385 protein-coding genes, 8 pseudogenes and 1 other annotated feature (2 of these 394 cut by a window edge) are annotated in these 461,373 nt (G+C 57.4%); of the genes and pseudogenes, 160 read left to right on the top strand and 233 right to left on the bottom strand.

The genetic code is table 11. The features are described 5' to 3' along the window. The 6 genes from ASB66_RS02985 to ASB66_RS02960 all read right to left on the bottom strand — a co-directional run. On the bottom strand, positions 1-851 hold the 5' portion of the coding sequence (locus ASB66_RS02985; RefSeq protein WP_060717347.1) for an MFS transporter. It extends 268 nt beyond the left edge of the window; 851 of the gene's 1,119 nt are visible here — the first part of the coding sequence; the start codon lies at positions 849-851; the stop codon falls past the left edge of the window. A 143-nt stretch (positions 852-994) separates the two neighbouring features. Next, a complete protein-coding gene (locus ASB66_RS02980; protein WP_060717346.1) occupies positions 995-2,125 on the bottom strand; it encodes an FAD-dependent oxidoreductase in 1,131 nt (376 codons plus the stop codon). Continuing rightward, positions 2,122-2,487 carry a Rieske (2Fe-2S) protein gene (locus ASB66_RS02975; protein WP_060717345.1) on the bottom strand — a complete coding sequence of 122 codons (366 nt, stop codon included), beginning with the start codon at positions 2,485-2,487 and terminating at the stop codon, positions 2,122-2,124. The genes ASB66_RS02980 and ASB66_RS02975 overlap by 4 nt, the downstream gene beginning before the upstream one ends. Before the next feature lie 17 nt (positions 2,488-2,504). Then, the gene (locus ASB66_RS02970) at positions 2,505-3,452 is read right to left on the bottom strand and encodes a VOC family protein (RefSeq protein ID WP_060717344.1); all 948 of its coding nucleotides are present in this window, start codon (positions 3,450-3,452) and stop codon (positions 2,505-2,507) included. A gap of 32 nt (positions 3,453-3,484) precedes the next feature. Next, the gene (locus tag ASB66_RS02965; RefSeq protein ID WP_060717343.1) at positions 3,485-4,165 is read right to left on the bottom strand and encodes an EthD domain-containing protein; all 681 of its coding nucleotides are present in this window, start codon (positions 4,163-4,165) and stop codon (positions 3,485-3,487) included. Beyond that, positions 4,162-5,334 (bottom strand): alpha/beta hydrolase family protein, encoded by a 1,173-nt coding sequence (locus tag ASB66_RS02960; RefSeq protein WP_060717342.1) that lies wholly within the window; start codon positions 5,332-5,334, stop codon positions 4,162-4,164. The genes ASB66_RS02965 and ASB66_RS02960 overlap by 4 nt, the downstream gene beginning before the upstream one ends. A gap of 230 nt (positions 5,335-5,564) precedes the next feature. On the opposite strand from ASB66_RS02960, the gene ASB66_RS02955 reads away from it, so the two are divergent. Beyond that, positions 5,565-6,521, top strand: a complete 957-nt coding sequence (locus ASB66_RS02955; RefSeq protein ID WP_060717341.1) for a LysR substrate-binding domain-containing protein — start codon at positions 5,565-5,567, stop codon at positions 6,519-6,521. Positions 6,522-6,602: 81 nt separating this feature from the next. On the opposite strand, the gene ASB66_RS02950 is transcribed toward ASB66_RS02955, so the two are convergent. The 3 genes from ASB66_RS02950 to ASB66_RS02940 form a co-directional block, all read right to left on the bottom strand. Further along, on the bottom strand, positions 6,603-9,803 hold the full coding sequence (locus ASB66_RS02950) for an efflux RND transporter permease subunit (protein ID WP_060717340.1): 3,201 nt from the start codon (positions 9,801-9,803) through the stop codon (positions 6,603-6,605). A gap of 180 nt (positions 9,804-9,983) precedes the next feature. Beyond that, complete coding sequence (locus ASB66_RS02945) at positions 9,984-11,174, bottom strand: efflux RND transporter periplasmic adaptor subunit (RefSeq protein ID WP_060717339.1); 1,191 nt, start codon at positions 11,172-11,174, stop codon at positions 9,984-9,986. Positions 11,175-11,232: 58 nt separating this feature from the next. Then, positions 11,233-12,030, bottom strand: a complete 798-nt coding sequence (locus tag ASB66_RS02940; protein WP_060717338.1) for an alpha/beta hydrolase fold domain-containing protein — start codon at positions 12,028-12,030, stop codon at positions 11,233-11,235. 201 nt (positions 12,031-12,231) lie between these two features. Between ASB66_RS02940 and ASB66_RS02935 the strand changes: the two genes are divergently transcribed. From ASB66_RS02935 to ASB66_RS02925, 3 genes are all read left to right on the top strand, one after another. Continuing rightward, positions 12,232-13,143 (top strand): LysR family transcriptional regulator, encoded by a 912-nt coding sequence (locus tag ASB66_RS02935; protein ID WP_060717337.1) that lies wholly within the window; start codon positions 12,232-12,234, stop codon positions 13,141-13,143. 273 nt (positions 13,144-13,416) lie between these two features. Beyond that, positions 13,417-14,589, top strand: coding sequence for an acyl-CoA dehydrogenase family protein (locus tag ASB66_RS02930; RefSeq protein ID WP_158544200.1), 1,173 nt, complete (start codon positions 13,417-13,419; stop codon positions 14,587-14,589). A gap of 313 nt (positions 14,590-14,902) precedes the next feature. After that, a complete protein-coding gene (locus ASB66_RS02925) occupies positions 14,903-15,451 on the top strand; it encodes a flavin reductase family protein (RefSeq protein WP_060717335.1) in 549 nt (182 codons plus the stop codon). A gap of 144 nt (positions 15,452-15,595) precedes the next feature. Here ASB66_RS02925 and ASB66_RS02920 read toward each other — a convergent pair whose 3' ends face one another. The 3 genes from ASB66_RS02920 to ASB66_RS02910 all read right to left on the bottom strand — a co-directional run bounded on the left by ASB66_RS02920 (position 15,596) and on the right by ASB66_RS02910 (position 18,514). After that, positions 15,596-16,063 (bottom strand): RrF2 family transcriptional regulator, encoded by a 468-nt coding sequence (locus tag ASB66_RS02920; protein ID WP_012653833.1) that lies wholly within the window; start codon positions 16,061-16,063, stop codon positions 15,596-15,598. A 269-nt stretch (positions 16,064-16,332) separates the two neighbouring features. Next, entirely contained in the window at positions 16,333-17,523 is a 1,191-nt protein-coding gene (ssuD, locus tag ASB66_RS02915) for an FMNH2-dependent alkanesulfonate monooxygenase (RefSeq protein WP_060717334.1), read from the bottom strand. Positions 17,524-17,548: 25 nt separating this feature from the next. Beyond that, positions 17,549-18,514, bottom strand: coding sequence for an aliphatic sulfonate ABC transporter substrate-binding protein (locus ASB66_RS02910; RefSeq protein WP_060717582.1), 966 nt, complete (start codon positions 18,512-18,514; stop codon positions 17,549-17,551). A 383-nt stretch (positions 18,515-18,897) separates the two neighbouring features. Between ASB66_RS02910 and ASB66_RS02905 the strand changes: the two genes are divergently transcribed. The 3 genes from ASB66_RS02905 to ASB66_RS02895 are packed head-to-tail and all read left to right on the top strand — an operon-like array spanning position 18,898 to position 21,582. Beyond that, positions 18,898-19,866: an aliphatic sulfonate ABC transporter substrate-binding protein gene (locus tag ASB66_RS02905; protein ID WP_060717333.1), complete on the top strand. Its 969-nt coding sequence runs from the start codon at positions 18,898-18,900 to the stop codon at positions 19,864-19,866. 40 nt (positions 19,867-19,906) lie between these two features. Further along, a complete protein-coding gene (locus ASB66_RS02900) occupies positions 19,907-20,749 on the top strand; it encodes an ABC transporter permease subunit (RefSeq protein ID WP_234612875.1) in 843 nt (280 codons plus the stop codon). A gap of 5 nt (positions 20,750-20,754) precedes the next feature. Further along, positions 20,755-21,582: an ATP-binding cassette domain-containing protein gene (locus ASB66_RS02895; protein ID WP_060717332.1), complete on the top strand. Its 828-nt coding sequence runs from the start codon at positions 20,755-20,757 to the stop codon at positions 21,580-21,582. A gap of 125 nt (positions 21,583-21,707) precedes the next feature. Here the strand turns inward: ASB66_RS02895 and ASB66_RS02890 are convergent, their stop codons facing one another. The 4 genes from ASB66_RS02890 to treY all read right to left on the bottom strand — a co-directional run bounded on the left by ASB66_RS02890 (position 21,708) and on the right by treY (position 27,687). After that, positions 21,708-23,189 (bottom strand): FAD/NAD(P)-binding protein, encoded by a 1,482-nt coding sequence (locus ASB66_RS02890; protein ID WP_158544199.1) that lies wholly within the window; start codon positions 23,187-23,189, stop codon positions 21,708-21,710. A 319-nt stretch (positions 23,190-23,508) separates the two neighbouring features. After that, positions 23,509-24,432 carry an SHOCT domain-containing protein gene (locus tag ASB66_RS02885; protein ID WP_060717330.1) on the bottom strand — a complete coding sequence of 308 codons (924 nt, stop codon included), beginning with the start codon at positions 24,430-24,432 and terminating at the stop codon, positions 23,509-23,511. 180 nt (positions 24,433-24,612) lie between these two features. After that, positions 24,613-25,044: an OsmC family protein gene (locus ASB66_RS02880; protein ID WP_060717329.1), complete on the bottom strand. Its 432-nt coding sequence runs from the start codon at positions 25,042-25,044 to the stop codon at positions 24,613-24,615. Between the two features lie 117 nt (positions 25,045-25,161). After that, positions 25,162-27,687 carry a malto-oligosyltrehalose synthase gene (gene treY, locus ASB66_RS02875; protein ID WP_060717328.1) on the bottom strand — a complete coding sequence of 842 codons (2,526 nt, stop codon included), beginning with the start codon at positions 27,685-27,687 and terminating at the stop codon, positions 25,162-25,164. Positions 27,688-27,875: 188 nt separating this feature from the next. Between treY and treZ the strand changes: the two genes are divergently transcribed. The 8 genes from treZ to aroQ all read left to right on the top strand — a co-directional run bounded on the left by treZ (position 27,876) and on the right by aroQ (position 36,226). After that, positions 27,876-29,639 carry a malto-oligosyltrehalose trehalohydrolase gene (gene treZ / locus ASB66_RS02870; RefSeq protein ID WP_060717327.1) on the top strand — a complete coding sequence of 588 codons (1,764 nt, stop codon included), beginning with the start codon at positions 27,876-27,878 and terminating at the stop codon, positions 29,637-29,639. A gap of 478 nt (positions 29,640-30,117) precedes the next feature. Continuing rightward, positions 30,118-31,008: a SphA family protein gene (locus ASB66_RS02865; protein ID WP_060717326.1), complete on the top strand. Its 891-nt coding sequence runs from the start codon at positions 30,118-30,120 to the stop codon at positions 31,006-31,008. A 765-nt stretch (positions 31,009-31,773) separates the two neighbouring features. Continuing rightward, complete coding sequence (locus ASB66_RS02860) at positions 31,774-32,442, top strand: amino acid ABC transporter permease (RefSeq protein WP_060717325.1); 669 nt, start codon at positions 31,774-31,776, stop codon at positions 32,440-32,442. A gap of 10 nt (positions 32,443-32,452) precedes the next feature. After that, positions 32,453-33,103, top strand: coding sequence for an amino acid ABC transporter permease (locus ASB66_RS02855; protein ID WP_060717324.1), 651 nt, complete (start codon positions 32,453-32,455; stop codon positions 33,101-33,103). Between the two features lie 130 nt (positions 33,104-33,233). After that, a complete protein-coding gene (locus ASB66_RS02850) occupies positions 33,234-34,073 on the top strand; it encodes a transporter substrate-binding domain-containing protein (RefSeq protein ID WP_060717580.1) in 840 nt (279 codons plus the stop codon). Positions 34,074-34,086: 13 nt separating this feature from the next. After that, complete coding sequence (locus ASB66_RS02845) at positions 34,087-34,845, top strand: amino acid ABC transporter ATP-binding protein (RefSeq protein ID WP_060717323.1); 759 nt, start codon at positions 34,087-34,089, stop codon at positions 34,843-34,845. A 71-nt stretch (positions 34,846-34,916) separates the two neighbouring features. After that, positions 34,917-35,786 (top strand): shikimate dehydrogenase, encoded by an 870-nt coding sequence (locus ASB66_RS02840; protein WP_060717322.1) that lies wholly within the window; start codon positions 34,917-34,919, stop codon positions 35,784-35,786. Next, the gene (aroQ, locus tag ASB66_RS02835) at positions 35,783-36,226 is read left to right on the top strand and encodes a type II 3-dehydroquinate dehydratase (RefSeq protein ID WP_060717321.1); all 444 of its coding nucleotides are present in this window, start codon (positions 35,783-35,785) and stop codon (positions 36,224-36,226) included. The genes ASB66_RS02840 and aroQ overlap by 4 nt, the downstream gene beginning before the upstream one ends. On the opposite strand, the gene ASB66_RS02830 is transcribed toward aroQ, so the two are convergent. Then, positions 36,198-36,896 (bottom strand): TetR/AcrR family transcriptional regulator, encoded by a 699-nt coding sequence (locus ASB66_RS02830; RefSeq protein WP_411910062.1) that lies wholly within the window; start codon positions 36,894-36,896, stop codon positions 36,198-36,200. The two genes, aroQ and ASB66_RS02830, sit on opposite strands and share 29 nt — an antisense overlap. 146 nt (positions 36,897-37,042) lie before the next feature. On the opposite strand from ASB66_RS02830, the gene ASB66_RS02825 reads away from it, so the two are divergent. After that, the gene (locus tag ASB66_RS02825; RefSeq protein ID WP_060717578.1) at positions 37,043-38,941 is read left to right on the top strand and encodes a bifunctional sugar phosphate isomerase/epimerase/4-hydroxyphenylpyruvate dioxygenase family protein; all 1,899 of its coding nucleotides are present in this window, start codon (positions 37,043-37,045) and stop codon (positions 38,939-38,941) included. A 121-nt stretch (positions 38,942-39,062) separates the two neighbouring features. Here the strand turns inward: ASB66_RS02825 and ASB66_RS02820 are convergent, their stop codons facing one another. The 25 genes from ASB66_RS02820 to ASB66_RS02700 form a co-directional block, all read right to left on the bottom strand. Then, positions 39,063-39,770, bottom strand: coding sequence for an ABC transporter ATP-binding protein (locus ASB66_RS02820; protein WP_060717320.1), 708 nt, complete (start codon positions 39,768-39,770; stop codon positions 39,063-39,065). Beyond that, the gene (locus tag ASB66_RS02815; protein WP_060717319.1) at positions 39,767-40,510 is read right to left on the bottom strand and encodes an ABC transporter ATP-binding protein; all 744 of its coding nucleotides are present in this window, start codon (positions 40,508-40,510) and stop codon (positions 39,767-39,769) included. The genes ASB66_RS02820 and ASB66_RS02815 overlap by 4 nt, the downstream gene beginning before the upstream one ends. Further along, positions 40,507-41,505, bottom strand: coding sequence for a branched-chain amino acid ABC transporter permease (locus tag ASB66_RS02810; protein WP_060717318.1), 999 nt, complete (start codon positions 41,503-41,505; stop codon positions 40,507-40,509). Before ASB66_RS02810 ends, ASB66_RS02815 begins: the two co-directional genes overlap by 4 nt. A gap of 9 nt (positions 41,506-41,514) precedes the next feature. Next, a complete protein-coding gene (locus tag ASB66_RS02805; protein ID WP_060717317.1) occupies positions 41,515-42,372 on the bottom strand; it encodes a branched-chain amino acid ABC transporter permease in 858 nt (285 codons plus the stop codon). A 171-nt stretch (positions 42,373-42,543) separates the two neighbouring features. Further along, positions 42,544-43,761, bottom strand: a complete 1,218-nt coding sequence (locus tag ASB66_RS02800; protein ID WP_234612877.1) for an ABC transporter substrate-binding protein — start codon at positions 43,759-43,761, stop codon at positions 42,544-42,546. Positions 43,762-44,302: 541 nt separating this feature from the next. After that, positions 44,303-45,946 carry a bifunctional 3-(3-hydroxy-phenyl)propionate/3-hydroxycinnamic acid hydroxylase gene (locus ASB66_RS02795; protein ID WP_060717314.1) on the bottom strand — a complete coding sequence of 548 codons (1,644 nt, stop codon included), beginning with the start codon at positions 45,944-45,946 and terminating at the stop codon, positions 44,303-44,305. Positions 45,947-46,121: 175 nt separating this feature from the next. Beyond that, positions 46,122-46,973: a fumarylacetoacetate hydrolase family protein gene (locus ASB66_RS02790; protein ID WP_060717313.1), complete on the bottom strand. Its 852-nt coding sequence runs from the start codon at positions 46,971-46,973 to the stop codon at positions 46,122-46,124. Positions 46,974-47,021: 48 nt separating this feature from the next. Then, positions 47,022-47,978: a VOC family protein gene (locus tag ASB66_RS02785; RefSeq protein ID WP_234612894.1), complete on the bottom strand. Its 957-nt coding sequence runs from the start codon at positions 47,976-47,978 to the stop codon at positions 47,022-47,024. A gap of 183 nt (positions 47,979-48,161) precedes the next feature. Next, on the bottom strand, positions 48,162-49,301 hold the full coding sequence (lldD, locus tag ASB66_RS02780; protein WP_060717311.1) for an FMN-dependent L-lactate dehydrogenase LldD: 1,140 nt from the start codon (positions 49,299-49,301) through the stop codon (positions 48,162-48,164). Next, the gene (locus tag ASB66_RS02775) at positions 49,298-50,065 is read right to left on the bottom strand and encodes an FCD domain-containing protein (RefSeq protein ID WP_060717310.1); all 768 of its coding nucleotides are present in this window, start codon (positions 50,063-50,065) and stop codon (positions 49,298-49,300) included. Before ASB66_RS02775 ends, lldD begins: the two co-directional genes overlap by 4 nt. A gap of 226 nt (positions 50,066-50,291) precedes the next feature. After that, complete coding sequence (locus tag ASB66_RS02770; RefSeq protein WP_012653803.1) at positions 50,292-50,939, bottom strand: 3-oxoacid CoA-transferase subunit B; 648 nt, start codon at positions 50,937-50,939, stop codon at positions 50,292-50,294. Continuing rightward, complete coding sequence (locus ASB66_RS02765; RefSeq protein ID WP_060717309.1) at positions 50,939-51,646, bottom strand: CoA transferase subunit A; 708 nt, start codon at positions 51,644-51,646, stop codon at positions 50,939-50,941. Before ASB66_RS02765 ends, ASB66_RS02770 begins: the two co-directional genes overlap by 1 nt. A 160-nt stretch (positions 51,647-51,806) precedes the next feature. Continuing rightward, positions 51,807-53,321: an aldehyde dehydrogenase family protein gene (locus ASB66_RS02760; RefSeq protein WP_060717308.1), complete on the bottom strand. Its 1,515-nt coding sequence runs from the start codon at positions 53,319-53,321 to the stop codon at positions 51,807-51,809. A 1-nt stretch (position 53,322) separates the two neighbouring features. Then, positions 53,323-53,808 carry a (2Fe-2S)-binding protein gene (locus tag ASB66_RS02755; protein WP_060717307.1) on the bottom strand — a complete coding sequence of 162 codons (486 nt, stop codon included), beginning with the start codon at positions 53,806-53,808 and terminating at the stop codon, positions 53,323-53,325. Beyond that, a complete protein-coding gene (locus ASB66_RS02750) occupies positions 53,805-56,945 on the bottom strand; it encodes a molybdopterin cofactor-binding domain-containing protein (RefSeq protein ID WP_114386203.1) in 3,141 nt (1,046 codons plus the stop codon). The genes ASB66_RS02755 and ASB66_RS02750 overlap by 4 nt, the downstream gene beginning before the upstream one ends. After that, complete coding sequence (locus ASB66_RS02745; protein WP_060717305.1) at positions 56,945-57,811, bottom strand: hypothetical protein; 867 nt, start codon at positions 57,809-57,811, stop codon at positions 56,945-56,947. Before ASB66_RS02745 ends, ASB66_RS02750 begins: the two co-directional genes overlap by 1 nt. After that, positions 57,811-59,202, bottom strand: a complete 1,392-nt coding sequence (locus ASB66_RS02740) for an amidohydrolase family protein (RefSeq protein ID WP_060717577.1) — start codon at positions 59,200-59,202, stop codon at positions 57,811-57,813. The genes ASB66_RS02745 and ASB66_RS02740 overlap by 1 nt, the downstream gene beginning before the upstream one ends. A gap of 45 nt (positions 59,203-59,247) precedes the next feature. Continuing rightward, on the bottom strand, positions 59,248-60,828 hold the full coding sequence (locus ASB66_RS02735) for a GMC family oxidoreductase (protein ID WP_234612897.1): 1,581 nt from the start codon (positions 60,826-60,828) through the stop codon (positions 59,248-59,250). Positions 60,829-60,841: 13 nt separating this feature from the next. After that, the gene (locus ASB66_RS02730; RefSeq protein WP_060717304.1) at positions 60,842-61,450 is read right to left on the bottom strand and encodes a thiamine pyrophosphate-dependent enzyme; all 609 of its coding nucleotides are present in this window, start codon (positions 61,448-61,450) and stop codon (positions 60,842-60,844) included. Further along, positions 61,447-61,947 carry a thiamine pyrophosphate-binding protein gene (locus tag ASB66_RS02725; protein ID WP_060717303.1) on the bottom strand — a complete coding sequence of 167 codons (501 nt, stop codon included), beginning with the start codon at positions 61,945-61,947 and terminating at the stop codon, positions 61,447-61,449. The genes ASB66_RS02730 and ASB66_RS02725 overlap by 4 nt, the downstream gene beginning before the upstream one ends. Before the next feature lie 93 nt (positions 61,948-62,040). Beyond that, the gene (locus ASB66_RS02720) at positions 62,041-62,991 is read right to left on the bottom strand and encodes a LysR family transcriptional regulator (protein WP_060717302.1); all 951 of its coding nucleotides are present in this window, start codon (positions 62,989-62,991) and stop codon (positions 62,041-62,043) included. After that, on the bottom strand, positions 62,991-64,790 hold the full coding sequence (locus ASB66_RS02715; protein ID WP_060717575.1) for an adenine deaminase: 1,800 nt from the start codon (positions 64,788-64,790) through the stop codon (positions 62,991-62,993). Before ASB66_RS02715 ends, ASB66_RS02720 begins: the two co-directional genes overlap by 1 nt. Before the next feature lie 53 nt (positions 64,791-64,843). Then, positions 64,844-65,476, bottom strand: coding sequence for a glutathione S-transferase family protein (locus ASB66_RS02710; protein WP_060717301.1), 633 nt, complete (start codon positions 65,474-65,476; stop codon positions 64,844-64,846). Further along, positions 65,476-66,168 carry a Rieske (2Fe-2S) protein gene (locus ASB66_RS02705; RefSeq protein WP_060717300.1) on the bottom strand — a complete coding sequence of 231 codons (693 nt, stop codon included), beginning with the start codon at positions 66,166-66,168 and terminating at the stop codon, positions 65,476-65,478. The genes ASB66_RS02710 and ASB66_RS02705 overlap by 1 nt, the downstream gene beginning before the upstream one ends. Before the next feature lie 53 nt (positions 66,169-66,221). Then, entirely contained in the window at positions 66,222-66,455 is a 234-nt protein-coding gene (locus ASB66_RS02700) for a hypothetical protein (protein ID WP_060717299.1), read from the bottom strand. A 473-nt stretch (positions 66,456-66,928) separates the two neighbouring features. Between ASB66_RS02700 and ASB66_RS02695 the strand changes: the two genes are divergently transcribed. The 7 genes from ASB66_RS02695 (at position 66,929) to ASB66_RS02665 (ending at position 74,954) form a co-directional block, all read left to right on the top strand. Further along, complete coding sequence (locus ASB66_RS02695; RefSeq protein WP_060717298.1) at positions 66,929-68,041, top strand: BMP family ABC transporter substrate-binding protein; 1,113 nt, start codon at positions 66,929-66,931, stop codon at positions 68,039-68,041. A gap of 73 nt (positions 68,042-68,114) precedes the next feature. Beyond that, complete coding sequence (locus ASB66_RS02690; protein ID WP_060717297.1) at positions 68,115-69,710, top strand: ABC transporter ATP-binding protein; 1,596 nt, start codon at positions 68,115-68,117, stop codon at positions 69,708-69,710. Continuing rightward, positions 69,703-70,749, top strand: a complete 1,047-nt coding sequence (locus tag ASB66_RS02685; RefSeq protein WP_060717296.1) for an ABC transporter permease — start codon at positions 69,703-69,705, stop codon at positions 70,747-70,749. Before ASB66_RS02690 ends, ASB66_RS02685 begins: the two co-directional genes overlap by 8 nt. 11 nt (positions 70,750-70,760) lie before the next feature. Further along, entirely contained in the window at positions 70,761-71,696 is a 936-nt protein-coding gene (locus ASB66_RS02680) for an ABC transporter permease (protein WP_060717295.1), read from the top strand. A gap of 23 nt (positions 71,697-71,719) precedes the next feature. Next, the gene (locus tag ASB66_RS02675; protein WP_060717294.1) at positions 71,720-72,571 is read left to right on the top strand and encodes an aromatic ring-hydroxylating oxygenase subunit alpha; all 852 of its coding nucleotides are present in this window, start codon (positions 71,720-71,722) and stop codon (positions 72,569-72,571) included. 19 nt (positions 72,572-72,590) lie between these two features. After that, the gene (guaD, locus tag ASB66_RS02670) at positions 72,591-73,955 is read left to right on the top strand and encodes a guanine deaminase (RefSeq protein ID WP_060717293.1); all 1,365 of its coding nucleotides are present in this window, start codon (positions 72,591-72,593) and stop codon (positions 73,953-73,955) included. Between the two features lie 141 nt (positions 73,956-74,096). Then, positions 74,097-74,954: a formate/nitrite transporter family protein gene (locus tag ASB66_RS02665; protein ID WP_234612899.1), complete on the top strand. Its 858-nt coding sequence runs from the start codon at positions 74,097-74,099 to the stop codon at positions 74,952-74,954. Between the two features lie 16 nt (positions 74,955-74,970). On the opposite strand, the gene ASB66_RS02660 is transcribed toward ASB66_RS02665, so the two are convergent. Beyond that, positions 74,971-76,161, bottom strand: a complete 1,191-nt coding sequence (locus ASB66_RS02660; protein ID WP_060717292.1) for an ROK family transcriptional regulator — start codon at positions 76,159-76,161, stop codon at positions 74,971-74,973. Between the two features lie 93 nt (positions 76,162-76,254). Between ASB66_RS02660 and ASB66_RS02655 the strand changes: the two genes are divergently transcribed. Then, entirely contained in the window at positions 76,255-76,467 is a 213-nt protein-coding gene (locus ASB66_RS02655) for a hypothetical protein (RefSeq protein WP_060717291.1), read from the top strand. 98 nt (positions 76,468-76,565) lie between these two features. Next, positions 76,566-79,595 carry a beta-galactosidase, LacZ type gene (gene lacZ, locus ASB66_RS02650; protein ID WP_197433244.1) on the top strand — a complete coding sequence of 1,010 codons (3,030 nt, stop codon included), beginning with the start codon at positions 76,566-76,568 and terminating at the stop codon, positions 79,593-79,595. Here the strand turns inward: lacZ and ASB66_RS02645 are convergent. The 12 genes from ASB66_RS02645 to ASB66_RS02590 all read right to left on the bottom strand — a co-directional run bounded on the left by ASB66_RS02645 (position 79,557) and on the right by ASB66_RS02590 (position 92,412). Further along, positions 79,557-80,969, bottom strand: coding sequence for a cytosine deaminase (locus ASB66_RS02645; protein ID WP_060717290.1), 1,413 nt, complete (start codon positions 80,967-80,969; stop codon positions 79,557-79,559). The genes lacZ and ASB66_RS02645 overlap by 39 nt on opposite strands. A gap of 67 nt (positions 80,970-81,036) precedes the next feature. Further along, positions 81,037-81,939 (bottom strand): LysR family transcriptional regulator, encoded by a 903-nt coding sequence (locus ASB66_RS02640; RefSeq protein WP_156544955.1) that lies wholly within the window; start codon positions 81,937-81,939, stop codon positions 81,037-81,039. Between the two features lie 86 nt (positions 81,940-82,025). Then, positions 82,026-83,015, bottom strand: a complete 990-nt coding sequence (locus tag ASB66_RS02635) for an isopenicillin N synthase family dioxygenase (RefSeq protein ID WP_420094371.1) — start codon at positions 83,013-83,015, stop codon at positions 82,026-82,028. Between the two features lie 121 nt (positions 83,016-83,136). Beyond that, entirely contained in the window at positions 83,137-83,892 is a 756-nt protein-coding gene (locus ASB66_RS02630; protein WP_060717571.1) for an ABC transporter permease, read from the bottom strand. Between the two features lie 55 nt (positions 83,893-83,947). Beyond that, positions 83,948-84,721: an ABC transporter ATP-binding protein gene (locus ASB66_RS02625; RefSeq protein WP_060717570.1), complete on the bottom strand. Its 774-nt coding sequence runs from the start codon at positions 84,719-84,721 to the stop codon at positions 83,948-83,950. Between the two features lie 5 nt (positions 84,722-84,726). Then, complete coding sequence (locus ASB66_RS02620; RefSeq protein WP_060717288.1) at positions 84,727-85,716, bottom strand: ABC transporter substrate-binding protein; 990 nt, start codon at positions 85,714-85,716, stop codon at positions 84,727-84,729. Positions 85,717-86,164: 448 nt separating this feature from the next. Continuing rightward, positions 86,165-87,265, bottom strand: a complete 1,101-nt coding sequence (locus ASB66_RS02615; protein WP_060717287.1) for an ABC transporter ATP-binding protein — start codon at positions 87,263-87,265, stop codon at positions 86,165-86,167. Then, entirely contained in the window at positions 87,262-88,089 is an 828-nt protein-coding gene (locus ASB66_RS02610; RefSeq protein ID WP_060717286.1) for a carbohydrate ABC transporter permease, read from the bottom strand. The genes ASB66_RS02615 and ASB66_RS02610 overlap by 4 nt, the downstream gene beginning before the upstream one ends. Then, positions 88,086-88,988, bottom strand: coding sequence for a carbohydrate ABC transporter permease (locus tag ASB66_RS02605; RefSeq protein WP_060717285.1), 903 nt, complete (start codon positions 88,986-88,988; stop codon positions 88,086-88,088). The genes ASB66_RS02610 and ASB66_RS02605 overlap by 4 nt, the downstream gene beginning before the upstream one ends. Positions 88,989-89,118: 130 nt before the next feature. Then, the gene (locus ASB66_RS02600) at positions 89,119-90,351 is read right to left on the bottom strand and encodes an ABC transporter substrate-binding protein (RefSeq protein WP_060717284.1); all 1,233 of its coding nucleotides are present in this window, start codon (positions 90,349-90,351) and stop codon (positions 89,119-89,121) included. Between the two features lie 75 nt (positions 90,352-90,426). After that, positions 90,427-91,359 carry a sugar phosphate isomerase/epimerase family protein gene (locus ASB66_RS02595; RefSeq protein WP_060717569.1) on the bottom strand — a complete coding sequence of 311 codons (933 nt, stop codon included), beginning with the start codon at positions 91,357-91,359 and terminating at the stop codon, positions 90,427-90,429. Between the two features lie 12 nt (positions 91,360-91,371). After that, positions 91,372-92,412, bottom strand: a complete 1,041-nt coding sequence (locus ASB66_RS02590) for a Gfo/Idh/MocA family protein (protein ID WP_060717568.1) — start codon at positions 92,410-92,412, stop codon at positions 91,372-91,374. Positions 92,413-92,761: 349 nt separating this feature from the next. Here ASB66_RS02590 and ASB66_RS02585 point away from each other — a divergent pair, with 349 nt between their 5' ends. The 6 genes from ASB66_RS02585 to fucP all read left to right on the top strand — a co-directional run bounded on the left by ASB66_RS02585 (position 92,762) and on the right by fucP (position 99,496). Further along, positions 92,762-93,799: a LacI family DNA-binding transcriptional regulator gene (locus ASB66_RS02585; RefSeq protein WP_060717283.1), complete on the top strand. Its 1,038-nt coding sequence runs from the start codon at positions 92,762-92,764 to the stop codon at positions 93,797-93,799. A 166-nt stretch (positions 93,800-93,965) separates the two neighbouring features. After that, positions 93,966-94,997 (top strand): sulfate ABC transporter substrate-binding protein, encoded by a 1,032-nt coding sequence (locus ASB66_RS02580; RefSeq protein WP_060717282.1) that lies wholly within the window; start codon positions 93,966-93,968, stop codon positions 94,995-94,997. A gap of 27 nt (positions 94,998-95,024) precedes the next feature. Next, on the top strand, positions 95,025-95,882 hold the full coding sequence (cysT, locus tag ASB66_RS02575) for a sulfate ABC transporter permease subunit CysT (protein ID WP_060717281.1): 858 nt from the start codon (positions 95,025-95,027) through the stop codon (positions 95,880-95,882). Next, a complete protein-coding gene (gene cysW, locus ASB66_RS02570) occupies positions 95,869-96,738 on the top strand; it encodes a sulfate ABC transporter permease subunit CysW (protein ID WP_060717280.1) in 870 nt (289 codons plus the stop codon). Before cysT ends, cysW begins: the two co-directional genes overlap by 14 nt. Positions 96,739-96,752: 14 nt before the next feature. After that, on the top strand, positions 96,753-97,790 hold the full coding sequence (locus tag ASB66_RS02565; RefSeq protein ID WP_060717279.1) for a sulfate/molybdate ABC transporter ATP-binding protein: 1,038 nt from the start codon (positions 96,753-96,755) through the stop codon (positions 97,788-97,790). Positions 97,791-98,221: 431 nt separating this feature from the next. Next, complete coding sequence (fucP, locus tag ASB66_RS02560; protein WP_060717567.1) at positions 98,222-99,496, top strand: L-fucose:H+ symporter permease; 1,275 nt, start codon at positions 98,222-98,224, stop codon at positions 99,494-99,496. A gap of 59 nt (positions 99,497-99,555) precedes the next feature. On the opposite strand, the gene ASB66_RS02555 is transcribed toward fucP, so the two are convergent. After that, complete coding sequence (locus ASB66_RS02555) at positions 99,556-100,020, bottom strand: SgcJ/EcaC family oxidoreductase (protein WP_060717278.1); 465 nt, start codon at positions 100,018-100,020, stop codon at positions 99,556-99,558. 303 nt (positions 100,021-100,323) lie between these two features. Between ASB66_RS02555 and ASB66_RS02550 the strand changes: the two genes are divergently transcribed. Genes ASB66_RS02550 through ASB66_RS02535 form a run of 4 tightly spaced genes read left to right on the top strand, consistent with a single transcriptional unit; the run spans position 100,324 to position 104,859 of the window. After that, positions 100,324-101,418, top strand: coding sequence for a sensor histidine kinase (locus ASB66_RS02550; RefSeq protein WP_060717277.1), 1,095 nt, complete (start codon positions 100,324-100,326; stop codon positions 101,416-101,418). Next, positions 101,415-102,068 (top strand): response regulator, encoded by a 654-nt coding sequence (locus ASB66_RS02545; RefSeq protein ID WP_060717276.1) that lies wholly within the window; start codon positions 101,415-101,417, stop codon positions 102,066-102,068. The genes ASB66_RS02550 and ASB66_RS02545 overlap by 4 nt, the downstream gene beginning before the upstream one ends. Further along, entirely contained in the window at positions 102,065-104,419 is a 2,355-nt protein-coding gene (locus tag ASB66_RS02540) for a PAS domain S-box protein (protein WP_060717275.1), read from the top strand. The genes ASB66_RS02545 and ASB66_RS02540 overlap by 4 nt, the downstream gene beginning before the upstream one ends. Continuing rightward, the gene (locus ASB66_RS02535; RefSeq protein ID WP_060717274.1) at positions 104,416-104,859 is read left to right on the top strand and encodes a response regulator; all 444 of its coding nucleotides are present in this window, start codon (positions 104,416-104,418) and stop codon (positions 104,857-104,859) included. The genes ASB66_RS02540 and ASB66_RS02535 overlap by 4 nt, the downstream gene beginning before the upstream one ends. 51 nt (positions 104,860-104,910) lie before the next feature. On the opposite strand, the gene ASB66_RS02530 is transcribed toward ASB66_RS02535, so the two are convergent. From ASB66_RS02530 to ASB66_RS02490, 9 genes are all read right to left on the bottom strand, one after another. Beyond that, positions 104,911-106,485 (bottom strand): ABC transporter substrate-binding protein, encoded by a 1,575-nt coding sequence (locus ASB66_RS02530; RefSeq protein WP_060717273.1) that lies wholly within the window; start codon positions 106,483-106,485, stop codon positions 104,911-104,913. Positions 106,486-106,523: 38 nt separating this feature from the next. Next, a complete protein-coding gene (locus ASB66_RS02525) occupies positions 106,524-107,600 on the bottom strand; it encodes a DUF917 domain-containing protein (RefSeq protein WP_114386201.1) in 1,077 nt (358 codons plus the stop codon). Between the two features lie 2 nt (positions 107,601-107,602). Beyond that, positions 107,603-108,727 (bottom strand): DUF917 domain-containing protein, encoded by a 1,125-nt coding sequence (locus ASB66_RS02520; RefSeq protein ID WP_060717271.1) that lies wholly within the window; start codon positions 108,725-108,727, stop codon positions 107,603-107,605. Beyond that, a complete protein-coding gene (locus ASB66_RS02515) occupies positions 108,724-110,277 on the bottom strand; it encodes a hydantoinase/oxoprolinase N-terminal domain-containing protein (protein ID WP_060717270.1) in 1,554 nt (517 codons plus the stop codon). Before ASB66_RS02515 ends, ASB66_RS02520 begins: the two co-directional genes overlap by 4 nt. A 25-nt stretch (positions 110,278-110,302) precedes the next feature. Beyond that, positions 110,303-111,970, bottom strand: coding sequence for a dipeptide ABC transporter ATP-binding protein (locus tag ASB66_RS02510; protein ID WP_060717269.1), 1,668 nt, complete (start codon positions 111,968-111,970; stop codon positions 110,303-110,305). A gap of 2 nt (positions 111,971-111,972) precedes the next feature. Next, positions 111,973-112,848: an ABC transporter permease gene (locus ASB66_RS02505; RefSeq protein ID WP_060717268.1), complete on the bottom strand. Its 876-nt coding sequence runs from the start codon at positions 112,846-112,848 to the stop codon at positions 111,973-111,975. Beyond that, positions 112,848-113,876, bottom strand: a complete 1,029-nt coding sequence (locus tag ASB66_RS02500) for an ABC transporter permease (RefSeq protein ID WP_060717267.1) — start codon at positions 113,874-113,876, stop codon at positions 112,848-112,850. The genes ASB66_RS02505 and ASB66_RS02500 overlap by 1 nt, the downstream gene beginning before the upstream one ends. Positions 113,877-114,044: 168 nt before the next feature. Next, complete coding sequence (locus ASB66_RS02495; protein ID WP_060717266.1) at positions 114,045-116,384, bottom strand: helix-turn-helix transcriptional regulator; 2,340 nt, start codon at positions 116,382-116,384, stop codon at positions 114,045-114,047. A gap of 50 nt (positions 116,385-116,434) precedes the next feature. Next, on the bottom strand, positions 116,435-117,085 hold the full coding sequence (locus ASB66_RS02490) for a GntR family transcriptional regulator (protein WP_060717566.1): 651 nt from the start codon (positions 117,083-117,085) through the stop codon (positions 116,435-116,437). 167 nt (positions 117,086-117,252) lie between these two features. Between ASB66_RS02490 and ASB66_RS02485 the strand changes: the two genes are divergently transcribed. The 3 genes from ASB66_RS02485 (at position 117,253) to ASB66_RS02475 (ending at position 121,737) form a co-directional block, all read left to right on the top strand. After that, positions 117,253-118,650: a malonyl-CoA decarboxylase gene (locus ASB66_RS02485; RefSeq protein ID WP_060717265.1), complete on the top strand. Its 1,398-nt coding sequence runs from the start codon at positions 117,253-117,255 to the stop codon at positions 118,648-118,650. A gap of 96 nt (positions 118,651-118,746) precedes the next feature. Beyond that, positions 118,747-120,261 carry a malonate--CoA ligase gene (locus ASB66_RS02480; RefSeq protein WP_060717264.1) on the top strand — a complete coding sequence of 505 codons (1,515 nt, stop codon included), beginning with the start codon at positions 118,747-118,749 and terminating at the stop codon, positions 120,259-120,261. Positions 120,262-120,390: 129 nt separating this feature from the next. Further along, positions 120,391-121,737, top strand: a complete 1,347-nt coding sequence (locus ASB66_RS02475; protein WP_060717263.1) for an SLC13 family permease — start codon at positions 120,391-120,393, stop codon at positions 121,735-121,737. A gap of 95 nt (positions 121,738-121,832) precedes the next feature. Here ASB66_RS02475 and ASB66_RS02470 read toward each other — a convergent pair whose 3' ends face one another. Beyond that, positions 121,833-122,570, bottom strand: a complete 738-nt coding sequence (locus ASB66_RS02470) for a PspA/IM30 family protein (RefSeq protein WP_060717262.1) — start codon at positions 122,568-122,570, stop codon at positions 121,833-121,835. After that, on the bottom strand, positions 122,567-123,013 hold the full coding sequence (locus ASB66_RS02465) for a YjfI family protein (protein WP_060717261.1): 447 nt from the start codon (positions 123,011-123,013) through the stop codon (positions 122,567-122,569). Before ASB66_RS02465 ends, ASB66_RS02470 begins: the two co-directional genes overlap by 4 nt. 279 nt (positions 123,014-123,292) lie before the next feature. On the opposite strand from ASB66_RS02465, the gene ASB66_RS02460 reads away from it, so the two are divergent. Genes ASB66_RS02460 through ASB66_RS02445 form a run of 4 tightly spaced genes read left to right on the top strand, consistent with a single transcriptional unit; the run spans position 123,293 to position 126,141 of the window. Beyond that, positions 123,293-123,952, top strand: coding sequence for a YjfK family protein (locus ASB66_RS02460; RefSeq protein WP_060717260.1), 660 nt, complete (start codon positions 123,293-123,295; stop codon positions 123,950-123,952). A gap of 27 nt (positions 123,953-123,979) precedes the next feature. Then, positions 123,980-124,381: a DUF350 domain-containing protein gene (locus ASB66_RS02455; protein WP_060717259.1), complete on the top strand. Its 402-nt coding sequence runs from the start codon at positions 123,980-123,982 to the stop codon at positions 124,379-124,381. Positions 124,382-124,391: 10 nt separating this feature from the next. After that, on the top strand, positions 124,392-124,985 hold the full coding sequence (locus ASB66_RS02450; protein ID WP_060717258.1) for a DUF1190 domain-containing protein: 594 nt from the start codon (positions 124,392-124,394) through the stop codon (positions 124,983-124,985). A gap of 1 nt (position 124,986) precedes the next feature. Further along, a complete protein-coding gene (locus ASB66_RS02445; RefSeq protein ID WP_060717257.1) occupies positions 124,987-126,141 on the top strand; it encodes a glutathionylspermidine synthase family protein in 1,155 nt (384 codons plus the stop codon). Between the two features lie 30 nt (positions 126,142-126,171). On the opposite strand, the gene ASB66_RS02440 is transcribed toward ASB66_RS02445, so the two are convergent. The 12 genes from ASB66_RS02440 to ASB66_RS02380 all read right to left on the bottom strand — a co-directional run bounded on the left by ASB66_RS02440 (position 126,172) and on the right by ASB66_RS02380 (position 141,341). After that, a complete protein-coding gene (locus ASB66_RS02440) occupies positions 126,172-128,004 on the bottom strand; it encodes an ABC transporter ATP-binding protein (RefSeq protein ID WP_060717256.1) in 1,833 nt (610 codons plus the stop codon). Between the two features lie 46 nt (positions 128,005-128,050). Beyond that, positions 128,051-129,835 carry a gamma-glutamyltransferase family protein gene (locus ASB66_RS02435; RefSeq protein WP_060717255.1) on the bottom strand — a complete coding sequence of 595 codons (1,785 nt, stop codon included), beginning with the start codon at positions 129,833-129,835 and terminating at the stop codon, positions 128,051-128,053. A gap of 47 nt (positions 129,836-129,882) precedes the next feature. Beyond that, positions 129,883-130,752: an ABC transporter permease gene (locus tag ASB66_RS02430; protein WP_060717254.1), complete on the bottom strand. Its 870-nt coding sequence runs from the start codon at positions 130,750-130,752 to the stop codon at positions 129,883-129,885. After that, entirely contained in the window at positions 130,749-131,696 is a 948-nt protein-coding gene (locus ASB66_RS02425) for an ABC transporter permease (protein WP_060717253.1), read from the bottom strand. The genes ASB66_RS02430 and ASB66_RS02425 overlap by 4 nt, the downstream gene beginning before the upstream one ends. Before the next feature lie 100 nt (positions 131,697-131,796). Then, positions 131,797-133,305 (bottom strand): ABC transporter substrate-binding protein, encoded by a 1,509-nt coding sequence (locus tag ASB66_RS02420; protein ID WP_060717252.1) that lies wholly within the window; start codon positions 133,303-133,305, stop codon positions 131,797-131,799. Between the two features lie 51 nt (positions 133,306-133,356). Further along, positions 133,357-134,073, bottom strand: a complete 717-nt coding sequence (locus ASB66_RS02415; protein ID WP_060717251.1) for a FadR/GntR family transcriptional regulator — start codon at positions 134,071-134,073, stop codon at positions 133,357-133,359. 116 nt (positions 134,074-134,189) lie between these two features. Then, positions 134,190-135,335, bottom strand: a complete 1,146-nt coding sequence (locus tag ASB66_RS02410) for a M24 family metallopeptidase (protein WP_060717250.1) — start codon at positions 135,333-135,335, stop codon at positions 134,190-134,192. Positions 135,336-135,356: 21 nt separating this feature from the next. Further along, positions 135,357-136,331: an ABC transporter ATP-binding protein gene (locus ASB66_RS02405; protein ID WP_060717249.1), complete on the bottom strand. Its 975-nt coding sequence runs from the start codon at positions 136,329-136,331 to the stop codon at positions 135,357-135,359. Continuing rightward, positions 136,328-137,344 (bottom strand): ABC transporter ATP-binding protein, encoded by a 1,017-nt coding sequence (locus ASB66_RS02400; protein ID WP_234612902.1) that lies wholly within the window; start codon positions 137,342-137,344, stop codon positions 136,328-136,330. Before ASB66_RS02400 ends, ASB66_RS02405 begins: the two co-directional genes overlap by 4 nt. Before the next feature lie 7 nt (positions 137,345-137,351). After that, positions 137,352-138,305, bottom strand: coding sequence for an ABC transporter permease (locus ASB66_RS02395; RefSeq protein ID WP_081088971.1), 954 nt, complete (start codon positions 138,303-138,305; stop codon positions 137,352-137,354). Positions 138,306-138,313: 8 nt separating this feature from the next. After that, a complete protein-coding gene (locus tag ASB66_RS02390; RefSeq protein WP_060717247.1) occupies positions 138,314-139,393 on the bottom strand; it encodes an ABC transporter permease in 1,080 nt (359 codons plus the stop codon). A gap of 328 nt (positions 139,394-139,721) precedes the next feature. Next, positions 139,722-141,341, bottom strand: a complete 1,620-nt coding sequence (locus tag ASB66_RS02380) for an ABC transporter substrate-binding protein (protein ID WP_060717246.1) — start codon at positions 141,339-141,341, stop codon at positions 139,722-139,724. Between the two features lie 229 nt (positions 141,342-141,570). Here ASB66_RS02380 and ASB66_RS02375 point away from each other — a divergent pair, with 229 nt between their 5' ends. Genes ASB66_RS02375 through ASB66_RS02365 form a run of 3 tightly spaced genes read left to right on the top strand, consistent with a single transcriptional unit; the run spans position 141,571 to position 144,918 of the window. Next, positions 141,571-142,299, top strand: a complete 729-nt coding sequence (locus ASB66_RS02375; RefSeq protein WP_060717564.1) for a FadR/GntR family transcriptional regulator — start codon at positions 141,571-141,573, stop codon at positions 142,297-142,299. Next, complete coding sequence (locus ASB66_RS02370; protein WP_060717245.1) at positions 142,296-143,468, top strand: PLP-dependent transferase; 1,173 nt, start codon at positions 142,296-142,298, stop codon at positions 143,466-143,468. Before ASB66_RS02375 ends, ASB66_RS02370 begins: the two co-directional genes overlap by 4 nt. A 43-nt stretch (positions 143,469-143,511) precedes the next feature. After that, positions 143,512-144,918 (top strand): M20/M25/M40 family metallo-hydrolase, encoded by a 1,407-nt coding sequence (locus ASB66_RS02365; protein WP_060717244.1) that lies wholly within the window; start codon positions 143,512-143,514, stop codon positions 144,916-144,918. Here ASB66_RS02365 and ASB66_RS02360 read toward each other — a convergent pair. From ASB66_RS02360 to ASB66_RS02340, 5 genes are all read right to left on the bottom strand, one after another. Next, the gene (locus tag ASB66_RS02360) at positions 144,905-145,633 is read right to left on the bottom strand and encodes an SDR family oxidoreductase (protein WP_060717243.1); all 729 of its coding nucleotides are present in this window, start codon (positions 145,631-145,633) and stop codon (positions 144,905-144,907) included. The genes ASB66_RS02365 and ASB66_RS02360 overlap by 14 nt on opposite strands. A gap of 40 nt (positions 145,634-145,673) precedes the next feature. After that, the gene (locus ASB66_RS02355; RefSeq protein WP_060717242.1) at positions 145,674-146,423 is read right to left on the bottom strand and encodes an ATP-binding cassette domain-containing protein; all 750 of its coding nucleotides are present in this window, start codon (positions 146,421-146,423) and stop codon (positions 145,674-145,676) included. Further along, the gene (locus ASB66_RS02350) at positions 146,413-147,459 is read right to left on the bottom strand and encodes an ABC transporter permease subunit (protein ID WP_060717563.1); all 1,047 of its coding nucleotides are present in this window, start codon (positions 147,457-147,459) and stop codon (positions 146,413-146,415) included. Before ASB66_RS02350 ends, ASB66_RS02355 begins: the two co-directional genes overlap by 11 nt. Positions 147,460-147,579: 120 nt before the next feature. After that, on the bottom strand, positions 147,580-148,569 hold the full coding sequence (locus ASB66_RS02345; protein ID WP_060717241.1) for an ABC transporter substrate-binding protein: 990 nt from the start codon (positions 148,567-148,569) through the stop codon (positions 147,580-147,582). Between the two features lie 111 nt (positions 148,570-148,680). After that, positions 148,681-149,622 (bottom strand): sugar-binding transcriptional regulator, encoded by a 942-nt coding sequence (locus tag ASB66_RS02340; protein WP_060717240.1) that lies wholly within the window; start codon positions 149,620-149,622, stop codon positions 148,681-148,683. A 275-nt stretch (positions 149,623-149,897) separates the two neighbouring features. Between ASB66_RS02340 and ASB66_RS02335 the strand changes: the two genes are divergently transcribed. From ASB66_RS02335 to ASB66_RS02300, 9 genes are all read left to right on the top strand, one after another. Next, complete coding sequence (locus ASB66_RS02335; RefSeq protein ID WP_060717239.1) at positions 149,898-150,812, top strand: tagatose-bisphosphate aldolase; 915 nt, start codon at positions 149,898-149,900, stop codon at positions 150,810-150,812. A gap of 14 nt (positions 150,813-150,826) precedes the next feature. Continuing rightward, on the top strand, positions 150,827-152,287 hold the full coding sequence (locus tag ASB66_RS02330) for an ROK family protein (RefSeq protein ID WP_060717238.1): 1,461 nt from the start codon (positions 150,827-150,829) through the stop codon (positions 152,285-152,287). A 205-nt stretch (positions 152,288-152,492) separates the two neighbouring features. After that, positions 152,493-153,968: an aldehyde dehydrogenase family protein gene (locus tag ASB66_RS02325; RefSeq protein WP_081088970.1), complete on the top strand. Its 1,476-nt coding sequence runs from the start codon at positions 152,493-152,495 to the stop codon at positions 153,966-153,968. Between the two features lie 365 nt (positions 153,969-154,333). Continuing rightward, positions 154,334-155,938, top strand: a complete 1,605-nt coding sequence (locus tag ASB66_RS02320) for an inorganic phosphate transporter (RefSeq protein ID WP_060717237.1) — start codon at positions 154,334-154,336, stop codon at positions 155,936-155,938. A gap of 193 nt (positions 155,939-156,131) precedes the next feature. Further along, positions 156,132-158,288, top strand: coding sequence for a catalase (katE, locus tag ASB66_RS02315; protein ID WP_060717236.1), 2,157 nt, complete (start codon positions 156,132-156,134; stop codon positions 158,286-158,288). 241 nt (positions 158,289-158,529) lie between these two features. Continuing rightward, positions 158,530-158,730 carry a hypothetical protein gene (locus ASB66_RS26010; RefSeq protein WP_147274003.1) on the top strand — a complete coding sequence of 67 codons (201 nt, stop codon included), beginning with the start codon at positions 158,530-158,532 and terminating at the stop codon, positions 158,728-158,730. 174 nt (positions 158,731-158,904) lie between these two features. Beyond that, on the top strand, positions 158,905-159,201 hold the full coding sequence (locus tag ASB66_RS02310) for a hypothetical protein (RefSeq protein ID WP_060717235.1): 297 nt from the start codon (positions 158,905-158,907) through the stop codon (positions 159,199-159,201). A gap of 119 nt (positions 159,202-159,320) precedes the next feature. Next, entirely contained in the window at positions 159,321-161,600 is a 2,280-nt protein-coding gene (locus tag ASB66_RS02305) for a glycosyltransferase family 4 protein (RefSeq protein ID WP_060717234.1), read from the top strand. A 35-nt stretch (positions 161,601-161,635) separates the two neighbouring features. After that, a complete protein-coding gene (locus ASB66_RS02300; RefSeq protein WP_060717233.1) occupies positions 161,636-162,949 on the top strand; it encodes a glycoside hydrolase family 130 protein in 1,314 nt (437 codons plus the stop codon). A 15-nt stretch (positions 162,950-162,964) separates the two neighbouring features. Here ASB66_RS02300 and ASB66_RS02295 read toward each other — a convergent pair whose 3' ends face one another. From ASB66_RS02295 to ASB66_RS02250, 10 genes are all read right to left on the bottom strand, one after another. After that, on the bottom strand, positions 162,965-164,095 hold the full coding sequence (locus tag ASB66_RS02295) for a PQQ-dependent sugar dehydrogenase (protein ID WP_060717232.1): 1,131 nt from the start codon (positions 164,093-164,095) through the stop codon (positions 162,965-162,967). Positions 164,096-164,267: 172 nt separating this feature from the next. Next, positions 164,268-165,119, bottom strand: a complete 852-nt coding sequence (locus ASB66_RS02290) for a fumarylacetoacetate hydrolase family protein (RefSeq protein WP_060717231.1) — start codon at positions 165,117-165,119, stop codon at positions 164,268-164,270. Between the two features lie 15 nt (positions 165,120-165,134). Next, on the bottom strand, positions 165,135-166,025 hold the full coding sequence (locus ASB66_RS02285) for an acetoacetate decarboxylase family protein (protein WP_060717230.1): 891 nt from the start codon (positions 166,023-166,025) through the stop codon (positions 165,135-165,137). A 107-nt stretch (positions 166,026-166,132) separates the two neighbouring features. Then, complete coding sequence (locus ASB66_RS02280; protein WP_060717229.1) at positions 166,133-167,032, bottom strand: VOC family protein; 900 nt, start codon at positions 167,030-167,032, stop codon at positions 166,133-166,135. A 12-nt stretch (positions 167,033-167,044) separates the two neighbouring features. Next, positions 167,045-167,635 (bottom strand): glutathione transferase GstA, encoded by a 591-nt coding sequence (gstA, locus tag ASB66_RS02275; RefSeq protein ID WP_060717228.1) that lies wholly within the window; start codon positions 167,633-167,635, stop codon positions 167,045-167,047. A gap of 73 nt (positions 167,636-167,708) precedes the next feature. Then, positions 167,709-168,128 (bottom strand): nuclear transport factor 2 family protein, encoded by a 420-nt coding sequence (locus ASB66_RS02270; protein WP_060717227.1) that lies wholly within the window; start codon positions 168,126-168,128, stop codon positions 167,709-167,711. Between the two features lie 62 nt (positions 168,129-168,190). Continuing rightward, on the bottom strand, positions 168,191-169,570 hold the full coding sequence (locus ASB66_RS02265) for a carbohydrate porin (protein ID WP_060717226.1): 1,380 nt from the start codon (positions 169,568-169,570) through the stop codon (positions 168,191-168,193). A gap of 26 nt (positions 169,571-169,596) precedes the next feature. Beyond that, entirely contained in the window at positions 169,597-170,919 is a 1,323-nt protein-coding gene (locus ASB66_RS02260) for an MFS transporter (protein ID WP_060717225.1), read from the bottom strand. Positions 170,920-170,991: 72 nt separating this feature from the next. Continuing rightward, positions 170,992-172,275, bottom strand: a complete 1,284-nt coding sequence (locus ASB66_RS02255; RefSeq protein WP_060717224.1) for an acyl-CoA dehydrogenase family protein — start codon at positions 172,273-172,275, stop codon at positions 170,992-170,994. A gap of 207 nt (positions 172,276-172,482) precedes the next feature. Further along, entirely contained in the window at positions 172,483-173,028 is a 546-nt protein-coding gene (locus ASB66_RS02250) for a flavin reductase family protein (protein WP_060717223.1), read from the bottom strand. Positions 173,029-173,205: 177 nt separating this feature from the next. Between ASB66_RS02250 and ASB66_RS02245 the strand changes: the two genes are divergently transcribed. Continuing rightward, positions 173,206-173,703, top strand: coding sequence for a MarR family winged helix-turn-helix transcriptional regulator (locus tag ASB66_RS02245; RefSeq protein WP_060717222.1), 498 nt, complete (start codon positions 173,206-173,208; stop codon positions 173,701-173,703). Positions 173,704-173,800: 97 nt separating this feature from the next. On the opposite strand, the gene ASB66_RS02240 is transcribed toward ASB66_RS02245, so the two are convergent. The 17 genes from ASB66_RS02240 to ASB66_RS02160 form a co-directional block, all read right to left on the bottom strand. Further along, entirely contained in the window at positions 173,801-174,571 is a 771-nt protein-coding gene (locus tag ASB66_RS02240) for an SDR family NAD(P)-dependent oxidoreductase (RefSeq protein ID WP_060717221.1), read from the bottom strand. Continuing rightward, positions 174,568-175,563: an ABC transporter permease gene (locus tag ASB66_RS02235; protein WP_060717220.1), complete on the bottom strand. Its 996-nt coding sequence runs from the start codon at positions 175,561-175,563 to the stop codon at positions 174,568-174,570. Before ASB66_RS02235 ends, ASB66_RS02240 begins: the two co-directional genes overlap by 4 nt. Before the next feature lie 61 nt (positions 175,564-175,624). After that, complete coding sequence (locus tag ASB66_RS02230) at positions 175,625-176,683, bottom strand: sugar ABC transporter substrate-binding protein (protein ID WP_060717219.1); 1,059 nt, start codon at positions 176,681-176,683, stop codon at positions 175,625-175,627. Between the two features lie 36 nt (positions 176,684-176,719). Then, complete coding sequence (locus tag ASB66_RS02225; protein WP_060717218.1) at positions 176,720-177,487, bottom strand: ATP-binding cassette domain-containing protein; 768 nt, start codon at positions 177,485-177,487, stop codon at positions 176,720-176,722. After that, complete coding sequence (locus ASB66_RS02220; protein ID WP_060717217.1) at positions 177,484-178,623, bottom strand: ROK family transcriptional regulator; 1,140 nt, start codon at positions 178,621-178,623, stop codon at positions 177,484-177,486. Before ASB66_RS02220 ends, ASB66_RS02225 begins: the two co-directional genes overlap by 4 nt. A 133-nt stretch (positions 178,624-178,756) precedes the next feature. Then, complete coding sequence (locus ASB66_RS02215; RefSeq protein WP_060717216.1) at positions 178,757-179,647, bottom strand: ABC transporter permease; 891 nt, start codon at positions 179,645-179,647, stop codon at positions 178,757-178,759. Between the two features lie 32 nt (positions 179,648-179,679). Further along, positions 179,680-180,630, bottom strand: a complete 951-nt coding sequence (locus ASB66_RS02210; protein ID WP_060717215.1) for an ABC transporter permease — start codon at positions 180,628-180,630, stop codon at positions 179,680-179,682. Between the two features lie 176 nt (positions 180,631-180,806). Then, positions 180,807-182,486 (bottom strand): peptide ABC transporter substrate-binding protein, encoded by a 1,680-nt coding sequence (locus tag ASB66_RS02205; protein ID WP_060717214.1) that lies wholly within the window; start codon positions 182,484-182,486, stop codon positions 180,807-180,809. A 79-nt stretch (positions 182,487-182,565) separates the two neighbouring features. Next, positions 182,566-183,897, bottom strand: a complete 1,332-nt coding sequence (locus tag ASB66_RS02200; protein WP_060717213.1) for an NAD(P)/FAD-dependent oxidoreductase — start codon at positions 183,895-183,897, stop codon at positions 182,566-182,568. Between the two features lie 82 nt (positions 183,898-183,979). Then, a complete protein-coding gene (locus ASB66_RS02195; protein ID WP_060717212.1) occupies positions 183,980-184,429 on the bottom strand; it encodes a MarR family winged helix-turn-helix transcriptional regulator in 450 nt (149 codons plus the stop codon). 379 nt (positions 184,430-184,808) lie between these two features. Beyond that, positions 184,809-186,458 (bottom strand): ABC transporter ATP-binding protein, encoded by a 1,650-nt coding sequence (locus ASB66_RS02190; RefSeq protein WP_060717211.1) that lies wholly within the window; start codon positions 186,456-186,458, stop codon positions 184,809-184,811. An 87-nt stretch (positions 186,459-186,545) separates the two neighbouring features. Continuing rightward, the gene (locus ASB66_RS02185; RefSeq protein WP_060717210.1) at positions 186,546-187,430 is read right to left on the bottom strand and encodes an ATP-binding cassette domain-containing protein; all 885 of its coding nucleotides are present in this window, start codon (positions 187,428-187,430) and stop codon (positions 186,546-186,548) included. Beyond that, entirely contained in the window at positions 187,427-188,260 is an 834-nt protein-coding gene (locus ASB66_RS02180; RefSeq protein ID WP_060717209.1) for an ABC transporter ATP-binding protein, read from the bottom strand. Before ASB66_RS02180 ends, ASB66_RS02185 begins: the two co-directional genes overlap by 4 nt. Continuing rightward, on the bottom strand, positions 188,257-189,105 hold the full coding sequence (locus ASB66_RS02175) for an ABC transporter permease (protein WP_060717208.1): 849 nt from the start codon (positions 189,103-189,105) through the stop codon (positions 188,257-188,259). The genes ASB66_RS02180 and ASB66_RS02175 overlap by 4 nt, the downstream gene beginning before the upstream one ends. Then, on the bottom strand, positions 189,102-190,025 hold the full coding sequence (locus ASB66_RS02170; RefSeq protein WP_060717207.1) for an ABC transporter permease: 924 nt from the start codon (positions 190,023-190,025) through the stop codon (positions 189,102-189,104). The genes ASB66_RS02175 and ASB66_RS02170 overlap by 4 nt, the downstream gene beginning before the upstream one ends. Positions 190,026-190,186: 161 nt before the next feature. After that, entirely contained in the window at positions 190,187-191,740 is a 1,554-nt protein-coding gene (locus ASB66_RS02165; RefSeq protein WP_060717206.1) for an ABC transporter substrate-binding protein, read from the bottom strand. A 40-nt stretch (positions 191,741-191,780) separates the two neighbouring features. Beyond that, entirely contained in the window at positions 191,781-193,202 is a 1,422-nt protein-coding gene (locus ASB66_RS02160) for an amidase (RefSeq protein WP_060717205.1), read from the bottom strand. Between the two features lie 146 nt (positions 193,203-193,348). Here ASB66_RS02160 and ASB66_RS02155 point away from each other — a divergent pair, with 146 nt between their 5' ends. The 10 genes from ASB66_RS02155 to ASB66_RS02110 all read left to right on the top strand — a co-directional run bounded on the left by ASB66_RS02155 (position 193,349) and on the right by ASB66_RS02110 (position 206,072). After that, positions 193,349-195,967 carry a winged helix-turn-helix domain-containing protein gene (locus ASB66_RS02155; RefSeq protein ID WP_081088969.1) on the top strand — a complete coding sequence of 873 codons (2,619 nt, stop codon included), beginning with the start codon at positions 193,349-193,351 and terminating at the stop codon, positions 195,965-195,967. Positions 195,968-196,122: 155 nt separating this feature from the next. Continuing rightward, a complete protein-coding gene (locus ASB66_RS02150; RefSeq protein WP_060717203.1) occupies positions 196,123-197,136 on the top strand; it encodes a LysR family transcriptional regulator in 1,014 nt (337 codons plus the stop codon). Between the two features lie 111 nt (positions 197,137-197,247). Beyond that, a complete protein-coding gene (locus tag ASB66_RS02145; protein WP_234612904.1) occupies positions 197,248-198,330 on the top strand; it encodes an ABC transporter substrate-binding protein in 1,083 nt (360 codons plus the stop codon). A gap of 3 nt (positions 198,331-198,333) precedes the next feature. Beyond that, positions 198,334-199,449, top strand: coding sequence for an ABC transporter ATP-binding protein (locus ASB66_RS02140; RefSeq protein ID WP_114386197.1), 1,116 nt, complete (start codon positions 198,334-198,336; stop codon positions 199,447-199,449). Continuing rightward, on the top strand, positions 199,446-200,324 hold the full coding sequence (locus tag ASB66_RS02135) for an ABC transporter permease (protein ID WP_060717201.1): 879 nt from the start codon (positions 199,446-199,448) through the stop codon (positions 200,322-200,324). The genes ASB66_RS02140 and ASB66_RS02135 overlap by 4 nt, the downstream gene beginning before the upstream one ends. Then, complete coding sequence (locus ASB66_RS02130) at positions 200,321-201,118, top strand: ABC transporter permease (RefSeq protein ID WP_060717200.1); 798 nt, start codon at positions 200,321-200,323, stop codon at positions 201,116-201,118. Before ASB66_RS02135 ends, ASB66_RS02130 begins: the two co-directional genes overlap by 4 nt. Then, positions 201,111-202,592 (top strand): SidA/IucD/PvdA family monooxygenase, encoded by a 1,482-nt coding sequence (locus ASB66_RS02125; RefSeq protein ID WP_060717199.1) that lies wholly within the window; start codon positions 201,111-201,113, stop codon positions 202,590-202,592. Before ASB66_RS02130 ends, ASB66_RS02125 begins: the two co-directional genes overlap by 8 nt. Next, on the top strand, positions 202,589-203,407 hold the full coding sequence (locus ASB66_RS02120; RefSeq protein WP_060717198.1) for a creatininase family protein: 819 nt from the start codon (positions 202,589-202,591) through the stop codon (positions 203,405-203,407). The genes ASB66_RS02125 and ASB66_RS02120 overlap by 4 nt, the downstream gene beginning before the upstream one ends. Before the next feature lie 14 nt (positions 203,408-203,421). Beyond that, positions 203,422-204,468: a questin oxidase family protein gene (locus ASB66_RS02115; RefSeq protein WP_081088968.1), complete on the top strand. Its 1,047-nt coding sequence runs from the start codon at positions 203,422-203,424 to the stop codon at positions 204,466-204,468. Beyond that, positions 204,465-206,072, top strand: a complete 1,608-nt coding sequence (locus ASB66_RS02110; protein ID WP_060717197.1) for an amidohydrolase family protein — start codon at positions 204,465-204,467, stop codon at positions 206,070-206,072. Before ASB66_RS02115 ends, ASB66_RS02110 begins: the two co-directional genes overlap by 4 nt. Here the strand turns inward: ASB66_RS02110 and ASB66_RS02105 are convergent. The 7 genes from ASB66_RS02105 to ASB66_RS02075 all read right to left on the bottom strand — a co-directional run bounded on the left by ASB66_RS02105 (position 206,066) and on the right by ASB66_RS02075 (position 213,738). Continuing rightward, entirely contained in the window at positions 206,066-207,355 is a 1,290-nt protein-coding gene (locus tag ASB66_RS02105; protein ID WP_060717196.1) for an amidohydrolase family protein, read from the bottom strand. The two genes, ASB66_RS02110 and ASB66_RS02105, sit on opposite strands and share 7 nt — an antisense overlap. A 16-nt stretch (positions 207,356-207,371) precedes the next feature. Beyond that, the gene (locus ASB66_RS02100; RefSeq protein ID WP_060717195.1) at positions 207,372-208,316 is read right to left on the bottom strand and encodes an ABC transporter permease; all 945 of its coding nucleotides are present in this window, start codon (positions 208,314-208,316) and stop codon (positions 207,372-207,374) included. Next, positions 208,313-209,362, bottom strand: a complete 1,050-nt coding sequence (locus tag ASB66_RS02095) for an ABC transporter permease (protein WP_060717194.1) — start codon at positions 209,360-209,362, stop codon at positions 208,313-208,315. The genes ASB66_RS02100 and ASB66_RS02095 overlap by 4 nt, the downstream gene beginning before the upstream one ends. Next, on the bottom strand, positions 209,352-210,872 hold the full coding sequence (locus tag ASB66_RS02090; RefSeq protein ID WP_060717193.1) for an ABC transporter ATP-binding protein: 1,521 nt from the start codon (positions 210,870-210,872) through the stop codon (positions 209,352-209,354). Before ASB66_RS02090 ends, ASB66_RS02095 begins: the two co-directional genes overlap by 11 nt. Then, positions 210,869-212,278, bottom strand: a complete 1,410-nt coding sequence (locus ASB66_RS02085) for an amidase (protein WP_060717192.1) — start codon at positions 212,276-212,278, stop codon at positions 210,869-210,871. Before ASB66_RS02085 ends, ASB66_RS02090 begins: the two co-directional genes overlap by 4 nt. 7 nt (positions 212,279-212,285) lie before the next feature. After that, positions 212,286-213,272, bottom strand: coding sequence for a BMP family protein (locus ASB66_RS02080; protein WP_060717191.1), 987 nt, complete (start codon positions 213,270-213,272; stop codon positions 212,286-212,288). A 217-nt stretch (positions 213,273-213,489) separates the two neighbouring features. Then, on the bottom strand, positions 213,490-213,738 hold the full coding sequence (locus ASB66_RS02075; RefSeq protein ID WP_081088967.1) for a helix-turn-helix transcriptional regulator: 249 nt from the start codon (positions 213,736-213,738) through the stop codon (positions 213,490-213,492). A 126-nt stretch (positions 213,739-213,864) separates the two neighbouring features. Between ASB66_RS02075 and ASB66_RS02070 the strand changes: the two genes are divergently transcribed. From ASB66_RS02070 to mnhG, 6 genes are read left to right on the top strand one after another with little or no spacing between them, the layout of a single operon-like run. Further along, entirely contained in the window at positions 213,865-216,786 is a 2,922-nt protein-coding gene (locus tag ASB66_RS02070; RefSeq protein WP_060717190.1) for a monovalent cation/H+ antiporter subunit A, read from the top strand. Beyond that, positions 216,786-217,121 carry a Na+/H+ antiporter subunit C gene (locus tag ASB66_RS02065; RefSeq protein WP_012653663.1) on the top strand — a complete coding sequence of 112 codons (336 nt, stop codon included), beginning with the start codon at positions 216,786-216,788 and terminating at the stop codon, positions 217,119-217,121. The genes ASB66_RS02070 and ASB66_RS02065 overlap by 1 nt, the downstream gene beginning before the upstream one ends. Continuing rightward, positions 217,118-218,749 (top strand): monovalent cation/H+ antiporter subunit D, encoded by a 1,632-nt coding sequence (locus ASB66_RS02060; protein ID WP_060717189.1) that lies wholly within the window; start codon positions 217,118-217,120, stop codon positions 218,747-218,749. Before ASB66_RS02065 ends, ASB66_RS02060 begins: the two co-directional genes overlap by 4 nt. Continuing rightward, positions 218,749-219,225 (top strand): Na+/H+ antiporter subunit E, encoded by a 477-nt coding sequence (locus ASB66_RS02055; protein ID WP_060717188.1) that lies wholly within the window; start codon positions 218,749-218,751, stop codon positions 219,223-219,225. Before ASB66_RS02060 ends, ASB66_RS02055 begins: the two co-directional genes overlap by 1 nt. Beyond that, a complete protein-coding gene (locus ASB66_RS02050; protein WP_060717187.1) occupies positions 219,222-219,503 on the top strand; it encodes a K+/H+ antiporter subunit F in 282 nt (93 codons plus the stop codon). The genes ASB66_RS02055 and ASB66_RS02050 overlap by 4 nt, the downstream gene beginning before the upstream one ends. After that, positions 219,500-219,868 (top strand): monovalent cation/H(+) antiporter subunit G, encoded by a 369-nt coding sequence (mnhG, locus tag ASB66_RS02045; RefSeq protein WP_081088966.1) that lies wholly within the window; start codon positions 219,500-219,502, stop codon positions 219,866-219,868. Before ASB66_RS02050 ends, mnhG begins: the two co-directional genes overlap by 4 nt. A gap of 18 nt (positions 219,869-219,886) precedes the next feature. On the opposite strand, the gene ASB66_RS02040 is transcribed toward mnhG, so the two are convergent. The 3 genes and pseudogenes from ASB66_RS02040 to ASB66_RS02030 all read right to left on the bottom strand — a co-directional run. Then, entirely contained in the window at positions 219,887-221,044 is a 1,158-nt protein-coding gene (locus ASB66_RS02040) for an NAD(P)/FAD-dependent oxidoreductase (RefSeq protein WP_158544198.1), read from the bottom strand. Continuing rightward, the gene (locus ASB66_RS02035) at positions 221,028-224,045 is read right to left on the bottom strand and encodes a LodA/GoxA family CTQ-dependent oxidase (protein ID WP_114386191.1); all 3,018 of its coding nucleotides are present in this window, start codon (positions 224,043-224,045) and stop codon (positions 221,028-221,030) included. Before ASB66_RS02035 ends, ASB66_RS02040 begins: the two co-directional genes overlap by 17 nt. A gap of 305 nt (positions 224,046-224,350) precedes the next feature. Continuing rightward, positions 224,351-224,809 (bottom strand): annotated as a pseudogene (locus ASB66_RS02030) (RHE_PE00001 family protein); the annotation flags it as partial. A gap of 181 nt (positions 224,810-224,990) precedes the next feature. On the opposite strand from ASB66_RS02030, the pseudogene ASB66_RS02025 reads away from it, so the two are divergent. From ASB66_RS02025 to ASB66_RS02000, 6 genes and pseudogenes are all read left to right on the top strand, one after another. After that, a pseudogene (locus ASB66_RS02025) lies at positions 224,991-225,248 on the top strand (type II toxin-antitoxin system VapB family antitoxin). Further along, complete coding sequence (locus ASB66_RS02020) at positions 225,245-225,610, top strand: type II toxin-antitoxin system VapC family toxin (protein WP_060717182.1); 366 nt, start codon at positions 225,245-225,247, stop codon at positions 225,608-225,610. Before ASB66_RS02025 ends, ASB66_RS02020 begins: the two are co-directional and overlap by 4 nt. After that, positions 225,607-225,993 (top strand): annotated as a pseudogene (locus ASB66_RS02015) (integrase); the annotation flags it as partial. The gene ASB66_RS02020 and the pseudogene ASB66_RS02015, both read left to right, overlap by 4 nt. A gap of 153 nt (positions 225,994-226,146) precedes the next feature. Beyond that, positions 226,147-226,605, top strand: a complete 459-nt coding sequence (locus tag ASB66_RS02010) for a Ros/MucR family transcriptional regulator (protein WP_060717180.1) — start codon at positions 226,147-226,149, stop codon at positions 226,603-226,605. Between the two features lie 229 nt (positions 226,606-226,834). Next, positions 226,835-227,164 carry an HNH endonuclease gene (locus tag ASB66_RS02005; RefSeq protein ID WP_060717179.1) on the top strand — a complete coding sequence of 110 codons (330 nt, stop codon included), beginning with the start codon at positions 226,835-226,837 and terminating at the stop codon, positions 227,162-227,164. 215 nt (positions 227,165-227,379) lie between these two features. Next, on the top strand, positions 227,380-228,624 hold the full coding sequence (locus tag ASB66_RS02000; RefSeq protein WP_234612954.1) for an MFS transporter: 1,245 nt from the start codon (positions 227,380-227,382) through the stop codon (positions 228,622-228,624). Between the two features lie 237 nt (positions 228,625-228,861). On the opposite strand, the gene ASB66_RS01995 is transcribed toward ASB66_RS02000, so the two are convergent. Then, positions 228,862-229,884 (bottom strand): LLM class flavin-dependent oxidoreductase, encoded by a 1,023-nt coding sequence (locus ASB66_RS01995; RefSeq protein WP_060717178.1) that lies wholly within the window; start codon positions 229,882-229,884, stop codon positions 228,862-228,864. 11 nt (positions 229,885-229,895) lie between these two features. On the opposite strand from ASB66_RS01995, the gene ASB66_RS26005 reads away from it, so the two are divergent. The 3 genes and pseudogenes from ASB66_RS26005 to ASB66_RS26610 all read left to right on the top strand — a co-directional run. Next, positions 229,896-230,189, top strand: coding sequence for a hypothetical protein (locus tag ASB66_RS26005; protein ID WP_147274002.1), 294 nt, complete (start codon positions 229,896-229,898; stop codon positions 230,187-230,189). 29 nt (positions 230,190-230,218) lie between these two features. Then, positions 230,219-230,851, top strand: a pseudogene (locus tag ASB66_RS01990) (IS6 family transposase). A 46-nt stretch (positions 230,852-230,897) separates the two neighbouring features. Next, positions 230,898-231,153, top strand: a pseudogene (locus ASB66_RS26610) (transposase); the annotation flags it as partial. Here the strand turns inward: ASB66_RS26610 and ASB66_RS01980 are convergent. After that, complete coding sequence (locus ASB66_RS01980) at positions 231,154-232,101, bottom strand: LysR family transcriptional regulator (protein WP_060717177.1); 948 nt, start codon at positions 232,099-232,101, stop codon at positions 231,154-231,156. A gap of 163 nt (positions 232,102-232,264) precedes the next feature. Here ASB66_RS01980 and ASB66_RS01975 point away from each other — a divergent pair, with 163 nt between their 5' ends. The 10 genes from ASB66_RS01975 (at position 232,265) to ASB66_RS01930 (ending at position 242,727) form a co-directional block, all read left to right on the top strand. Beyond that, on the top strand, positions 232,265-233,446 hold the full coding sequence (locus ASB66_RS01975; RefSeq protein ID WP_060717557.1) for a muconate/chloromuconate family cycloisomerase: 1,182 nt from the start codon (positions 232,265-232,267) through the stop codon (positions 233,444-233,446). 10 nt (positions 233,447-233,456) lie between these two features. Further along, a complete protein-coding gene (catC, locus tag ASB66_RS01970; RefSeq protein ID WP_060717176.1) occupies positions 233,457-233,747 on the top strand; it encodes a muconolactone Delta-isomerase in 291 nt (96 codons plus the stop codon). 66 nt (positions 233,748-233,813) lie between these two features. After that, complete coding sequence (gene catA / locus ASB66_RS01965; protein ID WP_060717175.1) at positions 233,814-234,752, top strand: catechol 1,2-dioxygenase; 939 nt, start codon at positions 233,814-233,816, stop codon at positions 234,750-234,752. 135 nt (positions 234,753-234,887) lie between these two features. After that, positions 234,888-236,246, top strand: coding sequence for a Rieske 2Fe-2S domain-containing protein (locus ASB66_RS01960; protein WP_060717174.1), 1,359 nt, complete (start codon positions 234,888-234,890; stop codon positions 236,244-236,246). Continuing rightward, entirely contained in the window at positions 236,243-236,731 is a 489-nt protein-coding gene (benB, locus tag ASB66_RS01955; protein WP_060717173.1) for a benzoate 1,2-dioxygenase small subunit, read from the top strand. The genes ASB66_RS01960 and benB overlap by 4 nt, the downstream gene beginning before the upstream one ends. A gap of 33 nt (positions 236,732-236,764) precedes the next feature. After that, positions 236,765-237,787 (top strand): benzoate 1,2-dioxygenase electron transfer component BenC, encoded by a 1,023-nt coding sequence (benC, locus tag ASB66_RS01950; RefSeq protein ID WP_060717172.1) that lies wholly within the window; start codon positions 236,765-236,767, stop codon positions 237,785-237,787. After that, positions 237,784-238,572, top strand: coding sequence for a benzoate diol dehydrogenase BenD (benD, locus tag ASB66_RS01945; protein WP_060717171.1), 789 nt, complete (start codon positions 237,784-237,786; stop codon positions 238,570-238,572). The genes benC and benD overlap by 4 nt, the downstream gene beginning before the upstream one ends. A 39-nt stretch (positions 238,573-238,611) precedes the next feature. Next, positions 238,612-239,943 (top strand): MFS transporter, encoded by a 1,332-nt coding sequence (locus ASB66_RS01940; protein WP_060717170.1) that lies wholly within the window; start codon positions 238,612-238,614, stop codon positions 239,941-239,943. Between the two features lie 154 nt (positions 239,944-240,097). Further along, positions 240,098-241,564: a benzaldehyde dehydrogenase gene (locus ASB66_RS01935; protein ID WP_060717169.1), complete on the top strand. Its 1,467-nt coding sequence runs from the start codon at positions 240,098-240,100 to the stop codon at positions 241,562-241,564. A gap of 32 nt (positions 241,565-241,596) precedes the next feature. Next, on the top strand, positions 241,597-242,727 hold the full coding sequence (locus ASB66_RS01930; RefSeq protein ID WP_060717556.1) for an NAD(P)-dependent alcohol dehydrogenase: 1,131 nt from the start codon (positions 241,597-241,599) through the stop codon (positions 242,725-242,727). A gap of 505 nt (positions 242,728-243,232) precedes the next feature. Here the strand turns inward: ASB66_RS01930 and istB are convergent. From istB to ASB66_RS01910, 4 genes and pseudogenes are all read right to left on the bottom strand, one after another. Next, positions 243,233-244,059 (bottom strand): annotated as a pseudogene (gene istB, locus ASB66_RS01925) (IS21-like element helper ATPase IstB). Then, positions 244,016-245,536, bottom strand: coding sequence for an IS21 family transposase (gene istA, locus ASB66_RS01920; protein ID WP_060719562.1), 1,521 nt, complete (start codon positions 245,534-245,536; stop codon positions 244,016-244,018). Before istA ends, istB begins: the two are co-directional and overlap by 44 nt. Positions 245,537-245,648: 112 nt before the next feature. Beyond that, positions 245,649-245,936 (bottom strand): annotated as a pseudogene (locus tag ASB66_RS01915) (hypothetical protein); the annotation flags it as partial. A gap of 15 nt (positions 245,937-245,951) precedes the next feature. Then, a complete protein-coding gene (locus ASB66_RS01910) occupies positions 245,952-247,094 on the bottom strand; it encodes an FAD-dependent monooxygenase (protein ID WP_060719560.1) in 1,143 nt (380 codons plus the stop codon). An 81-nt stretch (positions 247,095-247,175) separates the two neighbouring features. Between ASB66_RS01910 and ASB66_RS01905 the strand changes: the two genes are divergently transcribed. Next, the gene (locus ASB66_RS01905; protein ID WP_060719559.1) at positions 247,176-247,577 is read left to right on the top strand and encodes an acyl-CoA thioesterase; all 402 of its coding nucleotides are present in this window, start codon (positions 247,176-247,178) and stop codon (positions 247,575-247,577) included. Continuing rightward, positions 247,574-248,410, top strand: coding sequence for an IclR family transcriptional regulator (locus tag ASB66_RS01900; protein WP_234614357.1), 837 nt, complete (start codon positions 247,574-247,576; stop codon positions 248,408-248,410). The genes ASB66_RS01905 and ASB66_RS01900 overlap by 4 nt, the downstream gene beginning before the upstream one ends. Before the next feature lie 36 nt (positions 248,411-248,446). Here ASB66_RS01900 and ASB66_RS01895 read toward each other — a convergent pair whose 3' ends face one another. Beyond that, positions 248,447-249,046: a maleylpyruvate isomerase N-terminal domain-containing protein gene (locus ASB66_RS01895; RefSeq protein WP_060719558.1), complete on the bottom strand. Its 600-nt coding sequence runs from the start codon at positions 249,044-249,046 to the stop codon at positions 248,447-248,449. Positions 249,047-249,059: 13 nt separating this feature from the next. Continuing rightward, positions 249,060-250,154, bottom strand: coding sequence for a cupin domain-containing protein (locus ASB66_RS01890; protein WP_060719557.1), 1,095 nt, complete (start codon positions 250,152-250,154; stop codon positions 249,060-249,062). A gap of 195 nt (positions 250,155-250,349) precedes the next feature. Here ASB66_RS01890 and ASB66_RS01885 point away from each other — a divergent pair. Further along, a pseudogene (locus ASB66_RS01885) lies at positions 250,350-250,968 on the top strand (IS6 family transposase). A gap of 651 nt (positions 250,969-251,619) precedes the next feature. Here the strand turns inward: ASB66_RS01885 and ASB66_RS01880 are convergent. Next, the gene (locus tag ASB66_RS01880) at positions 251,620-258,069 is read right to left on the bottom strand and encodes a putative Ig domain-containing protein (RefSeq protein ID WP_114386187.1); all 6,450 of its coding nucleotides are present in this window, start codon (positions 258,067-258,069) and stop codon (positions 251,620-251,622) included. A 369-nt stretch (positions 258,070-258,438) separates the two neighbouring features. Between ASB66_RS01880 and ASB66_RS01875 the strand changes: the two genes are divergently transcribed. From ASB66_RS01875 to ASB66_RS01865, 3 genes are all read left to right on the top strand, one after another. After that, positions 258,439-259,140 carry a phage tail protein gene (locus ASB66_RS01875; protein ID WP_081089156.1) on the top strand — a complete coding sequence of 234 codons (702 nt, stop codon included), beginning with the start codon at positions 258,439-258,441 and terminating at the stop codon, positions 259,138-259,140. Then, positions 259,137-259,448 (top strand): DUF6916 family protein, encoded by a 312-nt coding sequence (locus ASB66_RS01870; protein WP_060719553.1) that lies wholly within the window; start codon positions 259,137-259,139, stop codon positions 259,446-259,448. Before ASB66_RS01875 ends, ASB66_RS01870 begins: the two co-directional genes overlap by 4 nt. Positions 259,449-259,515: 67 nt before the next feature. Continuing rightward, positions 259,516-260,025: a GNAT family N-acetyltransferase gene (locus ASB66_RS01865; protein ID WP_147274001.1), complete on the top strand. Its 510-nt coding sequence runs from the start codon at positions 259,516-259,518 to the stop codon at positions 260,023-260,025. Positions 260,026-260,083: 58 nt separating this feature from the next. Here ASB66_RS01865 and ASB66_RS01860 read toward each other — a convergent pair whose 3' ends face one another. The 6 genes from ASB66_RS01860 to ASB66_RS01835 all read right to left on the bottom strand — a co-directional run bounded on the left by ASB66_RS01860 (position 260,084) and on the right by ASB66_RS01835 (position 266,908). After that, on the bottom strand, positions 260,084-261,637 hold the full coding sequence (locus tag ASB66_RS01860; RefSeq protein WP_081089155.1) for a metallophosphoesterase family protein: 1,554 nt from the start codon (positions 261,635-261,637) through the stop codon (positions 260,084-260,086). Next, positions 261,637-262,359 (bottom strand): glycerophosphodiester phosphodiesterase, encoded by a 723-nt coding sequence (ugpQ, locus tag ASB66_RS01855; protein WP_060719551.1) that lies wholly within the window; start codon positions 262,357-262,359, stop codon positions 261,637-261,639. Before ugpQ ends, ASB66_RS01860 begins: the two co-directional genes overlap by 1 nt. A 12-nt stretch (positions 262,360-262,371) precedes the next feature. Next, entirely contained in the window at positions 262,372-263,484 is a 1,113-nt protein-coding gene (locus ASB66_RS01850; RefSeq protein ID WP_060719550.1) for an ABC transporter ATP-binding protein, read from the bottom strand. Positions 263,485-263,489: 5 nt separating this feature from the next. Next, the gene (locus ASB66_RS01845; protein ID WP_060719549.1) at positions 263,490-264,554 is read right to left on the bottom strand and encodes a carbohydrate ABC transporter permease; all 1,065 of its coding nucleotides are present in this window, start codon (positions 264,552-264,554) and stop codon (positions 263,490-263,492) included. After that, complete coding sequence (locus ASB66_RS01840; protein ID WP_060719548.1) at positions 264,554-265,465, bottom strand: carbohydrate ABC transporter permease; 912 nt, start codon at positions 265,463-265,465, stop codon at positions 264,554-264,556. Before ASB66_RS01840 ends, ASB66_RS01845 begins: the two co-directional genes overlap by 1 nt. Before the next feature lie 69 nt (positions 265,466-265,534). Then, complete coding sequence (locus ASB66_RS01835) at positions 265,535-266,908, bottom strand: ABC transporter substrate-binding protein (RefSeq protein WP_060719547.1); 1,374 nt, start codon at positions 266,906-266,908, stop codon at positions 265,535-265,537. Positions 266,909-267,004: 96 nt separating this feature from the next. Here ASB66_RS01835 and ASB66_RS01830 point away from each other — a divergent pair, with 96 nt between their 5' ends. Further along, the gene (locus ASB66_RS01830; protein ID WP_060719546.1) at positions 267,005-268,147 is read left to right on the top strand and encodes an ROK family transcriptional regulator; all 1,143 of its coding nucleotides are present in this window, start codon (positions 267,005-267,007) and stop codon (positions 268,145-268,147) included. A 109-nt stretch (positions 268,148-268,256) separates the two neighbouring features. Here the strand turns inward: ASB66_RS01830 and ASB66_RS01825 are convergent, their stop codons facing one another. Then, positions 268,257-270,686, bottom strand: coding sequence for a glucose/quinate/shikimate family membrane-bound PQQ-dependent dehydrogenase (locus ASB66_RS01825; protein ID WP_060719545.1), 2,430 nt, complete (start codon positions 270,684-270,686; stop codon positions 268,257-268,259). A 334-nt stretch (positions 270,687-271,020) separates the two neighbouring features. Here ASB66_RS01825 and ASB66_RS01820 point away from each other — a divergent pair, with 334 nt between their 5' ends. Then, positions 271,021-271,323 (top strand): zinc ribbon domain-containing protein YjdM, encoded by a 303-nt coding sequence (locus ASB66_RS01820; protein WP_060719745.1) that lies wholly within the window; start codon positions 271,021-271,023, stop codon positions 271,321-271,323. On the opposite strand, the gene ASB66_RS01815 is transcribed toward ASB66_RS01820, so the two are convergent. Next, the gene (locus ASB66_RS01815; protein WP_060719544.1) at positions 271,310-271,537 is read right to left on the bottom strand and encodes a hypothetical protein; all 228 of its coding nucleotides are present in this window, start codon (positions 271,535-271,537) and stop codon (positions 271,310-271,312) included. The genes ASB66_RS01820 and ASB66_RS01815 overlap by 14 nt on opposite strands. A 62-nt stretch (positions 271,538-271,599) precedes the next feature. Between ASB66_RS01815 and ASB66_RS01810 the strand changes: the two genes are divergently transcribed. The 5 genes from ASB66_RS01810 to ASB66_RS01790 all read left to right on the top strand — a co-directional run bounded on the left by ASB66_RS01810 (position 271,600) and on the right by ASB66_RS01790 (position 275,920). After that, a complete protein-coding gene (locus tag ASB66_RS01810; protein WP_081089154.1) occupies positions 271,600-272,184 on the top strand; it encodes an RNA polymerase sigma factor in 585 nt (194 codons plus the stop codon). Then, positions 272,177-272,614, top strand: coding sequence for a hypothetical protein (locus ASB66_RS01805; RefSeq protein WP_060719542.1), 438 nt, complete (start codon positions 272,177-272,179; stop codon positions 272,612-272,614). The genes ASB66_RS01810 and ASB66_RS01805 overlap by 8 nt, the downstream gene beginning before the upstream one ends. After that, positions 272,611-273,060 carry a periplasmic heavy metal sensor gene (locus tag ASB66_RS01800; protein ID WP_070147837.1) on the top strand — a complete coding sequence of 150 codons (450 nt, stop codon included), beginning with the start codon at positions 272,611-272,613 and terminating at the stop codon, positions 273,058-273,060. The genes ASB66_RS01805 and ASB66_RS01800 overlap by 4 nt, the downstream gene beginning before the upstream one ends. Before the next feature lie 76 nt (positions 273,061-273,136). After that, on the top strand, positions 273,137-274,693 hold the full coding sequence (locus tag ASB66_RS01795; RefSeq protein WP_060719540.1) for a DUF1800 domain-containing protein: 1,557 nt from the start codon (positions 273,137-273,139) through the stop codon (positions 274,691-274,693). Between the two features lie 3 nt (positions 274,694-274,696). Beyond that, positions 274,697-275,920, top strand: a complete 1,224-nt coding sequence (locus ASB66_RS01790) for a DUF1501 domain-containing protein (protein WP_060719539.1) — start codon at positions 274,697-274,699, stop codon at positions 275,918-275,920. A gap of 121 nt (positions 275,921-276,041) precedes the next feature. Here the strand turns inward: ASB66_RS01790 and ASB66_RS01785 are convergent, their stop codons facing one another. From ASB66_RS01785 to ASB66_RS01755, 7 genes are all read right to left on the bottom strand, one after another. Further along, the gene (locus tag ASB66_RS01785; protein WP_234614272.1) at positions 276,042-276,842 is read right to left on the bottom strand and encodes an SDR family NAD(P)-dependent oxidoreductase; all 801 of its coding nucleotides are present in this window, start codon (positions 276,840-276,842) and stop codon (positions 276,042-276,044) included. Positions 276,843-276,897: 55 nt separating this feature from the next. Next, on the bottom strand, positions 276,898-277,947 hold the full coding sequence (locus tag ASB66_RS01780; protein ID WP_060719538.1) for an NAD-dependent epimerase/dehydratase family protein: 1,050 nt from the start codon (positions 277,945-277,947) through the stop codon (positions 276,898-276,900). Between the two features lie 210 nt (positions 277,948-278,157). Next, positions 278,158-278,805 (bottom strand): hypothetical protein, encoded by a 648-nt coding sequence (locus tag ASB66_RS01775; protein WP_060719743.1) that lies wholly within the window; start codon positions 278,803-278,805, stop codon positions 278,158-278,160. Between the two features lie 7 nt (positions 278,806-278,812). Then, positions 278,813-280,273, bottom strand: coding sequence for an aspartate aminotransferase family protein (locus tag ASB66_RS01770; protein ID WP_114386185.1), 1,461 nt, complete (start codon positions 280,271-280,273; stop codon positions 278,813-278,815). A gap of 1 nt (position 280,274) precedes the next feature. Next, positions 280,275-280,928: a class II aldolase/adducin family protein gene (locus ASB66_RS01765; protein WP_060719536.1), complete on the bottom strand. Its 654-nt coding sequence runs from the start codon at positions 280,926-280,928 to the stop codon at positions 280,275-280,277. Further along, positions 280,921-282,519: a xylulokinase gene (locus ASB66_RS01760; protein ID WP_060719535.1), complete on the bottom strand. Its 1,599-nt coding sequence runs from the start codon at positions 282,517-282,519 to the stop codon at positions 280,921-280,923. Before ASB66_RS01760 ends, ASB66_RS01765 begins: the two co-directional genes overlap by 8 nt. Positions 282,520-282,648: 129 nt before the next feature. Continuing rightward, positions 282,649-283,680, bottom strand: coding sequence for an AraC family transcriptional regulator (locus tag ASB66_RS01755; protein WP_060719534.1), 1,032 nt, complete (start codon positions 283,678-283,680; stop codon positions 282,649-282,651). 441 nt (positions 283,681-284,121) lie between these two features. Between ASB66_RS01755 and ASB66_RS01750 the strand changes: the two genes are divergently transcribed. The 3 genes from ASB66_RS01750 (at position 284,122) to ASB66_RS01735 (ending at position 288,441) form a co-directional block, all read left to right on the top strand. Beyond that, a complete protein-coding gene (locus ASB66_RS01750; protein WP_234614271.1) occupies positions 284,122-285,258 on the top strand; it encodes an MFS transporter in 1,137 nt (378 codons plus the stop codon). A 20-nt stretch (positions 285,259-285,278) separates the two neighbouring features. Continuing rightward, on the top strand, positions 285,279-286,679 hold the full coding sequence (locus ASB66_RS01745) for a coniferyl aldehyde dehydrogenase (RefSeq protein WP_060719532.1): 1,401 nt from the start codon (positions 285,279-285,281) through the stop codon (positions 286,677-286,679). 580 nt (positions 286,680-287,259) lie between these two features. Further along, positions 287,260-288,441 carry an OmpP1/FadL family transporter gene (locus ASB66_RS01735; protein WP_060719530.1) on the top strand — a complete coding sequence of 394 codons (1,182 nt, stop codon included), beginning with the start codon at positions 287,260-287,262 and terminating at the stop codon, positions 288,439-288,441. 59 nt (positions 288,442-288,500) lie between these two features. Here ASB66_RS01735 and ASB66_RS01730 read toward each other — a convergent pair whose 3' ends face one another. After that, positions 288,501-289,667: an alanine racemase gene (locus ASB66_RS01730; protein ID WP_060719529.1), complete on the bottom strand. Its 1,167-nt coding sequence runs from the start codon at positions 289,665-289,667 to the stop codon at positions 288,501-288,503. After that, positions 289,667-290,956, bottom strand: a complete 1,290-nt coding sequence (locus tag ASB66_RS01725) for a D-arabinono-1,4-lactone oxidase (RefSeq protein WP_060719528.1) — start codon at positions 290,954-290,956, stop codon at positions 289,667-289,669. The genes ASB66_RS01730 and ASB66_RS01725 overlap by 1 nt, the downstream gene beginning before the upstream one ends. Positions 290,957-291,161: 205 nt before the next feature. Between ASB66_RS01725 and ASB66_RS01720 the strand changes: the two genes are divergently transcribed. The 4 genes from ASB66_RS01720 (at position 291,162) to ASB66_RS01705 (ending at position 296,005) form a co-directional block, all read left to right on the top strand. Continuing rightward, a complete protein-coding gene (locus ASB66_RS01720) occupies positions 291,162-291,785 on the top strand; it encodes a TetR/AcrR family transcriptional regulator (RefSeq protein WP_060719527.1) in 624 nt (207 codons plus the stop codon). 488 nt (positions 291,786-292,273) lie between these two features. After that, positions 292,274-292,795 carry a hypothetical protein gene (locus ASB66_RS01715; protein ID WP_060719526.1) on the top strand — a complete coding sequence of 174 codons (522 nt, stop codon included), beginning with the start codon at positions 292,274-292,276 and terminating at the stop codon, positions 292,793-292,795. Between the two features lie 188 nt (positions 292,796-292,983). Continuing rightward, positions 292,984-294,429, top strand: a complete 1,446-nt coding sequence (locus ASB66_RS26975) for an acyl-CoA dehydrogenase family protein (RefSeq protein ID WP_267970770.1) — start codon at positions 292,984-292,986, stop codon at positions 294,427-294,429. A gap of 106 nt (positions 294,430-294,535) precedes the next feature. Next, entirely contained in the window at positions 294,536-296,005 is a 1,470-nt protein-coding gene (locus ASB66_RS01705; protein ID WP_234823911.1) for an MFS transporter, read from the top strand. A gap of 190 nt (positions 296,006-296,195) precedes the next feature. Here ASB66_RS01705 and ASB66_RS01700 read toward each other — a convergent pair whose 3' ends face one another. Together ASB66_RS01700 and ASB66_RS01695 are read right to left on the bottom strand one after the other, a co-directional pair. Then, positions 296,196-296,705, bottom strand: a complete 510-nt coding sequence (locus ASB66_RS01700; protein WP_234614268.1) for a flavin reductase family protein — start codon at positions 296,703-296,705, stop codon at positions 296,196-296,198. A 58-nt stretch (positions 296,706-296,763) separates the two neighbouring features. Next, positions 296,764-298,149 carry an NtaA/DmoA family FMN-dependent monooxygenase gene (locus ASB66_RS01695; protein WP_060719523.1) on the bottom strand — a complete coding sequence of 462 codons (1,386 nt, stop codon included), beginning with the start codon at positions 298,147-298,149 and terminating at the stop codon, positions 296,764-296,766. A gap of 247 nt (positions 298,150-298,396) precedes the next feature. On the opposite strand from ASB66_RS01695, the gene ASB66_RS01690 reads away from it, so the two are divergent. Continuing rightward, positions 298,397-299,332, top strand: a complete 936-nt coding sequence (locus ASB66_RS01690; protein WP_060719522.1) for a helix-turn-helix domain-containing protein — start codon at positions 298,397-298,399, stop codon at positions 299,330-299,332. 78 nt (positions 299,333-299,410) lie between these two features. Here the strand turns inward: ASB66_RS01690 and ASB66_RS01685 are convergent, their stop codons facing one another. The 3 genes from ASB66_RS01685 to ASB66_RS01675 all read right to left on the bottom strand — a co-directional run bounded on the left by ASB66_RS01685 (position 299,411) and on the right by ASB66_RS01675 (position 304,526). Further along, entirely contained in the window at positions 299,411-300,211 is an 801-nt protein-coding gene (locus ASB66_RS01685; protein WP_060719741.1) for a DUF3313 domain-containing protein, read from the bottom strand. Positions 300,212-300,348: 137 nt separating this feature from the next. Next, on the bottom strand, positions 300,349-303,453 hold the full coding sequence (locus tag ASB66_RS01680) for an efflux RND transporter permease subunit (protein WP_060719521.1): 3,105 nt from the start codon (positions 303,451-303,453) through the stop codon (positions 300,349-300,351). Further along, positions 303,450-304,526, bottom strand: a complete 1,077-nt coding sequence (locus ASB66_RS01675) for an efflux RND transporter periplasmic adaptor subunit (RefSeq protein ID WP_060719520.1) — start codon at positions 304,524-304,526, stop codon at positions 303,450-303,452. Before ASB66_RS01675 ends, ASB66_RS01680 begins: the two co-directional genes overlap by 4 nt. Positions 304,527-304,768: 242 nt before the next feature. Here ASB66_RS01675 and ASB66_RS01670 point away from each other — a divergent pair, with 242 nt between their 5' ends. Both ASB66_RS01670 and ASB66_RS01665 read left to right on the top strand, forming a co-directional pair. Beyond that, a complete protein-coding gene (locus ASB66_RS01670; protein WP_060719519.1) occupies positions 304,769-305,494 on the top strand; it encodes a response regulator transcription factor in 726 nt (241 codons plus the stop codon). A gap of 385 nt (positions 305,495-305,879) precedes the next feature. Then, the gene (locus ASB66_RS01665; protein ID WP_234614267.1) at positions 305,880-306,815 is read left to right on the top strand and encodes an ATP-binding protein; all 936 of its coding nucleotides are present in this window, start codon (positions 305,880-305,882) and stop codon (positions 306,813-306,815) included. 238 nt (positions 306,816-307,053) lie between these two features. Here ASB66_RS01665 and ASB66_RS01660 read toward each other — a convergent pair whose 3' ends face one another. After that, positions 307,054-307,239: a hypothetical protein gene (locus ASB66_RS01660; RefSeq protein WP_070147878.1), complete on the bottom strand. Its 186-nt coding sequence runs from the start codon at positions 307,237-307,239 to the stop codon at positions 307,054-307,056. Positions 307,240-307,739: 500 nt separating this feature from the next. Between ASB66_RS01660 and katG the strand changes: the two genes are divergently transcribed. After that, the gene (katG, locus tag ASB66_RS01655) at positions 307,740-309,923 is read left to right on the top strand and encodes a catalase/peroxidase HPI (protein ID WP_060719516.1); all 2,184 of its coding nucleotides are present in this window, start codon (positions 307,740-307,742) and stop codon (positions 309,921-309,923) included. 475 nt (positions 309,924-310,398) lie between these two features. After that, on the top strand, positions 310,399-312,018 hold the full coding sequence (locus tag ASB66_RS01650) for an ATP-binding response regulator (RefSeq protein WP_060719740.1): 1,620 nt from the start codon (positions 310,399-310,401) through the stop codon (positions 312,016-312,018). Here the strand turns inward: ASB66_RS01650 and ASB66_RS01645 are convergent. The 3 genes from ASB66_RS01645 to ASB66_RS01635 form a co-directional block, all read right to left on the bottom strand. Continuing rightward, complete coding sequence (locus ASB66_RS01645) at positions 311,989-312,651, bottom strand: response regulator transcription factor (RefSeq protein WP_081089152.1); 663 nt, start codon at positions 312,649-312,651, stop codon at positions 311,989-311,991. The genes ASB66_RS01650 and ASB66_RS01645 overlap by 30 nt on opposite strands. 236 nt (positions 312,652-312,887) lie before the next feature. Next, positions 312,888-313,415 (bottom strand): invasion associated locus B family protein, encoded by a 528-nt coding sequence (locus tag ASB66_RS01640; RefSeq protein ID WP_060719515.1) that lies wholly within the window; start codon positions 313,413-313,415, stop codon positions 312,888-312,890. Continuing rightward, positions 313,415-316,453: an autotransporter domain-containing protein gene (locus tag ASB66_RS01635; RefSeq protein WP_060719514.1), complete on the bottom strand. Its 3,039-nt coding sequence runs from the start codon at positions 316,451-316,453 to the stop codon at positions 313,415-313,417. The genes ASB66_RS01640 and ASB66_RS01635 overlap by 1 nt, the downstream gene beginning before the upstream one ends. 760 nt (positions 316,454-317,213) lie before the next feature. Between ASB66_RS01635 and ASB66_RS01630 the strand changes: the two genes are divergently transcribed. The 6 genes from ASB66_RS01630 (at position 317,214) to ASB66_RS01605 (ending at position 324,858) form a co-directional block, all read left to right on the top strand. Next, positions 317,214-318,869, top strand: coding sequence for an ABC transporter substrate-binding protein (locus tag ASB66_RS01630; RefSeq protein WP_060719513.1), 1,656 nt, complete (start codon positions 317,214-317,216; stop codon positions 318,867-318,869). Between the two features lie 24 nt (positions 318,870-318,893). Continuing rightward, positions 318,894-319,904: an ABC transporter permease gene (locus ASB66_RS01625; RefSeq protein ID WP_060719512.1), complete on the top strand. Its 1,011-nt coding sequence runs from the start codon at positions 318,894-318,896 to the stop codon at positions 319,902-319,904. Then, positions 319,901-320,749, top strand: coding sequence for an ABC transporter permease (locus tag ASB66_RS01620; protein ID WP_114386183.1), 849 nt, complete (start codon positions 319,901-319,903; stop codon positions 320,747-320,749). Before ASB66_RS01625 ends, ASB66_RS01620 begins: the two co-directional genes overlap by 4 nt. Continuing rightward, on the top strand, positions 320,728-322,449 hold the full coding sequence (locus ASB66_RS01615) for an ABC transporter ATP-binding protein (protein WP_060719511.1): 1,722 nt from the start codon (positions 320,728-320,730) through the stop codon (positions 322,447-322,449). Before ASB66_RS01620 ends, ASB66_RS01615 begins: the two co-directional genes overlap by 22 nt. 72 nt (positions 322,450-322,521) lie before the next feature. Then, on the top strand, positions 322,522-323,625 hold the full coding sequence (locus ASB66_RS01610) for an LLM class flavin-dependent oxidoreductase (protein WP_060719510.1): 1,104 nt from the start codon (positions 322,522-322,524) through the stop codon (positions 323,623-323,625). A 51-nt stretch (positions 323,626-323,676) separates the two neighbouring features. Then, positions 323,677-324,858: an acyl-CoA dehydrogenase family protein gene (locus ASB66_RS01605; protein WP_060719509.1), complete on the top strand. Its 1,182-nt coding sequence runs from the start codon at positions 323,677-323,679 to the stop codon at positions 324,856-324,858. Positions 324,859-324,934: 76 nt separating this feature from the next. Here ASB66_RS01605 and ASB66_RS01600 read toward each other — a convergent pair whose 3' ends face one another. The 10 genes from ASB66_RS01600 to ASB66_RS01555 all read right to left on the bottom strand — a co-directional run bounded on the left by ASB66_RS01600 (position 324,935) and on the right by ASB66_RS01555 (position 335,776). Further along, a complete protein-coding gene (locus ASB66_RS01600) occupies positions 324,935-326,236 on the bottom strand; it encodes an LLM class flavin-dependent oxidoreductase (protein WP_060719508.1) in 1,302 nt (433 codons plus the stop codon). 32 nt (positions 326,237-326,268) lie between these two features. Beyond that, positions 326,269-327,630, bottom strand: a complete 1,362-nt coding sequence (locus tag ASB66_RS01595) for an MmgE/PrpD family protein (protein WP_114386181.1) — start codon at positions 327,628-327,630, stop codon at positions 326,269-326,271. 8 nt (positions 327,631-327,638) lie between these two features. Next, positions 327,639-328,424: an amino acid ABC transporter ATP-binding protein gene (locus tag ASB66_RS01590; RefSeq protein ID WP_060719506.1), complete on the bottom strand. Its 786-nt coding sequence runs from the start codon at positions 328,422-328,424 to the stop codon at positions 327,639-327,641. A 12-nt stretch (positions 328,425-328,436) separates the two neighbouring features. Further along, a complete protein-coding gene (locus ASB66_RS01585) occupies positions 328,437-329,219 on the bottom strand; it encodes an amino acid ABC transporter permease (RefSeq protein WP_114386179.1) in 783 nt (260 codons plus the stop codon). Next, the gene (locus ASB66_RS01580) at positions 329,216-329,962 is read right to left on the bottom strand and encodes an amino acid ABC transporter permease (RefSeq protein WP_060719505.1); all 747 of its coding nucleotides are present in this window, start codon (positions 329,960-329,962) and stop codon (positions 329,216-329,218) included. The genes ASB66_RS01585 and ASB66_RS01580 overlap by 4 nt, the downstream gene beginning before the upstream one ends. 147 nt (positions 329,963-330,109) lie before the next feature. After that, entirely contained in the window at positions 330,110-330,946 is an 837-nt protein-coding gene (locus tag ASB66_RS01575) for a transporter substrate-binding domain-containing protein (protein ID WP_060719504.1), read from the bottom strand. Between the two features lie 131 nt (positions 330,947-331,077). Then, positions 331,078-332,079 carry an ABC transporter permease gene (locus ASB66_RS01570; protein ID WP_234614261.1) on the bottom strand — a complete coding sequence of 334 codons (1,002 nt, stop codon included), beginning with the start codon at positions 332,077-332,079 and terminating at the stop codon, positions 331,078-331,080. A gap of 7 nt (positions 332,080-332,086) precedes the next feature. Further along, positions 332,087-333,148: an ABC transporter permease gene (locus ASB66_RS01565; RefSeq protein ID WP_114386177.1), complete on the bottom strand. Its 1,062-nt coding sequence runs from the start codon at positions 333,146-333,148 to the stop codon at positions 332,087-332,089. Further along, a complete protein-coding gene (locus ASB66_RS01560; RefSeq protein WP_060719503.1) occupies positions 333,138-334,691 on the bottom strand; it encodes a sugar ABC transporter ATP-binding protein in 1,554 nt (517 codons plus the stop codon). Before ASB66_RS01560 ends, ASB66_RS01565 begins: the two co-directional genes overlap by 11 nt. Positions 334,692-334,762: 71 nt before the next feature. After that, positions 334,763-335,776, bottom strand: coding sequence for a sugar ABC transporter substrate-binding protein (locus ASB66_RS01555; RefSeq protein ID WP_060719502.1), 1,014 nt, complete (start codon positions 335,774-335,776; stop codon positions 334,763-334,765). A 343-nt stretch (positions 335,777-336,119) separates the two neighbouring features. Between ASB66_RS01555 and ASB66_RS01550 the strand changes: the two genes are divergently transcribed. After that, positions 336,120-337,442, top strand: a complete 1,323-nt coding sequence (locus ASB66_RS01550) for an O-acetylhomoserine aminocarboxypropyltransferase/cysteine synthase family protein (RefSeq protein WP_060719501.1) — start codon at positions 336,120-336,122, stop codon at positions 337,440-337,442. A gap of 101 nt (positions 337,443-337,543) precedes the next feature. On the opposite strand, the gene mgrA is transcribed toward ASB66_RS01550, so the two are convergent. From mgrA to ASB66_RS01525, 5 genes are all read right to left on the bottom strand, one after another. Further along, the gene (gene mgrA, locus ASB66_RS01545; protein ID WP_060719500.1) at positions 337,544-338,587 is read right to left on the bottom strand and encodes an L-glyceraldehyde 3-phosphate reductase; all 1,044 of its coding nucleotides are present in this window, start codon (positions 338,585-338,587) and stop codon (positions 337,544-337,546) included. A 71-nt stretch (positions 338,588-338,658) separates the two neighbouring features. After that, complete coding sequence (locus ASB66_RS01540; protein WP_060719499.1) at positions 338,659-339,921, bottom strand: SfnB family sulfur acquisition oxidoreductase; 1,263 nt, start codon at positions 339,919-339,921, stop codon at positions 338,659-338,661. A gap of 21 nt (positions 339,922-339,942) precedes the next feature. Continuing rightward, a complete protein-coding gene (locus tag ASB66_RS01535) occupies positions 339,943-341,211 on the bottom strand; it encodes an SfnB family sulfur acquisition oxidoreductase (RefSeq protein ID WP_060719498.1) in 1,269 nt (422 codons plus the stop codon). 35 nt (positions 341,212-341,246) lie between these two features. Further along, the gene (locus ASB66_RS01530; protein ID WP_060719497.1) at positions 341,247-342,650 is read right to left on the bottom strand and encodes an LLM class flavin-dependent oxidoreductase; all 1,404 of its coding nucleotides are present in this window, start codon (positions 342,648-342,650) and stop codon (positions 341,247-341,249) included. A 243-nt stretch (positions 342,651-342,893) separates the two neighbouring features. After that, complete coding sequence (locus ASB66_RS01525; protein WP_114386273.1) at positions 342,894-344,258, bottom strand: LLM class flavin-dependent oxidoreductase; 1,365 nt, start codon at positions 344,256-344,258, stop codon at positions 342,894-342,896. 337 nt (positions 344,259-344,595) lie between these two features. Between ASB66_RS01525 and ASB66_RS01520 the strand changes: the two genes are divergently transcribed. Further along, the gene (locus ASB66_RS01520; RefSeq protein WP_060716316.1) at positions 344,596-346,926 is read left to right on the top strand and encodes a methyl-accepting chemotaxis protein; all 2,331 of its coding nucleotides are present in this window, start codon (positions 344,596-344,598) and stop codon (positions 346,924-346,926) included. A gap of 257 nt (positions 346,927-347,183) precedes the next feature. On the opposite strand, the gene ASB66_RS01515 is transcribed toward ASB66_RS01520, so the two are convergent. The 8 genes from ASB66_RS01515 to ASB66_RS01480 all read right to left on the bottom strand — a co-directional run bounded on the left by ASB66_RS01515 (position 347,184) and on the right by ASB66_RS01480 (position 358,047). Then, on the bottom strand, positions 347,184-348,227 hold the full coding sequence (locus ASB66_RS01515) for a LacI family DNA-binding transcriptional regulator (protein ID WP_060716188.1): 1,044 nt from the start codon (positions 348,225-348,227) through the stop codon (positions 347,184-347,186). A gap of 39 nt (positions 348,228-348,266) precedes the next feature. Then, a complete protein-coding gene (locus ASB66_RS01510) occupies positions 348,267-350,339 on the bottom strand; it encodes an alpha-amylase family protein (RefSeq protein ID WP_060716189.1) in 2,073 nt (690 codons plus the stop codon). A 75-nt stretch (positions 350,340-350,414) separates the two neighbouring features. After that, positions 350,415-352,640, bottom strand: coding sequence for a glycoside hydrolase family 95 protein (locus tag ASB66_RS01505; RefSeq protein ID WP_060716190.1), 2,226 nt, complete (start codon positions 352,638-352,640; stop codon positions 350,415-350,417). A gap of 38 nt (positions 352,641-352,678) precedes the next feature. Then, positions 352,679-353,761, bottom strand: coding sequence for an ABC transporter ATP-binding protein (locus ASB66_RS01500; protein WP_060716191.1), 1,083 nt, complete (start codon positions 353,759-353,761; stop codon positions 352,679-352,681). A gap of 60 nt (positions 353,762-353,821) precedes the next feature. Next, positions 353,822-354,646, bottom strand: coding sequence for a carbohydrate ABC transporter permease (locus tag ASB66_RS01495; RefSeq protein WP_060716192.1), 825 nt, complete (start codon positions 354,644-354,646; stop codon positions 353,822-353,824). Beyond that, positions 354,643-355,566, bottom strand: coding sequence for a carbohydrate ABC transporter permease (locus ASB66_RS01490; RefSeq protein WP_234613844.1), 924 nt, complete (start codon positions 355,564-355,566; stop codon positions 354,643-354,645). Before ASB66_RS01490 ends, ASB66_RS01495 begins: the two co-directional genes overlap by 4 nt. Beyond that, positions 355,566-356,867, bottom strand: coding sequence for an ABC transporter substrate-binding protein (locus ASB66_RS01485; RefSeq protein ID WP_060716193.1), 1,302 nt, complete (start codon positions 356,865-356,867; stop codon positions 355,566-355,568). The genes ASB66_RS01490 and ASB66_RS01485 overlap by 1 nt, the downstream gene beginning before the upstream one ends. A 508-nt stretch (positions 356,868-357,375) precedes the next feature. Further along, positions 357,376-358,047, bottom strand: a complete 672-nt coding sequence (locus ASB66_RS01480) for a FadR/GntR family transcriptional regulator (RefSeq protein ID WP_060716194.1) — start codon at positions 358,045-358,047, stop codon at positions 357,376-357,378. 166 nt (positions 358,048-358,213) lie between these two features. Here ASB66_RS01480 and ASB66_RS01475 point away from each other — a divergent pair, with 166 nt between their 5' ends. The 7 genes from ASB66_RS01475 to ASB66_RS01445 all read left to right on the top strand — a co-directional run bounded on the left by ASB66_RS01475 (position 358,214) and on the right by ASB66_RS01445 (position 366,326). Beyond that, positions 358,214-359,788 (top strand): sugar ABC transporter ATP-binding protein, encoded by a 1,575-nt coding sequence (locus ASB66_RS01475; protein WP_060716195.1) that lies wholly within the window; start codon positions 358,214-358,216, stop codon positions 359,786-359,788. Then, entirely contained in the window at positions 359,781-360,827 is a 1,047-nt protein-coding gene (locus ASB66_RS01470; RefSeq protein WP_060716196.1) for an ABC transporter permease, read from the top strand. Before ASB66_RS01475 ends, ASB66_RS01470 begins: the two co-directional genes overlap by 8 nt. Before the next feature lie 97 nt (positions 360,828-360,924). After that, entirely contained in the window at positions 360,925-361,866 is a 942-nt protein-coding gene (locus ASB66_RS01465; RefSeq protein ID WP_060716197.1) for an ABC transporter substrate-binding protein, read from the top strand. A gap of 167 nt (positions 361,867-362,033) precedes the next feature. Further along, the gene (locus tag ASB66_RS01460; protein WP_060716198.1) at positions 362,034-363,038 is read left to right on the top strand and encodes an aldo/keto reductase; all 1,005 of its coding nucleotides are present in this window, start codon (positions 362,034-362,036) and stop codon (positions 363,036-363,038) included. Positions 363,039-363,040: 2 nt separating this feature from the next. Next, positions 363,041-363,853: an amidohydrolase family protein gene (locus tag ASB66_RS01455; RefSeq protein ID WP_060716199.1), complete on the top strand. Its 813-nt coding sequence runs from the start codon at positions 363,041-363,043 to the stop codon at positions 363,851-363,853. A 116-nt stretch (positions 363,854-363,969) separates the two neighbouring features. Then, entirely contained in the window at positions 363,970-365,259 is a 1,290-nt protein-coding gene (locus tag ASB66_RS01450; RefSeq protein ID WP_060716200.1) for an L-fuconate dehydratase, read from the top strand. A 53-nt stretch (positions 365,260-365,312) separates the two neighbouring features. Next, on the top strand, positions 365,313-366,326 hold the full coding sequence (locus ASB66_RS01445; protein ID WP_060716201.1) for a zinc-binding alcohol dehydrogenase family protein: 1,014 nt from the start codon (positions 365,313-365,315) through the stop codon (positions 366,324-366,326). Between the two features lie 66 nt (positions 366,327-366,392). Here the strand turns inward: ASB66_RS01445 and ASB66_RS01440 are convergent, their stop codons facing one another. The 3 genes from ASB66_RS01440 to ASB66_RS01430 form a co-directional block, all read right to left on the bottom strand. Then, a complete protein-coding gene (locus tag ASB66_RS01440) occupies positions 366,393-367,001 on the bottom strand; it encodes a J domain-containing protein (RefSeq protein ID WP_060716202.1) in 609 nt (202 codons plus the stop codon). Positions 367,002-367,120: 119 nt separating this feature from the next. Then, positions 367,121-368,491: a sensor histidine kinase gene (locus ASB66_RS01435; protein WP_060716203.1), complete on the bottom strand. Its 1,371-nt coding sequence runs from the start codon at positions 368,489-368,491 to the stop codon at positions 367,121-367,123. Next, entirely contained in the window at positions 368,488-369,156 is a 669-nt protein-coding gene (locus tag ASB66_RS01430) for a response regulator transcription factor (RefSeq protein ID WP_114386175.1), read from the bottom strand. The genes ASB66_RS01435 and ASB66_RS01430 overlap by 4 nt, the downstream gene beginning before the upstream one ends. Positions 369,157-369,399: 243 nt before the next feature. On the opposite strand from ASB66_RS01430, the gene ASB66_RS01425 reads away from it, so the two are divergent. Together ASB66_RS01425 and ASB66_RS01420 are read left to right on the top strand one after the other, a co-directional pair. Beyond that, positions 369,400-369,897, top strand: coding sequence for a hypothetical protein (locus tag ASB66_RS01425; RefSeq protein WP_114386173.1), 498 nt, complete (start codon positions 369,400-369,402; stop codon positions 369,895-369,897). Between the two features lie 101 nt (positions 369,898-369,998). Next, positions 369,999-370,394 carry a hypothetical protein gene (locus tag ASB66_RS01420; protein ID WP_060716205.1) on the top strand — a complete coding sequence of 132 codons (396 nt, stop codon included), beginning with the start codon at positions 369,999-370,001 and terminating at the stop codon, positions 370,392-370,394. A gap of 173 nt (positions 370,395-370,567) precedes the next feature. Here ASB66_RS01420 and ASB66_RS01415 read toward each other — a convergent pair whose 3' ends face one another. Beyond that, entirely contained in the window at positions 370,568-371,515 is a 948-nt protein-coding gene (locus tag ASB66_RS01415; protein ID WP_060716206.1) for an AraC family transcriptional regulator, read from the bottom strand. A 191-nt stretch (positions 371,516-371,706) separates the two neighbouring features. Here ASB66_RS01415 and melA (ASB66_RS01410) point away from each other — a divergent pair, with 191 nt between their 5' ends. The 6 genes from melA (ASB66_RS01410) (at position 371,707) to melA (ASB66_RS01385) (ending at position 380,651) form a co-directional block, all read left to right on the top strand. After that, complete coding sequence (gene melA, locus ASB66_RS01410) at positions 371,707-373,179, top strand: alpha-glucosidase/alpha-galactosidase (protein WP_060716207.1); 1,473 nt, start codon at positions 371,707-371,709, stop codon at positions 373,177-373,179. A 115-nt stretch (positions 373,180-373,294) separates the two neighbouring features. Continuing rightward, a complete protein-coding gene (locus ASB66_RS01405) occupies positions 373,295-375,382 on the top strand; it encodes an ABC transporter substrate-binding protein (RefSeq protein WP_060716208.1) in 2,088 nt (695 codons plus the stop codon). 73 nt (positions 375,383-375,455) lie between these two features. Continuing rightward, a complete protein-coding gene (locus ASB66_RS01400) occupies positions 375,456-376,469 on the top strand; it encodes an ABC transporter permease (RefSeq protein ID WP_060716209.1) in 1,014 nt (337 codons plus the stop codon). Beyond that, positions 376,466-377,584 (top strand): ABC transporter permease, encoded by a 1,119-nt coding sequence (locus tag ASB66_RS01395; RefSeq protein ID WP_060716210.1) that lies wholly within the window; start codon positions 376,466-376,468, stop codon positions 377,582-377,584. Before ASB66_RS01400 ends, ASB66_RS01395 begins: the two co-directional genes overlap by 4 nt. A gap of 12 nt (positions 377,585-377,596) precedes the next feature. Then, positions 377,597-379,264 carry an ABC transporter ATP-binding protein gene (locus ASB66_RS01390; protein WP_060716211.1) on the top strand — a complete coding sequence of 556 codons (1,668 nt, stop codon included), beginning with the start codon at positions 377,597-377,599 and terminating at the stop codon, positions 379,262-379,264. A 25-nt stretch (positions 379,265-379,289) separates the two neighbouring features. Next, complete coding sequence (melA, locus tag ASB66_RS01385) at positions 379,290-380,651, top strand: alpha-glucosidase/alpha-galactosidase (RefSeq protein ID WP_060716212.1); 1,362 nt, start codon at positions 379,290-379,292, stop codon at positions 380,649-380,651. A gap of 147 nt (positions 380,652-380,798) precedes the next feature. Here the strand turns inward: melA (ASB66_RS01385) and greA are convergent, their stop codons facing one another. Further along, the gene (greA, locus tag ASB66_RS01380; RefSeq protein ID WP_060716213.1) at positions 380,799-381,284 is read right to left on the bottom strand and encodes a transcription elongation factor GreA; all 486 of its coding nucleotides are present in this window, start codon (positions 381,282-381,284) and stop codon (positions 380,799-380,801) included. A gap of 179 nt (positions 381,285-381,463) precedes the next feature. Then, the gene (locus ASB66_RS01375) at positions 381,464-382,369 is read right to left on the bottom strand and encodes a LysR family transcriptional regulator (RefSeq protein ID WP_060716214.1); all 906 of its coding nucleotides are present in this window, start codon (positions 382,367-382,369) and stop codon (positions 381,464-381,466) included. 183 nt (positions 382,370-382,552) lie between these two features. Between ASB66_RS01375 and ASB66_RS01370 the strand changes: the two genes are divergently transcribed. The 4 genes from ASB66_RS01370 (at position 382,553) to ASB66_RS01355 (ending at position 386,299) form a co-directional block, all read left to right on the top strand. Next, complete coding sequence (locus ASB66_RS01370; RefSeq protein WP_060716215.1) at positions 382,553-383,377, top strand: aldo/keto reductase; 825 nt, start codon at positions 382,553-382,555, stop codon at positions 383,375-383,377. Between the two features lie 73 nt (positions 383,378-383,450). Further along, positions 383,451-384,230: an SDR family NAD(P)-dependent oxidoreductase gene (locus ASB66_RS01365; RefSeq protein WP_060716216.1), complete on the top strand. Its 780-nt coding sequence runs from the start codon at positions 383,451-383,453 to the stop codon at positions 384,228-384,230. 411 nt (positions 384,231-384,641) lie between these two features. Further along, complete coding sequence (locus ASB66_RS01360) at positions 384,642-385,478, top strand: alpha/beta fold hydrolase (protein ID WP_411910103.1); 837 nt, start codon at positions 384,642-384,644, stop codon at positions 385,476-385,478. A 134-nt stretch (positions 385,479-385,612) separates the two neighbouring features. Continuing rightward, the gene (locus ASB66_RS01355) at positions 385,613-386,299 is read left to right on the top strand and encodes a gamma-glutamylcyclotransferase (protein ID WP_060716320.1); all 687 of its coding nucleotides are present in this window, start codon (positions 385,613-385,615) and stop codon (positions 386,297-386,299) included. 48 nt (positions 386,300-386,347) lie between these two features. Here ASB66_RS01355 and ASB66_RS01350 read toward each other — a convergent pair whose 3' ends face one another. The 10 genes from ASB66_RS01350 to ASB66_RS01305 form a co-directional block, all read right to left on the bottom strand. Continuing rightward, on the bottom strand, positions 386,348-387,253 hold the full coding sequence (locus ASB66_RS01350; RefSeq protein WP_060716217.1) for a LysR family transcriptional regulator: 906 nt from the start codon (positions 387,251-387,253) through the stop codon (positions 386,348-386,350). 100 nt (positions 387,254-387,353) lie between these two features. Further along, positions 387,354-389,048 (bottom strand): ATP-binding response regulator, encoded by a 1,695-nt coding sequence (locus ASB66_RS01345; RefSeq protein ID WP_234613842.1) that lies wholly within the window; start codon positions 389,046-389,048, stop codon positions 387,354-387,356. 243 nt (positions 389,049-389,291) lie between these two features. Next, complete coding sequence (gene paoC, locus ASB66_RS01340) at positions 389,292-391,490, bottom strand: aldehyde oxidoreductase molybdenum-binding subunit PaoC (RefSeq protein WP_060716218.1); 2,199 nt, start codon at positions 391,488-391,490, stop codon at positions 389,292-389,294. A gap of 3 nt (positions 391,491-391,493) precedes the next feature. Then, positions 391,494-392,444 (bottom strand): FAD binding domain-containing protein, encoded by a 951-nt coding sequence (locus tag ASB66_RS01335; RefSeq protein WP_060716219.1) that lies wholly within the window; start codon positions 392,442-392,444, stop codon positions 391,494-391,496. Beyond that, positions 392,441-393,079, bottom strand: a complete 639-nt coding sequence (paoA, locus tag ASB66_RS01330; protein WP_060716220.1) for an aldehyde dehydrogenase iron-sulfur subunit PaoA — start codon at positions 393,077-393,079, stop codon at positions 392,441-392,443. Before paoA ends, ASB66_RS01335 begins: the two co-directional genes overlap by 4 nt. Positions 393,080-393,363: 284 nt before the next feature. Then, positions 393,364-394,044 (bottom strand): hypothetical protein, encoded by a 681-nt coding sequence (locus tag ASB66_RS01325; protein WP_060716322.1) that lies wholly within the window; start codon positions 394,042-394,044, stop codon positions 393,364-393,366. A gap of 328 nt (positions 394,045-394,372) precedes the next feature. Continuing rightward, positions 394,373-395,176, bottom strand: a complete 804-nt coding sequence (locus ASB66_RS01320; protein ID WP_060716221.1) for a transglutaminase-like domain-containing protein — start codon at positions 395,174-395,176, stop codon at positions 394,373-394,375. A 92-nt stretch (positions 395,177-395,268) separates the two neighbouring features. Further along, positions 395,269-396,162, bottom strand: coding sequence for a transglutaminase family protein (locus ASB66_RS01315; RefSeq protein WP_060716222.1), 894 nt, complete (start codon positions 396,160-396,162; stop codon positions 395,269-395,271). Positions 396,163-396,356: 194 nt separating this feature from the next. Continuing rightward, positions 396,357-397,895 carry a diguanylate cyclase gene (locus ASB66_RS01310; RefSeq protein WP_060716223.1) on the bottom strand — a complete coding sequence of 513 codons (1,539 nt, stop codon included), beginning with the start codon at positions 397,893-397,895 and terminating at the stop codon, positions 396,357-396,359. A 401-nt stretch (positions 397,896-398,296) separates the two neighbouring features. Then, positions 398,297-399,493 (bottom strand): aminotransferase class V-fold PLP-dependent enzyme, encoded by a 1,197-nt coding sequence (locus ASB66_RS01305; RefSeq protein ID WP_060716224.1) that lies wholly within the window; start codon positions 399,491-399,493, stop codon positions 398,297-398,299. Between the two features lie 99 nt (positions 399,494-399,592). On the opposite strand from ASB66_RS01305, the gene ASB66_RS01300 reads away from it, so the two are divergent. After that, the gene (locus tag ASB66_RS01300; protein ID WP_411910102.1) at positions 399,593-400,417 is read left to right on the top strand and encodes an IclR family transcriptional regulator; all 825 of its coding nucleotides are present in this window, start codon (positions 399,593-399,595) and stop codon (positions 400,415-400,417) included. 11 nt (positions 400,418-400,428) lie between these two features. Here the strand turns inward: ASB66_RS01300 and ASB66_RS01295 are convergent, their stop codons facing one another. The 6 genes from ASB66_RS01295 to ASB66_RS01270 are packed head-to-tail and all read right to left on the bottom strand — an operon-like array spanning position 400,429 to position 406,926. Continuing rightward, positions 400,429-400,920 carry a RidA family protein gene (locus ASB66_RS01295; RefSeq protein ID WP_060716226.1) on the bottom strand — a complete coding sequence of 164 codons (492 nt, stop codon included), beginning with the start codon at positions 400,918-400,920 and terminating at the stop codon, positions 400,429-400,431. A 39-nt stretch (positions 400,921-400,959) separates the two neighbouring features. Then, a complete protein-coding gene (locus tag ASB66_RS01290; RefSeq protein WP_060716227.1) occupies positions 400,960-402,171 on the bottom strand; it encodes an amidohydrolase/deacetylase family metallohydrolase in 1,212 nt (403 codons plus the stop codon). A 2-nt stretch (positions 402,172-402,173) separates the two neighbouring features. Next, positions 402,174-403,055 (bottom strand): ABC transporter permease, encoded by an 882-nt coding sequence (locus ASB66_RS01285; protein ID WP_060716228.1) that lies wholly within the window; start codon positions 403,053-403,055, stop codon positions 402,174-402,176. After that, the gene (locus tag ASB66_RS01280; protein WP_060716229.1) at positions 403,055-403,996 is read right to left on the bottom strand and encodes an ABC transporter permease; all 942 of its coding nucleotides are present in this window, start codon (positions 403,994-403,996) and stop codon (positions 403,055-403,057) included. Before ASB66_RS01280 ends, ASB66_RS01285 begins: the two co-directional genes overlap by 1 nt. A gap of 24 nt (positions 403,997-404,020) precedes the next feature. Beyond that, a complete protein-coding gene (locus ASB66_RS01275; protein WP_060716230.1) occupies positions 404,021-405,349 on the bottom strand; it encodes a GH1 family beta-glucosidase in 1,329 nt (442 codons plus the stop codon). 35 nt (positions 405,350-405,384) lie between these two features. Next, positions 405,385-406,926: an ABC transporter substrate-binding protein gene (locus ASB66_RS01270; RefSeq protein ID WP_060716231.1), complete on the bottom strand. Its 1,542-nt coding sequence runs from the start codon at positions 406,924-406,926 to the stop codon at positions 405,385-405,387. Positions 406,927-407,177: 251 nt separating this feature from the next. Between ASB66_RS01270 and ASB66_RS01265 the strand changes: the two genes are divergently transcribed. Further along, positions 407,178-407,918 (top strand): GntR family transcriptional regulator, encoded by a 741-nt coding sequence (locus ASB66_RS01265; RefSeq protein WP_060716232.1) that lies wholly within the window; start codon positions 407,178-407,180, stop codon positions 407,916-407,918. 21 nt (positions 407,919-407,939) lie between these two features. Here the strand turns inward: ASB66_RS01265 and ASB66_RS01260 are convergent, their stop codons facing one another. After that, complete coding sequence (locus tag ASB66_RS01260) at positions 407,940-408,431, bottom strand: nucleoside deaminase (RefSeq protein WP_060716323.1); 492 nt, start codon at positions 408,429-408,431, stop codon at positions 407,940-407,942. Between the two features lie 107 nt (positions 408,432-408,538). Between ASB66_RS01260 and ASB66_RS27090 the strand changes: the two genes are divergently transcribed. Continuing rightward, positions 408,539-408,811, top strand: a complete 273-nt coding sequence (locus ASB66_RS27090) for a helix-turn-helix domain-containing protein (RefSeq protein WP_060716233.1) — start codon at positions 408,539-408,541, stop codon at positions 408,809-408,811. Between the two features lie 100 nt (positions 408,812-408,911). Here ASB66_RS27090 and ASB66_RS01250 read toward each other — a convergent pair whose 3' ends face one another. The 8 genes from ASB66_RS01250 to ASB66_RS01215 form a co-directional block, all read right to left on the bottom strand. After that, positions 408,912-409,661 (bottom strand): fumarylacetoacetate hydrolase family protein, encoded by a 750-nt coding sequence (locus ASB66_RS01250; protein WP_250995871.1) that lies wholly within the window; start codon positions 409,659-409,661, stop codon positions 408,912-408,914. 115 nt (positions 409,662-409,776) lie between these two features. Beyond that, positions 409,777-410,673 (bottom strand): acetoacetate decarboxylase family protein, encoded by an 897-nt coding sequence (locus tag ASB66_RS01245; RefSeq protein ID WP_012653511.1) that lies wholly within the window; start codon positions 410,671-410,673, stop codon positions 409,777-409,779. A gap of 269 nt (positions 410,674-410,942) precedes the next feature. Then, the gene (locus ASB66_RS01240; protein WP_060716235.1) at positions 410,943-412,292 is read right to left on the bottom strand and encodes a carbohydrate porin; all 1,350 of its coding nucleotides are present in this window, start codon (positions 412,290-412,292) and stop codon (positions 410,943-410,945) included. Between the two features lie 818 nt (positions 412,293-413,110). Next, positions 413,111-414,010: a VOC family protein gene (locus ASB66_RS01235; RefSeq protein WP_012653509.1), complete on the bottom strand. Its 900-nt coding sequence runs from the start codon at positions 414,008-414,010 to the stop codon at positions 413,111-413,113. A gap of 42 nt (positions 414,011-414,052) precedes the next feature. Beyond that, the gene (locus ASB66_RS01230) at positions 414,053-414,571 is read right to left on the bottom strand and encodes a flavin reductase family protein (RefSeq protein ID WP_060716236.1); all 519 of its coding nucleotides are present in this window, start codon (positions 414,569-414,571) and stop codon (positions 414,053-414,055) included. Between the two features lie 114 nt (positions 414,572-414,685). After that, a complete protein-coding gene (locus ASB66_RS01225; RefSeq protein ID WP_060716237.1) occupies positions 414,686-416,056 on the bottom strand; it encodes an MFS transporter in 1,371 nt (456 codons plus the stop codon). Positions 416,057-416,525: 469 nt separating this feature from the next. Then, the gene (locus tag ASB66_RS01220; RefSeq protein ID WP_060716238.1) at positions 416,526-417,053 is read right to left on the bottom strand and encodes a hypothetical protein; all 528 of its coding nucleotides are present in this window, start codon (positions 417,051-417,053) and stop codon (positions 416,526-416,528) included. Between the two features lie 4 nt (positions 417,054-417,057). Beyond that, positions 417,058-418,464: an acyl-CoA dehydrogenase family protein gene (locus tag ASB66_RS01215; protein WP_081088875.1), complete on the bottom strand. Its 1,407-nt coding sequence runs from the start codon at positions 418,462-418,464 to the stop codon at positions 417,058-417,060. 276 nt (positions 418,465-418,740) lie between these two features. Here ASB66_RS01215 and ASB66_RS01210 point away from each other — a divergent pair, with 276 nt between their 5' ends. After that, positions 418,741-419,376, top strand: coding sequence for a TetR/AcrR family transcriptional regulator (locus ASB66_RS01210; RefSeq protein ID WP_233741612.1), 636 nt, complete (start codon positions 418,741-418,743; stop codon positions 419,374-419,376). A gap of 486 nt (positions 419,377-419,862) precedes the next feature. Here the strand turns inward: ASB66_RS01210 and ASB66_RS26555 are convergent, their stop codons facing one another. Continuing rightward, positions 419,863-420,249, bottom strand: coding sequence for a hypothetical protein (locus ASB66_RS26555; protein ID WP_171431102.1), 387 nt, complete (start codon positions 420,247-420,249; stop codon positions 419,863-419,865). Between the two features lie 189 nt (positions 420,250-420,438). On the opposite strand from ASB66_RS26555, the gene ASB66_RS26550 reads away from it, so the two are divergent. Continuing rightward, on the top strand, positions 420,439-421,563 hold the full coding sequence (locus ASB66_RS26550; protein ID WP_171431104.1) for a tetratricopeptide repeat protein: 1,125 nt from the start codon (positions 420,439-420,441) through the stop codon (positions 421,561-421,563). A 177-nt stretch (positions 421,564-421,740) separates the two neighbouring features. Here ASB66_RS26550 and ASB66_RS01200 read toward each other — a convergent pair whose 3' ends face one another. The 8 genes from ASB66_RS01200 to ASB66_RS01165 form a co-directional block, all read right to left on the bottom strand. Beyond that, positions 421,741-422,943 carry an MFS transporter gene (locus tag ASB66_RS01200; RefSeq protein ID WP_114386171.1) on the bottom strand — a complete coding sequence of 401 codons (1,203 nt, stop codon included), beginning with the start codon at positions 422,941-422,943 and terminating at the stop codon, positions 421,741-421,743. Positions 422,944-423,049: 106 nt separating this feature from the next. After that, the gene (locus tag ASB66_RS01195; RefSeq protein ID WP_060716243.1) at positions 423,050-423,904 is read right to left on the bottom strand and encodes a universal stress protein; all 855 of its coding nucleotides are present in this window, start codon (positions 423,902-423,904) and stop codon (positions 423,050-423,052) included. A gap of 11 nt (positions 423,905-423,915) precedes the next feature. Continuing rightward, a complete protein-coding gene (locus ASB66_RS01190) occupies positions 423,916-425,406 on the bottom strand; it encodes a SulP family inorganic anion transporter (protein WP_060716244.1) in 1,491 nt (496 codons plus the stop codon). A gap of 94 nt (positions 425,407-425,500) precedes the next feature. Beyond that, entirely contained in the window at positions 425,501-426,757 is a 1,257-nt protein-coding gene (locus ASB66_RS01185) for an SAM-dependent methyltransferase (RefSeq protein WP_060716245.1), read from the bottom strand. 215 nt (positions 426,758-426,972) lie between these two features. Then, positions 426,973-427,025 (bottom strand) — a sequence feature (sul1 is cis-regulatory element that is thought to sense ions involved in sulfur or methionine metabolism; They are found in Alphaproteobacteria). 243 nt (positions 427,026-427,268) lie between these two features. Then, positions 427,269-427,679, bottom strand: a complete 411-nt coding sequence (locus ASB66_RS01180; RefSeq protein WP_060716246.1) for a nuclear transport factor 2 family protein — start codon at positions 427,677-427,679, stop codon at positions 427,269-427,271. 113 nt (positions 427,680-427,792) lie between these two features. Further along, positions 427,793-428,392, bottom strand: coding sequence for a nitroreductase family protein (locus ASB66_RS01175; protein WP_081088876.1), 600 nt, complete (start codon positions 428,390-428,392; stop codon positions 427,793-427,795). A 70-nt stretch (positions 428,393-428,462) separates the two neighbouring features. Beyond that, positions 428,463-429,899, bottom strand: coding sequence for an acyl-CoA dehydrogenase family protein (locus ASB66_RS01170; RefSeq protein WP_234823910.1), 1,437 nt, complete (start codon positions 429,897-429,899; stop codon positions 428,463-428,465). 153 nt (positions 429,900-430,052) lie between these two features. After that, entirely contained in the window at positions 430,053-430,757 is a 705-nt protein-coding gene (locus tag ASB66_RS01165; RefSeq protein ID WP_114386169.1) for a GntR family transcriptional regulator, read from the bottom strand. Positions 430,758-430,987: 230 nt separating this feature from the next. On the opposite strand from ASB66_RS01165, the gene ASB66_RS01160 reads away from it, so the two are divergent. From ASB66_RS01160 to ASB66_RS01140, 5 genes are all read left to right on the top strand, one after another. Then, complete coding sequence (locus tag ASB66_RS01160; protein ID WP_060716249.1) at positions 430,988-431,992, top strand: ABC transporter substrate-binding protein; 1,005 nt, start codon at positions 430,988-430,990, stop codon at positions 431,990-431,992. 173 nt (positions 431,993-432,165) lie between these two features. Beyond that, positions 432,166-432,981, top strand: a complete 816-nt coding sequence (locus tag ASB66_RS01155) for an ABC transporter ATP-binding protein (RefSeq protein WP_060716250.1) — start codon at positions 432,166-432,168, stop codon at positions 432,979-432,981. A gap of 4 nt (positions 432,982-432,985) precedes the next feature. Next, a complete protein-coding gene (locus ASB66_RS01150; protein ID WP_060716251.1) occupies positions 432,986-433,855 on the top strand; it encodes an ABC transporter permease in 870 nt (289 codons plus the stop codon). A 42-nt stretch (positions 433,856-433,897) separates the two neighbouring features. Next, the gene (gene araD / locus ASB66_RS01145; protein WP_114386167.1) at positions 433,898-435,634 is read left to right on the top strand and encodes an L-arabinonate dehydratase; all 1,737 of its coding nucleotides are present in this window, start codon (positions 433,898-433,900) and stop codon (positions 435,632-435,634) included. 17 nt (positions 435,635-435,651) lie between these two features. Then, the gene (locus tag ASB66_RS01140; RefSeq protein WP_060716253.1) at positions 435,652-436,377 is read left to right on the top strand and encodes a ribonuclease activity regulator RraA; all 726 of its coding nucleotides are present in this window, start codon (positions 435,652-435,654) and stop codon (positions 436,375-436,377) included. 138 nt (positions 436,378-436,515) lie between these two features. Here the strand turns inward: ASB66_RS01140 and ASB66_RS01135 are convergent, their stop codons facing one another. Further along, positions 436,516-437,415: a helix-turn-helix transcriptional regulator gene (locus ASB66_RS01135; RefSeq protein WP_060716254.1), complete on the bottom strand. Its 900-nt coding sequence runs from the start codon at positions 437,413-437,415 to the stop codon at positions 436,516-436,518. 218 nt (positions 437,416-437,633) lie between these two features. On the opposite strand from ASB66_RS01135, the gene ASB66_RS01130 reads away from it, so the two are divergent. Together ASB66_RS01130 and ASB66_RS01125 are read left to right on the top strand one after the other, a co-directional pair. Continuing rightward, the gene (locus ASB66_RS01130) at positions 437,634-439,160 is read left to right on the top strand and encodes an aldehyde dehydrogenase (RefSeq protein WP_081088885.1); all 1,527 of its coding nucleotides are present in this window, start codon (positions 437,634-437,636) and stop codon (positions 439,158-439,160) included. 95 nt (positions 439,161-439,255) lie between these two features. Continuing rightward, on the top strand, positions 439,256-440,704 hold the full coding sequence (locus ASB66_RS01125) for an aldehyde dehydrogenase (protein WP_060716255.1): 1,449 nt from the start codon (positions 439,256-439,258) through the stop codon (positions 440,702-440,704). A 72-nt stretch (positions 440,705-440,776) separates the two neighbouring features. Here ASB66_RS01125 and ASB66_RS01120 read toward each other — a convergent pair whose 3' ends face one another. From ASB66_RS01120 to ASB66_RS01090, 7 genes are all read right to left on the bottom strand, one after another. After that, on the bottom strand, positions 440,777-441,505 hold the full coding sequence (locus ASB66_RS01120; RefSeq protein WP_060716256.1) for a FadR/GntR family transcriptional regulator: 729 nt from the start codon (positions 441,503-441,505) through the stop codon (positions 440,777-440,779). Then, positions 441,502-442,482 (bottom strand): galactofuranose ABC transporter, permease protein YjfF, encoded by a 981-nt coding sequence (yjfF, locus tag ASB66_RS01115; protein WP_060716257.1) that lies wholly within the window; start codon positions 442,480-442,482, stop codon positions 441,502-441,504. The genes ASB66_RS01120 and yjfF overlap by 4 nt, the downstream gene beginning before the upstream one ends. Beyond that, complete coding sequence (locus tag ASB66_RS01110; RefSeq protein ID WP_060716258.1) at positions 442,479-443,519, bottom strand: ABC transporter permease; 1,041 nt, start codon at positions 443,517-443,519, stop codon at positions 442,479-442,481. Before ASB66_RS01110 ends, yjfF begins: the two co-directional genes overlap by 4 nt. Further along, a complete protein-coding gene (locus ASB66_RS01105; protein ID WP_060716259.1) occupies positions 443,516-445,054 on the bottom strand; it encodes a sugar ABC transporter ATP-binding protein in 1,539 nt (512 codons plus the stop codon). The genes ASB66_RS01110 and ASB66_RS01105 overlap by 4 nt, the downstream gene beginning before the upstream one ends. Before the next feature lie 83 nt (positions 445,055-445,137). Continuing rightward, positions 445,138-446,100: a galactofuranose ABC transporter, galactofuranose-binding protein YtfQ gene (gene ytfQ, locus ASB66_RS01100; protein WP_060716260.1), complete on the bottom strand. Its 963-nt coding sequence runs from the start codon at positions 446,098-446,100 to the stop codon at positions 445,138-445,140. Between the two features lie 130 nt (positions 446,101-446,230). Beyond that, a complete protein-coding gene (locus ASB66_RS01095; protein ID WP_060716261.1) occupies positions 446,231-447,340 on the bottom strand; it encodes an RHE_PE00001 family protein in 1,110 nt (369 codons plus the stop codon). 704 nt (positions 447,341-448,044) lie between these two features. Continuing rightward, positions 448,045-448,377, bottom strand: a complete 333-nt coding sequence (locus ASB66_RS01090) for a hypothetical protein (protein WP_060716262.1) — start codon at positions 448,375-448,377, stop codon at positions 448,045-448,047. Between the two features lie 1,556 nt (positions 448,378-449,933). On the opposite strand from ASB66_RS01090, the gene ASB66_RS01080 reads away from it, so the two are divergent. Genes ASB66_RS01080 through ASB66_RS01070 form a run of 3 tightly spaced genes read left to right on the top strand, consistent with a single transcriptional unit; the run spans position 449,934 to position 453,639 of the window. Further along, positions 449,934-451,430: a sugar ABC transporter ATP-binding protein gene (locus tag ASB66_RS01080; protein WP_060716264.1), complete on the top strand. Its 1,497-nt coding sequence runs from the start codon at positions 449,934-449,936 to the stop codon at positions 451,428-451,430. Between the two features lie 16 nt (positions 451,431-451,446). Further along, a complete protein-coding gene (locus tag ASB66_RS01075) occupies positions 451,447-452,505 on the top strand; it encodes an ABC transporter permease (protein ID WP_060716265.1) in 1,059 nt (352 codons plus the stop codon). Between the two features lie 39 nt (positions 452,506-452,544). Next, positions 452,545-453,639, top strand: a complete 1,095-nt coding sequence (locus ASB66_RS01070; protein WP_060716266.1) for an ABC transporter substrate-binding protein — start codon at positions 452,545-452,547, stop codon at positions 453,637-453,639. A 45-nt stretch (positions 453,640-453,684) separates the two neighbouring features. Here ASB66_RS01070 and ASB66_RS01065 read toward each other — a convergent pair whose 3' ends face one another. The 5 genes from ASB66_RS01065 to ASB66_RS01045 form a co-directional block, all read right to left on the bottom strand. Beyond that, positions 453,685-454,671, bottom strand: a complete 987-nt coding sequence (locus tag ASB66_RS01065) for a LacI family DNA-binding transcriptional regulator (protein ID WP_060716267.1) — start codon at positions 454,669-454,671, stop codon at positions 453,685-453,687. Positions 454,672-454,824: 153 nt separating this feature from the next. Next, positions 454,825-455,157: a hypothetical protein gene (locus tag ASB66_RS01060; RefSeq protein WP_012653475.1), complete on the bottom strand. Its 333-nt coding sequence runs from the start codon at positions 455,155-455,157 to the stop codon at positions 454,825-454,827. Next, a complete protein-coding gene (locus tag ASB66_RS01055) occupies positions 455,157-456,041 on the bottom strand; it encodes an NAD(P)-dependent oxidoreductase (RefSeq protein ID WP_060716326.1) in 885 nt (294 codons plus the stop codon). Before ASB66_RS01055 ends, ASB66_RS01060 begins: the two co-directional genes overlap by 1 nt. 2 nt (positions 456,042-456,043) lie before the next feature. Further along, on the bottom strand, positions 456,044-456,538 hold the full coding sequence (locus tag ASB66_RS01050; protein WP_081088878.1) for a gluconokinase: 495 nt from the start codon (positions 456,536-456,538) through the stop codon (positions 456,044-456,046). Between the two features lie 10 nt (positions 456,539-456,548). Beyond that, positions 456,549-457,307 (bottom strand): SDR family oxidoreductase, encoded by a 759-nt coding sequence (locus tag ASB66_RS01045; RefSeq protein ID WP_060716268.1) that lies wholly within the window; start codon positions 457,305-457,307, stop codon positions 456,549-456,551. Positions 457,308-457,414: 107 nt separating this feature from the next. On the opposite strand from ASB66_RS01045, the gene ASB66_RS01040 reads away from it, so the two are divergent. Next, the gene (locus tag ASB66_RS01040) at positions 457,415-458,362 is read left to right on the top strand and encodes a 2-hydroxyacid dehydrogenase (RefSeq protein WP_060716269.1); all 948 of its coding nucleotides are present in this window, start codon (positions 457,415-457,417) and stop codon (positions 458,360-458,362) included. 10 nt (positions 458,363-458,372) lie between these two features. Further along, positions 458,373-459,404 carry an L-idonate 5-dehydrogenase gene (locus tag ASB66_RS01035; RefSeq protein ID WP_060716270.1) on the top strand — a complete coding sequence of 344 codons (1,032 nt, stop codon included), beginning with the start codon at positions 458,373-458,375 and terminating at the stop codon, positions 459,402-459,404. Positions 459,405-459,458: 54 nt separating this feature from the next. Here the strand turns inward: ASB66_RS01035 and ASB66_RS01030 are convergent, their stop codons facing one another. After that, positions 459,459-460,451 carry a bile acid:sodium symporter family protein gene (locus tag ASB66_RS01030; RefSeq protein WP_060716271.1) on the bottom strand — a complete coding sequence of 331 codons (993 nt, stop codon included), beginning with the start codon at positions 460,449-460,451 and terminating at the stop codon, positions 459,459-459,461. A gap of 539 nt (positions 460,452-460,990) precedes the next feature. Here ASB66_RS01030 and ASB66_RS01025 point away from each other — a divergent pair. Then, a protein-coding gene (locus tag ASB66_RS01025; RefSeq protein WP_158544196.1) for a DUF4334 domain-containing protein crosses the window boundary here: on the top strand, positions 460,991-461,373 show its 5' portion. It continues 169 nt past the right edge of the window; the window shows 383 of its 552 coding nt (coding positions 1-383); it begins with the start codon at positions 460,991-460,993; the stop codon falls past the right edge of the window.

Here is a 461,373-nt window from a genome sequence, read left to right as displayed (position 1 = left end):
GTTGCTGAAGTCACGATGATTGCGAGAATGACCTGCACCGCCGGTCCGATCTGGGTGACAGTTGTGGCGGAAACGCGGGTCTGCAAAAAAGCCGCCAATGGAGATGGCACTATAAAGTTGACGAAGCCCAGCGCGATGAGAACAGCCAGCACGCTCTCTGCGGAAAACCCGCGCGATTTACCGATGACCTCAACGAAGGAAAATACCATGGATTGGTTGAAGGTCAGGATGCTGATCCCAAAGATCGTGAACCACATCGCCCGGCTAAACGGCTTCTTCTCTGGTTCAACGGCATGGACGGGATTGCGAAACAAGAACGTACAGGTAAGGGCGGCAATCACCATGATACCGGTGAACACATAGAAGAGAACAGAGCCGCCATAGACGATCAACAGTTGCGGAATGGCTGCCAGCAGAACAATGGCGAAAAGGCCAAGGGCTATGCCGGCCATGGCGTATAGCCGATGCGGGTTGGTTGCCTGGCCGATCGTTCCATGCACCATGGAAAGAGCTGTCCCAACCGCGAAACCGGCAGTCAAATGCAGGAGAGCAAGGGGAAGGAAAGCCGTCTCTCTCGATGCGCCCAAAAAAGCGGTAGCGGCAACGGCAAAAGCCGTGGAGGCCCAGCGCCGCTGGTTCATCTGGTTGAAACGGGGTGCGACGATGAGGCTCGCGACAACTGCACCGACCAGGAACAAGGTAACGATCCCGCCGGCCTGTTGTGGGCTGAACCCGAAGCGTTCGACAAGCGCGCCAACCCAAACGGGGAGAGCAATCAAGTCAAGCATGCCCGAGAAGTGACCGATGACGAGGGCAATCGACCCGGCCACTCCAAATTTCTGTCCTGACATTCCATCTCCTCCGGTTCTTTTCATGCGCCGACAAAAGCGTCCGATCTCCCAATCGGGACGCCGTCGAAAATACTCTAACAAAATCAATATTTTAAGTAATTTTAAAATTGAGTATCGACTATCACTTGTAATGAATTCTGGTGTCAGATCGCTTCCGCCAGGGTTTTCATCGAAACTTTCATGATTGAGGCATGCTCTTCACGGCTGCCGCCATGGATCTCGATATCGGCCAGACGGCCCGAATTCTCGACCACCATCCGACACCGCTCCCAGCGCCTTGCCTCGAACGCGGCAAGCGCGTCATCGACATCGCTGCCCTTGACCAGCTCCTCGGCCAGCACCATGGCATCCTCGATACCAATACAGGCACCGGCGGCCAGATGCGGTGTCGTGGCATGAACGGCGTCGCCGATCAGCACCACCCGTCCCTGAAACCAAGGACGCGGCAGTAACATTTGCTCCAGTGGCCGGTAAATGATCTGGTGCTCTGCCGACAACTGCTTGGCAATTCCTTGGATGATTGGCGAGCTGAAGCGCTCCATCAAGCCGCGCAGGGTCTCGACGAACAGCTCTGGGGCCACAAAGTCATTGGTGGGGCGGTCTTCGGTCAGAAACAGATAGGCTTGGGTTTTGTTGACGCCATTCAAACCGACCTTCAGTTTCGGACCCATCCACATGGTGATGGTTTCCAGCTCCTCCGGTCTCGGCAAAACGGCGCGCCAGACCGACTGGCCGATGAAACGGGGCTTTGGGGCATGAGGAAACGTCTTGGAACGGACAGCGGAAAACAGCCCGTCCGCCCCGATGACGAGATCGAACCGGTCTGAACTGCCGTCGCTAAAGCTGACCTGTGCTCCGTCTTCGCTCTGGACGATCTCGGTAAATGTCACGCCTAGCCGAACCTTGGTCGTGGAAGCCCGCACCGCCTCCGACAGGATTTTGGCAAGCGCCGGGCGCATGATACCGCCGCCGCCGGGAATATCGGCGCCCGCCACCCGGGGGGTCGGCAATGTGAACAGCACGGCATCATCCGGCCCCCGCAACTGCACGCCGTCGCTGGCATACCCATCTTCCATGAAGCGATCCAGGAGGCCGAGTTGGCGCAGCACCCTGAGCGTCGAGCCGTGCAGGCTGATGCCTGCCCCATAGGACCGCCATCCCGCATCGATCTCCACGAGATCGATCTCAAACCCCTCTCGCGACAGCTGAAGTGCCGCAGTCATTCCCGAAAAACCACCGCCGATAATCAGGATCTTCTTGATACCCGAATTCATGTTTTTTCCTCCTCCGCAGTTACCAAAGCGAAAACCTCGCCTTCCTCACCCACTGCAATATTCACTCGTGTCAGTCCTTGTCCCAGGCAAGGGCCAAGCACACATTCTCCCGTCTCAAAATCGAACAAGGCGCCATGGGAATGGCAGGCGAGATGGGTTTTCTCGCCGTTGAAATAAGCGTCCGTCTTCCAGGCCATCGGCGTTCCGCTGGAATAATGCGGGCAGGCATCGAGCCAGGCGTGGAGCTTGCCATCACGTCTGATCACGATGATCTTGCGACGGAAGCCTTGAAGTGGGCCGAAGCCTTTAGCCTCGCCCTCGCCAACGGCATCCTGTCGGCAGAGGAATTGTCGGGATGGCATGGTCTCTTTCCATCACGTCAGGACTTTGCACCGGGAGGCGGCCCGCCACCAGGCATCCACTTCTCGCGCATCTCGAACAGGATGATCTGAGACGCCTCGGCACTGATCGGCACGTCGCGGCCCACCCATGTATCGTCGTGCTTGTCCATATCGGCGTCGTATTCGAAGTGACAGCCAAGGGGACTGTTGAAATACCAGAACCAGTTCGATCCGAACTTATGACGACCAGGTCCCCAGAAGCTCTGATAGCCCTTTTTGACGAAGCGCGTTCCTGCAACCATCAATTCCGTTGGGCCACCCATATGGAAGGCAAGATGCTCACAGCCTTTCATGTAATCCGGCGTGCGAATGAAGAACAGCGTGTGATGATCGTCATTTGCCTTGGGCCGCAGAAACGGACCTGCCCCGCTCAATGTATCCGTGACGACGAAGCCGAGGCGATCACAGTAAAACTCGGTTGCGATCTCAATATCGGGAACGAACAACACCACATGGCTGAGCGAGCGCGGCAGCGCCGGCATCTCTTCCCATACGCCGATTTCGTTCGGTTTGCGTTGGGCGGGTGCGCCCGGTGCGTTGATCTTTTCGGCTGGCATGTCGAGTTCGCGGCGGATCGACACCTGGAACTTGAGCTCGAAGCCATGACTATCCTTCACTTCGATCGAACCGTTGGACAGCCGCGTAACGCGGCGGTCCTTGGACAGCTCGGCTTCGATCGCGTCCAGATCTTCGGCGGTGCGCACGCCATACACCTGCTGGCGCAGCATGTTCGAGGTCGGCAGCGGCGGCGGCAAAGACGGATCGGACGTATGACGAACAATAACACCCGTGCCGTCCAACGCTTCAAACAGGCCACCGGCGTCCGTCACATCAACCGGCTTCAAACCGAAAGCCGTGAGATATTCGCAGCTGGCGGCGACATTATCGACACCAAAGACAAGATAATCGGGTCCGATGATGTTCATGGGACATTCCTTTCTTTCATGACGTCTGGCATTTATTTTGCGAGGTCTACGTGACCGGCGTGGAGAACATATTCGCGGGCGATGGTCAGGCTAAAGCCGGTATCGCCGGGGCGAAGCTCGTTGATGGCGCTGCGGCAGGCTTTTGCGAAAGCGATGCCGGCGGCCTCGTCGGGCAGCCAGTGTTCATCGATGGCGCCAATCGGGCCGGGAAACAACGGTGTGTTGCGGCAATATCCAAGCAAGCCATGTGAGGCCGTATCGACCACATCCAAAACAGCGTTTGCATGAGGCTTTTCACCAAACCAGGCCAGGAATACCTTCACTCTACCCTCAGTCGGTTTCACCGGAATGATTGGCTCTTCCGAGCAGGGCGTGCCGATCAACGTGGCGTCATCGACCATTTCTGGCTCATCGGGCTTGAGATGTTGCAGATAGAACGGCGTCTCGCGTGACGCCTTCAAGTCTGCGAGATCCTCAGCCCAGACCTCTGTGACGAAATCTACGCCGAGCGACAACGCCTTGGCCTGCGGCTCGCCGCCGAAATAGACACCATCGAACGCATGGTTCTGAACATAGCGCTTGGGCGCTTTCACCGGATCATCGGCGATATAATCCAGCACGAGCTTGCCGTGATGGTCCTTCATATGCGCGCGATGTTCAGCAAGGGTCTGGCCCAGCCGCCGACGGCCACAAATTAACAGTTTGACGGTCATGGGTTTTTCCTGACTGCGGTGCGTCCACCCAGCACCTCGGCGACCCAATCGGCGATATAGGCACCGGCATTTGCCGAGTTGTCGAAGCTGGAATGCTGGATGCCGCCGGTGCGCTCATCGAAAATCTTCAGCTCGCGGTTGGGGCTGTTGACCAGCTGGTCATAGGTGGCATGAGCCCATTGCAAGGGAATTTGGCTGTCCTTTTCGCCGTGGGTGACAAGGAACGGCACGTGAATCCGGTCCAGAATGCCATTGAGATGAACTGTTTCGGCAATCGCCATGAAGTCATCCATGTCCTTGGCGCCCCAGACCCACATGACGTGGCTCCAGTAATGAGGAACGGGAAGATTGCCTTCGCGGGCGAGACGCTTTTTCTGCACATCACGCCAGTCGTGATTGGCGCCCCACACCACACCGCAGGCAAAGCGCGGTTCGAAGGCGACAGCGCGGGGACAATAGTAACCACCGAGCGACACACCTTCCATGCCGATCCGCTTCGCATCGACATCCGGCTGGCCCTCCAGCCAATCGACCACTCGGCTTGCCCAATGCTCGCTATCGTAGCGGGCTGTCAATTCTTGCAGGCGCAGGGCTTCCCCCGTACCAGGCTGGTCGACGATCAGCGAAGCGACGCCACGCTTGGCAAGCCATACCGGCAACCCAACCAAAAACTTCATTTCCTTGGTACTGTCGAGACCATTGACCTGAACCAGAAGCGGTGCGGCACCTTCGACACCTTCGGCGGGTACGTAAAGAGCGGAAAGATGCTTGCCCTCATAGGGAATTTCCACCCGGCGACAAGATGAGCCGGACAGTTTCAAGCCCTTTTCGAACGCATCCAGAAAGCGCTTGTACAAGGCTACCCGGCCCTCAGAACCATGGGCAAGCAACCGTTCCGCGGTCAGCATGTAATTGGCGGCGCGGATCAGCTTGTCACCCGCAGAAATCAACCGGCCCTTTGCTTCGTCTTCATCAGCCAGAGAAACCAGCTTGTCCGCCATCTTGATCCAGGTCTCGCGGAAAGCTTGCGTACCGGCTGCGTCCGGCGCCTTGGCCGCCTCCTGCAACGGGGCGCACATTTCTTCGATCTCGCCCATCCGGGCACCCATCTCGATAGATAGATCGACAGACAGGTTCCAGACATAATTGGTCGGAAAATACTTAAACATCAGGTCTCCTCCAACTCGCCTCCTCGGGCGATTTAGTCCATGGGAGAACCACGCTGCCAGCGCTAAGGCCAGCCACGAAATTTCCTCCCTGGCCCAAGATGTACCCAAGAAAAATTCGTTTACAAATTGCATTGATGAATGATCTGTATTTTTAAAATAAATACATGAATCGATTGATCCCCCGATAGTTTGGCGGGTCATTCGAGAAATTCCTTGGGAGGGGGATAATCATGCGCTTTAAGAACCTAGACCTTAATCTTCTGGTGGCGCTCGACACGCTGATCAGGGTTCGCAATGTCAGCCGTGCCGCAGACGAAATGTTCATCACCCAATCGGCGATGAGCAATGCCCTTGGGCGCCTGCGCGATTACTTCGACGATCCGCTTTTGATTCAGGTCGGGCGATCCATGGAATTGTCGCCGCTCGCCGCCTCCTTGGAGCTGCCCTTGCGCGACATAATCGTGCGCATCGAGGCCGCCGTTGTGTCAACCCCGTCCTTCATTCCTCAGGAATCGACACGCAGTATCAACCTCATCGTGTCAGACTATACGCTCAACACGATCATACCGCCGTTTCTGCGACAGGTGTCGGCGCTTGCCCCGGGTGTGCAAATCCATTTCCAGCCACAACAAAACTACCCCCATCTCCTTCTTGAGCGCGGAGAAGCGGATCTATTGGTGGCGCCAAGCGATTTTTGCTCGACCAATCATCCATCGGAGCCTTTTCTGGAAGACCAGATCTGTTGCGTTGTGGATGCGGACGGACCGCTGGCCGAAGGGCCTATGACAGAGAAGGATTTTCTTGAGGCGGGCCATGTGGTGATGCAGCCACCCAATGGTGGAGAGACCTTTGCCCAACGCGCCTGCGACAAGCTCGGACTAAAGATCAAGGTGGAGGTTTCGACCTTTTCCTTTGCGTCTCTGCCCTTCCTTATCCGTGGCTCAAAACGCATTGCCATGGTTCAGCGCAGCCTGGCGGAATGCATGCTCAATCTGGGCGGTATCCGCATCATGGACCCGCCTTTCCCTCTGCCACCATTACAGCAATGCCTGCAATGGCACAGCTATCGCACCCGTGATCCCGCACTGGTCTGGTTCCGATCCCAGATGCACGATGCAGCAGCGAGAGTTTGTCCGGAAAAAGTCGAACCAGACCGGCACGAGAGGCATGAGACGGTTTCTGGCTGAGCGCTGTTGGCGAACCCCAAAAACAGAAGATAAACAGTGAAGTGCCGCTGCGCCTCGGAAGCGCAACGGCACGTCGTTTCTTTACTCGGCCGCCATGCGCATCGGCCTGTCATTGTCCTGCTCATGGTCCTCGTTGACATGCTGCACCAGCGGACGATTCCCGGCCAGTTTGCGGATCAGCACATAAAAGACTGGCGTCATGAAAATGCCGAAGAACGTCACGCCAATCATGCCCGAAAACACCGCGATCCCCATGGCTGCGCGCATTTCGGCCCCGGCACCGGTTGAGGTGACCAGCGGAACGACGCCCATGATAAAGGCCATGGAGGTCATCAGGATCGGGCGCAGCCGCAAACGGCTAGCCTCGATAGCCGCCTGAACCGGTGTCCTGCCTTCAAATTCCAGCTCCCGCGCGAATTCGACGATCAGGATGGCGTTTTTGGCCGATAGCCCGACAAGCACGATCAGGCCGATCTGGGTGAAGATATTATTGTCTCCCCCGGTCAACCAGATCCCGGTCAGCGCCGCCAATACGCCCATCGGCACGATCATGATGATCGCCAAAGGCAGGGTCAGACTTTCATATTGCGCCGCAAGCACGAGATAGACTAGAAGCAAAGCCAGCGGGAACACCAGGAAGCCCGAGCTTCCCGCCAGGATCTGCTGATAGGTCAGATCGGTCCATTCGTAGCCGATGCCTTTGGGCAGCACATCGGCTGTAATCTTTTCGATTGCCGCCTGGGCCTGGCCGGACGAGAAGCCGGGTGCCGGTCCGCCATTGATGTCGGCAGCCAGAAAGCCGTTATAGCGGTTGGTGCGTTCCGGCCCCGTTGTTGGATCGACCCGCAGCAGCGCAGACAGCGGGATCATCTGGCCGGATGCCGAGCGTACTTTCAACTGGCCGATATTGTCGGACGTGGCCCGAAACTTGGCATCGGCCTGGGCGCGAACGCTGTATGTGCGGCCAAAGGCATTGAAGTCATTGACGTAGAGCGAACCCAGATAGATTTGCAGGGTCTGGAACACATCGGTGACGGAGACACCGAGTTGCTCTGCCTTGGCGCGATCAAGATCGGCATAAAGCTGCGGCACATTGATCTGGAAGCTGGAAAACAGGCCGGTCAGCTCCGGTGTCTGGTAGGCCTTGGCCAGCACAGCCTTGGTGGCTTCATCCAGCGCCTGATACCCCAGTCCCGCCCGGTCTTCCAATTGCAGTTTGAAGCCACCGGTCGTGCCGAGACCCTGGACGGGCGGCGGCGGGAACATGGCGATGAAGGCATCCTGAATGGAGGAAAACTTCTGGTTCAGCTGCATGGCAATAGCCCCACCGGACAGATCAGGCGTCTTGCGCTGGTCGAAATCCTTCAGGGTCACAAAGACGATGCCGGCGTTGGAGGAATTGGTGAAACCGTTGATCGACAGGCCCGGAAAGGCGATGGCGTGAGCCACGCCCGGCTGGGCAAGTGCTATGTCGCTCATCCGCTTGATCACGTCTTCCGTGCGGTCAAGGCTGGCAGCATCCGGCAACTGGGCAAAGCCGATCAGATATTGCTTGTCCTGTGCCGGTACAAACCCACCCGGCACGGCATTGAACAGGCCATAGGTGGCACCGGCCAGCGCCAGATAAACGACCATGACAATGCTTTTGCGCGACAGCAACCCGCCGACGCTTTTCCCATAGGCATTGGAGCCAGCGCCGAAGACCCGGTTGAAGCCTCGGAAAAACCAGCCCAGCAGAAAATCCAGGCCGCGCGTCAGCCGGTCCTTCGGGGCATGATGGCCCTTCAAAAGCAGAGCCGCAAGCGCCGGTGACAGGGTCAGCGAGTTCAGCGCCGAAATGACGGTCGAGATGGCGATGGTCAAGGCAAACTGGCGGTAGAACTGGCCCGAGAGACCGGAAATAAACGCCAGCGGCACGAAGACCGCCACCAGAACCAGGGCAATGGCGATAATCGGCCCCGACACTTCCTTCATGGCACGGTAGGTCGCCTGACGGGGCGACAGGCCGTTTTCGATATTGCGCTCGACATTTTCGACAACGACGATCGCATCATCCACGACGATGCCGATGGCCAGAACCAGACCGAACAGACTGAGCGCGTTGATGGAAAAGCCGAAGGCGTACATGACAGCGAAAGTACCGATGATCGACACAGGAACCGCGATCAGCGGAATGATCGACGCCCGCCAGGTCTGGAGGAAAAGAATGACGACCAGCACGACCAACGCCACGGCTTCCAGCAGGGTATCGACCACTTTTTCGATGGAGGAGCGGACGAATTTGGTGGTGTCGTAGACGATTTCGTATTTGACGCCTTCCGGCATCGCCAATTGCAGCTCATCCATCGTCCTCACCACTTCATCGGAAATGGTGATAGCGTTGGAGCCGGGCGCCTGGAAAACAGGAATGGCGACAGCCGCCTTGCTGTCCAGCAGGGAGCGCAGTGCGTAATCGGAAGCGCCAAGCTCGACGCGGGCAACATCGCGCAATCGGGTAATCTGACCGTTTGCACCGCTTTTGACGATGATATTGCCAAAATCCTCGGGCGTTTGCAGCCTGCCCTGCGCGTTGACATTCAGCTGTACATCGACGCCCGGCAGGCTTGGCGACCCACCGATGATCCCGGCTGCGGCCTGGACATTCTGGGCGCGGATAGCCGTGGTAATATCGCTGGCCGCCAGTCCGTGCTCGGCTGCCTGCTGCGGATCGATCCAGATACGCATGGAATAATCGCCGGAGCCGAAGATTTGTACCTGACCGACACCTGCAATCCGCGCCAGCCGGTCTTTGATGTTCAGGACGCCGTAATTGCGCAGGTAGGTAATGTCATAGCGATTGTCGGGGGAGATCAGGTTGACGACCATCATCAGATCGGGAGAGCTTTTGACCGTGGTCACGCCGAGGCTTTTGACCTCTTCCGGCAGACGCGGTTCGGCCTGCGACACCCGGTTCTGCACCAGTTGCTGGGCCTGATCGGGATCTGTGCCGAGCTTGAAGGTCACGGTCAGCGTCATCACGCCGTCCGAAGTCGCCTGGCTCGACATGTAAAGCATGCCTTCGACGCCATTGATCTGCTCTTCCAGCGGCGTCGCGACGGTTTCGGCTATCACCTTCGGATTGGCACCGGGATAGGTGGCCCGCACGACAATCGACGGTGGCACGACATCGGGATATTCGGAAATCGGCAGCGACCGCATGCCGATCAATCCGGCAACGACGATCAGCACCGACAGCACCCCGGCAAACACCGGGCGGTCGACAAAAAATCGGGAAATGTTCATTTCAAAGCCCTCTCCGGCGTGAAACAACTCCGCCCTCGGACAAAAGCGACGTTTCGTCCGGCAAACGGTGGATATGGATATGACAGTCCTGCCCGGCGGCCTTTGCTGCCGGGAGGATATTGGACCTGACAAGTGTTCGCGCTTTGCGAAAAAAGCGTCAGGTCAATGCGGAGGCTATGCTTACTTCGACGCCGCGAGCTTTTCTTCTAGCTGCGGCGCAACCACTGCGCCCGGTTTGATGCGTTGCAGACCGTTGACGACGATCGTATCGCCAGGAGCAAGCCCGTTTTCCACCACACGCTGGCCTTCGGCCACGGCGCCCAGCTGGATCTGGCGGTAATTCACCTTGTTATCGGCATCGACCACGAAAACGAATTTCTTGTCCTGATCGGTGCCAATCGCCCGTTCGCTGACCAGGATCTTGTTTTCCGGCACTGGTTGTCCCATGCGCACCCGCACGAACTGGCCAGGAATAAGCCTGCCGCCCGGATTGTCGAAGACGGCGCGCACGCCAATCGTACCACTGGCGGCATCGACCTGATTGTTGATCAATTGCAACTTGCCTTTGATGGGCGTGCCGTCATCGGCCAAAGTGCCGATTTCGACCGGGATGCGATCAATGTCGGCTAAGGCGGCCCCGGTTTGCGGCAGCTGCGACAGAGCCTTGGCAACCAGTTGCTCGCTGACATTGAAGCTCGCATAGATTGGATCGACTGACACAAGTGTGGTCAGGACAGAGGACGAGGAACCCGAGGCCACCAGATTACCCGCCGTAACCTCGAGCTTACCAACGCGACCGGAAACCGGGGCGCGCACCTGGGTATAATCCAGCTCCAGTTGAGCCGATTGCAGCTGTGCTCTGGCGGTTCCCATGGCGGCTTGAGCCTGGGTAAAGCTATTGCGGCGCTGGTCCATATCGCTTTGCGAGATCGTGCTGTTGCCCGATAGTTTCAAGCCGCGATCCAGTTCGATCCTGGCAAGATCGACCTTGGCCTCGGCTGAAGCGAACTGGCCTTCCGCCTGATCGACAGCGGCCTGATACGGGGCGGGATCGATGGTGAACAGCAGATCGCCTGCCTTGACCAGCGCGCCCTCACGAAAGTGGACGGATTGGATGGCTCCGCCGACCCGTGGCCGCACATCGACCCGTTCAACAGCCTCGAGACGGCCGGAAAACAGCTCCCAATGGGTGAAATTCCGGCTGGAAACCTTTGAAACCGTGACCGGCACGGCAGGAGCCGGTGCAGCCGCCGAGGCCGCCGTTGCGGCAGCACTCATCGGCAATTGAAGAACCACGGATACGGCTGAAATGGACACAACAAGGCCCAGGCCGGCGCCCATAAGGGCCCAGCGTTGTTTTCTGGATGACATTGGCAATCTCCTTGCGGCCCCCACCGGCCGCCATTGTTCATTCAGGTTTCACGACATTCTAGCGAATGCTGATCTGTTTAACGAAGTCTTCGAACTGGCTTTCAAACTCAGGCTCCCATGTCGACGCATGGATCTGTTGACCGTCATAGATGGATGACCAGCCCTTCCCGGAAGGCAGGATCTGGCTACAGGTTTTAACGCCTGCCTGCTTCAGGCTTTGCGCGAACGCAAGACTTTCATCACGCAGCGGATCATCCTCAGCGCTCAAAACCAAGGCAGGCGCGACGCCAGCGAGACGCGAACAGAGGCAAGGTGCCGCATAAGGATGGCATCCGCCACCGCTCAGATAGCGGCTCCAGCCTTCCGCCCAGCGCTCCCGCATGCCGATGGCTTCCGCTTCACGGATGGACGCCGTCCCCATGAATGGATCGAGCAGCGGCGACAGCAGGATCTGTCCGTCAAGTTCGTTGGCGAAATGATCCCGTGCCTTCAGCGCGACGCTGGCGGCAATATTACCACCCGCCTCAACGCCTGCCAGCAACAGCAGCGATTTACGGTCGCCAAGCCCGGCACGCTTGTTGGCGAGATAGGAGAAAATCGAAAAACCCACCTCAAGCGGACTGGGGAAGACCGGCCCGAGCGGCGCGTTATAGTCCGGCACCACCACGATAGCGCCGGTCCTCGCCAGACAGGCCGCAACCGAACTGTCCACCACGCCCGATGCCATGAAGGCACCGCCGTGAAAGAACAGCACGACCGGCGGCCCCTTGCCATATTCGGCACCCTGATAGACACGCGCCGACACCGGCCCGACGGCCAGCTTATCCAGCACCATATCTTTCACTTGTACCGACATTGCTTCGACTTCCTTAAGCCCCCACTTTCGGGACCTCTGATTCCCCCGGTCCGACCAGCAGCCCCCGAGATGAGATATGCACGCTTGCAATTTCCCGTAAAATCTATTGTTATTCGCCAATCGGAACAAGCTGGCGTTTTCTAACTACACTGTTCGTATTTTCGAATAATAGTGCAACGCACATTAACAAGGCCAACTCCCATGGACCAGCTCTCAGCAATGCGTGCCTTTATTCGCGTGGTGGAAACCGGCAACTTTACCCGGGCGGCTGAACGGCTTGATATGCCAAAGGCAACGGTCACCAATCTCATTCAAGGGTTGGAAGCCCATTTGCAGACCAAGCTGCTCAACCGGACCACCCGCCGCGTCATGGTGACGACGGACGGGGCCTTGTATTATGAGAGAGCGGTTCAGATCGTTTCGGAACTGGCTGAGCTGGACGAAAGTCTTTCCAATGCACAAAGCACACCCCGCGGACGTTTGCGTGTCGAAATGTCCGGCGCCTTTTCCGACTGGATTGTGGTTCCCTCCCTCTGCGACTTTCACCAGAAATTTCCAGATATGCACATCGATCTCGGCGTCAGCGACCGGATGGTCGATTATCTTGCCGAAAACGTCGATTGCGCTTTGCGGGCCGGTACGCCATCCGATCAGTCCCTGATCGCCAGACGGGTTTGCGACGTGGAAATGATCACCTGCGTCGCCCCCCGCTATATCGAAAAATTCGGCATCCCGGCCCATCCGCGCGAGCTGGAAAACCACCACTATTGCGTGAACTATTTCAGCAGCAACAATAGCCGGAAAATGCCGTTCACGTTCAAAAAGGACAAGGAAGAGCTGGAGATCAGCGCCCGCTACATCGTGTCTGTCAACGATAGCCGCACCTATATGACCTGCGCCCAGAACGGCCTTGGCATCGCGCCGATTCCCCGGTTCATGGCCGCCAGCCTCATCGCATCGGGCGAATTGGTGCAAGTGCTGGCAGATTGGAGGCGTGAGCCGCTTCCTCTCTACATCGTCTATCCGCCAAACCGGCATTTGAGCAACAAGGTCCGGGTTTTCGTTGATTGGCTGGTAAAACTCTTGCTCGAAGCCAGGCTCAATGAGGGCTAAAACAACGACGTCACACACCCCACAACCCTTTGAAAAGGAAACTATACAAAATCTATCGATATGATAATATCGTTTATTGCCCACCTGTTTGGCGGGCTGCGGCTCTCGTGAAGCGGGAAGACACGTCACTAGAGCGTTTCTGCCCTACATGTCATCGCAGTAACGCTCTAACTCTTTGTTTTTACGCATTTCCGGACGGAAAACCGGTTTCCACTTTTCCTGGAAATGCTCTTGTCCGGAATTTCGAAATCGAGACAAAAGGGAGATGCCGTCATGGGAACATTCTCGCCCGTTTTCGACCGACTGGCTAGACCAGTTGCCTTCATCAAAGCCGAGGACGAAGCCCTTGGCGCCGCGCATGTCTTGGCAGAAAGTGCAGTGCCGACAGATGATGGGTCCTATGAAAAAGCAATCCTCGACCATCTGCTGAGGTCAGGGCTTCTCGGTATTTCCGTCTCGACCGATTACGGCGGGATCGACGTTTCAAATGTGTTATTATCAACCATTTGCTGTGTCCTGGCAAAGGCTTGTCCCACATTGGGGGCCATGCTTGCCGGTCATTATAGTGCATTGGAATTGTTGCGCAGCCATGGCAGTGAAGCACAGAAATCCTATTTCTTTGCTGCCGCACTGGCAGGCATGCGCTTGGCGCGCGTCAAAGCACCGTCTGCGGCAAGCCTGAAAGACAGGGGCCTCCACCTTTCCTATAATGGACTCGGCTGGTCATTGAATGGCACCGGCATGGCGTCACCTAACGCTACTTCTGCCGATTGGATCATGGTGTCCGTCCATGACCAGGCTGAAGAGCCAGCCCATCTGTTTTTCCCTGGGGGAACGGCGACGATGACGCCGATCGCCAATTCCCTTTCAGACAAAAGCCAGCCGGATCGGGGTGAGCCCGTGCTGTTTCGCGACCAGAGAGGCGAAATGGACGCGCAATTGCAGACCCGTCGTCCCGCACAGGGGCCGGGTGTGCCTCAGGCCATGGAGCTGCTTTTGCAGGCATCGGTGGAGCTGGGGAGAGGCAAAGCTGCATTCAGCCAATTGTTCGCAAGCCCGGTATTGGCCCCCTCTCATCTGCCTGACGACACGTTCGAACCCGATTTTGACCCATCAAAGACCGGCGCCATCGCCGATGCCGCCCTGCGGTTGGCAACAGCCGAAGCCGTGATCGAAAAAGCCGCCAGCGCCATTGATGCCGCCCAGATCGGCACCCAGGATCGGCATCGACATACCGCCTTCCTGATCGCATCGGCAGCCAATGCAGCCGCCGTGGAAGCCTCGACAATCGCTCAGTCTGTCGCAGCGGACCCACGCTTTGCGCATACAACCGCGCCTCTTGGCGCGGTCGAGTTCGAAAGCGCCGACGCCGGTATCATCGTTTCGCTTTTGCGTAAGGGCACACTTGGCTTGAGCGGTTTTTCAGATGATGATTCCAACGGATGACTTGCCGATGAGTGATAGCAGAGTTTGTATTGGGAAATATTGGACTCCGGTTTTTCCGAAAAGACAAACGGAACCAAGAGAAATGAGAGCCCATCTGGTTCAGTGTGAACCTGACGGGCTCTCACATTTCTAGCACATTATATTGGCTGCATGGCAGCCTTGAGATGTTTCTGGGTCTAGGAATGCAGAAAACCGCTATTTTTTAGAATTTTCTTCTCATAATTTAATCTATTAAAATTATGGATTACTTTGACAAAAGAGCCGTGAGATTTCATTTTACCGGCAGGAAAAGACAGCCATTTGGAGATTGCTCATGACGATCCTCACCATGCCGCGCAAGGACGCCAACGCCACCCCCTCTCCGCAGCCTTTGGTCGAGCCGGGTCTGCTGAAATCGGCCATGCGCCACGTCAGCGGCCAGGTCTCGGTGATCACGGCGGGCCAGGGGCCAGAGCGCACTGGCGCAACCGTCACCTCCGCCACCGCCTTGTCGGTCGATCCTCCAACGGTAATCGTCAACATCAACCGGACCTCTTCCAGCTATCCAGTGATCCGGAAATACGGTCATTTCGGCCTCAACATCCTTGCCAGTCATGACGAGCCTGTCGCCAATCGTTTTGCTGGTGTTGGGGGGCTGAAGGGAGAGGCCCGCTATGACGGGTCAAATTGGATCGTCGGGCATAGCGGTGCATCACTACTGGTCGGAGCACTCGCCGCAATCGACTGCGAAGTGGAAGAAATTATCGATCGCCATAGCCACGGCATCATCATTGGCCGGGTCATTTCGATCCAGCTCGGCGAAGGAAACCCACTGGCCTATCAGAACGGCCGTTACGGCAATTTCACACCGATTTTGGGCTGACTCTACGGCCAAAACAAACAATCAGCCTGCCGGATTATTCAGATCCGGCAGGCTGATTTTTGTGTTTGACGGGCATGGAGGTACGCCGTAGCGCTTGATATCCGCTACATAATTTTATCCTTAAATCCACGTGGATTTAAGGCATTATGCCGTAGCGCGCTTTTCCTGCTGCTCATCCTGCGTCAGCTCATTCAGGCTTGGCGTAGCGACGAATTGTTCCAGGGTCATATTGTCGAGAATAGCAGCGATGGCGTCGCGCACCTGGGTCATCGACCGCCGGACTTGACAGTTGACCGGATCGGCACAATCGTCGCAAGCCTCGAAAGCGGTGCGGCTGGCGCAACGGATCGGCGCAAGCGGCCCATCCAGCAGACGAATGGCGTGGCCAATACGGATTTCACTGGCGGGATGCGACAGGGAGTAACCGCCGCCCGGGCCTTTTTTCGACCGCAGGATGCCACCATTGCGCAATTCGAGCAGAATGGTGTCGAGAAACTTCTTCGGAATGTTGTTTCTGAGCGCAATCTCGCTGATGAACGCTGTTTCACCCGGTCCAAGCTGAGCCAGATCCACCAGCGCTTTCAAACCGTATTTGCCTTTTTTCGTCAGCATGACTGTCTGCTTTCCCAACATTCCGGACCGACAAATCTCGGCCCCATCCGCATTTCACCATGGCAATAAAGCCAAACTACAGCATGAATTTTAAAAACATATAAAAATTATGTATTTCATATTCAAGCTTTGCCGCAAGGGATTGTGGCTGGCAAACGTCAGATCAACCGACGTTTCACCGCCGTTCGTTGCATGGAAGCATCAAAAAAAGCAATACCGCCCCGGAACAACCCAGGGCGGCATAGTGATTAAGCGATACTTGCAGAGCGTCAGGACCCGGAAACCACCCGGAAACCGCCGGAATGGCCTCCACCGGCAAAGACTTTCGAATCGGCGAAATCGCTGTGCTTAATGTCGTTTTCGCTCGACCTGCCGAGACCAAGCTTCGGAAACAGCAGTTCCGCCACACGGTAGGCTTCTTCCAGATGCGGATAGCCGGAGCCGATCACCGTATCGATGCCAATGGCCTGATATTCCCGCAGGCGCTCCGCCACCGTTTCCGGCGAACCGACCAGTGCTGTACCGGCCCCTGCCCGCACCAGTCCCACCCCGGCCCAAAGATTGGGCGAGACTTCCAGCTTGTCGCGCCGACCATTGTGCAATTCTGTCATGCGGCGCTGCCCCACGGAGTCAGATTCCTTGGCAAAGCGCGCCTGGGTTTCGCGGATGGTTTCATCGGACAGTTTGGAGATCAGCTTGTCTGCGGCAGCCCAGGCCTCTTCGTCGGTTTCGCGGACGATAAAGTGCAGACGGATGCCAAAGGAAACATCCCGCCCGCTGCGGGCCGCGGCAGCGCGCACGGCATCGACCTTTTCCTTGACCTGCGCTGGCGGTTCGCCCCAGGTCAGGTATTTGTCGACGCGACGGGCGGCAAAGTCGATCCCGGCCTCTGACGAGCCGCCGAAATAGAGCGGCGGACGCGGCGATTGCACTGGCGGGAAGCCCAGGCGCGCACCTTCGGCACGAATATATTTGCCATTCAGATCGGCATGGCCCTTGCCCAGAAGATCTTCCCAGACGGTGAAAAACTCGTCGGCATGGGCATAGCGTTCGTCATGGGAGACGAAAATACCGTCACCGGCCAATTCCGAAGGGCTGCCGCCGACAACGATATTGAGCAGCGTGCGGCCGTTCGAGACCCGGTCCAGGGCGACCGCCAACCGCGCGTAATAGGCGGGCGACGCCGTGCCAGGGCGAATGGCGACCAGAAATTTCAGTTTCTGCGTATGGGCAGCCAACGACGCCGCCGTGACGAAGGATTCCTCGCAGGCGACCCCGGTTGGCAGCAAAACGCCGTAATAGCCGAGCCGGTCGACGGCGCTGGCAATCTCACGCAGATAGCCGTGATCAACCGGGCGGGTCAGATCGTTGGAGCCAAGATAGGTGCCGTCACCCGACGTGGGGATGAACCAGAGAAAATCGATGGGCCGCGCATTTTGTGCATTGGACGTTTTAGTCATGGACAAGTCCTTTCATGGAAATGGTTCAACTGGCCTTCGGACGCCAGACGATCTCGGCGATCTTCAAAGGCTTCGGCAGAATTTGCAGGGCGTGAAACTCATCGGCCAAGGCCTGCTGATAGGCGATGGCTTCATCGTTCAGGGTAGACACGCTGCCGAGATCGGCACCGGGCCGGGTCAGCACGGTCTTTGTCGTATCGCGCGGCACGCCAGTGATTTCGGCAAGTGCGGTGATTGTCTCATCCAGATGGCTCTGGGCCCAAACACCGGTCTTGCGCAATTCATCGATAACCTCAGTGATCACCTCCGGGTTTTTACGGGTGAAATCACCATTGCCGAAATAGAAGCTCCAGCTATCGACAATACCGCTGGCGGTCGTCAGCACCCTGGCATTGGGATCGGTCTCGGCCACGGCAAAATAAGGGTCCCAGATCGCCCAGGCATCGACATTTCCAGATTTGAATGCGGCCCCCGCATCAGCAGGCGACAGATCCGCTGCCTTGACATCGGCTGGCGTCAATCCGGCCGTTTTCAGCGCCTTGACCACGAAATTGTGGGCGCTCGAACCGCGCTTGAAGGCAAGCTTCTTGCCCTTGAGATCGGCAATCGACTGGATCGGCGAATCCTTGTGCACAAGCAATGCCGTGCCGGAGGGTGCTCCCTTGTAGGTGCCGACATAAAGGAGATTGCCGCCCGCCGCCTGGGCAAACAGTGGCGGCACATCGCCTGTCGGACCGAAATCGAGCGCACCGGCGCCCAAAGCTTCCAGAAGCGGCGGGCCGGAAGTGAATTCAGCCCAGGTCACGGTAACGCCGCGTGCAGCCAAACGCTTTTCCAGCGCGCCCGTGCGCTTGGCTAGCGCCAGCACACCATTCTTCTGCCAGCCGATCCGCAGGGTCGTGGTTGCCGCCTGGGCGGTACGGATTGCCGGCAAGGCGAGGATAGTGCCGGCAGCGCCAAGCAAGCCAAGGGTCTGTCTGCGGTTGATCATCAGCAGTCTCTTTCTTCGGTCTGTCGCGTTCATCAGGCCTATATGATGATTTAGTCTATGGAATTTGTAAGCAATATTTTTCGCTTTATCGGCGATTGCGGAAATTTCCTGCCGCCATTTTACCGTCTCCAAGGGTCGGAATTTCGTCTTTCCCGAATGCCCAGATCCCGACCTGCGCGAACAGGGCCGGTTTTCACCCAGCAAAGATCCCTACCGTCCAACGACATCCTCGACGCACATCCCAACCTAAACGCCGCACTAATGGGGAAAATTGTTTCCGCATTTTGTAGAATATTGATCGATATTATCTCCATTATTTCCATAGACTATATACTTTAAACTAAGGCGCCATCGCCCGGAATTGAGTTTTCAAGAGACGCACCATGACAGAATTGACCCGCCGCCTGTTCACGACAGGTGCCCTTGGCGCCATCGCCTTCTCCCTGACGCTTGGCGCTGCCTTCCGCGCTCGAGCCGAAGGACTGGGCACCTTGAAAATCGGCTACCAGAAAACCGGCCTGCCCGTCATCGCACGCCAGCAGGGCGTCATCGAAGCCGCGCTCAAGTCGCAGGGGACCTCGGTATCCTGGGTGGAGTTCGCCGCCGGGCCGCCGCTGGTCGAGGCCTTGAATGTCGGCTCCGTCCATGTCGGTTGGACAGGAGATGCGCCGCCGATTTTCGGTCAGGCATCCGGGGCAGCCATCGTCTATGCTGCGGCGCTGCCGCCGAATGGCAAGGGCGAAGGCATCGTCGTCAAGGCCAGCTCCGGCATCAAGGATCTGGCCGATCTCAAGGGCCGCAAGATCGCCGTCGGAAAAGGCACCAGCGCCCATAACCTCGTCGTGGTTGCTCTGGAAAAGGCCGGGATAGGCTTTGACGAGATCACCCCGGTCTATCTGGGTCCTGCTGATGCGGCGGCAGCCTTTGCCAGCGACAAGGTTGACGCCTGGGCCGTCTGGGACCCGTTCCTGGCGATTGCCGAGACCCGTTACGATCTGGTGACGCTCGCCCGCTCCAGCGAAGTGCTTGACGTCAAAACCTATTTTCTCGCCAATCGCGACTTTGCAGCAAGCCATCCCGACACATTGGCAACCGTGCTGAAGGCGCTCGCCGTTGCGGCGGATTGGTCCGCCAACAATCGCGATCAATTGGCCGCCGCCCTGCATGACATTACCGGCGTGCCACTCAACGCCCAGACTTTGGCCGCCAACCGGGCCGAGTTCGGCATTTTCAAGATTACCGACGAGATCGTGGCGACCCAGCAAGAGACGGCAGACCGTTTCTTCCGGCTCGGCCTGATCCCGAAGAAAATCAACATCAAAGACGCCGTGTGGGTTGCGCCAACCAACTAAAGACCCAGGCAACTGAAGATAATGATCCGGAGTTGAAGCGATGCAGAATTCAAACATCAGACAAGATGCCGGACATGCCCCATCGCAGGAACTTGCCTGGGTGGGGGCTGGCCTGTCGCGGCTGGCTGGCAACAGCATCGGCTGGGCGCTGCCTTTGCTGATCCTGATTGCCTGGGAAGCATCGTCGCGCGCCGGATTGTTGCAGCAAAACGTGTTACCGGCACCATCTGCCGTCGCCGAAGCCTTCTGGCGGCTGACGTTATCGGGCGAGTTGCCAACCAATATTGGCGTCAGCACCGTACGGGCGCTGGCGGGCTTTGCGATTGGCGGCGGCATCGGTTTTGCACTCGGTCTGCTCAACGGCCTGTCGGCCCTGAGCCGTGGCATTACCGATACGACTTTGCAGATGGTGCGCAATATTCCCCACCTGGCACTGATACCGCTGGTTATTCTGTGGTTCGGGATTGATGAGGAAGCCAAGCTCTTTCTTGTCGCGCTTGGCGTATTTTTCCCCATCTATGTCAACACCCTGCTGGGCATCCAGAGCGTCGATCCGCAATTGGTGGAAATGGGCCGCCTTTACGGGATGAAACCCTACCGGCTGTTTCGCAAGGTGATCTTGCCGGGCGCCCTGCCCGCGATCTTTGCCGGATTGCGCTATGGTCTTGGCATCATGTGGCTGACGCTGATCGTCGCGGAAACCATCGCCGCGTCTTCAGGCCTTGGTTACATGGCCATGCAGGCCCGTGAGTTCCTGCTGATCGACGTGGTTGTTCTCTCTATTCTCATCTATGCGCTGCTCGGCAAACTGGCAGATCTGCTTGCCCGTTTTCTGGAGCGCGTGTTCCTGCAATGGCATCCGGCCTACCAGACAGCGAGGTAAGACCCATGACCGCAACAACGATGACGCGGCTTCGGCCAGTTCAGGAAGCACATCCTGCCACAAGACAGGAACAGGCATCCCAACCGGTGCTTGCCAGCGCCCGCCCGGCGTTTTCCTTCCGCAATGTCCGAAAGAGTTTCGGGACCCAGACCGTACTGGATGGCATAAACCTCGATGTCGCAGAAGGTGAGTTTCTGGCGATTATTGGCAAGAGCGGCTGCGGCAAAAGCACCCTGCTGCGGTTGCTGGCTGGGCTGGACAAGCCAAGTTCCGGCGAACTTGTCCATCATGCCGACAAGAGCGATGCTGCCCGGGTTCGAATGATGTTTCAGGAACCGCGTCTTCTTCCCTGGGCAAAGATCGACGACAATGTCGCCGTTGGACTGACCGGAATTGCCAAGGGCAAAGACGCGCTTTTGGCGGCCCGCGCTTTGCTGGAAGAGGTCGGCCTTGGCACACGGGCCAGCGAATGGCCCTCCGTTTTATCCGGCGGCCAGAAACAGCGCGTCGCACTTGCCCGCGCCTTGGCGGCGCATCCGCATATCCTGGCGCTGGATGAACCGCTGGGGGCGCTCGATGCGCTGACCCGGATCGAAATGCAGCAATTGCTGGAACGAATCTGGCAAAAACAGCGGTTCACGGCGGTGCTGGTCACCCATGACGTGTCGGAGGCCGTCGCCCTCGCCGACCGGATCGTCGTCATCGACGCCGGACGTATCGCGCTTGATCTCAAGGTTGCATTGCCACGCCCACGGCGGCACGCCACGGCGGAATGCGCGGCAATCGAAGCACAGATATTGGAGAAACTGCTGGGAGACGCAGCACCGGCATAAGGAGAATACCAGCCCGGCATCGATGCGACCGGGCTGGCAAACCAGAATATTGTCGCGCTCTACGTTATATGGAGCAAATATTCTCGGTAGCGCTTTTCTCCTCAAATCTACGCAGATTTAAGGAATTATGCATTAGCGCTGCGGCTCACTATTACGGCGTCGGCGATACGATCTGCCACCAGTTCCGCCTGGCGGGCGACTTCCGGGACGCCCATCAGCTCGCCAAACGTACCGCGAGCCAGTGGTCCAGCAATGAACAAATCCGCTTGCGGTCGCCCATCGATACCAATGGCCTGACCGGCCTCATCACAGGCGATCCCCAGTCCGTAACCATCGGCCTGGAGGTGGCCTGTGCTTTCCAGCGTCAACAACATCGACTGCGATTTTAGGACACTGGCATGATCGGGGCCTGTTGCCAGCACCACCCAGTCGAACAGTTTGCGCTCCACCAGCCCGGTGGAGGCGGCCACGAGATCGATGGCGATGGTCTCGATACCACGCTCGATCTTGATCATCCGGCCTGAGGCAAGCGTCAGACTGCCTTCAGCCAACCGCTGCTGCCAAATGGCCTGCGCCTGGGGCGGCAGCCGGTAGCGATGCACGTCCCAGAGGCGCCGTGCATGGCGCAACAGCCGTTTTCTTTCTGTCGCATTGAGCCGCGCCCAGATGGTCTGACCCTGTTTGCGCAGGGCATCGGTCACCGCATGCCAGGTCACGCCATGGGCCTGCGCATCGGCCACCGCATGCCGCACGGCTCGTAACAAAGACCGTACCGAGCGACAATCATCCTCGCTGAACGAGCAAGACCAGTCCTGGGGCAGAAGAGTATGGCCTCGCGACGACATGCCGCGCCGTGAAAAGGCGGTGATCTCGCCGCGATGGCCACGGGCACTCAAACTGGCGACAATATCCGCTGCCGTCAGACCCATGCCGACGACAAGAACCCGATCCGTCGCACGGACACCGCAAAGGCTCTGGCCCGCGACGGGATTGGTAATAAACCGTGGATGACCTTGCAGGGCCGATTGCAATGCCCGCGGTGCTTTGGGAGCCGGATGGGTGGCCGCCATGACAACGATATCTGCCTCAATCCAGGCGCCCAAATTGCCGGTCACCAACCAGCGACTCCCGATCCGGGTCACGCTTTCCACCGTCTCGCGGATGTGCTGGATACGACCCTCTTCAAGATAAGGTGCCATCCGTTCCGCCATGAAGCGACCGAAGGCTTCACGGCGGGCAAACACCTGCGTGGCATCACTGCCTGTGCATTCGACCTTCGCGTCCGGATCGTCCGCAAGCGCGCCCGATTGCCGTAACCACTCGGCAAAGGCGAGTGGCTCCCTAGCATCGGCTATCATCCGGTTTGCTTCAACATTGAGACGAAGAGCCGGATCTTCCGTATCATAGGCAAGCCCGGCGCCCAGCGTGGATCGCGGCTCAAATACCAGAATTTGCAGATCCTCGTCCTGCCGCTCCGCCAAAAACCGCGCCACTGACGCGCCGGCAAACCCTCCACCGACAATAACGACTGTCTTTCGGGCAGGCGAAATGCTGCTTTTCGCTTGGAAAGCCCCCAAGTGAGAAACCCCTGAAATAAACTGGAGCATGATGCCCTCCATCAAGCGGCCTTCAGGATAGCCATACAGGCATGCCCTGAGTGCCTGTTGAATTTGCCAGTCCTCGACTCCTGCCACTGCACATTGACTATAAAATATATAGATTTAAATTGAAAGATGTCCACTGGACCTATTTACATCCAGGGTAACACGACCTGTCCGTGTGAAGAAAAAAGTCCTAAGCACCTATTTTTGCATCGTTTTTTAATGAACCGACACGAGCATTCAGGCACAATGATGCGGCAGCCAGTTCGGCCACCCCATTATCGCAGATCCCAAATGTTACTCACCAAGCAGAATTCGTCTGCAATCAAAGCCTCGACAGAAGATCGGCCTTTTTGTCCTGATATTCCTTGTCGGTCAGGATGCCGCGGCCATGCAGGGCGGCGAGTTTCTCGATCTTGGCAAAGATCTCATCGTCACTGGCTGCCGGGGAAGCGGCTGGAGGCATGGGAGACGTCCCTGCCGAAAATGCCTGGATCTCCGGTGCCAAAGGCTCACCCACTGGTTCGGGATGGTCAAAAACAGCGGCGACGGGTGGCATGACCGGCGCGAGGGGCACAGTCGCGGCCTCGCCTATCCCATTCGTAACGGGCGCAGTCGCACCGGGAGACACGACTTCAAGTTCGGAGATCCGCACCAGGCCATATTGGGAGGTAAAGCTCAGCGTCTGGTCGCCGCCCTGTTGCTGGGAAAATCCGCCGATCTGGTGGTCTCTGGTATCATATACTGTCGTGCGCCCGCCAATATCGATCGCCAGTCTGCGGCTTGACGGAAAAAACGCATAGCGCAAATTGTTCTGAGCACCGGTCGAAGCTGGAACGCCGAGATCGGCTGGCCACCAGTTTGCGGAGGAAAGACTGCCGGGGACAAAGAGACTGACACCGCTCGAAAAGGTACCAAACCCGCCATTTCCCTGCGACTGTGATTGGGAGGATGAGGCGTAGCCGGATGCCGGGCGATGCAGATCACTGGTGTGCAGCAGCGTGGCGATATCCGAGCAAAGATTATCAACCCGAGCCTTTAGCCCGTTGTTGAACATATCGCCAACCATGGTCATGCCACCCTGCGACCACTGCCCCATTCCACCGAGATCCGGGTGGTTGAACTGGGCCTGGTAGCTGTTGCCAGCCATCAGCGCCATCAGCAAATGCTCGACCGCCCCGAAGCTCACCCCATGGCGGGTGGCAATGTCGCTCAGACGCGCTTGGCCCTCGTCACTCAGTGTCGGCATAACGGCGTCCCTCGCGGTTGGCAGCGATCCGGGATTGTCAAGCTGCTGAGTGTGCCTAGCACGTGCCAGCCGGTGATCACAGGGGCTTTGAAAGGACGGCGATATCATCTCTTGAAAAAAGCGCAAAAGCCCGGCCTGGCATTCAAGCCAGACCGGACTCAGACCACCCAGGGTAACTGGTTATCCCAAGGTAACGCTGAGGCTGATCGGCACGGCAGCCAGAGCCTTGGAAACCGGGCATCCGGCCTTGGCCTGATTGGCAATTTCCGTAAACCGGGCTTCATCGGCACCAGGCACCTTACCCTTCAGAACGAGTTCGATGGCCGTGATGGCAAAACCAGCCTCCTGCTTTTCCAGGATCACATTGGCCTTGGTTTCCAGGCTTTCAGCAGTCAATCCAGCCTCGCCCAGCATCATCGACAAAGCCATGGTAAAGCAGGCCGCGTGCGCCGCTCCGATCAACTCTTCTGGGTTGCTGCCGGTGACGCCTTCAAAGCGGGTGTTGAAGCCGTAAGGATAGGCATCCAAGGCGCCGCTCTGCGTCGAAACCTTGCCTTTTCCGTCTTTCAAACCACCTGACCACTGGGCAGAACCGTATTTTTCGATTTTCATGGCAATCTCCTTTTATGCATAGTGGCCCAAATCTGGGACCCTGCCTCTCCGTTCATAAGCGGGTCATGGGCTGGGATGTTGGGTTAACACCCCGGCGCAAGATCGGTTCCCCTATCCCTAAATGTCGAGTGCAGTGAGTGAAGGCGTCACCAGCAGGGCAATATCGTTACCTTCGAGCAAGTTCGAAACCAGCATCTGTTCACGATTGAACGACCGGCCTGACAGAATATCGTGCAACGGCCCCTGCACCATCTCAGGGCAAACAATCCTGGTATCCGCCCAGAACGCCGCGGCAACCCGTACCGTCTCAGGATCGATCCGGCCAAAAACCAATCTCGGCGCAATCGTCAACGCGATATCATTGCCCTTTACCCGAGCGAAAGCGACGACGTGATCCCGGGCATGGCCAGTGACCTCCAGCGGCACATAATCACCTTCATTGAACAGGCTGGCATGGCGGCTACGAAGGGCAAGCACCTCCCGGATCAGTCTTTGCTTGCGCTGAATGAAAGAGACCGGGCGCTCATTTGCGGGCGCAGTCGTCTCGGCTGCCAGCGCCTGATAATCGATGATGCGACGATTGTCCGGATCAACCAGGCTGTCGTCCTTGCCCTCGGTTCCCTGGTAAATATCCGGCACACCCGGCGCCGTGAGCTTTATCAGCGTCTGAGAAAGACTGTTGACCTCGCCCGCCGCCATGAAGGGCCGAAGCGTATCGCTGAAATCCGTCAGGAAGCTTTGGTTTTCCGGTGACACCAACTGCTCGGCATAGGAGCGCACCGCCTGTTCGAAGGCCTCGTTTGGCTCGGCCCAGTCCGTTCGTACCTTGGCCTCCCGAAGCGCTTTTTCAGTATAGGCCAGAAACCGATCTGCCAGCGTGGCAGGATCGGTAGCTTCGGTCGGCGCGAACCAGATCCCCGCCAAAGCCTGGTACAGCATCCACTCCACATTCGGATCGGGCGCTGGACCGTCCGTCAGAGAGGCGAGATTACCGCGATGCATCTGGCGCCAGCGGCTCACACCTTCGATCCAGACATCCGTCCCTTCCGACAAGGTGTAGAGACGGGCGCGCGCATCCTCGCCGCGCTTGGTATCATGGGTCGAGCTTGCCGTGAGACCATGCTTCTGAGTCTGTAATCGCTCAACCATTGCGGCGTGGAAGGCGCTGACACCGCCCGGCGGATGGGCTGGCTCGCCACCAACCTCGTTTGCGGCAATCAGGCGATTGTAGCGGTAGAACAGCGTATCTTCCAAGGCCTTGGCCATGACAGGACCGCTCAACTGCTGGAAGCGGATACGGAATTCATGTGCCGCCTCCGCCTCGAACCCGCCGAGCAACAGGCGCTCAACAACGCCAAGCGCTCCATTATCCACTCCCCACAACCGCGCCTGCGCAACGACCTTTTCCAGGACGATTTTGTCCTGCGCATCAAGTCCGCCATGGTAGCCATAGGTCCGGTAGACTGGAAAAGCGATCAGCAATTCCTGTATCGCCTTGCGCAACTCGTCCTCGTCGTGGCCGGTGCCAATCGATTGCGCCAGCGCCACCAGCCGGGTGACTTCGCCCTTGAAATTGCGTTGGACCATCCGGGTCTTGGCGTCCCGCAGGCCTTTGACATAATCAGCAGCGCTGGCGTCGGTATCGATATAGGCCTGCTGAAGGCGCTCCAGCCCCTCGCCATCAATGTAGAGCTGCGACAGACCGGTGATGAATTCGTAGCCCGTCGTGCCGGACACCGGCCAGCTCGGCGCAATCACCTCGCCTGCCCCCAGAATTTTCTCGACGGTGATATAGGTCTGCGGCCCCGTCACCTCGCGCAGGCGAGCGAGATAGCCCGCCGGGTCAGCCAGCCCGTCAACGTGATCGATCCGCAATCCCTGAACCTGCCCCGACCGCACCAGATCGAGGATCAGCCGGTGGCTGTCTTCAAACACCTGCGGTTTTTCCACGCAGACACCCACCAGGCCGGTGACTTCGAAGAAGCGGCGATAGCTCAGGCTTTCGGCAGCCTGTTTCCAATGTTGAAGCTGCCAATGCTGGGCATCAAGTAACGCCCTGATTTTTTCAGGCGACGTGAGCACCTCGGCCAAGGCCGCCCGGTCGGTATTTTCAGAGACAAGCGCCTGCGCGACGCTTTCATCGCTCAAGGGAATATGCGTCTCGAAATAGGCAAGGCTGAACTGGTCGGCATTGTCATCCCGTATGACAGTCAACTCACCATCGGCAAGGGCTTCCTCAAGGGTCTTGCCAAGCACCGGCAAGGTCAGCTTCCGGCTCCAGTCAATATCGAAATGCCCGGCATAGGCGCTCTGGCTGCCATTGCGCAGCACGTCGTACCACCAGGCGTTTTCGACCGAGGCCGCCATATGGTTGGGAACGATATCGAGGATCAGGCCGATATCTGCCTTCGCAAGCGCTACGCACATCCGCTCAAAACCGGCTTTTCCGCCGATGGCCGGGTCGATTTCGTTGGCATCCACCACATCATAGCCGTGGGTGGAGCCAGTGGTGGCCGTGAAGATCGGCGATGCATAGAGATGGCTGATGCTCATCGATTTCAAATGGGGAATAAGATCGATAGCATGATCGAATGTTATGCCATTTCGAAATTGCAGGCGGTAGGTCGCGGTTGGGATGGTCATGCTGCCCTCTTGGTGGTGTTTGCCAGTAACACGGCTGGCCGTCATCGGTTCCACGCGGTCCCGGCCAATAATGGCGGCGGAATGCCGATACCGGCGACATCAAATACCGGGAAGACGGAACACCGGAGCACTTTGTAAGTTAACGCCTCGGTTTGCCCGATCACGGATCGATATGCGCAGGAGACACGATGCAGGACATGACATTTGGCCCGATTCTTTCAGGCAACGGCACGATCTTCAGACTTTGGGCGCCGCTTCAAGAAAAGGTTCTGCTGAAGATCGAGGGCAAGGACGCTCGTCCCATGACAGCCGGTGAAAATGGTTGGCACAGCATCGAGGTGCCAGAGGTCGGGGTCGGATGCCGTTATAACTTCGTTCTGGAGGATGGCCTTGCTGTTCCAGATCCCGCATCACGCTTCCAGCCCGACGATGTGCATGGGCCAAGCGAGGTTATCGACCCAGCCTATGCCTGGCAGCAGACCCAATGGCAGGGACTGCCCTGGGAAGAGATCGTCATCTACGAACTGCACGTGGGAAGCTTCACGCCCGCTGGGACATTTATAGCGATGATCGAGCGGCTGGATCACCTGAAAAACCTTGGCGTAACGGCCCTGCAACTCATGCCGATCAATGACTTTCCAGGACGCTGGAACTGGGGTTATGACGGCGTATTGCCCTATGCACCCGATAGCAGCTACGGCCGTCCTGAGGATCTGAAGCGGCTCGTGGACGAAGCCCATGCACGCGGCATCTGCATCTTCCTCGATGTGGTCTATAATCACTTCGGACCGGACGGAAATTATCTTCCCGCCTATGCGCCGATCTTTACCGACAAGCACATCACGCCCTGGGGGCCGGGTGTCAATTACGATGGCGACCAGTCGGAAGCAGTGCGTGAATTCGTCGTGCGCAATGCCATGTACTGGGTGGACGAGTTTCGGGTTGACGGACTGCGCTTCGACGCGGTGCATGCCATAGAAGACGAGCGCAAGCCTCATATCCTGCATGATATCGCCAGGCGGACACGCGCTTGCGCACCCGGACGCAGCGTGCATCTGATCGTCGAGAACGAAGACAACAATGCCGACCTGCTTGAGCGCGACGGCAATGGCGCGCCCGCTCATTTTACCGCGCAGTGGAATGACGATATTCACCATGTCTTGCACATCGCTGCCACCGGTGAAGATTTTGGCTATTATCAGGATTACGCAAACGATACGTCCAAGCTCGGTCGGGCGCTGGCAGAGGGCTTTGTCTACCAAGGGGAGCACATGCCCTATAGTGGGAAGGAAAGGGGCATGCCGAGCACCCATCTGCCACCCACTGCCTTCATTTCCTTTATCCAGAACCATGACCAGATCGGCAATCGCGCCATGGGCGACAGGATGGCCGCATCGCAACCATCAGAGGCGTTGAAGGCTCTGGCGGCAGTTTATCTGCTAGCCCCGCAAATACCCATGCTGTTCATGGGAGAGGAATGGGGCGCCAAGACCCCGTTTCCGTTCTTCTGCGATTTCAACGAAGAGTTGAATGAAGCAGTAAGGCAGGGACGACGCAAGGAACTGTCGAGGCTGCCCGGCTTCGATGCCGAGGATGCATCCGACCCAACAGCACAGACAACGTTCAATAGCGCCAAACTCTCCTGGGAAGCAGATCAGCAAGACGGCGAAATTTTGCAATTTTACCGCGAACTGCTGGCGCTGCGAAAAGAGAAAATCACCCCTCTTCTCCGCGATACGCGCGGCTATGTCGCAAACCATAGCAGCCAAGGCCCAGTGACAACTGTGTGTTGGACATTCAACGAACAGTGCCTGACACTCACCGCCAATCTGTCCGCAGAGAATGTGGAAAGCCTTGTAGAAACGAGCGGCGAATGCTTCTTTACATTCGGCACCCGGCCAGACAAACGTCTCGGCCCCTGGGCCGTAGTTTGGCACATCGAGCCTCGCTGAATCAAATCACGACCATTCCGATTTTGACTACAGCGCCGGACACCAAATAGGTGCCTGACGCTGTTTCTAATCACTTCAAGCATCTAGGCAATTGAGAGAGTTAAAATCGCTTCAAGACGCAGCCGCATCAGCACTGCGGAAACAACACCATTGCGTCTCAGAATATTTATCAAATCAATACATCATATTGGCAATTGGAATTTTACATTCGTCAATCCGTTCTCTACCAAAAATGGGAGGATAATGGGGAGATTATCATTGGATGCCGATCACTCAATTTGGCGACATAGTGATTAAATAGTGCTGGAGACGTATATCCTATAAAATAGCGGAGATACTGATCACCAAGAGTGAACATTATTAAAAATACGTTTACTTTGCGCCGAACAAAATCAACCAACAATATTATAATATTATCACAACAGGTGATCGATCACCTGTGAGAAATTTTCAGTTATCGCAAGAGGAGGAGCGACAAATGAGAAGAGCAAGGACGCTGCTGGGGACAGCACTTCTACTCACCAACTGTTTTACAGTGGCGAAAGCAGCCGAAAACAGCAATACGCAATATGCACCGGGCGCGTCACAATTTTACGCGGGCGCCATTCCTCCATTTGAGGGATTTTATTTTCTTTCGCAGACAAGTTACTTTAGCGCCAACAGAGTCAATGACGGCAAAGGTCGTGAAATACCCATAGACTTCAAGGTGAAAGCCACCGTTGAAACTCTCCGCTTCATGTATGTATCAGATATCCGTATCGGCGACGCCCAACTCTGGGGACAGCTCGTCCTTCCCCTTATTCACCTCGATATTTCCAACACATTTGCAAGAGACTCTGGCTTTAACCTGGGAGACGCAACCGCAACTGTTGGGTTATCATGGCACCCAGATCACAATCAGACATTCATCACCGGGATAGACATCGGCATACCGACCGGCGCTTACGATGAGAACACCCTTGCCAATGCGGGCCTTAATCACTGGTCCGTACAGCCAACAATTGCCTATCATTATTCAGACCCACAAGGTCTTGAGTTCGCGACCGCCGCGAGGGTCATCTTCAATTCCGAAAACACAGCAACCGACTACAAAACCGGCAATGAGTTTGTCCTTGATTACGCAGTCGGCTGGAATTTCGGCAAGATAAGGGTCGGAGCAACAGGATATTACATCAAGCAGTTCACCGATGACAAAGGACCCGGCGTCGCCTCCGACGGCCATCGCGGCGAAGGTCTGGCGATTGGTCCATCATTGACCTATAACTTCAATCCGGGCCTGGGCATAAGCGCGTCATGGCAACATGACGTGGTGGCTAAAAACCGAAGCGAAGGCAACACTCTCTGGGTGAATCTCGCGACGAAATTCTAGAATTATCCGATCACAGCTCGATTTTATAGACGAACGTTCCAAGGCAGGCGATCCGTCAGATATTCAAACGCCTGCCCCGTAAATTTCTCCGTATACGAAAGCCCGAAGATGCCAACACATCTTCGGGCTTTCGTATAATATCAAGGCTCGAAAATGCTCACGCATTCTCACCTTGAAGGCGTTGCAAATATCTCAAACGCATCAGGTGCTTGAGATATTTGCAAAAGGAATACGAAAAGTCATCTTCAATGGCCCTTCGTATAGGATGAGCGTCTATATTATTTCGCGCTTCAGAGGCAGGGGGTGCGTCGCCTCTCCTCCCCTTTCCCATTCTATCTGCACTGGCAGTATCGAACTGGCAGAACCGGGTCGGCCCACGCTCAATTCAGCTTGAATGAAGTGAGGAGGCAGACATCAAATGTTGCAATCGCCTTACCTCGGCTAGAGCATCGTGCGGAAAATCGGAATCAGCGCAATGCGCTCAGTTTTTGTTTGCGCATCGGAGTTTTCCGAAAACCGGTTCTCAAATTTCGGCCCGATGCTCAAGAGTACCCGAAATTCGTCAATCCACATCAATTGATCTTTCGCAAATCATATTGCCTAATTATGAACTAACTGGTACAAACATATTAACGACGGAGGTTGGGCGCGAGGAGAGAGCGCCACGACCCGCGGACAATAAAGGGAACGTGCCAGCCTTATCGGCTTGCATGGGGAGCTTTAAAGCCTTGTCAGTCAGGGCTTAGACAATGCCTGGGAGGGAAAATGGGTTACACTCTCGACTTTTCGGTTGTGATCGAGCGTTTGCCGGAATTGATCCTGGCATGCCTGGCAACCATTGGTCTTGCCATCGCAGGCATGTCCATTGCCACCGTCATTGGCATTTTCGGGGTTGTTGCGCGCCGGTCGCCCTCCCGCATCTTGAGAAGCGCCACAATCGGCTTTGTTGAGTTGATCCGCAATACGCCCTTCCTTGTGCAGATCTTCTTCATTTTCTTCGCTCTTCCGCAAATCGGTGTTCGGCTCAACCCGACAGTAACGGCAATCGTTGCACTCGGCCTGAACGGCGGCGCCTATGCCATCGAGATCATTCGCGGTGGAGTGGATTCTATCGGCAAGGGGCAGGTGGAGGCGGGTCTTGCGCTCGGCCTGCACCGGGCACAAATCCTGCGCCACATCATTCTCAAGCCAGCTTTGCGCGCTGTCTATCCGTCGCTGACCAGCCAGTTCATCATGCTGACGCTGACGACATCGGTCTGTACGTCAATTGCGGCTTACGAATTGACGTCGGTTGCCCAGAAAATCGAAGCGGATACGTTCCGGTCCTTCGAGGTCTATTTCTCGATCACCCTGCTTTACCTGGTGATTTCCTCGCTGATGATGGGGGCTTTTGCGCTCATTTCCCGCATTTTCTTCAGTTACCCGGTAAAGTGAGGCAAAGACAATGGCTTCTATCGGACCCAATGAACTGTTCTTCCTGCTGCAAGGCTTGAAATGGACGCTGGCGTTGACCGCCATCGGCTTTGTCGGCGGCGGCTTCTTCGGTCTTTGCGTCGCTTTGGCCCGGGTGGCCGACAGTGCAACTCTGCGCAAGGCGACGGCTGGTTATATCGCCGTCTTCCAAGGCACTCCTCTGCTGATGCAACTGTTCGTCGTCTATTACGGCGTGGCCTTGCTGGGCTTGGACGTAGATGCCTGGATCGCCGTCGCAATCGCCTTTACCCTGCATGCCAGCGCCTTCCTGGGCGATATCTGGCGCGGCGGCATTCAGGCGGTTCCCAAGGGGCAAACGGAAGCCGCCAAGGCGCTCGGTCTGCATTACGGATCGATCATGAAGGACGTGGTGCTGCCGCAGGCGTTCAAAGTCTCCCTGCCCGCCACCATCGGCTTTCTGGTGCAATTGATCAAAGGCACCTCGCTCGCCGCCATTGTCGGCTTCGTGGAACTGTCACGGGCGGGGCAGATCGTCTCCAACCAGACATTCCGCCCCCTGACGGTGTTTGCCATCGTCGGCATCATCTATTTCCTGATTTGCTGGCCGCTTTCACTCTGGGGCGCCAGAAAAGAGAAACGGCTGCAAGCCGCCGCCCGGTAAAGTTTGCCAGACGACGTGTAGAACCCGGCTTTCCTAAATACAAAACGAAAACAAGGAAAGCACAACAAAAGACGACATCAGGTTTGGTGCTTAGCACCACTCTCATCAGCTTTGTAAGGAGGAGCAAATGATGAAATCCAAGACAATGACAATCAAGCGCCGCACGGCGCTCGCCCTCATCGCGGCGGCGGCGACCATGCCGCTCGTCGCCCCCGCCACAGCCTTTGCCGGTACGCTGGAACAGGCCAAGGCCAAGGGCAAGGTCGTTATCGGCATTCAGGGCGACAATTCGCCGTGGGGCTTTGTCAATTCCAGCGGCGTGCAGGACGGTCTGGATGCCGATATCGGCAAGGCCTATGCGGACTACCTCGGCGTCAAGGCCGAATTCGTACCACTGGCCGTGGCAAACCGCATTCCAGCCCTGATGACTGGCAAGGTCGACATCCTGTTTGCCACCATGGGTATGACTGCCGACCGCGCCAAGACCATCCAGTTCTCCAAGCCTTATGCCGGTAACGTGCTGTCGGTCTATGGGCCGAAAGACAAGAAGATCGGCAGCTATGACGACCTCACCGGCGTGTCCGTTGGCGTGCCGAAATCCAGCGCCATGGATACCGCCATCACCGCTGGCGCAGGCACCAAGGCCAGCATCCTGCGTTTTGATGATGACGCAGCAAACATCCAGGCTCTGATTTCAGGGCAGGTCGAGGCTGTTGGTGGCAACCAGTTCTATGGCGACCGCCTGAACGCCGCTGCAGCGGGCAAGTATGAAACGAAATTCGACCTTGTCACGCTCTATAACGGCGCCGGGATGCGTCCGGGCGAGAAGGACTGGAACGAGAGCATCAACAGCTTCATCGACAAGATCAAGGCCGATGGCCAACTGGCAAAGATCTACGCCAAGTGGATGAAGCGCGAGGTTCCGGCATTCCCGGATTCGCTTCCGGACATCCCGTTCACCGCGAAGTAATGGAGAGGCTTCCATGCAACAATCCACCGCACAGGTTCCACTAATCGCACTTGAAGGCGTTGGAAAGTGGTATGGAGCCTACCACGCGCTGAAAGACATCAACCTGACAGTCCGCAAAGGCGAAAAAATCGTCCTTTGCGGGCCGTCCGGCTCCGGAAAATCGACATTGATCCGCTGCATAAATCATCTGGAGGACATCCAGGAGGGCAAGATCACCGTCGAAGGCACGACGCTCACCAGCGCGAGCCGCACCATCGACGCGGTGCGCCGCGAGGTCGGCATGGTGTTCCAGAGCTTCAACCTATTTCCGCACATGACGATCCTGGAAAACTGCACGCTTGCCCCAATGCGGGTGAAGGGGCTTCCGAAGCCACAGGCCGAAGAGGTCGCCCGCAAATATCTGGATCGTGTTCACATTCTGGACCAGGCGGACAAATATCCCGCCCAGCTTTCAGGTGGTCAGCAGCAACGCGTCGCTATTGCGCGCGCGCTTTGTATGGAGCCGAAGGCGATGTTGTTTGACGAGCCAACCTCGGCTCTTGACCCTGAAATGGTCAAGGAAGTGCTGGATACGATGATCGGTCTTGCCCGCGACGGCATGACGATGATCTGCGTCACCCATGAAATGGGCTTTGCCCGTCAGGTTGCAGATCGTGTCGTGTTTATGGCCTCCGCGCAAATCATCGAGGAAGGGCCACCGGAGGAATTCTTCCGCAATCCTCAGCATCAGCGCACCCGCGCCTTCCTGGGCGAAATTCTCGCCCATCACTGAGCGGCATTGCCGCAGCGACAACGTAACAGGCAGGTAAGAGCTTTCACCACGCCGACCAAGTGGACGCAATCATGACAGAAAAACCCATTCTTCACGTCGGCCTGATCGGTACCGATATCCAGCTCTCCAAATCCCCCGCCATGCATATGCGCGAAGGGGCGGCGCACGGGCTGGATTATCGTTACGAATTGATCGACATTCATGTACGCAACCTGCCGGAAAGCGCGCTCCCCGATCTGCTGGACGAATGCCAGGCACGCGGGTTTGCCGGCACCAATATCACCCATCCCTTCAAGCAGGCGGTCATTCCATATCTCGATGATCTATCCGAAGATGCCCGTATGCTGGGTGCCGTGAATACCGTCGTCTTCAAAGATGGCAAGCGGATCGGCCATAATACTGACTGGTCAGGCTTCTACGAAAGCTTCCGGCGCGGCCTGCCGGATGCAGGACTGAAGCGCGCCTTGCTGATCGGCGCGGGCGGTGCGGGAGTGGCCGTTGCCCACGCTGCGCTGAAATTAGGGATCGAACATCTGGACATTTTCGACCAAGACCTCACAAGAGCCGAAGGACTGGCAGCGGCACTCAATGCGCGCTTCAGTGAAGGACGCGCCTATGCTGTCACCGCTCCCAGTCAGTCCTTAGCCGAGGCCGATGGGCTTATTCACGCCACCCCGGTCGGGATGCCCGCCCATCCGGGATTGCCGGTCGCCGCTGACCTGATCGAGCCGCGCCATTGGGTTGCCGACATCGTCTATATGCCCCTCATCACCGAACTCATCGCAACAGCGCGTGACAAGGGCTGCCAAACACTGCCCGGCGGCGGGATGGCCGTGTTTCAGGCAGTCGGCGCCTTCCGTCTGTTCTGCGGCTACGAGCCGGATGCCGAGCGCATGAGCGCCCACTTCACTGAACTTTGTCTTTCGGAGGCAGCCGCATGAGCCTGTTTTTCATCCTGAATGGTCCAAATCTCAATCTTCTCGGCCAACGTCAGCCTGAGATTTACGGTCACGAAACCCTTGTCGATGTCGAGGCCAATTGCCGCGCGATTGCCGAGGCCGCAGGACATTCGATCTTTTTCGCGCAAAGCAACCGGGAATACGAGATCATCGACTGGGTCCATGAGGCGCGCGGCAAGGCGGCTGGAATCGTCATCAATCCCGGTGCCTTCACCCATACGTCGGTGGCGATCCTCGATGCCCTCAACACCTTTGAGGCACCGGTCATCGAAGTGCATATTTCCAACATTCACAAACGGGAGGTGTTCCGGCATCACTCCTACGTTTCAACACGGGCGGAGGGCGTCATCGCAGGTCTGGGCATCGAGGGCTATGAAATGGCATTGCGCCATCTTATCGGCCGCGTTGCTCGATCGGGCTGATATGCTCGGCACGCAGCACATAGCGCAGGACCATGTCGGCCACGTGACACGACAGGGTCTCCTGGCCGTCTGCCGTAAACAACGCATTGCCGAAAATCACGGAAAAACTGGCCGCGTTCGACACATTGAAAAACGACAGCGCGCTGATCTGCCAGTGCAATTCAAGCGGGTCGATGCCCTGCCGGAACAGTCCCTGCTCCTGCCCGCGCCGCAAAACGCCGTGCAGGGCCTCGATTGCCGGTTGGTTGAGACCCCTGATCGTCTCGGACAATTGCATATGGCGACCGTGATGAATATTCTCGATGATCACCATGCGGATGAAGGCAGGGTTGCGGCGGTGATGGTCGAAGGTAAACCGACAGAGCTTATCGAGGGCAGCAATAGGATCAAGCCCTTCCAGCTCCAGGTCCATTTCTCCGCCGCGCACCTTGCCATAGGCTTCCTCCAGCACGCGCTGGTAAAGCCCTTCCTTGTCTCCGAAATAATAATAGATCATCCGCTTGGACGTGCGAGTTCGTGCGGCAATCTCATCGATCCGCGCGCCAGACAGGCCGTTTTGCGAAAATTCTTCCATCGCCACCGAAAGAATATCACGGCGAACGCCTTCGGGATCCCGTTTGGCCGGGCGAGCCTCTTTACCGTCTCGCGTGGTTGCGTCCCGTTTCATCATCCATCCGCCGCCAGGCCGCAACGCCAGGCTCTACTTCTTAACCAAGCAGTACATAAAGCCGGAAAGGAAGCAATATGGCAAGCCCAGACAAAAGCGACCGGACGAGCACCCATGCCAGCACCCATTCAAGCCCCGGGACAGTAACCATGCGGACATCGATTGCAACCGTATCGATCAGTGGGGAATTTCCGGAAAAGCTGGCAGCCATTGCCAAGGCTGGCTTCAGCGGCGTCGAGATTTTCGAAAACGATTTCCTGACCTATGACGCCTCCCCCCGGGATGTGGCGAAAATGGTCGCCGACCACGGTCTCGACATTACCCTGTTCCAGCCCTTCCGCGATTTCGAAGGCATGCCGGAACTGCACCGCGCCCGCGCTTTTGAGCGGGCCGAGCGCAAATTCGAGATCATGGACGAGCTTGGCACCGACCTGATGCTGATCTGCTCGAACGTCTCTCCGATTTCGCTGGGCGGCATCGACCGGGCCGCCGCTGACTTCCAGGAACTGGGCGAACGCGCGGCAAAGCACGGCGTCCGCGTCGGCTACGAGGCGCTCGCCTGGGGTCGTCACGTCAACGACCACAGGGATGCCTGGGAAGTGGTGCGCCGGGCAAACCATGCCAATGTCGGCCTGATTCTTGATAGTTTTCACACCCTGTCGCGCAAGATCGATCCGAACTCGATCCGCTCTATTCCCGGCGACAAGATCTTCATCGTCCAACTCGCCGATGCGCCGCTGTTTGACATGGATCTGCTCTACTGGAGCCGCCATTTCCGCAACATGCCCTGCGAAGGCGACCTTCCGGTGGTCGATTTCATGCGCGCTGTGGCAGCCACAGGCTATACCGGGCCGCTATCCCTGGAGATTTTCAACGACCAGTTCCGGGGAGGCTCACCGCGAGCCATTGCCGAGGACGGACACCGCTCGCTGGTCTACCTCATGGACCAAGTCCAACGCCTCGAACCCGATATCCGGCTCAGCGCCCCGGCCATGCCAGCCCCTGTCGAAACCCAGGGCGTCGAATTCGTGGAATTTGCGACATCGGTCGAGGAAAAGCATGATCTGGCGGCATTTTTAGCGACGCTTGGCTTTTCGAAAACCGCGACCCATCGCAACAGGGATCTTGACCTTTACACTCTGGGCGACATCCGCATCCTCATCAATACCGATACGACAAACAACAGTTTTGCCGGCGCATCCTACGCAATCCATGGAACCAGTGCCTACGCCTTCGGCATGAAGGTGGAGCACGCCGAGGACGCCTTGAAGCGCGCCACGGCGCTGGGGGCAACGAGCTTCTCCGAACCGCGCAAACCGGGCGAAGTGCCCGTGCCCGCCATTCAAGGCGTGAGCAATGGCGTCATTTATTTCCTTGATGACACGCCTGCCCTATCCGGCATCTGGAAACAGGAATTCAAAGACCTGGACGCCGATCCGGCTCCGGCCAACACCCGCCTGACCCGTATCGACCATCTTGCCCAGACAACCCGCTATGACGAGATGTTGACATGCCTGCTGTTCTACGGCTCGATTTTCGCCACACGGCGCACGCCCATGGTCGATGTGGTCGATCCAGGCGGTCTGGTGCGCAGCCAAGCGATCGAAAGCAAACCAGATCCTCGTTTCAGGGTGACGCTGAACGGCGCCGATAACCGGAAAACCGTCGCCGGAAAATTTCTCGAAGAAGGCTTCGGCACCAGCATCCAGCATATCGCCCTCGCAACCGAAGATATCTTCGCCACCGCGCAGGCGCTTTCAGCCTGCGGTTTCCAGGCGCTGACCATCTCGCGCAATTATTACGACGATCTGGAAGCCCGCTTCGGTCTGGAACCGGACTTTGCCGATGCGCTGCGTTCGGCCAGCATCCTTTACGACCGCGACGACAATGGCGAGTATTTCCAGATCTACAGCCGCACCTTCGGTGAGGGCTTTTTCTTCGAAATCGTCGAAAGGCGCGGCGCCTATGGTGGTTATGGTGCGATGAACGCCCCGTTCCGTATAGCAGCACAAAGACGGCAACTGCGCCCGGATGGCGTTCCGAGGTAAAAATGACTGCCGTCCTCACAGATGATCTGTCCGGCTCAATCCGAATCGGGCAGATCGTCTTTACTATTGTTTTTATTTATCTTTTTGGAAAAATCAGTTTCGATTTTTCCTTACGCAAACTTTAATGCGTCACGGCCAGCATATCCTCAATCTCGGTCCAATCCTGGAGCAAGCTTTCACGCGAACCGCTGACGCGGACCTGGCCGCGTTCGATAACCATGCCCTGTTCGGCGATTTCAAGCGCCAGTTTCGCATGTTGCTCAACGATGATCATCGACATTTCGCTTTCTTTGCGAAGCTTGATCAGCGCTTCAAGCAGCATATCGACGATAACAGGTGCCAGGCCCTCGAAGGGCTCATCAAGCAGGAGGCACGTCGGCTGGCTCATCAGCGCACGGCTTATTGCCAGCATCTGCTGCTCTCCACCGGAAAGCTGGTTGCCACCGTTTTTCCGGCGCTCTGCAAGACGGGGAAAGAGCTCGTAGACCCGCTCTATCGTCCATCCCCGGCGAAGATCGGCAATGCGCAGGTTTTCCTCGACGCTCAAGGTGGCAAAGATCTGCCGCTCCTGCGGCACGAAGCCTATGCCAAGCCGGCAGCGTTGGCTGGGAGAAAGCCCGCCGATTTCCGCAGAGTTAAAGCGAATGCTGCCTTCCTTGAGCGCCAAGCGTCCGGCAATGGTGCAGAGCAGTGTGGTTTTACCCGCGCCATTGCGCCCAAGCAGCGCCAGCCCGCCTCCCATGGGGAGGGTCAGGTCAATGCCATTGATGATACGGGTCGGGCCGTAACCGCTGACGACATTTCTGATTTCGAGCAGGTCTGCGGTCATGAACGGTTCCCCAGATAAGCAGCACGGACATTGGCGTCATGGCGAATTTCCTCTGGCGTGCCACGCGCGATGATCGTTCCCTCGGCCAAAACCGTGATGTCCCGGGCGAAGCGGAAAACCAGCGGCATATCGTGCTCGATCAGCAAGACGGCAACATCGGCTGGCAATTCATCGAGAATAGTGAGGATCACCTCATGATCCGCCGCAGGCAGTCCAGCGGCGGGCTCATCCAGCAACAGCACTTTCGGGCGCAGGGCCATGGCGACAGCCAGTTCCACGAGGCGTTGCTGGCCATAGGCCAGATCGCGCACTGGAACATGCGGGACATTGGCAAGGCGCATACGGCTGGCGATCTCTTCTGCTTCCGCGACCACTTTTGCCGGGAAGCCATGATGCCCTGCCATCGAAAACCCAAAGCCTTCACGTTCGCCAATTGCAAGCGCGATATTTTCGAGGGCTGTGAAGGAGGTAAAGAGATTGGTGACCTGGAAGTTGCGAACCAGCCCTAGCTCGACACGCTTGTGCTGCGCCATGCCCGTAAGGTCGATACCGTCGAGAAATATCCTTCCCTTTCGTGGGCTCAGCCTGCCAGTAATGAGATTAATCAGCGTCGTCTTGCCAGCACCGTTTGGCCCGATCAATGCGTGGCGTGCGCCCTTCTCAAGCACGAGCGACACATTGTTGGTGACCACCAGTCCACCGAATTGCAAGGTAAGGTTTTCAAGCTGCAAAGCGCTCATCGACCGATCCTTCCGCGCAGTTGAGCCAAAATCCGCGTAATGCCCCCTGGTGCGAAAAGAACGAGCACCACGAGGATGATCCCCAGCCAGAGCTGCCACATTACAGGATTGTCTTTCGACAAGATGTCCTGGGCGATGAGATAGACAGCAGGTCCAATAATCGCGCCGTAAAGCCGCCCTGAGCCACCAAGCGCCAACATCACAAGGATAGTTGCCGAAAGCTCGAAACTCATATCCTTCAGGCCAACGAATTGATTGACCTCGGCTTGCAGGGCACCAGCGAGCCCGGCCAGCCAGCAGGAAATGACGAAAATCAGCAATGTGCGTGGCCGGACCGCGATGCCGATGGCAGCGGCACGACCGGGATTGTCGCGGATCGCCATGATCGATTGTCCAAAAGGCGAATGCACCAATCGGCGCACCCCAAGCCAGACAAGCAGAAAGACCAGGGCCGAGAACCAATAACCGACCTGACCGAGTAGATCGAATTCATAAAGGCCCAAAACCGGCCAGGTCTCCATGCCCACCAAGCCATCGACGCCTCCGGTCAGCCAGGTCGCCTTGTTGGCGATCTCGCCAAACAGAAACACCGTACAAAGCGTCAGCATCAGCAAGGTGAAGCGTGCCGTGCGTAAAACAATGGCTCCAACCACCGCGCCCACCAGCCCGGCTGCCATGGCACCGATCAACAGGCCGCTCAATGGCTCGCCCCAGCCGTATTTTGAGGCAATGCCGGTTGCATAGGCGCCAACCCCGAAAAAGGCGGCGTGGCCCAGCGTGACGATCCCGGCGTAGCCGACTAGAAGATCGAGGGACAAGGCGAAGATAACCGTCACGAGGACTTGGGCGCCGAGCGCGTAATAATCATCGCCGAGCAGTGGCACCAGCGCCAATGCAAGGACGATCAGGCCATCAGCCGGGTTAAATCCATGCTTGCGGCGCAAGAAGCCGGTAAACGTGGACGGTGGAGAGACAAGAGTGGAGCGATCTGACATTTTCAATCTTCATACCCTTCCAAACAGCCCGCGCGGCCTGACCAGCAGCAGGATGAAGACGAGGAGAAACAGCATGACGGTGCCAAAAGCCGGCACATAATAGGCCGAAACGGTTTGGACCGTGCCGACCAGAAGTGCTGCGACGAAAGAACCTCGCAACGTGCCAAGCCCCGCCACAGCGACGACGATCTGAACATAGACGAGAATATCGAAGGCATAGGACGGATTGAGCCCGAAGACATCAGCCCCCAGCATGCCGCCCAGGGCCGCGAGTGCCCCCCCAAAGGCGAAGGTCGCCATGAACACATGTTTCGTGCGAATGCCGATCGATTCCGCCATGCCCCGGTTTTCGACGGAGGCCCTGATGATGGCGCCGATCCGGCTGCGCTCAAGCACAAACAGGATGAAAGCAACAGTCAGGATACCGATACCGATCACGACCAGCTTGTAGAGATAGAATGAGAAAGGCCCCACCGTCAGATTTTGGGCCAGAAACGCGGGAATGACGACCGGGCGCATGAGCGGCCCGAAAAACAACCGCGCCAGCGCACCGACGATGAAGATCAATCCGATGCAGAAGAGAACCTGATCAAGCTCAGACCGACCATAAAGCCGGGCATAGAGCAGCTTTTCCGCGACCGCCGCCAGGAGTGCGACGGCAAGGGGAGCACAGAGCAACACGAGCGGCCAGGGCAGGCCCCAGACGCTGATCGCGGTAGCCGCTATATAGCCACCGGCCATGGCGAAAACGCCGTGCGCCAGATTGACGAAACCCATCAGTCCGAGGGTCACCGACAGGCCGACGGATATGAGGTAAAGCACGCTTGCATAGGCAAGCGACTGGAACGCAACTTCCACCAGTGTCATGACAAGCCTCCTCCCTGTCATCCGGCAATATTGCGGGATGACTCCGATGAGTCCGTCAGGTCAGATCGAACCAGACAGACTCTCGCTTCCATTGTTTTCGTTTGTCGTTTCAGGAAAACGAGTTCCACTTCCCCAGACAAACGCTAGCCGCACGTTCTGAGCGACCGGAGATCAGAGAGGATGCTCAACCTTCCAAGGGTCTTTGACGGCAGGAATGGTTTCGAGTTCCACATTGGCAAGCTCGCCGTTCTTCTCGCGCACCTCACGGATGTAGATATTCTGCACAATGTCGCGCGTCTCGGGGTCGATCGAAATTGGCCCACGCGGGCTCTGCTCCGCCTTGAAGGTTTTCATCGCGGCCATGGCACCCGCCGCATCCACCGCACCCTTGGTAGCGGCAATGGCTGAGCAGATCAGATGCATGCCATCATAGGCGCCGACGGCCATATAATTGGGCCGGACGGGCAGGAACGTATAGGCCTTCTTCCAGGCCTCGACAAAAGCGGTGTTGGCCGGGCGATCACCCGCCATACTATATTGGCCAGCGGTGATGACGCCCAGCGCAGCATTGCCGATATTCGGCAATTCCTCGTCGCTTGTCAGGTCTCCCGGACCAATCAACTGGATGCCCGCGCCGCGCAGATCGGCTTCCTGATAGGCCCGCATGAACGCGGAGGCCTGCACACCGCCGGGATGGAATGCAAAGACCACATCCGGCTTCTCCTGCTTGGCTGCGAGCAGAAAGGGGACGAAATTTGTGCTTTGGATCGGCATTTTCACAGAAGCGACAATGGCTCCACCCTTGGACGTGAAGCCTTTCGTGAACGCTTCCTCTGCATCGTGGCCAGGTGCAAAATCCGTGGTCAGCAGGTAGGCTCGCTTGAAACCGCGCGAGGCCGCCGCCCATTCACCCAACGGCTGGTTCACCTGCCAATGGGTAAAGGCCGTGCGCGCATACCAGGGAGCAAGCTGCGTGGTATTGGCGCCCGCCGCATTGAACAAGACGCAGGGCATCTTGGCCTTCATCAACAATGGAGCGACAGCATTGGCATTGGGCGTCCACTGGAAGCCGCCAAGATATTGCACCTTGTCACGCGTCACCAGTTCCTGCACCAGCCGTTTGGCCACATCCGGATTGGCACCGCCGTCGTCGCGGATGACGAGCTCGACCGGAATATCTCCCAGCACGGCCTTGCCCTCGGTCTCCAGATAGAGTTTCGCCGCATTGGCCATGATTTGCCCGCTCGATGCGAACGGACCGGACATGGTCAAGACCAGCCCGATCTTGATCGGCTGGGTGGCGGCTCGTCCCTGCCCGGCCCAACCGGCCAATGGCGCAGCAGCAAGCAACCCAAGGGCACCTCGGCGTGTAAACTTCAGTTCGGTCATCATAGCGCTCCTCCACCAATGATCGTCAATTGTGCCTCCCCCCTTTGACTACCCCTCGAAAAGGGACAGCGCAAAAAGCACGACGCTGCCGACAAATCCGTAAAACAGACCCGATCGAAGGCAAAATTGTTCAGTGAACTGATGATGCTGGATCGCTGGCCATGCGCCGATAACGGCACGGCATGTCTTGCAGATTTGGGCCTAGTCTTTACGTGTCGCCACGGACCTCTTCTTGCCTATCTGACGACATTCCCCGATGTCTCAGCTTCTCCGCAACGACAAGAACGATTATTATCAATTCCTGCATTTTATCAAGTTTATTATCATAAAATCGAATAGAATTTTGTATTTAAAATTTCAATTATCATTTTATGATATTTTATAACTAAATGCGGAAATATGAAGAGCAACTTTCTTACTGACTGAATTGGCGGACATCTGAGACAAAGCACCATGCCCTAACCATCGCCCCCTCAACAAAAGGGCCTTAGACAATAGGCATGATGCAGCAGTATCTTACCGTTTGGCTTTCCAATAAACTCTAGGATGCCGCAGCTAAAGGGTTCTTCACCTCTGCACGGGTCACCGGGCGTGGACCAAGCATCCCCAGCTTTTCCACCAGATCGAGGGCTTCAGAGACAGGCGTGGCGGCCGCGATATATCGGTCACGGCGCAGCAAGAGCACATGACCAAGATAGGATTTCATCGGGCCGGAGCTGAACAGCCGCCCGACATCCCGGTGAACCGGGAAAGTGCCGTCAATGGGGTTCATCCATTCCGGGGTCAAGCCGACCACGGTTGCACCCGCCGCCTCCAGAGCCCTAATGACATCAACGGACAAAGCACGGTCAGGGAATTCATCAAAGACCAGAGCAACAGGTCCATCCGGCAAGACGCGGTCAAGCAATACGCGGTGCCGGTGGCTGTCTTCCACCACGGGCTGCGGCACCAGCCGTCCCACCATGGTCTCCTTCTCCGGCCTGGAGTCGGGCCATAGAAGTCCCTGGCGAAAGCGTGGCTTTGGCTTGTAGCGCATTTGGGCGAAATAATCACGGACGGGCGGATAGAGCCCAAGGATACGAAAAGCTGCCCTCGTCAAAAGGGCCTTGATGCCATTTTCCGGCATCATCACCTGCCCCATGCGCAGCGCCAGTGCGATCATTTCCCAGGCATGTGGCCGCCGCTCAATCTCGTAGCTATCCAGGAAATCGGACGGCATATCGCCACGCAATGCTTCCGCCAGTTTCCAGGCCAGATTATGCGCATCGCGCAGGCCGCTATTCATTCCCTGCCCGGCAAAAGGCGGCGTCAAATGCGCGGCATCACCGGCGAGAAAGATATTGCCGTCCCGCCAGCGATCGGCCAGACGGGCATGGAATGTATAGACCCGAACGCGGCGAAATTCACAATCCCGGTCAGGTCCAACACGCTCCAGAAGGCCACGGACAAAGGCCTCCTCGGTCGCCGCCTTCTCGTCCTCATTGGTATGCAGCATGAATTCGTAGCGACGGATATTGTCCGGACCGGGCAGCGATATGCACGGGCGAGCAGGATCGCAATGGACCTGCGTATGACGAAAACGATTTTCCGTCCGCACCAGATCGACAATCAGCCAACGCTCCACAAAGGTGGAACCGACAAGATGGACGCCAAGCTTTCCACGTGTTGGGGAACGTCCTCCGTCACTGGCAACCATATAGCGCGCCCGGATGGCGCGGTTTCCTTTCGCCGCATGGGCGATTTCCACGCTGACGGAATCTGCACTCTGGGAAAAGGTTTGCATATCCCAGCCGAAAAACTGGATCACATTGGGATAACGGGCAAGCCCTTCGCGCAAAAGCGCTTCCAATTCCGGCTGCTGAAATGCATTGCGCTTGTCGAAACCATAATCGCGCGACGTCGGCTCCACGGTCACAAACAGCTTGCCAGCCGGCGAGAGATAGCGTGAGCCATAGCCGCGCATCACGATTTTCTCTACCGCGTCCTCCAACCCGATAGCCTGCATGGTTCGCATCGATTCATCGTCGATGGACACGGCACGCGGCTCCTGAACCGTGGTCAGGTTGCGCTCGACAAGCGCCACCGACACACCCATGCCGCCCAGAAGATTAGCCAGGGTCAGTCCGGTTGGACCCGCCCCGACAATGACGACCTCGACTTCGGTCTCAAGTTCCTCGGCGTTCATCAGGCCCTCCTCTCCACGCTGAATGTTACAGCGCCCGCATCGTGTTCCGTGTCTTAAATTTCGCTGCAACACCCTATAAATACAGTATTTTACCCCTGGGCTCGAATGAACCCAGGGAACCATGCTGTAGATGGGTGGCGCAGTCCTCCCGCCCCGCGCCCCAGGGCTGCGCTGCTCAGGGTTCCGTGCCGACAGCGTTGACCAACAGGCCAACACCGGGGATATCCACTTCGAAAACATCCCCTGCCTTCATGAAAACAGGCGGCTCCCGGCGATCTCCAACACCACCTGGCGTACCCGTCAGGATCACGTCGCCAGGCTGCAACGGCGTGAAGTGCGAGCAATAGGAAATCAGCGTGGCAATGGGGAAGATCAGATCGGCCAGAGTTGCATCCTGCATCACCTGACCATTGAGACGGCCGGTGATTTTCAGCTTCGTGTAATCGCCAACTTCATCCGGGGTTACGAGCTGCGGGCCAAATGCCCCGGTTGCCGGGAAATTCTTGCCCGGCGTGAACTGGAACGTATGCCGCTGCCAATCACGGATGGTCGCATCGTTATAGCAGGTATAGCCTGCCACGTGATCGAGGGCATTTTCCTCGGCGATATAGCGTCCGCCGCGGCCGATGACGACAGCAAGCTCGGCTTCATAATCCAGATGATCCGACACGCGAGGCTTCAGGATTGCCTGACGATGGGCAATCTGAGTGTCAGCGAAACGGGTGAAGATCGTCGGATATTTGGCGTCGGGCCGCTTGGTTTCCGCACGGTGGGTTTCATAGTTCAACCCGACGCAGAGGATTTTGCCAGCATCCGGCACAACCGGCAGAAGCGCAATATCAGCCTCAGTGAACTCAGCCCGCCGCCCGGAGATATAATCCTGAGCGCTCTCGAGCAGACCGGCTTCGATAGCCTGTTTCAGCGTCACGACATCGGAGGCAAGCCTGCCGGTGAGATCAACGATACCGTTGTCGACACGAACGCCGAAACCGGCCCGGCCAAGCCGGGTGTAACTTAAAAATTGCATGTCACTAATTCCTAGAATTGGTCTTGGAAGTGAGATCAGACGACAAGATCAGGAGCGAAGAATCGCCTCGCCCCATTTGTTGAGCGTGCGCGGATGCTGCGGCCAATCCATCGTGTCGCGATCGTAGATAACTTCCAGTTCAGCCGAGATCTCAATCCAATTGCCATCCGGATCCGTGATGAAAATGAAGAGATTGTTGCCAGGACCATGGCGACCGGGGCCCCAGCTCAGCTGGATATCGAGGGTTGCCAGATGATCGCACCAATCACGGATGTAGTTCCATTCCCCGGCCTCGTAGGAATGGTGATCAACACCAACGCGGCCAGGCGTATAGAAGCAGGCGATAGTGTGATGTTCGTGATTGGAGGTCGTGAAGGCGGTAGCGAGCCTTCCATCTTCATGCAACACGCGGTCAGTCAGCTGGAAACCTAGCTTGCCGACGTAAAAGTCAACAAATGCAGCCACATCCTCGGATGCATAGGTGAGATGCTGCGTTGGCCCCTGGATACCCTTGGCACCCGGCTTGTCGGGCTTGGCAATACCGAAGCACACCATACGACCGTCAGGATCGCGAATCGCGAATGCACCATCTTCAAAATAGGGCGAGGGGCTAGCCAGCACCGCAATGCCTTCAGCATCGACCCGGGCCCGCAGAAGCGCAAGTCCTTCGGCGTTGCGGCAAGCAAGTCCGGAATAAGCCAGCGTCTTGTCGGCTCCAGCAACAGCGATGAAGCGGCGCTTTGGCCCTTCGCAAATCCACGCGTCTCCAACCTTCTCGAGCTTCATGTCCATGGCATCGGCATAGAACTGCGCCAGACGCTCAGGATTGGAGCTTTCGAATGCAACGTGATGCAGGTACGCACCTGCTTGAACGGCTGTGAATGCCATTTGATCCTCCCTGATGATGTTTTTACAAATTATCGTTTTTTGATAATTATTCAATATCAAAAATCGAGATAACAAAAAAATTTGATAAATATATGCGACACGGTCGCGCCGAGCCATTCCAATCGGAATTGACGGAACGCAACCATCCACAGCTACAGGAAGACATCAAAGGGAACCTGCGGTCGGCAGAGAAGCGATGTCTGCCATCTAGATTCGAGCCGACCTGCGTCAAAACCCATGTGAGCTTTCCGCCTAACCGGCTCCACTTTCCTGGAAATGCTCTAGGCAAACTCCGGGTTTTCAGAGGCCGCGCACCAAGCTATCGGCTGAGATTTCGGCGATGGAACGCGCGCCGGTCAGCGTCATGGCAACCCGCATTTCCTTGGCGAAAAGATCGAGCAGATTTTCCACACCCGCCTGTCCGGCGGCGGCCAATGCATAGACGAAAGCGCGTCCGATCAACACGCCATCGGCTCCCTGCGCGATCATCCGCACGACATCCAGACCTGAGCGAATGCCGGAATCGGCAAGGATCGTCAGGTCACCTTTGACCGCAGCGGCAATAGTCGGCAAGGCGCGGGCGGAAGACAGAACGCCGTCCAGCTGGCGCCCGCCGTGGTTGGAGACGATTATGCCATCAGCCCCGAAGCGAACAGCATCTTTAGCATCCTCCGGGTCGAGAATGCCCTTGATAATCATCGGTCCCTTCCAGAAATCCCGGATCCATTCCAGATCCTTCCAGCCAATCGAGGGATCGAAGTTTTCGCCGAGCCAGCCGACATAGTCAGCCAGATTGGTTTTCTGCTGGCGATAGGCCGAGACATTGCCAAGATCATGCGGCTTTCCCAACAGGCCGACATCGATAGCCCATGTCGGGTGCATCACGGCCTGGACAATACGGCGGACAGAGGCATTCGGGCCGGACATGCCGGAATGGGCATCACGATAGCGAGCGCCGGGTACGGGCATATCAACCGTGAACACCAGATTGCGAATACCTGCCGCCCAGGCCCGCTCCAGCGCATTTTTCATGAAGCCGCGATCCCGCAGCACGTAGAGCTGGAACCAGATGGGGCGGCTGATGGCCGCCTGCACCTCCTCGATCGGGCAGACGGACACTGTTGAAAGCGTCAGCGGAATGCCTTTGTTTTCCGCTGCGCGCGCGGCCTGCACTTCGCCGCGCCTTGCATACATGCCTGTCAATCCCACGGGCGCGAGAATGACCGGCATAGCCAGCTCTTCATCGAAAAGCGTCGTGGAAATATCAACCGTACCCACGCTTTTCAGCACCCGCTGACGCAGAGCCAGATCGGTAAGGTCAGCGATATTGCGGCGCATCGTGTGCTCGCTATAGGCGCCACCATCGATGTAGTGAAATAGAAAGGGCGGTAGACGGCGGCGGGCCGCCTCGCGGTAATCGGTCGAGGACGAAATGATCATGATAAATTTTCCCCTTGAAATTCCGGTCTGAGCAAAGCCTCTGAGGCTCGCAGCTCCCGTGCGCGGTTGTCCTCGATGACACGAAGGTTTTCCTCCACGAAGGCGAGGTGATCTGCCGCTGCCTTGCGGGCCTCATCCGGCTGCCCGGCCAGGATAGCGTCCAGAATCAGGCCATGCTGGCGCTCTAACGCTGGCGCAAGATCCGGCTGGCGATAGAACTGCATCAGGCTTTGCGCGATGCTGTGCTGTAAAAGCTCTGACAGCCCGGCGACAATCTGGCGCAGAATGACATTATGCGAGGCCTCGGCAATCGCCATGTGAAAAGCCGCATCGGCCCGCGCCTGGCTCTGCGGATTGCCGCCTTCCGCAGCGCTCATCGCTGCAAAGGCCACTTTCATCCGCTCTTTATCCAGATCAGTGGCCCGCAAGGCCGCGTAATAGGCAGCATCCGTGTCGAGCGATTTTCGAATTTCCATCACATCGCGCCAATATCCCGCCTCGCCCTGAACCATCGGCAAAAGCGGCTTCAGCGCCCGTTCCAGCGCCCGTTCCAGCGATTGGGTCGCATCCTGACTGGCAACGAAAGTACCGCCACCTCGACGGCTGACGACGATCCCACGGCTGATCAACTGCTGGATTGCCTCCCGAAGCCGCGACCGTGAGACGTCAAGCTCCGCCGCCAGGCTGCGCTCCGGCGGCAGACGACCTCCCGGGCTGAGCTTGCGCTCAACAATCATGGCTTCGATGCGCTCGGTCAGCGACATTGGTAAGACCTTTTTCTATCTTATTGGTCGTACCAAATTTCTATAAATTAGGCAATATTCGGAATAATGCTTCGATATCACAATTTCATCATCGCTTTTTCGAAAATTGGTAGGACCAAATTTACGAATTGCAATTGTCAGAGTTACCAACCCCCAATAAAAAAGCCCCTACAGCGTCGTCATTTGACGCTGTAGGGGCTTAGGCATGACTGGCTTCAAACCTGGGTTAAAGGCCTTCGGCGATCTCGAAAGCAGCCGTGGTCTTGGCCTGGACATCGGCCACGGTGACCTCAGGCGCCAGTTCAACAAGTCGGAAGGTGCCGGCGCGATCAGACCGTACGAATACGCAGAGATCGGTAATGATCATGTCCACCACATTCAGCCCGGTCAGCGGCAGCGTGCATTCGGGAATGAACTTGGATTCGCCTGCCTTGGAGCAATGCTCCATGACCACGATGACCTTTTTGACACCGGCCACGAGATCCATCGCGCCGCCCATGCCCTTGACCATCTTGCCGGGGACCATCCAATTGGCAATATCGCCATTGGCCGAGACTTCCATCGCGCCCAGCACGGTGAGGTCGATGTGGCCGCCACGGATCATCGCGAAACTGTCGGCAGACGAAAAATAGCTGGATGACGGCAGCTCGCTGATCGTCTGCTTGCCGGCATTGATGAGGTCGGCATCCTCTTCACCCTCAAAGGGGAACGGCCCGATACCCAGCATGCCGTTTTCGGATTGCAGCGTCACTTCAACCCCAGGTGGAATGTGATTGGCCACAAGCGTCGGAATGCCGATGCCAAGATTGACATAGAAACCGTCCTTGAGCTCTTTTGCGGCGCGGGCCGCCATCTCATCTCTGCTCCAGGACATCAGGCTGCTCCTCTTACTGTAACGGTACGGAATTCGATCTTCTTGTCATAAGGCGAACCGTCGATCATCCGCCGGACATAAATGCCGGGAAGATGGATGGCATCAGGGTCGAGACTTCCGACCGGCACGATTTCCTCGACTTCCGCCACGCAGATCTTACCGGATGTTGCCGCAGGCGCATTGAAATTGCGGGCCGTCTTGCGGAACATCAGATTGCCGACCTCATCGGCGCGCCATCCCTTGATAATCGACAGATCGGCCCGGATGCCGCGCTCCAGCAGATAGACTTCACCATCGAAAACGTGCGTTTCCTTGCCCTCGGCCACCTGGGTGCCGACGCCGGTTCGTGTATAGAAACCGGGAATACCGGCACCGCCAGCCCTCATGCGCTCGGCCAGCGTTCCCTGCGGGCAGAATTCGACCTCCAGTTCGCCGCTCAGAAATTGCCGCTCGAATTCCTTGTTTTCCCCCACATAGGAGGAAATCATCTTTTTCACCTGGCGGGTGCGCAGAAGTTTTCCAAGCCCATGCCCATCGACGCCAGCATTGTTGGAAGCAATCGTCAAATCCTTGACCCCGGATGCGACAATCGCATCAATCAGGCGTTCGGGAATGCCGCAAAGCCCGAAACCACCGGCGCAAATCGTCATGCCATCGAACAACAATCCGTCCAAGGCCGCACTTGCGTCACCATATATTTTCTTCATCTATATCTCCCGCCTGAATAATCAGTCCTGAAACCTGTTTGAGCTGGCGCCTCCAAAGTAACTTTAAACTGCATCGCAATCCGTCCGGCAAGCGCAAAGGGGCGCCCGGAGCAAAGAAACCGTGATCAACATCAATCTTAAATTAGAAAAACTCTCGGCGTTAAATCAGCGCGCAGACGGTTTTGGTTTCCAGGTAGTTTTCCAGGCCCGGCGCGCCGTTCTCATAGCCCCAGCCGGATTGGCGGTGACCACCCTTCGGCAGTTCGGGGGAGAAATAGGAATGGCAATTGATCCAGATCGTCCCGGCCCTGACCTGCGCCGCCAATCGGTGAGCCTGGGAAAGATCCCGGGTCCAGACGCTGCCCGCCAATCCGTAAGGACTGTCATTGGCATAGAGCAGTGCCTCATCCACCGCATCGAAGGGCGTCACCGCCACGACGGGACCGAAGATCTCCTCGCGCATCAACCGCATGTCAGGCCGCACGCCCGTTACCACGGTCGGCGCATAAAATGTGCCTGTTTCGCCTGACTGGCTGCCACCCGCCACAATTTCAGCGCCCTCTGCCCTCCCCTCCGCCACATAGGTCGCCACACGGTCGGCCTGACGGCGATTAACCAGTGGTCCTAGATCGACAGCAGGGTCCAGCCCGTGACCGAGGCGCAAGCTGCAAGCGGCCTTTGACAGCCCTTCCACCACCTGCTCGCAAACCGATCGATGGGCATAGACACGCGATGCCGCCACGCAGACCTGACCGGAATTGCTAAAGATGCCGCGCGCAATGCCCTCGACGGTCAGAGCCATGTCGGCATCCGGCATGACGATAGCCGGTGATTTGCCACCCAGTTCCAGCGTCAATTTCTTAAGATTACCGGCAGCAGCGGCAACAATCAGCTTGCCAACCTCGGTTGATCCGGTGAAAGCCACCTTGTCGACATCCGGATGGGCGCACAGCGCCACTCCTACCGTTTCGCCAAAGCCGGTGACAATATTGACAACGCCGTCAGGCAGACCCGCCTCCAGCATCAACTCGCCCAGCCGCAATGCCGTCAGCGAGGTTTCTTCCGCCGGTTTCAGCACCACGGTGCAACCGGCGGCCAGCGCTGGCGCAAGCTTCATGGCCGCCATCAGCAGGGGCGAATTCCAGGGGGTGATCGCAGCCACCACGCCCACAGGCTCACGGGTGGTATAGGCAAAGATCTGCTTGCCCTGCGGCTGATAACCGATAGAGGTCGGAATGGTGGTGCCGAGGATCTTGGTGCAGAAACCGGCAAAGTAACGGAACTGTTCGGCGCTGGCCGGAATTTCAGCAAAACGGCTGGTCTTGAAGCTTTTGCCCTGATCAAGCGTTTCGAGTTCCGCCAGTTCCTCCGCATGGGCGTCGATCAACTCGGCGATTTTCCACAGCAGCCTGCCGCGCTGGGAGGGCGTCAATCCTTTCCATGCCTGAGAGGTGAGAGCGGCACGGGCGCTGGCCACGGCCTCGTCCACATCGGCAACCGTTCCTTCGGCAAGTTCGGCCAAGACCTCACCCGTAGCGGGGTCGGCTGTCTCGAACCATTGCCGGGAACCGGCGTCGCGCCAGAACCCGCCGATCAGGATCTGCTTATGGCGGCGGGCCAGAAAGCCTTTGGCACCCTCGTTTTTGGGGCCGATATTTTCGAGTGCCAGGGTCATGTCAGTCTCCGGAAATGGCGTGTGCGGCGCGAATGCGGCAAGCGGCGTTCAACGCCCCTCTGATGATCGAATGATAGCCGGTGCAGCGGCAGAGATTGCCCTCCAGACCAGCACGAATGTCCTTTTCCCCGGCCTGCGGGTTGTCCGTAAACAAGGCCACCAGCGCCAGCGAAAAACCGGGAGCACAATAGCCACATTGGAAGGCGTTTTCCTCCGCCAGCCCTTCACGCACCGCCTCTCCCAGTGGATGGGAGGCCAGCCCTTCCGCCGTCAGGATGTCGGCACCGTCGATCTGCCAGGCCATCAGCAGGCAGGCATTGGCAAGCCTGCCATCCAACAGCACGCTACAGGCTCCGCAGCGGCCAATGGCGCAGGCAAGCTTGGTGGCGGTCAGATGCAGCCTGTCGCGCAGGATTTCGGTAAGCCGCGTCTCCGGCTGGCACTCCACAGTGACCCGCTGGCCATTCAGTGTGAAGCCCAGGTTCATGCCGGCACCGAAAGATGTGCGAGAAGCGTTTCCGGCACGACAGGCATGACTGGCGGCCAATAGCCGGTGGCCGCCGCAATGGCATTGGCGATTGCTGGCGTGACCGCACCGATCCCGAGTTCACCAACGCCCCGTGGACCAAGCGTGTCGCCGGGATCGAGATCATCAAGCGCAAAGACGTGCATGCCAAGCGGGGCATCCTGAATGCCGGGCAGCATATAATTGTCGAAATTGCCGGTCAGATAGGCGGCCTCCTGCATCGGGCAATCCTCCGTCAACGTGAAACCCAGCCCTTGCACCGCACCGCCCTCCAATTGTCCGAGATAGGCGGCAAGATCGATGATCGGCCCGGCGGCAGAATGCTGGTGGAGATCAAGCACCCGCACCTCACCCGTCACCCGGCTGACCGCAACACGGGCCAGCGAGGCGCCGAAAGCAAAGACAAAGCGGGCATTGGCATCCGTATAATTGGTCTTCGGAAAATCAAACGTCACCGTGACGCTTGGCAAATCCGTCTCCGGCAAGGCGGCGGCGAGATCCGCATAGGACAGCAAAATTGTGCCGCTATGGTTGCCGGGCTCCGCAAATCCGCCGGGCACTAGGACGAGCTGTTCAGGGTCGCAGCCAAGCAGACCTGCTGCCGCAAGACACATCTGTCTGCGAAATTCAGGAGCGGCCAGCCGCACCGAGGCCCAAACGACATGGCTGCCACGCGAGGCGGTGGTGGAGCCGGAATCCGGTGCCAGCAATGTATCGCCAATCAGCGGAAGCACATCTTGGCGCGCGCACCCCAGTTCGGCGGAAATGGCCGCGCAGATTGCCGGTAAAAGCCCCTGGCCCATTTCGTCCAGCCCGAATGCGCCTTCGATCAGGCCATACTTCGTCAATGCAAGCCGGCCTGCTGCCGGGTCGGGAATGACCGATCCGAGACCATTGCCCTGATAATTCAGCGCCATGCCCGTGCCGATCATCCACTCCTGATCGGCACCTATCCCCTGCGGCTTGCGCCAAAGCACGGAGGCCTTGGCGGCTGCCAGCATTTCCTCCAGGCGTTCGCTGGTCGATACGACCTGCCCTAAATAGCCGGGAGAGCCCGGCTGCCGCAGATTGCGCCTGCGGATCTCCAAAGGCGAGAGCCCGCACAGTGCTGCCAGCCTATCCATCTGGCACTCGACGGCAAATGTCATCTGGTTGGCGCCAAATCCGCGAAAAGCGCCACAAAGTCCATTATTGGTATAGGCGAGACGGCCCCGCGTGGTGATATTGCCCACCAGATAAGGGCCGATGGCATGTTCCAGCGCCGTTTCCAGAACACTCGGGCCAAGAGACGCATAAGCCCCCGCGTCCGCCACCAGATCGACCTGCTGGGCCAGCAGAACACCTTGCGCATCGCAGGCGGTTTTCATGCGGATCTTCATCGGATGGCGCTTTTGACCGGCAAGCATTGATTCCGCCCGCGACAAATGCAGCCTGACAGGCCGCTTTGCCTTCAGCGCCAGAAGCGCCAGCGCTGGCTGAACAGAAAGCTCATCCTTGCCGCCAAAGGCACCGCCGGTCGGCGACGTCACCACCCGGATATCGTCTTCGTCCAAGCCAAGGATACGCGACAATTGCAGCCGGTCACGCCCACCATGCTGGCCGCCAGCGCACATGTTCAGTCGCCCATCCAACCCAACAAAGGCATAGCCACCCTCGGTCTCCATGAAGCCGTGCATCTGGCGGGGCGTGACATAGACTTCTTCGACGATATGGGCGGCCTTGGCGAAGGCTTGGACAATATCGCCACGGGTAAAGAGAATTTCCCGCTGGAGATTGCCGCTTGCCTGCACCTGTTCCGCCTGCGGCTCCAACGCCGCTTCCATATCATCCACCACAGGCAGCGGCGCGTAGCGGACTTCGATCAGCGCCAGCGCCTTTTCCGCCGTCTCTTCATCGACGGCCGCCACCGCTGCGACCGGATCGCCACGATGGCGCACCTTATCGAAGCAGAGCGCCGGTTGGTCCTGCACCACGATGCCGAAAGCATTCCGCCCCGGCACGTCGCGATGCCTGACGACAGCGACAACGCCCGGCAAGGCTTCTGCCGCCACTGTGTCGATGGACAGGATCCGCGCATGGGCGACCCCGGCGCGCAGGATGCGGCCGACCAGCATGCCCTCCTCCCGGTGATCGGTTAGATAAGCCATTCCCCCCCGGATCTTCGGCGGCATATCCGGGCGGACATACCAGCGGTCTGGCATCCGCATGCGCTCAAGCGCCATCTCGCCTTCCGGTGGACGGGCAAATTCGATAGGCACAGCGGCAGGACAGGCCGGGATGCGTCCGGGCAGAAAGCCGCCGAGTGCGAAGGTCATTGCATTTGCCGCCGCATGGCGACGATATGGAGCGGAGCGAAATGCGTCGCCCGGCACGTGCATTGTCTCAATCAAGCAGGGATGAACCTGCGACCAATCGATCCTATCCTCACCAGCCGCCAGCGCTTCGGCCTCACGCAGGCGAGCGGGCGGCACAATGCCGCCGCCCACGGCAAACCGTACCGCATCCGCACCGCTCCGACCCACTATGAGGCGGCCTGCGACATTGATAATACTGGGGCTGAAAGCCGCTCTCAAACCGATCTTGCGGAATGTGAACCGCTCTTGCTGTTCCTGGGGCGCGATTAGAATAGCCGTCAGGATCGCGGCAGGCTGCGGTGCGTCGGCCAGCCAGTTTTCCAGAGATACGCTGAAGCCTTGAGGATAGCCCGCAAATTCCAGACCAGCGTCCAGCGCCAGCAATGCGGGCAGAAGGCAACCGGCTCGCCCGGCTATATTGCCGCCAAGCGTGGCGAGAGTGCGCACGGCGGGGCTTGCCACCTTTGTGACGGCGGCATGCAGCAGGGGCAAAGCCATAGCAACATCACCCGATGCCAGAAGATCGGCAAGCGTCGTCATCGCGCCGATGCGGACATGCCCCCCGACCTGCGTAATGCTCGACAGCTCTGGAGAAAGCCTGCTGAGACTGATCATCCGCTCCGGTTTCGTCAGCCCCTTCGCCCATTCCAGTTGCAACGCTGTTGCTCCGGCGACGATGCGCGCGCCCGGCTGCTGCGCCTCAACGATTGCCAGGTCTAGCGTCTTCGGAGCCAGCACCTCCATCAGGCAGCTCCTGCTGTCGTGCCAAAACGGAGGCCTTTTTCCTTCAGCCAGCGGCGATAGGCAATGGAGGAGGAATCGGCCCTTGTCGGGATTTCAGCACGTGGCTCAAGCGGCAACAGCAAGGGGCGCTGGTTTTCGACAATGATCCGATCCTGAAGGAAAATCACCTGCTCGAAATTAAGCAGAGCCGTATGCGGCGAGACGGTATCGACCAGATACATCACCGGCTGTGCGCGGCAGAGCCCGTCTTCCATCGGCTGGATGAACAGGGCAATCGCATCGAGCCGGTCCGGCGATGTTGGGCAGACCCGGTAGAGCATCACCACGAAGGGCGATGGCACCCGGTAGGTCAGGTGAACGAAATCGCCATCGCTTTCGGTGGCGGCAATACGCGGTTGGAAGAAGGTGCAATTGGTCGCCCAAACCTCATCCACATCGCGGCGGATTTCCGACAGATAGCGCGGCACTTCGGTATGCGGCTCAGACCCGAGAATATCGGTATGCACGAAGGGAAAATGCGCCATATCGAGGAAATTCTCAACAACCCGCAGGCCCGACGCCCGCATTGTCACCCAGCCGCACAGCACGAACCGGCGATCCGTCTCTTCTGCTTCGGCGATATCGACAATGTCCTTTCCCGGTGTGCCAAGTGTGGTAAACAGGCAGCCGTATTTCACCTGGAATGGCAAGGCTGGTCCATAGCAGTCGCCCGCGCCCACCTCGCGCACCAGCGGCGCACCATTCGCGTCCAGCCGATATTCAATCTGCTGGCCAAGAAGCGTTGTTTGCACCGGCTGGGGCGTGACATCCCCGGCAGTGGCGATCGCATACCAATCGTCAAGCGCGACCTGGTCGGTCGTCTTCATCAGGCTGCTCCCGTTTCACTGATCCATTGCTTGGTGCCGCCGCCATTTTCGGCAAGCCAGGCGGCGCGGCGGGTAAAATGCGAAGGCGCCATGCCATGGATATCGGCAATGATCGCCTTGACGTCACCGGTCTTCAGCACGCCATCTTCCACGATCACCTGACCATCCACCATGGTCATGGCGACATCGCCGCCGCGCACCGCATGGACGAGATTGTGTTGCACATTGAAATAGGGACCGTCGGCAAACAGCGGCGTCATACGCGGCGTATCGGTGCGCACGGCAATGATATCAGCACGTTTCCCCACTTCGATAGAGCCGATTTCATCCTCAAGACCGATGGCCTTGGCACCGAGAATGGTCGCCATGCGCAGACATTGCCAGCTATCCATAGCCGCGGCATCGCGGTGGCGCAGTTTGCCGAGCAGGGATGCGGTCTTCATCTCCTCGAACATGTCGAAATTGTTGTTTTCCTTTTCGCCATCCGTACCAAGGCTGACCGGAATGCCAGCCGCCAGCATATCGGCAATCGGTGCGATGCCGGAGGCAAGCTTCATGTTCGACACCGGATTATGGGCGACCGAGACATTGTATCTGGCAATCAACTCGATTTCCGCCTCATCCAGCCAAACGGCATGGGCCAACATGGTGCGTGGAGCCTCGAAGAAGCCGAGATCTTCCAGAACATGCATGGGCCGCTTGCCATAGGTGTCGAGAAAACCGCCAACCTCGACTTCCGCTTCCGAACAATGGGTATGAAAGCCGGTGTTATACTGTTTGGCCATGGCGATGGCCCGCTGCTGGCCAGCCGCATCAGCATAAAACAGATGTTCCAGCCCGACCCAGACATTGATGCGGCCCCCCGCCTTGCGGTGCCAGGTCTCAATCATCGCCTCGTTGTTGTCGAGCGTTTCGAAATAGTTATAATCGGGATGTTCCCCGACATAGGGTACGGCAACCAAGCGCGTGCCGATGGACTGTGCGGCCCGCGCACTGCCATCCATATAGCGCCACATATCGACAACAGTCGTGGTGCCGGACAGTGCCGATTCGGCATAGCACAGAAAGGACGCAGCCTCAGCTTCATGCGGCAGAAGCACGCGGTGCATCGGATTGATATGGATGGTCAGCCAGTCCCAGACCGGCAGATGTTCCGCCGTGCCGCGCAGGAAGCCGGAATGCGCATGGGCGTTGATCAGCCCCGGCATCAGCAGGGCATTGTCTATCCTCTTGACCGCCAGAGCCGGATGGCTGGCCTTCACCACCTCCAGCGAACCGACCGCCAGAATACGACCGTCCTCAATGGCAACGGCACCATCAGAGATGACGCTGTTTTTCACATCCATGGTCAACAGTGTGTCGGCGGTGACGATCATTGCGCTCGAAGTCATGTTCATCTCCAGGGTCTTCCTTCTGCCCTTCAGGGCAAGCAAATTTCACGCCGCCTGCGTCAAGAAGGCGGCGGCGCGCTCACCAATCATCGTCACCGGCGCATGGGTGTTGCAGGTCGGAATGATGGGAATGATCGAGGCATCGGCAATCATCAGCCCGGCAAGGCCATGCACCCGCAACCGGCTATCCACCACCGCCATCTCGTCACGGCCCATCTTGGCCGTGCCGACAGGATGAAAGAAAGTGGAACAGCCGTTACGGATGAAATCCCGAAGGCCGTCCCCCGACAGTTTTGTGTCCGGCGCGACAAAGCCATCAAACAGCCCGGCAAAAGCCGGTGTCTGCGCCAGCGCCATCACCGTCTCAATAGCCAGAAGCGTCGCCTCCAGATCAGCGGGGTCTGCAAAATAATTCGGCTGGATCTCCAGCGGGCCGAAAGGATCGGCAGAGAGCAAGCACAGATATCCGATGCTTTTCGAGCCCATCAAGCCTGCCCCCATCGAAAACACCGGTCCGGGCATGTCGTAGAGGGCGCGCAGCGCAGGCGTAGCGCTATTGCCCTGCACGGGAAAGGCATGCACATCCGGCTGGCCGAGATGGGCCGACGATTTCCAATTCATCATCGTGCCGCCGCCATTGTCGAGCATATCGCCCATCGGCATTTTCGACCGACAGACCACCGCCTGCACCAGCGGGTGATCCTGAAGATTGCGCCCGACGCCGGGAAGGGCGTGTTTGAGCGGAATGCCAAGCCGTTTCAATTCTTCGGGATCGCCAATGCCCGACAACATCAACAGGCGCGGCGTATCGAAAGCGCCCGCCGCCAGCACTACCTGGCTTTGGGCAAGCGTCTCAACACTCTTGCCGTCCACCAGATGGCGAATACCCGTGCAACGACCTTTTTCAAGTATCAAGCCGATGACCTGCGAGCCGGTCAGCACAGTCAGGCGCGGATGATCGAGGATCGGATAGAGATAACCCTCAGCCGAACTCCAGCGCTTGCCATCGACAATATTGAAATTCGAGGGGCAGGCGCCCTCATTGCTTGGTCCGTTCGGATCGTCGATCACGGGAATGCCGAGATCGGCAGCGCCCTCCATCATCGCTCGGGCCACCGGATGGAGTGACTTGCTGGTCGTGATCTTCAGGGGACCACCAGCACCACGCCAGCGGCTTTCGCCCCCTTCCCAATCCTCGGCCTTTTTGAAGAATGGCAGCACATCCTCGAAGGACCAGCCCTCGCAGCCAGCGGCCTGCCAGGCGTTATAATCATTGGGATGGCCGCGATACCACATCATCGCATTGATCGCCGAGGAGCCGCCCAGCACTTTGCCGCGCGGAATGCCAATCGTATGGCCATTGACGCGAGAGGTGGGCGCATAATCATAGCCCCAATCCCAGCGTCCGCGCCCCAGTGGCACCCATTGGCGGGGATCGTCAATCTCGGTCACGCCGATCCCCGGTTCGCCTGCCTCGACCAGCAACACGGTCGCATCCGTGCCATCGATCAGGCGACGCACCACCGGCAAGCCACCGGAGCCAGCGCCGACGACGATATAGTCATAGGCGTTTTGCAGCGAGCGTTGTGGCAAGAGGGGCCGTGCTTCAGTCATCGTATTGGACATGGGGACATCGGCCTCAATTGTGCTCGCTCGGTCCCATGATGACGATGCCTTCTGACGCCTCGACATGGCGCACGAAGATATATTTGTCCTCGCGCCCATCCGAATGCTTGCGCTTGATGTCCGGCTGCACGGTGCCTGCCACTTTGGCAACCACCACATAGGGAACATCGGCCTTCAGCCCCGCCTCGCAATGGGCCTCAAACTCTTCCAGCGTGCGGGCGGTAAAGGCATTGTCGATCCCAGCGCCGCGAGCAATGGCGGCAATATCCACCCGGCCGAAAGCCGTGTGGGTCGGCGGCCCACCGATCGACTGGTAGCACTCATTGTCCCAGACGACGATGAACAGGTTTTTCGGTTGTTCGTTGCCAAGGGTGGCGAGAATGCCGAGGTTGAACATCATGCCGCCATCGGTATCGAGCGAGATGATGCGGCGATGCGGAAGCCCTGCCGCCAGCCCGAAGGCCTGCGGCGTGACGCAGCCAAGCTGCTGCTGGAACAGGCTGGCTTGGCGCATATGCGGGGCGGCGTTATACCATTCATCAACGGAGGCCCCGAGCGAGAGGATGACAAGCTCGTTTTCCAGCCGTGCGGCCAGCAATTTCATGCAATCATAGCGCTTCATCGGACGATGCTCCCGCCGAGGGCGATGGCCGAGTGGTAGTAGGCATTGTAGGACCAGTTATAGGCATCGATGATCGATTGCTCGATTTCGTCTTCCTCGCGCACCACCCGGTAGGGAATGCGCAGCGCATTCAGCACCGGCTCCATGGTGATGCCGTGGGGAATGGCCCACCAGTTATTTTCACCGAGTTCGCCGCGATAGCTCATCAGCATGACGACCGGGATGCCAGCCCCCAGCCCCATGCGCGCCAGCGGTTCGACGGAAGCCCGCAGGCCGGAATTTTCCATGACCAGCGCCGCCCGCTTGCCGGACAGAAACACACCGCCACAGATTGCCGCCCCCTCTCCCTCATTGGTGACACGGATGGTGCGGATATCAGGATCGGCATCGAGTGCCGGATACAGCTCCTTGAACAGCGAGTCGGGCAGGTAGCAAACGACACTGACCCCGGCTTTCTTGAGGCCACGGATAACGGCATCGACGGATGATGGTTTCATGGTGATCCCTCGTTTCCGTATGAGGTTCGCAAACCGGACGTGTTTCGAATAGACGGCATTTTTCGACGCAAGTGATGCGCAAAAGGCAACATGTTACGATGTCTCTCGCGCGGCCTGTCCTGCCGCCTGGGCAAGCTGTTCGACCGACTGCTCCAGCAGCCGTCCCAGCGCCGAGGCCGCATCCGACATCTCCTTGGCCGAGCGCGATAGCAGCATCAGCTTGCGGTTCGGCAAGCGGCTGTCGGAGAGCGGGACGAAGACCAGCGAGCCCTCGGCCAGTTCCTGTTCCACGCCGACCCGGGTTTGCAAGACAAGGCCGAGATTGCGCCTTGCCAATTCCACCATCAGGCCGATGGAATTGGTGCGTGAGCGGTGCGAGAGATCCACCAGCGACCGGTTCAACGCTTCCTCTACCGAAGCACCCAGCGTCAGGCTGGCATCCGAGAGGATCACCCGCAGATTGGCGAGATCGAACAGCTTGATTTCCGTACGCTTGGCCATGTCGCTATCCGGCAGGGCCAGAACGCCGATTGGCAGCGAGACGCTGGCAATGCGGCGCACGGTGCGCGGCACGCGCACATCGAAAAGAACCGCGAGATCGCATTCGCCCTCGGCCACGGCATTGGCCGCCTGCTGCGAAGCCATGACCTTGATATCAACGGTAATCGCCGGATGGCGGCTCCAGAATGCCTCCAGCGCTGCTGGTAACAGGCCCCGCGCCACGCTTTCCACCACAGCCACCGAGACAGTACCTCGATGCAGCCCGTGCAGATCGTTGATTTCGGCGCAGGCACGGCTGAGTTCCGACAGCGACGCTTTGGCGTGATACAGCAGCAATTCACCGGCACTGGTCAGTTTCAGGCGCTGGCGCACACGGTCAAACAATGGCGTGCCGATTTCCTCTTCCAATTGACGCAGGATGCGGCTGACGGAAGAAGGCGCCACATTGAGGGCAAGGGCGGCCTGGCGGATCGAGCCCAGCCGCGCCACCAGCTGGAAATAATGGATGCGCGTTGCAACCAGGCCCAGCCGGTAGGCATCCATCACGCTGCCTCGAAGGGCGGCACGATCACCATTTGCGGCACCGTCACCAGGCCCTTGTCGGTGATGCGGATTTCCGGAATCACCGACAGCGGGATCAGGTTGAAGCCCATATAGGGAATGGTGCAGCCAGCCTTTTCCCACTCTACTTTCAAGGCCTGAACTTCAGCGGCCACCTCATGCACCCGCTTGTCGGACATCAGGCCCGCCACCGGCAGCGGCACCATGGCCGTCACCGTGCCATCCTGCACCACACAGACCCCGCCCTGATGGGATTCGATGGCGCGCAAAGCCACCTGCATATCGGCCTCATTGGTACCGGCGATGATGATATTATGGCTGTCATGACCGACAGAAGAGGCAACGGCACCGCTTTTCAGCGCGAAATTGGAAAGAAGCGCATGCGCCACATTGCCCGGCGATTTGCCGTGCCGCTCTATCACCGTCACGAAGCACAGGCCGTGGCGGGCAAAATGCGTTTCCCAGTCATTGGCCGGTTCCAGCTCGATTTTCTCGTGCCCGAGGATGATGCCCGGCAATTCGGTGCGGATCGTGTTGGCGATGACTTTGCTATTCGGCAGATCCGGGGTCAGCTTCACCACGTCAGGCAGCTTGACAGTGTGATAGGCAGTATCGGGATAGCGCCAGCGGTTGGAAAGCGCGGCATCGAGAACAGGGGTAATCTTTTTGTGGTCAACGACCAATTCGCCGCCATACCAGGTGCTGACAGGTTCAAGGTCGTCATTCAGGAGCACCAGATCGGCCCGGCGCCCGCCACCCAACCCGCCGATCTCCCCGTCCATGCCAAACCGCGTCGCGCCATGCAGCGAGCCCATGGCCCAGGCCTGCTCCCGGCTCATGCCCGCAAGCCGTGCCTCGCGCACCACCCAGTCGAGGCCAAAGGCCAGCAGGTCCTCAGCATCGCGGTCGTCGGTGCAGACGGCGATGCGCTTATGCGAAGCGCCAAGCTCCGTCACCGTACGGATCGCCTCCGGCAGCGAATGCCAGGGCGTGGTTGGCGGGCCGCCACGCAGGAACAGCCAGATCCCCGCCTCCAGCAGATCATCGGCAATGTCGCGGTCGATGGCTTCATGCGTGTCCGTGACGCCGGATGCGGCATAGGCCGAGACGAATTCACGGCCATAGACATGGCCCGAAACCGGCCTGCCCCGGCCAAGCGCTGCGGCCAGAATAGCATGGGCGCGCTCATCTCCCATGGTGACGGGAACGAAATCCATCTTCTCACCCAGCGCCACCGCTTCCGGCCATGTGTCGAACAGGGCAGCGATCTTGTCCGCTGTCAGATCCCCGCCCGCCGTTTCCAACTCCGGTGAGGTGGCAGGCACGGTGGAGGGAACAGTGAGGAAAATCGACAGCGGCGCATGGCGGGCGTCTTCCAACATCGCCTCGACACCGGCGACATCCATGACATTGCCGATTTCATGGCTGTCGCAGAAGATCGTCGTCGTGCCGTTGAGAAGCGCTGCCTCGGCATAGGCGCAGGCCGTGACCATGCTGGATTCAATATGGATATGCGGATCGACCAGACCCGGCGCGAGAATGCCGCCCTGCGCATCATAGCGCGACACGCCTAAAGCTTTCGAGCTGCCAGCCGGTTTGACCGCGGCGATCCGTCCGCCAGCCAGCCAGATTTCCCTGTCCAGCAAAATACGCTCGGAATAGGTCGAGAGAACGCGGGCGCCGGTGATCACCAGATCCGGCGCGGCACGGCCAGACGCAACATTTGCCAAGTGCCGCGTCATGCCTGCCAGCGGGGCAACGGAAAATCGGGTTAAGGCCATCGGCATAAGCTCCTCTGATGGACAGAATGGTGAGATCCGGCTCTGTCCTATCGTTAGTGGTAATCAGGTATGCCCGGCATGGTGCGAAAGCCAGCAACGGTGCGAAACCGCCGTTGCCACCGCCGCAGCGCTGGAAATTCATCGTGATCGATGCCGTAGTCGCGGCTGAGGGCAAAGCTCGGAAACAGGGCGAGATCGGCAATGGTCGGGCCTGCCCCGGCGAACCATTCGTAGCCATTAAATTGGCGCAACGTCATGTGGTCGTCCATGATCCGGAAGGCGGCGCGGGATGACGCTTTCAGTGCTTCGGCATCACCCGGACCGCCAAACAGCGCCACCCGCCGGGCGGTGACAGCAGAGCCAAGCGGCGTGACTGAAAACAACGTCCATTGCATGACGCCACCAAAGATAGCCGGATCGAGCGGCAGCCATGTGCCGGAGGGATCATAGGCCCTGGCCAGATGGGCCAGAATGGCCTGCGTGCCGTAAAGCACCTGTTCGCCATCCTTCAGCACCGGAAGCTCCCCCAGCGGATTGAGCGCCAGCATCCCCGGGGTCTGTTCCTCCCGGCCCGGCACCATATCGATAGCATGGGTTTCATAGGCCAGACCAAGACAGGACAGCAATAGCCGCACCCGGTAGCAGTTTTCGTCCAGATCGTAATTGTAAAGCGTGATCGCAGACATTAGGCCACCTGCGCCAAGGCAGAGGGCGCCTCAAGTGTCTGGCGCAGTGCCTCTGCCCAGCGGGCAAGCGTCGGCCTCAATGCCGCCGACGCAGCATCTGTCACCAGATGGAGGGCAAGCCTTCCGGCGGAGATCACCTGAACCGCTACGGCGACACGCAGATCGCCAGCCTCAAGCTGCCAGGCATTGGCGGCAGTAACCTCAAAATGTGCGGGCAAAATTCCCTTTTTGGTGGGGAGTTGCGCTTCCTTCAGGACATTCATCGCCTGTTGCAAGGTACAATCGGCATAAAGGCTGCGAACGCTTAAACCCACTCCAAGATCCGGGATGCTGGCCACGTCGGCACGATCAGCAAGGGCTGCCCAGATCACGCCATCGCGCTCCTCGGCGGCATAGGTCGTCACCCGGATGGTCTTCGGCACCTCCAGATCGGGATGGGCCGGGATGTGGGTGCATTGACCTGCCGTATCGTAGGACCACCCGTGGTAGAGACAGGCAATATGGTCACCCCGCACGAAGCCGAAGCTCATCCGCATGCCGCGATGCGGACAGCGGTCTTCCCAGACATGCACTGCCCCCTTGGCATCGCGCCAGACGACGATTTCCGCACCATCAACGACAGCACCAGCCGAGGTTCCCGGCTCGATAGACGAAGACAGTGCCACTGGTACCCATACTGTTTCAATGCTCATGCCTTCTCCTGAACTTTCAAAAGCTGCCTGTCTCGCACTCTCAAACCTTGTCATCACGAAAGCCGCCGGACATCCCGCACGACGCAGTCAGTCGGACCAAGGCTACAGGCCATTTCAAACATATCGACCAAGGCCTCCTGCCCGATGACGCAAACCGCAACGCGGTTTTCGCTGCAAGCCTCGACATCAATACCGATATCAAGCCTGCCAGCGCGATGGCGGGCAAAACTGAGGAAGCTGTGGCAGTTGAAATCTCCCTCGAACACCAGATTAACCGTCAGGCTCATCACGGCTCCACCATTGCTCGCACTTCATTTCTCGGCTCAACCTCAGGCTCAATCTTGCGCAATATTTCGTCTCCGGTTGACCGTTTCAAACGCATAAGATTAAATCTTGTGCATGCCTGATTTTTATTCAGTCTAACGTTAGGAGAAGCTGGCTTACAAGCGTTTTTTTCAGCCAAGATGTTGCCTTTCACGCATCATCTTGATCGATTTTTTTCGACTATGCGGAACACCGGCGATTTGAAAAGGTCAAAGCCGATTGGAATGGGGTGAACATCAGCGCGGTGAACAACCCAGCGTGTACGACCTCGTCCTACCAAAACCGATGCTGAGGTGGATCCCGAAGCATCAACAGTCGGACTTCGCCATCTGGCACGGTTGTTGCCTCAGAAAGGGCGGCAGGTGGATGCGGATCGCCGCTTTCCAACCGGTAGAGTTCGACAAAACCAGTTCAACAAAAACATATGGGGGTTCCAATGATCGACCTGCGCAGCCTTTCCCGTCGCGGTTTTCTCAACATGGCGGCAGCCGGCAGCGCCTCGCTGGCGCTGCCCGGCATGTTGCGCTCTGCCGCAGCCGCCAGTACCCTGGCGGCCATAAAGGAAGAGGATGCCGTGATTGGCTTCGGCCATGTCGGCCCGGTGACGGATGAAGGCTGGACCTGGTCGCACCATCAGGGTGTTCTCGCCGTCAAGGAAAAATTCCCCAAGCTGAAGAAAATCCTCGAGGTCGAGAACGTTCCCTATTCGGCGGATGCCACCCGCACCTATCGCCAGTTCGTGTCGGAAGGCGCGAACATGATTTTCGACACGTCTTCTACCGGCGACTTCCTGCATGACGTGGTGCGCCGCGCCAAGGACACCGCCTTCATGGAATGCAATGGCCATGTGACGATGGACAATCTCGGCTGGTATTACATGGCGCATTGGTATCCGACCTATGTGGTCGGCGTTGCCGCCGGACATCTGTCGAAAACCGGCAAGCTCGGTTACGTCGCCTCCTTCCCGGTGTCCTCGGTCTATGCCTCGACCAATGCTTTCCTGATGGGGGCGCGCACCGTCAACCCCAATGCCACCTGCCAGACCATCACCATCAATTCCTGGTTTGATCCGCAGGCCGCAGCCCAGGCTGGCACCGCCCTGATCGACAATGGCTGTGATTTCCTGTTCGGCATTATGGATGAAGCTGCCTATCTTCAGGTTGCTGAAAAACGCGGCGTCTGGGCTGCGATGTGGAACACCGACATCCGCCGCTATGGCCCCAATTCCTACGTGTCCTCGATCATTATCGACTTCAAGGAATTCTATATCGACCAGGTGCGCAAGCGGCTGGCCGGCGAATGGTCGCCTTCGGAAAGCATTTTTGCCATGGGCGCAGGCGTTGACCGCGACGCCTGGGGCGCCAAGGTTCCCGCAGAAGTCGGCAAGGCGGCAGACGATATACGCACAAAAATGCTGGGCGGCTGGTCGCCGTTTGTCGGCGAATTGAAGGACGCCAAGGGCGCCGTGCGGGTGGCCAAGGGCCAGAAGATGACCGAACTCGAGCTTTATAATTGGGATTGGTCGGTGGAAGGCGTCACGGGGCTTTAAGGCACCCGACGAAATATAGAGGCCGGGCGATGATGCCCGGCCCTTCGCAGTCTCTCATGCCGGTGTGCCGAGAATGAATGAACATCCTGCGAAATTTGCAGTACCGACGGGGGCAGCCCCTCTCGTCCAGTTGAAAGGCATAGCCAAATATTTCCCCGGCGTCATCGCCAATCGCGATGTCGATCTTGAGGTCATGCCCGGTGAAATCCACGCGCTGCTGGGGGAAAATGGCGCTGGCAAATCGACACTGATGAATATCCTGACCGGCATTTATCAGCCGGATGCGGGCGAGATCATCATCGACGGCTATGCAAGGCAATTTACCGGACCGCAGCAGGCAATTGCCGCCGGGATCGGCATGATCCATCAGCATTTCAAGCTGGTGAATGCCTTCACCGTGGCGGAAAACATTCATCTCGGCTGGAGCGAGACGCCACGCCGCGCCTCTGCCCCGGTTCTGGAGGAGCGCACAGCAGAGCTTGCAGCCAAGTTCAATCTTCAGGTCAAGCCTTCGGCGCGGATCACCGAGCTTTCGACCGGCGAACAGCAGCGGGTGGAGATCCTGAGGGTACTAGCCCGCAAGGCCCGCGTGCTGATCCTCGATGAGCCAACCGCCGTGCTGACGCCGCTTGAGGCGCGTGAACTGTTCAAGGCCTTGCGCGATTTCGCCTCCACCGGCAATGCGGTGATCTTCATCTCCCATAAGCTCGATGAAGTGCTGGAAATTTCCGACCGGGTCACGATCCTGCGCGGCGGGCAAAAGGTCGGCACCGAGCTTTCCGCCGATTGCAGCCCGGCCAAGCTGGCGCGGCTGATGGTCGGGCGCGATATCGTGCTGGCCGATATGCGGGGGCGCCCGCAAGGTGCCACACCGATGTCTGCGACCCCGGTCATGCGGGTCCATTCGATCACAGCGCTGGACGATAACGGGCGTCAGGCCTTGCACGATATTTCCCTAGATCTGCGTGCAGGCGAAATACTCGGGATTGCCGGGGTGGCAGGCAATGGCCAGCGTGAACTTTCGCAGGTCCTGACCGGCACGCGGCCCATCGCCTCCGGCACCATCGAAATCGACGGCGAAGCGGTTGGTCACGCGAATGCCGCCGATTTCGTGCGGCGCGGCATCGGCCATATTCCGGAAGACCGGCTCCAAAGCGGCTTGGCACCGGGACTGTCGATCACCGTCAATGCCGTGATGCGCGAATATGGCAAACCGCCGGTCACCGTTGGCGGACTGTTTCGCCCCTCCGCCGCCAAGGCGCTGGCCCGCAGCATCGCCAGCGTGGCAGAGGTCACCATCCCGGATTTCGCCATGCCAATCCGCAATCTGTCGGGTGGCAACCAGCAAAGACTGGTGGCGCGGCGCGAAATGCGGATCGCCACGAAAATCCTGGTCGCCGCCTATCCGAGCCGGGGGCTGGATGTCGGGGCAATCAACACCATGCTGCGCTATATCGTTGACCTGCGCAATGCAGGTGCCGGTATCCTGCTGATCTCGGAGGAACTCGAGGAATTGCTGAACCTCTCCGACCGTATCGCCGTGCTCTATGAGGGGCGGATCATGGGCATCGTCGAGAATGACAGCACCGATATCGAGCAGATCGGCCTGATGATGGGCGGGCGACAGCTTCAGCCGGGTCAGTTGGCAGGAGGCGCGCAGCATGTCTAGTCTTCGCCTGCAACGCTTCCCTTCAGCGACACCAGCCGCAGCCCTTGGCGCACGCGTGGCGGCTATTGCGCTGGCGCTGTTGATCGCGGGTGTCATTCTGGCTATCGCGGGCAAAAGCCCTGTTAACCTTGGCATTCAGGTGGTTTCGTCCTCGCTCGGCTCCAGTTTCGGTCTGGAAGATCTGGGCCTTCTGGTTATCCCGCTGATCCTGACCGGCCTGTCCGTCACGGTCGCGCAACAGATCGGTGCCTGGAATATCGGGGCGGAGGGGCAGTTTTACGCAGGCGCCTTCGCCGCCAGTGCCGTTGGCCTTTTTGTGCCGCTGCCGGAAGGCTGGAGCCTGGTGGCAATGTTTTTCGCCGGAGCGCTTGGTGGAAGCGTCTGGATCCTCATTCCGGCCCTTGCCCGTGCCTATGCCAATGTCAACGAGCTGATCACCACGCTGCTGCTCAATTTCGTCGCCATCCTGATGGTCTATTATGTCTCGACGGATGCCTGGCGCGAACGCGGCGGCGTCGCCAACTCGGCCACGCCGCGCATCAAGGCTGAAATGCCGGAATTCTGGGGTCTGGTGCATTGGGGCCTGCCGATTGCCGTGCTTCTCGCGCTGGCCATGGCAGCGCTGCTGGCCTTTACCCGCTGGGGTTATGAGGTGCGGCTGATCGGCTCCAATCCGCACGCCGGAAACTATGCGGGCATTGCCGCCCGCCGCCATCTGATAACCGTCATGCTGCTATCGGGGGCAATTGCCGGTCTGGCGGGCATGCTGGAAGTGACAGGAACAGTGCATCGCCTTCAAGGCGGTATATCCAACAATTATGGCTATCTCGGTATCATGGTCGCGGTGCTGGCGCGCGGCTCGTGCATCGGCGTCATATTTGCGGGCGCGCTGATGGCCTTCATCCTCAATTCGGGCATCATCCTGCAAACGCAGGGACTGACCACTTCGACCGTGCTGGCGATCACCGGTCTCATCCTCTTCCTGACGGCCATCGGCGACGAGATTTCCCATTACCGCATCGTCCGCGACAAGACCTGAAAGGACCCGCGATGGAACTGTTGACCGGACTTCTGACCACCGCCTTCCTGGCTGGCGGCGTCCTGGCGCTGGCGGCCATGGGCGAAGTGCTGGCCGAGCGGGTCGGCGTCGTCAATCTCGGCGTCGAAGGGCTGATTGCCATGGGGGCGATTACCGCCGTCGCGACCGTCACCGCCTTTCCCTCGCCCATCCTCGGGTTTTTGGCGGCGCTCGCCGTCGGTGCCTTGTTCGGCGTGGTGTTTGCGGTGGCGACCGTGACGATCAGGGCCAATCAGGTGCTTTGCGGGCTGGCATTGACCTTGATCGGCACCGGCCTTGCCCAGACGATTGGTAAATCCTATTCCGGCATGCCGGTCCCGGCAACCTTCCACGGCGTCAAGATGCCGATCCTCTCGGAGATCCCCATCCTTGGACCGGCTTTTTTCAGCCAGAATATTCTCGTCTACCTGATCTACATCATCCTGCCGCTGGGCCTTTCCTTTCTGATGTTTCGCACCCGCCACGGGCTCAATATGCGCGCCGTGGGCGAAAATCCGGCGGCAGCCGATGCGGCCGGTATTCCGGTCCATCGCATCCGCTTTGGCTATGTCTGCGCGGGCGCGGCGCTTGCATCAGGTGCGGGCGCCTATCTGGTTCTCGCCTTCGTACCATCCTGGTCGGATGGCGTGGTGGCAGGGCGTGGCTGGATCGCGGTGGCGCTGGTGATTTTTGCCGGATACCGGCCCATTCCAGCCGCTCTGTCCGGCCTGTTATTCGGCTTCATCACCGCACTCGGTTTCGTCGGACAGGCGCGCGGCTGGCCGATTGCTCCAGCTTTTCTATCCATGCTGCCCTATGCCGGAACCATCGCCTTCATTATCGTGCCTGTGATCGCCTGGCAGCGCATGCGCCGGTTGATGGCGGCACCTGCCGCCCTTGGCCTGCCCTATTACCGCAGCCTTCGTTGAACAAGGATGCAGGGAGAAACCCAATGATGGCAATCGACAAAACAAGCCTCGATCAATGGTATCCCATCGATACCGAAACGCTTATTCCCTATGGTCTATCCGCCAACCGGCTGCTGGGCATTGATCTCGCCGTGACCCGCACCGAGGACGGTGACGTGACCGTGAAAGCGCAGGAAAACAACCTGCCAATCCGGCGGCGCTACGGCTATATCTGGACGACTCTCGGCAGCCCGGACAAGGAGATTTTCCCCATTGAGGAAGCCGATGAGCCGCATCGCCGCATCGTGCCTTGCGGCGCAGTCACCGTGAAGGCATCGGGCTTACGGATTGTCGAAAACTTTCTCGACATGGCGCATTTTCCCTTCGTCCATACCGATATTCTCGGCTCCGAACCGCATACGGAAGTCGAGCATTATAATGTGGAAATCCGCCGCGACGTCGATGAGGTCTGGGCGACCAATTGCCAATTCTTCCAGCCGCAAGCGGCCCTTTCCGCCACGGACGGATTGATGACCCACTATATCTACCGGGTGATGACGCCGTTCACGACGCTGCTCTACAAGACCTGTCCGAATTCCGACAGCCGCTGGGATGTGATCTGCCTGTTCGTACAACCCCTGGACCCGGATCGCTGCCGCGCCCATCCGATCATGTATCTGCTCGATGACCAATCGACCACAGCCTCGCTGATCCAGTTCCAGCAGTTGATTTTCCTGCAAGACCGGATCATCCTTGAAAATCAGCGCCCGGTTCTGCTGCCAATGGAACCGCGCTCAGAAATCCCCACTCGGGCTGACGCCACCTCCATCGCCTATCGCCGGTGGCTGAAGGAAAAGGGCGTGACCTATGGCACCTCGCTGAAGACCGTTGCATGACCAATACTGCGTACCAGCCATGAGCGATTTCAGAAACCGAGTACTAATCGCCAGCGGTTTTCATGCGCCGGTGCCTGGTGAAATCGATGTGCTGACTGATTGCCTGATCGCCATTGATGCGCATGGCGAGATCCTCTCCGTGCAGCGCCCCGGCGATGAAGGATACGGATTGGCGAAAGCCGAAGCAGACCGCAAGGGACGGCTATCGCGCCTACCGGCGGGCTGCCTGCTCCTGCCGGGGCTGGTGGATTGCCATGTGCATGCGCCGCAATATCCGCAGCTTGGCACAGCACTGGATGTGCCGCTCGAAACCTGGCTGCATGCCCATACCTTCCCGCTGGAAGCCCGCTATGCGGATGTAGCCTATGCAAAGCGCGTCTATGGCCTGCTGGTTGATGATCTGGTGGCCAATGGCACGACGACGGCGCTGTATTTCGCCACCATTCACCAGGACGCGACCCGCATTCTCGTCGATACCTGCCTTGAAAAAGGCCAGCGCGCCCTGATTGGCAAGGTCGCCATGGACAATGCCGAGCAATGCCCGGACTATTACCGCGACGCCTCACCGGATGCGGCTTTGCAGGGAACACAAGCGCTGATCGACTATATCAGCGGCCATCCCAACAACACAGCCTCCCGCGTCTGGCCGGTGGTGACGCCACGGTTTATTCCGGCCTGCACGGATGCGACGCTGGAGGGATTGGGCACCATGGCGCGGGACTGCGGCTGCCATGTGCAGACCCATTGTTCGGAAAGCGATTGGGAACATGCCTATGTGTTGTCGCGCCACGGCATGACGGATGCGATGAGCCTTGATCGCTTCGGCCTTCTCACCCGCCGCAGCATGCTGGCCCATGCCAATCTGCTGACTGCTGATGATATGGACCTGATCAAGCTGCGACAGGCGGCGGTGGCGCATTGCCCGCTCTCCAACGGCTATTTCGCTGGTGCGGTGTTTCCCCTGCGGGCCGCCTTGGAAAAAGGCCTGCATGTCGGGCTGGGCAGCGATATTTCCGGCGGGCCGAGCGCCTCGCTTTTCGACAATATGCGCGCCGCCATTCTCGTCTCCCGCATGCTGGAAACCGGCGTCGATCCCGGCCTTCCCCCGGACAAGCGCGCAAGCGGTGCCAAGGCCCGCATCGACTTTCGCCACGCCTTCCACATCGCCACCGCTGGCGGCGGCAAGGCACTGGATCTGCCCATCGGCCAATTTGCCCCGGGCTATCGCTTCGATGCCATCGTGATTGATCCGCAGGCCGCCCAAGGCACATTGCGTCTTTCAGATGGCGATGAAATGACTGAGACCCTGCTTCAGAAAATCATCTTTAACGCTTCGCGCGCCAATATCTCTGCCGTGTTTATCGACGGACGCAAGGTGGCCTGATCGGCACTGAAAAGCGGCGGCATAGCTGCCGCTGGAACCGAATGGGTTCTCGACAGTTTAGCCTGCCGTGCGAGCTTCCACCCCTGTTCAATCAGGGATGATGAGCGCGCGCTTACCACCCTGACCCGCAGAAAGACAAGAATGCCTGACATCATCGAACAGGAAGCCGCCCAGGAGGCGCAGCCCTCCACCGCTATGTCGGAGGAAGACAAGCAGGATATCGACGAGCGAGGGTCCGGGTCGGCCAAGGTGGTCCATGAAGTCGTTCGCCTGCAAGGCGACGAAGAACTGAGCCGCCCGCTTCAGTCCCTGCTTTTTTCAGGCTTTGCTGCCGGGGTGGCAATCTGTGCATCGTTGCTGGCCGAGGCCTTTTTGCAGGTGCGGTTACCAGACACGCAGTGGCGGGAATTGATCGTTTCGCTTGGCTACACCGTCGGTTTCGTGATCGTCATTCTCGGCAATCTGCAACTGTTTACGGAGACGACCGTCACCGCCGTGCTTCCTATCGCCGCCCACCCGACACGCCGCAACTTTTACCGGCTTGTTCGTTTATGGGTGGCGGTCCTCGCGGCCAATCTGCTCGGAACATTTTTCATCGCAGTGCTCATGGAGAACCAGTTGATCATCGGCGCGGAACAACGCGAGGCGATCCTGGATATTTCCAGAGCCATCCTCAGCCATGATTTTGCAACGACATTGCTGCTTGCCGCCCCAGCAGGCTTTCTGATTGCCTCGATAGCCTGGATTCTCCCCAATGCCCGAGGCAATGAGTTCTGGGTTATCGTGATGATTACCTATACGGTCGCGCTCGGCGGATTCAGCCATGTGGTCGCCGGGTCCGGGGAGGCGTGGCTGCTGATGCTGGCGGGCGAAACCAGCGTCTGGGGCGCTATCGGCGGCTTTATCCTTCCGACACTGATCGGCAATATCATCGGCGGCACCGGACTGTTTGCCGTTGTTGCCCATTGCCAGGTGCGCGATGAACTCAAGCCGGAGTGATATGGAAATTCCGTTTTCAGGCAGGCAGACGCATTTCGCTTGGAAGATCCTGGGGTGAAAACAGCGCATTGTGAAGCTGGTTGAGCGCTATGGCCACCGCGCCAACCAGGGTGGCGCGGGACGCAAGCGTACTCGCTTCAAGCGAAATTGTGCTGCGGGTCGAGGTTGCCAGCGCCTCCTTGACCATGCGGACCATCAACGGATTGCGACCAACATTGCCGCCGAGAATGATCTTGCCCGGATCGAGCATGGCGTGAACCGAAACCACCAGCAAAGCCGCCAGCCGGGCGGTTTCCTGCACGGTCGCCAGCGCCTTTGCTTCACCCTTTTCAGCCGCTTCGAGAATATCACGAACGGTGACAGCCCCGTCTGTGGGGTTACCATAACGCTCCAGAATGCCACGGGCGCCAATGGCGCATTCGAGCGCGCCACGCTCCAGACTTTCAGATCGGTAGGGATCGGCTCCGAACGGCAGATAGGCGATTTCGCCCGCCGCCCCTTTGGCGCCTCGCATCAACTTGCCATTGACAAGGACGCCAAGGCCAATACCGGTTCCCAGCGACACGAAAGCAACCGAATCGAGACCGATGCCGCTGCCTTTCCAGCTTTCGCCAATCACCGCCGCATTGACATCGTTTTCGATGATAACATCGCAGCGAAAAATGCCCTGCAAGGCCTTGATCACATCAAGACTGCCGATTTCAGACAGGTTCGGCGCAAGCGAAAGCCGACCTGTCTCGGGGTCGACAACCCCCGGCATGGCCACAGCGGCCAGAAGAACCTTGCTGCGGGAAATCCTCGCCTTTTTAAGCGACGCTTCGACAATGCCGCTGACATGGGCCAGAAGAGCCTCACCACCATGCTCTCCGGTCGATTTTTCGACTTCATGGACAATCGTTCCGGCAATATCGGCAATCGCCACTCGAATGGTCGTTGCACCGATATCCATACCGATGACAAAACCCGCATCGGGGGCGACTTCATAGGTCACGGCGCTGCGCCCAACCTTGCCGGACACGATCCCTTTCACCCGAACCCAGCCCGCCGTCTCAAGCGTGCGAATAACCTCGGACATGGTCTGTTTCGACAGGCCGGTCTTTTTTGCAAGATCCGCCCGCGATGTCGGCCCTTGGTGCAGAAGAATATCCATGGCGGCGCGAACGGAGATCTGACGCAACATGGGTGGCGTGCTTGTCCACAGATTCATCCGCAATCACCTCATCCTATCGACAACAGGCATGTTGAAATATTGATGGCACGTATCGCACGACCGGGTCACGGACGCAAATAGTTCGTCCCCATGACGAATTATCTCGCCTTGCCACAATTCGTCCTCACCCCGTTGATACGCGAGAACAACAGCGCGATCAATGCCACCGCAAATTGCCGGAGGAAAATGCAACCTGCACCAGCATCGGATTTTTTTATCGCCGCGATCGAGTTCCCCGTGATCCAGACTTTTCTTGTCTTTCAAGCTTCTTTTGCGCGCAAAAAAATCGATAACACTTTATAGATGCTGGATATTTTTGCCACTAACCGATTCCGGTTTGGCTTGTAATATGATAAGAGACACTGGTATTATGAGTTAGAATAGACGTCCGGGAGGGACATGTGACGACCAATACTCTGCCTGCCACAGCACATCTCGATTGGCTTTCCGATCCCAAGGTTTTTGCCGTTGGGCGGCTGCCTGCCCATTCCGATCATATCGTCTATCCCGATGAAGCATCCGCTGCGGCGGGATCTGCCTCGCCGCTTCGCCAAAGCCTTGATGGCACCTGGAAGTTCGTCTCCGCCATATCAGCAACTGAGCGCCCGGCAGGATTCCACCAGCCGGACTTCGACCGTAGCGGCTTCGGCGACATAGTTGTGCCTGGCGCCATGCAGTTGCAGGGCCATGGCCAGCCGCAATATGTCAACACCCAATATCCCTGGGACGGCCATGAGGCGCTGGCGCTTGGGCAGGCCGCAGAGAGCAACCGGGTCGGTTGCTATGCCCGGACGTTCCGACTTGACCCGGCCCTTGCCGGACAGCGGATCATTTTGACCTTCGAGGGCGTCGAGACCGCCTTCTACGTATGGCTGAATGGCCAATTTATCGGCTATGCCGAAGACAGCTTCACACCCTCACGCTTCGATATCACCGAGGCGCTGATCGACGGCGATAACCTGCTGGCCGTCGAGGTCTATCACCGCTCTTCCGGTGCCTGGCTCGAAGATCAGGATTTCTGGCGTCTGTCGGGCATCATGCGGCCCGTCCGGCTGGAAGCCTGGCGGAGCCTGCATATCCGCGATCTGTTCGTCACCACGGATCTTGCAGATGATTTCAACAGTGGCTCCCTGCGCTTGCGGCTGGCTCTTGACTTGGCGGAAGAGAGCGCGGGCAGTCTTGCCGTGACGCTCTACGATGCCAAGGGTGAAACCGTCCTAACAACGTCCCTCGATGCCGCAGCCGAGATGGATATCGCCCTGCCCATCGATGCGCCGCATTTGTGGAGCGCCGAAACGCCGCATCTCTACCGCCTGCTGCTGGTCCTAAAGGACAGCAATGGCGCGACGGTCGAGGCCGTGCCGCAGCCGATCGGTTTTCGCCGGTTTGAAATGCGCGATGGGGTCATGCGCCTCAATGGACAGCGGATCGTGTTCCGTGGCATCAACAGGCATGATTTCCATCCACGCCGTGGACGTGCCCTGACGGTTGAGGACATGCTCTGGGATGTGCTGTTCTTCAAGCGCAACAATATCAATGCAGTGCGCACCAGCCACTATCCGAACCGCAGCGAGTTCTACGCGCTCTGCGATCAGCACGGCCTCTATGTCATCGACGAGGCAAATCTGGAAACCCATGGCACATGGTCGGTCGAGACCCTGGACCTGGACAAAGTCCTGCCCGGCGACCGCGACGAATGGCGACCCGCCGTTCTCGACCGTGCCGCCAATATGCTGGAGCGCGACAAGAACCATCCTTGCGTGCTGATCTGGTCCTGCGGCAATGAGAGCTATGGAGGCAGCGTCATTGCCGATATGGCTGATTGGTTCAGGGACCGCGACCCCTCCCGCCTCGTCCATTATGAAGGCGTGTTCCACGACCGTCGTTTCGATGCGCGTTCCAGCGACATGGAAAGCCGCATGTATGCGCGCCCGCAGGATATCGAGGACTATCTGCGCAGCAATCCATCCAAGCCTTTTGTGTCCTGCGAATATACCCATGCGATGGGCAATTCCTGCGGCGGCATGCATCTCTATACCGACCTCACCTATCGCTATGACCAGTGCCAGGGCGGCTTCATCTGGGAATATATCGAACAAGCTCTCTACGGCACCCGCCCGGATGGCAGCGAAGGCCTGCTGTTTGGCGGCGATTTCGGCGACAGGCCAACCGATTACAGCTTCTGTTGCGACGGCATTATCACCGCGGATCGGCAATTGACCCCGAAAGTCCAGGAAATCAAGGCACTTTACCAGCCTGTCCGGCTGATCCCGGACGCGCACGGTGTCAAAGTGATCAATGACAACCTGTTCCTGAACCTCGACGCTTTCTATCTGTCCTATCACCTGCTGAAGGATGGTGTCGCGGTGGCCGAAGGGCGGGCCGATATTGCGCTTGCAGCCCAGGAACAGACCTATCTGCGTCTGTCCGTGCCTGTCACGCAGCAGCCGGGCGAATATGCCCTGCAATGCTCGCTGCGCGAACGCCATGACCGCGCCTGGGCTCCGGCTGACCACGAAGTGGCGTTTGGTGAACATGTCTGGACGGTGGCAGGCGAAAAGCCAAGCCTGGCTTCCCGCCCCCTCACCCGCGCCGAAGGCAGCTACAATCTCGGCATTTCCGATGGCCATAGCCGGACCTTGTTCTGCCGGCGCTTTGGCGGACCGGTATCGCTGGTCAATGCGGCGGGCGTGGAATTCCTGGAACGGCCACCCCTGCCGATCTTCTGGCGTGCGCCAACCGACAATGACCGGGGTGCGGGCTTTGGCTTCAAATTCGGCAGTTGGCGCCGGGCGAGCCTCGACCAAAAGCAGGCTTCCTATGCCTATCGTGACACCGGGGCCGATTATCGCTTTGCCCTGCCTGATAGTGACATGCAGGCCACGGTTTCCTACCGTTATGAGGCAGATGGCGCGATTGCCGTCACCGCCCATTGGCCGGGGGATGCCAACCTGCCCTCGCTGCCGCTGTTCGGCCTGACAATCCCGATGCCAGCAAGTTTCGACCGCTTCCGTTATTATGGACTTGGACCGGAGGAAAATCACATCGACCGCGCCCATGGCGCACGGCTTGGCATTTACGAGCGCGCGGTGGCCGACAATGTCACGCCCTATGTCATCCCGCAGGAATCCGGCAACCGAACCGGCGTGCGCTGGGCCGATCTGTTCGACGCTGACGGCAATACATTGCGCTTCGAGGCCGTGGATATGCCGTTCGAGCTGGGCGTTTCGCCTTATACGGCTTTCCAGCTGGAAGCCGCAGCCCGTCCCTATGACCTGCCGCCAGCCAACCGCACCATCGTCACGCTGATGGCCCGGCAGATGGGCGTCGGCGGTGACGATAGCTGGGGCGCTCTGCCGCATCCTCAATACATGATCGAGCCGGGTGAGCCTTTAACGCTCACCTTCCGGATGAGAGTGATGGCCGGATGAGAGTGATGGGGTGAGAAAGGGCAATTCGATCTCCCGATAGGATGGCAACACTGCCTCGCTGACCCTGCCTGCCCGCACGATCACCCGGTCGGTTTGCGGGCGGGCAATGACCTGGTCCATGGTCCAGGCTTCAAAGATCATCAGATCCGCCGGACGCCCGGCGCCGATGGTTCCAGCGGAAAAGCCGGTCATCGCGGCGGGTTGGGTGGTCGCCAGTGCCACGGCATCGTCATAGGGATGGTCGAGATGCAGAATGCGCACCGATTGGCGCCAGGTATCGACCATGTCATGATCGCCATAGGCAAAAAACGGATCGCGGCAATTGTCGCCAGCAACCGCGACGCGGATACCGGCAGCGCGCAGCTCCTTGACCGGCGTCACACCACGCCAGCGCGGGGTTATACCCTGCGCCCGACCCTGCAAATACATGTTGACGGTCGGCAGCGTGACGATGGACAGTCCGGCATCGACCAGAAGCGAAATCCGTTCGCGGATTTCCGCCTCGCTGAACAAAGCCAGCGAACAGCAATGGCCGCAGGTGACGCGGCCCTCATAGCCATGGCGAATGGCGGCGCGGGCCACATGCGGCAGGGCATCGGCTTTCTCGGCTTCGTCCACATGCAGGTCGATATCGAGATCACGCTCGCGGGCCAGCAAAAATAGGCTGTCGAGCAAAGCATCGATATCATCGAGACCGAGACCATTTTTCCCGGTGCCATGAGTGCCGCCTGAGGCGCGGGTCACCCCGCCCAATAACCCGCCTTGACGCGCAACCAGATCGGCAAGCTGCTTTCCATGGTCGGTACGATAGGCATCCAGCGGCACAAGGCCAACTGCCTGCAACGCGATACGCCCCGCCCAACGGGCCTGCACTTCGTCAAATGTCGCCCAGGTAGTTTCCGCTTGGCCCGCATGGCTATCGAGATGGGTACGGAGTGCGGCAACGCCGTGAGCATCCGCGCAGGCCAGACCGAATTCCATCCGCCGGACCAGATCGTCGTGACGCCAATGGGCCTGCCGGTCGGCTGTCGTTGCCGCGCGGGCGCTGGGATGCGTGCCATCGGAGGCTGGCGCCCGGCTGATCGTATGGCCCTTGTCGAGATGGATATGCATGTCGATCATCAACGGCCAAAGATGGCGGCCTTCCAGATCAATACCACTACCGGTCACGCCGCTTGCCGCTGGCAGCACGGCGGCGACACGTCCGTCGTCCAGCAGAATATCGACCAGAGCACAGCCATCGCGGTCGAGAGTGCTGCCCGGCGGCAGGCCGTCCGCGAGACAGGCGGTTGGCACGCGGGCCTGACGGATAATAATGCGGCCATGGCCGGTGAAGCTGGAACGCGCCAGTGCGCGGACGGAATTTTCAATCATAATCGATCTCGATAGGGCATAAGCCGAATTTCAAGGTGTGGGGACGGCAACATCACCGACACCGTCGTCAGCGGCTGTCTTCCACCATGCGCAGCCGTTCCTGGGCGTAGTGCATGAAGTGGCTGGCAGCGGGAGAGAGCGAACCACGCGCCCGGTGAAGAATGTTCAGTCTTTGCAAACCCGCAGACCCGGTCAGCGGAAGAAAGACCAGTTCTCCGCTTTGCAGTTCGCGGTCCACATCGACACGGTTGAGAAAGGTGACATGCGGCGCGCCATGCACCAGCCGCTTCATCAACTCCATGGAATTGGTCTCGACAACAGGCATCAATTGGGCCTGGGCTGGCGTCAGATTTTCAACCACCTCCCGCAGCGACAGGGTCTTGTCGGCCAGTACCAGCGGATAGATCAGGCAATCGGCAATTCGCACCGTCTTGCGTGTCGCCAAGGGATGGTCGGGCGCAACAACTGCGCCAAGCGGATGCATGAATTCAGCGGCGCGCTGCAAACGGTTATCCTCCGGCAGATTATAGGCCAGCGCCAGATCGGCGGCCCCTGAAGCGACCATATCGCAGACCGCAGAGCGATCTCCGACCTTGATGCGCAGACTGACCTGCGGAATATCGGCGCGGTAGGCGGCAATGATGTCGGCAAGCCTGCCCGCCGCCAGCGTCGCCATGGTGGCAATCACCACCTCACCTCGGCTAAGACCACGCAGAGCCTTGATCTGCACCCGCATCGTCTCATGCGCTTTCAGTGTCTCGCGGATATGGGCAATGAGGATTTCGCCGGAACTGGTCAGCTTCAACCCGCGCGACAATCGCTCGAAAATCGGCGCATCCAACTCCTGCTCCAAATCGAGGATATAGCGATTGATAGCGGAGGCAGCGACATTCAGGGTCTTTGCCGCCTTGCGGATCGAGCCCTGCCGGGCGACTTCGTCGATATAGCGCAAAGCGCGGCCATGAAGCATCAGCGTTCCCGTCGCAGAACAGGGGCGTTTGCCCCTGTTCGCTGTCTGTCTGGCCACGATGGCATCATGGCTCGCCGGGTTCAACATCATTTCCGGGCGAAGTTAGCATTGATGCGCTGCGTCAAGTAATCTCCAGCGGTGATCGCCTCGTATTTGCCAAGCGGACCCTGCATGACCGCGTCACGATTGGCCTGGCAGAAGAAGGGAAGCGACAAGCGGCGGCCCAGATATTCGCCCGGACGCGGCATACGCACACGATGAAGTGTCGATTGCAATTGATCGTCAGACCAGCGCATCAGCATATCGCCGATATTGCAGGTGATATAGCCGTTTTTCGGCGGCACATCCGTCCACTCGCCAGAAGCCGCATCCTTGCCGGGGCAAACCTGCAAGCCGCCCTCGCCTTCCTTCTGGTGCAGGATGGTCAGGCAATCGAAATCGGAATGCGCACCGGCCCGCCAGAATTCGAAATCCTCGGGCTGGGCATTTTCCATCGACATGTAATGGATCAGCCGCTGCGTCGATTGGTATTCCCCGGAGGCCGGATCATGCGCCTTGGTGAAGAAGTCCTCGGCAAAGCCCATTTTGAGGGCAAAGCAGGAGAGAATGCGCATGCCGAGTTCCCAATTCTGCCGCTCGAAGCGCAGCATCTTTTCCTTGAATTCAGGCAGTTCTTCTTCACTCGGCCACAGTCCGCCCATCATCGGGCGAGTAATCTGGTAGCTTTCCTTGTTGTCAGGTGTGCCGGTGGAAGGGCGCACCTGCGCCTTGAATTCCCAGCCGGCATTGGTGCCTTTGGGCATTGGATACTGGGCTTTGACTTCCGCTGGTAATTCGAAGAAGGACCAGGCGGTCTCGAACGCCGCGTCGATATCCTCCTGCGGGATGCCGTGGTTATAAACCTGGAAAAACCCGATACCAACCGAGGCCTCCCACAATTGATCGGCGATCTCTGCCTTGCGATTGTCGAAATCGGCGAGATCGAGATCAATGACAGGCACATCGCGCTCGACGGTCTTGCCGACGCCGCCAATGGTGGTTTCCTTGTTCAATTCGGCAAGGCTGTAGCTTTGCATGGTCATGGCAGTCTCCTTGAGGTTGGGCCGGATACCGGCCGTTGAGGAGCAATGTCCGGGCATGCCCGACTGCTTCTACTCCGAAAAGAACGGGGGATTTTTCAGCCCCCGGCAAAAGGCTTCAGCTGTTCTTCGGCAGGCTCCACGGAAACAGCAGTTTCTGCACAAGCAACACCGCCTGAAACAGGATGAGCGACAAGGCTGCCAGCACGAACAGACCGGCCCAGGCCTGGGGCAATTTGAACAGCGATGTCGAAAACTGAATGAAGTAGCCGACCCCCGCCTCCGATGCGCAGAATTCCGCAACCACCGCGCCAATCACCGCCAGCGTGATCGAGATTTTCAGCGCCGAAAAGATGTACGGTACGGCAAAGGGCAGCCTGATCTGGGTGATCTCCCGAAAGGCGGGCGCCCGCAGGCTTCTGGATAGCTCAATCAATTCCGGCGGCGTCGCGGCAAGCCCGGTAGCCGTAGAGACAACCAGCGGAAAGAACGTGATGAGACAGGTGATCACCACCCGTGGCGCATCGCCCGCCCCCAGCACGACGATGATGATCGGTGCCACCGCCACGACTGGCGTTGACTGGATGACGACCAGCAGCGGATAGAGCGTCTTTGACAGAAGCGGTGAGCGCATCATGACAATGGCCAGCGGAATGGCGATGGCAATCGACAAAACGTAGCCGATCATCGCCACCCGCAGGGTTGCCCAGAGATGCAGGCTCCAGCGATCAAACCCGATGGACGAAAACGCATTGAAGATCGAGGACGGCGACGGCAACAGATAGGATGGAACGGCAAACAGCCGTACAGCCAGCTCCCAAAACAGGATGACACCTGCCAACGACACAAGGGCCGCAAGGCCCGGCAGGCCCATGAGCTTGGAGACCATAGTGCGCAACGGCAGGTGCTGGCGAGTTTCAGCCACCGGCTCAGGCCGCCTGTCGCGTGAGGAGGAGGTCGCGGAGATAAGCGGTAAGGTCATGAATGGCTCTCTCGTTGGCTGTTTCGGGACCACGCGGACGGCCGACTGGCACGACAATATCGGTCAGCACCGTGCCGGGACGGCCAGTCATCACAAGCACGCGGTCGGCCAGCAGCGCTGCCTCATTGACGGAATGGGTAATGAACACCACCGTCTTTGGACGCTGCGTGAAAATCCGCAGCAGATCAAAGCCCATCACCTCTCGGGTCAGCGCATCGAGCGCCGAAAACGGTTCGTCCATCAAAAGGATATCCGGGTCCATCAGCAAGGCCCGGGCAATGCCGACCCGCTGCTGCATGCCGCCGGACAATTCGTCTGGAAGCCGAGAGGCGAAACCCTCCAGACCGACCATCCGCAACAACTCACCCGCCCGCTGCCGCTCCTCGGCGCTCACCCTGCCGCGCTTATGGCGGGCCGGGAACAACACATTGTCCTCGACTGTCGCCCAAGGCAGCAGCGTCGGCTTCTGGAAAACGATGCCGATATCATCGCGTGGTTCGATCACCGGATGGCCGAACACTTGGAGTGAACCGCTGCTGGGCGCCAGAAGCCCAGCAATCATCCGCAGCAAAGTGGATTTGCCGCAACCGGAGGGGCCAAGAATGGCCAGAAACTCATGCCGCGCCACCTCGAAGCTGACATCGCGCAGCGCTTCCGTCTGTCCCGAGCGGGTCGAAAACACCTGACCAAGCCGGTCGAAGCGGATTGCGGGTACAGCCATGATTGTCACTCCGTTGGAATGAAGCTGCGGTTGACCACCGTTTCCGGGTCGAGTTTGGCCGGATCGATGGCTTGAGCGGCGGCAACCCGACGCCAGGTCTCGGCCAGCCGCTTCGGCTCAAACACACCCAAGCCGTCCTTGTCCGTGACCTCGTTGAAGATCAGCGGCAGCGTGTCATTGATCGATCCCTTGACGTCTTCCGACCCCAATTCCGGCACCACACTGGTCACGGAGGTGACGGCGGCATCAGGATTGGCGCGGGTGAATTGCACCGATTTCTTATAGGCGTCGATGAAGCGTTTGGCGACATCGGGGCGCTTGGCCAGGAAATCCTCACTGGCAATCAACGAGGCCGAATAAAGCTCGAGCCCGGCAGCAGACCAAGGTAGCGCGATGATTTCTTTGCCAGCCTGGCGGGCCTGATTGGAATAGCGGGTGAAATCCGTCATCCAGGCAATGATGCCGTCGGCATTACCGGTCATCAGCATCGGACCGAGTGCGCCGGGATCCGCCTTGATCAGCTTGATCGCGGACGGATCGATGGACTGGTCCTTTAGCACCAGTGGCAGATAGACATTGGACGAGGTAAAGGGCGATGTGGCGATGGTCTTGCCCTTGACGTCAGCAACACTGGCGATTGAGCCGCCCTTGATGACATAGAAAGCGTGCGGTCCCTTGTTGAACACCGAGAGAACGCCAACAACCTTCACCCCTTCATTGGCACGGGCCGCCATCAAGGCACCGATATCCGAAACACCAATATCGGAGGAGCCCGCCGCCAGTTTCGAAATCGCCTCGGTCGAGCCTCGGCCCGAGGCAATGGTGACATCCAGCCCGGCGTCTCGACAGAAGCCCTGATGGATACAGACATAAATCGGTGCTTTGTCGCCACCCGGCAGCCAGTCCAGCTGAAATGTGACCTTGTCGGCGGCAAGGGCAGTCCCGGAAAAAAGGCCAAGGGTGAACAGCGTGGACGCAAGCTTACGACGAAACATGGTATATTTCTCCAAGGCTCAGTGTTCGATTTTCAAGGACGGCTGACGGGGGAAAGATGAACCTGGCAGACGTGCGATGGCGCGCCCGCGTCCAAAAGACGGGGTTGTGACGGTGGATTTTCGACAATTGGTGACAAGAATAGCGGCATGGAAGCATCTCTTCGACAGGTTTTACCGTCGAGCAATGCCCAGAGCGTCAGGCTCAGACCGCTTCTACTCGCGTCCAAACCATTTCATGCAAGCACGTATTCTGCAAGAGTTTTAAACAATACATAATTTTGCATACAAAATAGGCAAAAATCAGATCCGCGGCGTGTAGCCTTCAGAACTGAAAGGCTACGATCCTTATATTTCAACAGCCTGCGGCACAAACTTGCCACAAGCAAAGAACCGGCATCGGTCAAAAAATAAGCGCTCTCATAATTAGAACACAACAAGCGGAAAATTCTTATTCCGAACCCACAAAATCCAGCCGCAAACCGGTCTGCGCATCATAAAGATGCACGGTCTGCGGATCGATCCCGACACCCAGCCGGTCGCCGGAGCGCAGGCCGCGACCGCCCGAAACGACAATGGTCAATTCCGGGTCGGTTCTGGTCGTCACATAGGTTGACGATCCCGTCGATTCCACCAGCGCCACATCGACATCGAAAGCACCTTGTCCGGATGGCGCCAGCGACAGGTGTTCCGGCCGCAGGCCAAGCGTCAGTGGCTGGCCTGGCGCAACGCCAACAGCTCTTCCGGCTGGAAATGTCAGTATCTCCGTTTTGCCGACGAAATCGAGCTCCAGACCAAGCCCATCCGGCGACACACGTGCAGGAATGAAATTCATCGCGGGAGAACCGATGAAACCGGCAACAAAGCGATTTGCGGGCCGGTCGTAAAGGTCCAGCGGCCGCCCCTGCTGTTCGATGACGCCATCGCGCATCACCACGACATGATCCGCCATGGTCATCGCTTCAACCTGATCGTGGGTGACATAGACGGAGGTCGCCTTCAACCGGTCATGCAGCAGCCGGATCTCTTTTCGCATATGCACCCGGAGGGAGGCGTCGAGATTGGACAGCGGCTCATCGAACAGGAAGGCCTTGGGATTGCGGATGATCGCCCGGCTCATGGCGACGCGCTGGCGCTGACCGCCTGACAATTCACGCGGATAGCGTTTCAACAGCGGCATCAGCCCGGTTGTTGTCGCCACCGCCTCGGCGGCCTGGCGCGCCTCTGCCTTGCCCACCCCCTTGATGCGCAGGCTATAGGTCAGATTTTCCTCGACCGTCATATGCGGATAGAGCGCGTAGGACTGGAACACCATGGCGATGTCACGCTTGCGCGGTGGCACATTGGTCATCAGATTGCCGGCAATCTTCATTTCGCCGGCGGAAATCTTCTCCAATCCGGCCAGCGACCGCAACAGTGTGGACTTGCCGCAGCCGGAAGGACCGACCAGAGCGACGAAACTGCCCTTTTCAATGGCGAGATTAATATTCTTCAGGGCATGGAAAGCGCCATAATGCTTGTTGACGCCGTTCAATTCGATCTGGATGGTCATTTCAGGGCTCCCGAAGTGAGGCCGGAGACGATGCGGCGCTGTAAAAGAACGAAAATGGCAAGGATCGGCGTCACATAGATCGAGGCATAGGCCATGATCCCGTTCCATTCATTGGTATTGGGGCCCATGAAACTGTTCAGCCCGACGCTGGCCGGTTGCAGGTCCACCGATTGGATCATTGATTTGGAATAGACGAATTCTCCGAACGCCTGCATGAAGATCAGGATGGCGCTGACCAGAATACCATTGCGTGCCAGCGGCAGGACAATGCTGAAAAACGCCCCGATCCGCGAATTGCCATCGACCATGGCCGCTTCTTCCAGCTCGATCGGCACCGTCATGAAGCTGGAACGCACCAGAACCACGAAGAACGGCATGCTTTTCGCCGCCACCGCCAGCATCACGGCAAAGCGCGGCGTGTTCAGCAGGCCAAGTTGCGAAAAGCCGACGAAGATCGGGGTAATCATCAGGGAAGCCGGTAGAACCTGAAGCATCAGGATCAGGAACAGCCCGGCATCGACCCAGCCATTGCGATAGCGTGCCAGCACATAGGCGCAGCCAGTACCGAGAATGCAGATGATGCTGACCGAACCCAGCGCGATCACGGTCGAATTCCACAGATAGCGACCCATATCGCGGCTTTGCCAGACATCAGCATAGACGCCCCATTGCGGATCGTCGGGCCAGAAATGCGGAGGCGTGGCAAACATTGCCGAGCCGGTTTTCAGTGCTGTGACATACATCCAGTAGAGCGGGAAGAGATAGATCGCCGCCATGACGAGGGCGATGGCAAGCATCAGACGGTTACGAACTGTTTCGCTCATCCGCGCACCTCATGACGTGTAGAGCGGACATAAACCAGCGATGCCAGAAGCACGAAGACGGTCATGATCACCGAAACAGTCGCACCCTTGGCGAAGTCATATTGCCGGAAAGACAGGTCCCAGGCCCAATATTGCGCCACATTCGAGGCATTGGCAGGCCCACCGGAGGTGATGGCGGCAAACAGATCGAATTGCTGCAAGGTAAAGATCAAACCCAGCGACACCAGCGCGCCGATGGACGAGCGCATCATTGGCAAGGTGATGGTGAAGAACCGTTGCAACACGGTCGCGCCGTCCAGTTGCGCTGCCTCATAGAAGTCCTTGGGGATGCCTGAAAGCCCGACCGACAGCAGGATCATGTTGAAGGACGTGCCAAGCCAGATATTGGCGATAATCACCGCCCACAGCGCATAGGCCGGATCGGACCGCCAGAAGATATTGGCACTGATCAGCCCGGTTTCGCGCAGCATATAATTGAACACTCCGAAATCACCTGAGAGTATCCAGTTCCAGGTCGCGCCGACGACGAGGCCGGGCATGATCCAGGACACAAGAAACAGGCCACGCAGCCAGGAGGAGCCGGGAAATCCCACCCCAAAGAACAGTGCCAGACCAAAGCCCAGAAGGAATTGCCCGGCAATCGATGCCACAACGAAAATCGCCGTATTGGTGAATATGGGCAGGGTTTCCGGCTGCGCCATCAGGTCGATATAGTTCTGAAAACCGACAAAGGGACGGGAAAAGGTTCCAAGGCTGAACATGTCAACCTCCTGAAAGCTCATCACGATATTATAGAGCAGCGGTAGACCCGACATGACCAGAAGAAAGGCCAGTGGCACCCCGGCCAGACCGAAGTCAAAGCCACGCCCATCGACAATACTCGATACGATCCGTTTCATGAGACCTCTTTTGCTCCATTCGGGGCTCCGTCCAGGGGCTGCATCCTCACAGGAGAGATGCAGCCCCGGCCGGGAGGAAAGGATAGTCATGCCAAGCGCATTGACAGCGCCTGACGCGATGGAACTGATGTCAACCCAGGGCGGCTTTGATCTTTTTCTGCGCCTGGTCCAGCGCATCCTTGGGCGTCATCTGACCGGTCAGGGCCGCCTGGATGGCATCCTGGATCGCCTTGGAGATTTTTGGCCAGGCCGGATGTGGACCGCGCGGCTTGGCATATTTCATCTGTTCGAGAAACACTTGCAGCGCCGCATCCTTCAAGGGCGAACCCGATGGCGGAATGGCGATGTCGGAACGGGCCGGTAGCTGTCCGAAATTCTTGAACATATCCTTGTCCTGGGAAGCAAAGAATTCCAGCGCCTTGAAGGCTTCGGCGGGATGCTTGGTGCTGGAAAAGATCGCCCAGTTGAAATCACCCATGCCGGAAGACCGTTCAGCGCCGGGACTCGGCACCGGCAGGAGGGCCACGCCCCAGTCGAACTTGGCTTCCTTCAGCATACGGTCGATTTCCCAGGGCCCCGAAATCGCCATGGCTGCATTGCCGGAATTAAACGTGCCGGTCGAATCCCACTGGCCGCGGGTCAGTGTATCCGGCGAGGCCAGTTTTTCGGTCATGATGGTTTTCCAGGTCTCCAGCGCCTTTACCGCGCCCGGAGCATTGATATGGTCATAGCCGCCACCGCCCATCTGCGCCCAGGGCAGGAACTGGAACGTTCCCTCTTCACTGGCCTTGGCGGAAAAAGCGAGGCCATAGACGTTCTTGGCCGGATCGTTCAGCTTGCGGGCAGCGGCCAGAAGCTCGTCCCAGGTCTGCGGTGGCTTCAGTGGATCGAGCCCCTTGGCCTTGAACATGTCGCGGTTATAGTAGAGCGCGATGGTGTTGGTGGCTTTCGGCACGCCGAAATAGCGGTCCTTCCAAGTCACAGACGCCAGCGGCCCCGGAAAATAGTTCTGTGGCTTGATCACATCCGACTTGGCGATCATGTCGGTGAGATCGAGGAACGCGCCCCGCGAGGCAAACAACGCATGTTCCGGATTATCGACCGCGATAATGTCAGGCGCTTGACCGGTCGAATAGGCGCGCATGGCTTCCGTCACCACATCATCGAACTGGAGCAGCCGATACTCGATCTTGATGCCATTGTTGAGTGCGTTGAACTGCTTGACCAGATTGGGCGCAGGCTGGATATCCTTGTCGAGCGACCAGAGATTGAGTGTCACGTCGTCCGCCCGGGCGGTCGATGCAAGCGGACAAGCCGTGGCAAGAGCCAGCACAGCGATCAAGGCACGTCTGTTGATGATCATGGGTTTCCTCCTCCGTTTCTATCCCGTCCTCCAATCGCCCGGCACCTCCATGCCGGACGATCTCGAGACCTCATGCTATTTCAGCGAGGGATCGCCTCCGCCATAAGCTGCCATCTCGTCGATAAAATCGCCGCCACGCGCCTGTTTCAGATGGTTGAGGGCGTGCACCTGACCGGTCATTTCCAGGGCATCACGGTAGACCGGATCGTGCCAGCCTTCGATATCGATGGCGCCGCTATAGCCGGCAAGGCGCAACTCGCTGATCACATTGGTCCAATTGCTGTCGCCGAAGCCCGGTGTGCGCATGAACACGAACGGCTCCTTGCCGAAAATGCCGTGTTCGCGAATAACGTCCCAGCGAATGGTGGCGTCCTTGCCATGCACGTGGAAAATCTTGGATGCCCACTTGCGGATCTGCGGCAGGGGATCGATCAGATAGACCATCTGATGGCAGGGTTCCCATTCAAGACCGATATTGTCATCCGGGGTCTCGTTGAACATCAACTCCCAGGCGTCAGGATTATGGGCGATATTCCAGTCGCCGCTCTGCCAGTTGCCGTCCATGGCGCAGTTTTCAAAAGCGATGCGAATGCCCTTGTCGGCAGCGCGTTTGGCCAGTTCGCTCCAGATTTCGCGGTAGCGTGGCAGGCTGTCGGTCAGCACCTTGCCCCGCAGCCGTCCGGTAAAGCCGGCAACGCAACTCGCGCCAAAATGATGGGCATTGTCGATACACTGTTTCCAGCCCTCCAGCGTTTCGAGGTCGATATCGGTTTCTTCCAGCGGATTGCCGAACATGCCAAGCGTCGAAATGGTGATGTCCCGGTCGCCGATGGCATCGACGCAACGCTTGCCAAGTTCGGCAAGGTCCTGGCCCTTGGTCGTCTGCCAGAAAAATGGCTCGAAGCTTTCAAAGCCAAGACCGGCGACTTCCCGAATACGGGTGGCGGCATCGCCGTTATTGCCGCTGATCATGGTGCCGATACGAATGGATTTTGCAGGATTGCTCACAGTCATGGTCCCTTATAGCGAAGCAGAAATGTCGATACGCTTGCCGCTCTGCGCGCTTTCGATGGCGGCAAACACCATGGCAAGACTGTTGATATTGTCGAAACCGGCGGTCTCGGGCGGATCGCCACCGGCAACCGCTGCAATGAAGCTTTCCAGCACGCTGGCATGGCCGTGCGTCTCGCCCGGCGCCACGTCTTCAGAAACGTTTACGGTCGTATATCCACGCAACAGGCCGGGCTCGTCTGCGGCAATGGAGGCCTCAAACATCTCTTCCCCGTCCCAGGTCAGCATGCCCCTGCTGCCGACCAGCCGCCACGCACTTTCCCAACTGGTCCTTCGTCCTTCCGCGCACCAGGAGCCGCGATAGGTGAAAACCACGTCGTCAGTGAACTCAAAGATCGCATTGGCGCTGGCGCCATGGGTATACCAGGAGCCTTGCGGATTACGCTCAACGCAATAGGCCGCCAGTGGCTGACGATTGGCAACAAAACGGGCGGCATCGAATGTGTGGATTGCCATGTCGAGCAGCAGGACATGCTCCATTTCATCCCGGAACCCGCCGAAATGCGGCGCCAGGAAGAAATCGCAATGAACCGCTGTCAACTCGCCAATGGCGCCGCTATCCAGGAATTGCCGCATCCGGCGGACCCCTTGAATGAAACGGCGGTTCTGCACCACAGCGTGGATACGCCCGGTCTCAGCGGCCAGATTAACCAGGGCCTTCGCCTCTTCCAGCGAATTGGCCATGGGCTTTTCGCTCAGCACATGACATCCGGCCTTTAGCGCCGTGGAGACGATATCGAAGCGGGCAGCCGGGATGACCACGTCGAAGACCAGATCGGGGGTCGTCTGTTCGAGAACATCGGCAAGACTATTACCCGTCACCGCACCTTCAAGGCCGAATTCCTCTGCCAAGGCCTCAGCTGCCGAAACGTTGACGTCAACGAGCCCGACAATAGAAATTCGCTCGGCAAGCGAAGGTGTGTCGGCAATGGCCCGGAGCCAGCCCTTGGCCATCGCTCCGCACCCGCATAAAACGGCTTTGAATTGCAAGATATCCTCCCTTGCATCCCATCCGGTCGCTATTGCGCCAGACATGTTTCCAGTTTCCGGTAGGCCGAACCAGCAAACGCTCTTCCGACACCCTCCAGCCGCGCAAACTCCTCTTTGCACTGACGTCCGTAAACGTTTACGATACTAATCGCGGTTTTTGTCTCATGTCAATACGCGGCCTGGTTATTGCGCACGGCGACACGATAAACTCCATCAGGCTCAAGGTAAAAACCGATTCCTGCTTGCGAAATTTTGCAGTACACCGGACAAGGCAGAGCATGGAATTTACAACCGGCCTGCTCATCGTAGCGCCTTTTGGTAAGGTCGCTTCAGGGAGAAAGTATCTGGCATGAAGGGCATACATCAGCTTGCAAAACATCTCGACATCTCCATCGGGACCGTGTCGCGCGCGCTGAATGGACGCCCTGACGTCAACGCCGAAACGCGACGGCGGGTGCTGGAAGCGGCTGAGGAACTGGGCTACGTCGCCAATCAATCGGGCCGCAGCCTGCGTAAGGGAACGACCAACGTCATCGGATTGATGATCGAGGGCGGCAAGGACAATGTCGACAATAGCGACAACTTCTTTTTCGGCGTCATGGGCGGATTGCAGACGGTTTTTGCCCGTCACAATCTCGATCTCGTGCTGCTCCCCTGCCCCAGCGACGAGGAACCGCTGGAATATCTCCAGCGCATGGTGGCGCGCCGACTGGTCGACGCGATGATCATCTCGGCCACGCAACGGATCGACAAACGCATCGACCTGCTGATCAAGACACGAATTCCCTTTGTCGCCCTGGGGCGCAGCACATCCGGAGGGAGCCATACCTGGATAGACCTCGACTTTGCCGGCGTTGCGAATTCCGCAGTTGATAGGCTGGTCTCGAAAGGTCATCGCCGCATTGCCATCGCCGCCCCCTGTACCGACATCAATCTCGGCACCGTATTTACCGAAGCCTATCAGGCCGCACTTGAGCGCAATGGCCTCACATTCGATCCGGCACTGGTGCTGCGGGCAAGATCCAGCGAAAGCGGCGGCTATAATGTCGGCAGCGATCTGTTGGCGCTCGATCCATGCCCAACCGCCATCATCCTTGTCTATGAACTCATGGCGATTGGCCTGTATCGGCGGCTGGCTGAAGCAGGCGTCGTCCCTGGCAAGGATATCGCCGTCATCGGTTTTCGTGAATCACCACGGGCGCAGTTCCTCCAACCGGCATTGACCTGCTATCGCCTGTCCCTGGAAGATCTCGGTATAGAACTGGCCGAAACCTTGCTGGCCTCGATGCCCGACTATGCCGAGAGCTACAAGCCCCATGCCAGCAACCGCCTTTGGCCGCTGGAATTGGTGCCTGGCGCAAGCGATGCTTTCCATCTGGCGCCGTGAGGCAATGCTCCGGCTCTGAAAAATCCTGCCGCTCTTCGCCAGAATGACGCTTGAAATTGCTAAACTGGAAGCAACTGGAGGCACGTTCTCTCTCGAATTGTCCTTATCCGTTGACATACTCTACAACCTCAATAGATTTTACAGTCTTAGGGGTAAGGAGATCGCAATGTCCCGCTTTCGAACCATAAAGATCGTTGCCGCAATGACACTGGCGGCAAGCCTTGCCATGCCGGTTCTGGTGGCCCCAGCAGTCGCCGCCAATGTCACGCTGCTGAATGTCAGCTATGATCCAACGCGCGAACTGTATAAGGATTTCAACCCAGCCTTCGCCGCCTATTGGAAGCAGAAAACCGGCGATAGCGTTTCTGTAAGAATGTCGCATGGTGGTTCCGGCGCCCAGGCCCGCTCGGTAATCGACGGTCTTGAGGCCGATGTCGTGACGCTGGCATTGGAAGCGGATATTTCCGCTATTGCCGAAAAGACCGGCAAGATTCCCGCCGACTGGAAAACCAAGCTACCCAGCAGCAGCGCACCCTATACATCCACCATCGTCTTTCTGGTGCGCAAGGGCAATCCGAAGGGCATCAAGGACTGGGCCGACCTCACCAAGGATGGCATTGAGGTGATCACCCCCAACCCGAAAACCTCGGGCGGTGCCCGCTGGAACGTGCTGGCTGCCTGGGGCTGGGCGTTGAAGGCCAATAATGGCGATCAGCAGAAGGCCAAGGAATACCTGAGCGCGCTGTTCAAGCATGTGCCGGTGCTGGATACCGGGGCGCGCGGCTCCACCACCACTTTCGTGCAGCGTGGCATCGGCGATGTTCTGCTTGCCTGGGAAAACGAAGCCTTCCTGTCGATCGATGAACTCGGCCCCGACAAATTCGACATCGTCGTACCATCCGTTTCGGTCAAGGCCGAACCGCCAGTCGCCGTCGTTGAAGGCAATGCCAAAGCCCATGGGACGGAAGCAGTCGCCAAGGCCTATCTCGACTATCTCTATTCCGACGCCGGGCAGAAAATCGCGGCCAAGCATTACTATCGCCCTGCAAAGCCGGAGCTGGCCGATCCTGCCGATTTGAAGCGCTTCCCGTCGGTTGATCTCGTCACCATCGAGGATTTCGGTGGCTGGGCAAAAGTACAACCGCAATTCTTCGCTGATGGTGGCCTGTTCGACCAGATCTACCAGCCCGGAAAATAAGTCAGCCAAGAAAGTAAGAAAAACAGAATGGCCCATAGTCCTGTTCAAGGCAGGTGGCAATTCCTTCAGCCGAGCGTTCTTCCCGGATTCGGGCTGACGTTCGGCTTCACGGTGTTTTACCTCGCCCTCATCGTTCTCATTCCCTTGTCCGGTCTGGTCTGGCGCTCCGCCGAACTCGGCTGGACGGATTTCTGGCATATCGCGTCTGACCGCAGGACGCTTGGCGCCCTAAAGGTCAGCTTCGGCTCGGCCATCCTGGCAGCGATGCTCAATGTCGTATTCGGCGTGCTGGTCGCCTGGGTGCTGGTGCGCTACAATTTCTGGGGGCGGCGGATCATCGACGCGATGGTCGACCTGCCCTTCGCGCTACCGACCGCCGTTGCCGGTATCGCCCTTGCCTCGCTCTACGCGCCAAACGGCTGGATCGGCTCGCTTCTTGCGCCGCTTGGCCTGAAAGTCGCCTATACCCAGGCTGGCATCGTCGTTGCCATGGTGTTTATCGGCCTGCCCTTCGTGGTGCGCACTGTGCAGCCGGTCATGGAAGAAATCGACCGCGACGTGGAGGAGGCCGCCGCCACGCTGGGGGCCAGTCGCTTCGCAACGATTTTCAAAGTGCTGTTGCCGGGTCTGGCTCCAGCCATCCTGACCGGCTTTGCCCTTGCACTGGCGCGTGGCGTCGGGGAATATGGATCAGTGATCTTCGTTGCTGGAAACGTACCCTATGTGTCTGAAATCGCACCACTTCTCATCGTCATCCGGCTGGAGGAATTCAACTATGCGGGCGCAACCGCCGTCGGTGCGGTGATGCTGGCGATTTCCTTTGCCATGCTGCTGCTGATCAATCTCATTCAGGCTGCAAGCCGGAGAAAATATGGTAATGACTGACCGCCGCTCCCCTACCTTTCATCGAGCGACGACCGAAACGCCCGTCGTCCAATGTCTGCTCATTCTCGTCTCACTGCTGTTCCTATTGCTGTTCCTCATGCTCCCGCTGGTGGCGGTGTTTTCCGAGGCATTCCGCAATGGCGCCAGCGCCTGGCTGGAGGCGCTTGTCGAACCCGACGCCCTCTCGGCCATGCGGCTGACGCTGCTGGTCGCAGTGATTGCCGTTCCCGCCAACGTGATCTTCGGGGTCGCGGCCGCCTGGGCGATTGCGAAATTCGAATTTCGCGGCAAGACCTTCCTGATCACCCTGATCGATCTGCCGTTTTCGGTATCGCCGGTGATTTCCGGTCTGGTCTATGTGCTGCTGTTCGGCTCCAACAGCCTGCTTGGACCATGGCTGCGCACGCATGGCGTCGAGATCCTGTTTGCCGTGCCGGGCATCGTGCTGGCGACGATTTTCGTCACCTTCCCTTTCGTGGCGCGCGAGTTGATACCGGTCATGCAGGAGCAGGGCACTGGCGATGAAGAGGCGGCGATCAGCCTCGGGGCCAGCGGCTGGCAGACATTCTGGCGGGTCACTCTGCCGAATATCCGCTGGGGACTTCTGTACGGCGCGCTGCTCTGCAATGCGCGGGCCATGGGCGAATTCGGAGCTGTTTCGGTCGTATCAGGCCATATCCGGGGCGTGACCAATACCATGCCGCTGCATATCGAAATTCTCTATAACGAATACAACTTCGCCGCCGCCTTCGCGGTCGCTTCACTGCTGGCAGGGCTGGCATTGGTCACCCTCGTTCTCAAGACAACCATTGAACTACGCTATGCCGACCAATTGTCGGCTGCCCGTGGGCATTGATCGGGAATTCGCTCATGGAACTGAATATTCGCAATATCCGCAAGGACTTCAACGCGACCGCCGCCCTCCACGAACTGTCGCTGGACATCCGCTCCGGCGAGCTGATCGCACTTGTCGGCCCGTCCGGTTCGGGAAAAACCACCTTGCTGCGGCTGATCGCCGGGCTTGAACGGCCAAGCGCTGGCCAGATTTTCTTCGGCGACGACGATGCGTCGCACAAGACCGTGCAGGAACGGCAAGTTGGCTTCGTGTTCCAGCACTATGCACTGTTCAAGCATATGACCGTGCTGGAAAATGTCGGCTTCGGCCTCACCGTTCGGCCAAAGTCGTCGCGTCCGCCCAAGACGGAAATTCGCAAACGGGCCTTGGAGCTACTCGATTTCGTGCAGCTGTCGGGGCTTGAAAAACGCTATCCCGCCCAGCTCTCCGGTGGCCAGCGTCAGCGCGTCGCACTGGCCCGCGCCATGGCAATCGAGCCCAAGGTGCTGCTGCTGGACGAGCCTTTCGGCGCCCTCGACGCCCAGGTCCGCAAGGATTTGCGCCGCTGGCTGCGGGAGATTCATGATCGCACAGGCCATACCACCGTGTTCGTCACCCACGACCAGGAGGAAGCGCTGGAGCTTGCCGACCGGGTGGTGGTGATGAGCCAGGGCCGCATCGAGCAGGTCGGCACCGCCGACGACGTCTATGACAATCCGGCGGCCCCCTTCGTTCACCGCTTCATCGGTGAATCCTCGGCGCTGCCGGTGCGCATCGAATCCGGCGAAATCTGGCTGGATGACCGGCCGACAGGGCTAAAATCCGAAGGCAACGGCAATGCGACCCTGTTCTTCCGTCCGCAGGAAATCGAGATTGTCGACGGGTGTGGCGGGTGCTTTGCCGGAACGGTGATCAGCAGCCGAAGGCTGTCAGGAACCCGCCGTCTGGAACTGGAGCTTGGCGGCGGACGGCATCTGGCGGAAATCGACGTTCCCGTCGATCATCCCGCCGCCAATAGAACCGGGATATCCTTCCGGCCCAAACGCTGGAAAGTCTATCCGGCAAGCGCCTGACCCAGGCGCCACAAGGCACCAGCATCGTGCGGCAACCTCGAATCCGCACGATGCTGGAGGATGGTTACACATCTTCGCCTTGCATAAATTACCCATATCTCAAACACATCGAGAAAACCGGGCCGAGAGGTTCGGCCCCTCAAATTGCACGGGATTATACCCTGCATCTTCTTGCAGCGCCCTATCAGGAGCGATAAGCCAACAGGGCTTACAACTGATCGTCCTCCCAAGCGGTCAGTTGTCAGTCGCGGTTGCCCGCAGCCAGCACGCCGAAATCACGGTCAGGCATTTTTGCGGAACAATCACGTTCTCCTCCGCGTTGCGGGCCGGCACTTGCGTATTCAAGCCGCAGCCACGGCCATCGCTCCGCCAGATCGTTAATCCATGCCGCAGTGTTTCCGCTGCGCCGCATCAAGAAAAAAGAACCGAAAATGGCAGGAATTCAAACAGGCGCGTCACAAACCGCGCGCGCAGGAGCCAGCCGCTCCTACACCGGTCCGCTGATTGCGCTGACCTCTCTTTTCTTCCTCTGGGGCTTCATCACCTGCCTCAACGATATTCTCATCCCACATCTGAAAAACGTATTTCAGCTGAATTACACACAGACCATGTTGATCCAGTTGTGCTTCTTCGGCGCTTATTTTATCGTGTCCTTGCCCGCAGGGGCCTTGGTCAAGCGCATCAGCTATAAATGGGGCATCGTCACGGGGCTTCTCGTGGCCGCTATCGGCTGCGCCCTGTTCATCCCCGCTGCAAGCATGCGGGTCTATGGCCTGTTTCTCGGCGCGCTGTTCGTGCTGGCAGCAGGTGTCACCATTCTCCAGGTGGCGGCAAACCCCTATGTCACCGTGCTGGGCGCACCCGAGACCGCCTCCAGCCGTCTCACCCTGACCCAGGCTTTCAATTCCCTGGGCACCACGGTCGCACCGATTTTCGGCGCCTTCCTCATCCTGTCTTCGGCAACGGCTGCCGTTGAAAACGCCACACCGGAGCAGATGGACGCCCTGCGCATGGCGGAAGCCGCAGCGGTCAAGTTTCCTTATCTGATGCTGGCTGCCGCCTTCCTTGTTCTCGCTGCCATTTTCGCAGCGCTTAAACTCCCCGCGGTCGAAGCAGAAGAAGATGCCAAATCCGGCGATGTTTCCGGCTCCGCCTGGGGCTACCGCCATCTGGTTCTAGGCGCAGTCGGGATTTTTCTCTATGTTGGCGCAGAAGTCAGCATTGGCAGCTTCCTGGTCAACTTCATGGCCGAACCCAGCATTGCCGGCCTGCCGGAACAGACGGCTGCCCATTACGTCTCCTATTTCTGGGGCGGTGCTATGATCGGGCGTTTCATCGGTTCCGCCGTGATGCGCTATATGGATGACGGCAAGGTTTTGGCCTTCAATGCGGTCGCAGCCGGTATTTTGCTGCTGGTCACCGTGCTGACAACAGGCCATGTCGCCATGTGGTGCGTGTTGTCGATCGGCTTCTTCAACTCGATCATGTTCCCGACCATTTTCAGCCTGGCGCTGAAGGGCCTGGGTCGCCATACCAGCCAGGGTTCCGGCATTCTTTGCCTCGCCATTGTCGGCGGCGCGTTATTGCCCCTGGTACAGGGCGGGCTTGCCGATACGGTCGGCATCCACCTCGCCTTCCTGATGCCGATCTTCTGCTACGTCTATATCGCCTATTATGGCGCTCTCGGTTCCAGAACCGCGGCATAAACGGATGTCTTGCATGTCGCCGCGTGCTCTCAGCGCGGCGACATGTCCATAAATTGCCTTTACGACGTGCGTTCCGGCATTGCCGAAGAGTGATGAGAGGAAATCAGCCATTTTCCACCATCATAGTCATAGGTGAAAGTGTAGCGGGCCGGAACCTTCGTGCCATCCGCCAGCGTGAACGTGTAGACGCCAGTATCGATGGCCGTGTTGCAACCCAGCTTGATCGTCCGGCTATTGACCACGCCCTGAGGCTTCTTTTTCAGAAAATCGACAAAATATGCGCGACGCTCTTCCTGCGTCAGGCGCGGCTGGTTCGACAGGGTCGCCAGCAAAACCGCATTGCCCTCATAATTTTCGACGACTTTCTCCGGATCGAGCGTCGCTAGGGATGCGTTCCAACGATCAAACAGCTTTTCAACCTGTCCCTCGGTCACCGGCGCGCACTCTTGTGCCATCGCGGGTGCGGTAAAAGCCGATACCGAAAGAACGGTCGTGACACCGAATGCCAAAAGAATTTTCTGCATGAAAGTGCTCCTTTATCAAGCCCGAGCCAAGCCAAACGCCGGTCGGTTGCTTAGAAAAGTGGCTATGAAAAAGAGCTGTTACGTCTGCCGCATGGTATCGAAAGGATATGCCGAATGGCCTATGTAAAACGGTCCTCCTGTGTCTTATCTGTCAAATCGACTACTGCATAATTCTTTAAACCGGAATCGGTTTAAAGAGAAAATTATGCAGCAGATATAAAGCGCTACAGCGAACCTTTGTGCGCCATATATGGCGCACGGCGCTGTAGACGAACGCGCCTTGATACAGGAGCATGATGAAGAATGACGACGGCGACGGACCTGGAATACCTTGCCTCTCCCATCCAGGAATTGCGGAAACTTTACCGGGAGGCGGAAGCCAGGGCCAGCCGGCTACGTCTGATCGTGGAGACACGCGCCAGCCTTGATCAACATCCGCTACCGCGGGCGATCACTGATATCACCGGATTGATTGGCAGCTTTTGCGGCAGCGTGACAATTCGTTTGCGTCCTCTGACGGAACACCATCAGACAATTACCGATAATGCCATGGCAAGCAAGGATGGCCGAACGGTCATTACCTTCAAGGATCGATCGATCGCAAGGATGGGTGAAGAGGATAAAATCACTCTTCAGATCGTCGCTGACCTTGTCGCCGCAGCCGTTTTCGCCGACGAGCGCGAACAGGAGCGGGAAGCCTTGCTGTTGACTCTTGCTGAGCGAGAAAAGCAGCTCGCGCAACTGGTGGCCGCCATTCTCTCCACACAGGAACGGGAACGCAGCCATATTGCCTATGACCTGCATGATGGCGTGGCCCAGACCCTCGTCAGTCTACTGCATCACTTGCAGGCATTGGAAGCAGATCCGGGTTTGACGGTGACACTCGCAAAAAAGGTCGATCAATGCAGCGAGATTGCCCGCATGGCGATCCAGGATATCCGCCATGCGATTGCGGACCTGCGGCCCGCCGAACTTGATGACCTTGGCCTGCCCGCCGCCATCAGTGCAAAGCTTGATACCGTCGATGAGATCGGTTGCCAGCTTGACAACCGGCTGCCGGATGGCCGTTTGCCTCAAACCATTGAAATCGTTCTTTATCGTGTGGCGCAGGAAGCGATCACCAATGCCCGCAAACATGCGGGCTGCCAAAAACTGCATCTGCAATTGCGGATCGATGCCGACCATGTCGTCCTTGAGGCGAGCGACGATGGCTGCGGCTTTCCCCTTGCCGAAGTGCAAAGCGAGACCAAACCCGTCCGTGGTTTCGGGATCGGTCTATCGGCCATGCAAGAGAGGCTGTCGCTTGTCAACGGGACGCTGGGCATCTTCAGCGCCCCCCATCAAGGCACGCGGCTGATCGCCCGGGTTCCTCTGACCGACAAAGATGAAAGCCGATGACCAAAGCGCGTATTCTGATTGCCGATGACCACGACTTGGCCCGATCCGGCATTATTTCGGTCCTGTCGGGTGCGTCGGACCTGGAAGTGGTGGCCGAAGCACGGGACGGCCTGGAAGCGATCGCGCTTGCCGCAAGGCTTTTGCCTGACATTGCCTTGCTCGATGTCAGGATGACACCGATGGACGGGTTGGCGGCAGCGACAGAAATCCGCCGCGTGTCACCATCGACGCGGATCATGATGCTGACAATGCATGACAGCCTCGACTATCTGGAAGCAGCGGTCAAGGCCGGAGCCAGTGGCTACGCGCTGAAGGATGTGCGGCGTGACACATTGCTGCGGATGATCCGGGCCGTTCTGGACGGTCAGGAATTTTTCGATACCGGATTGGTGCGGCGGATGCTGACCCGCGTCTCGCGCACGTCGCCAGCCGAGGATGCCATTTCGCAACTGACCGCCCGGGAGCGGGAAATCCTTCAGGAAGTGGCAAGGGGTGCGACCAACAAGGAAATCGCCCGCAGACTGTCCATCGCTCCGGGCACGGTCAAGGTTCACGTCGAGCGCATCATTGCGAAATTGCGGGTGGGCGACCGAACCCAGGCCGCCGTGCTGGCAGCACAGGCCGGATTGGTCGCGGGAGAGGCAGGATGACGGATATCCCGGCAAAGACCGTGGTGTCCGCCCACAGTCGCTTTCGCTTTCTCAACCAGCCTTTGGCCGTCAAAGGCCTGATCGTGATTGCCCTGCCTCTGGCCTGTCTTCTCATTGCCCTTGGTTCCGTCTTCCTTGCTGATCGTGAAAGCCGAAAGGCGGAAAATTACGTGCGCGTGACCTTCGCCATTCAGCAGAATATTCTGGAGCTGCACGCTTTGCTGGCCGAAGGAGCCTCCGGTGTGCGAGGATATCTTCTCACCCGCGACGAAACGTTTCTGGCCCCCTACACGAAAGCCGTGACGGAACTGCCGGCGGTGTTTGCCGCGATGCGGCCACTGATCATCGATGCGGAACAGCTTGAGCGGCTGAACCGGATGGAACCGCTGGTCGACAAAAAGCTGAAGGGTCTTGCCTCGCTGATGCAGGGTTCGGTTTCGAATAACCAGATTCCCGAAGCCTTGCGGCAGACATTGATTGCCAACAAGGCCTTCCTGGACGAGCTGCGATTGCAGATCGCCGAGATGCGGCTGAGGGAAGACGCGCTTCTGGCGCAACGAACGGCGAAGGCCGATGAAATCCGGGCGCTATCGCAAAGGATCACCCTGTTGGGCGCTATCGCGGGCGTTATCGGGTGTATCGGCGCCATCGTCCTGATGTCGAAAGGCATCGTTCGGCGGGTCGACCGGCTGAAACTAGCCGCCAGCCGCCTGGCCCAGGGCCAAAGCCTGAGGCTATCAGAACATGCAACGGATGAAATCGGCGAATTGTCGAGCGCGCTTGAAGAAGCGAGCCGCCTGCTGACAGCGCGCGAGGAGGCCTTGCGGGAAAGCGAGGAACGCTTCCGTCTGCTTGTCGATGGCGTCCACGACTACGGTATTTTCGGGCTGGATGCCGATGGCAACGTCGTGAGCTGGAATGCCGGTGCAGAGCGTATCAAGGGCTACCGCGCCGACGAAATCATCGGCCAGCATTTTTCCCGTTTCTATCCTCCAGATCATCGCGACACATTACCACTTCAGGAAATGGCGCAGGCCGCCGCTTTTGGCCGTGTCGAAGACGAGGGATGGCGGCTGCGCAAGGATGGCAGCCGCTTCTGGGCCAATGTGGTGATGACAGCCCTGCGTGACAAACAAGGGCAATTGCGGGGCTTTTCCAAGATCACTCGCGATGTGACGGACCGGAAACGAACCGAAGAGGCCCTGCTGACGGCACGGCGCGATGCCGAACGGGCCAGTCAAGCCAAGAGCGAGTTTCTGTCGCGCATGAGCCATGAATTGCGCACGCCGCTAAATTCCGTTCTGGGCTTTGCACAGATCCTCGACATGGACATCGAGGATCGGGAGATGCGGGAAAGTCTCGCACAAATCCTCAGAGCAGGGCGGCATCTGCTCAGCCTGATCGATGAAGTTCTCGATATTGCCCGGATCGAGGCGGGCCGCATGGAACTGTTGATCGAGCCAGTCGGATTGGATGAAATCGTAACCGAAGCCATAGCCCTGGCGGCTCCCTTGGCTGAACCGAAGCGATTGACGATCCGTGTGGACATGGAGGCCGCAGGCCAAACCATTGTCGCGGTCGATCGTCGCCGGTTTTTGCAGGTGCTACTGAACCTGCTTTCAAATGCGGTGAAATTCAACAGGGATGGCGGCGAGATCCGGCTGTCCGCTCACTGTGTCACAGAAAACATCATCGCAGTCGATATCACCGACACGGGCTGCGGAATTGCTGATGTGGATAGAGACCGGCTGTTCAAGCCGTTCGAGCGGCTTGGCACCGACCGAAACGCCACGACCGGCACAGGCCTTGGCCTGGCCCTTTCCGTCAATCTGATGCGGGCCATGGATGGCGATCTTTTCCTGACCGAGAGTAGGGCGACCGGATCGGTGTTCTCCATCCATATTCCCGTGTCGCATGCCCCTTACGCCGTCACAGAGAGCGTTAAAACAGATGAGAAACGGTCAATGGCAAGCGGAGCGACCGGCAAAGCCACGGTTCTTTGCATCGAGGACAACCTTGTCAATCTCAACCTGATCGAAAACCTCGTACGCCGCCGTTTAAAAACCAGGATCATTCCGGCCATGTTGGGTGGTCTTGGCCTGACGCTTGCCTTCGAGCATCATCCCGACCTTATTTTGCTGGATGTCGATCTACCAGACATGAATGGACTGTCAGTGCTTGCCGCCTTGCGCGCCGATCCTCGGACGCAAACCACTCCGGTCGTTGTGATCAGCGCCGATGCCACGGAAAAAACACGCATGCTGGCGATGGAAAAAGGGGCGACACAGTACCTGACCAAACCGCTGGACGTGCGCCGCCTGATGAAAACCCTGGATGAGGCCTTGACGTGAAATTTCCCTTCGACCTCGCCTCAGAGGCGCGAATACTGATCATCGATGACGAACCCGCCAATATTGCCCTGTTGGAAAAGCTTTTGCGGCGCGAGCGTTTCGACAGGATTGCCTCGACCACGGACCCGCGCGAGGCCACCGCTCTTTTTACAGAGCATCGGACCGATATCATCCTGCTCGACCTTCTGATGCCGCATCTGGATGGCTTTGCCTTGCTCGACAGGTTCACGCGGCTGATCGGACCGGATGATTTCGTCCCCATTCTCGTGCTGACAGCTGATGTGACAACAGAAACACGCCGCCGCGCCCTCTCGCTCGGCGCAAAGGATTTCCTCGTCAAACCAATCGATACGGTGGAGACGGTTTTGCGTATCGTCAATCTGCTGGAAACGCGCTTTCTATTCAAGGCCCTGAAGACCGCAACCCTGGAAAATCGTTAGACTTTAGAGCCGGATTTTCCAGGGTTGAAATAGTCGAAAACAGAACCGGGATTACTTGGCCGGGCAGGTCCATGTCAGATTGTGGAAATTGTAATCCCAGCTTTGCATCGGCACAAATTTATAGCCCGAAATGCATTTACTGAATGCAACACGCTGCACTTTCGTGAGCAAATTCACATCCGGCGCCTTGTCGGAAATGACCTGCTGGATCTGCTTGTAGATCGCATTCTGCTTGGCACTATCGGTGGTGGAGCGGGCGTCATCGATCAATTTGTCCACCTCGGCATCCTGCAACCATTCCATCGAGGCCCATGTTCCCGCCGATTTGGAATGATATTGCACATAGAAAACGCTATCCGGTGATGGATAGGTTGGGCCATAAAACACCTCTGTCGCCGCAGGCGTGGTTTCCGGCTTGGCGGCCAGTTCGGTGATGCGGTTCCAGGGTTCGGGCTTGATGTCCACATCCACACCAATCTGCTGTAAATTGGATTGCATCAAAAGCGCAATATCCTCTTCAAACGACAGGCCTGCCACATAGGTCAGCGTCAGCTTGATCGGTTTTCCCGCATATTTGGACTGAGCAAGCTCGGCCTTGGCTTTTTCAAGGTCAAATTCCGGAGCTTTCAGCGTGTCGAGATAGGCATCCTTGAACACCGGAGCCAGCGGCCCGGCAAGCGTGTCACCAGTCATGATCTGGGTCTGAATGGTGTTGTAATCGGTGGCATATTGCAGGGCGCGGCGCACATGCACATCGTCGGTGGGCGTGGCCTTAGTGTTGAGTTTCAGGTAAAAGCCAGTGGCTGTTGGTGTGGTCTGCACCACGTAGCCATCCATCTTGGCAATCGCATCATAGGTCTCATTGGCCTGCGTAGTCGAAGAAATTCCCAACTGCCCGGAGGTGGCCAGCGCCTTGACCGTTGCCTCGTCATTGGTCTGCACAAAACGCACTTCATCAATCGGGTTTGTTGGCCATCCCGCGTAATATTTCTCATAGCGGCTGATGACCATTTCCGAGCCGCGCTGCCAGCTGGACAGCACATAAGGCCCGGCCCCCATGGATTTTTCGCCCACCACATCCTCCCCCCACGGCTGCTTGGAAGCGGCCTTGACGGCATCCTCATTGATGACAAGCAAGAGCGGCGTTGTGGTCAGGAACGGCGCATAGACCTTGTTCAAGGTGATAGTTACTGTATGAGCATCGACGGCCTTCACATTGTCCGGGTTGATCAGCGAGGCGAACAGATAGGCTGGGCCCTTGTTGATCGCCAGCAAGCGCTGCACCGTATAGACCACGTCCTTGGCCTCGACTGGTGATCTATCCTGAAAGGTCGCGTCCTTGCGCAGATGGAAGGTGTAAGTCAGGTTATCGCTGGACACATCCCAGCTCTCGGCCAGTTCCGGAACGATTTTGCCGGTGCTGTCCACGGTGGTCAGGCCATCATAGAGATTCACGGCGGCGAGATATTGGGTGTAATCGGTGATCCTGGCCGGATCGATGGTGCCAAACACCTGGGTGACATTCATCACGGTGGATGTTTTTGCCATGGCCACCTGTGGTGCGACAATGGCGGTTCCCATCGCCAGAACCACGGCGAGGTGTTTTAAAGTCCGTGTTGCGTTCATCTCATTCCCCTTTTTTTGACTGTTCGCTTTTCATCAAATCATGCAGTTTGCTGTTTCAAACCGTCGCCGTAGCCAAAATAGCCCGGCCCCGCGAGCGCCAGGCCTTCTGGCGTATGCCATTGCGTATCGGCGGGAATGCCGGTGAATTCCACCATCAGGCCGTAGCGCATCTGCTCGGTGGTCACGGGCAGGCCCATATCGGCATCGAGGGCGCAGATCAGATCGGGCGTCGCCCACAGGATCTCGCCATTGCCATCTTCGGCCAGAAGGAACTCGTTCTGGAAATGCACGGCGCAACTTTGGCCTGCGAACCGATCCACACCGCGCAAAGTCAGCTTGCCACGGGCAAAACCGCCAACTGTCTTGCGCTCCACATCCACCACACGCCCGGTAAAGAGATGGGTGCCGCCAAGCTTTTCACGCAAAGCGCTGCCTGCATGGCGTGAACGGGCACGCTCCGACAGAATGGTCTCGCCAATTGTGCGGATCTGCGTCATCGTGCCATGCAGCAGCGCCTGTTTCATCTGCTTGCCACTCATGGCATAGGCAGCCACAAGAGCGGCACCGCCCATTTGAATGGTCACGGCGCGGGCCATTTTCTCGGTCCAGAGATTGGAAACCGCTGAGAACAGCGAGGAATTGCCCTTGTCATCGGCCAAAACCAGCGGGCTTGCCGAGATACCGTGCAGGGTAAAGCTCACCATCTGCAATTCCGGAAAGGCGCGACCCATGCCATCGCCATCCACCAAAGGCAGCCCGGTGACGGCGGCCACCATATAGGGAATGGTGGAATTCAACCCGCCCGCCTCAACACAGAGAATGGCTCCGGCCTTACGGCCCAAAAACTGCTCCAGCTCATGCAGAGCTTTCAGCACTTCCGCACCAGATGGCAGTTTTTCCAGCATCACTGTGGGCGCACCCATCATGAAAACGGAAATGCACAGCGTGTCGTCGTCCACTTCGTCTGCGGACACCACGGTGACAGGTCCGTGCTCGCGAAGGGCGGCCTGCGCCATCAGCTTGCCGATATAGGGATCACCGCCGCCGCCCGTGCCGAGATAGGCGCCACCCAAGGCAATAGCCTCGAGATTGTGTTCTTGCACCAGAGTGGCCATGATCACGATCCTTTCATCGGGGTGTACACAACACCATCCAGCCCAAAGGCCTTGGGGCCGACCACATCCAGCGCCTCGCGGGAACGCAGCAGCCCATGGCACGGCAATGCCACTATGGCGACGCGCTGACCGTAGCGCAGCATTTCGGTGGTGATGGCCTCGCCGCTATCGACATCCAGCACCAGGATCAGGTCGGGCACGCAGCATTCCATCTCACCATCATGGAAAAACACCAGATTTTCGTTCTGGATCAACACCGAACCGGTTTCGCCATTATGGGCATCAATGCCTGAAAGCTGCACTTCGCCGCGCACAAAACCGCCGCGCAAATGGCGCTTCAAATCGCTGATCTTGCCGGTGAACAGCTTTTTGCCATTCTCCTTTTTGCAGATGGCCTCGATCGGGTCATCGTGGTTTTTCTGCGCAAGCCTGACGGCCTGCCCAAGGCTGACGGCTTGGGTGTAGGAATTGGGAATACCGAATTGCTTGACAAAGGCCCCAGTCATGGGTGCCGAGGCGAGCGTTGATGCGCCCCCTTGCGCCACCACACAGGCGCGCGCCATGCGCTCGTGCCAAAGCTCGGAGACCGCATGTTGAAACAGCACGACATTGCCATGCACATCGCACATCGCCGATGGCGTCGAGCTATGACCGTAGATGGAAAACGTGGTCATCTGCATTTCAGGGAAGGCCCGGCCCATGCCATCGCAATCAATCACCGGCACGCCCGTAAGAGCGGCCACGACCAGCGGCTCCATGGAATTGGACCCACCGATTTCCTCGCAGGCGATAGCATCGATAGTCATGTCCAGATGCGCTTCCAGCGCACGGATGCAACGCAGACCCTCGCGCCCTTCGCGCAAACGCTCGATCCCAACCACCGGTGCACCAATACCACCCACGGAAACACAGAGCGCATCATCATGGATTTTCTGGTGTGGCAGAACCGAGAGCGTATAGCCCTCATCCAGCAATTGTCGGGCACGCAGCTTGCCAATATAGGGATTGCCACCGCCGCCCGTGCCCAAAATGCCTGCGCCGATTTCAAGCGAGGTCAGATCATCGCGGTCGAGGATCCAGAGGTCTTTCGGATCAAAATAGTCTTTCGGGGAAATGATCGCACTCATGCCTGTCCTCCCATCTCGCCCACGACTTTCACGTGGATGCGGGTGGCATTACCGGGCAGATAGGCCAGTGGCACATCTTCACGCTCGATCACCTGAATGGTGGTGGGATCGGCACCGGCGGCAACGGCGTTTTTCGTCGCTTCCTCTTCAGCCTGCTTCAGGCACAGTTCGCGGGTCAGGCCATTTTCGAGGGCAAAGACCCGGTCCACTTCACCGGAAATCTGGGCAATGGCGGCACCAACGGCATTGGCCACCGAGAAGTTTTCCGGCCGAATGATCTGAAAATCGCCCAGCATATCCGGCATCAGGATGGAGCCGCCACCAACGGCAATCACCGGGATCGGCTCGGGCGAGACCCGGCTGCGCTCAATGGCATTTTCCAGCATCTGATGGATACGGGCAAGCGCCGCCTCGGCAAGCGCGGGTGAGACATCAGCAACCTTGCTCTTATCGCCCACGTCGGCATGGCCAGCGGCCACGGCAATATCAGTAGCCGTCAGCGTTGCGCCGCCAAACACCTTGGCTTCAGAGGTGATGCGATAGCCCACTGACTGCGGCCCAACGGTGACTGTTTCCGCATCACCACGCACCAGCGAACCGCCACCCAGACCGATGGAAAACACATCCGGCATACGGAAATTGGTGCGCACGCCGCCAACATCCACCACCGTTGCCGCCTGACGCGGAAAACCCAGATGCAGCGCCCCGACATCCGAGGTCGTGCCGCCAATATCGACCACGATGGCCTCCTGCACACCGGTGAGAAAGGCCGCACCACGCATGGAATTGGTGGGACCGGAAGCAAAGGTCAGCACCGGGAAATCCTTCACCGTCTCTGCTGCCATCAGCGTGCCGTCGTTCTGGGTGATATGAAAGGGGCAGGTCAGCCCGGCACTTTTGAGCGCTTCGCCAAAAGCCCGCACGGTTTTGTAAGCCAGTTCCAGCAGGCTGGCATTCATGATCGCAGCACTTTCGCGCTCCAGCAACCCGATGCGGCCGATGTCCGTGGACATCACCACGGGCAGGCCGGGACAATGTTCTTGCAAGATCGCCTTGGTCCTCTGCTCCATCGCTGCATTGATCGGGCCGAACACGCAAGTGACGGCTGCGGCTTTGAGGTTGTTGGCGCGGATTTCTCCGGCAATGCGCTTGATCTCGTCCTCATCCAGTGGCGAGATTTCACGGCCATCAAACTCATAGCCGCCGCGCACCATATAACCGTGCTTGCCAACCACGGGCTTCAAATCTTCCGGCCAGTCGATGGCGGGTGGCAGGCAGGCGGTAGCGGGCAGGCCCAAACGAATGGCGGCCACCTGCGTCATATGCTTGCGCTCAATCACCGCATTGGTGAAATGGGTGGTGCCGATCATCACATTGGTCACAAGACTGCGGTCAATGCCTGCTGCCTTGATGGCCCTTTCCATGGCCTCGACCACCCCGGTGGTGACATCCTCCGAGGTTGGAGCCTTGATACCGGACAGAACCTTGCCGCCCTGCATGACAACGGCATCCGTATTGGTGCCGCCCACATCTATTCCCAATCGGTACACGGGTGTTTTCCTTTCAACAACGGGTTCACTGTCCGGTGCTTTGCACCAGAAAGCGGCCTCGTTCCTCTTCACTAATGGTGGGTTTCAACGCCTCTTGCGCATCGGTCAGAACCGGAATGGCGGCAATGAGGGCTCGGGTGTAAGGGTGGCGAGCCTGTGCGAATACCTCGGCAGGTGTGCCTTGTTCGACGATTTCGCCCTTGTACATGATGACGATGCGCGAGCAGAAATTGCGCATCAAAGACAGATCATGGGAAATGATCACATAGGTCAGGCCAAGCTTTGCCCGCAGGTCCAGCAACAGCTCAATCACGGTTTTCTGTACCGACACATCCAGTGCCGAGGTTGGCTCATCCAGAATGATGATCTGCGGATTGGCCGCCAAGGCACGGGCAATCGCCACCCGCTGCTTTTGCCCGCCGGACAGCTCATGCGGGTATTTTGAGACAAAATTGGCGGGCAAGCGCACGAGGTCGAGAAGCTCGGCCATGCGCGTTTTACGCTGTTCTTTATCCAAACCCACATGGGCCAGCGGCACAGCCAAAATCTGCGCCACCGTGCGTTTGGGGTTCAGCGATGTGCCGGGGTTTTGATAGATAATCTGGCTGAGGCGCAAAGCGCCCGCTCTGGGCGTTCCGCTCACGACAATCTCGCCATCGCTGGGCTGCAACAGGTTCATCATCATCCGCGCCAGCGTGGTTTTGCCAGAGCCACTTTCTCCGGCAAGGCCGAAAATTTCGCCCTCGTTGACCTGAAGATTGATGTTGTTGACCGCCAGATGGCCGCGCTTTGCGCCAAACAGCGCCCGCTTGGCATAGAGCTTGCGCACATTGCTCAAGGTGATGATCGGAGCCTTGTCACTCACCGGCTGATCAACCACGCCCTCACCATAGAGCGGCGGCACTGCCGCCATCAGCTCACGGGTATAGGCCTGCTGCGGGGCTTGGAAGACGGATGCCAGAGCCCCCTGCTCGACAATGCGGCCATGCTGCATGACAATCACCCGGTCCGCCGTCTGGCGCACCACGCCGAGATTATGGGTGATCATCAGCAGTGACAGGCCCTCGTCTGTCACCAACCGATTGATCAGCCGCAGAATTTCATCCTGCGTGGTCACATCCAGCGCCGTGCCCGGCTCGTCAGCAATCAACAGATCTGGCTGGTGCAGAAGGGCCAGCGCAATCAGCACTCTTTGGCGCATACCGCCGGACAGCTCAAATGGCCAGGCGTTGAACACCCGCTCGACATCGCCCAACTGCACCTTGCGCAACACCTCGAAAATCCGCTGTTTGCGGCCCTTCGGCGTGTCATAGATGCCCTGATTGCGATCGGCATAATGCATCACATCTTCCAGATGCCGACCAATGCGAAACACCGGATTGAAGGAGGACAGCGGGTCCTGCATGATGATAGAAAAAGCTGTGCCTTTCAGCTTGTTGCGTTCACCGGATGGAAGCGTCAGCAATTGCCGTCCGCGATAGGCAATCGACCCGGCCTCGACCTTTGCATTGCTCGGCAAAGTGCCAAGAATGGCCTTGGAGGTGACGGATTTGCCGGATCCGGTTTCGCCAATCAGGGCAACCCGTTCTCCGGCATCTATGGTGAAGGAGATATCGTGCAAAACCCGGTTCACCCGGCCATAGCCGGAGAAGGCAACCGTCAAATCCTGCACGCGCAGCAAGGGATCAGCCATGGTCACGCCTCCACATCGAACATATCGCGAAGACCGTCGCCCAGCAGATTAAAGCCGAGAGTGGCGTAGAAAATCGCACCACCCGGAGCCAGCACTTCCCACCATTTTTCCGGCAAAAACTGACGGCCATCGGCCACCATCGAGCCAAGGTCTGGTGTTGGCGGCTTCACGCCAAAACCGAGGAAAGAGAGTGTTGCGCCGAACAGAATGACAAAGGCCGCATCCAGCGTGGTTTTGACCGAGATCACCGCAATGCAATTGGGCAGGATTTCCCGAAACAGGATGTGGATGGGACCAGCCCCGGTCAAACGCGCCGCCTCGATAAAATCCTCGCCGGCAATGGAGACCGTGACGCGATAGACAAGCCGTGCATGCCAGGTCCACCACAAAAGCGTAATCGCAATCATCGCATTGATCAGGTTTGGCTCCAGCACATTGCCAATCGCCAGCGCCATCACCAGTGGTGGAATAGCCAGCATGATGTTGGTGAATCCGGTGATCAGCCGCTCTGTCCAGCCGCCGAAATAGCCAGCGCACAGGCCCAGCACCGCACCAACAGGCACCGAAATCCCCAGCACGCCAAACACCAGCAACAAGGAGACGCGAAAGCCGAAAATGGTGCGGGTGAACAGATCACGGCCCACCTTATCGGTTCCAAACCAGTTGGTAAGATTTGGCGGATTGTGGCGATGGCGAAAATCGACAATGGAACCGATATGGGTCGGAAAGGGCGTGATCAGCGGCGCAAGGATGGCCATGGCCACGACTGAGAGCACGATCAATGCGCCGATCAGAGCGGCAGGATTGCGGGAGAACCGATACCAGCTCATGTATCCGGCGGAGAGGTCGCGCTTGTTCATCATAGAATTGGGGCTCATCATTGGCCTCCCCGAAAACGCAGGCGCGGATCAATCAGGCTGACAACCAGATCGATGACCAGATTGGCGAGAATGAAAAACAGGCCGGAAATCAGCACCACCGCCATCAGGGCGTTCAGGTCTTTTTGCAGGATGGCATTGAGACCATAGGAAGCGAAGCCACCCCAGCCAAACACCATTTCCACCACAAAGGCATTGCCTATCAGCGAGGCAAATTCCAGCCCCATGATGGTCAGCGGCGCAACAGACGACAGCTTGAGCAGGTAGCGAAAGGTCACGACATAATCCGGCACGCCAAAACTCAGCAGCGTCAACACATGGTCCTTGCGCTGATTTTCAATCATCGCCGAGCGCATGATGCGGGTGATCTGGCCAATGCCCGCCATGGCCAGCGCCAAAGCGGGGAAGACCAAATGTTGCAGGGCATCCACAAATACATCGGTGCGGCCATGGATCAGACTATCCACCAGAAGAAAACCGGTTGGACCAGCGGGGGCGTGAAGGTCGAAATTCACCTGCCCCAACAAAGGCCAGCCCGGTAGAAAATTCGCGGCAAACAATTGCAGGCCGATGGCAAACAGAAAGGACGGGACCGTGACACCAACCATGGAAAACAGCCGTCCGAGATTATCTATCCAGGTGTTGCGATGGCGTGCCGTAATGACGCCTAGCGGAATGGCAATCAGCAGATCGAGAATGACCGTCACCACCACAAGCTCCAGCGTGGCGGGAAGAAATTCAACAACATCATGAATGACCGGACGATGCGACGACAGCGATTGGCCAAGATCCCCTTGAAGGGCGTTGGAAATATAGCGGCCATATTGCACGAGGACAGGCTGATCGAGTCCCATTTCGCGAGCGAGCGCCGTGACCTGCTCTTGCGATGCAGACGGGCCAAGCGCCATACGGGCCGGATCACCCGGCACCACGCGCGCCAGCGCAAAAATCATCAAAGACAGCACGAACAGCACCATGAGTACGGAAAACACCCGCCTCACGATCTGTTCGACAACATGCAAAATCATCCCGTCATTCCCTCTTTGCGCCATGGTGGCTCGGAAGGACTGGCAAGAGCAATGTAGGCGAAGGATAGGTTTTTAGAAAATAAGGATAGGTTTTAAGGTGTTTCAGCTGTGATCGGACCCCGCTTGCGGGCGAAAGGCAAAAATCTAAAGTATTTCATTGAGGAGTGATTAGCGCACCCACCCCAATGCCCTTGCCGCCGCAATCGCCTCGTGACGCCTGGAGCAGCCAAGTTTGCGGTATACATTCTTCAGATGAAACTTCACCGTCGGCTCTGAAATGCCGCCGTTGCGGGCAATCAGCTTATTGGATGCCCCTTCCGCCAGCATGGTCAGGATTTTCAACTCCTGCTGGGTCAGCCGGGTTCGGGCCGCCGCAAGACTGCTGTGACGCCCCTTGTCCAGCCGCCGCAGGATAGCCCGCGCCGGGGTGGCCGCCATCACGAACTCGACGATCCGCTTATCTTGCAGCAGAAGATCGAGAAACAGCCATTCCTCTGCAAGAGCCGTCAGTCCGCCATGGCTCGCGCAGCGCTCAAACACCTGCCGCAGCAGAGTGCGGGCTCTTGAATTTTGCTGCGTTTGCCGCAAGACGAAGGCCAGCCAGAGGGAAACCGCGATTTCCTGCCGGACAAGCAGATGCGGGTTGGTCAACATCACCTCAAGCTTGCGGTCGAGATGGGGAAAACCCGGGCGCTCGTAGGAGATTTGCCGCAGCCAGCTCAAGGCCAGCGTAATCTCGTCTCGACCCGCCAAGCGGGCAAGAGCCTCCTGCGCGCTTTCAATCCACACCCGATCAAACCCGGCCCGTAACGGCGCAAGAAGCCGGGTCGCATCGCCCCAGCAATTGCCGCTTTGCAGGATCTGCGCCTTGCGAACATCCAGTGAGAGGCGAAACTGCCGGTTCATCGGCTGGTAAACGCTCCAGCCATCGAGAAAGCGAAGCGCGACGCGGGTGGACATATGGACGCTCAAGGCGTGGCTGCCGTAGTAAATCGCGACATCCGCCAGACTTGGCCACAACTCGCCCGCAATCATTGCGGCCATCTCTTCCTGCAAAAAGCCAAGCAGAACCGCGGGCTCGCCGTTTTCATAGGCCATGCAAGCCGTCAACAGATCAAGAAAGCGACGATCTCCGGGGCTGTCAAAGCCTGTTTTTGCCAGCATCTCCTCGGCAAGCCGCAGAGATTGCCCCATACGGTTGAAATCTGAGGTCAAAAGGCTGAGCACCGATTGATGCAGCGCTATATAAAAGCACAGAATGGGACAATCCGCCTGCCGATAAGCCTTCATGGCCTTTTCGGCCATGCCATTTGCCTCTTCGTAGCGCCGAAGCCGAAGGAAAAATTCCAGCATGGCGTTGTAAAATGATCCGCGCTGCTCCGGCTCGTCCAGCGGTAGCTCGCCACCAATCTCAAACAGCGCCTCCAGCAATCTGTCGGTCGGGGCAACATCCTCATAAATCAGCACCGTAATACGAAACAGCCTGACACGCAGGGAAAGCGCACTATCGCCCGAGAAAACGGCCAATACATTGCGTATTTCCACCCCGAAGCGCTGGACCAGAAATTGCATGGCCCATGCCACATCACCGGCTTTGATCATCAGAAAGGCGCGACTGATGGCCAGTTCTTCCGGCAGGTCATCACAGCCCGCCTCAAGACCAATCAGCACACGCAAGAACGCCTCATGGCCTAGCCGATAATAGAGAAACCAGCCGCCTGCCTTGCAAAACAGTGCCAGCGCATCCTTGCCCTGATTGCACGCCAGCAACCTCAGGATCACCGCCTCCAGACTTCGCGGGTTTCGGCGTAAAGCCTGCGCCAGAACGCCAGACGGATCATCAGTCCGGGATGGATCGGCAAGACGTCGGAGCATTTCTTGCTCCAGCGCGCCGGGCAAAGCGCTGTTGATCCTTTGGCAGGCCGCGGTGGCGGGATGGGCAAGCGGCGGCAGACGCATGGCAAGCCAGGACGGCCAACTCTCTCCACAAACCAGAAGCGCCGACATATCAGCATCATCCAGGCCAGCCAGACAGTCATCGGCCAGAAACTTCGAAAGCCGGCTCTGTCCAGCAAGCGCATCCTGACAATCTACCCCCGGCGACAACAGGACCGGCCAGCCGGCACATCTGTCCCAATCACGGTGGCTCAATCCGTCCTTTGGCAGAAGAAGATCCTCACCATCAAGATCCAGCACCTGACCATAAAGGCGCAGCCGGTCCAGTCCGAGCAAGCTCTCGCCGGGGCGCAGGGCAATGGCATAGCGATGTCCTTGCTCAAGTCGCGAAAGATCGGGGGAAATGGCTGGGCGATCATAGACTGTCCATAAGGCGGCATCAGCCCTCAACGCAGCGATCAGCGCCTGGAAAAACCATGTTTTGCCGAAGCCTGCGGGCGCAGTCACAACGATGACGGGGCGGATGTCATGGACAATGTGCGCGATCAGACCGGTTCGCGCAATCGACACAGGGAGCGGCAAGGCCATGGATTTCGCATTATGCTTCGACATCAGCGCTTACAGTCTGCCCAAGAGACAAAAATGCGATTATGACATCCTAATCACCGGGCAGCCATATTGGCAACAAGGTCGCTGAACCTTTCACCCTGAACGGCCACATGCATTCCGAGCAACCGTCTTGTCTCCTCGACATCGCCTCGAAAAAGCGCCTCGACAATCGCCGCATGTTCGGAAAATGATGTCGACAAGCGGTTGCGCACCCGCAATTGCAGCCGCCTGTAGGGTCGCAGGCGACGATGCAACTGATTGCACTGCTCCTCCAGAAATTCGCTCCGGCTTGCCGCATAGATCGCCTTGTGAAAGGCCTCGTTGTCATAATAATAGCTATCGCTATCGCCAGCGCCCGCGGAGATTTCACACCGCTTATGGGCATCAAGGATCGCCTCTTTGGACTGCTCATCCAGCCGACGGGCCGCCAGCGAACCGGCCAGACCTTCCAGCTCGGCCATAACCTCGAACATTTGATAGATACGGTGTGGCCCCGGATCGATAACCACGGCGCCACGGCGCGGACGGATCTCGATAAGGCCAATGGCGTTCAACTGCATCAGCGCTTCGCGCACCGGTGTGCGCGACACACCGAACCGGTTGGCCAGCAAGGTCTCATCCAAGCGGAGACCGGGCGCAAATTCATGAGACAAAATCGCATTTTCAATTTCGTCCCGCAGCCAACGCCCCGCGTTTTCAGACATGCATTCGGCCTCCATAATGCAATTTTTCCATTCTTGTATACAAGACTGTTGACACCGTGCACATTGTGGGCCAGCTTACATACCATATTGCGGTGGATATTGAATAGACAATGATAATAAAAGGGGCAGCGCGGGGGGCGCCGTCCGGATGATCGGAGGAATTTTGGATGGCCGGAACCTCTTTTCTCAGTGACCTGCTTTCAGGCGTCACGGAACGCGGTCGCGCACTGCTGTTTTCGGGATCGAAGGCACGCGACAGGGTGGTCGATACCGACATCGAAACCCTGTGTGAAATGCTGCTTTCAAGCCGCGGCGAGGCCTCGGGCATGGCAATCGCGGCGGAAATCCTGGATCGCTGGAGCCGTTTCAATGCCGCAGAGGCCGTCCAGTTTCTGCACATGCTGTCTGACCGTTTCGGCGCGGAAGCCGCAGCGCTCGACAAGGCGATAGACGCCTATCGGACCGACAAAAGCCCCATGGCCGTCATCGCGCTGCACAATGCAGCCGAACCACGCCGCCAGGAACTTTTGCGCCGCCTCAACCTTGCGCCCAACGGCACGCAAAAGCTTGTCCGCATGCGCGAACGCCTGCTGGAGACCAAGGAGGATCGCGCCGATCTTGGCGCTGTCGATACCGATTTCGCCCATCTTTTCAGTTCCTGGTTCAACCGTGGCTTTCTGACGCTGCAACCCATCGACTGGACGACACCGGCGCATATCCTGGAAAAGATCATCAAATACGAGGCCGTGCATGAGATTGCCGGCTGGGAAGAGTTGCGGCGGCGGCTCGCACCGGCAGATCGGCGCTGCTTCGCCTTTTTTCATCCCCGCCTGCGCGATGACCCTCTCGTTTTCGTGGAAGTGGCGCTGACCCGTTCGATACCGAGTGCCATCGCCGATGTGCTTGATGAAAGCCGGGATCATATCGGCCCCGATAGCGCAACGACTGCGGTCTTCTATTCAATTTCCAACTGCCAGGACGGCCTTCGCGGCATTTCCTTCGGAAACTTTCTCATCAAGCAGGTGGTGGAAGACCTGCGGCGGGATCTTCCCGGCCTCAAGGAATTCGTCACGCTCTCGCCAGTTCCGGGTTTTGCCCGCTGGATTTCGAAGATCAGGGATCCGAAATCCGGCTTCCCGCTGTCGCCTGAGGATCGCAACACGCTGATCTTGCTGGATGATCCGACATGGCCTGACGATAAGGCCAAGGCGGATGCCATCGAACGCTTGCTGCTGCCACTCGCAGCACGATATTTCATCACCGAAAGAACGCCGGACAACCGCCCGGTCGATCCCGTCGCTCGTTTCCACCTTGGCAATGGCGCCAGGTTGGAGCGGCTCAACTTTCTGGGCGACAGGTCCGTGAAGGCGATGCGCCAGGCGCATGGGCTGATGGTCAACTACCTCTACAAACTGGAGGACATCGAGACCAATCACGAGGCCCTGGCACAGCGCGGAGAAGTGGCCGCGTCGCCAGCCGTTAAAGCCTTGCAGGGAAAAATAGAGCTGGGTCTTCCCGAAAAAACCAAGGATATCAAAAAAGCGGAAAGCCTGTCCGGTTCTTAAACAAACTGGACAGAGACCCCACGCTGCTGGGAGCCGGGACGGATTTACGGTCCACGGCACAGACGGCGATCACCATGATCGGAGGAGTAGACGAATATGAGCAACCATCTTTTTGATGCCATCAAAGCCGCAGCACGGCCCAGTTCACCATTCATTCTGACCAATGGCGGCAGGATCTGGACGTATGCCGATGCGATTGCACTTTCCGGACAGATTGCTGGCGCTATCGCCAAGCTCGGCATTCAGCCCGGCGACCGGATTGCCGTGCAGATCGAAAAAAGCCCGGAAGCGCTGATCCTGTACCTGGCCTGCCTTCGTGCCGGGGCGGTCTATCTGCCGCTGAATACCGCCTATACGCTTGCCGAACTGGACTATTTCATTGGCGATGCCGAGCCGAAGCTGGTGGTTGTCTCCTCCTCCGCTCTGGAACCCATCAAAAAAGTGGCTGCCCCCTATGGAGCGCATGTCGAAACGCTGAATGTGGACGGCTCAGGCTCGCTGATCGATCTTGCCAGCGCCGAACCAGCCGATTTCGCCAATGTCGCCCGCGCGCCCGACGATCTCGCTGCCATCCTTTATACGTCGGGAACGACCGGTCGCTCCAAAGGCGCGATGCTGACCCATGACAATCTCCTGTCGAATGCCTTGACCCTGCGTGATTTCTGGCGCGTCACAAGCGATGACCGGCTGATCCATGCCCTGCCGATTTTCCATACGCACGGGCTGTTCGTCGCCACCAATGTGACCCTGCTGTCGGGCGCATCAATGATCCTCCTGCCAAAATTCGATCCTGACGAAGTGCTGTCGTTGATGCCGAATGCCACGCTTCTCATGGGCGTTCCGACCTTTTACGTGCGCCTCCTGCAAAGCCAGAAGCTGGACCGGGAGATCACCGCCAATATACGCCTTTTCATCTCCGGTTCGGCGCCACTGCTGGCCGAGACCCATGTCGAGTTCGGCAAACGCACCGGCAAAGCGATCCTTGAGCGCTACGGCATGACCGAAACCAACATGAACACGTCCAATCCCTATGACGGAGACCGGGTTCCAGGCACAGTCGGCCTGCCGCTGCCGGGCGTGACCGTGCGCATCACCGATCCCGCTAGCGGCGCCATTCTTCCGACAGGGGAAACAGGATCCATCGAAATCAAGGGACCGAACGTCTTCAAAGGGTATTGGCGGATGCCTGAAAAGACCGCCGCGGAATTCACCGCCGACGGTTTCTTCATCAGCGGCGATCTCGGCAAGATTGATGAGAACGGCTATGTCCATATCGTTGGGCGCGGCAAGGATCTGGTGATCTCAGGCGGATACAATATCTATCCCAAAGAGGTCGAAAGCGAGATCGACCAGCTTGAAGGCGTGGTCGAAAGTGCTGTTATCGGCGTACCCCACCCGGATTTTGGCGAAGGCGTAACCGCCATTGTCATCTGCAAGCCGGGCGTCTCGCTGGATGAGAAGGCAATCCTCAACGCGCTTCAGGATCGGCTTGCCCGTTATAAGCAGCCCAAGCGCATTATTTTCCTGGAAGACCTGCCGCGCAACACGATGGGCAAGGTCCAGAAGAATGTTCTGCGCCAGCAATATGCCGATCTTTACGCGGCAGCCTGATTAAAACCCGGGAGCGCACTCCAATGGCTCCCGGGTTAAGCCGCGTCATTTGGGAGGGGCGCGTGCAGAGATATCCAATCTGAATATACACACGCTGCCGGCGCTCATCACGCCGCAGGGAGGGGACCTATGAACATTGAAATCCTATCTATAGGGCTGTTGGTTGCGATCTTCATCATCGCGACGATCCAGCCAATCAATATGGGTGTTCTGGCCTTTGGCTGCACCTTCGTGCTGGGCTCGCTGATTATCGGCATGAAGCCCGCCGACATTTTTGCGGGTTTTCCCGCCGACCTGTTCCTCACACTGGTGGCCGTCACCTATCTCTTTGCTATCGCTCAGATTAACGGAACCATCGATTGGCTTGTGGAACGGTCTGTCCGGATGGTTCGCGGGCGGGTCGGGTGGATACCCTGGGTGATGTTCCTCGTTGCAGCGATCATCACCGGCTTCGGTGCCCTCGGGCCCGCCGCAGTGGCCATCCTCGCGCCCGTGGCACTCAGCTTTGCCGTTCAATACCGCATCCATCCGGTTTTGATGGGCTTGATGGTCATTCACGGCGCACAGGCAGGCGGGTTCTCGCCGATCAGCATCTATGGCGGCATTACCAACCAGATCGTTGCCAAGGCTGGTCTTCCCTTCGCACCAACCTCGCTGTTTCTCTCCAGCTTCTTCTTCAACCTGGCGATTGCCGTTCTGGTCTTCTTCGTTTTCGGCGGCCTTTCGATTCTGAAACAGAGATCCTCTGTCAAAGGCCCCCTGCCCGAGCTTCATCCTGAAGGCATCTCGGCCTCGATAAAGGGCCATGGCGGTACACCTGCCAAGCCATTCCGTGACCATGCCTATGGCACAGCCGCAGACACTCAGACAAAGGTCCGGTTGACGACCGAGAAGATCACGACCCTGATCGGTCTTACCGCGCTCGGCGTCGGGGCTCTGGTGTTCAAGTTCAATGTGGGCCTGGTGGCGATCACCGTTGCGGTTTTGCTGGCTCTGCTTTCGCCCACAACGCAAAAGGCAGCCATCGACAAGGTAAGCTGGTCAACCGTACTGCTGATCTCCGGCATCATCACCTATGTCGGCGTGATGGAAAAGGCAGGCACCATCGATTACGTCGCCCATGGCATCTCCAGCCTCGGCATGCCGCTCCTTGTAGCCTTGCTGCTCTGCTTCACAGGCGCCATCGTCTCGGCCTTCGCTTCATCAACAGCTTTGCTTGGGGCGATTATCCCGCTCGCCGTTCCCTTCCTGCTGCAAGGGCATATCAGCGCTGTCGGCGTAGTTGCGGCGATTGCGATCTCGACAACGATTGTCGATACCAGCCCCTTCTCGACAAATGGAGCCCTGGTCGTTGCCAATGCGCCAGATGAGCAACGCGACAAGGTTATGCGCCAAATGCTAATCTATAGCGCCCTGATCGCGCTGATCGGGCCGGTCATCGCCTGGCTTGTCTTCGTCGTGCCCGGCATCATTTGATAGGAAAACCAGGTGGAACGTATCAGCGTTCCACCTGGTTTATTCTGGATTATTTCGGCTCAGGTTCGCGTGTCCTTAAAATCGCGTCCCTTTTCTTAGCGATCAACCTTGTCGGCAGGCGCAGGCAGAAGAACCTGAGCGCCGGAACCGCTGGGGGCCATCAACTGCTTCAGCACATCCTCCGCCGATTGGCTGGAACCACCAATGCCTGCTTCCCGCAGTTGACGATCAAGATCACTGCCATTTTCCAGTGCCGCCAGTTCCGCACCGGCCTCGATACGGCCTGCGGTGATTTCCTGGCGTTTCTTGATCCGCTCAAGGCTTTCCACCGCGCTGCCAAGACGGGTGTTAATACCAGACTGGCTATGTGAAATGGCCGATTGCGCCCGCAGCAGCGATTCATTTGCCTTCACATTTTCCACTTCGCGCTTCATCTGGGTAATGCGCGCTTCGGTGTCCTGGATGGTGCGCAGCATCTGTTGCTGGCGCGGCAACAGGCGGTTCAATTCCTCTTCGTCACGCTGGATCTCGCCACGGATATTGGCAATACGCTGCGCAAGACCTTGGGCAAGGTCCATACGGCCAGCATTGACGGCGGCGCGGGCGCTTTCGCTATCCTTCAACTCCTTGGCGCGGGCCTCTTCCAGCCGGCGCATGACACTTTTGTTGGATGCCATGATCCCAGCCAGATCTGAGCGCGCTCGGCGCAAGGACTGCTCGGCGTCCCGAAGCTCCTGATCCAGAATACGCATGGACTGACTATCGGCAGCAGCCTCTGCCACCTCATTGACGCCGCCGCGAATGGCGGTGAAAATCTTTGCCCAGGTGCTCATGCCGCCATCTCCCCGTTCTTCCATTCCTCGATCATGACAGCTGCGTCCACCGCATTGGCAGCCAGAATAGCCACTTCCTCAACGACCGTTTCAGCCCGTGAGCGGGTTGAGAGCGACCCGAACAGCTCATACCATTCCTCACCGTCGATGACGGTAATGCCGAAGCTGGAGAGCGGCACGAACTTATGGGTCTTCAAAACCATTCGCTCGAAATCCGCGCGGTTCGGCACGTCATCACATGGCACCAAAACGATGCTTGCGAGAATATCACGTTCGCCGCTGACCGCGACGAAGACATCCATGTCACCCTTTTCCTTCAGCGTTACGCAGATCACGTCGCCGCTTTCAGGCACGGTCACATCGACATCGCCGAGCGCCTCAGGATCAGCTGCAAACAGACGGGTCAAGCTCGTCAAAGTCCAGGGTTCCAAACATTCCTCCATCGGTTGAAATTCTGAGCATTATCTGGGTATTCCGGCAGGCAGTTAAAAGCCTGTTATGCTAAATAGTTTGCGTAGAAAACGCCGTAAAGACAGGGGCCAAATGAAGACCTCTGCGCCCTTGCCGCTTTTTTCCTCTCGTCGTTTTCAAGGAGCGGTCGCTCTCTTGTCGCTTAATCCTGCCGGTTTTCCACGACGATAGAATGATGGTCAAGGTTGCTCTTTTCAATCTTAATGCCATATTCACCGCAGCTATCGATTGTGCCTTATAGGAGATGCTTGATGTTGGGCTGGTTCAGCGGACGCAAGACCGAAAAGCCAATGCAAAAGGAATTCGGCCCCCTGGGGGCCGTCATCGGTGGCGCGCTCGATCTTGATTTCCTGTCGCTGGAGGCCGACACGCTGGGGGCTCAACCGGCGATGCCGTTACCTCAAAGCGGCGCTTTTATCATTGCCGCCTATGGGGAAGTCCGGCTCGATGCAGCATCGGTCCTGTCGCGTTATTACGATGAAAACCACCATATGATCCAGGTTATGTCGCCATCCGGCATGCCCGGCGATGGCATAGAGGATATCAGTTTCTACCGCCCATGGGATAGCGTCGTGCCGGTCAGCCAGAGCGAATGGAGCCGCTGGACGGGACCATCAGGCATGATCGGGGGTTCCACTTACGATGCTGACGGCATCCTGTTCAACCGCTTCTGGGGCGAAGGGCCGGAACGCGCCGAGACCGTTCAGTTCGTTGAAGAGGTACAGGATGGCGAGACCAGTCGCTCGATCCATCAATCCTGCATGCTGTATTACCGGCCGCTTGGGTCCACGCAGGAAATGCTGCTGATCAATGTGGAACGGGATCTCGATCCCTCCCAGGCACAGGCGGGCCGCTCTGTCGAATTTCTCATTGGCTACGGTATCGGTGCCGCCGATGTCCGTCGCGTCTGACCAAAATCTTTACCAAGGGGCATATGAATGCTGAACTACATGGCGGGACTTCCGGCCTTTCTGGGTTATTTCTTCATTGGCATCGCGGCCTATGGTGTTTTTGCGGCGATTTACACGTGGCTGACGCCCCATAAGGAAGTTGAATTGATCAGGGCGGGCAATCTGGCGGCGGTCACAGCATTTCTCGGTGCGCTCATGGGGTTCAGCCTGCCGCTTGCCTCGGCGGCGGCCAATTCGGTCAGCATCATCGACTATATTCTCTGGGCAATTGTCGGCATCCTCGTGCAGATTTTCGCCTTTTACATCGCCAATTTCACCATGAAGGATCTGCATGAGAAAATCACCGCCGGTGATATTGCCGCAGGCCTTTGGGGCGGTGGCATCGCGCTGATCATCGGCATTCTCAATGCTGCCTGCATGACCTATTGAGGAGGCCAGGATGCGCAGACGTTTAAGCGGGCGAACGCCCCCGATCCTCGCCCTTGGTACCATCGCCGCCTCCAGCCTGCTGCTCTCCGGCTGCGGCGAGGATGCGCCCACCGAGCGCACCTTCACCTCCGTCGATCAATGCATCTCTCAAGGAATGGATCGCGAAGTGTGTCAGACGGCCTACCAGGATGCCGTCAAAGCCCATCTGGCCAACGCACCGCGCTTTGATGGCATGGCCGCCTGCGAGGCCGAATATGGCGCAAAACAATGCGTGCAGCAGACAGCGCCCAATACAGGTGGCACAGGTGGTGGCAGCTTTTTCATGCCCTTCATGGCCGGCTACCTGCTGTCTTCGACCATTAACAATATTGGCGACTATTATCGATACCAGCGGGAAGCGACGCAAGGCAGCAGCTATGGCGGAGGAGGCTATGGCGGAGGCAGCACGCCGATTTATCGCAACCGCAGCGGCCAGACAGTGACCATCAACAAAGGCCGCGATACGATCCTTGCTCCGTCAAGCTCTAAGCCCGCCAATGTCAATACCCGCACGGTGAGCCGCCAGGGCTTCGGGGGACGGTCCTCCTTCAGTTTCGGCGGCTGACATGAAGCGCATTACCGTTGCGGAACGTCCAGATTGGCGCGACAAGGCGCGTGCCGTCGGCTTTGGATTTCATGAAATGTATGGCGAGCCCTATTGGGTGGACGATGCCGCCTATGTGTTCTCCCTGGACGAGATCGAGACCCGCATAGAGGCGCCAAGCCAGGAACTGCACGACATGTGTATGGACCTGATCGGCGATATCGTCGGCAATGAGGAAGCACTCGACCGGCTGGCCATTCCAGACGATCTCCGCGACGTGGTACGCAGATCCTGGCAGCGTCAGGACCGGCATCTTTATGGGCGTTTCGATCTCGCCTATGATGGTGAAGGCCCTGCCAAGCTGCTGGAATATAATGCCGATACGCCGACCTCGGTCTTTGAGACAGCCTATTTCCAATTCAATTGGCTCACCGACCAGCAGGCGCTTGGCGCGCTGCCCGCCGATGCCGACCAGTATAACCTGTTGCAGGAAAGTCTTGTGGAAGCGTTCGAGCAGTTTCCAAAACAGTCGATTTTCCATTTCGCGGCGATGACCGATAACGAAGAAGATCGCGGCACCACGGTCTATCTGATGGACTGCGCCCTCCAGGCGGGCCATCGCGTCGAACTTCTCGATATCGGCGATATCGGCATCGATGAAGAAGGGCGCTTTACGGATCTGCAAGACCGGGTGATCGACCAGTGTTTCAAGCTTTACCCCTGGGAATTCATGCTGCGCGAGCCGTTCTCGCGCCAATTGGCAAGATCTGGTGATGTGTTTGTAGAGCCAGCCTGGAAATCCCTGCTGTCCAACAAAGGGCTGCTGCCGCTGCTATGGCAACGGCACCCCAATCACCCCAATCTGTTGCCGAGCTTCTTTGCGGACGATCCCGCCGCCTCAAGCTTTGGCGACTACGTGCGAAAACCGCTTCTGTCACGCGAAGGCGAAAACGTCACGCTTTTCCAAAAGGGCGAGGCATCCATTGCCACCCCAGGCGATTACGGCGAGGAAGGATTTATCGTTCAAGCCTATGCTCCGCTGTTTAAGAGCGAGGCAGGCTTTGCAGTGCTCGGCAGCTGGATTGTCGGTGATCGCGCCTGCGCCCTTGGCATCCGCGAGGACCGCTCCCGTATCACCGCCAATCTCTCGCGTTTTGTGCCACATGTGATCATCTGAATTTTCACTGCGGATTTGTCCGAAATCCTATCATATCTTGGCTTCATCCCGCATGACCATGTGGCCCTGTGACACCTGTTCATAGCGTCTTTTGGGCGGTTGATAGCCGAGCGGGCGCACCGGGCTTTTCAGCTCTTCGCTGTCCAGATCGCGCCGGATATTTCGGCGGGAAGGATCGGGTACCGGCACGGCTTTCATCAGCTTTCGGGTATAGGGATGTTGCGGGTTGGAGAAGACAGTAGCTCTCGGGCCGATCTCGACGATTTCGCCCAAATACATCACCGCCACCCGGTGGCTGACCCGCTCCACTACCGCCATGTCGTGGGAAATGAACAGAAAAGCGATTTTCAAGCTAGCCTGCAAATCCATCAGCAGATTGCAGACCTGCGCCTTAATGGACACGTCGAGGGCCGACACACTTTCATCGGCGACGATGACTTTCGGGTCCAGCGCCAGCGCCCGGGCAATGGCAATACGCTGGCGCTGTCCGCCGGAAAACTCGTGCGGATAGCGGTTGGCCATATCGGCGCTGAGGCCCACCCGCTCCATCAGGTCGGCGGCTTTGTCCCGCGCTTGCCGGTGCGTGGCCAGCCGGTGCGTGGTGATCGGCTCGGCCACCGAAGCACCGACGGTCATACGCGGATTGAGGCTGGCGAAGGGGTCTTGAAAAATCATCTGGATGGAGCGGCGCATCCGGTTGATATCGGGACCCCGAAGGGAGAGGACATCATAGCCGTCCAGTTGGACCGAGCCGCTGAGCGGATTGATCAGCCGCATGACGGAACGTCCGGTGGTTGACTTTCCGCAGCCGGATTCTCCCACCAGCGATAATGTTTCGCCCTGGAAAAGATCGAAGGAGACATCCTCCACAGCATGGATCACGCCGGTTTTTCTGCCGAACAACCCACCCTTGATGTCGAAGCGCGTCACCAGATCCCGCACCTGGAGAACCGGCGTCAGGCCCCGCTCGACAGTATCGGCGACAACCGTGGGCTCCACCCGTTCGCCGGTCGCCATATCCACCACCGGAAAGCGCCGTGGCCAGGCAGCATCGCCCATTTCTCCCAGGCGTGGAACCGCAGAGAGCAGGGCGCGGGTATAGGGATGTCGGCCCTTGTGAAAAACATCGCTCGTCGTGCCGGTTTCCACCACATCGCCGCGAAACATCACCATGGTGCGGTCGGCAATTTCGGCCACGACGCCCATGTCATGGGTGATGAACAGCACCGACATGCCCTCTTCCGCCTGCAATTGCTTGACGAGATCAAGGATCTGGCCCTGGATCGTCACGTCAAGGGCCGTGGTCGGCTCGTCGGCGATCAGGATTTTCGGTTTCAGCGCCAGAGCCATGGCGATCATCACCCGCTGGCGCATTCCGCCCGAGAATTGATGCGGATAATCATCAAACCGCGCCCCGGCATTGGGAATGCGAACCTTGTCCAGGAGGTGGATGGTCTGCGCCCGCGCCTCGCCTTTGGAGAGACCGCCATGGGCAATCAAGGCCTCGGAAATCTGCCGTCCGATGGTGAAAATCGGATTGAGGCTGGTCATCGGCTCTTGGAAGATCATCGCCATATCCCTGCCGCGCACGTTGCGCATGGCCTTTGGGGATAAAGCCATCAGATCACGGCCCTCCAGCATGATCCTGCCTGTCGTCCGGCTGGTCTGGTCGGCCAGCAACCGCATGATCGATAGCGACGTCACGCTCTTGCCCGAACCGCTCTCGCCGACAATGGCGAGCGTCTCGCCCGCCATCACATCGAACGACACATCGCGGACCACGGTTTTCCAGCGCCCATCCACCAGAAAAGCGGTGTTCAGCCCTTCTACGGACAAGATCGGTGCAGATGTTTGCGCGCTCATGGCGGGTCCTCATTGGTGATCGGCTCTATAGAGCCCCAGGCTTGACTTATCGTCCCACCGCATAGGCCTGCATCAGCCTTGGCGTGGCCGCCGCCCGCAACAGTCCATCCGCATCGCGCCGCGCTGCCGTCAACCGGCCAATAGACCATGGTTCGGCGACGGTCAGGGCATGACCGCGTCTGGCCAATTCGGCAATCGTCGCCTCTGGGAAATTCTTCTCCACCATCAGGCTGCCCGGCTCGCGGGTGCGCGGATAAAACGAGCCGGGGAAATGCGAGGTGTGGAACAACGGCTGATCGATAGCGGCCTGAAGATTGAAGCCATGGTGGACGTAGCGCAGGAAGAACGACAGCTGCCATTGATCCTGCTGGTCGCCGCCGGGCGTGCCAAACGACAGGGTGGGACGGCCCTCATACAGCGCGATCGATGGTGTCAGGGTGGTGCGCGGGCGCTTGCCCGGTTGCAGCGAGGTGGGCAGGCCGGGTTTGAGCCAGAACATCTGCGCCCGGGAATTGAGGCAGAAGCCCAGCCCCGGCACAATCGGCGAGGATTGCAGCCAGCCGCCGGATGGCGTGACGGACACCATATTGCCGTCGCGGTCGATCACATCGATATGCACGGTATCACCGCGCTTTTCGCTCAAATGCGCCATGGTCGGCTCAAACACCGCCCCGGTTTTCGACGTGGCACCCAACATCTCCATGGTGCGGGTATATTGGTCTTCAAAGCCCGCAACCCGGCCCGGCACCAGATCGAAAGACGCCGTCTCGCCGATCAATGCACGACGCTCCGTGGCATAGGTCTCACTCAGCAAATGCTGCATCGGCACCTTAGCGAAGGCCGGATCGCCATAGTAAATCTCGCGGTCGGCATAGGCCAGCTTCATGGCCTCGGTGACGGTGTGAACAAAATCCGAACCATCGGACGCCATAGCCGCAATATCGAAACCTTTCAAAAGGGAAAGGGCCTGCAACAGCACCGGCCCCTGCCCCCACGGTCCGGTCTTGGCCACGGTCCAACCGTGATAATCGAAGGTTTGCGGCTCCTCTATGGTTGCAAACCAACTGGCCATATCGTCAGCCGTCAACACGCCTTTGTGGCAGGCACCACTCGCATCCATCACCGCCGTGGATTGGACATAGCGATCGATCTGTTCGGCAACAAAACCACGGTAAAAGGCGTCGCGCGCTGCTTCAATCTGCGCCTCGCGACCGGATTTGGCCTCGGCTTCCGCAATAATCCGCTTCCAGGTCTCGGCCAGAACCGGATTGGTGAACAAGCTATTCGGCTCCGGGGCAAAACCGTCCGGCAACCAGGTCTGGTGCGAGGTTGGCCAATGCTGTTCGAAGAAACTGCCAAGTCCTTTGATAGTGGCCGAGACTCTCGCCAGAACCGGATGGCCTTTTTCAGCGTAATAAATGGCTGGCTCCAGCACGTCACGCACGCTCATCGTGCCGTAATCGCGCAGCATCAGCATCCAGCCGTCGAAGGCGCCGGGTATAACGGTTGCCAGCAGACCATCACCGGGAATGAGATCCAACCCTTCCGCCGTGTAATGCTCGATGGTCGCGCCCGCCGGTGCCGTCCCTTGAGCGCAGATGACCTCAACCTTGTCCTTCTTTTTCGAGTAGATCACGGCGGGCATATCGCCACCCGGGCCGCACAAATGCGGCTCGACAACTTGCAGCACGAAGCCGGTGGCGACGGCGGCATCGAAGGCGTTTCCGCCCTTTTCCAATATGGCCATGCCGACGGCAGAGGCAATCCAGTGGGTGGAGGCAACGACGCCAAAGGTGCCGAGAATTTCAGGCCGGGTGGTAAAATCAGTCATAGCATCTATCCCAGAATTGAAATGGAGGTGTGTCTTGGCTGTTTGCGTCAGGAAGAGCGCGGATCGAGAACGTCACGCAGCCCATCCCCCAGGAGATTAAACCCAATGACGACGAGAAAAATCGCACCGCCCGGCCATATGGCCATCCACGGCGCCTGGCTGAGGAAATTCTTGGCGACATTCAGCATCGAGCCCCAGCTTGGGGCCGGCGGCTGCTGTCCAAGCCCTAGAAAAGACAGGCTGGCTTCAGCGATGATCGCAGTGGCGACCGTCAACGTTGCCTGCACCAAGACCGGCGCCAGGATATTGGGAAAGATGTAACGGCTCATGATGGCCACATGCCCAAGGCCGATGGAGCGTGCGCCCTCCACATAATCTTCCGTTTTCACCGCCAAAACCTGACCACGGCTCAACCGGATGAAGGTTGGCAATGCCGAAAGGCCGATGGCAATCATCGCGTTGGTCAGGCTTGGCCCAAGAAAAGCGGCAAGAGCGATGGCCATGATCAAAAACGGCATTGCCAGGAAGGCCTCGGTGATGCGGGAAATCACCATATCGATCCAGCCGCCGAAATAACCGGAGAGAATGCCAAGCGGAACGCCGAGGATGGCGGCAATCGCCACGGAGAAAATCCCTGCGGCCAGCGAGGCCCGCGCCCCCCAGATCATCCTGGACATGATATCCCGGCCAAGGTCATCCGTGCCAAATGGGTGGGCCAGCGACGGCGCCTTGCGAATGGCTGACCAGCTCGACGCCAGGGGATCGGCAATCGGCAGCAACGGCGCCAGCAGCGCCACCAGGAGAAAGAACAGGATGATGCAAAGGCCAACCAACGCCGCCTTGTTGGCTTTCAGTTTTCGCCAGCCTCTTCCGGATTGGTAGGACGGGGCGGTTGCGGCCTCACTTATGGCGTTCATAGGCTGGTCCTCATGCGAGGATTGAGAAGAAGATAGAGACAATCGGCCATCAGGTTCATCAGGATGAAGCCGATGGCGGTGCAGAGCACGACGCCCTGCACGACCGCATAATCACGATTGAAAACGGCATCGACGATCAGCTTGCCAAAGCCGGGAATGGTGAAAATCTGCTCCGTCAGCACCGCACCGGCCAGCAATTCGCCAAACAGCAAGGCGGTCAGGGTGACGATGGGCAAAACCGCATTGCGAAAACTGTGAGACAGGATGACCGAACGTTCGGGCATGCCCTTGGCGCGGGCGGTGCGCACATAATCCGAACTGAGAACCCCCAGCATGGCCGAGCGCGTGTGGCGCATGATCGATGCTGCCAAGGCATTGCCCAGCACGAAAGACGGCATCAGCATGGTTTTCATCGACATCCATGGGTCGGAGAAGAACGGTTGATAGCCGGAGGCTGGCAACCAGCCGAGCCGGACCGAAACCAGCAGAATGAGCATGATGCCGAGCCAGAAATTCGGGATCGACAGGCCAGACAGCGCCACCACGCTTGCCAGGTAATCGATCAGCGTATTCTTCTTGACCGCCGCCAGAATGCCGAGGGGAATGCCGAGGGTGAGAGCAAAGATCATCGACATGATGGCCAGCTGGCAGGTGACGGGCAGTTTCTCGCCGATCAGCTCCAGCACAGGCTGGTTGGTCCGCAACGACATGCCGAGATCGCCTTTCAGCGCAGCGCCAAGCCACATCGCATATTGAACGGGCATCGGATCATTCAGGTGATATTTCTCGCGCAGGCTTTCCATCACAGCGGGATCGCGGTCTTCTCCCGCCATGATCAGCACCGGATCGCCCGGCAGAAGCTTTTGCAGCGAAAAAACGAAGACAGAAATGATCAGCAGCGTCGGTATGGCCAGCAACAGGCGCCGGGCAAGGAAAGTGGGCATGACGGTCTCCGGATGATTGAGACGTTTGTGTCAGGCGACAGGTCCGCCGCCTGACAAAGATCGCTTCCGTGACAGGATCATCAGGGCGACAAGCAAGCGTTCAATTGGCCTTTTGCATGCCCGTCAGGCGGATCATTCCATCCGGTGACGGCACAAAGCCGGTGATCTTCTTGCTGGACGCCCAAAGCCAAGACTGATGGCCGAGATAGATGATCGGCAGATCGTCGTTCAGGATTTCATCGGCCGCATCGTATTTCTGCTTGCGCACGGCGTCATCGGTGGACCGACGTGCTTCGTTCAACAGCGTATCGACGGCGGGATTGCAATATTTGGTATCGTTGATGCCACCCTTGCAGGTGACGAACTGATGCAAATTGCCATCCGGGTCCACACGCCCGGACCAATCCGAGCGGCTGATCTGGTAATTTCCAGCCGTCTGCTCATTGAGCATGGTGGCAAATTCCATTGTCTTCAGCGTCACGTCAAAACCAGCCTCAGCGACCATCGATTGGACGACCTGCATCATCTGCAACACTGTCGCGCTGTTGGACACCTGCAGTTCGATTGGCACCCGGTCAAATCCAGCCGCTTTGATCAGGGCTTTTGCCTTTTCAACATCTCGGGCAGGCACAGGGATCCGCTTGTCATACCAGGGGCTGACAGGCGGAAATGGCTGATTGCCCGCCAGAGCCGTCCCCTCGAAGACGATCTGGTTCAGTGCTTCGCGATCAATGGCCAGCGAGAAGGCCTGCCGCAGGCGCTTGTCCTTGCCAAGCGGGTTATTGGCGCGAGGACCATTGCCGATATTGACATACATCGCCATGTAACCGACGCCGACCGCCTGTTCAAAGTCCAGCTTGCCATCGGACTTGATGGAGGCGGCATCGGTCGGCGCCACCCGCTCAATCATATCGAGATCGCCGGAGCGCAGATTGGCGAGGCGCACCGTGCTATCGACAATCGGCAGATAGGTGAGCTTGTTGATGAAAATCTGATCCTTGTTCCAGTAATCGGCGAATTTCTCCAGCACGATCCGGTCCTGCTGCACCCGCTCGACGAATTTGAACGGACCGGCGCAGACGGGATGGCTGCCAAAATTAGCGCCCAGTTCTTTGGCCGCCTTGGGCGAGACAATCATCCCGGCCCGGTCTGACAATTGCGCCAGCAGCGTCGAATCCGGGGCCTTGAGGGTGAATTTCACCGTATCGCTGCCGATAGCCTCGACCTTTTCAACCGAGGCAAGCTCGCTCTTACGCCGCGATTCCGGCATGGTCATGTTGCGCTGGATGGTGGCGACAACCGCTTCGGCATCGAGGGGTGTTTCGTCGTGAAATTTCACGCCCTGGCGCAGCGTCATGGTCAAAACCTTGCCACCCTCGCTCCAGGCCCAGCCGGTGGCAAGCTGCGGGATGATTTTCAGGTCGGGCGAGACATCGACCAGTTTGTCGCACATCGCCGTATAGACGATACGCCCCACGAACGTGCGCGACTGCGCCGGATCGAGAACGTCAGGGTCTTCCGACAAGCCGATCTTCAGGTCTGCTGCCATCACAGGTGCGGCAAAAGCGGCAGTGACAAGCAGCGCGGTCAAAACTCTATTCAGTTTCATGCCATTCCCCTCATTGTTGTTTTTATGCTGATGATAGGCCGTTCTTGGCCGTCATGCCTCTGCGAGGTGGACGGCGGTATCGATCGAGGTAATGCGGATCAGGCTCTCTTGCAGGGTGAGAAGGTGGGTCCGCATGGCTTCGCCCGCGCCGATCGGGTCGCGCGAGGCAATCCGGTCGATAATGGCGAGATGCTGGCCATGGGTGACAGGGCGGGTTTGAGCAAACGCCCGCGCCTGCTCACGAATATCCTGCCAGGCCGGGTCCTGCCGCGTCCGGTTCATCACATCGAACAGCGCCAGGAAAAGACTGTTGCCGGCGCATTGGGCAATCTTTCGATGCAGCGCGCCATCCCAAAGCTCACGTCCATCGGCATCCTTGCTGGCGCCGATCTTTCCCACCAGATCATACATGGCCTGCACATCAGCGGCATTGGCCCGCAGAGCCGCCAGTTGCGCCAATTGCGGCTCAAGCCGCAGGCGCACCTCCATGACTTCCAGCGGGTCGGTTCCAGCAACCAGGGCACCGACATAGTCATCAAATGCGTCAGGGCGCGCACCGGCAAACGTGCCGGAACCCTGCCGCCGCCAGATGAGCCCTTCGGCTTCCAGAACCTCTAGGGCGCGGCGAAGCGAACGGCGGCCAAGGCAAAGTTCCTCACACAGCGACCGTTCCGTCGGCAGTTTTTCCCCTGCCGCAAAACGTCGGGAACTCAGCAGTTCACGCAATTTGTTCAGGGCGAGATTGGAATTGTCGTGATCGTCAATCATGCATTGGTTCGAACCAATTGATAATTGGTTCATACTCAGACGAACGAAGAGATGAGTCAATCCGACTCTGCATATTTTTTCATTCTGCTTTTATTTTAGGCAGGCAGATACTGTCCTTATCCCGGGCAAGGCTCGGTCGGCCCCTTGGCGGGCTGGGTAAACCACTTCGGCCCATCCGATGTCATGTAAATGATGTCTTCCAGACGCAGGCCGAATTGTCCGGGCAGCACGATCATCGGCTCGCAGGAAAAGCACATTCCTTCTTCAAGGCGAACAGTGTTGCCGCGCACGATATAGGGCTCCTCGTGTCCCTCAAGGCCAAGACCATGGCCAGCGCGGTGAGGCAGTCCGGGAAGCTGGTAATCCGGGCCGAGGCCGTGGCGGGTCAGCACATCACGGGCGGCATCATCCAGGCTACCACAGGTCGCGCCAATCCGGGCGGCATCGAAAACCGCCTGCTGGGCGGCCCGCTCAATCGCCCAGATGCGGGCAAACTCGGCAGTTGGCTCTTCCAGCATATAGGTGCGGGTGATATCGGAGTTATAGCCATCGATGCGGCAGCCGGTATCGACAAGCACCACATCGCCCGGCTGGTAATATTGCTCGCCATCCGCCCCATGCGGCAGGGACGTGGTCTCGCCAAAGGAGACGATGCAGAAGCTGGAGCCGTTGCTGGCGCCTAGGCGTCGGTGTTCGTCATCAATAAAGCGCACGATCTCCGAGGCCGCAATGCCGGGCCGGATCATGGCATGGGCTTTGCGCTGCACATCCAGTGTCAGGTTCATCGCATATTGGATAATGGCGATTTCCGTGGCGGATTTTCGCAGGCGCTGACCGCGCAGAAACGGTCCGCCATCGATCAACCGATCGGCTGCTATCTCGCGTTTGAGCGCATTGTAGACGAAAAGCGGCACGGAATCGTCCACCGCGAGCGTGCTGCCGTGTGGCAGGAAGGACGCGACAAGGGCGGCGCTGCTTTCATCTTCTTCCCACACCCTGATGTCGCCGGGAAGATGCGGCAATGTCTCCACCCGGCTGCGCTCAAAGCCCGGCACCACATAGACAAGCTCCGATGCTGTAATCACCGCACCCACAAGCCGTTCGCTGCCATGCCAGACCAGCCCGGTGAAATAGCGCAGGCTCTCGGTAGAGCCGATCAGCACCGCGCCGATATCCTTTTCCACCATGGTCTTTCGAAGGGTCTCCAGCCGGAGAACCCGCTCTTCCATGGAGATTTTAGGTGGAGATGTGTGAAAGGACATGGTCTGTTTCCTTGGTAAAATTTAAGCCCGGCCTTCTTCAACGGCATGACAGGCCACCTGGACGGTATCGGCCATGGTCATCAGCGGCATTTCCGCCTTGCAGCGGCCGTTGGCCAGCGTGCAGCGCGGATGGAAGGGACAGCCCGTGGGTGGATTGAGCGGAGACGGCATTTCGCCGACGAGCTTGATCCGCTCGCCGCGCCGGTCAGGATCGGCAATCAACGTCGCCGAAAGAAGGGCCTTGGTATAGGGATGGCGCGGATTGGTAAACAGCGCTTCCACCGGGCCAAGTTCCACCGCATGGCCAAGATACATCACCACCACATCATCGGCGATGTGGCGCACGACGGCCAGATTGTGGGAAATGAACATCATGGTCAGGTTGAGCTGGGTTTTCAGCCGCTTCAAGAGGTTCAGGATTTGCGCCTGCACCGAAACGTCGAGCGCCGAGGTTGGCTCATCACAGACCAGAAATTCCGGTTGGAGAATGAGGGCGCGGGCAATGCCGATACGCTGGCGCTGGCCGCCGGAAAATTCATGCGGATAGCGGTCTGCGGCTTGCGGCGGCAGGCCCACCAGTTCCAGCATGTCAGCAACCGCCTTGCGACGACTGGCTTTGTCGCCAATGCCATGGATCACCAAGCCTTCGGCAATGGAATCGCCAATCGGCAACCGTGGATCAAGCGAGGAATAGGGGTCTTGAAAGACAATCTGGATGCGGCGGCTGGAGGCGAAATCAACGCCCATGCCGGGTCCGGCAATCTGCTTGTCATCAAAGATGATTTCGCCTGCGGTCGGCGCAAACAGACCCACCACGATGCGGGCCAGCGTCGATTTTCCGCAGCCGCTTTCACCGACCACACCCAGCGTGCGGCCGCGCTCGATGGTGAGGCTCACATCGTTGACGGCGTTGACATAGCCTTTCACCCGCTGGAACGCCCCGCCGGTCACGGCGAAGGCCATTTTGATGCCGTTCATTTCGATCAGGGCGCTCATGCGGGCTGAACCTCTTGTTCACCGGCGAGCGTCGCCGGTTCGGTCAGCCAGCATCGACAGTGATGGGCCTTTTGGATTTCGGTGAGCGCCGGAACTTCGCTCAGACAGCGCGGTTCATTGGCCTCACGCCGGGCTGTACAGCGGGGCGCGAACAGACAGCCCTGCGGCAGATGGGTCAATTGCGGCACACGGCCATCGATGACTTCCAGCATCTCAGGGGATTCTCCCAGCACTGGCACCGAGCGCAGCAAGGCTTGCGTGTAGGGATGCTTTGGTGACTTGAACAGGGTTCGCACATCCGCCAATTCCACCACTTGCCCGGCATACATCACCGCCACATGGTCGGCCATTTCAGCCACCACACCGAGATCATGGGTGATCAGAATGATGGCGGTGCCGAAATCGCGCTGCAAATCGCGCATCAAATCCAGAATTTGCGCCTGAATGGTCACATCCAGCGCGGTGGTCGGCTCATCGGCAATCAGCACTTCCGGCTGGCAGGCCAGCGCCATGGCAATCATCACCCGCTGCGCCATGCCGCCGGACATTTCATGCGGGTAGGCCTTCATACGGCGCTGGGGATCGGGAATGCCGACGGCTTTCAGCATGGCGATTGCCGCATCCTCGGCTTCGCGCTTACCCATGTTTTTATGCAGGCGGTAAGCCTCGGCAATCTGCCGCCCCACGGTGTGGACCGGATTGAGCGAGGAGGAAGGGTCTTGAAAAATCATCGAAATCCGGTTGCCACGCACCTTGCTGAGGTCCATCGGTGACATGCTGCGCAGATCGACCCCATCCAGCAGCACTTCGCCACCGATGATTTTGCCGGGATAGGGCACAAGCCCCATGATGCTTAGGGAGGTGATGGATTTACCGCAGCCGCTTTCGCCAACAATGCAAAGCGTTTGCCCCGCCTCAAGCGACAGCGAAACCTTATCGACCGCGCGGGCGGTGCCGGATCGGGTTTGGAAATGGGTGGTGAGATCGCGGATCTCCAGAATAGGCCGGGTCATGCTGTCCTCACGTATGGAGCCGCGGATCGAGGGCATCACGCAGCCCGTCTCCGAGAAGGTTGAAGCCAAGCACGGTCAGCATGATGGCAAGGCCGGGAAAAAACACCAGATGCGGCGCGGAAAAGATCTCGTTGCGGGCAGCCCCCAGCATCGTCCCCCATTCCGGCGTCGGCGGCTGTGCGCCAAGGCCAAGGAAGCTCAGGCCAGCCGCATCGAGAATGGCGGTGGCCACTCCAAGTGTTGCCAGCACCACAATCGGCGTGATGGCATTGGGCAGCACACGGCGAAACAGGATGCGCCATTTGCTGCCACCCAGCACCCGCGTGGCGGCAACAAAATCAAAGGTTTTCACCGACAGCACGCTGGCACGGGTGACGCGGGCATAGGCGGGAACCGAGACGATGGAGATGGCCAGCAATGCATTGCGAATGCCCGGCCCCAGAACCGCAACAATGGCAATGGCCAGCAGCAGCGACGGAAAACCAAGGATCACATCCATGATCCGCATGATGATATTGTCCACCCAGCCCCGAAAATACCCGGCAATCGCCCCCAGCAGCACGCCAAAGAACAGCGCGCAGGTGACGGTGGTCAGGCCAATCACCAGACTGACGCGCGTACCATACAGGATACGCGAGAAGGAATCGCGGGCATTGCCATCGACACCCATGATGTGCTGCGGACGGCTGGCGTCACATCCAAGCAGATGCACACAGGGCGGCTCGCGGCGCTTGACCTGCTCGACCCCGATCAACACCTGATCGGGATCGTAAGGGGCCAGTACCGGTGCGAAAATGGCAATCAGGATCAGCATGCCAATGATGAACAACCCGACCTGCCCGGAGCGCAGCCTGAGCAGCCGTCCCCAGGTTCTCCGCCATTGGGCGACCGGTTCACCAATCAGGCCATCTTCAAGAATGGCCTCTGCTGCACTGGCCGATACACTATTCAAGCGCGTCATGAACTGTCCTATTGTGGGCGAATGCGGGGATCGAGATAGGTGTAGGAAAGGTCCACCAGCAGGTTGATGGCCACGTAGGACACGGCAATCATCACCGTGAAGGCCTGCACGACAGGATAGTCCCGCGCAAATATCGCCTCCACCAGCATACGCCCCACGCCGGACAGGCCAAAAACGGTTTCGGTCAACACGGCGCCACTGAGCAGGGCGCCCATTTGCAAGCCCAGAATGGTGACAACCGGTAACAGCGCATTGCCCAGCGCATGTTCGCTGACCACACGTTTTTCGGGCACGCCCTTGGCCCGGGCGGTGCGGACATAATCACGCCCCAGCACATCCAGCAGCGAGGAGCGGGTCATGCGGGCAATCACCGCCATCGGAATGGTAGACAGCGCCATGACGGGCAAGATCATATGACGTATCGCATCCCAGAACACCGTCCAGTTGCCGGTAATCAAGGCGTTCAGAATATAAAAGTTGGAGAAGAATTCGAGCACCTTGCTCCAGCCGCTATCCGCCGCCAATTGCCAGTGCCAGACCTCGTAAAAGGGAATGGAATTGACACCGGCGGAAAGCCGTCCGGATGGCGGCAGCCAGAAGGGCGTACCGCGCAGCATCACCCCGAACAGATAGGCCAGCATCAGCCCCAGCCAGAACACCGGCATGGAAATGCCGGCATTGGCAACAATCATGGTGCCAACATCGGCTGCGGAATTATGACGGCGGGCGGCGATAACGCCGAGCCCGACACCGATAATGGTCGCGGTGATCAGCGCCAGAACCGCAAGTTCGGCGGTCATCGGCAGACGCTCGATAATGATCTGCGTCACAGGCCGCGAAAAGCGCACCGATGTGCCGAAATCACCCCGCAGCATATCGCCCATATAAATGAAAAACTGCGTCGGCAGCGGCTTATCGAAGCCGTAGCGCGTGATGAAGGCGGCACAGGTCTCGGCGGTGGCCTTCTCTCCCAGCATGGCCTTGCAGGGATCGCCGGGGATCAGCCGGGCGAGCGCGAAAGTCACGATCAGGATGCCAAAAATCACCGGGATGGAAATCAGCAGGCGTTTGGCTGCATATCCAAGCATTTCAGGTCCTCATTACCAGATTTTACAGCGCCGTTTGGTTTGTCAGATGTCATCGATAGGCGACTGCGCCAGGACCCCCCCTCTGCCGTGCCGGGCATCTCCCCCTCAAGGAGGGAGATCAGATGGTCTCAGCCCACCCGCTTCATTGGATATGAAGCAAGTTTCGATGCATGAGATTCGAGCGAGGGGCAAACCACGCATCGATCTCCCCCCTTGAGGGGGAGATGTCCGGCAGGACAGAGGGGGGTAAACGGCATATAAAAACGACCCCGTCAGACATGACGGGCCAGACATTTACGCCTAGCCCGAAGCGTCGAAATCCTCATGTTTACTTCTTCGCGTTCATCAACCCGCCCCACAGGGAGGAGAAATAGTCGAAGGAGCCGGTATTGCCGACATGGGCCGGATTGGAAGCATCAATGCCCGCCGCCCAGGATACCACCACATCATTGGCGGTAAAATCAGAGCCGTCGGTGAATTTCACGCCGGTCCGCAGCTTGCAGGTCCAAACGGTCGAATCCGCATTGGCATCACAGCTGGTGGCCAGAGCGGGAACAATATCGCCACTGTCCTTTGCGTAATCCAGCAGCGCTTCCGTAATCGGCGTGCAGGCATTCAGCGTTTCGCCATCCGTTTCGTCGCCGCAATAGAGGCTGATCGGCTCGGCATTCTGCATGAAGACCAACGTATCCTTGCCCGGATCGGAATCCTGCAACAGCGGTGAACCGAAGGGGCGGACGATGGCATTCTTCAAGGTTGCCCTGGCAGCATAGGCAGCAGCGCCGTGGACGATCGGCACCATCGGCACATGCTTACGAATGGCATCATTGACGGCGGCATAGACCGGTTCGGCTGTCTTTGTCTCGGCGATCGTCCCGCCCTTGGTCAGCCCCTCGGTAATTTCCGGGAAAGTGGTGCCGAACATTTTCGATGTCTTGCCGAAGTGATAATCGAGGAAGTTGGTGACATGCGGATAGTCCGCGCCCCAGCCCAGCAGATAGAGCCCATCGATCCGGCCTGCCGAGGTATCATCGATGAATTTGCCCGATTCAATCGGAACCACTTCCGCGTCGATACCGAGATTTTTCTTCAGCTGCGTCTGAAACTCGACGGCCACGACGCTTGGTTCCGGCAGGTAAGCGCGGAACACATCGCGGTAGTAGATCTTGGTCTTGAAGCCATTCGGGAAACCGGCATCGGCCAGCAGTTTCTTGGCAGCAGTGGCATCGAACCCGTACCAATCCTTGCCCGCGCAGCCATTGGGCAGCGAACAGGGGGTGAAATGGGTGGCGACAACCGAGCCCTTCGGATAGAAATTATCGACGATGCGCTGACGGTCGATGCCCATGGCAATGGCTTGGCGCACCTTCTCATTGTCGAAGGGCTTGGCGGTATTGACCATGCCGAGATAGAGAATATTCGGGCTTTCCTGCGGCAGGAATTGCAGGTCCGGATCATTCTTGACGCTGTCGAAATCATCAGGGCTGATATTGGTGATTTCATCGACGGTGCCGGAGCGCAATTCATTCAGGCGCCCCGCGCCGGACTGGTTCCAGCGAAACACCAGCTTGTCGAAAGCCGGTTTGGCGCCCCAATAATTCTCATTGCGCGTCATGGTGATGGAATCGCCGCGATTCCAGCTTTCCAGTTTGAACGGCCCGGTGCCGATCGGATTTTCGAGCAGCTTTTTCTTCGGTCCAGCCTCTTCGATATGCTTGGCGGGCTGGATACCGAAGGGTACGAAGGCCGCCTTGGCTTTGAAGGCCGGATCAGGCGAGCACATCGAGAAGGTTACCGTGTGTTCATCGGTCGCCACGATGGACTTGATCTTGCCGCCATAATTGCAATCGGGTGCCACAACGCTTCTGCCTTCAAAAGCAACAGCCGGGCTGGTGAGCAAAGCCGCAACCGACACGGCCACAGCTCCGCCGAATAGACGAAATTTCATGCCTTTAATCCCCAGTTTGTTTGTTCGCGCCTTTGCGGCACCCTCATTTTTTATCTGTGCGGATGAATTGTAGTTTTCGTTTCTTTCACCGTATCCGCTACGATGAAATTCAGTTTTTGGAGTGGCCAAATGCCCCTTCGGTCGCCTTGACATTGTTCGTGGGCGGCATACTGCTAAGATGTCAGACCAATTGTCAAGCGGTCGGCAGGAGGAAGAAATATCAATGACGATGCGCACCGGAAACGCGCTGAACGACACCCAACATATCGCCGCACTGCCACCGCTGGACCGTGTTCAGCAGGTGAGTGGGGCCATGGTCGGCTATATCAACAAGGCCGGTCTCAAGCGTGGAGATCGCCTGCCGACAGAACGCGAATTGATGAACGCGCTCGGCGTGGGTCGTTCAACAGTGCGTGAAGTGATCGGGCGGTTTCAGGCTTTGGGCGTGGTGGAGACCCGAAAAGGCAGTGGAACCTATCTTTTGCAGCCTGTGAGTGCTGCGACGGTCCACATGCCGTTGATGCTGGAGACGGTGAATTTACGCGACGCTCTTTTGCAAACGCTGGAAGTGCGTCGCGGCATTGAAGTCGAGGCCGGAGCCTTGGCTGCGATGCGCCGAACGGAAGAGGATCTGCGGATCATCGAGGAAAAGCTCGACGAAATGGAGCGGGTGCATCTGGCCAAGGGAACATCCGGCAAGGAGGATCTGGCGTTCCATGTGGCAATCTACGATGCCACGCATAACCCGCTGTTCAAACAGCTTCTGGAGCAGATGCGCGAAGCCTTCGAGCGCTTCTGGCATAAGCCTTTTGACAGGCCGGATTTTGCCCGCCGCTCCTTTCCCTATCATCGCACCTTGTTCAGCGCCATTGCCGATCAGGATAGTGAAGCGGCCCGCCGCGAAACCCTCAAAATTCTTGCCGTGGTGGAAGAAGACATCAAGGAAATGTCCAAATGAGCGACGCTCTCGATTATCTGCAACAGGCATCGCTGATTACGGCGCATGATGAGGCCAATGCTTATGATGCGGTGGTGCCGCCGATTGTTCAGACCTCGCTGTTCACTTTCAGTGATTATGACGAGATGGTCGCAACCTATCGCGGCGAAAAAATCCGCCCGGTCTATTCACGCGGGCTCAATCCGACCGTGCGGATTTTTGAGGATATGCTGGCCAAACTGGAAGGTGCCGAGGATGCGCTGGGTTTTGCCAGTGGCATGGCGACGATATCCTCGACCGTCCTAAGCTTTGTCGAGCCAGGAGATCGGGTCGTTGCCGTTCGCCATCTCTATCCCGATGCCTTCAGGTTCTTTGAAACCATGCTGAAACGCATGCGCATCGAGGTGACTTACGTGGATGGCCGCGATGAGGATGCCGTGGCCAAGGCGCTGCCGGGCGCAAAGCTTCTCTATCTGGAAAGCCCGACCAGCTGGGTGATGGACGCCCATGATGTTGGCGCGCTTGCCGCTCTTGCCAAACAGCACGGCGTGTTGTCGGTGATTGACAACAGCTGGGCAAGCCCGGTTTTCCAAAAGCCATTATCGCTCGGCGTCGATCTTGTCCTGCATTCGGCCTCGAAATATCTCGGCGGTCACAGCGATGTTGTCGCCGGGGTGGTGGCCGGTCCCAAGGCGCTGATCAATCGTATCCGCAATGAAACTCTGCCCTATCTCGGTGGAAAACTGTCTCCCTTCGATGCCTGGCTGCTGATCCGGGGGATGCGCACATTGCCGATCCGCATGAAGGCGCATGAGGCCTCGGCGCTGGAGATTGCCCATCGCTTGCAAGCGCTCGATATCGTCGAAAAAGTCTGCCATCCGGCGCTGAACAATGGCTTGCCGCCGGGCCTGCATGGCACGTCCGGGCTGTTTTCCTTCATCTTCAAGGATGTCATCCATATTCAAACCTTCTGCGATCATTTGAAACTGTTCAAACTGGGCGTCAGCTGGGGTGGTCACGAAAGCCTTGTCGTCCCTGGCGATGTGGTGGCCAACCAGAAAGCTCCGCCGAGTTTCGCGGATGCCTTCGGCGTCGATCCGCTGTCTGTGCGTCTCCATGTCGGGCTTGAGGGGACGGAGGCACTGTGGAGCGATTTGCAGGCGGCGATGGCGGCGGCCCGAACAGACTGATCCGTTGCAAACATCCATCCTACCATCGACTGGAAATCCACCCATGACCGATCTTGAAACCGTCCTCGCCCGTGTCGATGACAATCTACCCTCCAGTCTGGAAACACTGTTCGATCTGGTGCGTATTCCCTCGATTTCCACCGATCCGGCCTATAGCCCGCATTGCCGCAAGGCTGCGCAATTTCTAGCGGCATATCTTACGGGCATAGGCTTTGCAGCATCCGTGCGCGACACGTCAGGTCATCCGATGGTGGTTGCCCATCATGAAGGACAGGACGCGGACTGCCCGCATGTGCTGTTCTACGGCCATTATGATGTTCAGCCGGTCGACCCGCTGAACTTATGGCAGAACGACCCGTTCGACCCAGCCATCCGCGACAGTGCAACCGGAGAGAAAATCATCACCGGACGCGGTACGTCGGATGACAAGGGACAGCTGTTGACCTTCATCGAGGCTTTACGCGCCTTCAAGGACACCAAGGGCGGGCTGCCGGTGCGCGTTACCATTCTCTTCGAAGGCGAGGAGGAATCGGGATCACCATCGCTTCAGCCTTTTCTCGAAGCCAATGCCCAGGAATTGAAGGCCGATTTTGCCATGGTCTGCGACACCGGCATGTGGGACGCGCATACACCGGCGATCTGCGCCAGCCTGCGCGGTCTGGTCGGCGAGGAAATCACCATCAAGGCCGCCAGCCGCGACCTCCATTCGGGCGGATATGGCGGCGTTGCAGCCAATCCGCTGCATGTGTTGAGCGATATTTTGGCTGGCCTGCATGACGCAACCGGTGCCGTGACTCTACCCGGCTTTTACAATGGCGTTGACGAAACACCGCCCGATATCAAGGCCGTCTGGGCGGATCTGGAGAAGACCCAAACCGCATTCCTAACGGATATCGGCCTTTCCGTCCCGTCAGGCGAAAAAGGCCGGAGCGTTCTGGAATTGCTCTGGGCGCGGCCAACCGCAGAGATCAACGGCATGTCCGGCGGTTATACCGGCAAGGGTTTCAAGACCGTGATTGCTGCCGAGGCCATGGCCAAGGTATCCTTCCGTCTGGTGGGAAAACAGGACCCAAAAAAAATCCGCGATAGCTTTCGCGCCTATGTAACCTCAAAGTTACCAAGGGATTGCCGGGTTGAGTTTCACGCCGAAGGGGCCTCACCTGCCATTCAATTGCCCTATGACTCGCCAATCCTCGCCACGGCCAAGGCGGCTCTTTCACAGGAATGGCAAAAGCCAGCCATCGTTGTCGGCGGCGGCGGATCGATCCCGATTGTCGGCAGCTTTCAGTCCATGCTCGGCATGGACTCCTTGCTGGTTGGTTTTTCCCTGGACGATGACTGCGTTCACTCACCCAATGAAAAATACAACCTCACCTCTTTTCATAAAGGCACCCGATCCTGGGTACGGATCTTACACGGCCTGAGCGATGAGGCGATCAACAGGCTGTAAAGCCACCGTCAATGGGGAGAGAGACACCGGTGATCATTGACGCCTCCTCACTCAACAAGAAGCGGATCGGCTTTGCGATGTCATCGACGGTCGCCCACCGTCCCAACGGCATTTTTTGCAGGAAGGGTTCGCCTATCTCCGGGCGGCCCCAATAAAATGCGGACATCTCCGTCATGACAACGGTGGGATTGACGCTATTGACCCGAATTTTGTATTTGCCAAGTTCAAGCGCGCTGACACGGGTGATGCTATCAAGTGCCGCCTTGGAAGATGCATAGGAGACATGGTCCGGCAATGCCGCCAGTGCTGCCTGGCTCGAGACATTAACAATCGAGCCCCCCTTGCCTTCTTTGATCATCGAGCGCGATGCGTATTTGGTGACGAGAAGCGCGCCTCTCACATTGATGGCAATGGCTTTGTCGAAGATAGAGATATCGGTTTCCTGCGGGGTGGCGATTTCGCCGCCAAAGCCACCACAGTTTACCACGCCCCATAATGGTAAACCCTCGACAGCTTTGCGAATTTCGTCCTCCGAGGTGAGATCGAAAATCAACGTCTCACATCCGGTTTGCGCGGCCAGCTTGTCAAGCTCGTCTCGTGACCTTCCGGCTGCATAGACCCTGGCTCCGGCTTCTTTCAACTTTTTCACCGTCGCGCCGCCGATTCCACCGCTGGCACCAGTGACGAGGATTGCTTTACCATCAAGTTCCCACATGAGTATAATCCCGCGTTGATTTGCTTGCTGACTCCTAGGATTAGCCACCAATCATCAGCTTGACGATTTCGTCGTGGTTGGTATCGGCAATATTGCGCGTTCCCGCCACAATACCCCGTCTCAGGACAACGATACGGTCCGATACCGCGAATATGTCCTGTAAGTTATGGGAGATGAAAATCACGCCCCTGCCCTGGGCTTTCAGCGATTTGATCAGCGCGACAACTTTACGCTGTTCCGGCACGCCCAGCGCCGCTGTCGGTTCATCCATGATCAGGATCTTGGCATTCCAGTAAACCGCCCGACCGATTGCCACCGCCTGGCGCTGTCCGCCCGAAAAGTTGCTGACCGGTGCATCCAGCCGCTTCACGTGGAAGTCGAGAAGCGCCATCGTATCGGCGGCGGCCTTGGCCATCGCCTTGCGGTCGAGAACCGGAATAAAGCCGAAAGCGCGTTTCATTGGCTCCCGGCCCAGAAAAATATTGGCGCCAATGGACAGATTATCGGCGAGAGCCAAGTCCTGATAGATCGTCTCTATCCCTTTTTCCCGCGCATCCTGCGGCGAGGAAAAAGCAACCGGGGCGCCATCGATCAGAATTTCACCCGACGTGGGCGAATAGACACCCGATATCGCCTTGATCATGGTGGTTTTTCCAGCACCATTGTCGCCTGCCAAGGCCACGACTTCACCGGCACCGACCGTCAGCGAACAATTATCAAGGGCTTTCACAGCGCCGAAATACCGGGAGAAATTTCGAACTTCAAGAAGGGGTGCGACATTACTCAGCATGTTTGACTCCACTGAAGCGGCGTTGCGCCTGATCGATAAGAACGGAAATGATGATGACGACGCCAACGGCAATGAATTGCCAGAATGGCTCAACATTCATGAAGACCAGACCGTACTGGATGACCGCGATGACCAGGGCTCCCGCCACCGTTCCGATGATCGTTCCAGAGCCGCCAAACAGGCTGGCACCGCCAATCACGACGGCCGCCACGCTGTCGAGAAGCAAGGGTTCGCCAGCCTGGGCAGCGCCTGCCGTGAAACGCGCGGCGTATAATGCGCCGCCAAGGCCAGCGCAGACAGAGGACAGGATATAAAGCCGCAAAATATGGCCTTTGATATCGATGCCTGCCCGGCGTGAGGCCTGGGCATTGGCACCAATTGCATAATTATGCTGCCCAAACCGTGTCTGGCTAAGAATATAATGCATCAGCAACACGAAAACGGCGGTTACCAGAACGAGATACGGGATACCTTCTATCCGTCCATTCCCCAGCATCGCGAAGTAGGAGTTTTTGACCGGCACGGTCGTTCCACCGGCAAGAAGAAAAGCGGCACCTCTGGCAACGCCGAACATGCCGAGCGTGCCGATAAAAGGGGGTACGTTCAGCCTGGAAATCAGCAGCCCATTGATGATGCCTGGAATAGTCGCTGCAAGGATGGCGACGAGGATACCGCACACCATCGCAGCCGGCAACGGCATGAAAACCCCGAAATAATTGGTGGCGTGGGCAGCAACGACAGCTGCAAGCCCCATAATGAAACCCGCGGAAAGATCGATGCCGCCAGAGATGATGACGAAGGTCTGGCCGATTGCCAAAAGAAGGGGCGCAACGGCAAAGACCGCAACCGATTGCCAATTGAAGGGTGAACCGACGAACGTCCCGCCAAAGTCTGTCTGCGCCCAAATCTCAAAGATCACAATAAGTGCGGCCAGAAAGACCCACGCCCGCAACTGAGCGATACGCTGCACGATCGTCTTTGTGACGTCGGCATGGTCTGCCTGAGGTGCGACGGCGTGGGTGTTCTCGGGCGCCATGGTCTGGTTTTCCAGCATGAATTCCATCCTGAGTTCTGGTCAACTGTCAATGAAGGGACTTGAAAGCCTTATCCTGGCGTCCAATCAGCTTGGCTGACGTTTTAACGAGGCCGTGGAGGTCTATTCAGCGTAGATGAACCGAGCGACGGCTGGATCCGTCACGTTGCTCTTTTTAATGACAGTAAAGCCTGTCCCAATCTTGGTGGGGATGGACTGCCCGGTCAGGTGCGCATAGGCGGAGATCACCCCGTAATACCCGATTTCCGCAGGATGCTGGGCGATTGCAAAATCGATGAGGCCGGACTTTAGATTATCCACCACCGACCCTGGGGCGTCGAAAGCCACAACCTTGATTGTGCCGGATTGACCAGCCTGCTGGACACCGTTCGCCGATCCAAGCCCGGAAAACAGATTAGCACCGAATACGCCAGCCAAATCTGGATTGCGGGCGTAGACCGCCTGGAGCTGAGATGCGGCTTTGTTGGCGTCATTGTCATTGAACTGCGTTTCGAGAACCGTGATGCCGGGATGTTTGGCCATCTCGGATTTGAACCCTTGCTCCCGCTGATCCGTCGTCGACACGCCGGGCTTGACGTTGGATACGTAGACCTTGCCTTTGTCACCAATGGCCGACGCCAGAGCGCGCGCTGCAATTTCGCCGCCCAGAACATTGTCCGATGCGATATAGGATAACGGAAAGTCCCCGTCCCCTGCGCCTGTTTGATAGTCACCGGTCCCGATGAATGTATCGACCGTGATCAGCGGAATACCGGCATCTGCAGCCTTTTTGAGCGGCTGTACCAGTTGGGTCGTATCGGTAGGTGCGATGAGAATGGCGTCCGGCTTTTTGGCAATGACCGCATCAAGGACAGGAACCTGCGTGACCGGATTGAAATCCGGGGCGCCTTGAAAGATGATCTGCGCGCCGATGGCAGCAGCTGCGGCTTCTGCGCCCTTGTGCATCGTGATATAAAACGCATCGGTCGTTAGACCCGGAATGAGCGCGATTTTGAATTTCTTACTTTCGGCTTGGGCCCGCGTCACCGCCAGAACAGCCGGTGCGGACAAGGCAAGCGCGGTCGCAGATTGAAGAAAATGCCGACGTTCCATGTTTCTCTCCTCCCAAATCGAAACAGTCATCTGTCGTGAATTAAGCACTCAATTCACGACAGCATCATCACGCCGTTTTCAGTTCGCCGTCAAGAAATTTTTTTCAGAAACTTATTTCTTTTTCGCCTTCGTTTGTTTTTCCGCAGTCTGGGAAGGCGCATCCTGTTGAAGAAGATTGAGAATTGCGATGCAGGTATTGGCGTCGGTAACCAGGGAATTGATCATTCCAGACCGAACAGCGCCGATGATTCCAGCCGCTTTTTCAACGGTCGCGGCCACACCGATAGACAGTTTGGCTTTGCAAAGCTGCTGGCTGGATGCCGCAATCATTCGCTCTTCCCCATCCCAGGATAAAAGCTTACCGTTGATATCGACATAGTGCCTGATAACGTCACCAACCGCGCCTCCAATGGCGCGCTCATTCACTGTCGCGGCACTCGCCTCAGGCGGATTGATAGCATGCGGCAGCCCTATACCGACAATCGCGCAATCCAGACGATCCCAAAGCTTCGTTGTTTCCTGCACGAATGCATCAGCAAGAAAGGCATCCTTCAATTCGGCTGAAGAAAGATAAGGCGCATGCAGAAAATGGGCGCTGCCACCCAACTGATCGGCGGCCTGGCGGACAAATTCGCTAATCTGAAAATGCGGCGCTGATTGCTGGAGACCACCGTTCAACGCAACGGCGATAATGCCAGGAATACGCGGCAAGCCTGCGGCAATGACCTCACGTATGGCACGACCCCAACCGATGCCGATGACCGACCCTGCGGCCAGACCTTCTTCCTTGAGCAAATCGCCCAATGGCTTTGCCAGCGCGCCCAGAACACCTGTCGACGGCGTATCGATCACAGCCGCCCTCTTCAGGGACAGCGCTTCGATCAGTTCCTGTGTCAGACCGGCGGGCGAGACAAGGTCAAGCACCTCGATCTTGACGATCCCAAGTACCCTGGCCCGCTGAAGCAAACGAGAGACGGTCGCGGTCGAGATTCCAAGCTTGCGAGCGATCTCAACCTGAGACATCTCCGCTTCATAATGCAGCTTTGCGACCATATGCAATGTCGCCCGGGATGCCGTATCCTGTGAAGTTTGCGGAAGCAGCTTGCAATTCCTTTCTGAAATGTGTTACACGAAGCGGGAAGGCTACACTGAAACGGCTCCGGACTCAATGCAATACGGCGCCCTTCCCTGTGACTTCCCAGGCCCTATGACGTCCAAGGCCCTGCGACTTTCAAGGCATCATCAAATCACCTGACGCAGGAGAGCCCGCGCATGGCTAAAGCTTTGCGCTGTCCGCTTTTGCCTGCAATTTCTTTCGGAGTGGACACATGACGGCAATGACGACGGCAGAACGACGCGGATACCATCAAATTTGCGACGGTAGCGGATCCATGATGGTGATTGCATGCGACCAGCGCGGCGGTATGCGCTCCATTCTTGCCGCGACCCCGGAAGAACAAGCGAAAATCGGCAATGATATTTTGGGAGAAACCAAGGCTGACATTGCGCGCTATCTGGCCTCTCATGCTGGCTGCGTGCTCGTCGATCCCATCTGCGCCGTACCCGGGCTGATCGACAACGACATCCTTCCAAGGGATACGGCCCTTCTGATCGGTATCGATGCCTCCGGATGGGACACATCGCCAGAAGGCTATCGCATTTCCAAGATGGTGGAAGGTGTCGATGCGCGGCGCGTGCGCGCTCTTGGTGCCACCGGCGGCAAGATCATGGTCTATCTGCGGATGGATACCCCGGCGGCCAATGTTGCAAACCTTGAAACCCTGAAGAGGACCATTGAGGATTTCGCCCGCGAGGACTTTCTTCTGGTCGTCGAATTCCTGACCTACCAGCTTGAAGGCGAAAGCCGTGAAGACTATCAGGCCAAAATTCCGCAGCTTATCGTCGACGGCTCACGCGCCTGTCTGGCACTGGGGTCCAAAGTTCTGAAAATTCCTTATCCCGGCTCTGAACAAGCCTGCGCCGAAGTCACCAAGGTTGCCGGTGATGTCCCTTGGGCCGTGCTTTCGGCTGGCGTCGACCATGAAACCTTTCTACATCAGGTCGAGGCCGCCATGAAGAACGGGGCCTCCGGCGTCATTGCTGGCCGCTCCCTTTGGAAAGACTGCATCGACCTCGACCGAAATGTCTCACAAGAGAAGCTTTCGACAATTGCCGTCTCCCGATTGCATGATATTCAAGACATTATCGGGCGCTACCGCAACAAGCAGAGAGTTGCTGCGTAAGATCGGCGGATGTCATGTCTCTTCAATTGTTCTCTATCGGCATCGATGTCGGCGGAACCAACATGCGTGCGGCACAGATTTCGCCCAAAGGCGAAATCATCCGTAAGACGTCGGTTACAGGCAGCCGCGACCCCTCCAAGGCTGTCACTCTTATAAAGAGCCTGATCCACGAGATGGATGGCGAGCGCGCCACAGCGATTGGAATAGGAATACCCGGCCGCGTCGACGGCTGGACAGGAGAGATCATATCGGGAGGATTTCTGAATCTATCCGGCTGTGATCTACAGTCTGAAATGTCCTCGACATACGGTCGACCGGTAACCGTTGCAAATGATTGCAGCATGGCCCTGATTGGCGAGGCCCGCGTGGGCGCAGCGCGGGGAATGAACAGTTCGGTCATGCTGACCATCGGAACCGGGATTGGCGGTGCCGTCATGGAAAATGGCCGGATCGTCAATGGCAGACGATGCGCTGGCCAATTGGGCCATCTCGTTGTCAATCTCCATGGCCAGCCATGTCCATGCGGCCAACGCGGCTGCATTGAAACAGAATCCTCGGGAACCGCCTTGCAACGTCATCTCTTTGAGGCAGGCTACGCGCCTGAAACACGGTTTGAGACGCTCCTCACTCTCGCAGAATCAGGAGATGAGACGGCATTACGGGTGATGGTCGCTTGGGCCGCCCCGCTGAAATCAGCCATAAACACCCTGTCTGCCGCATTCGATCCTGACGTGGTTCTGCTGGGCGGAGGCATGGGCAAGGCTGCGTTGGCAGCGCTGAATTTTCTGCCTCACAGCGAGACCTGGTATGAAGCCGATATTCGCGCGGCACGCCTTGATGACGATGCCGGTGTGATCGGTTGCGGGCTGGCTGCCTTCGATCTCACCAACGCCAACCACTATGCTAAACCTGCAAACGGCAAGCGGCTGGTGATGGTCAACGGTGTGCCGGCCTCCGGCAAAAGCGCGATCTCCCATAAACTGGCCGATGAAACCGGCTGGCAGGTACTGGGCCTGGATGAGATCAAAAATCCTTTTCTGGAATTGATTGACGATGTCGACCGCCCCTTCAATCGCCTCCTGGGACGCGCGAGCTACAAGTCGATTTTCTCCATCATCCGCAATGCCGCTCCGGGAACCACCTTCATTGTCGATGCCTGGTTTGGATTTCAGCCAGCAGATGTTCTGAAAGAGCATATCGCGATGGCCGGCATCACGCAGATCGTTGAACTCTGGTGCCATGCTCCCGCAGAAACGATAGGCGAGCGCTATCGATCAAGGCTTGAAAACCGCCTTCCCGGTCATCCCGGCGCCTCCTATATCCCGGAACTCATCGAACTCGCGCAGAACGCGAAGCCGATCGGACTGGGTCCGGTTCTGGATATCAACACGATACAACCAAAGGACGCCAGAGCCATCCTGGATTGGATGGAGAAGGCCTTTGAAAACCAAGCATCTCAAAAGCCTCCGGCTTAATCGCTTTATAAACTCATTTATTGATACAATAAAAATTATGAATTACACTTTTTATCATAAATCAATAATTCATATTGATTGACCGAGGCTTTCGCCGTATCTTTCCCGCCGCAAAGAGATAGACCGTCTTCGCTTTATCGCCATCATATGCCAAGCGGCATTGGCGTGGCGAAGGCGCGTAAAACCGGCAAGAGGAGGAGACGTCTTGCAACAGAATATTGGTCAGTCCGCATTCCAACCACAGGCCTATGAAGGGTTTTCCGGACAGTATATTGCCGGACGCTGGGTGGAAGGCACCGAGGGAAAGACCGCCATCGATCGTAATCCTTACGACGATACGGTTGTGGCGGAAATCGCTCAGGCAAGTCTTGATGACCTCGATCGTGCCTTCGGTGCAGCCAAGGCTGCCCAAACTGAATGGGCGCGGGTATTGCCGAGCGAGCGCGCAGCAGTGTTTCTGAGAGCGGTCTCGATTCTTGACGCCCGCAAGGAAGAAATCATTGGCTGGATTATCCGTGAATCCGGCAGCACACGTATCAAGGCCGGCATAGAATGGGGCGCCGTGCGCGCTGGCATGCTGGAAGCCTTCACCTTGCCCGCGGCCGCCCAGGGACATATCATTCCGGTCGACAAGCCAGGCAAGGAAGCACGGGTCTACAAAAAGCCCGTCGGCGTCGTCGGTGTTATCAGCCCGTGGAATTTTCCGCTGCATCTGTCGAACCGTTCTGTCGCTCCAGCGCTTGCGCTTGGAAATGCCGTGGTTTTGAAACCATCGAACGACACTCCGGTCACAGGCGGCCTTCTCTTGGCCAAGATCTACGAGGAAGCTGGCCTGCCGGCTGGCTTGCTCAATGTCGTGGTCGGTAGCTCGAGCGTCATCGGCGACGCTTTCTCGCGTCATCCGGTTCCTCGCGTCCTCACCTTCACCGGCTCCACACCTGTCGGACGCCATATCGCCCAGGTGGCGGGTGAATCCTCCCTGCTGAAGCGGGTAGGCCTTGAGCTTGGCGGCAATGCACCGCTGGTGGTTCTCGATGATGCCGATCTGGAAAAGGCCGTGGGCGCAGCCCTGATCGGTCGTTTCATGCATCAAGGGCAAATCTGCATGAGCACGAACCGCATCATCGTCGATGCGTCGATTTATGACAACTTCGTTGAGGCTTTTACTGCTGCGGTAAAAACCATCAAATTCGGAAACCCGAACGAGCCGGACACCTTGATCGGCCCACTCTGCAATGACAGCCAGCTGCGCAGCGTGACTGCAAGCATTGCGCGGGCGCGCGACAGCGGCTTCCGCGAATGTGTATCCGGCCCCATTGAGGGACGGGTGGTGGCACCGCATGTCTTTGCCGATGTGACCAACGATTCCGACTTCGCCCGCAATGAGATCTTTGGCCCGGTCGCACCGATCATCCGCGCACAAGATGAAGCACAGGCTTTGGCCTTCGCCAATGACACCGAATTTGGCCTTTCCAGTGCCGTCTTCACCCGTGACGAGGCCCGTGGATTGGCCTTTGCCCAGCAGATTGAAGCTGGAATGTCCCATATCAACGACATCACCATCCATGACTATCCGCATGTGATGTTTGGTGGAGAGAAAAACTCCGGTCTCGGACGCTTTAACGGCAAATGGGCCATTGAGGAGTTCACCACGGATCATTTCATCTCGGTACAGCGATAAGACGATAACGAAAACCGCACCGCTGGAGACAGCGGTGCGGTTTCTCCAGCTTTTCTCAGAGCCTGATCGAGAATAGGCCAGTCAGACAATATGGCCGTCCGAGAACAGGGTGACGTGATCGGGCAGATTTTGCCTGAAATGAGGTGTCTGACGCCTGAATTCACGCGCCATGTGGAACCCAACTACCCGACGGCAGTATAGTCGCAAACAGCCCCGATCCGAAACGGAAAGACAAAGGGCACCAGACACACCAACTGTCTATCGGGTTTAATTTGAAGCCGACAGACACTGGGTGTCATGAAAGGTTCATTCAAAGGCTCCAAAACTCCTCAACAAATGACAGATATCAAATGTGAGGATCTGGAATGGCTGAATTAGCATCTTCAAGTGCGCAGATAAACAGCGCAAGCCATCCTCTCGATAAATCCCATGGAACGGGCAAGTGGTTCCTACCGGTCTTCGGTATCGTGCTGTTGCTTGGACTTGGATATATCGCCTATGCGCTTGGCCAGGACCTTACCAGCACTGTCGCAGTTCCATGGATTTTGCTTGGCCTGGCACTATTGATCGCCCTTGGGTTTGAGTTCGTCAACGGTTTTCACGATACGGCGAATGCCGTCGCCACCGTGATCTACACCCGCTCGATGCCCGCTGAATTCGCGGTCATGTGGTCGGGATTTTTCAATTTTCTCGGCGTTCTGACATCGAGCGGCGCTGTTGCCTTTGGCATTCTTTCCCTTCTACCGGTGGAATTGATCCTTCAGGTTGGCTCAGGCTCTGGCCTTGCCATGGTGTTTGCGCTGTTGATCGCCGCCATCGTCTGGAACCTTGGCACCTGGTATCTTGGCTTGCCCTCCTCCAGTTCCCACACCTTGGTCGGCTCGATCATCGGCGTCGGTCTCGCCAATCAGTTTCTGGCACCGGCCGGTTCGGCAACCAGCGGCGTTGACTGGTCGCAGGCGACCAATATCGGTCTGTCGCTGTTGATCTCACCTCTGATTGGCTTTGGCTTTTCCGCAATCCTGCTGTTGGCCATGAAACTGTTCGTAAAGAACAAGGCGCTCTACGAGGAGCCAAAAACCAATCAGCCGCCACCGCTCTGGATCAGAGGTCTGCTGATCTTCACCTGCACCGGCGTCAGTTTTGCGCATGGATCAAACGACGGCCAGAAAGGCATGGGCCTGATCATGCTGATCCTGATCGGCCTGGTGCCGACCGCCTTCGCCCTCAACCGCACACCGGATGTGAATTATCTCGAAGCCTATAAATCTTCCTCGGCGCAGGTCGAGACCGCGCTCGGCAAATATATCAAGCCGGGTGTGTCCGTCGCAGATGCAAAAGCCACCGTCGCGGATGCCGTCAAGACCAAGACCTGGAACGACACCACGACCTTCGCCCTCCAGCAATATATCCACGCGACAAGCGCGGAAGTCGCCGCTTTTCCAACCCTGGAAGCAGTCCCGAGCCATCTGGTGCAAAATATCAGAAACGATATCTACCTGATCGGTGAGGCCCTGAAGCTGATCGACAAACAGAAACTGTTGCCGATGGAGGCAAGTGATCTTGCTGCCGTCAGCGCCTATCACAAGGCGGTCGACAATGCGACGAAGTTCATTCCGACCTGGGTGAAAGTTGCCGTGGCCCTGGCCCTTGGCCTGGGAACAATGATCGGCTGGCGGCGCATCGTTGTCACCGTCGGCGAAAAGATCGGCAAGACCCATCTCACCTATGGCCAGGGTGCAGCCGCTGAAATCGTCGCCATGGTGACGATCGGGGCAGCCGACCACTTCGGCCTGCCGGTGTCAACGACCCATGTCCTGTCATCGGGTGTTGCGGGCACGATGACCGCCAACGGTTCCGGCCTGCAATGGTTCACGGTCCGCAATATGCTGATGGCCTGGGTCTTGACGCTGCCTGCCTCGATTGCCATCGCCTTCGTGCTTTACGTGGTCCTGCGCCAGGTTTTCTGAAGCCACCCCGAACAGAGAGCCTTGGTGCCTTTGGTCGTTTGTTTCGCGAAAACCAGCGACCATTTCTCATGACGAAGCAATACACCGTTACAGATGTCCGCTTTGCATTTTGACCGGTTGCGCGTGAAAATAATGGAACTAACAGCTGCGTATTCAGTTCGCTTTTGTGAATCAACAAAATCGCGGAGAGAATATGCCAAAGCAACGGTCCCAAAACCCAGGCAAGAATGCGGCTACAATCTCGAATGAGGCCACCATCCACGATCAGAAACTTGTGCGCGGCAAGGGTGGCGAACTTCACCAGATCGCCGAAGGCGATGCGATTTTGACCACGGCACAAGGCGGGCCTGTCGCAGACGATCAGAACTCCCTTCGCATTGGGGATCGCGGTCCGCTTGTCGTTGACGATTTCCATTTCAGAGAAAAGATTTTCCACTTCGATCATGAGCGCATTCCAGAGCGCGTCGTTCATGCGCGTGGTTACGGTGCTCACGGTTTCTTCGAAACCTACGAATCCCTGGCGGAGTATACGCGCGCCGACGTGTTCCAGCGGCCCGGCGAAAAAACGCCTGTTTTTGTTCGGTTTTCGACGGTGGCAGGAAACAAGGGCTCAGCCGACCTTGCCCGCGACGTACGCGGTTTTGCGGTGAAGATGTACACCAAGGAAGGCAACTGGGATCTGGTTGGCAATAACATTCCGGTGTTTTTCATTCAGGATGCCATCAAGTTTCCCGATCTTATCCACGCCGCGAAACAGGAGCCGGACCGGGCATTCCCCCAGGCGCAGACCGCCCATGACACTTTCTGGGACTTCATCTCTCTGACACCAGAGAGCATGAATATGATCATGTGGATCATGTCGGATCGGACAATCCCGCGATCATTGCGCTTTATGGAAGGTTTCGGCGTCCATACGTTCCGCTTCGTCAATGCCAATGACGAATCCACCTTCGTCAAGTTTCATTGGAAACCGAAGCTCGGTCTTCAGTCAGTGGCCTGGAACGAGGCGGTCAAAATCAATGGCGCCGATCCGGATTTCCATCGACGCGATCTGTGGCATTCAATCAAGTCTGGAAACTTTCCCGAATGGGAACTTCAGGTCCAGCTTTTCGATCAGGAATTTGCCGACAGCTTTGATTTCGATGTGCTCGATCCGACAAAAATCATTCCTGAAGAAATACTGCCGCCGAAGGCAATCGGTCGTCTCGTTCTGGATCGGATGCCGGATAATTTCTTTGCAGAGACCGAGCAAGTGGCATTCATGACCCAGAATGTCCCGCCAGGGATCGATTTCAGCAACGACCCTTTGTTGCAGGGCCGCAATTTCTCCTATCTCGATACCCAGCTGAAACGCCTGGGCGGGCCGAATTTCGCCCATCTTCCGATCAATGCACCAAAATGTCCATTCGCGAATTTCCAGCAGGATGGCCATATGGCGATGCACAATCCGGTCGGTCGGGCGAATTATCAGCCCAACTCCTTCGGCGAGGGACCGCGGGAATCGCCAACGCGCGGCTATCGCCACTTTCCTGCTGAGGAACAGGGCGCCAAGGCTCGCCTGCGTCCAGAAAGCTTTGCCGATCATTACAGCCAGGCCAAGCAATTCTATATCAGCCAGACGCCTCCGGAGCAGCGTCACATTGCAGCCGCTCTCACTTTCGAGTTGAGCAAGGTGGAAATGCTTGTCATCCGGGAGCGGATGGTGGCGCATCTGATGAATATCGATGAAACGCTTGCCAATACCGTGGCAGAAAAACTGGGCTTCAAAAGCATGCCCAAGCCAGCTGATGCGGCTGTGCCGACACGCGACGACCTTGAGCCGTCTCCTGCACTCAGCATTATCAAGCGCGGTCCCAAGCGCTTCGAAGGCCGCAAACTCGGTATCTTGATCACCGATGGCGTCGACGTGAAGCTCCTCAAGGCGCTGACTGGCGCTGTTACCGCAGCAAAAGCTGAATTCGAGTTGATCGCGCCAAAGGTTGGCGGCGTGACCGGTTCCGATGGCACCTGGATCGAAGCGCATCATATGATCGATGGAGGACCATCCGTCCTGTTTGACGCCGTGGCGCTTCTGACCTCAGATGCTGGCATGGCGGATCTTGTGAAGGAAGCAACCGCACGGGATTTCGTTGCCGACGCCTTCCAGCACTGTAAGTTCATAGGATATGCACAAAGCGCCATGCCTCTCTTGGAGAAGGCTGGCATAACCGAAGATCTCGATGAAGGCACCATTGGTCTCCCAGGAGAAGATGGTCTTGCCGATTTCATTGAAAAGCTGGGCAAGCTTCGCGTCTGGGCGCGGGAGCCTTCTGTAAAACTCGGAAAAGCATCCGTTCCTTTGGACGATTGATCGGCAAGATCCCCATATCCGCTCCAAAAATAGCGTAACCGCTGACGCCAGCGGTTACGCCAAGCGAGAAAGGGCTAAAATATCTTGGAAACCCGTGATTGAGGGAGCTGCCACGAGATAAATCACAATCGCGCCTTGCAATCTGGATGTAGAACCCCACCTCTATCATGATGTCAGCCATTGTAAGGGCGCTGTCATCTTCTGGGCGGCACGCACCTTGGCCCCAATAAAGGAGGACCTCATGTCTTCCGACAGTCTTTTCAAGTCAATCGACCCTTTCAAGCCTATTGGAAAGCCGCGCCTCGGCCTGACACCAACGGCTTCACAAAGCGCTTGCCTGAAATCTCTCACGACAAAACCAGGTCTGCGCCGAAACGTCACTCGTTTTATGTTGGCTCCATCTGCGCACGGCATTCGCTTTGTCGCTCATGATGGCCTTTGATGAAAACAGTTTCAGCCTCGCTACGGAACGGCCGGATTTCAGCTCCCAGATTGCAGCTCACAGTCTATAGATGCGGCTCGCCTATTTCTTAAATTGCGCAACACGGTTCATGCCGTGCCTAACCCGCCGTGCCAGCTTGCTATCCTGTCATGCCCGTTCAAGGAAGCCAGATTAATGTTTACCAGAACCAAGACACGTATCGTGCATTTTGAATGTCCCTTCATCCTTCCGGGCCTTGAGGGTACGCAACCCGCCGGTGACTATCAGGTCAAGGATGACGAAGAACAGATTACCGGCATTTCCTGGCTCGCCTATCGGCGGGTGGCAACGCTGATCGAAATCACCAGGGGAGCGACAACCAGCCTTGTCGCCATCGACAATCTCGATCTGGACGCTGCCATGGAAAAGGATCGGACGACATCCGTCGCCGCAACTGGCCTCCCCGCAACGGGCCTCGCCGCAACTGGATAGCTGCGCCAAGTTCAAGAGGAACCAGAAAGACACTCACTGTTCACACCATCGCAGGCTCCCGGTCCAGGGACGAGCCGGCAGTCAACCCACCGGCGACGGCGTTCTGAAGGGAACCTCTGATGATCAAGACCAAGCGTATCGCATTTATCGGTAATTCGCTTCCAAGGCAGTGCGGGATCGCCACGTTCACCACCGACCTCAGCCACGCCATGTCCAATCCGTCAGAGGGTATAGAGACCAGCATCATCGCGATGACCGATGACAAGCTGAACTACGCCTATCCGGCCAATGTCGTCTTTGACATCCGCGATGGCGAGATTGAGGACTATGTGACCGCGGCCCGTATCCTGAACAATGGGGATTACCGGGCCGTCTCGTTGCAACACGAGTTCGGTATCTTCGGTGGCCCGGATGGCGCCTTCATTCTCACGCTGCTGTCACACCTGCGAATTCCCGTCATCACGACGTTCCACACCATCCTTGCCGAGCCGACACCATCCCAGAAACGGGTGTTGCAACAGGTAGCCGCCGCATCGAGCCGAGTGGTGGTCATGGCAGACAAGGGACGCGAGTTTCTCGAAAACGTCTATGGCGTGGACCCAGGCAAGATCGATGTCATTGCCCACGGTATTCCCGACAAAGCCTTCCATGACCCGGAGCTTGCCAAAGGCAAGATGGGCTATAGCGGTCGGCAGATCATTCTGACCTTTGGACTTCTTTCCCCCAACAAGGGCATCGAAGTGGTCATCGATGCCATGCCGGCCATTTTGAAGGTACAGCCCGACGCGCTGTATATCGTCCTTGGCGCGACGCATCCCACGCTGCTGCGCCGGGAGAAGGAAGCGTATCGCGACAGCCTGCGCATCCGGGCCGAACAGCTCGGCGTCGAACGATCCGTCGTCTTTCTCAACCAATTCGTCGATGTGCCGACACTCCTTGATTTCATCGCCATGTGCGATGTCTATGTCACGCCCTATCGTGACGAGGCGCAAATGACCTCTGGAACGCTCGCCTACAGTTTCGGCATGGGCAGCGCCGTGGTATCGACCCCTTATTGGCATGCCCGTGAGCTTCTAGACGACCATCGCGGCATCCTCGTCCCGTTCAGCGATGCGCAGGCGACTGGCGAGGCAATTGCACGATTGCTGGGTGACGACCAGGCACGTCAGGCGATGCGCCAGGCCGCCTATGCGACGGGCCGGTCGATGATCTGGCCACAGACTGCGTCGCTCTATCTTAAAAGCATCGAGACAGCGCGCGCCGCTTACCGACCGCGTCTGATCCGCGATCTCATAACGCAAAGCATGACCCGCCCGCAGCAAGGCACCAGCCTGAAACTCGGACATTTCAATGCCATGTGCGACGATACCGGCATTTTCCAACATGCGGTGTTCTCCGTGCCGGACCGTGCGCATGGCTACTGCGTGGATGACAATGCGCGCGCGCTGATCCTTGCGTGCCATCTGGCTGGCGCCGGAGAAACCGGCATCCATGACAGTAGAACCGCCTCTTTCGCGAGCTTTATCCAGCATGCCTGGAACCCCGACCTGAAACAGTTTCGCAACTTCATGAGCTTTGACCGCCGGTGGCTGGAAGACAAGGGCTCCGAAGACAGCCATGGCCGAACGCTCTGGTCGCTCGGCATCTGCGCCGCATCCGACAGCGACCGGCCGCGCCGCCGCTGGGCTGCGGCTCTGTTTGCCAAAGCAGCCCCTGTGGTCGAACATTTCCATTCGCCACGGGCCTGGGCCTTCACTCTGATCGGCCTCGATGCCTATTGCAGGGTCACGCCAGAGGACGCTATCGCAGCACAGCTGCGCACAGTGCTTGCTGAGCGTCTGATGAGGCTAGAACACCAGGTATCCACAGATGACCGGCATTGGTTTGAAGACGGGCTTTCCTATGAAAACGCCCGCATTCCGCAAGCCTTGATCGCCACAGGCATGGCAACCGGCTCGGACGAACTCATGGATACCGGCCTCAGAACGCTACGTTGGCTGATGCAGCAGCAGACGGCTTCCGGCGGCCAGTTCAGGCCGGTCGGCACCGATGGCTTTTTCGATGTGGGCGAAGCGCCCAAGCTCTTCGACCAGCAGCCGGTGGAAGCGACAGCCACAATTTCCGCCTGCCTTGCGGCCTATGACGCCACCCGCGACAAGTCATGGCTGGAGGCCGCCAATCGTACCTTTACCTGGTTTACCGGCAGCAACGATCACGGTGTTTCCCTTGTCGATCCGGAAACCGGCAGTTGCCGGGACGGACTGCATCCGGATCGCGCCAACGAAAACCGGGGAGCGGAATCCGTGCTCTGCTACTTGATCTCCTGCTTTGAAGTTGGCCGGGCATCCCGCCTGACGCATGTCGCGCCAAAGCTGGCGGAGCTCCAGCAGCTTTCTTAAGCACTCTTCCAGCGCCAATCAAAAAAGGATCAGCCTTGCCCAATTCAAGCCTCCTCAATCGGCAGGCCCTCTATCTCCGGCCCGATCCCACCCGTGTCATCGTCCGGCCATTCAAGCCATCGACGGAACCACGCCACCTGAACCCGCGTGACAAAAGCCGGGCCAATGAAATTGTCGACCGCGTCCTGTCACTCGATCCGACCGGAACCACAAACCAGCTGCGCGACATTCTCGACAATTTCGAAGGCCGGCATCGCAACCTGCTGCGACAGTTCGAGCTGCGGGCCGATGCGATGGAGGATGCTTTCTCCCAACATCAAAGCTTCAGCCAACAACAAAGACAATTGGTGGGCGCGTATTTCATGAACGAATATTCGTTCGAATCCGCTGCCCTCTTCAATCCGAGCATCGTTGCGCATCCCGACCAGACCGGTATGACGCAAGGATGCTGCCGGGTGATCATCAGCCTGCGGGCGGTTGGAGAAGGACATATTTCCTCGCTGACCTTCCGAACGGGCATGATCGATGCCGAGGGAGCCGTCACCATCGATCCGCCGGTTCGCCTTGCGGGTCTGCCGCACATCCATGCCAGTGATGGCCTGTCACCGGCAGGTTGCATCGGCATCAGCTTCGACAGTGAAAGCGATCTCAGCGAACGTGTGATCTTTCCGGTCACGGAAGCGCAATCGAACGGGATAGAGGACGCCCGGTTCGTGGCTTTCGATGACGACGGCAAGACCGTCTATTTTGCCACCTACACGGCCTATAGTGGCTCCTCGATCCGCTCGGAGCTTCTGGAAACCCAAGATTTCCTGAGTTTCACGCTGACCCCGCTGCGGGGTCCCGCCGCCCGCAACAAGGGCATGGCGCTTTTTCCTCGGCGCATCAACGGACGCTTTGCGATGATTGCCCGTCAGGACAGCGAAAACCTCTTCCTGCTGTATTCAGACGACCTGCATCACTGGGACGAGGGTCTTGTTCTGATGAAACCCGAATTCGCCTGGCAGTTCGTTCAGATCGGCAATTGCGGATCGCCCGTCGAAATTGACGAGGGATGGTTGCTCTTTACCCATGGAGTCGGCCCTATGCGCCGCTATTCGATTGGCGTCACCCTTCTCGACAAGGAGGACCCCAGCATCATCCTGGCGCGGACGGTCGAGCCTTTGTTGCAACCGGAACCAACCGAGCGTGAAGGCTATGTGCCCAATGTCGTCTATTCCTGCGGTGCCATGCGCCACGGCGATCTCATCGCCCTGCCCTATGCCGTGTCGGACACCTATTCAAACTTCAGCACCGTGCAGATCAGCGCGCTCTTGAGCTCAATGCACCCCGCCGGGCAGACGGGGTGACGATCACCACCATTTTCACCCTTTGACGGGCGTCAGACGCAACAGACGCCCCTCACTATCGTCTTCGATAACCCATACCGCGCCATCAGGGGCAACCGCGACATCGCGGATGCGCGCTTCCATATCGAAGCGATCCGCCTCTTCTGCACCGCCATGGCCGTCAAATGTCACCCTGATCAGGGCCATGGATGCAAGGCCACCAATTAGCGCCGAGCCACGCCATTGCGGAAACATCTGACCATTATAGATCGCAAGGCCAGCCGGAGCGATCACCGGGTTCCAATAAACAGCCGGAGCAATAAACTCCGGCCTGGTCGAGTGGCGCGGTATCCGTGTTCCACTGTAATTGTCGCCATTTGACACCAGCGGCCAGCCATAATTGCCATTTGCTTTTATCAGATTGAGTTCGTCGCCACCGCGCGGCCCCATTTCATGCAGCCATAGTTTTCCATCAAGCCCAAAGGCAAGACCATAGGGGTTGCGATGGCCGGTCGTGAAGGTTTGGGCTTTCACGCCGCCTTGATCCGCATGGGGATTATCCGCAGGCGTCGAGCCATCCAGATTGAGCCGCAGGAGTTTGCCGCGCGCCTGGTCGGGGTCCTGTGCCGTATCCGGGCGCATCCGGTCACCAACCGTCAGGTAAAGATGCGTACCATCAGGATCAAAAGCGATAATGCCGCCGGATTGCCCGCCGCCACCGGCTGGCGTCTGACGCCAGATCACCTTGATGTCTTCAAGTGATGCGCTTGTGCCGGATGTGGCCAATTGCGCGCGCGACAGAACGAGACTGCTGCCGGACGCTCCCGGTTCTGAATAGGTAAAATAGACCTCGCGGTTGTTTTGAAAGCCGGATGAAACGGCGATATCGAGAAGACCGTTCTGGCCTTCGGCGGCCACGGCGGGGACATTGGCAACCGGCGTTTTCCGCCCGTTCTTGAGGACGAGAAAGATCAGGCCCGGCTTTTCTGTCACCAGCATTCGACCATCCGGCAGAAAGGCAATCGCCCATGGGGTGTCGAAGCGTGCGACCTCTTTAGCCGTGAAGGGCTTGGTCGAGGACGCCGTATGATTGCCGGCATTTATGCTTTGTGCGTGAGCCGAGGTGACCCATGCAGCCCAGACGATCATCACAGATAGAAACTTCATCTCTCCTCCCTATACCAAGGCGAAGATGCCACCGCATCCTCGCCTTGACGGCATTGCCACTATCTCAGATGCCGCAGAGGCCTGAGATAGTGGCAAAAGAATACGAAATGCCATCTTTAATGACCCTTCGTATCATGTAGGAGGCTGTGATTGAGATTAAACCACACGGGTCCTAGTTTTCCGCGACGCATCGGTTTTCAATGCCCCCTAAGCCCTCCACCTCAACGCGGAGGACGTCACCGGGCTTCAGAAATGTCTGCGTCGCAATTCCGACGTTTGATGGTGTCCCTGTGATAATGACGTCGCCAGGCTCCAAGGTCATGACCGTCGATAAATAGGCGATCTGGTCATAGATGTCGTAAATCATGTCGCCTGTCGATGAGCGCTGGCGCTCCTGTCCATTCAACGACAAGGTCAACGTGAGGTCATGCGGATCGGCAATTTCGTCATCCGTGGTGATCCAGGGGCCGATGGGGCCATGGGTATCGAATGATTTGCCCAATGTGTAGGTGGGCGAACGGAATTGCCAGTCGCGGGCGGTCACATCGTTTGCGACAAGATAACCCGCGATCACGCTACGGGCATCTTCGCGGCTCACATGGCGGCAACGTTTACCGATCACGAAACCAAGTTCTGCCTCGTAATCCACCATTTTTGAAACGGCAGGCACGACGATGTCACCGTAAGGTCCGTTTATGCAACTGACCTGTTTATTGAACCACAATTGGCTTTCAGGGGTCTTGATACCCGCCGCCGCCGCTTCTTCGGCATGGGCCTGATAATTCATGCCGATGGCCATGAATTTTTGTGGATCGGCGATCGGCGCTTCCAGCCGCACATCTGCAAGCAGATAAGACGGCTCAGTGGCTGCTTCCAGCGCTGGCCTTAGTCTCGGATAGGCCTCCAAAAGCAGGCGCATCGAATGGCCATACTCTGGAACAACGGCAGTCAGATCGACGATCCGCTGATTGTCGACCTTGCCCAGACGGGTGACGCCGTCGATTGTGAATCTTGCCAATTTCATAAAAATATTCCCTGTCTAAGACGGATCGACTGCGCGCATTGAATTGACTGAAACCGCAATACCGGGGCCGGAAAAGGCCACCATCTGCACTTTCGTGATTTCAAGAATATCCAGATCGGCCATCCCATTGACGACATGGGCGCTGAGCGGCAATTGTTCGAATGTCGCCCGGTGCCACGCCACGCTGCCTTTTGCCGTCCAGCGTTTGAAATCGAAGCCATCGAAATTGATATTGCTGACCCTGCCATCGGTTCCAGGCGGTGCTGCTGCGGTGGTCACATAAGCAATATCGGCACCCTCGCGCCCACCGGGACTGGTGCGTGGCACATATTTATAATACATCGACGGACCATTATCCGCTCCGGGAAGTGCTGGCTCATTACCAGCTTCAACCAGGTCAGTCAGGGCGATATCGAAGAATTTGAAGCCCATCCAGGACGCAGAGCAGGCGGCGGTGCCTTCTTGCTTATCGTGATCGATTTCCGGAATGTCGGCAAACATCTTGGGAAAACCAAGCTCATCGCGCCCGGTCATGATAGCGTCAGGTGCGCCTTCCCACAGAACGGGGCAGAAGGTGCCTTCAAGCGTCTCTGTCTTGCCGCGATAGGTGACGGGAAAATCAACCACGACAATCCCGTAGCCACGGCCCGCAAGCCAGTAGAGATTCTTGAACCAGGCGCAGGATACCGTCACCAGAGGCTCGCCGCGCAGTTCCATGCCTGGCGGAAGCAATGCCTCGAGCTTTTCAGGCAACGTTCTGTAGGTAACGGCCATCCATTCGGCGTTCATCCGGCCTGTCTCGTCGGCCGCCCACATGCCGCCGCCGGGTTTTTGGCGCGGTCCAGGGGCTGGCCCGAAGGACAGTGGCATTCGATAACGAAATGCAGGATTTAATGTGAAACTCATTTTTTAAAACCTCTCCCAGCCAGCCAGACATGCTGGCATGGCCGATGAATACGATGCCTCGACCATGCTCACGCATCCTCGCCTGACAAATTCTAGCCTGACCAACTCTAGACGGTCGGATCGAAAGCGATGCCCGGGCGCAGGAACGACTGGGTGGGTGGCGTACCCCAGAGATTGAGCCAGCGTCCCGCCAATCCCTCCGAAATGTCCCAGCTGCGCGGTTCATAGGTTGCATCATTGTCGATACGATCGAGTTCGATGGAGTTCTCGACCAAGCATCCGTGCGGATCGGCATAATAGGTGAAGACATTGCCACCCGCCCCGTGACGGCCCGGACCCCAGACCAGAGCGCGCTCCTTGCCGGCAAGATTGTCGGCGATCGTCTGAAGATCCTGGAGCGAATGCAAGTCGAAGGCATAGTGATGCAATCCGCTTTCGCCCGGCCCCATGGCGATGGTGTGATGGTAGCCGTCTTCAGCACGATACCAGCGCAAGGCACCGTCTTCCGTCATATCCGACAGCTTCAGACCGAGAACTTTGACGCAGAAATCCCCGTAAACAGCGGTATCAGGCGCGAAGGAATTGATGTGCTCGATCCGGCGCGGACGGGCGCCCGGCGTAGAATAACTGTATTGGCGGGGCTGGCTGCGGGCGATTGGCGTATGGACTTCGAAAATCGTACCGCCGGGTGCCACCAGACGAACGGCACGCTCATAATGTTTGCCCAGAGGCCTATCCGACAATATCTCCAGCCCATCGGATTTTGCGCGGCGATAGACCTCGTCTACGGCATCCGCATTGACAGCCTCCAGTCCGCAGGCAACTGCCTTTCCGTCGCCCTTGATATAGGTAACTTCGTGGTGGCGGTCGTTGCTGGAAAGATAGACGGTCTCGCCGTCGACTTCCGTGATCCGCAGGCCGACGACATCGCAAAGATCCTGTGCCGCGCCCAAGGGATCCGGCGAGGAGATGATCACGTGGCCCATTTGTCTGATAAGATAGGTCATGGCTTTCTCCACTTACTGTAGCGATTGGACGGATGGACGGCTCTCTATCCGCTTGAGATAAGCTTGGATGTTCGGCCAGGCGGCCAGATCGATGGCTTGCAGCTTTGCCCATCCGAGAATGACGAACGCATAGGCATCCGCGATCGTAAATGTTGCCCCGGCGAGATAGTCGCTTAATCCCAGACGGCGATCGAGAGTACCGAAAACGCGCGGCAACAATGCCGTTTTGGTGATTTCGGCAAAGTCCGGTGGTGTGTTTGGCCGCATCAAGGGGGTGAAGGTCTTGTGCAATTCAGTTGCCACGTAATTGGTCCATTCCAGCACGCGGTAGCGGGCAAGATCGCCGGGCGGTGGCAAAAGGCCGCTTTGCGGGGCCTGATCGGCCAGATATTGCAGGATGATCGCGCCTTCTGTCAGCACGTCGCCATCGTCGAGCACAAGGGCCGGAACCTGGCCCTTCGGGTTGACCTGAAGATAGCTCGTTCCATCCGGAAGGGTCTTCTCCCTGAGATTAACCGGGATGGACGAGGCGGAAATACCGGTTTCCTGCAGAACGATGCGGGATGCGGTGGAGCAGGTGCCGGGCGTATGGTAGAGTTGCATTCTGTAATCCTGATGAATGGTGGTCGATGGTTACCGGTATGCTGCCTGCGATGACAGCACACCGCTTAAGCCGTCAGGGCTGTTTGGGGGGCGCGATCTTGTTCACGCCGCTCCAATGCTCCGCCAGACGCTCGTCTCGAAGCCGATAGGCATCGAAAACGAAGTAGTCATAGGTTTCGCCCGGCTTATCGGGGTCTGGCTGCGGCAGATAGGCGGCGACAACGACCATGTCGCCTTCCGCCACCATGAAAGCGGGAGGGATGCGCATCTCGGCTGGCTCGGGGACTGGTCCGTTTGGAAACACCGATTGCACAAACCGTTCCAAGCCTTCGCGACCGGTCGGAATATGGCGGCTGTGCTGCTTGTAATCCTCTGTGACGAAATCCTTGACGGCTGCCGGGTTCTGGCCATCGAACACCCGGCGGTAAAACTCCCGAACCAGATGCTTGTGGCGCTCAAGTTTCGCATGGTCATGGCTCTTCGTGTCGTGCATGACGTCGATCTCCTATTGATAAAGTGATTGTGAAAGTGCCGCCGGTTCAGATCGAACCAGGCTCAAGGCCCCTTGCGGGGGGAAAGACCGAGGCTGCCGCCCAGGTCGAAAGCCAATGCCGCGTAAATGACGACACCGTTCTTTTCTCTTCCGGTTGAGTAATCAGCCAGAATAGAATTGTTTGGATTGATGATATAGGCAGCGCCGATATCGAGAATCCCGTTGCCGAAAAAGCCTGTACTTGCATGCACGTCGACCATGAACGTGTCCTGCGGCTGTTTCTCGTTGACGCCAGAAAAAAACCGCCGGGCATTCTGTTCATACTGCGCACGCTCTTCACTCAAGCGGATGTAGTGAACGGAGGCGCCGACTGTTGCGAGCGGGTTTTCCTTCCAGAAGCCTGAATACTCGACACCGGCATAGGCCTCCCAGGGATAGGCCTGGCCATCGCCGAACGTATGGAACAAGCCACCATAGACGGCGAGGTTTTCGGGAATCGGGCTACCGGACGCTTCACTCCACACAACCTTGCGAACCTGCCCGTAAACGCCGCTCGTTCCACCGTCATGATTGACAATTTTGGTATTGGCCCCAAAGTTCGGGTTGCCCCAACCGCTATTGTAAAGTGCGTCTTCATAGGAGGTGGAACGGTGGTAAGCGCCAATCTCGTATTTCAAAGGATTGGCATTCTGCATGAAGGTTTCGTCATGGCTGATGTTGGCAATGGCGATATAGCCTTTGGCATCGCCGGTTCCCCAATCCCATCCATCACCATTCTGCCAATTGTCAGAATTGTCCTCGATGGCTCCAAATCCCAGCGTCGTGGTCTGATCGAGCCGATAGGCCAATCTCCCACCCCAGACAGACAGGGCCTCGCCTGGCATATTGAGGGTGATTGCCGGCGTTGAGGGGACGCAGCCAATGCCGCCGCAGAACCCCTTTTTCATGAAATCGCGATTGAGGCCCATCCGCCCCGCTTCAACGGTCAGCCGATCGTTGAAAAGGTCGCCTTCAATCGTGAAACGGGTCAGATCGGTGTCCGAATTCACGATCGGGACGGGGAAAAAGGCATTCGAAAGATCAAACAGGTAATTGTCGACATTGTAGGTAGGGGCGTTGATTGTCTCGACCAAATTGACCCGAAGATCAGGTGTCAGATGGCCGGTAACGCCGACAATAAACATGCCATAATTGGCTGATGAGCCACCCGCAGCCCCAAAAGACGGAGCATTCTGATAGAAATCGACAAAGTCGAGTTGAAGGTCGATACCGTTGTCATGCAGCGTTCTCCCCACACTGGCCAAGGGGCCGGAATAGACCGGAGCCGGTATGCTTCCCTCGCCAGGTGGTGTGTCGCTTGATGGCAGCGCCGTATCGGCTGCTGCGGCAGGCATCAAGGATGCAAGCAGCAAAGGCACTGCCAGCAGATTTAAAGTTCGCATTGTCACCCTCCCATTTTTATCGTTGGTTATTCCGCTGCGATTGGACTGCCGGAGACCTCCTCTTTGTTGCCCCGGTTTTGCGGTGGTGATGCTGCAAGAATGGCAAAGAACGCGACCACGCACAGGGTGATGATCGTGATAAACACCCATTGATATGTGCCGGTTTGATCGAAAACGGCCCCTGCCGACCCCGCGCCAATCGCCGCGCAGAGCGTCGATACCGGCATCATTGAACCCAGAATGGCGGAAAACGATGCCTTGCCAAAATAATTGCCCAGAAGAGCCATCAGGCAGACCTGCGAGGCACCGTAGCCAATGCCGGCAGGAAGCGCGTAGAGCAGAATGCCGGTAAAGCCGACGGGCTTGATCACCATGCAAAAGCCGAAAACAATCAATGCCATGCTTGCGGCCGAGATCAGCGATGGTGAAATACGATCGCCCAGAAAACCAGCGGTCATGTTGCCAATGAACGAGGCGACGATAATGACCGCAACGGCGTTAGCGGCTTCAGCAGGCGAATAGCCGATATCACGCAGATGCACCACGCCATGAGCCATCAGGAAGATCCAGGCGACTCCCGCGATGCTCATATAGGCCAGAATAAGCCAGTAAGCCTTCGTTCCCAATGCTTCACGGAGCGTCCAATGAACCGAACTCTTGAACACCTTGCTGTTTTCGCGTGTGAAGGATGGAGCAGGATTTCGGGAAATGTAATTTTCGACCCGCCGCTCATCGAGCGCTACATAGGCCGTTATCATCGCAATGAGCGCCGATCCGGCAATAAGCCACCAGGCTGTGCGCCAATCGCCTGATATCGCCATCAGTCTTTCAAGCGCCGGTGGAGAAAAGAATCCACCAATTTCGACTGCTGAAAATACGATGGAGACGGCCAAGGCCCGGCGGGCGTGAAACCATCTCGTTACGATTGTCTGGGCCGGCAGCATGCCGGCAATGCAGACGCCGGAACCGGCCAAAAGACCAAAAGCCACAGCATATTGCCAGCCATTATGCACGACAGTCGCCATGGCAACCGACCCAAGGAACAACACAAGGCATCCAAAAGCGACTGTTGACCGATAACCGAATTTGCGGATCAGCACCGCGACGACAGGGGCCTGAAAACCCATCATCATCACGAAAAGGCCAAAGCCCATACCGAAGACCGCTCGATCCATATTGAGATCGGTGATCATTCGGGCGTTGACGACGGCGGTACCGATACTTGGCACCGCCACCACCAGCAGCACGATTGCCCATAGCGCGCCCAACACCTTGGCAGCCTGAAAACTGTATTCAAAACCTTTATTTGCCCGAAAATTGCCAGGGGCATGCGTCTTATTCGACTGCATAAAAAATCCTCCTCTTGTTAACCGTCGACGGGCCGCCTCCACAGCCCGTCTACAGCTCAAATCAGTCGCGGGCTAAGCAGCGCGATCAGGCAATCCACCTGCAAACATCGAAAATGGCGCAAGCCCCATCATCCGCCGACCGAAAATCTCGGCCGTCGGCTCCAGCCTGACCGCCCCATGCAGCATTGCCACCCGGATATCGCGCACGAACCGTTGGAACGGATTGCTCTCATGGGCGGTTGCCGAGCCGATATTGAGTTGCAGAATGCTGACGGCATTGTCCAAGGTGTGCGCCGCGTAGACGTTTTCCATCATCGTGGCCTGTTCCAGCTCTTCCGAGACCTCGCGTCCTTCCGTTGCGTGGCGATCCAGAAGATCGGCGGCGCAAAGGGCGGTGGTTTCCGCCATCTTGATCATCGCATAGGCTTTTGCAGCACAGACCTGCGTCGATGCCATTTCGGCAACACGAGGATAAGGCAGATTGAAGGGCTGCTGCTTTCTCGCCATATCGATGTAGGATTCCAGCGCACCGCGGGCCATCCCCAGCACAATCGCCATATGGGTGAGATTGGTCATGATCATCAGACCACGGCCATCGAACTTGCTGGCAAAGCCCTGGAACCGCTTGCGGGTCCCATCCATACGAATTGGGAAATCGGCCATGTCCATAAAACGGTGATCGGGGACGAACTGCTCTTCGGTCACCGTCAGGCTGTTGGAGGACGTAGCCTTCATGCCCATAACATGCCAATTGTCGATGATCTTGACCTGTTCGGCCTTCAAAACCGCCATGGCGCGGCCCATATGGCCCGGTGCAACCTCATAATCGACGCCAACGGCAATCCATTTGGCATGTTTGCAACCGCTACCGAAATGCCACGAACCGCTGACCATCCAGCCGCCCTCGACCCGCCGTGCAGAACCGACCTTGGTGGCAAAAATAGATGCACCGGCGGCCAGTGGGCCAACCCAATCGCGCCCATCCGCAAAGATTTCATTCACAGCCTGATCGGGAAACGCCAGGATATTGCGAAGGCCACCGGCGACAAATGCCATCCAACCCGCTGCGCCATCGCCTCTACCGAATTCGGTAACGATTTCGACCACATCGCGCGCTCCAAGCGCATGCCCGCCAAAATCCGTTGGCAATGTAAGCTTGAACGCACCAATATCGCTGAGGGCTTTCAAGCTTTCAGGTGCCAGGGCACCCAATTCCTCTCCTTCTTGGGCGTGCTTACGCAATAGCGGCACCAATGCCGCAGCCTTGGCTCGGATCTCACGGCCAACCTCGGTGCTATAAGGAGAGATGGGGGGATTGGGCAGTACATAGTCAAACTGCTTTGCATTCATTTCCATGGGATTTCCTCACTTTAAAATAGGAATTTTCGAATGCATACGGACATGGCGCTGACGTAATCGCGCCATCCACACCATCGTATGCCTGTTGCTTTTTGAGCGAATGTCTCCGATCACGACGATTGCCGATTTCGGCTCGATACACTGAAGCCTATTGTTTCGCTTGTCTTTTCAGGAAAATTAGGCTGCACTTTTCCTGAAGAAAATCTAGGCGGCCGGTCTTGGCTCGCAGATATGAAAGCGCCGATTAAACCATGCGACCGGCGTCGTATCACGCTCTACCGTTGATACGTCGACAACGCGACCGATCAACAATTGATGATCCCCTGCCGGCTCAGCCCGCTCAAGAGCACAGTGAAAACACGTGTCGAATTCACTCAGAATCGGCACGCCGGTGGGCGATAATTTAAAATCGATATCGTTGAATTTATCTGCGCGGCTGGACGCAAAACGCATGGCGATATCCTGCTGCGGCTCGGCAACGACATGAACCGCGAAATGCCCATGATTGAGGATAGCGGAAAGCGTTGTGGAACTGTGCGCCAGACCGAGCATGACAAGAGGAGGCGTGAATGACAAAGAGGTGAAACTGCTCACAGTTGCACCGACCATTTCACCACCACAACTCTTGCTCGTCACAATGACGACGCCAGATGGAAGCTGGCCAAACGCGATCTTCAAATTATCAATATCAGGAAAATTTGCTGCTGATCCCTCCTCCGGATCATGCAGCTTCGCCGAACTCGAAACCATCGAATATCTCCTCCATATTCCTTAGAAGTATCTTAGCACTAAGATAACTTTCGTCAATTGAAAATGTTTGGAGGGGTCGCGTTCTTATGGCGCATTGCGTGAAGCGCCCGAAAACATTAAGAAGTTTAGGACGTCAGAAAATGACGTGTTTTAGCCATGAGATAAAAGTGAAGCGCAATGCCACAAGCCGAAGGATTGTTTTCGGACCTTATTAGTCAGTGGGAAGAGGATTTCCCGGGTGAAGACAGCAGTCCCATTGCGATTGCCATGAGGCTTCGGCATCTTTACCTCCTGGACCAGGCCTCCCTGGAGGAGGTGCTGGTCGCATTCGATATCGGCATCGGCGAAGTCGATGTTCTCACCCATCTTCGGCATCAATCCCCACCCTACCGTTTGCGGCCAAGCGATCTTGCCGAACTTTGCATGGTCACAACAGGGGCTATAACAGGCCGTATCACCAGATTGGAAGACAAAGGGTTCGTCGAGCGCGTCCCGTCTCTGTCAGACAAACGCACGGTCTATGTGCAAATGACCGAAAGCGGTGAAAAGCTGTTGCGAGAGACCCGGGTTCAGGTGGCCAGGTCCTCGCATTTTCTGGACGGCATTCGCAGCCTTTCCGCGCCTGAACGCGCCCGCTTGGACCGGCTTCTTGCCAAATTGATCCAGGTTCTGTGAGGCCCATCCTGTCAGAATGGGCGGCAAACCAAAGCTCGGAGCTATCAACGCATCTTCACGCCTTGAATAGCAGGCATCAATGCAGCCGGAAATCCGATTAGGATGGCAGTATCCTGAAGTCGGCACCCTCAGGCAGAAGTTGTCCCCCATCGACAACGATGGTCGTGCCGGTCACATAGCTCGCGTCATCAGAGGCGAGGAACAGGAAGGCATTGGCCACATCCCGAGGTGACCCCAGACGCGCGAGCGGAATTGCATCCTCCATATTCTTTATGAAGGCGGCGCTTCGATGCAGCTGGATGGCCTCTGTCATGATGTTGCCCGGTTCGACGCCGTTGACATTGATGCCATAGGACGAGAACTCCAGCGCCGCCGAGCGAATGAACCCGTTGATACCAGCCTTGCTTGCCGCATAATGGCCATGGCCCGGACTGGTGACATGCGGACCGGTGATCGATGAGGTAAAGAGAATGCGCCCCGACCCTTGCGTCTTCATCGGCGCAAGTGCCGCCCGCGCGGCATTGAAACAGCCCCGTAGATTGACCGCCATGACCTGATCCCAATCATCCGGACTGGTATGTTCGATCAATTGCCAGGGATAGATGCCGGCATTCTGTACGATGATATCGAGCCGGCCATGGCGTTCAACAGTGAATTCCACGGCGGCAATCGCGTCTTCCATCTTGGCGATATCGGTGCGGATAAAATCGATGCCGAGTTCGTCAGCTGCTGCCTTGCCTTCTTCCGCATTGAAATCGGCGAGCACGAGTTTCGCGCCCTCCTCTTTGAAGCGCAAGGCAATCGCCTTGCCGATACCACGCGATGCACCGATCACCAGTGCAACCTTGTCTTTCAATCTGTCTGTCATGCGAGCCTCTGGCGGAGCCTTTGTTTGAACGTATCGAGAAGAACGGCTGCGAGCACCAGGAAACCATGAATGACCTGGGTGAAGTTTGCCGGCAGCCCCATCAGGTTGATGGCTGTATTGATGGAAGAGAGCAGCAGCACCCCGGCATAGACGCCCGGCAGAGCGCCGACCCCGCCCTTCAGGCTGACACCGCCGATCACCACCGCTGCAAAGGCATTGAACAGCAGGCCGACACCGAGATTGGCCGTGGCGCCCGATGTGCGAACCGCCAGCAGCCAGCCTGCAAGCCCGGCGATGGCGCCTGCCATGACGAAGGCGATGATCAGATTGCGGGTGACGCGAATGCCAGCCCGAAAGGTTGCCGTCTCATTGCCGCCGATCATCACCAGATGGCGGCCAAATGGCGTCTTTGCCATCATCACTGAGAAGATCAGAAAGCAGGCAATAGCGATCCAGGCCGTCATGGGGATGCCGAGAAAGCGCTCGATGGCGAACCAGCGGATGGCGGGGGCCAGATCCTGGGCCGAACGTCCGCCGGAAACCGCCAGCACAATACCGCGCACCCAGATGAAGGAGGCGAGCGTGATGATGAAAGCGCTCATCTTCAGTTTGACGACGAGAACGCCGTTGATAAGGCCGATCAATCCGCCGATGGCGCAGGCCACGAACAGCGAGACCGGAATCATCAGCCATTCGGGCGAAAGCTTGATACCAAGCCCGATGCCCGCAGAGCAGAACAGAATGCCGACCGCCATGGCCGACAGAGCTGCGACCGACTCGACGGACAGATCCATATGGCCGGTGATGATCACCAGGGCGAGACCAATCGACATCACGCCCAATACGCTCGATACTTCGATGATATTGGTGAAGATACCGATCTGGAAATAGTTTGGGATCAGCGCCGAGAACATTGCCAGCACGAGGATGAGCATGAACCAGACGAGATTGTCGAGGACGAATTCAAGAGTTTTGCGGGTATGAGGCGTCATGCGGCAAATCCGGATTGGAGAAGGGGAATCCGGGGCCATCCGGCCCCGGAATGAAAGCCGTTCACTCGACGGATTTGATCGCAGCTGTCGGCGGCTTCAGATTGCCCCAGAAAGACGGGTTATCGACATTCTCCTTGGTGATGGCCGAGCCAGGGATCTTGATGTTCGGACCCCAGGTTTCCATGGTCACGACGCTCTTCAGCCCAAGCACATCATAGTCTCCAGCCTTGATCGGCTTTTTGCCGACGACCTTGTCCATGAACATCGCAATGGCCGCTGCCTGTGCATAGAGCGGTTGCTCGACTTCGACATTCAGCCAGCCCTTACGGATCAGGTCGAGGCCAACGGGCGCACCGTTGGAACTCATCAACATCACATCGCCCGGCTTCTTGCCCGCAGCCTCAAGCGAGGCAACGGCAGCGACCGAAAGATGGGCGGCATGCAGGAAGATCAGATCAATGTCAGGATTGGCAAGCATCTGGTCGGAAACGATTGTTCCGGCGGCACTGGCTTCCCACTGCACGGCGGGTACCGAGATGATTTTGACGCCGGGGAAGGCCTTCATTTTCTCCTCGAAACCCTTCTGGATATCGAGCGTGTAGGGATCGCCGGGATCACCGAGAACCTGAAGGATCTTCCCCTTCACATCGCCATTTTTGCCTTTGAGCCCATATTTGCCTTTAAGCAAGCTGATCGCGTGGTCACCGGCGATATGGCCAATTTCGACTGTCCCCGCAACCGAGGTGAAATCCGAGGGTGTCGAGGTAATCTGCCGGTCGAATTCAACGACGGGAATGCCTGCTGCGCGCGCAGCCTCAATCGACGGCTTGAGCGCATTGAAATCTACCGCGGCAAGAATGATGGCTGCGGGTTTCAGCGCAATCACGTCATTCATCTGCGATTGCTGGGCATCTGTCTTGTTGTCAGCGTTGAGTGTTTTCATATCATAGCCGACCTGCCCCAGAAACATGCTCAGCGCGTTCACCGAGCCGGTCTGGAATTCATCCAGCAAGGTCGGAACGAGGTAATAAACCATCCCTTTTGTTTGGGCGGCAGCCGATGTCCACGCCGCAAGGTTGAGCATCAGAATGCCCAGCAAGACTGTTAATAGTCGTTTCATTGGTTTCTCTCCAGTTCACCGGACCCCTTTTCATTTTTATTGGCTCACCGGTCCGGCTCCGGCGAGGGTTTGCCCTGTGATCATTTCGATCACTGCATCCGGGCTTGTCTGGCTACGCTCCACATCACCGGCAACAACGCCGTGGCGGATGACGACAATACGATCTGCGACCTGAAAGGCCTGCTGCATGATGTGGGTGATGATGACGACGCCGATGCCCTGGCTGGCGACATGACGGATCATGTCCAGCCCACGCCGGGTCTGTTCGACGCCAAGCGCTGCGAAGGGTTCGTCGAGCAAGACCAGCTTGCCACCCCAATGCACGAAACGGTTGAGTTCGATGGCCTGGCGCTGGCCGCCGGACAGGTGCTCCACCTTGGTGCGCATGGAGGGAATACGGGTGCCGGCGCTGGCCAGCGCCTTGGCGGTAATGTCCTCCATGGCGCGTTCATCCAGAAAGGGAATGCCCGCCACCTTGCGGGTCAGCTCGCGGCCCATGAAGAAATTGCCGACCACATCGACATTCGTGCAGAGCGACAAGTCCTGGTAGACGGTTTCGATACCGGCACCCTTGGCCTCGGCGGGCGTCTTTGCCTGAAAAGGCTCGCCTTCAAACAGCATGCGTCCCGAGGTCGGCTGCAAGCCGCCCGAAATGATTTTCACCAGTGTCGATTTTCCCGCACCATTATCCCCGAGCAGGGCCACGACTTCGCCCTTGCCGATGGAGAAACTGATGCCCTTCAGGGCTTCGATTGCGCCGAAATTCATGCGGATATCGTCGAGGACGAGGAGGTTTTCGGTCATACGGCAATCCCTTTCTCTGAGGTTTCAAACATTTGACCAAAGCGCGGCGACAGAACACCGAAGACCGCGAGGGCCGCAGCCCCCCGCAGCGCCGACCGCTGACAGTCGCTGGCAACCACAACCCGTGGAACGGTGCGGTTAGTGCGGGCGGAAATCGAGTTGGTGAGACCGTCGCTCAGCGTTGCCAAGCGTTCGATCAGGGATTGCGGCGCAAGACCGCCCAGCACGATGGTTTCCGGGTCGAACAGGTTCTCGATCGTGCGGATCGCGCTGCGGAAAATCGGTGCAATCGCATCGACCCAATCCTCCTCAGACAAACCACTTCTCTTGAATGCATCGAGCGACAGATAGCGCTCCAGGCAGCCACGATTTCCGCAATGACACAGCTCACCATCGGGAATGGCGGCGATATGGCCGATTTCACCGGCATTGCCCCAGGCTCCCCGCATAACGACGCCGTCATGCATCATGGCACCACCCAGACCGACGCTGAAGAACAGATAGAAATAATCCGAGAACTGTTGTCCAAGACCATATAGCTGTTCGCCCAAAGCAGCCGCTGCCATGTCGTTCTCCATGAAGGCTGGCAGACCCGTCGCATCGGCAAGCCGCTGACGGATATCGACATTCTTCCAGCCCGCCATGGTGGTCGGTCCAACGAAGCTCATGGAGTCCACATCGAACGGCCCTGGCAGGGCCAGACCTGCGCCGAGCAACCGGCCCTGGCGCGGGCTTGCCTTCAGGTCTGCGACCATGTCGCCGATCAAGGCAAAAGCCTCGTCCGGCATGGCATTCGGCGCCGGGCGCTGCCGGCTTTCGACCACGTCACCACGAAGATTGACAAGTGCCGCCTCAATGCCGAGCGGTGTGAGGTGAATGCCGACAGCATGCCCGCCTTCCGGGTTAATAGTCAGTGCCGACGGAGGAATGCCGCGCCCCTTCGGTTTTTCCCGTACCGAAAGCAGAAGCCCCTGATCCTCAAGTTCGCGCACAATGGTGGACACGGTCTGGACCGTCAGGCCCACCCGTTCGGCAACATCGCCGCGTGTTGTCGGCCCGTGCAGCCGGATCGATTCCAACACGATCCGCCGATTATACGGCCTTCCCGATTCTTGATTGGTGCCACGCAAAGCCATGTCGAAAGCCCCCTGGATGACAGAAGAGTGACACCGCTTTTTTATTTAGTCAAATGGTTTTCAAAAAAGAATCGCGCTATTTCGATGGGTGAGAGATGAGTTATTATGGGAGCATCAAAAGGAGAAAGCTGGCTCACGGATTGTCGCTGCGCGCGTCGAGCGCATCACGCAAGCCATCGCCAATGAAGTTGAAGCTGGTGACCGCAAGCGTGATGGCGACACCCGGTACGATAGCGAGCCAAGGCGCACTTCCCAGATACTGCTGCGCGCTGTTGAGCATATTGCCCCAACTCGGCAAGGGCGGCTGGATACCATAGCCGAGGAAGCTGACATAGGCTTCGAGCAGGATGGCACGGGCCACCGTCAGCGTGGCGGCAACGATGATTGGGCCGACCGCATTGGGCAAAAGCTCGTGGATCATGATATGGGTGTTGCGGAGCCCCAGCATTCGGGCGGCCAGCACGAAATCGCGCTCACGCAGCGAACGCACCTCCGCCTCCACGATCCGGGCGACTTCCATCCAGCACGTGACTGCGATGATGACCGTAATCATCAACGGGCTTGGCCTGATAAAGGCGGCAAGTGCCAGCAGCAGAAAGATCGACGGAAAGGACAGGAAGGCATCGACGAAGCGCATCAGCACCGTGCCAATCAATCCACCGCGATACCCCGCGACAACACCGACGACGGCACCGATCGCCGTGGACATCAGCATGGCGAAGAAGCCGATCAGCAGCGAAATACGCCCGGCATTGAACAGTCGCGCGGCGATGTCACGCCCCAGCGGATCAGTGCCGAAGATGTGGGCGCCGGTCAGGGGCGGCGCAAAGCGGGCGCGCAGATCGATAAACAACTCGTCATAGGGCAAAAGAGAGGGACCGACTGCGCAGGCAAAGATCAACAGCGTGATCATCACCAGGCCGACAAGGGCGAGTTTGTGACGAAAGAACCGGCGCGCGACGCGGCTCCGCCACCAGCGCGAAGGCCGCGCGGGCGGGACCGGAGACGGAATGGCAATGGACATGGGCTTCTCCTTCGGTTCGCGATAGGGTTTCGTCAACCGAGCCGGATGCGGGGATCGACGAATGCGACAAGAAGATCGGCGGCAAGGCTGCCGATCAGTGCGAAGACGGCTGTAAACATCAGCAGGCCCATCACAACCGGGTAGTCATGATAGCCGAGGCTGTCGAGAAACAGCCGCCCCATACCCGGCCAGGTAAACACCGTCTCGGTGACGAGCGCCCCGCCCAGCACGATGGGAAGCTGCATGCCGGCAAGCGTGATCATCGGCAGCAACGCATTGCCAACGACATGTTTCATCAGCACGCGGCGGGGGGAGACGCCCTTGGCCTTGGCAGTGCGCACAAAATCCTGGTTGATCACCTCCAGCGTGGCAGACCGCATATAGCGGCTCCACACGGCGATATCGACCAGCGCCAGAACAAGGCTCGGCATGACCAGATGGATTGCATAATCGGACAGGGAGCCATTGCCGATCGTATACATGTTGCCCGCGGGCAGCCATTTCAGCTTCAAGGCGAACACATAGATCGCTACGAGGCCAAACCAGAACGTCGGGATGGAGAGTGCCACCATTGCCCCGACAGTCGCCGCATAATCAAACATGGAATAGCGGCGGGTGGCGCCCTTGATGCCGATCCACACCCCGAGAATGACGGCAATGACTGTCGATGTTCCCATCAAAAGCAGGGTGGCGAAGAAATGGCTTGATATGATCGATAGCACCGGCTGCTGATCGCGGTAGGATTTCCCCCAGTCGCCTTGCAGCAACCGCCAGACCCAATCGAGATACTGGATGGGCAGAGGCCGGTCGAGACCCATCTGATGGGCGATCCGGTCCATCGCCTCACGCGTCATGCCCGGCGTCAGCGCATATTGCGACAGCGGGCCGCCGGGCGCGAGATTGAGAATGGCAAATCCGATGATCGAAACCAACAGCAGCAAAACGAGGCTCTGCATCAGCCGGTTAAAAAGATAGGAGAGCATAGGCAGGCTCCGCTTCATGGGTGAACGGGCTCAGGCATGCCGGACGCCGAGGCGTCCGGCGCACTACAGCGCCGTGCGCCATATATGGCGCACAAAGCATCGCTGTAGCTCCTTATATTTGTTGCATAATTTTCTCTTTAAACCGATTCCGATTTAAAAAATTATGCACTATGTCGTCAGGCCCAGCGCCAGGTGGCGACGTTCCAGGTGTCGATACGCACATTCACGTTGGGCGTCACGTTCTCGACGCCCTGCTTGTGGCCGCGCACGGTCGCATACTGGAACATTGGCAGAAGCGGCAGTTCCTTGCGCATGATCTCCTGGATCTTCAGGTAAACGGCCTTGCGCTCCTCTGGAACGAACAATTCGCCACCCTTGGTGAGCAACTCGTCTACTTGCTGGTTGGAAAACTGCCAGGTGTTCTGGCCGGAACCACCCTTGGCCGGAATGGCCGTAGACCGGAAGAAATTCGAGGTGTCAGGATCGGAACCCGTCAGGAAATCCAGGCCAACGATGACGGCATCGAACTTCGACAGCGTCCAGTAATCCCCCCACATCACCGCTGGCGGCAGGTTGGAAATGGTCATTTCCACGCCGATATCCTTAAAGGACTGTTGCAGGAATTGCTGGACCTGTTCGCGGATATGGTTGCCCGCCGTCGTTGAGCAGGTGAAGGACAATTTAACCCCACCCTTGGCACGAATGCCGTCGCTACCGGCCACCCAGCCGGCATCATCCAGCAGCTTCTTGGCCTTGGCGATGTCATATTCATGCTTCGGCAGGTCCGGATTGAAGTAGAAGGACTGCTGCGGCACATAGCTTTCGGTGGGGGTCGGCAGGCCGTAATAGAGCGCTTCGATAATCGACTGCTTGTCGATGGCGGCATAGAGCGCCTCGCGCACCGCCGCTTCCTTGAACTGTGGGCGCTCCATGTTGAAGGTGAAGGATTCAACCGTCGAACCCGGCACGACATTGACCACCTTGCCATCCAGTCCCTTGGCTTCCTCGTAGTGATCGGGCGTGATCCATTGCAGGCCGACCACATCGATGTCACCCGTCTTGAATTGGGTATACATGACATTCAGGTCGGGAACGTATTTGTAGATCAGCTTTTCGACATAGGGGCCCTCACCAAAATAGTCCGGGTTGGCAGCCAGCAGGATATGGTCTCCAGCGACCCGTTCAGCCCATTTGAATGGACCGGTGCCAACCGGCGCGGTGTTGAACGGCGCATTATTCGGATCGGCGCTGGCCGACAGAAGATGTTTCGGCGTGATGAAGGTCGAGGCGAGGATGGAAGGATAGGGCGCAAAGGGCTTGTCCATCCGCCAGGTGATTTCCGTGGGCGAAACAACGGTCAGGTCGCGGACGAATTCATGGCCGGTCTTGCGCCAACTGCGGAAATTGGCATCGACCAGCAGTTCGAGCGTTGCCTTGACGTCTTCAGCAGTGAACGGCCTGCCGTCATGCCATGTCACGCCATCGCGCAGCTTGATCTTCCATTTCAGGCCATCGGCTGAGATGCCGCCGTTTTCGACGCTCGGTACTTCCGCGGCCAGCCCCGGCACGAATTTGCCAGCAGCATCAACGCTGAACAGCGTATCGAATATGCTGAAATGAATGCCTTCATCCACTTCGATATGAGGCATATGCGGATTGAAAACCGTCGGCTCCTGCGAAAAGCCGACAGTCAGCTGTCCCTTGATCGATTTGGTCGCGGCACTGGCCGCGCGAATGCCTATCAACTCCGAGATTGGCAGCCCCGAGAGAAGCACGCCGGACGCTCCAAGCGCCATGAGGCCAAGCGTCTGGCGACGCGTGGGATGCGGTATCGAATTGCGTTCCTTATCGGACATTGCATGTTCCCTTTTTTCTGGTGGTTATCGACCTTTACCCTGCTCGCTCTCTGCTGGAGCGATTGAGGATACGTCGAATTCAAAAGCCGCTGATCAGTTCGATTTTCGAGCCATCGCTAAAGCGGCTGAACCGGAAGTCCTTGCGATCGACGATCGGATTGCGTCCCGTGACGATATCAGCCATCAGCCGACCGGCAGCCGGTCCGATGCCGAAACCATGGCCGGAAAAGCCGGTGGCGACGTGAAAGCCGGGAATGGCATCGATGGCATCGATAACCGGAATGGCATCGGGCGTCACATCGATCATGCCAGCCCAGCGCTGCGAAATCTCCGCCTTTTCGAAGATGGGGAAGGCCTTCTTGAGTTGGGACAGCGCACCGTCGGTCATCGCCTTTGACGGCACAGGGTCCAGCACGCGATTGTATTCGAACGGAGACGCCTCATCCAGCGACCAGCGGCGCGGAATGCGCCACTCGTCAAAGAACCGCCCCGTCAACCGCAGATCGAGAGAACGCCATTCATGGCGCAGTGCGGGCAGAAAATTGCGCGCATAGCGGAAAGAGGCCGGTACGATATCGACGATGTTCTGAAAGCCGTTGGCAATCGTGTAGCCACCATCCGACCGCTTGCGAATGGCAAATCCATTCGACCATATCGCCTCCTCCGGTCCGCCCTCCAGCGGTTTAGTGCGCAGCACGGAATTCATCACCTTCAACTGCGGAAGGTCGAGGCCGTTATTGCCGCAGAACAGGTTGGACCATGCACCGCCCGCCAGGACGACGGACTGACAGGCGATCTCGCCGCGCTCCGTCACCACACCAGACACCTTGCCGCCGGAAAGCTGAAGACCGCGCACCGCGCATTCGGTGAGGATGAAAGCGCCCCGGTCGCGGGCCGCCTCGGCAATAGCGGGTGCCGCCTTCTGCGGTTCGGCGCGGCAGTCACCCGCTGTGTAAAGCGCACCGGCAATATTCATGTCAGAGCCTGGATATTTCTCCCGGAACTCCTTGGCGCTCAGCATCCGACTTTCGATCTGGTAGCCGTCCAGATTGCTGTTCCAGCGCTCGTGTTCGGCAAATTCCTTCTCGGTGGCGCAGGTAAACACGATACCTGAACGCTTGAAGCCGGTTTCCCGGCCCGTGCGGCGGTTAAGATCTGCCCAGATGCGCAGCGACTCGGCCATCAGCGGCACTTCGCGCGGATCGCGCCTGGAAATCCGCACCCAACCCCAGTTACGACTGGACTGTTCGTGGCCGATGCCGCCTTTTTCGCAGAGCGCCACTCTCAATCCCTGATCGGCGAGTTCAAGTGCGGTGGATGTACCAATAATGCCGCCGCCGATAACAACGACATCCACGTGGCTCGGTAGTTCCGCATCCCCGTGGACGGGAACGACATAGGGACCTGGCATGTCAGAAAAACTCCTTAAGCTGGCAGTTGTTGTTTCGGGTAAACCCGGCTCCACTTTTCCCTGACAAACTCTAGGGGAAGCCCTAAAGCCCCACGATGCGCCGATAGGTACGCCCGAGTACCGAGATCAGCATCTGATGTTCTTCGTCGGTAATATCGGGAAAGAAATCCCGCGATTGTTTCACGACGAGGGGACGAACACGTTTTGCCAGCGCAGCACCCTTGGGCGTGATGAACAGCCCCTGAGCACGGTTATCATCATCATCCGCCTCACGGCGCAGCAATTCCTGCTCTTCCATTTGATCGACCAGCCGCACCATGGCCGACCTGTCCTTGAAGATCAGTTGCGCAATGACAGAAGACCGGATGCCCGGATGGCTATCGACCAGCAGCAGCGTGGTGATCTTACCGGTCCCCTTGGCAACTTCGAGCTTACCAAGTTTCTGATCGAGATCGCGGGAAACCGCCATGTTGATCGTGCGGATGTAATAGCTAAGGACATTTTCCAGAACATCCAGTTCCACCGCCGCCATCTGGCTACCCCCTGCCCCACCGTCATCGACAAAAAACACCCCACCGCAGAGCTACTCAAGCGAAAGATACAATTAACCGATTTTCGGTTTACGCCCGAAAGCACAATTTTTTCAGTTTGTTGAACCCGTGATATTGACGAAAAGACGTGGGACCATTCTATCGCCTACTCTTTTCTTGACGGGATTGAACGCTCATTAATGGACATTTGCAACTATTTTTTGACATTGAAGATGCAAATTTACGCACCCCGCAATACCGCCCAAAATATAGCCGAACGCCTGAGAGACATGCCCTTTCCTGCACCATTGACAGGCAGACGAACCTTGGTTGAAGACAAGCGCCCAAGGTCATTTCGAGCTGAAGCCGGGCCAATCCGCTCTACACCATCACGGCAGGCTCCCATTCGGTTCCGGGAATAGCCGAAACGAGTTGACGGGTATAATCATGGGTAGGGTTGCGGAAAATCTGTGAGGGCGGTCCATATTCGACAATACGGCCCTTATACATCACCGCGATTTCATCGCAGATCTGGCTGGCGACGCGTAGATCATGGGTGATAAAGGCCATGGCCAGTTTCATTTCCTGCTGCACTTCCGTCAGAAGTTGAAGGATCTGCGCCTGGATCGAAACATCGAGCGCCGAAACGGCTTCATCCGCGACGATCAGCATGGGGTTGAACATCAATGCGCGTGCTATGCCGATACGCTGGCGCTGGCCGCCTGAAAATTCATGCGGGTACCGGTCATAGGCGCCTGCATCCAGGCCGACCCGCTCCAGAAGCCGCATCGCCCTTGTTCGCGCCTCGTGGATGGGCGTCGCCTGCGCCACCGGCCCGACGGTCAAGATGCGACCAATGGTCTGGCGCGGATTGAGGGACGCGAAAGGGTCTTGAAAGATCATCTGGATATAGGGCCGCATCGGGCGAAAGGCCTCTTCCGACAGGGGTGCAATATCACGGCCACCGAAGAGGATTTCGCCGGAATCACTGTTCATCAGTTTGACGAGAAGACGGCCGAGCGATGATTTCCCCGACCCGGATTCCCCGACAATACCCAGCGTCCGGCCTTTGGCGATCGTAAACGAGACATCATCGACCGCCTTGATCACGCGTCCTTTCGACAGGAAGCCTGAACTTGTGCCATAGGTCTTGCAGAGATTGCGGGCCTCCAGAACAACGGGGGTATCCGCCTCATTGTCGCGGTCGGTGGCGCGCATACGCGGCACGGCGGCAAGCAGCCTTTGCGTATAGGGATGATCAGGGTTTTTCAGCACCACGGATGCCGGCCCTTGTTCAACGACATGACCCTTTTCCATGACAATCACACGGTCGGCAATCTCGGCCACCACGCCGAAATCATGGGTGATGAACATCACGCTCATTTGCTTGCGTCGCTGGATAGACGCGATCAGTTCAAGGATCTGCGCCTGTGTCGTCACGTCAAGGGCGGTGGTCGGCTCATCAGCGATCAACACCTTCGGTTCAAGCGCCAGCGCCATGGCAATCATCACGCGCTGTCGTTGACCGCCGGACAATCGGAAGGGATATTGATGCTGCATCAGTTCCGGGTCCGGCAGTCCCACTTCGGTGATCAGCTCGAGAACGCGGACCCGGCGCTCCTGCTGCGTGCCAATGCCGTGGGCTTCCATGACCTCGGCGATCTGATCGCCCACGGTCATCAGGGGATTGAGCGCCGACAAAGGGTCCTGGAAGATCATCGAAACGACACGGCCACGCAACGCGCGCAAGGTGGCAGCATCCGCCCCCACCAGTTCCTGGCCCTCCAGCGTGATGCTGCCGGATACAATGTGCAAAGATGACGCCAGAAGTCCCATCGTGGCATTGGCCGTCACGGATTTTCCCGAGCCGGACTCGCCGATAATGCACAGAATTTCTCCAGCCTTCAGGTCGAAGGACATATCTTCCACCGCATATCGGCGGTCCATGCCCGGCGGCAAGCCGACAGTCAATCCTTGCACGGACAGCAGCTTACCCGCCTCGCTTGCATCGTCTTGAACGGATTTCGGCATGAGTTACCCCTTATTGTTGCGCGTCACGTTCTTTTGAAAAGACAGATGCAAGAAAGATGCCGTAACGCCACAAGGGTCGCCAATCCGTTACAGATGACGATGCGCCAAGACCCAATGACCGGGCGAAACCGCCTCATAGGGATCGTCGTCGCCATGAGTAGGCAGCGCGACTGGCACATGTCGCTCACCGCTGCGGCGGCGGCCAAGGCGCGGAACGGCTTCAAGCAAGCTCTTCGTGTAAGGATGCTGGGCATGTTCAACGATTGCTTCGACCGGGCCATATTCCACGATACGGCCATGATGCATCACGGCAACCCGGTCGCAGAGATGCGCGACGACGGCCATGTCATGCGAGATGAACAGGTAGGACAGAAAATTCTCTTTCTGCAAATCGGCCAGCAGGTCGAGAATCTGGGCCTGGATACTGACATCGAGGGCAGAAACGGGTTCATCGGCAATCACCACCTGCGGCCCTGGCGCAAGCGCACGGGCAATGGCGATCCGTTGACGCTGGCCACCGGAAAACTCATGCGGATAGCGATCCGCATAGTCCCGCTTGAGCCCGACTTTCTCCAAAAGATCCGCAACGCTCTCGCCGATCTCTTTCCAATTGGCGACGCCGGTAGCGTAGATCCCCTCCCCGATCTGGCGACCGATCTTCAGCCTGGGATTGAGGGAGGAATAAGGGTCCTGGAAAATCATCTGACAATGGCGAAACGCCTCTCGGCGTAATGGCGCGGAAAGACCGGCAATATCGGTCCCGCCGATGCGGATCGTGCCTTTGCTGGCGGTTTCAAGCCCCACGGCGATACGGCCCAGCGTCGATTTGCCAGAGCCGCTTTCGCCGATCACCCCGAGCGTTTCACCGCGCCCAAGACTGAGAGAAACGCCATTGAGCGCCCTCACCTCTCGACCGTTCGCGGAAAATACCTTGCGGATATTCTCAAGGGCGAGGATTGGTTCTGTCGTCATCTGGCACCAGCCTTTGTCTTGTCGCGGCGCTGCCGCATCGCCCGTTCGACGGTGAGATGTGAGGCCAGCAACGCTTTGGTATAGTCATGCTGCGGTGCGGACAGAATTTGCTCGACCGGGCCGGTTTCAACGATGCGCCCGCCGCGCATGACTGCGACACGATCCGCCGTTTCGGCAACCACACCAATGTCATGGGTGATCAGCAGAATGCCTGATCCGTGGCGCAGTTTGAGATCGACAAGCAGATCCAGCACCTGCGCCTGGACTGTCACGTCGAGCGCAGTGGTCGGCTCGTCGGCAATCAGCACGCCGGGTTTCAGGGTCAGGGCAGCGGCAATCATCACACGCTGGCGCATCCCGCCGGACAGTTGATGCGGATACTGGCCGAGAATGCGCCGGGGTTCGGGAATGCGAACATCCTCAAGGGCGGCAATGGCGTGCTCCAGCGCCAGACGGCGCGCAATACCCTTATGACGGATCAAACCTTCACTCATCTGGCGGCCGATGGTCAGGACCGGATTGAGCGACGTCATCGGCTCCTGGAAGATCATGCCGATTTTCGCGCCGCGCACATCTTCCATGTCCCGGCGCTGAAGCCCGGCAATATTCTGCCCATCGATCTCGATTGTGCCTGACATTGTCCCCGCCTCGGGCAGAAGACGCATGATCGATAGCGACGTCATGCTCTTGCCGCTGCCGGATTCGCCGACAAGGGCGAGGATCTCTCCCCGGGCAAGGTCGAACCCGACAACATCGACAGCGGCGAACGGCTCTTGTCTGGTTGGGAAGGCAACCGTCAGATCGCGGACTCGCAGATAAGGTTGCGTCATGGCCTTGCCTTTCGGCGGGGGTCGATGAGGTCCCTGAGACTGTCACCGATCAGATTGAGGGAAAGGACGGTGAGGCAGATCGCCAATCCCGGAAAGATCAATATCCACGGGGCTTTGGTGATATAATTGCGCCCCGAGGCAAGGATGGCGCCCCATTCCGGCGATGGCGGCTGGACCCCAAGCCCCAGAAACGAAAGCCCGGCGGCGGACAGGATGGCGGACGAAAATCCGAGTGTTGCCATGACGATCAGGCTTTGCACGATATTCGGCATAACATGGACGCGGACCAGCCGCGCGGACCGGGTGCCTGCAAGTCTGGCGGCCTCGATATAGGGTTTTGCCCGCTCGGCAGCCGCAAGGCCATAGGCCACCCGCGCATAAAAGGGAACGAGGCTGATGGCGATTGCCAGCGTTGCATTCTCTATTCCAGGCCCGAGGAAAGCGACCAGCGCAAGGGCGATCAACGTATCGGGAAACGAGTAGAGCACATCGATAAGCCGCAACAGCAAAGCCTCGACAATTCGGCCACCGAAAGCGGCGATCAGACCGATGAGACCGCCGATCACCAAACCGCTGACGACAGCGCTGAGGCCGATGCCAAGCGACAACCGTCCGCCGAGCAGCACGCGGCTGAAAAGGTCGCGGCCAAATTCGTCGGTTCCGAAAAGATGCGCTGCCGATGGCGCCGACAAGCGGGGGCCTGACGCCATCCGCATCGGATCAAACGGAGCAATATAGGATGACAGTAGAGAGAGCAGCACGATGACAAGTGCCAAGGCCAGCCCTATCGTCACACTGACAGGCAATCTGAGAGAGAACATGCTGCGTTTTGCGATGCTGGTCATCTTTGCCTCATGCGGGGATCAAGAAAGCCGTAGAGAATGTCGATCAGCATCGAGACGATGACAACCGAACTGGCGAAGACGACAATGAAGCCCTGGATCATCGGATAGTCACGCTCCAGCATGGCCTGAACGGCCAGGCGACCAATGCCATTCCACGAAAAGACATTCTCGATGATCACCTGACCGCCGAGAAGATAGGCAAAGACCAGCCCGACCACGGTGACAATACTGATAAGCGCTGGCTTCAGGGCATGAACCAAAAGCACCTGATACTCACGAAGCCCGCGCGCGCGGGCCGTGCGGATATAGTCTTCGGCCAGGACCTCGACGAGGGCGGAGCGTGTCATGCGCGCCACCAGGGCGCAGTAGGTCAGACCCAGCGTGAGGGCTGGCAGGATGATGTTGCGAAAACCCGAGCCCGCGACCGGCAACCAGCCGAGCTTCAGCGAAAACACCTGGATCATGATCAGCCCCAACCAGAAACCGGGGATGGAGACACCCAGCACCGCAATTACCATCACCGCCGTATCGGTCAGTTTTCCACGGTGAATTGCCGCCAGAAAGCCCAGCGGTATGCCGATGGCAAGCGCAACGCCGAGCCCCGAAACAGCCAGAACAAAGGTGTTCGGCAACCGTTGGAGCAGAAGTCTTGCGACAGGTTCGTTGCCGCGGATCGTCATGCCAAGATCACCCTGGAAAACGTGCCAGGTGTAAAGCGCGACCTGCTGCCATACTGGAAGATCAAGCCCCAGCTTGACCCGCATTTGCGCCATCGCTTCCGGACTTGCGGTCACAGATTGCGCCATCATCGCGGTGACCGGATCGCCAGGAACGATATGGATGAGAATGCCCGACAGGATAATGACAGACACAACCGTCGCCAGGGCAATGAGCAGCCGTTTTAAAATGAGAACAAGCATTGGAACCCGTTTGTATCGGAAGGCTGCTCCGGCCTACAGCGCCGTGCGCCCTATATGACGCACAGAAGTCCGTTGTAGCGCTTTATATCTGCTGCATAATTTTCTCTTTAAACCGATTCCGGTTTAAAGAATGATGCAATAGCCGGAGCAGCAGTTCCCTATTATGGCTTGACGCTCACGTCGTTGAACAGCAGCGAGACCATGAAGCCCATCTTGAAGCCATCGACTTTCGATGTCGATGCCATCAGCCAGCCCCAACCAGGCGACAGCAGCGGGATCGCATAGGCATTCTCCATCAGATATTTTTCAATATCATGGATCTTGGCGGCGCGAGCATCACCTGAAAGCTTGCGCTGCTCATCCAGCATGCCATCGAGGTCGGCATTGATGCCCATATTGACAAAGCCGGGACGTTTCCAAAGGAAAGTGAGGTAGTCCGGGTCGACACCCGACATGCCCATGGTCCACACGGCAGGTTCGCCATCGGTACGTTCGTTGACGCCCTTCATATAGTCGAAATAGGCGGCCACTTCGCGGGTCTCGATCTCGGCCTGGACGCCGATGGCAGCCAGATCCTGCTGCATGATCTGGTGCATCTGGTCCCAGCCCGGTAGCTTGTGAACGAGAAGCTTCACCTTCAGCGGTTTTTCCGGTGTATAGCCCGCCTTGGCCATCAAAGCCTTGGCGGCTTCGGGGTCATATTTGACGCCCCAGATGGCGCAAAGTGCCTCATCCGTCGCAAACAGGTTCGGTGCCACGGGGCAATTGGCGGTGTTGACGAGACCTTCAAAGGCAATAGACGCATAGGCGTCGCGGTTCATTGCCATGCCGATCGCCTTGCGGATATCCGGATTGTCGAGCGGCTTGATCTTCCAGGTGAAGGCGGCCAGCATTTGCTGTCCGGACAGGTCTGCTGCGTAGACCTTGAAATTGCTGTCGGCCTTCAGGTCGGCGGCTTCTTCCAGAGACGGTTCGACCATATCGACCTCGCCGGAGCGCAGAGCGGCCATTCTGGCCACCGCTTCCGGGATGACCTTGAAGGTCAACTTGTCGATATGCGGCTTGCCGGGGTTTTCGATCAGAGGGTTGGCGTTCTGGTAATCGGCATTCGCCTCCAACTGGATGCTGTCATTGCGGGTCCAGTTGACGAATTTGAACGGGCCGGTGCCGATCGGCTTGAATTCCTTGGCCGATGCCGAGGACGGGCAGATAAAGGCTGCCTGGATGCTTGTGAGGAAGGACGTGAAGGGACCATAGGGTTCGGACAGAGTGACTTTCAGCACCTTGCCCTCGACGCTGCTTTTGGTGATAGGACCCCATGCCGACAGGTTCGGATTGACGGTGGCGGGATCGAGCGCCCGGTCCAGGCTGGCCTTGGCCGCCGCCGCATCAAACGTGCTGCCATCGTGGCATTTGATGCCGTCGCGGATGGTGAAATCATAGGATTTGCCATCCGGCGCCATCGTCCAGGCACTGGCCAGGCCCGGATGGACGGAACCGTCCTTGGCCATCGTCAGCAATGTATCAAAGATCAGGTTGGTGATCTGCAAGGACTGTGTCGTGCTTGCCTTTTGCGGATCGAGGCCATCGGCATCGACAGAGCGCGCAACGGTCAACTCGGCAGCGCTGGCTGAAAACCCGGTGAGAGCTGCGGCAAGTGCGACCACGGCAGCGGCGCTGCGGGCAAGCGGGGATTTGTCTGGTTTGTGGTTCATGCGTCGTTCCCTTTGTTTTGTATTTTTATGCGTTTCAGTTTCATGCGACCGAAATCTGCGGTCGCCGATTACTCCATGGACGAGCGGCCTCCAACTGCGCGGCAAGTCTGAACAACAGACCTTCGCCCGTCGGTGCAGCCGCAAACTGAACACCAATCGGCAGACCTTCGTCGTTCCAGACGAGCGGCACCGACATGGCCGGTGATCCATTGACGTTGAAAATATGCGTATAAGGCATCCACGACAGATAAAACGCATAGTGTCCGCGCATCGAGGTCGAGGCGGGGAAGGCCTCATGCGGAAGCGGTGGCTGGGCAAGGGTTGGCGACAGGAAGAGATCGAAGGTTTCGAATGTCGAGGAAACGGCTGACGCAACCTCATGCAGGCGCGTCGTGGCGATATTGACATCGACCGCGCTGATGCGGTTTCCAGCCTCGATCATGTCCCACAGCATCTGAGGAAAATCATCCTGCGTCAGCTTGCGCCCGAGGACACCTTCCTCAAGGCGCATGTCGGTTGCGTATTCAGCGAGAATATATGTCTCAAAAGCATCCCAGCCATCATCCGGCAAGTCGATATCGAAAGCCTCGCAATGATGACCCAGGCTCTCAAGCAGCTTGACAGTCTCGGCGACCGCAGCCTTGCAATCGGCATGGGTTTCTGCGCCGTAAGGCGCTCTGGTCGAAACGGCAATTCTCAGCTTGCCGGGATCGCGTCCCACCTCGTCCGCGAATTGCCCCCCTGCCGGGCTGTTGAAGAATTGCCCTCTATGCGGTCCGGCGGTCGCATCAAGAAGGGCAGCGCTGTCGCGGACGGAGCGGGTTAGCGCATGTTCCACCAGCATGCCCTGCCAGGTGCTGCCCGCAGGCGCAACCGGATTGCGGCCCCGGCTCGGCTTCATGCCGAAACATCCACAGACGGAGGATGGCACACGGATCGACCCGCCGCCGTCATTGCCATGACCCATCGGCACGATGCCCGCGGCAACCGCCGCTGCGGTGCCACCGCTGGACGTCCCCGCCGTGCGACCCGGATTCCACGGATTATTGGTGACGCCATGCGCCCGCGAGCGGGTCGTCCAGTCCATGGCCAGCTCCGGTACCGCCGTCTTGGCAAAAGTGACAAGCCCCGCCTTTTTGTAGCGACGCACCAGTTCGCTGTCTTGCTGCGGTGTGACAGAAGCGCGAGGCGGCCATCCGGCCCCCGTTGGCTGTCCGGCATAATGCGCGGTGAGGTCCTTCAAAACGAAAGGGACGCCTTTGAACGGGCCATCCTTCAGCTCTTCCTTTATGAAGCGGCGAGCCTCGTCTTCGAATGTCGCGACAATGGCGTTCAATGTGGGATTGGTCGCCGCCACGCCAGCAAGCGCTGTTTCCAGCAATTCGGTTGGCTGGACTTCACCCTTTGCAACAAGCTCTGCCAGTCCAGTCGCATCATAGGTTTGATATTCGCTTAACTGCAATTTTCCGGTCTCCAATGGCGAAGTTGCCTAAAAATACGGCCAGCACTTATTTTTGGCATGATCCCGAAGGGTGAGATGCTAAAATTTTCCAATCTCACCCTAAAGAGTGATAGGCTCAGCGCACTCTATGATTTCAGGGGGGCCCTGTGCAACGAACGCGCCTTTTAAACCGACGATCTGTGCCGCCCAGCGCTTCGACAGGCCTGATCGACCGTCCGCGCCTGACGCGACTGTCGCAGCTTCTCAGCAATCACCGGCTGGCGCTCGTCCATGCCCCGGCTGGCTCCGGCAAGACCACGCTTCTGGCCCAATGGCATCGGAGCCTGTCGGATGCCGGGTTTTCGACCGTCTGGTATTCGGCAAGCGACGACGACAAGGACCCATTGAGTTTCGCCGAGGGCCTGCTTCAGGCACTTCAGCAATCGCTCAGTGATCATCGCGACCCTCTGCCCTCCCTTGATCGCGCCGACGCGCTGCAACGCCTGACGGCCCTGCTCACGGATCAATCCATCCGTCAGCCGCTGGCCTTGTTTATCGACGATTACCATTTGGCCGAAGGCGGCGATGGTGGCGAGGCGATCAATACGATCCTCGCCAGCCGCTTGCCGAGCCTGACCGTCGTGCTCGCCAGCCGCAACCGGCCCGCCATACCCGTTGGCCGATACCGGGCCAATGGCGAGATGATCGACATTGCCGTGGAAGACCTGCATTTCAGTGAGGAGGAGACTGAGGCGTTTTTTCGCACCGCCTCCAATGTCGCCTTGACGGCTGACGAAAGCCGCCAGATGCATGGTCATACCGAGGGTTGGGCGGTCGGCCTGCGGCTGGCAGCCCTGGTCACAGGGCGAGCGACGGGCAATTTCGTCGCCGCTGCGCCATCTGGAAGCCATCGTGCGTTTGCCGACTATTTCCTGGAGGAAGTCATTGCCGGACTGCCTGCCGAGATTTGCGACTTCCTCGCCAAGACCTCCCTCTTGGAAACGCTGAATGCCGACCTCTGCAACGCCGTGACCGGTCGGTTTGACGGGGACCGGATGCTGGCCTTCCTGGAGCAAAGCCAATTGTTTGTCGTTGAGCTTCCGGGAACCCAGCGGTGGTACAAGTATCATCATCTGTTCCAGGAATTTCTGCAAACCCGTCTTTATGGCGATGACCGGCCTGCTGTCGAAGATATTCACGCCCGCGCCGCGCAATGGTTCATCGACAATGGGTCGCCCGTTGATGCCGTCCGTCATGCCTTTCTGGCGCGCCAGTCCAAATGGGCGGCGGAGCTGATAGAAACCTATTGCCTGTACGACTATCTCAGCCATGGCCGTTTCGACACCTATTCCCGCTGGATGCAGCAACTGCCCCGGGATGCCCGCGAGGAAAGGCCGCTTCTGCTTTTCCTGCAAGTGTGGCGATCCATCAACATGCGCCGCTTCTTGCAAGCCGAGCAAACCCTTCAGACGATAGAGGCGGCGGAAAGCGACCCGAATAGCCCTGTATCCCTCATCGCGGCACGCACGGGTCTCGATATCAGCGGACGGCTTCATCTCATGCGGGCGCTCATCGGCGCCTATGGCGGTGATTTCACAGTCGGAGATTTTCATCTCTCCCAACTGGCAGGAAAAGAGCTTGATCGGTTAGCGTTCGGACAGGTCGATCTCGATTCCATTCACAGCTATTTCGCCTTCAATCTCGGCAAGCTGGACCTGGCGGAGCGGCTGACATGGCGGGCAAATGGCGTCTATGACGACATGGCCTGTCATTGGGGCGGAATTCATTCCCGCTGCATTGCCGCCATGTCCTACCTCGCCCGTGCGCTGTTTCAGGAAGCCCGGCATGTGATTGTCGAAGCCCTGGCGATTGCCGAACAGCATTTCGGCGAACACTCCTATATGGTCGCGCTGCCATCAGCACTTTTGGGACTGATTGCCTATGACGACAATGATATTGAGAAGGCCGAGCGCCTGTGGCGACGGGCGATCCCAGCTGAAAAGGCAACGGATGTTTCCGGGCTGTGCGAACGGATCCTGATTGCCACAACCGGTCTCGTGCGGCTTCTCGATATAACGGGCCGGGTCGAGGAGGCAACGGCACTTCTCGTTCGTGCCAGCAGACGAGCCTACGAGGCGGAAGATTTTCGCCTCGAATTCCAGCTCAGTATAGAGCGGGCCGACCGGGCCTTTCGTCTCAACAACCCTGCGGAGGGCCGCCGCGAATGGGAACGGCTGTCCCTGCAATTGCCAGAGGCGCGCAACCGGTTTCCTTCCTCGGCCTGGCCGATATGGGACCCATTTCGCATCGTCGAGGCCAGAATCCTGCGCAATGCCGGTCAGATCGATGCGGCAGCAGAAAAGCTTCGGGCGCTTGCCGCAGGGGCGCGGCAGGAAGGTCGTATTCTGATGGCGCGACAGGCAGAGGCGCTCGCCACCGTCATCGCGCCCGCCCATGAGGGCGAGGGGACGCGACCTGCGGATGTTGAGTATGACACCATGGCGACGCGGCGCATCTTGCGTGATTTCGTTTCACCCGTCGCCGCGTCGCCGAACCCTGGCGGAGGGCAAAGGCAGGAGGCCCGCCTCAGTCTGCGTGGCTCGCTCACTGAGTTGACGCAGCGGGAAGACGACGTCCTGCAATTGATGCGGTGGGGGCTTTCCAACAGCGAAATCGCCACCAGGCTCGATATCAATTTGAACACAGTGAAATCGCACGCCAAGAACATTTTCGCCAAGCTGGGTGTGAAAAGCCGAACCCAAGCTGTTCTGAAAACCCTTGAATAGCTGGTGGGACTGAAGGTGTGATTGGGATCTATGCTGGCGGCGGCTGTGCCGTGGCATAGACTAAGGCTCGAAAGCGGGAAGGCCCCGTTATCAAGTCAGCAACTGGCATAGAAAATGCTTTTCATCAAGTTACTCACCGTCAAAGGAGTACGAGCATGTCAGAGCAAGCCTATGCAAATCTCGATATCCGCATGATGCGCACCTTGCGCTTGCTGCTGACGGAATGCAGCGTATCGCGTACCGCCGATCTACTGGGCCAGGCGCAGCCGACCGTCAGCCTGACCTTGAAGCGACTGCGCGATATTTTCCAGGACCCGCTGCTGGTGCGTTCCGGCAGTGCGTTGGTGCCGACCGAGCGCGGGGTGGCGCTGCGCTCGGCCATGAACGACATTCTCGGACGGATCGATACCCATCTGATTTCTCCGACCGCTTTCGATCCCGCCGTATCCGTTCGGCATTTTCGCGTGGTTGCCAGCAATTGTCTCGGCACCGTCTTCATGCCGCAATTGATCGGCGCGATCACCGACATGGCCCCCGGCATTTCCATCGACGCCTCCCCGATGCCATCGCAAGACGATCTTCTGTCGGGACTGTCGGAAGGCCGGATCGACGCGGTGATCGGCAATTGGCCCCACCCGCCGGAGCACCTGCGCATCGCACCGATGCTGAAGACGGATATCGTCTGCATGGTCAGATCCACGCATCGTTTTGCCCGCCGCGACCGGGATCGCATCCGGCTTGATGAATATCTCGAGGAAAGCCATCTGTCGCCGACGTCAGAACGCGATGCGCAATTCAGCCCCATCGACGGACGGTTGCTCGATCTCGGTGTCAAACGGCATATCCGCGCCACGGTGCCGGAATATTCCATCGCGCCTTACGTGCTGGCGCGCTCAGACCTCGTCTTCACCACCGGACGGCACTTTGCCGAACAGGTGGCGCAAACCTTCCCCTTCGCGGTGCTGGACGCTCCGGTCGAATTGGGGCAGATGCATTTCTATACGCTCTGGCACGACCGCAAACATCATGCGCCCGACCAGGCATGGCTGCGCAGGATGATCAAGAATGCCTGTGCAGAGATACAAGCGCTCGACCGCGTCAGTCCCTTGCCTCTTCCGCCGGTGCGCCACATGCACTCCAGTCGGCAGCCCAGCTGGCAACCAGGCTGATGGCAGCCCAGTGCAGGCAAAGGCAATAGACACTATTGCCTTTGCCTTATGGCCGTTTGGATCGAAAGTCCGCACACTGTCCTCATCGCAACAAGAACCGGATGGGGCTCCATGAAACGGACAGGTATCACACGGCGTGACGTGCTGGCGGGAATGGCGGCGGGGGCCGCCGCAGGAGTGGTTTCAAATGCGGGCATCGCACGCGCTGCGGTCTCCGACATGGTCTGGGCAACCTGGGACTCCAACGGCCATCCCGAATATGTCGCCGGCTTCGAAAAGGAAACCGGCGTCAAGGTCAAGCTTTCCTATCTCTCCAGCGAGGACGCACAGTTTGCCGCGCTGAAAACCGGGGCCGCCGCCGATTGGGACATGATCAACCCATCGCTGAACGGCAGCTGGCGCTATATCAAGGCCGGTTTGCTGAAAGAGCTGGACCTGTCGAAAATTCCCAATGCCAGCCTGATGTATGATGTGTTCAAATCCACACCGAAGGTGATGGACGATGCCGGCAAGACCTTTGCCATTCCCTATCTCTGGGGCCTGAACCCGATTGTCTACCGCAAGGACAAGTTCGAGAAGGAGCCTGATTATACCACGCTCTTTGATGCGAAATATTCCGGCCAGCTCGCCATGCGCGATTACGCCCTGGAATCCATCGCCATCGCCGGGCTGGTAGCCGGTGTGCCGCGCGACAAAGTGTTCGTCATGGAGGCCAAGGAACTGGCCGAGGCAAAGAAACTGCTCATCACCCAGAAGCCGCTGCTGCGCACCTATTGGCAGACCATCGGCGACCTGACCAATCTCTTCGCCACCGGCGAAGTCTCCTGTGCCTTCTCCTGGCGCGTACCCTATGACGAGCTACAGGCCAAACTGCCGATGGGCATGGCCAAGCCGAAGGCTGGCGTGATGGGCTGGTGTGACTGCTTCGGCATGCCCGCCAATCTTTCGCCGGAAAAGACCGAGATTGGCTATAAATTCATCAATTATCTGCTTGGTCCGAGCTATTCCACCGATGTGGCCCGGATCGGCCATTACGCCACCACCTCCTCCGTCATCAGAGACAAGCTATCGCATGAGGAACAGGCAACGATCTTCGTTGATGACATGGACGTGATGAAATCCTTCATGTGGCCGGTGGCCCCGCCCAATTATTCCGACTGGTTGAAAATCTGGAACGAAGTCAAGGCGAGCTGAAGCATGACGCAGGCATGGGATACGACAGCAGGCGACCAAAACGTCGGAACCGGTTTGCCGATGCTCTTGTCCGCAAGAGGCCTCGTCAAGTCCTATGGCCGCAACCGTGCGGTCGATGGCGTGGATCTGGAGATTCCAGAGCGCGCCTTCACCACCTTTCTCGGCCCCTCCGGCTGCGGAAAGACGACGATCCTGCGGATGATCGGCGGTTTTGAGGCCCCGGATGCCGGATCGCTGGTTCTCGACGGTCGCTCACTCACGGGCGTGCCGCCGGAACGGCGACCGGTCAATACGGTGTTCCAGAATTATGCGCTGTTCCCGCATCTGACCGTGTTTGAGAATGTTGCTTTTTCGCTCACCCTGCGCCGTGGCGCGCAGGACCCGGCACCGCGGGTGAAGCGGGCGCTGGACGCCGTGCACATGGGGGAATTTACCAGCCGCTATCCGCATCAGCTGTCCGGTGGCCAGCAGCAGCGGGTGGCGGTGGCGCGTGCCATCATTGCCGAGCCGCATCTGTTGTTGCTTGATGAACCGCTTTCGGCACTGGATCGCAAGATGCGCGGGCATTTGCAGATCGAGTTGAAAGACCTGCAACGGCGCCTCGGCATTGCTTTCGTCTATGTCACCCATGACCAGGAAGAAGCGTTTGCGCTGTCGGATATCGTCGTGGTGATGAACAAGGGCCGCATCGCCCAGAAAGCCGACCCCGTGACGCTATATGCGAGACCCGCCGACACGTTCGTGGCAGATTTTATCGGCTCGGCGAGCCTGGTGGAGGGCGAGATCCTGGCGCTTGATACGGAGACGGCAACCATCGGGACGCCGCTTGGAACCATCACCGCCCCGGCCATCCATGGTCTTGCGAAAGGCGAACGCGCAGCCCTGGTCATCCGGCCGGAACATTTGCGGCTTGGCGCAACGGATGGACATGCTGCACCAACTCTCGCTCTCACGGGGAAAGTCCGGCATGCCGTCTTCAAGGGCGACCGTTACCTGATCGAGGCGGACATATCAGGCGTAACCGTGCGGCTGATGGCTGACCGACCAGCGGAACCGGGCTCGACAATCGCGATGGCGCTCGACACTGCTTCATGCTTCATCACGAGGCTTGCATCATGACGCTCGCTCTCAGCCGCGCCCATCTGGCGCTTCCCGTCTCGCTGCTGCTGGTCCTGGGCTGTCTGTTGCCGCTGATGCTGCTAATGGCCTTCAGCCTGTTCACGGTGGATCTGGATGCCTTCGTCATGGTGCCGGACCTCTCCCTGCACAGTTGGAGCCAGATGATATCCAATCCGGTCTTTGCCCTGTTGATCGGCAAGGCGGTTCTATCAGGACTGGTCACCGCCCTTCTGGCGGCATTGCTCGGTTATCCCATCGCGCTCGCCATCTCCCGCCTGCCTATCGCCTGGAAGGGGATTGCCCAGATCGTATTGCTGACGCCGCTTTATACCGGCGAAATCGTCCGCATCTATGCCTGGCGGGTGGTTCTCGGCTCGGAAGGGCTGGTCAATGCCGTGCTGAAATGGCTTGGTCTGGTCGATCAGCCCGTCAAGTTCCTGTTGTTTTCCCCCTTCACCACCCATCTCGTCCTTCTCTACAATTGCCTACCCTTTATGGTATTACCAATCTGGATTTCGACGGAATTGATTGACCGGCGCTTGATCGAAGCGGCCCGCGATCTCGGTGCCAGACCGCTCGATGCCTTCACAAGGGTGATTTTCCCGCTGACGGTGCCGGGTCTTGCCGTCGGGCTGTTGGCAGTCTTTGCGCTGGCCGCCGGTGACATGATGACCCCAAGCCTGCTGGGCGGCACATCCGGCACCACACCGATGGCGATGATCGACAACCTGTTTGGCACAGCTTTCGACTGGCCGCTCGCCTCGGCCTTAGCGCTGAGCCTGCTGATTGCGCTGTTTGCAACGGCAAGCGCTATGGCCTGGCTGCTGCTGCGACTGAAAGGCGCGCGGGCTGTTCTTCAGGGGGGATTGAAATGAACCGGCGGATCTCACTGACTCTTGGCCTCGGCGTCGGCTTCTTCTATCTGCCGATCATCGTTCTGGCGCTGTTTTCCTTCAATGCATCCAGCCTGATGGCCTTTCCCTTAAGCGGCTTCACACTTTCCTGGTACGAAGACCTGTTCGGCAATGCGACCTTTCTCAATGGCTTCCTGACCAGTTTCCTGATCTCACAGCCGGTCGGCATCCTGGCGGCCTTGATCGGACTTTGCGCAGCTTTGGCACTTGCTTCGCCCAGGCTCGCCCTTCGTCCGGTCTTCATTTTTCTGATCGTGCTGCCGTTTCTGGTGCCGAAAACGGTGCTGTCGATTGCCCAGGCCATGCTGATGAACTGGATGGGGCTGGGACGCGGGGCCGGTGCACTGATCGCCGCGCAAACATTGATCGCCATCCCATTTGCCACCACCATTATTGCCGCCACCGTCATCCGCCTCGACAAACGGCTGGAAGATGCCGCCCGTGATCTGGGGGCTACCCCCTGGCAAAGCTTTCGCCGCATCGTGCTGCCGCAGCTGAAAGGCGCCATTGGTGCTGCCTATTCCATCGGTGTCATCCTGTCGCTGGCCGATCTGACCATCTCGATGTTTCTCGCCGGTCGCACCCAGCCGCTGTCGCTGATTATCGCCTCGCAATTCCGGCGTGAGCTGAAGCCCGACCTCAATGCCATGCAGGTGGTGGTACTTATGCTGACAGCCTTGATCGTCATTGCCAGCGAGCTTTATCGCCGCAACCGGCACAAACATAGTGTTTCAGGACCCTCAGACCATGCTTGACCCTCTCCCCGACGCCGTCGCAGCTCTTTCCCGTTTAAAGGACGCTGCAAGGGCCGATCTTACTGCCCTCGCCTATCCGGCAGCTCCCTGGCTTGCGCCACTGCCAGACTCGGCCCCATCCGTCTGCGATGTCGCCATCGTTGGTGGGGGACAATCGGCGATCACCATTGCGGCGGCGCTGAAATGGGATGGGGTCCAGCAGGTCCGTCTGTTCGACAGCGCTCCGGCTGGTGCGGAAGGGCCATGGACCACCTTTGCCCGCATGGAAGAATTGCGCACCCCAAAAACGGCGGTCGGCAACGAATTCAACGTCGCCAATCTCTCGGTGCGCCGCTGGTTCGAAACCCGCTATGGCATTGAGGCTTGGCAGGCGCTGGGCCGCATCCCCCGCACCGATTGGAAGGCCTATCTGGACTGGTATGCCGAGGTTTTCGACATTGCCATTACCAATGAGACCAGCGTTACGGATGTGGCGCCCGAAGGCGACCTGATGGCCGTCACCACTCTGCGGCAAGGACATGTCGAGCGCCATCTGGCGCGGGCCGTGGTTCTGGCCACCGGCTTTGATGGCGCAGGCGCATGGCGAGTGCCGCACTTCATTTCAGACGCTTTGCCAACAGAGTTCTATAACCATACCAACGGACCGGTGGATTTCCATCGCTTGAAAGGCAAGCGGATCGGCATTCTCGGTCACGGTGCCTCGGCCTTCGACAATGCCGTCACCGCGCTGAACAGCGGTGCTGCCTCGGTCGATCTCTGCTTTCGCCGGACACGTCTGCCGCGCACCAATCCGCACCGCGCTTTGGAAGCACCGCCGCTTCTCAGTGGTTTCGGCGGGCTGTCCGACCATACTCGCTGGCAAATCGCCCGGTTTTTCCGCAGCACCGACCAGCCGCCCCCGGTTCGTGCCTTTGAGACGGCAATGGCCCTACCGGGCTTTACCCTGCGCCCCGCCACACCGTGGCTGGAGGTGCGTGAAAAGGACGGCGCGGTGTCGGTGAAAACGCCCGATGGCGTGCTGGTCTTCGATCACCTGTTGCTGGCCACCGGCATGGATGTCGATCTCTCAGCGCGCCCGGAATTGAAAACGCTGGCTCCAAAGGTTGCGCTTTGGGGTGAACATTTCACGCCTTCAGCCGGAGAGGAAGACGCGCGGCTGTCGCAATTGCCCTATCTCGACCCCTATTATGCGTTCCTACCGAAGGCACCAGAAGACGGCTGGGTCAGCCGGGTCTTTGCCTTCAACAGCGCAAGTTTCATCAGCCATGGCCCGCATTCCACCTCAATCAGCGGCCATCGCTACGCTTTGCCAAGGGTGGTGCGCGGCATCGAGCGCCGGCTGCTGCTGGATCAGGAACAGGCCATCCTGCCGGGGCTGGAGGCCTATCGCTCGCAGGACCTGCCGGTCAGCGATGATTTCGAAGCTGATATTGCTGCCCGAAATGCGGCACGGATGATGGAAAAAGCATCATGATCAGGTCTTTCTACTGGGTGGATCATTCAACCCAAGCCTTTGCCGAACGTGATTTCTCAAAAACCGTCGTGGTGCTTCCCATCGCCGCTGTCGAGCAGCACGGCCCGCATCTGCCCGTCGATGTCGATGCGGCCATCAATGCAGAGATCATCCGGCGCACGGTGGAACGCTTGCAGCCGGACACCGACGTCCTGTTCCTGCCGCCCATGACGGTGGGGAAATCCGACGAGCACATCGCCTTCCCCGGCACGCTGGCAATCTCCGGCGAAACGCTGCGGCACGTCTGGCTGGATGTGGCCCGCAGCGTCAAGCGTGCGGGTGCTGCGAAGTTGATCCTGTTCAATTCCCATGGCGGCCAGATGGCACTGATGGACATCGTGTGCCGCGATATTCGCATCGAGCTTGGCATGCTGGCGGTTTCCTGTTCCTGGTTCCGCATCGCCCCGGTGGAGGATCTGTTTTCGCGCGCGGAAATCGATCACGGCATCCATGGCGGCGACATCGAAACCAGCATGATGCTGGCAATTGCGCCGGAGCGGGTGGCCATGGACAAAGCCGAGGATTTCATCCCCCTGACGGTGGCGATTGCCGAGGCCGGTAGCATGCTAACGGCAGAAGGTGCCGTTGGTTTCGGCTGGCAGGCCCAGGATCTGCATCCGGCGGGCGTCTGCGGCAATGCCGCCAATGCAACCGCGCAGAAGGGCCAGATCGTGCTTGATCGCGCCGCCGATGGACTTGTCAGCCTGATTGCCGCGACCCAGGCCTTCGATCTTTCGCAACTGACATCGCAGACGCGCTTTTCGAACCCGTGCTGAGCGAGGAGAACACCATGATGGCGCCAGCCAAAGCAGCGGCGGTCGAGGCACTGCTCGCCGAAATGCCCGCCTGGGGATCGGAATTTACCGGCACCTTCGCCAACCACGCCCCCATGGTGCTCTGCGCCCTGGCCGAAATTGGCGGCACACCTGCCCAGATGCGCCGGTTTTTCGACCATTATAAAAGCTATAAAAAACTGCTGCCCTTCGGCCAGCCATCCACGCCGCTCGATGCAGCAAGCTGGCGTTCTGTGCTGGGCCAACGGGAGCGGGAGCCGGATCTGCGATTGTTTTTTTCCGCTGAAGTCTCCCGGCTTGGGATAGAGGCAGCGCTCAAGCACTATCTACCGGATCTTGCACCAGGCGTGGCGGCAAGCGCCTTTCATGCCCTGATGCGCACGGCCTATGGCGTGTTGCGCCAAAACGAAGATGATATCGCCATTGCGCTTGCCTATTGGGCGGCGACCTATCTGGCACTGCCGCCTGCGACCGGCGCAAGCCCGGTCACCGACGATCCAGCAGAGGTGCTACGCCGGGTCACGCTGATCGCCCCCATGCACACGCTGACGCTACATGATCTTCTGTGGCAAAACATGCGTGACGCTGCCGCCCTGCCCGACTTTGTTCCTGTTGTAGACTGGCTGGAGATCGGCTCTGATACGATGGAAAAAATGGCCGCTGTCGCCATCCGCTTATTTGCGGCCACCCAGCATTTCGCCGCCCTGCATGTGGTCACCGGCCTGCATTGGATACGCCTACTCAGCCCCACATGCGACCCGAAAACCCAGAATACCCTGCTGCGGGTCTTCTGGCAGGCGATTGCGGCGCTGATGCGGGAACTGGACTTTCCAGCCCTGCCGCCGGAGGAGGAGATCTCCCGCTGGCGTGCGTTGCCCACCCCGGATTGGCCAGAGATTTTTGCGGCGGCAGCCAGCAGCTATGACGAACACGACATCAGCCTTGTCTATTCGGCAGCCCAGGAAATGACGATCTATGCAGACCCGCTCTATCGCGTTGCCGCGGCGCGGCGTCTCGGGCTGATTGGAGACTATCGGATATGACGCAAACCACTACGATGCCGGACTATCCCAGCGCAGATTGCATCATCGAGGCCGGCACCGTGCTGACCGGCCTTGAGGCCGGCACCGGGCTGACTGGCCTTGGCGCGGATGGCAAAATGACCATGCGTCACGATGTCGGCATCCGCGTCGAGAAAGGCATGATCGCCCAGATCGGGCCGATGGAAGCGGTGGGCTATGGCAACGACCACCTGCCACGCTTTGGCTCACGCCGGATGATTGCCATGCCGGGCCTCGTCAATGCGCACCACCATTTCGGTGTGACGCCGCTGATGCAGGGCGTGCCTTTCGCGCCGCTGGAATTGTGGCTGCCGCAATTTCGCGCCATGCGCCGCATCGACCAACGGCTGGATACGCTTTATTCAGCCATCGAAATGCTGGAAAGCGGCACGACCACCGTGCAGCACATCCATAGCGGCTTTTCCGGCACGCCGGACAGCTGGATGCAGACGGCAGAAGCAACCGTCTCAGCCTATGGCGAAATCGGCATGCGGCTCGGCTATTGCTTCATGATCCGCGACCGCAATATTCTGTCCTACGAGCCGGATGCCGATATCTTGAGCCGCCTGCCCGCCAAGGCGCGAGACTGGATTGCGCCGCAACTGGCCAATGCCGATATTCCTGTCCCCCGGCTGATGGAATTCTACACCGATCTGCGCGCCCGTTTCATGAAGGGTAGCCCACAGCATATCCGCATGAATCTTGCGCCCGCCAATCTGCACTGGTGCAGCGATGATGCCTTGCAGACGATTTTCGAGACGGCTAAAGCGGCAGGTGGAAATGTCCACATGCATCTTCTCGAAACCGAGCGGCAGGCGGAATTTGTCAGGCATACTTATGGCCGCAGCGCCGTCCAGCATCTGCAAAAACTGCAATGCCTCGATGCCAATGTAACGCTTGGCCACGGCAACTGGATGAGCGGCGAGGATCTCGACATCATCGCCTCCTGCGGCTGCACCATCTGCCACAATGCCTCTTCCGGCCTCAGGCTCGGCAGCGGGATTGCGCCGGTCAACGAAATGCGGCGGCGTGGCATTCCGCTGGCCCTCGGCATCGACCAGTCGAATATTGCCGACGACCGCGACATGACACTGGAAATGAAACTGGTCTGGGCACTGCACCGGGAAACCGGCCTTTGGAACGACCGACCGAATGCGGGCGCCGTGCTGCAAATGGCCAGCGAACATGGTGCGGCCTCTGCCGGGTTTGGTGGCTTTACCGGACGCCTCGAACCCGGCTGGCAGGCCGACATCGTGCTGATGGACAAAGACCGCATCGCCCGCCCAGCCATCAACCCGCGCACGCTACCCGTGGAAGCGCTGCTGCATCGCGGCGGGCGTCATGCCATAGAACAGGTTTTCGTTGGCGGGCGGCTGGTCGTCGATGGCGGCCGCGTGACAACCGTGGACCGCGATGCTGTCATGGCGGAAATCGAGGCCATTCTATCACGCCCGGAAACATCAGCGGAACGGGACGCCTGGCAGGCGGTTGAGGCGCTGCTGCCGCATCTCGAATCCAGCCTGCGCCAGCTGGGCATGGGTAAGGGCTACCGTCGTTACCGCTATAATTCAATGTCGGATCAGTAAACCGGCACGTAATCACGCCCACTATCAATCTCCGCAGGGCGCCCCTCCAGAAACAACTCACCGATGCGCGGCGCGGTGCGGGAAATTACTTTGCCACCCTTGACCACAAACAGGCGTGATGGCTTGAGGCGCAGCGCCTCAAACACGTCAGCGGCCTGCAACACGATGAGATCGGCCTTGCAGCCGATCTCCAGACCATAGCCTTCGAGACCCATGGTTTTTGCCGAATTGACGGTGAGCGCGTCAAAAATCTGTCTCTTGTCATCCAGCCCGCCCATTTGTGCGACGTGGATGGCCATGTGACCAACCTCCAGCATGTCGGCCGATCCCATTGAATACCATGGATCCATGGTGCAATCCTGACCGAAGGAGACATTCAGGCCTGCGGCCATCAGTTCGCGCACCCGCGTCATGCCACGGCGTTTCGGATAGGTGTCGTGGCGGCCTTGCAGCATGATGTTGATGAGCGGGTTGGGTATGACGTTGATTTGCGCTTCCGCTATCAGCGGAATGAGCTTGGAGACATAATAATTGTCCATGGAATGCATGGAGGTGAGATGCGATCCTGCCACCCGGCCTTGCAGCCCATGGCGAATGGTTTCTGCCGCCAGCGTCTCGATATGGCGTGACATCGGGTCGTCGGTCTCGTCGCAATGGATATCGACTGGCAGGCCCCGCTCAGCGGCAATACGGCAGAGAGCCTCCAGCGACAGCCGTCCCTCCTCCATCGTACGCTCGAAGTGCGGAATGCCGCCGACGATGTCGATGCCCATATCCAGTGCGCGGTTGAGCGAGGCCACGCCGCCTTCCGCACGATAATAACCATCCTGCGGGAAGGCCACGAGCTGTAATTGAATATAGGGTGCCACCCGTTCGCGCACCTCAATCAAGGCTTCTGCCGTCACCAGTCTCGGGTCGGAAGTATCGACATGGCTGCGGATATACAGCAGGCCTTGGGAGACGGCGAGATCGCAGTAGCGCAGGGCGCGCTCAACCAGCGCTTCCTTGGTCAGCAGCGGTCGCAGTTCACCCCAGAGCGCGATACCTTCCAGCAAAGTGCCTGATACATTCATGCGCGGCATGCCAAGTGACAGCGTTGCATCCATGTGAAAATGCGGATCGCAAAAGGGTGGGCTGACGAGACGGCCCGTTGCATCGATCTCCTCGCCGCAGACTGCATCAAGCCGCTTTTCGATGGCGGTGATCCGCCTGCCAAAGAGGCCAATATCGAAACCCTGGCGGCCATCTGGCAGGTTGGCATTTCGGATAATGAGATCGAACATGGTGAGTTTCCTTGGTTCAGCGCTCGCCGCGCCGATAGGGTTGCATCAACGCCTGCGGCACGCGGGCGCGGCGCGCCATCACCGCAAGGGCGGCGATGGACAGGATGTAAGGGGTCATCAGAAACAGTTGGTAGGGCACTGCACCACCCAGCGCCGTTTGCAGGCGCAGTTGAAAGCCATCGAAAAATGCAAAAAGCAATGCACCCAGCAGCGCCCGGCCCGGTCGCCATGAGGAAAATACCACGAGTGCAATGCAGATCCAGCCGCGACCCTGCACCATGGTGGGGAAAAAGCTGTTGAAGGCCGACAGCGTCAGGAAGGCCCCGGCCATGCCCATCAGGGCCGAGCCAGCAATCACGGCACCATAGCGCACCACCATTGGGTTAATCCCTTGCGCTTCCGCCGCATGGGGGTTTTCGCCCGTCATACGGATGGCAAGGCCCAGTGGTGTGCGAAAGATGACATAGGCCGAAATGACAGCCAGCAGAATGGCGAGATAGGTTGGCGGTGTCTGTACGAAAAAGGCAGGTCCGACAAAGGGCAGATCGCTGAGACCCGGAATGGCAATTGGCTTGAACGGAACAATGGTTGGCGGAGTTCCCGCGACTGGAACCGCCAAACGGAAGGTGTAATAACTGAAGCTGGACGCAAACAGCGTGATCCCGAGGCCGCAGACATGCTGGGATAGCCCGAGCGTGACCGTCAAAAGCGCATGCAACGCGCCGAAAACACCGCCCGCCAGTGCGGCAATCAGCAAGCCGGTCCATAGATCAGCTCCGTGATAGACCGATAACCAGCCAATCATCGCGCCAAAGGTCATGATGCCTTCGATGCCGAGATTAAGCACCCCTGCCCGTTCGCATAATAAAGCGCCCAGCGTGCCGAAAATCAGAGGCGTGGCAATCCTGAGGACTGCGGCCCAGAGGCCTGTAGAGACGATGATGTCCATCATGGCGCTCATCGGACAATCCTGTATTGGGTGAAAAACAGCGCGATCAGCATGGTCAGTAGGGAGAGCGCCACCGTTACATCGGCAATGTAGCTGGGAATGCCCATGGCGCGGCTCATGCCGTCGGCACCCACGAACATGGTGGCTGTAAACAGCGCCGCCAACACAACGCCCAGCGGGTTGAGATTGGCCAGCATGGCCACCACAATCCCGGAATAGCCATAGCCGGGAGAGAGATCCGTTGTCACATAGCCCTTGACGCCCATGACTTCCACAGCCCCTGCAAGCCCCGCAAGACCGCCGGAAATGCAAGCAACTGTGACCAGCGTGCGGCCAAGCGGCACGCCCGCAAACACTGCCCCTGCCGGGTTAAGGCCCGCCGCTCTTGAGCGAATGCCAAATACTGTGCGTTGTTGAACAAAATGCAGCACGAGCGCCAGCACCACGGCGATAACCAGGCCCAAATGCAGGCGTGAGCGTGACAACAGCTTTGGCAGCATGGCAGCATCGGCCACTGATTGCGATTGCGGCCAACCGAAAGCCATCGGATCTTTCAACACGGTATCGATCAGCATTGAGACAAACAGCACGGCAACGAAATTCAGCAACAGCGTTGTCACCACTTCGTCCACGGAAAAGCGCAGGCGCAGCCAAAGCGGCACGAGCAGCAAAACCATGCCCGCAAGAGCGCCGAGGATCAGCAGGGCGGGAATCTGGATGGCTGGGGGAAAATCACCCAAAAGGTGCGAACTTGCTGCCGCAACGGTGATGGCACCGAGATAAAGCTGGCCCTCAGCCCCAATGTTCCAAAGCCGCGCCCGAAACGCCACTGCCGCAGAAAGACCTGTCAGCATCAGGGGCGTCGCGCGGGTGAGAGTCTCCGTGGTCGAAAGCCGCGAGCCGAAAGCACCGGTGAGAATCCGCCAATAGGCTTCCAAAACCGGCGCACCGGCTATGGCAATGAGAATGCCTGAGATCGCCAGCGCGGCGACAATGGCCATGATCGGCGTGGCAATAACCAGTACAAGAGGGCGATGTTCGCGTCGCTCAAACCGCATGGGACACCTCCGCCTGCCATTCGCCTGCCATCATTAGGCCGAGTTTGCGGGCATTGGCGTCCTCCGCGTTGATCGGCGGCGATAGCCTGCCCCCGACAATAGCTTGAATGCGGTCGGCAAGCGCCATCACTTCGTCCAGATCCTCGGAAATCAGCAGCACGGCGGTGCCAGCTCTGCGCGCTTCAAGAATGCGCTCGTGTACCGCCGCCACGGCTCCTTCGTCCAGACCCCGTGCGGGCTGGGCGGCCAGAAGAATACGGGGGCGATTGATAAGGTTTCTGCCCAGAATGAGTTTTTGCATATTGCCGCCTGACAGCAGCCGGATGCGGCTTGCGGGCGTGCCGCCGCGCACATCGAATTGTTCGATGATAGTGCGGGCAAATTCCATGCCTGCCTTGCGGTTGACTAGGCCGTGCCGTGAAAAGGCCGGGAGCCGCTCAAGGATGGCATTTTCCCAGATCGCCATCTCACCGATCACGCCTTCCTTATTGCGGTCTTCGGGGATGCGGCCGATGCCAGCCGTCACGGCATCCGCTACAGACAGACTATCTACGGGCGTGCCGAACACCATAAGGTCGCCAGCCGTATGCGGCATGGTGCCGGAAAGCACTTGCGCCAAAACGCCCTGACCATTGCCGGAAACACCAATGATGCCAAGAACCTCGCCAGCCCGCAGCCGGAAATCGATTGCCTTCAGCACATCGACCCCGTCTTTGCGCACAGTGATATGTGCTGCTTCCAGAACAATGTCACCGGGTTTGGAGGCGTCACGTACAGGTCGAGTCACTGTGCGCCCCACCATCAGTTCGGCAAGCTCTGCCTTGCTGGTCTCCGCTGCCTTGCGCTCCGCCACCCGCCGTCCACCCCGCAACACCACGATACGGTCGGCGGCAGACATGACCTCATCGAGCTTGTGGGAAATGAAGATCAGCGACAGGCCCTGTGCCGCCATATCTTTCAAGGTGGCAAACAGCGTTTCCGCTTCAACTTGGGTCAGAACAGCGGTCGGTTCATCCAGCACCAGAATGCGGGCATCATTGTAGAGCGCCTTGAGGATTTCGACGCGCTGCTGCTCTCCGACCGATAAATCGCCAAGACGGGCATCGGGATCGACTTTCAGGCCGAATCGGCTGGAAATGGCCATGAGCTTTTCCCGCGCCTGCGCACGCCGCGACCGCAGGGACCACAGGCTCTCACTGCCCGTTGTGACGTTTTCCAGAACGGTCAGGTTTGGTGCCAGTGAAAAATGCTGATGCACCATGCCAATGCCTGCCCGAATGGCGGCGCGTGGCTTGCCGGGTGGCAATTCCTTGCCCTCAACCAGAACCTTGCCGGAATCTGGCACATAATGGCCAAAAAGGATGCTCATCAGGGTGGTTTTTCCGGCACCGTTTTCGCCGAGCAGTGCCAGAATTTCGCCCTTTGCCAGCGATAGCGAAATGTCGTCATTGGCCCGATTGCTGCCAAACCGTTTGCTGACACCGATAATGTCGAGCACGGGCACGGTCATTGCGTCAATCCAGCAATGGGGAACCTCTGCTGGAACCGCTGGTCCTTCTCAAGGCGGGCCGCCAATTGTAAAAGCAGCGGCTCACTGCCCATAGGAGCCAGCATTTGCACCGGAAGTGGCAAGCCGGAAGCATCGCTACCATATGGCAGGGTGATGGCCGGGCAGCCTGACGCATTGGCAAGGGCTGCGAGCGGCGCAAAGCGCGCCATGCGGTCGAAATGCAGATCGGTATCACGATGATCGCTGGGGAAAGAGCCAATCGGCAAGGGTGCCGATGACAGCATCGGGCACAACAGACAATCGACATCATCGAACAGCCGCCAGAGATCGCGGCTGACAAGCACCATCGCGTTAAGGCTGCGCCAGAGATGGGCGGCGGGCAATGCCAGTCCGCGCTCAATCGTCGCCTGTGTCAGTGTTTCCGTCTTGGATGCATCAAGATTGAATTTCGAAAACGTCTCGGCAAGATTGGCGCAGACGATATTGACAAAGGCATCGTTGCTTGCCGCTGCTGGCTGGGCGATTTGTGAAAAGGCAATAGGCACGAGCTGGTGACCGTCGGCTTCCAATGCCCGCCCTGCCTCATCAATGGCCACCAAGCGCTCACTGTCGGTGGCATATTGATCGCCCGTGTCGGTGAGAATGCCGATGCGCAAGCGGCCAGCCTTTGGCGGTGTGGGTGAAAATGGCGGGAATGGACCTTTCACATTGCCACTGAGCACAGAAAAGCTGGTTGCCGTGTCGCGCACAGATCGGGAAATGACCAACTCGCTGGCAATGCCGCCCAAATGATTGCCAAAGCTGGGGCCAGAGGGCATGGCACCTCGGCTGGGTTTAAGGCCAACAAGGCCGCAGCAGGCGGCGGGCACGCGGATGGAGCCGCCCGCATCGGTAGCATGGGCAATGGCCACAATGCCAGCCGCAACGGCGGCCGCAGCTCCACCGGACGATCCGCCAGCCGTGCGGGCACTATCCAGCGGATTACGGCAGATGGGACCAATCTGCGGCTCGCTGGCCAGAGAAAGGCCAAATTCCGGGCTGGTGGTCAGGCCGAAAACGCAAAAACCTTCAGCTCGAAAACGCACCGCCAGATCGGAATCAACCAGCCCGCCACGGCGCGCCATGAGCCTTGATCCCGCCACCACGGGAAAGCCCGCAAACGGACCGCCCAAATCCTTGGCAAGCGTTGGTACACCCGCAAAGGCCATGGCAGAGCGCGGCGTGGCGTCCAGCGGCAGGGCATCGATTGCCCTCGCCGCTTCAAGGCCCTTTTCCGCATCGATATAGGCAATGGCACCCAGATCGTTGAGAGTTTCAGCAGCAGAGATTGAGGTCTGCATTGCCTCGGTGGCAGACAAGCGACCGTGTGCGATCGCTTGGGCCAGAGCAGTAGCATCAGCTTGCATGGTTGGCTTACTTTGGTTCGGTCATGATCTTTGGCACTTCAAACGTTCCGGCCTTGATCTCGGCGCGCTTGGCTTCCATGGCCGCTTCGGCATCAGCGGGCGCTACACCCTTGACGAAAACAATGTCGCTGCCGCCTTCCTTCATCAGGCCATAGGCGGTGTAATCGCGCCCGGTTGGTTTGCCTGCTGCAACATCGGCCAGAGCCGCATTGAGGATCGGGCGGAAGTTCCACAGCGCGTTGGCAAACACCGTGTTGGGATAACGGGGGGTGTAATCAATCAAGGAGCCAACGGATTTGATGCCGCGTTCCTTGGCGGCATCTGCCGTGCCAATGCGTTCGCCAAACAGGATGTCAGCACCGGCATCAATCTGGGCAAGGCCTGCTTCACGCGCTTTTGGCGGGTCAAAGAATGTGCCGATGAAGGTCACAAGATGTTTGGCATTGGGATTGACGGCCTTCACGCCTGCGCCAAATGCATTGATCAGCATGTTGACTTCCGGGATTGGCATGGCACCGACAGAGCCAACGATGTTGGATTTGGTCATCTTGCCAGCCAGCATGCCCGCCAGATAGGCACCATCGAAATTCCAGGTGCCGAAAACACCAAAATTATCGCCGGACAGCTTGCCGCTGGAGCCCATGACAAAGGCCGTCTTCGGATAATCGGCGGCAACTTCGCGTGCCTGCTTTTCCACGGGGAAGGTTTCACCAATGATCAATTTGGCATTCTGCTCGGCATATTCCCGCATCGCACGCGGATAATCCGTGCCGGACACGCCCTCGGAAAACACGTATTCAATCACGCCTTCCTTGGCCGCATCCTGCAATGCCTTGTGCAGCACCGAGTTCCAGGCATTTTCCACGGGCGAGCCATGAATGCCCGCCACCTTGATCGGTGCTGCCGCACGCAAGGATGGCGCAAAAGCGCTGACACCCAAAGCCATGCCCGACGCCAGTACGGACCGACGCGACATCAAAAACTGCTTACCCATTCTGAACCCCTTTTTTTACCATTTGGTAGAAATTGTTAAGGGCGGCCTAAAAATGTGTCAAGCACGTTGAGCGATTATAAAATAAGCAGATTCGCAGTTCTGCAACCGGACAGATATACCGCGCAAGACGACGGGACCACGAAGATCAGCCAGAAACTTGGGCAATAATTCTAAATTCCGCCGGGAAGAAAGCCTTCTGTCCGCATCAATGTCATTATCATTTGGAGCATAGCCCAACTCTGCCATCATCAAGGTGAATGAAGACGACGCCTCCCCCTTCCAATGCAAGGCTCAACTGGGCCGCGGTGGCACGATGGAGATCGTGACGACAGTTTTCGTAATCTTTAATGGTGCTGCGCGAGACCCCCGCGCGCTCGGCAAGGTCCTGTTGCGTCCAATCCAGAAGGCCGCGTGCCGCGCGACACAGCGCTGGTGTTAAAAACTTGGACTCATTTCCTTGACCCATCGCCAAGTATCACCCATATTGATTGATATCCATCATATAGCGCAATAAAGCGCGGGTCGCTAGATGCCAATCCGTTGTGCGGCATAGGCAAACCGGGCTCGAATCAAAAAGGAACACAGCATTGGGATAACAGCTGGACCGTCTCTGCTCGTTGTTCTCCTGCTTCTGCCTTTCGTCGGAAGTCTCTTATCTGTATTTTTGCTGAATACGCCATCTCGCCGCCTGCCGGCAGGCTCAGCGGCTCTCGTCATGCTCATATCGCTGGCGCTAGCGGCAAGCCTCTATCCAGCGGTCGCCGATGGTGGCGTTGTAAAGTTCAACATGCCATGGCTGCCGCAGCTTGGTCTGGATTTTACCCTGAGGATGGATGGCCTGGCATGGATCTTCACCATGCTGATCGCAGCCATCGGCTTTCTCGTCGTGCTGTATGCCCGCTATTATATGTCGGAAGAGGATCCGGTTCCCCGGTTCTTCTCCTTCCTGCTGGCCTTCATGGGTGCGATGCTTGGCATCGTGCTCTCGGGCAATGTCATCCTGCTGTCGGTCTTCTGGGAACTGACAAGCATTTTTTCATTCCTGCTGATCAGCTACTGGCACAACAACCCCAATGCGCGCGACGGTGCGCGAATGGCGCTGACCATTACCGGGATCGGCGGTTTCTGCCTGTTGATCGGCCTTATTCTGCTCGGCAATATCGTCGGCAGCTATGACCTCGATACCATTCTCGATTCCGGCAATGTCATTCGTGAGCACTCCCTTTATGTCCCCGCCCTGGTGTTCATATTGCTTGGCGCACTGACGAAAAGCGCCCAGTTTCCGTTCCATTTCTGGCTTCCGAACGCCATGGCCGCTCCAACCCCGGTTTCGGCCTTTCTGCATTCGGCGACCATGGTCAAAGCCGGGGTGTTTCTACTGGTGCGGTTCTGGCCCGTCTTGTCCGGCACCAATGAATGGTTCTGGATCGTCGGAGCGGCTGGGATCACGACCTTATTGCTCGGCGCCTATTTTGCGATGTTCCAGCAGGATCTCAAAGGGCTGCTGGCCTATTCGACCATCAGCCATCTTGGCCTGATCACCACATTGCTCAGCCTTGGAAGTCCACTGGCAACGGTGGCGGCGATTTTCCACATGCTGAACCATGCGACTTTCAAGGCTTCGCTGTTCATGGCAGCAGGGATCATCGATCACGAGACCGGAACCCGTGACATGCGACGGCTGAGCGGCCTGTTCCGTTTCATGCCGTTCACCGCAACGCTTGCCATCGTCGCCAGTGCGGCCATGGCTGGTGTTCCGCTTCTCAACGGCTTTCTGTCCAAGGAAATGTTCTTCGCTGAGGCGGTCGAAACCCATGCGGATTCGATCCTGGATACCATCCTGCCCTATGTCGCCACGCTTGCCAGTGCCTTCAGCGTCGCCTATTCCCTGCGGTTCATCCATACCGTGTTCTTTGGCCCGCCGCCTCAGGATCTTCCGGTTGCCCGTCCGCATGAGCCGCCGCGCTGGATGCGGTTTCCCGTCGAGTTTCTTGTGCTGGTCTGCCTGATCGTCGGCATTATTCCGGCAATTTCGATTGGTCCCTTTCTTCACGTCGCCGTCGTCAGTGTTCTCAGAGCCGATACGCCGGAATACAGCCTGGCAATCTGGCATGGCGTCAATCTGCCATTGGTGATGAGCATGATCGCCCTTGTCGGCGGCGGACTGATCTATTTCCTGTTGAAGGACTATCTCGCCCGGTGCCACGATGGGCCGCCGTTTTTTCACAAACTCAAGGGCCAGCGCATTTTCGAGCGCGTTATCGTTGAAGTGTCATGGCACTGGGCGCGCATCGCCGAGCGGCGTCTCGGCACCCGCAAGCTACAGCCGCAACTCCGCTGGCTGGTGACAGTGGGTTTCGCGGCGGGAATGCTGCCTCTTTATATGAGAGGCTTCGAGGTTCGCCCGCTTGTCTATTCCGGTGCCGATCCGGTGTTTGCCGCCCTTTGGGCCATCGGCATCTGCCTGGCCCTCGGCACCGCCTATCTGGCCAAATATCATCGTCTCGCATCATTGGTGATGCTCGGTGGCGTCGGTCTTATCGTCTGCCTCACCTTCGTCTGGCTTTCGGCCCCCGATCTCGCCATCACCCAATTGCTGGTCGAAATCGTCACCACGGTTCTCATCCTTCTCGGCCTACGCTGGCTCCCCAAGCGGTCAGAAGCACTTGGGGAAATCATGACCTTGAGGGCGCGGTTTCGCCGGTTTCGGGATTTCGCCCTCGCGGTTCTCTGTGGTGTCGCCATGTCGTTCACCGCCTATGCGGTGATGACCATGCCGGTTCCCGATGCCATTGCCAGCTATTTCCTGGAAAATGCCTATTCGCAGGGCGGTGGCCGCAATGTGGTCAATGTCATACTGGTGGATTTCCGTGGTTTCGATACCATGGGCGAGATTGCCGTTCTCGGGGTTGTCGCACTGACAGTCTACGGGCTTTTGCGCCGCTTCCGCCCGGCGGAAGACAGCATGGGCATGCCGGAACAGCAGCAGGCGCAAAACCGCTTCGACGAGGAGCGGCCGGAACGGTCGGCGGGCGATACGGTACGCGACTATCTTCTGATCCCCTCGGTCATCATGCAATGGCTGTTTCCGGTCATCGTTACGTTATCGGTCTACCTGTTCATGCGTGGACATGACCTGCCGGGCGGTGGTTTTTCTGCCGGGTTGACGCTGTCGATTGCGTTTCTGCTGCAATATCTGGCGGGTGGCACCCGCTGGGCGGAAGATCGTATCCGCATCCTGCCGCTGCGCTGGATGGGTGCAGGCCTGCTGACCGCTGTTGCCACCGGCATCGGTGCCTGGTTGCTGGGATATCCGTTCCTCACCTCGCATTCCCGCTATATCGACCTGCCGTTGATCGGAAAGATCCCGGCGGCAACGGCGCTGCTGTTTGATCTCGGCGTGTTTGCCCTGGTGGTCGGCTCCACGGTTCTTATTCTCGTCGCTCTCGCGCATCAGTCCTTGCGTATCAATCGCCTGCGGATGATCGACGCCTCGAAATCGGAGGAAGGGTGATGGAGCTTGTTCTATCGATCGCCATCGGCGTCATGACCGGCTGCGGCGTCTGGCTCATCCTGCGTCCTCGAACCTATCAGGTGATCGTCGGGCTTTCGCTGCTGTCCTATGCCGTGAACCTGTTCATCTTCGGTGTCGGCGGCGTTAAGGCCAATGTACCACCCATTCTTGGCGATGACGGGGCTGGCCATCTCGCGGACCCGGTGCCGCAAGCGCTCGTTCTAACGGCAATCGTCATCGGCTTTGCAACGACCGCCCTATTTCTCGTGGTGCTGCTGGCCTCGCGCGGTCTGACCGGAAGCGACCATGTCGATGGGAGGAACGAACCGAAATGAATGGTTGGGCCCACCATCTGATCATTGCGCCTGTGCTGGTGCCATTGGTTGCCAGTGCGGTGCTGCTGCTCGTTGATGAGCGCCGAAGGATGACCAAGGCGATGATCAGCCTTGTCTCCGCGGTCATGCTGACAGTCATCGCCATTATTCTGTTTCGTATCGAGAGCGGGCCGAACAGCTTCGAGGGCGTCTATCTGGTCGGCAACTGGGCAGCGCCGTTTGGCATCGTGCTGGTGCTGGATGGTTTATCGGCCCTGATGCTGCTGCTGACGGCATTGCTCGCCATTCCGGCCCTGGTGTTTTCCTTTGCCCGCTGGCATACGGTCGGCGCCCATTTTCACAGCATGTTCCAATTGCTGCTGATGGGCGTCAACGGAGCTTTCCTGACGGGTGACCTCTTCAATCTCTTCGTGTTTTTCGAGGTGATGCTGGCCGCGTCCTATGGTCTCCTGCTGCATGGGTCTGGACCGCTTCGGGTCAAGGCGGGGCTGCACTACATTGCCGTCAACCTGGTCGCCGCACTGATGTTTCTGATTGGCGTCAGCCTGATTTACGGCACGGCTGGCACCCTCAACATGGCCGATCTCGCGGCCCGCATCCCGGAAATGGAACCGGACCGTCGCATGTTGATGGAGGCAGGCGCTGGCATATTGGGTGTGGTCTTCCTCATCAAGGCAGGCATGTGGCCGCTCTGCTTCTGGCTACCAACCGCCTATAGTGCGGCAGCGGCTCCTGTGGCCGGCATTTTCGCCATCATGAGCAAGCTCGGAATCTATGTCATCCTGCGGCTGACCATGCTGTTGTTCGGGGAAGGCCCATCGGCGGGCTTCGGCGCGGGCGTGCTGCTCTATGGCGGCATGGCGACCCTTATTTTCGGGACGATTGGTGTCCTCGCCTCCCAAGTCCTCGGGCGGCTGGCCGGGTATTCGGTTCTGGTGTCTTCGGGCACCTTGTTGATGGTTGTCGGTATCAATGATGGAGCCATATCCTCAGGAGCTCTCCTTTATCTTGTCAGTTCGACACTGACCATCAGCGCATTCTTTATGCTGATCGAGCTTGTCGAACGGGGACAGGATGCCGGCGCCAATGTCCTTGCCGTGACGATGGATGCCTATGGCGATGCGGATGAGCAGACGCCCTATGAAGAAGAGGGCGTCACGATGCCCGGCACCATGGCGATCCTTGGCATTTGTTTTGCTGCCTGCGGAATACTGCTCTCCGGCCTGCCGCCACTGTCCGGCTTCATCGCCAAATTTGCGATGCTGTCGGCGATGATGGGCACCGGTGCCATCGGTTCGCCGCCCACCATAGCGATCTGGGCGCTGATCGTGCTGGTCATCCTGTCGGGTATCGCCGCGCTGATTTCCATGACCCGCGCTGGCATCCGCACATTCTGGAGCTCGATCGAAGGCACCGTTCCGCGTGTCCTTGTCATCGAAATCGTTCCCGTGATGTTTCTACTGGCGCTCACGCTCGCTCTGACCATCCAGGCCGGGCCAGCGATGCACTATATGGACACGACGATCCGCGCCTTGAGCAAGCCGGCAAATTACATCGACGCGGTCCGCAATGCGACGCAAATTCCTGGCTTTAAAAGCCTTTCCAGCACTGGAAAGGAGAGCGACTAATGTTGCCCTATCCGGTTCTGACCCTGTCACTGGTCATCATGTGGCTGCTGCTCAATGGCTTCACCCTCGGCCATCTGATCTTGGGCATATTCGTCGCCGTCTTCGCGGGTTGGGCCATGGCGTCGCTGCGTCCTGAAAAGCCGCGCCTGAGAAAGTGGTATCTTCTCCCCAAGCTGTTTCTCGTCGTGCTCTACGATATCGCCAGGTCGAACATTGCCGTGGCCGCCATCATCATCAGGAGCGGATCGCGGCAGCATGATCCGGGATTTGTCATTATTCAACTGGAAATCAGAAGCCAGTTCGCACTAGCCGTGCTGGCGGTGATCCTGACAAGCACGCCGGGTTCGGCCTGGCTTGAATATGATTCCAACGACAATTCCGTGCTTCTGCATGTGCTTGATATCAAAGACGAATCCGTCTGGCGGGACATGATCAAGAACCGCTACGAAAAACTGCTATTGGAGATATTCGCATGAGTGCAATTATTCTCTTCAGCGCCGTCTCGCTCGCCCAATTGATGCTCGTGGCCTCCATGGCCATCGTTTCGGTGCGGATGTTTATCGGACCCCGCGCCCAGGACCGGATCATCGGTCTTGATACGTTCTACATCAATGCCATGCTGCTGCTGGTGACCTTCGGTGTTGGCACGGGCAGGGAGATTTATTTTGAAGCCGCCCTGGTGATCGGCATGTTGGGATTTGTCGCCTCCGTTGCCCTGGGTAAATTTCTGATGCGTGGGGAGGTGATCGAATGATCTATTCCGCAACAGACATTCCGGTCTGGGCCGCCATATGCGTTGCTTTTTTCCTGCTGGTCGGCGCAACGCTGGCGCTGATTGGCGCGATCGGATTCCTGCGCCTGCCAACATTTTATGAACGCATCCACGCGCCAACGCTTGGAACCAGCTGGGGCGTTGGCGGGATCATGCTTGGATCGATGATCTTTTTTTCCATTGCATCGTCACGCCTGGCGATCCATGAAATTCTGATCGGCATTCTCGTCACGGTTACAACACCAGTGACGCTGATGATGCTGGCCCGCGCGGCGCTTCACCGGGACCGGGTCGAGAGGAATGGAAATGTGCCGCCCAAACAGATTGCAAAGTCTCAAGCGGAGTGAGACCCCGCTGACCGGCCCTCATGTGGCGACGTGTTGACGACCAACATCACCGGGTACAGCCACCTGATCTTGCTGCATTTTCCAGAAATCATTTTCCAGCCAACGGCTTTCGGAGCAATAGAGGCTTTGCCGCCGCGTGCTATAGATTGCGCGAACACGCGCCAGCTCCTGCGCGTAAGCTGACAAGCCAGACGCTGGAGCAGCAAGAATGCCCTCGGCTGCCGCCATGCCAGTGCGAAGGGCATTGAACAGACCTTGACCTGCAATCGGATCAAAGGCCAATGCCGCATCCCCGACAGCATACCAACCTTCACCGCATGGGGTGATGGCGGCAAGACTGCGGGCATCACGGGCAAAGACCGGCCCCTCCCATTGCAACGCGCCAAGGCATGAGGCCAGATGGGGCGCTTCGTTAAAAAGTGCAATACGGCGATCAGGCAAGCGCCGCAGCTGCACCGCATCCTGTGGCAGCGTGTGATAGCCAACGGCCCAAAAACCATCGGCAAGCCGGCCCGCATAAATCCAGCCATCGGGCGTGGCTTCAATCAGCGTCCGCTCCAGATCAGCATTTTTTTGGGGTTTTGCGATTTGATACAGCGAGACCAGTGCCGCGCCGCGGTGCTGTGCAACACCAAGCAGGCGGACAATCCGCGCCGAACGCCCCGTCGCATCGATAATAAAGGGCGCGCGGATGATACGCCCATCATCCAGCCCGATCACCCACAACCCGTCTTGCCTTTTGATGTCGCGGACATTCACCTCCCACCACAGGCCATTGGCTTCAAGGCTGGCATGGCGAAGATCCGCATCGAACTGGGCACGATCCAGGCGCAGACCAGGCCCATAGGGGTCACGCAAAGTATCGCTTGCTACCACATGCTCATCACCCCAGACCGTCAGGCCTCCGCCAACCCGTGCATGGTGCGGCCCCGGCACGGCAAGATCGGCAAGCCCCTGCTGAACCAAAAGCCTTTGCGCAGCCCCCGGCAATGTTTCGCCCAGACGGGGCGCATGGGAACGAAGCCGATCAAGCATAACCACAGACCGGCCCGCACGGGCGAGGTGACTGGCGGCAATAGCCCCTGCTGGCCCGGCTCCTGCCACAACGACATTAAACACAGCCCCGTCGCCCTGCGGCGGGGCTGTGAGCGCCTGGCTTTTAACGTTTTTGAACACGGACAGCTCGAAACGCTTCGAGTTGCTCGCGGCTTGCCCAACCGGCCTTTTCCAGCTTGGTCAGCGGCTGCGGTGCCTCTGCAAGCAAGCGAACCGCATGATCGGCGGCATGCTTGAGTTTGCTGACGGCCAATGTCTCGACATAGATATACTCAGGAAAATCAGGATCACCCTTTACGCCCGGCCGTGCCTCCACAATACCAAGCTGCCCAAATTCAGCGACCATATCCATCATGACTTGCGCCGTATCGTGGTTCATGATCGCACGCAGCCAGTTGACGCGGCGGCTATAGGCCGCAATGCGCTCCGCGCGCGGCAAAGTTTCATCGATGACCTTGTTGTAATCCTCCTCGCTCAACACCTGATTGGGTACGCGCGCCGCCCAGAACGTTGGCAAATAAGGATCAAATTCAGGATCATAGCCCGAGCGGCAGAAGGCCGTGTCACCCTGCCAGGGGATTGCCATCCACCGGGTAATGCCGCCCGGCGGCTGGGCGTAAAGCGGCCCGCCGACCTTTTCCACCAGAATGGGCGTCATGGTCGTTCCATAATCCGGCTCCGGAGTACTGGCTGGACGCAGACGAATGCGGAAGGGCGCAGAATATAGGCTGGCGTGGCGCATTGGCCAGGTCATCTCGCAGCCCGGGTGGAATGTATCGGAGAGGCAATAATGCAAGGCGGCCTTATCCAGCATATGCGGTTGCCCCGGAAGAGGAACCTCTTCAATCTTCGAGACCGGCTTTATCGCCTCCGGCCAATCATCGATAAAGCTGCCCTCCACCCATTTGCGCAGAATGGCTTCTTGCAGTCCCGTCATGGTCAGCATGTTACCGGGGCCAGTTTCGGAGAAACTGCCGAAGGCGTCGCCATAGATCCAAGGCTGTACATGCGGCCATTGCACCGGCTCGGCCACAATAGGCGCGGACGGGCGGAAGCCGTTGAAAAGCGTGCGACGCAACTCGCCGTAGGGGTCATCACCTTCCGCCAAACCTGCGGGCTTTTGCGACAGCTTGGCAAGCAGATCAGGATTATTGAAATCCAATGGGCAGCCTTTGCCGAAATAAGCAGCAAAGCCCTTATTGACCCATTGCAGATTGCTGAGACGCTGCAATATCGGCAGGATGTCCGTCGAGAAGGATGGTTCACTCGGCATCGGCATCCAGCCTGCCTGAACCGACACATCGCACATCAGATCATACATCGTGCGCCAACTGATGATATCGGGCGCGTAATTCGGCGGCGCGACCACCACCCAGGCCGATTCGACCGGGATCGATTGACCATTGATGGAAACCTGCGCCATCACAGGGCCGTCGGACGTATCGTCATACCAATCATTGGCATTGTTAAAGCTTGGCGGGTTATCCGGATCATAGACCGGGGCATTGGTTGGCGAAGCCGATTTACCATGCCCGCCCAGAAAGATCAGCCGCCCTTCTTCATCCGTTCGCAGTTCACCCAGCGGTACGACAACCGGCTCGGCGGCGGCTGCCTTGAAGGTTCCTGTGTCGAAGGCATAGGCTGGGCCAGAGACAGCGCGGCCTGAAATGCTGCGAGGGCCGGGATCGATAGCAAGCGTCGAGCGATCCACGACGTCTGGATTGCGCAGCGGAAAGGCATTGTCAGGCGCATCAATCGCCTCCGGAATATCCAGAGCGTACTGGAACTGGTACCATTGCGCTTTACGATTGGCGACATGCACGGTCCAATGGATATCGGCATTGTCGCTGGTCAGTTCGTTGACGACATCGCCAGCCGCATTATAGCCATAGATACGAAACCGGGCGGCCTGCCGCTTGATGGCGCCCGTCGTGTCTCGGTAAAATGATGGAGGCGGTGCATTTTCAGGCGGAGCATCGGTGACTTCGGGACCGATGAAATACTCGGTTTTGGCATCACCAATACGGGCAATGCCGATGGCTGGATGGATTGCGGCGCGCACGATGGTGCTATCGAGGCCGCGTGGTGCTGGCACAGACTGCGGACGCGGCGCATCCGGCTCGCCAACCGGGATTCCGTTTACATTACGACGCAATTCGGCGGCTGCCGCATAGACCACACGGCGGGCATCGGCAATAGAGCCCACCGGCCTATGTTCCTCCGTGACACGCCAGATATTCATCGAGAGGTTCTCACCATAGTCGGCCTGACCGCGGGCATTGATATCCTGCTGGGGGATGACCAGATCGGCAATATGGATTGGCGGGCTGAGATCTTCCGGCCACTCCACAGTCGCCTCATCCAGCGGCATACGGTCCGGCACGGTGCGCAACTGTACCATGAAGCGGAACCGTGCTTCGCCCGCGCTCAGGCGACTGGCGAGATCAGCCGCCAGATAGGTAGGGTCTGTCGGATCATCCGTCGGCGGATCAACAGAGATGGTCGGCTCCAGTTTATATTTCGCATAGGTTTCGCCGAAACTGAAAGGCAGCCCGCTCCAATAGGGCGTTGCCAGCACGCTGGCCACGGGCTTGGCCATGGCGTCCAGCAGTTGAGCCGTCTTTGGGTGAGTATTGAGATAGGGATCATAGTCCCCATCAACCACACCAGCCTTGGTGAAGGCGCACATATCCGCAGCCGTATCGACGAAGAAGACATTGAAATTTTGCAGGATAAAATCGAAGGTTGGTGAATCCGGATTGCCAAGCAGTTTCTTTCCGGGAACATCGAACAACTTGATGCCAATCCCCAGCGTGGATTTGAAATCCTCAAGTGTCGGCAATGTATCGGAAGAAAAGCGCAACCAGGCATCAAAGGATTTGCCGACATGGGCAAAAATCCCGACCTGATAGGGCGCGGGCAGATCGGACCGGATCAGAAACTGCGCCGAAGCAATACCATGCGGCTTGAGGAACACCGGCCGCATGACCGGACATTGCCCCTTGGCGATACGACCCGCCTGCACCATGTCAACAAACATGGTTTTCAAAGATTCAATTGGATCAATGGCGCAGTTGATGTCTGGCGCATTGCCCTCAGCAGATGCCTTGATGTGATCCATGACGCTTTCCTCCTCAATACGAATGAAAAACATCTATATGGTGTATATAATATACATACAATCATTACATACCGTTATATGAATGCCCACCCGTCAGTTCGCTCTACAACGCTATGCGTTTCGTCTCTGGCGAAACGGAATATGCAAAAGGTCCGGATAAAGTGCGCTAAAACCCATTCATCCCTTGGAAAGTTACGATATCGCGCGTGTAGCGGTTATCAAAGCAAAGGCGATCTATTGCCCATAAGAGGGTGGCAAATCCCGCAAAACCGATCGTGTTTCAAAAAACCAATAGCGATAACCAGCGAATCGGCCAGAGCCCAGCCGGGCTTTTTGACTCGTTCGATCGCGGCGTCAGAGCGCGCGAGCAGCGCATCGATGGCGGCATAGTCGACGCCTGGTAGATTGTCCGACATCTATCACAAAGTTCGGATACCCTCTGTTGAAAATGCCCGGCCGGAAAGATGGGTGGCAATGCGCCGGCGGCTGCGCAGCAAGTCGCAGGCGATTGTCAGCTCATGAGTGGGTGTGCGAATATCCCTGATATCGTCGTGGAGAACGAGGTCTTCGAGATGAACCAGTTCGCCGTCGGTCCACAGTGAGGCGCAGGCATCGGTGAATTGGGACCGTTCAATCCAACCCGCGCCAACTGGTGAACGGGCGATGCGCTCGTCGAGACGCGTCAAAGCGATACCGGCGCGAAAAGCCGAGTCCATCAGGGCTGTCATACTGATTTTCGAAACATCATAAGGCATTGAAATCATGGTAAATTATTTCTTAAACGGACTCTATCGGAATATTAGGGTTCCTGACACGGTATGATTGCAGGTTGGCGCTCTAACCATCGATAAGTATCCCTTATCGGAAACTAGCCATCTTTGGGCAGAACGTTGCTATCTATTGCGGAAATCGCTGTATTTAGCCCAACTTTTGATAAGGAACACCATGTCCGAACCACAGCTTTCCATCCGTAGTGGCAAAGCCCGCGATCTGGCGCGTGCGCTCGCACGCGGCACCGGTCAGCCGATCAACCGCCTCGTCGAACAGACCCTCGAACGCTATGTGCAGGAGTTGCGAGAAAAGGCGGCGTAAACGCCAGCTGATACACTTTGGGCGCTGATGGCTGAAGGCCGTCGTCAAGTTCCACCCGGCACGACCTCTGCCCATGATGATCTCTATGACGAAAACGGCCTGCCAATATAATCACCATTGATACGTCGGTTATTATTGCCATGTCGCTTAATGAACCTGAGGCCAAAACGTTTCATTCGCTTGTCACACATGGAGATATTCTGATCAGCTGGCCTATTTTGCTTGAGGCACGCATCGTTCTGGCCGGGCGAAAATTTCCGAATGTCACCGCCGGTGCCTTTGGGGAGCGCCATTATTTTGTGGCCGAAAAAGCTTTCGATCAATTTGGCAAAGGGCGTCATCCCGCATCACTCAACATGGGCGATTGTTTTTCCTATGCTGTGTCTATCGTTGCTAACGCCCCCTTACTTTTCAAGGGTCATGATTTTTCGCAAACGGATCTGAAACTGCATCCGACGTCTTCATCCGCATGACAGGGACACGTAAAAAAGCGCTTATCCATCGCCGCGATCACCTCAACACAATCGCCGCCGTCCTGCCAATGGAGCGCCGCAATGAGCTGGCCGAACTTTTGACGGATCAAGATGTTGAGACTCTCCGCCATCTGGTCAACCAAGGCATGGGCGAAAACACCCTTCGGGCACTCACCTCCGATCTGGCCTATCTGGAAGCATGGTCGTTGGCAGCGATGGGAACGTCCCCGCCCTGGCCTGCGCCGGAAGCGCTTCTGCTGAAGTTCGTTGCCCATCATCTTTGGGATGGGGAAAAACGTATGTGCGACCCGCAGCATGGCATGCCGATCGAGGTCGAGGATAAGCTTCGGGCACAGAATTTTCTGCGCTCAACTGGACCGCATCCCTTTATCTGCCTTACCGGCTCAGTTCTGCGTGGAAACCAACATTCGCAACGGCCTCAAAGAGGCCAAAGCCCGGGGATACGGGAGGCTGTTGCCCGCCTGGGATTGATATGGGAAACAGCAGAAATACTTTTTGGCTTGCCTGACCGCTGAATGCGGCATTGGAAGAAGATTATATCCACGGACAAATTACCGAAGACCCACAGTCAAAGCCTGCTGGTTGAACTGACGTCCGATATCGTATCAGCCTACGTCAGCAACCATGTCATCCCCGTGAGTGAACTACGTTTGCTGATAGCCGATGTCCACGCAGCATTGACGTCGACGTCGATACCTGCCGCAGCTGACGCCATTGTCGAGAAGCAGAAGCCGGCTGTTTCGGTCCGCAAGTCTCTCCAGGAAGATCAGATGACGTGTCTGGAATGCGGGAATGGCTTCAAGTCCTTGAAGCGTCATCTGATGACCCATCATTCGCTTTCCCCTGACCAGTATCGAGAAAAATGGGATCTATCAAGCGACTACCCCATGGTCGCTCCTGCATACGCGGAAGCGCGTTCGCGTTTGGCAAAGGAAAGTGGCCTAGGGCAGAACCGACGGCGGAAGGTGGCCTAACAAGTTTCAGGGGTACTCCCACGCAGTAGCCCGCATTCGAGATGAAGCGGCTACTCGCTGTCGTGCGAGCGATGTCAGGACAACCGCTCCACGGACGTCCTGACCTGACGAATGGACGAAGATGAGGAAGGTCGGGTGCGATTTCGCCGCGGCCTCTCTTGTTGTCAGCAGGTAGAGGATGATCTACCGAAGCCGAACGGACGAGGCCCGACCGCCGACGGAGAGACTAATGGCACGCAAAATCAGAGACAATTTCGCTTCGGACGATATGCAAGCGGAGCCGGTCATCTGTCCGCTGTGCGAGCGCGTGATACCGGACGACCAAATGGAGGACCACCATCTGGTTCCCAAGAGCAAAGGCGGCAAGCTCAAGTTGCCCCTGCATCGCATATGCCATAGCCACATCCACGGGGTTTTCACCGACGCGCAGCTGGCGAAGAAGTTTTCCACGATCGCCGCTATTCTCGAGGACCCCGCGATCCAGAAATTCGTCGCGTGGGTGAAAACCAAGCCACCGAGCTTCGAGGACGAGGCAGAGGAACGTACCCGACGTCGCTGAAAATCTGCGACGGGACAGCTCGCGTTACGCGTCGTTGCCAATATCCCCCACGCTCACCCGTCTCCTCGACGGACATGGATCCAGGTCGACGAGCGAATGCCCTGAAAGTCCCCGGAGTGAACACACGGCTGAAGTCCGCTGTCGGCTCGAAGCGGACGAGCCAAACGTCCACCTGTTCATATCACAACTAGCCTGTTACACGGCTGTCATAGTTGGTGCCTATTGACCTGAATTTGCAAGTTTGCGGAAACATCCGCGACAGCATCTCGAAAGGCATTTCCATGAGTGCGACGATGAGCAGCCGTTCGCTCTCACTCTATCCCTTCTTGCTTGTGTTGTTTATAGGCACGACATGCAGTTCCATGATCGGGCCGTTCATGGCTTACTACATTGTGGAGGGTTTGGGACGCGCGCCGTGGACAATCAGCCTCTACGCGGCGGGCGTTACCGTGCTCGGCATAATCTGCACCCGCACCTTTGGTCGCTGGCTGGATGCGGGTATTGCTCCTTTTCCGCTGATCGGTGTAGCACTGGCGGGTTATCTTCTTGCCACGAGTGCCTTGTCGATTTCACCGTCCTTCAGGATCGTTTTGACATTCGGCGTGCTTGGATTCGGCCTGAGCAGTAGTGCGGTATCCACTATGTTCAGCCTCGGTGCGGTCGTAGCAGAACGCGGCAAGATTACGCGTAGCCGGTCCAACGCATTCCTGCGCGCCACGACGTCAACCGCCTGGATGATAGGCCCGGCGGTCGCCTTCCTGTTCGCAGAGCGCTTCGGCGAAGCTGCCGTCTTCAAGCTCGCTTTTGCCCTGGCATGCTGCTGGGCGTTGATGTGGTGGATAATTATCCCGCGCGATATGACACTTCGTCCCAAGTCAGGATCAGTACACGCACATTCTTCCAACAAGGACGTCGGCCTGTGGTTGGCGGCCGCATTTGTGTTCTGCCTGTCCTCAGCGCACTCTCTGACATTCAGCGCACTGCCATTGTTCTACGTGCGGGAAGTCGGGCTACCGGGTTATGCGCCAGGCACGGCCTTCAGCATGAAGACCTTCGTGGAGGTCCTCGCGATCTTTACTACACCCATGATCATCTCCCGCTTTGGCCTGAAAGGGCCACTTGTCGCAGTGGCGCTGCTGGCAACCGTAACGATCCTGCTGCTCTCCTATGTGCAGACCTATCCACAGATGTTGGCCGGCGCGGCCTTAGAGGGCCTGTATTACGGCCTCTATGCCAGCATCGGCATCAGTTTCGTGCAATCTTTCTCCGGTGATCGCCCGGCACAGGCCACCGCGCTTTACTGGAATGTTCTGAGTGTCAGCGGCATTCTTGCGGGCCCCGCGACCGGCCTAATAGCGCAAGTCTACGATTTCCGAGCAGTTATCCGGGTGGCCTCGGTTGTCGCTGCTTTTGCCGCTCTTCTACTTTTCACATCAATGTTTCGTAAGCACTCGCGATAAAATGAGAGCCGTACAGGGCGACTATCAGTCATCAAGGCAGCCCAACCAGCGATGATTGTTGATAAGATCACATGATAACCCTGAAGCCACTCAAGGCATTTAGTTCAGCGGCTGGGAGGCGCCGACGGGCGGCCACCTCCTCACGGCCTGTTTTGATACCGGCCGCGCGGCGGCTGGCGGCGTTCACAGCTGGCTCAGCGCGCGGGCCTGAAGGCGCTTGCTGTTCAAGACTGCAGGTTATCGCCAGCCGAGCGCCGGGGCTACGTGCTTCAGAATGGCCTCGATGACATGGGCGTTGTATTCGACACCGAGCTGATTCGGTACGGTCAGCAGCAGCGTATCGGCCTCGGTGACGGCTTCATCCTGCGCCAGCTCCTCAACAAGCACATCCGGTTCCGCCGCATAGGAGCGGCTAAAAATGGCCCGTGTGCTGTCATCGATATAGCCGATTGAATCCTGCTCCTTGCCGCCGCGGCCGAAATAGGCGCGGTCCCGGTCATCGACCAAAGCGAAGATGCTGCGGCTGACGGATACCCGTGGCTGGCGGGTGTGACCCGCCGCCTTCCAGGCCTCGCGATAGGCTCGGATCTGCGCCGCCTGCTGCACATGGAAGGGCTCGCCGGTCTCGTCGTCCTTCAATGTCGAGCTTTGCAGGTTCATGCCGCGCTCGGCGGCCCAGATGGCGGTGGCATTGGAGCCGGCGCCCCACCAGATACGCTCCCGCAAGCCTTCCGAATGCGGCTCAAGGCGCAGCATCCCGGGCGGGTTGGGAAACATTGGGTGCGGATTGGGCTCGGCAAAACCCTGACCCTTCAGCACCTCCAGAAACACTTCCGCATGGCGCCGGCCCATATCGGCATCGCTGGCACCCTCTTCCGGATGAAAGCCGAAATAGCGCCAGCCATTGATGACCTGCTCGGGCGATCCGCGGCTCAGGCCAAGCTGCAAACGACCCTGCGCGATCAGATCGGCAGCACCGGCATCTTCGGCCATATAGAGCGGATTTTCGTAGCGCATATCGATGACGGCCGTGCCGATTTCGATCGATCTGGTACGGGCGCCGACGGCGGCGAGAAGCGGAAAAGGCGATGCCAGCTGCCGGGCAAAATGGTGGACGCGGAAATAGGCGCCATCAGCCCCCAATTCTTCAGCGGCAACCGCCAGATCGATAGACTGCAGCAGTGCATCGCCAGCGGAGCGCGTTCCCGACTGAGGGGACGGCGACCAATGGCCGAAGGAGAGGAAACCAATGTTTTTCATGGATAAAAACCTTGCATCTGCAGAAAAGTGATTGTGCTGCCCTCGATATAGGAATGTGGGGGCCAAGTAACGAAGGTCAAACGGTGAACGGTGCGTTCGTTCTGCCGCAGCGATTTACCAGGAGGCTTTCAGTTCAACGCCACATAGTTGCCGTCGGGCCCACCGGCGCGCTTGATGGTGTCACCCGCTTCGATCGCGCCCGACAGGTTCGGCGTAAAGGCTTAGTCAAGGCGCAACTGACGGTTTTGTCGCAAAATTTCCGGCTGATTTGCAGCCTCAATGATCATGCGGTAGATGCAGCCTGAAGAAAGCAGGCAGGCAGAGTTGAGCGGTCATGGTCGATTTCAAAGGCAGTCACTATCCGAAAGATAGTGATTTTATACGCCGTGTTTTTCTATGTCCGCTATGCGGTTTCCTACCGCGACCTTCAAGAAATCATGGCTGAATGCGGTGTCAATCTCGACCATGCGACACTGAATAGATGGGTCGTGAAATACTCTCCGCTGATTGCCCTTCAAGCGAAGCGCCGCAAATCCAAACCCGGTGGCTCCAGGCGAATGGATGAGACCTACATCAAGGTCAAAGACAAGTGGATGTATTTTTATCGCGTCATTGATAAGCACGGCAAACCCTTGATTTCATGCTGTCTGAGCATCGCAACGAGGCCGCCGCTACCGATTTTTTCGCCCGCACCATCGAGAACAATGGCTGGCCGGACAAAGTCGTGATCGACAAGAGTGGGGCGAATTTGGCAGTACTGCAGAACATGAACCTCCTGCTGCTGTTGCGCGGTTGGTTCTGGCTGATCGAGATTTGCCAAGTCAAACATCTCAACACCATGATTGAGCAAGATCATCGTTTCATCAAGAAGCTGGACGGCATCGAAGTCGCCCATATGATCCGCAAACAGCAGTTTTCCACCAGTGGCCAATCGGCATTCAAACAGTTCTCCGCACTCGCCGCATAACTGTATCCTGGAATAGCCTCTCTGCGACCATGCCAAAAGTTTGCGACAAAACCGATGGCACATGTCCAACAACCTGGCTATCCCTCAAAACATCACCATCCTGCAGCTGCCGCCGAAATCGTCCGAACTTAATCCCGCCGAAAATATCTGGCAGTTCATGCGTGACAAACTGGCTCTCTAACCGCGTCTTCAAATCCTACGAAGACATCGTTGACCACTGCTGTCACGCTTGGCAGACATTGCAGAACCGACCATGGAAGATCATGTCCATCGGCCGGCGGCAATGGGCAAATGGGTTCTGATCATTGACGGCTGGTATTAAAGGTTGGATGCAGGAGATTGTGTTCAAGGTCCAGCCAAGGTGGTTGTTCCGCATACATCTCCTGAATCAACTGTTTCACAAGATCGATATAATGTGAATTGTCTCCAATTCGATGATTCATAATCACCGGTGAGGTCACACCCTTTCCATCAAGCAATCGATAATGCACATCCGAGCGCATTTGTCGCGCCGAGGCCGGAATAATGCAAATACCAGCTTCGGCGGCAACCAAGCCCAGAGCCGTCTGGATCTCCCGGACTTCCTGCACTTCGGCCGGGCGTGCATCGTGACTTTGTAACAGACCCAGCACCTGATCTGCATAGCCGGGGCGAGGCTCCTTGGGGTAAACAATAATCCTGCAATCATTCAGAGCAGCAACAGAGAGAGGCGATATATCCCGGGCAAGCGGCGTGCCTTTCGGAATGGCCGCCACCAGGCACTCTTCCCGAAGCAACAGGCCTGCGACATTCGGATCACTATGGCGGACGCGACCAAAGCCAATGTCGATGCGGCCTTCTTTCAGCGCCGGAATCTGTTGGACCGAGACGAGTTCCAGCAATTGAATATCCAGTTCCGGCGCGTGTTCGCGGAGTTTGCGCACCAGCGACGGCAGGCCACCGTAAAGGGTCGAAGCCACAAAGCCGATGGACAGAACACTGTTCTGGTTCAGACCGACCCGACGGGTTGCCGTCTGCATCTGTTCCACCCGCCCCAGAATCTGCAAGGATTGTTCGTAAAACAACCGGCCAGCCTCCGTCAGCCGCACCGGGCGGCTTTTACGGATGATCAGCGGCACGCCGAGTTGTTCCTCCAGCAATTGAATCTGCCTGCTTAACGGTGGCTGCGCGATGTGCAAAATCTGAGCTGCCCGCGTGAAATTCCGCTCCTGTGCGACAGCGACGAAGTAGCGGAGTTGGCGGAGATCCATCGTTTCAGCCCTTTTGTTTTCAGTAAACACCTATCATTGAAGATATGTTGCGACGCAACAAGTAACTATATGCAGATGATTTTTCTCATACTATACGAAATAGGTATGATAGGCGATAGCAATGATATTGGACGTCTTTTGTGGTTGGACTTACCGTCACGCCATGAACACGACCTTTACACCCCTTGCTTCGAAAACAGTCGCTTTCCCCGTTGTTGAGCGGGTTGAGACCCTGCTTGTCGATCTTCCAACTATCCGGCCACACAAACTGTCGGTGGCGACCATGAACGGCCAGACCTTGATGCTGGTCAAAATCTATTGCAGCGACGGCATTGTCGGCATCGGTGAAGGTACCACAATCGGCGGGTTGGCCTATGGCGGCGAAAGCCCCGAAAGCATGAAGCTGGCGGTCGATACTTACTTCAAGTCCATCATGCTGGGCCAAGATGCCACCGCTGTCCGGGCGTTGATGATGCGCATCGGCAAAATGGTCAAGGAAAACCGCTTTGCCAAATGTGCCGTCGAAACCGCCTTGCTGGATGCCCATGGCAAGCGGCTTGGTCTAGCTGTGAGCGAGTTGCTGGGTGGGCGGCTGCGCAGCCGCTTGCCCGTCGCATGGACGCTGGCCTCCGGCGATACCGCAAAAGATATTGCTGAAGCCGAAACAATGCTCGACCTGCGTCGGCACAAGGTTTTCAAACTCAAGATCGGTGCAAAGCCGTTGCAGGATGACATTGCCCATGTTGCGGCCATCAAGCGGGCATTGGGAGATCGCGGCGCGGTGCGCGTGGACGTCAACATGGCGTGGAGCGAAACCGATGCCGCCTATGGCATGGCAGCGCTTGCCGATGCCGGTTGCGAATTGGTGGAGCAGCCGGTGGCCTCAACGGCTGCCTTGGCGCGTCTGATGCGTCGCTTTCCCATTGCTTTGATGGCAGATGAATCACTGCATGGTCCTGAAAGCGCGTTTGAACTGGCAAAAATCAGTGGAGCCGATGTGTTTGCGGTCAAGATTGAGCAAAGCGGTGGTCTTTTCAATGCCCAGCGTGTGGCGGCGATTGCCGATGCAGCCGGGATTGGCCTTTACGGCGGCACCATGCTGGAGGGGGCTTTTGGCACCATAGCATCCGCCCATTTGTTTTCGACCTTCAACCAGTTGCAATGGGGGACTGAGCTGTTTGGCCCGTTGCTGCTGACCGAGGAAATACTCACAACACCGCTGGATTACAGCGATTTCGAGCTCACAGTTCCTCACGCCCCCGGCCTTGGCATTGAACTGGATGACGATCGGGTGGCTTTTTTTACGCGTGACGGCGTGCGCAAAACCATCAGCGTCATTGGATAAGGATTGTCACATGCTGTTTCATGTCCGAATGAACGTCAACCTGCCCCACAACCTGCCACAAGCAGAGGCGGCAGACATTCTGGCGCGCGAAAAAGCCTATTCGCAAGAATTACAAAACAGCGGCAAGTGGCGCCACATCTGGCGGCTTGCAGGCCAATACGCCAATTACAGCATTTTTGACGTGAGCGACAATGCGGAGCTGCACGCAATACTGTCTGGCTTGCCGCTGTTTAAATTCATGGACATCGAGGTGACACCGCTTCTGCGGCACCCTTCTTCCATCCGCGACAACGATAGCTAACGGCAGCAAAACAGCGCCAAGGAGAGTGGCGCTCGATTTCTAAAAGTCCTAGAGGAGGATGCATAAATGAACGTAGAGATCTTTAATCGGCCCGACATTCAGGCTTTTCTCAAGACCCTGAGCGGGCTTGATAAGGACGGCGGTAGCCCCCGCATGAAAGAGATCACCTACCGGATCATGTCTGATCTGTTCAAGGCCATTGACGAGCTGAACATCACACCAGACGAATATTGGACCGGCATTGCATGGCTGAACGAGCTTGGTGCTGCGGGTCAGGCTGGTCTGATCTCGCCCGGCCTTGGCCTTGACCATTTCATTGACGAGCGCCTTGATGCGATTGATGCCGCCCTGGGCATTGAAAACCCAACGCCACGCACCATTGAAGGTCCGCTCTACGTGGCCGGTGCGCCGGTTTGTCATGGCTTTGCGCGGCTGGATGACGGTACCGACGAAAACGGTCATCTGTTGATCATGCATGGAACCGTTCATGGTGCTGATGGCAAGCCTGTTCCCGGCGCGACTGTTGAAGTCTGGCACTGTGACACCCGTGGTTTCTACTCACATTTTGACCCAACCGGTAAGCAGGCCGATTTCAACATGCGCCGCACCATTATTGCCGACGACAAGGGCTGTTATAAGTTCCAGAGCATCCTGCCGAGTGGCTATGGTGTGCCTCCGGGCAGTCCAACCGAAAAGCTGTTGTCGGCACTTGGTCGCCACGGACAACGCCCGGCGCATATCCACTTTTTTATCAGCGCCGATGGTCATCGCAAGCTAACCACCCAGATCAACATCGAAGGTGATCCGCTGGTGAATGATGATTTTGCCTATGCAACGCGTGATGGCCTGATCCCGCCGGTGATTGAACGTACCGATGAAGCCAGCATCAAGGCCAATGGTCTGTATAGCCCCTTTGCGGAAATCAAGTTTGATATTCACCTGACGTCTTTGGTGGACGGCGTTGATAACCAGATCAACGAACAGCGCAAGCGCGCAGCCGCCTGATTGGCAAGGCTGGCGGTCCAAAGGGCCGCCAGCGCACAGGCAGACGCCATATAAAAACACCAAACAGACACAAGTGTCGTCAACGACTTGTATGGAAAGTCAGAGCTTTTTCACGCTCTATTTGGGAGATAAATCATGTCTGCGATTATCGACAAAGCGAGAGATCTCGACCATCTGCTGGCGACTGCGGTGCAGGACGACAAGGACGCCGGAATCTTCCGCTGCCGCCGCGATATCTTTACCAATGAAGACCTGTTCGAGCTGGAGATGAAGCACATCTTCGAAAGCAATTGGGTCTATCTGGCCCATGAGAGCCAGATTCCGGGCAACAACGATTATTACACGGCCTATATTGGCCGCCAGCCCATTGTCATCACCCGCGACAAGACCGGCGAACTGCATGCCATGATCAATGCTTGTGCCCATCGCGGTGCCATGCTCTGTCGTCGCAAGCATGGCAATAAGGGCAGCTTCACGTGCCCGTTCCATGGCTGGACCTTTGCCAATACGGGCAAGCTTTTAAAGGTCAAGGACGAGAAAACCACGCAATATCCACCACAGTTCGGCAAGGATGGTTCGCACGATCTCAAGCGCGTGCCGCGTTTTCAAAGCTATCGCGGCTTCCTGTTTGGCAGCCTTGAAGAGGATGTGGCATCGCTGGAAGATTTTCTTGGCGAAACCAAGGTGATCATCGACCAGATCGTTGATCAGGCCCCAAACGGTCTGGAAGTTCTGCGTGGCAATTCCTCTTACATCTATGATGGCAATTGGAAATTGCAGATGGAAAACGGCTGCGATGGCTATCACGTCAGCTCTGTGCATTGGAATTACGCCGCCACCATGGGCAGGCGCAAGGAAGAGGGCACAAAGGCGGTCGATGCCAACAGCTGGAGCCGTTCGATTGCAGGCGTTTACGGGTTTGAAAACGGCCATATTCTGCTGTGGACCAAAACCATGAACCCTGAGGTTCGCCCGGTCTATAACCACCGCGACGAGATCAAGGCGCGGGTCGGCGAAGACAAAGCCGATTTCATCATCAACCAGACGCGCAATCTTTGTCTCTATCCCAACGTGTTCCTGATGGACCAGTTCAGCACGCAAATCCGTGTGACGCGGCCAATCAGCGTGGACAAAACCGAGATCAGCATTTTCTGCTTCGCCCCCAAAGGCGAAAGTGCAGAAGACCGCACCTTGCGCATCCGCCAATATGAGGATTTCTTCAACGTATCCGGCATGGGTACTGCCGACGATCTTGAAGAGTTCCGCGCCTGCCAACAGGGCTATGCTGGCACGGCTGCCCTGTGGAATGACCTGTCGCGCGGTGCGCCGCTGTGGATTGACGGGCCAGATGACAATGCCAAACGCATGGGCATGAACCCTCTTCTCTCCGGTGAGCGCAGCGAAGACGAAGGCCTGTTTGTGCGCCAGCATGAATATTGGACACATGTGATGCGCAAAGCCCTGTCTGCGGAAAAGAATGGAGTGGTCACATGAGCATTTCCTATCATGCTATCTGCGCCTTTCTCTATCGGGAGGCCCGTCTGCTCGATGATCGGGAATGGGCGGAATGGCTCAACTGCTATGCCACAGATGCATCCTATTGGATGCCCGCCTGGGACGATGACGATCAGCTCACCGAAGATCCGCAGTCGCAAATTTCACTGATCTACTATCCAAACCGTGACGGGTTGGAAGACCGGGTGTTTCGCATTCAAACCGAGCGGTCCAGCGCCTCCACGCCGGAGCCGCGCACCAGCCATAATGTCACCAATGTCGAAGTGCTGGCGGATCGGGGCGATGAAGTCGATGTGCGTTACAATTTCCTCACATTGAACCATCGCTACAAAGTCACTGACCAGTTTTTTGGCACCACCTTCGTCACGTTGCGCCAGAGCGGTGATGCGCTGCTGATCGCCAGCAAGAAGATCGTGTTGAAGAATGATTACATCCGGCAGGTGATCGACATCTATCACATCTGATGGTGCGTGAACTGAGCGGATCAGGAGGGTTCTATGACCGACTACAAAATTGCATTGAATTTCGAAGACGGCGTGACCCGCTTCATTGATTGCAAGGACGACGAAAAGGTTATCGATGCTGCTTATCGCAACAAAATCAACCTGCCGATGGACTGTTCCGACGGCGTGTGCGGCACCTGCAAGTGCCGCGCTGAAAGCGGCACTTACGATCTTGGTGATGATTTTATCGACGATGCCCTGACCGCTGACGAGGCGAAAAGCGGCTTGGTGCTGACCTGTCAGATGAAGCCAACGTCAGACTGCGTCATTGCCGTGCCAACCACCTCAGCATCCTGCAAAACCGGGCAGCAGCGTTTTCCTGCAACAGTGGCAAGCGTGATACCTCACAATGATGCTGCCATTGTGCTGGAGCTGGATGTGGACGCAGCCCCGACGTTTCTTGCCGGACAATACGTTAATATTGCTGTGCCGGGCTCCACTCAAAGCCGATCCTACTCCTTCAGCTCAAAGCCCGGCGAAAACCGCATCAGCTTCCTGATCAAGAAAATTCCGGGCGGCCTGATGAGCACCTGGCTGGAACAGGCAAAGATTGGCACGACGCTTGACCTGACAGGACCGCTCGGCAGTTTTTATCTGCGCGAGGTGCAAAACCCGCTGCTGTTTCTTGCTGGGGGAACCGGGCTTGCGCCTTTCATCTCGATGCTCGAAGTGCTGTCACAACAGCCATCTCAGCAAAAAATCCATCTGATTTACGGCGTCACCCGCGAGCTTGATCTGGTGCTGGTCGATCAGTTGGAGGCCTTTACCGCGCGGTTGCCTAACTTCACCTATGCCACAGTGGTCGCAGAAGACACGAGCAACCATCCGCGTAAAGGCTGGGTGACGCAGCACATGCCGCAGGACATGCTGAATGCCGGACATGTTGATGTTTACCTGTGCGGCCCGCCGCCCATGGTGGATGCGGTCCGCAGCTATTTCGACGACAACGGCATAAAGCCAAACAGCTTCTATTATGAGAAGTTTACGCCCAACAGCACCACGAAGGTGGCGGCATGAGCACGGCAGGTGTTGCTGGCCGCTTTAGCGGCAAAGTTCTGGTTGTCACGGGTGCGGCGCAAGGGATTGGTCGCGCAGTGGCCATGCGCGCGGCCCAAGAAGGCGGCCGCGTCGTGTTTGTCGATCGCGCCGATTTCATCGCTGACGTTGCTGCGGAGGTTGAGGGTGCTCAAACGGCCGCTATCCGGATTGATCTGGAAACCTATGACGGTGCGGCCAAGGCCATGCGCTTTGCCGCCGACACATTTGGCGGCATCGACATCCTGATCAACAATGTCGGCGGTGCGATCCGCATGCGGCCCTTTGCGGAGTTCGAACCCGAGCAGATTGACGCTGAAATTCGCCGCTCGCTGATGCCGACGCTGTACGGCTGCCATGCGGTGATACCGCATCTGTTTGCACGCGGTGGCGGCACCATTGTCAATGTGTCGTCCAATGCGACGCGCGGCATTTATCGCGTGCCCTATTCGGCGGCCAAAGGTGGCGTCAATGCGATTACCCAATCGCTGGCTATGGAACTGGCTGAGCACAATATTCGTGTTGTCGCAACAGCCCCCGGCGGCACGCAAGCGCCGCCGCGCATCATTCCGCGCAATAGCAGCGGTGATACAGAGGCCGAAAAGGCATGGATGACGGAGGTGGTGGAGCAGGTGAAGCAATCCAGCTTCATGAAGCGTTACGGCACGATTGAAGAACAGGCCGCACCCATTCTGTTTTTGGCATCAGATGAAGCAAGTTACATCACAGGCACCGTGCTGCCCGTCGCCGGGGGCGATTTGGGCTAACGCCGAGGCCTTTTGCAAATCACTTTGGGAGGAGTGGATATGCGCAAAATTGACGTGAATGATAGGATCGACACCAGCCCATTCGGAGGCTTTCAATGGGCGATTGTTGCGCTATGCGCAACGCTTCTGATTGTTGATGGTTACGACGTGTTTGTCGCGGGGACCGTGCTGCCAACATTGATTGCAGAATGGGGCCTGACAAAGCCACAGGCCGGTGCGCTGCAAGCATGGGCGCTGTTTGGCATGATGTTTGGTGCGCTTATCTTCGGCCAGCTCGCCGACCGCATTGGACGAAAAAAGGGCATTGCGATCAGCTTCTTGCTGTTCACGGTCTCGACGCTTCTGACCGGATTTGCGACCTCACCCGATCAATTCAAAATTTTCCGTTTCATTGCGGGCCTTGGTTGCGGTGGCCTTATGCCCAACACCGTGGCATTGATGAATGAATATGCGCCCAAGCGTCTGCGCAGCACCATGGTGGCACTGATGTTCTCTGGCTATTCGGTTGGCGGCATGGTCACCGCTGGTCTCGGCATTGGCCTGATCCCGCAGTATGGATGGCAGCCGATGTTCTTCGCAGCCGCAGTGCCTCTGTTGCTTCTGCCGCTTATTGTCTGGCAATTGCCTGAATCCATCGGGTTTCTTCTTCGCCAGGGCCAACAGGACAAAGCAAAGCGCATCTACGCAAAGCTTTATCCCAAGACGGCGCTGGAAGCTGACGATACGCTGGTCTTCAGCGAAACCAAGAGCACCTCAACCTCGGTGACTGAGCTGTTTCGCCATCAGCGCGCCCTGAGCACGCTCATGCTGTGGGTTGCGTTTTTCTGCTGCTTGCTGCTGGTGTATTTGCTTTCCTCGTGGCTGCCAAAAGTGTTGCAGGAGGCCGGTTATGCAGAAAAAGCGAGCCTCCTCAGCCTGTTTTCGCTTAATTTTGGTGGCATGGCAGGTGCCATTGTGGGTGGCTGGCTGGGTGACCGTTTCGGACTGCCCAAAGTGGTCGTTGGCTTTTTCATTGCAGCAGCGGTGTCCATTGCCCTGATTGGCTATAATCCGCCCTCGACAATCTTGTTTCTGATGGTGTTTGTGGCAGGGGCTGCAACCATTGGCACGCAGATCCTGCTCTACGCCAGCGTTGCACAGCTTTACAATCTTTCCATTCGCGCGACGGGTCTGGGGTGGGCGTCCGGCGTTGGCAGAATTGGGGCCATCGTTGGACCAACGCTCGGCGGAACCCTTTTGGCACTGCAACTGCCCTTGCAGCAAAACTTCCTGATTTTCGCAATCCCCGCAGCGGTCGCAGCTTTGGCAATGGTGGTCTTTGCCATCAGCAATGCTCGAAACACCAAAGCCGTGGTGCTTGCAACCGCGTAACCGCAACCGCGATGCCCGGTGCGAATATCTCTCAAAACCAGGGGAATACGGATCGTGACCTTTCTTGAGGGGTCGGGATATCGCCTTCATTACCGCATTGATGGTGCGCCAGGGGATAAGCCTGGCTCACTCAATCCATAGGGAGCAAACCGCAATGACCTCATCCATACCCTTTATCAAGCCTGAGCATCTCAAAGGTGTTGCCTTTGACGGCGGCTGGAAAAGCTTGAGCAAGGCACAAGACAGTGTTGAGACGGCAACCGGCAAAACACTCGGCCAGATTGCCATGGCGACAGCGCAAGACATTGTTGGGGCTGCCGCCACGGCCCGCAAGGCCCAACCTGCATGGGCCGCAACCCCCTATGAGCAGCGCGCCGAAATATTGCGCAACGCCGCCCGCATAGCAGAAAACAATCGCGATGAGATTGTGGACTGGATCGTGCGCGAATCCGGCTCGATCGCGCCTAAGGCGGGCTTTGAGGTCGCCCTGACGATCAAGGCGCTGTATGAGGCGTCGGCCATGCCATCGCAAGCAGCGGGTCAGGTTTTGCCGACCCAGCCGGGCCGTCTCAACCTTGCGCGCCGCCGCGCGATTGGTGTCGTCGGGGTGATTTCGCCGTTTAATTTTCCACTCTATTTGGCCATGCGCGCGGTTGCCCCTGCCATAGCCGTGGGCAATGGCGTGGTTTTGAAGCCCGATCCACGCACTGCGATTTGCGGTGGCCATGTGATTGCACGTCTGTTTGAAGAAGCAGGCCTGCCCGCTGGTATTTTATCGGTATTGCCCGGCGATGGTGCCGCCGGGGCCGCCCTGTGTGATGCGCCCGATATTGGCATGATCCAGTTTACCGGCTCAACCGCGGCAGGCCGCAAAGTGGGTGAGGCCGCAGGGCGCAATCTCAAAAAAGTATCGCTGGAGCTTGGCGGTAAAAACTCTTTCATCGTCTTGGATGACGCCGATCTGGATCTTGCCGTTAAAAATGCCGTGTGGAGCACCTATCTCCATCAAGGGCAGATCTGCATGTCGGCAGGTCGTATTTTGGTTCAGTCTGGCATCGCAAAAGAGTTTATCGGCAAGCTGGCGGACCATGCGAGCGCCATGCCGTCAGGCGATCCGGCCAGCGGGCAAGTGGCGCTTGGGCCTTTGATCAACCAAGCCCAGCTGGATCATGCGGCGCGGATCGTTGACGCGGCCGTTGCCGGTGGTGCTGAAGTGGTCACAGGTGGAGGCCATGACGAACTGTATTTCCAACCCACAGTTCTTGCAGGCGTGAGCCGCGATAATCCGGCCTTCCATGAGGAGATCTTCGGCCCGGTCGCCGTGGTGACGGTGTTTGATAAAGACGAAGACGCCATCGCCCTTGCCAATGACACCGATTACGGCCTGTCGGGTGCCATCGTGTCGCGCTCCATTGGCCGGGCACTGGCCATTGGCGAACGGCTCAATGTGGGTCTGCTGCACATTAATGATGCGACGGTGAATGATGAGGTCATCAACCCCTTCGGTGGCGTTGGTGCTTCGGGCAATGGTACCAGCATCGGCGGGCCTGCGAATTGGGAGGAATTCACACAATGGCAGTGGGTCACCATCAAGGCTGATGCGCCCGCCTATCCGCTTTGATAGGTTGCTTATTGTTATAGGAGGAGATTATGATGAACCTGAGACTTCAATGCACCGAAATCACCGCTGCCGTCACCCGCGCCCAAGGGGCGGCCTTTACCATTGAAAAGGGTGACATTCGTGACCCAAAGGGAAGCGAAGTTCTTGTGCGGGTTGTTGCCACCGGCTTGTGCCACACCGATCTCATCGTGCGCGACCAATATTATCCCGTGCCACTGCCTGCGGTGCTGGGCCATGAAGGGTCCGGCATTGTCGAAAAGGTCGGGCCGAATGTTAAAACCATTCAGCCGGGCGACCATGTGGTGCTGACCTATGGGGCCTGCGGCCATTGCAACACTTGCACCGAAGGCGATGGTGCCTATTGCACCCATTTTTATGGGCGAAACTTTGGCGGAACCGATGCCAATGGCGAAACGGCCATCCGCGATGCAGACGGAAAAGCGTTGCACGACCACTTTTTCGCGCAGTCTTCTTTCGCCACCTATGCGCTCGCAGAAGAGAACAATACGGTGAAAGTGCCGAAGGACGCGCCGCTTGACCTTCTCGGCCCGCTTGGCTGCGGCATCCAGACGGGTGCCGGCGCGGTGATCAACGCGCTGAAGGTCACTGCGGGATCAAGCTTTGTAAGCTTTGGCGCGGGTGCGGTGGGCCTCAGCGCCATTATGGCCGCCCGAATTGTGGGTGCCACCACCATTATCGCCGTTGATGTGGTGCCATCGCGCCTTCAGCTGGCCTTGGAACTCGGCGCGACCCATGTGGTCAACAGCCGCGAACAGGATATGGTCGAGGCGGTGAGAGACATCACCGGAACGGGCGTCAATTTTGCGCTCGAATCCACAGGTCGCCCTGAGGTTTTGGCGCAAGGCATTGAAACACTTGGCCTGTTGGGGATGATTGGTGTGGTTGGCGCACCAAAACTTGGCACCAAGGCCGAGTTTGATGTCAACACCCTGCTGCTCAACGGGCGCAGCATTCGCGGCATTGTGGAAGGCGACAGCGTGCCAAAGATCTTTATTCCGCAACTTGTAGAGCTTCACCGTCAGGGGCGCTTCCCCTTTGATAAACTGGTCAAGTTCTATCCTCTGGCCGACATTAATCAGGCGGTAAAAGATAGTGAAAGCGGTGTGACGCTAAAGGCAATCTTGCGCATGCCGGTTGCTTGATATTTTTTCACGGCTCTGCGGCATCAACGAGAGCATGCGAAAAAGGGGCAGCGTTGCAGGAATGAGGCTTTGGGCGAGATAACTCTCCCCCTTTGGATTTTCATGCAACGCGCCTGAACTCGGCACGGCTAAGTTTAGGCATCCAGTTGAGAACTTGCGCATCGATCTTTGAATCTGTCGTCTGATTGACGAGGTTCCTTGCCTCGAGCCTCGGTCGATCCCGTAATCATCTGTCCAAATATTCAAGATATGCGGGAGGTTTTGACTACCGCATTGCCGATTTCATTAGCGCCGATTTTGCTGTGGTTAAGCGCCGGAAGATCACAGAATTCGGTCTGGCAAGCTGCTGCGGCATCAAGCAATCAATATCCATTTCGAACCACCCAACAATGAAGCCACGGAGGGCGGAATTGCCGCTCTCAATGCTCAGGCGTGTAGGTTTTCGCGCGGAACTGAGCCGGTTTTTCCACCGAGAAGTGAGCCAGCTCTAAGTATGGTTTTCTGATCAGGCTTTGGTCAAGAGGCTTGCCTTTTCTCCTCTCTTCTGTGCCGCTGCGGCCGAACTGGCCTTGAATCGGAAGCTGTCGTTACCGGTTTCCAGGATGCGGCAACGATGGGTCAGGCGGTCGAGCAAAGCGGTCGCATTTTGGCGTCGCCGAAGACAGTTGCCCATTCGCTGAAGCTGAGGTTGGTGGTGATGATGACGCTGGTGCGCTCATAAAGCTTGCTTAACAGGTGGAACAGCAGCGCTCCGCCTGAAGCGCTGAACGGAAGGTATCCGAGCTCATCCAGGATCAGCAGATCGAGGCGAACCAGCGTCTCGGCAATCTGACCTGCCTTGCCCTTGGCCTTCTCCTGTTCGAGTGCGTTGACCAGTTCGATCGTCGAGAAAAAGCGGACCTTCCGGCGATGATGCTCGATTGCCTGGACACCGAGAGCGGTCGCAACATGTGTTTTGCCTGTGCCCGGTCCGCCGACGAGCACGATATTCTGGGCTTCGTCCATGAACTCGCACCGATGCAATTGGCGCACCGTCGCTTCGTTGATCTCGCTGGCGGCGAAGTCGAAGCCGGAGATGTCTTTGTACGCAGGAAAGCGAGCAGCCTTCATGTGATATGCGATGGAGCGGACCTCACGTTCAGCCAATTCAGCCTTCAGTAACTGGGACAAGATCGGCACGGCCGCATCAAAGGCTGGAGCCCCTTGCTCGATCAGGTCCGTGACGGCCTGAGCCATGCCATACATCTTCAGGCTACGCAGCATGATGACGACGGCAGCGCTTGCGGGATCATGACGCATGGCGACCTCCCGCGATTTGGACGCGCAGACCATCGTAGCGCTCTACATTGGCTTTAGGTTCGCAAAGCAAGGTCAGCGCCTGTGGCGTATCGATGTCAGGGCCGTCAGTCGTCTTACCGTCGATCAGCCGATGCAGCAGGTTCAGCACATGCGTCTTGGTCGCCACACCTGCATCCAAGGCCATTTCCACAGCCCTGACGACCACCTGTTCGTCGTGCTGAAGGACAAGAGCAAGGATATCGGCCATTTCTCGATCACCGCCGGGGCGGCGCAGCATCTGCGCCTGCAACTGTCGAAAGGCCAGCGGCAATTCCAGGAAAGGGGCGCCATTGCGCAGTGCACCAGGTTTGCGCTGGATGACGGCAAGGTAGTGCCGCCAGTCGTAAATCGTTCTCGGTGGCTTGTGATGATCGCGCTCAATGATCCGCACGTGTTCGCATAACACATTGCCCTCCGCCACAACGACCAGCCGTTCGGGATAAATCCGCAGGCTAACCGGGCGGTTGGCAAAAGATGCTGGCACGCTGTAGCGATGACGCTCGAAGGTGACCAGGCACGTTGGCGACACACGCTTGCTTTGTTCGACGAAGCCGTCAAATGCGGTTGGAAGCGCCATCAAGGATGCCCGCTCACCAGCCCAAACATCGGCAATCGTGCCGGGCAAGGCACCGTGCGGCGTCTCCCGCCACAGGTCGTGGCAATGCTGTTCCAGCCAGGTGTTCAATGCCGCAAGGTCCGCAAAGTCCGGCATCTGTTGCCACAGTCGGGGACGAGCATCTTGAACGTTCTTTTCGACCTGACCTTTCTCCCAGCCGGCCGCCGGATTGCAAAACTCAGGTGCAAAGACGTAGTGGTTCGTCATCGCCAGGAAGCGGACGTTGACCTGCCGCTCCTTGCCCCGACCGACACGATCGACCGCCGTTTTCATGTTATCGTAGATGCCGCGACCTGGTACGCCGCCGAAGACCCGGAAGCCGTGCCAGTGGGCGTCGAAGAGCATCTCGTGCGTTTGCAGCAGGTAGGCCCTGACCAGAAAAGCCCGACTGTGCGACAGTTTCATATGCGCCACCTGTAGCTTCACTCGCTCGCCACCAATGACGGCATAGTCTTCACTCCAATCGAACTGGAACGCTTCACCGGGACGGAAAGACAGCGGAACAAATATACCCCGCCCCGCCGTCTGCTGGTCAGCCCGCCACTCACGCGCGAAAGCAGCGACCCGGCCATAAGAGCCGGTAAAACCGAGAACCACCAGATCCGCATGAAGCTGCTTCAGCGTTCGGCGCTGCTTGCGCGACCGCCCTGCCTCGGTCTTCAGCCAGCCAGAAAGTTTGTCGGCAAAAGGATCAAGCTTGCTCGGTCGTTCCGGTACCGTGAACGTCGGCTCAATCGCACCAGCGCTCAAATACTTCGCGATCGTGTTGCGTGACAGCCCAGTGCGCCGGCTGATCTCGCGGATCAACTGCTTCTCGCGCAGCGCCATCCGACGAATAATATTTAAAAGTCCCATGTGGATCACTCCGTTGCCCCCGTCGCTCACCGCGTTGGGGGAAGGTTCACATGGCTCAATTCTCAATGGAAATTATCCGCCTAACCGGCTCAGTTCCGCGTGGAAACCAACAATCGAGGAACAGAAGAACCCGATCGCCGCTGGTCAATTCTGCCCCCAGGAGAGCGTTGCCGAAGCGACACGCCTCGGCGCAGAGTTCGGCATAAGTCCGCGTGCCTGCGGGACCGGTGACGGCAACATGATCCGCCCGCCCGCGTGCCAGATTGTCGAACAGGATCGCGCTGGCATTGTAGATGTCCGGCAGTTCGAAACCGATTTCGCGGGCACCTTGCGCATCACGCGGCACGCTGTCGCCCACTGTCGGCACATCCGTGGCATGAACCTTGGCTTGAATAGTCATTCCTCCCTCCTCCATTCAGGCCGCAGGCCGGGGACGCAGTGCGTCATAGCGCTGCATGAAGCCAGACGACATGGCTCTGAGACGTTCATCATCGACCCGGCCTGAGCGGGTGATGTAGCTGTAGGCGAAATCCATCGGAGCCAGTGCCATGTGGCGCGGAAAATCCGCATACCAGGACGCACTATCGCGGGCGGCGCGTACCAGTTTCCCCACCACCGGCTGACGCTGTGCCTGATAGGCCTCCAGCGCATCACGGATCTGGCCCGGATGGGCCTCCAACGCCTTGATCAGTGCCAGGACGTCTTCCAAAGCAAGGCGCGTGCCGGAACCGATCGAATAATGGGCGGTGTGCAGCGCATCACCGATCAACACCATGTTGCGATGCGACCATCGATCATTCCAGATCCAGGGAAAGTTACGCCAGTTGGACTTGTTGGCGACGAGACTGTGGCCATCCAGCACATCCGCGAAGATGTCCGCGCACTTCGCCTTCATGGCCTCTGGCCCAAGATGATCGAAACCAGCTTTCAGCCAGCTTGGCCGATCACATTCCACGATGAATGTGCTCATGCTCGGCGAATAGCGATAGTGATGGGCGTTGAAGGTGCCGAACTCGGTCTCAACGAATGTCTGAGTCAGCGTTTCGAACCGTTTGGTCGTGCCAAACCAGGCAAATTTCTCGTCGAGATAGGAAATCGAGGTCTGGAAGTCACCTTCGAAACTGCGGCGCACGAGGGAATTCACACCATCGGCGGCCACAACCAGATCGAAATCGACCAGCTCATCAACAGAATGCAGCGTCTTTGCAAACGACAGGACGACACCTGCGTCACGCGCACGCTGCGTCAATAGAACGAGTAGCTCGAGCCGACCGATTGCAGAAAATCCGACGCCGTCGATCGTCGTTATCTCGCCCCGGTGTACCAGCGTCATGTCGGACCAGGTCTCCATACGTGCGGTAATCGCATCGGCAGTTTCGGGATCGTCGGCCCGAAGAAAGTCCATGGCACGTGCCGAAAACACCACACCGAAGCCGAAGGTTGCACCTTCCGGGTTCTGCTCTATCAGCTCGACATAGTCATCGGGATGCCGGGTCTTCCAGAGATAGGCGAAATACAGGCCTCCCGGCCCTCCTCCGAGAACTGCGATCCGGCTCATGCTGTTCCTCCATGCAGGATTATCTTTTGCCAAGATACCGATTATTGCGTATAGTGCAATAGATTTTATGGAGTGAAATTTATGACGGCATTCGAAACGGAGTATGAAGTGGAGTGGGGCGATTGCGATGAGGCGGGAATTGTCTTCTATCCCAACTATTTCTATTGGCTGGACTGCACCTTCCAGCGCTTCCTGAAATCTCGAGGCTTTGGCCAGCGACAGAACCAGGCGGAGTTCGGGGCGGTGACGCCCCTGGTGGATTCGGGCATGCGCTTTCGCGCTCCGGCACGCTATGACGACCGGCTTCGGGTGGAAGCGCATATCTCGTCCTGGGAGGAGAAGCGTTTACGTGTCGAATATCGTCTGTTATGCGGTGAAAAGCTTGTAGCGGAAGGCTATGAAGTCCGTGCATGGGCAGTGGTGACGAAAGACGGGTTGCGCAGCGTCCCGATTGCGGAGGATTTCAAAAGGCGTATGGCATGAGCGAAATCTCAGATGACAACGAAATGGACGCTACAGGCAATGGGAATGCCCGAGGCGGCATTCAAGCGCTGGATGCCGCGCTGGTTGTCTTGCGTGCCCTGGGCGATTTCGATGGGCCGGTCGCGCTGGTCGATCTTGCCCGCGCCGTCTCCATGCCGTCCAGCAAGGTGCACCGGTATCTGGCCAGCTTCATACATGCGGGTCTCGTAAAACAGACGGTAAAATCAGGGCGTTACGAGCTCGGCCCTTCGACAGCAACGCTCGGGCTTGCCGCACTCGCCCGCAATGACATGGTCAGCCTTGCGGCTGATGAACTGCCTGAACTGGCCGGACAGACCGGCATAACGGTGCTGCTGAGCGTCTGGGGCAATAATGGCGCAACCGTGATCCGCTGGTGCCGGGCGCCAAGCCCGATGGTCACCTCCTTCGGTCTCGGGAGCACCCTTCCGCTTCTGACATCTGCAAGCGGAAGGATACTGCTCGCCTTCCTTCCCCGGCAGGTGACCTCGGCACGTCTCAGCCTGGAAGTGGAAAGAGCCCTGGAAAACGGGTTGAGCTGGCCGGACCTTGACCTCAGCGTCGGCAGCGTCGAACGGATGATCGAGACGATCAGACGCGACGGCTTTGCCACGATCGACGGACGTTTCGTCCCGGGACTGCGCGCGGTGGCGGCGCCTATCACCAACTGGCAGGGAGAGGCCGAGGCCGCCGTCACGCTGATCAGCACATCCGATCAGATCCTTTCAGCACAGAACCCCGCAGTGCAGGCCTTGCTTGAGTTCGTGACCCGGCTGTCCAGTGAAAAGCGGTGGCGCCACCAGCAAGGGGACTGAGCGCCCCTTGCGATGTTTTACCCTATCCGTTCCGGGCTACGATGACAGCGCGTCGACACCTGCTTCCGCACCAAGCCTTTGGCTTAGCGCCTGCGGAAAGTGATGCGATGACGCGCCATTGTCCAGTTGAACAGCCGCTTGCCATATCGCACGGGCGCGGATCCAGGGCGTCTCGCGGATCGGCACAAGCCTGCCCTGCAGGCTTTCAATACTGGCGCGCCAGCCGGCATCCTGCAGATCGCGCCATTCCACGTTGAGGTGGATCTGCGCGTGATGAAACAGATAACGCAGGGCATGGGCCGGCAGGCTTGCACCAAAATCGACCTCTTCGATCTGCGCCTCCGGCTCTTCCAGCCGCTCCGCGCCGCGCCCCTGGCGCGCGGCTTCCACCAGCCGCGCAAGGCCGCGCGCCTGATACGCGACATGCGCCACCACATGGCGGCGCGACCAGCCGGCAACCCGCGACGGCAGAGCGAGATCAGCATCGCTCAGCTCATTGAGCTTACGGGCGAAATAGGCCGCTCCCAAACGGGCAAGCGCAAGATCCGCATGGGGTGCCTGAAGGGCATCGTAACGTGCGCCGAGCCCCTGGCGTTCTTGCAATTCCCGACGCGACTCCTCAAGCGAGAGAGCCATTGTAGCCTCCCTCTCAAGAAGATGGATTTTCCACCTGGGTGCGGGCAAAGCCCAACCGTTCCATGATGGGGGCATCCGAGAAGCGGAAAAGATCGAACTGGCTTTCCGCCTGAAGGGACCACTTGACCCAGGACGGCACGACAAAGATGTCGCCCTTGTCCAGACGCTGCTCGCGCCCGTTGAGGACCACCACGCCTTCGCCATCGAACACCTGGAAGACGCTGGAGCCCACCTCGCGGCAGCCCGGCGTGACTGTTCCGGCGCGCAGACGGTGAAATTCGGCGCGGATCGTCGGCATCACATCGCCACCAGTGGTCGGGTTGATATAGCGCACCGCAGCATGCCCCTGCCCAACCGTCGCTGGCTGTCCCTCCTCCTCGAGCAGTAGCTGCTCGGTCAGAGCCCGATCGATATGTTCCCAGCGATAGGCACCGATTGGCGATGACACCGTGTTCTCTAGCCCGGACAATGGCCGAAGTCCCGGGTGACACCAGAGACGTTCACCGCGCGAAAAGCGTGGCGTCGCATAGTCCGTCACGCGGTCGGAGCCGAATTCGAAAAAGCCGACATCGTTCTGGTAGGAAAAGGGAATGTCGAGCCCGTCGATCCAGGCCATGGGCTTATCGGTATCATTGTGGTGGCCGTGGAAGTGCCAGCCCGGCGTCAGCAAGAAATCACCGCGGCTCATGCGCACCGGGTCTCCATTGACAACCGTCCATACCCCCTCGCCCTCTACCACAAATCGGAAGGCGTTCTGGGCATGGCGATGTTCGGGTGCGGTTTCACGCGGCCCGAGATACTGAATGGCGGCCCACAGGGTCGGGCTGATATAGACACGCCCTCCCAGCCCTGGATTGGCCAAGCCGATCGCACGGCGTTCTCCACCACGGCCAACCGGAACGAGATCGCCCGAGCGCTTGGCCAGCGGGTAAAGTGTGGACCATCTCCACACATGCGCCACAGCTTTCGGATTCGGAATTACCGGCATGAGGTCATCGATCTGCGTCCAGAACGGCTTGAGGTGATGCTCCTCAAAGTCCGTATACAACTGCCGCAGCTCTTCCGTGTCCTCCGCTACCATCATGTTGCTTTGTGCAACAGGTTGCATGGTTTCAGCCTCCTATGAAATTCATCCTGCGCAATACATTGCATCAGACGCAACATAAATTCCAGAGGGCAGTAGAATTTTTGTGGAGAAACCTGATGTTGAGAGCCGCTCATTATTCATTTCTATGTGCCGGAAGGAGAGAGCCCTGCACTGTAACGTTAACCTTGCATCGATCAAAATGTGAGATCTGGCGGGATGAGCAGTTTTGCACGTGATCCTCTACATCGTCGCCATCGATTTCCAGCCGAGGTAATTGCCCAAGCCGTTTAGCTTTATTTTCAGTTTCCGCTCAACCTGCGGATGGTCGAAGATCTGCTGGCAAATTCAGTGATATCTGGCATCTCGATGAGGTTGGTATAACCGTCGGTGGAAAGAAACACTGGCTTTGGCGCGCCGATGATCAGAACGGCTTTGCTCTCGACGTCTTGGTGCAAAGCCGCCGCAATGCAAAGGCGGCAAAACGCCAGATGCGCAAGGTCCTGAAAACACAAGGCCGTGTGCCGGATGTGGTGATCATCGACAAACTACGGCCCTATAGTGCGGCCAGGCAGGAGGTCATGCCCAGCGTCGAGCATCGTTCTCACAGGGGATTGAACAATCGGGCCGAAACTTCCATCAGTCCGCCCAACGACCGGAGAGGATCATGATGCGGTTCAAATCAACGCGACAGCTTCAACATTTCGTTTCCATCCACGACCCGATCACTAACCTCTTTAACGTTGCCCGACACGATATTCCATCCGCCCACCATCAAGGACTAACAGCAGCAGCCATACAAGCATGGCACCAAGTCACGCGCCTTCACACTGCGTGAACGAGGTTCCCACGCCCAGATTTTGTTTCCACAGCGCTACGTCTACAGTGTCTCCTGTACAAATGGCGTGACGATCACGCCGGACCGGCGCGCCAGCACACGTATGGCCAAAAACAGCCGACCCGCCCTAGATCGCCAAGCAATTCCAGAGCGATAGCGGTAGAAAATGCAGATTCAGGCGGCCGCGCAAGGGCGCCTAGCTTGGCAGGCTACAGTGCCGTGCGTTTTATAAAGCGCACAAAGACGCTATAACACTTTAAATCTGCCGCATACGACCAGCTTTAGGCGTTCTCTGTGGTAAGAGTGCTCACGAATCCATGCGAAAGCGCATAAATTTGGCGTGCAGTTTAATCCAGTCAAATCGGATAAACCGCATGCATTGTCGTTAATTAAATATGTCCGATAATGCATTATCGGACATAATGCTCATTATAGAGAATGGCACAGATCATCGCGCAAAACACCGAAACTCCTCTCCAGGAGAGCGCCGCGCCGTCGCTCAGCACGCCAGCTGAGGGTGATGTTTGCGCCCCGCATCCCCTATCCTGTGCTACCGGGTCAGTTCTTAGTGAAAGTCAACTGTGATAACTGATCCGAACCTGGCAGTTGCCTCGCCAAGTTCGGATCAAAATTCGGTCTCTCCCGCACGCGTCAAAACTTCCGCGACAATCCAACCTTCGCGCCGACCGATTTTTCACCTTCGCCTTCGATGTTAAACAGAAGGCTGCCTTCAATCGCCCAAGCCTCAGTTGTTTGCATGGACGCGCCAGCCGTAACCGACCCGAACAGACCCGATCCGTCGAGGCCAGAAAAGCCGGTGGTGAGACCAAGTTTTGGCGTCAGGGTCGAGCCGCTTGCAAGCGTAAAGGAACGGGCAATTTCAGCGCCGAGGCTCACCCTGAACTGCTCCGAGGTAAACCCATCGAGATCGATAGAGTCGCCCGAGCTGTTTTTTACGGAATAATCGTCGACTGTTTCGGAAAAATAAACCGCTCTTAGCTTCGGCGTCACTACGGTCGCTTCGTCCAAAGACCATTTTCCCTTGATGGACGTATCCAACATCCAGCGCTGGGTATCGAAATTGCCATCCCAGAACTCAGTATCGATGGTGTTTGAGGACCCGCCATACAGCAGGCTTGCATCCCAGAACACGCCTTTGGTCACTTCGAAAGAGGTATAGGGGCCAGCCAGCCAGCCATTACCGGTCAGCATGGCGTCCTCATCCGTCGGGTCTGTCATCCGGTCATAGTGAAACGAAAGACCCAGCAGCGCCTTGTCGGTTAGCAGATAGTCGGCCCCCATGTTGATCATGGCGAAGCTGCCCCACTTGCTGCCATTGGTGTCCTTGTCGTTATGAGCCAGAACGGCACCATCAATCCAGATATTGAACGGCGAAGAATAGCCGCCAGCAATGCCGTCGGCACTGTCACGGGCCGATTCCATCTGTGCAAGACTGGTGGAAAAACCGAACGTCATTCCTTGCGTAGACGGAGACATCCTGGTTGTCACAGGGGTCGTCGCCCTGGCCATTCGGCCTCGTTCCATCAGACCCGGCACCTTGATCGCGGATGAGATCATGTTTTGACGGGTCTGGACAAAGCTGTGTACGAGGTTGTCGATATCCGTCGCGACTTGCTCGGCGTTATAGTTGATGTTGTAGATGACAGTGCCCGTGTTGGAATTTCCAAGCGAACTACCAAGGCGATAGGCGATACGGGCCTGTCCTGAATAGGCCGGATTCGGAGTGAATTTCAAATACCAGCCGACAGGTGAAGCTGACGAGACGGCTGCAAGCTCCCCTTGAATAAGGGTTGCCGTCCCTGCCTCGGGTGGCTCGACGGAGACAATATCTGCCTCGATAAACGGACCTCCGGTAGCGTCTTTGTTGAGATAGACATTATTCGGCGTGGCACCTGCGGGAACCTCGACCACATGATCCGCCACGGTCACCGCGCGCGTGGCCACTTTGACGGTATAGCTTGCCGTGCCGGTCGTACCATTGCTGTCACGGGCCTGGATGGCAAAGGAATAATCGCCTTCCGTACCCGCATCGAGCGGTCCGCTCAGCGCACCGGTCGAGATATTCAGCACCATGCCTTTCGGCAGGCTTCCAGAGGAAAGGCTGTAGATCAGCGTTCCCGTGCCACCTGTTGCAGAGATCTGCTGGCTATAGGCCTCACCCGCCATGGCTTCCTTTAGCGTGCCGCCAGCTGGCGAGAAGGCGATGGACGCCGCTGCGTTCACCGTCAGCGTATAGTTGCCCGAGCCATGATTGGCAGGTGACGCGCTATCGGTGACCGTCATGGAAATAGCATAGCTTCCAGCCGTCGTCGGCGTTCCGCTGATGGTTCCGGTACTCGTGTCAAGGACGAGGCCATCCGGCAGGCCGGTTCCAGCGTAGGTATAAGGCACGGTACCACTGGTTGTCGTGACGGACTGGCTATAGGCCGTGCCAACCGTTGCTGTGGTGAGAGCACCTGAAGACGGAGAGAGGCTCAGCGTTACCGACGGCTCCGTGACGGTAAGGGAATAGGCCGCCGATCCCGTAGCGCTATTGGCATCCGTAGCGGTGATGGTGAAGCTGGTGTTGGCAGCGGTCGTTGGTGTGCCGGAAATCGCACCGGTCGATGTGTTGAGGCTCATGCCAGCAGGAAGTGTCCCTGATGTGACCGCATAGCTATAGGGTGACGTGCCACCCGAAGCCGTGACCGTCTCAGTATAGGCCGTTCCAACAGTTGCAGCAGTCAACGCGCCGGAAGTTGGTGACAGGGTGAAGGTCGGAGCCGTCACCGTTATGGTCACCGTAGCTGGCGAGGATGTTCCGGTAGCATTGGTGGCAGTGTAGGTAAAACTGTCGGAGCCGGAATAACCAGCAGTCGGCGTATAGATAAAGTTGGTGCCGGATACCGTTGCAGCCCCATGGCTTGGCGAGGAGGCAATGGCAACCGCCGTCGCAGCACCACCGGTGATGGAAGGTGCCAGAACGTTATCTGAAGAGTTTGCCGTCACGGTTGCCGTCAGCGCGTTGGCGATCGGCGCTGCTGCATTGATGGTGATGGAATAAGATGCCGTGACCGTTGCACCATATGCATCGGTAACTTTAACCGTGAAGTTACTCGTTCCGGCAGCCGAAGGCGTGCCGGAGAGAACCCTGGCAGCGGCGGCACCGCTTGACGTTATGGACAGGCCGGCTGGCAAAGATCCCGACAGGAATTCGTAATCATACGGCTCTGCGCCACCGGATACTGCGACCGTTTGGCTGTAGGCCGCACCAACCGTGCCTGTTGCAAGGGTGCCCGCCGAAGGCGAGAGGACCAAGGTCGGGGCCGTAACCGTTATGGTCACCGTAGCTGGCGAGGATGTTCCGGTTGCATTGGTGGCAGTATAGGTAAAACTGTCGGAGCCGGAATAACCAGCTGTGGGCGTATAGGTAATCGACGTGCCGGAGGCTGTGGCCGTTCCATGCGATGCCGCTGACGCGACCGCAACGGACGAGGCCGTGCCGCCGGTCATGTTGAGAGTGATCACGTTGGCCGACGAATTGGCTGCAACTGTTTCTGAGACGGTATTGGCAACCGGGGCCTGGAGAACGGCAGACGGGGTGACCGAGTTCGACGCGACCGAAGCCGTTCCGGTTCCGGCACTGTTGATCGCGGTCACGGTAAACGTATAGGCCGTGCCATTGGTCAGACCGGTCACGGTGATCGGGCTTGCCGAACCGGTTGCCGTCGCCCCACCCGGGCTTGCCGTCACGGTATAGCTTGTAATCGACGCGCCACCATCGCTGGCCGGGGCGGCAAACGAAATGGTCGCCTGGGTATCACCGGCGGATGCCGTCCCAATCGTCGGCGCGCCGGGAAGGTCTGCTGCCACGGCAAGGGAATAGCTCGCCGACCCCGTAGCGCTATTGGCATCGGTGGCGGTGATGGTGAAGCTGGTATTGGCAGCGGTCGTTGGTGTGCCGGAAATTGCCCCGGTCGATGTGTTGAGGCTCATGCCAGCAGGAAGTGTCCCTGATGTAACCGCATAGGTATAGGGGGATGTTCCGCCCGAAGCCGTAATTGTCTCGCTATAGGCCGTCCCCACGGTTGCCGCAGTCAACGTGCCAGAGGCTGGTGACAGGGTGAAGGCTGGGGCCGTTACCGTTATAGTCACCGTAGCTGGAGAAGATGTTCCGGTTGCATTGGTGGCAGTGTAGGTAAAACTGTCGGAGCCGGAATAACCAGCTGTGGGCGTATAGGTGATCGACGTGCCGGAGGCTGTGGCCGTTCCATGCGATGCCGCTGACGCGACCGCAACGGACGAGGCCGTGCCGCCGGTCATGTTGAGAGTGATCACGTTGGCCGACGAATTGGCTGCAACTGTTTCTGAGACGGTATTGGCAACCGGGGCCTGGAGAACGGCAGACGGGGTGACCGAGTTCGACGCGACCGAAGCCGTTCCGGTTCCGGCACTGTTGGTCGCGGTCACGGTAAACGTATAGGCCGTGCCATTGGTCAGACCGGTCACGGTGATCGGGCTTGCCGAACCGGTTGCCGTCGCCCCACCCGGGCTTGCCGTCACGGTATAGCTTGTAATCGACGCGCCACCATCGCTGGCCGGGGCGGCAAACGAAATGGTCGCCTGGGTATCACCGGCGGATGCCGTCCCAATCGTCGGCGCGCCGGGAAGGTCTGCTGCCACGGCAAGGGAATAGCTCGCCGACCCCGTAGCGCTATTGGCATCGGTGGCGGTGATGGTGAAGCTGGTATTGGCAGCGGTCGTTGGTGTGCCGGAAATTGCCCCGGTCGATGTGTTGAGGCTCATGCCAGCAGGAAGTGTCCCTGATGTAACCGCATAGGTATAGGGGGATGTTCCGCCCGAAGCCGTAATTGTCTCGCTATAGGCCGTCCCCACGGTTGCCGCAGTCAACGTGCCAGAGGCTGGTGACAGGGTGAAGGCTGGGGCCGTTACCGTTATAGTCACCGTAGCTGGAGAAGATGTTCCGGTTGCATTGGTGGCAGTGTAGGTAAAACTGTCGGAGCCGGAATAACCAGCTGTGGGCGTATAGGTGATCGACGTGCCGGAGGCTGTGGCCGTTCCATGCGATGCCGCTGACGCGACCGCAACGGACGAGGCCGTGCCGCCGGTCATGTTGAGAGTGATCACGTTGGCCGACGAATTGGCTGCAACTGTTTCTGAGACGGCGTTGGCAACCGGGGCCTGAAGAACGGCAGACGGGGTGACCGAGTTCGAAGCGACCGAAGCCGAACCGGTTCCGGCACTGTTGGTCGCGGTCACGGTAAACGTATAGGCCGTGCCATTGGTCAGGCCGGTCACGGTGATCGGGCTTGCCGAGCCGCTTGCCGTCGCCCCACCCGGGCTTGCCGTCACGGTATAGCTTGTAATGGACGCGCCACCATCGCTGGCCGGAGCGGTAAAGGAAACGGTCGCCTGGGTATCACCGGCGGATGCCGTCCCAATCGTCGGCGCGCCGGGAACGTCTGCTGCCACGGCAAGCGAATAGCTCGCCGATCCCGTAGCGCTATTGGCATCGGTGGCGGTAATGGTGAAGCTCGTATTGGCAGCAGCCGTCGGCGTGCCGGAAATCGCCCCGGTCGATGTGTTGAGGCTCATGCCAGCAGGAAGTGTCCCTGATGTGACCGCATAGCTATAGGGGGAGGTTCCGCCCGAAGCCGTAATTGTCTCGCTATAGGCAGCTCCAACCGTTGCCGCTGTCAACGCGCCGGAGGCGGGGGAGAAGGTAAAGGTTGGCGCTGTCGGGGTGACCGAGCTCGTTGCTGCCGAAGCCGCACCCGTCCCGGCACTGTTGGTCGCGGTGACGGTAAACGTATAGGCCGTGCCATTGGTCAGGCCGCTCACGGTGATCGGGCTTGCCGACCCGCTTGCCATCGCACCACCCGGACTTGCCGTTACGGTATAGCTGGTGATCGCCGCGCCGCCATTGCTGGCGGGAGCCGTGAAGGAAACGGTGGCCTGGCTGTTTCCAGCTGTAGCCGTTCCAATTGTCGGCGCACCAGGAAGGCCTGCGGCCACGGCAAGGGAATAACTTGCCGAGCTCGTCGCGCTATTGGCATCCGTGGCTGAGATGGTGAAGCTGGCGTTTTCCACGCTTGACGGCGTACCGGAGATCTCGCCAGTCGTCGTGTTGAGGCTCAATCCGCTGGGAAGCGTGCCTGATGTGACCGCATAGGTATAGGGGGATGTTCCGCCCGAAGCCGTAATTGTCTCGCTATAGGCCGTTCCCACGGTCGCTGCTGTCAACGCACCTGAGGCAGGCGAGAAGGTAAAGGTTGGCGCTGTCGGGGTGACAGAGCTGGTTGCCGCTGAAGCCGCACCCGTTCCGACACTGTTAGTCGCGGTGACCGTAAACGTATAGGCCGTGCCATTGGTCAGGCCGGTCACGGTGATCGGGCTTGCCGAACCGCTTGCCGTCGCCCCACCCGGGCTTGCCGTCACGGTATAGCTGGTGATCGCTGCGCCGCCATCGCTGGCCGGAGCGGTGAAGGACACCGTGGCCTGGCCGTTGCCAGGCGTCGCCGTTCCGATTGTCGGCGCACCAGGAGACGTGGGAGCGCTAGCATAACAGGCCGCACTGAATGTGAGGGTGTTGTAATCAGAGGGGCTAGCCGATGAATCCTGTGTGACATCAAGGATCATCTGTAGATTGTCTATGGAAGCCGTGGCTGTAAAATTGCCTGATTTATTGATATTTCCGCCAAGATTACTCTCATTGACGAGAAGATTATTATAATTATCGCTGTATATGACAATTGCCGATGAGGTGCCGCCAGCTGCTGTTCCCGTGGTGGAAAAGCTCCAGGAGATATATTCTCCAGCGGTCAAGCTCTGATAATCAGGGGAAAAGTTGTCGGTATTGGTGAGATAGCGCGGTGAGCTGAAGTCTGAATTGACTTGGCTGCATGACGCTGAAAGTGCGGCATTGGCCGCTGTCGCAAAGCTCAAACCGGTAATCAGGATGGTGAGGACACCGATAAAAGCCTGGAAGACGGCGTTAGCTGACCGCTTCAGCCAAGTCCATGCCGCCTTTTTTGTCTTTGCCAGAGCAGGCGAGACACGAAACGATTTGCCGCATTGCATTCTTATCTAAACCCCTGCTCGATCAAGGCAGCGATAATCAATCTTGTCGTTTGACGTACAGAGATATACCGCCCCTAAAGCGAGCGCCCACCACAAGGCGCCCGTCATTCGAGCATTATTCGAGCTTTGGTTGAATGACAATCTCATCAAATGCGAAGAATCGATGTGTCCCACTGTTTTCCGTGAAGTGTGACTAAAACACCTCGCTCTAAACGCCCAGGTAGAGTTCTCAGCAGAGACAGGCATGGGATCCGTCTTCGAAATTTACTCTTGCGGGCCTTCTCAAAAAATTGCAATAATTTAATTTAGTAAGTTAAGGTTGATAAATATTCTCAGATCTCATGAGCCCGAATCACTCGTCGATTCGCGATGTTCCCGTCCCCGTGGAGGATTATTATGGATGCATATCTTGCGACTATTTTACCGGTCGGCTTTAATTATGCGACCGATGGTTGGCTCATGTGCTGGGGTCAGAAACTGACGATAAATCAATACAATGCCGTCTATTCCCTCGTTTCAAATTTTTACGGCGGCGACCAGCAAACCTATTTCAACCTACCGGACCTGCGTGGCAAAATGCCCATCGGATATGGACAGCGCGTGCCCACCAGCCCCGATTACGGGATTGGCAGCAAGGGCGGAAATGATACCGTTTCGTTGAATTCGAGCCAGATTCCGGCCCATACCCATGCAGCTGTCTTTACGCCCACTGGCCAGGCAACGGTGAATATACCCGCGCAGACAGGAACCCAGACCGCAACCTTGAAGGCAAGCCCTGCTGCGGGAACGTCTCAGTTGCCAACGACAGGCTCTGCCCTTGCTGGTGGAAATACGGCGGCCACAAGAATCTACGGCGCAGCTTCAACCACCCCGGTCACTCTCGATAGTAGCAGCGTTGCGATTTCCGGAAATGCGCCGACGGCAGCGCAGAGCATTGCCACCAATGCGATAACTGGCGGAGCTGTCGCCGTGCAGCCATTTGGCTCCGGTGCTGCGATCGACGCCAGGCCTCCTTACCTGGCCATCAATTTCATTTTCTGCGTTCAAGGTCTTTATCCGGTTCGATCATGACTGGTCTCATTCTGGATGCAGCGAAATTCACGCCCTATATCGGGGAGGATTTCACATTGACCGCACAGGAAACAGTGATCAACGCGGTGTTGGCCAAGGTTGTCGAATATCCCGCCAGCACCGCACCGGGAGCACCGAGAACGGCTTTCAGCCTTTTTCTCTGCGTCCAGCACAACGCGTTTCCTGACATTCAAAGCGGAGACTACGCGATCGAGCATCGCAGTCTGGATAACATCGGGCTTGCGTATATTGAGCGTATCCTCAGCCCGCAGCCCGACGTCATCCGTTTGGAAGTGGCATTCAATTGATGAGCGCAGTGAGGCGGACGACACGTCGATGAATGGTTTTGCCGGCTCATTTGCACTAGGAGAAGGTTTGAATTTGCGTCTTGTTCGCGCCAGCGATCAGGATCTGATTTTCAAACTGTTCATCGAAACCCGCCCATGGCTCGCATGGGCGGAGGGGAAACCCGATTTCATTCGTGATCTCTATGAGCAGCAATTCAAGACCATGCGGGCTGGTGCTGAAAGTGTCTATCCCGATCATCTCGACTTCATCATCGAGCGGCTTGGTTCCGCAGTCGGGCGCACCATCATTGACCTGGGATATGCAGATTGGCGGATTTCCGAATTACAGGTTTTAAAGCAAGCCCGAGGCATTGGAATAGGCTCCAATGTCATCAGAGGATTGCAGGCGGCCGCCACGAAGGGTAATATTCCGTTGACGCTTTCAACGCCGGTCTTCGGTTCGAACGGTTTTCCAATTTACCAGAGGCTCGGTTTTCAGGTCGTCCAGGCTCAGCCGCCGATGATTCACATGGCATGGTTTCCGCATGGTCATCCTGATCGAAAGGCAATGTCCAACGGGAGTGGCCTCGGACGTTAGAGTTTGTCAGGCTCAGATTGAACCAACCATTTTCCGGCTTGTCTTGTTGACGATGCAATCACTCATCCAGCCACCCATCAAAATCTGTGCACGCCGCGAATAATTCCAGAAATTTGGCAACCTCTTCTGACAATCCAGTACCAAAACGCTCTTGCGCTCTAAGACGCCTGGTGAGATCGCGGTAGAACGCCACTCTCTCTGCCAGAATATCTCCCAAGGCATGTCGTCCGGCTGCTCGGAGGAGGTAGTAATCCTCGACCATCTGTCGAAATGGCAGAGACATAGCATCAGGCCATCCGACAGTAAGGCTCGCCAAACCGGCATCCTCACGGAATATGTGCCCCATTGGCACGTCGAGGCATGCCAGAAGCTCCGGTGGCCAGTCATCCGGAATGTGTTTTGCTTCGATCAGATTTTGCAAATGGACCCGCAGAAACTCTGCATAGGTCTTGCAAACAAGCACCTTGGCAAAACACGGACTGATTTTATCGCCGGACTGCACCGCATAGGCCGGGAACGCGGCATCGAAACCCATGACCTCTTCAAGCTGGGCGATCTCTATATCAATCTGCCTAGCGTCGCATGTAACGATAGCGTATCCGCCGGGATAGGCGACGGGCGAAGGCACGGCTATGTTGACGAGGCCATCCAGCTCGACCCGCCCGGCAACATGCATATGGCCACTGAAATGCCATCGGAGCCCGGCACGGGCAAGGCGGCGGCTCGTTTCAGGTGATGGCATACGCTTCAACCAGTCCGGCGTACTCGCCGCCCGCACGTCGTTCCCTTCTCCTGACAATGCCAAAGGCAAGGCCGGGTAGTGGGAAAAAGCCAGCAAGGTCTTGCCCAAGCGGTTGGCGCGAGCAGCCACATCCTCTATCCATGTCAGCAGAGAGGGGCGTTCTGCCAGCACATGATCCCAGGCGGCATCCGCCCTGACCTTCCAGCCATCGCCGGTCTTTTGGAACACATTGGCGTCCAGCATCAAAAGCCAGAGCCCTTCCTGCGGCTCGACAAGATAAGAAGCGTCACAGTTCAGGTCGTGGCCGGTTGGCAAGTGGCGGAGTGCGATATCCTCCAGACCGTCATGAGGCGTCTCCCAATGGAGAATGGTCTCGGGACGCGCAACACCGTAGGCTGCCATCGCCTCCACCGCCTCAGCTGACGACATCCCACGCATTCCCGGGCAGACGATTGCGGGTGCCGGAGCACGATCATCGTTTGTCACCATCAGGGGTTCCAGCCCATCGGCCTGCGTCAGCAGCTTAGCCAGATGACGCGGCTCCGGCCCGTAACAATCATGATTGCCGAAGGTCGCAAAAAAACGCAGGCCGTGCCTGTCTTCGTAGTCGGAAAGAAGTCGTTTGACCGCAGCAACCGCGTCAACCTGGCCATCATCGGAATAATCGCCAAGAAGTACGACATCACGAATGCCGCGTCGGACGATGTCGTCAAGCACAGCACAGAAGGCAGCATGGCTCTCGTTGAACACGCGGGTGGACGCCATGGTGTCCGCCAGCGTCCGAAGGGCAAGGCCACCGCCCTCCTCCACCATGCCATACCCGCCGTAAAGATCATGCAGATGGACATCGGCGACAACTGCGATCTGCATCAGGCGGCGGCTTCCTGACGTTCGCAACGGGCAGCCTCAAACAGGTCTGGACGATCAAGATTGATGTAATCGACACCGGCTTTGGCGATTTCGCGATGAATGGCCATATCATCCCCTCCGTAATAGATCATCACCTCAAGTCCGGCCTTGCGGCACGCTTCGATCAGACCCGGCCTTCGCATTTGTTCGACAGTCATCTCGATTATATCAGCGTGATGCACCGCACCAACCAGAGACGGCGACTTGGCAATATTCAACGTCATCATCTTACGGAATTCCGGCGCGATCAATTGCAGATCGCGGCGCATGTCTTCGGAAAACGAAAAATAGAATGTGTCGCCCACCATGCCCAAGCTTCGCACCAGTGCAACAACCTTGGCTGGATCGCAATATTTCAATTCGATATAGACGCCAGCACGGCCACGCAGGTGCTGGAGATAGGCATCAAGCCGGGGCACGGCAGCACCTTTGAACGCGGGGGAGAACCAGCTTCCGGCGTCCAGTGCATCGATTTCGTCCGACGCTGCATGGCCGATGGGGCCGGTGCCATTGGTGGTGCGGTCCAGCGTTTCGTCATGGAAAACATAGAGCACACCGTCAGCACTCTCGCGCACATCAAGCTCGATGTAATCGGCGCCCTGCTGAAGGGCGAGATCGGCGGCTGCAAAGGTATTTTCCGGGGCAAACTGGTTGGCCCCGCGATGGGATACGATCTTGGTCATGGAAAAATCCTGTCAGTTTGCCGGCTCTAACGCTTTCGCGTGCATATCGGAGTGATGCAAAAGCTTGGCATGGAGATCAACGATGCGATTGCCAGAGGCGTCGAACAACAGCGTGTGTTCCGGCTTGCAGGCAATACCAACCCTAGCGCCGGGTGCATGGCGCACGGCTTCGCCATATTCCAGCGCATGGATGACGCCAGCGGGCGTGTCGATCATATAGAACACTTCGCGCCCCATCGGCTCCACGCTGATAATCTCCCCACTGAGCGGTGCATCCGCGTGGGAAACAAGCGTGATGTCTTCAGGCCGCAGACCAAGCGTTGCCTCTCCTTCGCACGCGGCCGTGAGCGCCACAGATGTCTCGCCGATATGCAATTTGCATCCCGTGACATGTCCCTTGAGAAGGTTCATCGGCGGCGTGCCGATAAAGCCTGCCACGAACAGATTGCTCGGACGCCGATAGAGATCATCCGGCGTACCAACCTGGGCGATCTCGCCATTGTTCATGCAGATGATCCGGTCGGCCATGGTGATCGCCTCGATCTGGTCATGGGTGACGATCAGCGTGGTAAAGCCGAGCCGCTTCTGTATGTTTTTCAACTCAGCCCGCATGGTGATGCGCAGGGTGGCATCGAGATTGGAAAGCGGCTCGTCGAGCAAAAGGATATTCGGCTCCTTCACCAGCGCCCGCGCCAAGGCGACACGCTGCTGCTGGCCGCCGGAAAGCTGCGGGGGCCGGCGGTCAAGCAGCGCGCTGATCTGCACCAGGTTTGCTGCCTCTTCGACACGTCTGGCAATCTCGTCCTTACGCATGGTTTTGAAGCGAAGCGGAAAGGCGATGTTGTCGCGCACCGTCAGGTTCGGATAGAGCGCGTAGGACTGGAAGACGATGCCGACATTGCGGTCGCGGGCATCGACGCGGTTGACATTATGTCCGTCGAAACCGATCTGACCAGACGTCGGCGCATAGAGACCGGCAAGCAGAAACAGCGTGGTCGATTTTCCGCAGCCGGACGGCCCGAGAATGGCGACAAGTTCGCCATCCTCGATCGTCAGGCTCATCGGCTTCAGGACCTGGGTCTCGCCCCAGCTTTTGGTGATGTTGTCGAGAGTGATCTTGGCCATTTCGGTTATCCTTTGATCCCGCCAAAGCTCATTTGCGTGATGTACTTCTGCGTGAAGATGTAGAGGATCAGGACAGGCAGCAGATAAACGATGCCGACGGCAGCAATCATACCGTAGTCCGCCCCCATATGGTCCTGGGCGACGAAGAACAGGTAGAGGCTCATCGTCATCTGGTTCTTTTCGATCAGCAGAGTCTGGACGAAGACATATTCCTCCCAACCCCGGAGAAATGTGAAGGTCGCAACAGCAATCAGACCACTGCGGATCTGCGGCAGGATCACCATGCGAAACGCCTGGAAGCGCGTGGCACCATCCGTCACCGCGCTCATCTCGATGTCCCATGGCACGCCGTCGAAGAACCCTTTGAGGACGAAAATCGCAAAGGGCAATTCCAGCGCACTCAACACCAGCACGACACCCACCAAGTTGTTGAGTAGGCCCATATAGTAAAGCTGGATGAAGATCGCGACGGTGAGCGCCAGCGCCGGAAAGGCGTGCAGCAGAAGCAGACCGCGCAGAATATTTTCACGGCCAGCGAAGGCGAACCGCGACAGCGCATAGGCGGCTGGGGTGGCGACGAGTGTGACGATTGCCGTCTGGGAAATCGCAAATACCAGCGACGTGCCAAGCGCCGACCAGATCGATGGCATCAGGTCCATGCGATTGGTGCCGATTTTGGCAATGTCAGGGTTCCACAGAAAGCGGTAGTTATCGAAACTCAGATGCGAGACGAGGAAAATTGCCGACAGAATGACAATCACCATGGCAAGCACGGCCCAGCTGACGGCGGGCCTACGCAGCCGATCTGCCAACAACGCCAATCCGATTGCGCCGAGATAGCCGACCCCGGCGATGGCCGTACTGTGCCACAGAACAAGCCGGCTGACAGCGCCGTCGGATGAGGTAAGCGATTTCACCAAAAGCCAGAGGTAAGGCAGCAGAATAGGGATGGAGACAATCGTCAGGAAGAGGATAAGCGCCGACAGGAAACCAGCACGATGAGCGACGCCCCGACGTTCGAGACGTGCCCAATCGGTGGACGGCATGGTATCGGTCTGGACCAGCGACATCACAAGACCTCAATCTTTGGAGCAGCAAAGGTGGAGCGCATGTTGGAAACACGCCATTGCACCAGGGTCACGGCAATGCCGATGACCATCAGGCCCAGCGCCAGCGCCGCACCATAGGCATAGGCGCCGCTTTCGAATGCACGCCGGTAGATATAGAGCGCGTAGGGGGTGGAATCGTAGAGCGGGCCGCCGCCGGTGATCAGGAGGATATATTCATAGGTCGTCATCAGGGAGAGCGCCTGGTAGATGGTGATGAAACGGATCGGCTGCGAAAGCGCTGGCACCACCACATGGCGCAGAACGCCCCACTCGCTGGCGCCATCGACACGCGCCGCATGGGCGAGATGCGAAGGGATGGAGCGGATAGACGAGGTCAGAATGACCATCGCAAAAGAAGCCCCGACAACGCCGTTTGCCAGAATGACCAGCAGCAGCGGAAAATCATTGCGCAGGTTGACCGGTGGCAGGCCAAATGCGCCGGTCACTTGGTTGAGCAATCCCAAGGGCGTTGGATCGGCGATCCAGATCCACAAGATCCCATAGAGCACAGCCGGGCTCATGCGCGGCAAAAGCCATAGCCCGCGAAAGAAATTACCCAGCCGGTCGGGGATCGCGGTCGAGGTCATCGCCAAAAGCGCGCCGAGGCCAACATTGAAGATGAAAAGGGTCGCGGAAACGTAGATCAGCGTTGTCAGCAGCACCATCGGGATCCGCGCGTCACGCTGCACGATCCGCTCGAAGTTTTGTAATGTGAAATGACCAACCCGCAGATTGGCACCCATGTCCGTGAAGGCGATCACCGCGTTGACAACAATCGGCGCCAGAAAAAACACGGCAAGCAGTGCGATTGCTGGCGCGAGGTACAGAATTGGCCGAGCCGGTCGATGCGCTCGAAGCTGGAATTGGGACATTATGAACTACCAGTGAGAATAAAAGATGCCGCCCGACGAAGAGACGGGCGGCACGCAGCAGGGCCAAGCTTAGTTGCTGGCGGTATCGCGGATTTCGACGTCAGAACCGAACTGCGTCTCAAGTTCGTCGGCGATGAACTCAACGGCATCGGCCGCCTTCATCTTTCCGGTTTCCACCGCCTGCAAGCCGCTGAACAAGATCTTGTTGTAGCTGCCGAACTGGGTGTGGTTCGGCACGAACCCGGCATGCGCCATCATCGGCGATGCCGCTGACAGAACCCAATTGTCCTTGTATTTGGGCATCGCCGTTTGGGCGTTGCTGATGGCCGTATGATAAGACGTAACGGCATGCTGGTTGTTGAAATACGGCAACGTCGCAAGTGCTACGAGATCAGCAGCAATCTCCGCATTCTTGCTCTTGGCATTGACGGTATAGAGCAGCGGATGGGAAAGGTTAGCGGGCTTGCCGCCCTTTTCGGCGGCTGGCGCCGGAATCCAGCCGATCTTGTGGAAATAGCCTTCACGATCCGTGGGCCAGGTGGCACCGTTCATCTCACCCAATTGCCATGCAACCGCCCAGACGCCCTGATGGAAGATGAATGCCTTTTCCTGCTTGAAGGCGCCCTGGATTGCATCCCAGCTCATTGCTGTGTTGTCGACAGGGGTGACGCCCTGTTTGGCGTTACGCTCGTACCAGCCGAGTGCCTTGGTCATTTCCGCTTTCGGAAACACCAGCTTGCCGGTTTTCTCATCCAGGAATTTGACGCCGTAGGACTGGAAGACCATCAGATAGTCGATCCCGACATTGGGGCGATGCAACATGCCGTATTGAGCAGCCTTCGCATCGACCACTTCCTTGGAGAGCGTCGTCAGATCATCGAGCGTGAATTCGCCTGCTTCGACCTTGGCCGGCAAGCCTTCGATGAAGGCCTCATCCTTGCCGATCTTGCGCAGCATGTCCTTGTTATAGAAGAACATACGGATCTCGGCATCCTGCGGTATGCCATAGATCTTGCCATCATTGCCCTTGGCGGCCTTCCACAGCACCGGCAGGATGTCGCCATAGACCCATGGGGCAGCGGCAATCCGCTCGTCCATCGGCAGCGCATCGCCATCTTCCGCAAATTTGCTGATCCATTCATGCGGAACGACGTAGATATCAGGCCCCTGACCGACTGCAAATGCCTTCAGCGTATCGAGCGCCAGATCGTCCCAGCCTTTGACCGTGCTGTTGTTGGCTTCGATGACAATATGCTTGTCGACGCCAGCCGCCTTGAACTGCTGGTTCATGATGTCTGCGGCGGCTTCGATATTGGTGATGCGCGCCGGAGCCGTCTTATCGGCCAGCGTCGAGAGCTTGATCTTGATGTCTTCTGCATGCGCCCATCCGGTGGCAAGCGCAGAAATCGCCACGGTGGCGAGAAGGGCGAGGCATTTGGTCATGACGGTCGATCCAGTTGATGATGATTATTTAATTAACTTGCTTAAGTAACTATTTTATGACATCGCCAGATCAGTGATGGAGAGGAACCGGATTCGGTGCTGACGAGACAACGGCCTTTGCACGGCATAGGCACCACGCAAGCGGCGGTGCTGAAACACTTGCGACGAAACGGCATTGCGTCGCGTGCGGAACTCGCGGAATTGTGCGGCGTCACCCAGGCCGCCGTCAGCATGATGACCCGCGACCTGATCGAGCGCGGCATCGTTATCCAGGGCGCCAGGCGGCAAAGCCAGCGCGGGGCACCTCACATCGACCTCATGCTCGCCGGAAACATCGGATATGCGCTGGGTGTCCATGCCAACAGCTACTCTCTGACACTGACGCTACTGGATTTTTGCGGCAACCGGGTTGGCGAACAGCAGGTTGAAGGGCCTTACGACAGATTTTCCGACGTTCAAACGACCATCAGAACGCTCAAGGCCGACTTGCTGGCATCGAACGGTATTGATGAACACCTGCTGATCGGCGCCGGTGTGGCCATGCCGACCCGTTTTCGCCACGGCACAGCCTTTCTTGACCTCGCAGAGGAAGTCGTCGCCTGGGCAGGCTCTGATCTTGCCTCGACCCTGCGCGAGACACTGGACTGCCCTGTACTGATTGAAAACGACGCCAATGCTGCGGCCATGGGCGAACTTGCCTTGGGCAATGCCACCGAACACGACAGTTTTGCTTATCTGTACCTGTCCGAGGGCATTGGCAGCGGCATTATCATTGGCAAGGAACTTTATCGCGGCAATCTTGGAAATGCTGGCGAAATCGGCGCGCTTCGGGCGCGAGGATTATCGCGCCCCTCTTTTGACGACCTGGCGGCCTGGTGCAAAGAGCATCACGGAAACATCCCGAAAGGCCGGTCTTCCGACCAATGGACGGCATATCTGCAAGCAAACCCGGCAGTTTTTGATGCATGGCTGAGGAAAGCGGGGCCGGAATTGGCCACGCTCGCCTTTATGGTGACAGCCGTTCTTGCACCATCGGCGATTTATATCGGTGGAACGCTGCCCAGACTGGTAAGGGAAAAGCTTGCAGCATGGCTTGATTTCTCGACATCGAATCCGTTCGATGGAGCACGGGTCATTCAACCGGACATATGTCTCCCGCAAATCTCAGCGGTCGATGCTGTCGCTTTTGGCGCCGCAGCGATGATCCTTCATAGCGTGCCGGGCAATCCGGGTCTCTGATCTCTTTCCAGATTTGGGCAGAGCCCAGAAGGCATCGAGACGCAAGGCGATAGGAAGATAAAAACCGCCCGGAGTTGCCTCCGGGCGGTTTCCTGTCATTGGATTATTTTCAGTTCGGCAAGGCGTAAGCGATGACGTAATCGCCGCGATCGGTCGACTGGCGCGCCCCGCCAGCCGAGATCACCACATATTGCTTGCCGGTCTTTGGCGATTTGAAGGTCATCGGACCACCTTGGCTGCCAACCGGCAACCGGGCTTTCCAGACTTCCTCACCCGTCGCGGCACTGTAGGCCCGCAGATAATAGTCCTGAGTGCCCGCAATGAACACCAGACCACCCTGCGTGGCAAGCGTGCCGCCGAGCGTCGGCATGCCAATCGGAATGGGCAGGCCCATCTTGATACCAAGCGGCCCCTGGTCCATCACAGTGCCAACCGGCACCTGCCAGACGATCTTCTGGGTTTTAATATCCACCGCTGTCAGCGTACCAAACGGCGGCTTCTGGCAGGGAATGCCTGCGGCGGACAGGAAGCGATCCTTGAGAACCGCATAGGGCGTCCCCTTCATCGGCACGAGGCCCATGCCGGTATTGACGCTTTCGCCACCATTCGATGTCTTGGTCGAGGGTACCGCATCCTGCATTTTCACCCAAAGACCGACGCGCATGTCATTGACGAAAATCAGGTTATGGACGGGGTCGGTGGAAAGACCGCCCCAGTTCATGCCGCCGAGCGAGCCGGGGAATGCCAGCGAGGTATCCGTGCCTGGAGCGGTATAGAGACCTTCATAGCGCATGGACTTGAAGGAGATACGGCACAACAGCTGGTCGAACGGCGTCGCACCCCACATGTCGGATTCGGTAAGAGGACCAGTGCCGATCTGCGGCATACCAACCGACAGCGGCTGGGTGAGAGAGTAAGGCTCGTTCGGAATATTGGCTGCCTTGACAGGGATATCCTTGACCTCCGTCAGCGGCTGGCCGGTTTGCCGGTCAAGAACGTAAAGCTGACCAGCCTTGGTGCCGAAAACCAGGGCCGGAACCTTGGTGCCATCCGCCTTCGGGAAATCGATGAAGGACGGCTGCATCGGCACGTCGAAATCCCAGAGGTCGTTATGAACCGTCTGATAGACCCATTTTTCACGGCCCGTGGTGGCATCAAGCGCCAGCATGGACGCACCATATTTGTGATCGAGCGGCGTCCGGGTCGTGCCGTAAAGATCAACCGAAGGGCTGCCAACCGGCATGAACACCGTATTGGATGCCGGATCGTAGGACATTGCGGCCCAGACATTGGGTGTCGAGCGCGTATAGGTCTGGCCCGGAGGCGGCAGCTTTGTGATCTCAGGATTGCCGGGATCAAACGCCCAGCGCAATTCACCGGTCACAGCATCGAAACCACGCATGACGCCGCCCGGCATATCGACCTGGACGTTATCGGCAATACGGCCGCCGACCACGACAGTGGTTCCGGCAAGCGTGGGTGCCGATGTCAGAACATATTGCGGATCGGGCGCATCGCCCATGCCGATCTTCAGATCGACGCGGCCATTGGTACCGAAATCAGGGCAAAACGCGCCGGTATCCGCATCGAGTGCAATCAACTGAGCCTGGATCGTGTTCATCAGGATGCGGCGTTCGCAAAGCGCACCCGGTGCAACAGTCACCGCGGAGACCGGCGTCGAGCCGGGGACCGTTGGCTGATCCAGCGGACGGGTCGCATCGAAATAGGCAAGACCACGGCATCGCATCCACACCGACGACTTGGCGTTGATCTCGGCCTTCCACAACTGTTTGCCGCTATCGATATCGACGGCGATGACGTTGTTATGGGGCGTGCACAGGAACAGCTTCTCGCCGACCTGCAACGGGGTTTCCTGATCTTCCGCGCCGTTATTGCCGGGGCTGATCGGGGTGTCGCCGGTATGATAGGTCCAGGCGACCGTCAGAGCTTTGACATTATCGACATTGATCTGGTCAAGCGCGGCAAAGCGGCTACCGCCTGATGTATTGCCGTAATGTTCCCAGTTCTTCTGTTCGCTTGCCGGATCGACCGGTACACGAACAATCGGAGTGCCGGTAAAAGGCACGGAAGGATGGGGCATGAACATGCCGGCCACACCACCTGCGGAGGCCAAGGCCAGAACGGCCGCAAACGTCAACGAACCGGCGTAGCCGGGTGCCAGGCCGCGCGCCTTGCGCAGAAGCGGCAGCGACAGCAGCACCACGGTGGAGCCAATGCCGAAGGCCAATAGGCGCGAGATCAGCGGCCAGAAATCAAGACCGGCATCCCAGATCGCCCAGACGGCGGTCAACAGCGTGATGATGACGAACAGCACCGCGCCGAGCGGGCGCCGCATCAAAACCAGCAGGCCGGACAGGACAACGGCAGTACCGGTGATGATGAAATACCAGCTACCGCCGAGCGTGATCAATCGGTAGCCGCCGATGGCAAGAAATAAACCAGCGAGAACGAGCACCACACCCAGCAGGATCAGCCAGAGTTTGGCGAGCGCCGAGAGGGCGCCTTTTTGTTGGACCATCGTATTTCAGCTCCTTGAAAGGTTGGTCGGATCGACAGTCAACGGATCGCATGAGGTTTCGCCAGATCGACACGAGCCCGAACGCCTTCTATGGTTGGATTTCCGGGGACACTGCCCTCCCGTCACAGGGTTCGCCGGAGGCATGTCTGCCTGCCCCGCTTATCCTTCGTCCACGCCTTTTTGACAAGAGACAACAAACTCCATGGAAAAGTCATCGCTATAGCGGACGAAACCGTTCCTCATGTTCGAATTAACGGATGTTCTCGTTGCAACACCGGGCCTTGCTCCTGTAAGCGACGGAGATCAGATAACATTCACTTCAGGAGCAGGGTCCGTGGCTGGCGATAACGACGATTACATTTATGATGAAGCGACCGGCGAATGGCGCCCCGCCTCCGAAGTGGCAGCTGCCGCCGCTCAGGCATCGGAGGTCCGTGATGCTTCCGGCAATCTTTTGCAGGATGGCGATTCCGTCACCCTCATCAAGGATCTGAAGGTCAAGGGCGCTGGCCAGACGCTGAAACAGGGCACCGTCATCAAGTCGATCCGCCTTACGGACAATCCGGAAGAGATCGATTGCCGTCACGACGCGATCAAGGGACTGGTGCTGCGGACGGAATTCGTCAAGAAGCGTTGATGATCGGCGGGCCGGGCGAAAACCCGGCCTGTATTCCCTGGGCGGCAGCCCTGGACGCCGGGCCAAGCGCCGGATATTCACCAAAAAAATCTCTGAATGAGCGACGGAATTGCGTTTCTCCCGCGTTAAAGATCCATCGATTGAGCTGTCCTATCTCATCTTCGGGAGAAAATTTGATCCGCCTCACCTTGATGCTTCCCAGGTCCTTGCGCATTTTGACCTCCAATGAGGCAAAAAAGAGTAGTCGTGTGCGCGAAGCTGCCCGAGTTGCAGTGGATGGGTTGCGGTGAAGAGGACATGACCGACGATCCCGATGAAGAGTTGGTCAAACAGGTTGCGGCGGGCGATCAGGCCGCGATGCGGACCATGGTGGCGCGCAAGCTGCCGCGTTTTCTGGCGCTTGCCAATCGCATGCTCGCTGACCCGGCGGAGGCGGAGGATGTGGCGCAGGAAACCTTTCTGCGCATCTGGAAACATGCCGGTGGCTGGCGGCAAGGCCGTGCCCGCTTCGATACCTGGGCGCACCGTGTGGCAATAAACCTTTGCTACGACCGGCTGCGCAAGCGGCGCGACGTGCTGATGGCCGAGCCTCCCGACCGGATGGACGAAGCGCCTCTGCCCGATGCCGGGCTGACGGGACATGAAGCAGACAGCCAGCGGGTCAATGCGGCCTTGCAGGCGCTCGCCCCCCGGCAACGGGAGGCAATTGTCCTGGTTTACTATCAGGACATGTCGAACCTGGAGGCTGCCAGTGTGATGCAGATCAGCGTCGATGCGCTGGAAAGCCTTTTGGCGCGTGGACGACGGTCTTTGCAGAAGACTCTGACCGGAGATGGCCTGAACGGAGATGGGAATGAGTGACGACAGCAAGCAAGGCATGGATGCGGAACGGTTTCGCGCGCTTGTCGAAGCCTATGGCGGCGACCGCAGCCGCTGGCCTGAAGACCGGCGCGGTGCGGCAGATATTTTTGCCGCAACTGAAGCCGGTCGCGCCATGGTGGAGGAGGCGTCCCGCCTGGATGCGTTTCTCGCCCTGTCAGCCCCACCCTCTGCGTCCTCTGCCCTGACAGGCCGCATCCTGCAATCGGCAGACAAGCGCGTCACACTGCGCCGCAGGCTGCATCGCTGGCTGGTCGGCGCGGGGCTTCTCGGCATCGGCCTTGCGGGCGGCCTCACCGGGGCGCTGGCGGTTGCAATAGTTGCACCGCCCACCCAGATCCCGATGACCGACACCGCGACGGCGTTTGGCAATATCATGACCGAAGGCGAGATTGCCCAGGAGATACGATGACGGAACACGGTTTCAAGCGGCTGGCCATCGGCCTTCTGGTGCTCAACACCTTCCTGATCTGCGCCCTTGCCGGGGCCGGTTTTTTCTATCTCTATGACAATGCAGCGGTGCCGCCTTCGCGTCTGCCGCTGGCGGGCGAACAACTGCCTTCAAAATTGCGCGGCGAGTTTCAAAAGGCCCTGAACGATGCGCGCCGTGATGTGCGCTCCACAGGACTAGAAGCACGCCAAGCACGTGTTGAGGCCGCAGCCCTGATGGGCAAGCCGGATCTCGACGGCGTAGCGCTGGCCGATGCGCTGAAACGCGCCCGCGAGGCCGAATATGCGGTGCGGGCTGCCACCGAGCAGAAGGCGATCGATTTCGTAGCCACCCTGTCGGTCGATGAACGCCGCCGTCTGGCGGACGGATTGATCCAGCGGGAGGCACCACGGCCTGCCACGAAATGATCATATTTCAAAAGCGACGGATTTGAACCTATAGCGACGTTGAAAGGCCGATGATGAAACGGAGTTCATATCGGCCATGTCCAATTCCAACGATGTCGATGCCGCATTGGCGCTCTGGCGCTTCGGCCTTGGCGCTGCGGATGGCGGGATCACCGCCATCAAGGATGCCCCCCGCGATCTCTTAAAGGAAGAGATCACGGAGCGTGCTGTGCCAACACCAGTCGGGGCGCAATTGCGCTCCAGTTCCGATCTGCTGGTAGCGCTTTACGACTACCAAAAGCAGGTCAAAGCCGAGCGCGACAAACAACCCGCAGCCGGTGCCATGGCGGGTGCTGCCATGGCTGGCGCGAATGCGATGCAGGGCGCGGGCGGCCCGTCCCAAGCTGCTGGCATGCAAGGCAATGCTATGCAGGGCAATGGCATGCAGGCGGGCGCCATGCCGCCCCAGCCGCAACCACAATCCCAGGCCCAACCCCAGTCCATGGACAAAAAGCCGGAAATGCCGGTTTCCAAGCGTCCCTATTTTCCCCAGCAGATCCTGCTTGCGGAGGCCGATGCCCGTTTCAACGGAACGATCCACCAACCGTTGATCGGCTTTGGCGAACGGCTGGCGATGTTCTGGGCCAACCATTTTTCGGTGGCGATCAGCAAGGGTGGCGAAGTGCATATTCTGGCTGGCGCGTTCGAGCGGGAAGCCATCCGTCCCCATGTCTTTGGGAGGTTCGAAGACATGCTGCTGGCGGTCGAAACCCATCCGGCCATGCTGGTTTTCCTCGATAACCAGCAATCCATCGGCCCGACCTCGCCCGCCAACAAGAACGGCAAGCGGGGCCTGAATGAAAATCTTGCCCGCGAGATCATGGAACTGCACACGCTCGGCGTCGATGGCGGCTATAGCCAGGCAGATGTGACATCGCTGGCGCGGATCATCACCGGCTGGACATTCTACCGCGATGAAAAGCGCCCAGGCCCACAAGGCAAATTCATCTTCAACGCCAACGCCCATGAACCGGGCGACCACACGGTGATGGGCATGACCTATGCCGAGGGCAATGTGGAACAGGGCCGCACCGCCTTGCGCGATCTGGCTCGCCACCCGGCAACCGCCAGACATATTGCAATGAAACTTGTCCGCTATTTCGTCGCCGACCAGCCGCCACCGGCCCTGGTGACGAAACTCGCCGCCGCCTATACAAAGTCACAGGGCGACCTTTCGGCTGTCTATACAGCCCTTGTCGAGGCCGACGAAGCCTGGAATCCGACACTGACGAAGATGCGCATGCCACAGGATTATGTGGCGGCGATGCTGCGCACCAGCGGGATCAAGCCGAAGCCGGAGCAGATCATTTCCATGCTGAATGCGCTTGGTCAGCCGCTGTGGAACCCCGCCGGTCCCAACGGTTTTTCCGACGTTACCGATGCCTGGGCCTCGTCGGAATCGCTGGCGACCCGTATCGATGCCGCCAACCTGTTTGCCCATCAGATCCAGGGGCAGGTCGACCCCCGTGCCTTTGCCGGTGACCGGCTGGGGCCGCTTCTCACCGCCGACACCCTGCAAGCGATTTCCCGGGCGGAAACCCGACCGCAGGGCCTGTCGATTGCCTTCCTTTCCCCCGAATTTCAGAGGCGTTGAACCATGCTGTGCGAAAACCTCTCCCCCATCCGCCGCGCCGTTCTCGGCACATCCGGCGCCTTGTTTGCCTGGGCCTTCATGCCCCGCTTTGCTCATGCGGCTGGCGGGCGCGATCCGCGCTTCGTCACCATCATCCTGCGCGGCGCGCTGGATGGGCTGACCGCCGTACCGCCCATCGGTGATCCCGATTATGAAGGCCTGCGCCAGTCGATTGCGCTCAGGCTGGATGGAGATAAGCCGGTGCTGCCGCTCGACGGCTTTTTCGGATTGCACCCCTCGATGCCGAATTTCCAACGCCTGTTCCGCGCCAATCAGGCCGCCGTGGTGCATGCCAGTGCCACCGCCTACCGTGAGCGCTCGCATTTCGATGGACAGGATGTGCTGGAATCCGGCTTTCCGACCCCGGGCCATGTCGAAACCGGCTGGATGAACCGCCTGCTTGAAGGACTGCCAGCCGGTGACAAGATCGTTCCCGGTGCGGCAGAGCGGGTGCAAGGGCTTTCCGTTGGGGCAACCGCACCCCTCGTCATTCGCGGCAAGGCACCGGTGCTCGGCTGGGCGCCGTCCGTGCTCAGACCCGCTGACGGCGATCTTGCGCCGCGCCTGATGGATCTTTATGGCCGCACGGACCCAATGCTCTCGAAACTTTTGATCGAAGGCATCCAGACCGGCAAGATCGCATCCGGCCTCGACATGAAATCAAAGGGCGGCCCCGGCGACCCTAACGGCATGGAGCAGATGGCTCGCGGCGCTGCCCGGTTGCTGGCCCAACCGGATGGCCCGCGTGTGGCGGCGCTGGCTTTTGAGGGATGGGACACCCACGCGCAGGAAATCGACCGGCTGGCAAAGCTTCTGGCTGGCCTGGACAATTCGATTGCCGCTTTCGAGCAGGAACTTGGACCCGCATGGAAGGATACGGCGATCATCGTTGCAACGGAGTTCGGTCGCACGGCACGCATCAACGGCACTGACGGAACCGACCACGGCACCGGCACGACCGCCTTCCTCGCTGGCGGTGCCGTACGGGGTGGCCGCGTCATCACCGATTGGCCGGGCCTCAAGCAGAACCAACTGTTCGAAGGCCGCGATCTGGCCGCCACCACCGACATCCGCGCCGTGATCAAAGGCATGGCGGTCGATCTTCTCGGTGCCAGTGCTGGTCATCTGGCAAGTGTTGTGTTTCCAGGCTCGGAGAGTGTTCAGCCGATGAAGGGCCTCATCGTATAAAACCAGAGATCTACAGCACGAGAGTCTGGCAGGTTCCATGCTCCCCTGAAAGACTTTCGTGCCGAGACTCGACCAGGCCTTTATCACGCCAGAACGTGGTGAGGCGCTCAAAAACCACCTGTCAGGTTGATATCGGTTGCGTATGTCCGATCTCGGGCAAGTCCGGCATCGACTTGCCCAAAATCCACCGCGTTAGAGGCTTGGGCAAAATATGGGCGAGCCGGATTAACCAGCGCATGGTGAAAGGGAAGAGATAATCCGCCTTCTCATGTCTCAGCGCATAGAGGATATGATCAACGGCCTTGTCCGCCGAAATCTCAAGAGGCGCAGGCATCCCGTCACCAGCCGTTGCCTCGGTGGCGACAAACCCCGGATAGATGGTGGTGAACGTGATGCCATAGCGGGCAAATTCGATGCGGCAGGTGTCGATGAGCAGCATCGCCGCTCCCTTGGCTGCTGAATAAGGGCCTTGAAGCGGCACGCCGAGAAACCCGGCTAACGAATTGGTATGGGCGACATAGCCGCCGCCCTGTCGCATCATCTGCTTCAAAACCGGGAAGATATAATTGACCACAACATCATAATTCAAACGCATGCAGGCGTTAACCTCAACGGCACTCATCAGCCGCATATCCAGGGCAGGTGCACCGCCTGCGTTAAGATAGATCATGTCGATCCGGCCATAGTGATCGATCACCGTTTTCACCACCTCGGCAGCCGCCGCCGCATCGGTTGCATCAGCCGCGATGGCCAGGCACTCGCCACCGGCGCTAATGATATCCTCGGACAATTCGATGAGCATCGGCTCACGCCGCGCCGTAACGATCACCTTGGCACCCTCGCCTGCAAGCCGCAGGGCAAGCAGCCGCCCCATGCCGGAGGAAGCGCCGACGATCAAAATAACCTTCCCTGAGAAATGCATGATCGATCTCCTACCTGATGACTGCATCATTCCTTAAATCGGTTTCGGCTTGGCATTACGCCATCGCGGCACGCTGTTGCGCCCAACCGCGATAATGATCCGCCATCGTCTGTTCGAATGGCCGGTAGACGATACCCAACTCAGATTGGCTGCGCCGGTTATCCAGAGCAAAGCGAATGCCGAGATGGTTGGTCATATATGCCTGCGTCAGGCCAAACAGCGGCCCGATCAGCCGGACCACCGGATTGGGGATCTGCCAGGAAGGCAAGAGATAAGGTTTCGGATGAAATCGGCGTGCATAACCGGCGATTTCCAGGAAGGTCCGGGTATGGTTTTCCGCCAGAATATAACGCCCTTTTGCGTCAGGGTTCAGCGCCGCCCGAATATGGGCCTGCGCCACGTCGCGAACATCCACACATGCGAGACTGAGATCCGGCATGCCGTAGAAAAAACATCCCTTGAACATCTCGTCCAGCAGAAAGAGCGAGCCAGATTCGGAGGCGGGCGTCAAGGAAGGGCCGAGGATCATGCCGGGATTGATGGTCGTCAGGCTCCAGCGGTTTTGCTCCCCCTGGATCTTCCAGGCTTCTTTTTCCGCCAGAACCTTGGAATAATGGTAGGGGTTATTTTGAACATTGCTTGACGTATTGAAATAGTCCTCGGCAACCGTGTTATTCTTCATCGATCGGACATCGATATAATCGCCAAAGATGGCACCAATTGTCGATGTCATCACCACGCGCCGGACACTTTCAGTCCTGTTGACGCTGCCAAGAACATTCCGGGTGCCTTGAAGGGCAGGTTCCACCATTTCACGCTGCCCATCCTTGATTTTTTCCGGCAGCTTGAAAGGCGATGCGACGTGGAAAACAATCGCGCAGCCAGCCATTGCGGCATCGAAAGAACCAGGGGTCAGAAGGTCGGCCTCATAGAGCGTCAACCTCCCCGGAAAGCGGGCCTGCATATCGGTCAACGGCCTGGTCTTGGCCACATTGCGCAGGCTTCTGACCGTGGTATGCACAGTGGCATCCATTTCAAGAAGCTGGAGAATGACATGGCTGGCGACAAATCCGCTCCCACCCGTGACGAGCATGGTCTCTTGCATTCTGAACCCCTATATTTTTATGGGTAATATCGTAACAGATGGAAGAAACGCTTCGAAATATCTGACTTCCTGCTTGGCCTGAGCTGATCAAAAAATGACCTCAAAAGATCCTCTGCGGACGGTCCGGCACGGCAAAAGACAGCTTTCTCGCAGCAATCGCACCATTGCCCTGCCGCCCGCCATGATTGGAAAGCCGGTGGCGCGCTTCATTCAGTATCCAGCCTTCATGATCGATCTTTCTCCGCGAAGATGCCGGTCTGCCGCCTCCTTCTGATCTTTCTTCAGACGACCATTGGCAATGAACCTGATCAGCCATGGGATCTGCTTGACCTTGACCGTGGCACTGTGCGCGAGAATGAAGCATTCAGCACATTTTTCGAGGATCTCGATATTCAGCAGCAGGCGCTCAAGCCCCATGCCAAAGCACAGCGCCATGTCATCCAGGCAATAGGCATTGGCGCCGTTCGACAAGGCCTTTGTCGGGTCATCGGTCGAGCACATGCCCAAACGCTTTGCCTCAAGACCCAGATGACGGATCTGCTCATCAAAAATCGCCGGCATGGAAAGGTCGAGACGCGCCAGCGCTGATGTCCAGGTCAACCCGCCGGAGGCAATGGCACCCACATCCGGCCGGGCGCGATAGATGCGATGATGCAAGTCCTGCGGTGTCGCCGAAAGGCTTGTCCATTCGAATGCATCCGGCACGTCCTGCCCGGAGTTGATGCGGACACTCACAAAGGCGTTTTGTTCGGGAATACGCTGCGACAGCACATCACCCGGTTTGAGAAGCCCTTTTCCCGCCAGTCGGGCTGCCGCCCGGCCAAGAGCCTCTTCGATATAGGCATTATCGACTTTCATAAGCATGTCACACCAAACGGAAAACGGTTTCAAAACGCTCAAGGGCATCGTCGATCACCTCATCGGTGTCCGCCATACTGGTATAGATGCGGCTACCCACCAGGGTCAGGATGCCGTGGGCCATATAGGCTGCCCCCATCTCTTCCATCAGGTGTTTGCGGGGATTGGCTTCGCGCATCAGCTTGATCGGGTTGCGCATGCTCATCAACAGCACGGCGGACGTCTGCAGATGAACGATGGAGCCCATATTATAGACCACATAGGGAAGGCCGAGCCGGTTGAGGATTTCCTTCAAGCCCTTGGCCAGCCGGTCGCCAGCTCGTCCGGCAACAACCGGCGCATTGGTGCGCGCCATTTCCTCGATTGCATAGTAACCAGCAACGCAAGACAATGGATTGGCCGAAAGCGTGCCGCCGACAAAGGCGCGCTTACTCGAGGTGCCGATACCCCCGACCAGCGTCATCATGATATCCTTGCGACCGCCGATCCCGCCAGCCATCAGATAACCACCGGTGAGGCACTTGCCGAACACTGTGATATCGGGCGTCACGTTGAAATAGCCTTGCGCACCACCCATGCCGACACGAAAACCGGTGACAACTTCGTCGAAGATCAGCAAAGCGCCGAATTCGTCGCAGAGTTTGCGAACTTCGCGGTTGTATTCAGGCGTCACAGGCCGCGTGCCGCTTTCCGGCCCCAGAGGCTCGAGAATAACCGCTGCCGTGCCACCGCGAATACGGTTCAGCATCAGCTTTCGCCGGAGCGTGCCAATCTCATTGGGGAAAACTTCCTGGGTATAGCCGGTAACGCCTTTGGGAATGCCCGTTGCTTCGCGCCGACCGGTGCCAGGCACCCGCATGCCATAGACCATCTGGTCGCTCCAGCCATGATAGTCGCCGCCAACCTTGATCACCCATTTTTTGCCGGTATGAGCACGGGCTAAGCGGATGGCCCCCATGCAGGCTTCCGTGCCGGAACCGAGCATGCGGAACATTTCAATGCCCGGCATGAATTTGCGGATAATCTCGGCCAGCTTAAATTCGTATTCGTGAAGCAGGCCCGTCACCGGACCGCATTCGTCGATCAGTTGATGCACTTTTTCACGCACTGGCAGATAGTTGGAGCCAAGCAATGTCGGGCCGCCCGCCTGCAAAAAGTCGGTATAGCGATTGCCATCCGCATCCCACATATAGGCGCCATCGACTTTGGTGGCTGCAATGGGAAACGGATAATTGAAGGCGAGATTATGCTGGACCCCGCCCGGAATAACCTCCGCCGCCCGTGCGGCCCAGGCCTTCGAGGTCTGGCATTTCTGTTCGAAATAATCGAGCACCTTGGGCATATTGGACTTGGAAATGCCTTTGGGTGGTTGCTTCAGCAGCGCATTCAGCCGGTCCATGAGGTCTTTATTATCCGGCCAGGCCCTGATGCTGTAGGAAAGTTCTGCGTTACGAGCTGCCATGTTCATTTCAAGCTCCCTTGGTCTCAGCCTTGTCCAGAACGTTCAGAATGAACGCCTGGAGTTGCCGATCGAGGTTGACGTGTTTGTTGATGCGGTCGCGAAGGTGGGCGGCGGCGGCGGCTTCGATCTTGCGGATCATGCCTGCTGCGGTCTTGAGATCAGCCCCTGCACAGATGACGCCGTGGCTGGCCAGAAGATACGCAAAGATGTCAGGCCGCAGAGACTTCGCAAAAATCTTTGCCAGCATTCCCGTACCCGACGGCCTGTAGGGAATAAGTGCGACAAGGGGTCCAAGCGCCCCAAGATCGCTGCCCCTTGGCCAGGGCAGGCTTTCATGCAGCAGCGCAACGGCGCTTGCTATGGGCTGATGTGTATGAACGCTGGCATGACGGTTAGGATGCATAAGGAGCATCCTGGCATGCAGTCCTTTTTCAATGGTCGGCGTCTTGTCGCCCTCGACAATATCGAGGGTCTCGATATCAAGGATCACCACGTCTTTCGCCTCGACCGTGGAGTAGTCGGAGGCCGAGGGGGTGACCGCCATCAATTTTCTATCGACGCGGACGCCGATATTGCCGCCGGTTCCGGCAAAATAGCCATTATCCGCGAAATAGCGGCTCATATCGGCAATCTCCTGCCGCTGGGCCATGAATTTAGCCATGAATCTTGCCCTTTGATCCGTTTAGACGTTTGTAAAGCGGCGCCAGGCGCCGATGGAGTTCCGTGAAGATACCGAAGCGCTCGTCGTAGAGCCTCTGCGTTGCCGGATCAGGCTCATAGATCCGGTCGATCACCACATGGCGCGCGACATCATCGAACTGGAGGAGGCCGAGCCCCACAGCCCCGATGAAGGCCGCACCGCGGGCATTGGCTTTCATCGGATCATGCGGCTGGCGGATCTGGACACCCAGAACATCCGCGAAGATCTGGCACCAGGCCGGCGACATTGCGCCACCGCCGATCATGGTGATTGCCTCAGGCCTGCGACCGAGAAATCGCGAGACCGGCTTCATCATCCAGCGTGTATTGAGCGCCACGCCTTCGAAGACCGCCCTCACCAGCGTCTCGCGGTTATGCTCCATGCTCATGTTGAAGATACCGGCCCGAAGGGTCGGATCATCCACCGGGCAGCGTTCGCCGAAAAGCCAGGGCAGATACATCATGCCAGCCGCTCCCGCAGGGGTGCGGGCGGCAATCTCATCGAGAAGCCTGTAGGTGTCCGGGGTCGGTTCGGAATCGATCAGGCCATCGTCATGGAAGACGATCCGGTCCTTCAGGAAGGCGATATTACTCGCGCCGCTCGATTGCATGGCGATCATCAGGTATTTCGATGGCACCGGACAAGGAACCGATGTGATCTGGTCCATGACACTGGTTTTCTTGAAAGGCACATGGGCCGAGATCCAGGACGATGACCCCATGTAGAGATGGGCGTCATAATCGGCCAGCGTTCCAGCGCCGATGGCGGCGGCTGAATTGTCGATGGCACCGGCCACGACAGGCGTTTTCGGCGATAGGCCCAACAGATCGGCAACCGAAGGAAGCAGGGTTCCAACGATATCCGTACACCTGACGAGATCGGGAAATTTCGCCTTGTCGATCCCGCTGGCACCGATCAACCCGTCATCATAGCGGATATGGTTGACATCGCGGTTGTCCGTCACCCAGGAGGTGAGAATGGAATCCTGCGTGGCGCAAAACCGGCCCGTCAGCCGCAAATTGAAGAAATCGAGAACGTTGAGAAACTTGTAGGTCTTCTCGTAAATATCAGGAAAAGCATCGCGGATCAGCAGCATGTGGCCCGCTGGGTCCTTGCCGGACAAAGCCGGGGCGCCACCACACAGCCTCAACCATTTCTGCAACTTGATCGCATCATAGCCCGCGACCTTCATTGCCCCCCGCATTTCCTTCTTCAGATAGCGGGCGCCGCGCATATCGAGCCAGATAATCGCGTTCATCAGCACATTGCCATCACGGTCAACGGCAACGGTTCCCTCCCCTTGCGTGGATGAACAGATCGCAACAATATTCTGGCGCAATACCGCACTCTGGCTCAGTACGTCCTGGCTTGCCTCGATGAAGGCGTTCCACCACTGTGAGGGGTCCTGCTCTGCCCCGATCGTGTCGATCACCTGGAGCGGAACCGACCGAAACGCCCAGGCAACCACGTGTCCTGTCGTCGACACCAATCCGACTTTGCAGCCACTGGTGCCAAGATCGATCGATAAGACATATTGGTCAGATTTGGCCATCTCTTGCCGTGCACGCAGCCTGGATACATCCAGGTCGCTCCCCATTTTTATTGGATATTGCACGTATGATAGGGGAAAAAACCGCCGTTTGCGTAGCGGTGAAGCTGTCCTTTGAGGGGTCTTTCCCGGTCAAATAGGCGATAGATCCGCACGAAGCGCACCGGGCGTGGTGCCGGTCCAACGTCGGAAGGCGCGCCGAAAATTATGAGGGTCCGAAAATCCGACCGCAAAGGCGATCTGCTCGACAGACATGTTCCTGTTGCCTAACAGTTCGAGCGTGCGGTTCTTGCGAAGATCATCCAGAAGCGATTGGAAGGAAACCCCGCTCTCGGCAAGTCTGCGACGCAAGGTGCGCTCGCTCATACCAAGCGCACGGGCCACCTTGGAAATATGCGTGCGACTATGCAGTTTCTGCCGGAGAACCCTTTCGACGGATTCGATGATTTCAGCCGCCTCGCGGCTTCTGGCCCGGTTATAGGCCATGAATTCAAGGAGTTGGCGGTGGCTAAGAGGATCGGAGGTCAGCAGCGGCTGCTTGTACCAGGCGGCATCGTAGATGAAGGCGTTTTCCATCTGGCCAAATCGGACCGGACAGCCGAAAACCCGTTGATAGGCTTCCGTATGCGCTGGCGCCGGGTAAGCAAAATCGATCCGGACCGGCTTGAACCCCTCCCCGACAAGGCCGTGTGCGACCCCCATGAAGCTGGCAAAAGCTTCTTCCACCAGGAAAACATAGATGTCGGGATCGTGAAAACGGCTCGCCGCCGTGACGACGACACCCTCCGGACTTTCCCTGGTGTCGAATTCCAGCATGCTGCCGGTATCTTTTTGCAGATCGAGACCGAGCTTAACCGCATCACCCACAGTCGCTGCCGTTATCATCACATAACCGACAAGGCCGACAGAGGTAATCTTTTCGCGAATCCCGGTTTCCAGTCCAAGCGCCTTGCCCCTGGTCATTTTCATGGCGCGCAGGATCGCCTCGCGTCCCTGGCGAAAAGAAACCCGACAGGCTGGGTCGGCGAGATCCTCCATGGGAATGCCGAGGCCCGCCGTTAATCGCGAGGCGTCGAGACCAAAATCCGTGAGCGTCATCACGAGGCTGCGAATGAGAAACGCCGGGATATTGGCAGTTACGTAACGCGCATCGACTGTCTTCATCAGACCCCCCTTATGACTTATCCTTCACGTCCATTTCTGCTGCGACAGCCATGCCAGCATCCTGTTCCATTCTCCTCCAACAGAGCCGGTTATGGCCGGAAATAGCAGGGATTATGCGACATTTGCCCCAACCGTACAATATTTCCTGCCAGCAACTGGCTATTCACGCCGAGTATAGCCGCTGCGCAAAGCATGAAATACAAAGACACCTTCATGACAGCAGTCAATGCCGGGGCGGCCCTGGGAGACAGATTGGCCGGATATGACACCACAGTGTCCCCGAACTCCCTTGTGATGCGGTGTCGTCCTCCTATTCTAAATGTCACCGCGCTCTTCAAGGGCCGGACAATAAGAACAGGCGGAACATTGGGTAAGCGAAAAGCGACCCGGCCTCTCTAGGGATCAACCTCTCGGAGGGCCAACCTCTCTGGGAGAATGACGATGCTTTTGTGGATACTCGGCTTGAGTGCTGCCTATGCGGTCGCGCTGAATGGGACAATGGTCATGCCCGTCGTCGTTCTGTCGATAAGCAAACTGGCCGGCTATAGCGAAGCCATGGCGACAATCGTCGCCAGTGCGGAACTCGCAGGTATTGCGTTTTACGGGATATTCCTCGCCAAACTGGCCCTCAGATCATGGAAAGCAGTGGCGATTGGCGGCATTGTCGCGGTCATGGCCGGCGAAGCACTGAGTTTCTGGCTTCATAACCCTTACAGTCTTGCCACCGCAAGATTCGCAACCGGTCTGGGGGAAGGCGCCTTGTTCAGCCTCGTTTCGATGAGCCTCGCCTCGCTTGCCAATGCTGAGAGATACTGGGGGGCGCTTAGCCTGATTGGCGGAACTGCCATGGGACTGCTGCTTTTTGTGGTGTCGCTCATGCCACCGGACGACGCGGGAGCACCCGTCTTTCTCATGCTGGGTGCGTTCACCGCCATTCTGGCGCCACTCCTTGTGTTCGTCGCCAGGCGCTCAACCCTGCTTCCTGTGGCAAGCCATCATGCCAAACTCAACAATGGGAAAATGCTGCTTGCAATGATGGTTGTATTTCTCGTTTATGGGGTACAGGCGGTACAATGGGCAGTCTGCGGTTATGTGGGGGAAAAAGTGGGGCTCAGCAATGGTGAAGTTGGCTTCTATCTGGCCCTATCGTCGCTGGTGGGCTTCCTGGGTGCGATCATTCCTTCTTTCACCCATGACAAGGCCAAAAGACTGCCAGCCGTGCTGCTGGGTTTCCTGATCATGGCGCTATCGATCTATTTCCTGTTCACCATGCTAACACCCCTGATTTTCGTCATGACACAGGTTCTGGTCAATATCGGTTTCTATATCGTGACCCCGTTTATCACAGGTATACTGACCGAAAACGACCCCGACGGGTCCGTGATGTCACGAACGTTAGTGGTCGCCATAGTGGGGGCCACGCTGGGAACCGCAATTGCCGGGCCAATCTTTGAAGGCTACGATTCAAGCCTTTTCGCCTGGTCCTGTCTCCTGCCCCTAGCAATCGCGGCGATCTTTGCTGCAATCATCTTTGGCCAACTGCACCGCAGCTTTCCAGCGACTGTCGCCAATAAATAGCGGAGTGAACCTTGTTCGATATGGCCATTGAAACTCTACAGCCTGTTCTGGAACGCCAGCGTCAATCCTTCCAGCATGACATGTATCCTTCACTGTCCTTGCGTCTGGACCGGCTGAACCGGATCGGCCGATTGCTGAAGGAGAACCGGCAAGCGTTATGCGACGTGGTTTCTCGCGATTTTGGTCATAGGTCCCAGCATGAAACGGTACAGTTGGAGATTGCTCCGCTGATGGGCGCGCTTCGCCACACACGGTCCCATCTGCGCAAATGGATGCAGCCCGAACGCCGCGGGCGCTCGATTGAGTTTCTCCAGCTTGCAAATTGGGTTCAATACCAGCCGCTCGGGGTGATTGGTATTATGGTGCCGTGGAATTATCCGCTTCTACTGGCTCTTGGGCCACTGATTGACATTCTGGCTGCGGGAAACCGGGCGATCATCAAGCCATCGGAATTGCTGCCGGAAACCTCTGCTCTTCTTTCCAAACTTATCGAGAGATATTTTACCCCCGAAGAGGTCGCCGTAGTCCAGGGTGGAGTGGAAATTGCATCCGCCTTTTCTGCCCTGTCGTTCGATCATCTAATTTTCACCGGCTCAACAGCGGTCGGCCGCAAGGTTATGGCGTCAGCGGCAGCTAACCTGACACCGCTCACCCTGGAACTTGGCGGCAAGTCGCCCGCACTCATCGCCCCGGATTATCCTATTGCCGATGCAGCCCGTGACATCGCCTTCGGAAAACTGATGAATGCGGGCCAAACTTGCATTGCACCGGACTATGTTCTGGTCGAGAAATCAAAACTTGGAGACCTTGCATCCGCGCTGATCTCTCAGGCAGAGGCTTTTTATCCACGACAGGCGGGGCAGGAACAGTATTCAAGCCTTGTCGGCGCTCGAGCGCATGAACGGTTGGTCAAAGGCATTGAGGAATGCCGCACCCGTGGGGCCAAACTCATCACTGCTGATATCGCCATGCCCACTCAAGGGCGCGTGATCGCACCCACGCTGGTGATCGATCCGCCTGCCGACTGCTTGCTGATGGAGGAGGAAATATTCGGGCCGGTCCTGCCCCTTATTCCCTATGAGGATTTTGATTCCGCGTTGAAATTTGTCCGCGAGCGCCCGCGCCCTCTGGCGCTCTATATCTTCACGGGAAACCGGCAGACCGAGAAAAAAGCACTGACGAACACGATTTCCGGCAATGTCACCATCAATGGGACGCTGCTGCATATCGCTCAAAACGACCTGCCGTTTGGCGGTATCGGGCCAAGCGGCATGGGGGCCTATCACGGCCATGAGGGCTTCAAGCGCTTTTCGCACGCCCGCGGCATTGCGAAAGTCCGTCTTTTCAATCCTGCACGCCTCGCTATGCCGCCTTACGGACGCATGGCCAAGTGGCTGGCTAGGTTTATGATGCGCGGCTAACACCAACAGGGATTGAACAATGTTTGATGCGTCATTTTCACTCGCCACAAATAATTGATAATATTATTATTTTTACTAGATTCCTACAACTCCGTGCGAATTGAAACGCACGGAGTTATCGTCGTTTTGAGTGCGAAGAGCAAAGACCATATGCCCATCAGAATCGATCCAATTCGGCAGAGTTTTGCGTAAGTCATCGGTTTCCTTCATGACCAGCATGACCTCCCAGCCTCATCCGTTGGGACAAGAGCCATATCTCGATCCACCCTGAACAGAATTGCCTCATCCGCTGGCAAAGACTTGGCCTCATATGACACCAATATGACCAGGTTTTCCCTTGATGGAAGCGCTGTGCAATTTATCGTCATTGAATTGGGGAACCGTCATATGCCGCGCGTTTGAACCATTGCGGCCAGAGCCATCGAACCGCTGGAGGCGGCAGTCGATTTGGCATTTGTCGGGGGATAGGCAGGCCAAAGCTTCCGAAAAAATAAACGAAAACAAGGAGAGCAAAAGGATCACTGCTTCGATCTGAACCTGACAGGCTCGAGACGACACACAACAAAAAAGAGGGAACGAAATGAACAGACACTATTTTTGGCAAGCACCTCAATTTGCGCTGGCAATATGTGTCAGCGCAATATCGTTTGCGCCTTGCCTTGCACTTGCGGGAGGTTTTAGCCGTGGCGAGGCTGACACCGATATTCTCTTCACGGATGGAAACTATAGTTTACGCACCGGAGCTATATATGTTTCACCAAGCCGCTCATTTTCAACCCTGAACGGCGCACGTGCCTCTGATAAAGCCTATTCGGATGAGTTTTGGATACCAAGCGTCGCCGTCAAGGCAACACTGGGTTCCGGTATTGCCTGCGCTTTAACTTACACACAGCCATTTGGCGCATCTGCAACATATGGAAGCCAGGCGCAGAACGCTGAATTTACAACGGCTGTGAGCCAGGGATTGCCTCTCGTCAATCCGACCTCAAAAATGCAGTTTTCGACGGATGAATACGGTGCAACCTGCGATGTGCGGGTCGACGCAGGGCCGGGCCGCTTTTACATGATCGGCGGCGTCTTTCTGGAAAGCTTCGAGTACAAGGAAAACACCCTTTACGGTAACATTCGGTTGAAAGATGACGGTGCCTTAGGCTACCGAGTGGGTGCTGCTTACGACATTCCCGAATATGCCATGCGCTTCCAGCTCATGTACCGGTCACAAGTGTCACATGATGCCGAAGGAACCTTCACGCCGTCAGCGCTCGCCGCTGCCGCCGGTGTGACAGACACTGCACCTGCCAACGGAACCGGAACTCTGCCGCAGTCGATCAAGCTCTCTGCCCAGACCGGCGTGGCACCGGGTTGGCTGGTGTACGGTTCCTTGACCTGGACGGACTGGAGCGTGCTTCAGAATTTCAGATATGACGTCACCGGACTTGGCACCAGCAACAAGACTTTCAACTACAAGGACGGCTACACGGTCCAGATTGGTGTTGGTCATGAATTTACAGAAAAACTGTCTGGAACCATCAATGTGACCTGGGATGAAGGCGTCGGGACCGGAGCAGACATTACGACCGATACATGGTCGCTTGGACTAGGCGCAGAGTACAAAACCAAATTCGGTAAATTCGATCTCGGAACCTCCGTGTCTTACCTCACTGCCGGTTCTCAGAGCGTCAGCGCCGGAGCGACTTATGACGCAACCGCCAAGCATGATTGGGCGGTCGCCGTTGGATTGGGGTATCTGATCGAATTCTGAGCATGTCAATGGTCGCTCGGCATAGAACCCAAGTCTAAAAGGATCACAAACCTCTTCCGTCAACCCGGCGGAAGAGTGGGCCAGGTTTCGATAATCCGGCCTTTGGAAAGAACGTGAATTCCATCGAAATGTTGCAGCACCGCCTCGCTCTGCGTCGGGCGAAAGAAAGCAAAATCATCAGGCTTCAAGGCGCTTTCGTAAGGGAGAGCCATCATTTGCTGATTGGATGAAAGCCCCCAGATCTTGTTTTCCCGCATGCCTTTGGGAAAGGCCGGTTTGGCCATCCACTTGCCGCCATAGAGAAAACACCCCTTGCGCGGGAAAAGGCCGATAGCCTGCGTTAGGCTTGTCAGCCACGCAGGCCCCGGCAGGCGGACCTCCTCCACTTTCAACACAGGCGTGGCAATAAAGACGGCAGGCTGCACAGCCTCAAGAGACGGCATATCGAAATCCGTCGGCTTCAGGAAAGCCGAGCCCACAGAGACTTCATTCGCGGCACCGGCATCATGATAGGAAAGCGCGGTTTTACTGCCTCCCGTATTGGCGATGGCACATGCGCCTTCCGGAAATACCGAAACAAAGGCCTTGATACGCGAGACAACTTTCTCTTGTTCCGCAGCGCCTCCGATGAGACGAGCAACCTCGGGGATATGCGCCTCATAGCCGACAAGCCCCTCTATTCTCAATTCCTTCTGCTGAACGGCACGTGCGCAGATGGCAGCCAGCGCATCAGGCGTTTCGAACCCACCGCGATGCATGCCGGTATCCGTCTCAAAAGCTATTCTGATTGTTTGCCCCGCTTCGTGCGCCAATGCCGCATATTGGTCGAGCCGGTCCGGGCTATCGATCAGAAACACGGTGCGCCGCAGAAGATCTTCGACCAGATGAGGAGACGCGAGCCGCATCCAAGCCGCAAGCGCTCTTGTGGGAAGCGGTTTCCCGTACAGGATTTCTGCCTTCGGGAAAGCTTCCAATACGGCACAGGTCATTGGCAGATGGAAGCTCATCAGGCGCATCGTTCCGGCTTGTGTCAGAATGCGCTCAAGCAATGGGATCGATGACAGAGACTTATCAACGACCCGTAAGCCAAGACCCGGCGCGAGACCGCCCGCAATCGTGGCAATATTTGCATCGAGCCTGTCTCTGTCAACCACAAGTACCGGACGAAACGATTCGGCTTGAGAAAGCGCTTCGGAGAGCATCCGGAAATAGTCGGCTTCAGCCATTATCGCACCCCAAGCAGCGTCGCCATGTAAGGCGATATAAAGCGATTTTCGGGATCTATTTCGGACCTTATTTCCATCGCGTCCTTAAATCGCGGATAGATGCCGACCAGATCGGCAGCCCTCAGGTTATGCAATTTACCCCAATGCGGTCGCCCGCCCCGCTTGCGAAACACAGCTTCCGCAGCAAGGAAGAACGCTGCCGGATTTTCGCCGATGCCGTGATGAATGGCTATCGAACACGTGTCACGCTTGTAGAAGGGGCTTAGCCAGAATTCGTCGCCTTTGACGGTGCGGACTTCAATGGGAAAGTAGATCTCTGGAAAACGTTTCTCAATCAGTGCAATAATCTCCGCCAGAGCTCCAGCTCCCTCTTCGAACGGCAGATGATATTCCATTTCGTTGAACTTGGTCTGGCGGTCGGTGACATAGACCTTCATCCATTCACCCACCGCTTCCTCGTCGGACAGCTTTGCCATGGCATTGCCGATCAATTTGCGCCGCAAGCCGGGAAACCAGCGCAGTAAGGTCCTGAGTTTCTTCAGCGTCGCAATAGCGTCCTCGTCCTCCAAGGTGACTTGAAAATCACCCTGCCCGTCAGCGATATCCAATGTCTGAAAAACAGCATGATTGGCAAAGGGAACAAAGAAAACCTCCGCCGATCGATGGGCTGCCATCAGGCTTTCGAAGTTTTCAAGCGTATCGCCAATCGACAGCATTGTCCGCTTGCGGCGCAGATTATAAGCCGGGACATTCTGAAAGGTAACAGCGGTCAAGGCGCCAAAACTACCCAGCGTCACGCCGGTCGCATGGATCATCTCGTCATCGCGTCCGGCTGTAAATTCCCGGTGCATGCCGCGACCATCGATGAACTGCATGCCTTTCAACTGCGTATGATAAGCGCCCAGGCTAAGGCCCGAACCATGCGTTGCCGTGCCAAGCGCGCCAGCGACAGACTGTTTGTCGATATCGCCCATGTTGGGCAGCGCTTGACCGATCCCGGCGAGCAATTCCGTCAGATCGCCAAGCTTGGTGCCCGCTCCAATCGTTGCTGTCAGGGCGTCACTGTCATGATCGATCAAACCAGATAGAGCCGACAGATCGACAATCGTTCCAGGGGTCGAGACAAGCGGCGTAAATGAATGGCCCGAACCAACCAGCCTTAGCGGTCCCGTCGCCGAGCGGATCACATCCTGTAGCTCCTCCTTGGTCCTGGGACGAAGAATTGCTTTCAGTTTGGTCTCCACGCTGCCTGACCAATTACTCCACAACAGATTGTCGCCTGGAATCATCGTAACCTCCCCTGTTTATAAGAGTCCTCTTTGGCCACGCCGACAGGCAAGCCTTGAGGCCATATTCATGCAACTCCGATCATTTCTGCTTTCTCGCTGTGCGCCAGCATGCCCATTTGCTATGGTAATCGAGAAAAGCTGACACTGTGTCAATTTTTACTTTGGCCTATGTCGTGATTTTGTCAACGAGAAAGGGGAGCATGCCATGACGAGCGACCAAAAGACATTGCGGAGGCAGCCCCGCCAGGAGCGCAGCAGAGACCGTATTGACGATATCCTTTCGGCAGCAATGGAGCTCATTGGTCAAAAAGGCAGCGCTGCTGTCACCATGCGCGGCATTGCCACTGCAAGCGACATGTCTCTGGCGACCGTTTATCATTACTTTCCAAACAGAACCGCAATCATCGCGACCCTCTTTGAACGATATTCAGAGGGAACGCGCGAAGTCATCGATACGGCTCTTCAGGACATCCAGGATGCGTCTGGTATTGGCGATGCAGCGGAAATGATCGTTGATTTTTACTATAATCGCGTTCGCAGCGACCCTGCCGTGCAGGACCTTCTCGACGCCATTCACGCTGACAAGGCGCTGCATGATCTCGACATTGAGGAAACCCATAAGCAAGCCGATGAGTTCAGCCGGCGCACCGAAGGCTTTCTGGCGGAAAATTGCAGGCAGGAATACGCGCGTGCCGTCTATTTGCTGTTCCAACTCGCCAGCGCTGCAATTCGTCTGGCCTTGCATGAGAATGAAGAAAAAGGCGCCATGATCATTGATGATTATCGACGTCTCATCCGGGGCCGGTTCAGCCAATTCGAACAGCTATAAGATCGGCAATGGGCCGGCTATTCTGTGTTTTGACAGCAAACTGACGGACACCAATGGTGGACAATGTCTGTGTCGGAACACCCATAGCCTCACCAATAAACGCTCAGCATGGCGCTGTTTTCACTGGGGGAACACCGGCAAAAAGAGCTTGACATTTCTGTACTGTACCGTTTAGATCAGTTTCGGAGGGATTGATCTAAAAAGCGCCTTTGGGTTGCGATCAATCAAAGGAGGAGTTCACATGTCCACACAGTCGCGCAATATGCGCCCTATGCTTGGTAAGCCGTGCGTTGTCCGGCGCGGCCTTTCAGCTGAAACACCAGTCAACATAATTGACCGGATTGAATCGCGACGTCCGCGAAACGCCTAGGACAAATCATGACCCTATATGCCGACACCGTATCACGGTGAGCGGATTGGCGCGCCGACTTAGATGTCCTCATTGCGCTTTAGCGTCTTAAAATACCAGAAACAAAGGACCCCAAACAGTGAATGGATTCACAATTGTCAACGGCATCGCTGAAATCAGTGATCCTGCTATCTATAAAAACTGGCTTGACAACGAAGAGTTCAAAGCCGCGGTCGCGGCAGATCCATCGCCAGAGCGCACAGCGATCAAGCGGTTACTGATCGAGTTCGAAGCCGACCTTTCGAGAATCGTCCGTGACAATGTCGTGAAAGAGCGGGTCGTTGAGGTGATGACGAAGTACATCGCCGAGGACTACATCCAACACGACCCAAATGCATTCGGCCATGGCCGTGAAAAACTCATCGAGCAGTTCCGACTGGTGCCTATCGCCGGTTCGACGCCGCCGCCCGTGGTGAGCGTCATTCTCGACGGAGAGGTCGGTTGCCTCATGATGCGCGAACTCGCGCCGGATCCGGTCGTGCCCGGTGCGGTTTACGAGTGGAACATCCTGACTGTCTTCCGGGTCCACAACGGCAAGATCGCGGAACATTGGAGCACCTTCCGCAAGGTGGTGCCCGGTCAGAATCCAATGGGGAATTGAGAATACCGAAGCTGATCACAGGCCTGATCTACGGACGCAATATGGCCGGCTTCGCCGACATCGCCAACTAGAGTTTGTCAGGGAAAAATGGAACCCGATTTCCCCGAAAAGACAAACGAAACCAAGAGAACCGAGAGTTTGTTCGGTTCAATATGACCTTGACCGACTCTCGTAAAGTGGAGCAACCGATGACCTTGCAAAACAAACCACCTGTAGGGGGGCTTCCTCCGGAGTTTCCACCGCTGGCAGGAGGCCCTCCTCACCAGCCGAAATTTCCAGACTCGCCGTATCTCAGCGAGGTTGGGCGTCGGATACGCGACGACATCCTTGAGATGCTGCCGCTGTTGCGCAAACATGCGGCTGAGAGCGAACAGCTCGGCGCGCTTGCGCCAGCGACGCTGGAGGCCGTCGATCGCTCCGGTGCCTTCAAGATCACCATCCCGGTCGAGCTTGGAGGCTATGCACTGGGCGCACGCGATGCTGCGGAAATCGTCAAAGCGCTCGGCCAGGGCGATGCGTCCGCCGGTTGGTTGGTGATCGTCTCGAGCGCAGCCAGAAACGCTCTGGGCTTCGATCCAAAGGCCCGTGACGAAGTCTTCGCCGGTATCCAGGATTGGGTTGGGCCAATCATGTTTGGTGCCACCGTCTTCGCGCCAAAGGTTGGCGATGGCCGCAAGGTCGACGGAGGCTACATGGTGAAGGGGAAATGGTCCTTCGGCAGCGGTTGCAAACATGCTGCCTGGGGAGCCGTCGGTTTCGAATATGACGAACCGACAAGCGGCGCGCGTCTGCGCGCCATGGGCATCCTGTCACGCGACCAATATGAAATCGTCGATGACTGGCATGTCATGGGCCTGCAAGCGACAAATTCAAACAGCGTCCGGGCCGACGAGGAGATTTTCGTTCCCGACTACCGCGTCGTTCACACCAATGACCTGCCGCGAATAATGGATTCGTTGAAAGGCAAATATTCCGGCCTGGCTTTCAAGCACAGCCCGATTGGCGGCATGGTCGCCATGACATGCACTTTCGCGGCCCTGGCGGTCGGCATCGCGCAAGGCGCTCTCGACTCTTTCCTCGAACAGGCAAAGAAGCGGCCACCCTTCAACCTTCCCTATAAGACGATGTCGGAAATGGCTTCGATCCAAATGGTTGCAGGTAAGGCGCGTGCTGTCATCAACGGAGCGAATGCGGTTCTCTGGCGCCACGCCGACGAAATCGACCGGCGTGCGCTTGCAGGGGAAGAGTTTTTCCCCTGGAACGAACCCGAGATCACTATGGACCTCGTCCACCAGATCCACGAATGCCTGCGCGTGGTCGATGGTCTTTTGCTGGCACTTGGCTCGTCCGCTGTCGTCCTCAGCAATCCGTTGCAACGCGCCTTGCGCGATATCCATGTGCTGGCGACGCATGGTGCGTTCCGAATCGATCCAATGGCCGAAATCAACGGACGCGACATGTTCGGTCTCGAACCTTTCCCGATGATTGCCGCCCTGAGTTCACCTCCTCCGGGACCAGTTCCTACTGGTAAGGGTCCATCGCATATGCCCCCACCCGGCATGACACCTCCAGCAGGCATGGCGCCACCACCAGGTATGGCCCCCCCACCAGGTATGACACCCGCGCGAGGTTAAGCCTGTCTACCGGTCGCCATCATCAATTTCGGATAGCGCGGTCATCCCCGTCGGCGTCCGCCTTCACTGAGTTCAAGGAGTTCCGATGTCTCAAACGGATCTATCTATGGCGAAGGGGATTCCCACTACGCCCTATTCAAGTGGAACAATGCCGGCGCGCGATGGCGCTCCGCCGAAAGTCAGCTGGAAACAGTATATCGCCGACTTCGTAAAGGCCCCTAGCCGGGCAAAAGCGGCACTTATCGGTAGTCTTCTTCTTGTGGCCATGGGGCCGGCTGGCCTCTCGGCACTCACTCCGTTCGTGGTGCCCGCATTCGCGATGAAAACCGGGACGCCGCTGCCGGAAGCTATGCTGATGTTTGTCGCTTTGCCGCTGATTATCGGTCCGCTCGTCCTGCCTTTCGCAGGACAATGGGTCGATCGCTTGGGTGCCCGACGTGTCGCTCTTCCCGGGATCATCCTCTACGCACTTGTCACGGCGATCATACCACTTGCTGCGGGCAAGCTCTGGCTGATGGGAATACTTCTCGTCCTCGCGTCGATTTTTGGCTTCGGGTCCAGTTTGGGTATAGCGTTCAAGGTGATTTCCGAGTGGTTCCCCAAGCATCGGGGCGTCGGTTTCGGTCTTATCGGGGTCGCATCCAGCCTGTTCAGCGCAATTTTTTCTCCCCTGTTCCAATGGCTCGTAAACGGCAATGCGCCGGTGTCACTACCAATGATGCCGGGCATGGGCACTGAAGACCCATCCAAAGCCGCAGCGGTGGTTGCGGCCTTCGACCCCGGCATATATGCCGGGCTTGGCTGGAACGGCGCCTATTACGTGATCGCAATCGCGATCGCCGTCATCGGTATCCCCGCTGCCTTTTGGCTTATCTCCGAACCGAAGGTCAGTACGGCTGTGGACGTGCCGAAGACCGTGGATGTCAATCTGCCCGGCGTCCCGTTCAAGGAGGCAATTCCGACGCGCGCCTGGATCTCGATCACGCTGTTCATCGCATTCGCCGCCGCAGGGCCGATTGCCATGCGCCAGAACGCCGTGGACTTCTATGGCCAGACAGGTATCGATCCGGCAACCGTGTCTCTCGCGCTGTCCTTATGCTTCAGTACATCGGTTATCGGTTTGCTCGCCGCCGGAGCCGTCCTGGACCGGGCAAATCATCCCTGGGTGGTCGCGGTTCTCCTGGCGACGGTCCCGATCGGTCTGGCACTTGCCCTTGTCAACAGCGGCAATCCTGCGCTTCTCTATCTTTCCATGGCGCTTCTCGGTTTCGCAACCGGCGCAGAATCCACCCTCGGTCCGACATTGATCGCCAGGTATTTCGGACTGAAATCCTTCGCCGCCCTACAGGGTCTCAGCCTCGCGATCACCTCCCCGGCCCTGGCCTTGGCCCCATTCCTCGTCAGTGTGGTCAAGACAAGTTCGGGAAGCTACGTCGCTCCACTGCTGATACTGACTGCAATCGCCCTGGTCGCGGTCATTCTCGCCGCCATGCTGCCGAGATACCCAAAACCATGGGTGCTCCATCTGCCTTCGGCAGACACAGTGCCGGATCGGACGACAACGGCAACCTCGTAGGCCATATCTTGCTCAACCGGGCTAACCCAGCCGCAGGGCTTGTTTCACAATGCCAAGGGCCATTAAAAATGACCCTTGGCATTCCTTTGAAAATCCATCAAGCCGCTGATGCAGTTGAGGTATTTTCTCTCTTCAAGGCTGCAACGCATTAGTATCTTCAATGCCTTGACTTAAGAAGCGACCATGCGGTTCAAGCTACTTTCGCCAGGGGCATCATGTTGCGGTCGAAATAGATCAGCGGCAGCTTGTCCTTGTCACCGGATGCGACATGGACATTGCAGATGAAGATCGTGTGCGTGCCTGACTGCATTGTTTCATGCACAGAACAGGTGAAGCGCGCGCATGCCCCTTGAAGCGATGGCTGCCCAAGGTCGTCCTCAGTCCACTCACCAAGATCAAACCGCTTTTCCTGCGCAACCTTGCCGGCAAAGGCCATTGCGACATCCTGCTGGTCGGTGGCAAGGATGTTCAGCGTTAGCCTGCCATTCTGCTGCAAGAACGGATGCGCCGAAGCGGTCACGTTCACGCAGACCAGCAGTCGTGGCGGCTCCTGGCACACCGAGCAGGCAGCGGTTACGGTCAGCCCGGCCCGCCCGGCGGGACCATCGGTTGTCACCACTTTTACGGCTGCGGCCATCATAGCCATTGCGTCCTTGAACTGCACGTCATCCGCAGCCCCCATATGGATTATTTCAGACATTCCGTCCCTCCAGAGTTGACAAGCGGGGAGCCCAGCGTCGGCAGGCTCCCCTGCGACATTATTCAGCAGCAGCCTGGGTGGATTGGGAAAACGCACCGCGATGTGCCGCCCCGGGATGGTTGTCTGGAAGGCGCGGACCGCGACCGAACAGTTTTTGCCGCAAAGGGCCTTCGGCATAGTCTCGCTGGGCAAGACCACGATCCTGCAAGACCGGCGTGACGTGATCGATGAAGTCGATATAGGTGTCAGGATGCAATTGGCAGATCATGTTGATGCCATCAATGCCCGCATCCTGCCAAAGCGCCAATTCGTCGGCGATACTTTCCGGCGTGCCGATAATGCGGCAATTGTAGGAAAGCGCGTTCGCCACTTCCTTGACGGTAGCCTTTTCGCCATTTGGCTTGCCCATCTCGATCATGCGCGCGTAACCTTGCAGGCCATCGAGACCAGACTCATCGACCGGCTTGTCCGGGTCGAGATTGGAGAGATCGACACCCATGTCGCGGCTGACATGCGCGGCAAGGCCTTCATAGCTGACCCATTCGTCGATCTCCGCAGCCTTCCGCTCCGCCTCTTCCATCGTGCTTCCGACGACGAAGGACAGGCCCTGGATGAACTTGAGGTCTTCGGCACCGCGTCCCACCTGCGCCGCCACCGCCTTGGTGCCAGCAATCCCGATCCGGGCACCGTCGACATTCGGATAGAGAACGAAAGTTCCTTCTGCGTGCTGTGCCGCGAACTGGCTGCCACGCTTGGAGGCACCGGCCTGATAGAGCATCGGCGTCCGTTGCGGAGAGGGGCTGACCAGATGCGGCCCCTGCACCTTGTAACGGTCTCCGACATGATTGATGCGGTGCACTTTGGTATGGTCACTGAACACGCCGGTTTCACGGTCCGCGATCATCGCGCCGTCCTCCCAGGACCCTTCCCAGAGCTTGTAGAGAACGGACATATATTCGTCTGCCCAGTCATAGCGCTGGTCATGCGGAACGATCTTGTCATAGCCGAAATTGCGGGCGGCATTGTCTGTCACGCTTGTGACGATGTTCCAACCGATACGACCGCCGCTGATATGGTCGAGGGTCGAGGCCTTCTTTGCAAACGCAAAAGGATGCTCCGACAGGATCGAACTGGTGAAAACGAGACCAAGGTTTTTCGTGACGCCCGCAAGAGCCGCGCACAAGGTGAAGGTATCATTGCAAGGCATGTGGAGGCCTTGCTGGAAATAAGCATCCCACTTGCCATCATAGGCCGGATCGATGCCGAGAATGTCCGCGAAGAACATCGCGTCGAACCGCCCCTCTTCCAGTTTCATTGCCAGCTTTGACCAGGTCTCGAACTCATTGAAGCTGGCAAGCTGATTTTTCGGATGCCGCCATGTCCCGTGGTAGATGTGCGAGGGAACGTTCATCGTGAAGCAATTGAATATAAGCCGTTTGCGCATGTCTGCTGCTCCTGTTGATCTTTGTTGCTCCTCCCAAGGCAAAGACTATGAGACAGGTTGGCTTGCGTCTTGGCTGACAGTGAACACCGACTATGCTGACCGTGCAGGGGGCAGCCTTTCCACGTCGCAACACTGGCGTTTGCTTGCCCCTGTCAAAAGTTTATCATGGCTTGTCTTGGACGTTTCACGAGATAACTGGCATGATAATTGCTTTGTTTTTGGGGGTGATGCCCCTGGAGGCGATGGCATGGCAATATGGAACGCGAACGAAATGCCGGAGCGGGACCGCTTTCCCTATTGGAGGGAGGTTCTGTGCGAAGCCTATATTGCCCTCAACCCTACTCTTGAGGGCGAGCAGCACTTCAAGGGAGAGGTTAAGGCCAATCTTCTCGATTGCATCAACGTGACCACCATTTCCTCAAGCCGACAGAAGATCCATCGCAGACGTGTGGACATCAGCCGTATGCCGCACGAAGTCTATTTTCTCAATCTTCAGGTAAAGGGACAGTGCCGGATGATGCAAGGCTCCCGGGAAGCGCTGCTGGAGCCGGGTGATTTTTCGCTCGTGGATTCAACCGAGCCTTATCTCAACGATTACTGTAGCGATGACTGGACCCAATATTCCTTCCGCATCCCGCGAGCCATGCTCAAACCATTGCTGAAACAGGCAGACAAGCAGACGGCAATCCGCTTTACCAGTGCTCATCCCATAGCGTCCGTCGCCATCGACTATCTGAAATCGGTGGCGCAGAATGCGGAACACATCGGGTCTGCCTCGACGCCGATTGCAAATCATATCGTTGATCTGGTCGCGATGACGGCAGGCGTGTCCACACGCGAAGAAGACCGCGCCCGTGGGACACTCAGATCGCAACTTTCACGGTCGGTTATCCAGTTTATCGGCGCGCATGCCGCAGACCCCACACTGACCCCCGCCAAAGCGGCTCAGCACTTCAAAATATCGGTCCGCTACGTCCACCGTCTTCTTGAGGAGAGTGGCGAAACCTTCAGCCGACTGCTGCTCAAGCGGCGTCTGGAGCGATGCGCCGACGATCTGCGTGCCGAGGCCGCAATTTCGATCGGTGAGATCGCGTTCCGCTGGGGCTTCAACGACCTTTCGCACTTCAGCAAAACCTTCAGGCACCATTTCGGAGTGGCTCCTCGTGACTATCGGAGCCAGTAGGCGGCGCTTGCGGCACCGTCTACTGGCCGAAACAATCGACAATGACGCCCGTCTGTCTCACTCAACCAAAAGCCGACATCACCTGGTTGGATGATCTGTCCAGGACGGTGGAGCACCAACGACACCAGACAGAACACCACCGAGACCCGGCGCCCGCCCAAACGCCTCGCACGCCGTATTTTTAGGCTTTCCACCCAGCTGCGACTTCAATTTTTGTCCAGAGGGCAGGGAAAGATCCAGACCGGACGATTTCCGGCCTTTTACCAGTATCTCTGAGAACTGGCTGGCAAAGGAAGATGCGAGGCCATAGGCGTCACCGACTTCTGAAACACGCGCGGTATTGGTGATGGAATTTGCACCGCGGGACCAGACGATAGCCGCTCGTTGTGCACCTCTTGCGTCAACCGCCTCCGCCTCGACAGCCAGGCCACCCAGGCCGATCGGCAGGCGTGGGACACCCACGGGAAGAACGAAGGAGGTTCCCAATGTGACTGCGGTCGACAGGCCCGCCACCGCTTTGCTGGTCGGGACGATGTCGGTTATCACAGCGTGAACGGTGAGATCCGCCGCCTCTCCAGGACCAACAACCCGATACTTATCACTGAGATCGATACACATTGCGCGATCCAGAGCGTTGGAAACCAGCCTATCATTCCCGGCGTCGTGCAGCCTCGAAGAGGCCAGCGGCGACAACCGTGTGGGAGAAATGGAAACCGTTTGCGCCGCCAGGATAGCCGGGGTATCCGCGAAACTGCGCGATTTGCTGAAGCGACCTTCAACCGGCCCCAAGCCTTTATAGGTGGAGAGCGTACCGGACTGAGTGAGCGGAACGGAGCTACACCCAGCCAATGCCAGCACAACAAGGAGACCTGCCACCATCCCCTTGGCTGAATGACCATGGCAAAAGGGTGAGTTGGGAGCTTTGCTATCGGCAAGATGCGTCTTCATTTTCGTGACTTTCATGAAATGGATGGTTTTTCGAAATTGCGGTTCCGGCAGATGTCGAGCGCTCGTCTTCACGCTTGAACCTGCGCCTTGTCGTTCGGGTCAGCTTTCGATCGCGCCTTTTGTTCGGCATTCAGCAGCAACGACATCGCACAAGGCAGCAGCGTCAGGGTCAGCATGGTTGCCACGGCAAGCCCGCCAATGATCGCGAAAGCCATCGGCCCCCAGAAAATTTCGGCGGCAATCGGGATCATGCCGAGAATTGCGGCACAGGCGGTCAGAACGATCGGGCGGGCGCGATGAATCGAGGCGGCAGTAATGGCGTCTTTGGGCGATTGGCCAAGCGCGACGTTCTGATCGATCTCCTGAATGAGGATGACAGCATTGCGAATAATCATCCCGGACAAGGCGATGACACCAAGTTGCGCAACAAAACCCATCGGTGTACCGGTCGGCCACATGGCTGCAACCACGCCAATAAGACCAAAAGGCGCCATGAACACAGCCAGCGCCATTCTGGAAAAGCTCTGCAGCTGAACCATCAGCAGAACCGCAATGGCAAACAGCATCACGGGAACGACCGCGTAGATTGACGAATTGCCTTTCTCGGATTCTTCCGTAATGCCGCCTGCAATGATAGAGTAACCCATGGGGAGATCGGCACGCAGAGCATTGAGCTGCGCATCGGCTTGCTCGGCGACCGTGGCGGCCAAGGCATTCTTTTGAACGTCAGCCTGAACAATGATCATCGGCTTTCCTTGTTGGCGCCAGATGATCGGGTCTTCCATCCCGTATGCGACTGAAGCGACTTGCCGAAGCGGCACATAGTTTCCATCGCCAGTTCGCAGTTCCAGATTGCCAATGGTCGAGACCGAATTACGGTCGGCTTCAACCCCTTTGACCATGACATCAACGAGTTTGTCTTTGTCGCGAACCGTGGTGACTTTCGACCCCGAGAAGACCGCCGCGATCTCACTGGCGATGGATTCCGAACTCATGCCCAAGGCACGCGCTTCGATCTGGTTCACCTTGATCGCCACGCTTTTCTGCGGTTCGCCAGCCGTGAGATTGACGTCGCGGGTATCTGGATTCTGACCGATGATCGCAGCGACTTTTGTCGACAGGGCACGAACCTGCTGATAATCCGGCCCCGAGACCCGGAACTTTAGCGGCCACCCGACGGGAGGACCGAGTTCAAGAGGCGAAACGCGCGTCACAAGATCCGAAAAACGCTCATTGAGCACGGCCTCGATCTTGCGGCGGACGGCCTCCCGTTTTTCGACGCTTTTGGCGACGACGACTGTTTCCGTGACATTGTCGTTATCGAGTTGCAGATCCATAGGCAGATAGAAGCGAATAGAGCCTGAACCGACATAGGTGATGAAATGATCGATGTCGCGATCGGTTCGCAAGATCGCTTCCAATTCGCGCGCACGAATGTCTGTTGCGGCCCGCGATGCATTTTGAGGAAGCGTGAGACTGACCAGCAATTCCGGTCTGTCGGAAGCCGGAAAGAACTGCTGCTTCAATTGCCCGAGCCCAGCAAGAGACAGGGCAAAGGCGGCAATCGCAAGCAGGATCGTCAGCCACCGATGCTTGAGGGTCCAGCCCAGTATTTTGCGATAGGTGGCCATGACGATACCCGTCTTCTTATGGGTATGCGCAAGGCTGCGGGGCAGTATCCAGGTGCCCAGGATCGGCGAAAACAGCACCGCAACGATCCAGGATGACGACAGAGCAATCAGGATCACCATGAACAGAGAGAAGGTGTATTCACCTGCACTTGAGGCGGCAAAACCCACCGGAATGAAGCCGGCAATCATCACCAATGTGCCAGTCAGCATCGGAAATGCAGTGGTCTCATAGGCATGGGTTGCCGCAACCAGACGCGACTTGCCCTTTTCAAGGCAGGAGACCATGCTTTCGACAGTGATCATCGCATCATCCACCAGCAGACCCAATGCAATGATCAAGGCGCCGAGCGAAATTCGCTGAAGCCCGACCCCAGTCAGCTCCATACCCAGGAACGTCAAGGCAAGAACGAGAGGGATGGACGCGGTGATAACCAACCCGGCCCGCACCCCCAAGGATAGAAAGGAAACGGCCAGCACAATGATGATCGCCTCTATCAGAACTTTCATGAAGCCGTTGACGGCATCTTTCACGACCGTCGATTGATCCGCGACCTGGATCATCTCGATCCCGTAAGGGAGCTTGGCGGCAAGCGCATGCATGCGATCTTTCAGTGCCGTGCCGAAGGTGAGGAGATTTCCATCCTTTGCCATTGAAACGGCCAGAGCAATGACCTCCTTTCCATTGACACGCACTGAGGCGGCAGGTGGATCAACGATTGTCCGGGAGATCGTGGCAATGGAGTCGAGCCGGAAATATCGGCTGCCAAGCTTTAAGGTGATATCTTTCAGGCTGTCTTCGGAGGCAAAGGCGCCAGTGACACGAACCGAAATCTTTTCTTCACTGGTCTGGACGGTTCCAATCGGATTGACGGAATTCTGGGCTCTGATGGCTTCGATTGCGGCAGACGGATCGATACCGAGGCTGGCCAGCTTGCTCTGCGAGAATTCGATGACGATCTGCTCGTCCTGGGCGCCGAGAATGTTGACCTTGCCGATATCTGGCAGGGAGAGAATTTCACCCCGGATTGCCTCCACGCGGTCGCGCAGTTCACGTTGGCTGAAACCCTCTGCACGGAAAGCATAGATGCTTCCATAGGCATCGCCGAACTCGTCATCGAAGGCCGGGCCTTCGACCCCCTCTGGTAGTGTCGAGGAAATGTCCGCCATTTTCTTGCGAACCGTGTACCAGATGCCCTCAACCTCGCTGGGCGGGGTGTCGTCACGCAGGTTGACCATGATGACCGACTGGCCGGGCCTCGTGTAGCTTTGCGTATAATCGAGATGTGGCGTCTCAGAGAGCTTCTTTTCAAGCTTGTCGGTCAGCAAATTGACGGTGTCGGCAGCACTGGCACCTGGCCAGCGGGCGCCGACAACCATCGTCTTGATGGTGAAAGGCGGATCTTCGTTGCGCGAGAGCTTTTGATAGCTGAGGATGCCACTGATGACTGCGGCAATCATCAGGAAGATGACAAGCGATTGATGGTCGAGCGCCCATTTCGACAAATTGAACCGGAAACGCGGCTGGGATGATTGTTCGCTCACGATTGCGCCCCTTTCTCAAGTGTGACACCCTCGCCATCGCGCAACTTGCTGACGCCAGCGATTGCGACGATCTCGCCATCGGCCAGGCCTTCGGAGATGAGCATGTCGTTTTCGCCGTACCTTTCGATCGTAACCGGGCGAAGCTGAAGCATTTTGGATGTCGGCAGGTAGACGAAAACGGCCTGGTTCTGCCCCTGGCTGGTCAATGCCGACGCGGGAACCTTGAAGACACGCTTTGGCGAAAGGGTTACCTTGCCCGTGACCACAGCGCCCAACGGCGCTCCGTCCAACGTGTCATTCAAAGTGACCTTGACACGGTAGGTCCGCGTTGCCGTATCGGCGGAAGGCGTGACCTCGCGAACCTTGCCCTTGGCGACAAGGTTCGGATTGGACATCAGACTGACCTCAACCTCGCTATCGCCAAGATTCTGGGTTAACATCTGTTCCGGTACATCGAAAACCGCATCAAGTTCGGTATCGGAGCTGAGCGTCAGGACTGTCTGACCCGTGGTCACGACCTGACCCACATTGATGGAGACGCCTGAAACGACCCCGTCTCGTCCTGCTTTCAGATCCGTATAGGAGAGGTTCTGTTGCGCGCTCGCCAAAGTCGCATTGGCGACTTCAAGCTTTGACTTCGCCGCTTGCAGATTCGCATCGCTCTGCTGGACCTGGGCGCGCGACACCGCATTCTTGGCGATGAGGTTCCAGTTGCGGGCCGCGTTAACATCCGCCAGCGCCAAATCCGATTTTGCCTCATCGACTTGCGCGGATGCCGACGCCACATTGATCAAGGCCGGTGTCTTTTCTACCGTTGCAAGCACATCGTCTTTTTTGACGGATGATCCCGTCTCGACGCGAAAAGCCACCAGTCCATCGATCCTGAAGCTCATCGGCGTTTCATAACGTGGACGGATCTCACCGGTCTGGCGAAAGACTTCCCCGATAAGCTCCGATTTGACTGTGACCCCTTTAATGGCGCGAGGTGTCTTTGGCGTGCTGGCTTCATCCGAACATGCGGTTAGAAACACGGCAAGAACGCCTGTGGTACATAGGATCATTCGTCTCAGCATAAGCACTCCAGTGTTTGCTGGCGTGCCTCCGGTAAAAGAGGCAGCAGATTGACTGCCGTTCTCTCCCACATGGATGATCGGTTGGGTGTTTCATTCTGTTAAGTTTTGTTAAAGGTCTGCCGTCAGGTCCGGTCGAGCCCAACAAATCTTAATATATAAGACGTCCGAAGCCGGAAATGATTATGGTAAGAGAATGCCTTGAAGGGGAAGCGACCCTTTTTACAAGCGACAATGGATAAGCGATGTCAGATGCGCCAAAGATCCTGATTGTAGAAGATGACGAGCAGATCGCTGACATGGTCCGCGATAGCCTCAACGAGCAAGGAATGCTTGTCGATGTCGCAGCTGATAGCGCCGCCATGGACGCCAAGATGCGCGCACTGGACTTCGATCTCATCGTCCTCGATGTTATGCTGCCTGGAGAAGACGGGTTTAGCATCTGCCGCCGGCTTCGAGGCAGCGGCGATATTCCCATCCTGATGTTGACCTCGGTGAGCAGCGATATCGACCGTGTCGTCGGTCTGGAAATCGGCGCTGACGACTATGTCACAAAGCCTTTCGTTCTCCGGGAGTTGACGGCACGGATCAAAGGTCTTCTCAGGCGCTCCAGAGTGACCTCCCAGCGGCCAGACAGTTTACGGAAAAGCTTTTTTCGCTTCGATGGATGGCAGGTCGATCCTGCTCGGCGGCAGCTTCACGATCCAAGCCATGCGCGCGTTGCGATGACGACCCACGAATTCGATCTGCTGCTGGCCTTTTGCCAAAATCCCGGACGAGTGCTGACCCGGGAGCAGTTATTGAGCGCGACCCATGCGGGCTTGGCCGGCCCGATTGAACGTAGCATTGATGTCCACATCAGCCGCTTGCGACAGAAAATCGAAAAGGATCCGCGGGATCCGACGCTTTTGAAAACAGTGCGCTTGGGTGGCTATATCTTTACGGCCAATGTGGAAGAGGTTCATGTCTAGGAATTTCCGCGTATTACCAAGAACTCTTCGCGGCCAAATCACCGTCATTATTCTCCTGGCATTGGTCACCGTCATCGCAACAGGCAGGACATTGGAAAATGTTGCGAAAAATGATTACGCCATTCCCAATCTGGAAAGCACCGCCACACAGGTCAGAACCCTTGCTCTTCTTTTAGCGCAGGCCTCTCCTGACGAACGCACCTCCATTCTAACCAACGCGCAACGCGCCGGCTTGGAGGTCTCGCTTCAACCGATATCGCTGGCAGACAAATTCAAGACCTCTCCGGAGTTCCAGGGCTTTGCCGAAACATTCGTCGATTTTCTGTTTCCACCCGACGGAGAGCCGCCCCTTGGCGGCTGGCGCGCCTTTCTGGACGGGCGTCGTGTGTTTGCCGAGAAAGTGGATGACCGAACAATGCTTGTCTTTTTCGGCCTTCCCGATACGATTCTGACGACTTCATTTCTCAGCCAAACGACATACTACTTTATCGCCGTGGTCGTCTTGATCGCATTTTTCTTTGCCTTTGCGATCAGGGCGGTGACCGAACCGATCAAGAGAATATCCGAGGCGGCGATAAAGTCAGATATCAACAATAGCTCCCAGATCTTCGAGGAACGCGGCACGGTCGAGATCCTGTCGCTGGCCCGTGCCCTGAACGGTATGCGAAACCGTATTCGCATCATGGTGGATGGCCGGACCCGAATGCTGCGGGGGATTAGCCATGATGTTCGTACTCCCTTGACGCGGCTCAGATTGCGCTCCGAACGCATGGAGGCCGGTGCCTTGCGGGAAGCCCTGCTGGCGGATATCGATCATATCGATGATCTTCTGACCGAGAGCCTGAACTATCTCCGTGACGATTTTGCAACCGAAGGCATTGAACGTGTTGATGTTGTGAGCATCCTGCAAACCGTTTGCAGTGACTTTTCAGACATCGGCTTCGATGTCGAATATCAAGGGCCAAACAAGCTGATCGCCAACTGCAGACCGCTCTCAATCATGCGGGCAGTCACCAACCTTTGCGACAACGCAACCAAGTTTGGTAAGACCGTCCTCGTTAAACTCCAGGTCAGTGGCACGGTTTTTTCGATCTTGGTGATCGATGACGGACCAGGCATTCCTAAAGATCTCAGAGAAAAGGTTTTCGAACCGTTTTTCAAAGGAGATGCTTCCCGCAGCAAACGCGCCGGTTTTGGCCTCGGCCTGTCGATTGTCGCAGATATAGCACATGCCCATCAAAGCAAAATTACCCTGCTGTCCAATCACCCGACGGGCCTTATTGTACGGATCGACATACCCTGTCCTGGCTCAGTGCCTTGAGGCAAGACTGGGTTATGCGACCCAGCGAGTATTCTGTGAAGCTTGACGCTAGCCAGGTCGCTGGCTTCTCATTAATTTTTCCGATGATCCAAGTGGATGATAGAGCCATAGCGCATCGGCTATAATCTCACAACACAAGGCGCCGCTTGTGTGACGGCGTCTTACGCCTGTCAGGTTCATGCTGAACCAGACAGACTCTACTGCATCATTAAAGCGGCATTACCAGCGCCTTGCCGGATCAGGAAACGCGATTGGAGTAGTAGAGTCCAAAATTCAAAGCCAGCATGACCAGCAAAATTCCGATCGACACCACAATAAAATAGCCGATCCGTTTAAGAGCGCTCCACGGTTTGTTCTTTCGGCTGAAAGCTGCAAAGCCGGCAGCGCCGAGTGAGATACCGAGAATTGCGGGGAGTGACAGCATTTTTATCATCTTTCTTCATTTCTGGCACCGGTTTGGTTTCTATTCTGTGCACAAACCAGCTTTCTGGCGCATGCTGTCCGCAGTCTGCCGAAGGACGACCTGCGGAAGCTATCTGACCAAAATTGTTGAATTCCCCCTATAACCCCTGTCCTGTTCAATAACGCGGAGGGTGGAAAGCGGCAAACGGAAATTTCAGCCGACCGCATTTCGCTAGGAACAACAAATCCCGATCATGCTGACTGCAAAAGAACGGAACTGTTTCAACCTGACGCCCCTGATAGGTTTAGCTTATCGTTCCCATCAATAAATCCAACTTAAATTTAACATCGACCTCCTCTATGAAGAGGTCAGGGATAATTTCCGTCAGGCCCTTTATGCCATTTCCCGGTTAAAATCGGGCGAGCCGTCATACGAGAGCAGATTGTCGAGACTACGAATTCAATGGTCGGCGGAAGATGCCCCAGAGTGGATGAAGTATTAGGATATCAAGGGAGAATCCTATGGATACCAAGGTTGAAACTGGTGGAAAATGTCCGGTTGCACACGGGGCAGCTGGCGCGAAAGGTCGGGGCAACCGCGATTGGTGGCCTGAACAGCTCGATGTGCAGATCCTTCACCAAAAGAACAAGATCGCCGATCCAATGGGCCCTGACTTCGATTATGCCGAAGAATTCAGGAAGCTCGACTATGAAGCCCTGAAGAGCGATCTTCATGCGCTGATGACCGATTCTCAGGATTGGTGGCCAGCCGACTTCGGCCATTACGGCGGCCTCTTCGTGCGCATGGCATGGCACAGCGCCGGCACCTATCGCATCACCGATGGACGCGGTGGCGCAGGCGCCGGGCAGCAGCGTTTCGCGCCGCTTAACAGCTGGCCGGACAATGCCAATCTGGACAAGGCACGCCGTCTGCTCTGGCCGATCAAGCAGAAATACGGCAACAAGATTTCCTGGGCTGATCTTTTCGTTCTGACCGGCAATGTCGCCCTGGAATCCATGGGCTTCAAGACCTTTGGTTTCGCTGGCGGTCGCGCTGACACATGGGAACCAGAAGAGCTGTTCTGGGGTCCGGAAGGCACCTGGTTGGGTGATGAACGCTACAGTGGCGAACGCCAGCTGTCCGAGCCGCTCGGCGCCGTGCAGATGGGCCTTATCTACGTCAACCCGGAAGGCCCTAATGGCAATCCGGATCCGATCGCTGCCGCGCGTGATATCCGCGAAACGTTTAGCCGTATGGCCATGAACGACGAGGAAACCGTCGCCTTGATCGCTGGCGGCCATACTTTCGGAAAGACGCATGGCGCGGGCGACCCGTCTTTGATCGGCGCCGAACCGGAAGGCGGCGCGCTTGAAGACCAGGGACTGGGCTGGAAAAGCAAATTCGGCACCGGTTTCGGCGCAGACACGATCACCGGCGGACCGGAAGTTACCTGGACGCAGACCCCGACCCGTTGGAGCAATTTCTTCTTCGAAAACCTGTTCAACTTCGAATGGGAACTGACAAAAAGCCCGGCTGGCGCCCATCAATGGAAGGCAAAGAACGCCGAACCCTCCATCCCGGATGCCCATGATCCGTCCAAGAAGCATCTTCCAAGCATGCTAACGACAGACTTGTCGCTGCGTTTCGATCCGGCTTACGAAAAGATCTCGCGCCGCTTCCTGGAAAACCCCGATCAGTTCGCTGACGCTTTCGCCCGCGCCTGGTTTAAGTTGACCCACCGCGACATGGGGCCAAAGGTTCGTTATGTCGGTCCGGAAGTGCCGTCAGAAGATCTCATCTGGCAGGATGTTATTCCTCCTGTCGATCATCCGCTTGTCGATGATAGGGATGTGGCCGATCTAAAGGCCAAGGTTCTGGCGTCTGGTCTTTCGGTGCAGGAACTGGTGTCGACAGCATGGGCATCGGCTTCGACCTTCCGGGGTTCCGACAAGCGCGGCGGTGCCAATGGCGCCCGTATCCGTCTTGCTCCGCAGAAGGATTGGGACGTCAACCACCCAGTACAGCTTGCCAAGGTCCTGAGCGTTCTCGAAGGCATCCAGCAGGAATTCAATGCCGCCCAATCTGCGGGTAAAAAGATTTCCCTGGCCGATCTGATCGTGCTTGCCGGTGCAGCCGGTGTCGAGAAAGCAGCCAAGGCTGGCGGTCACGATGTGACCGTTCCGTTTACCCCAGGCCGGACAGATGCATCGCAGGAACAGACCGATGTCACCTCCTTCGATGCTTTGAAGCCACGCGCCGATGCTTTCCGCAACTATCTGAGCGGGCATCAATTCATGAAGCCTGAAGAGGCGCTTGTCGACCGTGCCCGGCTTCTGACCCTGACGGCACCTGAAATGACCGTTCTCATCGGTGGTTTGCGCGTGTTGAAGGCTGGCCAGCCGGAACATGGTGTCCTCACCCGCAATCCCGAGGCGCTGACGAATGATTTCTTCGTCAACCTGCTCGACATGCGCACACAGTGGGCACCGGTCGAAGGCAAAGAGGGCGTCTATGAAGGTCGGGACCGTAAGACCGGCGAACTGCTTTGGACCGGGACGCGGGTTGACCTGATCTTCGGGTCGCATTCTCAGCTTCGCGCCTTGGCGGAAGTCTATGCGCAGTCGGATATCAAGGAAAAGTTCGTCAAGGATTTCGTCGCGGCCTGGACGAAGGTGATGGACGCCGATCGTTTCGATCTGGTCTAACGATAACATTGAACGGGACGCGGCGTATGCCGCGTCCCGTCAGATTTCTGGCACCCCCTGCCGGACCTCGCGGCAATACCACATTGGCGAAATGCAGTGCCTTAGCGCATCCCTCCCCTTTGCATACCCGCGCCACATTCAAAGCCAAGCGCACCGTTCGCTGCCGAAGACGCCCTGGGCAAACCATGCGCACCCTCCCCGATAAGCTATAGTCCTCCGGCACAATAACACGGTGCACTACGCCCCCATTGAATCCTGATTGCACAAAGGGTTAAACAGGAACCGCGGCGTCAAGGAAACAACACCGCCTTGGACTAAGCACGCTCAGAATTTCTGGACAGTGCTGCGACGGATTGCGCCATTCATCGCTTAAAGGGATGTCTATTGGGCAAGGGATGCCACCAAAGCGGATATTTTAGAGTCAATCGAACGGAAAAATGATTTGAGATCCAACGGTTTTATTCGGCTTTTCGGCATGCGCAACGACGCCTCGTTCGATACCGAACGGGCACAAGCAATCATGCGCATTGCCGTTATCTTCATCATCGTTGCCTACGTCATGCCTCTGGTTGCAAATGGAGCAACGCCTCCCGAAGCGCGCAGTTTTTATTGGCTGTTTTCGATCTACATCCCCTATTCCTTCTTATTGCTCCTGTGGATCGTTCTGCGGCCAGGCGTCGACATGCTGCGGCGAACCATCGTGACACTGCTCGACTATGCGTTCACGACATTTGCAATGTCTGTCGGCGGAGCGCCACTTTTCCCGATTGCAGCGCTGGTCGTCTGGCACACGGTTGTCAGCGGCTTACGTTTCGGCCCAAAGCATTTGCTCCCAGCGACAGCATTGGCGTTGAGTTCTTTCGCAATCGCCACCTATTTCAATGTCTATTGGCAGCAGAACCCTTATGTCGTGCTGACATTCATAATGATGGCAATTCTGGCCCCATCCTACACGCTGGCATTCTTGCTTCGGCTGCAAAGTGCCTATGCCGCCGAGCAGGAAGCTAACCTGTCGAAATCGCGGTTCCTTGCCCATGCGAGCCATGACCTTCGCCAGCCTATCCACGCCATCAGCCTGTTTACGGCTTGCTTGCGCGACGCGGGGCTGAAACCGGACGAACTGGCAATGGTCGACAATATCGATCGATCACTGCAAAGCGTGTCACGGCTCTTCAAATCCTTGCTCGATATTTCCACCCTGGACAGCGGCAAACTGATCCCGCAGATGGAAACGGTAGCGATTGCCGATATCCTCAACGAGGTTGTCGATCAGAATATGGAAGCCGCGCAAAAAGCCGGATCACAGTTACGGCTTGTCAATTGCACGCATTTTGTTGCGGTTGATCGGTCTTTGCTGAATACAATTCTGCAAAATATCCTGAGCAATGCGATTAAATATGCAGGGGGCCGTAAAATCCTGATCGGCTGCCGCCGCAGGGGTGGCAGCCTGACCATTCAGGTCTATGACCAGGGCCCCGGCATTGCACCAGAGCATCACCTTCGCATATTCGAGGAGTTTTATCAGGTCCGTGAGCGGGGCGACAAGGATGTCGACGGGGTTGGCCTGGGATTGGCAATCGTCAAGCGCCTCGGCACCCTCATGGGATTGAAGGTCTCATTGCGGTCAGTCGTCGGAGCAGGAACGACGATCTCCGTGTCGGGATTGAAGATTGCCGTCCCCATGAAAGTTTTGAGCGCGGAGCAAATAGCGCCATCCGCGACCAATCTGGCTCATGGCCTGCGCGTGCTGCTGGTTGAAGACGATGAGGCCGTTCTGCTCGCCACAGCCAGCCTGCTGCGCAAATGGGGTTGCACTGTGCAGGCAGAAACAGCGATACCCTCCGTGCTGCACCATTGCGATCTACTGATAACGGATTTTGACCTCGGCGGCCGCATGACAGGCACGGAATGTATCGCCAAGGTTCGCCAGCTTGCCGGTTGGAAGGTTCCGGCCGTGGTGATGACGGGACATGCTCCGTCGAGGGTAATCGAAGATATCGCCGACAGTGATATACCGATCCTCTCAAAGCCGGTTCGCCCCGCCGAGCTTCGCTCGGCAATTCTGCTACCTGGAATCGGAGCTCCGCTCCGATGAGCCAGGAGAGGTCGGCACCAATCCCATGGCAATCCCCTTGGTCACGGCCCCGGCGCGGGTCGCCACGCCAAGTGCGCGGAAGATAGCCGAGACATGGATGCGAACCGTGAAAGGGGAAATACCAAGAATGATGGCGATCTCCTTATTGGTCCTGCCCTCGGCAAGAAGATGCAAAACATCGAGCTGGCGTTGGCTTAGCGTCGGGCTGACATAACTGGCAATGGCGTTTGTCGACGCTGGCACCTGGACGACAACGTCGCCTTCGCGAACCGCCCGCAGGATTTCCTTAATCTCATCCGGCAGGGCTGCTTTATTGATGAACCCATTGATCCCGGCATTCATGACGGTATCGACCAAAGCTTTGTCGCTGGCCATGGTGACCACGACGATCGACGCCAGGCGAAACTCTTCGCGAAGCGCGCGCAAATTCGATACGATACTGTTTCCCTCAAAAAACAGGTCCAGGATGAACATGCTGGGCGGGAAAGGATTGGCTCTCGCAATTTCAAGAGCGGCGTCGAGCGTGTCGGTGGACGCAATTTTTGAATTCGGCAAAAGCTGCCGAACCAAAGCGAAAATGCCCTCCCGGAATATCGGGTGATCATCAGCGATAATAATGAATTCGTCAGTCATATAAATTTATGATCCGCTTCATCTCCATTTATACCAAGGCTTGAAGATGCTTACGCATCGTCGCCTGGAAGGCATTGCAAATATCTCAAATGCATCAGGCACTTGAGATGTTTGCAAAGGGAATACGACGTGTCCTTTTTCAATGACTCTTCGCACTACACAATGCGTATCGCTGAATGTCCACTCCTGTCGGATGAAAACAGCCGCGCGTGTCCTTTGTGTCATATGCGACACCTTCACTTCGACAGGACGGCGATCCTGTCGAGCCCGCTTGCCAAACCTTTCAAGGAAATCGTGAACGGAACCTCTGTACCTGCACCATAAGCGTAAGCAATGAGTTTTAACGATTTACCACTTTTCAATGCGTTAGCACCCTTATCCGTAAAGGTCAGGGATACAAGGCAGCCAGAGGGAAGGCATGTCGAAAACCGCGAGGACTTGCCAGGTGGCGTATCGTCTATCGCAAATGCGACCCCCTTATCCAGGTCCAATCCAAAAGGCAGAACGAGTGAACCCTTTATGCTCTTGTCGGCGGCAGGCGTGAGTTCGATGCCAAGAACCTGCTGCCCATTTTGCTGCACCTGTCGTTGAAACGTCGAGCAGACGCGGCTTTCGTTGCGCTTCGCGCAGGCAACCGTCCAGTCCTCATAGGTTTCGGAAAGCGAAGACGGAGCATTGGGGCGACCATTGCTGTCTTGTGAAAAAGCGACGGTGGACGCCATAGCAGCGGCCACCATGATCGCAACAATTTTGGCGATCTTCATCAGAAACGGACATCCAGCTTTGCGTTGATGCTGTTTGAGGTTTCATTGCTACCGAATTCACCGGAATAGCCAATGCCGATCGTGGCGGTATCGCTGAGCCCGACATCAATGCCGAGTTCGACAACGGCCGCATCCTTCGTGAGAGGCGTACCGGACACAACGTAGCTCTGGCTGCCGACAAATGCCAGGCGTGAGGTTGGATCGGTATCACCGAAGGCGTGCTGCCAGCCAAGCATGCCTCTGGCTTTTGCGATATAGCCGCCCAGCATGAAATCGGAAGAAGCGCGCAAGCCAAGGGTCGTCAGTGTCGTGTCCAGGCTGTCGCTTGGGCTCGACAAGGCCGAAATGCCACCACGCTCATTGAAGCCGTCTCTCTGAACATTGACATGGGTGAGGTTGGCAAAGGGCTCGAAAGCCACGGTGCTGACATCGATGCGGTAACCGAGTTCACCAAAGGCCTGGAAGCTGCCGGCGTCGTAATCAGCCTTCAGATGGTCGTTGAAACCGGAGAACGCCACGGACCGATTGGTCGACACCTGATGCCAGGTATAGGTAAGGCCTGAGCGGAAGGACACTTCACCATATTGGGCTCCGGCATACATGCCGAGATGATAATTGTCGCTATGGCCAAAGGATGAGCGGTCATTGGCATCGAAGCTGGACCGGCTATAGCCGCCGACGGCACCCAATCTCCAATCGGCGGAGACTGGAATGTCGAGACCCGCCACGAAACCGCCGGTGGACGAACTCAGGTCCGCGGCATTGCCGTTGCCGTCGATGCTGTTCCATGTGCCGAAGCCCTGGCCCCAGGCGGTAAAGAGCGGCATGTCCTTGTAAGCCGTGTCGAATTTGGTATCACCGTCCGCATAGGCCATGACCGGCGCCGAACGAGCCCCGACCGTATTGAACGATGCCCGCATCCGATCATTGACCGAATTGCGCAGCAGCGTGCTGCTGGTGACCAAGGTTCCCAGGGCAGACGCATGGACTTCGCCTGATAGTGCTTCAAAGGCATGCCGCGCTTCTTCTGCGCTTAACGGCAACAGGCTGTTATAGAGCGCAAGCGACTGCCCGCTCTGCTGCAAGGTGTTCAAAGCCCGGGCCACATTACGCTGGTTCCCGGTTACGGCAACGGAATCGAACAGGCCAGGCGAAGGATTTGGCGTCGGCTCCGGCGTTGGAGTAGGCGTCGGCTCTGGCGTTGGGGTTGGCTCCGGTGTCGGTTCCGGCGTGGGTGTCGGTGTTGTGGTGTTTTTGACCGCGATGGTCAGGTCAACTTCATTGGTTTTTTGAGTTAAGGCAACATCCAGAAATGCGGATTTGGAAACCGCCTGGGCAAACTGCCCCTGGATACCGCCAGCCGATGACAGGATCGTATAGGTCTGGCCATCCTGATAGCTGGTCGCTGCGTCGAGAGCCGTGACCTGCACGGACACGTTTTGGCCAATAAGCGTTTTACCGCCAGAATCCGAAGTCTGCCAAACGCCATCCACAATATTTCCATTGGCTGCCTTGAGTGTCTCCACCGACACCCTATCACTTTGGCCGTTGCCAGCGACATCGACCGCATAATTTGCACCATCATTGAAAGAAAGTTGACCGCGCACGACCATGCTTCCAATTGGATTGCTGCTGTCCCCAGGCGAAAGCGTTGCACCCGTATCAATAAAAGTGGTTCCTAAAGTGCCATTACCCGCCAGAGTTCCATAGACGCCTTTGGAAAGCCCTCGATAATCACGGATATAGTCTCCCCAAACTTGAACTGAACTCGTGTAGAATTCTGTCCCCATATAGTTGGTGACGAGACTGCCCGTTTCGCCGCCGATGACGAGCGTGCCATTTTTAACCCAGAACTGATTGCTCGATGGAAGTGTCGTACTATCGGGCGCGACCTTGGTGCCAAGATCGCCCTTGATCGTGAGCTTGCTGCCGCCATCCACGATCACGCCGCCGGAAACATTATCACGCGCACTGAATTCTGTGAGGTCGCCGCTGACATTGGTATTGCCTGCGAGGCTGGCAATCGACCCATTCCCGGTGAGTTTGTTGGAGAGTAGATAGCCACTATCTGTGTGATTGAAGACGATACGCGCTGTTTCCGTCTTTCCGAAATCGATAACGGCTTCAGAGTTGATGCTCCCAGCTGCCCGGGTGTCGATAGCAACGGGATCTGCCCCAAGTTTTGTATTGTCGACGCGTCCGCCAAAGATCAGAAACGCATCCTTCGTCATCTTGATGGTGTTGGCAACGTTCAGCTTGCTCCCGTCCGCAACGACGAGCCTGCCATCCAGGTCGATCTTGTCCGTCACCGTCATTGTCGTGTTGGCGCCAGAACTCAGCACTTCGCCTGAGGAGCCTATATCAAGATATTTCGTTTGGAACGTCGCACCGTCGCTAACCATGAGCGCACCATTGGCATAGGCATTGCCGCTATTGATCCAGCTCGTGCCAGCGCCGCGAATATTCATATTCGCGACACCGTCGGTATCTGAGATGTTAAAACCGGCTGAATTCGTCGAAACGGTAGCGCCATTCTCCACAGTCAAGAATGAGGAAGGCCTCGATGCTAAAGTGGCATCTGCGTCCAGACTAGAATTTGCTGAAAAGCTGTCGGCGGAAAGGACGGAGCCGGCACCGGACACGGTCAGATAGCCGCGCGAGTTCACCCCTGAAGCCAATGTAATTTCTCTGGCATCAACCTTAGCGCCGTTCAAGACGTTCAGCGTCCCAACCCCTCCAAACGGGCAATTAATCGAGAGGCAGTTTCCTCCGATTGTCAGCGTGTTACCCAGCACCGCATTTGTGCGCACCACCGTCAGCTCGGACCCCGCGCCGGACACAGTAACGGTTCCCTCAGAGGTATCAGAACTGCCGATCATCGCGTCCGAACCGACCGATACCTTTGCGCCATTGGTAATTGTCGCGCTGACACCCTTATTGTTCAATCCGATGATCATATCGCCGGTGATAACCTGGTTGGTCGTCCATTCGACGCTGCCATTGTCCAGTATATAGTTGACCTGTTGCGCCAGGCTCACGCCTGAACACGACACGACAACGGTTAGCGTGAGAGATGATAATACAAGAGGCTTCGAAAATCTTAGAACGACACCGGCCAATATGTTTTTTTGTACTATAATTGCATTACCATAATTCTTACAGAATTCTTTGATCATCGTGTCGCCCCGTATTCCAGTGAACATTTGCAAGCAACATTGTTTTCCACAATAACAATATTGCCCATATTATTTGTCGACATGTCTATGTCGCATTCAGCACAGAAACGGGGCAGAGGCCATTAGTGCAGATGTGCTATACGCGACATCGAACTTCGCAGAACGATCAACCTCTCCGCGTCTGCGCCTGTATCGGAGCCGTATTCTTGAGGTTTGGAGCCGGTGAAAACGGGTCGGTTTTAGACATTAACGCGAACCTGAAAGACCGCGACACGCCTTGGGCCACGCATTGATAAACTGGCCATCGCAGGCGCGTGATGAGCTTTATTGAGCGCCCTCATTTCTCTTCGCCAGATTGAAAGAGGAAAAACCCGAGCCACAGGCGCATCAATTGAATAATTAAATCTATAAAATCGATAGATTAAGAATGATAAATCTTTCCCTGATTTCCATGCTCGTCTAGCTTGTTGTCATAGCGCCTCACCAATCAAGGCAGGAACGCATCATGACAATCACAGAAACAAAGCGCGCCACCTGTTTGCGCTCGCACTCAACATAACCTTCGCAAACGAGGCCGTCCGTCAGTCTCAAGATAAGACGCCACCCGACCAGGACCTATTTCATGATCAAACATTCCGATTCTTTGGCTGTTTCCCGACGCAGGTTGCTGCTTGCTGGTTCTGCAATTCTTTCTGTCGCTCTCGTGGCATCGACTGGCTTGACGCCCGCTCTGAGCGCGGGCAAGCAGCAAGATAACGGCGGCGATATTACGTTTCTGATCGACTCGCTGGGCAATACCTGGATACCCAACAACAGCGCGATCTCCAGCTTTCAGGGGCATGTCTGGGGCCACGTGGCCGACAAGCTCGTCTATGTCGATGCCCTTGGCAAAGTGAGCCCATGGATTGCCGAGCGCTGGGAACAGAATGAAGGCGCCACCGAGTTCACCCTCCACCTCAAGACGGGCGTGACCTTTTCCGATGGAACGCCACTCGATGCGGCGGCTGTCGTTGCAAATCTCGACATCTGGTATGCAGGCCGCAAGAGCGAAGGCATCAACCCAATCGGCCTGTTTCCCAAGACCTACGATCATGCAGAGGCGATTAATCCTTCCACGGTGAAAGTCATCTTCAAAAAGCCGACGCTCGGCTTCATTCCAACCCTTGGCTATCACGGCTCGATCCTGATTTCCCCCAAAACCATCGGCCAACCTGCAACACAGCAGGCAGACCTCGGCAAGACCGCTGGCAGCGGCCCTTACGTGGTTGAATCCTGGAAGGAAGGCGATTTCGTCAAACTGGTGAAGCGCAAGGATTACAATTGGGGACCAGCAACTGTTGGCCATACCGGGCCAGCGTTTCTGGACAGCATCACCTACAAGCTGGTCTCCGAACCATCACTTCGGGTTGCGGCGGTTCAATCCGGTCAGGCCGATATTGCCTATAATGCTTCGCCCCAGGAGTTGAAGTCGCTCAAGGACGAGGGCTTCACCGTTGCCACGCCGCGCTATCTCGGGTTCGTCAATGGCTGGGCGGTGAATACCAAGCTCGAGCCCTATAATGATGTCAGGGTGCGCCAAGCCCTTCAGTCTGGAATCGATCGCCAGGAAATCATCGACACCGTCTATACATCGGACTGGAAGCTGGCGACCTCGTTTATCCAGAGCAATGTGCCTGGTGCAACCGACCAGAGCGCGCTTTTGGCCTACGACCCCGCCGGGGCGGAAAAGCTGCTGGATGACGCAGGCTGGACGAAAGGCGCCGACGGCATCCGCGCCAAGGATGGAAAGCCGCTTCTGCTAACGCTTTACTCCAATCCCTATCTTGCCACGTCGAAGGCGGTGGATGAACTGATCGCCCAACAGCTCGGCAAGATCGGCTGGAAGGTCAATATTCGCGCCTATGACGTGGTGACTTTCACCGAAAAGGTCAAGTTTGGCGGCCCTGCGGTCCCAGCCTATGAAGTCACCCGCAGCTTTATCGATGCCGGCACCGTGGCCAGCATTCTGACCGATGCCAACAATGGGGAAAACTGGTTCGCGCTGGACCAGAGCGACCAAGAGATCAATGAACTGCGCGATAAAATCGCAGGCGCCCCATCCTTAGAGGTGCGTGATCCGCTGCTGAACGAACTACAGAAATACGTCATCGAGCAAGGGTATTTCATCCCTCGCACGCAGATCGTTCAGCGCATTTATGTCCAGTCCCCGAAGCTTTCAGGCGAAGTCTATAACGGCATCGCCTATGCCAGCTACTACACCGCAAAAATCAGCCAATAACCAGCAATGTGAGGAGGTTACAGTATGCACAACGCCTACTTGACATATGCTGCAAAACGACTGGCCCAGGCCTTTGTGGTCATCCTGCTGGCCTATGTCTTTACGTTCGTGGTGGTCAGCATTCTGCCGGGCGACCCGGTCACCTCCGTCCTGCGTGATCCGCAAAACGGCTTCACCGAGGTGGAGATCGCCGAGATCATCGCCGCCCAGGGATTGGACAAGCCGATTTCTGTCCAGTTGTGGACGTCGCTCTCTCACTTCGTCACCGGCGATTTCGGCCTGTCGATGCGGTCCAGCCGCCCGGTGGCGGCGCTGATTGCCGAAGTGCTGCCCTCAACGCTGATCCTTGCATCGGCGGCCCTTGCCTTCGCGCTTGTCCTGGCGCTGCTGATTGCCTACGGCACGCAGTTCCTGCCAAAACGGTTCGGACAAGGCCTGCTGCGGGGGTTTCCCTCCCTGTTTCTATCGGTCCCCAATTTCGTCATCGGGCTGGCCCTGATCCATATTTTCGGCTTCCAGCTGGGCATTTTCCGGGTCATTGAACCCGATAGTGTCTGGGCAACCCTGTTTGCGTCAATTGCACTCGGCATTCCCGTCTCTGCCCAGATAGCGGAAGTCCTGATTGCAAATCTCGACCATGAAGCAAGCCAGGACTATGCAACGGTGGCGCGGGGTCGAGGTCTTTCCCAGGCGCAGATGTTTTTCAAACACCTGTTGAAGCCCTCATCCTTGCCGGTGGTCACAGTGATCGCCCTGACCGTCGGCGAGTTGCTGGGTGGTTCCCTGATAACCGAAACGGTTTTTGGGCGAACGGGCATCGGCAGCCTGGTGCAGCGCTCGGTCACAACCCAGGATCTGCCTGTTCTTCAGGCGGTCGTCTCGCTGGCAGCAGTGGCCTTCGTTCTCGTCAACCTGATCGCAGACCTCGTCTATCCCCTGCTGGACCCGCGTGTGAAACTGCTTGGCGTCCAACGGCCTCGCACGTCCGCTGAGGAGACAAGCTCTACCGAAACCTCTCGTGCGGTGACGATATGACAATCGCTTTTTCTTCTTCAGACAAAGGTTTGCGGACAACCAAAAACTGGTCGGCATTCCACATGCCGCCAACGGTGTTCATCTCGTTCGCCGTCATTGCCCTGGTGATCGCCTGGGCGCTCGCCCCTGGCTTGTTCACAAGCCATAGCCCCGTTATTGGCGTTCCCGCTCAAAAACTGCTGGCACCCAGCGCGCAACATTGGTTCGGCACAGACCAGCTCGGGCGCGACCTTTACGCGCGCGTCGTCTATGGCACGGCGTCTTCGGTGACCAGTGCGCTGATCGCGGTTGTCATTGGCGTTGTCGTCGGTGGCATCATTGGCCTTCTGGCAGGCTTTCTCGGCGGCTGGGTCGATATCGTGCTGGCGCGCCTGGTCGATATGCTGCTGGCGATTCCCAGTTTCCTGCTGGCGATCATCGTCGTCACCGCACTCGGCTTCACCACCACCAATGCCGCAATCGCGACCGGCGTCTCCGCCGTGGCGGTCTTTGCCCGGGTGATGCGGGCAGAGGTGATCAAAACCCGGCAAGCGACCTTCGTCGAGGCATCGTTTCTGCTGGGAGGGTCACGCTGGTATATCCTTCTGTGGCACGTGCTTCCAAATGCCTCACGCTCCCTTCTCACCCTTGCCGTCCTGCAATTTGGTCTTTCCATTCTTGTCATCGCCGGTCTTGCCTTCCTCGGCTACGGCGATCCGCCACCCGCCTCGGACTGGGGTCTGCTGATTTCAATCGGCAAGGATTACCTCAAATGGCCGTGGCTGGTTTACGCACCTGCGTTCGCCGTGATCGCAACCGTCCTCTCCGTCAACAGGATCAGCCGATGGCTCCGCAAGACAGACTGAACACCACCCTCCCCGGCCTCGCAACCGGTTCTACAGCGCTCCAGCCGTCAACTTCGCTGTTGCGGGTGGAAGACCTGTCGATATCCTATGGGGCTCGCCAAGTCGTGAAGACTGTCGGGTTCGAGCTGGACCGAGGCAAGAGCCTGGCGTTGATTGGAGAATCCGGCTCAGGCAAATCAACCATCGCACGGGCCATCCTCAGGCTATTGCCCCAAGGCGGACAGGCGACGGGGAAAATCGCGTTCAACGACCAGAACATCTTGAGCCTTACTGAGCGTCAGTTCCGGCCTCTGCGGGGGCGCGCTATCGGCTTTGTTCCGCAAGATCCCGGCAACGCGCTCAACCCGGTGCGCACCATCGGCGCGCAAGCCATGGAAGCGGCAGCACTTCTTGGCGAACAGAACAAAGCCATCCGCAAAGCGCTGATCCTGGACACATTCGCGGCGGTCGGCCTCGACAAGCCGGATCGCGTCTACGATTCCTATCCGCATCAATTGTCAGGCGGCATGCTTCAGCGGGTGCTGATCGGCCTTGCGGTGCTGCCGCGCCCGGCCCTTCTGGTTGCGGACGAGCCGACCTCCGCACTGGATGTGACGATCCAAAAGCGCATCCTCGACCTTTTGACGCGGCTTCAGCAGGATCTGGATATCAGCCTTCTGCTGATTACCCATGATCTGGCAATCGCTTCCGAGCGGGCAGATCAACTGGTCGTGCTGAAGGATGGAATTGTGCAGGAGGCGGGCAATACTCAGGCTGTCTTTGCCGCACCGGCTTCGGCCTATGCCAGAAAGCTGCATGCCGATGTTCCCGCCCTCAATCCCGACCGCTATGCCAAGCTGCGCGATGGCAGATTTCATAGCCTCAACAATGCTGCGGGCGTTGATACCAAGATCGAGGTCAAAGGTGTGACGAAGACCTTCACGGTCGATGGCAAATCCCTGACAGCTGTCGATAATGTGACATTCTCCGTACCATCAGGCACTACACACGCTCTGGTTGGGGAATCCGGCTCCGGCAAGACAACGACGATCCGGCTGCTTCTGGGCCTTGAAGACCCCGATAGCGGCCAGATCTCCGTTGCCGGTGAGCAGTTTTCAAGCCGTAAGCCCCAGTCCAGACGAGCCGTCTGGCGTCATCTTCAACTCGTTTACCAGAACCCGTTCACCTCACTCGATCCCACCTGGAAAATCGAGAATCTGGTACGCGAGCCGCTGGACCGGTTCAAGATCGGCACTGCGCGGGAGCGAAGCGAGCGGGTGCGCGAAGCCCTGTCCAACGTCGGACTGGGCGAGCATTTGCTTGGCCGCAAGCCGGGCGCACTGTCCGGTGGCCAGCGTCAGCGCGTCGCCATTGCCAGAGCGCTGGTTTTGAAGCCGGATGTTATCGTGCTGGATGAGCCCACCTCAGCGCTCGACGTCAGTGTCCAGGCCGATATCGTTGACGTGCTGTTGACGCTACAGGCCAATCTGGGTCTGACCTATGTGTTCGTTTCCCACGATCTCGCTTTGGTGCGCCAGCTTGCCCATACCGTCTCGGTCATGCATCGCGGGCGCATTGTCGAGCACGGCACCGTCAAAGCCGTCTTCGACACTCCCCGCCAATCCTATACCCGGTCGCTGCTGGCCTCGATCCCGTCCGGGCACACCCACCCAACGCACTCAGTTGCCCACGCTGTTTTCAAACAGGACGAACTCGCGTGATCGCAACCGCGCAGGACAAGACCTCAGCATAGCTTTCATCAAAGGCTCAAAACCAAATGGAGACGTCACAGAATGGCCGCTGAATTCATTAGCGCAAGTTTCGCCAACGGATCGAATGATCTGCACCCAATCCCCGATGCGCCGGTGGACCCCGATTTTCTGCAACGCTACGCGCGTGCGCTGGACGATTACGGTTTCAACTACACTTTGATCCCCTACTCTTCCGCTTCCTTTGATCCTTTCACGCTGGGCGCGACCATTCTGGCCCACACGAAGAAGATCAAGATCATTGTCGCCCTGCGTCCGAACACCGTCTACCCGACCGTTGCGGCGAAATCGCTGGCAACGCTCGATCAGCTGAGCGGCGGTCGTGTTGTCGTCCATTTCATCGCCGGCGGCAGTGATGAGGAGCAGGCCCGCGAGGGTGATTTTCTGACTAAAGAACAGCGCTACGAGCGTCAGGAAGAGTATATCCGCATTCTGCGTCTGGCCTGGACCTCGACAGAACCCTTCGATTTTAACGGAAACTACTACCAGTTCAAACAGTTCCGCAGTGCCGTGCGCCCGACCAACGGCCTGATCCCGATCTCGCTCGGTGGCTCGTCGGAGGCTGCTTATCGGATCGGCGGCTCGTTATGCGATATTTTTGGCCTTTGGGGCGAGCCTTTGGCAGAAACCAAACAACAGATCGACCGCATCTATGCCGAGGCGGCCAAGGCAGGACGCAAGGATCGCCCGCGCATCTGGGTCACATTCCGTCCGATCATTGCCGAGACGGATGAACTGGCCTGGCAGAAAGCCCATCGCATTCTCGACACGCTGAACGAAAACCGTGAGAAAGGCCTCAGCAGGACACCCTTGTCCGCGCCGCCCCCAGCCAATGTCGGTTCACAGCGTCTTCTGGATATTGCCAAACGCGGCGATGTTCACGACAGGGCTCTCTGGTATCCGACAGTGACAGCCACAAACGCCAGCGGCGCAACCACCGCTTTGGTGGGTTCGCCTCGCACCATCGCCGATTCCATATTGGACTATATCGACCTCGGCGCCGACCTGATCTCGATCAGAGGGTATGACAACTACAATGATGCCGTGGATTATGGGCGCTACGTCCTGCCGCTGGTCCGCGAAGGCATCCGTGAACGCGAAGAGGCCAGGAAGAAGGCCGCCGCGTGATGAGCGTCATCCGGCGGCTTTATAGACAGACATTCAAAAGGCTTCAAAACCATGGCCCATGATCAAACCCTGCTTGACGCAACTGTGCGGATCGTCGCAAAGGCCGCGCCGGATGCCGACCGCAGCGGACAGTTTCCCTGGGCAGGCATTCGTGCCGTTCACGAAAGCGGACTTCTCGAAAGCACCGTTGCGACGCGATATGGCGGCAAGGGTGGGACGCTCTACGATGCCGCTCAAATTTTGGCGGCTCTTGGCCGTGGCGACCCATCGGTTGCCCTGATCAGCGCCATGACGATCTTCAATCACCTCGGCCAAGCCTTGAGAAACCATTGGCCTGAAGATCTCTATCAAAGGCTGCTGGCCGAAGCAAAACAGCGCCCCTTGCTGCTCAATGCAGCCCGGGTCGAGCCGGAGCTTGGATCGCCAGCCCGTGGTGGCCTGCCGGCAACACGTGCCCGCCGCACCGCGACGGGCTGGTCAATCACCGGTCGCAAGCGTTTCGTAACGGGTGCGCATGGCCTCACGCATTTCCTGGTCTGGGCGCATACGGACGAAACGCCAACCCGCGTCGGAACCTTTATTGTGCCGAACGGACTGCCCGGCATAAGCGTGATTGAAAACTGGAACAGTCTGGGCATGCGGGCGACAGGCTCGCATGATATTGACTATAGCGATGTGGAAATCCCTCTAGACCATGTTCTGGATCTGACCGGCACAGAAATCGCCCAGCAGGACAATCGCGGCCACGCGGCGATTACACTTGCACTGACGGCGATCTATCTTGGGGTTGCCGAAGCGGCACAAGCCGCCTTCAACCATTTCGCCCATGACCGTGTTCCAACCAATCTGGGCCATCCCATCGCCCGTACCGAACGGTTCATAACGCTATCAGGCGAAATCGACCTGCTGGTCGGTGGCGCGCGCCAGATTATCTTCGATGCGCTTCTGTCCGGTCAAGACGATGCGGAACGTCTGATGCGTGCAAGGCTTATTGCTGGCCGCCAGCTGCGGAGCGCCGTGGAACTCGCCGTGCGCGGCATCGGCAATCCGGGCCTTAACGCCGATATCGGGCTAGAGCGCCACTTCCGTGACATTCAGGCCGTGCTTGTTCATGCTCCGCAGGAAGATACCTCCCTGTCGATCCTCGGCCGTGCAGCGTTTGACCGCTGGCAGCGCCAGGAAGCAGCACAGCTAAACCCTGTCGCAAAACACTCCGCGCTGAAAACCGCCTGATGGCATGGTGGTGTTTGGAAATGCCGTCACGACGAGGATACGTAAGCATCCTCGTCGTGACGGAAGCCTTATCTCATCAAGAGGACAGGTTTGGCCGGGATACGCCCAGATGATCGCGCAATGTCACGCCACTATAATCTGTCCGGAACAGGCCACGTTCTTGTAGGATTGGAACCACCAGACGGGTGAAATCCTCCAGCCCCTCCGGGAAGAACGGCGGCATGATGTTGAAACCGTCAGCGGCGCGTGTTTCAAACCATTGCTGCATACGGTCGGCGATATCTTCTGGTGTGCCGAGCACGATATGATGTCCCCGCCCGGCAGCAACCCGCAGGGCTAGTTGTCTTATGGTCAGGCTCTCACGCCGGGCTAACGCGGTCAGCAGTTCGGCGCGGCTGCGCAGCTGGTCGGAAATCGGCAGATCCGGCAGCGGCCCATCAGGATCGTAATCGGCAAGGCTATGACCAATCCGCTCCTCAAGCAGCGGCATGGCGCTTTTCAGTTCGGTCCATTGGTCGAGTTCGGCCAGCTTGTCGGCAGCCTCCCGTGCCGTGCGGCCGATGACCGGCAGGAAGCCCGGCATGACCGCGACATCGTCGGGATGCCTGCCAAACCCGGTGACCCGATCCTTGAGGCTTTTATAGAAGGCCTGTGCTTCATCAAGACTTTGCTGGGCCGTGAACACCACATCGGCCGTTCGGGCCGCGAGATCCTGCCCCGGCCCGGATGATCCGGCCTGAATCAGAATCGGATGGCCCTGCGGAGATCGGGGAATATTCAGCGGACCCTTAACCGAGAAATATTTGCCCGTGTGGTCGAGGAGATGCACCTTGTTGGGATCGGCATAGATGCCATTCTGCTTGTCCTTGATGAAGGCATCATCATCCCAGCTGTCCCAGAGGCCGCGCACCACATCGACGAATTCTTCGGCGACGGCGTAGCGTTCATCATGGCCGGGATGGGACTTCGAGAAGTTATTGGCGGTCCGGGCATAGGAAGTGGTGACGATATTCCAGGCGGCCCGCCCCTGGCTCAGGTGGTCAATGGAGGAAAAGGCGCGGGCAACATGGTAGGGTTCGCCATAGGTGGTCGAAGCAGTTGCGGCAAGGCCGATCTTTTCGGTCACCATGGCAAGTGCGGCCAACAGGGTCAGCGGTTCGAACCGGGCAATGGTCGAGGGATGGGCATCGACGCCGCTCGTCAGCCCGTCTGCCAGGAACACCATGTCGAATTTCGCCTGCTCGGCGAGCTGCGATACGCGACGCAGCAGGTCGAAATTTTCGCTGCCAGCTTCCGCATTCGGATGCCGCCAGCCGGAGACATGGTGGCCAGCCCCTTGCAGGAACAGGCCGAGGTGAATTTCTCTCTTGCGGGTCATGGCACAGTCTTTCGTCGCGTGTGGGTATGGCATCAATTACGGGTATTGGAGACGTCCTGGTTGAGAAGGGCAAGCAGGCGACGCAGATCGGCACTGCTGCTCATATCCCGGACGAGCGAAGGGATTTCGGCAAAGGAGGCATCCGCCGCAGTCGCCTCGCGGAATTTGTCGGCTGGATCGGCAAGCCCTGGCAGACCGTCGAACCGACGCTGGATTGTACCGCCATCCTTAAGGGCTATATCGAGGATAACGAACCGCGTCGTCGGATCGCTCGACATACGGGGCGCACTCTCCTGATGCCGCCGACTGGCGCGGGTAGCGAGTGCCATCAACCGGGGTTCCACCGGCCGCTCATCGAAATGGTCGAGCCGCAGGACTCCGTCGATCAGAGTGGCAGCAAAGACATATTCCGGGCTGAAGCGCGCCTCGATCCCATTCGTCGGCTTGGTGACGACGAGTGCGGCATCGGCACCGGGCGGATAGGTGAAGGTGATCGTGTCGATGGCGTCAGCGGCAAGGCCCTCACGATGCAGGTCTATGCCCAGAGAGGCGACCGGATGGCTGGCCGTGCAGCAGGGATAGGCTTTCAGCGTCAGGCCGGGCGAAACGATCTGCCAGGGCGAACCCCAGTTCTCAACCACGGTTTCCGGATGCCCGGCCCCAAAGGCATAGGCGGAATGAAAACCAACCGGATTGTCCAGAAAATCCGGCGCGCCTCCGAAACCTGCCGAGGCCAACCGCGCCGCCAACAGGCCGGAGCGCGCCGCCATGCCCGCATGATAGGGCTTGGCATCGAAACCGAACTGCAATCTGAGACCGGAGGATTGCGTGGCGGCAAGGCCAAGCGCCACCGCTGTTTCTTCTGGTGATGCCTGCGTCACATGGCAGATCGCCGCCGCCGCACCCACCGTGCCGAGGGTCGCCGTGGCATGAAAGCCGTTCTCATAATGCCGGGCGCCAAGCGACAGGCCCAGCCGCGCCATCGCCTCCAGCCCGACAACATAGGATGCGACCATTGCATCTGCGGTAAAATCGCGCTCAGCAGCCAGGGCAAGCAATGCCGGAATAATCACGGTCGTCGGGTGGCCGCGTACGCTGGAATGCACATCGTCATAGTCAAGCACATGGCCCGCATAGGCGTTGACGACCGCAGCAACCAGCGGATCGACGCGGCGCGCGCTGCCGATCAGGATGGCGTCGCCGCCGATACTCCCGCCGAGTGCGGTTGCGACGATAGCCGTTGTCCGCTCCCCTGCACCAGCAATCGCACAGGCCAGAAAATCAATGATCGCGGTACGGGCCGCAGCAATGGCCGCATTGTCGCGGTCAGGCTCAGATTGCACAATTGCCCGTGCGAAAGCGCTGGTCAGTGGCGCGGCTATGGTCGTCGTCATGGCGGCTCCTATATGCCTTCGCCTTCGCGCACCGTACCCCGGCCCGACAACCCGCCGACGAATTGGCGGATGCGCGGATTGTCGCTCTTATGGAAGATCTGCTCCGGCGAGCCCTGGCCGACGATGCGGCCATTCTCGGTAAACACCACGGTGTCGCTGATCTCTTCGGCAAAGCGCATTTCATGGGTGACGAGAATGCTGGTCATGCCATCGCGGATCAGGTCACGGATTACCCACAAGACCTCACCGACCGTTTCAGGATCGAGTGCCGAAGTGACCTCGTCGAACAGCACAAGGTCGGGCTTCATCGCCAGCGCCCGGGCAATCGCCACGCGCTGCTGCTGCCCGCCAGAGAGCTGGCCCGGATAAGCATCAGCCTTTTCGCCAAGCCGCACCTTGTCCAGCAATTCACGCGCGACCTTTTCCGCTTCGCGTCTTGCCGTTCCCAGAATGCGGGTCGGGGCAAGCATGATATTGTCGAGCACCGTCAGATGCGGAAAGAGATTATATTGCTGGAAGACAATGCCGACCCGCTTGCGCAGCGCAATGCGCTCGCTTTCCTTGGTCAATTGGTCAACGCGTGTCCCCGCCACGGTGATGCGACCGCTTTGGGCCGTCACCAGCGCATTGATGCAGCGCAGGATGGTGGATTTGCCAGAGCCGGAGGGACCGATGATCGACACGGCATCGCCCTTGTTGACCGTCAGGTCGATACCCTTCAGCACCTGCGTCTGGCCGAAGGACAGGTGTACGTCTTCCAAACGGACGATGGCATTGTCGGTATTTGCAATCATTCTCTCAAATCCTCAGGCCGCCTTGAAACGGCGCTCCAGGCGGCGGGTCAGACGGGCGATCGGGTAGCAAAGCGCGAAGAAAGCAGCCATCACCACGACATAGGCAATGACAGTGAAATCAAGCCGGCGCACGGATGTGCTGGCATCGGTGGCGGCATGGAGAAGTTCATGGACGCCGACCAGCGAGGCCAGTGACGTCCCCATGGTGATTGAGGCAAGCACATTCATCCATGGCGGCAGCGACCGGCGCAGGCATTGCGGCAGAATGATCCAGCGCAGCGCCTGCCAGCGCGAAAAGCCCAGGCCTTGAGCCGCCTCCCATTGCGCCGTCGGAATAGACAGGATGGCGCCACGGGTGATTTCGGCGATATAGGCGCTTGCCGGGATGGCCAGACCGACCATGGCCTTCACCCAATCGGGAAAGGACAGATAGTTGCCAAAGACAATGATCTCGAAAGGAAAGATATAAGTGGTCGCAAAGATCAGCACCAGGTGCGGCGCATTGCGAAACACCTGCACATAGACCGCAGCCGGGTAGCGGACCAGCCGGAATGGCACCATTTGCAGCATGCCAAGCAGGACCCCCAGCACGGTCCCCAGCGTCATCGCCGAAAGGCTGATAACGATGTTCATCGCAAAGCCGGAGCCGAGATAAGGAAGCCATTGCACCAGTTCACGGCCAAGCGACAGATCGGCCAGCGCCCAGACCAGGATGGCCAGCGGCAAGGCGACGAGAGCGATATTGCGCAGGGCGGGGCTGCGGCCCGCATGGTTGTGAAGCATTGGCGACATCATAACCCATATCCCGGAATGGCAAGCTTGCGCTCTACCCAAAGGCCGACACGGGCGACGACCAGATTGATGAGGCTGAAGAAAGCCAGGATCACGATCATCAACTCTATGACATTGTCACGCTGCGTCCACACCATGATCGATGCATAGGTGATTTCGCTGACGGCAATTGCATTGCCGACCGTCGTCAGCTTGACGAGATTGATCAGGTTGTTGACGATGGCCGGTAGCGAGGCCCGAAAGGCCAGCGGCACCTCGACGTAACGCAGGATCTGAAACTGGCTGAAGCCAATGCCGCGAGCAGCCTCAATCGTCGAGGCCGGTACAGCTTCGATGCCGGCGCGGATGGCTTCGGAATGCAAGGCCGCCACATGCAGGCCCACCACTGCAACCACCCAGAAAAATGGTGTCAACGGATTGTTCTGCGCGCCGCCGACAAGATTGGACACAACCGTGTTCAACACCAGAAAGCTGAACATCAACTGCACCAGCGTCGGCGTATTTCGGGTCACTTCCACAAATGCTCGCACCGGCGCGGAAAGCCATGACCGGCCCGATGTCAGACAGGCCGCAAACATGAGACCAAACAGCAAACTGACGGGAATGAGCAAAACCACCAGATAAAGCGTGGTCAAAAAACCATCCCGCCAGATCTGCGCCTCATATCCCGTTGCCAGGAACTCAAAATTAAGACCGATACTGCCCGTCAGACGGACGAACAGATCGGTGAGATTGATATCCTGCATGTGTCTCTACCGTTGCGCCGCTGATACAAAGTGTCATTGGAAATAACCTTTGTATTCTGTTTTCGAATATTCCAAATCATTGATATATTTGAGATATTCGAAATTTGATGAAGGCTAAGGATGCCGGAGCACCCTTTCATCTTCGTCTTACTTGGTCGCGGCGAGCGCCTTATGTTCCTGCTCGAGATAGTCGGTATTCAACAGACGGCTGGACTTGGCGAAATCAAGCAGTTTTCCGGAAACATGCAGTTTTTTGACGGCACTGTCGAGGGCGGTCTGGGTATCTTTCTCACCCTTGCGCAGCCAGATGACCGAGTCCGAGGGGACCAGTTCGGTCGGGAACGGAATGGCATAATCTTTCCATTCCTCCGGGCGATCCTGCAACAACAGCCCAACCGTTGCGCCGACATGCACAGCCGCCACGCAATTGCCGCCCTGCAACGCCAGCAGCGATTCCGGCTGGCTCGGCAGCGCCTTGACGATGGCACCATATTCCTCGATCAGCGGCTGGGTATAGTTGGAGCCCTGCGAGACGCAGACCGGCTTGCCCTTCAGGTCGGCCCAATCCTTCAGGCCACTATCCTTGCGCACCACGGCAGCACCGCCGCTGCGATCATAAGGTGTCGGCACGAAATCCAGCACCTTGGCGCGGTCCTCGGTATATTGCATATTGGCAATCAGAATATCGACCTTGCCCTGCTGGAGAAACTGCACCCGGTTGGGCGGCGTGACCGTTACCGTTTCCAGCTTGACGCCGAGATCGTCGGCAAGCGCCTGGGCAATATCGACGTTAAACCCTTTCTGGTCCTGGGTTTTCGGATCGATATAACCAAAGGGCGCGCCAGACAGGATAACGCCAACAGTCAGCTTGCCACGTCCCTTGATGCGGTCAAGTGTGGCATCTGCCAAGGCCTGAGTTGCGACGAGGGCGGATATCGAGAGAACAAAACCGAAGATTGTCTTGGTCATGGTGGCGGACAGCATCGCGAGGCTCCTTATTTTCGCGACACCGTATTGAAGAGCCGCACCAATCACGAGCAATGGCGTTCCTCCATACGGTGTCATCAAGGATCGATCTACCGGAGATTACGACTAAAGTAGAATTTTCTTTACGATCACGACGGGCGCCCCGTCTTGAAGCTCAAGGCCAGCACCGAAAAAATCAACAGGCCCGTTGCAACCTGTTGCCAATAGAAATTCAAACCGGACAGCAGCAACCCGTTCGAGACGAGGCCAAGCAGCAGAACGCCAAGCACGGTGCCAACCACATTGGGACGGCGCAGCGGATGGAGTGTCGTGCCGATGAAGGTTGCGCCAATGGCATTCAGCAGGAAAGCATTACCGGATGACGGAATGTAGACATTGACCGTTGCCGTCAAAAGGATGCCAGCGATCGCGGCAATCAGGCCGGCCAGGATATAGGCGCTTGCAACAACTGAGGCGACAGACAGGCCGGAATAGCGCGCCACGCTGGCTTGGGTGCCGATAGCCGTCAGGACCCGCCCAAAACGGGTCATTGACAGTAGTACACCAGTCAAAACAATCAGCGACAGCGTGACGACCAGCGGCACAGGTATGCCGAGCAATTGTCCATGACCGATAAACGAAAAGCCTGACGGAATAGCGGCTTGGGACAGATAGACCGGATTGCCGCCATTGGTGAGCAATTGCTGCACGCTGCGACCGATGAACAGCGTTCCAAGCGTCGCCAGAAACGGCGAGATGCCGATTGCCGAAATCAACAGGCCATTCAAGGCACCGACCAGTCCGCCGGCGAGAATTGCCGCAAGCACGGCGAAGCCGACAGGCACACCGACCAGCACCAGCGAAACAAAGGTGAAACTGGCAAAATCCACCGCCGTTGCGACCGAAAGATCGATGCCGCCGGAGGCGACGGCAAAGGTCATCGCAATCGACACGATGGCCAGCAAAGCGACATTGTTGACCAGCACGCTCAGCAGGTTGGCGCCCGTCAGAAAGCTTGGCGCCACCGTTGAAAATATCGCAATCACGGCGAGGATAGCGAGGATCAGCGCATAACGCGCCAGATATGCACCGCGACGGCGGCCACTTGCCAAAGCCCCAGCCGTCCAGGTCTTCGCGTCAACTGTCGACATGACGATCCTACCTCCTGCGCAGCAAAGTGGTGGCCGAGACGACCAGAAGGATCAGCGCGCCCTGGACGCCAGCCACCAATGTGCTCGACAGATTGAGCAGTTGAAATCCATTGATCAGCACACCGATAAAAATCGCCGAAACCAGCGTGCCGGGAATGGTCGGCACCAGCCGCCGTGAAAAGACCGAGCCCAGCAGAGTGGTTACCACGACGGGCAGCAAGATATCACCGGCGCCGGTGGAACTGCCGCTGAGATAAGACGTATTGAGGATGCCAGCGATACCGCCCAGCAGACCCGCAGCGATGAAGGCACCTGCCGTCAGGGTTTTGACCCTGAGGCCCGCCGATCTTGCTGCTTCCGGAAATTCACCGACCGCGTAAAGCCTCAAACCAAGCGGGGTATATTGGACGACAGCTCCCACCAGCAAGGCCGCCCCCAGCAGAACATAGGCCAGCACCGGCAAGCCAAACGGCCCTGTGGCTGAAAGCAGTGAGAGAAAATCGGTGGAGGCAGGAATGACGGTGTTTTGGGTCAACACCAGTTCGAGACCGGCCACCACATTCATCACCGCAAGCGTTGCCAGAAGCGGCACAATACCGACAATGACCACAGCCAAGGCGTTGACAAGACCGATGACCAATCCGGTGGCCAGCGCCCCCAAAACAGCGACACCATCGCTCCATCCCAGCTGCACAAGGCTGGCATAGACCGCAGCACTGAGGCCCATATTGGCGGCCAGCGACAGATCGATCCCGCCCGTCACGACATTCGACCCGCCCGCAATGCTCACCACCGTCAGCCCAAAGGCCAGCACTCCGAGAATGGCCGATTGCGCCAGCACATTGCCCAGATTGCCGAAACTGAAGAAGAAGGGCGCTGTCAACGAAAAAAACAGGAAGACGCCGAGGATTCCGACTATGGACCCGGTCCGCAGCAGCCAAGCCGCGCCCCAGGGTGCACCCTTACGGGGCTGGGCAAGCTCACCTCCCTGGGACGAGCCGTGATGACGTGTGCCGGTGGCTGTCGGCGACCTCACGCCAATCGAAACGGAATTCACCTCAGCCGACATGGCGCAATCCTTCCTTCGACCCCGTTGCGGCATCCGAGCCGGTCGCGCTCGCAAAGACTGCGTCCGCCGTCGTCTGGCTGGAGGTGAGTTCCGCCGTGATCCGGCCCCGGAAAAACACCAGAATCCGGTCGGTTATGCCAACCAGTTCCGGCAGGTCGGACGACAGGATGATGACGCCAGCGCCCTTTTCGACCAGCTCGCCGATCAGCTGGTAAATTTCGACTTTCGCGCCAATATCGACGCCAACAGTCGGCTCGTCCAGAAGATAGATTTCCGATTGGCGGCTCAGCCATTTTGCAATCGCCACCTTCTGTTGATTGCCACCGGACAGGGTTCGGACCGGCGCATCGCGGCCTGCCGTCTTGATCTGCAACTGCGCGATCAGCCGGTCCACCGCACTCTTCTCATGACCGGTCTTCCGGAAACCCGCCCTCGAAAAACGGTCGAGACTGGCAAGCGTGATGTTTTCCGCCACCGTGAGGTCCAAAGCCACGCCATTGCCGCGTCGGTCTTCCGGCACAAGCGCCAGATTGCGCGACACGGCTTGGCGTGGGTTGTCGAATGACACCACCGTCTCACCCGTTTGAATCTCACCAGCACTTGCCGTTTCCAAACCAAACAGCGTTTGCAACAGTTCCTTGGCACCGGAGCCTAAAAGACCGGTGATGCCGAGCACTTCGCCCCTATACAGGCTGAAGGACACATCCTGATACTGGCCATCGGCTGTCAAACCGCGAACGTCCAGCAGGCGTTCGCCCTTGGCGACGACCCGTTTTGGAAACATCTCGGCAATATCGCGCTCCACCATCAGGGTTGCGATCTGTTTTGCCGAAAGACCGGCAAGCGAGCGGCTGGCAACCACCTCACCATTGCGCAGCACAGTCACGTCATCGCAAAGCGCTTCGATTTCGGCCAGGTAATGCGAGATATAAACGATCGTCACCCCCTCGCCCCGCAACCGTCGGATCAGGGAAAACAACATATCGGCCTCACGCCGCACCAGCGCCGCCGTCGGCTCGTCGAACACCAGCACCTTGGGCTTGGCCAGCAGCGCGCGTGTGATCTGGACGATCTGCTTTTGCGCGGTGGTCAACTCGCCGATCAATGCATTGGTCGGCAGGCTCAGGCCGAAATAGTCCTGCAAGATCGCCTTTGCATGACGTTTCATCGCACGCCGATCCAAAAACGGTGTGCCGGTAATCTTCGGTTCGCGCCCCAGAAACAAGGCCTCGCCAACCGTGAAGGACGGGACCAGAAGGCGATCCTGATGAATGAAATGGATGCCCAGCTTTTCGACCAGCGGCGGTGACAGATCCGGTATTCCAACCCCGTCGATCTCGATTGTTCCGTCATCCTGCCGGTGAAGACCGGCGAGAATTTTGATCAGGGTCGATTTTCCCGCACCATTCTGGCCGACAAGCCCATGGATCGTTCCAGCGCGGACGCCAAAGGACACGTCGGCAAGCGCTCTTGCTCCGCCAAACCGTTTGGAAATGCCATGGAAGCGGATTGCATCGCTATCCGCAGGCTGTCTGTCACGCATGAAAATGTCCCTCGCAAAGTCGCTTGGCGACCTGGCATAAGCTGTGGCGTTCCAACACCATGTCTTGGCGATCAACCGATTCCGAGCTTCTTGGTGACATCGTTGACAGTCTGCTTGTTGGCCAACAGGGCTGGCACATAGCTCTCGCGCGGCAAGGTCTTGCCGGACAGCAGCAGCGCCACATTCTGAATGGCCTGGCGACCGAGTTCGGCGGGCTGTTGCGCGACATCGGCGGCGGCAGGCGAGGCCGGGTCCGCCACCAGTTGCAAAACTTCAGGGCTGCCATCGACGCCGTAGGTCTTGATTTCCGTGCGTCCGGCTGCCGCCAGCGCCTGGGTTGCCCCCAATTGCGGAATATCCCAGGCGGACCAGATGGCTTTGATCGAGCCTTTTTCCGGATATTTGTTGAGAATGGCGGTCACCTGCGCAAACGCATCCTGAACGGTATTGGGAATGACGTCGCGCAGTTCCGGCTGGATAATCTTGACCTTCGGGAAATATTTGATGACGTTGACAAGCTGGTCATAGCGAATGGCGCAGGGCGTCACGCCATAAAAGCCGTTAAAGACCACGACATTGCCTTCGCCGCCAATATCGGAGACCAGTTGCAGGGCGAGATCCTTGCCGATGCCCCAATTGTCGGAAGTCGAATTGTTCAGCGAATGGCTGGAGCCGACATCAATGGTCAGAACCGGAATGCCTGCGTCACGCGCCCGTTTCAACCAGGAGTCGATAACCGTCAAGGTGCCAAGCAGTTGCACGATGGCATCCGGCTTTTGCGCGATCAGGGTTTGGAGTTGCGCCACCAGCTTGCCATCGCTGCGGCCCGCGTCAACGGCAAGCGGTTCGCCGCCCAAGCGCTTCACTTCAGCGATCTGGGCATTATAGGCCTGGAGGTCAAAGAAATGGTCGGTCCCTGCCGTGCTGATGCCGATCCGCTTGCCTTTCAGGCTGAGAGCATCATCTGCTGCATGGGCAGCATTGACACCAAGCAGGCCTGCCCCCGCAACTGCTGCGCCAACAAAGGCCGAGAGCTTGATGAGCTGACGTCGTGCAATCCCACTGTTGAATTCATCGCCCGACATTCTGTCTTCTCCATTTATCTATCATTTCTATAGATTAAGATAATTTACTATTTGGCCCAGAAAGAATTTTGCGTCTTGATAAACCAAGTGGGAAAAACAGACCCAATCAGCACCGAAATGTCGCAGCGATCATCCCAGCCAGCTTTTCGCTCAGACGTTAAGAGGCAGCAGACGACCGGCTCTTCCCTCAGGCGCAATTTCTAAGTGGTGTCGAAAGAAGGGAAGAATATTTCTCTACTTAATCGATGGATTATTCCATCATGCAACCGTCACAGAGGCCAAAGGCATAGCAAAAATCCAGGGCGGTGACTGGCGGAAATTCAACACAGGACGGGAGTTATAGATGAGCAGCAAACCATTGCATCCAGAAACGCTGGCCCTTCATGCCGGCTGGCGCGCCGACCCGACGACGGGGGCTGTCGCCGTTCCGATCTATCAGACCACGTCTTTTCAGTTCCGGGATACGGAGCATGCGGCCAATCTGTTTGCCCTGAAAGAGCTGGGCAATATCTATAGCCGCATCGGCAACCCTACCGTGGATGTGCTTGAGCAGCGCATTGCAGCCATCGAAGGTGGCGTTGCAGCTTTGGCGCTTGCCTCTGGGCAGGCGGCATCTGCGTTTGCGATCCAGAACCTCGCAAAGGTTGGCGACAATATTATCAGCTCCACTGATCTTTATGGCGGCACATGGAACCTGTTTGCCAACACGCTGAAAGATCAGGGCATTGAGGTTCGTTTTGTTGATCCGACTGATCCGGAAAATTTCCGCCGCGCCACGGATGAGCGCACCCGCGCCTATTATGCCGAGACCCTGCCCAATCCGAAACTGACGGTCTTCCCGATTGCCGAGGTGGCCGCCATTGGCCGGGAAGTTGGCATTCCGCTGATTGTCGACAATACCGCAGCCCCCTTGCTGGCGCGTCCGTTCGATCATGGCGCGGCTGTGGTTGTCTATTCCTCCACCAAATATCTTGGCGGCCACGGCACGTCCATTGGCGGTTTGATCGTTGATGGCGGCAATTTCGATTGGGAAGCCCACAAAGAGCGTCAGCCCGCGCTGAACACACCAGACCCAAGCTACCACGGCGCCGTCTGGACGGAAGCCACCAAGCCGCTTGGTCCTATTGCCTATATCATCAAGGCGCGTGTGACCCTGCTGCGTGACCTTGGAGCCGCACTCTCACCCTTCAACGCCTTCCAGCTTTTGCAAGGCATTGAAACCCTGCCGCTTCGCATTGAGCGCCACGTTAAAAACGCCGCAGCCGTTGCGGACTATCTGGCCAAGCGCCCAGAAGTCGCCAAGGTGATCTATCCATCTCAGCAGAGCGGCGTATGGCGCGAGCGGGCCGATACATATCTCAAGGGTGGTTATGGCGGTCTTGTCGGCTTTGAGCTGAAAGACGGGCTGGACGCTGGACGCCAGTTCATCGACGGGCTCGAATTGCTCTATCACGTTGCCAATATTGGCGATGCCCGCAGCCTGGCCATTCACCCGGCCTCGACAACCCATTCCCAGCTCACGGCAGAAGAGCAGGCCGCAAGCGGTGTCTCGCCGGGCTACGTGCGCCTTTCCATCGGCATTGAGCATATCGATGATATCATCGCCGATATCCAACGTGGTCTCGATGCGGCATCTTCTGGCATCCAGAAAAGCAAGGCTGCCTAATCAAACATGGAAAAACGGAAGCACCGTGAAGTGCTTCCGTTTTTGTCTGCCCAGAGCCTGCATTTATCCTCAACCGCATGCCCGGGGCAGGCCCAAAAGTCTTACACCACCTGATCGTGTGAAGGCTTTTCCCAAAGGTTGATGCCACCTTCTACGGCGTAGCGATCAATCTCGGCCAGCTCTTCGGCTGTGAAGGAGAGATTGTTCAAAGCATCGACATTTTCCTGAATCTGTCGGGCAGAACTGGCTCCAATCAGGGCAGAGGTGACTCGCGGATCGCGTAAAACCCATGCAATCGCCAACTGCGCCAGCGATTGACCACGGCGAGCGGCAATTTCATTCAGGGCGCGGGCGCGAACAATATTCTCTTCCTTCAAATGCTCTGGCCGCAGGAAATCGCCGCCGGGACGGTTGACGCGGGCATCGTCTGGAATGCCGTTGAGGTATTTATTGGTCAGCAGGCCCTGCGCCAGCGGTGTGAAGGCAATGATGCCCGCGCCAACCTCATCGGCGGCATCAATCAGGTCCTTTTCAATCCAGCGGTTGAACAGGTTATAGGCGGGCTGGTTGATCAACAGCGGCACCTGCCGCTCTTTCAAAAGCGCTGCAATCTCGCGGGTTTTGGTGCCGGAATAGGATGAGATGCCGACATAGAGCGCCTTGCCCTGCCGCACGGCCTGCGCCAGTGCATCGGCGGTTTCCTCCAACGGTGTCTCGGCATCATAGCGGTGGGAATAGAAAATATCGACATAATCGACACCGAGCCGCGTCAGGCTCTGGTCGAGGCTGGAAAGCAGCGCCTTTTTCGAGCCACCACCGCGACCATAAGGACCCGGCCACATATCCCAGCCTGCCTTGGTGGAAATGATCAACTCATCGCGCAGACCTGCAAAATCTTCGCGCAGGATGCGGCCAAAGTTGATTTCGGCGCTGCCTGCTGGTGGGCCATAGTTATTGGCGAGATCGAAATGGGTAATGCCCAGATCAAACGCCTTGAACAGGATGGAGCGTTGGGTCTCAACTGGCGTGGTATCGCCAAAATTATGCCAGAGGCCAAAGGAAAGCGCTGGCAGTTTCAGGCCACTTCGGCCTGTACGGCGAAAATGGGCGTTATCATAGCGCTTGGGATCGGGCAGGTATGTCATGTTATGGTTTCCTATGGTCAAGAAAAGGCCGGGCGCAGAGGTATGCACCCGGCGGATAGAAAATCTGAACGTCAGATGGCCCCGTGGCGCGGGGGGAGCTGATCATTCAGGTAGAAATTGCCGATATGGTGGTATTTCCAGCGCACCGGATCATGCAGCGAATGGGTGCGGGCATTGCGCCAGTAGCGATCCAGCCCATAAGCCTCAAAAGTGGAGCGCGCACCACCAAGCTCAATCAGCTTGGTCGCCGCCAATTGCGCCACTTCGGTTCCCAATGCCTTCACCTCGGCAACAGCAATAGAGGCTTCCGCCACCGTTTGCGCGGTGGGATTGGCGGTGGCAATATCCAGAATGCGCCCCGACCGCGCCAACAGCGCATCGGCGGCATGCACGCGGATTGAAACATCACCCACGGCATGGATGGTGTGCGGGTCTTCATAGCCATGCTCAATACTCAGCTCGAAAAACGGCCTTGCATGGGCGCGAACATAGGAAATGGTTTCTGCCAAAGCACCCCGCGCAATGCCCACTTGCACTGCCGAATGGATGATTTGGGCAAACGGCCCCATCGGCGTTGGTTTATCGAAATTCTCATCATGATCAACCACTTGAAACGGGGTGATCTCGACATCGTCAAAGGTCACCGTGCCGCTGCCGGTGGAGCGCTGGCCAAACGAGGTCCAGTCATCCACGAGATCAAGGCCGGGTGTGGCGCGATCGATAAACACCAGATGCACCCGGCCATTCGGGCCTTTGGCAACGGCCACAATGATATGGGCAAACAGCGATCCGGTGGCATAGAATTTCTGCCCGTTCAGCAACAGCTTGCCATCACGCTCGGCAAAATGGGTCTTGTAATCCACCGGGGTTTTGGTGCCGATTTCGGTAAAGGCATTGCCCAGCCGATCTCCATCCAGAACCCGCTGGAAATAATGGGCCTTCTGCGCATCAGAACCCGACAGCCGTAGCGCTTCCACCATGTAGAAATGGTTTTGCGGAATCTGCCCAATCGATGAGTCTGCCGCCGAGATGATTGCTGTTACCTCGGCGAGCGTCACCGTTGAGACGCCCGCGCCGCCATAGGCTTTTGGCACTGAAATGGCCCAAAGCCCGCTTTGGGAGAAACGCTCAATCTCAGTCACTGGCAAGCGCCGCTGCCGATCTCGCTCTGCTGCGCCCACAGCAAAGTCACGCGCCAATTCCTTGGCAACAGCGATTGCCTCGGCATCGTCCTTGATCACATGCGCCTTGATACGGCGCGGCGGGATATGGGGCGCGGGACGTCCAGCCGTGAGGGCCGCCTGACGGTGGAGTGTACGATCTGTGGTGCTCATTGCTCTGCCTCAGTTCCCCACTCAATTCCATGCATGGCGCGGCGGATGCTCGCCATTCAAGTAGTAATTGCCAACGTGGTAGAACTTCCAGCGCACCGGATCATGCAAGGTGTGCACCCGCGCATTGCGCCAATGGCGATCCAGACCATGTTCCGCCAGCGTCGAGCGAGCGCCCGCCAGTTCAAACAGCTTGTTGGTGGCAAGAATAGCGATCTCGGTGGTCAGCACCTTGGATTCACCAGTCTTGATGGTGGCTTCCGAGACGGTATCCAGCGTCGTATTGGCCCGCGCTGCATCAATGCTGCGTCCGGCAATTTCCAGCAGGGCTTCCGCTGCATGCAGGCGAATTTTCAAATCGCCAATGGCCGCGATGGTGAAAAGGTCCTCGCTGGCCTTTTGCTTGCCGCTATCAATCCACGGACGGCTAAGGGTTTTAACAAAGGTGATGGTGTCATCAATTGCGCCGCGGGCGATGCCTGCATCAATCGCCGACTGGATGATCTGCGACACCGGACCCCCGACCGTGGGATGATCAAACGAGGTGACTTTCAGAGCACGAACCTTTGGCACCCGCACATTCTCGATCTTCACCGAGCCAGAGGCCGTGGTGCGCTGGCCAAAGCTGGACCAGTTGTTGGTCACGGTCAGGCCGGGTGCCTCAAGATCTGCAAACACCAGATAGCCCTGACCGCTTTCATCAACGCCAACAATGGGCACAACATGGGAGAGAAGCGCACCGGTGGTGTAGAATTTCTCGCCATTGACGATCACGTCGTCGCCGTCATGCGTCACCTTGGTCTCGAAATCGGCCACGGTTTTGCTCTTCAATTCGGAAAACGCATTGCCGTAACGCAACCCCTGCAAGGCCCAGCCGAAGAACAGTTTTTTCTGCTCTTCCGTGCCATCCAGATCAACGGTTGCAACGATTGCCAAATGGTTTTGCGTCACCTGCGCAATGGCCGGATCAGCCGTCGCAATGGTAGAGATTACCTTGGCAAGCGTGGCATAGGAAACCTCCGGCCCACCATAGGCCTTTGGAACGTTGATGCTCCACAGCCCGCTTTGGGAATATTCATCCAGCTCGGTAATCGGCAACAGGCCTTCCCTGTCGCGCAAGGCGGCCCCAACCTTGAAACGCTCGGCAAGACGCTGCGCAATCTCAATGGCCTCCGCGTCGGATTGAACAATATGCGCAGGCGTGGTCGGGCGGGGGCGCGGTGCGACCGGATCGTTGGAATTGACGCGCGGGTGAACGGTGTAGTCGATCTTGGTGTCAGTAACGGTACCCATAATCGTGCCTCGTTGCTTGAAATTGGAAAGGGAATTTAGCTGGCGTTGGCCAGCGGAGCGGTCTTTGCGCGCTTGAATGCTTCAATATCGCGGTATTGATTGGCGGGATGATTTTGCGGCAAATAGGGGCCTTGGCCGAACAGCTTTTCGCGCAGGGTTCCCGGCTTGTAGGCGGTGGGATAGGCTCCGCGCTTTTGCAGTTCCGGGACAATGTAGTTCACCACATCCTCAAAACTGCCGGGCGTGACCGCATAGGCAATGTTGAAGCCATCGACATCGGTGTCAGCCACCCATTCCTGCAAAATATCGGCCACCTGATCTGGCGCACCAACAAACACCGGACCCAACCCGCCAATGCCGCCGAATTTTGCCAGTTCTTCAATGGTCCAGGATTTATCGCCACCTGCGATATGCTCCACAAACGAATGGATGGCGTTGGTCTCGACCTTCTGGATCACATCGGTTGGCGCATATTGGCCAAAATCAATGCCGCTCCAGCCGGACATGAACACCAGAGAGCCATCGTAAGAGACATATTGTTTGTAATCTTCGAATTTGGCCTTGGCTTTCGCCTCGGTCTCATCAGTGATGATGGTGATAAGCGTGTAGATTTTTAAGGAATTCGGATCACGCCCTGCGGCAGCCGCCTGCTGGCGAATTTCGGCCACATAGGCTTTCAGCACCGATTTGGTGGGTGCTGCCACAAACACGCATTCTGCATGTTCTGCGGCAAATTTCTTGCCCGGACCGGATGCGCCCGCCTGATACAGCACCGGAGTGCGTTGCGGCGAAGGCTCGGTCAACCCATAGCCGGGAACATCAAAATGCTTGCCCTTGTGACTGATTTCATGAACCTTGGCTGGATCGGTAAAAACCCGCCCCTTGGGGTCACGGATCACCGCACCCTCTTCCCAACTGCCTTCCAGCAGTTTGTAGATCACCTCGAGATATTCATTGGCGATTTCATAGCGATTATCATGGCGCTTCAGGCCGGATTGGCCAACATTCTTGGCACCGCTTTCGAGATAGGACGTGACAATGTTCCAGCCCACCCGACCCTTCGTATGGTGGTCCGCCGTGGCAAGCCGTCTGGCAAACGTATAGGGATGCTCAAACGAGGTTGATGCGGTGATGCCAATACCCAGATGCTCAGTGGCCAAAGCGATGGGAGCCGCCAGTTGCAACGGATCGTTGACCGGAATTTGCGCTGCCTGCTGGATGGCGTGGAAATTGGAGCCTTTGTAAACATCATAATAGCCGATGACATCTGCAATGAAGATGCCATCAAAAATCCCTCGCTCCAAGGTGCGTGCCAAATTCTGCCAGTAATCCAGATCCTTGTAGGTATAGGATCGGTCATCCGGATGCGCCCACAATCCAGGCGATTGGTGTCCGACGCAATTCATATCGAAGGCGTTGAAGTGAATTGTCCTGGTCATCGGCGCCGTCCTTTGCTGCAAACATGCCGAGGCAGCATCGCAGACATTGGCGGTTATTGAAGTTAATCTATGTTTTTTATGCACTAAATGAAGGTATGTTTTTCTGTCTGGCTGGACCATCGAGAAAAACGCACTGCCAATGCGGCGGACTCGTCATGGGCATTGAAGAAGGCCCTTCAGATACCAGGCCTTCAGCAAGGAACCATTGCCCGGCATAAAAAATCTCGCCGCGATGTCGTGGCGCTACCTTTCCGAGTGGCGATAACGACTACCGGCATGGCGGGCGGGAAGCCGGTTGCCTTCGCCAAACAGCCGATGCCGTAAGGAGCCATCACCATAGCTCGTCTTGTAAGCGCCCCGGCTTTGCAATTCCGGCACCACAAACTCGATAAAATCCTCATAGCTTTCCGGTGTCACGGCGCGGGTGAGATTGAAGCCATCAATATCGCCTTCATCGATCCAGGAGATCAGTTCCTCTGCTACCTCGCCAGGCCCGCCGGTGATTAACGGATAACGTCCACCGATGGAAAGCTCGTTCAACAATTGCCGCTTGGTCCATCCCTTTTGTTTGGCAAGTTGCGTGACGGACTGGATGGCATTGGTGGGGCCGTACTGGATAGGATCATCAAGCTCGTAGCGGGAGAGATCGATGCCGCTTCCGGCCGAAAAATGTGCTAGGCCCGCTTCCGGGCTGGCATAGCGGCGGTAGTCCTCCAGCTTGTCGGCGGCGGCTTCCCGGCTTTTGTCGGTCACGACAGTAACACCGAGAAAGATCTTGATGTCGTCAGGGTGGCGACCTGCGGCGACCACCTCTTCCCGCAAAGACTGGGCTGTTTTACGCGCTGCTGCCTTGTCCGTGGCGCCGATAAACACGCATTCGGCGTGGCGTGCGGCAAATTTCCGGCCCCGGCCCGATGTGCCGGCCTGATAGAGTACCGGCGTACGCTGGATCGAGGGCTCACACAGATGATAGCCCTCGGACTGGTAATAGGGTCCATGGTGCTGGACCTTATGAACCTTGGCAGGATCGGCATATATCCGCGCCTGCTTGTCGAGGCGCACGGCCCCCTCCTCCCAGCTTCCCTCCCAAAGCTTATACAGCAGGTCCATATAGTCATCGGCCTGGTCGTAGCGGGTGTCATGCTCTGTCATGCCGGTCTCGCCCAATGCCTTGGCGGCGCTGTCGAGATAACCAGTGACGATATTCCAGCCGATCCGGCCTGAGGTGAGATGATCGAGCGTCGAGATTTTCCTGGCAAAGGTATAGGGCGCCTCAACACTGGTATTCACGGTGATGCCAAAGCCAAGATTGTCGGTCACAGCAGCCATGCCAGATACCAGCAGCATCGGATCGTTGACTGGTAGCTGGATCGATTCCCGCAATGTCAGGTCGACCGAGTTCTGGTAAATATCGTAGACCCCGACAATATCGGCGAGAAACAGCCCATCGAACAGACCACGCTCCAGTGTGCGCGCCAGATCAGTCCAGTGGCGCAGAGATTTATAGTCATGCGAACGGTCGCGTGGATGCGCCCACAGCCCGTGATTGATATGCCCCACGCAATTCATGTTGAAGGCATTGAGGATGATCTGTTTTCTGGGGGGCATATTGGACATTCACACGGATGAATTGAGGTTAAAAATTATCCCGCTCGCAGGCGGCGGACGATGAAATTGCCAAGAAACTTGTAGCAAGAAGATGGTGAAGGTCACAATGACAATGAGTGAAATCAACACCATAGCATCAAGCCGCTGATCAAATGACTAAACACCTTAGGTGCATGCAAAACTCCAGACACAGGCCCCTTTGAGGCCTCTGTGCCAAGAGAATGGCGGGACTAGCAATTTTATACTGAAGGACGTCACAAAAAGTACGATGGCGTTAACCGCAGTTTATCTAAATTGGCATTGAATGAGTTGAAATTTGCAACCATTGGAACTTGCCATGACGCTCTCCATCAGAAATGTGCTCATTAGCGTTTTCGCCCTGCTCAGCCTTATGCTGAATGTGCTGGTTGGAAATTCAATGCTGAATTCGTACCGCACCTATCAGGTCAATGCCGAAATTTCGGAACTGACGGGTTTTGACAAAGCGTTGTTCAAGGCGCTTTTGGCATTTCGCAGCGAGCGCGGCGATAGCGCCTCCGCCCTGTCGATCTCGATTGCCGATGGTGCTGGCTCCGTACAATCGGTGCAGAAAAACCGGGCGGTTGTCGATGCCGGTATGAATGAGGCAAAAGCAATCGCTGGAGGGATCACGGCTACCGACTTGTCGGCGCCGATCGCAACGGTGTTGGCCACTTATGAAAAAGTCGCGACCTATCGTAAAACCATCGATGCCGAGCTGACAAAGCCGCTTGAAGCTCGTGACGCAAGCATCACCAAGACGTCAATGGATCTGGGCGGGACTTTCCTGGCCGATCTTGAAAAGGCGTCCGAGGCCGCGGAAGGCCGCATGCGCACGCTCGACGCGGCGATGATGCCGATGATCCAGATGCGCGCCTATGCATGGTCGACCCGTGCCCTTGGCGGCGGCAGCGCCTTGATCCTCAACAACGCCGTGACCTCTGGCCAGCAGATTTCGGCTGAGAACCAGGTCAAACTGGCCGCGGGAGACGCCAATGTCGCCTATGCGTGGAAAGCTGTTCGGGTGCTGGTCGATCATAAGGATACGCCCCTGGCCATCAAGGACGCCTTCAAGGTTGCAGATGCAGCGTATTTTACAGGCGACTACGCCAAAATGCGCGCCGACGTCATTGCCAAACTGAGCGCTGGCGAAAAGTCACCGCTGACAATCGATCAATGGAGAGCACCGACCACGGCTGCCCTGGGGAAGGTTGCCGATATCGCATCGCTTGCCATGGATACGTTGAACGCCAATGCAGTAACGGCCAAGTCCGCCGCGCTGACCCAGACACTATCCTTCCTGGCGCTTTTCCTGCTGGTGTTGGCGCTCGGCATCATCGGCTTGGCCGTCATCATCCGCAAGGTCATTCGCCCGATCGGCGCGCTGACACGTTGCATGGGCGCACTGGCCGACGGCGACCTGTCGGTCGTCGTTCCCGGCGCCAAACGCCGGGACGAAATGGGCGAAATGGCGCGCTCCGTGGAAGTGTTCCAGGTTGCAGCCATCCGTAACAAGGAACTCGAAGCCAGCACCGAGGAAAACCGCAGGATCGCCGAGCGCGATCGCATCGAGACGCAACGCCGGATCGAAGCGGAGGCAGAAGAACGGCTGACGCGCGCCACCGGCGCGTTGGCAAGCGGTCTGCGAAAGCTTGCCGCCGGTGACATGCTCTGCGAGATTTCCGAGGAGTTCGCGCCGCGCTTTGAGGAACTGCGCCAGGACTTCAACGCCTCCGTCCGCCAGTTGCGGACCACACTTCTGGCGGTCGGCGGTTCGGCCCTGGCTGTATCAGGTGGCAGCAGCGAAATCTCGCATGCCTCAGATGACCTCGCCAAGCGAACCGAGCAGCAGGCTGCTTCGCTCGAAGAGACAGCCGCAGCCCTTGAAGAAATCACCGCCAATGTGAGAGCGACCTCGAAGCGAACGGGCGAGGCCCGCGATCTGGTGCGTGATACAAAAAGCCGTGCCGAGCAATCGGGTATCGTCGTCAATAACGCTGTCACAGCGATGGAGCGCATTGAACACGCCTCGCGCCAGATCGGCCAGATCATCGGCGTGATTGATGAAATTGCTTTCCAGACCAATCTGCTGGCATTGAATGCCGGGGTGGAAGCCGCGCGCGCTGGCGAGGCCGGCAAGGGCTTTGCCGTTGTCGCCCAGGAAGTCCGTGAACTGGCCCAGCGTTCGGCCAATGCCGCCAAGGAAATCAAATCGCTGGTCTCCAATTCAGAAGTCGCTGTCAGCGAAGGTGTCAAACTGGTCAACGATACCGGCGAAGGTTTGACGGCGATCGCCAGCCTCGTCCAATCGATCAACCAACATATGGATGCGATTGCCACGGCAGCACAGGAACAGTCCGTCGGCCTTGGCGAAGTCAATACCGCTGTCAACCACATGGACCAGGCGACGCAGAAGAATGCAGCCATGGTCGAAGAAATGAACGCCGCCGGTGCTGGCCTGGCGCAGGAAAGCGGCAAACTAACCGAATTGCTTGGACAGTTCCGCACGGGAGATAACCGCCAGGCAGGCTACGCGCCCGCCGCTCACGCACCTGCCAAACCGGCAAGCCGACCCGCCTCACAATCTCGTCAGACCTATGCCACACAGGGCAATGCTGCGCTGAAGGGCGAGAGTTGGGAAGAGTTCTAGGGGCTTGTCAGGGAGAAGTGGTCACCAGTTTTGCCGAAAAGACAAACGAAAGCAAAAGAAACGACGTCTGTCAGGTCCAATCTGAACCTGACAGACACCGCTGCATAATTTTCTCTTTAAACGGGAATCATTTAAAGAGAAAATTATGCAGCAGATATAAGGAGCTACAGCGGACCTTTGTGCGCCATATATGGCGCACGGCACTGTAGTCTGGAAAGACCGGCACCGAGCAGGTTTGAGAAGACACACGATAGGGATTATCGGCGAAAGTGGCTTGATCCGCGCAATATCAAATTGCAATCAAGCGTGCGCGTGCGTATGTCCGGAACGTTGTTTTCAGTCAATCGTGACAGAACATAAGTACTGATCGATTGTGCTATTTTCTCAATAGGTTGGGCGATAGCCGTTACGCCGTCATCGTAGAGGCGAAACAGTTCCACATCATCGAAACTGACGATGGCGATGTCTTCCGGGACCCTTGCCCGGTGCTCCCGAACCCATTCCAGAATGCCGTAGGTCATTTTATAATTGGCTGAGAAGACCGCTGTTGGCGGTTCAGCCAGCGCCATGAATTTCTGAATAGCGGAATATCCGCCTTCTTCGGTCCAGTTGCCGGAATGTATATAGGATGAGTTGAGGGCAATTTTTCCCTCTTCCAGGGCCTGCTGATAGCCATTCAGGCGCTGGAATCCCGATGACGTATCCAGTGTACCAAAGGCGGTGGCAATGCGTGTATGCCCGAGATCGATCAGATGGCGGACAGCACGGTAGGATGCCTTGGTATTGTCAACGAACACGCGATCAACGCGCAACCCCATGATATCATTATTATAAACGGTGACGGGAATACCGCGTTCCACGAATCTCTCCACTTCATTGGGAATGTCTCCATGTCCCGCAAGAATGAGCGCATCGACGTTCTGCCCGGCGAAATAGGAGAGAGATTCACTCAGCAGCCTGAGGTCACCATCATGGCAATAGGTCAGCAATGTTCTGCCGCTCTGGCGAAACAATCGGGCCAGATGATTGAGGAGCTGGGCATGAAACTCGTCCAGCTCCGGCGTCAAAAAGCCGATCACATCGGTCTTGTCGCTTTTCATCGCCCGTGCGGCAGCACTGCGCTGAAAAGACAGGGCCTCAATGGCCCGCTCAATTTCGGCGCGGTTGCCATTGCGCACCGTTTGCCCATTGAGATAGCGGGACACCGTGCCGATGGCGACGCCTGCCGCCTCGGCGACATCGTGGATGGTGGCCTGTTTTCGCTTGCCGGTTATTTCCACAGGTCCTCTCCGCAGATCCATTGGTAGCTCCTGCAAGGACAACCAACCCATGGCCTCACATCATCCGGGTGCCATTCCGTCAATAACAATCGCACGGTGAATGGAAAGGCCAGGCAGATCAACCGTGATTGCGCCATCTGCTTGTTTTTTCCAAGCAAATGTCTCGCCCGAAATCGCATCATAGACGGATGATGGCGTCCCAGGCAGCCGGACCGTGAAGGATACCGGCCCGATGGAGGGAATATCCTCGATCATTTCCATGGGCCTTGCTGTCGGCTGCCAATTGATCCGCACCGACTGACCGCGGATTTGCGGAAAACCGCAGAGAAGATGAACGATGCTGCGATTTTCATGGGCCTGCACCGTCAGCGTCGCACGGCCTGCGGATGGCAAAGTGGTTTCAAGCGTCCGCCCCGGCATCAGCCGTTCGATCAGCGCATCAACCAGATATTTGTAGAGAGGCTGCCCCATGGCGCGGTAAAGTGCAAAGACCGGATAGGCGATGGTGCCGACCTTGCCATGCACTGCGCAGGCCACGCCAATCGCATCGGCCTCAGGATCGTCAGGCGTATGCTGATGCGAGCAGAAATGGTTGAAGGCGCGGTTGAAATAGGGTGGCCTTATGTTTGCCAGAACAGTGGCACCTGCCGCTTTCAGTTTTTCCGCCCCGGCGTAAACCACGAAGGGACTTGCCGGCAGGCGCGGATCGCTCAATGCTTCTGTGATCTGTGCATAGGATGGCTCGAACGCGATATTTTCGCCGCTCAATGTCAGCCCGGTCTCAAAGGCGAAAGCGCCGGTGTCCGGTGTGCGACCAGACTGGCCGGAGATGAGGACCGCGCCGCCGGAGGCGAGATAGGCATCGAATTTTGCCTTTAAGGCAGCATCCACCGGAATCGTATCGGGCAAGATAATCAGGCGATGGCGGGAAAAATCCATCTCCGGGTCGATGACGTCGAAACATCTATGCAGTTCCAACAGCATTTGCACCGCGCCGTCGTCGCTATCGCGCACACGCTCGACACCGTCCCGATGGAAATATTCGGTGGCGAGAATGGCGATGTCAGAGACCTGTTCCGCCCCCTCCAGAAAGGGTTCAAGGGCGGCAATCCGGCGAAAGGCCGGGGCGATGCTACGATAGGTATCGGCATTGATCCGGCCATTGGGATGGAGCTGATCACCAACCAGGCATTTGGAGCCAAGCGCCACCATCATCGCACATTCGTAGTCCAGCGCGTCGGGATGTTTGAAGCCGCCAAATTCGCCCCAACTGGTGTGGAATTTGCCGGTGTGACTGACAAAATCCAGGCCAAGCCGTGCCGCATAGCGGGCGCTGGAGGGAAAGTGATTATAGCCCCAGCCGCCCGTGGGCAGGCTTTCCAGCTCGAGATGGGTGTAGGGCGTGAAACGGTCCTTGCCATATTTGTTGATATGGCCGCTATTGTAAAAAATGCGCGATTGCGGAAATTCGCGCCGCAGAACGGTGCTCATCTCCTCGCGGAACTGCGCATTGACAGCCTCGTCATTGGCCAGCCGATCCGCCTTGTTCAACGGGTCGAGATTGAGGCGTGCCATACGGGCAAGGCAGGCATTGCAGACACAGTCCGGTGTCTGGATAATGTCGAAGAATAGCCCGGCAGTCGGATAAAGCGTCAGAACCTCCCGGGCTTCGGCCATCAAGTGGGCGCGAAACTCATCGTGGTTGAGGCACAAGGTGTGCCAGGCGGCGCTCAACTGGTTTTGGGCCGAACGATCATGATCATCGGCATGATCCAGATGGTTGTTGGCCTTCATCACCCGCCATTCAGGATGCAGGCGTGCGGTCCTCTCGTCCCACTGCACCGAAAGATAGATCGGCGTTTCAATGTCGGCGGCGTTGCAGGCAGCAATCATCTCTCCCAGCAAATCGGGGCGAGACAGATTGGGGTGCGGTGCGCCAACCTTGGTCAGGTAATAGGACCAGCCATGATGACATTTTGCAAACAGCGTGATGGAATTCACATGCGACTGTTTCAGTGTTGCAACGAACTCTTCGGCGTCAAACTGGCTGCCAATGCCCGCAATATGCTCGGACGTATGAAAATCGAGATGAATTTGACGATACCGCAAGGGGCGCAATGAATTCTGCGACATGATGGCTCCTTTTCTCCGGCGCGAAAGCCGCGAAAATCCTGTTAGAACACCAGAAAATGCATGTTGAAATATCTGCTATCGTCCTTCCCAAACCTCGCCTTCCCTAAGTTGAACCTCAAGGACATCAGCAGGTTGGCGGATGGTGAGTGGCCCGGAGTGGCCAGCCGTGATGCGGAGTGAAGACAGTTTTCCTGCTTGCCAGCTGAGGTCAACTGTGTGGCCGCCACGGATGCAAACGCCCTTCAGACTGCCGCTTGACCATTGTTCCGGCAAGGCGGGCAGGAGGCGAAGCTCGCCGGGGCGCGATTGCACCAGCATTTCGACAATCCCAGCAGCTCCCCCAAAATTCCCGTCGATCTGGAAGGGAGGATGGGCATCCATCAGGTTTGGATAGGTGCGCTCAGGGGTCAAAAGCTTGGCTAGAACCTCTGCGGCCCGATTGCCATTGCCAAGTCTGGCCCAAAGGTTCAGCCGCCAGCCAATGCCCCAGCCCGTTGCATCATCGCCGCGCCGCTCCAGAACAACCTGTGCGGCCTTAGCCAGATCCGGCGTTTCCAATGGGTCGATTTGCAGGCTCGGATAAAGCCCATAGAGATGAGAGACATGGCGATGCTGCTGCTCTGGCGCGTCCAGATCCCAGTCGTCCATCCATTCCTGCAATTGACCGCCTTTGCCGATACGGTCTTCCGGCAGGCGGGCTCGGGTGGCAACTGCCGCGGCGTGAAGCTCACCGTCTTGGCCAAGTGTGGCGCTGGCATCCGCGAAGGCCTCAAACAGGTCGCGGAGAATCTGGTTGTCCATGGCGGGTGCGGCGCAAAGCGACGAGCCGAAGGGGTGGGAATTTTCTGGCGACAGTGAGGGGCAAGTGCCGAGGTAGTCGCTAGCAGGCAAAGCAACCAGCGTATCCAGCGCAAATTCTACCGCGCCTTTGATCAAAGGATAGATGCGCTCCAGCACGGCGCGATCAGGATTGAAGCGATAGTGATCATAAAGCTGGGCGCAGAGCCAGGCGCCGCCCATCGGCCACAGCCCCCAATGAGGGCCATCAATGGGGCCGGTGGCACGCCAGATATCGGTGTTATGGTGCAGAACCCAGCCACGCGCGCCGTAATGGGCCTTGGCCATCTCGCGGCCGGTTTCGGCAACATCTTCCACCAATTCCACCAGCGGCAGGAAGGTCTCGGACAGATTGGCAACATCGGCCAGCCAGTAATTCATCTCCAGATTGATGTTGACGGTGTATTTGCTACCCCAGGCGGGCAGAATATCTTCGTTCCATATACCTTGCAGATTGGCGGCTTGCGTGCCGGGTCTGGAACAGGAAATGGCAAGGTAGCGGCCATATTGTACATAGAGCGCGGCCAGCGAGGGATCATTGCCTTCGGCATAGGCGGCAATGCGCTTGTCGGTCGGAATTGTTGGCACCGGCTTGTCACCGAGCTCAATCTGCATCCGGTCAAACAGACGGCGATGCTCGCTGACATGGGCTTCCAGAAGCGCCTCATAGGGCAGCATAGCCGCCGCATCCAAACGTGCTTTGATCTGCGCCTGCGGATCACCATCAATAGTCTTGTAGTTTTGAAAGCTGGTGCCTGCATCGATCAGCAACACGACACTGGACGCTTCACGCACCCGAATGGTCTCCTCGCCAATATCGACAAAGCCCCCCTCGGACAGCACCCGCACCCGGAAGGCGAAACGCAACGCGCTATCAATGCCGTTTTGCCGACGATTACGCCCGTCATAGCCAAGGGTGGCACCGATGATATCAATCGGATCGCCGTTTTGCGGGCTGCTCAGCATCACCGTCATCGACAAGGCACCCGGCTGATCCACGGCAATCCGGCAAACGATCACATCCTGGATGGCAGAGGCAAAAACATCGCGGCGAAAATGCACGCCGTGGCAATCATATTGCGTGACAGCAACAGCCGTTTCCAGATCAAGCGAGCGACGATAATTGGTGACGGTCATATCATGGTGCAGATCAAGCCAGACATCCCCAATCGGCTGATAGGACGTCTGCCGATCCGGCTTGGCCATGGCCCCTTCATAGGCCTTGCGGTCTGCCTCCTGATAGCGCCCGGCAAGGATCAGATTGCGCACCTCCGGCAAGGCAGCGCGGGCATCGGGATTGATGGGTTGGTAAGGGCCACCGCTCCAGAATGTGCTCTCATTGATCTGAAGACGCTCATTCCAGGCATCGCCAAATACCATGGCGCCCAGCCGACCATTGCCGACGGGAAGGGCCTCGGTCCAGGCGGATGCGGCACGATCATACCAGAGTTCATTATCGTTCATGATTAGAAATCCTATTAAATTAACAGCTTAACGGTCGATTAACGAAGGCGCGCACCGCTGGCCGGATCAAACAACAGGGCCTTGGACGGATGAAAGCCGGTGTGGATGGTATCGCCGGCCCGCACCGACCGATCACCCTTCAGATCAACCGTCAGCGCATCTTCGCCGCGCATGTTGCTGTAGCCGTAAGAGACGCCGCCAAGGCTCTCCACCATGTCCACCCGAAGGTCGAACCGGGCTGATCCCTCTGAGGAAAAATTCTCTGGCCGCATGCCAACAGAAATCTTTGCGCCGGGGGCAAGATCCGCACCCAGTGCAAGCTCGAATTCCACGTTCTCGAACTCAGTGAGCTTGATCCGTATCGTTCCCGCGCTGCGCGCCACGACATGACCCGTCAAAAAATTCATGCGCGGTGAGCCGATGAAACCGGCCACGAACATGTTGTCGGGATCGTCATAAAGGCTGATCGGCGTGCCGATCTGCTCGACATTTCCCGCCCGCAACACCACGATCCGGTCGGCCAAGGTCATGGCCTCCACCTGGTCATGGGTGACGTAGATCATGGTTGACGCCAGAGACCTGTGCAGTTCGGCAATCTCCAGCCGCATTTTCACTCGCAATTCGGCATCAAGGTTAGACAGCGGCTCATCGAACAGGAACACGTTGGGATCGCGCACGATGGCCCGCCCGATGGCAACCCGCTGGCGCTGTCCGCCAGACAGGGCCGCAGGCTTGCGCTCCAGAAGCGGGGTGATGTGCAAACGGTTTGCCGCCTGCTCCACCCGCCGTCCGATGTCGGCGCTTTTCATGCCCGCCATGCGCAGCGGAAAGCCGATATTGTTGCGCACGGTCATATGCGGATAGAGCGCGTAATTCTGAAACACCATGGCCACACCGCGCTCCGTAGGCGTGGCATCATTGATGCGTTGACCATCGATGAGAATGTCGCCTGTCGTGATCGGCTCCAGCCCGGCAATCATCCGCAGCAGGGTGGATTTGCCACAGCCGGATGGCCCCACAAAAACGGTCAGGGAGCCATCTTCAAGGTCGAGATCAATGTCATCGATGACCTTCAAGGCACCGTAGCGCTTGCCGACGCCTTTGAGTTCAACGGTTGCCATATAATTTCTCCTCCCGATGGCCGGGTTTTGGCCGAGCCATGAACACTGTGGATGACGCGATCATTCCTTGCCTCCCGAGCGATTGCGGGCGTCTGCGGCAAAGAAGCGCTGAAACACGATGAAGACCACCAAGGGCACCGCCATGGTGACGATGGCCGCCACCGATTGTTGATCCAGGTTGGGCTCGAATGAGCCTGCAATGCGGGCCAAAAGCACCGTCAGCGGCACATCGGAGCGCAGATACAGCATGGGCAGCAGCATGGAATTCCAACACCACAGGAATTGCAGGATGCCAACGGTTGCCATCGGTGTGAGGGAATTGGGCAGAACGACATGAAGAAAAGTTCGGATCGGCGTGCAGCCATCAATTTTTGAGGCCTCGATCAATTCACGTGGAAATTCTGCCAGAAAGCTCTGCACCAGAAAGATCGACCAGGCGAAAGACAGCCCGACAAAGGGAATGAGCACGGCCCAGACATTGTCGATCATGTGCAGATCACGCCACAGGGTAAACAGCGGAATGATCACCACCTGCTGCGGCAACACGAAGGAATTGACGACAACAAGCAGCAGAATACGTCGTCCGGGGAATTTCAGAAACTGAAAGGCATAGGCCGCAGCTGGCGCCAGAAGAACCGTCAGCAACGTCGCAAGCCCGGTGAGTTTCAGGGACGACAAAAAGGCGGGGGCCAGCGGATATTTTGTCCAGACCGTCTGCCAGGCGTCCAGCGTGAAGCGAAGGGTGTGCAGTGACCACCAGCCGCCAACGGCAATATCACCGGCAGGCCGGATGGAGGTCAAAACCAGACCGACAACCGGCACGATCCAGAGAATGGCCAGAAGACCGACGAGAACCGGAATCCAGAGCGGAGCACGGGCGTTCATGTCGCCTCCTTGGTGCGCTGACGCAGCAATGGGATGGAAACGAACAGCACGACGGCCAGCAACACGACGGTGGCCGCCGCGCCATAGCCAAGCTTGAACTGCATCATCGATTCCCGAAACATGAAATAGCCAACCGTTTCGGTGGAGCGCACCGGACCACCGCCTGTCATGACGAAGATCATGTCAAAGGCCCGCAAGCTGCCGAGAAGATTGATGAATACCGCCACTTTCAACCCCGGCAGCGACAGAGGCAAAATGATGTGGCGCATGATGGAAAGCGGCTTGGCCCCATCAATATAGGCCGCTTCCTTGATGCTTTTGGGGATGGTCTGGATCGAGGCAAAGCAGGTCATCAGCGGCAAGCCCACTTGGGTCCAGGCATAGGCAATCACCAGACATGCAAGGGCTGTGGACGTATCGCCCAGCCACGCGCGGGTCAGGTTTTCCAGACCAAGCGTGTTCAAGACGGCATTCAGCAAACCGCTATCGCCGGGCCGGTAGATGCCGAGCCAGATGAAACCGCTGACGGCCTCGGCAATGCCATAGGCGCAGAAGATCATCACGCGAAACGGCAGAGTGGTGCGCGGGGCCAGCGAACACAGCACCGCCAGACCCCAGCCGATGCCTACTGACAGAGCTGTTGTGCCGACCGTCCAGATAATGGTGGTGATCACGGCTACACGAAAACTGGCATCCGCCAACAGGTTTGCGTAGTTGGAAAGCCCCACCCATTTTGCTGGGGCAAGACCGCGAATATCGAAAAACGACAGACGGATCGTATCGATCAACGGATAGACGACCGCGCACAGAAACAACAGCACCATAGGTGCAAGCAGGATGAGAGCCGCTCCCCCATCCGTCTGGAAGAAGCGCCTGTTGGCGCTTCCTCCTGTCCGTGGCAGATCGGTGATGGCCGGCATCAATACGATCCCTTTGCCTTGGCCTCGATCGCAGCCGTCATCCTGTCAATGTTGGCGTCGCTGGGATCGCCCAGAAATTTCTGAAGCTGGATGCGATACTCATCCGCCAGATCGCCGGGCAGACCATCCCCCAGCACGAAAGCCGTATCCGCCCCGGTCACAAAGGTATTGGACGCTTGAATGGCAGGGCTATAAAGCCCAACATCAACCGCTTTGGAGGAGGATGCTAACCCGCCCTTGGCAATGATGTTGGCCCCTTCACGGCTTATGGTGAAATCCATGAAGGCGTCCGCAGCCTCGCTGTTGCCGCCGGATGCCAATGCGACAAACTCCTTGGCATCGACACTGGCGGCAGTGTCATGCCCCTGCCCTGTGGCTGGAAACTGGAACAGACTGAACTGATCTGGAGCAAGTTTGTAGACGGTCTCGGCGCGGTTGTTGATCCACATTCCCATCTGGAAAAAACCTGCTTTGCGCTCTTTCAAAACCCGGTCCGAGGCATTGTCCCACTCTGTGCCAAGCATTGTGGAGGCATCGCCGCAGCAACCGGCACTCAACAGCTCGCGCCATTTGCGAAGGGCCGCCTTGACGCGATCATCGGTCCAAGGGGTCTCGTGAGCCACCAGCTTGCGGGAAAGATCCGCCCCGCCTTCGCGCAAAATCAGCGTTTCAAACACTTCGGCATGCGCCCAGGTCTTGGCAGGGACGGCCATTGGCACCACACCGGCGCTTTTCAGCTTGGCGATAGCGTCCAGAAATTGCGCCCAATCCTTGGGCGGCGTGGCAATGCCTGCCTTTTTGAAGGTTCCGGTATCATACCAAAGACCGCTACGGTCGCCGTAAGTGAAGGTAACGCCGTAGAGTTGGCCGGAGACAGACCCAAGATCCTTCCAGCTGTTGTCGAGCCGTTCTCCCCATTTCATGGCGGAATAGGCATCATCCAGCGGGCGCAAAAGACCGGCGGTCACAAGTTCTGTGCGGAAAGCGGGCCAGGTATTGATCATCAGATCGGCCTTTTCGCCGCCCATCAGCGAGGTGCGAAGACCTCCACGGGGATCGCCGGACCATGTCACCGGCACTTCCTTGATTTTCACATCCGGATATTTGGCCATGAAGGCTTTTTCCAGATTTTGGATCACCTCAAGGTCAGACCCCGCCATCCATTGCAGGATGACAAGATCACCTTTTGGCGCGGACAGCACAGAACCGCTTGAGGCCAATGCAATGGTAAACGCTGCCAAAGTGAGACGCGCACAGCGTGACGCCTCCCCGGCAATAGCCGTGAAACTGGTAGTCATCATAGGGGCTCCTCCTCCCGTTATGACGTCATACTGTCATCTAAAATGAAACGATGTCAACTAAATTGACTCATAAAGCAAAACTGCCGGATTGCTGATCTGTGCGGGAAATTTCGTATTGAGGAATTTGAAGGACGCCGACGACAACGGCATAAATCGAGAGGAAATGGAGGGAATCTCCGGCTGGTTTGAACCCGCCACCAGCCGTTTACGTGACCATGCTGACCAGCGCACCACCGGCGAATTTCATCGGTAAAATGCCGACCAAACTTCTCCGGCCTTAACAAGAAGGGGCAGGTGCAAACGATGATCCACGCCTTGCCAGCAGACGCGCAACAGGCCTTTAGCAATCTTTCAACGAGGCCGAAATCGTCCAATCATGCAGTTATTAAACTGTTATTTATCAAAAACTTGCAGATAAATCAGGCGTCAAGGGATCATAATCTCTCCCGACCTCGACTCCTTTCGAAAATCCTGCATTTATATGGCGGCGGAATGGCCGCGTCATCGGTCAATTTTCGAGCCACCGCCGTCGTGATGCCGTCAGGTGGGCATACATTGCAGCCTGTGCCGCGAGCGGGTCTCGTGCTTCCAGCGCAGTCAGAATTGCCTCGTGCTCGATCAGCGCCAGTGACCAGGTTTCAGGCGTCTCAAAACGGCCCCGTATATGGTCCGAGATAGGGCTATGGCGTTCGTCAAAGAGATTGGCGACGATCTCCGCCAGAACCGAATTGCCCGACTGTTCGGCAATGGTCAGATGAAACTGGCGGTCCTGATCGATCGGCTTGCGCCCCGCGGCAATCTCCTGACGCATCTCTTCGACAATCCCGACAAGCGCCGCAAAAACCGCATCGGTCATTGCCCCAGCGGCCTTGACGATAACAGCGCTTTCAATGACGGCACGCGCCTGCATCAACTCGGTAGGGCTCTCCCCCAGTGATCGTCCAGAGGCGGCGGACTTGCTGGCGGACAGGACATAAATGCCCGACCCCATGCGAATCTCAATTGTCCCGTCAATTTCCAGCGCAATCAACGCCTCGCGCAAGGACGGTCGCGAGACCCCGAGGGTTTGCGCCAACTCACGTTCCGGCGGCAACCTTGACCCTGCCGGATAAGGGCCACTTTGGATCAGATGCCGAACCTGGTCGGCAATCTGTTGGTAAAGACGCTTGGGCAATGTCATTTTGGTCAGTCCAATTTAAAGAATTTCATCAATAAAGCTCTATTTATCCGAGATATTGCAACGCATGCAAGCAGGAAAGAATAATTGGCTTGACCAATTATTGCGCCATGCCCTATGTCTGTCTCTCGAAAGTCTGGGAGGCTTTCTCGAATTGGAGGACACCGCGATGGGAGGAGTGTCGCTTGCCGCAGGCGAGTGCAAACCCGCGCCGCTGCTTTTGAAACTGGAGGGCGTCACCAAGGAATTCCCTGGGGTGAAGGCCCTACAGGACGTTAGCCTCGATGTCAGGGCCGGTGAAGTTCATGCGGTTTGCGGCGAGAATGGAGCCGGAAAATCCACGCTGATGAAAATCATTAGCGGCGTCTACCAGAGAGACGCCGGCAACATGATCTACAAGGGCGAGACGGTTCATTTCACCTCCACATTGCAATCGGAGGCCGCCGGAATTGCCATCATCCATCAGGAACTCAACCTGGTTCCACATCTCTCCGTTGCCGAAAACATCTATCTTGCCCGCGAACCCCGGCTAAGTTTTATGGGTGGGCGTTTTATGGTCGACAGACGCAAGCTGCGCCGGGACGCCAAGCGATGCCTCGACCGACTGGGTGTCGACATCAACCCCGACGCCCAAGTGCGCACGCTCTCCGTCGCGCAGCGGCAGATGGTCGAGATTGCCAAGGCCCTGTCGCTTGACGCCTCCGTGCTCATCATGGATGAACCGACCTCCTCGCTGACCCAACAGGAAGCACAGCTTCTCTTTCGCGTCATCCGCGATCTGAAGCGTGAAGGAACCGGCATTATCTATATCTCGCACCGGCTCGACGAAATGGCAGAGATCGTTGATCGCGTCACGGTGCTGCGCGATGGGCGCTACATCTCTACGGATGATTTCGATGCGATCACCGTGGACTATATCGTCGCCCGCATGGTGGGCCGCTCGCTGGAAGAGAAATTCCCGGCGCCGACCCGTTCGCCAACCAAGGACACCATCTTTTCCGTTTCGGGTCTTAGCCGCCATGGCGCTTTCTCCGATATCGGCTTTGAACTTCGCCGTGGCGAAATTCTGGGTTTTGCGGGATTGATGGGCGCCGGTCGGACGGAAGTGGCCCGGGCGATCTTCGGAGCCGATCCGTGCGATAGCGGAACAATCCAGCTCGAAGGACGGCCCCTGTCGATTTCCGACCCGCGTTCGGCCATTGACGCAGGGATTGCCTATCTTTCCGAGGATCGCAAGGCCGGAGGTCTGGCAGTCAAAATGCCGGTCGATGCCAACCTGATGATGGCCAACATGGAGGCTGTCTCCAATCCGTTCGGCGTCATCGACAAGGAACTGCACCGCCAGTCGAGCCAACACTATGTCGATCTGCTCAACATCAGAACGCCCAGCCTGAACCAACCCGTCCGCCTGCTGTCAGGCGGCAACCAGCAGAAGATCATTATTGGAAAATGGCTGTTCCGGCAGCCGAAGATCATGTTCTTCGATGAGCCGACACGGGGCATCGATGTGGGCGCCAAGCTCGCCATCTACCGGCTGATGGATGAGCTTGCCGCCAAGGGCATAGGCATCATTCTGATCAGTTCCGAGCTTCCGGAAATTCTGGGACTATCGGACCGCGTTGCGGTTTTCCACGAAGGCCGCATCACCGCAACACTGACGACGCGGGAAACGTCGCAGGAAGAGATCATGCTGTATGCCTCCGGCCGTGTCCGGGAGAGCGCGCGAGGAATGTCCCATGGCTGAGATCACCACTGGCAAGCCCCAGCAATCGAGCGACAAGCCACCGCAAAAAGGTTTGAGCGACCGGCAGAAGGATATCATCCAGAAATTTGCAGCGCTTGGCTGCCTGGTCGTTCTGGCCGCTGTGTTTGCCCTCACTTCCAATGCTTTCCTGAGCGTCAACAACGGCATGACGATCGCACTACAGGTCACGTCGATCGCCTTTCTCGGCATTGGAGCAACCTATGTCATCATCACCGGGGGTATTGACCTCTCGGTCGGCTCCGTCCTGGCGCTGGCCGGGGTGGTCGCCGCCCTTGCCGTCAAAGAACTCGGCGCGCCGGTGTGGATCGGCATGTTGCTCGGCGTTCTCACCGGCACCGCCTGCGGGGTCATCAATGGCCTGGTCATTACCAAGCTGAAGCTGCCACCATTCATAGCTACCCTTGGCATGATGCTGATTGCACGGGGCGTCGCACTGCAAATCACCGGCGCGCGGGCGGTCTCAGGCCTTGGCGAATCCTTCGGCGTTCTCGGCAATGGCTCACTGCTGCGCTTCGAAAGCATTGACGATCAAGGATTTCCGGTGGTCAGCTTTCCGGGCATACCCTATCCCGTGGTGTTGATGATCATCATTGCCGTGGCCGCAGCCTTCGTGCTGAACCGAACCGTGCTTGGTCGGCATATCTATGCCACCGGCTCGAATGCGGATGCCGCCCAGCTTTCAGGCGTCAATGTCGCCCGCGTCACCGCCTTCACCTATATCGTCTCCGGCACGCTGGCTGGCCTGACCGGCTGCGTGCTGATGTCTCGTCTCGTCACCGCCCAGCCGAATGAAGGCGTGGCCTATGAGCTGGACGCCATCGCTTCGGCGGTGATTGGCGGAACTTCGCTGATCGGCGGCGTCGGTACGATTTCCGGAACCTTCATCGGTGCCTTTGTCATCGGCATCCTGCGCAATGGCCTGAACATGAACGGCGTCTCCGCCTTCACCCAGCAGATCATTATAGGCCTCGTCATTCTCGGCACCGTCTGGATCGACCAGATCCGCAATCGGAAATAATACTCGCCGTCAGGCGGAGGCAGAACGAACATGGGAAGGGAGGAGCCTTCCCCCGCATCGGTCCCCGGCAGGGGCCGTCACACTGAGGAGGAAAGATATGCGTAAACTAGCCCTGGCCCTTGCGGCTTCAGTCTTTACACTGTCGGGGACGCTCACCGCTTCGGCGGGCGAAATCGCCGTGATCGTCAAGACCGTCAACTCCACCTTCTGGCAGAATGTCCAGAAGGGCGCGGATGCCGCAATTGGCAAGCAGAAGGCCCATACAATAACCTTCCAGGGTCCGGCGGCAGAATCCGCCATTGCCGATCAGGTCAATATGGTCGAGAACGCCGTAAACCGGAAGGTCGACGCCATCCTGCTTGCGCCATCCGACCCGGACGCACTGGTTCCGGCGGTGAAGAAGGCCTGGGAAGCCCGCATTCCCGTCGTCATCATTGACTCGATGCTCTCGAAGGATGCCGAGAAATATTACCAGGCCTTCCTGGCGACGGACAACAAGGCAGCCGGTGAACTGGCGGCCAAGGCGATGATCCAGAAAGTCGGGACCGAAGGCAAGATCGCCGTGATGTCCTATGTGGCAGGTGCCGGTTCCGAAATCGGCCGCGTTGGCGGCTTTACCGACTACATCAAGGCCAACTCGAAACTCCAGATCGTCGGCCCCTATTATTCGCAGTCGCAGATGGCGACCGCGCTGAACCAGACGACCGACGTTCTTGCCGCCAATGCCGACCTGAAGGGCATCTTCGGCGCCAATGAGCCGACCGCCATCGGCATGGGCCGGGCGATCAAGCAGGCTGGCAAGACTGGCAAGCTCGTCGCTATCGGCTTTGACGGCAACCAGGACCTTCAGGAATTCGTCAAGGACGGCATGCTGGAAGCCACCGTCGTCCAGGGTTCCTATCAGATGGGTGAAAAAGGCGTGGATACGCTTCTGAAGCTTCTGTCGAAGGAAAAGGTCGAAAAGTTCATAGACACCGGCGTCGTCGTCGTCACCAAGCAGAACATCGACAAGCCGGAAGCTAAGAACGTTCTCTACTAAGTTTGTCAGGGAAAAGTGGGACCCGGTTTTCCCGAAAAGACAAACGACAACAAGAAGATCACAGACTGTCTGGTTCAATCCGAACCTGGCAGTCTGTGATGCACGTGCGGCACGCGGGTTTCTCTCGCGTGCCGTTTCCCCGGATTTTTCAGTTTATGGGCAGGACAATGCAGGTCAACGACAGGCGCACGCTGCGCAATCGCGATGTTTCCTTCACGGTGATGGGTCTCGGCTGCGCGCAGATGGGCAATCTCTATCGCTGGACGAGTTACCAGGAAGCGCTCGGGGCCTTCGATGCCGCCTGGGATGCGGGCATCCGTTACTTCGATACCGCTCCCTTTTATGGCTACACCCGCTCTGAACGACGCCTCGGGACAATGCTGACCGAGCATGAGCGCGCAGACTACGTGCTCTCCACCAAGGTGGGCCGCGTCATGGTCCCCGATGAGACCGTCGGACCGGAGGAAGACACCTATATTCAGCCCCTACCGTTCCGTCCGGTCTACGATTACACCTATGACGCCATTCTGAAATCCTTTGAGGCAAGCCAGCAGCGCACGGGCGTGCTGAAGCCTGACATTCTCTATGTCCACGACATCGGCCAGATGACACATGGTGAAAAGCACGGGCATTATTGGGACCAATTGACCAAGGGCGGCGGGTTCAAGGCACTCGGCCAGTTGCGCGACGCTGGCCTCGTCAAAGCCATCGGCCTCGGCGTCAATGAGTGGCAAGCGGTCTGGGATGCGATGGATGCCTTCGATATCGATGTCGCCATGCTGGCCGGGCGCTATACGCTGCTGGAACAGGACAGCCTGACGCTGCTGGACCGGGCGGATAAAGCCAATGTCGGGATCGTGGTGGCCGGGGTCTTCAATTCAGGCCTGCTGGCGGGAAACCGCAAGTTCAACTACGCCGAGGCACCCGCCGACATTCTTGCCCGCGTCGCCGAGATCGAAGCGGCATGTGCCGCTGAAGGCGTGTCGCTGCAGGCGGCGGCCTTGAACTTTCCGTTGCTGCATCCCGCCGTCGTCTCCGTGGTATCCGGCGTCCGCAACGCCGAGCAGATCCGCGCCAACGTGGCCTGGATGCAGGAAACCGTCCCCTCCTCCGTTTGGCGATCCCTGAAGGACAAGGGTATCATCGCCGATGGCGTGCCGATCGGAGCGTGACCATGATCATCGATGCCCATCAGCATTTCTGGCTCATGAAAAACCGGCAAGGCCAATGGCCCCCACCGGAGCTTGCCGCCATCTACAGGGACTTCCTAGCCTCAAACCTGGAGCCGCATCTGGCGGCGACGGGCGTTGGCGGGACGGTGCTGGTTCAATCACTGCCGAGCGTTGATGACACGCGGTTCCTGCTGGATCTGGCGCAACACCATGATTTCATTCTCGGTGTGGTGGGCTGGGTTGACCTGAAGGCGGCGGATGCGGCAACCGTCATCACGGAACTGGCGACCTATCCGAAGCTGAAGGGCCTGCGCCCCATGGTGCAGGATATTGCCGAGGATGACTGGATCGACGATCCCACACTCGACCCGGCCATCGGGGCGATGTTGGCCTCAAGTCTTACCTTCGATGCGCTGGTTCTGCCCCGCCATCTCGCGCCATTGGAAAGGTTTGCGCGCCGTCATCCCGCTCTGCCTATCGTCATCGATCACGGTGCAAAACCCGTCATCGCGCAAGGGCTCTATAGCGACTGGCGCAAGGCCATGTCGCGGCTTGCCGACCTGGAAAACATCTCCTGCAAACTGTCCGGCCTGCTGACCGAAGCTGGCTCGCAACAGCCAGAAGCCATTCGTCCCTACGCCGAAACGATCCTGGAGCTCTTCGGGCCGGACCGGGTGATGTGGGGCAGCGATTGGCCGGTACTGACCCTCGCCAGCGATTACCAAAGCTGGCTTGCCCAGGCCCGGGCCATCGTGCCGGAAGCCGCACATGACCGAGTCTTTTGTGAAAACGCCCGCCACTTCTACGGCCTTTGAGGGAACCCTAGTAACCCGTTTTTAAATGAACTGAAGAAGGCATCAATGCTTGTTTCCATTCGCAGATCCTTCGCAAAAGCGCGTCACCGCTTTGCGGATCTGCCCAAGAGGCTGATATGACCTGCATTACCAATCTCAATGTTTTTGATCTGCGCTTTCCGACATCCGCAAGCCTTGATGGCTCCGATGCCATGAACCCTGACCCGGATTATTCAGCAGCCTACGTGGTCCTGGAAACGGATGAGCCAGGCCTGGAAGGCCATGGCCTGACCTTCACCATTGGCCGTGGCAACGATATCTGCTGCATGGCAATCAAGGCCATGCGCCATCTGGTGGTGGGCGTCGATCTGGACGAGGTGCGGGCAGCACCTGGCCAGTTCTGGCGAAAGCTGACCGGCGATAGCCAGTTGCGCTGGATTGGACCCGACAAGGGCGCCATGCATCTGGCCACCGGCGCTGTCGTCAATGCCTTCTGGGATGCCATGGCAAAGCAGGCCGGTCTGCCGGTGTGGCAATTCGTATCGACCATGTCGCCGGAAGAGATCGCCGACATCGTCGATTATCGCTATCTCACCGATGCACTGACCCGCGAAGAGGCTGTTGCTATCCTGCGCAAGGCGGAGGACGGCAAGGCCGACCGCATCGCGCTTCTCGAGAAGCAAGGCTATCCCTGCTACACGACCTCAGCCGGATGGCTGGGATATGACGATGACAAGCTGCGCCGTCTGGCGCAGGACGCCATCGACCAGGGTTTCAATCATATCAAGATGAAGGTTGGACGTGATCTTGAGGATGACATTCGTCGTCTGACGATTGCCCGCGAGGTGATCGGTCCGGATCGGTATCTGATGGTCGATGCCAATCAGGTCTGGGAAGTGGGCCAGGCCATCGACTGGATGAAGAAGCTGGCCTTTGCCAAACCTTTCTTCATCGAGGAGCCAACCAGCCCGGACGATGTGGCAGGGCACCGCAAGATCCGCGATGCCATTGCGCCGATCAAGGTCGCGACCGGGGAAATGTGCCAGAACCGCATTATGTTCAAACAGTTCATCACCGAGGGCGCGATCGACATCGTGCAAATCGATTCCTGCCGCATGGGCGGGCTCAATGAAGTTCTGGCCGTGCTGCTGCTGGCGGCCAAATATGAAAAGCCCGTCTGGCCACATGCTGGCGGCGTCGGGCTCTGTGAATATGTCCAGCATCTTTCGATGATCGACTACATCGCGGTCTCCGGCACCAGGGATGGCCGCGTGATCGAATATGTAGACCATCTGCACGAGCATTTCATCGACCCCTGCGTCATCCAAAACGCCGCCTACATGCCGCCGTCCCGTCCCGGCTTCTCCATCGAGATGAAGCCGGAATCGATTGCGGCCTATACATTTCCCACGTCAAAGGCGGTCTGATGCGTCAGTTTCCAAACACGCGACCCGTCATCCACTGAATAAAGGACATCCTGATGAAAGCTCTCATCTGCGACGAGCCCGGCCGCCTCTCCCTTATCGAGCGCGCCCCACCCCCGCGTGCAGAAAATGAGGTTCTCGTGCGCATCCGCCATGTCGGTATCTGCGGCACGGATTTTCACATCTATGCGGGCAAGCATCCCTTCCTGGAATATCCTCGCGTCATGGGACATGAATTGTCGGGAACGGTTGCGGAGGCGCCCGCAGGCAGCCAGTTGAAGACCGGCGATGCCGTCTATATTGTCCCCTACCTGTCCTGCGGCGCCTGCCATGCCTGCCGCAAGGGTCTCTCGAATGCCTGCCAGAACATCCGGGTTCTTGGCGTTCACTGTGACGGCGGCATGGCCGAATATGTGAGCGTGCCAGAAGCAAATGTCGTCCCAACGGGTGGCATTTCACTTGCCGATGCAGCGATGATCGAGTTTCTGGCCATCGGCGCACATGGTGTGAAACGCGGTAACATCGCACACCAGGATCGTGTTCTCGTCACCGGCGCCGGGCCGATCGGCATGTCGGCAATCATCTTTGCCAAGGCAAGAGGCGCGCATGTGACGGTGATGGACACCCGCGAGGATCGCCTGGCCTTCGCCGTGGATCGCCTCATGGCGGATCAATCGCTGTTTGCCGATGCTTCGGCCGAGGCTGAAGTCGAGAGGATGACAGGTGGCGATGGTTTCGACGTGGTGATTGATGCCACAGGCAATGCCATTCCGATGCAGCGCGGTTTCAATTTCCTCGCCCATGGCGCACGCTACGTCCTGCTCTCCGTCGTTCGCCAGGACATCACCTTCTCCGATCCGGAATTCCACAAACGCGAGGCAACGCTGATCGCCAGCCGCAATGCCCAACCAGACGATTTCGCCGAAGTCGTCCGCCAGATTGAGGCTGGCAAGGTGCCGACGCGGGCCTTGAATACCCATACCGGCCACCTTGATGATGGCGTCCAGCTTTTTCAGGAATGGTCCCAGCCGCAAGCCAGGGTGATCAAAGCCATCCTGGAAATTGGGTAGGTTCAGTGGTTGGCTATTCAGGAGACAGACCGCACTTGAACCTGCCTGTTCTTTCGCGCCTTACACTCAACAAAAGCCGTTGAGCTTGAGGATTTTATGGGCGTCGATCGAAGCCTGAAGCTTATCCTCGGAGTTTCGATCCCCATTGTTTGCATCAGGATGATGCAATTTGAGCATCTGCTTGTAGCGGCTTCTGATCTCTTCCGGCGTTGCATCCGGGGAAAGACCAAGCGTCTCGAAAGCCTTCGCTTCCAACACCTTGAGCTTACGGCGCTGAGTATCCAATTTTTCCGCTTGGCGTTGTGCAGCACTCTTACGTGCATTTGTGGCTTTTGCCGAGCCGGAGCGGGCCGTGGAAGGGAGCGGAATTTCCGAGGGTTTATTGACGCTGGTCCCCCACGTCTGCAACTTGCCGCTCGCCGCATCCTTCTGATAGCGCGCTGTTACAGGGTCGGACAGATTGGGTGCGAAATTGTAACCTTTGGTGTAGGTTTTCACATGATCGGCACAGAACAGCAGATAGAGGCCCTCGGCAATTTGGCCGACAGGAGCGCGATGCGTTCCAGCCTTGTCGCAGCCATCCCATTGGCATTTCGGACCTGTCGATCCACGGTCTGGAGCAGGCTTTTTACGCGTCGACCGAAGGCCAACAAAAATCTTTGAATCAGAGGTCATGCTGCCTTATATGGCCTTCCCACTACGGTCGGCAAGGAATTTGGACAAGGGTGCTTTACAGAAAATGCATCCGCCGTCACGATTGGTTGACCAGTCAAGAGAAGCGCCATTTCATCAGGTTATTGAACGGAAACCGTAGCGGCTGGAAGTGCAAGCACCGCACGCAAGCCAGTCGGGGCAATCTGCTCCAGTTCAAACGATCCCCCATAGAGGCCGGCCATTTCCGTTACAATCGTCAGACCAAAACCATCGCCTGGAACCCGTTCGTCTTCCCGAACGCCAGGCAGGAGAACCGTATGGAGTCGATCCAACGGGATGCCGGGACCATCGTCTTCGACGCTGATCCTCACCATAGGTCCGTCCCGCACGGCAAGCACGGAAACATGCACCGATGCCCATTTGAAGGCATTGTCGATCAGGTTGCCAAACATCTCCTCGACATCCTTTTCGTCGCAGGCGACACACAATCCGTCCGCCACGTCGGTTTGAAAGGTGATGCCACGATCCGCATGGATCAGGCTGATCGCTCCATAGACGTCGGCAATTGTCTGCGCCACATCGGTGCGCGCAACCGTAGCCGCCGATGCCATCACCCGACGGGCGGCACTGAGATGGTGCTTGATCCTGGTGTCTATTCTGGCAACGAGATCGCGCAGCACACCGTCCTGATCATTGCCGCTATCCAGCGCGAGCAACAGGCTGGCAACGGGTGTCTTCAATCCGTGCGCCAGATTGGCAAACTGAATGCGTGTTGCGGCAAGTCTCTCCTCATTGGATTCAATCAGCCCATTGGTCTTCGATGCCAGTGGCGCGAGTTCGATGATGGGCATATCGGGAAGCCGAGATCTTTCTCCACGGTTGATGGCGTCGATGTCGGCTGCCATCGATGTGAGGGGGCGAAGGCCAAAGCGGATCTGCCAGAGCGTGCCAATCATCAGCACGGCGCCCAGCAGCAGCATGCTGGGTGCCAGCCAAAGCAAGGCGCGAATAGCAGGATCGGCGAGCGCCGCTTGGGGGGCGGACACTGTTATCGTCATGATGGCGCCAGCGACATCACGGGTGCTCTGACGCAAATAGAGCTTTCGCCCGTGATCATGCCCCTCTCCAGGGGTCGGCGTGGCGGTGATCATCTGGAAGAAATCTTGGCTTAGTGGCGGAGTGTCTATGGTCCCTCCCAACAGCGAACGTGAGGTGAGCTGCCGCCCCATGCTCTCGATCTGCCAATACCAGCCTGATCCGGGGCGATCGAAAGGCGGCGCATCCAGCGGCGTGGAGAGCGTGAGCCTGCCGCCTTCATCCCGCACCACCGCACTGGCCAGCGCGCTGATCTGGGTATCGAGGCGCTGATCGATCTGCTCACGGATCACGGTTTTGAGCGCCAGCCAGAGAACGACAGACGCCACCACGAGGGCCAGGGTCACGAAGATGCCGGAAAAAATCAGCAGGCGTCCGGCAATTGATCTGGGACGATTAAGCGCAGGAAATATCATGGCTGCCCCGGCGCTGTCAGCATATAACCCCGACCGCGGACGGTCTCGATAACATCCGACCCGAGCTTTTTGCGCAGCCTTGCGATGATGACTTCGATGGAGTTGGAATCCACCTCAGCGTCGCCATCGTAAACGCGCTCATTCAGCTCGCGCCGATCAACAACCATCTCTTTCCTGAGCATGAGGCATGACAGTACCCGCCATTCCAGCGCGGTCAGTTTAACTGGAAGCCCATTCAGCTCAAATGTGCCGAGTTGAGCATCAAACATCAGCGCGCCACAGCAAATGCGTGAAGAAGCATGGCCGGTCGCCCTGCGCACCAAGGCCCGCAGCCGGAGTACCAGCTCTTCGATTTTAAACGGCTTTGCGAGGAAGTCGTCCGCGCCGGCTTTGAAGCTCGATACCTTGTCCGGCCAGCCGTCACGCGCCGTCAGCACAAGAACAGGGAGATTGCGCTCGCTTTCACGCCAGCCCTTCAGAACCGTGACGCCATCGATCTTTGGTAACCCGAGATCAAGCACGGCAATATCGAACAGCTCTGTCAGTCCGGCATGGAGCGCGTCCTCGCCATTGCGAGCGATGTCGACCACGAAGTTCTCCGATCTCAGCGCAGTGGCGATCCGGCCGCTGAGGTCATCATCGTCTTCGACGAGCAGTACGCGCATAAGAACTAACTTTCATTTGCAGGATGAGGTCCAGACTTATCGAAAACGGCTGAACTCAATCTGAACCAGAAGGTTCAGCGGGGTAACGGCAGAGGACCTGTAGAGTGCCCTGGAGTTTGTCAGGGGAAGTGGAAACCGGCTTTCCCGAAAGACAAACGAACACGACAGACTTTAGACCATTTCCAACACAGATGCAGCGGTTCTGCAGTCGGAAATGCTCTGGTCAACCACCAAGGAGAATGAATGATGACGGTCGAACATCCTAGCGACGAGCATCCGGAAAAGGCAGGCAAGCCTTCTCCCCCGCACGAGCGGCGGAAACGATACTGGATGGCTCTTCCCGCAATCGCCGTGGCGCTCGCCATCGGCGCGGTTGGTGGGGCCGGTGCAATGAAGCTGGTGCGTCCAGCCCCCGAAATGGCCCCTATATCTCCTGTTGCCATTTCAATGATGCCGACATCAAGCCTGGTCACCATCAAGGGCAAAGTCAGCGAGATTTACGGCAACAAGTTCATCCTGCAGGACGACAGTGGCAAGGCTCTGGTCGAAACCGGACCGGCTGGAGACGGTGGCGGCCTTGTCACGAAGGATGACGTCGTGACCATCCAGGGTCGGTTTGACGACGGCGTCGTGCATGCGAGTTACCTCGTCGATAGCAGCGGGAAAACAGCGGCTCTTGGTCCACCAGGTCCGCCGCCGCACAGACCGTTCGGTGACTTCGCCAACAGACCTGCCCCCTGAACTCCCTGGATCATCCGCAACGTAAACCAAAAATCGCCTGAACCAAAAGTCGTTTGTCACGTTAAGTGATGCGCTTTTCAACGCACCAAAGGATAAATCCTATGAAACGTTACATTCTTTCCGCCGTCGCCCTTGCTGCACTGGCCGGAACCGCATTTGCCCAGCAGCCGCCAGCACCGCCACAGCCGCCAGCACCACCGGTTGCGGGCGCCACAGCTCCCGACGCCGATGCCGCAACCCCGCCGCCACCGCCGCCAGGCATGCCAGGCGGACCGGAAGAGCGTGCAGGACCGCCTCCGCGTGGCCCAGAAGGCCCGATGGGTCCCCGTGGCCATCGCCCACCACCGCCGCCAGCGCCTTCCAAGGCGGCCCATTTCCGGGTTGAGGATGGCGAAACCAGGATCGACATCAAATGCGCTGATGACGAGCCGATGAAAGCCTGTGCCGATATCTTGCTTCAGGTTATTGATCGCTTGAATGGACCTGCGCATCCCTAAGCATTGACGATCCCTGTTGTCGCATGGCCAGATAGCCGTGCGACAACAACATCCATAACGGGCAACCATTAGGCTCGTTCATGCTTCAAGGCATAGTGAGCGGTTCGCTTACCCCTTCAAGTTTCGATTCAAACCACCACGAACCCGGTAAAAGGGGTGAAACCGCCAGCACCTCATCCGTCGTTCAAGTCCGGCCTATGAAATCGAGCCGGTTTTGTCTCGGTCTCAACGCCTCCCTGCAATATGCTCGAGTACATTCCTGTCGTTCTGAACTCGGTCGGACTGGCTCCGAAATGCCGCCTGAAAACCTTGGAGAAATAGTTCGGCTCTTCGAAGCCGCAGATCGTCGAGATCTCCTTTACGGAGAGATGCGAGCCCTTTGTCAGCAGTTTGACTGCTCTTTTCAGACGTTTGTGCAGCACGAATTCCGCTGGCGGCATGCCTTCGCTCGCAGCAAAGACCCGTGAGAAATGGGCTCGGCTGAGACCAGACACTGCCGCCAGTTGCTCAACAGAGAGAGACTGATCCAGATTGGCCGAGATATGATCGATGACATGCTGCATTGTGCGATATTCCGCGCTCAAGGTCGGATGTGAGCCGAAAACGTCATCGTAAAGCGCCATGGCGGCATCATAGGCGATTGCAGAGGCCCGTCCCGGCGTGTCCGCGCCCCCGGCAATGAGGCGTTGGCTGCAATCGGCGAGATGCTCGACGGTCTGTTGGTTCAGATTGAGAATAGGTCCCATGGCCGTGAGGATCGCGTTATGGATTCGCAGCGCTTCCTCGCCATTCATCGAAATCCAGAAGAACTCCCAGCGCCCCCCTGGCTCCAGCCAATATCGGTGATTATGCGGCACCAGAACCAGCAATGTCTGGCCCGGCATCACCCGATAGGTGCTGTTTTCATAGCGCAGGTTTCCAGCACCCGAGATCGTGTGCTGAAGAACGGTAAACGGTGTTTGCCCACGCTTCCTGCCATCCCAGTCATAGGTGGCATCATTACGCACTTCATAGCCTGTGCTGGTCGGCATGGTATGCAGGCTATGGCGACCCCGGGGCAGCGAGACGGTGCGCATGATCGGCCCAGCGTCAATCATCGTCTTTAGCACAGAATTACCCATGAAAGCATAATACCTCTCTGGCGGTCTGGACGATTTTACAGATAATGCCGCCCAAGAGGAAAATATACATTGATCGTGACAATATTCGCAAGGAATGCGACCGGCACTTGGCGGGGCGCTTCATTCCACCTGTGCGAATCAATTTTACCCTCTCAAGACAAAACGGTCTAACACATGTGGAGGAGCATTGTATGAGCAGCTTCAAGATCGCCATCATCGGGGCTGGCAGCGTCGGCTTTACCAAGAAACTTTTCACCGACCTTTTGAGTGTGCCGGAGTTTCACGATGTGGAATTTGCGCTCACCGATATCAGCCAGCACAATCTTGATATGATCAAGACAATTCTGGACCGGATTGTCGAGGCAAACAGGCTTCCTGCCAAGGTCACGGCGTCTACGGATCGCCGCGACGCCATTGCCGGGGCGCGCTATATTATCAGCTGCGTGCGCGTCGGCGGTCTTGGGGCCTATGCCGATGATATCCGCATTCCGCTGAAATATGGTGTTGATCAATGTGTGGGGGATACGATTTGCGCAGGCGGCATTCTCTATGGCCAGCGCAATATTCCGGTCATTCTGGATTTCTGCAAGGATATCCGTGAACTGGCCGAGCCGGGCGCAAAATTCCTCAACTATGCTAACCCCATGGCGATGAATACCTGGGCGGCGATTGAATATGGCAAGGTCGATACGATCGGGCTTTGCCACGGTGTGCAGCATGGTGCAGAGCAGATCGCCGAGATTTTGGGTGCCGGTCCGGGCGAGCTGGATTATATTTGCTCTGGCATTAATCACCAGACATGGTTTGTCGATGTGCGCGTCAAGGGCCGCAAGATTGGCAAGCAGGAGCTGATCGATGCCTTTGAGGCCCATCCCGTATTTTCGCAGCAGGAGAAGCTGCGTATCGATGTTTTGAAACGCTTCGGGGTGTATTCGACCGAGAGCAACGGCCATCTGTCAGAATATCTGCCATGGTATCGCAAGCGGCCGGAAGAGATTACCCGTTGGATTGATATGTCCGACTGGATTCACGGCGAAACCGGCGGTTATCTGCGCTATTCCACTGAGACCCGCAATTGGTTTGAAACCGAGTTTCCGCAATTTCTGGAAAGTGCGGGCAAACCGCTGGACCCCGCCAAGCGCTCCAATGAACATGCCAGCCATATTCTCGAAGCGCTGGAAACCGGGCGGGTCTATCGCGGCCATTTCAACGTGAAAAACAATGGTATCATCACCAATCTTCCCTCCGATGCGATTATTGAATCGCCCGGATTTGTCGATCGCTTCGGTATCAACATGGTGGCGGGTATCACCCTGCCGGAAGCCTGTGCGGCCACCTGCATTTCCTCCATCAATGTCCAGCGGATGTCAGTGCATGCGGCTATTTCGGGGGATATCGAACTTCTGAAACTCGCAGTGCTGCATGATCCGCTGGTGGGGGCGATCTGCACGCCGGAAGAAGTCTGGCAGATGGTGGACGAGATGGTGGTGGCGCAGGCCGAATGGCTGCCGCAATATGCCCATGCCATTCCCGAGGCCAAGGAGCGCTTGAGCCGAGGCACCGTCAAGACCCGCGATTGGAAGGGCGTTGCCCGCCGCGACGTGCGCTCCATTGATGAACTGCGGGCCGAAAAAGAAGCGATAAAGCTGAAGGCTGCAAGCTGATTGATCAGGGCAGCATGACATCCGGTTTCTGAGGAGGGATCGGATGCCATGACCCGCGAGGGAGCGCCGCGTATTTTGCGGCACAACTATAAGAAGTGAGGAGGGAACAACCATCATGAAAAGCGTCACCCATACCGCAAAGACTACTGCCCTGTTGCTGGGCGTGTCGGTTTTTGCTGTTGCAGCCTTTGCGTCCGAGCCGACCATCGTGCCTGAGGCTCCTCCCTTTCCGGGACAAGGCAAGATCACCTATGTGCCGCGGGATTCCATTGAGGAGTTCAAGGCTCTGCCGAATTACAGCGAGCCGGATTGGGTGACGGAGAAATTCGTCAAAACTGGTAAACTGCCGCCGGTGAAGGAGCGCCTGCCGAAAGAGCCACTAGTATTCAAGACCGGCAATATGCCCGATGGCATCGGTGTCTATGGCGATACCTTGCGCCACGTCATTGGTGGTAGGCCCGAGGGCTGGAACTATTCGGCAGGCCAGACCCAAGGCTGGGGCGGTATCGACATTGCCATGTCGGAATGCCTGACGCGGACAGCCCCGCTGTTTCAGGTGAAGGCCGATGATGTGGAGCCTTTGCCCAATCTCGCCAAGAGCTGGGATTGGTCTGCGGATGGACACAAACTGACCATGCACCTGATTGAGGGGGCGAAATGGTCGGATGGCGTGCCGTTCACCTCTGATGATGTGATGTTCTACTGGAATGACAATGTTCTGGACAGAAATGTCACACCCTTGAACGGCGCAACGCCCGAAACTTTTGGCGAAGGCACGACGCTGAAAGCCATTGATGATTATACCGTCGAGTGGACCTTCAAGGAGGCGTTTCCGCGACAATATTTGTTCGCCATGGCTTACGGAACATTCTGCCCTGGCCCGGCCCATATCCTCAAAACAAAGCACCCGAAATATGCCAAGGACTTCACCTATGATCAGTATAAGAACGGCTTTCCGCCTGAGTATATGAACATTCCGGTGATGGGGGCCTGGACGCCCGTGTCCTATCGTCCTGACGATATGATCGTGCTGCGCCGCAATCCCTATTACTGGAAGGTGGATGAGCAGGGGCATCAACTGCCCTATATCAATGAGATTCACTACAAGCTCTCGACATGGGCCGACCGCGATGTGCAGGCCATTGCTGGCTCCGGCGACCTGTCCAATCTTGAACAGCCGGAGAATTTTGTCGAAAGCCTGAAGCGGGCAGCGCAGCCATCGGCCCCTTCCCGCCTTGCCTTTGGCGCGCGTCTGATCGGCTATAATCTGCGGCTTAACTATTCGGCCAATGGCTGGGGTGATCCCGATACGCGCGGTCAGGCGGTGCGCGAGCTGAACCGCAATCCCGATTTCCGCAAAGCCATTACCATGGCCCTGGATCGTAAGAAGATCGGGGAATCGCTGGTCAAGGGACCGTTCACCGCCATTTATCCTGGCGGATTGTCGTCAGGCACGAGCTTTTATGACCGCCAATCGACAGTCTATTATCCCTTTGATCTGCCGGGGGCAAAGGCGCTTTTGGCCAAGGCCGGGCTGAAGGATACCGATGGCGACGGTTTCGTCAATTTCCCGGCAGGTGTCGCAGGTGGTCAGGATGTGCAGATCGTTCTGCTCTCCACCTCTGACTATGGAACCGATCGAAACCTTGCCGAAGGTGTGATTGGCCAGATGGAAAAGCTGGGCTTGAAAGTGGTGCTGAACTCACTGGATGGTGTCAAACGCGATCAGGCCAATTTTGGCGGCCGGTTCGATTGGATGATCCGCCGCAATGATCCCGACATGACTTCCGTGGTGCAAAACACGGCGCAATTGGCGCCAACCGGGCCACGCACCAGCGGGCATCACCGCGCGGGGAAGGACGGCACGGTTGATCTGATGCCCTATGAGAAGCAGCTGGTTGCCATCGTCAACAGGTTCATTGCGTCTCAGGACAATGTCGAGCGACGGGATTTAATGAAACAGTATCAGAAGATCGCCACTGAAAATGTCGATACCATTGGACTGACGGAATATCCGGGCGCGCTGATCATCAACAAGCGGTTCTCCAATGTTCCGGTCGGCGCTCCGATCTTCATGTTCAACTGGGCGGAAGACACCATCATCCGCGAACGCATGTTTGTCGCCGCAGACAAGCAGGGTGATTTCGAATTGTTCAAAAACCAACTTCCCGGCAAGCCGGGCGAAAACAAACCTCTCAACTGATCAGCAGCGCTTCAGCCTGTGAAATCTTCGCAGGCTGAAGGCAACTCCCTGAAACACAAGAGAGCACATTCCAATGTTTAGATTTCTGCTTGTGCGCATAGCCTCTGCCATACCGGTGCTGTTTGTTCTCAGCGTTGTCACCTTTGCCATCATCAAGGCCCCTCCAGGGGATTACAGCGACTACATCCGCTCCCAGATGATCAATCAAGGCGGCGCATCGTTTGAAGCTGCCGATGCGCAGGCGCAGGCCTATAAGATTGCCAACGGGTTGGATAAACCGATCCCCATCCAATACATCAACTGGATCACCGGCATCGTCACCCGTGGCGATTTTGGCCATAGCCTGTTCTACAACAAACCTGTGTCGGAAGTGGTGGGCGAGCGCTTGCCCCGAACATTGGCGCTGGCGCTGGTTTGCCATATCCTCGCCTCCGTCATTGGCATCACCTTCGGCATTCTGGCCGCGACCCGTCAATATACCTGGGTGGATAGCCTGCTGTCCGGCATCTCGTTTCTGGGCATGACCGTGCCGCGTTTTCTGATGGCGCTGATCATCGTCTACATCATGGTGTTCCATTTCAATGCTACGGAAATCAACAGTTTCAATTCTGCCAAATATGGTGGAGCGCCCTGGTCCTTTGCCAAGTTCGTTGACCTGTTGCAGCATGTGTGGCCGGTGATTGCCATCGCCACCTTTGGCGGGCTGGCCTATAATATGCGGGTCATGCGCGGCAATCTGCTGGATACACTGAACGCGCAATATGTCGAAACCGCCCGCGCCAAGGGCCTCAGCGAGCGACAGGTGATCTTGCGTCATGCGGTGCCAAATGCGCTGCATCCGCTGATCATGTATCAGGGCGTGGTGCTGCCCTATATGCTGACCGGCGAGATCGAAACCGCGATTATTTTTGCCCTGCCAACCGTTGGACCGGCCATTGTCGGCTCCATGTGGGTGGGTGATGTCTATGTCACAGCAACCTTTATGCTGGTTCTCTCCGCCACGCTGATTGTGGGCAATATCATTGCCGACATGCTGCTGGCGCTTCTTGATCCTCGAGTTCGGTTGGGCGGAGGGGCGCACGCATGAAAGCCGATGTTCAAACCTTAGCCATGTCCTCTCCCGCCAACACACACAGCAATGAGACCTATCTGGCACTGGTCTGGCGGCGTTTGCGGCGATCGTGGACTGGGATGATGGGCCTTGTGCTCGTCTGCCTGCTGATGCTGATGGTGGTGTTTGCCGAGTTTTTCGCTCCCGTCGATCCGAAGCTGACCGGTACGGCCTTTGCGCCACCGCAGACAATCAGTCTTACGGATCGGCAAGGCCATCTTGTCTGGCCACGCACCTATCCGTTGAGTGAAGGAACAGTGCTTGATCCCATTACTTTCCAGCCGCTGTCGGGGCCAGACTACGATCACCCGGTCAATCTTGGCTTCTTCGTCAAGGGTTTCAGCTATAACCTGCTCGGACTTTTGCCCACGGACCGCCATTTCTTCGGTGCAACAGATGGAACGCCGATCAACTTCCTCGGCACGGATAAATTTGGCCGCGATGTGCTGTCGCGCATCTTTTACGGCTCTCGCGTCTCTCTGATGATCGCGCTCACGGTGGTGTTTATCGTTACCGTGGTGGGCACAACGGTCGGCATGGTCTCCGGCTATTATGGTGGCCGGTTTGATACATGGATGCAGCGCTTTGTAGAGCTGGTGCTGGCCTTCCCGCAATTGCCCCTCTATCTGGCGCTGACGTCGCTGATCCCGGTGACTGCCCCCACCAATGTATTCCTGGGCTTTGTCATCGTGGTTATGTCGGCGCTGGGCTGGGCGCAGATGTCACGCGAGGTGCGCGGCAAGACATTGGCGCTGGCGCGTATTGATTATGTGCGGGCTGCCATGGCCATTGGGGCCACGGATCGGCGCATCATCCTTCAGCATATTTTTCCCAATGTGATGAGCCATGTCATCGTGTCCGTCACACTGGCAATTCCAAGCGTAGTTCTGCTGGAATCCTTCCTTGGTTTTCTGGGTTTTGCGGTCAAGCCGCCGCTGATTTCCTGGGGCCTGATGTTGCAGGATACCTCGACCTATTCCGTCATTGGGTCCTATCCGTGGATCCTGTCTCCCGTGGCTTTCGTGCTGATCACCGTGTTTGCGTTCAATGCGCTGGGCGATGGTCTGCGCGACGCCGTTGACCCTTATTGAGGAGGCCAAGTCATGGCAAACACTACGAATGCATTGGCGCCTGATGAGAGGCACGATCACACCAGCCTTCTCGGCACGCCGATTATCGACGCCCGCCAACTGGCCGTGTCCTTCAAGGTCGAAGGCGGCACGGTGGAAGCGGTGAAGAACGTCTCCTTCCAGCTGTATAGAGGGGAAACCATCGCGGTTGTTGGTGAATCCGGCTCTGGTAAGTCGGTCACGGCCCGCAGCATCATGGGGCTGTTGACCAAGCGCGCAACTTTATCGGCCCGCTCCAGTATTGCCTATGATGGGCAAAACATTCTGAAATTCTCGGATCGCCAGCGTCGGGCGCTGCGCGGAAACCGGATCTCGATGATTTTTCAAGAGCCGATGAGCTCGCTCAATCCGGTCTACACCATCGGCGCACAGATCGCGGAAGCCATCCGCGTGCACCAGAAAATGAGCAGCAAGCAAGCCATGGAGCGCGCACTGGAGCTGTTGCGTCAGGTGCAAATCCCGGAGCCTGAGGCCCGTCTCAACCAATATCCGCATCAATTGTCCGGCGGCCAGCGTCAACGCATCATGATTGCCATGGCGCTGGCCAATAGCCCCGATGTGCTGATTGCCGATGAGCCAACCACGGCGCTGGATGTCACCGTGCAGGCGCAGATTCTCAACCTGATCCGCGATCTGCAAAAAAGCCTGGGCATGGCGGTGATCCTGATCACCCATGATCTCACGGTCGTTCGGCAGTTTTCAGACTATGTCTATGTGATGCAGAACGGTGAAGTGAAGGAGCACAACACCACGACGGCGCTGTTTGAACATCCACAGCATCCCTACACCCGCCATCTGCTGGCATCGGAACCCAAGGGCATGGCCAATCCCATGCCGGTCGGCTCTGCCAGTATTCTGGAAGGCCGCGATGTCCGCGTGTCTTTCATGCTCAAACATGGTGGCTTTTTCAAACCGCAGTTGAAAGAACTGGTCGCCGTCAACAGCCTTTCCATCATCCTGCATCGCCATGAAACATTGGGTCTGGTGGGCGAGAGTGGTTCCGGCAAAACCACCTTTGGCCAAGCCCTGGTGAAACTCATGAGCGTTGATAGCGGCCGGATCCTGTTTGACGGCCAAGCCATAGAGAACAACAGCCGCGAACAGATGCGACCTTTGCGCTCGCGTATGCAGGTGGTGTTTCAAGACCCGTTTTCTTCACTCAACCCGCGCATGTCGGTAGGCCAGATCATTGAGGAAGGCTTGATCGTCAACAATATCGGCACAAGTCGCAGCGAAAGGCTGGACCGTGTGCGCGAGGCGCTGATCAGCGCAGGCATGCCCGGCAACATCCTATCGCGGTTTCCGCATGAATTTTCCGGTGGCCAACGCCAGCGGATTGCCATTGCCCGGGCGGTGGCGCTGGAACCGGAATTCATCCTGCTGGATGAGCCGACATCGGCGCTTGATCTCTCGGTTCAGGCCCAGATTATCGACCTGCTGCGCAAGCTTCAGGATGAAAAAGGCCTGAGCTATCTCTTCATTTCCCATGATCTCAAGGTTGTTCGCGCGCTTTGCCACCGGGTTGCGGTGATGCAGCACGGACAGATCGTTGAGCAGGGTCCTGTTGAGGACATTCTCAGCCATCCCCAAACCGCCTATACCCAACGGCTCGTCAGAGCTGCTTTCAACGTCGCCACATAATCCCTAAGACAGCGAGACCCCTATCATGACAAAACAGCCCAAAATCACCTTCATTGGTGCCGGTTCCACCGTGTTCATGAAGAATATCATCGGCGACGTTCTGCAACGTCCGGCACTCTCAGGTGCGCGGATCGCACTGATGGATATCAATCCACAGCGTCTGGAAGAAAGCGAAGTTGTTGCCAGAAAGCTGATTTCCACCTTTGGCGCGTCCGCCACGGTTGAGACCTTTGCCGATCAGCGTCAGGCGCTGGAGGGGGCCAACTTCGTGGTCGTCGCCTTTCAGATCGGCGGTTATGAGCCTTGCACCGTCACCGATTTCGAAGTGCCGAAGAAATACGGCCTTCGCCAGACCATTGCCGATACACTGGGTGTCGGTGGCATCATGCGGGGCTTGCGCACCGTGCCGCATCTGTGGAGCATTTGCGGGGATATGATGCAGGTCTGCCCGCAAGCGATCATGCTGCAATATGTCAACCCGATGGCCATCAACACCTGGGCGATTGCCGAGAAATATCCGGCCATCAAACAGGTTGGCCTGTGCCACTCCGTTCAGGGTACGGCCATGGAACTGGCAGAGGATCTGTCCATTCCCTATGAGGACATCCGCTACCGCTCCGCCGGCATCAATCACATGGCGTTTTACCTCAATTTCGAGCACCGCCAGCCGGATGGCTCCTACCGTGATCTCTATCCCGATTTGCTGCGCGGCTATCGTGAGGGCCGCGCGCCGAAGCCCACCTGGAACCCGCGTTGCCCCAACAAGGTGCGCTATGAAATGCTGACGCGCCTTGGCTATTTCGTCACCGAAAGCTCGGAGCATTTTGCCGAATACACGCCGTATTTCATCAAGGAAGGACGCGAAGACTTGATTGAGAAATTTGGCATTCCGCTGGATGAATATCCCAAACGTTGCATCGAGCAGGTTGAACGATGGAAAGACCAGGCCGCCGCCTATCGCTCCGCAGACAAGATCGAAGTCAAACCATCGAAGGAATATGCCTCCTCGATCATCAATTCGGTCTGGACGGGCGAACCCTCGGTGATTTACGGCAACCTACGCAACAATGGCTGCATCACCTCTCTGCCGGACAATTGCGCCGTGGAAGTGCCCTGCCTTGTCGATGATAACGGCATTCAGCCCACCACCATCGGAGCCCTGCCACCGCAGCTCACAGCCCTGATGCGCACCAATATCAACGTGCAGGAACTGACGGTGGCTGCCTTGATCAACGAAAACCCCGAACACCTCTATCACGCCGCGATGATGGACCCGCATACGGCAGCCGAACTCGATCTCGATCAGATCTGGTCATTGACGACGGATCTGTTGAAGGCTCACGATCAGTGGATTCCGCAATGGGCCCGCATCGGAGGGGTGGCGTAACGACGACAGCCTGTCAGGTTCAGATTGAACCTGACAGGGACTCTAGGGAAAACCGGTTTCCACTTTTCACTGGTGGGATCGTTCAATCCTGTCTCATCGGCACTGATACGGGCAAACGATGACACAGCGTTTTGCATTCGCGAAAGGTCACGGCGCGATAGCCGTGATCTCAAGCTCTTGATCACCAAGACTGACGACATCACCGACAGCCTTGCCCATAAGCGCCCTTGCCACCGGGGAGACATAGGAGATTGATCCTGCCTTCGGATCTGCTTCGTCTTCGCCGACGATACGATAGGATTGGACGCGCCCATCATCACGGGTGAACGTCACGGTCGTTCCAAAAGCAACGCTATCAGCAGAGGTCGGATCGGGCATGACCTGAGCCGTGTGAAGCCTCTCTTCAAGGTAGTTCAAATCCCGAAAAGGCCCGGCCATCTGCCGACGACGTTCATTGACGTCTTCAATGGCCCGCGCGGCATCATAAGCCTCACGTGCTTGCAAGCGTTGCCGTTCCAGCGCTTTTAGTCCCGATTCCGTCACAAGATTCGGATGTGGTGAAATCGGGCGCTCGGGCAGTAGCGTTTCAGCTGCCGTTTCCGCACTGTCTTCCTTGGTAAATGCAACACTCATATTCGATCTCTATTCAAAACTTGATAAGCCCCTACCGTCTAGGAGGTTCCACGTTTCCCGAGGCAAACTCTAACGGCCAATGCCAAACCCAACGCGCCGAAAAAATAACCGCGCAGCGATCACCGTGCGGGACATTCTAGCATGACACGCGGTGTACTCGTAACGCCCTCAGCAGAAAACTATCGCTGTTGCAGGAAACCTTGAAGGCGCGGTGCCATGAAATCGAGGAAGACACGGACGCGATGCGCTAGGCGGCGTCCTCCGAGATAGAGGGCGTTGATCTCCTCCTCGTCACCTTCCACCGCCGAAGCAAGAACCTCGACCAGACGTCCGGCGGCCAGATCGGCGCGGACGTGGTAATCGCCGAGGCGGGCGAGCCCGACACCTGCAATCGCCATGCGCCGCACCGTCTCTCCGTTGTTGGCGACCAGCGATCCATGGACGGCGCGATCGACGATCCGGCCACTCTCCCTCAAAGGCCACACCGGTGCCATCCTGCGGAAGTTGAACCCGAGACAATTATGCTGCCCGAGATCCTCAATGGTTTGGGGCATGCCGTGGCGCTCAAGATAGGCTGGGGCCGCGACGATCTTGCGGCGGGCGACGCCGATGCGACGCGCCATCATCGTCGAATTCTGCAAACTGCCCACCCGGAAGGCGACGTCGGTCCGCTCCATATAGAGATCGATAATGTCGTCGGACAGCGACAGGTCGACAATAATGTTGGGATGGGCTTGCCAGAAGGCAGGCAATAAAGGTTCGAGACCAAGCACGCCAAACGCAACCGAGGCATTGACCCGCACCGTTCCGCCTGCACTGGCCGCACCCTTAGACAGTTCCTGCTCGATATCGTCGAGTTCGGCCAGCAGGCCCAGACTCCGTTCGTAATAGATCTGCCCCTCGTCGGTCAGTGACAGTCGGCGTGTCGACCGCTCCAGCAATCGGACGCCCAATCGCTGTTCGATCCGATTGAGGAGTTTGCTGACCGTTGACGGCGTCATCTGCAGCAGGCGTGCCGCCTCGGAAAAACTACCCGCTTCCACCACCCTCGTGAAAACCTGCATCTCGCCAGCCCGGTTATCCATTGGGGATCTCCATCTGTGAATAGGTTTCACAGATAAAGTGGAGAATCGACAGGTTATCAAGGGCCTTTCAGACGCATACCTATCCTGCATGACGAAATTTTCTGCTCGCTAAGGACGCCTAAGCCCAACCATAGGTCCCCGCGCAGCGGCGCGGGCCAGCAGATACAACACCAGGAGACGACTATGCAGACAATCACGGCGCATGGCGCCCACATTCCGGCGCTCGGCCTTGGAGTATTCAGGATGTCCGACGAAGAGGTGGAAAAGGTCGTACCAGCAGCACTTGAGGCCGGCTTCAGGCATTTCGATACCGCCCAGATCTACCAGAACGAGGCAGCTCTCGGCCGCGCACTTCAGGCGGCAGGTGCCCGTCGCGACGACCTGTTCCTGACCACCAAGGTATGGGTGGACAATTATGACCCGGCGAAGTTTGGGGCGTCGGTCGACGAAAGCCTCGATAAATTGAAAGTCGACCGGGTCGATCTGCTGCTTCTGCACTGGCCAGCCGACAAGATAGCGATTGCAGACCAGATCGACATGCTGAACGCGGTGCAGGTCGCAGGCAAAACGCGGTTCATTGGCGTCAGCAATCAAAATATCGCCCAGTTGAAGGTGTCGCTCGCGCACAGCAAGGCGCCGATCGTCACCAACCAGATCGAATTGCATCCTTATCTTGATCAGCACGTCATGGCGGAAGCGGCCAAGGCGGCGGGTGTTGCGATCACCACCTATTTCGGCATGGCTGACGGCAAGGTTCCAGGCGAGCCGCTGCTTCAGGAGATCGGCAGAAAGCACGGCAAGAGCGCCGCGCAGGTTGGTTTGCGTTGGTCGATCCAACAGGGTTTTATCGTGCTTTCCAAAACCGCCAAGCCCGAGCGTGTCGCGGAAAATTTTGCCGTATTCGATTTCCAGCTGAGCGCCGATGAGATGGCCTTGATCAGCAAATTGGCACGCCCCGACGGTCGTCTCGTCAGCCCTCCGGGACTGGCCCCGGACTGGAACGCCTGACCCCTTCATCCGCTACTCCAAGGATGGCCGTCACCGGCCGTCCACATAATTATCAACCAGGGAGACAAACCTCATGGATTTGCAAATCGAAGGCAAGACAGCGCTCGTCACGGGCGCAACCGCTGGCATCGGCCTCGCCATTGCTCGCAGACTGGCGAGTGAAGGCGCCAGTGTTATCATTTGCGGACGCACCCAGGCGTCCCTTGACGCCGCAGTTCGCGATATTGGCGGCAGTGTCCGAAGTGTTCTCGCCGATCCGGCGACCGAAGCGGGGGCAAACGTGCTGACTGCGGCAGTCCCGAAGATCGATATTCTCATCAACAATCTCGGCATCTACGAATCCAAGGATTTCAGCGATATCACCGATGACGATTGGCGCCGGTTTTTCGAGATCAACGTGCTGAGCGGTGTCAGGCTGGCGCGGCATTACCTGCCGGACATGCTGGCGCGAAATTGGGGAAGAATAATCTTCATCTCCAGCGAAAGCGGCGTGCTGGTTCCGCCCAACATGATCCATTATGGCATGACAAAGACGGCGCAACTCGCCATCTCGCGCGGCCTTGCTGCAACCACCAAGGGCACGCGCGTGACCGTCAATACTGTCATGCCGGGAACCACGCGTTCTGCCGGAATTGAGGATTTCATGCGCAGCGTGGCAAGCGATCCGAACCTGTCAGCCGACGCGATGGAACGCGAGTATTTCGCCAAGGAGCGTCCGACATCACTGATCCAGCGAATGATCGAGCCAGAGGAAATTGCCAATCTCGTTGCCTATGTGGCAAGCCCATTGTCCGCTGCAACGAATGGCGCGGCCCTGCGCGTCGATGGCGGCATTACGCCGACGATCGTGTAAGACGATGGAAACACTGGAGCTTGCCGACCTCATTGGGCGTTAGCCTCAATCGGCAGGCGGTATGCACAACCGGAAAAGTCGCGGCGTTCGCGTTAATCATCGCGACGCGGCTGTCGCCCGACCCTTCGCATTATTTCAATAATCGCAATTAAATCTCAATTAATAATGCAATTTTTGGCAACGGTGTTTGGCGGCAATATGCCATCATCAGACGAACCAAGTGGTCTGACGATACAGAAACAAACAAGACCGCAGGACGCGAACATGACCGACAACACTCTTCTTTCCCTGACACGTCGTGGCGTCCTGCTTTCCGGATCGGCCGTCGCCGCAACGGCGCTCACCGCTTCATTCAGCTTTGCAGCCAAGCTCGCTGCGTCCACCAACACCTCAACCGAAGGAAACAAGACCATGGGTACCATCACCACCAAGGACGGCGTTGAAATCTTCTACAAGGATTGGGGCTCGAAGGATGCCCAGCCGATTGTTTTTCATCATGGCTGGCCGCTGTCATCGGATGACTGGGACGCGCAGATGCTGTTCTTCCTCGCCAACGGTTACCGCGTGATTGCCCATGACCGGCGCGGCCACGGTCGCTCGGCGCAGGTTTCTGATGGTCATGACATGGACCATTATGCAGCTGATGCCTTCGCGGTCGTTGAAGCCCTCGACCTCAAGAACGCCGTCCATATCGGTCACTCCACCGGTGGAGGCGAAGTCGCCCGGTACGTGGCCAAGCATGGACAGCCAGCCGGTCGCGTCGCCAAGGCGGTTCTCGTGTCTGCCGTCCCGCCGCTGATGCTGAAGACTGACACCAATCCCGAAGGCCTGCCGATGGAGGTCTTCGACGGTTTCCGTTCAGCACTGGCTGCCAACCGCGCGCAATTCTTCCGCGACGTTCCCGCCGGTCCATTCTACGGCTTCAACCGTGACGGCGCCAAAGTCCAGGAGGCCGTGATCCAGAATTGGTGGCGTCAAGGTATGATGGGCAGCGCCAAGGCGCATTACGACGGCATCAAGGCTTTCTCTGAAACCGACCAGACCGAGGATCTGAAGACGATAACTGTCCCAACTCTCGTTCTGCATGGCGAAGACGACCAGATCGTGCCCATCGCCGATGCAGCACTGAAAGCTATCAAGCTGCTGAAAAATGGTACGCTCAAGACCTATCCCGGCTTCTCGCACGGTATGCTGACCGTCAATGCCGACGTGCTCAACGCCGACCTGCTGGCTTTCGTGAAGTCCTGATCCAAAGGCAAGGCCGCGGTGAAAAGCCGCCGCGGCCACGCTTCTCTTGTTGTCGATTGTCTTTCGGAAAGATTGGGCTCCACTTTTCCAAAGGCAAACTCTCATCCCTCGTCGGAACGCGGATTGATACGATGATGCAGTTAACGCCCGAGCTTGTTGCCCTGACCATCAGAGGCGTCCGCGACGACGGCCCGGAGCCTGGCTGGACACCCCTTACGGAAGCTGAACTTGATGAACTCGTCGACAGGATTGAAACCGAGGAGGGCAGCGATCCTCTGCTGGTTTTTGCTTATGGCTCGCTAATCTGGAATCCTGAATTCGAACCAGCCAGTCGCCAACGCGCCACCGCTTACGGATGGCACAGGTCGTTTTCCCTCAAAATCGAGCGCTGGCGCGCCACCAGCACACAGCCCGGATTGATGCTGGCCCTGGAGCGCGGTGGACAGTGCGATGGCATTGTCTTCGAGCTTTCGGCTGAACGATGCCGCCGGGATCTGCGCGCCCTCGTCGCTCGGGAGATCAAGTATCGGGAGGTGAGGAGCATGGTCCGTTGGATTTACGTGAAGACGGCAAACGGTGTTCAACGCGCCCTGACATTCTGGGCAAGCACCAGCCGGCTTGGACTAACCAAACCCTTGCCGGACGAGCAGTCCGCATCCTTGATAGCCAGCGCCTGCGGCCAGGGCGGCTCATGCGCCGAATATCTCCACAACACCATTGTCGACCTTCAGGCCGAAGGGATTCGGGACCGCAATCTCTGGCGTTTGCAAGCGCTGGTCGCTGCGGAAATAACCGCGCGGCACAGGGCCATGGCACCGTAGGGCCTATCACAGAGAGAGCAGGAGATACGCCAACAGATCTTCGACAGGTTATCCCTCAATCAAGGTGGTCATTTGAGCGGCCACCTGCTCCTCGAAAAATTTCGAGAAAGACGCGATCCGAGGCGGTAGAGCCTGATAGGGCGGGTAATAAAGTGTCAGCCATAGATCGGGCGGCGACCACCCTCGCAAGACGTGAACCAGTCGCCCTGTTTTCAAATGTTCCGAAACATGAAATCCCGGCAGCATCGCCACCCCAGCGCCATCTGCCGCCATGTCAGCCAAAACTTCTCCATTGTTGGCGCTAAACGCCCCTCCGGCTGAAATCGTCATGCTTGATCCGCCATCCGACAGAACCCAGTTTTCCCGCCGGCTCTCGCCGCTATAGGCAAGGCAATCGTCTGGTGTCAGTTCGCCAGGATGCCGCATATCGACGAATTTACTTGCCGGTGCGGCAACAAGAATACGCGGCACGATATGGATCTTGCGCCAGATGGTGAACTTATCCGATGGCTGCGAGGAGATGCGGATCGCAAGGTCATAATCGTCGTCAACAATGTTCACCAGGCCATCCGACAAAGAAATTTCAAAGCTCATTTTTGGATAGAGCGTCCTGAACCCAGAAAGGATCGGCGGCAGCATGGCCTTGCCGAACCAGGTCGGAACGCTGATCCGCAGCCGTCCCTCATCACTCTTGTTTGCGTTCCTGACATCGCGTCGCGCACTATCCAAGGCGGCCACGGCTGGCTGGACCTGAGCGGCAAAAATGGCGCCATCTGTCGTCAGAGCAACCTGACGGGTCGTTCGAACGAAGAGTTGGACGCCAAGATCACGTTCCAAGGCAGCTATTGCCCGGCTCACGGCGGCTGGTGTCATATCGAGTTCGCGGGCGACCTGCGCAAAATTCCGCTTCTCAGCAGCCAGGAGAAAGACTTTCAGCGCTTTATAGTCATTCATCTCGATTATTTCAAAATAGACATCTTATCCCGAATAAATATTGTAATTTTCCACATCAATCAATCCACTCGCCACGAAGACTCCGGTGTGACCGAACCGGCTACGAATTCGTCTCTCTCGTCCTGCGTGTCTCCAGCGCCGCGACCATGACGACGGAACGAAGCTCCGCCGGTCGCACGGGCTTTGACAGGATTGGAATATCAGCCGATCCCAGGTCCTCTCTGACCCGCCCCTCGTCATGGCCACTCATCACCACTGCGGGCATCTTCCGGCCGATCAGGTCCTGGACGATCTGGATGCATTCCGTGCCGGTGACGCCACCACCGAGATCAAAGTCGGTGATCAACAGGTCAAAGTCCCCCACATGCCTCGGTATCGTCGCCTCGGCCTGGACGTGACATCCCCATTTTCGCAGCAGGCTTGCCGTGGCGATCAATACCGCCTCGTCGTCTTCCACCAGCAATATGCGCAGCCCGTTGATGGCCGCCGGATAGTGTCCCGCCGCCACGGGCGATTGCGACCATTCTTGTTTATGCGTCACATGCAAGTTGCCGAGCGTGACGCTGGTTCCCTTGCCTGGATCCGACTTCAAATCCACATCAATGTCGAGCAGGCGACCGAGACGCCGCACGATCGGAAGGCCAAGGCCAACCCCATCAATGTCCTTGTCGCCCCGCTCACGCACCTGATAGAATTCCTCAAACACCCTGGATTGATGTTCCCGGGGAATGCCGGGTCCTTGATCGCAGATCTGAACGGCCAGCCGGCCACCGCGATGCCGGCAGCCAATGACGACATCTCGTCCCGCCGCATATTTGATGGCATTGTTGACAATGTTCTGCACCATGGTCGTCAAAAGCGCCCTGTCTATCTCCACAACCGCGCTGCAACTGACCGTTCGCAATGTAATGCCGCTCTGCTGCGCCGCTTCCCGGTTCTGGCGCAACACGTCATCGATCACTTCGGCAATCGCGATCCTCTCATATTTCGGAGTGACCCTACCGCTATCCAGGGTCGAAATATCCAGCAGCGACTTGAACAGGCGCGATACGCTCTGGAGCGATCTGTCGATATTTTCAACCATTTGTAGTTCTTTCGGCTGCAGGTTGGCATCGCGCAGACAAGCAGTGAACAAACTGATGGCATGGATCGGTTGCCGAAGGTCATGACTCGCTTGCGCCAGGAACCGCGATTTCGACAAGCTGGCCTCCTGGGCAATCTCATAGGCTTTGCGCAATCGTCCAAGCAAAGCATAGATATAGGCGGGGACCAGGACGGTCGTCGCCACCAATGTAAGGACCAGAAACGGATTTTCGCGCCAATAGCGATTGAAATAGGTGATAAACGCAATTCCGGCGAGCGTGGCTGCCGTTGAAATTTTGAGATATCCTGGCCCAAAGCGCAGACCGTTACCGACTGTTACCCACAACATGATGGCAAACAACGGCAGAAACGTTTCACCTCCAACGGCAATGGTAAAGGTCAGGGCACCAAGGTCATGGGTAATGGTGATTGCACGGCGCAACCTGTTTTCGCCCGGCCAACGCGCTATCCACCAGTATGCGGCAAGAGAAAACAGAAAATAATAGCTGAGAAGAGGCACGACGCTCCATGCCTCGACCGGTGTCGCTCCGATTAATATCGCTGGAAGAACGTAACTGATTGCCCCGGTGACAATAATGATACGAACCAGCGCTTGCGCCTTCTCCGTATCAAACTCTTCATCCGCTCGACCCATACGCACAGGCGCCTTGATACGAAAGGCCGTCTTTATCACGTTGCGAAAGTCGATCATGTCCCGTTACCCGTTCATCGACAAGGCATTACCCCGGTTCGCACGGAAACGATCATCTGGCTATTAGCACATATGGACTGTGGATCGGAAAAGAGTTGCTCCAAATGCTGCGCACGAGTCCGTCAGGATCTAAAGCAAAGGGGATGAGATAGAGCCATTTTTTCAATGGCTCTATCTCATAACAAGCTGCCGTGAGCGAGCAAAAAATGCTCAGAAACAATGTCGGACAAACTCAACTCGACATCAGGCAATGTCAGGCAAGCCACCGATCAGTTTATCGAGCGTAATCGGATAATGCCGCACACGCACACCTGTGGCGTTGTAGATGGCATTGGCGATTGCCGCGGAGACACCACAGAGCCCGAGTTCGCCGATACCCTTTGCCTTCATCGGCGATGACATGGGATCGGTCTCGTCCATGAAGATAACCTCCTGATGCGGAATGTCCGCATGAACCGGAACTTCGTATCCAGCAAGATCGTGATTGACGAAAAAGCCGCGCTTTGCATCGACCACCAGTTCTTCCGACAGGGCGCCTCCGGCACCCATGGTCATTGCACCGATCACCTGACTGCGCGCCGTAATTGGATTGAGGATACGACCAGCCGCACACACCGCCAACATGCGCCGGATGCGTGTTTCGCCAGTGGCGACATCGACGCCCACCTCGACGAAATGCGCACCGAAGGTGGATTGCTGATGCGTCTTGGTGAGATCACCCCACTCCATCGTATCTTCGCCGACGAGCCCATCCGGGCCAGCGGCCTCGGCAAGCAGGACCGACCGGTTTCCAGCTTTGACGACCCCATCCTCAAAGACAATATCATCGGAATTGAACCCAAGTTTTTGGGTGATCGCCTCACGAAGCTTGACGCATGCCGCATAGACGCCTGATGTCGCCGAATTGGCTCCGAACTGGCCACCAGAGCCCGCTGAAATCGGGAAACGAGAGTCTCCGAGATGCACGGCGACTTTATCGATGCCAACGCCCATCATTTCTGCGGCGGTCTGGGCGATGATCGTGTAACTGCCGGTTCCGATATCGGTCATGTCGGTCTCGACTGTAACAACGCCCTGGTTATCGAGTTTGACCCGAGCGCCTGATGGAAGGACCATGTTGTCGCGGAACGCGGCGGCGACGCCCATGCCGATCAACCAATTGCCCTGCCTGCGAGATCCGGCCTTCGGTCGATTCTCCCAGCCGAAGCGATCGGCACCACGCTTCAGACAGCCGATCAGGTCCCGATGCGAGAATGGGCGTTCGGGGTTTTCCGGATCGACCTGGGTGTCATTGGCGATGCGAAATGCGATCGGGTCCATGCCAACCTTTTCGGCCATTTCATCCATGGCAATTTCCAGCGCCATCAGGCCGGGCGCCTCGCCCGGAGCGCGCATGGCGTTGCCCTCTGGAAGATCGAGGGTCGCAAGACGCATGGCCGTCATCCGGTTTGCCCCGGCATAGAGCAGGCGCGTCTGGTTGACCGCCACCTCAGGACCACCGCCGGGAAGATCGCCTGACCAGCTCTCATGCGCGATGGCGGTGATCTTTCCATCCCGCTCAGCGCCGATGCGGATGCGCTGGATCGTTGCCGGACGGTGGGTGGTGTTGTTGATCATAAACGGGCGCGGCAAGGCGACCTTTACAGGGCGTTTCGCCGCTTTTGCCGCGAACGCTGCCAAAACTGCGTCAACTCGGAGAAACAGCTTGCCGCCGAAGCCGCCGCCGATAAACGGCGACATCAAGTGGATCTTCTCCTTGTCAACGCCGAGGGTTGTGGCGAGATCAGAGCGCCACCAATCGATCATCTGGCTGGATGTCCACACGGTCACCTCGTCACCATCCCAAGCGGCAATTGAGGCATGCGGTTCCATCATCGCATGAGATTGGTCAGGCGTCGTATAGGATTGCTCGAAGGAGACCGGAGCGGTGCGGAAAGCTGTTTCGAAATCACCGACAGCCGTGTCCGGCTTCTGGGACTCATCCGGCTTTTTCGCCGTCTCTCGGGCAGCACTGAGATCAAATGTCCCCTTCTCCTCGTCATAGTCTACTTTGACCAGGGACGCAGCGGCCCGTGCCTGCTCGAAAGTCTCCGCGACCACAACGGCAATTGCCTGATGATAATGCTGAACCACATCGCCGCCAAACAGGTCTGCAGTGTTGAACTTGCCCTTCTCGCGCTTACCGACATCCAAAGTCGTCACCACAGCCAGCACGCCAGCAGCTTTTCTGGCTGCGGTCACATCCATGGCTTTGATCCGGCCTTTAGCAATGGATGCCCCAACCGGATAGCCATAGGCATAACGCGTGTTTGGATCCCGCCACTCATAGGCATACATCGCCCGGCCGGTTGTCTTCAACTGGCCATCGATACGATGGATCGGCTGGCCGACGACCTTGAGGCGGTCGATTGGATTGGTTGTTGCAGGTGTCTCGAACTTCATGGGTCACCCCTTTGCTTCGGAAAGGACGGCGCCAAGCGTGCGCTCGACAAGATCGACCTTGAACCGGTTCTGTTCAGTCGGACGGGCATCCGCGAGAATGGCTTTCGCCGCATCGCGAGCGCCTCTTGGCAGTTCCGCTTCCGAGGCTTCAATCCGCCAGGGCTTATGGGCGACACCACCGACGGCAACACGCCCCGTACCATCCGCTTGAATGACAGCACCGACCGAAATCAGCGCAAATGCGTAGGACGCCCGGTCCCTGACCTTTCGATAGATATGCTTTCCGCCGATGGGTGGTGGAAGCAGGACGGCGGTGATGAATTCGCCGCGTTCCAATACGCTTTCGATATGCGGGGTCTCTCCCGGAAGACGATGGAAATCGGCAATCGGAATAGACCGGCGGCTGCCATCTGCTTTCACTGTCTCGATGGTCGCATCGAGCGCTCGCATGGCGATCGCCATATCGCTGGGATGGGTGGCGATGCAGGCATCACTTACCCCGACAACCGCATGTTGACGGCTGAAACCGCCAATCGCCGAGCAGCCGCTGCCCGGCTGACGCTTGTTACACGGCTGGTTTGGATCATAGAAATACGGACAGCGCGTACGCTGCAACAGGTTACCGGCCGTGGTCGCCTTATTGCGAAGTTGGCCGGAGGCACCGGCAACCAGGGCTCGCGACAACAGACCGTAGTCGCGGCGAACAGTCCCGTGTGCGGCAAGATCGGTGTTTCGCACGAGAGCACCGATGCGCAAACCGCCGTTATCGGTGGACTCGATTTTATCGAGACCAAGTCCATTCACATCGATGATATGGGTTGGCGTTTCGATCTCGAGTTTCATCAGATCGAGCAGGTTGGTGCCACCGGCGATAAACCTGGCGTCTGGGTTGGCAGCAGCCGTCTTCACTGCCGCCTCAATCGAGGCCGCGCGCTCAAAGGTGAAAGCTTTCATGCCTTGATCCCTCCAACTTCGGAAATGGCGTCGACAATGTTGGAATAGGCGCCGCATCGACAGATATTGCCGCTCATCCGCTCGCGGATTTCGATGGCTGTCAATTGTGCAGGCCCATTAAGGTCGGACGTCACGTGACTCGGGATATTCGCCTTGATTTCCTCAATCACCGCTATGGAGGAACAGATTTGGCCGGGCGTACAATAGCCGCACTGAAAACCATCATGCTTGACGAAGGCGGCCTGCATCGGATGAAGGTTATCAGGCTTACCGAGACCTTCGATTGTGGTGATCTCGTCGCCGTCATGCATGACGGCCAGCGTCAGACAGGCATTGATCCGCCGACCATCCACCATGACGGTGCAGGCTCCGCATTGACCATGGTCACAACCCTTTTTCGTGCCCGTAAGATCCAGGTGCTCCCTTAGCGCGTCGAGAAGGGTCGTGCGGTTATCGACCTCAATCTCACGGCGCGCTCCATTGACGTTGAGCGTCACAGGTGTGGTTAATTTCATCTTGTCTCCTGCAGGCTGTGCTGCCACGCTCCTTTCGCCGGCTCCTGTAACCACGGCCGTTACAGCCGAGGAGATAAGAAGATCCCGGCGGGAAAGATCCATTTGGTTGCTGTTCGACATGTCCGCTCCCCTTTTCGGTGACATGGAATGAGGTCAAGACCACAGAACTCTTGCGTCATTTCCTAACGCAGGGTTGCGGACTTTCACGATGAGGTGCTGTTCATTGCATGAACTTGTCGCTCCGTTTCCTAAATGGAGGTCCGGCAGGATAGTTCCCGCGATGGCGACAGGAATGCAACGCAAAGGCGCATGCCACGAATGTGGTCAGGTCGGTTAAACCTTTCGCACAGGTGAATGGAAGGGCTCGATGGTGTCGCGTACCGAAGGCAGAGGTCAGCTGTCGATCAGGGTGTCAGGGTCTTAGCTTCAAGGCCGATGGTAATGGCCAGAAAGAACGCCACGACTGTCGCGGCCAGGAAAGCCAGGGTGAAGGCGCCAATCGCCTTCAATCCTCCAATAGCCAAATCCTGCTTAAACCATCGAACCTCGGCTTGCGCGTACCAGAGTGTGGCAGCAGTCAGCGTCAGGAGGCCGATCAGGACACCTTGTCCGTCGGGCATGAATATCAAGTCGAACGCCAGCCCGATGATGAATGCGAACGGCGCCGCGACATAACACTGGCTGAAAAAGGGCGGGCGTAGCGAGCTTCTGGTGATCCTTACCGACTTGCGCCGTAAAAGGGTGACTGCCATGCAAAGGGGAAAGATCCCGAATAACACACCACGCGCGATGAGCAGGTTCGACACTGATCCCAGTTCCTTGGCCGCAACAGTGGTATCGTAACTGGACGGAAAGGCCGTCGACAGCCCTTGGGACAGAAGCAGCGTGATAAGCAGGAACAAGGGAGGGCTCAGGGTATCGTCGTATTGATCCTCCGGTCTGTCAGCAAGTTCGAGATCGGCGTATCGCATCATACTCAGAGGTCTCTTCACCGAGCGCCACATGGTTAGAGGATAAAACAGCAGCCAGGACACCAACTCGTAGAGCAATTCCTCAAGCGACTTGAGCAATTTCATGAAATCCAAGGCAGCCTCCCGTTTCGCCGCGTTGCCCATTTCACCGCGCTGTATGTCCGATACTCTTTGCTTAACAGCGCCGAGCAATCCCGTCACGAGCCGATTGCGAATTCTCAAAGAGGCCGCTTTTGACGGGTGGACTCAATGGCCAATCGATCCGCTTCTAAAGTCCATCAATTGCAGATGAACTCATAGGGCCTGAGGTCGGTGAGTGTCTTCCTCGCCGAAAACTATAGGCATCAATGATCGGCCTGCCGTAAGCGTGACATAGCAGTGCGCTGAAGGCGTCGAGCTAAGGGACGAGATCAAACAGCTTGTCTGCGTATGACACCACACTCTATATCTCTATGGTTGTCACTTCAAATTGCGTCAAGATGGCAGGGCCGAAGGCAGTTGAAAGTGCTACATCTGTCGCATCCCGTCCGATGGCCATGAGGATGCGGCCTATCCGGGGCTTGTTATGTCGGGCATCAACCGTATGCCAGCGACCGCCGAGATAGACTTCAAACCATGCGCTGAAATCCATCGGGTTCGGATCATCAGGCACGCCTATATCCCCCAGATACCCGGTGCAGTAACGTGCCGGAATATTCATGCAGCGGCATAGCGTGATCGCAAGATGCGCAAAATCGCGGCAAACGCCGGTTTGATCGGTAAAACCTCCGAAAGCCGTGCGGAGAAGATCAGCCTTCTGATAGTTGAAGGTGATGTGATTGTGGACGAAATCCAGGATCGCCTTCACCCGCGGCCAGCCCAAAGGGGTAAAAGAAAATGTCTTCCAGGCGAAATCTGACAGGCGATCCGTATCGCAATATCGGCTGCCGAGAAGAAAGACGAGCACATCATCCGGAAGATCCTTGATGTCATGCTGCCACGCATTCTCAGGCACCGGATCTGGAAGACCGCTATCGTAGATCTCGAATTCCGTAGAAATCGTTGTCAGTCCCGGTGGTGCGACGATGCGGCTACAGGCATTGCCGAAGCCATCGAAATAACCCCAGGCCTCAATCGCCCGGTCGAAACTCAGGACCTGATCCTGCAGAAGATCGGTGCGGCGGGAGGGATGGATATTGAGCACCAGCAGCATAGCCGTCTCTTGCTGGCATTCGTAACCTATGCGAAATCCCGCGCGTATCTTCATGATGAATAGGCATCCTCTGATAAAAATTTCCGAAATACGGGCTACGAATGCACGTTCAGGCGGCAAACGCTCAGGCGACCGAGCTGTTCCATCTATGCTGCGGTATTGCTCAACTCATCGGTTGTAACATTAACCTGGACGGACATCGTGTCGAAATCCGACGCGTCGCCGTCGTAGCTTCCGGAAAGCGGAACCGCTTGTTTTGGGTCGCGCGCCACACCGACACGGATAAGATCGCGGTTTCCGACAATCCCGTTGGTGGGATCGAATTCCACCCATCCGGCACCGGGAAGATAGACCTGGCACCAGGCATGGGTGGAGCCACCGCCAAGCTTGGTTGAGCCGTCGCGGTCGGGTACATAGATATAGCCGGTAACGAAACGCGCAGCGAGCCCAAGCGACCGGGCCGCTTCCATCATCAGCAGCGCAAAATCACGGCACGTGCCACGGCGAAGCCGGAGCGTCTCAAGCGGTGTCTGCGTTCCATGCTCCAGGCGTCGGGCATAGATGAAACTCTCGTGGATCGCATAACAAAGGGTCATCAACAGGCGACCGGTTTCGGTCGGCTGACCGATCCGCACGAATTGCCTTGTCCATCTGCCAACTTCATCGTCGGGATCCGGAAAATGCCGTTTGATTGTCCGTTCCAGATCGATAACTTCTTCCGGGTCGTAAGCGAAAGGGAAGTGGAGAGCTTCTGCATCGATCTGCAGATCCATTTCAACCTGCTGGGTATGGTCCAGGCGGATATTTGTCCCGAAGCAGAGTTCCCGCGCCTTGCCGGTAAACCCCACCAGCGCAACGCAATTGCCAAACACATCATGGATCCACCTGATGTAATCGGGCTTTGGATTGACATCCAGATGAGAACTCAGAAGTGTCTGGTCAAAACTATCCCTCGGCCGGAACATCAATCTGTGCTCGCCGAATTCGACCGGTCTCTTATACCGATATGAGGTAATATGCCGGACAGAAAATATCGTCATTCAATCGCCAAACTGGAGTAGCGGTGGCACAGAATATCGTGGAAAGCAGCACGACTGCTGTAACACGCCCATCGTCTTGTCAGGCATTAGACTCCACCAACGGCTTTGCTGCAACGGATATTCCTGAGATTCGGCGTGTTTGCGCGTCTTTGATGTGTGATGCAAACAGGAGGTGAGCGGCTGACCATGCAAAGTCAACGGCTGTCGGCGCGTCTGGCAATCGGAAGGAGATCAGGAGCTGTCTGGACACAGTCCCTCCCCGCCGCCTTGGCTGCGTAGAGCGCAGCGTCAGCCTGCAGAAGGAGGTCCGTCTTGCGCAGGCCTGGCATCGATTTCAGATTGGCGGCCCCGACGCTCACTGTGACGATGCGCTTTTCGCTTCCAACATGCTCGATGGCCAGAGTACGCACGGCTGTACAAACGAGCCGCGCGACTGTCTCGGTTTCGGATATTGATGCGTTCGGCAACACGACGGTCAGTTCTTCCCCACCATATCGCGCCACAATGCTTCCCGTAAATGACCTGGACGTCGCATGAACCGTGTTGGCGACAAGCTGAAGACATTTATCCCCGGCGGGATGGCCATAGGTGTCGTTATAAGCCTTGAACCAATCGACATCGATAAGAAGCAGGCCGATATTGCCGCCCTGATCCTTGGCTCTGTCAAAAGCTTGGTCCATGGACGCTTCCAAACCACGGCGGTTCATCAAACCAGTCAATTCGTCCGTATCGGCCAACGCCGACAAGCGATCGTTCAACTCGTGTAACCGTGCTTCTCGTTGGCAATGAAGAGTGATATCCGCGTAAACGATCATCGCCTCCCCCTCGCCTGTAACCCGCGTTCTTGCCTCGATTGAACGTCCGTCAGCCAATTGGATTAGACGATCGCTGGGCCGGAACAGGCCTTCCACAACCCGATCGATGATAGGATCGACATCCGATTCCACGCGCGCTTCTTCATGACGTTCGAAGGATGTCCGCAAGATTTCTCGGATGTTTTTCCCGGGCACCCTGACATCGGCCGTTTCCTTGAAGATATCGAGGTATCTTTGATTGGTGAAAACCAGCACCCCATCACGGTCGAAAAGTGCCAAGCCATCCGCCATGGTCGCGAGCGCATCGGCTAGACGGATCTGTGCCGCAGCCAAATCCCTTTCAAGCCTTGTCCGCTTCATCTCCTGCGCAATGGCAACAGCGGATAAGAGGGTGGCTCCAAACAAGACCACCATGAATGGACCGACCGTCACGACGATCAGATTGCCCCAGACCTCAAATGGACGCACGACAAAGAAGCCGGCTACGCCGCTGACGGCGACGAACAGAGCAAGCACGGCGATCTGCGGGAAAGTCGGGATCTTGCCGCGAAGCAATCGGCTTGCGATGATACCGATGCATGCCGCCGCGATGATTTGCGGGATGCCAACCGTTATACCCACGCCTCCGATCATCAATCGCCTGATGATTCCCACGACAAGCGGTGGCAAGGCCGCAATAGGGCCGCCGAAGAAACCCGATATGGCGAGAAATGTATACCGAGTGTCCAGGAAAACACCGTCGGTGAAGCGAAACGGCAGAGCCATGGTCGCGAGCAAGCCAACCGCCATGAGGCAGCCAAAAGTCAACGAAAAAGCGCGTGGTCCTTGGCCAGCGAGGTGTGGCCGGACGAATGTCCAGGTCGACGTTGTGATGGCAACGATTGCCAGGTTCGCAAGGAGTTCAGACCAAGGATACATTCAGTGCTCGCACGGTGATGCGATATTTATATCGGACCACCCTAAATAAAGCGATAGCGTGAATGGTTAAGAAGCGCTCGACCAAGGATAGCGTCGGCGCGCGGCCCTGAAAATGAGGGGATGGAGGTTTGTAAAACCCTTGATCATTCTGTTTCTGTCTTCCGATCAACGGATTTTAGGTGGAAGTGCGACCGGTAAATTGAACGCTGACTTCAAACCGTCATTCCTGCCGATCATTGACATGAACACCATGATAGCCTCGGGTCTGTCTGGTTCCAATCTGAACCTGACGGACTCGAGAGACTGATCGCACAAAACCCCTGACTGGTGCGGCAATCCAATGCTGTGATGCCGCTGATGCCGCTTTCAGCAAATCACATTTGAACAAAGCACGGCAGTGCTCAATCCGGCCAGCGCAGCATGGAATCAAAGCGGTGGCGGCCCCATTCCTCATGCGGCGTGTTGATCACTTCATTAGACGCTCTCGCCTTGTCGAGTTCTTCAACCAGACGGTCACCCACGATGACCGCCTGCCCGGGATGGAGATTGCAGGGGTCGAGGTAGAAATAATGATGTTCCGCTTCATGATCGCGCACAATCACCGGCGGATTGCCACGGGCCAGCGCGCCTGCCAGATCATAGGCGCTGATATGCGCTTCTTGTGGTGAGAGGATCACCCGCAGGCGATCCAGCGGATTGTGGGTTGGGTCCGGCTCAATCAAGGCCGTCACACCGGGGCGGCCATCCAGTGCTTCTTTCCACAGATGCAGATAGCCGGTTTCACGGGCGCGCACTGCTGCATGGTCGCGTTTTTCCCAGGCTTCCAATGCTGCCATGACACCAAAGATACTCTCCTTGCCGACTTTCATGCCCCTGCCAATGCCCATGTTTTGCAAATAGGCATTGCGAACCAGTTCCTTGCGCCCGGCAACAATGCCGGATGTGGGGCCGCCGAGGAATTTATGGCCAGAATAGAGAGCAATATCCGCGCCCTGATCGAGGAAAATCCGCAGGTCATATTCCGAAGCCGCATCAACAATCACGGGCACGCCGCGCGCATGGGCAATTTCGACAAATTCCTTCAGATGCAAAAGGCCGTAATGCATCACATGGTGAGAAACGACATAGACGGCGGCGGCGGTGTTTTCGGTAATGGCATTTTCCATATGGTAGCGATGGGCAGAGGTCGCTTGGCCGACCAGCACCACCTTGCCGCCACCCAGACGAATGGATTGATCGACTGGGGCACCATAGCTGACCAGATGGCCCATCTGTACCAGCACTTCGTTCTTGGTCGTGCTGACATCGGGCAGTTTTTCAATGGCCAGCAGATCCGGCCCGGTAATGGAGCCTGCCACGGCAAGGCTAATGCCTGCCGAGCATGAAGCGGTGATAAAGCCTGCTTCAGCCCCGGTTAGCCGCGCAATAATGGCACTGGCTTTGCGCTGAAGATCACTGATTTCAACAAATTGCGGCAGAATAGCCGTCATGGCGGCAATGGCCTCTGGCACCACAATGGATGCGCCAAGGCTGGTCATAGTGCCGGAAACATTGATCACCGGGCGAAGGCCGAGCTGGGTGCGAATATCGTTGGTCATAAGCTTTTCCACTTTTTGTGGGCAAAGGCCCATCATTTCTACAATCGACAGCTATGCCGTTATAATGTAATAGCCGATCACTCAGGTAAGGATCGCATGATGGATAGCAAGGCACGCACGGTATCGGTTGCCGCAGACAGCCAGCCCGTTGAGGCCCCGGCGGAGCGTCGCTCGCGCGTCAGCGGCATGGACCGCGCCTTGCAGGTGCTGGATCATCTTTATGAAACGGGCGCGCCCGTTGGCCCTTATGCTATTGCCAAGGCGGTTGGTGCGCCGCTGTCTACCATTTACACCATCATTGATGATCTGGTGGACAAGAACATGCTGACCCGCAGTGGTGACGGGGCCATCTGGCTCGGCCCACGGCTTTACCATTACGGCCTTGCCTATTCCCGTTCGCTGGATTTCATCAGCATTGCCACGCAGGAAATGCATGATCTGTGCCGCGAAGCGGGCGAGACCGTGCAAGTGTGCGGGCGCGACAATGACCATATGCTGGTGCTGGCCATGGCCGAGGGGCCAAGCCATTTTCAGGTCGCCTCGCGGGTTGGCACCCGTGTGCCGCTGAACTGGACGGCGTCTGGCCGCCTTCTCGTTGGCCATTTGCCGGAAAAAGAGCGCATCGACTTGTTTGCCCATTGCGCCCGCTCGTCGCCAACCGGGCGCGCTGAGGTGGATGCGCGGACCTTGTCGGATGCGGCGGTACGTGCGTTTCAGCAGCGTCTGTCGATTCAGGCGGGTGAATCCGACTATGCGGTTGCCTGTATCGCCTCGCCGATTTGTGATCGGGATGGTGTGTGTGTTGCCACCATCTCTATCGTCTTGCCAGAGCAAAAGGCGTTTTCTGAAGGCAATCCCTACGTGGGCCATGTCAAGGCCTCGGCGGAGCGGATCGAAAAGCGCATGGGTTGGCGGGTTCACTGAGAGGGTCTTTCTCATTCGTGCAACGCCACAATCACTTCGATTTCCACGGTGATATTTCCGGGAAGCGAGCCAAACCCAACCGCCGAGCGGGCGTGCTGACCCGCTTGACCAAATACCTCCATGAACAGGTCTGAACAGCCATTGATCACCTGCGGATGATCACGAAAATCCGGCGCGGCATTGACCATGCCAAGCATTTTGACAATTTTGCGCACGCGGGTGAGATCGCCCAAGGCATCGTGCATCACGGCAATCAGGTTGATGCCAGTGAGGCGGGCGTGGCGATAGGCATCTTCCAGCGGTACGTCGTCACCAACTTTGCCGGAATAGAGAAAGCCATCTGCTTCGCGCGGCCCCTGACCGGAGAGGAACAGCAAATTGCCCTCCCGCACATGGGTGACAAAATTAGCAATGGGTGGTGGGGATGGCGGCAGCGCAATGCCCAGAGCGGCTAGGCGCTCATAGGGTGTTGGCAATCCGGCATCGGTGGAGGGTGAAGTCATACTCACGCGGTTTCCAATTCTAGAATCATCAAATGCATTTCAGCGCCACGAATAGCCATGGCTGTGGCGCACCAGTTTGCGGGCGCGCGGAATGTAACGGCTGGCAGCAATGGCCTCGCGGCCAATCACGGCATGGCGCGGCTCAAACAGCTGGGTCAGGCGGGCAACATCGCCGTTGGAATCGGTTGCTTCCAGATCGGCATCAACCAGATCAAAAATGGTGAAATCGGCCCGTGCGCCCGGCACCAGCCGATCCTGCATCGACAAACGGATGACGGAGGCTGGCGCATGGGTCACCGCCTCGACCACCTTCTCAAACGGCATGCCCACCGAGAGCAGTTTGGACATGGTGGTGGCCAGATCCCAGACCGGGAAATTCATGGAATGCCCATGCAGATCGGTGGAGATGGAAAAGGGCAAAAGCCCCCGTTTGATCGCTGCTTCCGCCACCTTGAACGAGAAGGAGGCACCGCCATGGCCGATATCCAGCCGGATTCCTTCGCCAGCGCAGCGCTCGGCGAGGTTGTAGAGGTCTTCGTCTTCCATAATGCTGGACCCGGCCTTGCCGTTGAAGCAATGGGTCACGACATCGCCGGGGCCTAGAATTTCCAGCACTTCATCATAGAGCGCTGGTGGTTCGCCAACATGCACCATCATCGGAATTTTCAGGATTTTGGCGATTTTCTTGCCGAGTTTGACAGGCGTTACACCCCATGATCCGGTAATGACGTGGCTGGCACGCACTTTCAGGCCAACAATATGTTCGCTGTTTTCAGCGTAGCATTCCAGAATACGGTCAAGATCAATATCCTTGATATCGCGCAGTTCCGGCACGCGGTTGCAGGCCACCAGACCAATCGAGCCGAGGTTCAAAAATGCTTTGATCCGCTCTCGCGATGGCTCGATGATATATTCGCGAAAGCCGTGAAAGTTGGCCTCTCCAGCAGAGCCTGCATCCACCAGCGTGGTCACGCCGCGCTCGGCTCCGCATTCCGATGGGCGAATGGAAATATCCGTGCCGCCATGCCAGATATGCACATGCAGATCGACCCAGCCGGGCGAAATCCATGCCCCTTTGCCGTCGATGATTTCGGCATCTTCTGTCAGGGCAAGGTCTTTGCCAACCTTGACGATGTTGCCATCAGCACTAATCAGAATATCGATCGCCTGTTGGGGCGTTGCGTCGCCAAAGGCCAGAGGGCGGAGGTTTTTTAACAGCAGGAGGCCCAAGCCTTGTTCCTGAGGCAGCATGGTCAAATATCCTTTTGCAGTCTTGGGTCGAGCATATCGCGCAAACCGTCTCCGACGATCTGAAGCGACATCACAGAGAGAATGATGGCAAAGCCGGGAAACAGCGTCATCCAATCGGCCTGATCGACATATTGCCGACCAGTTGCAATCATCGTGCCCCAGGTGGGGATTTCCGGGCTGACGCCGACGCCCAGAAACGACAGGCCCGCTTCGGCCAGCATGGCGCTGGCAAACAGAAATGTGGCCTGCACCAGAATGGGCGACATCAGATTGCGCAGCACATGCCGCACCATGATGTGTGTGGTGGAAATACCAAGGGCACGGGCCGCTTCGATATAGGGTAGTTCGCGGATCACCAGTGTGGAAGCCCGCACAATGCGGGCCAAGCGGGGAGCATAGACCACCGAAAGGGCAATGATCACCGTGGTGAGTGATGGCCCAAGGGCCGCTACCAATGCGATGGCCAGAAGAATATCGGGAAAGGCCATCATCGCATCAATCAGCCGGGCAATTGGTGTATCCAGCCGATGAAAAAAGCCTGCCAGCAGCCCAAGCGTGACGCCAATCAGCGATGACAGCGCCACGACTGACGCCCCAACCAGCAGAGAGAGCCGCCCCGCATAAATCGTGCGCGAAAACACATCGCGTCCAAACTCATCCGTGCCAAACCAGTAGGTTCCGCTCGGTGGTTTTAGCCGGTTCATGATCGAAAGTTTATAGGGTGAATAAGGGGCGATCCATGGTGCCAACACTGCCAGAAGCACGAAGACGGCGAGAATGCATAGGCCAATCGCCACCGTCTTGCGACGTAAAAGGCGGCGCAGAAAACGCAAGGTTTCTGATTGCGGTGGGGGTGTGCTCTCTAAGGATATGGGCTGGGTCATCAGTAACGCACCCTCGGATCAATCAGCAGATAGAGCATATCGATGGCGAAATTCACCAACACATAGAGACCGGCAACTACCAGCAAGGCCCCTTGAATGACCGGATAATCCCGGCGCAGAACAGCAGAGACCACGAGGCTGCCAATGCCGGGCAGGCCAAACACCGTCTCGGTCACAACAGCTCCCGAAATCAAGACAGCCGCCGTCAGCCCCACCACAGTGAGGATGGGGATCAGGGCATTTTTCAGCGCATGGCGCAGCACCACATGCCGCTCTTGAAGGCCTTTGGCGCGGGCGGTGCGCACAAAATCATCGCCCAGCACATCCAGCATGGAAGCACGGGTAAAGCGTAGGATCAGGGATGATGAGACCAGACCCAGCGCGATGGCGGGCAAAGCCAGATGATACATCCGCTCCAGAAAGCTTGTTCCCGGTCCGCCATAACCGGAGACGGGAAACAGTTGCAGCTTGACCGCAAAGAACTGCATGAGGATCAAACCAAGCCAAAAGCTGGGAATGCTGGCCGCCAACATGGCAATGGCCGTCACCGCTTGATCGAGCCATGAGCCGCGCCGATAGGCGGCATAAATGCCAATGGGCAGCGCCAGCACGCAGGCAATCAGCAGTGCAAACAGGGTGAGGAAAAAGGTTGGCTCGGCCCGTTGCAACAGGGCAGCGCCCACTGGCATATCCAGAAAGATCGAGCGGCCCAGATCACCCGTCAATAAGGCGCCGATATAAAATACGTATTGCGAGATCAGCGATTGATCCAGCCCCAGCTTGGAGCGCAGATCGGCAACATCTTGGGCTGACGCATCCGGCCCCAGCATGACGGCTGCGGGATCACCGGGGGTGACGCGCACGATGATAAACACAATGGTCACCACCAGAAACATCACCACAATCATGCCAAGCAGGCGCTTGACGATATAGCTGATCATGATCTGCCCTCTCGTCGCTTGGATTTATAGGGCATTGGCGGCAATCACATCGCTGAGCCAATGGTAAGACTGTTTGGGAATGCGTTGCAGGGTGGGATAATCGACGTAAACCAAGCCGAACCGCTTGGAATAACCGCGGCCCCATTCGAAATTATCCATCAGCGACCAGGCGAAATAGCCTCTGATGTCATGGCCCTCATCCAGCGCATCCAGCAGCGCATTCAGGTAGAGGTCGAAATAGGCGATGCGGTCGTTGTCGATCACCTTACGGTCTGGGCCAAGGGCATCCGGGTAGGAGGCACCGTTTTCGGTGATGTAAATGGTTGGCTTGCCATAGCGGGCGCTGGTATCGCGGATCTGCTCCAGAAATGCCGCCGGATCAACTACCCAGTTGACATCGGTGAGTGGTCCCATGCCTGTTGGGGGTGCGGTTTCGGATACGCCAAAACTGGTGTTTTTATTCGGCCCGACAAACACCGGATTATAGTGATTGAGGCCGAAGAAATCCATTTTTTGCGAAATGGCCTCCATGTCACCCGGTTGAATGAAGGGCTGCATGGCATCCGCAATCGGCTCCGGGTAGGTGCCGAGCCAGAGCGGATCAACCGTGACTCTCCGCCAGAGGCAATCGCCCAGAATGCGTGCTTCTTCATGGGCGGCATCGTCATAGTGTGGACGTACCGGACCAAGGGAAACGATATTGCCCACCTCAGCTTGCGGCGCTTCTGCCCGCACCGCTGATACCGAATAACCATGGGCAAGATTGAGCGTATGAATGGCCTGAAGGCTGGAAGGATAATCCTGCTTTCCGGGCGCATGACGCCCGACATTATAGGCCACCCATGGAATCACATTCGGCTCGTTGATTGGTGCAAAACGTTTGACCCGATCACCAAAATGCCTGGTGACAACGGCGGCGTAATCGGCAAAAATCTTGGCCGTATCGCGATTGCGCCAGCCGCCGTTGTCTTCAACGGCGACCGGCATGTCCCAATGATGCAGGCAAATCCAAGGCTCTATCCCCTCATGCAAGGCAAGATCGATCACCCTGTCGTAGAAATCCAATCCTCGCTGGTTCACCTGCCCACTGCCAGTTGGGAAAATGCGCGGCCAAGCGGTGGAAAGCCGATAGGCCTTCACCCCAAGCCCGCGCATCAGCGCGATGTCTTCCGGGTAGCGGTGGTAGTGGTCGCATGCAATATCGGCAGTATCGCCATTGGTAGTGCGGCCCGGTGTGTGGCTGTAAATATCCCACACACTTTGGCCGCGCCCATCGGCATGAACAGCACCTTCCGTTTGAAAGGCAGAGGCCGCCACGCCCCAGAGAAAATCAGGAGGAAAGGATCTCGACATGATGTGCTACTTCATTCTGAAGGATAGAAACCGGCTTATTTCTTGGAGCTGACATTCCAGAAGTAAGGCCATGGCGATGGATGGAAGCCCTCAAGCGTTTTGGCCTTGGCCGAAAGCGCATTGAAATCACCCACCTTGAACACCGGCGCATCCTCATAGAAGGTCTTCTGAATCTCCGCGAAAAGCTTCTGGCGCTTGGCTGGATCAGATTCGGCAATGAATGGCTCAATCGCCTTGGTCTTTTCAGGCGTTGACCACCAGCCGGGGTAACTATCCGACATCCAGCCGTTCAGCACAGGCTCTGGCGGGAAGGGGCCGTGGGTGATGAAAATATCCCAAAGGGCAGGATCAGCACGGCGCGTTGTCAGCGTTGCCCAGTCATAGATTTGCAGATCAACCTTGAAGCCAGCGGCTTTCAGATATTCTGCTGCCACCTGCGCCATTTTGTAGTGAAATTCATATTGGCGGCTGGTGAGGATGCGCACTGGCTTGCCATCATAGCCCGCCTCTTTCATCAGCTTGGCGGCGGCTTCAGGGTCGCCACTGCCATAACGGGCAATGCCTTCCTTGGTGTGCCAGGCATAGCCTTCAGGATAGATCGCACCATCAACCGCGAAGAATTCAGGGTTGCCAAAGGCGGCCAATAACATGTCCTGCGGGTTCAATGCCACCTGCACGGCATGGCGCAGGGTCTTGCTGGTCATGATGCCCTGTTTGGTGTTCATCACAAACACCGGCGCACCATAGGGCTTGAGCACCACGGGGTCAGAGGCTTTTGAGCCTTTCAGGCGGTCATAGCTCTCCGGTGCGAGCGAGTCTGTGTAGTCAAACTGACCGGAGACTGCGCCTTCAAGCCGTGTGTTGGCATCAGGCACGGGAATGAAGCGGATTTCATCGAGAATGGCTTTGCGTGCGCCACCAAATCCGTTCGCGGCATCGGTTCTCGGCACGTAGCCGTCAAACCGCACCAACTGAATATATTGGTCTGGCTTGCGCTCTTTTAGCATATAGGGGCCAGTGCCAATGAATTTTGTCAAAGGATCGGCGATGGTGGATTTTGGAATGATCACCGCTGCGGAATTGTTGAACGCCAGCAGCGACAACAACGGCGCATAGGGCTTTTTCAGCGTGATGCGAATGGCATTGTCGCCCTGCGCTGTCACCTTGTCGATATAGGCCACAACCTGTTTGCCGCGTGATGCGGTTGCAAGCCAGCGCTCAATCGAGGCCACCACGTCAGTGGAGGTCATCACCGAGCCATCATGAAATTTCACGCCAGCGCGCAAGGTGATGTCGTAGGTTTTGCCCTCATCACTGATGGTTGGCATGGTCTCAGCCAATAGCGGAATGACATTCCATTTGTCATCGAAGGTGAACAAGGTCTCGAAAATATGCTGTGTGGTCATACCGACCAGATCGGCGGTGGAGGCCATCGGGTCCAGTGTTGGTGGCTCACCGATGGTTGCGACATTAATGACCCCGCCCTTGTCCTGCGCCAGGCCATGCCCCGGCAAGAGTGCAAGTCCAGGTAAAAGTGCAAATGCCAGCGTTGCCAGCAATCCCAATTTGCGTTTCATGACGTTCCCTTTTTATTATTCTGTAATTATGCAATACAGATCATAATTAAAGACTATCGAAACGTCACAGTCTGTCAATGCCTGTTAGCGATGATGCACGAACTGAAAACAAAAAGCCGTACTGTCCGACGAAACGGGATCTCTGAAGCGGGAGAACCAATGAAGGTTTCCGGATTGTGCGTGTTTTTAGATCTCTATATACAGAAGGTTGAAAAATATATTTTCACCAAAATAAGATAGAAAATGTCGCGATGACAGTACGATCCCGCACCCTCGAAACCTATGAGGTTCTGCGCCACGACTTGCTCAACGGCCGCTTTATCCCGGGGTCGAGGCTCAAGATCGATACTTTGTGCCGGCAACTTGGCGTTAGCCCCGGGGCGGTGCGAGAGGCTTTGGCGCGTCTGACATCAGATGGTCTGGTTGTTGCAGAGGCTCAGCGCGGATTTCATGTTACCCCGATCTCGATCGAAGATTTAAAGGATTTGACCGAGGTACGGATAGAGATCGAACTTCGCTGCCTTCGCCGATCGATTGCCAAGGGGTCCTTAGCCTGGGAAGGTCATATCAAAGACATCAGCCATCAACTGCACCATACCTCGATGTCTGACCCTAACGGCAGCGATACCGTTAATCCTGCCTGGACTGAGCTTCATGCGGCATTCCATGATGCCTTGGTTATCGCATGCGATAGTCGCTGGTGGCTGAAGCTACGCGACTCGATGTTCTGGCAGGTCGAACGATATAGACGCATGGCGGTTCCCTTTATTAAAGAGCCCCGTCACGTTGACATTGAACATGCTGAAATCGCTGAAGCAGTTCTGGCGCGCGACACAGAACTCGCATGTTCCCGACTTGAAGCGCATCTACGCAAGACAAGTGATCTCCTCTTGCGTTTAGACGGCCCCTTTGAAGATCTCGTTTCAAAGACGGGGAGCAACGACCGGCGCTCACGTTCAAAAACTGGATCGCGAACGCCCACACCAACGTAAACCCCAGGGCAATTCACCCCATCAACCCCAAGCATTATCATGCAACTTGGCGGCTTCCTCGCTCAGCAAAGGGCCGATAACCTCAACGCGGCGTTGGCCCGCCTCGAAAACCACACGGCATGGCAGGTCGAGGGTGGGATTTTCAGGATGATTGCCTGTCATCGCCTTCAACTGGCTCTCGCTCAAGCCAAAAACCACCCGCCCAATCCCAGCCCAATAGGCCGCACCGGCACACATGGCACAGGGCTCGGCTGACGTGTACATGGTGCATTGATTGAGACGTTCGGGCGTATAGGCTTGCGAGGCGCGGGTCATCAGAACCCGTTCTGCATGCCCGGTCATGTCGCGCGTCGGATTATAGGCGTTTTCCTGTTCCATCAGCACCTCGCCATCCGGTCCGACCAGAATAGCACCGAAGGGATGATTGCCTGTTTCCTGGGCCCTGAGTGCGACCTTGAAGCTGAGACGAAGGAAATATTCGTGATCGAGACCGGTCACGGGCGAAAACGTCATTGTCATACTCCTTGCAAAATCGGCTTGAAGGTGCGCGATGAAAAGTTGAATGACAAGCACAGTTTTCCGGCTTTACCGTTCGAGAAAATGAAACGGTGGGCCGCCAAATGCAACTCATATTCTCTTCCGGAATCTTGCTGGATGCCGTTGCCCGCGCTGGGTTTTTCCGGGGAGCCGCTGAAAAACTGAATATGTATGCGTCGGCGATCAACCGCCGGATCATCAATCTGGAGCACGGATATAGCGTTGCGCTTGCTGGAAAGATTGCAACCAGGTGTGCGGCCCACAGCAGCGGGGGAGCGGAGGCTGACGGTCTGCGGTTCCCGGAGGAGAAATTCAGGGTGATGAGGAGGGTGGGCCTTCTTTCTCACCTGGCATAGGGTCGTGCGGTTGCAAGGGTCTGGCCGGTTCGGGTTGAACCAGACAGACCCTAAAGGCAGGAGTATCTCAATTGGCTATCTGCCAATCAACGTTGATGGATTATCGCTCTTCAGCAACGAACCGGTTTTCGATTGAACCCAGTCCGTTTACTTCGACGCGAACGACATCGCCCGGCTTCATGAAGGTATCGGTTGCAATCCCAACATTGGACGGCGTTCCCGTTATGATGATGTCACCCGGTTCAAGGGTCATAACGGTTGAGAGATAGGAAATCTGATCCCAGATATCGTAGATCATGTCGCCCGTAGACGTGCGCTGCCTTTCCTCGCCATTCAGAGAGAGGGAAAGCGTCAAATTGTGCGGATCCGGAACTTCATCCGCCGTTGTGATCCAGGGGCCGATGGGGCCGTGGGTATCAAAGCTCTTGCCGAGCGTATAGGTCGGCGAGCGGAACTGCCAGTCTCTGGCGGTGACATCGTTGGCGACGAAATACCCGGCGATCACCGATTGCGCGTCTTCGCGCTTCACATGGCGGCATCGCTTGCCAATGATGAAGCCCAGTTCAGCTTCATAATCGACCTTTTCGGACACGCTGGGCAGCACCACGTCGTCATAGGGTCCATTGATGCAGGTCACCTGTTTGTTGAACCACAATTGCGACTTTGGCGTGGGTATTCCTGCGGCGGCAGCTTCCTCGGCGTGGGCCCTGTAATTCATCCCGATGGCGAGAAACTTCCTGGGATCCGTGATTGGAGCAGCAAGCTGAACATCAGCCAATCCAAACGAAGGGCCATCAAGCGCTTCCAAAGCCGGTCTTAATTCATCCAACTGCTCAATTAGCGCCTTCATTGAGCTTCCGCATTCAGGAGCCGCGGAACTCAGATCAATGATTTCAGAGCCCACGACTTTACCGAGCCGAGGCTTTCCCTCGACAATAAATCTTGCCAGTTTCATTCTATTGTCCTTATTCCTGATCGCCCGGCTCTACGGGACGGATGCTATTGACCGAAACGCCAATTCCCGGACCTGAGAAGGCCACCATTTCAGTTTTGACGATTTCAAAACACGGCATATCTGCCACGGCGTTGACGATATGGAAGGTTGTCGGGAGCTGTTCAAACGTCGCCTTGTGCCAGTTAAAGCTGCCCTTGGCCCGCCAACGCTTGAACTCGTACCCGTCGAAGTTAATGGCGTCAGGCTTGCCCGCTCCCGGCGGTGGCGCTGGCGTCGTGATATAAGCGACGTCTGCTCCTCCACCCTGAAACGGGTTCGTCCGAGGGACATATTTATAGTACATGGCAGCGCCACCCCCGGAACCAGGCAGGCTCGGCGGGGCATCGTCCTCTTCCATTTCACCAAGAGCAATGTCGAAAAATTTGAAGCCGAACCAGGACGCCTCGCAGGATGCGGTGGCTTTTTCCTTATCCCAGGTGATTTCCGGCATATCGCAAAACAGTTTTGGAAAGCCCATTTCATCCCGCCCGGTCAGGATCGCATCGGGCGCACCTTCCCAGATAACCGGGCAGAAAGACCCCTCCAATCGTTCGGTCTTGCCCTGATAGGTCACCGGGAAATCAATCGACAAAATCCCGTAGCCACGCCCTGCAAGCCAATAGAGGTTCTTGAACCAGGCACAGGATACACTGATGAGTGGCTCACCACGCAAGCTCATTCCGGGAGGCAGAAGCGCCTCTAACTTATCCGCACTGGTGCGATAGGTAATAGCCATCCATTCCGCATTCATCGTACCGGTTTCTTCCAGCGCCCACATGCCGCCGCCCGGCTTTTGGCGAGGTCCTACGGCCGGCCCGAATACCGTGGGCATCCGATAGCGGAACTCCTGATTGAATTTGAACCCCATAAATCGATCTCCCATCAAATATGACAGATGGCGCTGAACGGCGACGTAACCATCCAAATGGCCTCTGATAACTGGCTACACGTCTCAACAATCCGCGCCCGCAAAAGAGAGGCGCCGCAGATGCGCAATGCGGGTGGTATTACGACGTTTCGGGGTAAATCAGACAAGTCATAGGAACCGCCCTTCCCATTATAAATATTTTACTCTAAAAAATATATTTTTTAGAGTCTCGTCAAGCGAAAAGGTTAAAGACTGTTCCCTGACTTCGCTTAGGGACCTCTCCGGGGAGAAAGACCAAGGACGGTACTCAAGTCGAATGCAAGCGCCGCATAAATGACGACTCCATCCTTCTGTCTTGCGGTGGAAAAATCAGCGAAAGCAGAGTTCGGATTGATGATATAGGCGGCGCCGAAATCGAGAATGCCATTGCCGAAAATGCCTGTGCTTCCATGCACGTCGAACATAAACATGTCTTGTGACTGCCTCTGGTCGACACCTGAGAAGAACCGCCGGGCATTCCGTTCGTACTCGGCTCGCTCCTCACTGATGCGAATATAGTGAACGGAGGCACCGACACCCGCCAGCGGATTGGCTTGCCAAAACCCTGAATATTCCACGCCTGCATAGGCTTCCCATGGATAGTCGTGACCTTCACCGAAGTAATGCAGGATACCGCCATAGAACGCGATGTTCTCCGGATTGAAACTATCCGAAGACCTGCTCCAAACCACCTTGCGTGCATGCGCGTACATTGCGGTCGTTCCACTGTCATGCGTGACGATCTTGGTATTGGCGCCATATGTCGGGTTGCCCCATCCACTGTTGTAAAGCGTGTCCTGATAAGGCGTGGAACGGAAATAGGCTCCAGCTTCAAGTTTAAACGGCTTGTCACTGTCCATAAAGGTTTCGATATGACGAACGTTGGCAGCGGCGATATAGCCTTCGGCGTCTCCAGATCCCCAAGTCCAGCCGTCCCCATTCTGCCAGTTGTCTGGATTATCCTCGATCAAACCGAACCCTAAAGTCGTGTTTGCCGTCAATTTGTAGGCGGCCCGACCGCCCCAAACTGAACGCACATCGTCTGGAAGGTTCAGGCTCTTGCCCTGCGTCGCGTTGATACAACTGATGCCGCTGCAAAAGCCCCTGATCGAAAAATCCCGTGCCAATCCAATGCGGCCCGCTTCTATGGTCAAGCGATCGTCCAGAAAATCAGCCTCGAGCGAAAACCGGGCGAGAGCTGTGTCAGTGGTGCCGGTCACCGGCGGAAGAAAGGCTGTCAAGTTGCCGGTGACATTGTTATTTGGCAAATTGACCGCTTCAGTGAGCCTGATCCGGAGATCAGGCGTAATATTACCGGTCAGATCGACGAGGAACGACCCATAGCCTAACTTTTTGAAGCCATAGGCAGGTGCGCTCTGAGCGATGTTGATATAGTCAATTCGAAGATCGACCCCATTCTCATGAAGCCACCGTCCGGCTTCTGCGAGCGGACCGGAATAGACTGGTGGCGGACCATCCAGAAAAGGTGGTTCTTGCGTACCGATCTCCGGATCGATGGCAAATGCTGGAGCAGCTGTTGCAAACAGCAACGGTATAGTGATCATGTATAGAATTCGCATTATTATCCTCCCCTAAGAATCGAACCTGCTCACTCCGTTGCATTTGGTTTGATTGACTGCTCCTCATTGCGACTGTGCTGCGGTGAAGCCTTTGGCAAAGCGGTGACGCAGACTGACAAGTCGATCAGGACCACCTCCCGTATGGTCCTGATGAAGCGAAGAAAGCCCTGCTGATCCGACGCCGATCGCCCGCACGTGCTGGGATCGACATCATCTAAACAATGCTCGCAACGCTGATTATGAAAGATGAGACATAGGATGCCGAGAGGTTGGCCGTCCTTTCGACCAACACCGGCGCGGCGGTCTTGGCTGCCATGACCTCGGCTGTTTCGACCGGTGAACGTCTGACAAAAACGCGGCGCCTTTAGCGCGGTAGCGAATAACGGTTGAACACAAGGTTCCGCCTATTTCTTCAGCATGGCGATTGTTGTCGAAGTGACTATTCGTCCCAGGATTGGCGACGGCACGCGTCATCATTGCCTGTTTCAAGGCTTCCTCCTCCTCTTCTTTTAAATGTAGCGTGCGGCCTCCCAGCGCACGCTTCTCCTCGGTCGGATCGACCGCTGAACTGGTCGATCCGCCACCCCTCCCCGAATAGCGGGGAAGGGTTTACCCAAAAGCTGCTTCCCGAGGTTTCCCGACCAGCAGTGGCAGCAGCAATATCTAAGTCACAGCATGATGATAGGTCGTCTCTCGAATACCGTGTTCCTCAACACAAGCCCCAAGAAAATCCATCGCCGAGCCGGGCAACCGCAAAATGTATAGGCCTCTTCTTTCCCGACCACGCCTGCCAATCAATCGTCCCTCGCGCTGCCCGATCAGACCTTCGGATCAAACGCTATGCCGGGACGCAGGAAGCCGGGTGTGGGAGGCGTGCCCCAGAGATTGAGCCAGCGTCCTGCCAGACCCTCCGAGATATCCCATGTCCGTGGCTCGTAGGTCGCGTCATTGTCGATGCGGTCAAGCTCGATGGAATTTTCCACCAGGCAACCATGCGGGTCGGCGTAATATGTGAAGATATTGCCTCCGGCCCCATGGCGGCCCGGCCCCCAAACCATCGCCCGGTCCTTGAGGGTGAGATTGTCGGCAATGGCTGCGAGATCCTCAAGCGAGTGAAGGTCAAAGGCATAATGGTGCAGCCCGCTTTCACCCGGCCCCATCGCAATCGTGTGATGGAAACCGTCTTCGGCGCGGTACCACCGCAAACCGTCCTCGCCCGTCATGTCCGAGAGCTTCATACCCAGCACCTTTGCGCAGAACTCGCCGAAGGCATGAGTATCGGGCGCGAAAGCGTTGATGTGCTCGATCCGGCGGGGTCTGGCACCGGGCGTCGAATAGTTATACCGACGCGGCTGATTGCGGGCGATCGGCGTATGCACTTCAAAAATCGCCCCCCCTGGGGCAACGATGCGCACGGCCTTGTCGTAATGCTTTCCAAGCGGCTTGTCGTCAAGGACAGTCAGTCCGTCCGACAGGGCACGACGCTTGACCTCGTCCACGGCGTCGGCGCTGACGGCTTCCAGGCCGCAGGCCACGGCCTTGCCATCGCCCTTGATGTAGGTGAGTTCGTGATGGCGGTCGTTGCTGGAGAGATAGACCGTATCGCCGTCCTGCTCCGTGATACGAAGGCCAACCACATCACAAATATCTTTGGCCGCACCAAGCGGATCAGGCGAAGAGATGACAACATGTCCCATCTGCCGAATTAAATAGGTCATTTTCGTTCCTTCTATTTCACATCAAGTGCCAGGCTTTTCACATCAGGTTCCGGCAACAAAACCACCGAAAGCACCACGGCAGAACAACAAGGGCGGGCGATCCCGGACCACACTCAGTGTGAGCACATTGCCCATGACGAAGAGGTGATCTCCCGCCTCATGTGCGCTATGCAGGGTGCAGTCGATCCAGGCGACAACACCGTCGAATACCGGCAGATCAAGGCTGGAACGGCTGTGCGCAATATCCTGAAAGCGATCGGCATCCCGCTTTGCAAACCGCCCCGGAAGATCGGATTGATCATCGGCCAGGATATTCACGCAGAATGCGCCAGCTTTCGCGATCAACGGCCAGGTTTGCGAGCTATGCGCCGGCAAGAAGCCAACAAGCGGTGGGTCCAGGGACACTGACGTGAATGAGCCAATTGTCATGCCAATCGGCTTATTGTCATGCTGCGCGGTCACAATGCACACGCCGGTAGGATAGTGACCCAGCGCGCGGCGAAATTCCGCCTGGTCGTGAGGGCTGAGTTGCTCAGCGGAGGCTCGTGCTTGGTTCAACATAGGATACCTCTCGTTATTGTGTCGCCAATCATGGGAAGGGCTGTATCGGGAGCGGCCTCATCCGGCTTTTGCTCTGCGATACCGGATCATCGCAACCCTCCCCCTGGCGCTGGTTTACTTTCCGGAAACGTCCGCCCCGGTTGGCCATTCTGGTGGGTAGTTCGGTAAAAGAGCGCCCAGCGCAACGGCAACTATTGTCAGTCCGGTCAAAATGGCAAACGGGACGAAATAGCTGCCAGCCGCAGTCGCCATTGCGCTGGTCAGGAATGGCGTCAGACCGAAGGACAGTGAGCAGATTGCCAGCGTCAAACCTTGAATTTGAGCAAAGGCTTTGGGCCCGAAATAACGGGCAACCAGGAATGGTCCGAGCGCAGACTCCGCACCCGTCGCAAATCCGAGAGAGCTCATTGCCACATATAGCAGGAAAACCGAACCGTGGTTGAAATAGGCGATGGTCAGGCCAATCGGAACCATGGCGAGCAGGGGCGCAATCACCCAAGGACGACGACTGCGATCAAGGATCATGCCGCCGAGAAAAAGACCGACGACCGAAGCCACGAACAAAACAGATTGCGAAAATGCGATGTCGTTAAGATCAAAGCCACGCTGCTGAAAGAAATCGACGGAGTTCTGTCGGACAGTCATCGGGCCTGCAGCGGTGATCGCCAGAAAAAGCGTGATGAATATCCAGGTCTTGGTCCTGATCGCCGTCTTGAGAGGTATTCCGGCTGCATTCTCCAAATTCAAGTTGGAGCCAGGCATGGGAAGGCGTTTGGCAGCAGATGGCTTGGCAGGTTCCGAGATGAGAAAGAGCGCTGAGGGAATGCCAAGAACAGCGATGGTTGCTGCGACGACGAAGTAGGAGCCGCTCCAGCCGATGCCGCCCAGTTGGTGCAGGCCCGAAGCCGATCCACCACTGTTCGTCGCTCCATAAATCAACCACTGGAACAAGGGAGAAAAGAGCGCATTGGCGAAGCTTGAAAGCACCCCAACCAGTGCAAATCCGATCCCCCGATGCTCCGGAAACCAGCATGTGATGATTTTGAAAATCACGGCAAGGCTGGACATGAAGCCGAATAACGCGGCCAGAATGATCATGGGAGTCAAGATCCAGATCGTTCCGCTGACCAGCGGGATCATCGCGGTTGTCAGCGCATATAAAATGACTGCGGGAATAGCAACTGCCCTTGCACCCCACCGATCTACCCATGCGCCGGCGAGCGGCAGGATCAGGGGGGAGAGCAGCAACGGCAGCGCCACAAAAATCAGCAGGGCATCGGCCTGAGCGCGATGGGTCTCCGCTGAGAAGGCTGCAATCACAAAAGGCGTCATGGCCGAAAGACCGGCAGGACTAATAACCATCAAGATCAGGCATCCAATCAAAGCCATCCTGGCTTTCCTGGGCGCACCAACCAAGCTTTTGAAATATGCTCGCAGTGTATTTCCCTCGAAAGGTGAAATAGTAGAAATTTGCGCCTGTTCCATGGAACATATGCCCCTTTTTTAATGCAGACGCCTGGCGATCCCTCCTCCAAAGACGGGGCTCGGCGCTGGTTTTATTGTCGACGATTGCGGCTGTCTGTTTCCTATCAATAAGAGATTATTCGCCCACTCCATCAGGCCGCTCAGCCGGCAAGCACATCCGAACCGGCGAAGGATGCTGTGTTGGACTTAGCGCCAAATGGGTTCGATCAGACACACTCGCGACATGTGTTCACGGGAGTGTGCAAACCTGCTGATTTTATTAGTCTAGAGCGCGCCTTGCACGATTGCTGGAACCGAAGCCGTGGTGCAAATTATGCAGCGCTTATGCGTGCTAAAATGAGTTTGCGTGCCTTATCACACGCAACACTCAACAGCGGTTGCCAACAGAAACTGGCAACCGTCCTCCCTAAAAGGCAATCTCCAACAAATAGCCCGAACAGCTGTCTGGCTCAAATCAATCGGGCAGAGTTTAGTGTGGCGGCTTTGGCGGTATCATCGGTGCTGCCATCTTCTGGAAGGCACTCCAATGCTCACGCAGTTTGCCATTGCGCACCCGGAAAACCGTGAGAATATACCAATCGTAGAATTTACCCGGAGCAGTGGGATCAGGCATCGGATGCTTCATCATCACACATCCCATTTCGCCTTCAACGACGACGCTGACGACCGGAGGCGCTGGCCCTCTATCAACAGGCACTTTTTTGAAATACTCGATCAGATTGGCCAGGCCATTACCGTTCGCATTCGGATCATGCTGAATATAGTCGTTGTCGGCATATTTCGTCATGACCTCGACGACATTCTCTTCGACCTTCTTGGCGCGCACCATTTTTGCAAGGTCGACCTGAAAATCGACAAGAAGGCGCTTTTTTGCGGCAACGTCCGGTGACGGTGATGCCGACACGGCCGCAATATAATCCTCCCTGTCCAGCCAGGTTTCGTAAAGCTTAGGCTCGTGGATATGGGCGACACCATCAATAATCGTGAAATCGCTCATGAACTTACGACCCCTTGCCTTCCAGATTAACGCGTTCCGGCACGGCACCGGCAAACATTGGGAAGGGTGTGATGCCCAGGAGGCGCCGGCCATTGACCTCCGCTTGCGGATCAAGCCGAACGGCACCGTGGGATGCCAGAACACGAACGTCGCGAACAAAGCGTTGGATAGGGTTGTTGAGCGACATCGTTGATGAACCAAGCGTCTTCTGCAGCAGGTTAATGGCGTCTTCGCAAAGGCTTGCAACGTAAGCGAGGGTCAAGCTGATCTCGGAGTCCTCGTCATGGGTAAAGTCTTGCCCCTCCGCTGTCCTGGCATCGACCTGGTCTGCGTAGCTCTCGATTGTCGCCTGGGCGACCTTGATCATCGCAAGTGCCTTGCCGGCTGCAACTTGGGCAGACGCCATGTCAGAGATTGTCGGATACGGAAGCGAAAAAGGCGGACGCTTCTTGGCCTGCTCCGCGAAACAAGAAAGTGCTCCGCGCGCCATACCGAGCGCAATCGACATATCACACAAGGACACGGTCGCCAGATTGGCAAGCCCGCGCTGCTGATAGCCAAAGCCCTGGTAGCGCGTATGCAACTGTTGGAAACGCAGAGGGTATTGGCTCAGATCGAGAAACCGATGATCGGCCACAAAGACTTCTTCCTTGATGGCAAGACTGTTGCTGGCGCTCCCAGACAAGCCCATGACGTGCCAGTCGTCGAGGATCTCATATTTCGAACGGTCAACGACAACAACGCCGCGCCCGGTGCCACCAGCAACCTTCGGATCATATTCTATGCCCAACATCGCCCATTTGGCGTGCTTGCATCCGCTACCGAAAGCCCAGCGGCCCTTGACCATCCAGCCGCCTTCGACTTTGCGACCTTCTCCGACTTTTGTCGCAAAAACGGACGCGCCGACAACGGTAGGGCCAGCCCAACCCCGGGTATCTTCAAGAACCTCTCCAACAACCTCGCCTTCAAGGGCCAGCAGGTTCTTCACTCCAACGGCGACGAAACCAGCCCAGCCAGCCGATCCATCCGCCTCACCCAGCGTGGCGATAATCTCGACCAGATCCCGCGCACCGAGGGCATACCCGCCCCATTCAGCAGGCATCGCCATCTTGTAGATACCGATATCGCTGAGCGCCTTGAGAACATCCGGCGTCAAGGCACCAATCTTCTCGCCTTCGCGCGCCTGCTCCCGAATAAGGGGAATAAGCGCCTTGGCCTTATCGCGGATATCACGCCCCTTATCGGTCAACCATTTCGACTCAACAGGAGCCGAAGGCACTGCGGGCGGCATTGGGGGAAGGCCAGACATGGGCGGCAAGCCGGGCATCGGTGGCATCCCTGGAGCGGGCTGCCCACTGGGCGCGGGCGGCAGGCCGGGCATGAGCGACAAGTCACTAGAAAGTGCGGACATCCTTGAATTACCTCCATATTTCCAAGACGTGACACTGTTCTAAACGGTACAGTACAGTTATGTCAATTGATTTTTTTCAAAGCCTCGGAGATTGCTCTTTTGTGAAGGAAGGTTAAGAAACTAAGCCCTTGATTGCCCCTCTTTTTGGACAGAGACCACGCGACGCGCCTGTGACATGCCTCCCTTGGGGCCTTGAATGGACTGCTGCGCTCATATAGGAGCTGAGGTATGCCTCATCCACGAAACAAGAATTCTAGATCAAAACGAGAGTTGATCATGGCTGCTGCCGTCGATCTGCTTTTGGCCAATGGATATGAGAGAACCTCTATGGATGCGGTGGCCGCCAAGGCCGGCGTTTCAAAGACGACTGTCTATGCGCATTTTTCCGACAAGCTTGAATTATTTCATGCCGTCATGACACATGCCGCTTCCGATTTCGCGCTGGACCTCGGTAGCGTTGTGGAAAGTCGATCCGTCGCAGATCCCCTGGAGCAACTTACAAGCGTGCTGCTTGAGGTCGTCAAGGCCGCATCCGCCCCTGAGCTGACCGCCTATTTCCGGGTTCTCATTGCAGAAATCGACAGACGCAGCGAGTTGCAAGCCATGTCTGATCAGGTCCAGTCAGATATGCCTGACGTGATCCGTATCATTGCGTCGCTCATCGTGAAAGTTGCCGCCACGCGCGGCTATGTCGTTGAAGATCCTGAACGCTATGCCACATTGCTGGTGCGCATGACAGCACCGGGAACTCAGTTCGATATCCTCGTCGCAAACTTCCGGCCCTCTGACGAAATACTCGCAGCCCATATCGGCCTCATCGTCCGCATCTTCTTCGATGGCATAGGACCGAAAGACAGCGACACCAAGGTCGTAAACCTACCCCCGCTCTATCTCTATCCAATCAGACGATAATATTCGGGCCTGGGTTTCTAACAGCGTCAATAATCGACCGGCATCCACAAATCGTGCTTGCTGCCCACCGGACTTTCCACATGCCAAGAACTATATTATCAAAATGATGATCATGTCGTTCTCGTCGAATGAACTTGACATTTGCCAGGCCAACTGTGGCAATCTGGAGTGTGCCGCAAACGGAATCAAATGTCGGAGTGGGACCACTGGAGCATTTCGAGGAAAAGTGGCGCGCGATTTTACATCTAGAAATTTATAAAAACAAAGACTTAGAGGATTTCTGCGTTTCAACCAAACGCAGAAATTCTGTAACATCCGACATCAAAGGCCGTGGGAGGTTTAATCAGCCTATCGAATGATTGGGAGCAGTATATTCGCATACAAGCACGGGGAGGAGACCGGGTGGAAAAGAATACGAGTGCGACTTCGATCATCTGCGTATCATCTCGTGACGCTGCGCCAGGGGCGATCACGGCAGGCACAGAATTAGCAAGCCCGACACCGGGACAGATACGCAAGGCCGTGGATCAGCTCTGCAATGGCAATACATTCGCAACGGCAAAACGCTCGCGGCAGTTGCTCCAATATCTTGTCGAAGAGGCGCTCGCAGGGCGCGCGAATGCTATAGGCGAACATGCGATCGCTCAGGACGTATTTGGCAAAGATCAGCATTTCGATCCGCGGATCGATACATGTGTCCGGACCGAAGCCTGGCGCCTTCGCAACAGATTGCAAAGCTATTACGAACATGAGGGACGCTTCGATGTCGTGAGGGTGGCCTTCATGCCCCGCTCCCTCGTGCCGATCTTCTCCTCGCAGCCATCCTTGCCCGCGGCGGACATAAAAGATTTTCCGCGCCGGATTGCCATTCATCTGGATAGCGAACCCAATGCTGGAGAGAACGAGCAGCGCCTGGCGCGACAGCTACCCCAAGAGATTGCCAGCAGCCTTTTCAAGCTTTCCTCGATAATCCCGGTTCTTCCAGGCGGAACGAGTAGATCAGAGCTGGAGTTACGCTGCGCCATTCGCTCAGATGAGCAATGGATCAGGATCGTAACGACAATGGTCGATCTGGATGGATTGGTTCAGGGAAGCAAAACGTTTTCCTTCCCACAAAAGTCCGAGAGCCCCTCTCCCACCTTGATAGCCAATGCTATCGGCGAAATGGTTTCAGATTCGCTCTCACGCAGCATCGTGGGTCAGGCCGTGGACATACCAGGCCATTCTGACGAGAACGAGAACCGTTTTCTCGACCAGCTTCTGCGCGGTTCCCACGTCAACCGGCGTGAGCGGTTGATCGAGCTGCGCGCCGCCGTCTTGCGCTACGAACAAATCATCTCCGACGACCCCTTGGATCAATTGTCCCACCGCAGGCTTATTGGAGCTTTAGGGCAGTTTTTATCGCTTGCGCCGGGATCGATATCCAGGGTGATGCCCAAGCTGGCAGCTTCTGCCCACAGCGCTTTGTCGCTGAATGGCGATCTCAGCGACGTCTGGCTGATCCTGGGTTGGGCTTCAAGCTACGCCTATGACTGGCCACAGACCGAACGCGCATGCCGTCAGGCCATTGCCATCACCCCGCTCGACCCTTCGCCCTACATACTGCTTGCACTGACCTATCTGCAAAGCGGACAGATCGTTTCTGCGCTGCAAATAGCGGAGGAAGCGATCAATCTCGATCCTTATTCCCCCATGGTCGCCAATGTCTATGCGCTGACCCTGAATGCGGCCCGCCGCTTCAGGGAGGCGGCGAAAGTCGCACGCGACGCACTTGAGGCCGAACCTGGCTTTGTTAAGTTGCGGCTTACCTATGGAGAAGCCAAGCTCAACATGGGTCAGATTGATAGCGCAATCGAAGAATTTACCGCTGCGTCACGTATCATGACCGAAGATGCCACGGCCTGTGGGCTGCTAGGTCTTGCCTATGGGCTTTCAGGCGAAATATCAGAGGCGGGTCGCCTTCTTTCCAGGGTAAAGCAGTCGCCAAATCTGCGAGGCCAGGCAGTGCATGCGGAGGCGATGATCCATCTCGGATTAGGCGCTCGTGATGAAGCCATTCGCGCCTTGGAACTGGCGGTGACACGAAGAGGCACACCAGGGCTATTTCTGGCAAATGCCGTTTTCGATCCCATTCGGAATGACAGCCGCTTTTCTAAAATTCAACATCAGATGGAGCTGGCACATTAGGCCCAATATGTCGGCGACAAGGCAGTGTGAACAACCTAGAACATATCGACCGCAGGAACACAATCACGCTGCGACGAGAGAATAGTCCTGCGCCCATCTCATTGGCGCATGCCACCAAGGTCCATGCTCACACAGACGTCAATGATACACAACCTCTTGATACAAAATCTCTTTCTGTCAGACTTTCACGCGCTGCACGCCGATTGCGATAATAGACGCGAGCACTGTGTATGCACAGCAGGCCAGCGCCTGCCAAGACAAAGGAAAGCCGGCGTCGATCAGCAATCCCATGATCACGGGTGAAGCACCGCTTGCTATAACGGATCCGGCTTCGACCGCAGAGCGCACTCTTGCCAACTCAGTGGCTCCAAAAAGCTCGACCCAAAGCGCGGTGGCAAGCGTCGACCCGAAGGCGGAGGATATGCCCATCAGAACCATATAGACCAGTGCGACCCACGGCGATGAAAGCAATCCCAGTGCGAGCATTCCGATGGCTTGTGGCAACAGAAAATAAGGCAGTATTCGCTTCGTGCCAAAACGGTCGATAACGGGACCAATCACCACGACGGAGACCGCCTGTACAATGGCAAAGACCACAAATCCGGCAGCGAGCCATGTGATGTCCCAATGCTTCTGCTCGGCCAGGCGGCCTTGATGGAAGAAGAAGCCCGTGACGATGAAGGGGCTTGCCAGAACGGCTGGCAGGGTCATCAGTAACCGTCGGTCGAGCAACAAGGATGTCCGCCTGGGCTCGGTTGAGGCCTGTCCTTTGGGCCTGCGCTGACGCAAAGGCCGATCGCCCGCCCTTGGCAAGACCGCGAGTGCTACGCCGACACCGGCGATGACAAAGAACGCGTTGATAGCCCAGGATGCACGCCAACCGAACGTGTCGTTCATCATCACTCCAGCCAGTGGAAAAGTAGCCTGCGCGACAGACATGCCCAAAGCGATAATGCCGAGCGCTTTACCCGCATCTGCTGGAAATGTGCGGGCTGTTGCAGTCAGCGCCGTATGAACCATCAGACCTTGGCCGCCCAGGCGCAGAAGGTAGAACGCAAGCAGGAGCACATAGATATTGGGGCTGAACGACACCAGTCCACATGCGCAAGCCAGCAGAACGGCCACCGCCCAACTGAACACTCTTACCGTTGTATAATCGATCAGGCGACCGGCCCAGGTGAGGGTCAGGGCGCTTAAAAACGTGCCTATTGCATAGACAGTCCCCAAGCCGCCGTCGCTTAAACGAAAAGCGTCGCGAAAATGCGCTCCCGAGATCGAAATGAAATAGGTTTGGCCGAAGCTCGAAATGGCCAGAAGCATTGCGCCAAATGTCAGATGCTGCCAATTGCGGCTGGAAAATTCCCTATAGTTTTTGATCATTCTGGACTTTCAAACAAGGACAATGGCGCAAGCCAGAATTCCTGCATGTTACATGACAGCGCTGTGCGTTTTAAAAAACGCACAGAAAAGAGTGTTCGATTCGAGATCAGCGGAAAATCAACACAGGCACTTTGCAGGCCCGGATCATTTCCGTTGTCGTTGACCCGATGAAAAGTGCGCGTAGCCTGGAATGGCTATAGGCGCCCATCATGAGCAGGTCATATGCCTCACGCTCGACAATGTCAGAAATCGCCTTATCCGGTTGCCCCGCAAAGATGGCGCTCTCAACCGGCACGCCCGCATCCATAAACCTAAGCTTACCTTCAATAAGGGCTTGGCGGGCTTCCGGCGTGTCGTCCCCCACCGTCACCAGTTTGATAGAGAGCCCGGCAAACATCGGATTCCCTGATATATAGTCAACCGCTTTCATCGCCATCGCGCCGCCATCATAGGCGATCAGCACTTTACGGATCGGCTTGAAGGCACGTGATGCGATGGCGATCATCTTGTGACTGGAGCGGACCACCCGTTCGAGGTTTGAGCCAAGGTGCAATTGCGCAAAATCAGCGCCTTCACCACGCTTGCCGATCACGATGAGGTCAGCGCTTTCCTCCAACTCTTGCAGGGTTTCAGCCAGATCCCCATTGCGCAACATGGTGTTAACTCTATCAATGCCCACGGCTTGAAGGCGCGCCTTTGCCTCTTCCAGCAAAAGCCGTCCACGGTGTTGGGCGGTTCTTGCCTTTTGTGCGTCCAGTTCCGCCAGCTCCTTGAGAAGCGCCGTTCGAGCGCCCAAACCGATATTGCCGCTGAGATTGACCGGCTCCGTGGAAAGGTCGCGACGGCCAATGACGTGCAGAATGTCCACGGACACCTCGGATCGGCCGGCAATCCATGCGATATGATCGCAGACGCTCTGGGCATATATCGAACCGTCTATCAGTCCTATGATCTTGATCATGATTGTCTCCCTTAATGCCCCATAAGGCGTTCCATGGCCCCGGGCTTGTCGTGGATTGCGAGCTTGTCAACGATCGTCTCGCTTGCCCGGTTCAGTCCAAGGATAGACACCTCGGCTCCCTCTCTGCGGAATTTCAGCACGATCATATCCAGTGCCGCGACACTGGATATGTCCCAGATATGGGCGTGGGATACATCGATGATGACGGTCTCCAGCGCTTCCTTGAATTCAAATGCCTGGTTGAAATCCTCGACGGAGGCGAAGAAGATTTGACCTTCGACCTTATAAGTGCGCGTTTTGCCATCCGGTGAGAGGATCGAAGTTATCTGGAATATCTGGGCGATTTTCCAGGCGAAGAAAACCGCCGATAACAGCACACCAACCAGGACACCGACGGCCAGATTATGGGTGGCGACGACGCCAATCACCGTCGCCACCATCACGAAGGAGGACGAGCGCGGGTGATCCTTCAGATTGCGGATCGATGACCAGGAAAAGGTGCCGATAGAAACCATGATCATGATCGCCACAAGGGCGGCCATGGGAATTTGACGCACCCATTGCCCAAGCACGAGAATCATGAACAGCAGGAAAACACCGGCGCACAAACTCGACAATCTGCCGCGCCCACCGGATTTCACATTGATCATCGACTGGCCGATCATCGCACAGCCTGCCATGCCCCCCAAAAAACCGGTTATCGTATTGGCAACGCCCTGGCCGATGCATTCGCGGTTTTTGTTGCTCGGCGTATCGGTCAGCTCATCGACAATCGCAGCTGTCATCAGCGTTTCAAGCAGGCCAACAACGGCGACTGCTGCGGAATAGGGCAGAATGATCAGAAACGTTTCAATATTGAGGGGGATATTGGGAAGGAGCAGGACCGGCAATGTCGAGGGCAACTCACCCATGTCGCCGACAGTTCGGATGTCCAATCCGAAATAGATCGAAATCGCCGTCAACACGACAATACAGACGAGAGGTGACGGAATGGCCTTCGTCACATAAGGGAACAGATATATGATCGCCAAACCCGCCGCCACCAGGACATAGGTCAGTGCGGGCACATGGATCAGCTCCGGCAGTTGCGCCATAAAGATCAATATTGCCAATGCATTGACAAAGCCCGTCATGACCGACTTCGACACGAAACGCATCAGGCGGCCGAGTTTCAGCAGACCGGCAATAATCTGGATGACGCCGGCCAATATGGTGGCGGCCAGCAGATATTCGACGCCATGGGTTTTGGCCAGCGTGATCATCAACACGGCAGTGGCGGCGGTCGCGGCAGAGATCATCCCGGGCCTGCCACCCACGAACGCGATCAGCACCGAAATGGAAAAGGATGCATAAAGGCCAACCTTGGGGTCGACGCCAGCGATGATGGAAAAAGCGATGGCTTCTGGAATAAGCGCCAGGGCCACAACGACGCCAGCCAGAGCATCGCCTTTGATATTGCCGAACCACTCTGTTCGAGCTTGATGTAAACTATTGCTAGACAATGATATTTCTCCTGACCGCCATATATTTCGGCCAATCTTGAGCAGGGCGCTGAATGCCCTGCAGGTGTAATGATGAACGGATAAATGCCCGCGCCTATTCGGCGACACGGCTCAGCGGAACGGGCTTGCAGATCTCCAGCTCCCGTAAGCGACTTTCGGCGGCGTGAATATAATCGCGCCGCAGAGGAACTGCGGACTGATCGCGCGCCAGCTGAATTTGAAAAACCATCATTCCCTGATACCGAAATGCGGTCTCCGATGACGCCAGATAGAATTCCCACATGCGGGCGAACCGCTCGTCATAAAGAGCCACAGCTTCGTCGCGCCGAGCCAGGAACCGCTCGCGCCAAGCTTTCAAGGTCTCCGCATAGTGCAGGCGCAATATCTCGATATCGCAGACCACCAGCCCCTGCCGTTCGATTGCCGCCAGCACTTCCGAAAGAGATGGAATATAACCGCCTGGAAAGATGTATTTCTGTATCCAGGGATTGGTATGAGAGGGTCCATCGAATACGCCGATGGAATGCAGCAGCATCAACCCGTCAGGCTTGAGCAAAGCCCGGATTTTCGCAAAGAATTCATCGAAATGGCCAATCCCGACATGTTCAAACATGCCGACGGAAACGATCCGGTCGAATTGTTGCTTGATATCCCGATAATCTTGCAGCAAAAATCGAGGCCGACGGGTGGATGCAATGTCCTGGGCACGACCATTCGAAATTGCATGCTGATGTTGCGACAACGTAACGCCGGTGATGTCCGCCTGGGTCATCTCCGACAGATAAAGCCCAAGTCCGCCCCATCCCGATCCGATATCGAGAACACGATGCTCCGGCTCGATCAGCAGCTTGGCAGCCAGATGCCGTTTTTTGGCAAGCTGTGCTTCTTCCAGCGAACTGCACCGCCCCTCGAAATAAGCACAGGAATACTGACTGTCGGAATCGAGAAACAACCGATAGAGCGAGCCATCGAGGTCGTAATGGTGCGCCACATTGCTCTTTGATCGCCCGACCGAATTATATTGCTGAATACGCCGTTTCAAGCGTGTGAACCGGCGCATAAATCGGGCGACGCCCGTCAGGCGATCCACACCCGTGTTCTGAAACACCAGTTCGAGAAGTTCGTAGATCGTGCCTTGCTCAATGCACAACTTGCCATCCATAAATGCCTCGCCAAGCGCAAGCTCGGGATTGAACATAATGGACCGTTGGGTTGCGCGGTCTGCGAAACGGATAACGATCGGCTTGCCGCTTTCGTCTCCAAAACGCGTATGGTGACCATCGCAGGTGATGACAATGAGGTTGCCCACCTTGATGTGGTGGGACATGAAACGAGTGAAAAACGAAGACATTCAATATCCTGAAATGCGTCGTCGTACCCTGAAAACATGCGTCATCGAACTGAAAACCCATAGACAGGCTGATCAGTGGAGACTGATAACGTTAGGCATGACCAAGCCGCTGTGTAGAGACGGCTACGATCTCAACACGATATCAAGAAATTTTCATTTTCATGGGTTTAATCAACGGATAGCTCATCACGCCACAAATGACGTTCGTGAGTTAACTGTGGCCGGGGGATAGGCGCCCGGAGAAGCCACTCGCCAACGCGAGTCCTATGCAGGGGAATTACTGCTACAAAATCTTGCCGATTGCAAGAGATATATCTATTGCCTTTTTGCGCGCCTGGCAGGGGATTTACCATTACGTCCGGAGTGTTCCGGTGGCGACAATGCCGCATCGTATGGTTTGAGGTTGGCTATATCCTCAAAGCTGGCGGGCCACTTGCCGCGCCGATATCGTCCGAGGCCCAATGACGTACTCTTTCGACATGAGCGAGTGTATCGGGGAAACGAAGGGAAACTACAAGCCGGCGTCTTCACCGGGTCGATACACCTTACCGGCGCTTCCCCAATGCTCGGCGAGCTTTCCATCAGAGATGCGGAATGCATTGAAAACATACCGCAGACACATCTGGCCGGGATGGTCTGGATCGGGCTGAGGCATGACAGCCGAAAGGACCACCATGTCGCCTTCCGCGATGATAAATTCCGGCGGATGTTGCAGTTGCGGAGGTGTCGGCACCGGGCCGTCGGGAAAAATATTGCGAACAAACGCTTCCAGAGCGGCTAATCCACTCGGAAGCTGGTCCGTGTGCTGGATATAGTCCTCGGTAACGAAATCGCGCGCGGCATCCGGGTTGCGCGCCTCGAAGACACAACGGAAGAAGTCAAGCACCAGGCGTTTGTTGGCAGCGGCGCGATCTTCGCTCATAGCATACCCAATCAATGTCATTTGAGAGTGGATTGGTAAAAAATGTAAATGCGCAGCAACTGACCAAGACTGGTGCTGCTGCGCATATCTCACTCAACAGCGAGACAAGCCTTTCAGCCGACGAAACGTCCTTTCATCGCCGTCTCCTGGAGCGGACGGCGGCCGTTTGGCTGCTCACGCTCCTGCAGGGGCGGCGGCAACAAGCTCTTGTCGCCGATCCTCCCGATCGCGATGACGGCTTCAACCCGAAAGCTGTCTGGAACCCCAAGCACTTCGTAGCTGCGTGGAACGTCGAACCCCGCCATGCCATGAGCATACCAGCTGAGGCGCGTTGCTTGCAGCGCAAGATAGGCCCAGGCAGCGCCAGCGTCGAAGGAATGGCTGTAAGAGGGGACCGGCTCAGTCTGCATTGGCATGATCGCTGTATTTGCGGAAACAATCACCACCAAGACCGAAGCACGCGACGCCCACGCCTGGTTCATCGGCGCGAGCAGACCGAAAATATTCTGCCATTCCGGCGTATCGCGCTGCGCGTAAATGAATCTCCAGGGCTGGGCATTGAATGAGGACGGCGCCCAACGAGCCGCCTCCAAAATCGTCATCAGATCTTCCTCTGACATTGCCTGGGGATCAAGCGCCCGAGGAGACCAGCGATCCAGAAAAATCGGATCGATATCGTAATCCGAAGAGCGATTATTTGAAGAAATGGACACCTGAGTATTCTCCTTGGACTATTGACACAGCACTGCGCCACGATCAGCCGATGCGCAGAGTTCGTCGCTGTTATTTTTGCGGAAGACCGCCCGCGAACATCTTGAAGGGTGGCAGGCCCAGCACGTGCCGGCCGGCGATTTCGGCAGCCGGATCCTGACGGATAGCCCCGTGCGAGATAAGAACCCGCGCGTCACGCGCGAACCGCTGAATAGGATTCTTCAATGTGACCGTCGAAGACCCGAGGCAGATCTGCATCATATCGATAGCATCTGCGCAGAGACGGGCAGCGAATACCAGGTTCATGGTATTCAAAGCCTCTTCACGCGGCTCGAAATCGAGACCGGAAGCCGCACGCCTGTCCACTTCATCGGCCACACCATGGATCAGTGTTTCCGCTGCATTGATCATTGCATTCACCCGTCCGGCAACAACCTGGGTCGAAGGTGTTTCCGCAACGGTGTCATAAGGAAGGTTGAACGGTTTGCGGGCATTCGCCTGCTGGGAAAACTCCTGCAAACACCCTTTTGCCATACCAAGCGTGATCGCCACGTTGGAAATGGTCACTGTCAACATCATCCCAAAGGCACCGGTCTGGTAGCCGACCCCCTCAAACCGGTTGCGGATTTTCGCGAGGCGGATCGGCATCTCGGCTGAAGCCATCGTGCGGCGCGTGGGTACAAAAACTTCATCAAGGGCGGTGATACTATTGCTCGACGTACCCTGAAGACCCATGACGTGCCAATCGTCGACAATTTCGTACTGGTCCCGGGAAAGCAGTGCGATCCCGCGATGGGGAACGCCGCCCTCTTCCCATTGGATTCCGACAAATGCCCATTTCGCGTGTTTGCATCCGCTGCCGAAGCTCCACTTGCCGCGGACCATAAAACCGCCATCGACCAGTCTTGCATCGCCGACAATCTGCGAGAAGACCGATGCGCCAACCATGAGAGGCCCCACCCAGGAGCCGGCATCCGCCATCAATTCGGAAACAGTTTGCTCATCAAAAACAAATGCATTTCTGAGGCCAACCGAGACAAAGCCTGACCATGCTGTCGATCCATCACCTGTCGCCGCTGCGCCGACAACCTCGGCAATGTCACGGGCGCCAAATCCATAACCACCATATTCGCGTGGCAAGGTGATTTTGAAAAATCCGACTTCATTCAGCGCATTGACAACCGCAGGCGTCATTGCACCCAATTTCTCACCGGCTTCGGCTTCGCGTCGGATCAAAGGCACCAGCGCCAGCACTTTGTCGCGCATGATCTGTCCTGCCTCGCTTGGGCCAACAGACACAGCTGCGTAAGGTTGCCCGGCGCTTTCCTCATGCCGAGGCGCAGATGCCAAATTCATAGACTCTCTCCCTGCATGACGACATGCGTTCTTCTCAATCCTCACCGAAAAACGCCGCCGCCTGTTCAATGCTAGACTAATGGGCTTTCGCCACCGCCCGCAAAAGTCACGGCAGGTTACAAAGGCTATGTAACAATCAGCTGAGCGCTTCACATTTAACGCTTATAGATTGCACCTCTGCGTATCGGACAGGAAGATGGCCTGCTGAGACCAATCAGCTTGTCAGATCTCGTCATATGACGTCTGGACATGCGTGAAGGCTTCCCAGACTTTTGGCGAAGTGCTGAGACCAATGTTGTTCAACGTTTACCTGCGAATATAATCGGGATATTCCGCGCTGATCAGATCGATGATCGACAGCGTACCCGACAGGTGTTTTCTGAGCGCCGAGGCAGCAGCCTCGGGATTGCCGGATGCAATGGTTGCGACAATCGCTTCATGATCCTCGAGTACGGTCTGCATCTTGCCGGGCATTGGCAGGTTGAGACGCCGCAGCCGGTCGAGATGGACGCTTTGTCGTCGCACATTTGCCCATAGCTGTAGAATTCCGCTCTTCTCATAAAGCTTACGGTGAAACTCGCGGTCTATGCCATCAAAAGTGTCATAGGTCTCTTGCGTGGCAACCTCTTTTTGACGGGCCAGGATGGCGCCCAACTCCTTGGCGGTCTCGCCCGGCGCCTCCTCAGTCAACCGCCGGACCGCTTCAAGTTCGATCGATAATCGAAGGAACTGTGCTTGCCTGGCGTGATCGATATCGATCTTGGCAACGACCGTTGCATATTGCGGATAGACTTCAACAATATCCTCTTCCTGCAAGCGCATCAGCGCATCGCGCACCGGTGTCTGGCTCACTCCGAATTCCAGTTGCAATGAGGCACGTGACAAGATCGTCCCCGGCACCAATTGCACCTTCAGGATCCTGTCGCGCAGGATTTCATGAACCTGTAATGCCACCTGTCGCGAGCGGTCCAACTGTCCGCCCCTGATCGTTCCGCTCATCCACTCATCCATTCATGTATCCGTTAAAACCATTAGAGCACATATTCGGGGTTGATGCACTGATGTTTTAGTGCTTCAATGCATTTGTCCGCTTTGGGAGAGAGAGCGGCGAGCGTCAAACATCGAATTGAAAAATGGGAACCGGCTTTCGGAACATCTGATGCGCAACAGAGGGCGAGCACGATGAAGGGATCCTGTTTCCCGCTGCAAAGCGTTAAATCTGCATCCTTGGGAGGAAAATCATGCGTTTCTTTATCGGCGGAGTGACCGCAATTGCCCTTGCTTTGGGATTGGCCTGTCCAAGCCAGGCAGAGGAGAAAACCACCCTGTCCATCACCCGCCAGCCTGGGATTCTGTACCTCGCAAGCCATGTGATGGAGACCCAGAAACTTATCGAAAAGCAAGCGGCGACCGAAGGCCTTCCGGGTATTACCGTCGAATGGCGGACCTTCAGCGGCGGCGGCGCGCAGACTGATGCGCTGCTGGCCGGCAATGTCGATGTCGTCAATACCGGTACCGGCAATCTTCTGCTTCTATGGGATCGCACCCGCGGCAAGGTGAAAGGGATCATCACGAGTTCGGCGCAGCCAGTAATCATGGTCTCCAACGACCCGCGCATCAAAACACTGAAGGATATCCAGGATGGCGACAAAATCGCCGTGCCGACCGTTGGCGTCTCGACCCAGGCGATCCTGCTGCAAATGGCGGCGGCCAAGCTTTATGGCGACGACCAGGTCAAGAAGTTCGACAAGAACACTGTGCAGCTTGGCCACCCCGATGCGGTGGCGGCAATCGCCAATTCGCAACATGAGGTCAAGAACCACTTTTCCGCGCCGCCCTTCCAATATGTCGAGTTGAAGCAGCCGGGCGTGCATAAAGTCACGGATTCCCGCGAGATCATTGGGGGAGCACTGACCCAGGCAACCTTCTTCACCACGACCAGTTTTGCCGAGGCAAATCCGAAACTGGTCAAGGCATTGCGGGTCGCAACGGAAGAAGCCATCGCCTTTATCAAAAAGGACCCGAAGGCGGCGGTCGAGGCCTATAAGACCGTGTCCGGCGACAAGACCAGCCTTGATGACCTGATGGTCATGATGAAGGAACCGGGCATGGGCGAGTGGCGCACCGATCCGCAAGGCACGATGAAATTTGCAGAACATCTCCATAAAGTCGGCACACTCAAATCCATGCCGAAGGCCTGGACAGATTATTACCTGCCCGACAGCGCTTATCTCAACGGGAATTGACCCTATCGCGCGATGCAGCGGCGTTACGCGCCGCCGCCCTTTCCTAAAGTTTGCAGGCCTAGAGTTTGCAGGAAAACGTCGCAGTCCGGTTTTCCCGAAAGCAAACGGCAACAAAGAGATCGATAAATTGTCCGGTTCACTACGAGCATGACGGACCGTAGGGAGTGAATATCATGATGCAAGCAACCGCTACCGCCGAGCGCCTCGCGCCGGCCCCCGAAAAAGCGCCGCTTCTGTCCGTTGATCGCGTCACGCTGCGTTACAAAACACCCAATCTGCTGATTACCGCCACCGAGGATGTCAGTTTCGATGTGCGGGAATCCGACCGCTTCGTGCTGCTCGGCCCGTCCGGCTGTGGCAAGTCTACGCTGCTGAAAGCCGTTGGTGGCTATATGACGCCGGTCTCCGGCACGATCCATATCAATGGCCGTCAGGTGAAAGCCCCCGGACCGGACCGGATGATGGTGTTCCAGGAGTTTGACCAACTCATGCCCTGGAAGACCGTGCTGGAAAACGTGATGTTCCCGCTTCTCGTCGCGCGTAAAATGCCAAGGCCCGAAGCGGAGACGCTGGCCCGCCATTATATCGACAAGGTCAAGCTGACCCGGGCCGTCAATAGCTACCCTCATACACTGTCCGGCGGCATGAAGCAGCGCGTAGCGATTGCGCGCGGCATGGCCATGCAGCCGGATATCCTGTTGATGGACGAGCCTTTCGCCGCACTCGACGCGCTGACCCGACGGCAGATGCAGGACGAATTGCTTCAGCTTTGGGAAGACACCAAATTCACCGTGATCTTCGTCACCCACTCGATTGCTGAAGCAATCAAGATTTCCAACCGCATCCTGCTGCTGTCGCCGCATCCGGGGCGGGTGAAGGCCGAGGTCGTCGATGTCGACAAGGTGAGCCAGGCGGATGGCAGTGCCGCAGCTTTGGAGCGCGACATCCATAACCTGCTGTTCTCCAACGAACCCGGTCACAAGGAATAGAACCATGCTGTCCCCCAACATCATCCTTGCCGCCGATGTCGCAGCGGCCAAGCCCTATGACAATATCAAGCCGGTCGAACAGAAATTGAGCGTCTTTGAAACGCTCTGGGGCATCAGCGCCTTGCGCAAGACGCTGTTGATCGTGGTTCTGGCAATCATCTGGCAGGTCTATGCCTCCTTTCTCGACAATCCGCTGCTGTTTCCCACCTTGAGCGACACATTGGTGACGTTGACCGACCGCTTTGCCGACGGCACCCTGCCTGCTCGCATCTGGACGACGCTGCAAGTCCTGTTCATGGGCTATGTGGTCGGCACGGTGCTTGCCGCACTGCTAACGGTGCTTGCCATCAACACCCGCATCGGCACCGATTTTCTAGAAACCATGACAGCGATGTTCAACCCGCTGCCAGCCATTTCACTGCTGCCTTTGGCGCTGATCTGGTTCGGGCTCGGCGCCTCTAGCCTGGTCTTCGTGCTGGTTCACTCGGTCCTATGGGCCGTGGCTCTGAACACGCATTCCGGTTTTCTCGGCGTATCGCGCACCTTGCGCATGGTCGGCGCCAATTACGGACTGACGGGTATTTCCTATGTGCTGCGCATCCTGGTTCCAGCGGCCTTCCCTTCCATCCTCACCGGCTTGAAGATCGGCTGGGCCTTTGCCTGGCGCACGTTGATTGCTGCCGAACTGGTGTTCGGCGTCTCCTCCGGACAGGGCGGCCTTGGCTGGTTCATCTTCGAAAACCGCAATCTGCTGGATATACCCGCAGTGTTTGCAGGCCTGCTGACCGTCATCATTATCGGCCTGATCGTCGAAAACCTGGTCTTCCAGACCATCGAGCGCCACACCATCCAGAAATGGGGCATGAAGGAATAGCGCCGACATATTCCGCTTTCGCCCCCGCAGAAGGTCAGTTCCATGACAAGCAAGAAAACCCCTGAAACGCTGCGCAGCGCCCGCTGGTTCGCCCCCGACGATTTGCGCAGTTTCGGTCACCGGTCCCGCATGATGCAACTCGGCTACGCGGAAGAGGATTTCCGCGATAAGCCAGTGATCGGCATTCTCGACACCTGGTCCGAACTCAACACCTGCCATGCCCATTTCAAAGAGCGGGTGCAGGACGTGAAGCGCGGCGTCACCCAGGCCGGGGGCTTTCCGGTCCAGATGCCGTCGCTGTCCGTCGATGAAAGCTTCACCAAGCCGACCTCCATGCTCTACCGCAACATGCTGGCGATGGAGACGGAGGAAATGATCCGGTCCCATCCGCTCGACGGCGTGGTTCTGATGGGCGGCTGCGACAAGACTACGCCTGGCCTGGTGATGGGTGCGATCTCGGCTGGCGTGCCAATGATCTACCTGCCAGCCGGGCCGATGCTGCGCGGCAATTATGCGGGCAAGATCCTGGGGTCCGGTTCGGATGCCTGGAAATATTGGGACGAGCGGCGGGCCGGTCATATTTCCGACGCGGAATGGCTCGGCATTCAAGGCGGCATCGCCCGTTCTGCCGGCACCTGCATGACCATGGGTACGGCCTCGACCATGACGGCAATCGCCGATGCCATGGGCCTCACCCTGCCAGGCGCCTCCTCGATCCCGGCAGTCGATGCCAATCACCAGCGCATGTCAGCGTCCTGTGGCCGCCGCATCGTCGAGATGGTCTGGGAAGACCTGACACCGGACCAGATCATCACCGACGCCGCATGCCGCAATGCCGCTATCGTTGCCATGGCCACCGGCTGTTCCACCAATGCCGTCGTTCACCTGATTGCCATGGCCCGCCGTGCCGGTGTCGATCTCACCCTCGACGACCTCGATGCGCTGGGCCGCGTCACACCGTTGATTGCCAATGTCCGCCCGTCCGGCAAGGATTACCTGATGGAGGATTTCTTCTATGCGGGCGGCCTGCGCGCCTTGATGAAGCAGTTCGAAGAACGGCTTGACCTTTCAGCCATGACCGTCACCGGGAAAACCATGGGCGAAAACCTCGAGGGCGCGGAGGTCTATAACGACGATGTCATCCGGCCGCTGTCCAATCCGGTCTATCACCAAGGCTCGCTCGCCGTGTTGCGCGGCAATCTCTGCCCGACCGGCGCGGTCATCAAACCGGCGGCCTGCGATCCGAAATTTCACGTCCACCAAGGCCCGGCACTGGTGTTCGATAGCTATCCCGAGATGAAGAAGGCCATCGACGACGAGCATCTCGATGTGACCCCCGATCATGTTCTGGTGCTGCGCAATGCCGGGCCTCTGGGCGGTCCAGGCTTTCCCGAATGGGGCATGCTGCCGATCCCCAAGGCGCTGATCAAACAGGGCCACCGTGACATGCTGCGGATCTCGGATGCCCGGATGTCCGGGACATCCTACGGTGCCTGCGTGCTGCATGTCTCGCCCGAGAGCTATATCGGCGGGCCGCTGGCGTTGTTGCGGACCGGTGACATCGTCCGGCTTGATCTTCCCAATCGCAGTCTGGACATGCTGGTCAATGACGCGGAACTTGCCCGCCGCAAGGCCGCATGGACGGCACCGGAGCCGCATTTCCAACGCGGCTATGGCTGGATGTTCTCCCGCCATGTGACGCAGGCCGACAAGGGCTGCGATTTCGATTTCCTCGAAACCAGCTTCGGCAAATCGGCTGGTGAGCCGGATATCTATTAAGCAAAAAAGGAACGACGATGACAGACTATGTGCTGAGCGACGCGACCCGCGCCAAATACAAGAAGATCTCAACCGCATCGATTGCCACCGCGCTGTTCAAACGCGGCCTGCGCAACCAGTTCATTCAAGGCGTCGTGCCGGTGGCGCCAAAGGCCGAAACCATGGTCGGCCAGGCATTTACGCTGCGTTATATCGTGGCGCGCGAGGACCGCAACCCGATCACCGTTTTCCGAGATCAGAAGCATCCGCAACGTGTCGCCATGGAAATCTGCCCTCCCGGCCATGTATTGGTGATGGATGCGCGCAAGGACGCCCGTGCCGCCACCGCCGGCTCGATCCTGATTACCCGTCTGGCGTTGCGAGGTGCAGCCGGAGTGGTTTCCGACGGCGGTTTTCGCGACGCAGAAGGGATTGGTGCTCTCGACATGCCCGCCTATTACGCAAAACCATCGGCACCAACCAATCTGACCCTGCATGAGGCCATTGATATCAACGTGCCGATCTCCTGTGGCGACGTCGCAGTATTTCCCGGCGATGTGCTTGTTGGCGACCGTGATGGCGTCATGGTCATTCCCGCCCATCTGGCGGACGAATTGGCCGACGAATGCACCGATATGGAAAGCTACGAGGATTTCGTCCTGGAACAGGTGAAGGCCGGTGCGGTCATTATCGGCCTGTACCCCTGCACGAAAGACGAACATCAGCAAAAATACGAGGCCTGGCGCAAGGAACATGGGCGCTAAAGTTCCCCAGGGAAGGCGGAGCCCACTCTTCCATCAAAACACATAGAGCCAATATCATAGGTCGCATTTCAGCGTTTCCATTAAACGCTGAAATGCTCTCCAGATGCAACTCAAACAAGACGCCCAACAATGCTGAAGTCAGGGCCAGTCGTGATAATCCATATTGGTCCCGAGGCCAGGATTTGCCGATGACTGCCGGACCATGCGCCGGTAGGCTGCCGGGGAAAGGCCGGTCTTCCGTTTGAAAAAATGGCTGAAATGCGCGGGATCACGAAAACCGAGCGCTTCTGAAATGTCGCGCGCGCTGCTATCGGATCGCTCCAGCCGGATACGGCCCTCCTGCGCCAACCGCTCATGCACAAGCTCAATCGGCGCGCGACCGAGATGTTTGCGACAAAGCGCATGCAAACGGTCGGTCGATATCCCCAGGCGAGCGGCATAATCAGCAACAGGCCGGTGATGACGGTAGTCCGCTTCCACCAATTGCCGGAACTGGTGCAGGATTGGCGCTGCCCCCCCAGAAGAGAGCGATGCGGCTGGCCCGGCAGGCATAGTGTGGCGCCAGACCCAATTGATCAGCAGCCGCAGATAGGCTGACACCACCATATGCGAAGGCTGTCCATCCCGGTTCAACTCTTCGATGAGGCCACGCATCTGCTGTTCCAGTGCGCTTGCCTGCTGCGGCAACAGTGCCGTCATGATCGTTGTCGTTGCGATGAACAGTCTAATAGGCTGGGATTCCGGATAATCCCCGATGGCATCACCGATAATATCCATGGCCGCGCCGATAACATGGCCGCAGGAGCCGGCAGAAAGCCGCAACCGCACCAGTTCCGAAGACGGCAGCAGGATGAGGCATGGACCTTGGAGTATCTCCGCAGCGTCGCCGGTACCAAGCCTGACCGTTCCCAGCCGAATGAAAACCAGATGGGTAAACCATCGATAGGGATGGTTGCCGATGCCGAGTGTGCGTTGTGAAAGCGTTGGCTCCAGGCTCTGGCCCCAGACACGCCGCATCAATGCGAACTCCTCAACCATAGGGACAGTCTCCAAATTACAGCAATTGACCAGAAATCGACAATCGGAACCCAGATATCTACATTCTTCTTTCCATGCAAATCGTTAGAGTTGCTCGCAATACATGTCTGACGGATTTTCTCACCATGAAGAATTCCAGAAAAACAGCATGAAACAAGCTGTTCGGATCAATGGTGAAAACGCTGTCGGGAATAGGCCTTTGGGAGGAGGCATTGCATATGGCCATGGAGCGGTCCGCAACACCTGAAAAGTCCAGCCTGGACTGGATGGAGATGGCAAGTGGCAACCCCATGCCGTTTGCATCGTCCCTGCTGATCGGCGGAAAGTCCGTCGACGCGCAAGGAGACAAGGTCTTTACCAGAGCCAATCCCCTGAGCGCACAGATCGTGACGATCGCTGCCGCCGCAAGTCTTGCAGATGCCGAAGATGCGGCGCTTGCCGCCGCCGCTGCCTTTCCGGACTGGTCAACATCACCTTGCGCCATGCGCCAGACTATTCTGGAACAGGCGGCCAAACTGCTGATCGAAGCGACCGAGATCTTCACCCGCACAATGATGGCCGAAACGGGAGCCACCCGTGATTGGTGCCGATTCAACATCGACTACGGCGCAAAGATCTTTCAGGACGCCGCCGCCATGGCCGTGCATGTGCCGGGATCGATTTGCCCGGATGATTTGATCACTGGAACGTCCTTTTCATTGCGTCAACCGGCTGGTGTCTGCCTTGCCATCTCGCCTTGGAACGCACCAATCCTGCTTGCCATCCGCTCGATTGCCCTGGCACTGGCCTGCGGCAATTGCGTGATCTTGAAAAGCTCGGAATTGGCGCCCGCCACGCAACGATTGCTGGGCGATCTGCTTCAGCAAGCTGGTCTGCCCGATGGCGTTTTGAATATCATCTCCAATGCGCCTGCCGATGCAGCGGCGATTGTCGAGACCTTGATTGCCCATCCCGTTGTTCGCCGGGTCAATTTCACCGGCTCGACGCGAGTGGGCAAAATCGTTGCGCAAATCGGCGCCCGCCATTTAAAGCGCTGCCTGCTGGAACTTGGCGGCAAAGCGCCGCTGATCGTGCTTGATGATGCCGATCTCGAACAGGCCACCCGCGCCGCCGCGTTTGGGGCTTTTTTCAATCAGGGCCAGATCTGCATGTCCACCGAGCGGATCATTCTGGTCGATGCCATCGCCGATGAGTTTCTGTCGCTCTTTGTCAGCAAAGCAAAAACCGTCAAGGCCGGTGATCCGGCACTGGGTCTGACCCCGCTTGGTTCATTGATCTCGATAGAGTCAGGCCGGAGAATTACCGGCATGATCGACGATGCCGTTACAAGGGGCGCGCATGTCCTGACAGGTGGGCGCGTTCACGACACGTTGATGGATGCGACTGTCGTCGATCATGTCCTGCCCGGCATGCGGCTCTACCGTGAAGAAAGTTTCGGACCTGTCGTGTCGATCATTCGCGTCGCTGACGCCGACGAGGCCGTGACAATTGCCAATGATTGCGAGTACGGCTTATCAGGCGCGGTATTCAGCCGCGATCTGCACCGCGCCCTCGACGTCGCACGGCGGGTGGAAACCGGCATTCTGCATATCAACAGCGCCACCGTAGCAGACGATCCGTTTATGCCGTTCGGAGGCGTCAAAGCCTCTGGCTATGGCCGGTTCGGCGGCGTGGCGGCGCTGGACGAATTTACCGAATTGCGGTGGGTGAGCCTTGCCTCAGGCCCGGCGAAATATCCGATCTGAACGCGCAACTCCCGCATAATTACCCAGGCATACACAAACCCAGGCATACCAACAAAGACTGCGACAGGGGTCGCACATAAGTGGAGGAAGAAGACATGCACGAAATCCAGCAAATCATTGGTGGCAAGAAAGTCGGTGCCTTGTCGGGCAAGACCTTCGACCGGATCGATCCATTCAATGGCGAGGTTGCGTCCCGCGCCCCGGCCTCCGGCCTGGACGATGTCAAGGCAGCGATTGCCGCAGCCCAAGCAGCGTTTCCCGCATGGTCACGCACCGGCCCTGGCGAAAGGCGTGCGTTGCTGCTGAAAGCCGCCGATATCATGGCCTCGAAGGCAGCAGACTTCACCGCGCTGATGATCACGGAAACCGGTGCCACCGGTCCCTGGGCCGGCTTCAATACCATGCTTGCCGCTGGCGTATTGCGGGAAGCCGCCAGCATGACCAGCCAGATCCAGGGCGAAGTCATCCCTTCCGACAAGCCCGGTACATTGTCCATGGCGGTGCGTCAGGCAGCAGGCGTCTGCCTTGGCATTGCGCCCTGGAACGCACCGATCATTCTGGGCACACGCGCTATTGCCATGGCGATTGCCTGCGGCAATAGCGTCATCCTAAAGGCATCCGAAGCCTGCCCCGGCGTCCATGTCCTGATCGGCCAGGTGCTGGTCGAGGCCGGTCTGCCGGATGGCGTCATCAACGTCATCACCAATGCGCCTGAAGATGCCGCCCAGGTGGTGGAAGCGCTGGTCAGCGCACCGGAAGTTCGCCGCGTCAATTTCACCGGTTCCACAAAGGTCGGACGCATCATCGGCGAATTGTGCGGTCGCCACCTGAAGCCCGCCCTGCTTGAACTGGGCGGAAAAGCACCCTTTCTGGTGCTCGAGGATGCCGATATCGATGCTGCCGTCAATGCGGCGGTGTTTGGCTGCTACATGAACATGGGCCAGATCTGCATGTCCACGGAGCGGTTGATCGTCCATGAAAAGGTCGCTGACGAATTCGTGGCAAAGCTGGCTGCCCGCACTGCTTCGCTTCCCGCTGGCGATCCACGCGGCCATGTCGTGCTGGGCTCGCTGGTTAATCCTCAGGCCGCCATCAAAATGCAGGAATTCATTGATGATGCCGTCGGCAAGGGCGCAACTCTCGCCGCTGGTGGCAAGGTCACGGGCAGCGTGGTGGAAGCGACACTTCTCGACCACGTCAAGGCTGGAATGCGCAGTTTCGATGAAGAGAGCTTCGGGCCGGTCAAGCCAGTCATCCGGGTCAAGGACGAGGAAGAGGCCATCCGCATCGCCAATGATAGCGAATACGGCCTGTCTTCGGCGATTTTCAGCCGTGATATCCAGCGCGCCCTGGCGATTGCGGCCCGTATCGAAGCTGGCATTTGCCATATCAACGGCCCGACCGTTGCCGATGAGGCACAAATGCCGTTTGGCGGCGTGAAAAACTCCGGCTACGGACGGTTTGGCGGCAAGGCGGCAATCAACGAATTCACCGACCTGCGCTGGATCACCATCGAAGATCCGAACCAGCATTATCCGTTCTGATCTGTTGGATTGAATGACAAGATGGCATGCATTGTCAAAATGCATGCCATCGCCCATCTTTGAGCGAATAAATTACGACATCCGTGCGTGGTCTTGCTCGATGGTGCCGATCATCGCCGCTGCGGCCTCTTCGGCAAGGCCGCGCTCAATGGCGGTGACGAGAGCCCGGTGGCTTTGCAGCACGGAGCTAAGGTCACACACTTTACCGTCGCGCACGGCGGGCAAATAAGCGAGCGCATGCGACAGTTCGATCACGCCCTGAAGGGCGCGCAGAAATGGATTGCTGGATGCCTCGGCGATGATCCTGTGCAGTTCGAAATCGGCCAGGCTGAAGCTTTGCGGCTCATCTAGGGCAAGCTCCATCTGCCGCAGCCAATAATGCATCAGACGGATCTGGTCGCCGGTATGATCGCTGGCAGCATCATTTGCCGCCAGTGGCTCCAGAGAGCGCCGCACTTCGCCAAGTCCACGCAGAAACTCGTTATCCGGCTGGATTTCGAGATACCAGGCCAAGACCTGGCGGTCATAAAGGTTCCATCGGCTTTTCTTGGCAACCTTGGTGCCGACCTTGGGCCGGGCTTCCACCAGTCCCTTGGCTTCCAACGTTTTCAACGCCTCCCGCAACACGGTGCGCGAAACACTGAACTCGTCCATCAGGGCAGCATCGTTGGGCAGGATGGAGCCAACCGCAAAGCGTCCGGAAATGACGCCAGCTCCAATTTCGTTGATCACATGAGAGTGGAAGTTGCGCGCCGTGATCCGCCCGGCAAGGGAGCGAAGCAGGCTGCCTGGTTCAATCATGCAGACGCCTTTTTCGTCCTCGTCCGTCCACTTCCGGCGTGAAATACCAGCTTCTGCAACAGAATGAACATAAACAGCAAAGCACCGATGGCAATCTTCGTCCACCAACTGGAAAGCGTGCCTTCAAAAACGATATAGGTTTGCACCAGGCCTTGCAGCATGACGCCGATCAAGGTGCCGAAGATAAACCCATATCCTCCAGTCAGCAATGTGCCGCCTATCACTACCGCCGCGATGGCGTCAAGCTCTATGCCAACCGCTGCGAGCGGATAGCCAGCCGAGGTATAAAGCGAATAGACGATGCCCGCCAGACCGGACAGAAAGGCGGAAAGGGCGTAAATGCCAATCGTCACCGGCCCGGTGGGTACACCCATCAGTGCCGCCGAGACCGGATTGCCGCCGATGGCATAGACGTAAGAGCCGAACCGGGTGCGGTGGGCGATAAAACCGCAGACCAGAAACGCCGCCAGCATCAACAAACCGATGGCGCTCAACCGGCCTCCGCCGGGCAGGCGAAAATAGGCCTGCGAAATGGTGCGGTAAATCGGATGATCGATGGGAATGCTATCCTGAGTCAAAACCGAGGCGATGCCTCGCGCCAGAAACATCCCCGCCAGGGTGACGATAAAGGGCGGCACCTTCAAGAAATGAATAACCGCCCCCATCACCGCGCCGAAACAGGCCGAAAGCACCAGCACCAGTGGAAAGACCACAATCGGATCGAGCCCCGCATGGCTGATCAGCAGAGCGGTAATCACGCCGGTCAAGCCAATGACGGCACCGACGGACAGATCGATACCGCCCGACAGGATAACGAAGGTCGCCCCAACGGCAGCAATGCCCAGGAAAGCATTGTCTGTCAGGAAATTACCCAGGACACGGGTTGAAAATATGCCGGGATAGCTGATCACACAGAGCGTATAGGCGACGATGAAAATCAGGGTCGTGGCAGCAAGTGGCCGATAGCGCGGGTTCATCCTGTTTTCTCCGGAGCCTGGATTTTAACCTGAGTGTTTTTGGGTAAGACGGCGGGCCGGTGTTTCCAGAAACTGACCAGCTCGCTGACGCGGTCCGATTGCAGCACCAGGATGATGATGATCACACTGGCCTTGACGATGAGATTGAATTCCGGTGGCAGGCCGGACACCAGAATACCGGTATTCATCGCCTGGATAATCACTGCGCCCAGAACCGACATCGGAATTGAAAATCGACCGCCCAGAAGCGAGGTGCCGCCGATAACGACAGCAAGGATGGCATCCAGCTCCAACCATAGCCCGGCATTGTTGGCATCGGCGCCGCGAATATCGGCTGCAGCAATCGTACCGGCGATACCCGCGCAGAGACCGCCAAAAGCGTAAACCCCAAGGATAAGCGCGCGACTGCGAAGCCCGGTATAATTTGCCGCCGAAAGATTGGTGCCGATCGCCTCGATGAACAGTCCAATGGCGGTGCGGCGCATGAAGATATGGGCTGACAGCATCAGCACCAAGGCAATCACCACCGGCATCGGAAAGCCGAGCAATGAGCCTGTTCCCACGAAAATAAGAGCCGGATCGCTGAAGGTGACAATCGAGCCGGATGTAACCAATTGCGCCAGTCCCCTGCCCGCTACCATCAGCACCAGTGTCGCCACAAAAGGCTGAATACCGAGATAGGCCACCAGCAAGCCATTCCAGATGCCGCAGGCGAGCGCCACGGCAAGCGCTGCGGCCAAGATCACCACCAGCGGCTGACCTGCGACAGCGCAGGTGGCGGCAACGGCACCCGCCACCGCCATGACCGCCCCGACGGAAAGATCGACACCGCGTGTTGCAATGATGGCTGTCATGCCGATAGCAAGAATGGCAACCGGTGCGCCACGATTGAGCACATCAATCAGGCTGCCGAACAACCGGCCATCGCGCCAGGCGATATCGAAGAAGCCGGGAAATACCATCCAGTTCAACAGCAGGACGGCAATGAGCGCTGCAAATTGCGGCTTCAAGAAAGACGACATGGAGCGAATTTTCATGAGAATGCGCCTTCGGACTGGGCAGGCGTGTTGGATTGGGCGGCGATCGTCTGAACGATAACGTCAGGGGCAATATCAGCGCCATGCAGCTCGGCCACCATGGCCCGGTCCCGCATGACGACGATCCGCGATGAATAGCTGACGACCTCGTCCAGCTCCGATGAAATGACGATCAGCGCCAGGCCATCCTCGCGCAGGCGGCTGATCATCCGGACGATTTCCGCATGCGCTCCGACATCGATACCGCGGGTCGGCTCGTCAAGGATCAGGAAACGCGGATCGGTTGCCAACCAGCGGGCCAGGATAGCCTTCTGTTGGTTGCCGCCGGACAGAAGCTTGATCGGCAATTCGGCAGACGCGGTGCGAATGTCCAGCGCCTCGATGAATTGTCCGGCGATTTCCATCTGCTCGTCATAGCTCAGCGTGCGCAACCAGCCGAGCTTGGCCTGCATGGCGATGATAATGTTTTCCCGAACCGAGAGATCCCCGAAAATGCCATCGGCCTTGCGATCTTCCGGGCAGAAACCAAAGCCAAGATCGATGGCCTGGCGCGGTGAGCGGATCTTGAATGACGCTCCATTCAGCGTAAGCTCACCCTTATCTGCGGCGTCGATACCAAACATCAGCCGGGCCATTTCGGTGCGCCCGGAACCGAGCAATCCGGCCACACCGATCACCTCACCCTTGTGGATGGTGAGCGTGAAGGGCTGCACCTTGCCGTCAAGCCCGTAGCCGGTAAATTGCATGAGGCTTTCCCCAACCTCAGCCTCGATGCCAGCGACAGCATCGTGATGCAGGGATAAGTCCTTGCCCAGCATCATTCTGACCAGGGTTGTCCGGTTGAGGGTGTCGATCGGCTGAGTGCCGACCAGCTTTCCGTTTCGCAATACGGTGGCATGGTCACAAAGCTCAAACACCTGATCCAGGAAATGGGTGATGAAGACGATAGCAAGCCCCCTCGCCTTCAGGCCTCGGACGATCTCGAAAAGCTTCAGCACTTCGGACCGGTCAAGGCTGGCGGTCGGCTCATCAAGGATCAGCACCTTTCCCGAAAGCTCCACGGCGCGGGCAATGGCAATGATCTGCTGTACGGCGACCGAAAACGTCGACAATTCAGCGCGCACGTCAATATCCAGACCGTAGCCGACAAGAATATGGCGCGCTTCACGCTCCATGGTGCGATGATCGATCAGACCGAAGCGGCGCGGCTGGCGACCGATGAAGAGATTATCGGCCACCGTCATATTCGTCAGGAGATTGACCTCCTGATAGACAGTACCAATGCCGGCTGCCTGGGCCTGCTGCGGCGTGGAGAAGCTCATAGGCACTCCATCGACAAGAATTGTCCCACTATCAGGCGTATAAGCACCGGTCAGGATCTTGATCAGGGTCGATTTGCCCGCGCCGTTTTCGCCCAGCAGCGCATGGACTTCACCCGGACGGAAGGCAATATCGATAGTGTGCAAGGCGACATGGGCGCCGAATGTCTTGGTAATGGCCGTCGCGGCCAGCACCGCCTGTTGGCTGATCGTCATCGTTTCACCCGGCTAGACCTGTCGATAAAAGAGCAATCCGCGTCCGGCCGCAGATATGCGCCGGACGCGGTCTGGTTTGGATATCAGTAGCCCAAGCCCTTGCGGCGCTCGTATTCACCCTTTGGATCATCCGAGGGAGTGTAGAGCTTGGATTCGGTGATGATGAATTTTTCCGGCTGCTTGCCATCCTTCAGATACGCGGCAAGCGCATCGAAAGCCGGACCGGCCATGTTCGGGGTCAGTTCGACGGAGGCATTGGCCTCACCAGCCACCATCGCCTGGAAAATATCCGGAACGCCATCAATGGAGACGACCTTGATATCCTTGCCCGGCTTCAGACCAGCATCCTTGATTGCCTGAATACCACCGACTGCCATATCATCATTATGAGCATACATGGCGCAAATGTCCTTGCCGCCATTTTCCGCCTTCAGGAAGCCTTCCATCACTTCCTTGCCCTTGGCGCGGGTGAAATCGCCAGTCTGGCTGCGGATGATGGAAATATTGGAATGGCCCTTGATCGCCTCTTCAAAGCCCTTCTTGCGGTTGATCGCCGGTGTAGAGCCGACGGTGCCCTGAAGCTCGACGACTTTGCAGGGCTTGTCTCCGACGGACTTCACCAGCCAATCGCCTGCAACTCGGCCCTCCTTGACCTGATCGGAGGCGACCGATGTCAGATAGAGATCTTTAGGCGCATCGATACCACGGTCCAGCAGGATCACCGGAATCTTGGCTTCCTTGGCTTCGCTCAACACGTCTTCCCAGCCGGTCGCAACAACGGGCGCGATCAGGATGGCGTCAACACCCTGAGCAATAAAGCCACGGATAGCCTTGATCTGGTTTTCCTGCTTTTGCTGGGCATCGGCAAATTTCAAGGTAATCTTGCGCTTTTCGGCTTCCATCTTGGTGACCGATGTTTCCGCCGCGCGCCAGCCGGATTCAGAACCGATCTGCGAGAAACCAACCGTCAGATTGGCAGCCACAGCTGACGAGCAGGCAAGTGCTGTCATGCTCACGCCAAGCGCGAGTTTGCAAAGCTTATTCATGGATGTCCTCCCAAAAAAGACGTCACCTCCATGACGTCTGCTTAAATTCATAAGCAGAAATATGAGAGCTGTAAAGCTGATTAGTAGTATTATATATGCTGCATTGCAGCATAGACTTTCCGCTGCACAATTACAGAATACCCCAGGCACGATAGCGCCCTCGTCCGGTCAATTCTCGCAGCGGCAATTGCCGGATCAGGCCGAGCGCGCCTTGCGGTGTGACCTCCAGATATTTGGCAACAAGGCCAGCCGATACGAGCGGACGCGATAAGACGAGATCGATCAGGTCGGGTAGCTTTGACGAACCGCGCTTACCAATAGTGCGCCGTTCCAGATTGCCCCGCGCCAATATCAGTCTGTCATGTTCCTTCAAACCCAATTGCGCGCCTTTTTCGAATGCCTCAAGAATGGCGAGCAGACGCTGTGTGCGATTGGGAGACTGGCGCTGTTCGCGCGGCACAGCCCGCAATCCGACCGATAGTGCCGGAAGATGGAATTGCGCCACACCGGCCTTTTGCAAATAAGCGGCGGCCAAAAGGCGACCAAGCCAGGGACTATGCTCGCTGACCTCTTGGCTCTGCCAGGCATCGAGCAGGCAGGCTGCGGCAAGCACCGGAGGAAGCGCCTGAACATCGCCAAGTAGCGTCTGCCACTCTGCAAGCCGCGCCTCCTCATTCCAGTCCGGATCATAAACCACAGCCTGCGGATCTTCAGCACGCGGTCGCACCCGCATCTTGCCGACATCGTCGAGTACGGTTTCACTTCGCTTCAAAACAGCATCGAAGCGATCCAGTTCTGCCTGAAAGGCATCATCGACGCTGCCTTCCGTAGCAGGTTCCTCGTGCACGGATGTGGCCTGCGGCATAGGCAGCGTCATCTCCTGCGAGAGCCAATGGTCACGGCCACGAAGCCGTTGCAAACCCAAATCGCTGAATGCCCAGGAAGGCTCACGCTGAACAAGCTCTCGGCGGCTGCGCAAAATCAGATGGGCAATGGTCAGTTCGTGGGTGGGAGTGCGCGTGTCCATTCGGGCATCATGAAAGACCAAATCTTCCATATGAACCAATTCGCCATCTACCCATAAAGAGGCAATGGCATCGGCATAATGTAGCCGTTCACGCAATCCGCTCCCGACAGCTGAACGAGCAGCGCGCTCATCCAGACGCACAAGTGCTTCACCTGCCGCTGCGAGCGGCAGAACAAGCTTTTGCCAGGGCAATGAATCGATCACGTAACGCATTGAATTTACGTTACACGAATGAGACAATGAAAAGGAAGGGGGCTTTCGCTTTCGCCAGGCATATCGTGAAAATCAACAGAATTTGGCGTCTTGGCGATTGTCTGCAGGTATTATGCCATGACTGGCACCGGATGAAAAGCCTATTTTCGCTTTTGACTTGGTAATGGTGGAAAACACATGCCTACATCTTTTCGCGATGATTACGGTAAAGGCATGAAAAAATCCACCTTGCCGTAATAGGTTCTACATCTTTTGGACCGTGTAAAAGGGGGTACGGTTTGAGCGAAGGAGAATTGAACTTACATCACACTGCGAGCATGAACCGACTTGATGTATGGATTATGCACTGACTGTGAACCCTGAATTGCATTGGGCGAGTTGAGATCCCTTGAGGCTAAAACGACCCCTCCGTCGCAGCTGCATAATGGTTCCATAGCGCCCTACCCTGCTCGGCTTCTTTTGCCATACTGCGGGAACCAAATCTTAGACGCAGTTGAGGGATGCGGAAAACCGATTGCCAGCCAACAGGCAGCTATTGATTGAGGAAGCGTTCTTCGCAGACCGTGTGTGCTGGCAAAGCCTACCACATGGTGCGGTTTTCACGCACCATGCCATTGTAGCTTGAATCATACGAGACGGGATGCGGATCGCAATGATGTGATTTCAAATCGGCGGCGCCAAGCGGATCCCTTCGCGAATTTGGATTACTCTTTGGTACCGAGATTTTCATCGTCCTGAAAAAAAAGCGATCCAATCATCTCGGTTTGCTCGTCGTCGTTCTCCGTTGACGACGGACCCGTAACTTTCCTTTCGGCGGCCTCAAGAAGGTTCGCCTGACTTTGGCGCAAATCAAGATGGCGAAGAATATCTGCAGCATAGACCGGATTGCTGCGAGGATCATAAAACGCGGCGACCGACACACCCATCTCTCGCCGCTGGGTTTCCAGACGAACCCGTAAGGCACGCGCTGCATCACGCACTTCGAAAAATTGCCGCATAATATCGGCCAGTTGGTCTTCATGATCGAAACGAGCCATGGACCCACTCCTGTTTTTTTATTGGAGCAGTGCGCTGACACGATTCGCATGGCGAAGTCGAGGCAGACCTTAAAAAACTAGGGATGTTTTATCGTGAATGACAGGGGCAACCTGTTGGAGCGTAAAAGCCAATGGCTTCTGCTCAGAAGAAAACCGCGCGTACGCACTACATTTCGCGCTTGGCTGAGTTATGCACTGGCAGGAGTAAAGAAGTGGTGAATTTTACGCTCGCCAACCATTTTTAGTTTGCGTACGCACTCAGGCTACACACCCAAAACTATGCGGAACACTTGGAGTTAAAGGCAGCTCTTGACGTTGCATCTTTTCGACCAGAATTCCCCAAGGCTACCCACTTCATTACAGCGCCGAAGTCTGCTTAGATGCGGCAGACAGAAGGTCACTGTTGACAGCTGTCAACGCCGCGCATTTTCTGGCGTTGACAGCTGTCAACAGCGCAAGATCCATCGCCTTAAAAATGCGCCTTCCGCAAGAAAAGCGAGTGACCTTCTCTGGTTTCCAGACGATCGAAACCTCAGCTCGGGCCAATAGAAGCCCGCGACGCGCACGCGTCCTTAGCAGCACATTTGCTTACGCGAACCATTAACCCACAGGATCGAGCCTCAGCATAAAAGCATGCTTAAAAGGAATAGTTCATCGCCGTGAATTTCGACACCCGGCAAGAAAACGAGCAAGAACCAGAAACATTAAAGGCCGCAAAATCGCCAACGCTCAACCATGACATCTCAACGCATAACCGGCAGGACCACAGAGCAGGGGCAGGGGCAGAGGCAGAGGCAGAGGCAGAGGCAGGGAAGAGGACCCCATCCGTAACGTCGCTTTCAATGAAACCACGTTAAGATCGAAGCACCTCAAGCTTCAAACACAAACGTCATCGCGAGAACTACGTTAAAGCCGCGGTGACAAAAAACGAGCGCGCTGAGCTCCGCCCCAACCGATTAAGACGACAATATTCAAGAGAGGCACGACCGATCCCTATTTAGACCATCGCGGACCACCCAAAAAAGCCCACTATTATTCAACTCACGAACACTCCCGCCCCCCCCCAGCGACGACACGCTGAAAACCAACCGACAACATCAACTTCATGTCAAAGCTCACCTTCATAGAGGCGCCCTTTTTCTTCCCATGGCCCCTGTTGAAAAGGAACCGCGCAAGACAGAAAGCTCGCGCAAAACCTATCGGCTCGCCCCCTGTTATCGCGGCGCTTCTTCACCCAGAGCGCAATCTGAACAAGCAGACCACGACGGAGAAACATCCACAAAGGTTCGTAACGAAAGGAGACCGAAGCTTTCTTGCTTGGCAAATTAAAGCATCGCGTACCAAGCGACACTTGCTTCAGTCTCCCCTTCAGAAAACAGCGCTCGAATTCTCCTAGCGCGTGACTGCCTATAACTAGCGCATAACTTGCAATTACGCATTTACAATTTAAAGTAATACCTCCCATTAATCCACCTTTATGTGCTTTTTAGAAGGTCACTTGACGACATGTTATCGATAACATACGCTAAGTTTCTGTGACTTTGGGAGGAGTAACAATGGTCGACGAAAAACTACTGGAATTTTGTGCGATCACAAAAACCTTCGGCGGAACGCGCGCCCTGTCAAATGTCTCGCTTGACCTGCGACCGGGTGAAATCCTGGCACTGCTTGGCGAAAACGGTGCTGGAAAATCAACCCTGATCAAGACCCTCGCAGGTATTTACAAGCCAGACACCGGTGAAATTAGATTTCGTGGACAGATCTATAATCACCGCCCACCAAAGCCAAACCAGCGTCAGTCCGTTGCCTTCATACATCAAGATCTGGGCCTGATCGAATGGATGACCGTTGCAGAAAATGTCGGCCTTGCCCAAGGCTATTCATTACGCAACCGCCTTATCAACTGGAAAGCCACCGAACGGCGGACCGCAGAAGCCCTTGCGCTCGTCGGCTGCAACTTCGATGCCTCCACACGTATCCAGAGCCTGACACGGACAGAAAAATCACTGGTAGCCATTGCCCGAGCACTGGCAGTCGAAGCAGACGTTCTGGTGCTGGATGAGCCGACTGCAAGCTTACCGGCTGATGAAGTCGAAAAACTCTTTGCGGCGATCCGCCCTTTAAAAGAACGTGGTGTGGCAATGATCTATGTCTCGCACCGCCTTGACGAAATCTTCCGCATCGCCGACCGCGTCGCCGTCCTGCGAGATGGACAGCTGGTTGGAGAAAAGCCCGTAAACCAAACAACACCTGATGAATTGATCAGGATGATCGTCGGGCGCAAGGCCGACCAGCTCTTCACCAAGAGCACAAGCCCCGCAGGACCAGCAATCGTCACCGTCCGAGATCTTGGATGCCGCGGGGCGGGGCCGGTCAATTTCGACATCCGCCAAGGTGAATTGCTCGGACTGGTCGGGCTGCGCGGCGCAGGTCATGAGTTGGTTGGTCGCGCCTTGTTCGGCGCCGAGCCCGCCTCCGGCTCCGTTACGATTTCCGGCCGCCCTGTCGATCTCACCAACCCCTCAACAGCCATGGCCAGCGGGGTCGGATTGATTGCCCGCGACAGAACAGAAGAGTCGGTCGCCATGTCCTTGAGCCTGCGGGAAAACACCTTCATCAATCCTGCCGCCTCAGGCCGCAGCCTCCTTTCCTTTCTGACCCCTGCCAAGGAAGCCGCGCAAGCCTATGCGATTGGCGCGCGCGTCGGCTTACGGCCCAACGACCAGAGCCTTGCCATAGAAGCGCTTTCCGGCGGCAACCAACAAAAAGTCGTGGTGGGTCGCTGGCTTGCGACAGGCCGTCGCCTGCTGGTAGCGGAAGATCCGACCGCCGGTGTCGATGTCGGCGCCAAGGCAGACATCTATCGCCTGATCGCCGAGGCCGTCGAAGGCGGATTGGCCGTCCTGGTGGTCTCCACCGATTTTGAAGAAATCGCCCATATCTGCCAGCGGGCGCTGGTATTTTCTCGCGGTCAGATCCTGCGAGAGTTGAGCGGGCCGGACCTGACCACAGAAGCGGTGATCGCCGCAGCCTCCGCCTCGGACGCGGCCTGAACCTGGGAGAGAACCAATGCAATCCATCGAATCCAACGCGCTGGAGCCGACGCGAGCCGAGCTTTCCGGCATGAGCACAGCGCAGAAAATCCAGCGTCTGCTACCTGTTTACGGTCTCGTCATATTGACCGTGGGGCTGATCCTGCTGTTCTCCATTCTCTTGCCGCAGACCTTTCCGACCGTTCTGAACCTACGGTCAATTATCTCCGACAAAACGATTATCGCCATCCTGTCGCTGGCGGCCATGATCCCAATGGCTGCTGGACGCATCGATCTCACCATTGGCTATGGCATCGTGCTCTGGCACGTGCTGGCCATCAGCCTGCAAACCATGTTCGGCTTGCCTTGGCCGGTGGCCGTGTTGATCGTGATTGCACTCGGTGCCTTCACCGGCTTTCTCAACGGCCTTCTTGTCGAAGTCGCCAAGATCGATAGTTTCATTGCTACCCTCGGCACAGGCACCGTGCTTTACGCCATCGCGCTTTGGCATACCGGCGGGCGACAGGTGGTTGGCATGTTGCCGCAAGGCTTTTATAGCCTGAATGGCACCATGGTTTTCGGCCTGCCGATTACCGGATTCTATGTTTTGGTGTTGGCAGTGATCATGTGGCTGGTGCTCGAATACACACCGCTTGGCCGCTATGTCTACGCCATCGGTGCCAATCCAAAAGCGGCAGCACTGAACGGCATTCCCGTTCGCCGCTTCGTCATCGGCGCCTTTGTCACGTCAGGCACACTGGCTGCGGTGGCGGGCGTGCTGCTCGCCTCAAAGCTGCGGATCGGCCAGGCCAGCGTCGGCTTGGAATACCTGCTTCCAGCTCTGGTTGGCGCTTTTCTTGGGTCCACCACCATCAAGCCTGGTCGCGTCAATGTCTGGGGTACGATGATCGGGGTGATCATTTTGGCCGTCGGCATTGCTGGCATCCAGCAGATCGGTGGGTCCTTCTATGTCGAGCCATTGTTTAACGGCGTGACGTTGCTGGTCGCCATCGGCATTGCTGGCTACGCACAACGGCGGCGCAGCCTGTCGGGTCGCATGGCGCCACCCAGCACGCCTCAACCGAAGCAACAATAACAGCATCCAGTTCAGTAATTTCCAGAGGGAGGAATGGACATGAAACGCAGACATATCCTGCAAGCAACCGGCGCCTTGATATTGCTCACGGCGGGCAACGCCTGGGCCGATCCGATGGCAGAAGCCAAAGCCGTGGTCGATAAATATGCCAGCAAGGTGACAACTTGGGACGGACCGAAAAGCGCCCCGAAACCACAGCCAGGAAAAACAATCGTTGTTCTCGCCGGGGATCTGAAAAACGGTGGTATCCTGGGTGTCAGCAATGGCGTCGAGGAGGCGGCCAAGGCCATTGGCTGGCAGGTCAAGGTGCTGGATGGCGCAGGCTCGATTGGAGGCCGAACCGCAGCCTTTGGCCAAGCCATGGCCTTGAAGCCGGACGCCATCATCATCGACGGTTTCGATGCCGTGGAACAGGCTCCAGCGCTGGAACAGGCGAAAGCCAACAAAATTCCACTGGTCGCCTGGCATGCTGGCCCAACCATTGGACCGGACGAAAAGAACGGCCTTTTCGCCAATATCAGCACTGACGCCATGGAAGTGTCGAAAGCTGCCGCCAACTGGGCCTATGTCGATGCCAAGGGCAAGCCAGGCGTCATCATCTTTACCGACTCGACCTATGCGATCGCCATCGCCAAGGCTGACAAGATGAAGGAAGAAATCGAGCGGCTGGGCGGCAAGGTTCTGGCCTATGTCGATACACCGATTGCCGAAACCTCACAGCGCATGCCGCAGCTAACCACCTCGCTGTTGCAGAAATACGGCGACAGCTGGACCCATTCCCTGGCCATCAACGACCTTTACTTCGATTTCATGGGGCCGTCGCTCGCCTCGGCAGGGAAGGGGGGAACCGATGCACCGATCAATGTTGCCGCAGGGGATGGCTCCGAATCCGCCTATCAACGCATCCGCGCTGGCCAGTACCAGAAGGTGACGGTGGCTGAACCCTTGAACCTGCAAGGCTGGCAATTGGTGGATGAGCTGAACCGAGCCCTCAACGGCGAAAAATGGTCCGGCTATATGTCACCGCTGCATGTGGTAACCGCCGACAATGTCGAATTCGATGGCGGACCGAAAAACAGCTTCGATCCCGACAATGGCTATCGTGACGCCTATAAGAAGATCTGGGGCAAATGAGCTGAAAAACACGCCATGCGCTTTCACCGGCGCATGGCTTTACCATCACAAACTGCTGTCACGCAGGATGAGTTCGGGCGTGATGGTGATGTTTCCCGCCAATGGCCGCCCGTCCAGCAGATCCAGGATCAGCCGCGCCGCTTTTTCGCCGATGTCCCGGGAAAAGGCATTGATCGTGGTAATCGTCGGCACGGAAATCGCACCGATTTCATAATTGCCAAACCCGGCAATGGCGATCCCCTCAGGCACGGCAATGCCGCGCCGCTGACACTCAGTCAAAGCGCCGAACGCCGACAGGTCAGATACGCAAATCACCGCTTCGGTATCGGGCAGCGTTTCCAGCAGCCGCGTCATAGCATTCGCGCCTTCACGCATCGAGATCGGTGGCGGTCCGGCAGCAATCAACCGTGAGGCATCCAACCCATGGCGGTTCATCGCGGCAATAAACCCGTTGCGGCGATCGCTACCGCGCGTATCTCGCCCGACATCCCCACCAATGAAGGCCAGTCGCCGATAGCCGACAGCAAGGAAATGATCGACCATGGCGCAAACCGCACCGGCATTGGAAAAACCGACATAGTGGCCAATCGGCTCGGACGGCACATCCCAGGTTTCGATCACTGGAATATGGGCATTGGCCAGCAATTTGCGGGCGCGGGGCGTATGCTTGCCACCTGTTACCACGATGGCTTGCGGCTTGCGGCGCAGCAATTGCTCGATCAGCCTTTCTTCTTCCTGCATATCGTAATTGGTGTAACCAAGCAGGATTTGCATCTTCCGGGTGGCGAGAGTTTCCGAGAGACCACCAACCGTATCGGCGAAATTGGCATTATTGATTGAGGGAATAGTAACCGCAACAAAATCGGAGCGCTGTGATCTTAGATTGGAGGCAGTGGAATCGAACACATAGCCAAGATCCTCCGCCGCCAGTAAAATGGCATCGCGGGTTTCCTTGCTGATCAGACTATCGGTCTTGAAGGCCCGCGACACCGTCATCGGCGACACTCCCGTGACTCGGGCAATGTCGGCCATGGTTGGCGGTTTGCGGAAATCAGTCACCCAATGGCCCTTGCTATGGTTATCAGCGCGATACACTGCGTTTATAAGCTGAATAAAAGCCAGCTAAAAGCTTTTCCCATCGTCAAACCCACCCCAAACAGGGGAGGGGACCTCACAAGCGCTTGGTCAAAGCGCAAATTCGTTGGCAAGCGTCACGTGATGATGGATACGGCCATCGAAAAACTGCGAGAGCACCGCCTCTGTTGCCGCACGTGCCTCGGCGCGAACCGGACTGGCCAGCGCGGCCTCGACCGCCTCCAGATCCGGATAGTTGATCGCCAGGATCATCGGAAATTCCGGCGCGCCATCGTCACGGGCCTCGGCAAACGACACTCTGACGTCAATCGCCTTTGGAAACTGCTTCCATTTCGGCAAGATGGTCTCGAGAACAGCAGCGCGGAATGCCTCCGTCTGCCCCGGCTTTACCGTACCTTCAAACAAGGCGTAACGTGTGATCATCAGGAGGTCTCCCTTTTTGCTCCGGTGAAAAATTCCATCAACATGGCCTGGTCTTCTCCGCCAAGCCCCGCCGCTGTCAGCATACGATGCACTTCGGCACAGACTGCCGTCAGCGGCATGGCCGTATTGGTGCGCCGCGCCAGATCCTGCGCGCCGTTCAGATCCTTGACCATATTGTCGATCCGGCCCGTGCGGCGATAATCCCTGGTGACATACCGTGGCATATATTCCTGGAGGATGGCGCTATCGGCCCGGCCGCCCTTTAATGCTTGCGGGATTTTCGCGGCATCGACCCCAGCGTCCAGCGCCAATTGCGTCGCCTCGGCCACGGCCAGAAAGTTCAGGCCACACAGCACCTGGTTGATCAGCTTGGTGGTTTGGCCAGCACCCACCGGACCCATATGCGTATAATTGGAAGCAACATGCTGCAAAACCTGATGAGCATCGGCCACATCCTGCTCTGTCCCGCCAGCCATCAACGTCAATTCACCAATCGCCGCCTTGGGTGCGCCGCCAGAAAGCGGGCTATCGACCCAGCGCAAACCCTTTTCCGCCGCATCCCCAGCCAATTGCCGGGTTGCCTCTGGGTCGATGGAGGACATGTCGATAATCAACGTCCCGGGTTTTGCCCCCTCCGCCACTCCGTCCTTGCCGAACACCGCGGCCCGAATGATCTGCGGCGCATTGAGGCTGAGAATAACATAGTCGGAGCGCGACGCAGCTTCCGCCGCCGTCTGTGCAGACGTCGCGCCAAGCGCGGTCAACTCCGCCACCTTTTCAGCATTGAGGTCGAAGACAGTCAGTTGGTTGCCGGTTTCAACCAGCCTTCTGCCGATTGCGCCGCCCATAGCACCCGCGCCGATCAGCGCCACTGTGTTGGTCATGATCATTCCTCCCCTATGGCCGACACAATCGCCGCGACCAGACTGTCAAGCGGCTGATCGATATCGACGGTCACCGCACGTTCATCGGCACCCGGCGGCTCAAGCGCTGCAAATTGGCTGTCGAGCAGCGAAGCAGGCATGAAATGACCTGGTCGCTCGGAGACCCGTCTGGCGATCACGGCATGGCTGCCAGCCAGATGGATAAAACGTACAGAACCACCAGCCTTTTCCCTGATCCTGTCGCGGTAAGCCCGTTTCAACGCCGAACACCCGATAATGGTTGTTCCGCGCTCCCCGGCAAGGCGTGTTCCAACCGCATCCAGCCACGGCCATCGATCCGCGTCGTCAAGCGGAATGCCCGCCTGCATCCGGGCAATGTTTTGCGGCGGATGCAGATCGTCGCCGTCGATATAGACCGCGCCGAGCCTTGCCGCCAATGCAGCGCCAACGGAGGATTTTCCGCAACCGGAAACGCCCATAAGTACCAGTTTTGTCATCCCCCTGCTCCTAGAGCGAGGCAGTGATGCCGCCATCGACATACAGAACATGGCCGTTGACAAAGGATGAGGCTCCAGACGCCAAGAAGATGCAGGCACCCACCAGCTCTTCCACCTTGCCCCAGCGCCCTGCTGGCGTGCGTTTTTCCAGCCATGTGGAGAAATCAGGATCGGCAACCAGCGCGGCATTTAGCGGCGTATCGAAATAGCCGGGCGCGATGGCATTGCATTGCAGCCCATATTTTGCCCAGTCGGTCGCCATGCCCTTGGTCAGATTGCCGACCGCGCCCTTGGTGGCCGTGTAAGGAGCAATCGAAGGCCGGGCCAGCGCCGTCTGCACACTGGCGATGTTGATGATCTTGCCCGCGCCGCGCTTGATCATGTGCCGGGCCGCAGCCTGGCCGACATTAAAGACGCTGGAAATATTGGTGCGCAGCAACCGCTCGAAAGCGTCTGCCGGAAACTCTTCCAGAGGGCCGCGAAACTGCATGCCGGCATTGTTGACGAGAATGTCGATTGGCCCGTTGGCGGCCTCGAAACCATCGACGGCATCGCGCGACGCCTGATGATCGGTGACGTCGAAAGCCAGAACATCGCAGCCATCGCCGATCCGGGCGGCGGCTGCGGCAAGCTTGGCCTCATCGCGTCCGTTAACGATGACAGTTGCGCCCGCCGCCCGCAAACCTTGCGCCAAGGCAAAGCCAATGCCTTGCGAAGATCCTGTCACCAACGCGCGGCGACCCGTCAGATCGAAAAGACCAAGCGACATGGCATCCTCCACTTTTATCTCGACAACATTTGTTGAACCTGTTTATGTTATCGATAACATTGCCTGTCAAGTTTTTTAGACAGGTTCGTCGAAGAGAGGAAAAGAAAGTGGCAAAGCCGGAGATTTTACAGGTCGGACCCTATCCCGCCTGGGATGAAGGCCCTTTGAATGACCAGTTCACCGTCCATCGCTATTTCGATGCAGCCGACAAGGCCGCCTTCCTTGCTTCAGTCGGACCGGGCATTCGCGGCGTTGCCACAAGGGGTGAACTCGGTGCTGACCGTGCCTTGATCGACGCCTGCCCGAAGCTTGAAATTATCTCTGTCTACGGTGTTGGCTATGACGCAGTGGATCTCGCCGCTTGCCGTGACCGCGGCATCCGAGTCACTAACACACCCGATGTGTTGACCAATGACGTCGCCGACCTCGGCATCGCAATGATGCTTTGCCAATCGCGTGGCATGATCGGCGCCGAGACCTGGGTGAAGGATGGCAGTTGGGCTGCAAAGGGTCTTTATCCCTTGAAACGCCGGGTCTGGGGCAGGCGGGCAGGGGTGCTGGGCCTTGGCCGCATCGGCTTTGAGGTCGCCAAGCGCCTCAAAGGCTTCGACATGCAGATTTCCTATAGCGATGTCGCGGCCAAGCCGTATGCCGAGGGCATGACATTCGTTGCCGATCCGGTGGAACTGGCAGGAAAATCGGACTTCCTGTTCGTCACGTTGGCCGCATCCGCCAATACACGGCATATTGTCGGACGCGATGTGATTGAGGCGCTAGGACCAGAGGGTATGCTGATCAACATTTCCCGTGCCTCGAATATCGATGAAACCGCCCTGCTGGAAGCCCTCGAAGCCGGACGGCTGGGCTCCGCTGCGCTGGATGTGTTCGAAGGTGAGCCCAGGCTCGATCCACGGTTTCTGGCCCTGGATAATGTCCTGCTCCAACCCCACCACGCCTCCGGCACGATTGAAACCCGCCAGGCCATGGGCCAGTTGGTCCGCGATAATCTAACCGCGCATTTCGCCGGTTCGGCTTTGCCAACCCCGGTTCTATGAGGATAAATCCATGAAAGCCATTGTTGCCCATGCGGCAAAAGACGTTCGCATTGAAGAGGTGGACGAGGTCGAACCCGGCTCAGGCGAGGTAAAACTGCGGCTTGCCACTGGCGGCATCTGCGGCAGCGACCTGCACTATTACAATCACGGCGGTTTTGGCGCGGTCAGACTGAAACAGCCAATGATCCTTGGTCATGAAGTCTCGGCCTATGTCGAGACATTGGGGGCAGGGGTCACAGGACTGGACATCGGCCAGCTCGTCGCCGTCTCACCATCGCGCCCGTGCCACACCTGCGCCTATTGCCAGGAAGGCCTGCACAATCAATGCATCAATATGCGGTTTTACGGCAGCGCCATGCCTTTTCCCCACATCCAGGGCGCATTCCGGCAAAGCCTTGTCGCCGACGCCAACCAATGTGTGGTGGCGGATGGACTGAGCGCGGGGGAGGCGGCGATGGCCGAACCGCTGGCCGTGACGTTGCACGCAACGCGCCGGGCCGGTGAAATGCTCGGCAAGCGAGTTCTGGTTACAGGTTGCGGCCCGATTGGCGTTTTGTCGATCATTGCCGCCCGGAGGGCCGGAGCGAAAGAAATCGTTGCCACCGATCTGTCGGACTTCACGCTGGCACTGGCCAAGGCAGCCGGTGCTGACCGGGTGATCAACACCGCAGCCCAGCCGGACGGCCTTGCGGAATACGCTGCGGGGAAAGGCACATTCGACGTGCTCTACGAATGCACCGGCGTCGCCTCTGCACTGGCTGGCGGAATTTCCGCCATGCGTCCACGCGGCGTCATCATGCAGCTTGGTCTTGGCGGCGATATGAACTTACCGATGATGGCCATTACCGCCAAGGAGCTTGACCTGCGCGGCTCCTTCCGGTTCCACAGCGAATTTGCGGTTGGGGTGGAGCTGATGCGCAAAGGGCTGATCGACGTCAAACCGCTGATTACCCACACCGTGCCTTTGGAAGACGCGCTTTCCGCCTTCACCATCGCGTCCGACAGAAGCAAGGCGATGAAAGCTCAGATTGCCTTTTCCTGAGGGGGCTCCGAAGGCGAGGATGCACCCGCATCTTCGCCTTGGTATAAAATGGCGTCAGGCGGAAGCGAGCGCCACTTCGGCTTCCTTCAGTTTACGCTTTTCCGCATATTTCTGGGCAATTACCGCGCAGGCCATCAGCTGGATCTGGTGGAACAGCATCAGTGGCATGACGATGGCGCCAATGCTTTGTCCGGCAAAAATCGCGCTGGCCATTGGCACGCCGGAGGCCAGGCTTTTCTTTGAGCCACAGAAGGTGATGGCGATTTCATCCTCCTTGGAAAAACCGAGCAACCGGCTGCCGAAGGTGGTGATGATCAGCGCCAATGCCAGCAAGACGATATCGACCACCACGACCGCGCCAATATCGGCCAGCGAGAAATGCTTCCAGATCCCCTCAATGACCGCCTCACTGAAGGCGGCATAAACCACCATCAGGATCGAGCCGCGATCAATTGGCGACAGCAGGGATTTACGCGCCCTGACCCAATTGCCGATAAAGGGTTGCAACAGCTGCCCCACAATGAACGGAAGCAGCAATTGCACGAAGATTTGCAAGACAGCATCGAGCGAAATCCCGCCATGGCCACCGGCAGATAGCAGCAACCCGCAGAGCAGGGGGGTGAGGATCATGCCGAAAATATTAGACGCCGAGGCTGAACAGATCGCCGCTGGCACATTGCCACCTGCCATGGAGGTAAAGGCAATAGACGACTGAACGGTCGATGGCAGGACACAGATATACAGAATGCCAAGATAAAGCGAGGACGGCAGAAAACCCTGCACGAAAAACCCCAGCCCGAGGCCGAGCAAAGGAAAGATCACGAAGGTCACGGCCAGGATCGACAGATGCAGTCGCCAATGCAACATGCCAGCAATCACGACATCGCGCGACAGGCGGGCGCCATGCAGAAAAAACAGCGCCGCAATCGCAACTTTCGTTGCCCAGCCGAAATAAACCGCCAGCTCACCGCTGATCGGCAAGACCGAAGCCAAAGCCACTGTACACACAAGCATCAGGGTAAATTTATCGGGTAAAAACCGCGTCATGATCGCCGCTCATCCATTCTTCACTGACAATGCGAGGGCAACGGCGCCTCTTGGCATTTGTCATATGTCAACTATTTCACCTGTCAGGGAGTAGGCCATTCATCTCCACGATGCAAACCCCACACATGCACACCTGCCATCACTTTTCAGCGTTTCAAACAAATCCGGCCCTGTGTCCGGCTCGTTTTCTGAAAACGTATCAAAGGGATCAAACGCTTGAAATAGTCGCAAACACAATACCTCACCCACGTTCAACGCAGCGTGACAGACCCAAGAGGAACAAATGCGATTAAGTGATGTTGATAGCAGCAACGCATAATTGCCGCATAGAAAGCGCAGGAATGCAGCAATGAAAGCAAAGCCGCAGGGTTCGTGGAACCATCGACAACGCCTAAAAAGCGATCTGCCAGCGAGACCGCAAGCCAGGCACAACGAGAAAACCGTCCAGGACCATCAGCCGGAGAGGAGCCTCATGAGGCAAGGGAAAACGTCATGCAATGCGCCGGACCGGAAACTCTAGAAAGCGGGAACACATTGCCGTGACAACACAGGTTTTTGCAGATACGGACTGGCTGACCCAATGGCAACAGGACGGTACATCGGGCGAAGAGGCAATTGCCAGGTTTCTACAACTCCCAGCCCTCGAAGTCGATGATATGATCGGCATGTGGTCAGGACAAGAGTTAGCAACAAATCATCCGATAGATGGCCTGATGCCGCCTTTCGGTTGGCATGGCAAGAATTTCGTCTCTGCCGACGAAGGGCATCCGCTTATCATGCACGACCGCTTCGGTTTCTATCCATTAAACCCGTTCTTCATTCCACTTCGGCTTTTGCTTGCGTCTCCCAGGTTGTTCAATAACGCGGTGGGAAGAACGGCAGTTCGTAATCTGGGACGGTTTTTTGCCTCTGGCAGGCCAAA

It is taken from the genome of Gillisella vitis (genome assembly GCF_001541345.2).
In the GTDB taxonomy this organism is placed as follows: domain Bacteria; phylum Pseudomonadota; class Alphaproteobacteria; order Rhizobiales; family Rhizobiaceae; genus Allorhizobium; species Allorhizobium vitis.
This window is presented reverse-complemented; position numbering and strand designations above follow the sequence as displayed.

What these genes read in the sequence shown, in the direction of transcription:
- ASB66_RS02205 (WP_060717214.1), bottom strand. Translation starts at nt 182,486, where the DNA reads ATGTCCGATAAGGAACGCAATTCGATACCGCATCCCACGCGTCGCCAG.
- ASB66_RS02210 (WP_060717215.1), bottom strand. Translation starts at nt 180,630, where the DNA reads ATGCTCTCCTATCTTTTTAACCGGCTGATGCAGAGCCTCGTTTTGCTG.
- ASB66_RS01165 (WP_114386169.1), bottom strand. Translation starts at nt 430,757, where the DNA reads ATGGATGAGTGGATGAGCGGAACGATCAGGGGCGGACAGTTGGACCGC.
- ASB66_RS02400 (WP_234612902.1), bottom strand. Translation starts at nt 137,344, where the DNA reads ATGACCCGGCCTATTCTGGAGATCCGCGATCTCACCACCCATTTCCAA.
- ASB66_RS02645 (WP_060717290.1), bottom strand. Translation starts at nt 80,969, where the DNA reads ATGATTGAAAATTCCGTCCGCGCACTGGCGCGTTCCAGCTTCACCGGC.
- ASB66_RS01490 (WP_234613844.1), bottom strand. Translation starts at nt 355,566, where the DNA reads ATGCCGGCCATCACCGATCTGCCACGGACAGGAGGAAGCGCCAACAGG.
- katG (WP_060719516.1), top strand. Translation starts at nt 307,740, where the DNA reads ATGGATACCAAGGTTGAAACTGGTGGAAAATGTCCGGTTGCACACGGG.
- ASB66_RS02750 (WP_114386203.1), bottom strand. Translation starts at nt 56,945, where the DNA reads ATGGAGGTGCTGGCTCCGAAGACGCTAGACCTGGCAATCGTTGAGGCG.
- ASB66_RS01060 (WP_012653475.1), bottom strand. Translation starts at nt 455,157, where the DNA reads ATGATCACACGTTACGCCTTGTTTGAAGGTACGGTAAAGCCGGGGCAG.
- ASB66_RS01615 (WP_060719511.1), top strand. Translation starts at nt 320,728, where the DNA reads ATGGCTCCGCAAGACAGACTGAACACCACCCTCCCCGGCCTCGCAACC.
- ASB66_RS02895 (WP_060717332.1), top strand. Translation starts at nt 20,755, where the DNA reads ATGACCGCAACAACGATGACGCGGCTTCGGCCAGTTCAGGAAGCACAT.
- fucP (WP_060717567.1), top strand. Translation starts at nt 98,222, where the DNA reads ATGGCAGGAATTCAAACAGGCGCGTCACAAACCGCGCGCGCAGGAGCC.
- ASB66_RS02245 (WP_060717222.1), top strand. Translation starts at nt 173,206, where the DNA reads ATGCCACAAGCCGAAGGATTGTTTTCGGACCTTATTAGTCAGTGGGAA.
- ASB66_RS02615 (WP_060717287.1), bottom strand. Translation starts at nt 87,265, where the DNA reads ATGACCATCCAGATCGAATTGAACGGCGTCAACAAGCATTATGGCGCT.
- ASB66_RS02890 (WP_158544199.1), bottom strand. Translation starts at nt 23,189, where the DNA reads ATGCTCCAGTTTATTTCAGGGGTTTCTCACTTGGGGGCTTTCCAAGCG.
- ASB66_RS02760 (WP_060717308.1), bottom strand. Translation starts at nt 53,321, where the DNA reads ATGACCCTGGCACTCGAAAATATCGGCCCCAAAAACGAGGGTGCCAAA.
- ASB66_RS01030 (WP_060716271.1), bottom strand. Translation starts at nt 460,451, where the DNA reads ATGACGCGGTTTTTACCCGATAAATTTACCCTGATGCTTGTGTGTACA.
- ASB66_RS02600 (WP_060717284.1), bottom strand. Translation starts at nt 90,351, where the DNA reads ATGATCATCAACAGACGTGCCTTGATCGCTGTGCTGGCTCTTGCCACG.
- ASB66_RS02920 (WP_012653833.1), bottom strand. Translation starts at nt 16,063, where the DNA reads ATGCTGACGAAAAAAGGCAAATACGGTTTGAAAGCGCTGGTGGATCTG.
- ASB66_RS01090 (WP_060716262.1), bottom strand. Translation starts at nt 448,377, where the DNA reads ATGGCTCGTTTCGATCATGAAGACCAACTGGCCGATATTATGCGGCAA.
- ASB66_RS02445 (WP_060717257.1), top strand. Translation starts at nt 124,987, where the DNA reads ATGAAGCGCATTACCGTTGCGGAACGTCCAGATTGGCGCGACAAGGCG.
- katE (WP_060717236.1), top strand. Translation starts at nt 156,132, where the DNA reads ATGCCAAAGCAACGGTCCCAAAACCCAGGCAAGAATGCGGCTACAATC.
- ASB66_RS01870 (WP_060719553.1), top strand. Translation starts at nt 259,137, where the DNA reads ATGACTGGTCTCATTCTGGATGCAGCGAAATTCACGCCCTATATCGGG.
- ASB66_RS02065 (WP_012653663.1), top strand. Translation starts at nt 216,786, where the DNA reads ATGGAGCTTGTTCTATCGATCGCCATCGGCGTCATGACCGGCTGCGGC.
- ASB66_RS27090 (WP_060716233.1), top strand. Translation starts at nt 408,539, where the DNA reads ATGCAACTCATATTCTCTTCCGGAATCTTGCTGGATGCCGTTGCCCGC.
- ASB66_RS02980 (WP_060717346.1), bottom strand. Translation starts at nt 2,125, where the DNA reads ATGAATTCGGGTATCAAGAAGATCCTGATTATCGGCGGTGGTTTTTCG.
- ASB66_RS02230 (WP_060717219.1), bottom strand. Translation starts at nt 176,683, where the DNA reads ATGAAACGACTATTAACAGTCTTGCTGGGCATTCTGATGCTCAACCTT.
- ASB66_RS01435 (WP_060716203.1), bottom strand. Translation starts at nt 368,491, where the DNA reads ATGATATTTCCTGCGCTTAATCGTCCCAGATCAATTGCCGGACGCCTG.
- ASB66_RS02420 (WP_060717252.1), bottom strand. Translation starts at nt 133,305, where the DNA reads ATGAAACTGAATAGAGTTTTGACCGCGCTGCTTGTCACTGCCGCTTTT.
- ASB66_RS02710 (WP_060717301.1), bottom strand. Translation starts at nt 65,476, where the DNA reads ATGTCTGCGATCACGCTTTACAATTACGATCTGGACGAAAACTGCTAC.
- araD (WP_114386167.1), top strand. Translation starts at nt 433,898, where the DNA reads ATGACAAGCAAGAAAACCCCTGAAACGCTGCGCAGCGCCCGCTGGTTC.
- ASB66_RS02805 (WP_060717317.1), bottom strand. Translation starts at nt 42,372, where the DNA reads ATGACACTGGTGGAAGTTGCGTTCCAGTCGCTTGCCTATGCAAGCGTG.
- ASB66_RS02630 (WP_060717571.1), bottom strand. Translation starts at nt 83,892, where the DNA reads ATGGGCCTGCCGGGCCTTGCGGCCCTTGTGTCGTTGGCAGGTGTCATC.
- ASB66_RS01485 (WP_060716193.1), bottom strand. Translation starts at nt 356,867, where the DNA reads ATGATGACTACCAGTTTCACGGCTATTGCCGGGGAGGCGTCACGCTGT.
- ASB66_RS02625 (WP_060717570.1), bottom strand. Translation starts at nt 84,721, where the DNA reads ATGGCTGTACCCGCAATCCGCTTCGACCGGCTTGGTCAGGTGTTTTCG.
- ASB66_RS02460 (WP_060717260.1), top strand. Translation starts at nt 123,293, where the DNA reads ATGTTGGGCTGGTTCAGCGGACGCAAGACCGAAAAGCCAATGCAAAAG.
- ASB66_RS01200 (WP_114386171.1), bottom strand. Translation starts at nt 422,943, where the DNA reads ATGATCAAAAACTATAGGGAATTTTCCAGCCGCAATTGGCAGCATCTG.
- ASB66_RS02135 (WP_060717201.1), top strand. Translation starts at nt 199,446, where the DNA reads ATGACGCTCGCTCTCAGCCGCGCCCATCTGGCGCTTCCCGTCTCGCTG.
- ASB66_RS01765 (WP_060719536.1), bottom strand. Translation starts at nt 280,928, where the DNA reads ATGGCTAAATTCATGGCCCAGCGGCAGGAGATTGCCGATATGAGCCGC.
- ASB66_RS02860 (WP_060717325.1), top strand. Translation starts at nt 31,774, where the DNA reads ATGGGTTACACTCTCGACTTTTCGGTTGTGATCGAGCGTTTGCCGGAA.
- ASB66_RS02150 (WP_060717203.1), top strand. Translation starts at nt 196,123, where the DNA reads ATGTCAGAGCAAGCCTATGCAAATCTCGATATCCGCATGATGCGCACC.
- ASB66_RS01650 (WP_060719740.1), top strand. Translation starts at nt 310,399, where the DNA reads ATGCGCAACGACGCCTCGTTCGATACCGAACGGGCACAAGCAATCATG.
- ASB66_RS01050 (WP_081088878.1), bottom strand. Translation starts at nt 456,538, where the DNA reads ATGACAAAACTGGTACTTATGGGCGTTTCCGGTTGCGGAAAATCCTCC.
- ASB66_RS02185 (WP_060717210.1), bottom strand. Translation starts at nt 187,430, where the DNA reads ATGACGACAGAACCAATCCTCGCCCTTGAGAATATCCGCAAGGTATTT.
- ASB66_RS02115 (WP_081088968.1), top strand. Translation starts at nt 203,422, where the DNA reads ATGATGGCGCCAGCCAAAGCAGCGGCGGTCGAGGCACTGCTCGCCGAA.
- ASB66_RS01235 (WP_012653509.1), bottom strand. Translation starts at nt 414,010, where the DNA reads ATGACCTATTTAATTCGGCAGATGGGACATGTTGTCATCTCTTCGCCT.
- ASB66_RS02845 (WP_060717323.1), top strand. Translation starts at nt 34,087, where the DNA reads ATGCAACAATCCACCGCACAGGTTCCACTAATCGCACTTGAAGGCGTT.
- ASB66_RS01305 (WP_060716224.1), bottom strand. Translation starts at nt 399,493, where the DNA reads ATGACCAACGATATTCGCACCCAGCTCGGCCTTCGCCCGGTGATCAAT.
- ASB66_RS01300 (WP_411910102.1), top strand. Translation starts at nt 399,593, where the DNA reads ATGGATAGCAAGGCACGCACGGTATCGGTTGCCGCAGACAGCCAGCCC.
- ASB66_RS01580 (WP_060719505.1), bottom strand. Translation starts at nt 329,962, where the DNA reads ATGCAGGATATCAATCTCACCGATCTGTTCGTCCGTCTGACGGGCAGT.
- ASB66_RS26010 (WP_147274003.1), top strand. Translation starts at nt 158,530, where the DNA reads ATGTCTTCCGACAGTCTTTTCAAGTCAATCGACCCTTTCAAGCCTATT.
- ASB66_RS02475 (WP_060717263.1), top strand. Translation starts at nt 120,391, where the DNA reads ATGAACATTGAAATCCTATCTATAGGGCTGTTGGTTGCGATCTTCATC.
- ASB66_RS02495 (WP_060717266.1), bottom strand. Translation starts at nt 116,384, where the DNA reads ATGTCGAAGCATAATGCGAAATCCATGGCCTTGCCGCTCCCTGTGTCG.
- ASB66_RS01555 (WP_060719502.1), bottom strand. Translation starts at nt 335,776, where the DNA reads ATGTCGGGCGATGAATTCAACAGTGGGATTGCACGACGTCAGCTCATC.
- ASB66_RS01850 (WP_060719550.1), bottom strand. Translation starts at nt 263,484, where the DNA reads ATGGCCAAGATCACTCTCGACAACATCACCAAAAGCTGGGGCGAGACC.
- ASB66_RS01110 (WP_060716258.1), bottom strand. Translation starts at nt 443,519, where the DNA reads ATGAAAATTCGCTCCATGTCGTCTTTCTTGAAGCCGCAATTTGCAGCG.
- ASB66_RS02320 (WP_060717237.1), top strand. Translation starts at nt 154,334, where the DNA reads ATGGCTGAATTAGCATCTTCAAGTGCGCAGATAAACAGCGCAAGCCAT.
- ASB66_RS02470 (WP_060717262.1), bottom strand. Translation starts at nt 122,570, where the DNA reads ATGAGCACCTGGGCAAAGATTTTCACCGCCATTCGCGGCGGCGTCAAT.
- ASB66_RS02250 (WP_060717223.1), bottom strand. Translation starts at nt 173,028, where the DNA reads ATGGTTTCGAGTTCGGCGAAGCTGCATGATCCGGAGGAGGGATCAGCA.
- ASB66_RS02785 (WP_234612894.1), bottom strand. Translation starts at nt 47,978, where the DNA reads ATGGCTCGGCGCGACCGTGTCGCATATATTTATCAAATTTTTTTGTTA.
- ASB66_RS02395 (WP_081088971.1), bottom strand. Translation starts at nt 138,305, where the DNA reads ATGACGCGCTTGAATAGTGTATCGGCCAGTGCAGCAGAGGCCATTCTT.
- ASB66_RS01370 (WP_060716215.1), top strand. Translation starts at nt 382,553, where the DNA reads ATGCAGACAATCACGGCGCATGGCGCCCACATTCCGGCGCTCGGCCTT.
- melA (WP_060716207.1), top strand. Translation starts at nt 371,707, where the DNA reads ATGAGCAGCTTCAAGATCGCCATCATCGGGGCTGGCAGCGTCGGCTTT.
- ASB66_RS02130 (WP_060717200.1), top strand. Translation starts at nt 200,321, where the DNA reads ATGAACCGGCGGATCTCACTGACTCTTGGCCTCGGCGTCGGCTTCTTC.
- ASB66_RS01070 (WP_060716266.1), top strand. Translation starts at nt 452,545, where the DNA reads ATGAAACGCAGACATATCCTGCAAGCAACCGGCGCCTTGATATTGCTC.
- ASB66_RS01890 (WP_060719557.1), bottom strand. Translation starts at nt 250,154, where the DNA reads ATGCAACCTGTTGCACAAAGCAACATGATGGTAGCGGAGGACACGGAA.
- ASB66_RS02955 (WP_060717341.1), top strand. Translation starts at nt 5,565, where the DNA reads ATGCGCTTTAAGAACCTAGACCTTAATCTTCTGGTGGCGCTCGACACG.
- ASB66_RS01610 (WP_060719510.1), top strand. Translation starts at nt 322,522, where the DNA reads ATGGCCGCTGAATTCATTAGCGCAAGTTTCGCCAACGGATCGAATGAT.
- ASB66_RS01605 (WP_060719509.1), top strand. Translation starts at nt 323,677, where the DNA reads ATGGCCCATGATCAAACCCTGCTTGACGCAACTGTGCGGATCGTCGCA.
- ASB66_RS02035 (WP_114386191.1), bottom strand. Translation starts at nt 224,045, where the DNA reads ATGGATCACATCAAGGCATCTGCTGAGGGCAATGCGCCAGACATCAAC.
- ASB66_RS01910 (WP_060719560.1), bottom strand. Translation starts at nt 247,094, where the DNA reads ATGAGCCGGATCGCAGTTCTCGGAGGAGGGCCGGGAGGCCTGTATTTC.
- ASB66_RS02660 (WP_060717292.1), bottom strand. Translation starts at nt 76,161, where the DNA reads ATGAATCTGTGGACAAGCACGCCACCCATGTTGCGTCAGATCTCCGTT.
- ASB66_RS01270 (WP_060716231.1), bottom strand. Translation starts at nt 406,926, where the DNA reads ATGAAACGCAAATTGGGATTGCTGGCAACGCTGGCATTTGCACTTTTA.
- ASB66_RS02285 (WP_060717230.1), bottom strand. Translation starts at nt 166,025, where the DNA reads ATGAGTTTCACATTAAATCCTGCATTTCGTTATCGAATGCCACTGTCC.
- ASB66_RS01895 (WP_060719558.1), bottom strand. Translation starts at nt 249,046, where the DNA reads ATGGCTCTCTCGCTTGAGGAGTCGCGTCGGGAATTGCAAGAACGCCAG.
- ASB66_RS01475 (WP_060716195.1), top strand. Translation starts at nt 358,214, where the DNA reads ATGGGAGGAGTGTCGCTTGCCGCAGGCGAGTGCAAACCCGCGCCGCTG.
- ASB66_RS02180 (WP_060717209.1), bottom strand. Translation starts at nt 188,260, where the DNA reads ATGACGCAACCTTATCTGCGAGTCCGCGATCTGACGGTTGCCTTCCCA.
- ASB66_RS01140 (WP_060716253.1), top strand. Translation starts at nt 435,652, where the DNA reads ATGACAGACTATGTGCTGAGCGACGCGACCCGCGCCAAATACAAGAAG.
- ASB66_RS02855 (WP_060717324.1), top strand. Translation starts at nt 32,453, where the DNA reads ATGGCTTCTATCGGACCCAATGAACTGTTCTTCCTGCTGCAAGGCTTG.
- ASB66_RS01550 (WP_060719501.1), top strand. Translation starts at nt 336,120, where the DNA reads ATGAGCAGCAAACCATTGCATCCAGAAACGCTGGCCCTTCATGCCGGC.
- ASB66_RS01735 (WP_060719530.1), top strand. Translation starts at nt 287,260, where the DNA reads ATGAACAGACACTATTTTTGGCAAGCACCTCAATTTGCGCTGGCAATA.
- ASB66_RS01470 (WP_060716196.1), top strand. Translation starts at nt 359,781, where the DNA reads ATGGCTGAGATCACCACTGGCAAGCCCCAGCAATCGAGCGACAAGCCA.
- ASB66_RS01535 (WP_060719498.1), bottom strand. Translation starts at nt 341,211, where the DNA reads ATGGGTACCGTTACTGACACCAAGATCGACTACACCGTTCACCCGCGC.
- ASB66_RS02405 (WP_060717249.1), bottom strand. Translation starts at nt 136,331, where the DNA reads ATGAGCGCCCTGATCGAAATGAACGGCATCAAAATGGCCTTCGCCGTG.
- ASB66_RS01720 (WP_060719527.1), top strand. Translation starts at nt 291,162, where the DNA reads ATGACGAGCGACCAAAAGACATTGCGGAGGCAGCCCCGCCAGGAGCGC.
- ASB66_RS01500 (WP_060716191.1), bottom strand. Translation starts at nt 353,761, where the DNA reads ATGGCAACCGTTGAACTCAAAGGCGTCGGCAAGCGCTACGGTGCCTTG.
- ASB66_RS02095 (WP_060717194.1), bottom strand. Translation starts at nt 209,362, where the DNA reads ATGCGGTTTGAGCGACGCGAACATCGCCCTCTTGTACTGGTTATTGCC.
- ASB66_RS01525 (WP_114386273.1), bottom strand. Translation starts at nt 344,258, where the DNA reads ATGCCCCCCAGAAAACAGATCATCCTCAATGCCTTCAACATGAATTGC.
- ASB66_RS02775 (WP_060717310.1), bottom strand. Translation starts at nt 50,065, where the DNA reads ATGTCGCTGACCGAGCGCATCGAAGCCATGATTGTTGAGCGCAAGCTC.
- ASB66_RS02940 (WP_060717338.1), bottom strand. Translation starts at nt 12,030, where the DNA reads ATGTCGGTACAAGTGAAAGATATGGTGCTGGATAAGCTGGCCGTCGGG.
- ASB66_RS02965 (WP_060717343.1), bottom strand. Translation starts at nt 4,165, where the DNA reads ATGACCGTCAAACTGTTAATTTGTGGCCGTCGGCGGCTGGGCCAGACC.
- ASB66_RS02665 (WP_234612899.1), top strand. Translation starts at nt 74,097, where the DNA reads ATGCCTGACATCATCGAACAGGAAGCCGCCCAGGAGGCGCAGCCCTCC.
- ASB66_RS02355 (WP_060717242.1), bottom strand. Translation starts at nt 146,423, where the DNA reads ATGCTGAGTAATGTCGCACCCCTTCTTGAAGTTCGAAATTTCTCCCGG.
- benD (WP_060717171.1), top strand. Translation starts at nt 237,784, where the DNA reads ATGAGCACGGCAGGTGTTGCTGGCCGCTTTAGCGGCAAAGTTCTGGTT.
- ASB66_RS01905 (WP_060719559.1), top strand. Translation starts at nt 247,176, where the DNA reads ATGACGGCATTCGAAACGGAGTATGAAGTGGAGTGGGGCGATTGCGAT.
- ASB66_RS01770 (WP_114386185.1), bottom strand. Translation starts at nt 280,273, where the DNA reads ATGAACATGGCAGCTCGTAACGCAGAACTTTCCTACAGCATCAGGGCC.
- ASB66_RS02770 (WP_012653803.1), bottom strand. Translation starts at nt 50,939, where the DNA reads ATGTCCTGGAGCAGAGATGAGATGGCGGCCCGCGCCGCAAAAGAGCTC.
- ASB66_RS01695 (WP_060719523.1), bottom strand. Translation starts at nt 298,149, where the DNA reads ATGCGCAAACGGCTTATATTCAATTGCTTCACGATGAACGTTCCCTCG.
- ASB66_RS01210 (WP_233741612.1), top strand. Translation starts at nt 418,741, where the DNA reads ATGGCTGCTGCCGTCGATCTGCTTTTGGCCAATGGATATGAGAGAACC.
- ASB66_RS02100 (WP_060717195.1), bottom strand. Translation starts at nt 208,316, where the DNA reads ATGAGCGCCATGATGGACATCATCGTCTCTACAGGCCTCTGGGCCGCA.
- ASB66_RS01590 (WP_060719506.1), bottom strand. Translation starts at nt 328,424, where the DNA reads ATGATTGCAAATACCGACAATGCCATCGTCCGTTTGGAAGACGTACAC.
- ASB66_RS01755 (WP_060719534.1), bottom strand. Translation starts at nt 283,680, where the DNA reads ATGAAGACAGTCGATGCGCGTTACGTAACTGCCAATATCCCGGCGTTT.
- ASB66_RS02490 (WP_060717566.1), bottom strand. Translation starts at nt 117,085, where the DNA reads ATGTCTGAAAACGCGGGGCGTTGGCTGCGGGACGAAATTGAAAATGCG.
- ASB66_RS02370 (WP_060717245.1), top strand. Translation starts at nt 142,296, where the DNA reads ATGAGCGACGCTCTCGATTATCTGCAACAGGCATCGCTGATTACGGCG.
- guaD (WP_060717293.1), top strand. Translation starts at nt 72,591, where the DNA reads ATGAGCGATTTCAGAAACCGAGTACTAATCGCCAGCGGTTTTCATGCG.
- ytfQ (WP_060716260.1), bottom strand. Translation starts at nt 446,100, where the DNA reads ATGAATAAGCTTTGCAAACTCGCGCTTGGCGTGAGCATGACAGCACTT.
- ASB66_RS01675 (WP_060719520.1), bottom strand. Translation starts at nt 304,526, where the DNA reads ATGCTGAGACGAATGATCCTATGTACCACAGGCGTTCTTGCCGTGTTT.
- ASB66_RS01260 (WP_060716323.1), bottom strand. Translation starts at nt 408,431, where the DNA reads ATGACGTTTTCGCCCGTGACCGGTCTCGATCACGAATATTTCCTTCGT.
- ASB66_RS02525 (WP_114386201.1), bottom strand. Translation starts at nt 107,600, where the DNA reads ATGGCCACTCTGGTGCAAGAACACAATCTCGAGGCTATTGCCTTGGGT.
- ASB66_RS01825 (WP_060719545.1), bottom strand. Translation starts at nt 270,686, where the DNA reads ATGGTCCAACAAAAAGGCGCCCTCTCGGCGCTCGCCAAACTCTGGCTG.
- ASB66_RS02310 (WP_060717235.1), top strand. Translation starts at nt 158,905, where the DNA reads ATGTTTACCAGAACCAAGACACGTATCGTGCATTTTGAATGTCCCTTC.
- ASB66_RS02090 (WP_060717193.1), bottom strand. Translation starts at nt 210,872, where the DNA reads ATGACCGTGCCCGTGCTCGACATTATCGGTGTCAGCAAACGGTTTGGC.
- ASB66_RS02680 (WP_060717295.1), top strand. Translation starts at nt 70,761, where the DNA reads ATGGAACTGTTGACCGGACTTCTGACCACCGCCTTCCTGGCTGGCGGC.
- ASB66_RS02270 (WP_060717227.1), bottom strand. Translation starts at nt 168,128, where the DNA reads ATGCACGACACGAAGAGCCATGACCATGCGAAACTTGAGCGCCACAAG.
- ASB66_RS02055 (WP_060717188.1), top strand. Translation starts at nt 218,749, where the DNA reads ATGTTGCCCTATCCGGTTCTGACCCTGTCACTGGTCATCATGTGGCTG.
- ASB66_RS01860 (WP_081089155.1), bottom strand. Translation starts at nt 261,637, where the DNA reads ATGCAGATCGCAGTTGTCGCCGATGTCCATCTGCATGATCTTTACGGC.
- ASB66_RS01045 (WP_060716268.1), bottom strand. Translation starts at nt 457,307, where the DNA reads ATGTCGCTTGGTCTTTTCGATCTGACGGGTCGCCGCGCGTTGGTGACA.
- gstA (WP_060717228.1), bottom strand. Translation starts at nt 167,635, where the DNA reads ATGCAACTCTACCATACGCCCGGCACCTGCTCCACCGCATCCCGCATC.
- ASB66_RS01295 (WP_060716226.1), bottom strand. Translation starts at nt 400,920, where the DNA reads ATGACTTCACCCTCCACCGATGCCGGATTGCCAACACCCTATGAGCGC.
- treY (WP_060717328.1), bottom strand. Translation starts at nt 27,687, where the DNA reads ATGACCATCCCAACCGCGACCTACCGCCTGCAATTTCGAAATGGCATA.
- ASB66_RS02425 (WP_060717253.1), bottom strand. Translation starts at nt 131,696, where the DNA reads ATGCCCACTTTCCTTGCCCGGCGCCTGTTGCTGGCCATACCGACGCTG.
- ASB66_RS02105 (WP_060717196.1), bottom strand. Translation starts at nt 207,355, where the DNA reads ATGTTCGATCTCATTATCCGAAATGCCAACCTGCCAGATGGCCGCCAG.
- ASB66_RS01215 (WP_081088875.1), bottom strand. Translation starts at nt 418,464, where the DNA reads ATGTCCGCACTTTCTAGTGACTTGTCGCTCATGCCCGGCCTGCCGCCC.
- ASB66_RS01600 (WP_060719508.1), bottom strand. Translation starts at nt 326,236, where the DNA reads ATGACCCGCAAGAGAGAAATTCACCTCGGCCTGTTCCTGCAAGGGGCT.
- ASB66_RS01355 (WP_060716320.1), top strand. Translation starts at nt 385,613, where the DNA reads ATGCAGTTAACGCCCGAGCTTGTTGCCCTGACCATCAGAGGCGTCCGC.
- ASB66_RS02305 (WP_060717234.1), top strand. Translation starts at nt 159,321, where the DNA reads ATGATCAAGACCAAGCGTATCGCATTTATCGGTAATTCGCTTCCAAGG.
- ASB66_RS01180 (WP_060716246.1), bottom strand. Translation starts at nt 427,679, where the DNA reads ATGAGCGAAGATCGCGCCGCTGCCAACAAACGCCTGGTGCTTGACTTC.
- ASB66_RS26555 (WP_171431102.1), bottom strand. Translation starts at nt 420,249, where the DNA reads ATGAATGGCAATCCGGCGCGGAAAATCTTTTATGTCCGCCGCGGGCAA.
- ASB66_RS01805 (WP_060719542.1), top strand. Translation starts at nt 272,177, where the DNA reads ATGAGTGACGACAGCAAGCAAGGCATGGATGCGGAACGGTTTCGCGCG.
- ASB66_RS01625 (WP_060719512.1), top strand. Translation starts at nt 318,894, where the DNA reads ATGCACAACGCCTACTTGACATATGCTGCAAAACGACTGGCCCAGGCC.
- ASB66_RS02175 (WP_060717208.1), bottom strand. Translation starts at nt 189,105, where the DNA reads ATGACCAGCATCGCAAAACGCAGCATGTTCTCTCTCAGATTGCCTGTC.
- ASB66_RS01750 (WP_234614271.1), top strand. Translation starts at nt 284,122, where the DNA reads ATGCTTTTGTGGATACTCGGCTTGAGTGCTGCCTATGCGGTCGCGCTG.
- ASB66_RS01220 (WP_060716238.1), bottom strand. Translation starts at nt 417,053, where the DNA reads ATGAGCGATTTCACGATTATTGATGGTGTCGCCCATATCCACGAGCCT.
- ASB66_RS01685 (WP_060719741.1), bottom strand. Translation starts at nt 300,211, where the DNA reads ATGGTGGCAGGTCTCCTTGTTGTGCTGGCATTGGCTGGGTGTAGCTCC.
- ASB66_RS01425 (WP_114386173.1), top strand. Translation starts at nt 369,400, where the DNA reads ATGATGACGGTCGAACATCCTAGCGACGAGCATCCGGAAAAGGCAGGC.
- benB (WP_060717173.1), top strand. Translation starts at nt 236,243, where the DNA reads ATGAGCATTTCCTATCATGCTATCTGCGCCTTTCTCTATCGGGAGGCC.
- ASB66_RS02820 (WP_060717320.1), bottom strand. Translation starts at nt 39,770, where the DNA reads ATGACCGCAGACCTGCTCGAAATCAGAAATGTCGTCAGCGGTTACGGC.
- ASB66_RS02060 (WP_060717189.1), top strand. Translation starts at nt 217,118, where the DNA reads ATGAATGGTTGGGCCCACCATCTGATCATTGCGCCTGTGCTGGTGCCA.
- ASB66_RS02195 (WP_060717212.1), bottom strand. Translation starts at nt 184,429, where the DNA reads ATGGCGGCGGTGGAACTGGATGTTCTGGAAAATGTCCTTAGCTATTAC.
- ASB66_RS02265 (WP_060717226.1), bottom strand. Translation starts at nt 169,570, where the DNA reads ATGCGAACTTTAAATCTGCTGGCAGTGCCTTTGCTGCTTGCATCCTTG.
- ASB66_RS01120 (WP_060716256.1), bottom strand. Translation starts at nt 441,505, where the DNA reads ATGATTGAACCAGGCAGCCTGCTTCGCTCCCTTGCCGGGCGGATCACG.
- ASB66_RS01630 (WP_060719513.1), top strand. Translation starts at nt 317,214, where the DNA reads ATGATCAAACATTCCGATTCTTTGGCTGTTTCCCGACGCAGGTTGCTG.
- ASB66_RS01035 (WP_060716270.1), top strand. Translation starts at nt 458,373, where the DNA reads ATGAAAGCCATTGTTGCCCATGCGGCAAAAGACGTTCGCATTGAAGAG.
- ASB66_RS01290 (WP_060716227.1), bottom strand. Translation starts at nt 402,171, where the DNA reads ATGCTGCCTCAGGAACAAGGCTTGGGCCTCCTGCTGTTAAAAAACCTC.
- ASB66_RS02605 (WP_060717285.1), bottom strand. Translation starts at nt 88,988, where the DNA reads ATGAAACGGATCGTATCGAGTATTGTCGATGGGCGTGGCTTTGACTTC.
- ASB66_RS02580 (WP_060717282.1), top strand. Translation starts at nt 93,966, where the DNA reads ATGTCCCGCTTTCGAACCATAAAGATCGTTGCCGCAATGACACTGGCG.
- ASB66_RS02740 (WP_060717577.1), bottom strand. Translation starts at nt 59,202, where the DNA reads ATGACTTCGAGCGCAATGATCGTCACCGCCGACACACTGTTGACCATG.
- ASB66_RS02215 (WP_060717216.1), bottom strand. Translation starts at nt 179,647, where the DNA reads ATGTCCATTGCCATTCCGTCTCCGGTCCCGCCCGCGCGGCCTTCGCGC.
- ASB66_RS01640 (WP_060719515.1), bottom strand. Translation starts at nt 313,415, where the DNA reads ATGAAGATCGCCAAAATTGTTGCGATCATGGTGGCCGCTGCTATGGCG.
- ASB66_RS01420 (WP_060716205.1), top strand. Translation starts at nt 369,999, where the DNA reads ATGAAACGTTACATTCTTTCCGCCGTCGCCCTTGCTGCACTGGCCGGA.
- ASB66_RS02505 (WP_060717268.1), bottom strand. Translation starts at nt 112,848, where the DNA reads ATGAGCCCCAATTCTATGATGAACAAGCGCGACCTCTCCGCCGGATAC.
- ASB66_RS02970 (WP_060717344.1), bottom strand. Translation starts at nt 3,452, where the DNA reads ATGAACATCATCGGACCCGATTATCTTGTCTTTGGTGTCGATAATGTC.
- ASB66_RS02455 (WP_060717259.1), top strand. Translation starts at nt 123,980, where the DNA reads ATGCTGAACTACATGGCGGGACTTCCGGCCTTTCTGGGTTATTTCTTC.
- ASB66_RS01670 (WP_060719519.1), top strand. Translation starts at nt 304,769, where the DNA reads ATGTCAGATGCGCCAAAGATCCTGATTGTAGAAGATGACGAGCAGATC.
- ASB66_RS02415 (WP_060717251.1), bottom strand. Translation starts at nt 134,073, where the DNA reads ATGATTGACGATCACGACAATTCCAATCTCGCCCTGAACAAATTGCGT.
- ASB66_RS02520 (WP_060717271.1), bottom strand. Translation starts at nt 108,727, where the DNA reads ATGAGTGCGATCATTTCCCCGAAAGACTATTTTGATCCGAAAGACCTC.
- ASB66_RS02530 (WP_060717273.1), bottom strand. Translation starts at nt 106,485, where the DNA reads ATGAACGCAACACGGACTTTAAAACACCTCGCCGTGGTTCTGGCGATG.
- ASB66_RS01095 (WP_060716261.1), bottom strand. Translation starts at nt 447,340, where the DNA reads ATGCGTTACGTGATCGATTCATTGCCCTGGCAAAAGCTTGTTCTGCCG.
- ASB66_RS02960 (WP_060717342.1), bottom strand. Translation starts at nt 5,334, where the DNA reads ATGTTTAAGTATTTTCCGACCAATTATGTCTGGAACCTGTCTGTCGAT.
- ASB66_RS01415 (WP_060716206.1), bottom strand. Translation starts at nt 371,515, where the DNA reads ATGGGTAATTCTGTGCTAAAGACGATGATTGACGCTGGGCCGATCATG.
- ASB66_RS02260 (WP_060717225.1), bottom strand. Translation starts at nt 170,919, where the DNA reads ATGCAGTCGAATAAGACGCATGCCCCTGGCAATTTTCGGGCAAATAAA.
- paoC (WP_060716218.1), bottom strand. Translation starts at nt 391,490, where the DNA reads ATGAAGTTCGAGACACCTGCAACAACCAATCCAATCGACCGCCTCAAG.
- ASB66_RS01775 (WP_060719743.1), bottom strand. Translation starts at nt 278,805, where the DNA reads ATGAAAGTCGATAATGCCTATATCGAAGAGGCTCTTGGCCGGGCGGCA.
- ASB66_RS02765 (WP_060717309.1), bottom strand. Translation starts at nt 51,646, where the DNA reads ATGAAGAAAATATATGGTGACGCAAGTGCGGCCTTGGACGGATTGTTG.
- ASB66_RS01265 (WP_060716232.1), top strand. Translation starts at nt 407,178, where the DNA reads ATGACAGTACGATCCCGCACCCTCGAAACCTATGAGGTTCTGCGCCAC.
- ASB66_RS02290 (WP_060717231.1), bottom strand. Translation starts at nt 165,119, where the DNA reads ATGAAATTGGCAAGATTCACAATCGACGGCGTCACCCGTCTGGGCAAG.
- benC (WP_060717172.1), top strand. Translation starts at nt 236,765, where the DNA reads ATGACCGACTACAAAATTGCATTGAATTTCGAAGACGGCGTGACCCGC.
- lldD (WP_060717311.1), bottom strand. Translation starts at nt 49,301, where the DNA reads ATGATCATTTCGTCCTCGACCGATTACCGCGAGGCGGCCCGCCGCCGT.
- ASB66_RS01565 (WP_114386177.1), bottom strand. Translation starts at nt 333,148, where the DNA reads ATGTCGGCTGAGGTGAATTCCGTTTCGATTGGCGTGAGGTCGCCGACA.
- ASB66_RS01585 (WP_114386179.1), bottom strand. Translation starts at nt 329,219, where the DNA reads ATGATGTCGCCAATGCTTCACAACCATGCGGGCCGCAGCCCCGCCCTG.
- melA (WP_060716212.1), top strand. Translation starts at nt 379,290, where the DNA reads ATGACAAAACAGCCCAAAATCACCTTCATTGGTGCCGGTTCCACCGTG.
- cysT (WP_060717281.1), top strand. Translation starts at nt 95,025, where the DNA reads ATGGCCCATAGTCCTGTTCAAGGCAGGTGGCAATTCCTTCAGCCGAGC.
- ASB66_RS01405 (WP_060716208.1), top strand. Translation starts at nt 373,295, where the DNA reads ATGAAAAGCGTCACCCATACCGCAAAGACTACTGCCCTGTTGCTGGGC.
- ASB66_RS02145 (WP_234612904.1), top strand. Translation starts at nt 197,248, where the DNA reads ATGAAACGGACAGGTATCACACGGCGTGACGTGCTGGCGGGAATGGCG.
- ASB66_RS02125 (WP_060717199.1), top strand. Translation starts at nt 201,111, where the DNA reads ATGCTTGACCCTCTCCCCGACGCCGTCGCAGCTCTTTCCCGTTTAAAG.
- ASB66_RS02360 (WP_060717243.1), bottom strand. Translation starts at nt 145,633, where the DNA reads ATGTGGGAACTTGATGGTAAAGCAATCCTCGTCACTGGTGCCAGCGGT.
- ASB66_RS01800 (WP_070147837.1), top strand. Translation starts at nt 272,611, where the DNA reads ATGACGGAACACGGTTTCAAGCGGCTGGCCATCGGCCTTCTGGTGCTC.
- ASB66_RS01900 (WP_234614357.1), top strand. Translation starts at nt 247,574, where the DNA reads ATGAGCGAAATCTCAGATGACAACGAAATGGACGCTACAGGCAATGGG.
- ASB66_RS02220 (WP_060717217.1), bottom strand. Translation starts at nt 178,623, where the DNA reads ATGGCTTTGCGTGGCACCAATCAAGAATCGGGAAGGCCGTATAATCGG.
- ASB66_RS01810 (WP_081089154.1), top strand. Translation starts at nt 271,600, where the DNA reads ATGGGTTGCGGTGAAGAGGACATGACCGACGATCCCGATGAAGAGTTG.
- ASB66_RS02885 (WP_060717330.1), bottom strand. Translation starts at nt 24,432, where the DNA reads ATGCCGACACTGAGTGACGAGGGCCAAGCGCGTCTGAGCGACATTGCC.
- ASB66_RS01150 (WP_060716251.1), top strand. Translation starts at nt 432,986, where the DNA reads ATGCTGTCCCCCAACATCATCCTTGCCGCCGATGTCGCAGCGGCCAAG.
- paoA (WP_060716220.1), bottom strand. Translation starts at nt 393,079, where the DNA reads ATGTCGAACAGCAACCAAATGGATCTTTCCCGCCGGGATCTTCTTATC.
- ASB66_RS02840 (WP_060717322.1), top strand. Translation starts at nt 34,917, where the DNA reads ATGACAGAAAAACCCATTCTTCACGTCGGCCTGATCGGTACCGATATC.
- ASB66_RS01430 (WP_114386175.1), bottom strand. Translation starts at nt 369,156, where the DNA reads ATGCGCGTACTGCTCGTCGAAGACGATGATGACCTCAGCGGCCGGATC.
- ASB66_RS01510 (WP_060716189.1), bottom strand. Translation starts at nt 350,339, where the DNA reads ATGTCGCAGAATTCATTGCGCCCCTTGCGGTATCGTCAAATTCATCTC.
- ASB66_RS02110 (WP_060717197.1), top strand. Translation starts at nt 204,465, where the DNA reads ATGACGCAAACCACTACGATGCCGGACTATCCCAGCGCAGATTGCATC.
- ASB66_RS02295 (WP_060717232.1), bottom strand. Translation starts at nt 164,095, where the DNA reads ATGAAGTTTCTATCTGTGATGATCGTCTGGGCTGCATGGGTCACCTCG.
- ASB66_RS01375 (WP_060716214.1), bottom strand. Translation starts at nt 382,369, where the DNA reads ATGGATAACCGGGCTGGCGAGATGCAGGTTTTCACGAGGGTGGTGGAA.
- ASB66_RS01760 (WP_060719535.1), bottom strand. Translation starts at nt 282,519, where the DNA reads ATGGCCAAATCTGACCAATATGTCTTATCGATCGATCTTGGCACCAGT.
- ASB66_RS01400 (WP_060716209.1), top strand. Translation starts at nt 375,456, where the DNA reads ATGTTTAGATTTCTGCTTGTGCGCATAGCCTCTGCCATACCGGTGCTG.
- ASB66_RS01520 (WP_060716316.1), top strand. Translation starts at nt 344,596, where the DNA reads ATGACGCTCTCCATCAGAAATGTGCTCATTAGCGTTTTCGCCCTGCTC.
- ASB66_RS02730 (WP_060717304.1), bottom strand. Translation starts at nt 61,450, where the DNA reads ATGAAGCGCTATGATTGCATGAAATTGCTGGCCGCACGGCTGGAAAAC.
- ASB66_RS01705 (WP_234823911.1), top strand. Translation starts at nt 294,536, where the DNA reads ATGGCGAAGGGGATTCCCACTACGCCCTATTCAAGTGGAACAATGCCG.
- ASB66_RS02430 (WP_060717254.1), bottom strand. Translation starts at nt 130,752, where the DNA reads ATGAACGCCATAAGTGAGGCCGCAACCGCCCCGTCCTACCAATCCGGA.
- ASB66_RS01570 (WP_234614261.1), bottom strand. Translation starts at nt 332,079, where the DNA reads ATGTCGACAGTTGACGCGAAGACCTGGACGGCTGGGGCTTTGGCAAGT.
- ASB66_RS01815 (WP_060719544.1), bottom strand. Translation starts at nt 271,537, where the DNA reads ATGCGCAAGGACCTGGGAAGCATCAAGGTGAGGCGGATCAAATTTTCT.
- ASB66_RS02640 (WP_156544955.1), bottom strand. Translation starts at nt 81,939, where the DNA reads ATGCTTCATGGCCGCGCTTTGCGCTATATCGACGAAGTCGCCCGGCAG.
- ASB66_RS02255 (WP_060717224.1), bottom strand. Translation starts at nt 172,275, where the DNA reads ATGGAAATGAATGCAAAGCAGTTTGACTATGTACTGCCCAATCCCCCC.
- ASB66_RS02170 (WP_060717207.1), bottom strand. Translation starts at nt 190,025, where the DNA reads ATGCTTGTTCTCATTTTAAAACGGCTGCTCATTGCCCTGGCGACGGTT.
- ASB66_RS02755 (WP_060717307.1), bottom strand. Translation starts at nt 53,808, where the DNA reads ATGAACCTGGGCTTCACACTGAATGGCCAGCGGGTCACTGTGGAGTGC.
- ASB66_RS02365 (WP_060717244.1), top strand. Translation starts at nt 143,512, where the DNA reads ATGACCGATCTTGAAACCGTCCTCGCCCGTGTCGATGACAATCTACCC.
- ASB66_RS01345 (WP_234613842.1), bottom strand. Translation starts at nt 389,048, where the DNA reads ATGATCGACTTTCGCAACGTGATAAAGACGGCCTTTCGTATCAAGGCG.
- mnhG (WP_081088966.1), top strand. Translation starts at nt 219,500, where the DNA reads ATGATCTATTCCGCAACAGACATTCCGGTCTGGGCCGCCATATGCGTT.
- ASB66_RS01075 (WP_060716265.1), top strand. Translation starts at nt 451,447, where the DNA reads ATGCAATCCATCGAATCCAACGCGCTGGAGCCGACGCGAGCCGAGCTT.
- ASB66_RS01460 (WP_060716198.1), top strand. Translation starts at nt 362,034, where the DNA reads ATGCAGGTCAACGACAGGCGCACGCTGCGCAATCGCGATGTTTCCTTC.
- ASB66_RS02620 (WP_060717288.1), bottom strand. Translation starts at nt 85,716, where the DNA reads ATGTTTCGTCGTAAGCTTGCGTCCACGCTGTTCACCCTTGGCCTTTTT.
- ASB66_RS01315 (WP_060716222.1), bottom strand. Translation starts at nt 396,162, where the DNA reads ATGACGATATTTTCTGTCCGGCATATTACCTCATATCGGTATAAGAGA.
- ASB66_RS01445 (WP_060716201.1), top strand. Translation starts at nt 365,313, where the DNA reads ATGAAAGCTCTCATCTGCGACGAGCCCGGCCGCCTCTCCCTTATCGAG.
- ASB66_RS01995 (WP_060717178.1), bottom strand. Translation starts at nt 229,884, where the DNA reads ATGAAAAACATTGGTTTCCTCTCCTTCGGCCATTGGTCGCCGTCCCCT.
- ASB66_RS02700 (WP_060717299.1), bottom strand. Translation starts at nt 66,455, where the DNA reads ATGAGCCTGACGGTTAATCTGGTGTTCGAGGGAGATTTCAACTGCCAC.
- ASB66_RS01195 (WP_060716243.1), bottom strand. Translation starts at nt 423,904, where the DNA reads ATGATCAAGATCATAGGACTGATAGACGGTTCGATATATGCCCAGAGC.
- ASB66_RS01105 (WP_060716259.1), bottom strand. Translation starts at nt 445,054, where the DNA reads ATGACGATCAGCCAACAGGCGGTGCTGGCCGCGACGGCCATTACCAAG.
- ASB66_RS01310 (WP_060716223.1), bottom strand. Translation starts at nt 397,895, where the DNA reads ATGTATCCTTGGTCTGAACTCCTTGCGAACCTGGCAATCGTTGCCATC.
- ASB66_RS01690 (WP_060719522.1), top strand. Translation starts at nt 298,397, where the DNA reads ATGGCAATATGGAACGCGAACGAAATGCCGGAGCGGGACCGCTTTCCC.
- ASB66_RS02120 (WP_060717198.1), top strand. Translation starts at nt 202,589, where the DNA reads ATGATCAGGTCTTTCTACTGGGTGGATCATTCAACCCAAGCCTTTGCC.
- ASB66_RS02850 (WP_060717580.1), top strand. Translation starts at nt 33,234, where the DNA reads ATGAAATCCAAGACAATGACAATCAAGCGCCGCACGGCGCTCGCCCTC.
- ASB66_RS02510 (WP_060717269.1), bottom strand. Translation starts at nt 111,970, where the DNA reads ATGGCTGATCCCTTGCTGCGCGTGCAGGATTTGACGGTTGCCTTCTCC.
- ASB66_RS01540 (WP_060719499.1), bottom strand. Translation starts at nt 339,921, where the DNA reads ATGAGCACCACAGATCGTACACTCCACCGTCAGGCGGCCCTCACGGCT.
- ASB66_RS02795 (WP_060717314.1), bottom strand. Translation starts at nt 45,946, where the DNA reads ATGAACGCCGAGGAACTTGAGACCGAAGTCGAGGTCGTCATTGTCGGG.
- ASB66_RS02610 (WP_060717286.1), bottom strand. Translation starts at nt 88,089, where the DNA reads ATGAGCGAAACAGTTCGTAACCGTCTGATGCTTGCCATCGCCCTCGTC.
- ASB66_RS01465 (WP_060716197.1), top strand. Translation starts at nt 360,925, where the DNA reads ATGCGTAAACTAGCCCTGGCCCTTGCGGCTTCAGTCTTTACACTGTCG.
- ASB66_RS02375 (WP_060717564.1), top strand. Translation starts at nt 141,571, where the DNA reads ATGCGCACCGGAAACGCGCTGAACGACACCCAACATATCGCCGCACTG.
- ASB66_RS01700 (WP_234614268.1), bottom strand. Translation starts at nt 296,705, where the DNA reads ATGTCTGAAATAATCCATATGGGGGCTGCGGATGACGTGCAGTTCAAG.
- ASB66_RS02450 (WP_060717258.1), top strand. Translation starts at nt 124,392, where the DNA reads ATGCGCAGACGTTTAAGCGGGCGAACGCCCCCGATCCTCGCCCTTGGT.
- ASB66_RS01620 (WP_114386183.1), top strand. Translation starts at nt 319,901, where the DNA reads ATGACAATCGCTTTTTCTTCTTCAGACAAAGGTTTGCGGACAACCAAA.
- ASB66_RS02950 (WP_060717340.1), bottom strand. Translation starts at nt 9,803, where the DNA reads ATGAACATTTCCCGATTTTTTGTCGACCGCCCGGTGTTTGCCGGGGTG.
- ASB66_RS02930 (WP_158544200.1), top strand. Translation starts at nt 13,417, where the DNA reads ATGGGAACATTCTCGCCCGTTTTCGACCGACTGGCTAGACCAGTTGCC.
- ASB66_RS01645 (WP_081089152.1), bottom strand. Translation starts at nt 312,651, where the DNA reads ATGACTGACGAATTCATTATTATCGCTGATGATCACCCGATATTCCGG.
- ASB66_RS02815 (WP_060717319.1), bottom strand. Translation starts at nt 40,510, where the DNA reads ATGAGCGCTTTGCAGCTTGAAAACCTTACCTTGCAATTCGGTGGACTG.
- ASB66_RS01365 (WP_060716216.1), top strand. Translation starts at nt 383,451, where the DNA reads ATGGATTTGCAAATCGAAGGCAAGACAGCGCTCGTCACGGGCGCAACC.
- ASB66_RS02945 (WP_060717339.1), bottom strand. Translation starts at nt 11,174, where the DNA reads ATGTCATCCAGAAAACAACGCTGGGCCCTTATGGGCGCCGGCCTGGGC.
- ASB66_RS01785 (WP_234614272.1), bottom strand. Translation starts at nt 276,842, where the DNA reads ATGCATTTCTCAGGGAAGGTTATTTTGATCGTCGGCGCTTCCTCCGGC.
- ASB66_RS02500 (WP_060717267.1), bottom strand. Translation starts at nt 113,876, where the DNA reads ATGATTTTGCATGTTGTCGAACAGATCGTGAGGCGGGTGTTTTCCGTA.
- ASB66_RS01930 (WP_060717556.1), top strand. Translation starts at nt 241,597, where the DNA reads ATGAACCTGAGACTTCAATGCACCGAAATCACCGCTGCCGTCACCCGC.
- ASB66_RS02790 (WP_060717313.1), bottom strand. Translation starts at nt 46,973, where the DNA reads ATGCAATTTTTAAGTTACACCCGGCTTGGCCGGGCCGGTTTCGGCGTT.
- ASB66_RS26550 (WP_171431104.1), top strand. Translation starts at nt 420,439, where the DNA reads ATGGTCGATCTGGATGGATTGGTTCAGGGAAGCAAAACGTTTTCCTTC.
- ASB66_RS01455 (WP_060716199.1), top strand. Translation starts at nt 363,041, where the DNA reads ATGATCATCGATGCCCATCAGCATTTCTGGCTCATGAAAAACCGGCAA.
- ASB66_RS01130 (WP_081088885.1), top strand. Translation starts at nt 437,634, where the DNA reads ATGGCCATGGAGCGGTCCGCAACACCTGAAAAGTCCAGCCTGGACTGG.
- ASB66_RS01660 (WP_070147878.1), bottom strand. Translation starts at nt 307,239, where the DNA reads ATGCTGTCACTCCCCGCAATTCTCGGTATCTCACTCGGCGCTGCCGGC.
- ASB66_RS02545 (WP_060717276.1), top strand. Translation starts at nt 101,415, where the DNA reads ATGACCAAAGCGCGTATTCTGATTGCCGATGACCACGACTTGGCCCGA.
- ASB66_RS01275 (WP_060716230.1), bottom strand. Translation starts at nt 405,349, where the DNA reads ATGTCGAGATCCTTTCCTCCTGATTTTCTCTGGGGCGTGGCGGCCTCT.
- ASB66_RS02080 (WP_060717191.1), bottom strand. Translation starts at nt 213,272, where the DNA reads ATGGGTAAGCAGTTTTTGATGTCGCGTCGGTCCGTACTGGCGTCGGGC.
- ASB66_RS01515 (WP_060716188.1), bottom strand. Translation starts at nt 348,227, where the DNA reads ATGGATCTGCGGAGAGGACCTGTGGAAATAACCGGCAAGCGAAAACAG.
- ASB66_RS02435 (WP_060717255.1), bottom strand. Translation starts at nt 129,835, where the DNA reads ATGACTGATTTTACCACCCGGCCTGAAATTCTCGGCACCTTTGGCGTC.
- ASB66_RS01780 (WP_060719538.1), bottom strand. Translation starts at nt 277,947, where the DNA reads ATGCAAGAGACCATGCTCGTCACGGGTGGGAGCGGATTTGTCGCCAGC.
- ASB66_RS01250 (WP_250995871.1), bottom strand. Translation starts at nt 409,661, where the DNA reads ATGAAGGCGCTAATTGAGCAGTTGGATGAATTAAGACCGGCTTTGGAA.
- ASB66_RS01795 (WP_060719540.1), top strand. Translation starts at nt 273,137, where the DNA reads ATGTCCAATTCCAACGATGTCGATGCCGCATTGGCGCTCTGGCGCTTC.
- ASB66_RS02690 (WP_060717297.1), top strand. Translation starts at nt 68,115, where the DNA reads ATGAATGAACATCCTGCGAAATTTGCAGTACCGACGGGGGCAGCCCCT.
- ASB66_RS01940 (WP_060717170.1), top strand. Translation starts at nt 238,612, where the DNA reads ATGCGCAAAATTGACGTGAATGATAGGATCGACACCAGCCCATTCGGA.
- ASB66_RS02900 (WP_234612875.1), top strand. Translation starts at nt 19,907, where the DNA reads ATGCAGAATTCAAACATCAGACAAGATGCCGGACATGCCCCATCGCAG.
- ASB66_RS01530 (WP_060719497.1), bottom strand. Translation starts at nt 342,650, where the DNA reads ATGACCAGGACAATTCACTTCAACGCCTTCGATATGAATTGCGTCGGA.
- ASB66_RS01960 (WP_060717174.1), top strand. Translation starts at nt 234,888, where the DNA reads ATGTCTGCGATTATCGACAAAGCGAGAGATCTCGACCATCTGCTGGCG.
- ASB66_RS02345 (WP_060717241.1), bottom strand. Translation starts at nt 148,569, where the DNA reads ATGGAACGTCGGCATTTTCTTCAATCTGCGACCGCGCTTGCCTTGTCC.
- ASB66_RS01450 (WP_060716200.1), top strand. Translation starts at nt 363,970, where the DNA reads ATGACCTGCATTACCAATCTCAATGTTTTTGATCTGCGCTTTCCGACA.
- ASB66_RS02695 (WP_060717298.1), top strand. Translation starts at nt 66,929, where the DNA reads ATGATCGACCTGCGCAGCCTTTCCCGTCGCGGTTTTCTCAACATGGCG.
- catA (WP_060717175.1), top strand. Translation starts at nt 233,814, where the DNA reads ATGAACGTAGAGATCTTTAATCGGCCCGACATTCAGGCTTTTCTCAAG.
- ASB66_RS02925 (WP_060717335.1), top strand. Translation starts at nt 14,903, where the DNA reads ATGACGATCCTCACCATGCCGCGCAAGGACGCCAACGCCACCCCCTCT.
- ASB66_RS01495 (WP_060716192.1), bottom strand. Translation starts at nt 354,646, where the DNA reads ATGAACGCCCGTGCTCCGCTCTGGATTCCGGTTCTCGTCGGTCTTCTG.
- ASB66_RS02480 (WP_060717264.1), top strand. Translation starts at nt 118,747, where the DNA reads ATGAGCAACCATCTTTTTGATGCCATCAAAGCCGCAGCACGGCCCAGT.
- ASB66_RS01560 (WP_060719503.1), bottom strand. Translation starts at nt 334,691, where the DNA reads ATGCGTGACAGACAGCCTGCGGATAGCGATGCAATCCGCTTCCATGGC.
- ssuD (WP_060717334.1), bottom strand. Translation starts at nt 17,523, where the DNA reads ATGACTAAAACGTCCAATGCACAAAATGCGCGGCCCATCGATTTTCTC.
- ASB66_RS02810 (WP_060717318.1), bottom strand. Translation starts at nt 41,505, where the DNA reads ATGTCAGATCGCTCCACTCTTGTCTCTCCACCGTCCACGTTTACCGGC.
- ASB66_RS02675 (WP_060717294.1), top strand. Translation starts at nt 71,720, where the DNA reads ATGATGGCAATCGACAAAACAAGCCTCGATCAATGGTATCCCATCGAT.
- ASB66_RS02390 (WP_060717247.1), bottom strand. Translation starts at nt 139,393, where the DNA reads ATGCTTGGATATGCAGCCAAACGCCTGCTGATTTCCATCCCGGTGATT.
- ASB66_RS01745 (WP_060719532.1), top strand. Translation starts at nt 285,279, where the DNA reads ATGGCCATTGAAACTCTACAGCCTGTTCTGGAACGCCAGCGTCAATCC.
- ASB66_RS01285 (WP_060716228.1), bottom strand. Translation starts at nt 403,055, where the DNA reads ATGACCCAGCCCATATCCTTAGAGAGCACACCCCCACCGCAATCAGAA.
- ASB66_RS02550 (WP_060717277.1), top strand. Translation starts at nt 100,324, where the DNA reads ATGACGACGGCGACGGACCTGGAATACCTTGCCTCTCCCATCCAGGAA.
- ASB66_RS02565 (WP_060717279.1), top strand. Translation starts at nt 96,753, where the DNA reads ATGGAACTGAATATTCGCAATATCCGCAAGGACTTCAACGCGACCGCC.
- ASB66_RS01240 (WP_060716235.1), bottom strand. Translation starts at nt 412,292, where the DNA reads ATGCGAATTCTATACATGATCACTATACCGTTGCTGTTTGCAACAGCT.
- ASB66_RS02555 (WP_060717278.1), bottom strand. Translation starts at nt 100,020, where the DNA reads ATGCAGAAAATTCTTTTGGCATTCGGTGTCACGACCGTTCTTTCGGTA.
- ASB66_RS02465 (WP_060717261.1), bottom strand. Translation starts at nt 123,013, where the DNA reads ATGGAGGAATGTTTGGAACCCTGGACTTTGACGAGCTTGACCCGTCTG.
- catC (WP_060717176.1), top strand. Translation starts at nt 233,457, where the DNA reads ATGCTGTTTCATGTCCGAATGAACGTCAACCTGCCCCACAACCTGCCA.
- ASB66_RS01440 (WP_060716202.1), bottom strand. Translation starts at nt 367,001, where the DNA reads ATGACCTCTGATTCAAAGATTTTTGTTGGCCTTCGGTCGACGCGTAAA.
- ASB66_RS02330 (WP_060717238.1), top strand. Translation starts at nt 150,827, where the DNA reads ATGTCTCTTCAATTGTTCTCTATCGGCATCGATGTCGGCGGAACCAAC.
- ASB66_RS02050 (WP_060717187.1), top strand. Translation starts at nt 219,222, where the DNA reads ATGAGTGCAATTATTCTCTTCAGCGCCGTCTCGCTCGCCCAATTGATG.
- ASB66_RS02485 (WP_060717265.1), top strand. Translation starts at nt 117,253, where the DNA reads ATGGCCGGAACCTCTTTTCTCAGTGACCTGCTTTCAGGCGTCACGGAA.
- ASB66_RS01065 (WP_060716267.1), bottom strand. Translation starts at nt 454,671, where the DNA reads ATGGCCGACATTGCCCGAGTCACGGGAGTGTCGCCGATGACGGTGTCG.
- treZ (WP_060717327.1), top strand. Translation starts at nt 27,876, where the DNA reads ATGCAGGACATGACATTTGGCCCGATTCTTTCAGGCAACGGCACGATC.
- ASB66_RS02165 (WP_060717206.1), bottom strand. Translation starts at nt 191,740, where the DNA reads ATGAACCACAAACCAGACAAATCCCCGCTTGCCCGCAGCGCCGCTGCC.
- ASB66_RS01350 (WP_060716217.1), bottom strand. Translation starts at nt 387,253, where the DNA reads ATGAATGACTATAAAGCGCTGAAAGTCTTTCTCCTGGCTGCTGAGAAG.
- ASB66_RS02140 (WP_114386197.1), top strand. Translation starts at nt 198,334, where the DNA reads ATGACGCAGGCATGGGATACGACAGCAGGCGACCAAAACGTCGGAACC.
- ASB66_RS01185 (WP_060716245.1), bottom strand. Translation starts at nt 426,757, where the DNA reads ATGTCTTCGTTTTTCACTCGTTTCATGTCCCACCACATCAAGGTGGGC.
- ASB66_RS02235 (WP_060717220.1), bottom strand. Translation starts at nt 175,563, where the DNA reads ATGACGCCTCATACCCGCAAAACTCTTGAATTCGTCCTCGACAATCTC.
- ASB66_RS01245 (WP_012653511.1), bottom strand. Translation starts at nt 410,673, where the DNA reads ATGGGGTTCAAATTCAATCAGGAGTTCCGCTATCGGATGCCCACGGTA.
- ASB66_RS01935 (WP_060717169.1), top strand. Translation starts at nt 240,098, where the DNA reads ATGACCTCATCCATACCCTTTATCAAGCCTGAGCATCTCAAAGGTGTT.
- ASB66_RS01280 (WP_060716229.1), bottom strand. Translation starts at nt 403,996, where the DNA reads ATGATCAGCTATATCGTCAAGCGCCTGCTTGGCATGATTGTGGTGATG.
- ASB66_RS02880 (WP_060717329.1), bottom strand. Translation starts at nt 25,044, where the DNA reads ATGAAAATCGAAAAATACGGTTCTGCCCAGTGGTCAGGTGGTTTGAAA.
- ASB66_RS02720 (WP_060717302.1), bottom strand. Translation starts at nt 62,991, where the DNA reads ATGGATGCCTACCGGCTGGGCCTGGTTGCAACGCGCATCCATTATTTC.
- ASB66_RS01840 (WP_060719548.1), bottom strand. Translation starts at nt 265,465, where the DNA reads ATGTCCCAATTCCAGCTTCGAGCGCATCGACCGGCTCGGCCAATTCTG.
- ASB66_RS02380 (WP_060717246.1), bottom strand. Translation starts at nt 141,341, where the DNA reads ATGAAATTTCGTCTATTCGGCGGAGCTGTGGCCGTGTCGGTTGCGGCT.
- ASB66_RS02190 (WP_060717211.1), bottom strand. Translation starts at nt 186,458, where the DNA reads ATGCCGAAATCCGTTCAAGACGATGCAAGCGAGGCGGGTAAGCTGCTG.
- ASB66_RS01230 (WP_060716236.1), bottom strand. Translation starts at nt 414,571, where the DNA reads ATGTTGAACCAAGCACGAGCCTCCGCTGAGCAACTCAGCCCTCACGAC.
- ASB66_RS02540 (WP_060717275.1), top strand. Translation starts at nt 102,065, where the DNA reads ATGACGGATATCCCGGCAAAGACCGTGGTGTCCGCCCACAGTCGCTTT.
- ASB66_RS01505 (WP_060716190.1), bottom strand. Translation starts at nt 352,640, where the DNA reads ATGAACGATAATGAACTCTGGTATGATCGTGCCGCATCCGCCTGGACC.
- ASB66_RS01160 (WP_060716249.1), top strand. Translation starts at nt 430,988, where the DNA reads ATGCGTTTCTTTATCGGCGGAGTGACCGCAATTGCCCTTGCTTTGGGA.
- ASB66_RS01595 (WP_114386181.1), bottom strand. Translation starts at nt 327,630, where the DNA reads ATGACGACGACCATAGCCGCGCCACTGACCAGCGCTTTCGCACGGGCA.
- ASB66_RS01575 (WP_060719504.1), bottom strand. Translation starts at nt 330,946, where the DNA reads ATGCTGTCCGCCACCATGACCAAGACAATCTTCGGTTTTGTTCTCTCG.
- ASB66_RS01790 (WP_060719539.1), top strand. Translation starts at nt 274,697, where the DNA reads ATGCTGTGCGAAAACCTCTCCCCCATCCGCCGCGCCGTTCTCGGCACA.
- ASB66_RS02735 (WP_234612897.1), bottom strand. Translation starts at nt 60,828, where the DNA reads ATGTCCAATACGATGACTGAAGCACGGCCCCTCTTGCCACAACGCTCG.
- ASB66_RS02200 (WP_060717213.1), bottom strand. Translation starts at nt 183,897, where the DNA reads ATGCCAGGTCCCTATGTCGTTCCCGTCCACGGGGATGCGGAACTACCG.
- ASB66_RS01155 (WP_060716250.1), top strand. Translation starts at nt 432,166, where the DNA reads ATGATGCAAGCAACCGCTACCGCCGAGCGCCTCGCGCCGGCCCCCGAA.
- aroQ (WP_060717321.1), top strand. Translation starts at nt 35,783, where the DNA reads ATGAGCCTGTTTTTCATCCTGAATGGTCCAAATCTCAATCTTCTCGGC.
- ASB66_RS02010 (WP_060717180.1), top strand. Translation starts at nt 226,147, where the DNA reads ATGCGGCATTGGAAGAAGATTATATCCACGGACAAATTACCGAAGACC.
- ASB66_RS02800 (WP_234612877.1), bottom strand. Translation starts at nt 43,761, where the DNA reads ATGACCGAACTGAAGTTTACACGCCGAGGTGCCCTTGGGTTGCTTGCT.
- ASB66_RS01335 (WP_060716219.1), bottom strand. Translation starts at nt 392,444, where the DNA reads ATGAAAGCTTTCACCTTTGAGCGCGCGGCCTCGATTGAGGCGGCAGTG.
- ASB66_RS01320 (WP_060716221.1), bottom strand. Translation starts at nt 395,176, where the DNA reads ATGAAGATACGCGCGGGATTTCGCATAGGTTACGAATGCCAGCAAGAG.
- mgrA (WP_060719500.1), bottom strand. Translation starts at nt 338,587, where the DNA reads ATGACATACCTGCCCGATCCCAAGCGCTATGATAACGCCCATTTTCGC.
- ASB66_RS01730 (WP_060719529.1), bottom strand. Translation starts at nt 289,667, where the DNA reads ATGGCTGAAGCCGACTATTTCCGGATGCTCTCCGAAGCGCTTTCTCAA.
- ASB66_RS02905 (WP_060717333.1), top strand. Translation starts at nt 18,898, where the DNA reads ATGACAGAATTGACCCGCCGCCTGTTCACGACAGGTGCCCTTGGCGCC.
- ASB66_RS02635 (WP_420094371.1), bottom strand. Translation starts at nt 83,015, where the DNA reads ATGCAAAGCTACAGCCTTGCCGAATTGAACAAGGAAACCACCATTGGC.
- ASB66_RS02005 (WP_060717179.1), top strand. Translation starts at nt 226,835, where the DNA reads ATGGCACGCAAAATCAGAGACAATTTCGCTTCGGACGATATGCAAGCG.
- ASB66_RS01980 (WP_060717177.1), bottom strand. Translation starts at nt 232,101, where the DNA reads ATGGATCTCCGCCAACTCCGCTACTTCGTCGCTGTCGCACAGGAGCGG.
- ASB66_RS01880 (WP_114386187.1), bottom strand. Translation starts at nt 258,069, where the DNA reads ATGCAATGCGGCAAATCGTTTCGTGTCTCGCCTGCTCTGGCAAAGACA.
- ASB66_RS02350 (WP_060717563.1), bottom strand. Translation starts at nt 147,459, where the DNA reads ATGGCGCCCGAGAACACCCACGCCGTCGCACCTCAGGCAGACCATGCC.
- ASB66_RS02865 (WP_060717326.1), top strand. Translation starts at nt 30,118, where the DNA reads ATGAGAAGAGCAAGGACGCTGCTGGGGACAGCACTTCTACTCACCAAC.
- ASB66_RS02705 (WP_060717300.1), bottom strand. Translation starts at nt 66,168, where the DNA reads ATGAGCATTGAAACAGTATGGGTACCAGTGGCACTGTCTTCGTCTATC.
- cysW (WP_060717280.1), top strand. Translation starts at nt 95,869, where the DNA reads ATGGTAATGACTGACCGCCGCTCCCCTACCTTTCATCGAGCGACGACC.
- ASB66_RS01845 (WP_060719549.1), bottom strand. Translation starts at nt 264,554, where the DNA reads ATGTCGCTGGTCCAGACCGATACCATGCCGTCCACCGATTGGGCACGT.
- ASB66_RS01135 (WP_060716254.1), bottom strand. Translation starts at nt 437,415, where the DNA reads ATGGTTGAGGAGTTCGCATTGATGCGGCGTGTCTGGGGCCAGAGCCTG.
- ASB66_RS02440 (WP_060717256.1), bottom strand. Translation starts at nt 128,004, where the DNA reads ATGAGCGCGCAAACATCTGCACCGATCTTGTCCGTAGAAGGGCTGAAC.
- ASB66_RS02585 (WP_060717283.1), top strand. Translation starts at nt 92,762, where the DNA reads ATGAAGGGCATACATCAGCTTGCAAAACATCTCGACATCTCCATCGGG.
- ASB66_RS01390 (WP_060716211.1), top strand. Translation starts at nt 377,597, where the DNA reads ATGGCAAACACTACGAATGCATTGGCGCCTGATGAGAGGCACGATCAC.
- ASB66_RS01480 (WP_060716194.1), bottom strand. Translation starts at nt 358,047, where the DNA reads ATGACATTGCCCAAGCGTCTTTACCAACAGATTGCCGACCAGGTTCGG.
- ASB66_RS02085 (WP_060717192.1), bottom strand. Translation starts at nt 212,278, where the DNA reads ATGCAAGCTGATGCTACTGCTCTGGCCCAAGCGATCGCACACGGTCGC.
- ASB66_RS01360 (WP_411910103.1), top strand. Translation starts at nt 384,642, where the DNA reads ATGGGTACCATCACCACCAAGGACGGCGTTGAAATCTTCTACAAGGAT.
- ASB66_RS02225 (WP_060717218.1), bottom strand. Translation starts at nt 177,487, where the DNA reads ATGACCGAAAACCTCCTCGTCCTCGACGATATCCGCATGAATTTCGGC.
- ASB66_RS02410 (WP_060717250.1), bottom strand. Translation starts at nt 135,335, where the DNA reads ATGTCCTTTCACACATCTCCACCTAAAATCTCCATGGAAGAGCGGGTT.
- ASB66_RS01875 (WP_081089156.1), top strand. Translation starts at nt 258,439, where the DNA reads ATGTTCCCGTCCCCGTGGAGGATTATTATGGATGCATATCTTGCGACT.
- ASB66_RS01055 (WP_060716326.1), bottom strand. Translation starts at nt 456,041, where the DNA reads ATGACCAACACAGTGGCGCTGATCGGCGCGGGTGCTATGGGCGGCGCA.
- ASB66_RS02975 (WP_060717345.1), bottom strand. Translation starts at nt 2,487, where the DNA reads ATGCCATCCCGACAATTCCTCTGCCGACAGGATGCCGTTGGCGAGGGC.
- istA (WP_060719562.1), bottom strand. Translation starts at nt 245,536, where the DNA reads ATGGGACTTTTAAATATTATTCGTCGGATGGCGCTGCGCGAGAAGCAG.
- ASB66_RS02240 (WP_060717221.1), bottom strand. Translation starts at nt 174,571, where the DNA reads ATGACAGACAGATTGAAAGACAAGGTTGCACTGGTGATCGGTGCATCG.
- ASB66_RS26975 (WP_267970770.1), top strand. Translation starts at nt 292,984, where the DNA reads ATGACCTTGCAAAACAAACCACCTGTAGGGGGGCTTCCTCCGGAGTTT.
- yjfF (WP_060716257.1), bottom strand. Translation starts at nt 442,482, where the DNA reads ATGAACCCGCGCTATCGGCCACTTGCTGCCACGACCCTGATTTTCATC.
- ugpQ (WP_060719551.1), bottom strand. Translation starts at nt 262,359, where the DNA reads ATGACCAAGATCGTATCCCATCGCGGGGCCAACCAGTTTGCCCCGGAA.
- ASB66_RS02745 (WP_060717305.1), bottom strand. Translation starts at nt 57,811, where the DNA reads ATGAAGACGACCGACCAGGTCGCGCTTGACGATTGGTATGCGATCGCC.
- ASB66_RS02685 (WP_060717296.1), top strand. Translation starts at nt 69,703, where the DNA reads ATGTCTAGTCTTCGCCTGCAACGCTTCCCTTCAGCGACACCAGCCGCA.
- greA (WP_060716213.1), bottom strand. Translation starts at nt 381,284, where the DNA reads ATGAGTGTTGCATTTACCAAGGAAGACAGTGCGGAAACGGCAGCTGAA.
- ASB66_RS02655 (WP_060717291.1), top strand. Translation starts at nt 76,255, where the DNA reads ATGACGAATTATCTCGCCTTGCCACAATTCGTCCTCACCCCGTTGATA.
- ASB66_RS02935 (WP_060717337.1), top strand. Translation starts at nt 12,232, where the DNA reads ATGGACCAGCTCTCAGCAATGCGTGCCTTTATTCGCGTGGTGGAAACC.
- ASB66_RS02335 (WP_060717239.1), top strand. Translation starts at nt 149,898, where the DNA reads ATGACGGCAATGACGACGGCAGAACGACGCGGATACCATCAAATTTGC.
- ASB66_RS01725 (WP_060719528.1), bottom strand. Translation starts at nt 290,956, where the DNA reads ATGATTCCAGGCGACAATCTGTTGTGGAGTAATTGGTCAGGCAGCGTG.
- ASB66_RS02280 (WP_060717229.1), bottom strand. Translation starts at nt 167,032, where the DNA reads ATGACCTATCTTATCAGACAAATGGGCCACGTGATCATCTCCTCGCCG.
- ASB66_RS01975 (WP_060717557.1), top strand. Translation starts at nt 232,265, where the DNA reads ATGAACACGACCTTTACACCCCTTGCTTCGAAAACAGTCGCTTTCCCC.
- ASB66_RS01125 (WP_060716255.1), top strand. Translation starts at nt 439,256, where the DNA reads ATGCACGAAATCCAGCAAATCATTGGTGGCAAGAAAGTCGGTGCCTTG.
- ASB66_RS01225 (WP_060716237.1), bottom strand. Translation starts at nt 416,056, where the DNA reads ATGGAACAGGCGCAAATTTCTACTATTTCACCTTTCGAGGGAAATACA.
- ASB66_RS01835 (WP_060719547.1), bottom strand. Translation starts at nt 266,908, where the DNA reads ATGACCAAATGCCTCGCCCTTCTCGCCACCGTGGCGATTTCTGCGCTT.
- ASB66_RS02825 (WP_060717578.1), top strand. Translation starts at nt 37,043, where the DNA reads ATGCGGACATCGATTGCAACCGTATCGATCAGTGGGGAATTTCCGGAA.
- ASB66_RS01080 (WP_060716264.1), top strand. Translation starts at nt 449,934, where the DNA reads ATGGTCGACGAAAAACTACTGGAATTTTGTGCGATCACAAAAACCTTC.
- ASB66_RS01395 (WP_060716210.1), top strand. Translation starts at nt 376,466, where the DNA reads ATGAAAGCCGATGTTCAAACCTTAGCCATGTCCTCTCCCGCCAACACA.
- ASB66_RS02715 (WP_060717575.1), bottom strand. Translation starts at nt 64,790, where the DNA reads ATGGCCTTAACCCGATTTTCCGTTGCCCCGCTGGCAGGCATGACGCGG.
- ASB66_RS02830 (WP_411910062.1), bottom strand. Translation starts at nt 36,896, where the DNA reads ATGATGAAACGGGACGCAACCACGCGAGACGGTAAAGAGGCTCGCCCG.
- ASB66_RS02725 (WP_060717303.1), bottom strand. Translation starts at nt 61,947, where the DNA reads ATGAAACCATCATCCGTCGATGCCGTTATCCGTGGCCTCAAGAAAGCC.
- ASB66_RS02075 (WP_081088967.1), bottom strand. Translation starts at nt 213,738, where the DNA reads ATGGGTCAAGGAAATGAGTCCAAGTTTTTAACACCAGCGCTGTGTCGC.
- ASB66_RS02340 (WP_060717240.1), bottom strand. Translation starts at nt 149,622, where the DNA reads ATGGTCGCAAAGCTGCATTATGAAGCGGAGATGTCTCAGGTTGAGATC.
- ASB66_RS02910 (WP_060717582.1), bottom strand. Translation starts at nt 18,514, where the DNA reads ATGATCAACCGCAGACAGACCCTTGGCTTGCTTGGCGCTGCCGGCACT.